The sequence below is a fragment of the Neoroseomonas oryzicola genome (genome assembly GCF_012163135.1).
GTDB lineage: Bacteria > Pseudomonadota > Alphaproteobacteria > Acetobacterales > Acetobacteraceae > Neoroseomonas > Neoroseomonas oryzicola.
Genome location: NZ_JAAVUP010000002.1, coordinates 53,067 through 495,158 on the forward strand (window position 1 = coordinate 53,067; position 442,092 = coordinate 495,158).

The window sequence follows — 442,092 nt, forward strand, 5'->3', positions numbered from 1 at the left end:
CCGGCCGTGGGGACGAGGCGCGCAGCCGCGATTCGCGCGAACGCTCGATCGAGGAACTGCTGAACCCCGACCCGGCCGAGGGCCTGCGGGAGCGGGACGTCCGCCGCTTCTACGCCGAGGCGCATCAGCGCCTGTCCTCGCCGCTCACCGCGCTGTCCTTCGCGCTGGTGGCCCTCGCCGTCGCGCTGACCGGGCAGTTCCGGCGGCATGGCGGCGGCGCGCGCATCGCGGTCGGCATCGCGATCGTCGTCGCGCTGCTCGCCTTCGGTCTGACCGCGGGGAACATGGCGGCGCGCAACAATGCCTGGGTGCCGCTGATCTGGGCGCAGGCGATCCTGCCCGGCATCGTCGCGACCTGGTGGATGATGGGCGCGCCGGGCTGGCCGCGGCCCGCGCCCCCGCCGCTGGCGGCCGAGACATGACCCTCGCGCGCACCCTCACGCTCTATGTCTCGCGGCGCTTCGCGACGATGACGCTGGCGATGCTGGCCGCGCTCGCGGGCCTCGTCGCGCTGTTCGACTTGATCGAGCTGCTGCGCCGCGCCGCGACGCGGCCCGAGGCGACCTTTGCCCTGGTCAGCCAGATCGCGGCGCTGCGCCTGCCTTATGTCGCGATGCAGATCCTGCCCTTCGCGGTGCTGCTGGGCGGCATCGTCGCCTTCTGGCGGCTGACGCGGTCCTCGGAACTGGTGGTGGCGCGCGCAGCCGGCATCTCGGCCTGGGGGTTCCTCACCGGGCCGGTGGTGGTCGCCATCGCGCTGGGGGCGATCGCGACCGGCGCGATTTCGCCGGTCTCCTCGGCGATGCTGGCGCGGGCCGAGCGGCTCGACCAGCAATACCTGCGCAACACCGGCGGCATCACCGCGCTGGCCGGCGGCCGGCTGTGGCTGCGCCAGGCCGATCCGGGCCTCGAGCCGCGCGGCGTCGCGATCCTGTCCGGGCGGCCCGTCGCGGCGCGGGACCTGCGTCCCGGCGAGGCCTTCCGGCTCGACGCCGTGAGCCTGTGGCGCCTGTCCTCCGAGGACCGGCCGCTCGCGCGGGTGGAGGCCTCGTCCGCGATCCTCACCCCCGGCCGCTGGGTGATCCCCGAGGCGGTGGTGTTTGGCACCGACCGCGTGCCCGCGCCGGCCCGGCGGCTCGAGATCCCGACCGACCTGACGCCCTCGCGCATCGAGGAATCCTTCGCGAGCCCGGATACGCTGTCCTTCTGGGCGCTGCCCTCCTTCATCGAGGTGCTGGAAGGTGCCGGCTTCTCCGCCGTGCGGCACCGGCTCTATTTCCAGTCGCTGCTGTCGCTGCCGCTGCTGGCGGCGGTGATGGCGCTGCTCGCGGCCGGCTTCTCGATGCGCTCCTCCCGCCGCGGCGGCGTGGCGCAGATGATCGGCGGCGGCGTCGCGGCGGGCTTCGCATTGTTCGTGATCGACAAGGTGACCGGCGAGTTCGGGGAGGCCGGGACGCTGCCGGTCGTCTTCGCCGCCTGGGCGCCGGCCGGGGCGGGCTTCCTGCTCGCCACCGCCCTGCTGCTGCATCTCGAGGACGGGTAGCGCCATGCCGCAGACCACCTGGCGGGCGCATCTCGTCGCCGCACTGGCCCTCGGGGCCGGCCCGGCCTTCGGCCAGGCGATCGTGACGCCGCCGATCAGCGCGCCGGCCGACATCGCCCCGATCCTGCCGGGGCAGGAGCGCGCGGCGCCCGCCGCCGCGCCGGCGCCGGCTGCGCGTCCCGGCCTGCCGGGGCTGACCTCCGGTTCGCCCACCGACGACCAGCAGCCCGTCACCTTCACCGCGGACGAGGTCGAGTACGACCAGAACCGCGCGCTGGTCGTCGCGCGCGGCCATGTCGAGGCCTGGCAGGGCGCCCGCGTGCTGCGCGCGGACGAATTCACCTACGACCGCAACACGGGCGTCGCGACGGCGCGCGGCAACGTCCAGCTGATCGAAGGCGACGGCCAGGTCGTCTTCGCCGACAGCGCGGTGCTCGAGAACCAGTTCCGCGACGGCGTGCTGGAAGGCCTGCGCGGGCTGCTCGCCCAGAACGGCCGCGTCGCGGCGAATGGCGCGCGGCGCACCGGCGGGTCGATCTTCGACCTCTCGCGCGTCGTCTATTCGGCCTGCGATCCCTGCCAGGACGATCCGCTCGCGCCGCCGATCTGGCAGCTGCGCGCGCGCACCGCGACGCTCGACCAGACCACGCGGCAGGTCCGCTACCGCGACGCCTTCATCGAGATGGCCGGCGTGCCGGTGCTCTGGACGCCCTACCTGCAGCATCCTTCGGGTTCCGCGCCGCGGCAGTCGGGCTTCCTCAGCCCGACCTTCGGCATCACCGGCTTCCTCGGCGGCTTCGTCGTGACGCCCTACTACTGGGCGATCGACGAGAACCAGGACCTGGTGCTGCGGCCGCTGATCGCGACCAGCCAGGCGCCGAACCTCGGCCTCGAGTACCGCCGCCGCTTCAACTTCGGCGAGATCCAGGCCGAAGGCTCGGTCGGCTACATGAACGGCGACCAGGACACGCCGCGCGGCTTCGCCGGGCACATCTTCTCCCGCGGGCGCTTCGCGATCGACGAGAACTGGCGCGCCGGCTTCGACCTCAACCGCGCGAGCAGCGAGGACTACCTCCGCATCTTCCGCTATGGCGCGCGTCGCCTGCTGCTCACCAACGCCTACACCGAAGGCTTCTGGGGCACGGATTCCTACGCGCGCGTCGACAGCAGCATCTACCAGGGGCTGCGTTCGACCGACAACAACAGCCAGATCCCGGTCGTCTTCCCGAACGTCTACTACGACTGGCGCGCGCCGACCGACAGCCTGGGCGGCACCTTCACCTTCGACACCTGGAACTTCGCGACCTTCCGCGAGGCCGGGACGGACACCCAGCGCGCCAACATCCGCCTGGGCTATTCGCTGCCCTACACCGACGGCGCCGGCAGCATCTGGACGATCCGCGCGATCAGCGACATCTCCGGCTACAACTACACCGACCTCGCCGGCGCGCCGAACTACTCGACGACCGCGGACAATGGCGGCATCGCGACGGCCAACATCCGCGCGGCGCTCGACTGGCGCATGCCCTTCATCCGCTCGGCAGGCGAATACGGCCACCAGGTGATCGAGCCGCGCGTGCAGGTCGTCACTGGCCCGCTGACCGGCCAGCAGACCAGCGTGCCGAACGAGGACAGCATCGACTACGAGTTCACCGACGCGACGCTGTTCAACCTCAACCGCTTCGGCGGGCGGGACCGCCAGGAAGGCGGCACGCGCTTCGACTACGCGCTGCGCGGTGCCTGGCATTTCCCCAATGGCGGCCTGCTCGAGGGCCTCGCTGGCGCCTCCTACCGCATCCAGAACGACGGCGGGCCGTTCTACGTGGGCAGCGGTCTCGTGGACCGGGCCTCGGACTATGTCGGCCGGGCGCGGCTGATGCCGGTGCCCTGGCTGGAATTCCTCGGCCGCGGGCGCTTCGCCCAGGACGACGGGGCCCTGCGCTTCCTCGACCTCTCGACCACGGTGAATTTCGACAGCGGCACCTCGATCTCGGGCGGCTACCTCTACACCCCGCCGGTGCCCTACCTGACGCCGGTGCAGACCCGCAACGAGGTCGCGGCGGGCTTCACCCAGCGCTTCGGCCACTGGCGGGTGAGCGCCTACGGCCGGTACGACATCGAGATCAACCGGCCTGTCGCGGTGACCGCCACCGCCGGCTACGAGGACGAGTGCTTCATCTTCGAGGCCCGCTTCCTCAAGCGCTTCGCCGAGGATCCCTCGACCGGCAGCCTCTATCCCGCCAGCACGCTGCTGCTGCTGCGCGTTGGCCTCAAGACGATCGGCGATTTCGGCTTCCGGGCGATCTGACGCCACTCCCGTGCAACCGGCCTCCGCGCTTCCCCCGCGGGGCCCGAAGTCCTAAGAAGGCCGGCCATGACCGCCGAGAAGATCCCCGCCGCCCGGCGCGCCCTGCGCCTCGCGGCCCTCCCCGCGGCCGCCCTCGCCGGGCTCCTCGCCCTGTCGACCCCGGCCCCCGCCCAGGGCACGAACCGCGTCGCCGCGGTCGTGAACGGCGACGTCATCACGCTGAACGAGGTCGAGAGCCGGCGCCGGCTGCTCGCCCTGTCGGCCGGCCTCGCGGGCGGCACCGGCGGGCGCGCCAACGACCAGATCCTGCGCCTGCTGGTCGATGAGCGCCTGCGCACCCAGGAGGTCGCGCGTCGCCGCATCCCGGTCACCGACCAGGACATCGCGACCACCGTCGGCGACATCGAGACGCGCAACGGCCTGCCCCCGGGCGGCCTGCGGGAGAACCTGCGCCGCGCCAACATCGACCCGCGCGTGCTGTACGACCAGATCCGCGCCCAGATCGGCTGGAACCGCCTTCTGCGCGGCCAGCTGGGCAACCAGGCCAACATCACCGACGCCGAGGTGGCGGACTACATCGCCACCCAGAATGCGCGCGCCGGCCAGCCGGAATTCCTCGTCTCCGAGATATTCATCCCGGTCTCGAACCCGGGGCAGGAGGCCGAGGTCCAGCGCTTCGTCAGCGACATCATCGCCCGGCTGCGCCAGGGCGCGCCCTTCCCGATGGTGGCCACCCAGTTCAGCCAGTCGCAGAGCGCCCTGCTCGGCGGCGACCTGGGCTGGATCTCGCCCGAGCGGCTCGACCCCGAGGTCGCCGCGATCGTGCGCCAGATGCCCGAGGGCGCGGTGTCGAACCCGATCCGCGTCCCGGGCGGCTTCGTCATCGCCACGCTGCGCCAGAAGCGCACCGCCGGGCGCGACATGGCGACCATGCTGAGCCTGCGCCAGGCCTTCTTCCCCTTCGAGGGCCAGGTGAACCCCGCCGCCCCCACCTCGCAGCAGCTGCGCCAGGTCGAGCGCGGGCAGCAGCTGTCCGAATCGGCGCGCTCCTGCGAGGCGGTCGAGGCCGCGGCGCGGGGCGGGCCCCGCCCGGCCGATCCCGGCCCGATCCGCCAGGACACGATCACGCCGCCGGAACTGCGCGAACTGCTCGCGAGCCTGCCGATCGGGCGGCCGTCCCAGCCGATCATCTCGCCCGACGGCGTGATGGTGCTGGTGGTTTGCTCGCGCGAGACGCGCAACCTCGCGGAAGTGACGCCGGAGCAGGCGCGCGACCGCATCCTGCGCGACCGCGTCGAGCTGACCTCCCGCCAGGTGCTGCGCGACCTGCAGCGCCGCGCGCAGATCGACATCCGCAACCAGCCGCAGGCGGCCGAGGCCGCGGCGCAGCAGCCCCAGGCCCAGCAGCCGCGGCAGCCGGCCCCGCCCCGGCGCTGACGCCGCGCCCGGTGACCGCCGCCGACCTGCCGAGCCTGCGCGAGACGGTCGCCCGGCACGGGCTCGATGCGCGCAAGTCGCTCGGCCAGCATTTCCTGCTCGATCCCGCGGTCTGCGCGCGCATCGCGGCGCTGGCCGGGGACCTGGCTGGGCGGCATGTGCTCGAGGTCGGGCCCGGCCCGGGCGGGCTGACCCGCGCGTTGCTGGCGAGCCCGGCCGCCGAGGTGGTCGCGGTCGAGCTGGACCGTCGCGCGGTGGCGGCACTCGCCGAGCTCGCCGCGGCTCATCCGGGGCGGCTGCGGGTGGTCGAGGGCGATGCGCTGCGGGTGGATCCATCCGCGCTGCTGCCGGCCCCGCGCCGGATCGTCGCGAACCTGCCCTACAACGTCGCGACCCCGCTGCTGGTCGGCTGGCTGCGCGGCGCCGCGGCGATCGAGGGCATGGCGCTGATGTTCCAGCAGGAAGTCGCCGAGCGCATCTGCGCCGCGCCGGACACCGAGGCCTATGGCAGGCTGTCGGTGCTCGCGCAGTGGCGCTGCCGCTGCGAGCTGCTGCTGCGCCTGCCGCCGGGGGCCTTCAGCCCGCCGCCGAAGGTGTGGTCGGCGGTGGTGGGCTTCACGCCCCATGCCGAGGACCCCGGCGCCGCGTTGTTCACGGCGATGGAACGCACCACCGCGGCCGCCTTCGGCCAGCGGCGGAAGATGCTGCGCGGGGCGCTGAAGTCGCTCGGCGAGGCGGAGGCGCTGCTCGCCGCCGCGGGGATCGACGGCGCGCGCCGGGCCGAGACGCTGAGCGTGGCGGAATTCGACCGGCTGGCCCGGGCGCTGCTCGCCCGCAGCGGGTAAGGACCTGCCCCAGGCAGAGGACGAAGGGAATCCTTGCCAGGCCGGGCATGTAACCGGAACATCTGGTGGTTTTCCTGAAGGGAGAAATCCGGTGACGGCACACGCGATCCGACGGCGTCTGGTGATGGGTGCGCCGCTCGTCGGCGCCATGGCGGTCCTGATCGGATGCGCCGAGACGCCGCCGCCGCCGGCATCGGCGCAGGTGTCGACGAGCCCGGATGTGCTCATCCGCAACCTGCCGCCCGGCCAGCCCGCGCTGGTGGCCACGGGCTTGGCGGCCTACGGCACCGTCCAGGCGGTCGACCCGACGTCCCGCGAGGTGGTGGTGCGGACCGCGGGCGGCGGCACGCTGGGCCTGCGGGCAGGCCCGGAATTCCGCAATCTGCGGCAGTTGCGCCCCGGCACGCGGGTCGTCGCTGCCTTCGACGACAGCGGCACGGCGCGCCTGATGATGCCGCCGCGGCCCGGCGCGCCGATGCGCCCCGGCGTCCAGCGCGGCACGGTCGAGGCGGTCGAGGTCGGCGGGCGCCGCTTCGTCATGGCCGGGCCGCAGGGCGCCAGGCGGCTCGTCACCATCGAGAACGCCGCGATGATGGCCTTCGCGACGCGCCTCGCACCGGGCGACGAGATCGCGGTGACGACCGCCGCGCCGTGACGCGCGGGGCCGGGTGACAGGATGCCGGGGGGAGCGATCTGCGCTTCCCCCCGTTATCCACCCGATCCACAGCGGGCGACTCTGCCGCGGTGGGAGTAGACTGCGCGGATGAACGAGATCGATCCCTCGGCAGGCAGCCTGCTCGGCCTGTCGCAACGCCTGCCGCCATCCAACCTTTCGGCGGAGCAGGCGCTGCTCGGCGCGCTGCTCGCGAACAACAAGGCCTATGAGCGCGTCTCGGAATTCCTTGCCGCCGAGCATTTCGCCGATCCGATCCATGGCCGGATCTACCAGTCCATCCAGCGGCGCATCGAGGCGGGGCAGCTCGCCGACGTCGTGACGCTGCGCGCGGAGTTCGAGCATTCCGGCGTGCTCGACGAGGTCGGCGGCCCGGCCTACCTGGCGCAGCTGCTCTCGGCCATGGTCGGCATCATCAATGCCGGGGAATACGGCAAGGTCATCTACGACGCCTATCTGCGGCGCCAGCTGATCGACCTCGGCGAGGTCGTCGTGAACCGCGCCTTCGGGGCGGAGCCGGAACTCGACGCCAAGGGCCAGCTGGAAGCGGCCGAGCAGGCCCTTTTCGACCTGTCGAAGGAAGGCGGGGCGGGCGATGGCGGCTTCGTCTCCTTCGAGCGTGCGCTCACCATCGCCGTCACGAACGCGGAGAAGGCCTTCAGCACGCCCGGCGGCGTGTCGGGCCTGCCCACGGGGCTGCGCGACGTCGATGCGAAGATGGGCGGCCTGCATCCGTCGGACCTGCTGATCGTCGCGGGGCGCCCCGGCATGGGCAAGACCGCCTTCGCGACCAAGGTCGCCTTCGGCGGGGCGAAGGCCATCCTGCGCGAGGCGCGCGAGAAGGACCCCAACGCCGTGCCGCGCGGGGGTGTCGCGATCTTCTCGCTCGAAATGAGCGCCGACCAGCTCGCGACGCGTCTGCTGTCGGAGGAAGCGCGCATCTCCGGCGACCGCATCCGCCGCGGCGAGATCGGCCAGCGCGACTTCGACCGCTTCGTCGAGGTGAGCCGCGAACTGGCCTCCCTGCCGCTGTGGATCGACGACACGCCGGCCATCACGATCTCCGCGCTGCGCACGCGCTGCCGCAGGCTCAAGCGGACCAAGGGGCTCGACCTGGTCGTGGTCGACTATCTGCAGCTGATGCGGCCCGCCGCCGGCACGCGGCCTGAGAACCGCGTGCTGGAAATCTCGATGATCACGCAGGGGCTGAAGGCGATCGCCAAGGAGCTCGCGGTGCCGGTGATCGCGCTGTCGCAGCTGTCGCGCCAGGTCGAGAGCCGCGAGGACAAGCGGCCGCAGCTATCCGACCTGCGTGAATCGGGGTCGATCGAGCAGGACGCCGACGTCGTCATGTTCGTCTATCGCGACGACTACTACCTGCAGCAGCGCCAGCCCAAGGAACTGAACTTCGACAATCCGGAGAAGTTCCACGAGGCGACGGAGAAGTGGCAGAAGGACATGGAGCTGGCGCACAACAAGGCGGAGCTCATCATCGCCAAGCAGCGCCACGGCCCGACCGGCACCATCCGGCTGTTCTTCGAATCCGAGTTCACCCGCTTCGGGGACCTCGACACCCATCACGACGAGGGCTTCCGTGAGTGATGCCGTCGTCACGGTCCGCCCCGCGCGGCCGGAGGACTACGACGCCTGGCTGCCGCTCTGGCTCGGCTACAACGCCTTCTACGGGCGGGAAGGCGCGACCGCGCCGGCGGAGCGCATCACCCGCCTGACCTGGTCCCGCTTCTTCGAGGCCCTCGAGCCGATGGAATGCCTGGTGGCTGAGGCCGACGGACGGCTGATCGGCCTCGCCCACCTGATCTACCATCGCAACACGATGCTCGAGGGCTGCACATGCTACCTGCAGGACCTCTTCGCCGCCCCCGAGGCGCGCGGCCGCGGCGTGGGCCGCGCGCTGATCGAGGCGCTCTACGCGCGCGCCAAGGCCCTGGGCGCGCAGCGTGTCTACTGGCATACGCACGAGACGAACGCCCAGGCACGGCTGCTCTATGACCGGGTCGCCGCCCATGGCGGCTTCCTGCTGTACCGCAAGGACCTGTGATGCCGCGCGTCGCGTCGACCGAAGCCATCCTGACCGTCGACCTGCCCGCCATCGTCGCCAACTGGAAGGACCTCGCCGCGCGCGGGGCGCCGGGGGCCGTGGCGGGGGTGGTGAAGGCGGATGGCTACGGGCTCGGCGCGGCCGAGGTGGGCCGCGCGCTGCGCGCGGCGGGCTGTCGCCACTTCTTCGTCGCGCAATTGCAGGAGGGGATCGAGCTGCGCGCGGCGATTGGGCCGGGCCCGATGATCGCCGTGCTGGGCGGCTTCCGGCCCGGCGAGGATGGCGATGCCGGACTGACGCCGGTGATGAACTCGCTCGGCGACGTGGCGGCGCATGCGGGGGCGGGACGGGCCTCGGGCGTCGCGCGGCGGGCGATCCTGCATGTCGATACGGGCATGGCGCGACTCGGGCTGGACGCGGGGGAACTCGCGCGGCTGTCGGCGGACCATGCGCTGCTGGCGGGGATCGATCTCCTCTATGTGATGACGCACCTCGCCTGCGCGGATGAGGCGGCGCACCCTATGAACGCGGCCCAGGCCGCGCGCTTCGCGGCCGCCTGCGCGGGGCTGCCGGCGGCGCGGCGCTGCTTCGCGAATTCCTCGGGCATGTTCCTTGGGCCGGGCTTCGCCTCGGACCTGTCGCGGCCGGGCTGCGCGCTCTACGGCATCAACCCGACGCCGGACCGGCCGAACCCGATGCGGCAGGTCGTGCGGCTCAATGCCCCGGTTCTGCAGGTGCGGGAGATCCCGGCCGGAACCCCTGTCGGCTATGGGGCGACCTGGACTGCCGAGCGCCCCAGCCGGATCGCGACGGTTGCGGTGGGCTATGCGGATGGCTACCTGAGAAGCCTCTCGAGCCGGGCGGTGGCGGATTTCCGCGGCCGTCCGGTGCCCCTCATCGGCCGGGTGTCCATGGACCTGACGACCTTCGACGTGACCGACCTGCCGGAAATCGCCGCCGGCGACCGCCTGACGTTGATCGGCGGCCCCGGCTGCAGCCCGGACGAGGTCGCCGCGCGGGCGGGGACCATCGGGTATGAGGTGCTGACCTCCCTCGGTGCGCGCTACGTCCGCGACTACCTCCGGGGCTGAGGGCTTGGACCTCGTTCTGAACCCCGTCGCGGCCGTTGGGCGAGGCGTTCTGTCAGCCTGCCGGACGGTGGGGGCGGTCGCGCTGTTCGCGCTGCAGGGGCTGTCGCACCTGGTCCGGCCGCCCTTCTACGGCCGTCTGTTCCTGCGGCACCTGGTCGAGATCGCCTATTTCTCCCTGCCGGTCGTCGCGCTGACCGCGATCTTCACCGGCATGGTACTGGCGCTGCAGTCCTACACCGGCTTCGCGCGCTTCAACGCCGAAGGTGCGGTCGCGAACGTCGTGGTGCTGTCGATCACCCGCGAGCTCGGCCCGGTGATCGCGGCGCTGATGGTCGCCGGGCGCATCGGCGCGGCCTTCGCGGCCGAGATCGGCACCATGCGCGTGACCGACCAGATCGACGCGCTGACCACGCTGTCCACCAACCCGATGAAGTACCTGGTGACGCCGCGGCTGCTCGCCGGCGTGGTGGCGCTGCCCTTCCTCGTGGTGGTGGCGGACGTCCTCGGCGTGATGGGCGGATGGCTGATCGGGACGACGAAGCTGGGCTTCGCGTCGCTCTCCTACCTCAAGGCCACCATGGACTTCCTGCAGACGATGGACGTCGTCTCGGGCCTGGTGAAGGCCTCGGTGTTCGGCTTCGTCATCACGCTGATGGGCTGCTGGTGCGGCTACAACAGCAAGGGCGGCGCGCAGGGCGTCGGCGCGGCGACGACGGCGGCGGTGGTGTCGTCCTCCATCCTCATCCTCGCGCTCGACTACGTGCTGACCGAGATGTTCTTCGCGCGATGAGCGGCGACGTTCCGAAGATCCGGCTGCGTGGCCTCGCCAAGGCCTTCGGCGAGAAGAAGGTGCTCGACGGGGTCGACCTCGACATCCGCGCGGGGCACGGGATGGTCATCCTGGGCGGGTCGGGTTCCGGCAAGTCGGTGACGATCAAGTGCATCCTCGGCCTGATCCAACCCGACGCCGGGACGATCGAGGTCGATGGCCGCGACATCCTCGCCATGTCGCGGCGCGAGCGCGAGGAACTCAACGACCGCATCGGCATGCTGTTCCAGAACGGGGCGCTGTTCGACAGCCTGCCGGTCTGGGAGAATGTCTGCTTCAAGCTGCTGGCGCAGAAGCGCATCACGCGCGCCAAGGCGCGCGACAAGGCGGCGGAGGTGCTCGCCCAGGTCGGGCTCGCGGCCTCCGTGGGGGACCTCTCGCCGGCGGAGCTCTCGGGCGGGATGCAGAAGCGCGTCGGCCTCGCGCGCGCCATCGCCGCGCAGCCCGACATCATCTTCTTCGACGAGCCCACCACGGGCCTCGACCCCATCATGGGCGCGGTGATCGACGGGCTGATCGTGGACGTGGTGAAGCGGCTCGGCGCAACCGCCGTGTCGATCACGCATGACATGGCGAGTGCGCGCCGGATCGGCGACGACGCGGCCATGCTGCACAAGGGGAAGATCGTCTGGCGGGGGCCGGCGGCGAGCCTGGGGCATACTGGCAACGCCATGGTCGACCAGTTCGCCCGCGGGGAGCGGGAAGGGCCGATCCAGATGGAACTTCGCCGCTGATTCAACGGCTTGCGGATTCCGCGGCATCGCTGAAATCCGATCAAATCGAAATCTTCGATCGATTTCTTCGAAATCTCTCATTGGACAGGATGTGCCATCCAAGGGCATTGCTGCGCTGCACATAGTGCAGTGCACAAAAGGGCTTCGCGGCCCCGCAACCTTGAGGAGCACGACCGCATGCTGACCGTCGGCGACACCTTCCCCACCTTCGCCCTGACCGCCGTGAAGGGCGGCAAGGAGGGCCTCGGCGGCCCCGGCAAGTCCTTCACCGAGATCACCAGCGAGAGCGATGCGGGCAAGTGGAAGATCGTCTTCTTCTGGCCGAAGGACTTCACCTTCATCTGCCCGACCGAGATCGCCGCCTTCGGCAAGCTCGCCGGCGAGTTCGCCGACCGCGACGCGGTGGTCTACGGCGTGTCGACCGACAGCGAGTTCGTCCACCTGAACTGGCGCGTCTACAACGACGACATCCGCGACCTGCCGATCCCGATGCTCGCCGACGTGAAGCGCGAGTTGTCGACCGCGCTCGGCATCCTCGACAAGAACGCGGGCGTCGCGCTGTGCGCCACCTTCATCGTGGACCCCGACGGCACCATCCAGTGGGCGGCGGTGAACGGCCTGAACGTCGGCCGCAACCCGCAGGAAGTGCTGCGCGTGCTCGATGCGCTGCAGACGGATGAGCTCTGCCCCTGCAACTGGGAAAAGGGCAAGGACGTCCTGAACGCGCAGGAATTGTTCGAGAAGGCCGCCTGACGGCGGCCGTCGCACGCGCAGTTAGCCGCCACACCAACCCTAACTGCACGTGCGAACGGGGGGCAGGCAGCCCCCCCGTAGACCCCCCGGTCCTGCGAGCCGTCGGCTCGCAGGACATGTCGTTCCCGGAGGCCATGATGTCCCTCGAAGCCCTGCGCGCCCGCCTGCCCGAACACGCCAAGGACCTGAAGCTGAACCTCGGCTCGCTCGCCGCCGAGCCGGTGCTGACGGCCCAGCAGCTCGCCGGCACCTTCGTCGCCAGCGCCATCGCCGCCCGCAACGCCGAGGTGACGCGCGCGATCCTCGCCGAATTCGGCCCGAGGCTGTCGCCCGAGGCGCTCGCCGCCGCCAAGGCCGCGGCCGCCATCATGGGCATGAACAACGTCTACTACCGCTTCACGCACCTGGTCGGCGGCGACTATCCCAACCTGCCGGCGAAGCTGCGCATGAACGTCATGGCGAAGCCGGGCGTCGAGAAGGTCGACTTCGAGCTCTGGTCGCTTGCCGTTTCCGCCATCAATGGCTGCGGCATGTGCATGGAAGCGCACGAGAAGGTCGTCCTGCATGGCGGCCTGTCGAAGGAAGCCGTGCAGGCCGCCGTCCGCATCGCGGCCGTGGTGCATGCGGTGGCCGGTGTGCTCGACGCCGAGGACGCGCTCGCCGCCGCGGCCTGACCCGCGAACGATAGGATGGCGGCGGCTCGGCCGCCATGCCTCGCTGGAGCCGCGGGCCCACGCCAAGGTCTCCAGGCCTTTGTTCGAGCTGGCATCTTCACTCGATCAGGCGCTTTCGCCCGATCGGGATCCGTCCTAGCTGCCCGGATCCGCCGTGTCGGGCACCGCTGCCTGCTCCTTCAGCCGCCGGCGCATCGCCCGCACGCGCTCGCGGCTTGCCGCGGGCCAGATCTCGGCGACCTCGTAGAATTCCGGCACCGCCTTCGCGCCGTCGGGCAGCACCAACCAGGGCAGCTTCGTCGAGGTGTAGATGTGGATGTCCGGCGGACAGCGCGCCGGTTCATCCAGCGTGCCGACGCGCAGGAAGCGCACCGCCGGCCCCGCCTGGCCGTAATTGCTCCAGACCGCGACCTTGCAGTGCGGGCATCGCGCGATGATCTGGCCGCGCCCGCTCGCCGAGGGCGTCTGCACCAATTCCGGCTGGGCCGCCGTATGGACGACGTGGTCGGCCTCGAACAAGGCATTGAGCGCATGGACCGTGCCGGTCTCCCGCTGGCACCAGGTGCAATGGCAGGCATGGACGATGAGCGGCGTCCCCTCGACGCGATAGCGCACATGCCCGCAGCTGCATCCGCCTTGCATGGGTGTCCTCCCGCGATGCCGGTGGGCCATTCTCACGCCGTTGCCGCGCGCCGCGCTACGCATCTTGACCCTCCGGCGCCCCGGCGCGACCCTTTTGCCGAAGAACGCCCGGCCCGCCGGGACCGGGCCGGTTGGAGGAGACCGCCCATGCCGCTGACGCTGAAACCGCTGCACCCCCTCTTTGTCGCCGAGGCGTCGGGGGTCGACCTGCGCCAGCCCCTTCCGCCCGGCATGGCCGATGAGATCCACCAGGCGATGGACCAGTATGCGGTGCTGGTCTTCCGCGACCAGGACATCGACGACGACCAGCAGATGGATTTCGGCCGGCAGCTCGGGAAGCTCGAACCGACGCGCGGCGTCGTCGACGCCCACAAGCACCGGCTGAAGCACAAGGAGATGAACGACATCTCCAACCTCGACACCGACGGCAAGCTGCTCGCCGCCGACGACCGGCGCCGCATGTTCAACCTGGGCAACCGGCTGTGGCATTCGGACTCCTCCTTCAAGTCCACGCCGGCGCTCTATTCCATGCTGCACGCCCGCGTGATCCCGCCCGAAGGCGGGGAGACCGAATTCGCCGACATGCGCGCCGCCTGGGACGCGTTGCCCGAGAAGACCAAGGCGAAGATCAAGGACCTCACGACCTGGCACTCGTTGATCTATTCGCGCGCGCAACTCGGCTTCGACGAATACACGCCCGAGGAGAAGAAGGCCTTCGCCCCCGTGCCGCAGCGCCTGGTGCGCCGCCATCCCGGATCGGGGCGCGTGTCGATCTACCTCTCCTCGCACATCGGCCGCGTGGACGGCATGCCGGTGCCCGAAGGCATGGCGATGATCCGCGACCTGACGGAATTCGCGACGCAGCGGGACTTCGTCTACAGCCACACATGGCGCAAGCACGACCTGGTGGTCTGGGACAACCGCTGCACCCTGCACCGCGCCCGGCCCTTCGAAGACAACACCCACCCGCGCGACATGCGCCGCGTGACGCTGGAAGACGTTGCACCGACGCTGGAACAGGCGGCGGCGTGACGGCTGCGGGCGGGGGAGGGCGCTGCCCTCCCCCGGACCCCCACCAGCCAAAGGCCTAAGGGCCTTTGGAAACCGTTTGATTCATCGGGGATTTCGGGGAGGGGCATCGTCGGTGTGTCCTGCGCGACGGGCGCGCCATGCCCCTCCCCGAAATCCCCGATCAAGTCCTGGTGTCCAGAGGCCTTTCGGCCTTTGGTGGGGTGAGGTCCGGAGAGGGGCAAAGCCCCTCTCCCGGCTGCCGCGTCAGCCCGCGACTTCCACCGCTGCTTCCAGTCCCATCGTTGCCGCCAGGGCTTCCACGCGGCGCAGCACGCTTTCGCCGGCGAAGACGCCGCTGCCTTCCACCAGGCGCAGCACGAGCCTGCCGCCGCTGCGTTCGAGGCCCGTTCCCGCCAGCAGTTCCGGCGTGCCGCCCGACAGCGTGTAGGCAAGGCGCAGCGCCGCGCCGAGCACTTCCGCCCGCCGCACCGCCGCGACGTCGAGCAGCACCCGCGCGGCCTGCAGGAAGGCGACGTCCGGCCCGGCCTCGTAGCGCAGCGCGACGGCGAGGGCGAGGAAGGCGCGGGCGTGGTGGTCGAGGCCGACGCCGGGCTGTCGGAGGACGCGGAAATAGGCGTGCTCGGCGCGGTAGTCCGGGTGGTCGTGGCTGCCGATGTCGCTCGCCCAGCAGGCGGCCGCGCGCATGGCCGCGTCGGCGGGGCTTTCGCGTTCGAAGAGCGGCGCCGTCCAGCGTGCCAGGGCCGGCGGTAGCCTCGGGTCGCGGCCGAAGCGGGCGGCGAGTTCCACCGATGCGGCGAGCAGCGGGTCCCGCCGCCGTTCCTCGGGGCCCAGCTGGCGGGCGTACCAGCCCTCGCGCAACCCGTTGGCGCTGAAGACGACGCGGCGCGCGCCCGACGCGCGCAGCAGCCGGCGCATCACCATCGCGGCCCAAGGGAGGTCCTGCAGGCGCTTGGTCGGTGCGCCGGGCATGCGTTCCAGCGTGCGGCGCGTCGCGGCCATCACCACGCCGGACAGGTCGCGCGCTTCCTCCCGCGACAGCACGTAGTGGTGCACGATCGACAGCGGATAGGCGGTCTGCGCGATGTGCATCCGCGCGAGCGCGCGCCAGGCGCCGCCGACGAGATAGAGGTCGCGTCCCGCGGCCTCGTTCAGCCAGGGCACGCGGTTGAATTCCTCGGTGGCGAAGCCGCGGCCGCGCTGGATGTCGCCGCCGGAGCGTTCCGCGAGGCGTATCGCGCCGAGCGGCAGGCTGACCGCGCGCCCGGCGCGGCCATGGGAGAGTTCGACCAGTTCGAGCGAGCCGCCGCCGATGTCGCCCAGCACGCCGTCCGCGTCGGGGAAGCCGAGCAGCACGCCCTCGGCCGAGAGCAGCCCTTCCTCCTGCCCGGTCAGCACGCGGATCCGCAGGTCGGGCAGGCGCTCCTGCAGTGCGGCGACGAAGGCGGCGCCGTTGGCGGCGTCGCGCACCGCGGCGGTGGCCAGCACTTCCACCGGATCCGCGCCCATGGCGCGCGCGACGGTGTGGTATCGCACCATCACCGTCAGCGCCTGCTCGACCGCTTCCTCGTTCAGCTTGCCGGTCGTCACCAGGCCGCGGCCGAGGCCGAGCACCGCCTTCTCGTTGAAGATGGTCAGCGGATTGCGGCCGCGCCCCTCGAAGACGACGAGGCGCACGGAATTCGACCCGAGGTCCACCACGGCCGAACGGGGCTGTCGCAGGCTGTCGCCCACGTCGTCACGCATCGCAGAAGCCACGCTGTCAGTCCTGCATCACCCGGTCCTGCCGCGGCCGGCGCTGCGTGCCCTTGAGCGCGCTGCCCCGCCCCGACAGGGATGGGTTGGTCATGAAATACTCATGCGCCGAGACCGGCTTGTCGCCGGGCGCGAGGCGCGTCCATCCACCGTCCGGGCCGAGCTGCCAGGACTGCATCGAATCCTTCATGTTCACGACCATGATCTGGTCGAGAACCTGGGCGTGCACGGTGGGGTTCTCGACCGGCACCATGGTCTCGACGCGCCAGTCCATGTTGCGCGCCATCCAGTCCGCGCTGCTGATGAACACCTTGGCGCGGCGGGACGGCAGGCGGTGGCCGTTGCCGAAGACGCAGACGCGCGAATGTTCCAGGAAGCGCCCGACGATGGACTTGACGCGGATGTTCTCGCTCAGCCCCTTCACGCCGGGGCGCAGGCAGCAGATGCCGCGGATCACCGCATCCACCTTCACCCCCGCGCGGGATGCGGCGTAAAGCGCGTCGATCAGCGTCTCGTCGACCAGCGAGTTCATCTTGATCCAGATCGCGGCCGGCTTGCCTTCCTTGGCGAAGCCTATTTCGCGCTCGATCAGGCCGAGCAGCGTCGGGCGGATGGTGAGGGGGGAGAAGGCGAGCTTCTCCATCGTCTCGGGCCGCGCATAGCCGGTCATGAAGTTGAACAGCTTCGCCGCGTCGCGCGTCAGCGCCGGGTCGGCGGTGAAGTAGGACAGGTCGGTGTAGATGCGCGCGGTGACCGGGTGGTAGTTGCCGGTGCCGAAATGCGCGTAGGACCGCAGCTGCGCGCCTTCGCGGCGCACCACCAGCGAGACCTTGGCGTGGGTCTTCAGCTCGACGAAGCCGTAGACGACCTGGACGCCCGCGGCTTCCAGCTCGCGCGCCAGGGCGATGTTGCGCTCCTCGTCGAAGCGGGCCTTCAGCTCGACGATGCCGGTGACGGACTTGCCGGCCTCGGCCGCCTCGATCAGCGCCTTGGCGATCGGGCTGTCGCGCGTGGTGCGGTACAGCGTCTGCTTGATCGCGACGACGTTCGGGTCGCGCGCCGCCTGGCGCAGGAACTGCACCACCACGTCGAAGGATTCGTAGGGGTGGTGGACGACGATGTCCTTCGCCTTGATCGCGGCGAAGCAGTCCCCCGCATAGTCCAGGATGCGTTCGGGAAAGCGCGGCGTGTAGGGCGTGAAGAGCAGGTCGGGCCGGTCGTCGACGATCAGCTGCGTGAGGTCCGACAGGCCGAGCAGCCCCTCGACGACGAACAGCTCCGACTTCGGCGCCTGCAGTTCCTCCGCGACGAAATCCATCATGTCCGACGGCGTCGCGGCGGTGACGGACAGGCGGATCGGGCGGCCGCGGCGGCGGCGCTTCAGCGCCGTCTCGTAGGACCGCACCAGGTCCTCGGCTTCTTCCTCGAACTCGACGTCGGTGTCGCGGATGACGCGGAACAGGCCGCTCTCGGCGGGGATGAAGCCGGGAAACAGGCGATCGAGGAAGAGGACGATCAGGTCCTCGAGCAGCACGAAGCGGATCTCGCGCGATCCCTCCCGCGGCGGCAGGCGGATGAAGCGCTGCACCTGCGGGGACAGGGGCAGCAGGGCGCGCATCGTCCCGCCATCCTCCTCCCGCACCAGCTTCAGCACCATGCACAGCGCGAGGTTGGCGATGAAGGGGAAGGGATGCGCCGGGTCGACCGCGAGGGGCGTCAGCACCGGGAAGACGCGGTCCATGAACACGCCGTCGAGCCATTCGCGGTCCGCGGCATCCAGTTCCGCCGGTTCGCAGACGACGACGCCGGCGCCGCGCAGCAGGTCGCGCAGGTCGCTCCAGGCCTGCTGCTGGCCGTTGATCAGCGCCTGCGCCCGTTCGTGGATGGCGGCGAGCTGCTGCGCCGGCGTCTTGCCGTCGTGGCTGAGCTTGCCGATGCCCGCGCGTTCCTGCCCGACCAGGCCGGCGACGCGCACGGAATAGAACTCGTCGAGGTTCGAGGCCGAGATCGCCACGAACCGCAGCCGTTCCAGCAGCGGATGATGCGGGTTGGCCGCTTCCTCGAGCACCCGCTGGTTGAAGGCGAGCCAGGAGAGTTCCCGGTTGATGTAGCGCGCGGGGCTGGAGAGGAGGGCCTCGGCCTCCTCCGCGGCGGTCGGGAGGGCGTCGTTCATGGGCCGAGACTACAGCAGGGCCGGCACGGGCGGCGAGGGCACGGCCGTATTTGTCTCGGAAGCGTCATCGCCAGGCGCGGGACCGAAGCCGTCCCAGCCTTCCAGCGCGGCGCGGGCGAGCGTGCGGGTGACCGGCAGGCCGGCGACCAGGGCGGCGCGATCGAGGCGGGCGACGGCCTCGGCCAGCGCCGCGGCTTCCCGCGGCAGGCGGGCGAGCAGCCAGGTCTGGACCTCCGGGGCGACGCGCAGTTGCCGGTCGGCGAAGAGCTTCGCCAGCAGCGCGCCGAGCAGCGCATCCCCCGGATGGCCGATGCCGATGGCGGTGACGGCGCGCAGGCGGCTGGCGAGGTCCGGCAGGCGGACCCGCCAGCGGGCGGGCGGGTCGCGGCCGACCAGCAGCAGGCCTTCCCCACGCTCGGCGGCGAGGTTCAGGAGATGCAGCAGTGCCGCCTCCTCCGGCACCGCATCGGCATCGTCCACCACCGTGCCCTCGCCGGCCGGCGCCTGCAGGCCGCGCAGGGCCGGGCCGTCAAGCCAGCGCCAGCGATGCGCGGCGGCGAAGGCGCGGGCCATGTGGGTCTTGCCGACGCCCTCCGGCCCGAACAGGGCCAGCCGGCGCCCCGGCCACCGGTCCGGCTGGTCCAGCCAGGCCAGCGCCTCGGCATTCGAGGCGTCCTCGATCAGGTCGGCGCGCGAGGCCGAGGCCGGCAGGGCGAGCGGCAGGGCGAATTGCCGCACCGCGGCGGGGCGCCGCGCCGGGCTCACGTCCCGGTCCGCGGCGGGTCGAGGTAGAGCGGGCTTTCGAGGTAGCGGCGCAGCCAGTAGCGCGCGACGACGCCCAGCGCCGCGGCCATCGGCACCGCCAGCAGCACGCCGAGGAAGCCGAAGGCCACGCCGCCGGCGAACAGCGCGAAGATCACCCACACCGCGTGGAGCTCGACCCGGTCGCCGAGCAGGTAGGGATAGATCACGTAGCCCTCGATGGTCTGGCCGACCACGAAGACGCCGACGACCATCAGCACCTCGTTCCAGGTGCCGAACTGGCCCATGGCCAGCAGCACCGCGGCGGCGAAGCCGGTCAGCGAGCCGACATAGGGGATGAAGGTCAGGATGCCCGCCATCAGGCCGATGGTCAGGCCGAGCTCGAGGCCCACCAGCTGCAGCGCGACCGCATAGAAGACGCCGAGCGCCGCGCAGCACAGCAACTGCCCGCGCAGCCAGGCCGAGAGCACCCGGTCGGTGTCCTTCGCCAGTTGCCGCAGCACGCTGGCATTGCGCCGCGGCAGCCAGGATTCGACGCGCCCGAGCATCACCTGCCAGTCCCGCAGCAGGTAGAAGGCGACCACCGGGACGACGACGACGAGCGTGAAGACCTGGAACAGCGCGAAGCCGCCGCCGATCAGCCGCGTCGCCGCGGTGCCGAGCCAGGAGAGCATCGTCGCCGCCTGGTTGATCGCGAGGTCGCGCAGGCGCTGGTCCACCATGTCCGGGCCGAGCGCTTCCTCGAGTCTTTCGAGCCCGTGGCGCAGCAAGGCGCCGACGCCCGAGATGTAGGTCGGCAGCCGCTGCACCAGCACGCCGATCTGCGCGAGGATCAGCGGGTAGAGCAGCAGCACCGCGGCCAGGGTGAAGGCCATCAGCAGGAAGATCAGCAGGAAGGCGGCCAGGCTGCGGCGGACCCCGAAGCGCGTCAGCCGCGTCGCCAGCGGGTCGAGGAAATAGGCGACGACGGCGGCCAGCACGAAGGGCGTCAGGATGCCCTGGAACAGCCAAAGGCTGAACAGCAGCGCCGCGGCGAAGCCCGCGACGAGGCCCGTACGCTGCGCGCGCGTGGCGGTGCGCGGGGCGGTGGGCGGCGGGAAGCGCGCCGCAGCGGCCGCGGGCGTGCGGCCCGGCGGCTCGGGCCGGGCCGGCAGACGGGGCGTCGTGTCGCTCACTTCGCCCCCGTCGCGGTCAGGCGCGCCGCCTGCACGACGTAGGCCGCGCCGGAAGCGAAGGTGGTCACGGCGACCAGCAGGATCATCGTCTCGAGCAGGAAGGGGGCCGAGAAGCGCCAGCCTGAGAGGAACAGCACAAGCGCGGCGAGCGCGATCTGCGCCGCGGTGTTCGCCTTCGAGATCAGCAGCGGCTTGATCCGCGCCGGCACGCCGAGCACCCAGAGCAGGATCACCCCGCCCACGATCAGCAGGTCGCGGAACACCACCAGGATGGCGAGCCAGTCCGGCAGCACGTTCATCGCCGCCAGCGTGACATAGACCGAGACGAGCAGCGCCTTGTCCGCGATGGGGTCGAGCAGCGCGCCGAGCGCCGAGCGCGCGTTCCACACCCGCGCGATCCAGCCGTCGAGCGCGTCCGAGATGCCGGCGCCGACGAAGACCATGAACGCGATGTCGTGGCGGTGCTGCAGCATCAGCCAGACCGCCGCCGGCACGGCAAACAGCCGCCCCAGCGTGATGAGGTTGGGCAGGGTGAAGAGTCCCGCCTCGGTGTCGCCCGAGGCCGGGAGGGCCGTGCGGCGGGGGCGCTGCTCAGGATCGTCCGGCAAGCGCCACGCGCCAGGCGTCCCCCGGCGCCCCCGAGCCCGGCACGAGGGTGATGCCCTGCTGGGCGAGTTCCTGCGCCGCCACGCCCGGCGCGGCCCGAAGGCCGAGCCGCAGCCGCGCCCGGTCGGTCGAGATGGCGGTGACCTCGATCCGCGCCTGGCCGCGCAGCCGCCGGCGCAGTTCCAGCCATTCGTTCAGTGAGCCATACAGCGCGACGGCCTCGATGGTGGAGGCGACAGGCACCGGCGCGGCGGGCCGGGCGGGGACATCGCCTTCGGCCGCGGTGGTCCCGCCCGAGGGGCCCGGCGCAGGCGTGCCCCCGCCGCCCTCTGCGGCCACGGCGCTGCCCGTGATGGCGCGCACACGGGATGGGATGAAGTTCACCGTGATCCGCCCGGCATAGCGGGTGGGGGAGGTCCGTTCCTCCTCGATGATGATCGAGGCGACCATGGATTCGATCTGCGCGTCGCTCAGCTGCCGCGTCACGCCGGCCGCGTTCGCGATGCGGTCCCAGGCGGCGCGGCGGCCGGCGACGAAGGCGCGTTCGCGCGCGATGACGCCGTTCTCGGCGGTGGCCTCGGCGGGGACGCCGCGCTGGACGTAGGAGATGGCGGCCGGCGCGGCACCGGGGGTGGCGACGGTGTCCTGGGCAAGCGCCGGGGCGAAGGATGCCGACACCGCCAGCAGGGCGGTTGCGATCATCCACGCCGCATGGTTCTTTCCGCGCGCCCGCGCGAGTCCACCCTTGAGCGGCATCGAATACCCCATACCGTGCCGGCGTTGGGCGCCGGCTCCTCGCGGCGCCATGCCGCGGTGCCAGGCTCAGCCCATACCCGATCGGAGGCCGCCCTGACCAGTTCCCCGTCTTCCCCCCTGACCTACCGCGCCGCCGGCGTCGACATCGAGGCCGGCGACGCGCTCGTCGACGCGATCAAGCCGCTGGCCCGCGCCACCGACCGCCCTGGCACCATGGGCGGGCTCGGCGGCTTCGGCGCGCTGTTCGACCTCAAGGCCGCGGGATTCAAGGATCCGGTGCTGGTCTCCTCGACCGATGGCGTGGGCACCAAGCTGCGCGTCGCGATCGATGCCGGCATCCATGCGACGGTCGGCATCGACCTGGTTGCCATGTGCGTGAACGACCTGGTGGTGCAGGGGGCGGAACCACTCTTCTTCCTCGACTATTTCGCGACCGGGAAGCTCGAGGTCGCTGCCGCGCGCGACGTGGTCGCCGGCATCGCCGAGGGCTGCCGCATCGCCGGCTGCGCCCTTGTGGGCGGCGAGACCGCCGAGATGCCGGGGATGTATGCGAAGGGCGACTACGACCTCGCGGGCTTCTCGGTCGGCGCGGCGGAACGCGATGCGCTGCTGCCGCGGGGCGATGTCGGCCCCGGCGATGTGGTGCTGGGCCTCGCGGCTTCCGGCGTGCATTCCAACGGTTTCTCCCTGGTGCGGCGGATCCTCGAGCGGTCGAATGGCGGCTTCGATGCGCCCGCGCCCTTCGCGGCGGGCAAGACGCTGGGGCAGGCGCTGCTGGAACCGACGCGGATCTACGTGAAGCCGCTGCTGGCGCTGCACCGCGCGGGGCTGCTGAAGGCCGCGGCGCACATCACCGGCGGCGGGCTGCCCGGCAACCTGCCGCGCGTGCTGCCCGAGGGCGCGGTCGCGGTCATCGACGCCGCGGCCTGGACGCCGGCGCCGGTCTTCGGCTGGCTTGCGAGGGTGGGCGAGGTTGCGGCGGAGGAGATGCTGCGCGTCTTCAACTGCGGGATCGGCATGGCCGTGGTGGTCGCGCCCGAGGCCGCCGATAAGGCCGCCGCCCTGCTGTCCGAGCATGGCGAGGCGGTCAGCCGCATCGGTCATATCGAGGCCGGCGCGGGCGAGGCCCGCGTGCGCTTCGAGAACCTGCGGCCCGGCTGGCCGGCGTGACGCCGGGGCTTCGGGGGCCGCGGCGCGCGCCTGTGCGATGCTCGGCGGGGCGTGAAGGCACCGCCTTCATGCACCACGCATGACCCGCGCGCGTGTCGCCGTTCTGATTTCCGGGCGCGGGTCGAACATGGCAGCGCTGCTCGCCGCCGCGGAGGACCCGTCCTATCCGGCCGAGATCGCCCTGGTGCTCTCCAACCGCGCGGATGCGGCGGGCCTGGCCCATGCGGCATCCCGCGGCGTGGCGACGGCGGTGGTCGAAAGCCGGGCCTTCAAGGGCGACCGGCCCGGATTCGAGGCTGCAATTGAAGCCGAGATCGCCCGCCACGGCGCGGAGATCATCGCTCTGGCCGGCTTCATGCGGGTACTCACCGAGGCCTTCGTGACGCGCTGGGAGGGCCGGATGATCAACGTCCATCCCTCCCTGCTGCCGTCCTTCCCGGGGCTCGACACCCATGCCCGAGCGCTGGCGGCCGGGGTGCGGCTGCATGGGTGCACCGTCCACCTGGTCACCGCCGGGGTGGATGAGGGGCCGATCCTGGCCCAGGCGGCCGTCCCGGTGCTGCCGGGCGACAGCGAGGCCGCCCTCGCCGCCCGCGTCCTGGCCGAGGAACACCGCATCTACCCCGCCGCACTGGCCTGGCTTGCGGCCGGGCGGATTCGGGTCGAAGGCGGCCGGGCCAGCATATCGGATGCGCCCTGGGCGACGGGGAGCCTCGCGAACCCCTTGCCGTCCGCGCCCGGCCTTTCTAAACGCTGATCCAGAGATAGCTTCCCGAGGACGCGCCGTGGCCGAGCAGCAGACCCACTATGATTTCGTCGAAGTGAAGTCCGCGGACATCCTGGCCGACCGCGAGCGCTCGTGGGAGGGCTTCACCTCCTTCGTGACCTGGTCGACCGGCGCCTGCATCGTCGTCCTGGTCCTGATGTACCTGTTCCTGGTGCGCTGACGCGCGCAGGTTCGCGCGACCCGGCATCGTGCCGGGCGGTGCAGGGCATGGATCCTTGATCGAATGAGACGCTGCGGCGCCCCCTGGGGCGCCGTTCGCGTTTGGGCGCCACGACGGCGCAGCCGGCCTCGGGGCCGGCAGGGCGGCGGGGGGCAGGCCCCCCGCCCGCCGGATCAGCCGACGATCTCGGTGCCGGCGAAGAAGTAGGCGATCTCGATCGCCGCGTTCTCGAGGCTGTCCGAGCCGTGGACCGAGTTCGCCTCGATGCTCTCGGCGAACAGCTTGCGGATGGTGCCCTCGGCGGCATTGGCCGGGTTGGTCGCGCCCATCAGCTCGCGGTTCTTCGCCACCGCGTCCTCGCCCTCGAGCACCTGCACCACGACCGGGCCGGAGACCATGAAGTCCACCAGGTCGTTGTAGAAGGGACGGGCGGCGTGCACCTCGTAGAACTTCTTGGCGTGCGCGCGGGACATCCACACGCGCTTCTGGGCCACGATGCGCAGGCCGTTCTTCTCGAAGATGGCGTTGATGGCGCCGGTCAGGTTGCGGCGGGTCGCGTCGGGCTTGATGATGGAGAAGGTGCGCTCGATGGCCATGGCTGGCGGTCCTTGTGCGTTCGCGGGAATTCAGGCGGGCGCCGGATAGGCGGGGAACGCCCCCGGCGCAAGCCCCAAGCCCGCGGCGGGCGCCCGATCAGGCGCCGATCCGGACCTCCACCACGCCGAGCGCGCCGAAATCCGCGCGCGCCGTCTGCCCCGCGCCGACCGCCACCGGCGGCGCGACCGTGCCGGTGGAGACGAAGTCCCCCGCCCGGAGGTAACGCCCCTTGGCCGCCAGCGCATTGGCCAGCCACGCGGCCGCGCCGAAGGGCCCGTCATCGACATTGCGGCCCCGTCCCATCACCGGTTCACCGCCATCGACCTGCAGGGCGATGGGGCTGTCCATCGGATCGAAGGCGGTCCAGTCCGTCACGGGCGTCCCATGTACCCAGCAGCCGTGCGAGGCATTGTCGGCGGTGACCAGCGCCGCCCCGGCCTCGGTCCAGGGTTCGAGGCGCGATCCGACGATCTCGATCGCCGGCACCAGAGCGTCGGTCGCGGCCGCGATGGCCGCGGCGTCATAGGGCGCACCGGTGGGCGGGAGGTCGCGGGCGATGCGCAGGCCGATCTCGGGCTCGAAGACCCGGAAGAAGCCGGGCAGGGCGGGGAAGTCGGCCGGGGAGGGCTCGGTCACCGCGTCATACAGGCGGCCGTAAAAGGGGCCGTCGAGCCCGAGATGCGCCCGCGCCGCGGCATTGGTGCAGCCGATCTTCCAGCCGATGGGCCGCGCGCCGCGCGCCTCGATCAGGGCCTGGAGCGCTTCCTGGATGGCATAGGCCTGGGCGATGCCGGCGGGCCGTTCGGCGGGCGGCGGCACGGGCAGGGGCGCGCCGCGTTCCCGGTGGTCCAGGATAAGGCGGGCGGCGTCCTCGGCCGAGAGGGTATTCCAATCCATGGGCGCTCCCGTTCTCCCTTGTCCCGGACGGCGCGGCGCGGCGCCGACCGGTGCCTGCCATAAGGCCGGTCCGTGGCCATGATCGCAACAAATGAAAGTCACATGGCGCGGGGTGGCTTCGGCAGGTGCCATCGGCGGGCCGCTGCTCTACAAGGCGGCCCCCATGACCGTCCTTTCCATCCGCGACCTGACCATCCGCATCGCCGGCCGGCCGCTGCTGGAAGGGGCGAACCTGCAGATCGACGACGGCCGAAAGGTCGGCCTGGTCGGGCGCAACGGCGCCGGCAAGTCGACCCTGCTACGCGCGATCACCGGCGACCTGCAGCCCGATGGCGGGGAACTCCGCCTCGCCCAGCGGGCCAGGATGGCGCATGTGGCGCAGGAAGCGCCGGGCGGCGAGGAGGCGCTGATCGACGTCGTGCTCGCCGCCGATACGGAACGCACCGCGCTGATGACGGAGGCCGAGACCTCCGCCGATCCCGCGCGCCTCGCCGAGATCCACGACCGGCTGATCGCCATCCGCGCCGACAGCGCGCCGGCGCGGGCGGGCGCGATCCTCTCGGGCCTCGGCTTCGATGCGGCGGCGCAGGCGCGGCCGTCGCGGGAATTCTCGGGCGGGTGGCGGATGCGCGTGGCCCTCGCCCGCGCGCTGTTCCTCGAACCCGAATTGCTGCTGCTGGACGAGCCGACCAACCACCTCGACCTCGAAGCCACCATGTGGCTCGAATCCTGGCTGCAGCGCTTCGCCGGCGCGGCCATCGTGGTCAGCCACGACCGTGGGCTGCTGGAACGCTGCGTCGATTCCATCGCGCATCTCGATCAGCGCAAGATCACGCTCTACCAGGGCAACTTCGCCGATTTCGTGCGCATGCGCGCCGAGCGCCAGGCCCAGCAGGCCGCGGCGAACGAACGCATCGCCGCCGAGCGCGCGCACATCCAGTCCTTCATCGACCGCTTCCGCTACAAGGCGTCCAAGGCGCGCCAGGCGCAGTCGCGCATCAAGGCGCTGGAACGCATGCCGGCGATCGAGGCGGTGGTCGAGGACACGCCGGTCCGCTTTGCCTTCCCGTCCTCCGAGGAATTGCCGCCGCCGATCCTGTCGCTGAACGGCTGCTCGGTCGGCTATGGCGGGCCGCCGATCCTGCGCAACCTGACGCTACGGCTCGACCAGGACGACCGCATCGCGCTGCTCGGGGCCAACGGCAACGGCAAGTCGACGCTCGCGAAGCTGCTCGCCGGGCGGCTGCAGCCCGAAGGCGGGACGCATTTCCGCAACGCAAAGCTGCGCGTGGGCTATTTCGCGCAGCACCAGGCGGAGGAACTCGACCTCGACGGCACGCCGCTGACGCATATGCAGGCGGCGCTGCCCAAGGCGACCGAGACGGCCTGCCGGTCGCAACTCGCCCGCTTCGGGCTCGACGCCGACCGCGCGGACAACCGCATCACGGCGCTGTCGGGCGGCGAGAAGGCGCGGCTGCTCCTCGCGCTGACGACGCGCGACGCGCCGCAATTGCTGATCCTCGACGAACCGACCAACCACCTCGACATCGATGCGCGCGAGGCGCTGGTGAAGGCGCTCGCGGATTATTCGGGCGCGGTGGTGCTGATCACCCACGACCCGCATTTGGTGGAACTCGCCGCCGACCGGCTCTGGCTGGTCGCGGACGGCACGGTGACGAATTTCGACGGCGACCTCGACGACTACCGGGCGCTGCTGGCCGAACGCGCCCGCGGTGCCGCCGGCCGCGCCGAGCCCGGCGGTGCCAAGGCAGGCGCGCGGCGCGAGCGGGCGGAAACCCGCGTCGCGACCGCCCCCCTGCGCGCGCGCATCAAGGAAATCGAGCAGAGCCTCGAGAAGCTCGCGCGCGAGGACGCGCTGATCGAGAAGCGGCTCTCGGATCCCGACACCTATGCGCGCTTCAAGCCCGAGGACATCGCCTGGGCGAATACCCGCCGCGCCGCCATCGCGAAGGAAACCGCGACGCTCGAGGAGGAATGGCTCGAGGTTTCGGCGCGACTCGAAGCCGCCTGAGTCAGCCAGCCCGCCGTGCCTGCTGCGCGGCGGCGCGGACCTGTTCGTCCTCCAGCGTCCGCCGCATGAAGGTGGGCCACAGCGCGCGGCCGGTCGGCGGTTCCTGCACCGGACCTTTCTCCGGTGGTGCGATCCGGGCGGCCTCGAAGGCCGGCCGGGGCGGTTCGATGCTTGCCATCACGCCCCTCCTTCACCTGACGCAGTGATCGAAGGCTAGCGCCCGGCCGCGGCCGAAAACAACGAAAGCTTGCGTGACACCGGCGTGTCAGGCGGGCTGGACCGGCGGCGCAGGATCGGCCAGAGGAACGCCATGGCCGGCGCCCCCGCGCCGCCGGGAGGAGACCGCCATGATCCGCCGCCGCGCGCTGCTCGCGACCCCGATTCTCGCCGCCCCCGCCGTCGCCGGGGCGCAGGCCTGGCCGTCGCGGCCGGTGCGCGTCGTTGTGGCCTACCCGCCGGGCGGGTCGACCGACGTGCTGGCGCGGACGCTCGCGGCCGCGCTGCAGGAGGCCTTTGCCGGCAGCACCTTCGTGGTGGACAACCGGCCGGGTGGCGCGGCCGTCGTCGGCACCCAGGCGGTGGCGCAGGCCGCGCCGGACGGGACGACGCTCTCGCTCGGCAACAACCAGACCCATGCGGCGAATGCGGCGATGCTGCCCTCGCTGCCCTTCGATCCGGTGGCGGATTTCGCGCCCATCGCGCGGCTCGCCGCGGTGCACCATGCGCTGGTGGTGCCGATGAACGGGGCGCGGACGCTCGCCGAGCTCGCAGCCAAGGGGAAGAACGGCGGGCGGGTGACCTATGCGTCCTCGGGTGCGGGGTCCGCGAGCCACGTCATCGCCGAGACCTTCGTGAAGCGCGAAGGCATGGACGCAACCCACGTTCCGTATCGCGGCGGCGCGCAGGCGACGACGGACACGGTCTCCGGCACGGTGGACTTCTTCGTCTCCACCTGGCCGCAGGTGGTGCAACTCGTACGGGAAGGGCGGCTGCGGGCCCTCGGCGTCGGATCCCCCGCGCGGCTGCCGGAAACGCCCGACGTGCCGACCTTCGCCGAGCAGGGCGCGCAGGACCTTGCGGTCGATGCCTGGTTCGGCCTGTGGGCGCCGGCACGCACCGATGCGACGATCGTCACGCGCCTGTCGGACGCGCTGATGCGCATCCTGGCGGATCCCGCGATGCGCGAGCGCCTGACGTCCCAGGGCTTCGTCGCCGCGCCGATGCCGGCCGATGCCTTCGCCGCCTTCCAGCGCGAGGAGGTGGAGCGCTGGCGCCGGATGGTGGAGATCACCGGTATCCGGCTGCAGGGCTGAAGCTCAGCCCTTCTTTTCCCATCCCGACGCGCCCTGCTGCCAATAGGTCAGGGCGTGTCCGGCGGCCTTGGCGGCCGCCCAGCGGCGGCGGGCGGCGGCCACGGCGGCCTCGTCCGACCCGTCGAACAGGTCGAGCACGCGGTCGTAGTCGCCAAGCCGCGCGCTGTCCGCGCCATCCACCAGGAACAGGAAGCGCGCGCCGTTGCCCGGCGCGGTGTCGGCGGTGGACAACAGGATGGGCTGCAGCGGGTCATTCTCTCCGCCGGCCATCCCGTGCGGCAGCCAGTCCGGCTCCGTCGCGGTCCACAGCGCGGCGTCGAGCGCCTTGGCGCGCTCCGCTTCGCCGCAGAGCACGAAGGCGCGCCCGCCGGTCGCCAGCGCGCGGCCGAGCAGCCGGGGCAACGCCTGGTCCAATTTCGTGCGGGTGAGGTGGTAGAAGCCGATCTCGGTCATGGCTGAAAATCGGGCTCGCACCAGTCGTTCCATCGAAACTCTCTGACCGCCGACGCTTCGGTATCGACGAGCCAGATTTCGAGTTCAGGGAAGGCGGCCCCGATGCGAGGCCAAGCACGCCCTATCGCAGCGGCGCGCTGCCGCAGTCCGCGACCAAATCTGGACGGCAGGGCGATGACCAGCCTTGCTCCAGCGTCATCGGCTCGGGACGCAGCTCGAAAGAATGCCTCATAGAAGTCCTTGGCGCGCGCTGGGGGCGACGACTTGAAGGCAATGGCTTCGATGAAGATGCGCTCGCCCTGAAGCACCGCTTCGATGTCCACGCCGGTCTCGCCGTTGCGTCGCGGCTCGGATACTCGATACCCGCGCGCGGCCAGCGTCGCACGTACGACTGCTTCGACCGCGGAACTCGCGACGAGCGCGGCCACTGCTATGGCTCCTCCTCGAAGCGCAGGGCGACCAGGCGGTCGAGCAGCCGCGCCCCGAAGCCTATCGGACCGGCGGGCCCCAGCGCATGAGGTTCTTCAGCCGTCATCACCCCCGCGATGTCGAGATGCGCCCAGGGAACCTCGCCCACGAACTCCCGCAGGAAGGCGGCGGCATGGCAGGCATCGGGCAGCAGGCTGCTCGCCTCGTCCCCCGTCGCGCATTGCTTGAGGTCGGCGATGTCGGAGACGAGGTCCTCGCGGTGGCGGTCCCCGATCGGCATGGGCCAGAGCGGCTCGCCGACCGCTTCGCCCGCCGCCGCCGCCGCGGCCATCAGCGCCGCATCGGTGCCGAAGATCGCCGCGCGGTGGTGGCCGAGCGCGGTGATCGCCGCCCCCGTCAGCGTCGCGAGGTCGATCACCGCGCGCGGACGGAAGCGATGCGTCGCATGGTGCAGCGCGTCGGCGAGGACCATGCGGCCCTCGGCATCCGTGTCGATCACCTCGACCGTGCGGCGCGACGCGGTGCGGATCACGTCCCCGGGGCGGTAGGACCGGGCGCCGGTCGCGTTCTCGGCGATGGCGAGCACCGCGACGACGGGCGCTGGCGACTTCCGCCGCGCGATGGCCACCATCGCGCCGACGCAGGCGGCCGCACCCGCCATATCGGCGCGCATCTCCTCCATCCCCTCCGCGCCCTTGATGGACACGCCACCGGTGTCGAAGACGATGCCCTTGCCGACGAGGGCGACGGGTGGGACCGGCAGCACGCCGCGCCAGCGCAGCACGGCAAGGCGCGGCGGGGAGGCGCTCGCCCCGCCGACCGCGAGCAGCGCGCCGAAGCCGTGGCGTTCGAGCCAGCCGCGGCCGTGGATCTCGACCTCGAGGCCTTCCGCCTCCAGCGCCTCGAGCCGCTTCGCGAAGGTCTTGGTGGTCAGGCGGTTGGCCGGCTCGACGATCAGGTCGCGGGCCATCAGGCAACCGGCGACGCCGGGGGCGAGCTCCGCGAAGGCGGCCTCGGCCGCATCCGGCTGCGGCGCGTGGACGGTCAGGCGGCGCGGGTGCTTCGGCGGCGCGGCGGTCCTGAGCGCGTCGAAGCGCCAGGCGGCGAGGGCGACGCCGGCCGCCGTCGCGGCGGCCTCGGCCGGCGTCAGGCCGCGTGCATCGAGCGCGATCTCCGTGAGCTCGCCCGCGGCGAGCGCCGCGGCCGCGCCCGCCTTCTCGAAGGCGAGCGGCGCCTGGTCCTTGCCGATGCCCGGCAGCAGCCGCCGGGGCGCGCCGGGCAGGTCGAGCACCTCGCCCGCCTCGCCCGTGAAGCGCGCCGCCTTCGCTGCCGCCGCGAGCGCGCGCGGCACCGCCGCACCCTCCGCGACGGGCAGGATGCAGGCGGCTTCGGCGCCCGGCGCGCCGCGGGTGAAGCGGACGGCGATCACGCCGGCGCGCTCAGCCCTCGTAGTGCTCGGCGACCAGGCGGTCGAGCAGCCGCACGCCGTAGGCCGTGGCACCCTTGGGCGCGGTCGGCAGGTCCTTGCCGCTCCAGGCCGTGCCGGCGATGTCGAGATGCGCCCAGGGCCTGCCCTGCACGAAGCGCTGGATGAACTGCGCCGCGGTGATCGACCCGCCCGGCCGCCCGCCGACATTCTTCATGTCGGCGATGTCGGACTTGATCTGCTTGTCGTAGGCCTCGCCGAGCGGCATGCGCCAGCACGCCTCGCCCACCTGCTTGCCCGCGGCCTCGATGCGCTGGGCCAGCGTGTCGTCGTTGCTGAACAGGCCCGCATGCTCGTGGCCGAGGGCGATGATGATCGCGCCCGTCAGCGTCGCGAGGTCGACCATGAACAGGGGGTCGAACTTTTCGATGCAGTAGTGGATGACGTCGGCGAGGACGAGGCGCCCTTCCGCGTCGGTGTTGATGACCTCGACCGTCTGGCCCGAGGCGGTGGTGACCACGTCGCCCGGGCGCTGCGCGGTGCCGGAGGGCATGTTCTCCACCAGGCCGACGATGCCGACCACGTCGGCCTTGGCCTTGCGGCCGGCCAGCGCGGCCATCAGGCCGATCACCGTGCCGGCGCCGGCCATGTCCCACTTCATGTCCTCCATGCCCGCCGCCGGCTTGATGGAGATGCCGCCGGTGTCGAAGGTCACGCCCTTGCCGATGAAGGCGAGCGGCTTGCCGGCCTTCTTGCCCTTGGGCGCGCCGTTCCAGGTCATGACGACCATGCGCGGTTCCTGCGCGCTGCCCTGCGCGACGCCGAGCAGCGCGCCGAAGCCGAGCTTCTTCATCTCCTTGGGTCCGAGGATCTCGACGCCGACGCCGAGCTTCTCGAGCGCCTTGCAGCGGTCGGCGCATTCGGCGGGCGTCAGCACGTTGGGCGGCTCGCTGACCAGGTCGCGGGTCAGGAACACGCCGTCGGCGATCGCCTGCAGCGGCGCGAAGGCAGCCTTGGCCTTGGCGACGTCCGAGGTCGCGACGGCCAGGCGCTCGAGCTTCGGCTTGTCCTCGGGCTTCTCGGTCGTGCGGTAGCGGTCGAAGCGGTAGGACCGCAGCGCCACCCCCATGGCGAAGGCGGCGGCGAGCGCGGGGGTCAGGCCGTCGGCGGCGACCACGGCCTCGCGCTCCTGGGCGATCGGGCCGGCGACCGCCCCGCCCGCGGCCTCGGCGGCCGCCGCGGCGGGATCCTTGCCGAGGCCGATCGCGACCACCTTGGCGAGGCCGGCGCCGGGCGCCCACAGCACCGCGCTCTGGCCCTTGCGGCCCTTGAAGCGCGCCGCCTCGAGCCCGCGGGAGATGGCGCCCCCGGTCGCCTCGTCGGCCTGCTTCGCGAGGCCCATGAGCGGCGCGTCCTCCGTCACCGGCAGGACCAGGGCGCCGGCACGCGGCAGGGCAGGCTTGACGAAGGCGATGTCGGGCATGGGAACTCCGGGCGGGGGGCGTGTTCAGCCTGTCACATTAGGCATCGGCCGGGCCCGCGGCCAGGGGCGGGGCTTGCCGCAGGGGCCGGGCGGGGCCACACCCCGCGCATGGATGACGACGCCCTGCTCGCGCTCGCCGTCCGCCTGGCCGACCAGGCGGCGGCGGCCATCAATGCCGTGCGCGCCGCGGGCTTCGCGGTGGACCGCAAGACCGACCGCACCCCGGTGACCGAGGCCGACCACATCGCCGAGGCCCTGATCGTCGAGGGCCTGCGCGCCGCCGCCCCCGGCATTCCCGTCATCGCCGAGGAGGAGATCGAGGCCGGCACCGCGCCCGCCGAGCCGGGGCACCGCTTCTGGCTGGTCGACCCGCTGGACGGCACGCGGGAATTCGCTGCCGGTCGCGATAATTTCACCGTGAATGTCGGGCTGGTGGAGGACGGGCGCGCGGTGCTGGGCGCCGTCGCGATCCCGGCGACGGGGGAAGTCTTCTGGGGCCGGGTCGGCGCCGGGGCCTTCAAGCGCGATGCGGGCGGCACGCGGGCGATCTCGGTGCGCGCGGTGCCGGCCGAGGGCGTCACGGTCATGGGCAGCCACCACTACCAGGACGACCCGCGCCTGGGCCGCTTCCTCGCGGGGCGGAAGGTCGCGCGGATCGTCAACATCGGCTCGGCCGAGAAGTTCTGCCGGGTGGCGGAGGGCAGCGCCGATCTCTACCCGCGCTTCGGGCGCACCATGGAATGGGACAGCGCCGCCCCCCACGCCGTGCTCGAGGCCGCGGGCGGCACGATCCGCCTGCTCGAGGGCGGTGGGCCGCTCACCTACCGCAAGCCGCGCTGGGAGAATCCGGGCTTCGTCTGCACCGGCGGCTGAAGCGGCGGCGCGACCTGCGCCGCCGCCAGCCTGCATCACGCCTTCGCCTTGCGGCGATCGAGCGTGACATGGATGCCGGCGTCCGCCAGCGCGCGGTTGTAGGCCGCGAAATCGGTCTTCCCGGTGTCGAGCTGCCCGAGCAGCGCGGCGATCAGGTCGGACGGATCCAGGTCGGGCATCGCCTCGAAGAAACGCCCGAGATCGAGGCGCGACGTCACCGTCGGGAAGGGCGAGAGGATGATCGGCCCGCCCGGTTCGGGCGGCAGGGACGCGATCGCATTGCCGCCGGCGAGCGGCAGGCTCGCCTGGGTCTGGTCGGAAATGACGCCAGCAGCGGTCAGGTAGGTCGACCGGTTCTGCGGCGTCAGCAGCACGCGCACCGGCGCGTTCGACTGGGCCACCGAGACGAAGGGGTTCTGCCCCGACCCGAAGGAGGGTCGCAGCGCCGGCAGGAAGATCCGCACATAGCCTCGCACCTCGAAGTTCGGGGCCGTCAGCGGCGTCGGATCCCCCGGGACGGGGCCGAAGGCGCTCGGCAGCACCGCGACCAGCGCGGTCGATCGTGGCGCGATGCGGACGAGGCCGGTGCTCGGCCGGAACACGGAATCCGTCAGCGTGCCGTTCAGCACGCCCTGCTGGTTGTCCGCGCCCGGATTGTCGACGAAGACGAGCGCGTTGCCCGCCAGGCTGCGGAATTCGCCGTTCGGCGTGCCGGACGGCGGCGGCGTCGCGACGAATTCCAGGCGGTACCGGTACTCCTTGTCCTCGAGGTTGGTGATGGCCAGGAAATAGCCCTGGATCACGCGGTCCACCGCCGCCACGCCGCTCGGTGCCGACGGCGACTGAGGCTTGAAGATCAACTCGAAATGAGAGACTTCCACGACATGCCTCCTCAGGGTTTCGCGCCGACGGCGACCATCGCCGTCGGGCCCATCGCCGGCGGGCCGCCTCCCCGCGCGATGCCGGCAGGGATAATGATTCCGATTTCGAACCGGTTGGCGCCGTGACGGGTATTACAACCCAGGGTCGTGGACCGTGACGCGGGTCCTGTCGGCAGCGGAGGTGGATGAGGCGGCGGCGCTGCTGCGCGCGGGCGAGCTCGTCGCCTTCCCGACCGAGACGGTCTACGGCCTCGGCGCCGATGCGCGGAACGGGCGGGCCGTCGCCGCGGTCTTCGAGGCCAAGGGCCGGCCGCACTTCAACCCGCTGATCTGCCATTTCCCCGACGCCGAGGCGGCCTTCGCGGAAGTGCTGGTGGACGACCGCGCGCTGGCGCTGGCCGACCGCTTCTGGCCGGGGCCGCTGACGCTGGTGCTCCCGCGCCGGCCGGATTGCCGTGTGGACCTGCTGGCCGGGGCGGGGCTCGACACGCTGGCGGTGCGGGTGCCGGCGCATAAGGTCGCACTCGCGCTGCTGCGCGCGGCGGCGGTGCCGGTGGCGGGGCCTTCGGCGAACCGGTCCGGCCAGGTCAGCCCGACCACGGCGCAGCATGTGCTGGACGGCCTCGGCGGGCGCATCGCCGCCGTGCTGGACGGGGGGGCCTGCGAGGTCGGCGTGGAGAGCACCGTGCTGCACCTCGCGAGCGGCGGCGCGGCGCTGCTGCGCCCCGGCGGCGTCACGGCGGAGCAGATCGAGGCGGTGATCGGCCCCGTCGCGCGCCCGCTGCCGGTCGCGGCGGCCGAGGCGACGCGCACGCTGCGCTCGCCGGGGATGATGCTGTCGCACTACGCGCCGTCCCTGCCGGTGCGGCTGGGGGCGACGGCCGTCGCGGCGGATGAGGCGCTGCTGGCTTTCGGTCCGCCGCTGCCGGGCGCGGGTGCCGTGTGGCAACTGTCCGAGACGCGCGACCTGCGCGAGGCAGCGGCGCGGCTCTTCGCCGGGCTGCGCTGGCTGGATGCCGAGGGGCAGCGGCTGGGGCTCGCGCGGATCGCCGTGATGGCGGTGCCGATGAAGGGGCTTGGGGAGGCGATCAACGATCGTCTCGGGCGCGCGGCGGCGCCGCGGTAGGCCAACGAAGGGGCCTCCCCTTCGACCCCGCCCAGAGCCGGAAGGCCCGTGGAACCCAGGGCGGGATTCCCGAGCACCCTGGGCCTTTGGCCGGGACGTCGGCAGGGGCGGCGCTTCTCCGGCAGACGCTGCGCAATGCGGCATCTCATTCCGTGATTGCGCCGAATTGATGCAGTGCAGCGCGTCCTGCCCTTGGATGCAGCGGCGCATACAGCTTGCACGGCGCTTGCATGACCGCCGCGCGATCCCGTCGCGAGGGCGCGCCGCATGCCGATCGCCATTCCCGCCGAGCCCTTCGATTTCGCCTTCGATCCTGCGCGCGCGGCGCTGATCGTCATCGACATGCAGCGCGACTTCCTCGAGCCCGGCGGCTTCGGGGAAGCGCTGGGCAACGATGTCTCGCTGCTCGCCGCCGCGATCGGGCCCTGCCGCGCCGCGCTCGACGCCGCCCGCGCCGCGGGGATGCTGGTGATCCACACCCGCGAAGGCCATCGGGCGGACCTCTCGGACGCGCCGCCGGCCAAGGTGCAGCGCAGCGCGCCGTCGAGGCGCATCGGCGATCCCGGGCCGATGGGCCGCATCCTGGTGCGCGGCGAGCCGGGGCACGAGATCGTCGCGGACCTCGCCCCGCTGCCGGGCGAACCGGTGATCGACAAGCCCGGCAAGGGCGCCTTCTACGCGACGGAGCTCGAACCGATGTTGCGCCACCGCGGCATCGACGCGCTGCTGATCGCCGGCGTCACCACCGAGGTCTGCGTCCACACCACCCTGCGCGAGGCGAATGACCGCGGCTTCCGCTGCGCCGTCCTCGCCGATGCCTGCGCCTCCTACTTCCCGGAATTCCACGCCATGGCGCTGCGCATGGTCAGCGCGCAGGGCGGGATCTTCGGCTGGGTCACCGACACCGCGCGGCTCGGCGCCGCCTTGCAGGGAGAGAGGGCATGACGACCACGACCGCGAAGCCCGCGCTCTGGACTCCGGGCGACTGGAACGCGCTGTTCGGCTTCGGCACCAACATCCTGGTCAACCTGCTGGTGCTGACCGGGCTGCTGCGCTTCGTGCTGCAGATCCCGCCCGAGATCGTCTTCGGCCGCATCCTGCCCGCCGCCGGGCTGATGATGGCGCTGTCCACCTGGTACTACGCGTTCCTTGCCTATCGCCTGGCGGCGCGGACGGGGCGCGACGATGTCTGCGCGCTGCCCTCGGGCATCTCGGTCCCGCACATGTTCGTCGTCGTGCTGGTGATCATGCTGCCGATCGCGCAGCGCACGGGCGATCCGATCAAGGGGTGGGAGGCGGGCCTCACCTGGGTCTTCATCCAGTCCTTCATCCTGATGGCGGGCGGCTTTGTCGCCCCCTACATCCGGCGCATCACGCCGCGCGCGGCGCTGCTCGGCACGCTCGCCGGCGTGTCGATCACCTTCATCTCCATGCGCCCGGCGCTCGAGATGTTCATGACGCCGGCGATCGGCCTCGCCTGCTTCGCGATCGTGCTGGCATCCTGGTTCGGTGGGCTGCGCTATCCGCGCGGCACGCCGGCGGGGCTGGTGGCGATCGCCTTCGGCATGGCGGTGGGCTGGCTCGCCGCCCTGTTCGGCCTCGGCACCGGCGGGCGCAGCGTGGATGCGTTGGTGAACGGGCTGTCGAACATCGGCTTCTCGGTGCCGCTGCCTGCGGTGGGCCACGTCTTCGGCGGCTTCGAGTATCTCGGCATCATCCTCGTCACCGCCATTCCCTTCGGCATCTACGACCTCGTGGAAGCGATGGACAATGTCGAGAGCGCGGAAGCTGCGGGCGATGCCTTCCCCACCACGCGCGTGCTGACGGCGGATGGCGTCGTCAGCCTGATCGGCTGCCTGATGGGCAACCCCTTCATCAACGCGGTCTACATCGGCCATCCCGGCTGGAAGGCGATGGGCGGCCGGATCGGCTATTCGGCCGCGACGGGGCTCGCGGTGCTGGTGGTGACCTGGCTCGGCGTGGTGTCGCTGCTGCTCGACCTGATCCCGGTCGTCGCGATCTCGCCCATCCTGCTCTACATCGGCATGCTGATCGGCGCGCAGGCCTTCCAGGAGACGCCGAAATCGCATGCGCCGGCCGTCGTGCTGGGCCTGGTGCCGCACCTCGCCGCCTGGGCCAAGACGCTGATCGACGGGGCGCTCGGCGCGGCGGGCACCAACGCGGCGGCGGTCGGGGTGGACAAGCTCGCGACGCTCGGCGTGCTCTATCCGGGGCTCGAGGTGCTGGGGGAGGGCGCGATCCTCTCGGGCCTCATCCTCGCCGCCATCGCCGCCTTCGTGATCGAGCGCGACTGGATCAACGCGGCAGCCTTCGCCGGTGCGGGCGCCTTCCTGACCTTCTTCGGCTTCATGCACGGCCCGGCGGTGGGCTTCGCCGTCACGCCGGGGGTGGCACTCGCCTATGCGATGATGGCGGGCTTCCTCTTTGCCTGCGCGCGCTGGCCGGTGCTCACCGCCGGCCTCGCACCGAAGCCGGCGGCGGCGGAATAGCGGCTTTGCCTCACCGCGCTCCGTATTGCGCGGTGAGGTAGGCGATGATGCGCGGGATGTCCTCGGGCGGCACCGGTGCGTGGAAGACGTTGACCATCTTGTTGACCTCGGCCGTCCAGCCGGCCTCGTTGAGGAAGGCCGAGTTCATCTGGACATAGGCCGAGGTGTGGCAGGAGTTGCAGTTCTGCTCGACCAGCTCGCGCCCCGCGCCAGGGCGGAGCTCGACATCCTCGGCCATCGCGCTGCCCGCGACGAGCGCCAGCCCGAGCGCGAGCGGCGCGGCGCGACGGATCGTGTTGCGTGTCATGCCGCGGTGACCTCCAGGGTCTGGATGACGTTGTGGTGGTAGCCGGCCGGGTTCGGCACCAATTGCGTCGCCTGGGCCTGGCCCGCATTGCTCGTCGCGCGAACCATGAGACGCACCGGTCCGGCATGGCCCGGCACGACGCGCATGTGCCACGGGCGGAAGGCGTAGACGCCGAGGTTCTCGCCGAGCGTCGCCGCGCGCCAGGATGTGCCGCCATCGCTCGAGACCTCGACCGTGCGGATGCCGTGCCCGCCGTCCCAGGCGATGCCCTGTACCTCGAAGCCGGCGGCGCGGACGCGCTCGCCGTCGCGGAGGTTGGTGACGAGCGAGTTCACCATGATCTGGGTGATCGGCTCATTCGCCGCCGTGACCTGCGAGGCGAAGGGAAGATCCGTGGGGAACAGGCCCTTCGGCACCCGGTAGGCCGCCTTCATCCAGAAGCCGTCCTCGGGCTTGGTGAGCAGCGTGATGGCGTTCACGTGCTTCATCCAATAGGTCGCGGTCCAGCCGGGCACGACGACGCGCACCGGGAAGCCGTTGTAGTGCGGCAGCGGCTGGCCGTTCATGCCCCAGGCGAGCAGCGTGTCCGGATGCATCGCCTTGCCGAGCGGGATGGACTTCACGAAGTCGGGCGTCTCCTGGACGATACCGGAATCCGCGCCGTTGAAGGCGACCTCGATCGCAGACTGCTTCACCCCGGCGCGTGCCAGCACGTCGCGCAGCCGCACGCCGGTCCAGCGGGCATTGCCCATGGCCCCGACGCCCCATTCGACGCCCGCGACATGCGGCTGGAACAGCCCGCGCCGGTTGCCGGAGCACTGGCAGACCGCGGTCACCTCGGCGTGGGGGAAGTCGCGTTGCAGCTGGGCGAGGGTGAAGGTGACGCTGCGCTCCGCGCCGTCGCCGCCGATCTCGAGCTTCCAGTCGCGCAACTTGTCCATGTCGGGGATGAGCGCGAGGTGATAGCGCACGAAGAATCGGTCGTTCGGGGTGATGGCGGTGCGGAAGGCATCGAGCGGCGCCTCGTAATTCGGCGGGCGGTCGCTGAGCTGGATGAGCGGCCCCTTGCCCGGCAGCGTCCCGAGGCGCGCGACATCGCGCGTTCCGTCCGGCAACCTGGGATCGAGCCCGGCGAGTTCCGCGAGCGCCGGCCGGGCCGCGAGGCCGGCCGCCGCGCCGGCGAGCAGGTGGCGTCTGAGCATGGCGGCGAGTCCTCCCTTCGTTATTTCTTATGAAGGGGACAATAGGCCGGCCGTGCTTGTCGGGATGATGCAGCGCGGGTGAATTAACGGAAAGGCACCAGTCGGGCGCGTTACCGCCAGAGGCCCCGCGCGGCCAGCCAGTCCTGCACCAGGGCCGCGACCTCGTCCCCGTTGCGATCCATCATGATCATGTGGCTGTTGCCGCGGATGCCCTGCGCGGGCAGGTCGACCACCTCCACGTTGCCGCCCGCGGCGCGGACCTGGTCGGCGAAGGCGATGCCGCGCGCGCGGATCGCCGGCCAGCGGGGGTCGCCCTCGATGTAGTCGCCGTAGAGCATCAGCACGGGTATGTCGCGCAGCGCGGCGACCTTTTTGGCTAGGCCGGTCGAGGCCGGTTCCACCAGCACCAGCGCCCGCACCCTGTCGGGCCATTCCTGCGCCGCGCGCCAGGCGAAGAAACCGCCCTGGCTGTGCGCGACCACCGCGGCCGGCCCGGCGCGGCCGAGCAGCGCGCCATAGGCCTCGAGCGTCAGCGCATCCGTCGAGGTGAAGCGCGGCACGGTCTGGCGGATGAAGTTGGCCCAAGATTCGGGATCGCCGGGGAAGAGGTTGCCCGGCAGCAGTGCGCCGTCCTGGGGCGTGCCGGTGCCGATGCGGAAGCGCTCCCAGGGGTTCTCGACGGTCAGCGTCACCGGGATGCCGCCGGTCTCCTCCGGGATGCGCATCCAGCCGGAGCGGCCGCGCTCCACCGCGTCCGAGACCACCACCTCCCAGCCGCGGCGAAGGAAGAAATGCTGCCAGCCCTCGCGTCCGTCGGGCGTGGTTTCCCAGCAGGCGCCGGTCAGCCCGCCGCCATGCCAGAGCATCAGCGGCACCGTCCCGCGGCGCGGCGCGGGGACCATGACCTGCGCATACATCCCGCCCACCAGGTAGGTGCCGTTCGGGTCGAGCACCGCCGGCGCGCTGCCGGGGGTGAAGAGCACCTCCCGCACCGGTTCGCCCGCGACCCGCACTTCCCGCCCGCCAACGTGGAAGGACCCCCAGCGGGCGAGGGCGATGGGCGTATCGGTCATGCGCGGCGTGTCCTGGCGTGTCGGCGGCCACCATGGCCGCGGCCCGGCCGCCTCTCAAGACGCCTGGACGCGGCGGGGCCGCGCCGGGCAGGCTGCGCAGCGGGAGACAACATCCGGGAGAGACCCATGATCCGACGCCGCGCCCTCGTCGCCGCGCCGGTGCTGGCACTTGCCGCGCCGGGCATCGCCACAGCCCAGCAGGGCCCCTGGCCGAACCGGCCGCTGCGCATGGTGATCCCCTGGCCGCCGGGGCAGCAGACCGATGTCGCGGGGCGCCTGGTCTCCCAGATGCTGACCGAACGGCTCGGCCAGCCGGTGGTGCCGGACAACCGTCCCGGTGCCGGCGGGCAGATCGGCACCAACCTCGTCGCGAAGGGCACGCCGGACGGCTACACGCTTCTTGCCGGTTCGCTCGGCCCGATCACCTTCGGACCGTTGGTCAGCCGCCCGCCCTATGACGTCGAGAAGGAACTCGCCCCCGTCGCGCTGTTCGGCGAGGCGCCCTTCATCGTGCTGGTGAAGCCCGAGTCACCGGCGCGCGACCTCAAGGGCCTGATGGACATGCTCAAGGCCAGGCCCGGCCACTACACGCACAATTCCTCGGGCGTCGCGGGGGCGCAGCACCTGGTCACGGCGCTGTTCCTGGCCAGGACGGGGCTCGACGCGCTGCACGTGCCCTTCCAGGGCAGCGGGCCGGCGCTGGCCGCACTGCTCGGGGGCCAAGTGGATTTCGGCTTCGACACGCCGGCGGCGGCGGGGCGGCTCATCGCGGCGGGGCAGTTGCGGGCCCTCGCGGTGACGACATCGCGCCCCTCGCCGCTCGTGCCCGGCGTGCCGCCGATCGCGCAGGCCGGCGGGCCGGCGGACTACCACGTCGATTCCTGGGCCTCCGTGATGGTGCAGACCGGCACGCCGCAGCCGATCATCGATCGCCTCGCCGCCGAGATTACGGCCGGCTTTGCGGCGCAGGACCTGCGCGACCGCTTCGCCAATATCGGCATGGCGGTCGGCGGCGTCAGCGGACCCGATGCCTTCGCCGCGCGGCTGCGGCGCGACTGGGCGACCTTCCGGCCGGTGATCGAGCAACTCGGCATCAGGGCGGAGTAGGCGCGGGCGCGCCGAAGGAGCGGCGGGGGGGAGAAGGGAACTTCTCCCCCCGGAACCCCCCTCAACCTTCTTTGGAACAGGGGGGCTGAGGCGGGGGTTTCTTCCCTTCCGGGGCAGGGCGGGTGATCCTGGCGCGTGCCCTATCTCGTCGAGCTGCTCCTGTTCCTCGCACCCTTCGCCGCCTACGGGGTCTGGCGACGGATGAACCCGTCTACGGAACCCAGCACCATCCTCCTGGTGCTGTCGGGGACAGGTGTGGTGCTCATGCTGGCGGGGGCCTTCTGGTACGGATCCTCCCGCAGCATGGCCCCCGGGGAGGCCTACGTCCCCGCCCACCTGGAAGGGGACCGCGTCGAACCCGGCCACGCGGAACCGCGCCGGTGAGCGACGCCCCGGCCGAACGCATTCCCCGGCCAGGCTTCCTCGACACGCCGGCCGTCGCCGCCGTCCTCGCCACGCTGCCGGGCGCCCGCGCCGTCGGCGGCTGCGTGCGCGACGCGCTTGCCGGCCGGCCCTCCGCCGATGTTGACGTCGCCGCACCCCTGCCGCCCGAGGAGATCGCCGCCCGCCTGCGCGAAGCGGGCCTCAAGGTCTTCGAAACCGGCCTGTCGCACGGCACCGTCACGGCGGTGAAGGACCACGTCCCGGTCGAGGTCACGGCGCTGCGCCGCGACGTCCTCACCGACGGGCGCCACGCCCAGGTCGAATGGACCACCGACTGGCGCGAGGACGCGGCGCGGCGCGACTTCACCATCAACGCCATGTCGCTGGCGCCGGACGGGTCGCTCTACGACTACTTCACGGGGCGGGCGGACCTCGCGGCCGGCACGGTGCGCTTCGTCGGCGACCCCGATACGCGCCTCGCCGAGGATTACCTCCGCGCCTTGCGCTTCTTTCGCTTCCAGGCGCGCTACGGCCTGGGCGCGCCCGATGCGCCGGCGATCGCGGCGATCCGCCGCGCGGTGCCGGGGCTCGCGCGGCTGTCGGCCGAGCGGGTGTGGATGGAACTGAAGCGGATCCTGATGGTGCCGGATCCGGTGGCGACGGTGGCGCTGATGGCGGAGACCGGCGTGCTGGCGGCGGTGCTGCCGGAGGCGGAGGGGCTCGAGGCGCTGCGGCGGCTGGTCGCGGCCCAGGCACCGGCCGACCCGCTGCTGCGTCTCGCGGCCCTGATCCCGGACGGCGAGGCCAGCCGCGCCGCGCGCCTTCGGTCCCGCCTGCACCTGTCAGGCGCGGAGGCCGATGCGCTGACCTGGCTCATGGGCGTGGCGCCCCTGCCGCGGCCCGAACCCGATGTCGACGGCGATGCCCTCCGGATCTTCCTCGCCCGCCGGGAAGGCGTCGCGCCCGAGGACGTCCAGCGCGAGGCCTGGCTGGCCGAGGCGCGGGACGGGCGCGACCGGACCCCGCTGCGCGCGCGCATTGCCGCGGCGGACTGGCCACGCTTCCCGCTGCAGGGCCGCGATGCGCTGGCGCTCGGCGCTGCGCCGGGGCCGGCGATCGGCCGCGTGCTCGGGGATTTGCGTGCGTGGTGGATCGAAGGAGGCTGCCGGTCGACGCGCGACGAAGCCCTCGCCGAACTCGCCCGCCGCATCGGCGGAGGGAGCGGCGGGACCTCACTCGGGGGATGAGTGGGGGACCGGTCCCGCCGCGTTCACCGGAACGAAACAAGAACTAGCACAGGATTTCCGGCCCCCGCAAGCCCGTTGATGTGACGGTTCGCGGGTCGGGCGGATACCGCCCCCCGCCATTCCGGGCTATGCCGCCGCCCCATGGCCGCTGCCCTCGACACCACCACCCGCGCCCTGCTCCGCCGCCTCTGGTCGGCCTATGTCGGCCATCACCGGAAGGGGATCGCCGTCGCGCTGGTCTGCACCGTCGCGGTGGCGGCGATGACCGCGCTGTATCCGGTGGTCATCCAGCAATCCTTCGACCTGTTCACCGCGGGGCGGGAAGACCTGCTCTGGGCCATCCCGATCGTCATCGTCGTGGTGACGGCGCTGAAGGCGCTCGCGCAGTTCGGCCAGGCGGTCGCCATCCAGTCCGTCGTGCTGCGGGTGATCGAGGCGGTGCAGAACGACCTGTTCCGCGCGCTCACCCGCGCCGACCTCGCCGTGGTGGCGCGCGAGGCGCCGGCCCGCCATGCCGCCCGCTTCACCACCGACGCCGCCCTGATCCGCGAGGCGCTGACCAAGTCGATCAATGCCCTTGCCGACGTGCTGACGGTCGTCGGGCTGGTGGCATCGATGGTCTATCTCGACTGGCAGATGTCGCTGGTCGCGGCACTGCTCTACCCGATCGCGGTGGTGCCGATCCTCAAGCTCGGCAAGCGCATCCGCCGTGCGTCGGGTGGCATGCAGGAACGGGTGGGGGAGGCCGCGGCCGCCCTGACCGAATCCTTCGGCGCCGCGCGCGTGGTCCGCGCCTATCGGCTCGAACAGGCGGAGGAAGCCCGCGCCGCCGGGCTTTTCGCAAGGCTGCGCGAGAGCCTCTATCACATCGCCCGCACCCGGGCGTCGCTCGACCCGATGCTCGAGGCGCTGGGCGGCTTCGCCGTCGCCGCCGTGCTGGTCTTCGTCGGCTGGCGCGTCTCGACCGGCGCGGGCACGCTCGGCGAGTTCACCGGCTTCGTGGCCGCGCTGCTGATCGCCTCGCGCCCCGTGCGCGCGCTGGGGTCGTTGAACGCGGCGCTGCAGGAAGGGCTCGCCGGCCTCAATCGCGTCTTTGGCGTGATGGACGAACCGCGCCGCATCCTCGACGCGCCTGGCGCCGCCCCGCTGCCCGAAGGCCATGGCCAGATCGCCTTCGAGGGCGTCGGCTTCACCTATGACGGCGTTCCGGATGCGGCGCTGGCGGGCCTCACCTTCGCCGCGCAACCGGGCCAGACGGTCGCGCTGGTCGGGCCCTCGGGCGCGGGCAAGTCGACGGCGATCGCGCTGGTGCCGCGGCTCTATGACGTGACGGAGGGGCACATCGCCATCGACGGGGCGGATGTGCGGACGGTGACGCTCGCCTCGCTGCGCGACGCCATCGCCTATGTCGGCCAGGATGCGGTGATCTTCGACGACACGGCGCACGCCAACATCGCCGCCGGCCATGCCGGGGCGACGCGCGCCGAGGTCGAGGACGCCGCCCGCGCCGCCGCCGCGCACGACTTCATCGCGGCGCTGCAGAACGGCTACGACACGGTGCTCGGCCCCGGCGGGTCGCGGCTGTCGGGCGGGCAGCGGCAGCGCATCGCGCTGGCCCGCGCGCTGCTGCGCAACCCCCGCATCCTGCTGCTGGACGAGGCGACGAGCGCGCTCGATGCCGAGAACGAGGCGCTGGTCCAGCAGGCGCTGGCCCGGCTTCGCGCCGGCCGCACCACCCTCGTCATCGCGCATCGCCTCGCGACGGTGCGCGACGCGGACCGGATCGTGGTGATGGAGAACGGCCGCGCGGTCGAGCAGGGCACCCATGCCGAGCTCATGGCGCTCGACGGCCTCTACGCGCGGCTGGTGCGGACCCAGGCCTTCGTGGGCTGACGCTCGCCCTGCCTATCGGACGAAGGTGATGTCCGCGCGGCGCGACTTGGTCAGGTAGGCTAGGGAGAGGCCGCCGACCACGAGGATCGCCCCCCATTCGGGCGCGTAGTCCAGCAGGTGGACGAAGACGTGCGCCACCGGCACCTCGGCGTCGTAGACGAGGTTCATGATCGCCGCGACCAGCGGGATCGCGAGCAGGTTGTAGCTGATGTAGTAGTAGAAATGGACCTCGAAGATCCCGGGGAACCGCCGCGACCGGCGCATCATGGTCGCGAAGGAGACGAGGGCGACGAGCAGGTCGATCGTCACCAGCCCCGTCAGCGCGCCGCTCGCGAGCGGGAAGTCGCCCCGCACGCCGAAGAGCCACGATTCCGGATTCCCGTCGGGCCCGCGCAGCGCGAGGAAGAGGTCGAGCGTGGCGCGGATCGGCGTCATGCTCTGCAGCGCCACGAAGACGAAGAGCAGGCCCTTGAAGCCTGGCGTGATGCCCTCGACCTCCCGCGCGGATGAGAGGTAGGCGACCGACACGACAAGGATCCAGAAGGCGGTCGCGAGCACCGCGAGCGCAATCCGGATCGAGAAGTACTCCGCATACAGCGCGAGGAGGTAGACGACGGTATCGGTCATTGCTGCGGGCGCCCGGACGTTTCCTGCGCCGCGACAATGCCCGCTGCGGGCGGCGCGCCGTATTGACGCGCATCAAGTCGCCGCCGCCTAGGACTTGTCCCGCTTTGCCCGCTCCGCCTCCCGCAGGTAGTCCTCGGTGGTCTTGGTGACCGGCCGCTCCGGGCCCGCATAGGGATCGATGCCGCCCGAGGTCGCCTCGGCGACGCGGCAATCCTCGCAGAGGTCGAGCAGCGCCTGGCGCGCCGGATCGGCGAACATCCAGTGCGCCGAGAGCTTCGCCTTTACCCGCGCGATCGAGGCCTTGGTGCCGAACAGCTTGCCGCAGCGGGCGCAGGCGGCGGGCTCTTCCTCCTTCACCACCTGCGGGACAGTGGCGGCCTCGGCGAAGCTCAGCCGCGGCTCCAGGCTGATGACCTTCTCCGGGCAGGTCGCGGCGCACAGGCCGCACTGCACGCAGGCATCCTCGAGGAAGCGGAGCTGCGGCGTCTCGGGGTTGGCCGAGAAGGCCGAGGTCGGGCAGACGCTCGTGCAGGCGAGGCAGAGCGTGCAGCCCTCCGTCGCGACCTTCGCCACGCCGAAGGGGGCGAGGGCCGGCATCGGCACGGTCTCGGCCGGCGCCTTCGCCGCCGCGCGCAGGGCGCGGAAGGCCTGCAGCGCCATCTCCCGCGGCGTGCCGATCGCCTGGTGGGTGGACGGTGCGAAGGCGAAGGGCGCGCGGGGCATGGCGGTGAGCGCCTCGCCGAGCGAGAAGGGATCGTCGGTCTCGATCGCCGCCGCGCGCGGGCCCGCATGGCCGAGGCCGAGGCCGGCCAACGCGGCGTTAGCATAGTCGATGTTGCGCAGCAGCCCCTCCGCGCCGTGCTTGCGCCTCGCGGGCAGCAGCACGCGGATCACGGAAGCGCCCCAGGCGAAGGCGCCGGCGATCAGCGACAGGTCGAGCGCGGTCGGCTCGTTCACCTTCAGCGGCAGCACGCGGGCGGGCAGGCCGTCGCCATGGCGGGCCAGTGCGTCGAGCAGCGGCTCGCCCTGCGCCTCGTCGTGCAGCAGCAGGGCGGGGGCCTCGCCGCCCGCCTCGCGATAGGCGAGCAGCAGGGTGCGGATGCGCCGCGCCAGCGCCTGCGCCGGGGGCAGGGTGTAGGTCGCCGCGCCGGTCGGGCAGACCGCGGCGCAGGCGCCGCAGCCGGCGCAGATCTCCGCGCTGATGACCACCTGGTCCTTGAGCGGCCCGGTGCCCGGGGTGATGGCGCCGGTCGGGCAGAGGTCGATGCAGCGCGTGCAGCCGTTCCGCTTGTTGCGCGCATGGGCGCAGAGGCTGCCCTCGAAGGTGATGAAGCGCGGCTTGTCGAAGGTGCCGACCAGATCGCCGGCCTGCGCGATGGCGTGTTCCACCGCCGCGGCATCGGCCGGGTCGGCGCGCAGGTAGCCCTGCCGCACCTCATGCGTCGGGAATAGCGGCGCGTTGCCCGTGAGATCGAGCACGATGTCGGCGCGGCTGACCGCGCCATCCTTGCCTGGCCCCCAGTCGAAGCGCGCGCGGGAGGAGGGGCGCGGCATGGCGGCGCCATCTACCGTCACCTCGAAGGCGCCGAGCCAACCGGTCGCGGCGCGCGCACGACCCTTCATCACCGGGAAGGGCACGGCGCGGGGTGGCGTGACCTCCTCCGCGCCGGTCAGCAGCACGGTCAGGTCGAGCCGGTCCTGCAACCGGGAAGCGGCCTCGAGCGCCAAGGCATCGCGGCCGAGCACCAGCGTGACGCCGTTGCTCTCGAGCGGCACCAGCGGCGTCGCGGGCATCGGTTCGGCGGCGGCCGCGATCAGCGCGGCCATCTTCGCGCCGGCGTTGCGGCCCTCGGTGGACCAGCCGGCGTGCTCGCGGATGTTGACGAAGGTCGGCACCGGCACCTGCGCCGCCTCGGCCTCCTGCGCGAAGAGCGGCGCCTGGGCCGTGCAGGCGACGGTCAGCGGTCGCCCGGTCGCGAGCGCCGTGAGGAAACGGTCGAGCTGCGCCATGCAGAGCTGCTCGCCGGTCCGCAGCTCGGCACCGCAGCCGCGCGCGATGGCCTTCTCGTCGAGGCGCATCGTGTCTTCGCAGGTGCACACAAGGGCGATGCGCCCGTCCGTTCCACTCATCGACCGAAAGCCCCCGACGCGCCCCCGATTGGACCTTGGGGGCTGCGCGCATATATGCCGCCCGTCACGGGAGTGCGAGGGAGCGGCGTGTCCGAGGGCCTGCCCGATCTGCCGAGCGTCTTCACCCCCATCATCGCGCTGCGCGAGGTGGGGGATGCGATGGCGCGCGCGGTGGCCGAGGCGCCGCGTCATGGCGCCGGCACGCTGGTCTGGGCGCGATCCTGGTCGCGCATCGAGGCGGCGGTCGTGCTCGAGCCGGAACAGACGCTCGCCGCGGCGCGGCCGGCGCTGCTCGCGGCCATGGTCGCCTTCGCCGATGCCGTCGCGCCCTATGGCCCGTCGGAACTGCCGCTGACCTTCGACTGGCCGGGCGGCATCCGGGTGAATGGTGGGCTGGTGGGGCGGGCGAACCTCGCGGCACCGCCCGGCTGTGCCGAGGATGCCGTGCCGGACTGGCTGGTGGCCGGCATCGAGGTCGCTTTCGCCGCACCGGTGGAGGACGAGCCGGGACTCGATCCGGGCCGCACCACGCTGTTCGAGGAAGGCTTCAACGACACGACGCCGACCGACCTGACGGCGGGCTGGGCGCGGCACCTGATGGCGAACCTCGCCGACTGGCAGGGCGGCGGCTTCCGCGTGCTGGCGGAACGCTACCTGGCGCGGCTCGACCCCGCGCTGGGGGAAGGCGCGCAGCGGGGGCTCGATCCGGCGACGGGGGACCTGCTGCTGCGCCGCGGCGCTGCGACCGAGCGGCATCCGATCGCCGGGGCGCTGGTGGCATGACACGGCTGCTGCGCACCATCCGGCTCGATCCTTCCGACGCGGTGGTCTTTCCGCTTGCGGCCGCGCCCGGCGAATGGGCTGTGCCCGGCGGCTTCTGCTTCTGGGACGACGACCTCGCATCGCTCTCGGGCAAGCGGCGCCAGGCCTTCCGCGCCGGCTTCCTCGGCCTCGGCTCCTTCGGCTGGTCCACGCTGGTGGAGGTCGCGGAGGCCGATGCGGCGCAGCGCGAGGCGGCGGTCGCGGCGCTGGCGGCGCATCTGCGCGCGACCTATGGCGCGCCGGACGAGGCCGCGGCGCGGGCGGCGGCGGCGGAGGAGATCGCCTTCGCCGAATCGCTCTGCGAGCATCCGCCCGGCACCATCGTCGCACTCGCCCGCAGCGCCGAGGGCGGCGAGGTGCGCGAGCGCTTCCGCACCCTGCACGAGCGCCCGCGCGCGGCGCGCGAATATGAGAGCATGCCCGTCTTCGCCGCCATCAGCGTCGAAGGCGAGGAGGAACCGGTGCAGCATCCCGACCTTGCGGCCATGGCGAGGACCCGCCGTTGAACGAATTGCTGTCCCCCGGCGATTTCTGGGTCGCCTCCGGCCATCATCTTTGCGACGTCATCGAGCATGGGCGGCTCGCCGCCACGCCGGACCTCTGGCGCGCCTTCCTCGCGCGTCCCGAGCTGATCCCACCCGAGGAGGCCTGCGACGCCGAGCGCGCCCTGCACGCCGCGCTGATGGCGGACCCGGCGCACCCGGTGGACCCCGCGCGCATCGCCGCCCTGGCCGATGCCGACGCGCAGGAGAATTTCGCCCAGTTCCTTGCCTTTCGCGACCGCGTCGCGGCGCGGCCATCGCTCGAGGAAGCGTGGCTTGCGCTCTATCGCGAGGGCGTCGACGGCGTCCCGCCGATCCTGCTGCAGATGCTGACGCACCTCGTTGCGCGGGCGGCGCTCGAGGGGGAGGGCGATCCCTTCGTGCTGCGCGCCGGCGAATTGCTCTTCCGCACCCAGCGCGCCGGCATCCACCAGGGTGCCACGCTGCTCGCCGACGAGGAGGTGGTCGAGATGCGCGGCCGCGACGGCGGCTTCGGCGCGCTCGGGCAGTTGCTGGTCGAGGCCGGCGCCCCGCCGCGCGAGGTCGAGCTCGACGTGCTGAACGAGGCGAACGGCACCGCCTATCACGGCCGCTCCGACGCGCATGACTTCGCCCTCGACATCGCCGAGGGGCGCGAGGGCAGCCGCGGCATCGGGCGGATGCTGGAACGCTTCATCCGCCACATGTTTGGGGAGGAGGTCGCGATCCAGGCTGTGCCGGTGATCGAGGACCGTGCCTGGACCTGGCATGTCGGCCTCGACGCCGAGGCGACGGCGATCGCCAACGACCTCTGGCACGGGAAGAAGGTGCGGCAGGAACGGCTGGCGCGGATCCTCTGGCTCGGCGTGCTGGAATTCCGCGATGCGTCGCGCGTGCTGCCGCGCGTGGCGGGTCGGCCGGTCTACCTCGCACTTGCGATGGATGCGGCGAACAAGGTGCGGATGAAGCCGCAGAACCTCGTCGCCGGCCTGCCGCTGGTCGCGAAGGAGGCCGCGGCATGAGCCTCGAGATCCCTGGCACCGTGCGCGTGCCGGTCGGTGTGGTGGTGGAACGCAGGCCCGGCGCGACCCCCTGGGCCGAATACGCCTGGCAGGCGCGCGAGGTGATCGAGGACGCGCCCGAGGCGCCACCCTGGACGGTGCTGCGGGAGGAGAGCGGCCGCACCCTGTTCCTCGCCGGCACGGCCGAGGTCGCGCTGCACCCGACCGACACCGACAACTATATCCACAACCTGCAGCAGGACCCGCCGCGGGCCTGGGTGGTGCTGCGCCCGGTCGCCGAGGCGCCGGGCTTCGCGCTCAAGACCGTGACGGTCGATGCGGGGGAAGCGCAGCTCTACGCCGAATCGGGCACCGACCTGCTCGAGGCCCTGCCCATGCCGCCCGGACTGCGCTTGCTGCTGGAACGCTTCGTCGCCGAGCACCACCGGGAGCGCGAGTTCCACAAGCGCAAGCGCGACAAGGCGGATACCGAAGCACTCGGCCGCCGGTCACGGGTCGACGGGCCGTGAGCGGCGAGGGATTCCTCTCGCGCTGGTCGCGTCGCAAGCGCGCGGCCGAGGCCGGCCTGGACGAGGCGGAACCCCAGCCCGCGCCGCCTGCCGTCGCGGCACAGGCCGCGCCTTCCGCAGCCCAGGCGCCGGCCGCGCCGCCGGCGGCGCCCCTGCCGGTGGAACCGCCCTTCGATCCGGCCACGCTCCCGCCGGTCGAATCGCTGACGATCGAGAGCGACATCCGGGACTTCCTCCGCAAGGAGGTGCCGGAAGCGCTGAAGCGCGCCGCGCTGCGCAAGGCCTGGGCGCTCGACCCGGCGATCCGCGACTTCGTCGGGCCGGCGGATTATGCCTGGGACTACAATTCGCCGGACGGGGTGCCGGGCTTCTCTCTCGATATCGTGGGCGACGTTCAGAAGATGCTGGCGCAGGCGATGGGGCTCGACGCGCCGGCGCCGCCCGCTGACGCCGCGCGTCCCGCGCATGGCGAAGACACCGTGGAGGAGACGCCACCGCCCCTCGAACCCGCTGAGCCGCCGGCGGATGCGCCGATGCTTCTGGCCGATGCGCCGGTCGAGTTGCCCGCTCCGGAGCCCCCGGACCCCATGCGCCGGCGGCATGGCTCGGCGCTGCCTAGTTGAGAGTGGGTCGCAACAACTCGCAATGATTTCAATGGATTGTGTTGCGGCGGGCGGACAACTAAATCAGTCGGGAATTGGGGAGAGAGGGAGACGGGTCCCGGCATGAGTGCCCAGGGCACCGCCATGGCTGCGACGGACGCTCTGACGACGGAGCGCGCGCGGCTCTTCGCTTTGCTGGGACGGCTGCTCGTCGCGGCGCCGGATGCGCGCCTGCTCGACGCGCTGGCCGCGCTGCGCGCGGACCGCACGCCGCTCGGGGAGGCCTATGGCGCGCTGGCGCGGGCCGCCGCCGCGGCCGATTCCGTCTCGGCGGAGCGGGAATTCCACGACCTCTTCATCGGGCTCGGGCGCGGCGAGCTGATGCCCTTCGGCTCCTACTACCTCACCGGCTTCCTGCACGAACGGCCGCTCGCGGAGCTTCGCGGCGACCTCGCGCGCCTTGGCCTCGAGAAGGCCGAGGGCGTGGCGGAGCCGGAGGACCATATCGGATCGGAATGCGAGGTCTATGCCGGGCTGCTCTCGGGCAGCTTCGATGGCGGGGCCGGCGAGGCCGAGGCCTTCTTCGCGAAGCATCTGCGGCCTTGGGCCGGGCGGTTCTTCGCGGATCTCGAGCAGGCGCAGGCGGCGCGCTTCTACCGCGCCGTCGGGCAGTTGGGGCGCGTTGCGGTGGACATCGAGCAGGCAGCCCAGGAGCTGCCGCAATGAGGATGACCGGGGAGAGGCATGAGATGAGCAGGACCGAGAAGAACGTGGCTGAGCGCCGTGGCCTCCTGAAGGCGCTCGGGCTGGGTGGCGCCGCCGCGGCGGCGACGACCGTGGCGGCGAGCGGCGTGGCCGAGGCGGCGGAGTGGGTCCGCGCCGATTCGGTGCCCGCCGGCATCGCCCGCAAGGAGAACGAGGCCGAGCGCGTGAAGGCCCGTTACCAGGCGAACAGCGCCGAGGTGCAGGACTTCTACCGCACCAACCGCTACGGCGGCTGACGAGAGAAGAGGGAGCGAAACCCCATGCTGATCAAGCGTTCCGAGGCCCGCGCCGGCAAGCAGCGCCTGGCCGCGGCCTATGCCGGACTGTCCTCGGGCGGGCTCGACCGCCGCGCCTTCCTCAAGCGCGCGGGCGTCACCGGCTTCGGGCTGTCCGCGCTCGGCGCCATTCCGCTGACGACGGTGCGCCCGGCCAAGGCTGGTCCGGTCGATATCTCGAAGCCGATCACGCGGGTGAAGAACATCTGCACCCATTGCTCGGTCGGCTGCACCGTCACCGCCGAGGTGCAGAACGGCGTCTGGGTCGGCCAGGAGCCGACCTATGCCAGCCCGATCAACCGCGGCACCCATTGCGCCAAGGGCGCCTCGGTGCGCGAGCTCGTCCACGGCGACCGCCGCATCAAGTATCCGATGAAGCTGGTGAACGGCCAGTGGCAGCGGATGACCTGGGACGCCGCGCTGGGCGAGATCGGCGAGAAGCTGATGGCGGTGCGCCAGGCCTCCGGGCCCGATTCCGTCTTCTGGCTCGGCAGCGCCAAATTCTCGAACGAAGGCGCCTACCTCTTCCGCAAGTTCGCCGCCTTCTGGGGCACCAACAACGTCGACCACCAGGCGCGCATCTGCCACTCGACGACGGTCGCGGGCGTGGCCAACACCTGGGGCTACGGCGCGCAGACCAATTCCTACAACGACATCCGCAACGCCAAGACCATGATCATCATGGGCGGCAACCCGGCCGAGGCGCATCCGGTGTCGCTGCAGCACGTCCTCTCCGGCAAGGAGATGAACCGTGCGAACATGATCGTCATCGACCCGCGCTTCACGCGCACGGCGGCGCACGCGACCGAATACGTGCGCATCCGCCCGGGCACCGATATCCCGATCATCTGGGGCATGCTCTGGCACATCTTCCAGAACGGCTGGGAGGACAAGGAGTTCATCCGCCAGCGCGTCTACGGCATGGACGACGTCCGCGCCGAGGTCGCGAAGTGGACCCCGGCCGAGGTCGAGCGCGTGACCGGCGTGCCGGGCGCGCAGCTGCGCAAGGTGGCGGAGATGTTCGCCACCCAGAAGCCCTCGACGTTGATCTGGTGCATGGGCGCCACGCAGAAGACGGTCGGCACGGCCAATGTCCGCGCCTATTCGATCCTGCTGCTCGCCACCGGCAATGTCGGCAAGGAAGGCACCGGGGCGAACATCTTCCGCGGCCACTGCAACGTGCAGGGCGCGACCGATTTCGGCCTCGATGTCACCTCGCTGCCCGCCTATTACGGTCTCGATGAGAATGCGTGGCGGCACTGGTCGCGCGTCTGGGGCGTTTCCTACGAGAGCATGATCGCCCGCTTCGACAGCAAGGCGATGATGGAGACGCCCGGCATCCCCACCACGCGCTACTTCGACGCGGTGACGATGCCGGTGAACGCGCAGACTGGCCTCGCCCAGCGCGACAACTTCAAGGCGATGATGGTGTTCGGGCACGGCGGCAACACCGTCACCCGCATGCCCGAGGCGGTGAAGGGGCTCGAGAAGCTCGACCTGCTGGTGGTCGCGGACCCGCATCCGACGACCTTCGCCGTGCTCGCGAACCGCCGCGAGAACACCTACCTCCTGCCGATCTGCACGCAGTTCGAGACCAACGGCAGCCGCACGGCGTCCAACCGCTCGATCCAGTGGGGCAGCCAGGTCGTCAAGCCGATCTTCGAGAGCAAGGACGACTACGAGGCGATGTATCGCCTCGCCGGCGCGATCGACGCCGCGGCGCAGAAGCGGAACATGACCTTCCGCATGCAGGCCGAAGTCTTCAAGGACCTCGAGATCAAGGACAACGCGCCGACCGCCGAGAGCATCCTGCGCGAAATCAACCGCGGCGCGATCAGCACGGGCTACACCGGCCAGTCGCCCGAGCGGCTGAAGCTGCACATGCAGCACCAGGACAAGTTCGACCTGGTGACGCTGCGCGCGAAGGACGATGCGCCGGCCGAGATCCGCGGCGACTTCTACGGCCTGCCCTGGCCCTGCTGGGGCAAGCCGGAATGGCGCCATCCGGGCAGCCACATCCTCTACAACACCAACCTTCACGTGAAGGAAGGCGGCGGCACCTTCCGCGCGCGCTTCGGCGTCGAGCGCAACGGCGTCTCGCTGCTCGCCGACGGCTCCTTCTCGAAGGGGTCGGAGCTCACCGACGGCTATCCGGAATTCACCACCGCGGTGATGGCGCGGCTTGGCTGGGACGCGGAGCTGACGGCGGAGGAGAAGGCCTCGATCCAGCGCCAGGGCGGGACGGCCTCCTGGGCCACCGACCTGTCCATGGGCATCATCCGCGTGACCATGGAACATGGCGTCATGGCCTACGGCAACGCCAAGGCCCGCGCCAATGCGTGGAACCTGCCGGATCCGGTGCCGGTGCACCGCGAGCCGATCTACACCCCGCGCACCGACCTGATCGCGCAGTACCCGACGCTGTCCGATCGGCGCGGCTTCCGCCTGCCGAACATCGGCCAGACAGTGCAGAACCGCGCCAAGGACCTCGCGCCGAACTTCCCGATCATCCTCTCCTCCGGCCGCCTGGTGGAATACGAGGGCGGCGGCGAGGAGACGCGGTCGAACCGCTGGCTGGCCGAGCTGCAGCAGGACATGTTCATCGAGATCAACCCGCGTGATGCGGCGTCGCGGAACATCCGCGACGGCGCCTGGGTGCTGGTGAACGGGCCCGAGATGCCGCAGGGCAAGGCCGTGAAGGTGAAGGCCCTGGTGACGGAGCGCGTCGGCGCCGGCGTCGCCTGGATGCCCTTCCACTTCGCCGGCTGGTTCATGCAGGAGGACCAGCGATCCAAGTATCCGCAGGGGAGCGACCCGATCGTGCTCGGTGAATCCGTGAATGCCGTCACGACCTACGGCTACGATCCGGTGACCTTCATGCAGGAGACGAAGGTCACGCTCTGCCAGATCCGCGCGGCGTAAGGGAGGAACACGATTATGGCCCGCATGAAGTTCCTTCTCGACTCCGACCGCTGCATCGAGTGCAACGCCTGCGTCACGGCGTGCAAGAACGAGAACGAGGTGCCCTGGGGCATCAACCGCCGGCGCGTCGTCACGCTGAACGACGGCAAGCCGGGCGAGCGTTCCGTCTCGATGGCCTGCATGCACTGCACGGACGCGCCCTGTGCCGCCGTGTGTCCGGTGTCCTGCTTCTACACGACGGCCGATGCCATCGTGCTGCACGACAAGGACCTGTGCATCGGCTGCGGCTACTGCTTCTACGCCTGCCCCTTCGGTGCGCCGCAGTATCCGCGCATCGGCAACTTCGGCAGCCGCGGCAAGATGGACAAGTGCACCTACTGCGCCGGCGGCCCGCAGGCCGACAACTCCGAGGCCGAGTTCATCCAGTACGGCGCCAACCGCATCGCGGAAGGCAAGCTGCCGCTCTGCGCGGAGATGTGCTCGACCAAGGCGCTGCTCGCCGGCGACGGGGAGGTGATCGCCCAGATCTACCGCGAGCGCGTGCAGCGCCGCGGCTATGGCGCCGGCGCCTGGGGCTGGCGCACCGCCTATCGCGAAACCGTGGCGATCTGAGGGAGAGCGACGCGATGAAGATCCGCATCCTCGCCCTGCTCGCCGCGCTGATGATGGGCGCGGCGATCCCGGCCTTCGCGCAGGGCACCCCGCGCGAGCCTTCGGTCGCCGACGAACTGGCGATCCAGTCCCTGCTGACCGGCAATCCCGTGCATGGGCGGATCTCCATCCCCGACCAGCGCGCGGCCAACCTGATCCAGCCGCAGGGCCGCGAATGGCGCGCCTTCCACAACGTGACGCTCGCCTGGGTGGGCGGCATCGCGGTGGTCGGCATGCTCGCGCTGCTGACCGTCTTCCGCATGGTGAAGGGCCGCATCCCGATCGAGGGCGGTCCCGCCGGCCGCACCATCCAGCGCTTCAACGCCTTCGAGCGCGCCAATCACTGGATGGTGGCGTCCTGCTTCATCATCCTCGCGCTGTCGGGTCTGAACCTGACCTTCGGCCGGCACGTCCTGTTGCCGGTGGTGGGGCCCGAGGCGTTCACCGAGGTCAGCCACTGGGGAAAGATGGCGCACAACTTCCTGGCCTTTCCCTTCACGCTCGGCCTGGTCTTCATGCTGCTGCTCTGGATCAAGGACAACATCCCGAACGGCACCGACATCCGCTGGCTGAAGGCGGGCGGCGGGCTGGTCGGCAACGCGCATCCGGACAGCGGCCGCTTCAACGCCGGGCAGAAGGGGATCTTCTGGATCACCGTGCTGGGCGGCGCCGTCGTCGCGGTGTCCGGCTACATGCTCGTCTTCCCCTTCTTCTTTACCGATATCCAGGGCATGCAGCTCAGCCACATCGTGCACAGCATCCTCTCGGTGCTGATGATCGCGGTGATGCTGGCGCACATCTACATCGGCACGGTGGGGATGGACGGCGCGGTCGATGCCATGACGACGGGCCAGGTCGACCTCAACTGGGCGAAGCAGCACCACAACCTCTGGGTCGAGGAGGAGATGGCGAAGGGCCGCGGCGCGGTGCCTCCGGCCTCGGCCAAGGCGGCCGGCGCCGATTGACCGCGCCCCCTTCGGGTCGCATGACGGGCGGGCGCGCGGTTCAGGCCGGGCGCCCGTCGCATTTTCGGGGGATGCGGAATTGACGCGGATCATCGGCCTCGCCGGCTGGAGCGGGGCGGGCAAGACCACGCTGATGGTGAAGCTGCTGCCTGCGCTGATCGGGCGCGGGCTCGCCGTCTCCACCCTCAAGCACGCGCATCACCGCTTCGACGTCGATACGCCGGGCAAGGATTCGTATGAGCACCGCCGCGCCGGCGCGCAGCAGGTTATGGTCGCATCGGGCGCGCGCTGGGCGCTGATGACGGAACTCCGCACCGCGCGGGAACCGACGCTGCGCGAGCTGCTCGCGCGCATGGACCCGGTCGACCTGGTGATCGTGGAAGGCTTCAAGCGCGACCTGCACCCCAAGATCGAGGTGCACCGCGCGGCGAACGACAAGCCCTGGATGCGGCCCGACATGCCGGGGATCGTCGCCGTCGCCTCGGACGTCGCGCCGCCCTACGATCTGCCCCGCGCGCATCTCGACGATGTGGGGGCGGTCGCGGCGCTGGTGCTGGCGCATGCGGTGCCGGTCGCCGACATCGCCTGGGCCGTGCGGCAGGAGGCCTGAATGGCGCAGCTCAGCGACGACTGCTTCGCCTTCGGTGGCGCGCTGATGTCGGTGGAGGAAGCGCAGGCGCTGATCGCCGAGCGCGTCCCGCCGGCCGTGGCCGCCGAGCAGGTGCCCCTCGCCGCCGCGCGTGGCCGCGTGCTGGCGCGCGACCTGGTCGCGTCGATCCCGCTGCCGCCTTTCTTCAACGCCGCGGTGGATGGCTGGGCCTTCCGCCACGACGACCTCGCCTACGGGTCCGAGACGCGCCTCGACGAAGCCGGGCGCGTCGCCGCCGGGCATGTGCCGGCGCGCCCGGTCGGTCAGGGCGAGGCCGTGCGCGTCTTCACCGGCGCGCCCATGCCCTATGGCACCGACACCTGCGTCATGCAGGAGGATGTGCGCCACACCGGCCGTTCGATCCTGGTGCCGGATGGCCTGAAACGCGGCGCCAATGCCCGCCCGGCGGGCGAGGACGTCGCCAAGGGGTCCGTCGCACTGACCGCGGGCCGGCTGCTCGGCCCGGCGGAGATCGGGCTTGCCGCGGCGCTCGGCCAGCGCACGCTCGCGGTGCGGCGGCGGCCGCGGATCGGCGTGTTCTCCACCGGCGACGAGCTGATGGAACCGGGTTCGCCGCTCGGCCCGGCGCGGACCTATGACAGCAACCGCTTCACCCTGCTGGCGCTGCTCGCGGGCCTGCCCTGCGAGGCGGTGGACCTCGGCATCCTCCCTGACGACCGCGAGCACACCGCCCAGGCGCTGGCCGCCGCCGCCGGCCACCATGACCTTCTGCTGACGAGCGGCGGCGTCTCGACCGGCGAGGAGGACCATGTCCGCGCGGCGATCGGGACGCAGGGGCGGCTGGTGTTCTGGCGGCTCGCTGTGAAGCCGGGCCGGCCCGCCGCGATGGGCGTGGTGGCCGGCACGCCGGTGGTCGGGCTGCCGGGCAATCCGGTGGCGGCGGTGGTGTGCTTCCTGCACCTGGCGCGGCCGTTGTTGATGCGCCTCGCAGGCGCTGCCGACCGGCCGCTGCCGCGGGTCGGCGCCGTGGCGGATTTCGCCTATCGCAAGAAGGCGGGGCGGCGCGAATACGTCCGCGTCACCCTCGCGACGCAGGACGGGTTGACCACGGCGCGGAAATTCCCGCGCGAGGGGGCGGGACTGCTGTCCTCGCTCACGGAATCCGATGGCTTCGCGGAGCTGCCCGAGGCGGTGACCGAGGTCGCGCCCGGCGATCGCCTCACGGTGCTGCCCTTCGCCGGCATCCTCTGAGTGCCGGCCGCGGCCTCGGGGCTGCTGCTGTGCCTGCTGGGGCTGGTGCTGCTGCGGCGGGACATCCGCAGCCTGTGGCGGCGGATGCGCTGGCGGCGCGCGCAAGCGACGGTCCAGTTCCAGCCGACCGCGGCGGGGCCGGCCTGGCGCTTCGACTTCGTGCTGCCGGACGGATCCCCGGTCAGCGTGCCGACGAACAGCCTCCGCGATTTGGCGCGGCGGGACGGGCCGGGGCCGGTGACGATCCTCTACGACCCGCGCGCGCCGTCGCGGTACGTTGAGATCCCCGGTCGGCCGGGGCTCGCCGCGCTGGTCGGCGTCGGCCTCGTGGGGCTTGGGGTCGCGGCCCTGCTTCGATAGGCGCGCGTCAGATGCGCGCGCCGCTCGTGGTGAAGGCGACCTGGGCGGTCTCCTGGACCTTGGTGTCGAGGACATAGGCCGCGCCGACGGCGACGATGACCGCGACGGCGATGCCGGAAACGATGGCCTTCATGATGGCGCTCCCCTCATGGCTTCAGGGCTGTTCTATGGGGGCGGCGAGGTCCGCTTGCAACAGCGGCAGCAGGGCCTCGGCCGCGGCGAGATCCTCGGGTGCATTGGCATTGAAGAAGGGGTCGACGGGGCGGTCGGGCCAGTCCGCATGGGCGCAGCCATGGCGGGCGGTCCATCGGTCGATCTTGCGCTCGCCGCCGGTCAGCGCGGCGCGCAGGTCGGACCGCAGAGCGACGGGCCAGAGGCCGACCGGCGGGTGCGTCTGTCCGCCCGATCGCGCGCAGGCCAGCGGCACACCCGCCGCTTCCCGCGCCGCATGCAGCCGCGCGACGAGGTCGCCCGGGATGAAGGGTGAATCCCCGGGCACCGAGACGACCCATGGCAGGTCCGGCCGATGTTCCGCCGCCCAGTCGAGCGCGGCGAGGATGCCCGCGAGCGGTCCGGGATGGTCCGGCAGCCCGTCCGGCACGATCGGCAGGCCATAGCCCGCGAAGCGTGCCGGGTCGCCATTGGCGTTCACGATCACCGCCGCGACCTGCGGCGCGAGCCGCCCCAGCGCGTGTTCGAGCATCGGCTTCCCGCCGAGCACCCGCAGCGGCTTGTCCCCGCCGCCCATCCGCCGCGCCAGGCCGCCCGCGAGGACGACGCCGAGCGTGTCAGCCCTCATCGCCGGCCGCCATCGCCTCGGCGCTGTTCTTGCGCCAGTGCTTGGCACTCTCCTCCTCGACGTAGGAGAGGTCGGCGTCGAAGACGATGCGGTCCTGCCCCGCCAGCGCGACGAAGCGCTTGCCCTTGCAGCGGCCGATCAGCGTCAGGCCGGCTTCGCGCGCCAACTCGACGCCCCATGCGGTGAAGCCCGATCGCGAGACCAGGATCGGGATGCCCATGCGCACGGTCTTGATCACCATCTCGGAGGTCAGGCGGCCGGTGGTGTAGAAGATCTTGTCGCCGCCGGTCTCGCCGTTGCGGAACATCCAGCCGGCGATCTTGTCCACCGCGTTGTGGCGGCCGACATCCTCCATGTAGACGACCGGCTGGTCCTGCCAGCACAGCGCGCAGCCATGGATCGCGCCGGCCTCCAGATAAAGCGTCGGCAGCGTGTTGATCCGGTGCAGCAGCCGATAGAGCCATGAGGTGCGCAGCTCGGCCTGCGGCAGCTGCACCTGCGCGAAGCCTTCCATCAGGTCGCCGAAGGCCGTGCCCTGCGCGCAGCCCGAGGTCAGCGTCTTCTTGCGGAGCTTCTGCTCGAAGTCGGTCCGCTCGGGCGTGCGCACCACCACCACGCCGAGGTCATCGTCGTAGTCGACACCCGTCACCACCGCGTCGTGGCGCAGCATGCCCTGGTTCAGCAGGTAGCCGATGGCGAGGTCCTCGGGCCGGTCGAGGATCGTCATCATCGTCACGATCTCCTGTCCGTTCAGGTAGAGCGTGAGCGGGCGTTCGACGGTGACGCTGGTCTCGACCGGCTTGCCGGTGTGGTCGATGCCGGTGACGCGGCGCGTCAGGCGTGGGTCGGACGGGTCGGGCTGGACGCGCAGCAGGTCGGACATGCCACCGAGATGGGCGGGAAACGGCCGCGACGCAAGCGAGAGGCCCGGACTGCTTCCGTCTGGCCGGCGTGCCATGCGAGCGTTGCCGGAACGACAGCGGAAGGGTTGTCCATGGCCGAGATCGACAGCGTCCGCGCCTTGCTGACCGGCCGCCCGCGCCCCGTGGGCTGGACGCAGCGGCGTGCGCGGATGGAGGAGGTCTGCGCCGCCGATGGCATCCCGCCCGGCATCACCTTCACGCCGGCCGAGATCGCCGGCATCCCGGCCGAATGGTCGGCGGCACCGGGCAGCGACGCGTCGCGCGTGCTGCTGTTCCTCCATGGCGGGGGGTATTGCTCGGGTTCGATCGTCAGTCACCGCACCATGGCGGGCGGCGTGGGGAAGGCGGCCGGAATCCGGACCTTGGCGCTGGGGTTCCGCCTGGCGCCGGAGAACCCGTTCCCGGCCGCCCTCGACGACGCGCGCGCGGCCTTCGAGGCACTGCTGGCCCAGGGCTTCGCGCCGCAGGATATCGCGGTGGGCGGGGACAGCGCGGGAGGCGGCCTGTCGCTGGCGCTGATGGTCTCGCTGCGCGACGCGGGGCGGCCGTTGCCGGGCTGCGCCTGGCTCGCCTCGCCCTGGGTGGACCTGGCGATGACCGGGGCGACGATGGAGACCAAGGATGCGGTCGATCCTCTGATTCATCGCGGCTACCTCGAGGAACTCGCGGGGGCCTATTGCGGTGGGGCGGACCGCGCCGATCCGCTGGTTTCGCCGCTCCATGCCGACCTGCGCGGGCTGCCGCCGGTGCTGGTGCAGGTGGGCTCGGCGGAGACCCTGCTCGACGATGCCGTGCGCATCGCGGGCCGGCTTGGCGCGGCGGATGTTCCGGTGCGGCTCGAGGTCTGGCCGCACATGATCCATGCCTGGATGCTGTGGTCGGCGCGGCTGACGGATGGGCGGCGGGCTTTGGCCTCGGCCGGCGCCTTCCTGCGCGGGCGGGGCGTCTAGGGCAGGTAGATCCCGCGCCCGGCGTAGTGCCGCGCGAAGGCCGCGATCGGCAGGCGTGCATCGGCCTGCGATGCAGGCGTGTCGCCCGAGGGATTGTGGAAGCGCAGCGCGCCGTCCGCGGTGCCGAAGACCAGCACCAGGTGGCCGCCGCGGGAGGGCGGTTCCACCTCCCCGCGTCGCACCCAGGGATGGACCGAGGCGATGAACAGCCCGCCATTCGCGACGAGGGAGGCGATCTCCTCGGCCGGCACGTCGACGCGCACCTCGGCGGGTAGGCGCGGGACCTCGCGCAGCCAGGCGACGGCGGGCGCGTAGATCAGGCCGCGGATGAAGCCGTCCGGCTGGACCACGTAGCCGCCGCGCACCGTCAGGTCCCGCGCCAGGTCGAAGGCGCGCGGCGGCGTCAGGCCGCGCGCCGCCAGCGCCATGCGCAGGCAGGCGACGCCGCAGAGATGGTCCGCCCAGGTCTCGTATTCCGCGGCGCTGCCGGCGCCCGAGCGGTGCCATAGCGGGTCATCGGCGGCCTTCAGCGCGCCGGACAGGATCTGCGCGATCCTGTCCGCACTCTCCCATTGCCCGAACCAGGGTGGGATCACCGCGGTCCCTGCGCGCGGCCCCGCCGCCAGACGTCGTCGGGCGGGGACCAGTTCGCCGGATTGCGCAGTTCCTTGGCCAGCCCCTCGGCCATGGCCTCGAAGATCGCCTTGCCCTTCTCCGGCGTCGCGGCACGGGCATCGCCCCGCACGCCAGTCACGGGCGCGCGCTCGCTGAAGGACCAGAAGCGCGTGATCGCCGGATTGGCCGGCGGCGCGCTGGGGGAGACGGAGTTCGCGATCTCGTTCATGCGCACCTGGGCGGGGTCGAGATGCATCCAGATGCTGGTCTCGCCTTCGCAGGCATGGGCGATGCCGGGCTGGGCCGTCAGCGCCTGGCTGATCGCGTCCGGCGCAACGCGCGTGATCGAGGTCGTCAGCACCGGAATGCCGAATTCATGCGCGAGTTCGCGCGCGGCCACGGCCAGCGGCTCGTTGTTGCCGCCATGGCTGTTGAACAGCATCACCTTGGAGAAACCGTCCGCGAGCAGCGAACGCACGATGCAGCGGAGCACGCCGGCGAAGGTCGCGTAGTCGAGGCTGATCGTGCCGCCGAAAGGGAAGTGGTGCTCGGACAGGCCGAGCCACATCGGCGGCGTCACCACCGCCGGCAGGTCGGCGCAGAGTTCCGCCGCGCGGACGCTGACGGAGTGGCCAATGAAGGAATCGGTCCAGACCGGCAGGTGCGGCCCATGCTGCTCGAGGCTCGCGACCGGCACGACCACGACGGCGTCGCGTGCAGCGAGGGCGCGCAGTTCCGGGGCGGTCAATCGTTCCCAACGCACTTCGGTCATCTCAGCCGCGCCCCATCGCATAGAATTCGTCGTTCGGCCGCAGGCTGGTCACGTTCGCGAGCCGGTTGGACATGCCGAAGAAGGCGGCGATCGCCGCGATGTCCCAGATCGCCTCGTCGTCGAAGCCGGCCTTGCGCAGCGCCTTGTGGTCGTCGTCGTTCACCTCGTTGGCACGATCGGTGACCTTCAGCGCGAATTCGAGCATCGCCTTCTGCTTGTCGGTGATGTCCGCCTTGCGCCAGTTCGCCGCGATCTGGTCGGCGATCAGCGGGTTCTTGGCGCGGATGCGCAGGATCGCGCCATGCGCCACAACGCAATACTGGCACTGGTTCCGCGAGGAGACCGCGACGACGATCATCTCGCGTTCCGCCTTGGTCAGCCCTTCCGACTTGTCCATCAGCGTGTCGTGATAGGCCATGAAGGCGCGGAATTCTTCCGGCCGGTGCGCGAGCATCAGGAAGACGTTCGGGATGAAGCCCGACTTCTCCTGCACCGTCAGGATCCGCGTGCGGATGTCCTCGGGCAGGGTGTTGATGTCGGGGATCGGGGTGCGCGCGGCTGGCTTGTTCTTCATGGCGCGGACGATGGCGCCACGGGCGGGTGTCAGTCCAGCCCCAGCAGGCCGCGGGCGAAGTCCCGCGCCTCGAACGGCCTGAGGTCCTCCGCTTTCTCGCCCACGCCCACCACATGCACGGGCAGGCCGAAATCCTGGGCGAGGGCGACGACGATGCCGCCCTTGGCAGAGCCGTCGAGCTTCGTCACCGCGAGGCCGGTGACGTCCACCATCTCCTTGAACACCTTCACCTGCTGGACGGCGTTCTGGCCGGTGGTGGCATCGAGCACGAGCAGCACGGAATGCGGCGCCGTCTCATCCACGCGGCGGATGACGCGGATCACCTTCCGCAGTTCCTCCATCAGCGCGGACTTGTTGTGCAGCCGGCCGGCGGTGTCGACCAGCAGCACGTCCAGGCCTTCCTGCTTCGCCGTGGTGAGCGCGTCGAAGGCGAGGCCCGCGGCGTCGGCGCCCGGCTTGGCGGGCGGGAAGAAGCGCGCGCCGGTGCGATCGGCCCAGACCTGTAATTGCTCCACGGCGGCGGCGCGGAAGGTGTCGCCGGCGACGAAGCCGGCCTTCAGCCCCTGGTCGCGATACTGCTTGCCGAGCTTCGCGATGGTCGTCGTCTTGCCGGTGCCGTTCACGCCGACGACCAGCACGACATGCGGCGCGCGGGCGGTGTCGAGCGTCATGGGCTGCGCGACCGGCGCCAGGATGGCGGCGATCTCCTCGGCGAGCGTCGCCTTCACCTCCTCGTCGCTGACTTCCTTGCCGAAGCGGGTGCGGCGGAAGCCCTCGACGATGCGACGCGAGGCCGCGACGCCGAGGTCGGCGGCGATCAGCGTCTCCTCGAGCTCCTCGAGCGCCGCATCATCCAGCTTCCGCTTCGTGAAGAGGCCGGTAACGCTGTCCGTGAGTTTCGCCGTGGAGCGCGCCAGGCCGGCCTTGAGGCGAGAGAACCAGCCCCCCTTGGCGGGGGCGGGGTCGTCCGCGGGCGGATCGGCGGCAAGCGCGGTGGGTGGGGGGATCTCGACCGGGATCGGCTCCGGCATCGGCTCGGGGACCGAGGGCGGGGTCTCCGCCGGGCCGGGCTCGGGCGTCTCGGGGCCGGGGGGAGGGGCCTCGGGCGGGCCGGGGATCGGCAGTTCGGGCGGCCGGGGCTGTTCCTCGGGCTCGGCGCCCCGGAAGCGGCTGAACAGGTTCTTCAGCATCAGGCGGCCTCCGCCAGCAGGGCATCGCCGGTCGCGGCGGTCACGCGAAGGCGGCAGATCTCGCCCGGCGTCGCGGCGCCGCTGGCGAGACGCAGCGGCGCGAACTGCTCGGTGTGGCCGCGATCGGCATGTTCGAAGAGCACGGTTTCCTCCCGCCCGATGCGGGCGGCGAAGAGGCGCGCGGCGGCTTTGGCGCCGGCCTCGCGCAGCCGGGCGGCGCGTTCCTTGCGGACGGGCACGGGCAGTTGCGGCATGCGCGCGGCGGGGGTGTCCGGGCGCTCGGAATACGGGAAGACGTGCAGGAAGCTCAGGCCACACTCCTCCACGAGGGCGAGGGTGTCGGCGAAGTGCTCCTCGGTCTCGGTCGGGAAGCCGGCGATCAGGTCGGCGCCGAAGACCATGTCCGGGCGCAGCCGGCGGGCCCGTTCGGCGAGCGCGATGGCATCCGAGCGCAGGTGCCGCCGCTTCATCCGCTTCAGGATCAGGTCGGCGCCGTGCTGCAGCGACAGGTGCAGATGCGGCATCAGCCGCGGTTCCTCGGCGATCAGGCGCCAGAGATCCTCATCGACTTCCACGGGGTCCAGAGACGACAGCCGCAGCCGCGGCAGTTCCGGCACCAGCGCCAGCAGCCGCCGGACCATCTGCCCCAGGCTCGGCCGGCCTGGCAGGTCGGGGCCGTAGGAGGTGATGTCGACGCCGGTCAGCACGACCTCGCGGTAGCCGGCCTGGACCAGCGCGCGCACCTGCTCGACCACGGCGCCGATCGGCACCGAGCGGGACGGCCCGCGGCCGAAGGGAATGACGCAGAAGGTGCAGCGGTGGTCGCACCCCTGCTGGACCTGCACGAAGGCCCGCGCCCGGCCGGCGAATTCGGTGACCAGATGCGCCGCCGTCTCCGTCGCCGCCATGATGTCGGTGACCGGCGCCGGCGGCGCGTCGAGCCCCGCCCAGGTCTCGGGCTTCAGCTTGTCGGCATTGCCGATGACGCGCTCGACGCCCGGGATCGCGGACCACTTCTCGGGCGCGATCTGGGCGGCGCAGCCGGTGACGATGATCCGCGCGCCGGGGTTGTCGCGATGGGCGCGGCGGATCGCCTGGCGGGCTTGGCGCTCGGCCTCGGCGGTGACGGCGCAGGTGTTGACCACGATGGCGCCCGCGTGCCCGGCCTTGGTGGCCAGGTCGCGCATCGCCTCGGATTCATAGGTGTTGAGGCGGCAGCCGAAGGTCAGGACCTCGACGGTCATGATCCGTAGGCGCCCAGGTCCAGCGTGCCGGTGAAGGCGGTGGCGACCGGGCCGGTCATCAGCACATGGCCGTCGCTCTCGCGCCATTCCATGACCAGGTCGCCGCCGGGCATGGTGACGGTGGCGCGCCGGCCGGTTAGGCCGCGGCGGACCGCGTTGACGATCGCCGCGCAGGCGCCCGATCCGCAGGCCAGCGTCAGCCCCGCTCCGCGTTCCCAGATCACCAGCCGCATGCGGTCCGGCGCCAGCACCTGGGCGAAGCCAATATTGGCGCGGTCGGGGAAGATCGCGTCGTGCTCGAGCCGTGGGCCGATCTCGGTCACCGGGATGGCGTCGAAGTCGTCGACGAAGAAGGTCGCGTGCGGATTGCCCATGGAGCAGGCCGCCGGATCGGCTACCGGCCCGAGGGCGAGCGGCAGGTGCAGCGTGTCGACCTCTCGGGCCAGCGGCACCTCCCGCCAGCCGAGCCGCGCCGGGCCCATGTCGGCGCGCCAGAGGCCGCCGGGCAGGCGTTCCACCGGCAGGTCGCCGGCGATGGTGCGGACGACGACGCGGTCGGCGCCGCGCTCGTCCGCCACCAGGGCGGCGATGCACCGCGTGGCGTTGCCGCAGGCCCCGGCCTCGGACCCGTCCGGGTTGCGGATGCGCATGAAGACGTCGGCACCGGCGGGCGGCGGTTCCATGACGATGAACTGGTCGCAGCCGATGCCGAAATGCCGGTCCGCGATCGCGGCCGCGCGGGCGGGCGTGACGGGCAGGGCGCCGGCGCGCGCGTCCAGCACGACGAAGTCGTTGCCCAGGCCATGCATCTTGCGGAACGGGATCATCCTGACCCGCATATAGAGCGGCGGAGGCCCCGCCGGAACCCGCGGATGGCGCGGGTCAGCCGCCCATCAGCCGGTCGATCTCGGCCTGGGCAAGGTCGGGCGCTTCCGGGTCGGCGACGGTCGGGGCCGCGCCGCGGACCTCGACCTGCGTGGCGATCGGCGCGACGGCGCCGGGGACCAGGCCTTCGAGCATCGTCTCGACCTGCTGGAGCTGGCGGATGGCGCGGCGGATGCGCTGGCCCGTCAGGTCCTGGAAGGAACAGGCCTGGAAGATGGCGTTCACCCGCTCGGTCAGGGCGGCGATCGCCTCGGGGTCCCGCGCGCCGTGGTCGAGCCAGGCCTGGATGGCCTCGGCCGCTTCGAGGATGGTGTCGGCGGCGGCCTCGGTCGCCTGGACCACCGCTTCCAGTTCCAGGCCGGAATTGCGTGCCCCGGTCGCGGGGATGGCGATCAGCCGGGCGATCTGGGCATGGACCTCGGCGATGCGGGCGGTGATCGCGTCCTCCCCCATGCCCATGAGCTGCACGGAGGAGGCGATCTCGGCGCTGAGTTCGGCGATCCGGCGGTCGACGAAGCCCCGCAGGGCCGCGAAGTGGGGCGCGAGCGCCTGGTCGAGCGTATCGGCGGGCAGGGCGAGGTCGTGGGGCAAGGGCAGGCCTTCCGTCCCGGCGGGAGACAGGGCATCCACCATCGCCCGAAGGGATGAAGGGCCGGTTTCCATGCCGCGGGCCCGCGCCCCTTGCCCCGGCCTCCGCCCCCCGCTATACGCCCGCCTCCCGCGTCGTGGCCCCATGGACATGCCCGGCCGGGAACACGCGTCCCCGTCGCATGGTGCGATGGTCCCGGACGCGCCGACCCCGAATAGGAGGGCCAAATGTCCAAGATGAAGACGAAGTCGAGCGTGAAGAAGCGCTTCCGACTGACCGCCACGGGCAAGGTCAAGGCCGGCGCCGGCAACAAGCGCCACATGCTGACGGCCAAGACCAACAAGATGAAGCGCCAGAATCGCGGCATGTACGTCCTGGACAAGCAGGACGGCGACACCGTGAAGCAGTGGCTGCCCTACGGGCTGGACCGGTAAGGAAGGGGACGCACCATGGCTCGTGTTAAGCGGGGCGTCACCAAGCACGCCCGTCACAAGAAGGTCCTCAAGCTCGCCGAGGGCTATGTCGGCCGGTCCTCGACCGCCTACCGCCCCGCGCTCGAGCGCGTCGAGAAGGCGCTGCAGTACGCCTATCGCGACCGCCGCAACAAGAAGCGGGAGTTCCGTGGCCTCTGGATCCAGCGCATCAATGCCGCGGTCCGCGAGCACGGCCTGACCTATTCCCGCTTCATCGCCGGCATCAAGGCGGCGGGGATCGAGATGGACCGCAAGGTGATGGCGGCGCTCGCCTTCGACGAACCGGCGGCCTTCGCGGCGCTGGTCGAGCAGGCGAAGGCGAAGCTCGCCTGATGCCGCCGGTCCCGGGGGTTTCCCGGGACCACAACAGCGTTTAGCAGAGGGCCGCATCCCGGGTGACCGGGGCGCGGCCCTTCGTGCTTTCCGGACATGGTGCCAATGACCGACGACCTCGCTTCCCTGCAGGCCGAGACCGAAACCGCCCTTGCCGCCGCCGCGGATCTCCGCGCGCTGGATGCGGTGCGCGTGGGGGTGCTCGGCAAGTCCGGCAGCCTCACGGGCCTGCTCAAGGGGCTGGGCGCCGTGCCCGCCGAGCAGCGCAAGGAGCGCGGCGCCGCGCTGAACCGCCTGAAGGGCGCGATCGAGGCCGCCATAGAGGCGCGCCGCGTGGTGCTCGACGCAGCGGCGCTCGATGCGCGCCTTGCGGCCGAGCGCATCGACGTCACGCTGCCGCCGCGCGCGTCAGCCCCCGGTACCGCCGCCGATGGCGGCATCCACCCGATCGCGCGGACGATGGAGGAACTCACGGCCCTGTTCGGCGCCATGGGCTTCAAGGTCGCGGAGGGGCCGGACATCGAGGGCGACTGGTACAATTTCGGCGCGCTCAACATCCCCGACCACCACCCGGCGCGGCAGGACCACGACACCTTCTACCTGCCGGAAGTGGACGGGAAGCGGCCGGTGCTGCGCACGCATACGTCGCCTGTGCAGATCCGCACCATGCTGTCCCAGGAACCGCCGATCCGCGTGATCGTCCCGGGGCGCACCTACCGCGCCGACCACGACGCGACGCATTCGCCGATGTTCCACCAGGTCGAGGGCCTGGTGATCGACCGCGGCATCACCCTCGGCCACCTCAAGGGCTGCCTGATCGACTTCCTGCGCGCCTTCTTCGGCATCGCCGACCTGCCGGTGCGCTTCCGGTCGTCCTACTTCCCGTTCACCGAGCCCTCGATGGAGGTGGACATCGGCTGGTCGCGCAAGACCGGCGAACTGGGCAAGGGCGGCGACTGGCTGGAGATCCTGGGCTCGGGGATGGTGCACCCGAAGGTGCTGGCCAATTGCGGCATCGACCCGCGCGAGTGGCAGGGCTTCGCCTTCGGCATGGGCATCGAGCGCATCACCATGCTGAAGCACGGCATCCCGGACCTGCGGCCCTTCTACGAGGCCGATATCCGCTGGCTGCGCCATTACGGCGCGGATCCGCTGGCGCCGGCGACGCTGCATGAAGGGGTGTGACCTGCGAGGGGGCGCCGCCCCCTCGCGCTCCCCCGCCGAGGGCCGAAAGGCCCTCGGGACCCGTGACCGCGCCACCCGCCAAGGAATTGGTTTCCAAAGGCCCTTTGGCCTTTGGTGGGGTGGTTCGGAGGGGCACGGCCCCTCCGAGGCTCTGACGCAGGACTGACCCGATGAAGTTCACCCTCTCCTGGCTGAAGGACCATCTCGAGACCGAGGCCTCGGTCGACGAGATCGCGCGCACGCTGAACGCCATCGGCCTCGAGGTCGAAGGCATCGAGGATCGTGGCGCGGCCCTCGCCTCCTTCCGCATCGCCCGCGTCATCGAGGCGGTGCAGCACCCCAATGCCGACCGCCTGCGCCACCTGCGCGTCGATATCGGCGACGGGCGCGAACTGTCCGTCGTCTGCGGCGCGCCCAATGCGCGCACGGGGATGATGGGCGTCGCCGCGCTGCCGGGCGAATACGTCCCGGGCACCGGCATCACGCTGAAGGCGGGCGAGATCCGCGGCGTGAAGTCCGAGGCGATGATGCTGTCGATGCGCGAGATGGGCCTCGGCGACGACCACACCGGTATCGTGGACCTGCCTGCGGATGCGCCGCTCGGCGCGTCCTACGTGACGTGGGCGGGCCTCGATGATCCGATCATCGAGATCAGCGTCACGCCGAACCGCGGCGATGCGCTGTCGGTGCGCGGCGTGGCGCGGGACCTGGCGGCGGCCGGGCTCGGCACGCTGAAGCCGTGGTCGGCGCCGAAGGCCGCCGCGACCTACAAGGCGCCGCTGAACTGGAAGATCGAGGACCCGCGCGCCTGTCTCTGGGTGCTCGGCCGCGCGGTGCGGGGCGTGAAGAATGGGCCCTCGCCGAAGTGGCTGCAGGACCGGCTGGTGGCGATCGGCCTGCGGCCGATCAGCGCGCTGGTGGACATCACCAACTTCTTCACCTTCGACCTCGGCCGCCCACTGCACGTCTTCGACGTGGCGAAGGTGAAGGGCACGAACCTGACGATGCGCATGGCGCGCGACGGCGAGACGCTGACCGCGCTGAACGGCAAGGACTACGCGCTGACGGCCGAGGACGGCGTCATCGCCGACGAGGCCGGGCCGGAAGCCCTGGGCGGCGTCATCGGCGGCGAGCACTCGGGCTGCGACGAGAGCACGACCGAATGCTTCATCGAATGCGCGCTGTTCGACCCGGTGCGCATCGCGCTCTCGGGCCGTCGGCACGACGTGCGCACCGATGCCCGCGCGCGGTTCGAGCGCGGCCTCGACCCCGCCTTCCTGCCGGATGCGCTGGAGGCGGCGACGCGGATGATCATCGAGCTTTGCGGCGGCGAGGCGAGCGAGATCTCCGAAGCCGGCGCCGAGCCGGCCTGGAAGCGCTCCGCCACGCTGCGCTTCGAGCGCGTGGCGTCCTATGGCGGGCTCGACCTGCCGGCGGGTGAGTCGGTCGCGCGGCTTGAGCGCCTCGGCTTCGCGGTGCAGGCGCGGGATTCGGCGAGCGTGACCGTCGCGGTGCCGTCCTGGCGCAACGACGTCGCCTCCGACCTATCGGCCTATCGCGCCGGCGGCGGGGCGCTGGCGCAGTTCGCGGGGCTGGACCCTGCCCGTGCGGCGAAGGCCGCGGAAGGCTGCGCGGCGATCGAGCCGGAATGCGACCTGGTCGAGGAAGTGCTGCGCCTCGGCGGCCTCGATGCCGTGCCGGCGGTCTCGCTGCCGACGAGCGGCGTCATCCCGCCGGCGGCCTTCACGCCGAAGCAGGCGCGGGCCGCGCTGGCGCGGCGCGTGCTCGCCGCGCGCGGCATGCAGGAAAGCGTGACCTTCGCCTTCATGGAGGCGAAGACCGCGGCCCTGTTCGGCGCCACGCCCGATGCGCTGCGCCTGGTGAACCCGATCGCGGCGGATCTCGACCAGATGCGGCCGACGCCGGTGGCCTCCCTGCTGCTGGCGGCGTCGCGCAACGCGGCGCGCGGCTTCGCCGATGTGGGGCTCGCCGAGCTCGGCGCGGCCTATCGCGACATCACGCCGGACGGGCAGGCCTCGGTCGCCGCGGGCGTGCGGCACGGCGCGACGCCGCGGCACTGGGCGGAAGCCTCGCGCGGCGTCGATGCCATGGATGCGAAGGGCGATGCGCTGGCGGTGCTCGCCGCGCTTGGCGTGCCGATGGCAGCGCTTCAGGTCACGGCCGATGCGCCGGGCTTCTACCATCCGGGTCGCTCCGGCGTGGTGCGGCAGGGGCCGAAGACGATTCTCGCCACCTTCGGGGAGATCCACCCCAAGGTGCTCGAGGCGCTGGACCTCCCCGGTCCGGCGGTGGCCTTCGAGGTCTTCCTCGACGCCGTCGCCGAGCCCAAGCGCCGCAAGAAGGGCGCGCCCGACCTGCCGGCCTTCCAGCCGCTGCGGCGCGACTTCGCCTTCATCGTCGAGGACAAGGTGACCGCCGAGGCCCTGCTGCGCGCCGCGCGCGGCGCCGACAAGGCGCTGATCACCGATGTCGTGCTGTTCGACGTCTATCGCGGCAAGGGCGTGCCGGAGGGGTCGAAGAGCCTCGCCATCCAGGTGACGCTGCAGCCGCGCGAGGCGACGCTGACCGACGCCCAGATCGAGGCCGTGGCCGACCGGGTCGTCGCCGCGGTCGCCAAGGCCACCGGCGCGGTGCTCCGCGCGTGATGCCGGCGGCGGACAGCAAGGGCCGGAACCTGGCGCTGCTGTCCGCTTCCATCGTGCTGGTGCTGGCCGTGTGGTTCGCCGGCACGGCGGCGGTGCCGGGGCTGATCGCCTCGGGGCTCGTCACGCCAGGTCGCGCGGCGCTGCTGACGGCGGCGGTACAGCTTGGCTTCGTCGCGGGAACGCTGGTCAGCGCGGCGTTGTCGCTGGCGGACCGGCTCGATCCACGGCGGTTCTACATGGCCTGCGCGCTGGTCGCCGCGGCGGCGACGCTGGCGCAGACGGTGGTGGCGCCGTCAGGCACGGCCGCGGTCGTCCTGCGCTTCGTCGCCGGGGCGACGATGGCGGGCGTTTACCCGGTCGGGATGAAGCTCGCGGCGTCCTGGGCCAAGGGGGACCTCGGGCTGCTGATCGGCATCGTGGTGGGGGCGCTGACGCTCGGTTCCGCGCTGCCGCATCTGCTGCCGACGCTGTTGGGTTCGCTCGACTGGCGGGCGGCCTATGGCGGGGCAGGGGTGCTGGCGGCGGCGGGGGCCTCGCTGGTGCTGGGCTTCCGGCCCGGGCCGCTGCTCGGCGCGCGGCCGCCCTTCCGGCCGGCGCAGATGCTCGAGGCGTGGCGGAACCCGGGGCTGCGCCTCGCGAACCTCGGGTATCTCGGCCACATGTGGGAACTCTACGCGATGTGGGCCTGGATCGGGGTGTTCCTGGCGGGCCTGCTCGGGCGGCCGCAGGTGGGGGCCTGGGTGTTCGGCGTTCTGGCCGCCGGCGCCTTGGGCTGCGTCCTGGCGGGCTGGGCGGCGGATCGCTGGAACCGCGCGCGCGTCGCGGCGGTGTGCATGGTGGTGTCCGGTGCCTGCGCGGCGGCGATCGGGCCGGCGGCGGCCTGGCCGGCGTTCGCGATCGCGATCGCTTTCATCTGGGGTTTCGCCGTCGTTGCGGATTCGGCACAGTTCTCCGCCTGCATCGTGACCCTCTCGCCGCCCGATTACGTCGGGACCATGCTGACGGTGCAGACCTCCATGGGCTTCCTGCTGACGGCCGTGGTCATCGGGGCCTTGCCCTACGCCATGGCGGCGCTGGGTGTCGGCGGGGCCTTCGCCCTGCTGGGCCTGGGGCCGCTGGTGGGGGCGGTCGCGATGTGGCGGCTGGCGCCTCGGCTGCCGCAAACGCCACGGTAAGGCGGCCGTCTGGCGCCAAGACGCTTTGACTTGGCTGCCGTCTGCCCTATGTCCCCCCGCAGACAGGGGGGCGCGCCCCGGCCCCACCGCCACCGGATTCCCATGACCGACACCCCGCTCGACCTCATCCGCAACTTCTCGATCATCGCCCATATCGACCACGGGAAGTCCACGCTCGCCGATCGTCTGATCCAGGCGACCGGGGCCCTGTCCGCGCGCGAGATGAAGGAACAGGTGCTCGACAACATGGAGATCGAGCGCGAGCGCGGCATCACCATCAAGGCGCAGACCGTGCGCCTGACCTACCCGGCGAAGGACGGCAAGACCTACGTCCTGAACCTGATGGACACGCCGGGCCACGTCGACTTCGCCTACGAGGTATCGCGCAGCCTCGCGGCCTGCGAGGGATCGCTGCTGGTTGTCGATGCCTCCCAGGGCGTCGAGGCACAGACGCTCGCGAACGTCTACCAGGCGATCGATGCGGGGCACGAGATCGTGCCCGTGCTGAACAAGATCGACCTGCCGGCCGCGGAGCCCGACCGCGTGAAGCAGCAGATCGAGGACGTGATCGGCCTTGATGCCTCCGACGCCGTGATGATCAGCGCCAAGACCGGGCTGAACATCGAAGGCGTGCTCGAGGCGATCGTGACGCGCCTGCCGCCGCCGAGCGGCGATGCGTCCGCCACCACCAAGGCGCTGCTGGTCGACAGCTGGTACGACGCCTATCTCGGCGTGGTCATCCTGGTGCGGGTGAAGGACGGCCACCTGAAGAAGGGCCAGCGCATTCGCATGATGTCCTCGGGCTCGGTGCACACCATCGAGCAGGTCGGCGTGTTCAAGCCGAAGCTGGTGCCCACGGACAGCCTCGGGCCGGGCGAGATGGGCTACGTCACGGCCGCCATCAAGACGGTCGCCGACACCAACGTCGGCGACACCATCACCGACGACCGCAACCCGGCGGCCGAGCCGCTGGCGGGCTTCAAGCCCTCCATTCCCGTGGTGTGGTGCGGGCTCTATCCGGTGGATGCGGACGACTTCGAGAAGCTGCGGGAATCGCTCGCGAAGCTGCGGCTCAACGACGCCTCCTTCCACTACGAGACGGAGACGTCCGCCGCGCTCGGCTTCGGCTTCCGTTGCGGCTTCCTCGGGCTGCTGCACCTCGAGATCATCCAGGAACGCCTGTCGCGGGAATTCGACCTCGACCTCATCGCGACGGCGCCGTCCGTCGTCTACAAGGTGCACCAGACCAACGGCGAGATGTTCGAGCTCCACAACCCGGCCGACATGCCGGACGGCAGCGTGCTCGACCACATCGAGGAGCCGTGGATCAAGGCGACCATCATGCTGCCGGACGACTACCTCGGCCCGGTGCTGGCGCTGTGCAACGAACGGCGCGGGCAGCAGGTGGAACTGACCTATGTCGGCGCCCGCGCCATGCTGGTCTATCGCCTGCCGCTGAACGAGGTGGTCTTCGACTTCTACGACCGGCTGAAGTCGGTCAGCCGCGGCTATGCATCCTTCGACTACCAGATGGACGGGTATTCCGAGGGCGACCTGGTGAAGATCTCGATCCTGGTGAACAACGAGCCGGTGGACGCGCTGTCCTTCATGGCGCATCGCAGCCAGGCCGAGCGGCGCGGCCGGCAGATCTGCGAGAAGCTGAAGGAGCTGATCCCCCGCCAGCTCTTCAAGATCCCGATCCAGGCGGCGATCGGCGGGCGCGTCATCGCGCGCGAGACCATCTCCGCCCTGTCCAAGGACGTCACTGCCAAGTGCTACGGCGGCGACATCAGCCGCAAGCGCAAGCTCCTCGAGAAGCAGAAGGAGGGCAAGAAGCGCATGCGGCAGTTCGGCAAGGTCGAGATCCCGCAATCTGCGTTCATTGCTGCGCTCAAGATGGACGCCTGATACGCGTCATCGCGTCTGTGCATGCAACCGGCCCGCGGCGTTCATGCGCGGCGCGGGCGTTTCCTCCTTGACTCCCGGTGCCTCGGACTTGATTTGCCCCGGTGAAGCGCCGCGGCGCAGATGTGCTCGTCAAGACCGGGAGAACGCCTCATGACGCAGTTTACGCGCCGCGACGTCGTCGCGGGCCTTTCCGCCATCGCAACCTCGGGACTCGCCGCGCCGGCACTCGCCCAGGCGGCCTATCCGAGCCGCCCGATCACCATGGTGATCCCCTTCGCCGCCGGCGGCCCCACCGACACGGTGGGGCGCCTGATCGCGCAGGCGATGAGCGCGGATCTGGGCCAGCCCGTGGTGGTCGAGAATGTCGGCGGCGCGGGCGGCACGCTCGGCGCGCAGCGCGTCGCGGGCGCGCGCCCGGATGGCTATTCCATCCTGCTGCACCACATCGGCATGGCGACGATCCCGACGCTCTATCGTCGCCTCGCCTATGATCCGGTGAACGGGTTCGAGACGCTCGGCCTCGTCACCGAGGTGCCGATGACGCTGATCGCCCGGCGCAACATCGAGGCGAACAGCCTCGCGGAGCTGGTCGCGCTGATCCGCCAGCGCGGGGAGAACCTGAACTACGCCAATGCCGGCATCGGCGCGGCGAGCCACCTGTGCGGCCTGCTGCTGATGAAGGCGGTCGACACGCGCATGACGACCGTGCCCTATCGCGGCACCGGCCCGGCGATGAACGACCTGGTGGCCGGCACGGTCGACATCATGTGCGACCAGACCACCAACACGACCGAGCAGATCCGCGCCGGCACCGTGCGCGCCTTCGCCGTGACGACCGAACAGCGCGTGGCCGCGCTGCCCGACCTGCCGACCTCGGCCCAGGGCGGCCTGCCGGGCTTCGAGGTCAGCGTGTGGCACGGCCTCTATGCGCCCAAGGGGACGCCGGCGCCGATCGTGGCGCGGCTGAACCAGGCGCTGGTGAAGGCGCTGCAGGACGAGGGCATCGCCCGACGCTTCGCCGACCTCGGCACCGCGCCGGTGGCCGCGGCGCGCGCGACGCCCGAGATTCATCGCCAGTTCTGGCAGGCGGACATCGCCAAGTGGCGTCCGCTGATCCAGGCGGCCGGGCAGTTCGCCGATTGATGAAAAAGGGCGCGGCCGCGGGTTGCCCTGCGGCCGCGCCCTGACTATGTTCCGCGCCCTCCGGACAGGTGGCCGAGCGGTCGAAGGCGCGCGCCTGGAAAGTGCGTATACGTCAAAAGCGTATCGAGGGTTCGAATCCCTCCCTGTCCGCCAGAGGCCTCATTCTCACATCCCCCCATCTCCACAGAGCGTGCCATAAAGCCCCGGAAAACGGGGCTTTTTTCATGTCTGCATCATTCCTGTTGCCTCCCGACTCCACGCCGAATAATGTGGGTCAGTCCGTGGGTTGGAATTCCAGGCATGGCGCGAGCAGGTGACAGGCTGACGGCAACGCGGGTGAAGTCGCTGCTCGATAAGGGGCAGGTCGGACGGCACCCGGACGGCAATCGGCTCTACCTCGTGGTCACGGGGAAGGGGCGCGGCTGGTGGATGCTGCGCTACATGGCCGAGACGCGCTCGAAGTCCGGCAAGCCGCTCTCGCGCGAGATGGGTCTCGGCGCTGCGGATCCCGACAGCGTGGACGGCTACACGCTGGCCGAGGCGCGCGACCGCGCCGACCAGGCGCGCCGGCTGCTGCGGGATGGCATCGATCCCCTGGCGCAGCGAAAGGCCGATGAGGCGGCGAAGAAGCGCGAAGCAGAGATGCGCCGGACGTTCCGCGAAGCGGCCGAGGCCTGCATTGCGGCGAAGGCCCCCGAATGGGGCAATGAGAAGCACGCGGCGCAGTGGACCGCGACGCTCACGACCTATGCCTATCCGACGCTCGGGGACCTGCCGGTATCCGCGATCGCCATGGAGCAGGTGAAGGACGTCCTCGCGCCGATCTGGACCAAGAAGGCCGAGACGGCGAGGCGCGTCCGCGGCCGGATCGAGGCGGTGCTCGACTATGCGACCGTCCATGGATGGCGCGAGGGCCCGAACCCGGCGCGGTGGAAGGGCAACCTCGCCCTCGCCCTTGCGAAGAAGAGCAAGGTGGCGAAAGTCGAGCACCACGCCGCGCTGCCCTGGAAGGAAGTCGGTGCCTTCCTGACCACGCTGCAGGGCCAGAGCGGCACCGCTGCCCGCGCGCTGGAGTTCTTGATCCTGACCGCCGCCCGCACGGGCGAGGTCATCGGCGCGCGCTGGTCGGAGATCGACTTAGCCGGCGCGGTCTGGACGGTGCCGGCCGATCGGATGAAGGCCGGCAAGGAGCATCGCATCCCGCTTTCTGCGCAATCGCTGGCCGTCCTGGCGCCGTTCGCCGCTGCGCGCGCCGAGGGGGAGGGGGATGGCTTCGTGTTCCCCGGGCAGTTCGCCGGGAAGCCTCTCTCGAACATGGCGATGCTGAAGGTGCTTGAGCGGATGAAGCGAACGGACCTGACCGTGCACGGCTTCCGCTCGACGTTCCGCGATTGGGCTGGCGAGGCGACCCACCACCCGCGCGAGGTGATCGAGCATGCACTTGCCCACCTGCTGAAGGACAAGGCTGAGGCCGCATACGCGCGCGGCGACCTGTTCCAGAAGCGCATCGCGCTGATGAAGGATTGGGCGGAGTTCTGCAGCAAGGCGCCGGCGACGGTCAGCGAATTGCGCCCGGTGGTGGTGACCGCCTGACGAGATCCGCGCCGCGGCGGTTCCGCGGCATCTGAGGGCGCCTCGGCGAGTGTTGCGAGCACCGCGCCGAGGCTGACCCCGACCAGCATGGAGTGAGCCATGAAGACCGAGGCTGAGACGACCACTAGCACGGACGCGGCGATGATCGCCCTGTGCGCCGAGTATCGCGCCGTGCTCGACCGCTACGATGCGGGAGAAGGTCCCGATGGCAAAGGGCTGTGGGATGACGTGATGCGCCTTCGCAATCGCCTGGAGGAGTGGGAGCCTCAGACTATCGAGGGCGTTGTCGCCTTGGCGCGGATCGCGATGCACGAAGCGCAGCAGCCGGACGGCTCGGAGAACTTCGGCGACTCCTTCACCGGGGCGTGGCCGGAACTGGTGGTCCGCGGCGTGCTGCGCGTGGCTGGGCGGGCGCAGATGGGTCGGGGCGTCGGTGGCTAAGAGGCCGGCGAAGGAGGAGGATAAGGAGGCGCCGGCGGCGCCTCCCGCTCGCATGGCAAGCGGCCGGCGCGGCGCTCCCCGAGTATTCGATGACGCCGCGGCGCTGGCACGAATTGCCGAGTTCCTAGTCGACGGCAAGGCGAAGACTGCCGCCGAGGCGGCGCGGCTGATCGCGAAGCTAATCGTCCTCGAGAAGGACGGGCCGGCGCCGAAGGTTCCGCGCGGTGAACGTCGTCGAAAGCCCGAGGAGACGTCACGCAAGCAGCGCTACGATGCCGAGGTGAAGGCAACACAGAAGCGCCTGGCTCGAAAGTTTGGGCTGGCCCAAGCGGCCCTTCTGGCTGAGGCAACGCAGACTGCCAGGGGACGGAAGCGGCAGACTTTGCTCAGTGCTCCGCCGGCGGCCTCTCTAGATCCACGGCGGCAGCAAGCGCTCAGCACTGCCGAGCGTTTGGAAGAGCTCGCGGACCAAGCTCAGTTGCTCGCCCTTGCACTGCGCGCCGGGGGCTGGGGGACAGAAGCAAACCGGCGTCGCTGGTTGCGGTGGGCAGACATCCATCTGCGGGCGAATTACTGGCCGCCATTCGAGTAGCCGCCCCATAAGTGGCGAATTATGGGGCGCGGACTTAGGCCCTGCTTTCCACAGATTGCCCCCTGTCGCAGCGCGCAAGAGCGCCAGCCACAGGAGGTGTTGTGTCGCATCCCGCCGGAGAAGAGACGCTCCCGCGTGCCACCGTTCTCGCGATGGCGCGCCCTTCGGATCCCCCGTCCGCGGCCGTGTCGGCGTTCCAGAACATCCAGCAGGCCGCCCGTTGGAGTGGCCGATCCGACGAGACGCTCTATCGCTGGATCGCCGCGGGCAAGCTGAAGGCATTCAAGGTCGGACGCTCGACCGTCGTGAAGACGGATGATCTGCTGGCGCTCCTGACTGCGACGCCCGTCCGCCTCGTCCGGAAAGCCCGCGCGGCATGACGACGCGAGCCTTCTCAGCCTCGCGCGTCGGGCAGAACTTCGAAGCCGTCGCGGTGTCCTGGGCCGGTCTCCTGAACGGAGATGACGGCGCGCCCTTCGAGATGCCCTCCGGTCGCCAGCCCTCCGTGCACTTCGCCGGCACGTTCGGCGCCGGTGGGGCGATCGTCTTCGAGGGCAGCAACGACGGGACGAACTACGTCACCCTCAACGACACGGGCGGGACGACGATCAGCAAGACTTCGGCCGCGCTGGTCGCAGTACGCGAGGTGCCGCGCTACGTCCGGCCGCGCGTGACCGCGGGCGACGGGACCACGACGCTGGTCTGCACGATGACGATGGGGCGCTGACCATGACCCGCGGCACCACCGTCCTGACGGACGATCGCCCCACCCCCGAGCAGAAGCGCGACAGGGCCGAAGGCCACCTCGCGGAGACGCGCCGGCTGCATGCCGCTGCGCTGGCCGAGGAGCGGCTGATCCGCCGCCGGCTCGAGGAAGCGCAATCCCTGGTCGCGCAGCGCCGCGACGAGATCATGGCAGCCGAGGTGAACCTCGACGTTGCCGAAGCCGCACTCCGGGAGGCCCAGGGCCAATGAGCGAAACGCAGGACACCCAGGCGCCGGAGGGCGCTCCACCGCCCGCCGACATTCCGGCAAGCATCCAGGGTCACGAAACGGACCTGGAGCGCGGCGAGCGGGAGCACCTCGAGATCACGCGCGCGGTCCAAGGCATGCGCAAGACGGATCCCGCCTATTCCGCCGCCTACAAGGCGATGATGGCGGCCGGGGAGCGCGTCGCGGTGCTGAAGGAGGCCGCGGAACGCGGCGCCACCGGCCCGAACGCGCCCGCGACCAGCGCGGATGCCTATCGGATCTCGCCTTCCGATCTGCCCCCTGGCGTGAACATCGGCGATCCGATGGTGAAGGAGGCGCCGAGGATCGCGCTGGCGCACGGCTTCACGCCGAATGAGTTCCGCGCCGGCGTGGCGGATCTTCCGTATCTCGCGCGGGTCGAGCAGCGCGGCGGCAATCCCATCGTTGAAGGCATGAAGCAACTTTGCCTGATCGTGGGCGGCCCGGAGAAGGCGAAGGAAGTCTCCGAGACGGCGCGGCAGTACGTCGCCAAGCACCCCGACCTCGCGGCGTTCCTCGATGCGACGGGCCTCGGCAATTCCGCCCGCATGATCACGATCATCTACGAGCGCGCGAGGGCCGGCCGATGAGCGGCGCGAACGTGTCGGCGCTCCGGACGGCCCTCGATGACGCGAAGGAGCGTCTCGCCGGCTGGGAACGCAATGTCGAGGCGCGGCGCGCGCAGGTCGAGGCGCTCGACGGGAACTCGTCCGGCAAGGATGCCGAGGCGAAGCGGGACGAGGCATGGCAGGCGCTCCGCTATGCCAAGGAGCAGGTCGAGCGCTCCGAGGGTGAGGTCGCCCGGGCGACGAAGCGCTTGGCCGCAGCCGAGGCCGAGGCGGCAACGGTCGAGCGTCGGAAGCAGGCCCGCGCCCTGTCCGTGCTGTCCGATCAGATCACGGCCGATGTTCGCGCGATGGAGGCGGCCTTCGCGGCGAGCCTCGCCACTTTGGCGCCGGTCATGGCGAAGATGCGGGAACTCTCGGCCTCAGTGCCTCGCGCTGCCGGCATCGCGAACCAGTTGCCGATGATCCTCGGGACGCGGCTCGCGGTGCTCGCAATCGAGGCCGGTCTGGTCCTGCCGAATGACCCGCCTCGCTTTGCGCATGACCCGCATCGCCTGGGCCGCGACCTGCGCGCGGAGATCGAGCGCGAGTTCGGCCCCCAACCCGACACCCCGCCGCCGCTGGCGGCCGACTGAGGAGGCCGCATAGCCATGGCCAATGTCTCGCTTGCCGCAGCGCCGGGCGCTGCGCTCAACCAGGTGGCGGTCGCGACCGATGCGCCGACGACTGGCGGAACGGTCGAGGTGCGCATCACCAGCGCACTCGCGGGGGGCGCTAACCTCTCATTCGCCACCGCGGCCGATGCGGCCCTGAACCAGGTCACAACGGGCACGGCGGCGCCGGCAACGGCTGGCACTGTCCAGGTGCGCATCGGCAACGGCATCGGCTTTGCTGAGGCGCTGGAGGCGGTGGACCTGATCCGGGGCCGCATGGTCGCGGATCGAGGCGGCGGGCTTCTCGTCGCGCTTCAGACGCTGGACGTGGTTCGCAACCGCATCGCCGTCGATCGCGTGGGCGGGACCTGACCCATGCCGCAGGCAATCCCTGTCATCGTGATGGTGGCCGCGACCGCGGCCTCCGCCTACGCCAGCTATTCTCAGGGCCAGCAGCAGGCGCAGGCGTCGCGCCAGAACGCGCAGGCGGCGCGAGTGAATGCCGCGGTCGCGCAGACCCAGGCCGAGTTCAACGCCCGCCGTGCCGAGCGCCAAGCGGCCGAGACGCGCGATCAGGCGCAGTACGACGAGGCTCGCGCCCGCGAGCGTGCGGCCTTCCTCCTGTCCGACCAGCGCGCCCGGCTTGGCGCGGCCGGTGTGGACCTGACGGGCTCGCCGATCGAAGTCCTCGGCTTCCAGGCCGGGCAGTCGGAACTCGACGCGCTGGCGATCCGCCGGCGTGGCGCGACGGCCTATGGCGACCTGATGGAGGAGGCCGGGCTGCAGCGTTACCGCGGCGGGCTGGCGGTGACGCAGGGCGCGGCGCAGGCGTCGATCGATGAGCAGCGCGCGAGCCAAGCCGCGACGGCGGGAACGTATCGCGCCGGCAGCACCATCCTGAGCGGCTTGTCGGGCGCCTGGAACAGCTACGGCGGCCAGATCACGGCGGGGTGGGATCGGCTCTTCGCGACCACCTGACCGCTGAAACAACTCGCCCCCGCGACCGGGCAGGGTCGCAGGGGCGTTGCGCAACACACGCGAAGGACTACGAGATGCGGCAACCTACCAATGAGGTCGGGCCTTCGCCACCGGAAAGTGGCGGGCCCTTCGCGGTCCGATGGCTCCTCCCGCCGGCGGGCATGGCTACGCATGTCGGCATGGGCATCGCTGCGGCGATTGGCGCGCGATACCTGCACCTCGCCGAGCTCCAGTCGATGGTGCTCCTGCATCGCGTCGCCGTTGCCGGCGCCGCGCACGAGAACCAGTCGCGCCTTGCGGCCGACCTGAAGCGCGATCTCCGGTGGTGGGAGGCGCGTCTTGCGGAGCGCGAGGCCGCGATGCGTGGAGCAGAGGCGGGCGCCAGCCCGTGAGCGCCGACTTCGCCGCCGCCTTTCGCGCCGCGCAGGAGCAATTCGAGACGTCAGCGCCGGAGTTCTCCGACGACGCTCTCGCGCTGCTATTCTCCAACCGGCACCACGGCCAGTTGCTGCACGTGCCGGAGTGGGGGCACTGGCTTCGCTGGGACGGCGCTCGCTGGGCCCGCGACACCACCCTCGCGGTCTTCGACCTGGCGCGTGTCATCTGCCGCGAGGCTGCGCGCGACGCGGGCGAGGACGCGGCGCCCAAGATCGCCAGCGCGCAAAAGGTCGCCGCGGTGGAACGGCTCGCCCGGTCTGATCGGCGGCACGCTCGAGAGGCCTGGGGCTTCGATGCGGATCACTGGTCGCTGAACACCCCGGCCGGCGTGGTCGACCTCCGCACGGGCAAGGTTCGCGACCACCGGCGAGATGACCTCTTCACCAAGGTCACCGCGACCGCTCCGGCGGGTGACTGTCCGCGCTGGCTCGAGTTCCTCCACCAGATCACGCAAGGCGACGAAGACGTGATCGCCTACCTGCAGCGGTGGGTGGGCTACATGCTGACCGGCGAGACCCGGGAGCATGCCTTCCTGTTCGTCTACGGGCCGGGCGGCAACGGCAAGGGCGTGCTGCTCAACACCGTGGCCGCGATGCTCGGCGACTATGCGGCGACGGCGCCCATGGAGACCTTCATGGCCTCGCAGCATGACCGGCACCCCACCGACCTTGCCGGCATGCGCGGCGCGCGCCTGGTGCTGGCCCAGGAGACCGAGGCCGGACGCGTGCTCGCCGAGGGACGGATCAAGTCCCTGACCGGCGGCGACAAGATCTCCGCGCGCTTCATGCGGGCCGACTTCTTCGAGTTCGTCCCGGCCTTCAAGCTCGTGATGGTCGGCAACCACCGGCCGGTAATCCGCAATCCGGACGACGCCATGCGCCGGCGCCTCCACCTGCTGCGCCTGACCTTTCGCCCGACGAAGCCGGATCAGGAACTCCCCAATCGGCTGCGCGCCGAACTGCCGGGGATCCTCCGGTGGGCGGTCGAAGGGTGCATGGCCTGGCAGCGGGAAGGGCTGCGGATGCCGGACGCAGTGCGCCGCGCAACGGACGAGTACTTCGCCGAGCAGGACCTGATTTCCCAGTGGGTGGCCGAGCGCTGCGAGGCCGTGCCCAGCGCGACCACGCCCTCTTCCGCTGCCTTCCGGGATTGGAAGTCCTGGGCCGAGCGCCGCGGCGAGTTCGCCGGGAGCAACAAGACCTTCTCCGCCGACCTCGAGAAGCACTTCGCCCGGGCCAAAGGCAGGGACGGCAACGTGTTCCGGGGCGTGCGTCTTCGCCCCGGCGATAGCGGCGTCTGGTGAGTGTGGAGCATGTGGACGTTTTCTCCTTATCCCCGTCTAGCGCGCCTGCGCGCGCGCGTAACGTCGATAAGCAAGAACCATCCACATCCTCCACCGTAACGAATTGGAGGCTTCGATGAGCGATCAGGCGACCCCGTCCATTCCCGAAACTACGGCTGAGAAACGGCCCGGCCGCACCGCGCGCGGGCAATTCGCCGCGGGCAACGCCGGCCGGCCGCGTGGGTCGCGCCATGTCGTGCTGAAGATGCTCGACACCATCGGCGAGGAGAACGCGCAGGCCGTGTGGCAGAAGGCGCTCGACCTCGCGAAGGGGGGCGACACCACCGCGCTGCGCCTGGTGCTCGAGCGTGTCATGCCCGCGCGCCGCATGAACCCGGTCAAGATCGACCTGCCGAAGATCGAGAGCACCGGCGATGTGGTGGACGCCATGCTCGTCGTGACCACCGCGGTTGCCTCAGGGCAGATCACGCCGGACGAGGGGCAGGCGGTGACCGAGATCCTCGAGGGCGCGCGCCGGGCGATCGAGACGCACCAGTTGAGGCAGAAGCTCCTGACGCTGAACATGACGATCGACCAACTTGTTGGCGCGCCTCGGGTGATCGAAGGGGGCGAGGGCTGATGGCGACCCTTGCAGAGGGCATTGCCGCCCTTGAGCGGAGGCTAGCGGAACTGCGTGTGGGAGCGATGCACCTGCGCTGCCTGTGGTGCGAGGATCACGAGACCGCCGAAGAGGTCATCGCCCGCGCCTATCCCGAGGGCGTCCCGGCCACGGACTATGTCGTGGTCTATCGCTGGGCGAGCAGCGCGGAAGAGGTCCACCGGGCCCGGATGAATTCGGAGAGGTATCAGGGCCTGAGCCGGGCTCAGCTGATCGCGGCGTTCCAAGCCGAGGGGCATGGACTTGCGGGCGGCGCGAGAGGGTCGGGCTGATCGGTCCGGTCCCATGTCTCACATGGGCAAGCCCTAGTGAGTCGTCTCAGGCGCAGCCGCCGGTGCCCTCAATGTGTCTCACACGAATATTCTTGACGTTTGAGACAATGCGGAGTCTGATCGTCTTAGACCCGTGCGAGACGTTGCCGGGCGGAGGATCGGACGATGGCGGCAGTGATCGGCTATGCGAGGACCAGCACCGTTGAGCAGGAGGCCGGCCTAGAGGCGCAGCAGCGCGACCTCGCCGCGGCCGGTTGCACCCGGGTCTACGCTGAGCGCGTCTCCTCTGTCGCCACCCGCCCGCAGCTTACCGAGGCGCTCGGCTACCTCCGCGATGGCGACGTGCTGGTGGTCACCAAGCTGGACCGCCTTGCGCGAAGCGTGGCGGACCTCCTCGGCATCATCGCCCGCCTGGAGGAGCGCAAGGTCGGCCTTCGCGTGCTGTCCATGGGCGGGGCCGAGGTGGACACCCGGACGCCGACCGGCCGCCTGATGCTGACCATGCTCGGGGCCGTGGCCGAGTTCGAGCGGGCGCTGATGCTCGAGCGGCAGCGTGAGGGCATCGCGAAGGCGAAGGCCGAGGGGAAGTATCAGGGGCGGGTGCCGACCGCCCAGCGCCAGGCCGACGCGGTGCGGCAGTTGAAGGCCGAGGGCGTGCGGCCGGTGGACATTGCGCGGCGCCTCGGCATCGGGCGGGCCAGCGTCTATCGGATCCTCGGAGCGGGCGCGGCGTAGGTCGCCCGGCCCCGCACGATTTCCGGCTGAGAATCCGTGGGGGCTCGCTTCGACACTGGCCTGTGAGCCCGGCCTCTCGACGCGCCTTCCGGCGCGGGAGTGTCCGCCTTCGGATGGGAGTTTATCGGGGCAAGTCTTGTATTACATTGATCGAAATCCCGTATTATGGGGCGAGGAGGTCGTGATGGTGGACTTCAAGAAGGCCCGTTCTGCAAAGACTGAACGCGTCGAAGCGATGGGCGAGCCGGCAGCGCGGCGCGCGGAAGCTGCAGCGCTGATTGCGAAGATGGCCGAGAGTGCGACTGCAGCCCAACAACTTTGCGCCTTGGAAGCGCTGCTTCTCTCGTCGCCCGATCAAGACAAGGGTTCGACGTTCGATACCGCGGCGTTCCGCGCAGCGGCCGAGGCATGGGCCCTCGGAGCCAAGGGAAATCAAGACTTCATGCAGCGGATGGCGGCAGTAAATGCCGAGATCGCATCGCTGTTCGACCATAGCGTCGTCCGCGCTGCTACCTTGGATCGTCGAGCCCTGTTGGGGATCGGACCCGGCACGAGTGCCGGCATGCAATCGACCATTGCCATGGAACTTGCCGCAAACATGGGCCTGATGGAGGGCGCGATGCGGCACATCAACGCCCGCGTACCGGCTCGGCTGCTTGAACGTGCCACGGAAAAGCTGGGTGCCGAGGGCGTGACCGAAGCAGTAACACGCGCCCTTGCGAGCGTCGCGACGCGGTCTGAGTTGGGGCCGTGGCTCGCCCACAATTGGGGGGCGCTGGCTGACGTGGACAGGGAGACGACGGCGGAGATCGAAAGTCTCTGATGGCGCCTAACGTCGATGCGCCCTTGCAGCACCGCCCGAAAGAGGCGCTGCTGCATATCGAGGCCGATGCGCCGCTCAGCGATCCGCTGCTCCTCGATGCCAATGCGATTGGTCGGATCTTGCTCGGCAAGGCACCGCCTATCCTGCGGGCGCGTCTCGAGGCGGGCGATGCCTGGATGGCCGCGCCAGGTGCAAGCGAGGTCGAGCATCTGATCGCACGCCTCGATCCGACGAAGCCGGATTCTGCGCGGACCATCGCGAAACTCCGTGACATGCTCGATCAGGTCGCGCCGACGCACATCCTCGTCCCAGATGCTGCAGCATGGTCGGCGGCTGCGCGAATGGCAGGAACCATCGTACGACGGAACGGCGGTCCGACGCGGAAGGTAGCGCCTGGGGAGCGGATCGAGTTGGTAAACGACTGCCTGACAGCGATTGTGACTGCAGCGGCGGGCGGAACGGTGGTCACGAATGACCTCGATTTCGACCTCATCCAGCAATTGATGCCGGACCTTCGTGTGGTCTTCTTCGGCCATGCGATAGAGGCCGGGCCAGCCTCGGAGGGGACGGGGCAGGCGACGGGACCACGCATCTAGATGTCTCGCTGTTGGTTCAGCGGTAGGGACCGCTCCACCGCCTGGGCCGGGGGAGCGACGAGGCTGGCGGAGGCAGCCCCCGCCGCTGTCGCGGGGGGTCCAGGCTCGGCCGGCGCCTAATTGCCGGCGCACACTGACAGTTCGCTTACAGCCGGGGAAGAAGGTTGGCGCGCGTCTCCGGCGTGGGCCCGTCCCGATCGCGGGCGAAGCTGCCCCGGGTGTCCGCGGTGACCTGCGCGACGATCTTCCGTCCGCCACACATCGAGCAGCGCAGACGGTTGGCAATGCCGCGGATGGTCATGGTGCGCCCGAACCTCGCGATGGCGGGACGGAAGCCGAGGTCCACCAGTCGCTGGCAGCCACGCTCGCCGGAACAGGTGAAGGTGAGCCAGTAGGCGTCTGCGCTGGCCTCGTAGGCGGCCAGGATCAGCGAGCCGTCTTCGCCGAGGAACGGCGAGGGCGCCTCCCAGGATCTGCGTTCGCGGGGAGGCGGGACGGCTTCGGCCATGGAGACATTGTAGCGCGGCCGGATCCGGGTTCATCTGGCGCCGGCGGTGCCTGGTCCTCGTTGCGGACTTAGAGATCAAAGACCCACTCATTCATTCTAGATCGACGAGGCCGCTTCGCGCATCGATCGGCGGCAAAGGAAGTGGCTCGACGTTCAACACAACTGCATCCACGTACCTGCTGCGCAAGAGTCTCGCAGACAGTCGCACCTTGATCGGGCGCTTGCTCCATTCCGCCTCTTGAATTGCCGAGCGGTGGTCTCCCGAGATCAGCGCGTCCTGTAGGGTGGCGGTGACCTCGCGATCGTTTTCGACGTCGGTGAAGGTGACCCGAAAGCCATCTTGCACGGTCGTGTCGACCTTCGAGACACGATAGATGCCGGTGAAGGTGATAGGGGTCCCTTGCTGCCTACGTTGTGCCGTCACTTCAGATGCAAGGTCGGGACTGATCTTGACGCCCTGTACCGTACCGCCCTCCTCGTCGCCGATGGCCTTCACCATTTGCTGTCGTGCCGAATCCACAGCGGCCTCAACGTCCCCTAGAATCGGCACGCGCGATACGGCCTGAGCAAGGATCGCGGTCTGCTTGATGTTGTGTTCGAGCAGCGCACGCTGCGCGTCCAAGAATGCGGTTCGTTCGCCCTTTTCGGCATCGACTTTCCGCTCCTCGAGTTCGACCTTTCGCAGGTCGACTCGGCTGGTTAACCAAGCTCGAAGCGCGGTAACGCCGCCGCATATGAGGGCGACGCCCAGGATCGCGATTAGGATTTCCGTTGAGCTCATTTTCGCCACCACGCTAGCGCCGATGTTCTCGATCACCTTACCGAGGGCCGCAGAGTACTCGCTGCTCCCCTTCGTCACGACGACCCGAAACTCAAGGTGCTCGCGTTCGGCCCTTGTGAGGCTGCGCAAGTCGCCCGTCTCGGCGTTGAGCAGCATATATGCACGATAGACCGACGTTTGGAGTTCGATGAACGCGGCCATCATCGTTGGCGAGATAGACCCCTCGACCGGCGTCTCCGGAAGATAGATTTCGATTTTGGGCCAGCCCTTTAAATCAATGCGGGGAGGCCCTTCGAGAGCCGCTACGTGAGGCTCCTCAGCCAACAACCTCTCCAATAGCGCAAACGCTTCATCCTCATTCGTCACGACGAACGTACGAGCCGATTCGCTCATGGCTGTTCAAGCTGCTCCCAAGTTGCGCATGCAACCACAGCGCAAATATCTTCGTGAATCAATTCTACAAATATTGCTCGATTCCGCTCGAAGGACGTGATCTGAGCTTATTTTCCATCGGACCAGCCTGCACTGTTGGCCGGCTGGCTCCCACCGCGAGGGGCTTGATCCGCAGTCGGCGATGGGCTCAAAGCGCAATCTCTAGATTGCGGGCAGAATTGTGGGTTGTTCATGAACGCGCGGGTCTGTCTATTCAATTTATTCAGAGTATGACGGCCTCCCTGTCCGCCAGTTTTTCCCTTGATTTCAATCTTCTAGATCGCCGCAACTGCGCGGCGCGCGATGGCGCGGCGGCTCATCGCGCCGCGCGGCGCTGCGTCCTCGCGTCGCCATGCTCGAACGTCGCGAGCAGCGCGGCCCCGCGCCGCACATCGCCGGTCGCGAATCCTTCCGTGAAGCGGCCGAGCACCGGGGCGAGCAGGCCGTGCGCCTCCGCACCGCGGCGCTGCGCGGCGAGCAGCCCGGCGCCGCTCGTCGCGGCGCGCAGTTCCCAGGCGGGCACGCCCTGTTCACGCGCCAGCGCCAGGGATACGTGGAACAGGTCCTCGGCGCCGGGGCGCGCGAGGGCGATGAGCGCCTCCCCCTTCAGGCGCAGCAATTCGGGGAGGCACCAGCGCTCGCCGGTCGCCTCGCAGCGCGCCAGCGCCTCCTCGACGACGGCGAGGCCGTCCTCCGCCTGGCGCTGCGCGGCCAGGCAGTCGCCCAGCGCGGCGAGGAAGGCGGTCAGGTACTGCGTGAACTGCGCCCGGCGGAGTTCCTCCACCGCAGCGCGCAGCATGGGCAACCCGGCCTCGGGGCGTCCGGTGCGGGCGAGAAACTCGCCCTCGAATCCGTCGGCATAGGCGCGCCAGACATCGAGCGCCTGCGCGCCGGTATGCCGGCGCAGCAGTGCGAGATACCGTTCGGCCGCGGCGTGGTCGCCGGCAAGCAGCGCGACCGGACAGGCCGATTGGGCGAGCACGTTGCACAGCGACAGCGTGTGGTTGAGCGCGATGGCGCGCGCCACGCTCGCCTCGACCTCCTGCAGCGCCTGGTCGGCGAAGCCCTGCAGCCACAGGATGCGCGCGCGGGTGATGCGTGCGGTGACGAGCTGGTCGAACTGATAGCGCACCACATGCGAACGCCGCGACGGGGCGACGTAGCGCTCGATCATGTGGTCGATATGCGCCCGCGCGCGCGCCTGCTCGCCGAGGAAATGCAGCGAGGCGCCGGTCATGCGTTCGCCGACGAGGCGGTCCGTCGCGTCGGCCTCGGCGGAGGCCATCAGGGCGCGGAAGCGGTCGGCGATGGCAAGAGCCTCGCGGAAGGCGCCGTGGTTGGTGCGATCGGCCCACAGCGCCCAGAGCGCGCGCTGCTGGTAGTCGCGGTCGCCGAGTGATTCGGCGAGCTCGAGCGCCGCGCGCCAGGCCGCCGTGCTGCGATCCACCCGACCGATCGCGTACATCTGCGTCCATCCCAGCGCAGCGTGCAGCTGCATGCGCCGGCGGTCGTCGGCCGGCTGGCCGGGGCCAAGCGCGGCGAGGGCGCGCTCCGCCCAGGCGATGCCTTCGTCGACGAGCGAGAGCTGGAACCACAGCGGCACGGCCGCGACGGTCAGCGCGACGCCGAGGCCCGGATCGCCGCCGGGCGCGAAGGCCCAGACCAGCGCGGCCCGCAGGTCGTCGACACGGCGGGCATAGGTGCGGAGCCATTCGGCGGTCGGCCGGGTCTCCCACTCGGCGGCCGCCTGTTCGAACAGGGCGCGGTGGAAGGCGGCGTGGCATTGCGCGGCGCAGGCGGTCTCGCCGCTTTCCTCGAGCCTTTCGCGCGCATAGGCGCGGGTGGTGTCGAGCAGCCGGTAGGTCACGCCGACGTCGCCCGCGTCCGTCGCGATCAGCGACTTGGCGACGAGGCAGGCCATGTCGTCGTCGAAGCCGGCCTCATCGGCCGGGGGGCGCTGCGCGACGGCACGCGCGCCGGCGAGGGTGAAGCCCCCGGCGAAGACCGCCAGGCGCCGCAGGATCGCCTTCTCCGGTTCCGTCAGCGTGCCGTAGCTCCAGTCCAGCGCGGCGCGCAGCGTCTGGTGGCGCGGCAGGGCGGTGCGGCGCCCGCGCATGAGCACGCGCAGCCGGTCGTCGAGCAGCCGCGCGAGCTCCTGCAGCCCGAAGGCGTCCATGCGTCCGGCCGCGAGCTCGATGGCAAGTGCGATGCCGTCGAGACGGCGGCAGATGTCGGCGACCAGCGGGGCCTGCGCGTCGGTCAACGTGAAGCCGCCGAGCGTCGCGGCGGCGCGCTCGACGAACAGCTGCACCGAGGGGAAGCGCATCGCTTCGGCGGCGGTGAGCGCCGGGATCGCCGGCGGCAGGCCGAGGGGCGGCATCCGCTGCACCCATTCACCCTCGGCGCGCAGCGCCTCGCGGCTCGTCGCGAGGATGGCCGATCCGGGCGCGCCGCGCAGCAGCACCTCGGCGAGATGCGCCGCGGACTCGACCACGTGTTCGCAGCTGTCGAGGAGGATGAGGTGCCGCCTTCCCTGCACGGCGGCGAGCAGCCCCTCGGTGTGTCGCTCGGCGCGGATCGCGAGGCCAAGGGCGGCGGTCACGGCGCTCGAGACGAGCAGCGGGTCGCTCACCGGGGCAAGGTCGACGAGGACCGCGCCGTCGGGAAAGGCGGTGGTGAGCGTCTCGGCCACGGCGAGCGCGACGGTCGTCTTGCCGATGCCTCCCGGGCCGACGATGGTCACGAGGCGTCGCTGGCGCAGATGCGCGGCGAGGTCGCGCACCATCTCCTCACGCCCGATCAGGCGCGTGAGTGGCGTTGGCAGTGTGGTGCTGCCGTGTGGCTCGGCGGATGCCGCGGCGGCCATCGGCGTGCCGAGCGTGCCGACGAAGCTGTAGCCGCGGCCCGGCACGTTCATCACGAGGCGCCGGCCGTCCTGCCCGTCGCGCAGCGCCTTGCGCAGAGCGGCGACATGCACGCGCAGGCTCGCTTCCTCGACCGTGGTGTCGGGCCAGGCGCGCGCGATGAGATCGTCCTTGGGCACCACCTCGCCCGCGCGCTCGACGAGCGCGATGAGGATATCGAGCGCACGGCTGCCGACCGGCACCGGCCGACCACCCTCGAGGAGGAGGCGACGATCGGGGTCGAGTTGGAACTCGCCGAAGGTGAGCACGCGCCCGGACACGCCTGCTGGTCTCCTTGCCTTGTCCGCTGCGCGCGCAGTTTGCGTCAGCGAACACGGATTTGCATCGCTTAACTCGCGCCGTGAAGCCCGGTCGCGGAAGGTTCACGCGACGCCGCAGGACGAGGGACCGCGCGAGTGATCGGATCGGAGGCATCCTGCCGTGGCGCTGCCCATGTGCTCGATACCGCAGTCGCCGCCTTCCTGGCCGGGATCGCGCGCGACGGGACCGGGCCGATGGCCGCCGCGGACATCGCTGGCACGCGCGCCGCGCTGGCGCGGCTGCAATCCGTGCCGGTCGATGCGCCGCAGATCAGTATCGAGGATCTCGACATTCCCGTCGGCCCCACTGGACACGTGGGCATCCGCATCCTGCGGCCAGCGATCGCGAACGGCCGGCCACTACCCTTCGTCCTGTATCTGCATGGTGGCGGATGGATCATGGGCGGCAGGGATACCCATGACCGGCTGATGCGCGACCTCGCCGACGGCAGCGGCGCCGCGGTCGTCTGCGTCGACTACACGCTGGCGCCCGAGGCGACTTATCCGGTGCAGATCGAGCAGGCACACGCCGCGCTGCGATACCTCGCGGCGCATGCGGCGGACCATCGGCTGGATGCGTCGCGCATCGCCGTCGCCGGGGACTGCGCGGGCGGCACCATGGCCGCTGCGGTGGCGATGCTGGCCAAGCAGCGGCGCGGCCCCGAGATTGCCTTCCAGCTGATGTTCTACCCGATCCTCGCCGAGCTCGAGGCGACCGACGATGCGTCCGCGCCCTGGCTGAACCGCGCGACGATCTGCCGCTACATCGATGCGGCCTTCCCCGATCCGGCGAGCCGCCGGCTTCCGACGGCCTTCCCGTTGCTGGCCACGACCGAGGCGCTGAACGACCTGCCGCCGGCGCTCGTGATCGTCGCGGAGGCCGATCCGCTGTGCGGCCAGGGCGAGGAATACGCGCGTCGCCTGGTTGAGGCCGGGGTGCGCGCCACCGCCACGCGGCACCTCGGCACCATTCACGATTTCGTGGCGCTGAACGCGCTGGCCGACACCCCCGCGGCGCGCGGCGCGATCGCAGAGGCGACCGCAGCGCTGCGCCAGGCGCTTTACGGACCCTAGCGGCGCCGACGGCGCCCGCACCGACAGGAGAACCCCATGCCGACCGCCACGCCGACCCCGGGCCGATTGCTGCTTTCCCCGGGGGACCACACGCTCATCATGATCGACTTCCAGTCGCAGATGTCCTTCGCGACCAAGTCGATCGACGCGGTGAACCTGCGCAACAACGCGGCGCTGGTGGCCCATGCCGCCGCGGGGTTCGGCGTCTCGACCATCCTGACGACGGTCGCGGAGAAGAGCTTCTCCGGCCCGATGTTCTCCGAGATCACCGATGCCTTTCCGGGCCAGGCGATGCTCGACCGCACCTCGATGAACACCTGGGAGGATGCGTCGGTGATCGCGAAGGTCAACGCGATCGGCAAGGCGCGCATCGTGCTCGCAGGGCTCTGGACCAGCGTGTGCATCGTGGGTCCCGCGCTGTCGGCGATCGACCAGGGGTTCGAGGTCACGGTCATCGCCGATGCCTGCGGCGACGTGTCGGCGGAAGCGCATGACCGCGCCATGGACCGCATGGTGCAGGCCGGCGCCAAGCCGATGACCTCCCTGCAATACCTGCTCGAGCTGCAGCGCGACTGGGCGCGCGGCGAGACCTACGAGCTGACCACCGGAATCGCGAAGCGCTTCGGCGGCGCCTATGGCCTCGGCATCATCTACGCCAAGTCCATGTTCGGCGCCGCCGAAGGCCATTGAGGGAAAGGAGCCCCAACATGCCCTTCGTCACCACCGCCGACGGCGTCGAGATCTTCTACAAGGACTGGGGTCCGAAGGACGCCCAGCCCATCGTCTTCCACCATGGATGGCCGCTCAGCGGCGATGACTGGGATGCCCAGATGCTGTTCTTCCTCGGCAAGGGCTTCCGCGTCGTCGCGCATGACCGGCGCGGGCATGGGCGTTCGACCCAGGTCGGCGGCGGGCACGACATGGATCACTACGCGGCGGATGCTGCTTCCGTGGTGAAGCAGCTCGACCTGACGAACGCCGTGCATGTCGGCCATTCCACCGGCGGCGGTGAGGCGTTGCACTACACCGTGAAGCACGGACAGCCGCAGGGCCGCGTCGCGAAGCTGGTCATCATCGGGGCGGTGCCGCCGATCATGCTCAAGACCGCGTCCAATCCCGGCGGACTGCCGATCGAGGTGTTCGACGGGTTCCGCGCGGCGCTTGCGGCGAACCGCGCGCAGTTCTTCCTCGACGTGCCGGCGGGCCCCTTCTACGGCTACAACCGGCCGGGCGTCGCGACGCAGCCGGGCGTGGTGAGCAACTGGTGGCGCCAGGGCATGATGGGCGGCGCCAAGGCGCATTACGACGGCATCAAGGCCTTCTCGGAAACCGACTTCACCGAGGACCTGAAGGCCGTGACGGTGCCGACCCTCGTGATGCATGGCGACGACGACCAGATCGTGCCGATCGCGGATTCCGCGCTGCTGTCGGCGAAGCTCGTGACCGGCGCGACGCTCAAGGTCTATCCGGGCTATCCGCACGGGATGTGCACCACGCATGCCGACGTGATCAACGCCGACCTGCTGGCCTTCATCCAGGGCTGACACGTCATGCGGCTGTACCTTGCCGCACTCGGCGCCGGCCTTCTGGTCGGCGTCGTCTACAGCCTGCTGCAGGTCCGTTCGCCCGCGCCGCCGGTGGTGGCGCTGGTGGGCCTGCTCGGCATACTGATCGGCGAGCAGGTCCTGCCCGTCGCGCGCCATCTGATCGCAGGCGAAGGCCTGCGGTCGGCGCTGGGCCTTGCCGGCTGCAGAGAACACCTGCTGGGGCGCCTGCCCGGCAGCGCGGCCCGGGGCGAACAGGCGCCGCCTTCGTGACGGGAGCATCGCCGATGCCCGAGACCGCCGACCTGATCCTGCACAATGGCCGCATCACGACGCTGGACCGCGCCCATCCGGAGGCCGAGGCCATCGCCATCCGCGACGGCCGCGTGCAGGCCGTGGGCCAGGCGGCGGACATCATGCCCCTCGCGGGCCCGGACACGCGGCTGATCGATGCGGGCGGACGCCGCGTCATTCCCGGCCTGATCGACAGCCACATGCACGTCATCCGCGGCGGGCTGAACTACAACATGGAGTTGCGCTGGGACGGGGTGCGATCGCTGGCCCAGGCGATGGCGATGCTGAAGGCGCAGGTCGCCATCACCCCGCCGCCGCAATGGGTGCGCGTGGTCGGCGGCTTCACCGAGCACCAGTTCGCCGAGAAGCGCCTGCCCACCCTCGACGAGATCAACGCCATCGCGCCGGACACGCCGGTCTTCATCCTGCACCTGTATGACCGCGCGCTGCTGAACGCCGCGGGGCTGCGTGCCGTGGGCTACACGCGCGACACGCCGAGCCCGCCGGGCGCCGAGATCCAGCGCGATCCCGCCGGCACCCCGACTGGGCTGCTGGTGGCGCGGCCCAATGCGGGGCTGCTCTACGCGACGCTCGCCAAGGGGCCGCGGCTGCCGCCCGAATACCAGAAGAACTCCACGCGGCATTTCATGCGGGAGGTGAACCGGCTCGGCGTCACCGGCGTCATCGATGCCGGCGGCGGGTTCCAGAACTATCCCGACGACTACGCGATCATCGAGGACCTGCACCGCGAAGGCGACCTCACGGTCCGCATCGCCTACAACCTGTTCACCCAGACGCCGAAGGGCGAGCGCGAGGATTTCGCGCGCTGGACCGGCATGGTCGCGCCGGGCCAGGGGGACGATCTCTACCGCCACAACGGCGCGGGGGAGATGCTGGTCTTCTCCGCCGCCGATTTCGAGGATTTCCGCGAGCCGCGCCCCGACCTTCCGGCCGCGATGGAGACGGACCTCAAGGCGGTGGTGCGCCTGCTGGCCGAGAAGCGCTGGCCCTTCCGGATGCACGCGACCTATGACGAGACGATCTCCCGCGCGCTGGATGTCTTCGAGGAGGTGGACCGCGAGGTCGGCTTCGATGGGCTGCGCTGGTTCTTCGACCATGCCGAGACCATCAGCCCGCGCAGCATCGAGCGCGTGAAGCGGCTGAACGGCGGCATCGCCGTGCAGCACCGCATGGTCTACCAGGGCGAGGATTTCGTCGCGCGCTACGGCGCCGCCGCCGCCGAACAGACACCGCCGATCGCGCGCATGCTGGAGGCCGGCATACCGGTCGGCGGCGGCACGGATGCGACGCGCGTCGCGAGCTACAATCCGTGGGTCGCGCTGTGGTGGCTGGTCTCCGGCAAGTCGATCGGCGGGCTGCGCATGACGCGTCCCGACCGGCGGCTGGACCGCGAGGCGGCGCTGCGCCTCTGGACCGAGGGCTCCGCCTGGTTCTCGGGCGAGCAGGCGGTCAAGGGTCGGTTGGCGCCCGGGCAGCTCGCGGATCTCGCGGTGCTCGGCGCCGACTACTTCGCGGTGCCGGAGGACGAGATCCAGGACATCGCCGCGGTGCTGACGATCCTCGGCGGCCGCGTCGTGCACGGGGTGGAGGAATTCGCGCCGCTCGCCCCGCCGCTGCCGCCGGCGATGCCGGACTGGTCGCCGGTGCGCCGCTTCGGCGGCTACCAGTCCCGCCTGCGCGCCGAGGCCGCGATCGCCGAGGCCTGCGCCTGCGCGACCGCCTGCGGGGTCCATGGCCATGCGCATGCCTGGGCGCGGCTCGAGGCGCCGGTGCGCGACCAGAAGGGTTTCTGGGGCGCACTCGGCTGCTCCTGCTGGGCCTTCTGATGACGGACAGCGCCCTCGCGCCGCTGCGCCATCGCGTCTTCGCCGTGCTGTGGACGGCGACGGTGCTGGGCAACATCGGCACCTGGATGCGCGATGTCGGGTCCGGCTGGCTGATGACGTCGCTGGCACCGTCGCCGGTCATGGTCGCCCTGGTGCAGGCGGCGGGCACGCTGCCGGTCTTCGTGCTGGCGCTGCCGGCGGGCGCGCTCGCGGACCTGCTCGACCGGCGGAAGCTGCTGATCGCGGCGCAGTGCAGCCTGGGCGTGGTGTCGCTTGCGCTGGCGCTGTGCACCGCGACCGGGATCATGACGCCGTGGCTGCTGCTCGTGCTCGTGCTCGCCGGCGGCGTGGGGGCGGCGCTGGCGGCGCCGGCCTGGCAATCCTCGGTGCCCGAGATGGTGCCGCGTGCCGATCTGCGCGCCGCGGTCGCGCTCAGTTCCATGGGCGTGAACGTCAGCCGCGCCATCGGGCCTGCACTGGGCGGGCTGCTGGTCGCGACGCTGGGGGTGACGGCGACCTACCTCGCCGACGCGCTGAGCTACGTGCCGGTGATCGCGGCGCTGCTCTGGTGGAAGCGCGTCGCACCCGACGCCGATGGCCCGCGCGAGACGCTGCCCGGCGCGATGCGCGCTGGCCTGCGCTATGCGCTGCATGCGCGCGGCCTCCAGCGCGTGCTGCTGCGGGCGGTGGTGTTCTTCGCGCTCGGCGCCGCGCATTGGGCGCTGCTGCCGCTGCTGGCGCGGCATGCGCTGGGCGGTGGACCTGGGCTCTATGGCTTCATGCTGGCAGGAATCGGCGCCGGTGCGGTGGGCGGGGCGCTGGCCCTGCCCTGGCTGCGCCAGCGCTTCGGCGGCACCGAGGGCCTCATGCTGGTCGGCGCGCTCGCGAACGCGGCGGCGCAGACCGGGCTGGCGCTGGCGCCGAGCGGAGGCGTCGCCGTCGTTTTCTGCATCGTCGCCGGCGTGGCCTGGATCGCGGTGCTGACCACGCTCAATGCGGCGACGCAGGCGGTGTTGCCGAACTGGGTGCGTGGGCGGGGCCTTGCGGTCTACCTGACGGTTTTTTCAGGGGCGATGGTGCTGGGCAGCCTGTCCTGGGGCCAGGTCGCGTCCTGGATCGGTATCGGCGGTGCATTGCTGGCGGCCGCGGCGGGTGGGACGGCGGCCGCGCTGCTCGGGCGTGCGCTGCCGCTGCCGGCGGGCGAGGAACTACTCGATCCGTCCCGCCACTGGCCCGACCCGGATTCAACGCATGCGACCGACCACGCGCATGGGCCCGTGGCGGTGCAGGTCGAATACCGCGTTGCGCCGGAGCGGCAGGCCGCCTTCCGCCGCGCCATCGCGCCGCTCGGCGCCATACGCCGGCGCGACGGGGCAACGGCCTGGGCCGTCTTCACCGATGCCGCCGACCCGGCGCGCGTCGTCGAATGGTTCACGCTGACCGACTGGGCGGAGCACCTGCGCCAGCATGGACGTGTGACGATGGCCGACCGCACGGTGCAGCAGGCGGTGAACGCGCTGCATGAAGGCGCGGATCCGCCGCGGGTGACGCATCTGCTCGGTCTGGCGGCGCGCCGGGGGGGCTGACCGGCGAGGCGCCTCGCCGGATCTGCTCGACAACGCGATGAAGCGCGGGCTGTTGCCCGGGCGGGACGCATCTCGACGCGCTGGGCTTCCGGGGCGCGCGCCAGGCCGTGGCGGCCGTGCTCACTCGATCCCGGGGGGCGCCGAGGACCGCCGGATGACGAGCTCGATCGGCAGCTCCGTGAGCTGCGTCGCGTCGCGCCCCGCGAGGCGGTCCAGCACGCGTTGCGCCGCCGCAGCGCCGATGCGCGCGGTCGGAACATGGACGGTCGTCAGCGGCGGGGAGAGGTGCGCGGCCATCTCGAGGTTGTCGATGCCGACGACCGAGAGGTCCCCGGGCACGGCCAGGCCGCGCGACTGCGCCTCGATAAGGCAGCCCACGGCAAGCTGGTCGATGCCGCAGACGATGGCGGTCGGCGGCTCGGCGAGGGAGAGCAGCGCGGAGCAGCCGCTGCGGCCGCCGGCGAGGGTGAAGTCCTGCTCGCTCACGCGCCATTCCGGCAGGTCGAGCCCGCGCGCCGCGAGCGCCTCGCGCACGCCTGCGAGTCTTCCGCGTTGCCGGTCGTTGAAGCGCGTCGCGCCGCAGACCACGCCGAGCCGCGTGTGGCCGAGATCGAGGAGGTGATCGGCCGCCAACCGGCCGGCCGCATGGTTGTCCACGACCACCGCATCGAACCGCGGATCGCCGCACCAGGTCAGCACCACCGGAACGCCGGCGCCTTCGAGCAGCGTCCAGGAGTCCGCCGGACGCTGCGCGCCGACAAGGACGAGCCCGTCCACCCCGCGGGCGAGCAGGCCGCGGATCACCGCCGCTTCGGTGTCGGGGTGGAAGTCCGAGGACGCGACCAGGAGGTGGCGCCCCGCTTCGGCGAGCGTCACCTGCATGGCCTGCAGGCAGCGCGAGAAGATGGCGTTGTCGAGCGTGGGGACCACGGCCGCGACGCCCGCGTCCCCGACGGCGCGCGCCCCGGCGCCGGGTGCGGCGCCGCCGAGCCGCGCGACCGCGGCGCGCACGCGGTCGCGGGTTTCCGGGCTGACGATCGAGGGCTGGGAGAGCGTGCGCGACGCCGTGGCGAGCGACACGCCCGCTGCCGCGGCGATGTCGGCCAGCCTGGGACGGGTTCGACGCTTCATCGGGGCATCGTGACGCGTGATGAAAATTTTTTCAATCCGCAAGCTGATCTTTGAGCGATGATTCCGTTTGACAGCCCCAATGCACGGTGAAAGCGTTATGAAAATATTTCTGGGAGAAGCGTTCCGTTGCCGACCGAGGCACGCAGTTCGGGCTGGGGCTTTGCCGTCCCTCGGCGTGCCGTCGTCGGGCTCGCGACGGTGGGCGGGGCGCTGCTCCTCTGGTGGCTCGCCACCAGCGGCCTGCGTCTGCTGAACCCGCTGCGACTGCCCAGCCCGCAGGAGGTCTGGGCCGCCTTCAGCCAGATCAGCACCGGCCAGGGCTATGGCGGCGCGACGCTCTGGCAGCATGCGCTGCACTCGCTCTGGCTGGTCGCCAAGGGGTTCGCCGTCGCCGTCGCCACCGGCATCCCGCTCGGCCTGCTGATGGGCTGGAGCCGCCGGGCCGAGGCGCTGATCAACCCGATCTTCCTGCTGCTGCGCCCGATCCCGGCCCTCGCCTGGATCCCGCTCGCGATCGTCTGGTTCGGCCTCGGCGACACCGGCAAGGTCTTCGTGATCTGGCTGACGGCGTTCGTTCCCTCGGTCATCAACGCCTTCACCGGGGTCCGCGGCGTCGATCCGGTGCTGATCGCCGCGGCGCGCACGCAGGGCGCGTCGACCGCGCAGGTGATCCGCCACGTGGTGGTCCCGGGTGCGATGCCGATGATCTTCACCGGCCTGCGCCTGTCGCTGCAGGCGAGCTGGACGACGCTGGTGGCGGCCGAACTCGTCGGCGCCTTCTTCGGGCTCGGCCGTGTCCTGAACGTCGCCGGGCAGGACATCTTTCCCGGGATGATCCTGGTGGGCATGGCCGCCGTCGCGGCCTGCGGCGCGGCGACGACCTGGCTGCTCGGCCGCGCCGAGCGCCGCGTCGTCAACTGGCGCCCGGCGGTCTGAGGGAGGCGCGGCGATGGCGAAGCGGCGCGACCGCAACTTCCTCGGGCCCGCGGGCACGTCGCTCGGCCTCGGCGAGTTCTGGGCCCTGACCGCCGCGGGCTTCGTGCTGTTCTTCGCCGTGTGGGGCGGCGTCGCGGCCTCCGGCTGGCTGCCGCCGAACCTGCTGCCATCGCCGCTCGCGGTGTGGGACACGCTGGTACGGCTGTGGAACCAGCCCTTCGCCGGCCACGTCTATGCCGAGCACCTGAGCGCCAGCATCCAGCGCTTCCTGATGGGCTGGGCGATCGCGGTCGGCATCGGCGTCCCGCTCGGCCTGCTGATGGGCTGGTATCGGCTGCTCGACGAGATCGTGACGCCGCTCTTCGACGCCATGCGCTTCGTAGCACCTCTGGCCTGGGTGCCGCTCGCCGCCCTGTGGTTCGGCACCGGGATCGGCGGGCCGCTGCTGATCATCTTCGTCGGCTCCTTCGCCCCCTGCGTGATCAGCGCCTATCGCGGCGCGCGGCTGGTCGAGACGCGGCTGGTCGAAGCGGCGCAGACGCTCGGCGCCTCCTCGCGGCAGGTGATGCTGCACGTCCTGATCCCCGGAGCGCTGCCGTCCATCATCGCCGGGCTGCGCGTCTCCGCGGGGCTCGGCTGGCAGTCGCTGGTGGGTTCCGAGCTGATCGTGGTGGGCGCGGGGCTCGGATACCTGATGGTGCAGGGCCAGGGCAACCTGAACACCACCGTCGTGATCGCCGGGATGGTCGGCATCGGCGTCGTGGGCTTCGCGATCGACGTGCTGCTGCGCGCCGTCGAAGCCGCCTTCAAGCGCAAATGGGGCCAGGCATGAGCGAGATCGTCTTCGAGGGCGTCACGCGCCGCTTCCCGCTGCCCCGGGGCGGCGAGTTCCTCGCCATCGACCGCATCGACCTGCGCATCGAGGAGAGGGAATTCGTCGCCATCGTCGGCCCCTCGGGCTGCGGCAAGACGACGCTGATGCGCATGGCCGCCGGGCTCGACTTCCCGACCGACGGCCGCGTGCTGGTCGGCGGCAAGGAGGTGACGGGGCCGGGGCCGGAGCGCGCCGTCGTCTTCCAGCAATTCGCCCTGCTGCCCTGGAAGACCGTGCGGGAGAACATCGGCTTCGGCCTGATGTGCAAGCGCACGCCGAAGGCGGAGGCCGACGCCGCCATCGCCCGCTATGTCGAGCTGATGGGCCTTTCGGGCCACGAGGACAGCTTCCCGCACCAGCTCTCGGGCGGCATGCAGCAGCGGGTCGCCATCGCACGCGCCTATGTCATGCAGCCCGCCGCCCTGTTGATGGACGAGCCCTTCGGCGCGCTGGACGCACAGACCCGCATCGTGATGCAGGAGGAGCTGGTGCGGCTCGCGCGCCGGAACCCGCGCACGGTCATCTTCATCACCCATGCCGTCGATGAGGCGATCTACCTCGCCGACCGCGTGGTGGTGATGGGCCGCAACCCCGGCCGCATCATCGAGACGATCGACATCCGCCCGCTGCGCGAGGACGGCGGCTGGGAGGCGATGCCGATCGAGGAGGTGATGGACACGCCGGCCTTCACCCACATGCGCAGCCGCATCTGGAAGCTTCTCAAGGCGCGCGAGCAGGAACGACCGGCCGCGCCTGCACCCATCCCCGCCACCGTGCCGGCCAAGTGAATCAAGAACCAGGACAGGAGAGAGGCATGTTCCGAAGGACCCTGCTCGTCGCGGCGCTCGCGGCCGCATCGCTCGCCGCGCCCGCGCCGGCCGAGGCGCAGCAGCTCACGCGGCTCAACATCTCGATGCAGCCGGCGCTGTACTCGATGCTGCCGCTGCACCTCGCCACCGAGCAGGGCTGGTGGCGGCAGATGGGCATCGAGCCGAACTTCTCCTCCTTCCCCGCCGGCCCGCCGCAGATCGCCGCCGCCGCCGCGGGCACCTGGGACGTGGGCATCACCGGCTCCGCCCCGGGCGTGCTCGGCGCGGCGCGCTTCAATATCCGCACCATCGCCATCTCGAACGACGAGAGCGCGACCAACGTGCTGATGGCCCGCCGCGACCAGGTCGAGGCGATCCGCGCCAACCCGGCCAGCCTGCGCGGCCAGCGCGTGCTGATCACCGTCAACACGACGGTGGACTATGTCCTGCAGAACTGCCTCAACCGCTGGAACATCCCGCGCGCCGACCTGCAGGTGGTGAACCTCAACCAGGCGCAGATCCTCTCGGCCTTCTCGACCGGCGAGGGGCGGCTGGCCGGCCTCTGGGCCCCGAACATCTACACGGCGGAGGAACGGATGAACGCCGTGCCGCTGTGCAGCGGCAAGGACGTCGACGCGATCGTGCCCGGCAACGTCATCGTCCGCGAGGAGTTCCTGCGCGCGAACCCCGACATGGTGGCGCGCTACCTCGCCGTGTTCCTGCGCGGCATCGCCTTCATGAAGGCGAACCGCGATCAGACCGTGCAGGCCATGAACCGGTTCTACCAGGCCGGCGGCGTGACGGTGAGCGAGGCCGCGCTGCGCGCGGAGATCGATCGCCGCCCGATCTTCGACCTCGATGAGCAGATCCAGCTCATGGCGCGCGCCGGCGGCCCGTCCCAGGCGGATCGCTGGTACGAGGGGCTGAGCGCCTTCCTCGCGCAGGTCGGCACGGTGCAGAACCCGCCGGCGCCCTCGGCCTACCTGACGGACGACGTGCTGCGCCGCATCGCGGCGGATGCGCGCCTGCGCGCCTTCGCGCTGGGCCAGTAGGACGCAGGGGAGCGGGCGGGGCGCCGTCGCTCCGCCCGGCCGCGTGCCGCGGCGCGTCGCGCCCAGGCAGGCGGGGCAGGGGCCCCGGGAAGGAACGCAGTCATGTCTGTCGACTACCTCAAGCGCGCGAGCCGCACCGCCGAGGACACCACCGCCGAGGCCCGCCCCGTGGTGGAGGCCATGCTGGCCGACATCGCGGCGCGCGGCGAAACGGCGGTGCGGGACTACGCCGCGAAACTGGACGGGTGGCACGGCGGGATCCTCGTCACCGCCGAGGAGGCGGAGCGGCGCGCGGCCGAGGTGCCCGCCGCCCTGCGCGCCGACATCGACTACGCCGTGGACCGCGTGCGCCGCTTCGCCGAGGCCCAGCGCGCCAGCGTGCGCGACTTCGAGGTGGAGATCTCGCCCGGCGTCGTCGCCGGCCAGAAGCTGGTGCCGATGGCGGTCGCCGGCTGCTACGTCCCGGCCGGCCGCTACGCGCACATCGCCTCGGCCTATATGGGCGTCGCCACCGCCAAGGCCGCGGGCGTGCCGACGGTGATCGCCTGCTCCGGCCCGCGCGGCGGGTCGGGGATCCATCCCGCGGTGCTCTATGCGCTGCGCCGCGCGGGGGCGGATGCGATCATGACGCTCGGCGGCGTGCAGGCGATCGCGGCGCTCGCCCATGGCCTGTTCACGGGCAAGCCCGCCGACATCGTGGTCGGGCCCGGCAACAAGTTCGTCGCCGAGGCCAAGCGGCAGATCTACGGCAAGGTCGGCATCGACGTCTTCGCCGGACCTTCCGAGGTCGCGGTGATCGCCGACGCCACGGCCGATCCGGAGGTCGTCGCCGTCGACCTCGTCGCGCAGATGGAGCACGGGCACGAGAGCCCCGGCTGGCTGATCGCGACCGATCGCGCCCTGGCCGATGCCGTGATGAGGCGCGTGCCGGAACTCATCGCCGCGCTGCCGCCGACCGCGCGCGATGCGGCCGGTGCCGCCTGGCGCGACTTCGGCGAGGTGGTGCTCTGCGCGACGCGGGAGGAGGCGGTCGAGGTCTCCGACCGCTACTGCTGCGAGCACCTCCAGGTGCAGGCCGCCGATCCCGCCTGGTGGCTCGCCAACCTCCGCAACTACGGCTCGCTCTTCCTCGGCGAGGAGACGACGGTCGCCTTCGGCGACAAGGCGACGGGCCCGAACCACATCCTGCCCACCAAGGCCGCCGGTCGCTATTCGGCGGGGCTGTCGGTGCACAAGTTCCTCAAGCCGCTCTCCTGGCAGCGCATGACGCGGGAAGGCTCGCGGGACGTGGCGCTCGCCACCGCCCGCATCTCCCGCGCCGAGGGGATGGAGGCGCATGCGCGATCGGCCGACATCCGCCTCGCGCGCTACTTCCCGGGGACGGATTTCGACCTCGGCGAGCCGGTGACGGGCTGATGGGCGACCGGCTCGCGCTCGACCTCAGCGCCCCGCCGCCGATCCCGGAGTCGAGCATCGCGGCGGCCGAGGCGGTGCTGCGATCGGGCTGGACGCATCGCTATGGCGAGACGCTGGGCGACGCCTCGGACGCGGCGATGCTCGAAGCCGAGTTCGCCGCGCATCTCGGCACGCGCTATTGCGTGGCGGTGAATTCCTGCGGCAGCGCGATGTATCTCGCGCTGCTCTGCACCGGCGTGCGCCCCGGCGACCGCGTGCTGATGAATGCCTTCACCCTGGCCCCGGTCCCCGGCGCCGTCGCCCATGCGGGGGCCGAGCATGTCCTGGTCGAGGTGACGCAGGATCTCGTCATCGACCTCGACGATCTCGCGCGCAAGGCGCGGGCGAGCGGCGCGCGGCATCTGCTGCTGTCGCACATGCGCGGGCACATCGCGGACATGACGCGGCTGATGGCGCTCTGCGACGATCTCGGCGTCACGGTGATCGAGGATTGCGCGCATACGATGGGGGCGCGCTGGGCCGGCCGGCCGACCGGCACCTTCGGCAAGGCGGGCTGCTTCAGCCTGCAGGCCTACAAGCACGTCAACGCCGGCGAAGGCGGGCTGATCGCGACCGACGATCCGGACATCGCGGCGCGCGCCATCCTCTACTCCGGCAGCTACATGCTCTATCGCCAGCACCGCGCGCGGCCCGGCGAGGACGTCTTCGCCCGATGGAAGGACGTGACGCCCAACTACTCGCTGCGCATGTCGAACCTGGTGGCGGCGGTGGCGCGGCCGCAGATCGCCTTGCTGGCGGGGCGCGCGCGGATCTGGAACGACCGTCACGGGCGGCTTGCCGCGCTGCTCGGCGCCATTCCCGGCCTGCGCCTGCCGCACCGGCCGCAGGAAGAGGAATTCGTGCAGAGTTCGATCCAGTTCGCCGTCGCCGGCCTGGATGCGGACGCCTTCGCCCACTTCCTGGCCGGCTGTCGCGCACGGGGCGTCTACCTCAAATGGTTCGGCTCGCGCGAAGCGGAGGGATACACCAGCGTCCCTGGCCAGTGGCGCTACCTCGCCGATCCGCACACGCCCGCGGCGACGGCCGCCGTGCTGGAGCGCCTGTGCGACATGCGCATCCCGCTGACGCTGGCCGAAGCGGATTGCGCGACGGTGGCGCGCATCGTCGCGGAGGAACTGGCGGCGGCGCGCGCGCCATGAGCCGGCTCGCGCATCTCTTCTCGCTCGAGGGCCGGGTCGCCCTGGTCACGGGCGGCAATTCGGGGCTGGGCCTCGCCATCGCGCGTGCGCTCGGGCTCGCCGGCGCGAAGCCGGTGCTGTGCGCGCGGCGGCAGGCGGAACTGGACGCCGCGGTGGAGGCGCTTGGCGCGGAGCAGATCGCTGCGGCCACCCTGGATGCAGACCTCGCGACGCCGGATGCGGCGGAACAGGTGGGGGCGCGGCTCGAGGCGCTGGGCCTGTCGCCCGACATCGTGGTCAACGCCGCTGGCGTGAACCTCCGCCAGCCTTTCGCGCAGGTCACCGCCGCGGCCTTCGACCTGCACATGGCGCTGCATCTCCGCGCGCCCTTCCTGCTGGTGCAGAGACTGGCCCCCGCCATGGCCGCGCGCGGCTGGGGGCGGATCATCAACATCGCCTCGCTGCAATCCTTCCGTGCCTTCCCCGACAGCGCGCCCTACGGCGCCGCGAAGGGCGGCATCACGCAACTGACGCGCGCGATGGCCGAGGCCTGGTCGCGCCACGGCGTCACCTGCAACGCGATCGCGCCCGGGTTCTTCCCCACGCCCTTGACCGCGCCCGTTTTCGCCGATGCGGAACGCGCCGCGCGGCTGGCCGCGCAGACCTGCATCGGCCGCAACGGCAGGCTCGAGGACCTGCATGGTGCGGCCGTCTTCCTCGCCTCCGATGCCGCCGCCTATGTCACCGGCCAGGTGCTGGCGGTGGATGGCGGCTTCCTGGCCAAGTGAGGGACCGCTCGTGAAGGCTCTCGTCCAGACCGCGCCGAATGCACTCATCTACCGCGACGAGCCCGAACCGGCGCCCGCGCCGGGCGAGGCGATCATCCGCGTCGAGGCGGTCGGCATCTGCGGGTCCGACATGCACGCGATCCACGGGCATGATGCGCGCCGGCCCGTGCCGATCATCCTCGGCCATGAGGCGGCCGGGCGCGTGCTGACAGGTCGCCTTGCAGGGAAGCGCGTTGCGGTGAACCCGCTCGTCGTGCCGCTGGACTGTCCCTTCGCGCGCGAGGGAAGGCCGCATCTCTCGCCACGGCGGGAGATCCTGTCCATGCCGCCGCGACCCGGTGCCTTCGCCGAATTCCTGCGCGCGCCGGAGGAGAACCTCGTCGAGATCCCGGAGGACGTGCCCGCCGCGAAGGCTGCGCTCGCCGAACCGGTCGCGGTTTCCTTCCATGCGGTGCACCACGGCGCGCGGCTGCTGGGACGGCCGCTGCCTGCGGCACGATGCGCGGTGCTCGGCGGCGGCGCGATCGGGCTGGCGGCGGCGCTGGTCCTGGTCCAGGCTGGCGCTGGCGAGGTCTGGCTCATCGAGCCGAACCTGGCGCGGCGCGAGACCGCCTTGCGCGCCGGCGTCGCCCTGGCCCGCGCACCGGGAGAGTCGCCCGAGGACGCCTCCTGCGACCTTGTGGTGGATGCCGTGGGCGCCGCCGCGACGCGCGCGGCCGCCTGCCGGCTCGCCCGTCCGGGCGGGGTGATCGTCCATGCCGGGCTGCTGCCTGGCGCGGAGGGTCTCGACGTGCGCCGCCTGACCCTGCAGGAGATCACCTTCACCGGCACCTACTGCTACACGCCGGAGGAATTCCGCACCGTCGTCGGCCTTCTCGTCACGGGTCGTCTCGGCGCGCTCGATTGGCTGGAAGCGCGGCCGCTGGCCGAGGGCGCGCGGGCCGTGGCCGATATCGACGCCGGCGTGGTCGCGGCGGCGAAGCTCGTCCTGATCCCTTGAGCATTCCTGCGGCAGGGGGCCGCGGCGCCGCGCTGGCGCCGGAACGCCTTTGCATCCTTCGCCGCTACGCGACCTGATCAGCAGGCGCGGCGACAACCGACGCGGTAACGCGAACCCAGGCCCTGCGTGGGCCGATCATGATGCGGAAGACGAGGGCGGCGGCGTCGCGCCCGGTGGAACCGGCCTGGCGGCAGTTGCGCCCCCGGCCGCCTGGGTCGGAGCGGGGGCGGGCGTGCCGGCGCCCAGCTCGGCCAAGGCAGTCCCGCCGAATATCTGCGGGCCCAGGCTCGGCCGGTGAGTTCGATTTAGCTTCGCGCGGCGAAGGCGCGCACCATCCACCGGGCAAAACTTTCAGGACGAAGCGCCGTATCATCTTTCCGCGCGGCAGTGGCGGGCCGCGACGGCGATCTGGCAAGGTCGTCCGTCGCGGGAGGACGCGATGCAACGAGCGTCAATGCCGGCATTCGCAAGCCTTGCCGTCGTGCTGGCGGCGGCGCCCGCCTCCGCCCAGACGGAGGCGGTGGCCCGGCGCGAATGCCTCCAGGCCATTCGCCAACAGGGCGTGCGCGGCTATGCGCTCGATAATCCGCGATTTGCTCGGGCGGGGGATGCCGCGGCGCTGACGGGCGGGCTCGTCCTTGGGGCAAGCCGGCTTGACTTCAGTTGCACGCTCGATCGCCGCGGCAAGGTCACCGACCTCGTCCTGACGACGCCGCCGGCAAGGTAGCCGGGGCTAGCCCGCCTGTGGCGGCTTCGGCTGCGACAGCTGATCCATCAGACGCGCGTGGCGCGCGCGGCTCCAGAAATCGATGCTGACGATGAGAAGCACGATCGCGAGGCACAGCAGCATCAGCCCGCTGAGGTGCAGTTCTTCCTCCCAGACGCGCAGGCGGTAGCCCTCGGCCGCGGCGCTGCGCCGCGCGAGGGCGGCGCAGAGCAGGATGCCGCCGCCAAGCGCGGTGACACAGGACAATCCGCGAAACATCCGCGCCAGGGACTCGAACACCGGGACCTCCGCCGGCAGACAGCCGATCGCGGGGACTCGTATCGCAGTCATTCCGTTCGGGATCAGGCAGCCCCGGCGCAAAGTTTTCGGGGAATCGCCGGATCACGTTCCTGTTATCATTGGAAGTTTGTCGCGGACCGGGCCGCGCGGCCAGGCGCATGGCCGGCGGCGCGCGCCGCCGGCCGGAGGTCTGGCATCGCTCAGCCCGGCAGGCCGAGCACGTTCTTCGACAGGATGTTCCGCTGGATCTCGTTCGACCCGCCGTAGATCGTGGCGGGACGCGCCTGGATATACAGGCCCGTCGGGTTGAGATTGCGGTTGCCTTCCATCGGCTCCAGCAGCCCGGCGTTCTCCCCGGCGATGTCGAGCATCGTGTCGGTGATGCGCTGAAACAGCTCCGTCTGGAACACCTTCAGCATCGACACGTCGGGGCCAAGCGTCTCGCCGCGGCGCAGCTTGTCCACGAAGGCGCCGTAGAGCGACTTCAGGTCCTCGAGGTCGAGGCGCAGCCGCCCGTAGGTCTCCTGGAAGGCCGGGTCCTCCCAGGCGCCCATGCGTTCGGCGAGCTGGCGCAGCCGCGTGAAGGCATAGGCCGACAGGCGGGGCGAGCCGAGGTAGATGCGCTCGAAGGACAGCAGCGCCTTGGCCATGTCCCAGCCGCGGTTCGGCGTACCCACCAGGTTCTTCGCCGGCACGCGGACATTGTCGAAGAACACCTCGCAGAACTCGTCATGGTACTCGAGGTTGATGATCGGCTTCACCGTGATGCCGGGCGTCGCCATGTCCACCAGCAGGAAGGAGATGCCTTCCTGCTTCTTCGCGTTCTTGTCGGTGCGGACCAGCAGGAAGCACCAGTTGGCGTCCATCGCCAGCGTGGTCCAGATCTTCTGGCCGTTGACGACGTAGTGGTCGCCGTCGAGCACGGCTTCGGTGCGCAGCGCGGCAAGGTCGGACCCCGCGTTCGGCTCGGAATAGCCCTGGCACCAGATGTGCTCGCCGTTCAGGATCTTCGGCAGGAATTCCTGCTGCTGTTCCGGCGTGCCGTGGTTGATCAGCAGCGGGCCGACCATGACGATGCCGTGGTCGTTGGTGCGCGCGCAGCCGTGGCGCTCGATCTCCTCGGTGAAGATGATCTGCTTGGCCGGCGACAGGCCGAGGCCGCCGAACTGGCGCGGCCAGCCCGGGCAGAGCCAGCCCTTCTCGGCCAGCATGAAGTACCAGGGCTTGTTCTCCTCCCAGTGCAGGCGCTTGGGCGGATTGCGAAGCTCGGCCGGGTAGTTCGCCTCGATCCAGGACCGGACGTGGAGGCGGAAGGCCTCGTCCTCCATCTGGTTGAGGTCGGTGGTTTCCTTGGGGGCGATGCTGACCATCGTCTCAGCCTCCGAAGTTGGGCTTGCGCTTCTCGAGGAAGGCGGCGCGGCCTTCCTGGAAGTCGGCGGTGGTGAACAGCAGGCCCTGGAAGGTCTGCTCGTCGGCAAGCGCCTCGTCGAGGCCCTCCGACAGGATCTTCTTCGTCAGTTCGATCGGGCCGGAGGCCTCGGCGGCGAGGAAGCGCGCCTTCTCCATCGCGACCTCGAGCGCCTTGCCCGGCGCGGCGAGGAAGTCCACCAGGCCGATGCGCTCGCCCTCCGGCGCGTTCACGACCTCATGGTAGAACAGGATGCGCCGCGCCCGGCCGACGCCGACGCGGCGCGGCAGGAAATAGGGCAGGCCCATGTCGGACATCAGCCCGATCTTGTGGAAGCCGGCGACGAAGCGGGCGTCCTCGGCCGCGACGATGGTGTCGCAGGCGCAGGCCACCGCCATGCCGGCGCCGGCCGCCCAGCCTTCCACCGCGGCGATCAGCGGCTTGCCGCCGCGCGCCATCAGCCGCACCAGGCGGTGGGTGCGGCGCATGCGCTCGCGCCCGGCCAGCGCATCGCCGACATCCATCGCCGATATGTCGCCGCCGGCGCAGAAGGTGCCCGCTGCGCCGGTGACGACGATGGCGCGCACCTCGCGGTCGGCCTGGGCGCGTTCCAGCGCGTCCTCGAGCGCCGCGCGCACGGCGGGCGCGATGGCGTTCTTGCGCTGCGGGTAGTCGATGGTGAGGACGAGGACGTTGCCGTCCTTCTCCTCGCGGACGCGGGCCTCGCTCATTCCACATCCTCCGGCGCGAGCGCCATGAAGCGGCGGCGATGCAGGTTCGCCGAGCCGTACTGGTTCATGATGACCATGCCGCGCCGCAGGTAGAGCCCGACATCGTATTCATCGGTGTAGCCGATGCCGCCATGCAACTGGATGCACTGGCGCAGCACCAGCATCCCGCTTTCGATCGCGCGATGCTTGGCCTTGGACACCGCCGCTTGGCGCACCGCGCCGGTCGCCCCGGCATCGAGCGTCGCCGCGGCGCTTTCGACCGCCGCGCGGATCAGCGCGATGTGGATCTTCAGGTCCGCCGCGCGGTGCTGCAGCGCCTGGAAGGTGCCGATGATGCGGCCGAACTGCTGGCGCGTGCGGAGATAGGCGAGCGTCAGCTCGAAGGCCTTCTCCGCGAGGCCCAGCATGTGCCCGGCGGTGACCAGCGCAGCCTCGTCCAGCGCCTGCTCGATCACCGCGCCGATGTCGTCGGCAACGCGCGTCGCGCGGCCGAGGTCGGCGCGCAGCGTACCGAGGTTGCCGCCATCCATCGTCTTCTCGAGCACCAGGTCGGCGCCGGCGGCTTCCAGCACATGCAGCGAGATCAGGTTGCCCTCGCGCACCGGCAGCAGGAAGGCATCGGCGCCGGCGGCCATGGGCACGAAGACCCGCGGCGCGTCGGGCGTGCCGGGTACGGCCAACGTGTCCGCCTTTTCCTGCCACGCCGTCAGCACGACCTTCCCGCCTTCGAGCAGCGGGCCGAGCAGCGCCTTGTCCTCCGACGCGGCGAGCAGCCGGGCCGAGAGCATCGCGGGGATCAGCGGCTCGGGGGCCAGGCCCGCGCCGATCTCCTCGGCCAGCGCGACCGCCTCGGACATGCCGAGGCCGGCGCCGCCGGCCTCCTCCGTCACGGCGAGGCCGATCCAGCCCAGCGCGCCCATCTCGGCGAAGACGGCGCGGTCGAAGCCGGGGGCCTGGAAGCGCAGCGCACGCACGCGCTTGGTGTCGCCGCCGCGCGGCGCGACCGCACCCGCGCTGTCGCGGATCATGCGGATGGATTCGGTTCTGTCGTCGAGTGCCTGGCTCATCGTTCCAAGGAACCGGGGGAGGTGAACCTCCCCCGCGCCCCCTCCCTTTTCTGTCTGGGTGCCCCGCCGCCGGCGGAGCACGAAATCACTGCGTGTGGAGCGGGGCGCCGGTGACGGACTGCACCTGCTCCAGCGTCAGGCCGGGGGCGAGGTCCACCACCACGAAGCCCTTGCCGGGCACGACCTCGAAGACGCCGAGATTGGTGTAGACACGCTTCACCGCGGCCGGCGTCGTCAGCGGATAGCCGCACTGCTCCACCAGCTTCGGACGGCCGTCCTTGGTGGTGTGCTCCATGATGACCCAGAGCCGCTTCGCGCCTGCGCCGAGGTCCATCGCGCCGCCCACGGCCGGGGCCGTGTCGTTCTCGCTGGTCGCCCAGTTGGCGATGTCGCCATTCGCCGCGACCTCGAAGGCGCCGAGGACGCAGAGGTCGATATGCCCGCCGCGGATCATCGCGAAGCTGTCGGCATGGTGGCAGTAGGACCCGCCGGGACGCAGCGTGACCGGCTGCTTGCCGGCATTCACCAGCCAGGGGTCCACCTTGTCCGCGGCAGGGGCGGGACCCATGCCGAGGATGCCGTTCTCAGAATGGAAGATCACCTCGCGGTCGAGCGGCACGTAGTCGCCGACCATGGTCGGGATGCCGATGCCGAGGTTGACGATCCAGCCTTCCGGGATGTCCTGCGCCAGGCGCGCGGCCATGCCCTTGCGGTCGAAGCCCTGCATTGCTCTCTCCTGTGTTGGGGCATCCGATTCACGCCTCCGGGTGCCCGGGCCGATGGCCCTGCGCCCCTCCGGCGATCGGATGCCCGCCTCCTCTCGCGCCTAACGGTTAAGCCCAGGCCGGGCCGCGATCCACATGGATCACGCGGTTCACGAAGATTCCCGGGGTATGCACGTTCTCCGGCACCAGCTCGCCCAGCTCGCGGATGTGCGAGACCTGCGCGATGGTCAGGTCGGCGGCCATCGCCATCACCGGGTTGAAGTTCCGCCCGGAGGACCGGTAGGTCAGGTTGCCCCAGCGATCGCCCTCCCAGGCCTCGACCAGCGCGACGTCGCCCTTGAGCGCGTGTTCCATGACGTAGCGGCGGCCGTTGAACTCGCGCTCCTCCTTGCCGTGCGCGAGGATCGTGCCGACCGAGGTCGCGGTGAAGAAGGCCGGCACGCCCGCGCCCGCGGCGCGCATCCGCTCGGCCATCGTGCCCTGCGGCACGATCTCCAGCTCGATCTTCCCGGCGCGGTACAGCTCCTCGAACACCACGGACCCGGCGGAACGCGGGAAGGAGCAGATGATCTTCCGCACCCGCCCCAGTTCCATCAGCCTCGCGAGGCCGACGCGGCCCGTGCCCGCGTTGTTGGCGACGCAGGTGAGGTCCTTCGCCCCCTGCTCGATCAGCGCCTCGATCAGCTGGTCGGGCTGACCCACGGCGCCGAAGCCGCCGATCAGCACGGTCGAGCCGTCCTTGATGCCTGCCATGGCGTCCGCCATGGATTGAACGATCTTGTTGATCACGTCTCTCGATCTCCCGGCATCACCGTCACGGGTGACGGAACAGCCCGTTGCTCACGACAACCTTGTCACGCTCGACCACGCGCGCGCGGAACGCCGCGCCGCCTTCCTCGTGCCAGATCTCGGTGCGGATGGTCTCGCCCGGATAGACGGGGGAGGAGAAGCGCAGGTCCATCCGCCCGAAACGCGCGGGATCGTAGCCGCACAGCGCCTTCATCAGCGCGTGGCACACCACGCCGAAGGTGCACAGCCCGTGCAGGATCGGCTGCTTGAAGCCGGCCTTGGCGGCGACCGCGGGATCGATGTGCAGCGGGTTGTGGTCGCCGTTGAGCCGGTAGACGATCGCCTGTTCCGGCCGCGTCGCCAGGTCCACCGTGATGTCCGGCGCGCGCTCGGGTTCCGGATGCGGCTTCTTCACCGGGCCGGACGGGCCGCCGAAGCCGCCGTCGCCACGCGCGAAGGTCGTGCCTTCGAGCGTCGCGAGCTTCTCGCCCGTCTTCGCGTCCAGCACGATGCGCTCGTTGTAGAGCAGCGCGCCCTTGCCGGGACCGCGGTCGACGATGCTGCTGATCCGCGACTTGCCGATGATCTCGCCTTCGGCCGGCAGCGGCTTGTGCAGGATGACCGACTGTTCGCCGTGCAGCACCTGCGTCCAGTCCACGCCGGTATCCGGGTTGCGGATCCAGAAGCCGGGATAGCCCAGCACCACGGCCATCGACGGCATCGCCTTCAGCCGCGGCTCATACAGGAAGTCGAGCTGCTTCTCGTCCATCGGGTCCTGCCCGAGGCCGATCGAGAAGTTGTAGAGCGCCGTGTCCTGCCAGCGGATGGTCTGGCGGATCTCCGGGATCGGGTAGTTGAGCAGGTGGTCGTGGTTGATCGTCACTTGCCGTCCTCCACCTCGATCACGGCATCCGCGGCGAAGGCGCCCTGGCCTTCGGGCAGCACCAGGAGCGGGTTCACGTCGACCGAGAGCAAACGGTCACCCGCACCCGCCGCGAAGCGCGACAGCGCGGCGAGCGCGCCGGCCAGCGCCTTCACATCCGCCTTCGGCCGCCCGCGCGCGCCGTCGAGCAGCGGGAAGCCCTTCAGCGAGCGGATCATCCGCTCCGCCTCGGCCTCGCCGAAGGGGCAGCGGCGGAAGGAGACGTCCTTCAGGATCTCGATGAAGACGCCACCGAGGCCGACCATCGCGACCGGTCCGAAGACCGGGTCGCGCGCGACGCCGAGCGCCATCTCGACCGCGCCCTTGATCTGCTTCGCGATCAGCACGCCCTCGATGCGCGCGCCGGGGGCGCGTTCGGCCGCGCGCTGCAGCAGCGTCGCATGCGCCGCGCGCACCGATGCGGCGTCGGCGAGGTCGAGGATGACGCCGCCGATCTCGCTCTTGTGCAGGATGTCGGGCGACAGGATCTTCGCGACCACCGGAAAGCCGAAGGACTCCGCCGCGGCAACGGCCTCGTCGGCCGACACGCAGGCCTTCTCGGGCACCGCGGGCACGCCGGCCTTGGCCAGGATGCGCTTGCCCTCGGCCTCGGTCGGCGTGGTCGCCGGCAGGGTCACGTCGGGGACGACGATCTCCTCGGGCGGCGGGGCGGCGAAGGCGGTGCCGAAGCGGCCCATCGCCTCGATCGCCGCGACGGCGCGCGTCGGGTCCTCGAAGACGAGATACCCGTCCTCCTCATAGGCCTTCACCTTGTCGGCCGAGGCGATGGCCGAGAGCACCCACAGCCTGTCGGGGAACTTCTCCCGTGCCTGCTTCAGATAGGGCCGCAGCTTCGGCGCCATGGTGGTCGACCCGCCGGTCTGCGTCAGGAAGACCAGCATCGAGCCATAGCCGCCGGCCTCCGCGGTGGTCTCGAGGAATTGCGGGAAGAGCTCCGTCTGGTTCACCGCCTGGGCGGTGCAGTCCACCGGGTTGCGCGGCGCGCAGAAGGAGATCAGCGACTTGAGATGCGCCTGCGACGCCTCGGGCAATGGCGGCATGGCCACGCCCATCGCTTCCGCCGCGTCCGAGATCAGCACGCCCGCGCCGCCCGAGACGGTGATGACGCCCATGGTGTTGCGCACCGGATAGATGCGCTTCGTCGCCGCATAGGCGATGTCGAGCATCTGCTCCGTCGTGTTCGCGCGCACGACGCCGAATTCGTCGAGCACGGCCTGGGTGATGGTGTCGTCGCCGGCGATCGAGGCGGTGTGCGACTTCGCCGCATGGCCGCCCAGTTCGGACCGCCCGACCTTCATCAGCACGACCGGCTTGCGGTTGCGCCGCGCGAGATCCAGCGCCGCGGTGAAGCGTGCGCTTTCCCGGATCCCTTCGGCATAGGCGCAGATCACCTCGACCTCGGGCGCCTGCGCCATCCAGCCGATGACCTCGCCGAGCGAGACGTCGCTCTCGTTGCCCGTGGTGATGCAGACGGGCGTGCCGATGCCGCGCTGGCGCGAGACCGCGAAGACATGCGTGCCGTACGCGCCGGACTGGGAGGCGATGCCGATGTTGCCCGGCAGCGGCCAGCCCTGTTCGAAGGACAGGGAGAACATCGGGTAGAAGTTCACCGCCGCGTTGAACAGGCCGAGGCAGTTCGGCCCCAGAAGCCGCATCCCATGCTTGCGCGCCGCGGCGACCAGGCGGTCCTGCATGGCCTGGCCGGCCTCGTCCACTTCGGCGAAGCCGGCGGTGAAGACGATCGCCGCGCGGCAGCCCTTGGCGCCGAGGTCGTCGACCGCCTGCACCGCGGATTCGCCCGGCACGGCGACGATGGCGACGTCGGGCGTCTGCGGCAGCGCGGTGACCGAGGCGAAGGCGGGCAGCCCCTGCACCGTCGGACGGTTCGGGTTCACCGGGAGGATGGTTCCCGCGAAGCCCTGGCGCTGCATGTAGGCGATCGGCCGGCCGCCGATGCGCGTCGCGTCGTCCGAGGCGCCGACGATGGCGACGGAACGCGGGCGCACCATGGCATCGAGGGCGGCGAAGCCCGAGGCGGGCAGCGTTGGTCGCGGATGGCCGCCTTCGGCGGGCATGGTCGTTCCTCCGGTGATGTGCGGCGCGCAGGGTGGCTGCCATGCGCCGGGGCGGCAAGGGGGCCAGCCCTGCGCGGACGCGGAATCAGGCGCGCATGAAAAAGGGCCGCGACCCTGCGGCCGCGGCCCCGATGCTGGAGGCGATGCGCCTCAGGCGCCCGGCGCGACCACCGTGCAGGCGCCGTGGGCGCGCAGGCGCGAACAGGCCTGCTCCGCCGCCTGGCGGCTCAGTCCGGTGACGCGCGCGCGGTACAGGGTCGAATTACCCTGGCGGACCGGCGTGACCGCGGTGCGCGTGCCCATCTGGGCGACGGTGTCGCGGGCCTGGTTCGCCGTGGTGCGGGCGAGATTTTCCGAGGCGAAGGCGCCGACCTGCACGCTCCACTGGCTGCCGCCATTGCCGGCCGCGACGGGGGCGGCGGGCGTCGGCAGCGAGGCCTGGCGGACCGGCACCGGGGCGCTCGGCAGGGTGCCGGCATGGGCGGTGCCGACCAGTCCGAAGCCGCGGAGCGGCGCGGCGGCCGGGGCGCGGCGCTCGGCGGCGCGGGCGGCGGCGGCCTCCTCGGCCTGCTGCTGGGCGCGCTCGATTTCCGACTGGCGGGCGGCCTCGGCGATGGCGAGGCGGGCGCTCGGCGTCAGGGTCGGGTTCTCGATGCCCTGCATGTAGGTCGGCGTCAGCGCGGCCTGGGCCTGGCCGACGACCGACGGTGCGGGCGGCGGCGGCGGGGCGACGGCCGCGAGGCTCGCGACCTGCACCGGGGCGGCGACGGGCGGCGGCGGCGCGGCCGCCACCTGGACCGGGGCGGGCGTGTCGCGCTGGTCGCGCAGCGCGAGCGCCGTGCCGCTGCCCACCGGGCGCGGCCCGGCCGGGACGTAGAAGCCCATCTCGGCGGCGGCGTAGACTTCCGGCGCGGCGCGGCGGTTCGGCGCGGCGCTGGCGATGCGCGGGCCGATGCGGGAGACGTAGTTGCGCGTCTCGTTCGGCAGGCCGCGGCCGCCCCAGAGGTATTCCTCGAGCCGGCGCGGGCCGGCGTTGTAGGCGGCGAGGAAGGCCGGGTTGCCGTAGAGCTCGTACATCTCGCGCAGATAGGCGGCGCCGGCCTGGATGCTGTCGTAGGGGTGATAGGGATCCGGGCCGAGGTTGTAGCGGGCCTGCAGTTCCCGGTAGGTCCCCGGCATCACCTGCATCAGACCCATCGCGCCGGCCGGCGAGACGGCATTGGCACGCCCGCCACTCTCCTGGCGCATCACCTCACGGATCCAGAGTTCCGGCACGTCGAACCGGCGGGAGGCGTCGCGAATCCAGGGTCCCCAGGGGTCGCTCGGCGGCCCGGGCGGGGACGTGCTGTCCGGCCGGTTGTAGTAGGGCCCGTTCGACGCGCTGCGCGTCCCGGTCTGGGCACAGGCGGAGAGCAAGGCCATCAACGCGATGGCCATGACGGCCCTGGCACCGCCCCTGAGAGTTCCGGTCATTCCCCCTGGTCCCCATTCGGCCCCGGCATCATGCCAGCCCTAACAAGGGACGAGCCGGATCCCCTTCCGGCCCCTCCGGGCTGGCCCGCCAGCGGGCGATACACACAGTCCTCTGAAGTCTTGCGTAGGCCAGGCCCCGAGGCCGGGTCAAGCATTCCCGCCGCACCGCATCATGTGGTGGGTCGGCCGCCGCCCCCGATGCCAGGGGTGGAAGTCATCCACCATATTGCGGCCATTCCGGGGCGGTCGAATATGCTGGCTCGATTGCGCACCGCCCCGATTCCGGAGACCTGTCACATGCTCGACCCGCGCCGGCTCGCGCCGATTTGTGTTCTTCTCGCCCTGGGCGGCGGGCTCGTGGCCTGCGCCCCCGCAACGAATTCCACGGTGGATCGCTCGGCGCTGGGCGCCTCGGGCTATGTCTCCTACGGGACGATCGTCGGCATGCGGCCGGTGTCCGTGCAGGGGACCCGGACAGGGCTGGGCGCCGGGACGGGCGCGGTCGCGGGCGGCCTGGTGGGCAGCACCATCGGCGGCGACTGGCGCGCGCGCACGGTGGCGGGCGTGGTCGGCGCGCTCGCCGGCGGCGTGGCGGGTGCGGCCATCGAGGAAGGCGTCACCCGCGGCAATGCCATGGAATTCATCATCCGCGACGATGACGGCTCGACGCGGGCGGTGGTGCAGACCAACGAGCTCGGCCTGAACGTGGGCGACCGCGTCGTCATCACCCAGACCGACCGGATCCGGCTGTCGCGCGCCGGCGGGCCGGCCCCGGCCGGGTATGGCGGCTATTCGGGCGCCTATGGCGGCGGCGGATATGGCGGGCCGGTCGACGCCCGCGGCGGCAAGTAGCGGCCGCCACCCTTTCGGCCCGGGCGAGGGGGGTGTAGAAGCCGCCCCCCATGTACCATGCCGCAAACCCGGTCCGAGAATTCGACGCAGCGGCGCCGCGCCGGCGCGAACGCGCGCTCGAGGACCTCGAGGGCGGCTTCGCCCGCTGGCGCCTGGCCTGGGCGCTGGCGCGCGGGGACATCACGCACCGCTACCGCGGCTCGGTGCTCGGGCCCTTCTGGCTGACGATCTCGACCGGCGTGATGCTGACCGCGCTCGGCATCCTCTACGCCAAGCTCTTCAAGATGGATGTCGCGAGCTATCTGCCGTGGCTGTCCGTCAGCCTGATCGTCTGGGCGGTGATCTCGCAGGTGGTCACCGACGCGACCACGAGCCTGACCGGGGCGGAGGGCGTGATCCGCCAGATGCCGCTGCCCTACACGGTCCATGCGCTGCGCGTGGTGTTCCGCAACGCGGTGGTCGCGGCGCACAACCTGCCGCTCATCTTCGTGGTCTTCGCGGTGTTCGGCGTGATGCCGTCCTGGACGGTGGTGCTGGCGATACCCGGGCTGTTGCTGCTCGGCGTGGCGGGCTTCGCCGCATCGATCTTCCTCGGCATGATCTGCGCGCGGTTCCGCGACATCCCGCCGATCGTCGGATCGGTCATGCAGATCGCCTTCTTCGTCTCCCCGGTGATCTGGAAGCCGGAGATGGTCGGGCATTGGGAACCCTTCCTGCCGATCAACCCCTTCTTCGCGCTGATGGAGACGATCCGGGCGCCGCTGATGGGCACGACCGGCGGGATCGTCGTGTGGCTGACGGCGGTCTTCTGGACCGGCGTCCTGGCCGCGCTGGCCTGGACCTTCTTCGCCCGCTTCCGCGGCCGCATCGCGTTCTGGGTCTGACGCCATGGCGCTCGTCGACGTCGCGGGGCTCGCGATCGAGTTCCCGCTCTATCACCACAACGCGCGATCGCTGAAGCAGCGGATCCTCGCCTCCTCGCCGCTGCGGCTGAAGAAGGACGAGGACAACCGCATCGTCGTTGCGGCTCTGCGCGACCTCACGTTCCGGATCGGCAATGGCGAGCGCGTCGCCCTGGTCGGCCCGAACGGGGCGGGGAAGACGACGCTGCTGCGCACCATCGCCGGCGTCTACGAGCCCGTCGCGGGCACGCTGCGGGTCGAGGGGGAGATCGGGTCCCTGATCGACCCCGCGGCCGGGATGGACCCGCTGCTGACGGGGCGCGAGAACGTCGTGCTGCGCGCCCTCTATCGCGGCCTGACCGAGGCGGATGGCCGCGCGCTCGCCGACGAGGTGGCGGGCTTCGCCGGCCTCGGCGAGTTCTTCGAGGTGCCGATCCGTGGCTATTCTGCGGGCATGAGCGTGCGCCTGTCCTTCGCCATGGCGACGGCGATGACACCGTCGATCCTGCTGATGGACGAATGGTTCCTCGCCGGCGATTCCGACTTCATGAAGAAGGCCGAGACGCGCCTGTCCAAGCTTGTCACCGATGCCGAGATCCTGATCATCGCGACGCACGACATGTCCATCGTGCGGAAGTGGTGCACGCGGGCGATCCGGCTGGAGGGCGGGCGAATCCTCGCCGACGGCACGGTGGACGAGGTGCTCGGCGCGGAGACGGTGACCTAAGCCACCGTGTCCGGCCGGCGGAGCGCGATATCGTACAGCGCTTCCCCGTTCATGCAGAAATAGGCGACCGGCCAGCCATCCGCGACGGCGAACTCGCACACCGCCTGGTGCACGCCGAAGACGCCGAGGCCTGGGCGCACGATCCGCGCGAAATCATTGAAGACGAGCAGCCCGCCCGGCTTCACCCGCGCCTTGGCGGCGGCGATGTCGGCGGCGACCGCCTGGTATTCGTGGTCGGCGTCGACATAGATCCAGTCGAAGGCCGGCGCGCCGGGGGTGGCGAGGTAGGCCGTCGTCATCGTCTCGTGCCGATGGACGCGCGGGTCGTCCAGCACGTCCTTGCGGCAGTTCTCGAAGGTGATGTCGACCAGGTGCAGCGCCGACGGCTGCACGACGTCGAGGATCGCGCGCGCGAAATCGCCGCGCCAGGTGCCCAGTTCGCAGACGACGCCGCCCTTGGGCAGGCGGCGGAGCATCTCGGCGCGGTCATTCAGCAGCACTGCCCCGTCGAGCTGCTGCTGCGGAATGGTCGGCGCATGCGCCGGCGCGGGCCGGAACACCAGCCGCATGAGGCGGGCGAGCGTCTTCAGCCATTCCGGCGTCAGCCGCCGGAAGAACAACTCGGCACGGTAGAGGCTGTCGCGGCTCATACGGTGGGCTCGGCACCCGTCGGGGCTGGCATGGGGTGAAGGCTGCTTCCTGGGTTGCGCGGCGGGGTCCGTCCCGGTCGGCCGCGGGCGCCGCTTATCGCCCGCCGGCCGCCCCGGGGCTAGTCCCGCGGGCGCTCGCGGCGAGGATCGAGACGAGTTGCGCGGTGAGGCCATCCCAGTCGGCCAGGCGATGCGCGCTCTCCCGCGCCCCCGCGGCGAGGGCGGCGAGGCGCGTGGCGTCGCAGGCCTCGGCCATGGCGGCGGCGAGCGCCTCGGCCGAGACCGCCTGGGCGACCAGGCCGTCCAGCCCGTCGCGGACCTGTTCCGCCAGCCCGCCGACCGGGGTGACGATCGCCGGCACGCCGAGCGCCAGGGCGACGGGAACCACGCCACTCTGGCTGGCTTCCCGGTAAGGCAGGACCGCGGCATCCGCCGCGGCGAGCAGGCCGACGAGGTCGGTTTCCGACAGCCAGCCGGGCCGCAGGGTGACGCCCGGCAAGGCGCCGATCCCCGGGGCCAGTGCCTCCGGATCCCCTTCGCCGGCGACGAGCAGGGTCGCGCCAGGATGGTCGCGCCGGAGCAGCGGCCAGGCGTCGCGCAGCAGGTCGATGCCCTTGTAGGGCAGCAGGCGGCCGAGATGGACGAAATGCGGGCCGCCGCCCGCGGGACGTGCCGGCCGGGCGTCCGCCCCGGGCACCACCGGCGCCGGCAGTGTCAGGCGATGCAGCGGCAGGTCGGGACGCCGCCGGCGCAGGCCCGCGGCCACGCTGTCCGAGAAGACGATCGCCTCCGCCGCGGCATCGAGTTCGCGGCCGAGGCGCCATTCCCACAGCGAGGCCGGGTCACCGGGATGCGGTTCGGCGTCATGGACCATCGGCACGTAGCGCAGCCCGGCCCGCTTCAGGACGGGGGCGACCAGGGGCGTCCAGAGATGCGTCATGGTCGAGACCACGGCATCGGCCTGGAAGCCCTGGGCCTGGCGCCGCAGGCGACGTGCGAGGAAGGGCACCGCCGGCAGCCGCGCGGCGAAGCCCGCGAGGCTGGAATAGGTCCGCACCGCGTCGACCGGCAGGCCGAGCGCCTCGATCCCGTCGCGCAACTCGCATTGCGCGGAGATCGACAGCGCGACTTCGACGTCGGGCCGCCGCGCCAGGGCGGTGGCGAGGGCCTGGCTGATCTGCGCCCCCGCCCCCCGACGCCCCCAGTACCAGAGCAGGATGCGCAGCGGCGCCACCCGCTCAGCCGCGCCGGCGAATGCCGGTCGCCTTCAGTGCGCGAATGACATAGCCGCGCAGGCGCCAGAAGGGGCTGCGCTTCATGGCCTCGATTTCCGCGAGCGCCCGCAGGAGTTCGCCCGAGGGACGCGCCGGCGCCGCCGTGCCCGACTTGCCGCTGGTGCGGGCCAGGGCCGCAACGGCAAGGTCCGGGCGTTCCTGCAGCCAGGCCTGGATGCCGGACTGGTAGGTGCGGAATTCGCGCCAGCCGGGCCCCGGGCGCGGCGCGCGGCCGTCCTGGAGCGCGTCGATCGTCGCGCGGAAGGCGGCGAGGGAATCGCGCGCCTGCGCCGCCGTGGTGAACTTCGCGGCCTGGGCCACGCCCGCCGCGACCCGCGCGGCGCGCGTCGCCGGGTCGGACAGCGCGACCAGCGCATCGGCGGCGGCCTCGGCATCGTCCGGCCCGACGAAGATCGCGGCATCGCCGCCGACCTCGACGAGGGAGGAGTTCGGGCAGGTGATCACCGGCCCGCCGCAGGCCATCGCCTCGAGCACCGGCATGCCGAAGCCCTCGTAGCGCGACGGGTAGACCAGCGCGTGGGCGCCCGAATAGAGCCGTCGCAGCGTCGCGTCGTCCGCCTTGATGCGGCGGAAGCGCACCGAGCGGGCAGCAGCGGCGAAGGCGGGTTCGATCTCGGCAAGGCCGCCGACGCAGACGATCTCGAGCTTGAGGCCGCGCTTCGCGGCGATCTCGGCCGCGCGGAAGGCGAGGATGCCGTTCTTGTAGCCGCCCGCGCCGCTGCGGTCGCCGACCATCAGGACATAGGGGCCGCGCAGGTCGAGGCTGCGCCGCGTCTCCGCGATCTCTGCCTCGCTCGCCGGGGCGAAGCCGGGGGGCAGGCCGCAATAGGCGAGCGCGACCTGCTCCTCCTTCACCTCGGGGAACAGGTTCGCGAGGTCGCGGGCCGAACTGCGCGAGATCATCGCATGCCCGGCGGCGTGGCGGATGGCGCGCGCCTTCTCCTGCCAGTCCTCGTAAGCGAGATCCACGCCGGTCATCTCCGGGATCATGTCGTAGCCGAAGAAGAAGGAGGGCGTCTCGACGGGCGTCGAATAGTAGGTCGAGACGAAGAGGTCAGCGCCGAGGTCGCGGCAGATGCGCTCGAGGTAGAGACTGTCGGCGCCGGTGCGGCCGTAGTCGTGCGCGGCGATGGTGCGCGTGTGCACGCCCGGGATCCGCGGGGCGGTGCCGTCGCGGTCGAGCAGTATGAAATGGTCTGCGAGGCCCGCGGTTACCCATTCTTCGAGCATGGTGTACCAGACACGGCCGATGCCGGAAGAATTGTACTGCCAGTAGATGCCGTCGATCAGGATGCGCGGGCGGGCGGGGACGGGGGCGCGGTCCTTGGCACCTTCGGGGGGCGCGAAGGACCAGGCGCCGTCGGCGTCCTGGCGGGCAAGCGGCTCCAGCCTGAAATGGGACGCCTTGTCGAACATCGTCCGGTCGGTGACCCAGGCGAAGTGGTCGGCGAGAAGGCCTGGCTCCTCCCGGGCAAGCAGCTTGCGCCACTGCGCCGTGGCGCCGGCATAGCCGTAGTAGGATTCCTTGAAGGCGAGTTGCGCCTCGGTGACGTAGGCGAAGTGCTGGAAGACACAGCCGAAGGATTCGGTCTCGTCCTGCATGAAGGGCTGCAGCGTCGCGATGTCGATGGGCTCGCCGCCGTCCGCGCGCGGGCGCACCAGGGTCGGTGGTTCGTGCGCGGCCCAGTGGTCGCCCGGCCGGAAGCGCCAGGCGCGGAGCCATTCCACCGCGGGGTTCTGCGCGTAGTTGTTGCGCGTGCTGACGATCTGGTCGGGGCCGACGAAGTACCAGCACCAGTAGAAGGCGGCGCCCCGCCCGGGCTCGGCGAGGAACCGCCGGCGCATCTCCTCGACCTGGTCGACCGTCCAGAGCTCGTCGGCGTCCATCTGCCAGAGCAGGCAGGCTTCGTCGATGTTGGGCAGCGGCGCGTTGACCATCTCCGTCTTGCCGTCCCAGAACGCGCCGGGCGGCTTGCGGTAGATGGTGACCTGGCCGGGGTAGCGGCGGGCGAGGTCGTCGAGGTATTCGCTTGTGCCGTCGATGCTGCGACCTTCGCGGTGGATGTCGTCGGTGACCTTGCCGCCGTGTGCGACGCTCCAGGCCGTGTCGTGGCGCAGGGCTGCGACGCCTTCGACCACGTGCCAGTGCCAGCGGAAGGGCAGCTTCGCCAGCATCGTCTCGTGGTAGCGGATGAAGGGCTCGCCGTTCAGCACGATGGTGAAGAAGTGGACCGGCAGGTCGTTGGCTTCCTCCGCAACGGACCTCGTCGACTGAGCACGAGACGGCTCGTCGCCAAACGACAGGATCAAACTCATAGGTCTGCTCCGAGAGCGGGCGCCTTATAATGCGGGCGGCACGCAGCGGGTAGAAATCGAGACAGCCGTGCGCCCTCAGTAGCGGATTTGGGGACGCGAGTTAACCTGGGCCCTGAGATTCAGGATTCGTCCCCTTGAACCGCCATGTTGAAGTCGTGAACCGCTGCTGGAGCAAGGGGACGGTTACGCTGAACGAATCGCAGCGACTGCGCACGCAGGTGCCAGCGGTGGTAGAGGGCGTCAGCGTCCTCCGCCGGATAGGATAGAGTCCAGTTGTCGCGCTGGGTCTGGCGCCAACGCCATTCGGCCGTGGCCGTGCCTGTGAAGCACGGCTCCGTCCGACTGGCGATTGACGCCATGAGGAAGACGTCTTCCGCCAGTTCCAGGCGCGGGTTGGTCAGCGCGCGCTCGTCCAGCAGGTTCCGCCGAGCGATCCAGGCGTGAATGCCGATGACGTTGTGGACAGGCGTGAGTCTTCGGAAATCCTCCTCATGCAGCGTGAACAACTCGCGCCGCTCGCGGCTGGTCCGCGGGGCCCGGGAGGTTGAGTCTCGGCGCGTCTGAAAGAAATGCCCTTCGTCGTCATGCACACGCATCAGTCCGGAATAGGCGAATCCGCTATGTGGATGGCGCTCTAGACACTGCATCACCGAGGCGACGTGGTTCGGGTGGAAGGTATCGTCGTCGTCCAGGATTCCGATGTACTCGGCCGTCGTATGGTTCACGCCGGCCCATAGCGAGGTCCCCCGATTGCCGTCGTTCGCAACGATGACATGGTTAATCCAGTCGAAGCGTTCGCGGAACTCCTCTATCAGCGCATCCAGCCCCTCGACGGGATGGAATTGCAGTAATGTCACGGCGATGGATGGCCAAGTCTGGGCGGCGAGGCTCGTTAGCGCGCGCCGTACCATATCCTGCGGCCTGAGCCCGATTCGGACGACGTACTCGACGGTGGGTGGCGTGGCGCCGCGGAAAGACGTGACCGGCACCATGCCGCGGCGCTCCCGCACACGGTCTAGGTAATCGGGCAGCGTCTCGAGCATGCGCTCAAGCGAAAGTCGCCGGCGAAACAACTCGTTTGCGCGGTACGCGAGGTTCTGCGCGCCTTCGGGGTTGGCTGCCGCCCAGTGCAAATGGTCCGTTACCTGCTTGGCGATCGCCGGTGGCGGGAGGTTCGCGTTCACGTAAAGGACCGCGTTGCGGAACCAGTGACGCGGGAAATCGAAATCATCTGTGATGATGAGTGCGCCGGCCGATGCGGCCTCGAAGAGGCGCATTGAAGGGCAGTTCCAAGCTCGGTGAGCGCTTTTGTGCAGGCACAGCGCGACACCGGAACGCCGGAGCGCCTCGATCACTGAAACACCGTCGAACGGCAGCGTGCCGCGGTAGCTTTCCTTGTGGTCGCGCCAGGCATCCGGTGGCCCGTAGATGTCCATCGGCACCTGGCCGTCGAGGTGCCGGAAGACGGCGCCATGCCGGGACCCGTCCCAATGGATACCCGCGTACATGAGGCGGAGTTCACCGGGCAGTGGACCGGTCGGGCCGGCGTCGGGAGAGGACGGCAGCATCAGCCCATCATGGATCACGCTGTCCTTGCCGCGGCCGGTGACGAAGTCGTCCACCCATCGCGCTATCGTTTCTGACCCGCAGAGGTAGCCGTCGTAGCTAAGAATTGCGTCGTGCGCGGCACCGTCGCCCTGGAAATACGAGGGCGCATTCCACATCAGCCCGATTGTCGGGACCCCAGTTAGCTTCGGTGTGAAGTGATGGGTGGCCAGGACGCAGTCGGGCTTGGCCGCGATGATGTCGTCTGACGTGACAACGGGGACAGCGGAGAATCCGAGTACCTCGCAGGCACGAATGCATCGGCGTATCCACTCCGCCTCCGCGGTGTAGGACGCATCAGGAAATGCGTTCTGTAGGGCGATTCGCATGTCGGGCTTCGCTCAGTGAGCCACGAACAGGCCATCGACCTGCAGCAGTCGGCCCGAACGCGGATCGCGGAATGCTGGCTCGAGCCCAACGCAGTGATAGCCTGCCGCTGCGAGATAAGAGAGCATCTCCTTTAGGTCAGGGGCACCTTCGTAGAGTTCGGCTAATGACATTTCGCAGAGGATCACCTTAACCTGCGAACGGCGTTCTGTCAGGCCTTCCAGCACCTCCTTCTCATAGCCCTGAGTATCAATCTTGATCGCAAAGAGGGTCGTAGGATCGGTGAAGACTGACCCGATAATATAATCGAGTGTTCGCACGGGGCAGGTTTCGCGGTGGCTGTAAGTCGACTGTGGTGCCGCTGCCCGATGTAGATCCGCCATCGGCAGGATCGATGAACTCCACGAATTACTGGCGACATTGATTTCAGTCTCGCCGTTCGATGAACCAAGCGCACAGCGCTCGGCAACATCCCACAGCGCATCTGCGCCTGCGACCACGCGCAACGCCGCGTGCGCGTCGGAGAGCGGCTCGAAGCTCACGACATGGCCCTTCCAGCCGGCGCCGCGAAGTTTAGTGCCAAACTGGCCGGCGTTTGCCCCGACGTCGAGAACGGTGTCGATGGCGAACGATCTGCATTCCGCCACGAACTGCGCTGCTAACGGCTCGACGGCCAGCGTCGCTGACTGGGCCGACACGGGCGGAGCGACGAGCGGGACGTTCCGCGCTGGCGCGATCTCCTGCTGCCGAATACGGGCGATGTCCCAGGTAAAGGGCTGCGACAGACGGAGGCGATGCCCTAATTGACGCCAGCGCGAACGGCTGAGTTCCTCCTGTAGGCGCACGAGTCGTAGATATTCGCCACGCAAGGCAGCCGCGCCCGGCACCGCTTCCTGAGCGGCATTCTCCGCAATGAACGGCGACCTCCAGTCGCTGCTTTCCCAGTCGGTCGGACGGGAGAAGCCAAGACGCCTGCCGAGGCGAACCCAGCGCGACCGCTCGGTCGCGGCCTCGATCTCCGATTGCGCCTGTTTGATCATGTCAAGGAGCGCGCTCTCGGAGAGGCCCCCAAGACTACCTCCATCGAACTCTGGCTTCGGCCGGCCGTCTTCGCGAGCGACGATAGATCGCTCTCGCGCTCCCGCGAGTTCCCTACGAAGGCGTACCAGATCTTCCGCCTGAACCTCGATTATGCGACGTAAAGCGCTAGTGTCATACGCTCCGCCAGCGAACAGCGACATCGAACTCGCAGCAAGGCGCGGCGCCTCGGTACCGGCGGGCGCAATGACATCACGCCGTGCCATGCCGGCCTCTTGACAGCCCTTCTGCATCAAGCTGACCTACCCCACATCATATTTGAACTCCACGATGCGCCTGCTAGGCCCAACTGTTTGCAGCGCACAACGCTTGGGTGCAACAAGAAAAGATTTCGACTGATGATGCAGGGCCTCGTATCGGTTATCACCGTTTGTCGAAACGCTCAAAAAACAATAGGAGCCTGTATCGAATCAGTTTCACGACAAAGCTATCGCGCACTAGAGCACGTTATCATTGATGGTGGTTCATCAGACGGAACGCTTGAGATCCTTGAGGGTCATCGGCACGCATTTGCGGCATTCGTGAGCGAGCCGGACCGAGGCATATATGACGCGATGAACAAGGGGATCGCTCGCGCCCAAGGCGAGTTTGTTATCTTTCTCAATTCCGATGACATCTTTGCCGGCCCGAACGCTCTGCGCGACGCCATGGCCGAGATCGCCCGGCAGCCGGACGGCGACGTCTATTACGGCGCGCTTGAGATCCGCGGCGCCGGCACGCCCTTCGTGCATGTCCCGCCGCCACCCGACCAGGCCGCGGCCGAGATGGTGCTGGGCTGCCTGCCGCACCAGGCGACGCTCGCGCGGCGCGAGGTCTTCGCCCGCACCGGGCCTTTCGACCTGCGCTGGCGGCGCCATGCCGACTACGACTGGTGGCTGAAGGTCCTGTGCGACCCGTCCATCCGGCTGCGGCAGATCCAGACCGTCATCGCGTCCTTCGCGATGGGCGGCGCGTCCTCGGACCTCGCCAAGGGGCAGCCGGAGGTCTTCGCCATCCAGAACGCCTCCCCCCTTTATCGGTCGCCCGAATGGGACCGCCGCAGGATCGAGATGTTCCAGGGGGCCTGGCTTTCGGAACGTATGGAGGCGGCGCGGCTGCGCGAAGGCGGCGCCGGCGGCCCGGGCTGGAAGGCGCGGATCGCACGCCACCTGCCGCCTGGGATCCTGCGGGCCCTGCAGGCGCTACGGCGGCGCCTGGGCCGCTAGCCGCGTCACATCCGCGCGCGCCAGCGGGCGAGATCCGCCTCCACCATCTCGCCGACCATCTCCTCCAGGGACACCTCCGGCACCCAGCCGAGGCGTTCCTTCGCCCGGGTGGCGTCGCCCACCGTGACGTCGAGGTCGACCGGGCGCAGGAATGCGGCATCGACGCGGACATGGTCCTGGTAGTTCAGGCCGACGCAGCCGAAGGCCACCTCGCACAATTCGCGGATCGAGGTGGCGCGGCCGGTCGCGACGACGTAGTCCGCCGCCTCGGCGTGCTGCAGCATCATCCACATGGCGCGGACATAGTCGCGCGAATGGCCGAAATCGCGCCGCGCGTCGAGGTTGCCCATCGCCAGTTCGCTCGCGAGGCCAAGGCTGATCCGCGCCGCGCCGTCGGTGATCTTGCGCATCACGAACTCGATGCCGCGCAACGGGCTGTCATGGTTGAACATGATGCCGTTGCAGGCGTGCAGGCCGAAGCTCTCGCGGTAGTTCACCGTGAGGTTGTGGGCGAAGACCTTGGCCGAGGCATAGGGGCTGCGCGGGTTGAGCGGCGTGTCCTCGTTCTGCGGCTTCGACCCGGCGCGGCCGAACATCTCGCTCGATCCCGCCTGGAAGAAGCGCGTGGCGGGGGAGGCGATGCGCACCGCCTCGAGCATGTTGGCCGTGCCGATGGCGGTGACCTGGGCGGTCAGCAGCGGCTGGTCCCAGGACATCCGCACGAAGGACTGGGCGGCGAGGTTGTAGATCTCGTCCGGCTTGACCCTGTCCATCAGCCGGATCAGCGAGGACAGGTCGATCAGGTTGCCGTCCACCATCTGCACCGCGCCGGTGCAGCCGAGGCGGCGCAGGCGTTCCTGCACGGCCTCCGACCCGCCATGGCGGTGGTGCAGGCCGAACACCTCGTATCCCTTGTCGAGCAACAGGGCGGCCAGGTAGGCGCCGTCCTGGCCCGTCACCCCGGTGATCAACGCACGCGGCATGGTCTTCCGATCCCGGCTGGCTGCATGGGCGGGGTCCATACACGCCATCCGGCGGGTGCGCCAAGGCGTGGCGCGCGTTGATGGACCGACATCGCAACAAACCCTGCCCGGCAGGCTTCCGGCGCGGGGGTCATGTCGCTATAGACACGCCGCTTCAGGCGCCCGGCGGCGCCGAACTCCGATCGTAAGGATGCCCATGTCCGCCACCCGCAAGGTTGCCCTCATCACCGGCGTCACCGGCCAGGACGGCTCCTACCTGGCCGAGCTGCTGCTCGCGAAGGGCTACGAGGTGCACGGCATCAAGCGCCGCTCCTCCTCCTTCAACACGGCGCGGGTGGACCACCTCTATCACGACCGGCACGAGCAGGGCGTGCGCTTCTTCCTGCACTACGGCGACCTGACGGACGCGACCAACCTGATCCGCATCATGGCCCAGGTGCAGCCGACCGAGATCTACAACCTCGGCGCCCAGAGCCATGTCGCCGTGTCCTTCGAGACACCGGAATACACCGCGAACTCGGACGCGCTCGGCACGCTGCGCCTGCTCGAGGCGATCCGCATCCTCGGCATGGAGAAGACGACGCGCTTCTACCAGGCCTCGACCTCGGAGCTGTATGGCAAGGTCCAGGCCGTGCCGCAGGACGAGACGACCCCCTTCTACCCGCGCAGCCCCTACGCCGCGGCGAAGCTCTACGGCTACTGGATCGTGGTGAACTACCGCGAGGCCTACGGCATCCATGCCTCGAACGGCGTGCTCTTCAACCATGAGAGCCCGCGCCGCGGCGAGACCTTCGTGACCCGCAAGATCACCCGCGCGGTGGCGGCGATCAGCCTCGGCCAGCAGGATTGCCTGTATCTCGGCAACCTCGACGCGCAGCGCGACTGGGGCCATGCGAAGGATTTCGTCGAGGGCATGTGGCGCATCCTCCAGCAGGAGAAGGGGGACGACTACGTGCTCGCGACCGGGGTGACGCACACGGTGCGCCACTTCTGCGACCTCGCCTTCGGCGAGGCGGGCATGAGCCTCGAATGGAAGGGCAGCGGCGTCGAGGAGACCGGCGTGGACCGCGCCACCGGCCGCACCGTCGTGCGCGTCGACCCGACCTATTTCCGCCCGACCGAGGTCGACCTGCTGATCGGCAACCCGGCCAAGGCGAAGCGCGTGCTTGGTTGGTCGCACACGATCACGCTGCCCGAGCTTGCGCAGGAGATGGTGCGCGCCGACATCGCCCTGCTGCGGGATGCGGCGCCGGCCATCCCCGGGCAGCGGTCGCATGGCTGAAGACATCTTCCCGATCGCCGGGCGGCGGATCTACGTCGCCGGGCATCGCGGGATGGTGGGCTCGGCCTGCGCGCGCCGGCTCGCGGCCGAGGGCGCGGAGGTCCTCACTTCCGACCGCGCGAGCGTCGACCTCCGCCGCCAGGCCGAGGTCGAGGACTTCATGGCCGAGGCGAAGCCGGATGCGGTGATCGTCGCCGCGGCCAAGGTCGGCGGCATCCTCGCCAACGACACCTATCCGGCCGAATTCCTCTACGACAACCTGATGATCGAATCGCACCTGATCGAGGCATCGCATCGGGTGGGCGTGAACAGGCTGCTCTTCCTCGGGTCGTCCTGCATCTACCCGCGCGAGGCGCCGAACCCGATCAACGAGGACGCGCTGCTGACCGGGCCGCTCGAGAAGACCAACGAGTGGTACGCCATCGCCAAGATCGCCGGCATCAAGTTGTGCCAGGCCTACCGGCGCCAGTATGGGCGCGACTACATCTCGGCCATGCCGTGCAATCTCTACGGGCCCGGCGACTACTTCCACCCCGAGCGCAGCCACGTCATCCCCGCCCTGCTGCAGCGCTTCCACGCCGCGGCGCAGGACGGCGCGGAGGTCGTGACCTGCTGGGGCACCGGCACGCCGCGGCGCGAATTCCTGCATGTCGACGACCTGGCCGAGGCCTGTTCCTTCCTGCTGCGCCGCTATTCGGGGGAAGGGCACCTCAACATCGGCACCGGCACCGACATCACCATCCGCGAACTGGCCGAGACGATTGCGCAGGTGACGGGCTTCAAGGGCCGGATCGAGTGGGACACGACCAAGCCCGACGGCACCATGCTGAAGCGGATGGACGTGTCGCGCATCGCCGCGATGGGCTGGCAGGCGCGCATCGGCTTCGCCGAGGGCCTGGCGCAGACCTACGACTGGTTCCTGCAGCAGTCCGACCTGCGGCGCTGAGGGCGCCGCGCGGGGCCGCGGGATGAGGATCGCCTTCTTCGGCCTCGGCTACCATGCGAGGACGGGGTCCAGCCGCTTCTTCCTCGACCTGCTGGAACGCCTGGGCGAGGTCGACACCTTCTTCGCCGAGGCGGACGTCGCCGATGTGCGCCGCCGGTGTGCGGGCTTCGTCGAGGACCGCTACGACGCCATCGTGATCTGGCAGCTGCACGAGGCCTTCGCGCTGCTGTCCGGGCGCCATCCCAACGTGACCTTCGCGCCGATGTACGACGCCATGGTCCGCGGCGGCGCCTTCGTCTGGAAGCCGTCCTGGAACGCGGCGAAGATCCTGTGCTTCTCCTGGGCGCTGCGCGCCGAGGTGATGCGTCGTGCACCGCTGCACGCGCATGTGCAGTACTTTCCCGATCCGGCGCAGCATCCCGCGGTCACCGACTTCGACACGCTGCGCGGCTTCCTCTGGTACCGGCGCCGCGACATCCCGCCGGAGGCTGCTTTCGCCCTGACGGAAGGCACGCCCTTCGCGAGCCTCGCCATCCACGACGCGCCCGATCCCGGCCATGACGCGCCGTGGAATCCGGCCGCTCCGCCGCACGTCGCGACGCTGACGCGCACGGCCTGGGGCGAGGATCGCGGCGCCTTCGATGCAGCGCTGCGCGGCGCAAATGTCTTCTTCGCCTCCCGCCCGCTCGAGGGCATCGGGATGTCCTTTCTCGAGGCGATGGCGGCGGGGCTCTGCGTCGTGGCGCCGGATGCGCCCACGATGAACGAGGTGATCTCGCACGGCGCGAACGGGCTGCTCTATCCGCCGGGGTCGCGGGCGCCGCTTGATTTCGGCGATGCGCGGCGGATCGGCGCCCGCGCCCGGGAGAGCGTCGCCATCGGACGGCGCCGCTTCGAGGCGGCGGTGCCGGGCCTGCTGGAGTTCGTCGCGACGCCCTTCGCCGCGCTGGCGCGGACGGCGGGGCGGCGAGGGATCCTTCTGCCCGCGCGGCCGGCCACGGCGGCGCCGGAAATCGGCATCGTCCTGGACGGCACGATGCCCGCCACGTCCTGGATCCTCGCCCCCGCCGCGGGCGACGCCGTGGCGGAACCCGCGATGCTGGCCGCCGCGCTGGCCGGCGCCCCGCCCGAAGCGGTGGCGATCCGCGGCCATCATCTGGTCCTTACCGCCGATGGCGCGGAACATCTTCGCCGCACGGCCGACATCGCGGCGGCCTGGTCGCGCCTGACGGCGGGCAGCGCCGAAGTCGCGGGGTTCGGGATGCCCGCGGCCACGCTGCTGCGCGCCGATGCGTTGCGGCGGATCGGCGCGTCGCCGCCCGCGACGCCGCCGGAACTCGGCGACCTGCTGCTGCGCTGGCACGACGAAGGGGCGCTGATCCACGACGCCGACGAGGTGCTCGCGACGTGCCCGGAATCCGACGACCGTGCCGGCTGGATCGCGCTGGTGGAACGGCGCGCTGGCCCTGCCGTCGCTGGCCGCCTGCGCGATGCCTTCGCCGTCGCAGATACGGCCACAGCCGAGGCCGCCCGGCGCACGCGGCCGGCGCGGATCGCCTTGGACTGCGTCGCTGCGGCCGATCGCCTCTCGCCGGCCCTCGGGCGCCTGGCGGAGTCGATGATCCTCGGCGGCGGCCTGCGGCGGCTGCGGTCCATGCTGGCCGGGAAGCGTGCGCGCGGCGAGGATGGCGCGGCATGACCGCGCCCCGATTCACCATCGTTACGCCCTGCCTCAACCGCGCCGCGACCATCGGGGCCGCGATCGAGAGCGTCCTCGCCCAGCACCATCCTTCGGTCGAACACATCATCGTCGATGGCGGATCGACCGACGGCACGGCCGAGGTGCTGGCGCGCTACCCGCATCTGACGGTGGTGCGGGAGAAGGACCGCAACCTCTATGACGCCATCAACAAGGGACTGCGGCGCGCGACCGGCGATATCGTCGGCCTGCTGAACAGCGACGACCTCTATGCGCCGGGCGCCTTCGTTGCGGCGGAGGCCGTGCTGGCCGATCCGTCGATCGCGATGGTCATCGGCGCCGCCGAGTTCTTCACGGAACAGGACGGACGCGAGGTCGTGACGCGCCACCTCTCCGGCGCCGCGGCGGTCGGGCTGACCGAAGCGAATGCGATCGGCAACGTCACGACGATGAACGCAGCCTTCTACCGGCGCCCGCTGATCGAGGCGGTGAAGGGCTTCGACGACCGGTTCCCGCTCGCCGCGGACAAGGATTTCTGGCTGCGGCTGGTGCTGCTCGCGCCGCGGCACGTCATCATCCCCGACACCGTCATCCGCTACCGCAGCCATGCCGGTTCGCTGACCTTCGCGGCAGGCGACCTGCGCGACAAGCTGTCGCGGCATCTGCTGGAACTGGCGCGGACGCGGCTGGCGGAGACGCCGCCGGGGTCAGCCGAGCGCGCCGCCTATCGGCGCTGGCACGCCTGGGCGGTCGGCTACCGCGCCATGGTGCAGGCACGCGCCGGCAGCATCGGCACAGCGTTGCGGACGATGGGCGCGGGCTTCGCCCTGGACCCGGCCTGGCCGTTGCGTTTCCTCGCGCGGTTGCCGGAACACTGGCGCGATCGCGCCGTGCGGCGCGAGGCCTAGAGCCCGCGCCGGGCGAGGAAGTCGTCCACCACGCCGCCGAGCCCGGGCTGCTCGACCTCCTCATAGGCATAACGCGCGCGCACCACCGGCTTGCCCAACCCCGGGATCACCGCGATGTCGGCGGGCGTTCCTGAGATGACGACGTCTGCCTCCGATGCCGCGATGGTTGCCGCCAGCGCCGCGCGCTGCCCCGGATCGTAGCCCATCGCCGGCAGCACCGGGCCGAGATGCGGAAAGGCCGCGAAGACGCGTGCAATCGCGGGCGCGGCCGAGCGGCGGGGATCGACGATCTCCGCGACGCCGGCCGCCTGCGCCGCCGCATATCCAGCCCCCGTCGCCATGCCGCCATGGGTCAGCGTCGGTCCATCCTCGACCACCAGCACGCGCCGTCCGCGCACGGCCGCCGCATCCTCGAGCGTGATGCGGGACGCGCCGCGCAGCAGCGTCGCCCCAGGGTTCAGGACGTGCGCTGCCGCGGCGACCTGCTCGACCGCCGCCGCGGGCGCCGCGTTGGCCTTCGCGACCAGAACGACGTCCGCCATGCGCAGCACCGCCTCGCCGGGGTGGTAGGCGCTTTCATGGCCCGGCCGTAGCGGGTCGACCAGCGTGATCAGCAGGTCCGGCCGGATGAAGGGGAAGTCGTTGTTGCCGCCGTCCCAGAGGATGACGTCGCTCTCGGCTTCCGCCTGGCGCAGGATGGCGGCGTAGTCCACGCCCGCATGCACCACGCCGCCGGCGGCGATGTGAGGTTCGTATTCCTCGCGTTCCTCGATGGTGCAGTCGGCGGCGTCGAGGTCGGCACGCGTCGCGAAGCGCTGCACCGCCTGGCGCGCCAGGTCGCCATAGGGCATCGGATGGCGCAGCACGCCGACGCGCAGCCCGCGCGCCTTCAGGCGGGATGCGATCCAGCGCGCGACCTGCGACTTGCCGCAGCCGGTGCGCACCGCGCAGATCGCGATCACCGGGCGGCTGGAGGGGATCATCGTCGCCCTCGGTCCCGGCAGCGAGAAATCCGCCCCCGCCGCCAGCGCGATGGAGGCAAGATGCATCACATGCGCATGCGGCGCGTCGCTGTAGGCGAAGACCGCCTCGTCGACCTCGCGATCGCGCAGCAGACGACCCAGCGTCGCTTCCTCCTCGATCGGGATGCCGGCCGGGTAGAGCGGCCCGGCGAGCGCGGCCGGATAGGCGCGCCCGGCGATATTCGGGATCTGCGCCGCGGTGAAGGCCACGACCTCCCGCGACGGATCCTCGCGGTAGACCGTGTTGAAGACGTGGAAGTCGCGCCCCGCGGCGCCGAGGATCACCACGCGCCGGCGTGTCGTTGCCCCTGCGGTCATGGCCGTCTCCTGTCCCTGCGCGCAAGGTCAGCAGCCCGGTCCGCGCGCCGTCAAGCGCGGGCCCTGCCGCGCCGGCGCGGCGCATGCTATCGGCGCGGGATCGTTGCGAGGGGAAACGCATCATGGGCGTGCTGGACGGGAAGGTCGCGCTGGTCACCGGCGCCGGGAAGAACATCGGGCGGGCCATCGCGCTGACGCTCGCGCGCGACGGCGCGACGGTGGTGGTGAACGGGCGCTCCGACCAGGTGGCGATCGAGGCCGTGGCGGAGGAAATCCGGGCCGCGGGCGGCCGCGCCGAGGCGATCCTCGCCGACGTTTCCACGGCGGATCAGGTCGCGCGCATGGCCGACCAGGTCGCCTCGTCGCTCGGTGGTGTCGACATCCTCGTCTCCAATGCCGGGCTGCGGCGGCAGACGCCGTTCCTGCAGATGAGCGTCGAGGAATGGCGGGAGATCCTCTCCGTCGCGCTGGACGGCGCCTTCATCCTGACCCGCGCCTTCGTGCCGCAGATGATCGCGCGCGGGGGCGGGTCCGTCATCGCGCTGTCGGGCATCTCGACCCATGTCGGCACGCCGAACCGCGCGCATGTCTCGGCCTCCAAGGCGGGGCTCGAGGGGCTGATCCGCGCGCTGGCGGTCGAGCTCGGGCCGCAGGGCATCCGCGCCAACTGTGTCGCGCCCGGCGCGGTGGACACGGTGCGCGGCGCGAGCGCCGGCGCGATGCCGCAGACCCTCGGCCGCGACGAGGGCATCCCGATGCGCCGCAAGGCCGCGGTGCAGGAGATCGCGGACGTGGTCCGCATGCTCGCCGGGCCGGAAGGCGGATATGTCTCCGGCCAGACCATCCACGTGAATGGCGGCGCCTTCCTCGGCTGAGGAGGCCGCTGCGGGCTACCGATGCCGCGCATTCGCCGCGGCATCGGCGGGCCACAGATAGGGGCGCCACGCCAGCGCGATGGCCACCGTCGCGACCAGCCCGATCCCCGCGAAGGCCGTCGCCGTCGCGGCGAAGCCGAACCAGGCGATGAGCGGCCCGGCGCCGAGCAGTCCGACCGGCAGCCCGTAGACCGCCAGCATCCGCAGTCCCATCACGCGACCGCGGAAGGCGTCCTTGGTCACGCGCAGCAGCAGCACGCCCATCGGAACCATGCAGAAGCTCTGCACGAAGCCGACCGCGGCGAGCAGCACCATGCCTGCCGCCGCATCGCGAACCTGCGCGAAGCCGAGCAGCAACAGGAACCAGATGAGGGATGCGGCGAGCATCGTGCGCGCCGGCGGAAAGGCGCCGCCGCGCGCGCTCAGCACCATCGAGCCGATCAGCGCGCCCGTCGCGAAGACGGCGATCAGCCGCCCGAGCCCACCCTGGTCCATGCCGTAGATGTCACGGGCGACGTGCGGCAGAAGCCCGCCCGTCAGCGGATAGGCGAGGAAGTTCGCGAGGAAGGCGAGGCACATCGCGGCAAGCAGCGCCGGGGCCGCGCGCACATAGGCGGCGCCGTCCATCACGTCGCGCCAGACGCGCGTCACCGGGGCGGCCCCAGCCGGGACGTGGATGCGCGATTCCTCGATGCCGGTCATCAGCAGGAGGCTCGTCAAATACAGGCCGGCGACCACCAGATAGGCCTGCCCGACGCCGAGGGCCGCGACCAGCGCCGCGCCGGACAGCGCGCCGACGATGCGGGCGGTGTCGGCGCTCATGCGCTCGATGCCCATCGCGCCCATCAGGTAGGGCGCGGGCATGGTCGCGCCGATCAGCGCGTTCCGCATCCCGATGTCCGAAGGCCGCACCAGCCCGGCCAGCAACGCCACCACGAAGATCGCCGAGATGCCCAGCATCCCGGTCAGCGCCAGGCCCGCGAGCGTCAGCGCCAGTGTCAGGTAGGCCGCGCGCATGGCGATCAGGACCCGCCGATGCCCGAGCCGGTCGCCCATCACGCCGAACATCGGCGAGATCAGCGTGCCGACGAATTGCAGGGCGCCGAACAGCGTGAGCACGACCACCGATCCCGTCTCGGCCAGGACGTACCAGGCGAGGATCAGGGTCTCCATCTCGAAGGCCCAGGAGGTGGCGAGGTCGGCGGGCCACTGGAAACGGAAGCTGCGCTGGCGGAAAGGCGCCAGCACGGAGGCGCGCGGTGCTGTGCTCACCTGGCGTGGCCGGCGGACATGGATCGTTTTCCCCCTGGGCACCGTTCCGGCGCCCGTGCGGGGAGTATGCGGCAGCGTCGCGTGGGGGCGAAGCCCCGCGCCCCCATGTTGCGGCGCATCACGGTCGGTGCCTAGTATTCCGGCCCATCAGGGAGACGAGCATGCTGACCAGCCTGACGGGGCTCGACCACCTCGTCGTCGCCGTGCGTGACCTCGACGCCGCCGCCGCGGCCTGGTCGGCGCTTGGCTTCACCTTGTCGCCGCGCGGTCTGCACAGCGCGCATATCGGCAGCGCCAACTACACCATGATGTTCGGCGAGGATTACCTCGAGCTGCTCGGGGTGGTGACGCCGACGCCGCACAACCAGGCGCTCCGGGACTTCGTGGCGCGGCGCGAGGGGCTCGACCGCGCGGCCTTCACCACGACCGATGCCGCCGCGGGCGTCGGCGCGCTGCGCGCGCGCGGCGTGGAGGCCATCGGCCCCGTCGATTTCGGCCGCCCCGTGCCGCTGCCCGACGGCGGCGAGACGGAGGCGCGCTTCACCGTCTTCCGCTGGCCGCCGAGCCAGCGCGTGGGCGGCCTCGGCATCTTCGCCTGCCAGCACCACACGCGCGACGCGGTCTGGGTGCCGTCGCTTCAGCAGCACGCCAACGGCGTGACGCGCATCCGTCGCGTGCTGGTTGCGACGGACGACCCGGCGGGCGCGGCCTCGGGCCTCGCGGCCGCCATCGAAGGCGGCGTGCGGCCCGACGGCGCCTTCCGCTTCGTCGAGACGGGCGTCGGCCGTGCCTCCGTCGGCTTCGCGCCGCGGGCCGCCATCGCAGCACTCGCCGGTTGCGCCGAGGATGCGCTGCCGCGCGAAGGCGGCGCAGCCATGGTGCTCGGCACGGCCAAGCCCCGTCCGCCCGGCTTCGCCACGGGCGTTGCCGTCATCTTCGAACCCGCCTGATCCCGCGCCAGGAGAACGACAATGTCCGGACCGACCCGCCGCGAGATGCTGCTTCTCGGCGCCACGGCCATGCTGCCGGTGCCCGTCGCCGCGCAGGAGGCGCCGCGCCGCGGTGGTGCGCTGACGGTGCATTTCGCGACCGAGCAGCGCATCCTCAACCCCTCCCTGCAGGCCTCGACAGGCGTCTACATCGTCGGCGGCAAGATCCAGGAGGCGCTGCTCGACCTCGACGCGCAGGGCAATCCGGTCGGCGTGCTGGCCGAGTCCTGGGAGTCCGCGCCGGATGGCCTGACCCATACCTTCCGCCTGCGCCGCGGCGTGACCTGGCATGACGGCAAGCCCTTCACCTCCGCCGACGTGCAGTTCACGGCGATGGAGATGTGGAAGAAGATCCTCAACTACGGGACCACCCTGCAGCAGTTCCTGACCGAGGTGCAGACGCCCGATCCGCACACAGCGGTCTTCAAGTACGAGAAGCCGATGCCGCAGGGCCTGCTGCTGCGCGCGCTGCCCGACCTCGGCTACATCTCGCCCAAGCATGTGTTCGAGACCGGCGACATCCGCCAGAACCCGGCGAACACCGCGCCGATCGGCACCGGTCCCTTCAAGTTCGTGCAGTACGAGCGCGGCCAGTTTATCATCGCCGACCGCAATCCGAACTACTGGCGCGACAACATGCCCTACCTGGACCGCGTGGTCTGGCGGGTCGTGAGCGACCGCGCCGCGGCGGCCGCGCAGCTCGAATCCGGGCAGCTCCTGTTCAGCCCCTATTCCTCGCTGGCCATCGCCGACCTGCAGCGCCTCGGCCGCGACCCGCGCTTCGAGGCGACGACGCGCGGCAACGAGGGCAATGTCCGCACCAACACGCTGGAATTCAACTTCCGCAACCCGGTGCTCGCCGACATCCGCGTGCGCAAGGCGATCGCGCATTCCCTGAACGTGCCCTTCTTCATCGAGAACTTCCTCGGGCCCTTCGCCAAGCCGGGCACCGGGCCGATCCCCTCGGTGTCGACCGACTACTACCCGACCGAGCCGATGCCGCAGTATGGCTACGACGTCGCGCTGGCGAACCGGCTGCTCGACGAGGCCGGCCAGCGCCGCGGCGCCGGCGGCGTGCGCTTCAGCGTCCGCCTGCTCCCCGCCCCCTGGGGCGAGGACATCGCGCTCTGGGCGACCTTCATCCAGCAGTCGCTGCAGCAGGTCGGCATTCGCGTCGAGATCGTCCGCAATGACGCCGCCGGCTTCCTGCGCAGCGTCTACAACGACTGGAACTTCGACCTCGCATCCGGCTGGCACCAGTACCGCAGCGACCCGGCGGTCAGCACGACGGTCTGGTACCGTTCCGGTAGCCCGCGCGGGGCACCCTGGACCAACCAGTGGGGCTGGAAGGACGACCGCATCGACGGGATCATCGACGCCGCGGCGACCGAGGTCGATCCGGTGAAGCGCAAGGCGCTCTACGCCGACTTCGTGCGCGCGGTGCAGACGGAACTGCCGCTATGGATGCCGATCGAGCAGATCTTCGTCTCGGTGTTCAACCGCCGCGTCCGCAATGCCGGCAACAACCCGCGCTGGGCGTCCTCGACCTGGCACGACACCTGGCTGGCGTCGTGACGCCTTGAGGGTCCTGCGGCTTGCGCTGAGGCGGCTCGCCGCCTCGCTGCCCACGCTCGTGCTCATCCTGGTCGGGCTGTTCCTGCTGCTGCAGCTCGCCCCGGGCGACACGGTCGATGCGCTGATGGCGCAGATGGGCGGCGGCGACCAGGCGCTGGCGGAGGAACTGCGCCGCTTCTACGGCCTCGATGTCGGGATCGCGGCGCAGCTCGGGCGCTACCTGATGCGGTTGGTGACGCTCGACCTCGGCTTCTCCTCGATCTACGGCAAGCCGGTCGCGACCGTGATCCTCGAGCGCCTGCCGGCGACGCTGCTGCTGATGGTCTCGGCGCTGTCTTTCGCCTTCTTCTTCGGGCTGGTGCTCGGCGTCGTGGCGGCGCGGCGGGTCAACAAATGGCCCGATACGCTGATCTCGACGCTGGGGCTGGTCTTCTACGCGACGCCGTCCTTCTGGTTCGGGCTGATGGCGATCGTCCTGTTCAGCGTCTACCTGCAATGGCTGCCGGCAGGCGGCTTCGGGGACATCACCCAGAACCTGACCGGCATCGCCGCCGTGCTCGACATCGCGCGCTACCTGGTGCTGCCGACGCTCACGCTGGGGCTGATCTTCCTCGCGATCTACCTGCGGATCATGCGGGCCTCGATGCTGGAGGTGCTGTCGCTCGACTTCGTGCGCACCGCACGGGCGAAGGGGCTGAGCGAGACGCGGGTCGTCGCGCGGCACGTCCTGCGGAACGCCATGCTGCCGATGGTCACGCTGATCGGGCTGCAGGCCGGCACCATGCTCGGCGGGTCGGTGGTGGTGGAGAGCGTCTTCGCCCTGCCGGGCCTCGGGCGGCTGGCCTATGAGAGCGTCGTGCAGCGCGATCTCAACACGCTGCTCGGCATCGCCTTCATCTCGGCGGTGCTCGTCATCTGCATAAACTTCCTCGTCGACATCCTCTATGCGCGGCTCGATCCGCGGATCTCGGCGGAGTCCTGATGCGCGCGCTGAAGGCCTATTGCCGCAGCCCGGCGGCGCTGATTGGGACCGCGATCCTGATGGCCGTCGTCGTCATGGGGGTGGGCGCGACTTTCTTCTATCCGAACGATCCGCTTGGCCTGGCCGGACGGCCTCTGCAATGGCCAGGCGCCAACCCGCGTTTTCCGCTCGGCACCGACCCGTCCGGGCGCGACATCGCGGCGCAGTTGTTCCATGGCGCGCGCGTATCGCTGCTGATCGGCTTCGTCGCGACCTCCATCGCGGTGATGATCGGCATCGCCATCGGTGCGCTGTCCGGCTTCTACGGCGGCGTGACGGACACGGCGCTGATGCGCGTGACCGAGGCCTTCCAGACCCTGCCCAACTTCCTACTGTTGCTGGTCCTCGTCGCGGTGTTCGGCTCGACCATCGAGACGGTGACGATCGCCATCGGCCTCGTCTCCTGGCCACCGGTCGCGCGGCTGACGCGGGCGGAGTTCCTCACCCTGCGCACCCGCGACTTCGTGCAGGCCTGCCGCGTGCAGGGCCTGTCCGACCTGCACCTGATCGTACGGGAGGTGCTGCCCAACGCGCTGCCGCCGGTGATCGTCTATGCCTCGGTCGTCATGGCGGTGGCGATCCTGCTCGAGAGCGCGCTGGCCTTCCTGCAACTGTCGGATCCCAACGTGCCGTCTTGGGGGAACCTCATCGGCCTCGGACGCAACGTGCTGCGGACGGAGTGGTACGTCTCGGCTATTCCGGGTGTCGCGATCCTGCTGACCATCCTCGGCGTGTCGCTGGTGGGGCAGGGGCTCAACGACGCGCTGAACCCGCGCCTGGCGGCCAGCCGATGACGCGGCTCGCGGTCGAGGGGCTGACCATCCGCCTGCCGCGCGGTGCGGACCGCGAATTCGCCATCGAGGATGTCTCGCTCAGCGTCGCCTCGGGCGAGATCCTCTGCGTGGTGGGGGAGAGCGGGTCGGGCAAGTCGGTCACCGCCTCGGCCGTCATGGGGCTTTTGGCGCCGGGCCTGTCCATCGCGCGCGGCAGCATGGCGCTGGCGGGGGAGGATCTCTGCACCAAGACGGCCGAGGAATGGCGCGCCATCCGCGGCCGTCGCGTCGCGATGGTGTTCCAGGAGCCGATGACGGCGCTGAACCCGCTGATGACGGTGGGCGCGCAGCTCGAGGAGATGTGGCGCGTCCATCTCGGCCTCGATGCGCGGGAGGCGCAGCGCCGTGCCGTCGCCGCGCTGCGCGAGGTGAACCTGCCGGATCCGGAAGGGGCGGTGCGTGCCTATCCGCACGAACTGTCGGGCGGGCAGCGGCAGCGCGTGATGATCGCCATGGCGCTCGCGCTGGAACCGGAAGTGCTGATCTGCGACGAGCCGACCACCGCGCTCGACGTCACGACCCAGGCGCAGGTGCTGGCGCTGATCAAGGACCTGCAGAAGCGGCACGGTACCGCGGTCATGTTCATCACGCATGATTTTGGCGTGGTGGCGGAGATCGCGGATCGCGTCGCGGTCATGCGGCTCGGTCGCGTGGTGGAGGAAGGGACGGCGCGGGAGGTGCTGACCTCCCCACAACACGAATACACCCGCGCGCTGCTAGCGGCCGTGCCGGGGCTGCATGCGCCCGCGCCGCGCGAGCTCGCGCCCGACACGGTGCTCGAGGTGCGCGGGCTGACGAAGACCTATGCCTCGCGCGGCGTGTTCCGCCGCCGCAAGCCGGTGCGCGCGCTGGACGATGTCTCGGTCGCGCTGAAACGCGGTTCGACGCTCGCAATCGTGGGCGAGAGCGGCTCGGGGAAGTCGACGCTGGCGCGCTGTGTCGTCGGGCTGCTCGGGTCCGATGGCGGGCAGATCGTGGTTGCCGGCGCGCCGCTACCCAAGGGCCGGCGCGATGCCGCGCGCCTGGTGCAGATGGTGTTCCAGGACCCCTACGCGTCGCTGAACCCGCGGCGAAAAGTCGGGGCGCAGGTGGCGCAGGGGCCGATGGCCGCTGGCACGCCATCCGCGCAGGCGATGGCGGAGGCCCGGGAACTGTTCTGCACCGTCGGCCTTGATCCCGATGCGGTCGATCGTTTCCCGCATGAATTCTCCGGCGGCCAGCGCCAGCGCATCGGCATTGCCCGGGCGCTCGCGATGAAGCCGGAGGTGCTGGTGGCGGATGAGCCGGTCTCGGCGCTCGACGTCAGCGTGCAGGCGCAGGTGCTGGCGCTGCTGCGGGAATTGCAGGAGCGGCTCGGCCTCTCGATTCTCTTCATTACCCACGACCTGCGCGTTGCGGCACAGCTCTGCGACGAGGTCGCGGTGATGCGCAACGGCGTGGTCGAGGAAGCGGGGCGGATCGGGGAGGTCTTTTCCGCCCCGCGCAGCGCCTATACGCGCAGCCTGATCGAGGCGATCCCCGGCCGCGCGCTGTTCGCGACCTGACGCTCAGGTCGCGTAGTCGGGTTCCTCGCGGTCCAGCACCCGGCGCCAGGCATCGAGGTGCAGCCGCGCGTCGAGCTTCTCGCCCCAGGCGCCGGTGTGATGGCGGCGCAGGTTGTCCGGCAACTTGTGCAGCGGCAGGCCCGTCTGCATCGCGGTCATCTGGTACATGGTCGTGCGCTCGGCCATGTAGGTCTCGTCGAAGGCGTCGTGGACGGTCGGGCCGACCACCGTCACGCCATGGCCGCGCATGACCATGATGGTCTTGTCGCCCATCAGCCGCGCGATGCGGTCGCCTTCCTCGTTGCTGTGGACGGGCTGGTCGCCCTCGCCGTCATAGACCGTGCGGTCGTTCAGCAGCAGGCTGTTGTGGTGCGAGAGGGAGAATTCCGCGCCCTCGATCATCGACAGCGCCGTCAGCCAGCGCGGATGGACGTGCACCACGCAGGTCGCCTTCGGGTTCGCGAGGTGGATGCGGCAATGGATGTGGAAGGCGACCTTGCGGAGCTCGCCCTTGCCGCGCAGCACCTGGCCGTCGAGGTTGCAGACGATCAGGTCGCTCGCCCGCAACTCCTGGAACAGGTAGCCGCGGGGGTTGATGAGGAAGGTCGGCTCCGCCTCGTCCGGCAGCATCAGCGAATTGTGGTTGCCGATGTGCTCGTTCCAGCCAAGCCGCGCGCCGATGCGGAACACCGCGGCCATGTCGCAGCGGAGCGCCCATTCGCGTTCCTCCGCCTTGCTGCTGGTGAGGGTGCGGACGACATTCGCCATCGGGGCCTCCTGCGCTGCCGGGGCAAGGCTGGCACGATCCGCGGGGCGGCGCCAATGGGGGGTGGCGTTGACGCGCGCGCCGCATCGCCGGACGCTGCCGCACCCGCCGCCGAGGAGTGCCGCCATGTCCCCGCCGCTGCCGATCGCCGAACTGCCGATCACGGGCTACCTCGACCGCTTCTCGCATCGGCCCGGCGAACGCTTCACGGCCCATGTGAGCGTGCGGGACGGCGGGACGGCGCGGGCGCGTCTGGTGCGGGTGATCTCCGGCGATCCGAACCCGGCCGGTCCGGGGCTGCGCTTCGAGGACCTGTCGCAGCGCTTCGACGTAACCTTCGCGGGACGTCGGCAGCCGATCCGGCTTGGATCCCACGCGGTGGTGCCGCGCGCACCGCGCCGCGCGGCCGGGCCGCTCACCTGGACGGCGCTGGTCTGGATGGCCGCCCTGCCGCCGGGAGAGGCGACGATCCTCTGCGAAGTGGCCGAGGGCGTTGCGTCCACCCTGGCGATCGGGCGCGACGGCGTGACGGGCATCGTGAGCGCGGATGCGCAGGCCGTCGTCGTCGCGACCGGACGCGCGCCCGCCCTGCGCCGCTGGTATCGCGTCTGGCTGAGCGCCGATCCCGGCACCGGCCGCGTCGCGGTCGGCGTGGCGCCGTTGGACGGCGGCGCGGCGACGGTGGCGACCGCGGTGGTGCCCGGCCTGCGGATACCGCCGGGCGGCGGGCGCATCACCATCGCGGCGAATGGGGCCCCGCAGCCGTCCAACCACTTCACTGGCAAGATCGAGGATCCCGCCCTGCTCGAGGGCTATCGCGACGCCTGGCCGCATCCGGACGCGACGCTCGCCGCGCTGGCGCCGATCGCGGGCTGGGACTTCGCGCGCGACATCCCGACGCAGCGCATCCTCGATATCGGCGATCAGGCCTGCGACGGCCACCTCGTGAACATCCCGACCCGCGCGGTGGTCGGCGCGCGCTGGTCAGGGCGCGAGATGTGCTGGCGCCACGCGCCGGCGGACTACGCCGCGATCCATTTCCACGCCGACGACCTTGGCGATTGCGGCTGGCAGGCGGACTTCGCCTTCGAGGTGCCGGCCGGCCTCCGCAGCGGCGCCTATGCCTTGCACCTGACCTGCGAGGGCGGAGAGGACTGGCTGCCGCTCTACATCCTGCCGCCGCGCGGGGAGGCGCAGGCGAGGGTCGCCTTCCTGGCCTCGACCTTCACCTACCAGGCCTATGCCAACCATGCGCGCGGCAATGCCGATGCGGCGTACAAGGCGCGCGTCGCGGCCTGGGGCGCTTATCCGCACAATCCCGACGACTTTCCGATCTACGGACGGTCCACCTACAACAAGCATCCGGACGGCAGCGGCATCGCCTTCTCGTCGCGGCTGCGGCCGATCCTGACCATGCGGCCGGGCTTCCTGACCTTCAACGATGCGCGCGGGTCGGGGCTGCGGCATTACCCGGCCGACACGCACCTGCTTGCCTGGCTCGAGGCGAGGGGGATCGCCTTCGACGTCATCACCGACGAGGACCTGCACGAGGAAGGCGTCGGCCTGCTGAAGCCCTACAGCGTGGTGATGACGGGCTCTCACCCGGAATACCACACGCTGCAGACCCTCGATGCGCTGGCCGCCTACACGCGGGACGGCGGGCGCCTGATGTACCTTGGCGGCAACGGTTTCTACTGGCGCATCGCGGTGACGCAGACGCTGCCGGGCGTGATGGAACTGCGCCGGGCCGAGGGCGGCATCCGTGCCTGGGCGGCCGAGCCTGGCGAATACTGGCACCAGACCGATGGCGCCTATGGCGGGCTGTGGCGGCGCAACCGGCGGCCGCCGCAGATGCTCGCCGGCGTCGGCTTCTCGGGGCAGGGGCTGTTCGAGGGCACGCATTACCGCCTGCTGCCGCTCGCGCGCGATCCGCGCCACGCCTGGATCTTCGACGGCGTGGAGGGCGAAACCTTCGGCGATTACGGCCTGTCGGGCGGCGGCGCCGCCGGCTTCGAACTGGACCGGGCCGACTTCGCGCTGGGCACGCCGGAGGGCACGGCGATCCTCGCGCGGTCCGAGGATCCACCGGCCTCCTTCGTCACGGTGCCTGAGGAGCTGCTGTCGCACATCGCGACCGTCACCGGCGAGAAGCCCGATGCGCTGAAGCGCGCCGAGATCGTCTACTTCGAAACACCCGGCGGTGGCGCCGTCTTCGCCACCGGATCGATCACCTGGTGCGGCAGCCTCTGGCAGGATGGCGCCTTCCAGGGCCCGGTCAGCCGCATCATGGAGAACGTGCTGCGCCGTTTCGCAGCGCAATGACGATCATCCCCGGTTGACAGGCCGCGGATCGCGTCGGACGCTTCGCGCAATTCGGGTGGATCACGCATTTTCCGGGGGATGGTGCTCATGAAGCGCTCTCGTCTTGCGTCCTCGATCCTCGCGGTGGGCCTTGGCCTGCCGGCGGCGGCCCTCGCGGCACCATTCCAATGCCCGTCGCGCGGAGGCGACATCGTCTTCGGGCAGGAAGCCAACGTGAACTCGCTGGACCAGATGACGTCCAGCACCATCTCGACCCGCAACATCGCGATGAACATCTACGAATCGCTGATGACGCGCGACGAGAACAACCGCCCGATCCTCGAGCTCGCTGAGAGCATGGAGGAAGCGCCGGACGGGATGACCTACACCTTCCGGCTGCGCCGCGGCATCACCTTCCACAACGGCAAGCCGATGACCTCGGCCGATGTCGCGGCCTCCTTCAACCGCTACAACCGCATCGGGCTGCAGCGCAGCACGCTCGACAACGTGGCGGGCTGGGACACACCGGACCCGCACACCTTCGTCATCCGCATGAAGCAGGTGCAGCCGACCTTCATCGAGGCGTTGTCTTCCTTCTCGGTGCCGATCGTCATCATTCCCTCCGAGCACGAGAACGACGAACGGCAGCAGCTGCGCACGGTCGGCACCGGGCCGTTCCGGCTTCTGGAATTCACACCGGGCAGCCATGCGCGGCTCGGCCGCTTCGACGGCTACCAGCCGAACACGGCCTTCGAGCAGCGGACCGGATTCGGCGGCTATCGCGTCGCCTGCGTCGACACCGTCACCTTCCGCATCGTGACCGAGGCTTCCGCCCGCGTCGCCGGCCTCGAGACCGGCGCGCTGCATGCGGTGGAGGACGTGCCGACCCGTTCGGTCGAGGCGCTGCGCCGCAACAGCGCCATCACCATCCTGCCGCTCGAGAACTGGTGGATCCAGATCGCGCTGCCCAACACATCGACGCCGCCGACCAACAACCTGGCTTTCCGCCGCGCGGTGCAGGCCGCGCTCGGCATGGAAGACATCATGGATGCGGCGACGGACGGCAACTATCGCCTGAACGTCGGCTTCCAGTTCCCCGGCCGTCCCGCCTACACGGACGCCGGCAAGGAGACGTACAACATCAACGACCAGGCGCGCGCCCGCGCGCTGCTGCGTGAATCCGGCTATCGCAACGAGCCGATCACCATCCTGACCAACCGCGACTATCCGCCGATGTACAATGCGGCGCTGGTCATGCAGCAGCAGATGCGCGCGATCGGCATCAATGCGAACCTGCGCGTGGTGGACTGGCCGACCTCGGTGCAGATGTCGCAGCGGCTGAACAGCGACGAATGGCATTTCTACCATTCGGGCTGGGGCACGCAGCCGGCGCTCGGCGCGCTCGCGACTATGCAGTTCCTGGTCAGCCCCAATGCCGCCTATCGCCCGCGGGACGACCGCGACGATCCGGAGGTGATGGCGGCGTGGAACGCGATGAACAACGAGCGTTCCGCCGAAGCCCGCCAGGCCGCCTTCGCCACCATGCAGCGCCTGGTGCTGGAACGGGTCTACGCCATCCCCTTCGGATCGCTGACCAAGGTGCAGGCGGTGCGGTCCAACGTGCAGGGCTTCGTGCCCTTCCGCATCCCGCGCTTCTCCAACGTGTGGGTCCAGCGATAACGCCATGGCCGGGGTCGCCTTCCGCCGCCTGCTGAGCGCGATCCCGGTTCTCCTCATCGTCAGCCTGATCTCCTTCGGGCTGATGCGGCTGATCCCCGGCGACCCGGCCGCTGCCATCGCCGGGGTTTCCGCCACGCCGGCGCAGATCGAGCAGCTGCGCCGCGACCTCGGCCTCGACCAGCCGATCTACATGCAACTACTGGATTATTATCAGGGGCTGGCGCGGGGCGACCTCGGCAAGTCGCTGCTGCTCGGCAAGGGCGTCTTCGCCGCGACGATGGAACGGCTGCCGGTGACGATCGGGCTGTCGCTCTATGCCCTGGTCTTCACCCTGCTGATCGGAATCGCCAGCGGCATCGTCGCGGCGCTGCGGCAGAATTCCTGGGTGGACCAGGCGGCGATGATGTTCGCGATGATCGGCATCTCGGTGCCGAACTTCTTCCTCGGCCTGCTGATGATCATCCTGTTCGCGGTGCATCTCGGCTGGCTGCCCTCGGGCGGCTACGTTGCCTTCAGCCAGGATCCGGCAGGGTGGCTGGCGAGCACGACCATGCCGGCCTTCTCGCTCGCGCTGCTGCAGGCGGGGCTGCTCGCGCGCATCACGCGGTCCTCGATGCTGGAGGTGCTGCGCCAGGACTACATCCGCACCGCGCGCGCCAAGGGGCTGCCGCAGCGCAAGGTGGTGCTGAAGCACGCGCTGTCGAACGCGCTGATCCCGATCGTGACGGTGGTCGGCATCATCGTCTCCCTGCTGCTCTCGGGCGCAGTGGTGACGGAGGCGCTGTTCTCCCTGCCCGGGATGGGCCAGCTGCTGACACAGGCGGTGCTCAGCCGCGACTATCCGATGGTGCAGGGCGGGCTGCTGCTGGTCACGACCTTCCTCGTGCTGGTGAACATCACCGTGGACACGCTCTACGCCGTGCTCGACCCACGGGTACGCTATGAGTGACGTCGCGGACGCCGAAGGCATCGCGCTCAAGCGCGAGCACCCCGCGCGGGCGACGCTGCGGCGGCTGTTCCGGCATCGCCTGTTCGTCACCGGGTTGCTTCTGTTCGGCGTGATCGCCGTCATCGCCATCACGGCGCCCTGGATCACCACGGCCGATCCGCAGCGCCTGTCGATGCGCAACAAGTTCCTCCCGCCCGGCGAGGCCTGGGTGTTCGGGACCGACAATTTCGGACGTTCGCTGTGGTCGCGGGTGGTCTGGGGCGCACAGCTGTCGATGATCATCGGCGCGTCCGTGGTCGGGCTAAACGCGGTGTTCGGTACGCTGATCGGGGCGCTGGCCGGGTATTTCCGGCGGCTCGACAACGCGCTCATGCGGGTCAACGACGCGCTGATGGCGTTTCCGGCCATCCTGCTCGCGATCGCGGTGACGTCCGTGCTCGGGCCCTCGACGCTGAACGTCATCCTGGCGCTGTCGATCGTCTACATCCCGCGCACCGCGCGCATCGTCCGCTCCTCGGTCATCGTGCTGCGGGAGATGGAATACGTGCAGGCCGCGGTCGCCGCCGGCGCGGGGCATTGGCGCATCCTGCGCCATCACATCCTGCCGAACGCCATGGCGCCGATGATCGTGCAGCTCTCCTTCCTGTTCGCCTATGCGGTGCTGAGCGAGGCGACGCTGTCCTTCCTCGGCGTCGGTGCGGTGCCGCCGACGCCGACCTGGGGGAACATCATGGCCGAGGGCCGCGACTTCATGCGAGAGGCCCCCTGGATCATCACCATCCCCGGCGTCGCGCTGATGATCACGGTGATGGGGCTCAACTTGCTTGGCGACGGGCTGCGCGACGTGCTCGACCCGCGGCTCAGGATCCAGCAGTGAATCTTCTCGAGGTCCGCGGCCTGACCACCGCCTTCATGACCGGACGTGGCGAGGTGAACGCCATCGAGGAGGTCTCCTTCTCGCTGAAGGAAGGGGAGATCCTCGGCATCGTCGGCGAGTCCGGCTCGGGCAAGTCGGTCACCGCGCTCACCGTCATGGGCCTGCTGCCGCAGCCCCCGGCGCGCGTCGCCGCCGGCGAAGTGGTGTTCAACGGCCAGAACCTCACGCGCATGTCGGATCGCGACATGCAGCGCATTCGCGGCCCCGGGATCTCGATGATCTTCCAGGAGCCAATGACCTCCCTGAACCCGGTCTTCTCGATCGGCGACCAGATCATGGAGACGATCGCCGCGCATGAGCGCCTGTCCCAGGCCGATCTGCGCAAGCGCGCGATCGACATGCTGGACAAGGTCGGCATTCCCTCCGCCTCGAAGCGGTTGGACGATTATCCCCACCAGATGTCCGGCGGGCAGCGCCAGCGCGTGATGATCGCCATGGCGCTCGCCTGCAATCCGAAGCTGCTGATCGCGGACGAGCCAACCACAGCGCTGGATGTCACGATCCAGGCGCAGATCCTCGACCTGCTGATGGACCTGCGCGACGAGTTCGGCATGGCGATCATGATCATCACCCACAACATGGGCGTGATCGCGGAGACCGCGGACCGGGTGCTGGTGATGTATGCCGGGCGGGTCATTGAGGAAGCACCGGTGGCGCAGGTCTTCGACCGCCCTCTGCACCCCTATACGCGTGGCCTGCTGGAATGCGTCCCCTCCTTGACCGAGGACAAGCCGCGCCTGGTCGCCATTCCCGGCACGCTGCCCGAACCCGCGCGCCGTCCGCCGGGTTGCCGCTTCGCCCCGCGCTGCAGCCACGCGCTGCCGGCCTGCTCCGAAGCAATCCCGGGTCTCGAGCTGCTGGAGCCCGCCCACGCCGTCGCCTGTTTCCGCGCGAAGGAGCTCGCGCCGGCATGACCACGCCCCTGGTCACCGCGACCGGCCTGTCCAAGCATTTCGAGGTCGGCGGCGGCGGCTTCTTCGGCCTGCGCAAGGCCGCGACGCTCAAGGCGGTGGACGAGGTCTCCTTCACCATCAACGCCGGCGAGACGCTGGGCCTGGTCGGCGAATCCGGCTGCGGCAAGTCCACCCTCGGCCGGCTGCTGCTGCGGCTGATCGAACCGACCTCCGGCACCATTACCTTCGACGGGAACGACATCACCCGCATCGGCCGGATGGAGATGCGCGGCTATCGCCGGTCCATGCAGATCATCTTCCAGGACCCCTATGGCGCGCTGAACCCGCGCATGTCCGTCGAGGACATCATCGCCGAGCCGCTTGTCATCCATGGCGAACGCCCCGGCGCCGAGACGCGCCGCAAGGTGACGGAGATGCTCGGCAAGGTCGGCCTGCCGGCACGCGCGCTCGACCGCTTCCCGCATGAGTTCTCGGGCGGCCAGCGCCAGCGCATCGGCATCGCCCGCGCGCTGGTCCTGCATCCGCGGCTGATCGTCTGCGACGAGGCGGTCTCCGCGCTCGACGTGTCGGTGCAGGCGCAAATCGTCAACCTGCTGCAGGACCTGCAGCGGGAGATGGGGCTGACCTACCTGTTCATCGCGCACGACCTGTCCGTGGTGCGGCACATCTCCGACCGCGTGGCGGTGATGTATCTCGGCAAGGTGGTCGAGGTCGCTGACAAGAAGACGATCTACGCCGCGCCGCTGCACCCCTACACCCAGGCGCTGATCGCCGCGGTGCCGGCGCAGCATCCGGCGCAACGGTCGCGCGGCCGGCGCCAGCGGATCGCGGGCGACATTCCCTCGGCGCTCAACCCGCCGTCCGGCTGCCGCTTCCACACGCGCTGCCCGCACGTCATGCCCGTCTGTCGCGAACGCGCGCCGGAGCTGCGCGAAGCCGCTGCGGGCCACCAGGTCGCCTGCCACCTGACCGATACCTGAGGAACGCCATGTCCCAACAACGGAAGTCCCGCCTGGTCCCGGAAGTGGACTTTGCGAAGGATGGCAAGCAGACAGGCTTCATCCGCCTGTTCCATTCGACACATGAATCCGCCTACGGCTTCCTGCCCGTGCCGATCGTGGTGGTGAAGAACGGTGAGGGGCCGACAGCGCTCTTCACCTCCGGCAACCATGGCGACGAGTACGAAGGCCAGGTCGCGCTGACCAACCTGATCAAGTGGCTCGAGCCCGGCATGATCAAGGGCCGCGTCATCATGATGCCGATGGCGAACTACCCGGCGGCGCTGATCGGCCGCCGCGTCTCGCCGATCGACGACCTCAACATGAACCGCATCTTCCCCGGCGACCCCGATGGCACGGTGACGCGGCAGATCGCGCACTACATCGACAGCGAGCTCATCCCGCTCGCTGACCTGGTGATTGACCTGCATTCCGGCGGCTCGTCGCTGAACTACATCCCGACGGCGCTGGCCAAGCAGTCCGCCGATCCGGCGCTGTACCAGAAGCAGCTCGCCGCGCTGCGGGCCTTCGGCGCGCCCTACACCTACATCCAGGGCGGCGCGCAGGGACAGGGCGGGGACCAGACGCTCGGGTCCGGCGCGGACCGGCGCGGCAAGATCGCGCTCGGCACGGAACTGGGCGGCGCGGGGGCGGTGAACGCGTCAGGCCTCGCGATCGCCGAGCGCGGGCTGCGGAACCTGCTCGTCCATCTCGGCATCCTCGGGCAGGCGCATTTCGTCGAACCCCCGGCACCGACGCGCTTCCTCGATGTGCGCGGACCCGAGATGTACGTCTATGCGCCCGAGAACGGCGTCTTCGAACCGCTGGTCGAACTGGGCGACACGGTCGCACCCGGCACCTCCGCCGCGCGCATCCACATGCCTGAGACACCGTGGCTGCCGCCGGTCGAGATCGCCTTCAAGGCCGCCGGCATCGTCATGTGCAAGCGCATCCCCGCGCGCACCAAGCGCGGGGACTGCCTGTTCCACTTGGCGAGCGACCTCGCCGTCTAGCCGCTACTGCGGCTCGATCCCGGCGGCGCGCACCACGGTGGACCAGCGGTCGACCTCGCTGCGCACCAGCCGGGCGAGGGCCTCGGGGCCCTGCTGGTCGGGCGCGGCGGGTATGGAGCCCAGCGCCTCGATCCGCTGGCGGATGGCGGGGTCGGCGAGGGCCGCGCGCAGCGCGCCGTCCAGCTTCGCCACCACCGGCGCGGGCGTGCCGCGCGGCGCGAACACCGCGTTCCAGCCCTGGAAGATGTAGTCCGGCACGCCGGCCTCGGCGGCCGAGGGCACGTTCGGCGCATTCGGGTTGCGCGTCGCGGCCGCGGTCAGCAGCCCGCGCATGGTGCCGGCCTGGATCTGCGGCACGGCGGCGGGGGCGAGCACGCAGGCGCTGTCCACCTGCTGGGCCACGATGTCGTTCACCGCCGGACCCTCGCCGCGATAGGGGATGTTGTTGAACTGCGCCCCGGTCAGGTGCGCGAATAGCGCACAGGCCAGGTGGTTGGTCGACCCGATCCCCGCATGCCCGTTCGACACGCGGCCGGGATTGGCCCGCACATGGGCGAGGAATTCCTGCATGGTCTGCGCCGGGAAGCCGTTTCGTACGACGAAATAGAGCGGCGTGCCGGCGATCAGCCCGATCGGCTGCAGCTCGCGCGGGTCATAGGCGATGGAGCGGTAGATGGAAGGCGCCGCCGAATGGCTGCCGAGGCTGCCGACCGTCAGCGTGTAGCCGTCTGGCGCGGCCTGGGCGCCCCGCGCCCCGCCGATCGTCCCGCCGGCGCCCGAGACGTTCTCCACCACCACGCTGCGGCCGAGGGTGCGGGACATGTGCTCCGCGGCGATGCGCGCCAGCACGTCGGTCGCGCCGCCCGGGGCGAAGACGACGATCATGCTGATCTGGCGGTTGGGGAAATCCTGCGCGCGCGCCGGCACGGCGCAGCCCAGCAGCAGTGCCGCCGCGGCGGCGAAAAGGCGCTTCATCCGATCGTTCCTCCCGAGCCTGGCGGCTGGTCGCCGCCCTTTGCGTGTTACGTATAGCGAAACGCTTTTCGGATTTGCGCGTCAAGTGTATCAAGGTTGGTAACGCATTTCGGCAGGCGATTCAGGATCGCCTGCCCCGGACTGGAAACCGCCATGGCGCCGACCGACCAACCCGCCCCGGACAGCCCGAAGGACCCCTACCTGCTCGCCTCGCTGCATCGCGGGCTGGAGGTGCTGGACTGCTTCGCCGCGCGGGATTCCTGGGGCCTGGCCGACCTCGCCGCCCATCTCGGGCAGAACAAGGCGACGATCTTCCGCGTGCTCCATACGCTCGAGCAGTTCGGCTACCTGGCGAAGGACGCGGGGACCGGGCGCTATTCACTCGGCCTCAGGCTGCATGCGCTGGGGGCCGCGGCCGTGCGCAACGAGCAGCTCCGCTGGCAGGCCCTGCCGCCGCTGCAGGATCTCGCCGAAACCACCGGAGAGACGGTGCATGTCGGCATCCTGCATGACGGCGTGGTTGTCACCGTGCAGATCGTCGAGGGCACGCACGCGGTCCGCATGCACTCCACCGTCGGCAAGCGCAGCCCCGCCCATGCGAGCGCGCTGGGCAAGGTGCTGCTCGCCTACCTGCCGGATGCCGAGGTCGATGCCGTCGTCGCGGCCCATGGCCTGCCGCGCTTCACGGCGAACACCATCACGACGCCGTCGGCGCTGCGCGAGCGCCTGCACCGCGTTCGCCTCGACGGCTATGCGCAGGACGAGGAGGAGATCGAGGCGGGCCTGCGCTGCGTCGCCGCGCCGATCACCGACCATGCGGGCCGGCCGACCGCCGCGCTCGCGATCTCCGCCCCGGCTTCGCGCATGGATCCTTCGCGGGTCGCCGCGCTGATCCCGCAGGTGAAGGCCACGGCGCTGCGCATCTCACGCATGCTCGGCAGCCCCTCCATGGCGGCCGCCTGACACGAGACGAGAGGAAACGACCATGGACGGTAGCAGCAAGCAGGCGCTGATGAACGGCGCCGACATCATCGTCGACCACCTGGTGAAGCAGAAGGTGCCCTACCTGTTCGGCCTCTGCGGCCACGGCATCACCGGCTTCATGGATGCCGCCTTCAAGGCGCAGAACCGCATCCGCACCATCTCGACCCACCACGAGCAATCCGCCGGCCACATGGCCGACGCCTACTACAAGGTGAAGGGGGAGCCGGTGGCGACCTTCACCTCCTGCGGGCCTGGCTCGGCGAACCTGGTGGTCGCGTTGGCGGCGGCGATGATGGATTCCTCGGCCTTCCTCGCCATCACCGGCAACGTGCCGACGAGCCAGTTCAACCGCGGGCCCTTCCAGGAATCGGGGCGGCACTTCCAGGGCGACTTCCCCTCCGTGGTCCGTCCCTATGTGAAGCGATCCTTCCAGCCGACGCGCGCGGACATGGTGCCGCTCGCGGTGACGCAGGCCTGGGATATGCTGACCTCGGGGCGTCCCGGTCCGGTGAACCTCGATGTGCCGCTGAATGTCTTCGTCGAGGAGACGGATGTGCGCGCGCATGGCGGTGCGACGAGCCGCATCGTCAACGCCGCGCCGGGCAACCCGAAGGAGCTGACCGCGGCGCTCGAACTGCTCCTCGGCGCGAAGCAGCCGGTGATCATCGCGGGGCAGGGGGTGCTGATCGGCCATGCTTCCGATGCATTGACCGCCTTCGCAGAACTCACGGGCATCCCGGTTGTCACCAGTCCGAACGGCAAGGGCGCGATCCCCGACCGCCACGCGCTGGCCTTCGGCGCGATCGGGCGGAACGGGGCCTATGCGGCGAACGACGCGACACGGAATGCGGATGTCATCCTCGCCATCGGCTTCTCCTTCGACGATCGCGCGACCAGCGCCTGGCTCGACGGCTACACGCTCTCGGTGCCGCCCTCGCGGCTGATCCAGATCGACATCGATCCCTCCGAGATCGGGCGGAACTACCCGGCGGAATACGGCATCCTCGGCGACGCGCGGGCGAGCCTCGAATTCCTCATCGAGGCCGCGCGGCCGCGACTGAACCCGGGCCGCAGCATCGCGGAGTGGATCGCGCGTCTCGACAAGGGCCGCCAGGTCTGGCGCGAATACCAGGGCGGCCTGGCGGACTCAGACCAGATGCCGCTGCGCCCCGAGCGCCTGATGCGCGCCCTGTCGCGCGCCATCCCCGAGGACGCGGTCGTGGCCTCCGACGTCGGCGTGCACCACAACTGGATCATCCAGCTGATGGACACGCTGCGCCCGCGCCACCTGATCCATTCCTGGGGCTTCGCGGCGATGGGCTTCGCGACCTCGGGCATCCTGGGTGCGAAACTCGCCGCGCCGGAGCGCCCCTGCGTCGCGGTGGTCGGCGACGGGTCCTTCCTGATGACGCCGCATGCGCTGGCCACCGCGGTGGAATACGACATCCCCGTCGTCTGGGTGGTGTGGAACAACAACGGCTTCTGCTCGATCCGCGACATCCAGCACGGCATGTTCGGCGGGCGGGAACTGGCGACAGCCTTCGAGATCCAGCGCAGCGGCGAGCCCTACAGCCCCGACTTCGCATTGATGGCGAAGTCCTACGGCGTGCCGTCCCACCGCGTGACGCATGCGGGTGAGGTCGAGGACGCCATCCAGACCGCCATCAAGGCGAACCGCCCTTACCTCGTGGAAGTGCCGGTGGACCGCGACATCCGCCCGATCGGCACCGGGTCCTGGGACCTGCCGCCGCTGCCGAACCCGGAGCCGAACTTCCTCAAGGCGCTGCAGGCCCGCGGCCTGAGCCTGTGAAGTCCAGGCCGGGACCGGGGCGTTGAGAACCCCGGCCCGGCACCAACGCCCGGGGCCAGGAACGACAAGGGAGGAATTCGATGAACCGCAGGATGCTTCTCGCCGGCGCCGGTGCGCTGGCGATCCCGACGCTGGGTCCCGTGCGCGCCCAGGCGGCGATCTCCGACGGGGTGGTGAAGATCGGCGTGCTCGACGACATGTCAGGCGTCTTCTCCGACCAGCAGGGCATGGGCGACGTGGTCGGCGCGCGCATGGCGGCCGAGGATTTCGGCGGCCGCGTCCACGGCGCGCCGATCGAGGTCGTCTACGCCGACCTGCAGAACCGCGCCGATGTCGGCCTCGCCATCGCACGGCGCTGGTACGACCAGGAGAAGGTCGACGCCATCTTCGGCCTCGGCAATTCCGCCGTCGCGCTGGCGGTGCAGAACCTCTCGCGCGAGCGCCAGCGCATCGACGTCCCGATCGCCGCCGGCACGACGGACCTGACGGGCAAGGATTGCTCGCCCTACGGCATCCACTGGACCTACGACAACTACTCCGCCGCGAAGGGACCGGTGACGGCGCTCGTCGGCAATGGGCGGAAGAAGTGGTTCTTCCTCACCTCCGACTACGCCTTCGGCCATTCGCTCGAGCAGAACGCCTCGCAGATCCTGCAGGGCCTCGGCGGCACGGTGACCGGCAGCGCGCGGGCGCCGCTGGGCGAGACGGACTATTCCTCCTACCTGGTGCGCGCCGCGGCCTCGGGCGCCGAGGTGGTCGGCATCTGCGCCGGCGGGGCGGACATGATCAACATCGCCAAGCAGATGGGCGAGTTCGGCCTGCTACGGCGCGGCATCCAGCCGGCGGCGCTGAACTGCTCGCTGACCAACATCAAGTCCATCGGGCTCGAGACCGGGCAGGGCCTCGTCTATTCCGAGCCCTACTACTGGGACCAGAACGACGAGACGCGGGCCTTCGCGACGCGCTTCCAGCGCATCCACGGGCGTCCGCCCACCGCCTTCCAGGCCAGCACCTGGGGCGCGGTGACGCATTACCTCAAGGCGATCCAGGCGGCCGGCACCGACGCCGCACCGGCCGTCATGGCGAAGATGCGGGAGATCCCGATCAACGACTTCATGACGCGCAACGGCTCCATCCGCATCGACGGCCGCGTGATCCGCGAGATGTACCTGATGCGCGTCAAGCGTCCGGGGCAGAACCGTGGGGAGTGGGACCTGCTCGAGGTCGCGCAGGCGATCCCAGGCGACCAGGCCTTCCGCCCGCTTGCCGAAGGCGGCTGCCCGCTGGTGCGCTGAGGCGCCGCGTCAGGAAGCGGCGGCGAGGGCCTCGGCCGCCGCTTCCAGCACGACGACGCGGTTCCGCCCGTCGCGCTTGGCGCCGTAGAGCGCGGCATCCGCACGTTCGATCCAGCGATCGATCGCCTCGCCCGGTTCGTAGCGCGCGATGCCGACCGAAACGGTGATGCTGCCGATCGGTTCGGCATTGGCGCGCAGGCTGATCCGCCGCGCCGCGAGCATCGCCCGCAGTCTTTCCCCATGCGCCGCGGCGTCCGGCAATGGCGTGGCGGGCATCAGCAGGGCGAATTCCTCCCCGCCATACCGCGCGGCGCGGGCCGCGTCGGGCCGCGTCTGCGCGAGCGTCGCGGCGACCAGCCGGATCACCGCATCGCCCACCGCATGGCCCCAGGCATCGTTCACCCGCTTGAAGTGGTCGATGTCGATCATCAGCAGGCAGAGCGCCTCCCCGCTGTTCATCGCCCGCCCGGCATGTTCCAGCACCATGCTGTCGAAGGCGCGGCGGTTGGGCAGGGTGGTCAGCGCATCGGTCAGCGAGGCCTGGTGCGCCGCGGCGAGTTGCCGTTCCAGCTCCGCGATGCGTTCCCCGGAGGCATTGAGTTCCTCCCCGAGCCGCGCCGAGCGCACCGACAGCGCCGCGGTCTCCGCCGCCAGCTCGGCGATCAGCGTCGCGAGGCCCTGCGCTCCGGCCTCCATGCCGACCGCGGCGGCGTTCAGCCGGTCCCCGTAGCGGGCGGCATCGGCGCCGGCTTCCAGGATTCGCTCGGCCGCCGCCCGCATCGCGACGCGTGCTTCCCGCGCAGCCTGGCGTTCGGCGCCATCGGCGAGGAAGAGCTCGTGCAGTTCCGCCATCATGTAGCTGTCGATGGCGCGCCGGTTCGACAGCGCGACCGAGAGCACGCGCCGCAGCCCGGCATTGCGGCCTGCGTGGAATTCGAACCAGACGGCGTAGTTCACCGGCGTCGGCGGCAGCGCGTGCTGCCGCATCGATTCCAGCGCCGCCGCGCAGAGCGCAGCGGCGTCCCCCGAAGCCGAATCCTGCATGCAGTCTCCCAAGGCCGCTGCCCGGGAGAGACTGCGTGCGGTCGCGTGAATCGATGGTTATCCGTCCGCGGGCCGGGGGCGCTCGATCGCGAGGTCGATGCTGCGGTCGGCGGGATCCAGGCGTGGCTCCAGCGCGTCCAACGCCGCGGCGAACTCGGCCCGCAGCGCTGCCTTGCGGTCGGCGGGCAGCCAGCTGGCCTCCACGCCGGCGAGGCTGAGCCGCCGCGCTTCCGGCACGCCCCAGCCGGTGTGGTTGAACACGACGCGCCAGCCATGGCCGATGGTGGTTGCGAACATGGTCGGGTCGTCCGTGCCGAGGACGATGTTCAGCCCGGCCTCGCCCATGCGCTTGATGCGATCCAGGCGCGGGATGCGGTTCGGCAGGATCGAGGACCAGCAGGCCATGGTGAAGGGCGTGCCGTCCTCGACCATGCGGGCGACCAGGTCCGGGTCGGCCAGCATGTTGTAGCCATGGTCGAGCCGGTCGCAGCCAAGCGCGTGCCGGCAGTTGATGACATGGCTCGGCGGCCCTTCGGACAGCGTCTGGTTGTCCTCGCAGACATGGGCGGTACGCAACAGGCCCATCCGCCCTGCGCGTCGCCAGGCCTCGAGCCAGACCAGCGGTGGCCCGCCGCGCTCGGCGCCGTCCAGGCCGACGCCGACCACGCGCGGATGCGGATGCGCGCGGATCCAGTCCAGCATCTCCAGCGCCTCGCTGGGGACGCAGACGCTGCGGTCGATGCAGGCGATCATCAGGGAGGAGACGCCGAAGTCGCGCTCGGCGCGTTCCAGCCCCGCGGCCAGGCCTTCGACGATCAGCGGGTAGGTCGCGCCGTTCGGGGCGTAGTAGTGCGGGTTGAAGAAGATCTCGACATGCCGCGCATTGCCGTGGCGGTGCATGTCCTCGATGCATTCATAGGCGACGCGCTCGAAATCCTCGCGCCGCCGCACGGCGAGCGCGCCGAGGCGCAGCACTTCGAGGAAGCCGTAGAAATCCTTCCACTGGTACAGCGTCTCGGCCGGGCGGGGCAGCGCCACGCCGTTGGCCGCGGCGATCTCGTGCAGCGTCGTCGCGCGCACCGCACCGGCGATGTGGCAGTGCAGCTCGACCTTCGGCACCAGGTCGAGCCAGTCGGAGTAGGACAGCAGCGCGCCCATGCTCAGCGTCCCCGCCGGATGTTCCACAGCCACATGGCCGGGCCCGTCGGCACGTCCGACAACTCCGACCGCCAGGCCGAGGCGCCGACGAACTGGCCGAGCGGCATGTAGAAGCCGTCCTCGGCGGCACGACGATGCAGGTCCTCGGCGATGCGCTTGCGGGTCGGTTCGTCCGCGGCGGCGGCGAAGGCGGCGCGGTCGGATTCGACGCCAGCATCCTCCGGCCAGCCGGCGAAGCCGCCCTGCCGCCCGGCGCCGTTGAGGAAGGGGTTCTGCAGCGGCGTCTGCATGTCCGGCACGGTGTTGGTGGTGTGGAAGACGTTCCAACCGTCCTGCCGCGCGCGGCGACCGAAGAAGGTGTTGAGGTCCATCGACTGCAGGTCGACCCGGAAGCCGAGCCGCGTCAGCAGGTCCTGCGTCACCAGCCCGAGCGCGGCTATGCCCGGCGCATCGGCTGGATGCAGGATGACGACGGGGCGGGAGAGATCCGTCCCGGCTTCCCGCAGCGCACGGCGCGCGGCCTCGAAATCGGTCGCGGCCGGCATGCCGGCCGTGGTCTCGTAGGGCGTCCCGCAGCCGAGCATGCTCAGGCAGTCGCGCGCGAAATCCGGCCGGCCGGACACCGCCGCCATGTAGTCCGACTGCTTCACCGCCAGCATCACCGCCCTGCGCACGCGCACGTCGTCGAAGGGCGGCTGCAGGTGGTTGAAGCGCAGGATGCCCTGGTAGCCGAAGGGCGAGACGACCTGGATGCGGACGTTGCGGTTGCGCTCGAGCGCCGGCAGCACGTCGGCGGGCAGCCGCTCGAGGTAGTCGACCTCCCCGGTCGACAGGGCACTCACCTGCGTCGAGACGTCGGGCATGGCGATCATCTCGATCCGCTCGAAGGTCGGCCGCTTGCCGCCGGCGGCCCAGATCGAGGCCTCGGCGCGCGGCACATAGGCCGCGTTGCGGGTTAGGACGATGCGTTCCCCGGGCCGGTACTCGCCGGCGACGAAGCGGTACGGGCCGGAGCCGATGGGCTCGGTGACCGGGCGCGTCGGCGGGGTCTCGGCGAGGCGCTTGGGCATGATCATCGGCACCATGGCGCCGGGCTTGGCCAACGCCTCCAGCACCAGGCCGAATGGGCGGGAGAGGCGCAGGCGGAACGACCGCGCATCGGTGGGTTCCAGCGTCTCGGTGGCGGCGATGAGGAAGCCACCGAGGGAATCCCGCGCGCCCCAGCGGCGCAGGCTGGCGGTGCAGTCCTCGGCCGTCACCGGCGTGCCGTCGTGGAAGGCGAGTCCCTCGCGCAGGGTGAAGGTCCAGTCGCGACCCTCGGGCGTCTTCGTCCAGCGCTCGACCATCTGGGGCTGCGGCTGCCAGCGGTCGTCCACAGCGAACAGCGTGTCGTAGACCAGGTAGGCGAAGTCCCGCGTCGTGAAGCTGGTCGTGAAGTGCGGGTCGAAGATGGTGGTCAGCGTCTCGGGCACCACGCGCAGCGTTGCGGCGCGGCTGGCCTGGGCGCCCGCGCCCCGCGGCAGGAGGGCCGGGGCGGCGAGCAGGGCGGCGAAGAGGGGGCGGCGGCGCATGGCGGACCTCGCAGCGTGAGGGCGGAATGGTCGGCCAGCCGTTGCTGCGGCGCAAGATGATGGCACCCGGAGCGGTTGTGGGTGGCGCAGTTGGCGGGATAAGAAGGCGTCGCGGTGGTGCGGCGGCTCGTGGCCCGGGAGCGATCCTGCCGATCTCGCTGCCGCAGCGACGTTCCGCCGATGCCGCGAGGGCCCTTCCTTGATCTTCAACCTGTTCCGCCGCCTCATGCCGCGTGAGGACGATTTCTTCGACATGTTCGCCCGGCATGCCGATACCGTCGTCCGCGGTGCGGGCGAGCTGCGCGCCATGCTGGACGGGGGCGCGGCGGTCCAGCGGCACTACCCCGCCGTCCTCGGCGCCGAGGACGATGCCGACGCCATTACGCGCGAAGTCGTCCAGGCCGTCCGGCACACCTTCGTCACCCCCTTCGACCGTGGCGACATCCAGACGCTGATCAGCCACATGGACGACACCATCGACCAGATGAAGAAGGCGGCGAAGGCGATCGTCCTGTTCGAGATGACGGAGTTCCACGACGACGCCCGGCGCATGGGCGACGCGATCCAGCGCTGCGCCGGCTTGCTGCGGGAAGCGGTGCCGCTGCTGTCCGCCATCGGCACCAACGTCTCGCGCATCAACGAGCTCTGCGAGCAGATCCGCCACGTCGAGGGCGAGGTGGACGACATCCACGATTCCGGCATGACCGAGCTGTTCCGCCGCAGCCGGCCGGAGGACGCGCTCCGCTTCCTCGCCATCCGCGAGGTCTTCGACCAGCTCGAGAAGATCGTGGACCGCTTCGACGATGCGGCGAACGTGATCGAGGGCATCGTGGTCGAGCACGTCTGAGGCCGGCCCGCATGGACGCCTCGCTTGCCCTGCCGCTGCTGATCGGCCTGATCGTCGTCGCGCTTGCCTTCGACTTCCTGAACGGCCTGCACGATGCGGCGAATTCCATCGCGACGATCGTCTCGACGCGCGTGCTGCGGCCGCACTACGCCGTCGCCTGGGCCGCCTTCTTCAACTTCATCGCGTTCCTGTTCTTCGGCCTGCACGTCGCGCAGACCATCGGCACCGGCATCGTCACCGCGGCGATCGTCGACCCGCGGGTGATCTTCGGCGCGCTGAGCGGCGCGATCGCGTGGAACCTGATCACCTGGGCCTGGGGCATACCGTCCTCGAGCTCGCACGCGCTGGTGGGCGGCATCCTCGGCGCCGGCATCGCCAAGGCCGGGTTTTCCGCCATCGTCTGGTCGGGGCTGGGCAAGACGCTGTTCGCCATCGTGCTGTCGCCGGCCGTCGGCATGCTGCTCGCGGTGGTGCTGATCATCGTGGTGTCCTGGATCTTCTCCCGCACCACGCCCTTCGTCGTCGACAACACCTTCCGTTCGCTGCAGTTCGTCTCGGCCTCGCTCTACTCGCTCGGCCATGGCGGCAACGATGCGCAGAAGACGATGGGGATCATCGCCGTGCTGCTCTATTCGCAGGGGCTGCTCGAGGGCGGGTTCCACGTGCCCTTCTGGGTCGTGATCTCCTGCCAGGCGGCGATGGGGCTCGGCACGTTGTTCGGCGGCTGGCGCATCGTCCACACCATGGGATCGAAGATCACCCGCCTGACGCCGATGCAGGGCTTCTGCGCCGAGACGGGTGGGGCGATCACGCTGTTCGCCGCGACGGGGCTCGGCGTGCCGGTCTCGACCACGCACACCATCACCGGCGCGATCGTCGGCGTGGGCGTGATGCGGCGGACCTCGGCCGTGCGCTGGGCGGTGGCGAGCGGCATCGTCGTCGCCTGGGTGCTGACGATCCCGGCCTCGGCGATCATCGCGGCGACGGTCTACGCCCTGGCGGGGCTGTTCGGGTAGCGGGCCTGCCGGCGTGGGAGGGGTGGTGGCGTCCCCGGCGAGATTCGAACTCACGGCCCCAGGATTAGGAATCCTGTGCTCTATCCTGCTGAGCTACGGGGACCCGCCACCGGCGCTTCCTTACCACGCCCTCAGCGCCGCCGGAACCGCTCCACCGCCGAGACCAGCGCCGTCCTGACGCCCGGTTCCAGCGCCGAATGCCCGGCATCCGGCACGATGGTCAGCCGCGCGCCGGGCCAGGCCGCGGCCAGCTCGAAGGCGGTCTCGGGCGGGCAGACCATGTCGTAGCGGCCCTGGACGATCTCGGCGGGGATGTTCGCGATCCGGTCGATGCGGCCGAGCAGCCCCTCGGGCGGCAGGAACAGGTCATGCGCGAAGTAGTGCGCCTCGATCCGCGCCAGCCCCAGCGCCGTGCGGTCCTGCGCGAAGGACGCCACGGTCTCGGGCGAGGGCAACAGGGTCGAGCAGGACCCCTCGTACTGGCTCCAGGCCCGCGCTGCCGGCAGATGGACCGATGGGTCGGGGTGGCAGAGCCGTTTCAGGTAGGCGCCGAGCAGATCGCCGCGTTCGGCCTCGGGCAGGTGCTCCGCGAAGGATGCCCAGGCATCGGGGAAGACGCGCTTCAACCCGGTGAGGAACCAGTCCACCTCGTCCCGCCGGCCGAGGAAGACGCCGCGCAGCACGCAGCCCGTCACCCGCTCCGGATGTTCCTGGGCATAGGCCAGGGCGAGCGTCGATCCCCAGGACCCGCCGAACAGCAGCCACTTCTCGATGCCGAGGAAGCGGCGCAGCACCTCGATGTCGCCGACCAGGTGCGGCGTCGTGTTGTCCCGCAGTTCTCCCAGCGGCCGCGACCGGCCGGCCCCGCGCTGGTCGAAGATCACGACGCGCCAATGGGCGGGGTCGAAGAAGCGGCGATGCACCGCGCCCGCACCCGCGCCCGGCCCGCCGTGGAGGAACAGTACCGGCTGGCCGCGCGGGTTGCCGACCTGCTCCCAATACATGACGTGCCCGCCGGACAGCGGCAGCAGTCCGGTCTCGTAGGGTGCGATATCGGGGAAGAGGTCGCCGCGCGGCATGGGTGACATGTGCCCAACCGCGCGCATGCGTGCAATGGCAGAACGTCGTCCTGATTCCCGGCCCCGCATGTTCTGGTCTAGGATGACGGTTCCATGGCCGAGACGCCTTCCGCCTCCTCCCGTTCGGCTGCCGCGGGCCAGACCACCTGCGGCGTCTGCGGGCGCGAGAGCCGCCAAGCCCCGTTCCGTCCGCCGCCGCCCGAACAGGCGCCGGACCTCGACCTGCGCCCGGGCGAACCGGTGCGCTCGACCATGGCGCGCTGGCTGCAGCAATGCCCGCATTGCGGCTATGCGGCGCCGTCGATCGCCAAGGCGCATCCGGCCGCGGCCGCGGCGGTCTCGGCCGCACCCTTCCGCGCCCTGATCCAGGATTCCAGCCAGCCCCCGCTGGTCCGCCGCTTCCTCGCCTGGGCCCATGTCCTCGAGGAGACCGGCGCGCTGCACGCCGCGGCCGAGGCCACGCTGCACGCCGCCTGGGTGGCCGACGACGCCTTCAAGCCGCACCTGGCCCAGGCGCTGCGGCAGGACGCGGTGGCGCTTTGGCGCAGCGGCCCGCCGCTCGACGCCGAGCAGACCGTGCGCATCATCGACGCGTTGCGTCGCGCCGAGGCCTGGGACGACGCCGACGCGACCGCCGCCGAGCTCGCCCGCCTCTCCCCGCCCGAGGCGGTGGCGCAGGTCGTCGCGCTGGAACGGCGGCTGATCGCCGCGCACGACACCGGGCGGCACACGGTGGCGAGCGCGCTGCCGCCGCCTTCCCGCCGGCCCCATGCGACGCACCAGCGCCGCGACCCGGCCGGCGGCGGCCTGCTCGGCTGGCTGAAGCGCCTGTTCCGCAAGGAGTGATCGCGCCAGGCCCCCACTTGCCAGTACGAACTTCGGTCGATAAAGATACAGTATAACATCACGCGAGATTGCCTCCGTGCGTCGTCGTTCCCTGCTGGCCATGCCTGCCCTCCTGATCGCCGGCCGCGCCCGTGCTCAGGGCGGCGGGCGCTTCGCGGTCGTCGCCTCCTTCTCGATCCTCGCCGACATGACGGCGCAGATCGGCGGGGATCGCGTCGCGATCCGCACCATCGCCGGGCCGGACGTGGACGCGCACGGATTCCAGCCGCGGCCATCGGATGTGGCCGCGCTGCGCGATGCGGGGCTGGTGGTCCGCAACGGGCTCGGCTTCGATGCGTGGATGGATCGACTGATCCGTTCCGCCGGCTTCCGCGGGCCCGTCGCGACCGCGACCGAGGGCATCACCCCGCGCGCCATGTCGGCCCGCGCGCACAATCACGACCATGGCGGCGGCGGGCGGCGCCAGGCCCATGCAGTCGGTCCGGGCAGCGTGCCCGATCCCCATGCGTGGCAGGACCTCCGCCTGGGCCAGTCCTATGTGCGGACCATCGCGGCCGCGCTGGCCGCCGCCGATCCGGCGGGCGCGGAGGGCTATCGCGCCAATGCCGCCGCCTATGCCGCGCGCCTCGCCACGCTCGACGCCTGGGTGCGCCGGGAGATCGGCACCGTGCCCGAAGGCCGGCGCCGCGTCGTCACCAGCCACGACGCCTTCGGCTACTTCGCCGCGGCCTATGGCATCGCCTTCCTCGCGCCGCAGGGCGTCTCGACCGAGGCCGAGCCCTCAGCCGCCGAGGTCGCCCGCCTGATCCGCCAGATCCGCGACGAACGCATCACCGCCGTCTTCATGGAGAACATGGCCAATCCCGCGACCCTGCGCCGCGTCGCCGAGGAGGCGCGCGTGCGCGTCGGCGGCCGGCTCTACGCCGATGCGTTGTCGCCCGCGGGCGGCCCCGCACCGACCTACGAGGCGATGTTCCGGCACAATGTCGGCCTCATCGTCCCGGCCATGCGGCAGGAGGCGTCGTGAAGCGCGCGCTGCTGCTCTGCGCCGCGCTGGCGCTCCCGGCCCCGGCCTTCGCGCAGGATTCAGCGGCCCCGCCGCCCGAGGCCCAGGTCCGCTTCCCACAGCTCGAGACCGAGATCGACATGGGGCTGATCGGCGTCGGCACCACGCGCGCGACCGATCCGCGCCGCCGCGGCACCAGCGTCTTCCTCTTCGGCGACATCGATTTCGGCCTCCACCTGACCGAGAATTTCTCGATCCAGCTCGGCCTCGCGACCGAGCCGATCGGGGAGGGGGATTCGACCGGCGGCTTCCCCGATGGCGGCGTGATCGGCTTCCGCCGCCAAGCCCTGTTCATCGAGCAGTTCCACGCCGACTGGAAGCCGGTCGAGGATCTCACCCTCAGCGCCGGCACCTTCGTGGCACCCTTCGGGCGCGGCTACATGGACTTCCCCGGCATCCTCATCCCGGTCCGCGCGCATGAGGCCTATCTGTTCAACCAGTTGCTGGGCGCCTCGGCGGCCTGGACCTGGCTGGACGATGTGCGCTTCGGGCAGCACGAGGTCACGGGGATGGTCTACACGCTGGACCGCTCCTTCCTCTCCTCGACGCTGATCACGCGGCCGTCCTGCTGCGACCCGCGTTACGAGCGCTACAACCGGAACACCGCGGCGCAGGGCGGGCCCGGCAACAACGGGACCTTCGACAATTTCGCGCTCGCCTTCGACGGCGACCGCATGCCCTGGCTGCCGGGCTTCTCCTATCATCTCGCGCTACTGTCCCAGGCACCCGGGTCGGACGGCACGGCGCGGGAATGGGGCTATGCGGTCAGCCTGCGCTACCGCCACGAATGGAACCGCGAGCAGTCGACGTTGCTGTTCGCCGAGGGCGTGCAGTTCCGCAACGCGGGCGGCCGCCCGCGCATCGACGTGCCGACCGGCACCAGCGATCCCGACACCGGCGTGTCCGACAGCATCGCCACCACCCTGGCCGCGCGGGAGACCTTCTTCACCCTCGGCATCCAGCATCGCATCGGCCCCTGGCGCGGCAGCGTCGCCTGGCAGCAATGGCAGCGGAAGCGCAGCGTCGATCCCGTGCCGAACGAGAACTGGATCGAGGTCTCCTTCGGGCGGGAGATCGGGTCCGGCTTCAGCATCGATGTCGGCTACCAGTATGCGCGGCAGTTCATCGACGAGGGGCCGGAGCGCGGCACATCCCACGCCATCCTTGCGCGGCTGGGTTATCGCGGCGGGTTATGACCGCGTCCTGCGCGTGGCAGGATCCAGCCATGGTTCCGGACCTGCCGCCGCACTGGCTCCATCCGCCCGACATCGCCGCCGCCCGCGCCGCCCAGGCGGAGATGGCCGCGTGCATCGTCGCCGAGGATGACCTGCCGGCGCGCATCGCACGCCTCGGCGGCGCGGACGTCAGCAACACCCGCTTCGATCCGGGCAAGCGCGTCCATGCCGCGCTGGTGACGCTCGACGCCGCGACGGATGCGGTGCTGGCGACGGCCGCTGAATCCCGCCGCGCCGACTTCCCCTACGTCCCCGGCTATCTCGGCTTCCGCGAGGTCCCCGCGCTGCACGCCTGCTGGCGGCGCCTGGCAGTGCGGCCGGACGTCATCCTGGTGGACGGGCAGGGCATGGCGCATCCGCGCGGCGTCGGCCTCGCCTGCCAACTGGGGCTTGTCCTTGGCGTGCCGACCATCGGCGTCGCCAAGTCGCTGCTGGTGGGGGAGGGCGAGCCCGGCCCCGATCCCGGCGACACCGCCCCGCTGCTGTGGAAGGGAAGGCGCATCGGCACGGCGCTGCGCACGCGGCGCGGCGCGCGGCCCGTCTATGTCTCGGTGGGGCATCGCGTCTCGCTGGAGACCGCGACGTGCATCGTCTTGGCATCGACGCGGGGCCGCCGCCTGCCGACGCCGATCCGCGCCGCGCATGACGCTGCCAACGCGGCGCGCCTGCAGGGCTGACCCGATCCTGCCGCGGCTTGCCGCTGCGAGGCGGCCCCCTAGACTGCCCCGGCACCGACAAAGAGACCGGGGAAACGCCATGACCATCGACAACACGCCGCGTCGCGGCGCCTCCCGCCGCGCCCTGATTGCCGCCGCCGCGGGGGCCGCGCTCGCGCGGCCGGCGTTCGCGCAGGAATGGCCGACGCGGCCGATGCGCATCATTGTCCCCTACACGCCGGGCGGCACCACCGACATCGCGACGCGCCTGGTCGCCGAGCCGCTCTCCCGCGTGCTCGGCCAGCCCGTGGTCGTCGAGAACCGTCCCGGTGCGAACAGCATCGTCGGCGCGGCGGCGGCGGCGACCTCGGCGCCCGACGGCTACACGCTGGTCATGGTGCTGCCTGCCCATGCCGCCAACGCGACGCTGCAGGCCGGCAAGATGCCCTTCGACGCGCTCACTTCTTTCGCGCCGGTGTCGCTGGTGGTGCAGGCGCCGCTCGTCCTCGCCGGCAGCAGGCATGTCCCGGCGGAGGATTTCCGTGGCTTCGTCGAGTACATCCGCGCCCGCCCCGGCCGCGTGAACTACGGATCGAGCGGCATCGGCGCGACCGCGCATCTCGCCATGGAACAGCTCGCGCTGCGGCTGAACCTGCGCATGGAGCACGTGCCCTATCGCGGCACGCAGCCGGCGCTGCAGGACCTCATGGTGGGCAATATCGGCCTGATGTTCGACACCTATTCGACGCTGAAGCCGCAATTCGAGGCCGGCAATGTCCGCCCCCTCGGCATCGCGACCGTCACGCGGCCCGACTTCGCGCCGAACCTGCCGACCATCATCGAGGCCGGGCTGCCCGACTTCGCCGCCTCCTCCTGGTGCATGCTGCTCGCCCCGGCGCGCACGCCGGATGCGGTCAACGAGCGCATCGCGCGCGAGGTCCGCGCCATCGTGATGGAACCGACGATGAAGAAGCGGCTCGAGGATCTCGGCTTCGTCGCCGAGGGCCGCGCGCCGGCGCCGACCGGCGAATTCCTCCGCGCCGAGGTCGCCCGCTGGGGCGAGGTGATCCGTACCGCGAATATCCGCGTGGAGTGACGCACCGGGGCGGCATCCACCGCCGCCCCGCTGATTTTCCTTGTTTTTGCGACTGCGAAGGCGCATACGCGTCGGATCGCGCGGATGATCTGCGCGCCACGCGCCAGCCCGGCCGCGTGATCGGTCCCCGCCGCTTCCCTTCGCAGAAGGCGTGAAGCGCGGTGCGGGCCCGGGCCGGGACAGGCGCGCCACCTACCGGACGGTCCCAATCCCGCGGGGCTTTCTCACCGCAGCGACGCGCGCCGCGCATGAACCGGCGCGCGCGTGACAGGACGCATCTTGACCACGACCTTCGAGGCGCTTGGCCTCGACACTCGTATCCTCCAGGCGCTTGCCGAGGAGGGCTATTCCTCTCCCACCCCCATCCAGGCGCAGTCCATTCCGTCCGTGATGGAAGGGCGCGACCTGCTCGGCATCGCGCAGACCGGCACCGGCAAGACGGCGGCCTTCAGCCTGCCGATCCTGCACCGTCTGGCGCAGCAGACCGGCCGGCCGCCGCGCTACGGCTGCCGCGTGCTGGTGCTGAGCCCGACGCGCGAACTCGCCTCCCAGATCGCCGACAGCGTGCGCGCCTATGGGCGGCACCTGGGGCTGTCCACCACCGTCGTCTTCGGCGGCGTCGGCTTCGGCGGGCAGAAGAGCGCGCTCGCGCGCGGCGTCGACATCCTCGTCGCCACGCCGGGCCGGCTGCAGGACCTGATCGACCAGGGCGCGGCGCGGCTCGACCACGTCACGACGCTGGTGCTCGATGAAGCCGACCAGATGCTCGACAAGGGCTTCCTGCCGGCCATCCGCCGCCTGCTGAAGGCGATCCCGCAGCAGCGCCAGACGCTGTTCTTCAGCGCCACCATGCCGGCCGAGATCAACAAGCTCGCCGCCGAGATGCTGACCGACCCGGTGCGCGTCGCCGTCGCTCCCGTGGCGACGACGGCCGAGAAGGTCGCGCAGCGCGTCATCCACCTGCCCGCGGGCGGCAAGCGCCAGGCGCTCGCCGAGCTGCTGCGCATGGAGGGCATCGGCCGCACGCTGGTGTTCAGCCGCACCAAGCACGGTGCCGACCGCATCGTGAAGCAGCTCGACCAGGACGGCATTGCCGCCAACGCCATCCACGGCAACAAGGCGCAGAACGCGCGCGAGCGTGCGCTCGCCGCCTTCCGCGACGGCTCGGCGCCGGTGCTGGTGGCGACCGACATCGCCGCGCGCGGCATCGACGTCGATGGCGTCACGCACGTCATCCAGTTCGACCTGCCGGAAGTGCCCGAGACCTACGTCCACCGCATCGGCCGCACCGCGCGGGCCGGCGCGACGGGCGAGGCGATCGCGCTCTGCTCGCATGAGGACCGCGACAAGCTGCGGGCGATCGAACGGCTGATCCGCCAGCAGATCCCGGCGGAGACGCGCAGCGGTGCGGCGACGCCCGAACCCGCGCGTGCCCCCGCGCCGCGCCAGCCGCAGCAGCAGAAGCCGCCGCGTGGCGCGCACAAGCCGCAGCGCCAGCCGCAGCACCGCCCTGGCGGCCATGCGACGCCGGCCGAGCCGAAGCGCCAGGCCGAGCCGCCGCGCCCGCAGGGCGGCGATTCCGCGCGCCGTCGTCCGGCCGCCGGGCAGCAGGACGCGCCGCGGCGCGACCGGTCGTGGCGCGAGGGGGATTTCCGCGACGGCTCGCCGGCGCCGGCCTTCCTGCGCCGCGGCCGCTGAGCCCGTCGCGCGGCGCGACTGTGATCGGCTTCACCGCGCGCCACGCGACCATCCTCTAGGTATCCGCGCGCCGGCCTTGCGATGCCGGCGCGTGATCCTGGAGGTTCGATGCTCTTCCCGCTGAAGTTTCTCCCGAAGGAATCCTACAAGGAGGCGCCGCGCCATTTCGGCGCCCGTCGCAGCAAGGGGAAGCGCAAGCACGCCGGCTGCGACCTCTATGCGCCCGTGGGCACGCCGATCTTCGCGGTGGCCGACGGCGTGGTGCTGGATTTCTACGAATTCTACCTCGAGAGCTGGGCGCTCGAGGTCGACCATGGCGACTTCGTCGTGCGCTACGGCGAGGTGAAGAAGACGCTGCCCGCCGGCGTGAAGAAGGGCGCGAAGATTTTCGCCGGCCAGCACATCGCCAATGTCGGCGTGCTGCAGGGCCTCAAGCTCTCGATGCTGCATTTCGAGATGTATGCCGGCACCGCCAAGGGAGCGCTGACGCAGAAGGGCAACCCGCCCTACCAGCGCCGCAGCGACCTGATGGACCCGACGCCCTATCTCGATTCGGCGCAGATGTTCGGCGTCACCGCCTTCAACCCCTGCGTCTTCCTGCCCGGCATGTCGAAGGCGAGCTTCGGCTTCACCGCCGGGATGGGCCTGTATCCGGAATGACGGCGCGCGCCGCGGCGGGGGCAGCCCCTCCGCGGCGGCATCCTAGCCGAACACCTCGTCCCAGGCGGCGCGCAGCGCCGAATCGGCTTCCTCCATCGTCGCGAGCACGCCCTGCGCGTGCAGGCTCGTCACCCCGTGTTCGCTGATGCCGCAGGGCACGATGCCGCCGAAATGCGCCAGGTCCGGATCGACGTTCAGCGCGACGCCGTGCCAGGACACCCAGCGCGTCACCCGCACGCCGATCGCGGCGATCTTGTCCTCGCCGCCCGTGGCCCGGTTCGCGACCCACAGGCCGACCCGGCCCTCCCGCCGCTCCGCCCGGATGTTGAAGCGGTCGATGGCCCGGATCAGCCATTCCTCGAGCCCATGGACATAGGCCCGCACGTCCCGGGCCGCGACGCTGCCGTGTGGCCGCGTCAGGTCCAGCATGACATAGCCGGTCCGCTGGCCGGGCCCGTGATAGGTCCACTGCCCGCCACGGCCGGCCGCGAAGGTCGGGAAGCGGGCCTCCCGCAGGTCCTCGGGCCGGGCAGAGGTGCCGGCGGTGTAGGTCGGGTCGTGTTCGACCAGCCAGACGCGTTCGGCCGCCGTCCCGGCCCGGATCGCCGCGACGCGGGATTCCATGGCGGACAGGGCTTCGGCGTAGGGGGTGCGCCCCTCGGAGACGACCCATTCGAGGGGGGGGTTTGCGGATGGCGCGGTCATCGGTTATACGCCGCGCCCTCTACCGGATTTGCGGTCGTGGCGGAATGGTAGACGCGCTAGCTTGAGGTGCTAGTGGGGGCAACCCCGTGGAAGTTCGAATCTTCTCGACCGCACCAGTAGCCCGCCAGGGCAGGATTCCCTGACAGTCAGGCGTTGAACGACCAGGGCGCAGCCGTTGGGGCCGCGCCCTGTTTCCGTCGTTCAGGCGGCCAGGGCCAGGCGGCGGCGCAGGCGGTTCCAGGCCTCGGGCGCCAGGCCGATCATCGCCGCGCCGTCGATCGCCGCCAGCGCCGTGTCGTCGGGCGCCGCCGCGCGCGCGGTGGCGAGGAAGGCGGCGCGTTCGTCGTCGTCCATCGCAGGCAGTGCCAAAGCGAGGACCGCCTGCACGCGCGCCGGCGGCACCATCGCCATCATCCGGGCGGTGACGGCGCGCATCTCCCAGGCCGTCATCAGCGTCGCGAGCAGCGGCTGCAGAGCATCCTCGGCCTCGGCCAGCGCGACCAGGTCCTCGGCGGCGAGGCGCCCGCACCGGATGAACAGCCGCCGCGCCCAGGCCGGCCGCTCCTCGGCCCGTGCCGTCGCCAGGCTCTCGACCAGCAGCGCGAGTTCGGCGACCGAGACCGCGGCATCCACCTCGCGCGGCAGCCAGGCCTCGAGCATCGGATGCACGGCGACGCGCTGGCGCTGGCCGGCGCCGGCCGCGTCGATCTCCGCGCGCAGCGCCGCGATCATCGCATCCATGTCCGCCGGCGACTGCCAGCCGCGCGTGCCGAGGGACACCAGCAGCCGCGCCAGCGCACGGCGCAGCCCGGCATGGATCGGTGCGCGGCGGTCCGTCGCCATGCCGGGTGCCGGGCCGAAGAGGTCTTCGCGCGTCGGGACGCGCTGATTGTCGTTCATGGTCTGCATGGGTCCTTCCCCGGAACCGTGCGGGATCTTCTCCCGGCCCCCGCGCCGCACGCCGCGGGGACCGGGAAGGGTTGTCGTCAGGCGGCGGCCTTGCGCCGCTGCCAGGCCTCGAGCTTGTCGCGCGCGCCGTTGCGCGTCGGGTCCATCGATGCGTCATGCGACGGCGTCCTGGCTGTGAGTTCGACCACATAGCCGTCGGGATCGCGGAAATAGATCGATCGCATCACGCCATGGTCGGCCGGCCCGCGCGTCTCGATGTCCATCGCCCGACCGCGCGCGAGCATGGGCTCGAGCGCCTCCGGCGCGACTTCCATCGCGACATGCAGGTCGAAATCGTGTTGCGCCTTGAAGTCGAAGGGGCTGTCCGGCGCCTCGAAGAAGGCGAGGAAGCTGCCGTCGCCCAGCCGGTAGAAGGAATGCAGCACCGCGGTCGCACGCCCGGTCTTCGTCTGCTCGATGACGAAGGCCTCGGCGAGCGGCAGGCCGAGGAAATCCTCGTAGAAGCGCCGCGTCGCCCCGGAATCGCTGCAGCGATAGGCGACGTGGTGGAAGGCCCGGACGGGCGCGGGGGCGTCCATCACGCGGCCCTCTGCGCCAGCGCCGCGTCGCGCCAGGCCTCGAAGCCGCCATTCGCCGCGGCCCAGGACGGGCGCGCCTTCATCGCCGCGATCCAGCGCACGACGCGGCGGAGGTCGCCGAAATCCTCGCCGATCATCTCCCCGATCGTCGTGTAGGCGACGCCCAGGAAGTCCGCGAGGTTGGGCTGCGCGCCACCCAGATAGGGGCCGGCATCGGTCAGCATGTGGTCGTTGAGGATGCGCAGCAGGGACTGCGCTTCCTTCCGGCAGGCGGCGCTGACCGCCTCCTGCACCTCGGGCGCATGGGCCGTGTGCGGCATCACCACGGGATAGACGACCCCGTAGCCGAAGCAGCGGTAGAAGGAGGTGTTGAACCAGTCCATCTGCGCGTTCACCCGCGCGCGGCCCTGCGGATCCGAGGGATAGGCGGGCGAGGCCGAGACCTCCGCGAGGTACTTCAGGATCGCCGAGCCCTCGTTCAGCAGGAAGCCGTCGTGGTCGAGCAGCGGCACCTTCCCGTTCGGGTTCTTCGCGAGGTAGGCCGGCTGCATCTGCTCGCCGCCGAAGAGGTTCACCGGCACGAGCTCGAGCGGAATGCCGGCCTCATGCGCGAGCATCACGATCGGGCGGCAGGTCGTCGATCCGTCGAAATAATAGAGCTTCATGGTGCGTGTCCTACCTTACTGGCTCGGTGTGGCCGGGTGCGTGTGCGCCACCGTTGCGGGCGGCTGTTCCATCTCGGCATAGGGGTGCCCGGCGCAGCCCACGCCCGGATTGGTCGCGTTGAACAGGCCGGCCGGGTTCTCCTTCCACAGCCAGACATGCAGGTCGTAGTGGTGCAGCGCGGCCGGCATCAGCGGCTCGTGCCCGGCCATGGGCCCGTCGAAGGGCCGGCCGAACAGCGTCGGGCGTTCCGCCACGCCCGTCGCGAGCGGGACGAACCACTCGGCCGCGACCAGGCGCAGCGTGCCGCGCGGGCCCGGTTCGTAGACCAGGATCTGCGGGCGCATCGGGTCGACCGTCGGGCCGATCAGCGCGGGGTTGAGGAAATGCACGCCCATCCCGCCGACCGGGTATTCGACGCAGCCCAGCGTCGAGAGGTAGCCCTCCCGGATCGCCACGCGCGGATCCTGGTACTTCGCCAGCGCATCGCGCACCGCCGCGAGCTCGGGCGGCAGGTTCGGCGCGCGGACCGGGGCCGAGGTCCGGTGCCGTGCACGATGGCCCTCATGGCCGAGGGCGCTGCTCAGCGTGCTCGTGGCAAGCCCGGCGGCCAGGATCGAGCCGAGCAGGAGCACCCCCTTGCGGAGGAAGTCGCGGGTGGTGCCATGGGTGCTGCTCATCGGGATCCTCCCTCGGTTGGGGCGCGATCAGCGCCCGGGAACGACGACCGTCAGGTAGGGCGCGGGCGGGGTCTCGCTGGCGCCGGCCATGCGGGGCACCTCGTTGCGGACGGGCGGCAGGCTGCGCAGGTAGCGGGCCAGCGCGCGGGCATCCGCATCGTTCAGCGCCGCATAGGAATGCCAGGGCATCACCGGGGCGAGGACGCGCCCGTCCGGCCGCACGCCGGTGCGCACGGCGCGGACGATGTCGGCCTCGCTCCAGCTGCCGAGGCCGGTCTCGCGGTCCGGCGTCAGGTTGGGCGGGTAGAAGACCCCGACCTCGGGGATGCCGAAGCCGATGCCCGATCCCGCCAGGTGCAGGCGCGGATCCGGCTGGCCGGCGAGCGCGCCGCCGGTGTGGCAGCCGCCGCAATCCATGATGCGGGAGAGGTATTCGCCGCGGGCGTTCGGCCCCGGGGTCGCCTGCTGGGCGGCGGCCGGGGTGGTGGCGACGAGCGCCGCGAACAGGGCGGCGCGCTGGAAGAAGGTCATCATCGTCGGGGCTCCTGAGGACGGGACATCGCGCCCTCGCTTCGGAGCCACTTTCGTCAGCGCAACCTTCCGGAGCCATCGCCGGAGTTTTCCGGGACTTTCCGGAAGCTTTCCCGCCGGTGACCGATGTCACACGGCGGGACCCGTCACCTTCGCCGCTGCGACTATGCCCGGCGGATGTTCCAGGGATAGGCCGCGGTGCCCTTCACGAAGCCCGACAACCCGCTGCGGTAGGCGGTGTTGATGAAGAACTGGCCGAGCGGCAGCACCGGGACGTTCTCGAAGGATTCCTGTTGGATGCCGTCGGCGAGGCGCTTCTGCTCGGCCTCGGTCTCCGCGACCAGCCATTGCCGCGCGAGGTCCTCGACGCGCGGGTTCGCGTACCAGCCGAACCAGCCGCTGTCGCCCTGGCCGCGTAGCGTCGCGCTCACCGCCGGGTTGATGATCGACAGGCTCGGCCACCAGGTGTGGAAGATGCTCCAGCCGCCCTGTTCGGGCGGAGACTTGCTCGCGCGGCGCTGCACGACGGACCCCCAATCGGTCTCGACCAGGTCGGCATTCATGCCGAGCCGGCGGAGCAGGTCGGCGGTCACCTGGCCGAAGGGCCCGATGGTGGGGAAGTCCGTCGGGTTGATGATGACGATCTTCTCGCCGCGGTAGCCGGCATCGCGGATCATCCCCTTCACGCGCTCGAGGTCGCGCGGGCCGGTCAGCGACGCGTTGCCGGTCGTGCTCTCATAGGGCGTCCCGCAGGGCCACATCGATGCGCAGACGCGGTAGGCCGAGGGATCGTTGCCGGTCACGCCCCGCAGATAGTCCTCCTGGTTGAGGGCCAGCAGCAGCGCGCGGCGGATCGCGGGGTTGTTGAAGGGCGGGTGCAGGCAGTTGAAGCGGGCAACGCCGATGTAGCCGAGGGTGTTCAGCACCTCGACCTGCACCCCGCGGGACCGTCGCAGCAGCGGCGCGAGGTCGGCGTTCACCTGCTCCCACCAGTCGATCTCGCCCGATTGCAGCGCGGCCGAGGCCGTGGCGCTGTCGGGGATGATGGTCCATTCCACGCGCTCGAAATGGGCGACCTTGCCGCCCGCGGTGCGCGAGGCGGCCTCCTGCCGCGGGACATAGCCGTCGAACTTCGCATAGGCGGCGCGGCTGCCGGAAATGTACTCGTCCTTGAGGAAGCGATAGGGCCCGGAGCCGATCACCTCGGTCATCTGCTGGAAGGGATCCGTGCGCGCGATGCGCTCGGGCATCATGAAGGGAACGACGGCGGCCGGCTTGGCCAGCGCGTCGACCAGCATCGGGAACTTCGACTTCAGCCGGATGCGGATGGTCCGGTCGTCCGCGGCCTCCCAGGCGTCGACGACGGCGGCGAGCGACTGGCCGAAGGTGTCGCGGCGGCTCCAGCGCGCGAGGCTCGGCGCGCAATCCTGCGCGCGGACCGGTTCGCCATCGTGCCAGCGCAAGCCCTCGCGCAGCCGGATCAGCCAGGTGCGGCCGTCGTCGGAGACGGTATGGCCTTCGGCCATCTGCGGCTGGACCTTGAGGTCGTCGGTCATGCCGTACAGCGTGTCGAACACCGTCCAGCCGTGGTTCTCGGTGACCGCGGCCGTCGTCCAGATCGGATCCAGCGAGGTGAGGTTCGCCTGCGGCACGAAGCGGAGGGTGCGGGCGCGGGCGGGCTGGGCAAAGGCAGGGGCCGCGAGGCCTGCCAGCGGAGCGGCCAGGACGCTTCTGCGAGAGGGCATTGTTCTTCTCCCTGTTGTGCCGGGAGCATCGCACCGCAGCCTCGGCGCGAACAACCCTGCTGCGGCTATTCCGGCACGCCGGCCTTGACCAGGCCCTCGCAGAACACCTCGCCATGGGCGAAGCCCGAGAGGTTCTTGCGCAGCAGCCCCACGCGGATCGGCGGGCCCATCCGGTCGCGCGCGGCGATGTAGTCCTGTGCCTCCTCGATGCGGCCGAGATGGCCGCAGCAGGAGATCAGCGTGTTGTAGTGCCCGAGATACTCGGCGAAGGCCGCGACCGAGGACCGCAGATGCGGCAGCGCTTCCTCGAAGCGCCGCGCCCCGAGCAGCGAGAGGCCGTGGATCGCGGTGTAGATGCCCGCGAAACTGTCCATCGGGCTCATGCGCAGCGCGAGGCCGGTCTCGGCGATCGCCTCCTCCATCCGCCCGGCCCGCAGCAGTCCCCAGCCATGCAGCGTGCGCCCCAGCGCGAAGCAGGGATTGAGGTCGAGCGCGGCGCGCAGCTCCACCAGCCCTGTCTCGTGCTGGCGCGCCGAGGAGAGGCAGATGCCATGCGTCATCCGCGCCCAGGGCTCCGAGGGATCAAGCGCTACCGCCGCGGCCGCCTGCTGCGCCGCGACGCGGTAGCCCTCCGCATTGTCCGGCCACCAGTAGCAGAGCGCCGCCCACCAGGCCGCCCACGCATGCAGCGCGTGGGCGCGCGCATAGCCGGGCTCGAGCGCCATCGCCTGTTCGAGCAACTGGCGCGCTTCCTCGTTCTGCTTCCGGCCGACCTTGCGGATCAGGCCCATGGCGCGGACGGCGAGGCCCCAGGCGGAGAGGTTCGCGGTCGGCCGCGATGCCGCGCGGTAGCCTTCCTCGGCGTAGAGATGCGGCTCGATCGCGGCGACCACGTTGCGGGTGATCTCGTCCTGCACCGCGAAGATGTCGGACAATTCCCGGTCGTAGCGCTCGGCCCAGATGTGCCGGCCGGTGCCGGCATCGACCAGCTGCCCGGTGACGCGGATGCGGCCGCCCGCGACGCGCACGCTGCCTTCCAGCACGTAGCGGACGCCGAGGTCGCGCGCGACGTCCCGCACGTCAACCGCGCGGCCCTTGAAGGTGAAGGTGGAGTTGCGCGCGATGACGAAGAGCCAGCGCAGCCGCGCGAGGTCGGTGGTGATGTCCTCGGTGATGCCGTCGGCCAGCCAGTCCTGGCCAGGCGCGTCGCCCATGAAGGTGAAGGGCAGCACGGCGATCGACGGCGCGCTGTCCTCCTCGGCCGCCGGGACGGCGCCAGGGCCGGCGTCGGGCAGGGCAGGGGCGGCGACCGGCCCGCGCAGCGTCAGCCCCGTGGTGCCCTCCACGACCGCCAGCGTGCGGTCGGAGAAGAGCCCCACCAGCAGCTTGTCCACGGTCGAGCGACCGAGGCGGGTGCGATGCGCGAATTCCTCCCGCGAGATGCGCTCGCGGGCGAGGTAGTCCCTGACGATCCCTGCGACCTGTCGCCTGTCGTCCATCCCGCCAGCCGCCCGTTGCGCCTGGGTCCGCTGCGCCCCATGCGCCGTTCCCGATCCTGTGGGAAGGATAGGCTGTGCATCGCGCCCTGGGAAACGCCGTCGTCTATTCCGGTACCCCGGCCTTGCGCAGCCCATCGAGCAGCAGCGCGCGATAGGCGAAGCCTTCGAGCTCGCGGCCGATCGCGGTGCGGGTGAGCGGCGGCGGGAGCGTTTCGCGCCGGGCGATCGCCGCGCGCGCGTCCTCCGGGCGGCCGAGATGGCCGAGGCAGGCGATCAACGTGTTGTGGTGTCGCGGATAATCCGTGAAGGCGGCGATCGAGGCCTGCAGGAACGGGAGCGCTTCCTCGAAGCGTCCGGCGGCGAGCAGGCAGCGCCCGTGCAGCGCCGTGTATATCCCCGCGAAACTGTCGAGCGGGCTGAGGCGGAGCGCGAGGCCGGTCTCGGCGATGGCCTCCTCGTACAGCCCGGCCCGCAGCAGCCCGCCGCCGAGATTGGCGTGGCCCAGTGCGAAGTTCGGGTTGAGGTCGAGCGCGGCGCGCAACTCGGCGATGCCGCGCTCGAAGTGCCGCTCATTGCTGAGACAAAGGCCCAGCGCCATGCGCGCCCAGGGTTCCGCCGGATCCAGCGCGACGGCGTCCTCGGCGTGGCGGCGAGCCTCCGCATAGTCGGGCACCCAGCCGCAGATCGCCGACCACCACACGGCCCAGGCCAGCAGCGCATGGGCGCGGGCGTAGCCGGGCTCCAGGGCGATGGCCTGCCGCAGCAGGGCCTGCGCCTCCTCGTTCTGGCGGCGACCGACGCGATGGATCAGGCCGATGGCGCGCACCACCAGTCCCCAGGCGTCGAGGCCGCCGGGCGGGCGGGCGGCGGCGCGGAAGCCTTCCGCCGCGTAGAGGCTCGGTTCGATCGCCGCGACCACATGGGCGGCCATGTCGTCCTGCACCGCGAAGACGTCGGTCGGGTCGCGGTCGTAGCGCTCGGCCCAGAGATGCGCGCCGGTCGCGGCCTCGACCAGGCGGGCGGCGACGCGCATGCGGCCGCCGGCGATCCGCAGGCTGCCCTGGAGCAAGTAGCGCACGCCGAGGTCCCGCCCGGCCTGCCGGACATCCGCCGAAGGGTCGCGGAAGGCCGCGGTGGAATTGCTCGCGATCACGAAGAGCCAGCGCAGCCGCGCCAGCGCCGTGGCGATGTCCTCGGCAAGGCCTTCGGCCAGCCAGGCCCGGCCCTCCGCCTCGCCGAGGAAGGCGAAGGGCAGCACGGCGATCGAAGGCGGCGCAGAGGGGGTGGGGACGGGCGCGCCCCGCAGTGCGAGTCCCGTGGCCTTTTCCGCCGCGGCCAGGGTCCGGCTGGAGAACAGCCCGACCAACAGCTTGTCCACGGTGGAGCGGCCGAGCCGCGCGCGCTGGGCGAAGGCGTCCCGCGAGAGCCCTTCCCGCGCAAGCCAGTCCCGCAGCATGCCCGCGACGCGCTTCGCCTCGTCCATCCGCCCCTGCCCCGCCGGCCCAAAACCCTCTACCCTGACTTCGGAGGTACCCTGATGGACGAGGATTTCCGCCGCGCCGCGCTCGACTACCACCGGCTCCCGCGCCCCGGGAAGCTCGCGGTCGAGCCGACCAAGCGCATGGCGACGCAGCGCGACCTGGGCCTGGCCTATTCGCCCGGCGTCGCCGCGGCCTGCGAGGCCATCGCGGCCGACCCCGCCACCGCCTACGACTACACCACCCGCGGGAACATGGTCGCGGTCATCACCAACGGCACGGCGGTGCTCGGGCTCGGGGCCATCGGCGCGCTTGCGTCGAAGCCGGTGATGGAAGGCAAGGCGGTCCTCTTCAAGAAGTTCGCCGGCATCGATTCCATCGACATCGAGGTCGAGGAACGCGACCCCGCGAAGTTCATCGAGGTGGTCGCGGCGCTGGAACCCTCCTTCGGCGCCATCAACCTCGAGGACATCAAGGCCCCCGAGTGCTTCGTCATCGAGCGCACCCTGCGCGAGCGGATGAAGATCCCGGTCTTCCACGACGACCAGCACGGCACCGCCATCATCGTCGCGGCCGCCATCCGCAACGGGCTGCTGCTGCAGGGCAAGCGGCTCGAGGACGTGAAGCTGGTCAACACCGGCGGCGGCGCGGCCGCGCTCGCCTGCCTCGACCTGCTGGTCTCGATGGGGCTGAAGCGGGAGAACGTCACGATCTGCGACATCGGCGGCGTGATCCACACCGGGCGCAACGACCTCGACCCCTATCGCGCGCGCTACGCCCAGGCCACGGATGCCCGCACGCTCGAGGACGCGCTGCCTGGGGCCGACGTCTTCCTCGGCCTGTCCGCCCCGCGCGTGCTCAAGCCCGAGTGGCTGAAGCACCTGGCGCCGAAGCCGCTCGTGCTCGCGCTGGCCAATCCGGAACCGGAGATCCTGCCCGAGGCGGTGCGCGCCGCCCGGCCGGATGCGATCGTCGCCACCGGCCGCACGGACTACCCGAACCAGGTCAACAACGTCCTCTGCTTCCCCTTCATCTTCCGCGGCGCGCTCGATGTCGGCGCGACCACGATCAACGAGGAGATGAAGATCGCGACGGCGGACGCGATCGCCGCTCTCGCCCGCGTCGAGGCCTCCGAGGTCGTCGCCGCCGCCTATGGCGGCCAGGCGCCGGTCTTCGGTCCCGACTACATCATCCCCAAGCCCTTCGACCCGCGCCTGATCCTCGAGATCGCGCCGGCGGTCGCGAAGGCGGCGATGGATTCCGGCGTGGCGACGCGTCCGATCGCGGATTTCGAGGCCTATCGCCGGGAACTGGAACGCAACGTCTTCCGTTCGGGCAACCTGATGCGCCCGGTCTTCGAGGCCGCGCGCAAGCGCCCCCGCCGCGTCGCCTATGCCGAGGGCGAGGACGAGCGCACGCTGCGCGCCGTCCAGTCCGTGGTGGATGAGGGAATCGCCGAGCCGATCCTGGTCGGACGCCGCCCTGTCATCGAGGCGAAGGTCAGGGCGCTCGGCCTGCGCATGGACCTCGGCGAGAGCGTGCGCATCGTCGACCCGACCGCGGATGCCGAGCTGTTCGGGCCGCTGACCGAGCTCTACCGCCTCAAGGTCGGGCGCCGCGGTACCCCGCCTGACGCCGCGGAAAAGCGTGTCGCGACGCGCGCGGCCGTCGCCGCCTCCCTGCTGCTCGAGGCCGGGCACGCGGATGCGGCCATCTGCGGCGGCCTCGGCGACTGGATGGGGCAGTGGAAGCACGTGCTCGACATCATCGGCAAGCGGGACGATGTCGGCCGGGTCTATGCGCTGTCCGGGGTCGTGACGCGCGCCGGCGAGCACCTGTTCGTCGTCGACACGCATCTCTGCCTCGAGCCCACCGCCGAGCAGATCGCGGAGATGACGCTGCTCGCCGCCGAGCAGGTGCGCGCCTTCGGCATCACGCCCAAGGTCGCGCTGCTGTCGCATTCCTCCTTCGGGGCCTCGCACGCGCCATCCGCGCGACGGATGCGCCATGCGCTGGGGATGGTGCGGAAGATGGACCCGTCGCTCGAGGTGGATGGCGAGATGCATGCCGACGCCGCGCTGATCCCGGCGATCCGCACCCGCGCGGTGCCGGACAGCCGGCTGGAAGGGGCGGCGAACCTGCTGGTCATGCCGGGGATCGACGCGGCGAACATCGCCTTCAACCTGGTCAAGGCGGCGACCGACGGGCTGCAGCTCGGCCCGCTGCTGCTCGGGATGAACAAGCCGATCCACGTGCTGGTGCCGAGCGTGACCGCGCGCGGCATCCTCAACGTCACGGCGCTCGCCGTCGCCCAGGCGAACGCGGGGGGCTGATCCCCCCCGCGCCGCCTGGCGCGGGATCACTGCGCCCGGGCGGTGATCCCGAAGCGGCGCTGCGCCTCGGCGGCATTGCCCGGCGGCTGCTGCGCGTCGACGAACTTGATCGGCTGCGGCGGGTTCACCCGCACTTCGACCGTCTGGGCCTGGCCACGGATGAAGCGCTGCACCGCGTCGCGGATGGGGTCGAGCCCCGCCGCCCCCGGCTGGGACAGCGCGCCGCCGGCCATGGCCGCGAACTGCTCGCGCAGCTGCGCTTCCGGCGTGCGGCTCTCGCGCGCCTGCAGCGCGACGAAGCGGCGGAACAGCGAGGCATCCGCATAGCGCAGCCCCGCCGAGATCAACCGCATGTTCGACACGTCGCCGGCCTGCGCGGCCTGCTGCGTCACCCCGTCCATCACCAGCGCGAGGGAGAGCGTGCCGACATCGCGGCCCGAGACCGAGAGGTCACGGATGTCGATCCGCCCGCTCGGCGCGTCGTAGGAGGTCTGGGCGGTGATCTCGCCCTCGACCGCCTGGTAGCCGAAGCGCGTCAGCCAATCGGAGATCATCGGCATGGGTTCGACGCGGATGCCGCGGAAGGCGACGGTGCCGGTGCCCGATCCGTCGGTGCGCAGGATGTCGGCCGCGATCCGCATCTCGCCCAGCCGGCCGACCGAACGCCCGCCGCCGAGGAAGTCGAGGCCATCCACTTCGATCGCCGCGCGGCCAACCAGGTTGGGCGGCTGCTGCTGGCGCATCACCGCGGCGAGCGTGCCGCCCAGGTCGACGCCGCTCAGCGCGAAGCGCGCGAGGCGCATGGTGTCGAAGACGCCGGCATCGATCGCCCCGACCTCGAGTCCTTCGACCGCCAGGCGCGCGGGCTGCCCCGCCACCCAGTTCTCGAGCGTCGCGAGGCGCAGGCGGATGGTGGATTCGCCCGAGGTCTCGACCCCCTCGATACGCAGCTGCTCGAGCCGGACCTGGTCGGGCTCGGGCGGCTTGCCGCCGGCGTCGCGCGGCACGGTCAACCCGGCGATGCGCAGCTGTGCGATGCGGACGGTGTTGTTGTCCTCCGTCGTCGCAAGGTTGCGTGCGACGAGCTCGGCGACGCCGTCCTGGCGCAGGCCGTTGATCAGGACCTCGTCCGCGGTGGCGCGCTTGCCGGTCTGCTCGAGGACGACGCCGGTCATGCGGACCTGTTCGCCAAGGCCGTCGAGCGTCTCGGCGCTCGCGTAGCTCATCCGCACATCGGCGCCGAGCAGCCCGCGCAGGCGGGTGATGGCCGGCGCCTCGTTGGGCGGCAGGCCGGGGTTCACCGCCGGTGGCGGCGGCACCTGGACCGGTGCCTGGGCCTGCGGGGCGGGGGCGGGCCGGGCCGGCTGGGCCTGCTGCGCCGGCGCGCCGAGCGGCGCGGGCTTCGCAGTCGGCAGCGCCTGCTGCGGCGCGCCCTGGGGGGAGGGCTTGGTCTGGGCGAGGGCCACGCCGGCGACCGCAATCCCCGCCACGGTCGCGAGAGCGAGCGCCCTGAAGCCCGTCCTGCCTGCAGCCTGCATCGCGCCCATCCTCCTGTTGCGGCGGCGCAGTAAACCCTGGCGCGCCGTCTGCCGCCAGCATAGCGGCCGCCCCCTTGGCGTGGCGTGTGAGGCATTTCACATGAGCGCCAGTCAGGACAACATTCGCGACATGGCCCAGCCGCCTTCCCGCCCAGGACCGACCACCGAGGTCGCCGCCTTCCTCGACAAGGTGGCGCGGATGCCGGCCGTCCGCCCGGCGCGCGGCAAGCCGGGGCGGCTGGTCTTCGCGGTGGATGCCACGGCCTCGCGCCAGCCGGCCTGGGACCGTGCCTGCGCGCTGACCGGGGAGATGTTCCTCGCCACCCGGGACCTCGGCGGGCTTGCCGTCTCGCTCGCCTATTGGCGGGGTTTCCTGGAATTCGCCGCGACGCCGTTCCTCACCGACGGCGCCGAACTGGCGCGACGGATGGCGACGGTCTCCTGCCTCGGCGGGCAGACGCAGATCCTGCGCGCCCTGCGCCACGCGATGAACGAGACGCGCCAGGACAAGGTCGGCGCCCTGGTGCTGGTGGGCGACGCGGTGGAGGAGGATGTCGACGCGCTCTGTCATGCGGCCGGCGAACTCGGCCTGTTCGGAACGCCGGTCTTCTGCTTCCACGAGGGCAGCGACCGCGTCGCAGGCAACGCGTTCCGCCAGATGGCGAAGGTCTCCGGCGGGGCCTACGCGCCCTTCGATTCCTCCGCGGCCGAGACGCTGCGCGACCTGCTGCGTGCCGTCGCGGTCTTCGCCGCCGGCGGGCGGGCGGCGTTGGCCGCATTGCCGGGGGCGACGGCCGCGCGGATCGCGGGGCAGTTGCCGGGCCCCAAGGCCGCGCGATGACCTGGCTCGCCCTTGGCGCGCTGGCGCTGATCCTGCTGGTGGCGCTGCTGCGCGCCTTCGCCAATGCGCCGGTCGCCAGCGTGAAGAAGGGGCTCGCCTGGCTCGCGGGCGGCCTCGGCGCGGTGCTTCTGGTGGCCCTCCTGTTCAGCGGCCGGGGGCTGCAGGCGATCTGGTCGCTGACCCTGTTCGCGCCGCTGCTGGTGCAGGCCTGGCGGTCCTGGCGGACGGCACGGACCTTCTCGCGCGGCGGCCAGGCGACGCCCGGGCAGGAAAGCCGCGTCGCCACCGCGACGCTCGAGATGGTGCTGCACCACGACAGCGGCTGCATGACCGGCCATGTGACGCGCGGGCGCTTCGCCGGGGCGGACCTCGCGGAACTCGACCTCGAGGCGCTGCGCGCCTTGCTCGCCGACTGCGCCTCGGAGGATCCCGAGAGCGTGCCGCTGCTGGAGGCCTGGCTCGACCGCAGCCATCCGGAGTGGCGCGACGGCCCACCCCCGGTCGCCGAGGGGCCGATGACCCGTGCCGACGCCCTGGCGATCCTCGGCCTCGCCGAAGGGGCGACGGAGGCCGATATCCGCGCCGCCCATCGCCGCCTGATGCGCGGCGCGCATCCGGACGCCGGCGGCAGCGCCTGGCTGGCGGCGCGGCTTAACGCGGCGCGGGACCTGCTGCTCGGGACGTGACCGGCCTGCATGACGGTCCGGACGCGGCTGCATCCGTCGCCATGTTTCGGCACCGATGCCGCCGCGCCGGCGCCGCCTGGCGGGTATAGTCCTGCCGTCATGCACAGCACCCGTCGCGCGGCCCTCGCGGCCGCCAGCCTCGTCCTTGCCGCGCCGCGCATCGGCCTTTCCCAGGGTGCGGCCATCACCGGCACCGCGACCTATCGCGAGCGCATCGCGCTGCCGCCCGGCGCTGTGCTCGAGGTCGAGCTGCTCGACATCTCCCGCGCCGACGCCCCGGCCGGGCGCATCGCCGCGGCGCGCATCGAGGTGCAGGGCCAGGTGCCGATCCGCTTCAGCCTGCCCTTCGATCCGGCGCGGATCGAGCAGCGCGGGCGCTATTCGGTCTCGGCGCGGCTGCTGCTGCGCGACCAGGTCGCCTTCCGCAGCGAGCGGGTGAACCCGGTGCTAACCGGCGGCGCGGGGCGGGAGGTCGAGATCCTGCTCGTCCGTGCGCGCCCCGAGGCATCGGGCGATGCCGGCCTGGTCGGCCCGGTCTGGGTGGCCGAGGACATCACCGGCCGCGGCGTGGTCGATCGCCTGCAGTCCAGTATCACCTTCGGCGCCGATGGCCGTGCCTATGGCTCGGGCGGGTGCAACCGCTTCACGGGGGGCTACACGCTCGATGGCACCTCGCTCCGTATCGGCCCGATGGCGCAGACCAACATGGCCTGCGTGGAGGCGGCGATGGACCAGGAACAGCGCTTCCACCAGGCGCTCGGCGCCGTGCGCGGCTTTCGGATCGAGAACGGCATCCTGCATCTGACGGATGACCGCGGGGCGACGGCGCTGCGCCTCGCCCGCGGCCAATGACTGGCACATGGCTTGCTGATCCCGGCTGCGGCACGATGGGCGCGCCGCAGTGGAGATCCCGGCCATGGAGTTCCTCCCCAGCCTCCTGACGCTCGCGGGCATGCATCTGCTCATGGCGATGCTGCCCGGGCCCAACACCGTCGTGGTGAGCTGGCTCTCGGCCACCGCCTCGCGGGCGGAAGGGTTGCGCGCTGCGGGGGGCGTGGTCATCGCCTCGCTGGTCTGGGTGGTGCTGAGCCTGTTCGGCGTCGGGACGCTGCTGCTCGAGGCCGGGGCGGTCTATGCGGCGCTGCGGCTGCTCGGTGCGGCCTACCTGGTCTATGTCGGCGTGCGGATGCTTCGCGCGGGACTACGGGCATCCGTTCCCGGTGCAGCGGACAACCGGCCTGCGCTGGCCGGCAAACGTCCTTTCGTCGCGGGCATGCTGACGACGCTGAGCAACCCGAAATCGGCGGTGTTCTGGACCAGCGCCTTCCTCGTCGCCGTGCCGGCCCATGCGCCGGCCTGGCTCTATGCCGCGATCGTCGCGGTGATCGCGGTCCAGTCGGCGCTCTGGTACGGGACCGTTGCGCTGCTGCTGTCGACCGGCGTCGCGAAGCGGTCCTACCTGCGGATCGCGCGCTGGCTCGACCTAGTGGCGGGCGGGGTGATGGTGGCGCTCGGCCTGCGGCTGGCCGAGGAGGTGCGCCGGGAACTCGCGGTCCGCGCAGCGTCCTGACGCGTCAGGCCTTGTCCGACGGCAGGGTGATGGTGCGCCCGTCGAGGGCGAACTTCCCCCAGCCCTGGTGATGGACGGTCTTCGCGTCGCGCCGCTTGGGATCGATCCAGGCCTGCACGACGTCGAGGATGAACATGCAGTAGGCATTGACCATCCGCGTGTCGATCACGCGGCATTCGAGGTTGGCGATGCAGTCGGGCAGCAGCGGCGCGGCGACGTGGCGCGCGGGCTTCGTCGCGATGCCGAGCGTCGCGAACTTGTCGGTATCGGCGCCGGAGCAATTGCCGATCGCCACCACGGTCTTGAGGAACCCCGCCGGCGGGATCGCGATGACGCATTCCTTGCTGCGCCGCAGCGCCTGGAAGGAATGGTTACGGTTGCTGACGATGCAGGCGATCTGCGGCGGGGTGAACTCGACCATCATGTGCCAGGACATGGCCATGACGTTCGGGATGCCGCGGTGGCTGGTGGTCAACAGGACGACCGGCCCCGGTTCGATGAGCTGATAGACCTTCGCGAGCGCGAGCGTTCTCATGTCCCGGTCTCCAGAGGCCCTTCGGCCTCTGGCGGGGCGGTCCGGAGGGGCCGGGCCCCTCCGGTCTCATATCACAGCTTGCCGAACAGCGCCGCGGTGTCGCTCATGCGGTTCGAGAAGCCCCACTCGTTGTCGTACCAGGACAGCACACGCACCAGGCCGCCATCGACCACCTGGGTCTGCGTCGCGTCGAAGGTGGACGACATCGGGTTGTGGTTGAAGTCGATGCTGACCAGCGGCGCCGTGTTGTAGCCGAGGATGCCCTTGAGCGGACCGCTCTCGGAGGCCGCCTTCATCGCCGCGTTCACCGCTTCCTTCGTCACGCCTTCCTTGGCCGGCACGAAGTCGAGCGAGACGAGGGAGACGTTCGGCGTCGGGATGCGGATGGCGGTGCCGTCCAGCTTGCCCTTCAGCTCCGGCATCACCAGGCCCACGGCCTTGGCCGCGCCGGTCGAGGTCGGGATGGCGGACACGGCGGCCGCGCGCGCGCGGTGCAGGTCCTTGTGCAGCGTGTCGACCGTGTTCTGGTCGCCGGTATAGGCGTGGATCGTCACCATGTAGCCGCGGACGATGCCGAAATTGTCGTGCAGCACCTTCGCAACCGGGGCGAGGCAGTTGGTGGTGCAGGACGCGTTGGAGATGACGGTCATCTCCTTCGTCAGCGTCTGGTGGTTCACGCCGTAGACGATGGTGGCGTCGGCGTTGTCACCGGGGGCGGAGATGACGACCTTGCGCGCGCCGGCCGTGAGCAGCGCGGAGGCCTTCTCCTTGCTGGTGAAGATGCCGGTGCATTCCATCGCGACGTCGACGCCGGCCAGCGGCAGCTTGGTCGGGTCGCGCTCGGCCGTGATCTTGATCGGGCCCCAGGTCTTGCCGGCGTTCTTGATGGTGATGGTGTCGCCCTCGACGATCACCTCGCCGGGGAAGCGGCCATGCACGCTGTCGTAGCGGAACAGGTGGGCATTCGCCTCGACCGAGCCGAGGTCGTTGATGGTGACGAATTCCAGGTCGTCGCGGCCGGCCTCGCAGGCGGCGCGCAGAACCAGGCGACCGATGCGCCCGAACCCGTTGATGGAAACCTTCACCGCCATGGCGTTCGTATCCTTCCCGTCAGGTGAGTGAGTCGATCAGGCGAGGCGCTTCTTCACCGCCGCCGTCACGGCATCGGCCGTGATGCCGAAATGCTTGTAGAGCTCGTCCGCCGGCGCCGAGGCGCCGAAGCCGCCCATGCCGACGAAGATGCCGTCGGCGCCGAGCCAGCGTTCCCAGCCGAAACCCACCGCGGCCTCGATGCCGACACGCAGGCCGGTGCCGAGCACCTGCTCGCGATAGGAGGCATCCTGCGCGGCGAAGATCTCCCAGCAGGGCAGGGAGACGACGGCGGTCGGGATGCCGTCCGCTTCCAGGGCGTCGCGCGCGGCGAGCGCGAGATGCACCTCGGACCCGGTCGCGATCAGCGTCGCCTTGCGCGGTGCGGACGCCTCGGCCAGCACGTAGCCGCCGCGGGCGCAGCGGTTCTCGCCGGCGTCCGAGCGCAGCGCCGGCAGGTTCTGCCGCGACAGCGCGAGCAGCGAGGGCCCGTCGGCGCGCTTCACCGCGAGTTCCCAGCATTCCGCCGTCTCCATCGCATCCGCGGGGCGGAAGACGAAGACGTTCGGCATGGCGCGGAAGGAGGCGATGTGCTCGACCGGCTGGTGCGTCGGCCCGTCCTCGCCCAGGCCGATGCTGTCATGCGTCAGCACGTGGATGACGCGCTGGTGCATCAGCGCCGCGAGGCGGATCGCCGGGCGCATGTAGTCCGAGAACACCAGGAAGGTGCCGGAATAGGGGATGATGCCGCCATGCAGCGCCATGCCGTTCATGGCGGCCGCCATGCCGTGCTCGCGCACGCCCCAATGGACGAAGCGGCCGGCGAAGCTGCCCGGCGCGATGGCCGGGATGCCCTTCACGTTGGTGTTGTTGGACCCCGTCAGGTCGGCCGACCCGCCGACCATCTCGGGCACCGACGGCACCAGGGCCTCGAGCGCCTTCTGGCTCGAGACGCGGGTGGCGAGCTTGGGCTTCTCCTCGGCGTGCCTGGCGCGCAGCGCGGCGAGCGCCTCGTGCCAGGCCTCGGGCAGCTTGCCGGCCATGGCGCGGTCGAACTCGGCCTTCTGCGGATGCTTGGCCAGGCGCTTCAGCCAGGACCGGCGGGTGCCGGCGCTGCGGCGGCCGGCGGCCTCCCAGGCGGCCTTGATGTCGTCGGGCACCGTGAAGGCGGGTGCCGTCCAGCCGAGCAGTTCCTTCGCCGCCGCCGCTTCCGCCGCGCCGAGCGGGGAGCCGTGCGAGCCCGCCGTGCCCGCCTTGGTCGGCGCGCCGAGGCCGATGATGGTCCGGCAGGCGATCAGCGTCGGCTTGCGGTTGCGCGTGGCCCAGGCCATCGCGCTTGCCAGTTCCTCGGGGTTGTGGCCGTCGACACGGCGCGTCGCCCAGCCATAGGCCTGGAAGCGCTTCAGCGTGTCGTCGGTGAAGGACAGCGCGGTGTCGCCGTCGATCGAGATGTGGTTGTCGTCCCACAGCACGCAGAGCTTCGACAGCCCGTAATGGCCGGCGAGCGAGGCGGCCTCGTGCGAGACGCCTTCCTGCAGGTCGCCGTCCGAGGCGATGACCCAGGTGCGGTGGTCGACCAGCGAGGTGCCGAAGCGCGCCTGCAGCATGCGTTCGGCCAGCGCCATGCCGACCGCGGTCGCGACGCCCTGGCCGAGCGGGCCGGTGGTGGTCTCGATGCCCGGATGCTCGCCGAATTCGGGGTGGCCGGCGGCGGGGGAATGGAGCTGGCGGAAGCGCTTCAGCTCCTCGATGCCCATGCCCGCATGGCCAGTCAGGTGCAGCAGGCTGTAAAGCAGCATCGAGCCGTGGCCGGCCGAGAGCACGAAGCGGTCGCGGTCGGCCCAGCGGGGATCGGCCGCGTCGTACTTCAGGAACTTCGTGAACAGCACCGTCGCGACATCGGCCATGCCCATCGGCATGCCGGGATGGCCGGACTTCGCGGCCTCGACACCGTCGATCGCGAGGGCGCGGATGGCATCCGCGAGCCGCCGCGCCTCGGTCGCCGGCCGGGCGAGGATCTCGGCCTGGGCGGCAAGCGCCGGGTTCTGGGAGGCGTCGGGCGTGGGGGCGATGCTGGCCAAGAGAAGGCACCTGCGGCTGCTGCGGGGGGCGGGGCCGCTATAGAGGCGGGGGGGCCTCGGGGCAACCTCGCGGGACGCAGCCCGGCCCCGCGCGGCCGCGGGGGTCAGGGGGCGAAGATCGAGAAGACGTAGGTCACCGCCAGCACCAGGTGCACCACGCCGCAAAGCAGGTTCGTCCGCCCCGTGCCGTAGGTGATGATCGCCACCGCGAAGGACAGCCCGAGCAGCACCGACTGGGACGCCGAGATCCCGAGCGCCAGCGGCTGCCCGGCCCAATAGGCGACCACCGCGACCGCCGGCACGGTCAGCCCGATGCAGGCGACCGCGCTGCCGAGGGCGAGGTTGATGCTGGATTGCAGCCGGTTGGCCGCGGCGGCGCGCACGGCGGCGGCACTTTCGGGCATCAGCACGATCGCGGCGATGATGACGCCGACCACGGCCATCGGCGCGCCCACCGCCTGCACCCCTTCCTCCAGCGCCGGGCCGAGCGACTTCGCCAGCATCACCACCGAGAACAGGGCGAGGCACATCAGGGCGAAGCAGGCGAGCGCCATCCGCGCCGAGGGACGGGCATGGCCGTCATGCCCCTCGTAGCCGACTGGGAGGAAGTAGTCCCGGTGCCAGTTCGTCTGGATGAACAGGAACCCCGCATAGAGCGCGAGGCAGGCCAGCGAGACGAAGGTGAGCTGCGTCCAGGACAGATACGGCCCCGGCGCCCCCAGCACGTGGTTCGGATAGATCAGCACCAGCGTTGCCATCGGGATCAGCACGGCGAGGAAGGAATTGGCGCCCTCGACGCGGAATTCCGCATCCCGGTGCCGCCAGGAGGCGACGACGATGCACACCCCCGCGAGGCCGTGCATCACCAGCATTACCGCCGCATGGACGGAATCCCGCATCAGCCCGGGATTGGGATCGCCGCCCAGCATCAGGGAGATGATCAGGCCCGCCTCGATCACCGTGACCGCCAGCGCGAGGACCAGCGTCCCGTAGGGCTCGCCCACCCGCAGCGCCACGATTTCCGCGTGATGCACCGCCGAGAGCACGTTGCCCAGCAGCACCGCCGCCAGCACCGCCGCGAGCGGCCCCAGCCCAGCCTTGCCGAAGACGAGCCACGCCGCCACGCCAAGCACGGGCAGCGCGATGGTGTGCGGGGGGATGCGGTCGGTCGGTGCGCCAGCCATGACGCCTGCCTAGGCGGCAATCCCGCGGCCTTCAACCGGAACCGGCACGACCTGGGCAGGAGTTGCGAACCTGTCGCGTCCGCGGCGATGCGCTAGCCTCCCCCGCCATGGATTCCGCCACCCAGACCCCGAAGCCCGAGGCGCTGAACCGCGACGGCCTCTGGCCCATGCCGCCCGGCCCCCCGCATGAGGAGCAGCACATCGCCGAGCGCGAGGTGGTGCGCGACCTGGTGGGCGGTGCGGCGGATGGCCTGGTGGTGCCCTTTGCCGTCGTTGCCGTCCTCGCGGGCGTGGCCGCGCCGGCGGCGGTCCCGGCCGGCGTCGCGGCGGCGGTCGCGGGCGGCGTCGCCCTCGGCCTCGGCCGCTACCTCGCCGCGCGCGCGGAGACCGAGCACTACGCCGCCGAGCGTCGCCGCGAGGAGGAGGAGACGGTCGAATACGAGGACCGCGAGCGCTGGGAAGTCGCCGCGATCCTGCACCGCTACGGCGTGCGCGGGGATGCGCTGCGCCTCGCGGTCGATTCGATCTGCTCGGACACCAAGCGCTGGGTCGACTTCATGATGCGCTTCGAACTCGACCTGAAGGAGCCCGAGCCGGTCCGTGCCGCGCGCGGGGCCGCGACCGCCGGCGCCGCGGCGGCGGTCGCCGGCCTGCTCCCGGTGCTGCCCTTCCTCGGCGGGGGCGCCCCGGGCCAGGCGCTGATGGTCTCAGCCCTACTGACCGGGGCGGGGCTGGTCGGTTTCGGCTGGCTGAAGGCGCGCGGCGAGGGGCAGGCCCCGATCGCCGGCGCGCTGCAGCGGCTGCTGGCCGGCGGGATCGCGGCCGCCGCCGCCCTGGTGGCGAGGATGGCGGCCGGCTGAGGCCGCCAGTGCCGGAGGCCGCTCCGCCACCCTGGCACGCCTTGCCGCCCGACGCGGCACTCGCCGCGCTGGCGACCGACCCTGGCGGGCTGTCCGGCCACGAAGCGGCGGAACGCCTCGCCCGCCACGGCCCCAATGCCCTGCCGCCGCCGCCGCGCCCGTCATGGCGTGCGCGGGCGCTGCGCCAGTTCGACGACCTGCTCATCCGCGTGCTGCTGCTCGCCGCGACGCTGACGGCGCTGCTCGGCGAATGGGCCGATACCGCGGTGATCCTCGCGGTGGTGCTGATCAACGCGGCGATCGGGCTGCTGCAGGAAGGCCGGGCGGAACGGGCGCTGGAGGCGATCGGCGGGCTGCTCGCGCCGCGCGCGGCGGTGCTGCGGGACGGCCTGCGCCGGACCCTCCCGGCCGAGGCCCTGGTGCCGGGGGATGTCGTCCTGCTCGAGGCCGGGGACAGGGTTCCGGCCGACCTCCGTCTGATCGACGCCGTGGCGCTGCGCGTGGAGGAGGCGGCGCTGACGGGGGAATCCGTCCCATCCGCCAAGGCGGCCGCGGCCGTCCCGGCGGCCACTCCGCTCGCGGAGCGGGCATCGATGGCCTTCGCCGGCACCATCGCCGTCGCCGGCCAGGGGCGCGGCGTCGTCGTCGCGACCGGGCCGGGGAGCGAGATCGGCCGCGTCGGCGCCATGCTCGCCGGGCTTGGCCAAGCCGAGACGCCGCTGCTGCGGCAGATGCGCGACCTCGCGCGGCTGCTGACCGGCCTGGTGCTCGGCCTCGCGGCCATCGTCTTCGCCGTCGCGGTGTTGTGGCACGGCATGAAGGTGGCCGAAGCCGTGCTCGTCGTCGTCAGCCTGGCGGTCTCGGCGATCCCGGAAGGGCTGCCCGCCGTGCTCTCGGTCACCCTGGCGCTCGGCGTGCGGCGGATGGCGGCGCGCAACGCCATCATCCGCCGGCTGCCGGCGGTGGAGACGCTCGGCGCCGTCGGCGTCATCTGCACCGACAAGACCGGCACGCTGACGGTGAACGAGATGGCGGTGCGCAGCGCCGCCTGGCCGGGCGGCTTTGCGCGCGTGGAGGGCCAGGGCTATGCGCCCGACGGCGCGGTCGCGATCGAGGGTGCGGCGCCGCCGGCGCGGCTGATGGACGTCGCGTTGCTCTGCAACGACGCCGCGCTGCGCGAGGGGCCGCGCGGCTGGGTCGTTGAAGGCGACCCGATGGAAGGCGCCCTGCTGGCCTTCGCCGCGCGGGCCGGCGCCGATGCCGATGCGCTGGAGGCCGAGCACCCGCGCCTCGCCACGCTGCCCTTCGATGCCGCGCACCGGCTGATGGCGACGCGGCACGCGGCGGGCGCCGGCGCGCTGGTCGCCGTGAAGGGCGCACCGGAGGCGGTGCTGCCGCGCTGCGTCGACGAGGCCGGCGGCGCGCCCTTCGATCCTGCCGCCTGGGCCGCCCGGGCCGAGGCGATGGCCGCGCGCGGCGAGCGCGTCCTGGCCCTCGCGATGCGGGAGGAGGCCACTCCGTCCGGGAGTCCCGGCCTGCCGGAGGGGCTGGTGCTCCTGGGCCTGCTCGGCCTCGCCGACCCGCCGCGGCCGGAGGCGCACGCCGCCGTCGCCGAATGCCGTGCCGCGGGCATCCGCGTCGTGATGATCACCGGCGACCATGCCGCGACGGGCTGCGCGATCGCCGCCGAACTCGGCATCGCCGAAGCCCCGCGCGCCCTGACCGGGGCGGCGCTGGACGCGATGGACGATGCCGCCCTGGCCGGGGCCGTCGCGCGCACCGACGTCTTCGCGCGCGTCAGCCCGGCGCAGAAGCTCCGCTTGGTCGAGGCGCTGCAGCGCGACGGCGTGGTGGTGGCGATGACGGGGGATGGGGTGAACGATGCCCCCGCACTGAAGCGCGCCGACATCGGCATCGCCATGGGCCGCCGCGGCACCGAGGCCGCGACCCAGGCGGCGCAGATGGTGCTCGCCGACGACAATTTCGCCTCGATCGCCGCGGCGGTGCGGGAAGGGCGCACGGTCTACGACAACCTGCGGAAGGTGATCGTGTGGAACCTGCCGACTGATGGCGGGGAGGCGCTGGTCATCGCCTTCGCCGTGCTGTTCGGCCTCGCCCTGCCCATGACGCCGCTGCAGGTGCTGTGGATCAACACCATCACCGCGACCGCGCTCGGCATGGCGCTCGCCTTCGAGCCGATGGAGCGCGGCACCATGGCCGAGCCGCCGCGCGACCCGCGCCAGCCCCTGCTGTCGGGCTTCCTGCTGTGGCGCTTCCTGCTCGTCTCGGCGCTGATCGCGGCGGCGTCCTTCGGGATCTACGGCTGGGCGCTCGGCCGCGGCGCCGGGGAGGAGGTGGCGAGGACCGCGGTGGTGAACACCATCGTCGCACTCGAGATCGTCTATCTCCTCGTCGTGCGGCGTGGGCGCGGCACGCTTCTCAGCGCCGCGGCGCCGACACCGGCGCTCCTGCTGGGCATCGGCGTGACCGTCGCGGGGCAGGGTCTGCTGACATACCTGGCGCCGCTGCAGGCGGTGTTCGGGACTGCGGCCCTCGGCGGCGCGGAATGGGCGGCGGTCGGGACCGCGACGATCGTCTTCCTCGCGGTGCTGGAGGCCGAGAAGGCGGTTCGCCGCGCCCGCTGAACCGTGCCGCACCTGCGAAGCTTCCGTTTGACTTGGCCGGGCCCGGGGGCGCGCAATCGCGCCGGCGCAGCCGCGCCGACAGGGAGGCCATCATGCACGCGATGATCCGCACCTACGAAACCAGCGCCTCCACCGCCGAGATCGCGCGACGGGTCGAGGCGATGATCCTGCCGCTGCTGCAGGCGCGGCCGGGCTTCCGGGGCTACTGGGCCGGGCGGTCGGAGACCGGCGTCTTCTCGGTCAGCCTTTTCGACAGCGAGGCGGAGATGGATGCCGCGAACGAGCAGGTGCGCGGCATCGTCTCGTCGAATCTCGCGGAACTGCTGCCCACCCCGCCCAGCGTGACGCGGGGCGAGGTGCTGGTCTCCGCGACCGGGTGAGGCTCAGAGCGCGCGGTTGGCGCGCGCGACGACCGCCTCGAACAGCACCTGGCAGCCGGCCTCGGCTTCCTCGGGCAGGATGCTCTCGGCCTCGTTGTGGCTGAGGCCGTCCTTGCAGGGGGTGAAGATCATCGCCGTCGGGACGGAGCGCGCGACATAGACCGCGTCGTGGCCGGCGCCCGAGATGATCTCGCGCGAGGAGAAGCCGAGCCGCTTCGTCGCCTGGCGCACCAGGTCGACGCAGGCGGGGTCGAAGGGCTGGGCCGGGATGACGAAGAGCTCCGTCAGGTCCAGCTTGCAGCCCGTTGCCTCGACCAGCGCCTTGGCCTGTTCGGGGAAGGTCTTCGCCAGGCCCTGGATCTGCGCGTCGTCGGGGTGGCGGAACTCGACGCTGAAGCGCACCTCGCCGGGCACCACGTTGCGGGAGGGGGCGGCGATCTGCAGGAAGCCGACGGTGCCGCGGCCGTCCTCGCCGCGCGCGCGCATCAGATCGTCGACCAGCGTGATCACCTTCGCCGCCGCGACCAGCGCGTCCTTGCGCGCGGAGGGCGGCGTGGTGCCGGCATGGCTGTCCTGCCCGGTGATCACCGCGTCGTACCAGACCTGCGCCTGGGCGCCGGTCACGACGCCGATCTGCTTGCCTTCCTTCTCGAGGATCGGCCCCTGCTCAATATGCAGCTCGAAATAGGCATCGGCCGGGAAGGGCTTGGCCGGGTTCGGGCCCTTGTAGCCGATCTGGTCCAGCGCCTCGGAGACCGAGACGCCGTCGACGTCCTTCAGCCCATAGGTCTTCTCGAGCGTGTAGATCCCCGCCCAGGTGCCCGACCCCATCAGCGAATGGCCGAAGCGGGAGCCTTCCTCGTCGGTCCAGTTGATCAGCTCGATCGGCGCCTCGGTGACGATATTGAGGTCGTGCAGCGTGCGGATCACCTCGAGCCCCGCGATGACGCCGAGCGCGCCGTCGAACTTGCCGCCGGTCGGCTGGCTGTCGAGGTGGCTGCCCAGCAGGACCGGCAGGCGCTTGGGGTCGCGGCCCTCGCGCCGGGCGAACATGTTGCCGATGGCGTCCACGCGGACCGTGAGGCCGAGCGCCTCGCACCAGCCCTTGAAGGTGTCGCGGCCCTTCTTGTCGACGTCGGACAGCGTCAGGCGCTTCACGCCGCCCTTCGGCGTGGCGCCGATCTCGGCCATCGCCATCAGGCTGTCCCAGAGACGCTTGCCGTCGATGCGCTGGTTGGTGCCGCTCATGTGCCTCTGTCCGCCGGGTCGAATGCAGGGGGTTCGGCACTATCCCCCTGCGTCCGGGCTGGCAAGGGCAGGGATCAGGCGGGGTCGACGGGGGAGGGCGGGACGCCGGCGGCCTCGATCACCGTGCCGGCGGCGAGCAGCAGGTCCTCCCGGTAGCGCCCGGCGACCAGTTGCACGCCGACCGGCACCCGGCCGACCAGGCCCGTCGTGACCGTCAGCCCCGGCAGGCCCATCAGCGGCAGCCCGACCTGGGTGAGCTGGGCTTCCATGATGCGGCGGAAGGCGGCGGGGCTTTCGACATCCTCCTGGTCGCGGAAGGGCAACTCGCCCGAGACCGGCGTGATCGCGACCGGGAAGCGTTCGAAGAATTCCATCCACTGGCGGACGAAGAACGACCGCTTCTGCAGCGCGTCCATGAAGGCGTTGAGGTCCGGCTGCGGGCAGAGCTCCTCCATCTGGGCGAAGACGAAGGTGGCGTCGGGGTCGGCTTCCTTGTGCAGGGCGGCGTTGAGGCCGCGGCGGGATTCCGCCAGCCACAGCATGGCCTGCAGGGCCGCGGGTTCGCGCAGCGGCGGGGTCTCGGCTTCCTCGACCCGCCAGCCGGCGGCTTCCAGCCGCTTCGCCGCGTCGCGCAGCGCCGCCTCGACCGCGGGCTGGACCTCCATGCCTTCGGGGCGGATGCACAGCGCGGCGCGCTTCGGGGCCGGCGGGCCCTCGAGCGGCGCGCCCACCCACCAGGGGTCGCGGATGTCGCGGGCGGACATGGCGGCCAGCGCCACCCGCAGGTCGTTGATGGTGCGCGCGATGGGCCCCGAGACCGCCATGACCTGCCCGCCGATGTGCCGTTCGGCCGAGGACGGGTTCCAGGCGGGGATGCGCCCCAGCGTCGGGCGGATGCCGTGCACCCCGCAGGCATAGGCCGGGTAGCGGACCGACCCGCCGATATCGGTGCCATGGCCGATCGCCCCGATCCCGGCCGCGACCGCCGCCGCCGCCCCGCCCGAGGACCCGCCTGGCGTGATCGAGGGATCCCGCGGGTTCTTCGTATGCCCATGCAGGGAATTTCGGGTGAACCAGCGCAGCGAGAAGGCCGGCGTGTTGGTCCGCCCCAGCAGCACAGCCCCCGCCTTGCGCAGGTTGGCCACCACGGGATTGTCGGCCGTGGCCATCAGGTCCTGCTGCAGCCGCAGGCCGTTGGTGGTGGCGAAGCCGGCCTGGTCGACATTGACCTTGATGGTCACCGGCACGCCCGCAAGCGGACCGGGGTCATCCCCGCGCGCGATGGCGGCGTCGATGGCGCCGGCCTGGGCCAGCACCTCCTCCGGCCGGTGGTCCACCACGGCGTTGATCCGCGGATTCACGGCGTCGAGCCGGGCGAGCGCGTCGCGCGCGGCCTCGGTCGCGGAAACCTGCTTCGAGCGGATGCGGTGGGCGAGGTCGGTGGCGGCGAGGCGCCAGAGATCGGTCATGCGCTGTGTCCCCTTCGGCCCGAGCATCGCCCGGCGGCGCCGGTCGCGCCATGGGTGCCGAAGGAAGAGCGGGGCGAGGGGCGCGGCGCTCCGGGCCGACCCCCCGGCCCGTCGCATCCGCGCCCCCGTGGCCCCGGACGCGCCCCCCCGAGCGCGTCGGGACAGCGCGTCCGTCTAGTGCTTGACGGCTGCGAGGAGTGCGGCGACCGCGTGCAGCGTGCGGACGGCCTCGATGTCACCGTGCTCGTAGGCGTCGACGAGGATCTCGTCGATCGCGGATTTTGCGCGCACGATGCTGTCGGCGCCGTGCCTGGCGGCAGTCAGCGAGAGGTCGGAAGCGATGCTCTTCGCCGGGACGTGGTTCATGGCGAGCCCCCTGGGACAGGTGTCGCGATGCGGATCCCGAGGACCCGTCATCGCCACCTCCTGGGTAGATCAACTCGCGTGAAACTCGCCGCGAATCCTCCGTGAAAAATATCACGCGCAGGTGATATACGGGTGCGGCCCGCCGGGCCCTTACCCTCCCCAGCCGCGCCGGCGCCCGTAACCGCTCGGAATACGTGGAGAATTTCCGGCCATCACAACGCGAGGTTGATCAACGGTCCTCTGCCGCCCGCGATAGAGGATCATGGCAGCGATCACCACACCGGCAATTCCCGCGAGCATCAGCAGCGCCTGAAGAATCCACGTTCCGAACGACGTCCCGAAGGCCATTTTCCCGCACTCCGCCACGATTGACTGGCAACGGAACAATCACGCGGAGGGTGGCCGAGCGGCATCGGGCAGGAGGGAAAACTTGTCGGCGGATCGCGGGCGCGTGTGACCTGGCGCACAGGACGGCAGCGTCCGGCGGGCCTTCCCCGCCGGCGGCGGAGGGGCCGTGGTCAGACCGCCGTGTATCCCCCGTCCACGGCCCAGGCCGCGCCGGTGACGAAGCTGGCGCGGTCGGAGCACATCCAGACCACCGCCTCGGCGATCTCCCCCGGCTGGCCCATCCGCGCCATGGGCACCCGGGAGAGGATGCGGTCGCCGAACCGGCGCATGCTTTCCTCGGTCATCGGCGTCTCGATGTAGCCGGGGCAGACGGCGTTCACCCGGATGTTGTCCGCGGCATGGTCGATGGCGGCCGTCTTGGTCAGGCCCAGCACCGCGTGCTTCGAAACGGCATAGGCGGAGGAGCCGCGCAGCCCCACCAGCCCGCCGATCGAGGCCGTGTTCACGATCGCGCCCCCGCCCTGCCGGCGCATCTGCGCGACCTCATGCCGCAGGCAGCGCCACACGCCGTTCAGGTTGACGTCGAGCAGGCGCAGCCAGGCTGCCTCCTCGATATCCGCCGTCGCCACGCCGATGGCGTTCACCTGGTAGGGCGCGATGCCGGCGTTGTTGAAGGCACAGTCGAGCGCGCCGAAGGCGTTCGCCGTGGCCGCCACCATGGAGGCCACGGCCGCGTCGTCGGTCACGTCGCAGTCGATGGCGATGCCCTGGCCGCCCGCTGCCTCGATGGCGGAAAGCGTGCGCTGCGCCGCTTCCACGGTGATGTCCGCCACCGCCACCCGGGCGCCTTCGCGGGCGAAGGCCAGCGCCGCGGCGCGCCCGATGCCGGAGCCCGCCCCCGTCACCAGCGCCGACTTGCCGTCCAGCATCCTTGTCATGGCGTCCGCGTCCCGTCCCTGAGCCTGCCCGGGGAGCCAAGCACCAAAGGCAGCGCCAGGGCCAGGGCCGCCGGCCGGGCCTCGGGAAAGAGGGACGCAGGACGGGACGGGGCGTGGCCGCCGCGCGGATCTTGCCGCACGAGCGTTCCCGATGGCTTGGGCGGGCAATCCGGCGACAGGCTGGGGAAGATTGGCGGACCCGATACGATTCGAACGTACGACCTCTGCCTTCGGAGGGCAGCGCTCTATCCAGCTGAGCTACGGGTCCGTGCCGCGCAGCCATAGCCCACCGGGCCGCCGGACGGAAGCCCCGCGGCCGGGCCACCACCCATCGGGTCATCCGGCTTCCGCCCCGCCCGCCGCGCCGCCACCCTTCGCCCATGACGACGCCCACCATCCGCGCCAGCCGCGAGGACGACCTTCCGGCCTTGACCGCCATCTACGGCCATTGGGTGACGCATGGCCTAGCGAGCTTCGAGCTCGAGCCCCCGGACCTGGCCGAGATGGCCCGCCGCCGCGCCGCGGTGCTCGCCGGCGGCTATCCGCACCTCGTCGCCGAGCGGGACGGCGTGATCGTCGGCTACACCTACGCCTCGGCCTATCGCCCCCGGCCGGCCTACCGCTTCGCGGTGGAGAACTCGGTCTACGTCGCCCCCGGCGGCACGCGGGGTGGGACGGGCCGCGCGCTGCTCGACGCGCTGATCGCGGACTGCACCGGCCGCGGCTTCCGGCTCATGGTCGCCGTGATCGGTGATTCGGCGAACTATGCGTCGATCGGCCTGCATGAGCGGGCCGGCTTTGCCCGTGCGGGGCTGCTGCCGGCCGTGGGCTGGAAGCACGGGCGCTGGGTGGACAGCGTGCTGATGACGCGCGCGCTCGGCGCCGGGGCGACGACTCCGCCGGAAGGCTGACGCCCGCGCCAGGGCGTCTATCCTGGCGGCAATGACCCATGCCGGACCGCTGGTCGCGACCCTCGTCGTTGCGCTCGCCCTCGCCTTCGCTTTCGGCTTCGCCGCACGGCTGCTCAGGCTTCCACCGCTGCTCGGCTACATCGCGGCCGGCATCGCCGTCGGGCCGCACACGCCGGGCTTCGTCGCGGATGCTTCGGTCACCTCCTCCCTGGCCGAGATTGGCGTCGCGCTGCTGCTGTTCGCCGTCGGGTTGCATTTCCGAGCGCGGGACCTGGTCGCGGTCTGGCGCGTCGCGGTGCCGGGGGCGCTCGCGCAGGTCGCGGCGGGCACGCTGCTTGGCGCCGGGGCGGGGGTGCTCGCGCTCGGCCTCGGCTGGGGGGCGTCGCTCGTCTTCGGCCTCGCGCTTGCGATCTCCTCCACGGCCGTCGCCACCCGCGCGCTCGAGGAAAAGGGCCGCCTGTCAGGCGAGGCCGGGCGCATCGCGCTCGGCTGGCTGGTCATGCAGGACCTGATCGTGGTCGTCGCGCTGGTGCTGCTGCCCACCGTCGCCGGTGGCGGCGGGACCGAGGGGCTGGGCATGCGCCTGGCGGAGGCGGCGGGCGAGCTGGTCGCCTTCCTCCTCGCCATGGCGCTGGGCGGGCGGGTGCTGTTGCCGAGGCTGCTCGCCCTGGTCGCCGCGACGGGATCGCGGGAGCTCTTCACCCTCGCGGTGATCGCGACCGCCCTCGGCACCGCCTTCGGCGCCTCGGCGCTGTTCGGCGTCTCGCCGGCGCTCGGCGCCTTCTTCGCGGGCGTGCTGCTCGGCGAAAGCCCGCTGGGCCACCAGGCGGCGGCCGAGACGGTGCCGCTGCAGCGCGTCTTCGTCGCGCTGTTCTTCGTCTCGGTGGGGATGCTGGTCGAGCCGGAGGCGATGCTTGCCATGCCCTTCGCCTCGGCGATGACGCTGGTCGCGGTGATGCTCGGCACGGGCGGGGCGATCCTCGGCCTGCTGGTCCTGATGCGCGTGCCGGTGCCGGCGGCGGCCTCGGCGGCCGGGGCGATGACGCAGATCGGGGAATTCTCCTTCCTGCTCGGCGCCATCGCGATCGGCGCGGGCATCCTGCCCAACGAGGTGCGCGGACCGATCCTCGTCGCGGCGACGCTGACCATCCTCGCCACGCCGCTGACCCAGGCGCTGGCGGACCGGCTTGCGGTCGCGATCGAGGGCACGCGGCGGATGCGCGCCTGGCTGGTCCGCCGCGGCGGCGCGCGGCTGTCGCACCTGCCGCCGGAGGGGCTGGAGGGCCATGCCATCCTGGTCGGCCATGGCCGCGTCGGGCGCGTCGTCGCCGCCGCGCTGCGCCGCCACGGCCTGCCGCATGTGGTGATCGAGACCGACCACCAGGCCGCAGAGGCGCTGCGCGCCGCGGGCGTGCCCGTCGTCTGGGGCGACGCGACCCGGCCCGAGGTGCTGAAGGCCGCGCGGCCCGAGGCGGCGCGGCTGATCGTGCTCGGCATGCCCGATGCGTCGGGATGCCGGCGCGTGATGGAGACGGCCCGTGCCGCCAACCCCGCGATCATCGCCGCCGCCCGCGCGCATGACGAGGAGGAGGCCGCCTTCCTCGAACGCGAGCAGGGTGTCGGCCTCGTCGTGATGGGCGAGCGCGAGATCGCGCTCGGCATGGCGGACTACGCGATGGCGCGGCTCGGCGTGCCGCCGGGCGACGCGGCGCGCACCGTGGAGGAGCTGCGCGAGAGCCGCTGACCTTCCCGCCGCCGGCGCCCGGGCCTAGGGTCGGCGGCAAGGATTCGGAGGAAACCCATGCGCGTGCTGGTCCTGGGCGCGGGAGCGCTCGGCGGTTATTTCGGCGGCCGCCTGGCCGAGGCCGGCAGCGCGGACGTCGCCTTCCTGGTCCGTCCCGGGCGCAGGGCCGCGCTGCAACGCGACGGGCTGCGCATCGACAGCCCTTTCGGCGCCTGGCAGGGCGAGGTGCAGACTGTCGCCGCTGGCGAGGTCCGTCCCGGCTGGGACGTCGTGCTGCTCTCCTGCAAGGCCTATGACCTCGAGGACGCGATCGCCGCCATCGCCCCGGCGGTGGACGACCGCACCGCGATCCTGCCGGTGCTGAACGGGCTCGCGCATATCGATCGCCTTGCGGAGGCCTTCGGAGAGGCGCGCGTGCTCGGGGGCCTGGCGAAGATCCAGGCGACGCTCGCGCCCGACGGCACGGTGCGCCAGCTGAACGACTGGCGCTGGCTGACCTTCGGCGAGCGCGACGGCACGATGAGCCCGCGCGTCGCGGCGATCGAGGCGGCCTTCGCGCAGACCCGCGGCGTCGTCGCGCACGCCGTGCCCGACATCATGGCGCGCATGTGGGAGAAGCTGGTCCATCTGGGCACCAGCGCGATCGGCACCGTGCTGATGCGCGCCAATGTCGGCGAGATCGCCGCGAGCCCCGGCGGCGTCGCCTTCCTCCATCGCGTGCTCGACCGCAACGCGGCGATCGCGGCGGCGCACGGTCATCCGATGCGCGAGGCGTTCCTCGCCGAGTACCGCGCGCTGTTCGCCGATCCGAAGAGCGCCTATGCGACCTCGATGCTGCGCGACATCGAAGCGGGCGGGCGCATCGAGGCGGACCACATTCTCGGCTTCCTCGCCGCCGCCGCGCACCGCGCCGATGTCCCCGCTGAGTTGCATGACGCGGCGTTCCTGCACGCAAAGGCATATGAACAACGCCGCGAGAGGCATCGCCTGCCCAGTAATTGACGTCTGTTGCGCTGCAACATGACAATTGAATGATCGGCTCGCGCACGCAAGACAAGACTCGCGCGCCGTCGCTTCGCTAGTCTGGCTGCAACCAGCTTTTTGCAGGCAGGCCATGGACACGCACGACGCCGCACCCCGCTTCGTCGACGATTACCTGCTGTCGTTGCTTGCGCGCGCGTCTTTTGTCGTGTCCTCGGAATTCCACGACCGGCTGCGCGCGCGGGGCGTCTCGGTGCCGGTGTGGCGCGTGCTCGCCACGCTGTCCGGCGGGCCGGAGACGGTGACGGCGCTGGCCGAGGCCTGCCTGCTGCAGCAGCCGACCATGACCAAGGTGCTGGACCGCATGGAGCGCGACGGCATGGTGCGGCGCCAGCAGGACGGGCGCGACCGGCGGCTGGTGCGCGTGCACCTCGCGCCGCGCGGCGAGACCATGGTCGCCGACCTCCTCGCCGCCGCGCGCGCGCATGAGGCCGAGGTCGTCGCGCGCCATCCGGATGCCGGGGCCATCAAGGACCTGCTGCGGGCCTTGATCTCGCGCCAGGGCCGCCGGCCGCGGGCGCGCGGCGCCTGACGCCATGCCGCCGATGCACGTGCTGCAGCGGGTCGCGCTGCTGCTGATGGTCGTCTTCGCGCTGGTCCAGGCGGTCGTCGCCCTGACGCGTTGACGCCGCCGCCGCGGCATCGTCTTTTCGGGGGCATCACGCGGGGGACAGCGCGCATGAAGGTCGGCGTCATCGGTCTGGGCAGCATGGGCATGGGCGCGGCGCTGAGCCTGCTGCGCGCCGGCCACGAGGTGACGGGCTGCGACATGCGCGCCTCGGCGCGGGACGAATTCGCCGCGGCCGGCGGCGGCGTCGCCGCGACCGGCGCCGAACTGCCCCAGGGCACCGAGGCGGTCGTCGTGCTGGTGGTCAACGCCGCGCAGACCGAAGCCGCGCTGTTCGGCGAGGGCGGCGCCGCGCCCCGCCTCGCGCCCGGCGCGGTGATCGTGAGCTCCGCGACCATGGGCCCTGACGCCGCGCGCGCGCTGGCGGACAAGGCGCAGGAACGGCAGTTGCTGTTCCTCGACGCGCCCGTCTCCGGCGGCGCGGTGAAGGCGCGGTCGGGCGAGATGACCGTCATGGCCTCGGGCAGCGCGGCCGCCTTCGGCGCGGCGGAACCCGTGCTCGGCGCCATCGCGACGAAGGTGTGGCATCTCGGCGAGGAGCCGGGCATCGGTGCGACGGTGAAGGTGGTGCACCAGCTCCTCGCCGGCGTGCACATCGCGGTGGCGGCGGAGGCGATGGCCCTCGGCATCCGCGCCGGCGCCGATCCGCAGGCGCTCTATGACGTGGTGACGAGTGCCGCCGGCAATTCCTGGATGTTCGAGAACCGCATGGCGCGCGTGCTGACCGGGGACGACGCGCCGCGCTCTGCGGTGGACATCTTCGTCAAGGACCTCGGCCTGGTGACCGAGATGGCGCGTTCGCTGAACTTCCCGGTGCCGCTCGCCTCCCAGGCGCAGCAGTTGTTCACCGCGGCGCGCGCCATCGGGCAGGGCGGCAAGGACGACGGCTTCGTCATCCGCGTCTGGCAGGCGATGACCGGGATCAAGCTGCCGGGGGAGTGACCGGCGGCAGGTGAATGGCGAGCCACAGCGTCACCGCATCGGGGGCCGTGGCGGCAACGCGATGGCGGCAGCCGGCCGGCAGCAGGCACCAGTCGCCAGGCCCGAGGTCTCGCTGAGAGCCGTCCGCGAAGGCAAGCGTCGCCGCTCCTTCGACCAGCAGGACGAACTCGTCCCAGCCCTGCTCGTACCATTCGCCGTCGCGAACGGCGCGCGAGGCGATGCGCTCGATGCGCGCCCCACCCGCGGCAGCGAGGTCCGCGAAGGTCTCGCTGCCCGGCGCGGCGGGGGTCGTGCCGTCGCGCAGCTTGCCGAAGCGGGGCGCGGTCACGCCGCCAGCGCCGCCTCCACCGCCGCCGCCACCTCGAACAGCCGCGCATCGCCCATGTGCTCGCCGGTCAGCATCAGCCCGACCGGCGCCTCTCCCTCGACATGGCAGGGGATGGAGATCGAGCAGCGATCGAGGAAGTTGCCGACGCTGGTGTTGCGCAGCAGCAGGAGGTTGATGCGGGCATAGTCCGCATCCTCCGCCACTTCCGTGATGCGCGGGGGCACCAGCGGCACGGTCGGGCAGACCATCGCGTCGAAGGGCGCGGTGCGCGCCGCGGCGGCGGCATTGATGCGCGCGCGCGCCTCGACCAGTTCGATGTAGTCCGCCGCGCTCATCTGCGCGCCACGCCGGATGCGGGAGACGACGCGCGGATCGTAGGCGTCGCCCTTCTCGGCGATCAGCCGGTGGTGCCAGGCCCAGGATTCGCTTGCCGCGAAGCCGCCGCCGGCATTGGCCACCGGAATCTCGGCGAGTTCCGGCAGGTCGAATTCGATGACATGCGCGCCGGCGGCCGACAGCCGCGTCAGGGTGCGCCCGAACACCGCGCCGACCGTCGCATCCATGCCGTCGGTCAGGAAGGTGCCGCGCGGCACGCCGAGGCGCAGGCCCTTGAGCGGAACAGGCTTCGGCGGCGTGGGGTTCTCCTCGCCCGCCATGAAGCGGTCGACGATCGCGCAATCGGCGACGCTGCGCGCCAGCGGACCGGCGGAATCGAGCGAGGGCGAGAGCGGCAGGATGCCCTCGATGGTCACGCGCCTGGCCGTCGGCTTCCATCCGACCACGCCGCAGAGCGCGGCCGGGATGCGGCAGGACCCGCCCGTGTCGGTGCCGAGCCCCGCGAAGCCCATCCCGTCCGCGACGGCGACGCCGGCGCCGGAGGAAGACCCACCCGGCAGACGTCCCGTCGCGCGGTCCCAGGGGCTCCTCGGCGTGCCGTAATGCGGGTTCACGCCGAGGCCGGAGAAGGCGAACTCCACCATGTTGGTCCGGCCGAGGATGACGAAGCCGGCGCGGATCAGCCGCTGCACGGATGGCGCCGTCGCCTTGGCCGCCGGCGCGCCCTTCAGCACGACCGAGCCCGAGCGCGTGGTCACGCCGGCCTCGTCGTAAAGGTCCTTGATGCTGATCGGGATGCCCGCGAAGGGGGAGGGGGCGCGGCCGGCCGTGCGCAGCGCATCCATCGCGGCGGCGGAGGCGCGGGCGGTGTCCGCATGCACGGTCATGAAGGCGCGCGACCCTTCGCCGGCGGGATCCGCGATGCGCGCCAGCGCGGCCTCGGTCAGCGCGGCGGCGGTGGTGTGGCCGGCCGCAAGGGCGGCGGCGGCCTCGGCGATGGTCTTCATCCGGCTACTCCTGACGTCGGGCGCATTGTCCCGCTGCCCTCCCGTCCCGGCAAGGCGGGGGCGGCCGCAAGAATTTGGCGTGTGCAGGGCCGTCGCGGAGGCGTAACTTCTCCCGCAGCCCCCGCGTAGGGATGGCCATGGCCCACCAGCAGTGAGAGCCCCGATGTTGGACATCGAACGCTTCGTCGCCGATTGCCAGACCGCGATCGCGGAGGACCGGACCCACAAGGCGATGCGGGAGGTCGTCGCGCGCGCCGTGTCGGACCCCGGTGCCGTGCTCGCCGCCCTCGGTGAGCCGACCCGCGCCGGCGTGTTTCCGATCCTCCGCTCCCCTGGCCTGACGATCCTCAACCTCGTCTGGGGGCCGCGGATGACGATCATGCCGCACAACCACAACATGTGGGCGGTGATCGGCATCTATACCGGGCGCGAGGACAACATCTTCTGGCGCCGGATCCCCGAGGAGGACCGGCTCGAGGCCGCGGGCGCCAAGGCGATGGGCGTGGGCGATTGCGCCGCGCTCGGGCGGGACATCATCCACTCCGTCACCAACCCGATCCCGCGCCTGACCGGCGCGCTGCACGTCTATGGCGGCGACTTCTTCGCCGAAGGGCGCAGCGAATGGGACCCCGAGACGCTGCACGAACAGCCCTACGACGTCGCCGCGGCGATCCGCCTGTTCGAGGATTCGAACGCCGCGATCGCCCGCGCTCAGTAGATGTCGGGTTCGGGCGTCGGCAGCGTGCCTTCGAGGAAGCGGAGGTCGCAGCCCTCGTCCGCCTGGGTCACGTTGTCGAGGTAGAGCGAGGTCCAGCCGCGCGCATAGCGCCGCTTCGGCGGCGTCCAGGCGGCGCGGCGGCGTTCCATCTCTGCATCGTCCACCAGCAGGTCGAGCCGGCGGTTCGCGACGTCGAGGCGGATCAGGTCGCCATCCTTCACGAAGGCGAGCGGCCCGCCGACATGGGATTCCGGCGCGACGTGCAGCACGCAGGTGCCGTAGGAGGTGCCGGACATGCGCGCGTCGCTGATCCGCACCATGTCGCGCACCCCCTGCTTCAGCAGCTTCTGCGGCAGCGGCAGCATGCCCCATTCCGGCATGCCGGGCCCGCCCTGCGGCCCCGCCTGCTTCAGCACCAGCACGCTGTCCGCGGTGACGTCGAGGTCCGGATCGTCGAGCCGCTTCTTGAGGTCGGCGTAATCCTCGAACACCACGGCGGGGCCGGTGTGCTGCAGCAGGCGCTGTTCCGAGGCGCTGGTCTTGATCACCGCGCCGTTGGGCGCGAGCGAACCCTTCAGCACCGCCAGCCCGCCTTCGGCCTGCAGCGGCTTTTCGAGCGGAAGGATGACGGTCTCGTCGAAGATCTCGGCGGTCGCGATGTTCTCTCCGACGGTCTTCCCCGTGACGGTCTTCGCCGACAGGTCGAGATAGGCCGAGATGCGCTTCATGAAGGCGCGCGCGCCGCCTGCGTAGAAGAAATCCTCCATCAGCTTCTCGCCCGCATTGGGGCGCAGGTTCGCGAGCAGCGGCACCCGCGCCGACAGCCGGTCGAAGCGTTCGAGGTCGAGCATCACGCCCGCACGCCGCGCCATGGCGATCAGGTGCGGGATGGCGTTGGTCGATCCGCCGAAGGCCATCGTCGTGGTCACGGCGTTGTCGACGCTGCCCTCGGTGATGATGGCCTGCGGGGTCAAATCCTCCCACACCATCTCGACGATGCGCTTGCCGGATTCCGTCGCCATGCGCGGATGGGCGGAATCCGCCGCCGGGATCGACGACGCGCCGGGCAGCGCGAAGCCGAGCGCTTCGACCGCCAGCATCATTGTCGCCGCGGTGCCCGCGGTCATGCAGGTGCCGAAGGACCGGGCGATGCCGCCTTCCATGTCCTTCCACTGGTCCTGCGTGATGTTCCCCGCGCGCAGTTCCGCGTGGTACTTCCACACGTCGGAACCGGAGCCGAGCGTCTTGCCGCGCCAGTTGCCGCGCAGCATCGGCCCGGCGGGCACGAAGATGCAGGGCAGGCCCGAGCTGATCGCGCCCATCATCAGCCCCGGCGGCGTCTTGTCGCAGCCGCCGAGCAGCACGAGCCCGTCGCAGGGATGGGACCGCGCCAGTTCCTCCGTCTCCATCGCCAGCAGGTTGCGATACAGCATCGAGGTCGGCTTCTGGTACTGCTCGGTCACCGGATGCGCGGGCAGCTCCACCGGGAAGCCGCCGGCCTGCCAGACGCCGCGCTTCACTTCCTCCGCCCGGGTGCGGAAGTGGAAGTGGCAGGGGCTCAGTTCCGACCAGGTGTTGATGATGCCGATGACCGGCTTGCCGCGGAAATCGCTCTCGGAATAACCGGCCTGCAGCATGCGGCTGCGATGGCCGAAGGCACGGAGGTCCTCGACGCCGAACCAGCGATGGCTGCGCAGTTGCTCGGGGGTCTTGCGGGGCATGGTTTCCTCCTCCTGCTTCCCCGCCACGCTGCCAACTGCTATGGCAGTTGTCCATGGCCGCCGAGACAGCCCGACAGAGGCTCGCCCCGCTGGCCGAGGAGGACACGCTTTCCCTCGGCGAACGCGCCTACCGGCGCCTGCGCGAATCCATCGTGCAGGGGATGCTGCCCGCCGGCCGCAAGATCTCCGAACGCTCCATCGCGACGGAACTCGGCATCTCCGCCCAGCCGGTGCGCGAGGCGCTGCGACGGCTCGAGCAGGACGGCATGGTCGTCACCCTGCCGCGCCGCGGCACGGTGGTCGCCGAGGTCGGGCCCGCGCAGCTCGGCGAACTGGGCCGGATCCGCGCGGCGCTGGAAGGGGTGGCCTGCGCGCTGGCGGCGGAACGGATCGATGCCGGCAGCCTCGGGGCACTCGCCGCCATCCTCAAGCGCATGACCGCCGGCACCGAGGCGGGCGACACCGAGGCACTGGACGAGGCCAATGAGGAATTCCACGCCCTGATCCACCGCGCGACCGGCAACCTGTTCCTGATCCGCTCGCTCGGCTCGCTCAGGGCCTATGACCATCTTGGCCGCCATCGCGCGATCGGCAGCACGCCGCGCGACCTGCCCAAGGCGCTCGCCGAGCACAAGGGGATCGTGGCCGCGCTGCGGCGCCACGATCCCGCCCTCGCGGAGGCCCGCATGCGGCATCACATCCTGCGATCGCTGGTGACCAACGGCGTGCTGCCGCCGCCGCCGCGCCCGATGCGCCGGCCATGACCGTGCGGGCGGCGCTGGCCGGCATCTCCGGCATCCTGGTCACCCCCTTCGATGCGGCGGACGAGATCGCGCCGGCGCGCCTCGCCCCCATCGTCGCGCGCTGCGCCGCGGCGGGCGTCGATGCGCTGACGGTCAACGGCAACACCTCGGAATTCTATGGCCTGTCCTACGCCGAGGCGGAGCGGATGCAAGCCGAGGTGCCGGCGATCGTGGCGGGCCGCGCGCGGGTCGTCGCCGGCATCGGGCGGTCGGTGAAGGAGGCGGTGCGCCTCGCGGCGCGCGCCAAGGCCGACGGCGCCGACGCGATCATGGTGCACCAGCCGCCCGATCCCTTCGTCAGCCCGCGCGGCGTGGTCGATTACGTCCGCCGCGCCGGGGAGGCGGCCGGGCTGCCGGTCGTGCTGTATCTCCGCAATCCCGGTATCGGGGATGGCGCCGTCGCCGCGCTCTGCGCGCTGCCCGGCGTCGTCGCGGTGAAATGGGCGAGTCCCGACATGATGGCCTTGGCGCGCGCGATGCGCGCCGCACCCGACGTGCTGTTCGTCTGCGGCCTGGCCGAACCCTGGGCGCCGGCCATGACCGGGCTGGGCGCGCAGGGCTTCACCTCGGGGCTGATCAGTGTCGCGCCGGATCGTTCGGTCGCCATCCTGCAGGCGCTACGGGCGGGTGATTTCGCAGATGCGAATGCGCGCATCGCCGAAATTGCCGCCTTCGAGGCGCTGCGCGCCGAGGAGCAGAACGGCGCCAATGTCTCGGTGGTCAAGGCCGCCCTCGCGCTGATGGGCGAGGATGCCGGGCCGACCCGCCCGCCCGCCGCCTGGCCTCTCGCCGATGATTCGCTCGCGCGGCTCAGGACGCTCATGGCAGGCTGGGGCCTCGTCCGGGACGGCCGTTGACGGCCGGCGCCGGGGCGCGCCAGACTGCTATCTGCTATTGCAGTTGATCCATTCGAGGGGCGGCCCACGCCCCCGACCCGAGGAGGAGTGGTCCATGACAACGAAGCCCCGGCGGCCTCGCCGTTCCCTGCTGGCCGCCGTCGCGGCGGCCGCGCTCGGCGTGGTCGGCCTCGCCGCCGCCCCGGCCTCCGCGCAGGAATGGCGCGGCTGGAACATCCATGCCGCCGACTATCCGAACGGCATCGGCATGGATGCCTTCACGCGCATCGTCGGCGAGCGGACCAGCAACCGCATCCGCATGCGCACCTTCCATTCGGCGCAGCTGGGCCAGCAGGACGAGGCCATCCAGCAGATGCGGCTGGGGACCATCGACTTCGCGAACTTCAACCTCTCGCCCTTCAACAACCTCGCGCCGACCACGAACGTCGTGACGCTGCCCTTCCTGTTCCGCGATGTCGGGCACATGCAGCGTGCGATCGACGGCCCGGCGGGCGAGGCGATCTCGGCCGACCTCGAGCGCATCGGCATCATCGCGCTCGCCTGGTACGACGCCGGCGCGCGCAGCATCTACACGACGCGGCCCGTGCGCACGCCGGCCGACCTGCGTGGGATGAAGATCCGCGTCCAGACCTCGGACCTCTGGATCGACCTTATGCGGGCGCTCAACGCCAACCCGACGCCGCTGCCCTTCGGCGAGGTCTTCACCTCGCTGCAGTCGGGCGTGATCGACGGGGCGGAGAACAACTGGCCGTCCTATGAATCGACCCGCCACTTCGAAGTCGCGCGGTACTATTCGACCACCGAGCATTCCAACGTGCCGGAGGTCCTCGCCGTCTCCCAGCAGCGCTGGCGCCGGCTGAACGAGCAGGAGCGCGCCATCCTGCGCGACGCCGCCCGCGAATCCGCCCGCATCCAGCGCGCCGCCTGGGCCGATCGCGAGCGTGTCTCGCGCGAGCGCGTCGTCGCCGCGGGCGTGACCGTGATCGAGATCCAGGACCGCGCCCCCTGGGCGACCCTGATGGAGCCGGTCTACGCGAAGTACGCCGCGGACGCCCGCCTCGCGGCGCTGGTGCAGCAGATCCGCGCGCTGCCGTGAAGGCATTCAGCCGCGCGCTCGACATCCTGTCGGCGCTGACGGTGACGGTGGCCGGCGCAGCGCTCGTCGGCCTCCTCGCCATGATGGGATGGCTGGTCTTCGGCCGCTACGTGCTGAACGACACGCCGACCTGGATCGAGCGCGCGGCGACGCTCTGCATCCTCGCCATCGCGATGCCCGTCGCGGCGGTGGGGGTGCGCGAACGCTTCCACCTCTCCGTCCTCGGCGTGCGGGAGATGCTGCCGGGCGGGCTGCAACGCATCGTCGCCATCGGCTGCGACGCGCTGATGGGCCTGTTCGGCGCCGGCATGGCGTGGTGGTCGTGGGAGCTCGTCGGCACGGTGGCGAACTTCAAGATCCCGCTGCTCGGCATCAGCCAGGGCTGGACCTACGTCCCGATGGTGGTCGGCGGCGCGCTGATGACGCTCTACGCCATCGAGCAGGTGCTCAGGGACATCCTTTCCACCGACGCACCCGAGAAGCGCGGCGTCGCGGCAGCCTTCCTGGAGTAGCGTCGTGGAATTCGGCCTGATCCTGATCTTCCTGGTCTTCGGCGGCCTCGTCGTCGCGGGCGTGCCGGTGGCCTTCTGCCTCGGCATCGCGGCGGCGGCGGGCTTCATCTACGAAGGGCTCAACCCCGCAGTCGTGTTCCAGCAGATGGCCTCGGGGATGAGCATCTTCGCCCTGCTCGCCATCCCCTTCTTCATCTTCGCCGGCGAGATCATGCTCCATGGCGGCATCGCGCGGCGGCTGGTCGCCCTCGCCTCGGCCTGCGTGGGGTGGATGCGCGGCGGGCTCGGCATGGTGGACGTGTCCACCTCGATGCTGTTCGGCGGCATCTCGGGCTCGGCGGTGGCCGATACCTCGGCGACCGGCGTGATCCTGATCCCGGCGATGAAGGCCAAGGGCTACGGGGTGGACTACGCGGTGTCCCTGACCGTGACGTCGTCCATCGCCGGCATCCTCATTCCGCCCAGCCACAACATGATCCTCTATTCGCTCGCGGCGGGCGGGGGCATCTCGGTCTCGGCGCTGTTCATCGCGGGCATCGTGCCGGGGGTGCTGATGTGCCTCTTCCTCGGCATCGCGGCCTATGTGATGGCCGTGCGGCGCGGGTATCCGGCCGATGGCTGGAAGGGCTTCCGGCACCTGGCCTGGGCCTTCGTCGACGCGTTGCCCGGCCTCTTCACCGCCTTCATCATCCTGGGCGGCGTGCTGACCGGCGTCTTCACGGTGACGGAAAGCGCGGCCTTCGGTGCGATCTGGGCGCTGGCTGTGACGCTCTTGGTGTATCGCGCGCTGTCCTGGCAGAACTTCCTCGTCGCCGTGCGGGCGTCGGTGCGTACGACCGCCGTCGTCTTCCTGCTGGTCGGCACGGCGACGGCCTTTGCCTGGCTGCTCGCGATGTATCGCCTGCCGGACATCCTGACCGAGGGCATGCTCGCGATCAGCGACAACCCGATCGTCATCCTGCTGCTGATCAATGTCTGCCTGCTGCTGCTCGGCTGCGTGATGGACATGGCGGCGCTGATCCTGATCACCACGCCGATCTTCCTGCCCGTGGTCGTCGCCATCGGCATGGACCCGGTGCAGTTCGGCATGGTGATGATGATGAACCTCGGCCTCGGGCTGACGACGCCGCCGGTGGGCGCGGTGCTCTTCGTCGGCTGCGCCATCGGGCAGATCCGCATCGAGCACATCATGCGGACCATCATTCCCTTCTGGGGCGCGATCCTCGTCGCCCTGGCGCTGACCACCTATTGGCCGGCGATCTCCCTCACGCTGCCGCGCCTGCTGCTCGGCTACGGAGCCTGACGCCATGACCGCACCCTCGAAGCCCGTCCTTCTCACCGGCGCGTCCGGCAATCTCGGCCGCCACCTGGCGAAGGCGCTGGGCGAGCAGGGCTGGCGCCTGCGCCTGACCGACATCATGCCCTTCCCGGATCCCCTGCCGGCAGGCGCAACATTCGTGAAGTCGGACCTCAATGACGGCGTGGCGCTGCTGCGCCAGGCGGAAGGCTGCGGCGCCATCCTGCATTTCGGCGGCGTGTCCGTGGAACGGCCCTTCGAGGAGGTGCTCGGCCCCAATATCCGCGGCCTCTATCACGTCTACGAGGCCGCCCGGCGCGAGGGTGCGCGCGTCGTCTTCGCCAGCAGCAACCACTCCATCGGCTTCCACGAACGCCCTGCGGGCAACAACGAACGGCTGGACTACGACTGCGCCTTCCGCCCCGACGGCTATTACGGCCTGTCCAAGGCCTATGGCGAACTGATGGGGCGGATGTACTGGGACAAGCACGGGGTCGAGAACGTCAACCTGCGCATCGGGTCCTGCTTCCCGCAGCCGATCGACCGGCGGATGCTCTCAACCTGGCTGTCCTATGCCGACCTCACGCGGCTGATCGAACGCTGCGTGCACACGCCGCGCAGCGGACACGCGGTGATCTGGGCCTGCTCGGACAACCCCGCCTCCTACTGGGGCAGGGACCACCGGGATCGCATCGGCTGGGCGCCGCAGGATTCCGCCGAGCCCTGGCGGTCCGAGGTCGGCGGCATCACCGCCGATCCGGTGACCGAGCGCTACCAGGGCGGCGGCTACACCGCGATCGAGTATTCGCGGAAGACGCCGTCCCCGCGCGACGCCTTCAGCCTCGAGGATTGATCAGGCCGCGCAGGCGGCGACCAGAAACGCCGCATCGTCCCAGGCGATGCGGCGGTAGGCCACCGCTTCGCCATGCAGCATGGCCGGGTAAGGTGCACCGTCGACGCCGCCGAGGCGCCGGTAGAAGCGCAGCGCGCCCTCATTGCCGTCGATGATGGTCAGCGCCGCGCGCGCCGCGCCCCGTGCGGCAAGCGCGCGGACCGCCCGGCCGAGCAATGCCCGCCCCACACCACCGCCGCGCAGGCCGGGCCGCAGGTGCAGGTTGTCGACATAGGCCTCGTCGCCCTCGAGCCAGGCGGCGCAGAAGCCGCGAAGGCCCTCCGGCCCCTCGGCGAGCAGCACGATCCCCGGGCGCGGCGCGGCGAAATGCGCCGCCCAGGCGTCCCGGTGCAGCGCGGGCATACGGTCCTGCAGCAGTTCCGCGGGCAGCAGCCCTGCATAGGCATCCTGCCAGGACGCCGTCAGCAGCGCCGCGATGGCGGGGGCATCGGCCGCCCCCGCCTCGCGGAAGCCGCTGTCCGTCGCGGCCACCTCAGGCCGCGGGCGGGACGATGGTCGTCCAGTTGTGCGGGTCGTTGGTGCGCCCGTACTGGATGCCGACGATCGCGTCATAGAGGCGCTGTGTCAGTTCGCCTGTCTCGCCGTTGTTGATCAGGATATCCTCGCCCTTGTAGCCGAGCGTGCCCACCGGGGAGACGACGGCGGCCGTGCCCGTGCCCCACATCTCCCGCAGGCGGCCGTGGCGGCCGGCTTCCATCACCTCGTCGATGGTGATCGGGCGCTCGCTGACCTTCAGGCCCCAGTCGCGCATCAGCTGCAGCGTCGAGGCGCGAGTCACGCCGTCGAGGATGGTGCCGCTGAGCGGCGGCGTGATGATCTCGTCGTCGATGCGCAGCATGATGTTCATGGTGCCGACCTCGTCGAGGTACTTGCGGTGCACGCCGTCGAGGTAGAGCACCTGTGTGTAGCCCGCCGCCGCCGCATCGACCTGGCCGGCCAGCGACTGCGCGTAGTTCGCCGCCGTCTTGGCTTCGCCCGTGCCGCCCTTCACCGCGCGGACATGCTTGTCGGAAGCGAGGATGCGGACCGGCTTCACCCCTTCCTTGTAGTAGGAGCCGACAGGCGAGAGGATCAGGAAGTAGAGCAGGCTGTGCGCCGGATGGACGCCCAGCATCACATCCGTCGCGATGATGGTCGGGCGCAGGTAGAGCGAGGTGCCCGCCTTGCGCGGCACCCAGTCCGCATCCACGCCCACCAGCGCGTCGAAGGACTGGCGGATGATGTCGACCGGCAGTTCCGGCATGCACATCAGCTGGGCCGAGCGGTTGAAGCGCTCGGCATGCCGCTGGGCGCGGAACAGCCGGATCTGCCCGTCATCGCCGCGGAAGGCCTTGAGCCCGTCGAAGATCGCCTGGCCGTAGTGCAGCACCGAGGTGGCGGGGTCGAGGGTCAGCGGCCCATAGGGCTCGATGCGCGGGTTGTGCCAGCCCTTCCCCTCCTCGTAGTTCATGAGGAACATGTGGTCCGTCATGACCTTGCCGAAGGCGAGCTGGTCGTCGGCAGGCTTCTGCTTCGGCGCGGTGGTGCGCGCGATCGGGAACTGGCCCATGCTGCGTGTCCTTCCGGGTTCTTGTGCGTTCGGATCGGGGTAGTAAGACGAAAGAATGTTGCTTGCGATGGTCGGAAGTTAGAATGACACGTCCGATGCGTCAATGATACTGACCCAAGCGGAGGTCTACGCCAGCTCATGCCAGCCAAGATCAGCGCGCAGAGCGCCGAGGCGCCGGAGCGCAGCCCCCTGCCGGCCGGGCGCAACCTGCTCTTCCTGCGGGAGGAGGAGCTGCGCCTTGCCCAGGACCTGCTGTTCTTCGGCTACCGCGACTTCACCGCCGGGGCGGACGAGATCCTCGCCGAGCTCGGCATGGGCCGTGCCCATCACCGCGTGCTGCATTTCGTCGGCCGCCGGCCTGGGATCACCGTGGGGGACCTGCTCGGCATCCTCGCCATCACCAAGCAGAGCCTGGGGCGCGTGCTGCAGCCGATGGTCGAGGACGGCTACGTCACCCAGACCCCCGGCCGCAGCGATCGCCGCCAGCGCCTGCTGACATTGACCGAGAAGGGCGCCGCCCTGGAACGCCGTCTGTTCGAGCGGCAGCGCGAGACGATCATGCGCGCCTACCGGGAGGCCGGGCCGGTGGCAGTGGAAGGCTTCCGCCGCGTCATGCGCGGCCTGATGGGCGAACAGGCGACCGCCGCCTTCGAATTGCTGGAGGGACCGGCCGCCGAGCCGGGGACGAGCCGATGAGCAGCACGGCCACCGAGACCGCGCATCTGCTGGTGGTGGACGACGACGCGCGCCTGCGGTCCCTGCTGCAGCGCTACCTGACCGAGCAGGGCTTCCGCGTCACCGCCGCACCCGATGCCGCCGCCGCCCGCCAGGCCCTGTCGTCCATGACCTACGACCTGCTCGTGCTCGACGTCATGATGCCAGGTGAGTCCGGCCTCGCGCTGACCGAGAGCCTGCGGACCGAGGGCAACGAGGTGCCGATCGTGATGCTGACGGCGCGCGGCGCGCCCGAGGACCGGATCAGCGGCTTCGAGCACGGCGTCGACGACTACCTGGCCAAGCCCTTCGACCCGCGGGAACTGGCGCTGCGGATCCGCACCATCCTGCGCCGCGCCGCCCCGGCCGCCGCGCCCCAGCCGCTCGCCGCCGCGCCGGTGCAGCTCGGCGCCCGCTGGTTCGACATCGAGCGCGCCGAACTGCGCGGCCCCGAGGGCGTGGTGCGCCTGACCGGCGGCGAGGCCGCGCTGCTGCAGGCCCTCGCCCGTCGGGCCGGAGAGGTGCTGAGCCGCGAGGACATCGGCGAGGCGCTCGGCACGCCCGAGGCGGGGGAACGCGCGATCGACGTGCAGGTGACGCGCCTGCGCCGCAAGGTCGAGGCCGACCCGCGCGAGCCGCGCTTCATCCAGACCATCCGCCACCGCGGCTACGTGCTGCGGCCGGGCCCCTAGCGCCGCCATGGAATGGCTGGAGCGCGTCGGGCGGAACCTGGTGCCGCGGGGGCTGCTGGGCCGCACCCTGCTGATCATCCTGGTGCCGCTGGTGGTGCTGCAGGTTATCGCGCTCTACCTGTTCTACGGCAGCCACCTCGACGTCATCTCGCGCCGCCTCGCCGCGGGCGTGGCAGGGGATGTCGCGATGGTGGTGGAACTCCTCGCGCGCAATCCGAAGCCCGAGGACCGCGGCTGGATCTTCCGCGAGGCGGCCTGGCGGCTGGATCTGTCGCTCGCCTTCGAGACCGGCGCCTCGCTTGGCCCATCCTCGAGCCGCGGCGCCTCCCTGCCGCTGCTGCCGCTCGAGGAAGACCTCGAGGCCGCGATCAACGAGCGCGTGCGCCTGCCCTTCGACGCCGACTGGCAGTCCGACCCCCGCAGCGTGATCATTCGCGTGCAGCTGCCCGACGGCGTGCTGCACGTGGAAGCGCCACGCAAGCGCCTGTTCAGCGGCACGCTCTACCTCTTCGTCATCTGGGTGGTGGGATCGTCGCTGCTGCTGTTCGCCGCCGCCGCGCTGTTCATGAAGAACCAGGTGCGCGCCGTGCGGCGGCTGGCCGAAGCCGCGGAGGCCTTCGGCCGTGGCCGCGACATCGGTCCGATGAAGCCCGAGGGCGCGACCGAGACGCGCCAGGCCGCCGTCGCCTTCAATTCCATGCAGGGCCGCATCCGCCGCTTCGTCGAAAGCCGGACGGAAATGCTGGCCGGCATCAGCCACGACCTGCGCACGCCGCTGACGCGCCTGCGGCTCGGCCTCGCCATGCTGCCCGACGCGGCGCAGGAGGACGCCCAGGCGATGACCCAGGACGTCGAGGAGATGGAGCGGCTGATCGCCGCCTACCTCTCCTTCGCGCGGGGGGAGGGGATCGAGCAGTCCCAACCGACCGACCTCGTGGAACTGGTGGGCGAGGTCGCGGCCAAGGCACGCCGCGACGGTGCGCGCGTCGACGTCAAGGCCGAGGCGAAGGAACTGGTGCTGCCGCTGCGCGCCGATGCGCTGAAGCGCTGCCTGGGCAATCTGCTCGACAATGCGCGCAAGCACGCGGAGCGGATCGCGGTTGCGGTCGCCTGCGTGCCGCGCGGGGAGGCCGGTGCCTGGGCGCAGGTCACGGTGGACGACGACGGCCCCGGCATCCCGCCCGACTCGCGGGAGGAAGCCTTCAAGCCCTTCGCCTCCTTCTCCGCCGGCGGCACGGGGCTCGGCCTCGCCATCGCGCGCGACATCGCCCGCGCCCATGGCGGTGACATCGTGCTCGAGGAAAGCCCGCTCGGCGGACTGCGCGCGCGCATCCGCCTGCCGGTATGATGTCTCCGTCGCCGGAACCGCGCTGGCCGGCCATCATCGCGCTGGTCGGGGTCTACCTGCTCATCGCTGACCTGCCGGACCACGTGCGGCTGATGCCGCACTGGGTCAGCGCGGCGGCGACGGCGCTGGCGATCCTGCCGATGGCGCTGCTGGTCTTCGGTGGGCCGACCGCCCCGCGCCTGCGCGCTGAACGCGGCGCGGTCATCGCGGTCGCGGCGCTGGTCCTCGTCTATGCCGTCACCATGCTCGCGGTGCTGATCGCGAACATCGTTGCGGGATCGAGCCCGCTCAGCGGGCTGCGGCTGCTGTCCTCCAGCGTCGTGGTCTGGGTGTGCAATATCGTCGGCTTCGGCCTGCTCTATTGGCAGGTCGATGGCGGCGGGCCGGCGGGCCGCGCCAGACGACACCGCCCCGACTGGCTGTTCCCGCAGGCCGGCGCGGGGGCTGCGGTGGAATCCGGCTGGCGGCCGGTCTTCGTGGATTACCTCTACCTGGCCTTCTCGACGGCGACGGCCTTCAGCACCACCGATGCCTCGCCGCTGACGCCGCGGGCCAAGCTCCTCATGATGAGCGAGGCGGCGATCTCCCTCGTCACGATGGTCGTCGTCGCCTCGCGCGCGATCAATGTCCTGGCGAACTAGTCGATGCTGAGGTTCAGCCGCTTCACCATGCGTTCCTCATAGACCGCGCGCTCCCGGGCGAAGGCGGTGTAGTCGGCCGGGCCGAGATATTCGTCCGGCATGTCGTTGCGCTGCATGTAGGCCTGGATGGGGTCGCTGTACTGCATCTTCTTGAAGGCCTGGTGCAGGAACTCCGTGACTTCCGGATCCATGCCCTTCGGCCCGGCGACGCCGTAGGGCGAAGTCACCACCATCCCGTAGCCCAGGTCCTGCAGCGTCGGCACATCAGGGAAGGCGCGCAGCCGGTTGCGCGTCCAGACCGCGAGCAGCTTCAGCTGCCCCGCCTCGACATTCGGCATCCAGGCGTTGGAATTCGCGATGACGTCGAGCTGGCGGGAGAGCATCGCGGTGATGTTCTCGCTGGTGCCGCGGTAGGGCACGTGGAGCATCTGCACGCCCTCCTTCTCGCACAGTTCCTCCTGCGCGAGATGGTTGGAGGTCGCGATGCCCGAGGTTCCGTAGGAGAGCTGCCCCGGCCGCGCGCGTGCCGCCGCCCACATGTCGGCCAGCGTGTTCCAGCCGGAATCCGGCCGCACCACATGCCCGAAGACGAAGCCCGTCTGCTGCATGACGTAGGTGAAGTCGTTGACCGGGTCCCAGGTCGGCCGTCGCGTCAGGTAGGGATGGCGGATCACCGAGAGATGGTGGTGCGCGATGGTGTAGCCGTCCGGCCGCGTCTGAGTGACGAGCTGGATGGCGGCCAGCGTGCCGCGCGCGCCGGGTCGGTTCTCGATGATCAGCGGCTGGCCGTATTCGCGCTGGAACATCTCGGCCTGCAGCCGCATGAAGCCGTCCAGCGCGCCGCCCGGCGCCCAGGGGATCAGGAAGCGGACGGGCCGGTTGGGAAAGCGCCCCTGGCCGAGCGAAGGCCGCGCCAGCAGCGGCACCGCCGCGCCGGCAAGGAGGATGCGTCGTGCGATCCGGGTCATCGTGCCGTCCTCCTCAACCGTCCAACGTCAGGCCGAGGCGGCGGACCATGGCCTTCTCGTACTCCACGCGCTCGGCGATGAAGGCGCGGTAGGTCTGGGTGTCCTGGTAGACGAGCGGCATGTCGAAGCGGGAGCGCACCTCGGTGTTCTCCGGCGTCATCAGCGCGGCCTTCATCACGTCGTGCAGGACGCGCACCACGCCCTCGTCCATGCCCTTCGGGCCGGACACGCCGTAGGGGGAGGTCACCACCAGGTCGTAGCCGAGCTCCTTCAGCGTCGGGACATTGGCGAAGCGCGGCACGCGCTCCGCCGTCCAGACCGAGAGCGCGCGCATCTGCGCGTTCTCGACGAAGGGCGCCCAGGTGCTGCTGTCGCAGACCATGTCGACCTGCCCGCCGATCACCGCGGTGACCGCCTCGTTCGACCCGCGATAGGGCACGTGGGTGAGCTGGACGTTCTCCTTTTCCTGGATCGATTCCATCGCCAGGTGGTTGGTCGTCCCGATGCCGGAGGTGGTGTAGGTCAGCTTGCCCGGATTGGCCCGCGCATAGGCGATCATCTCCTGCCAGGTCTGGAAGGGGCTGTTCGCCTTGACGGCGCAGCCGAACAGCCACCCGGTCATGCCGATGATGTGCGTGAAGTCCGCGATCGGGTCCCATTGCGGCGTGCGCATCATCCACGGCCGGCGCAGCACCGACAGGTGCATCTGCGTCAGCGTGTAGCCGTCGGGCCGGGCCTGCTGGGCGACCGTCATGGGCCCCAGCGTCCCACCAGCGCCGGGCCGGTTCTGGATCACCACGGGCTGTCCGAGGGTGCGGGACGCGATGTCCCCGATCGAGCGCAGCTGGACATCCGCCGAACCGCCGGCCGGCCAGGGCACCACGAGCTGGATGGGTCGGTCCGGGAAGCGGGCCTGCGCGCGGGCCACGCCTGGGGCGGCAAGGGCGGCGGCACCCGCCAGGATCAGGCGCCGTGTGGGCGCAATACGGGTGTCATCCCGGACAGACATATGGACAATCCTCTCCTTTGGGCGGCGCATCTGACGGCGCCTGCCTGCCTTGCGAGGATAAGCCCTTGACGCGGCGGTTCCCAAGGGGTTCTCCGCGCCTTGATCCGGTGGGTGGGGGCCTGGCCCTTCCGCCCGCCTTTCCGCGGCCCGAGATCAGGACGACCGAACCATGCCCGAAACCTTCGACGTCATCGTGATCGGCGCCGGCCCTGGGGGCTATGTCTGCGCCATCCGCGCGGCGCAGCTCGGCATGAAGGTCGCCTGCGTCGAGAAGCGCGAGACGCTCGGCGGCACCTGCCTCAATGTCGGCTGCATCCCCTCCAAGGCGCTGCTGCATTCCTCCGAGGTCTTCGACGAGACGGCGCATCACCTGGCCGAGCAGGGCATCAACGTCACCGGCGTCAGCCTCGACCTCGCGAAGATGCAGGCGCGCAAGGCCGATGTCGTGAAGGCCAACGTCAATGGCGTCGAGTTCCTCTTCAAGAAGAACAAGGTGACCTGGCTGAAGGGCGAGGGCCGCATCACCGCCCCCGGCACCGTGCAGGTGAACGGCACCGACTACGCCGCGAAGCACATCGTCATCGCGACCGGCAGCGAAAGCACCCCGCTGCGCGGCGTCGAGGTCGACGAGAAGCGCATCGTCACCTCCACAGGCGCGCTGGAACTGGACGCCGTGCCGAAGCACCTCGTCGTCATCGGCGGCGGCGTGATCGGGCTCGAGCTGGGGTCCGTCTGGCGCCGCCTCGGCGCCGAGGTCACGGTGATCGAGTTCCTCGATGGCATCCTGCCCGGCATGGATGGCGAGGTGCGCAAGCAGTTCGAGCGCATCCTGACCAAGCAGGGCATGAAGTTCCGCCTGAAGTCGAAGGTGACCGGCGCCGCCGCCAACGCGACCGGCGTCACGCTGAAGGTCGAGCCCGCCGAGGGCGGCGCGGCCGAGGAGATCCGCGCCGACGTCGTGCTGCTCGCGATCGGCCGCCGTCCCTATGTCGCGGGCCTCGGTCTCGATGCGGTGGGCGTGGCGCTGGACGAGCGCGGCCGCGTCAAGACCGACGCGCATTTCGCGACCGGCGTGCCGGGCATCTACGCCATCGGCGATGCCATCGCCGGCGCGATGCTCGCCCACAAGGCCGAGGACGAGGGCTATGCGCTGGCCGAGATGCTCGCCGGGCAGAAGCCGCACATCAACTACGACGCCATCCCTGGCGTCGTGTACACGTGGCCGGAAGTTGCCGCCGTCGGCGCGACCGAGGAAGCGCTGAAGGCCGCGGGCACCGCCTACAAGGTCGGCAAGTTCCCCTTCATGGCGAACGGCCGCGCGCGCGCCATGGGCGCGACGGACGGCTTCGTGAAGGTCCTGTCGGACAAGGCGACGGACAAGGTGCTCGGCGCGCACATCATCGGGCCGGATGCCGGCACGCTGATCGCCGAGATCGCGATCGCGATCGAGTTCGGCGCCTCGGCCGAGGACATCGCGCGGGTGAGTCACGCACATCCCTCGCTGAACGAGGCGGTGAAGGAAGCCGCGATGGCCGCCTGGCAGAAGCCGTTGCACATTTAACGGCCTCAATCGCCGGCGCGCGTTCGGCCCGAGGCTGTGCCTCGGGCCGATTGTTTTTGTGCCTCAATCGCCGGCGCCGGCATCCGCCGGCTTGGCTTTCGCGCCCTGTGCCGTCGCACTGGGCGCGGTCGCGCTTTGCGCTCCCGGCCCGAGGCTGTGCCTCGGACCGAGTGTTTTGTGCCTCAATCGCCGGTGCGCGCATCCGCGCGCTTGGCTCGCGCGCCGTGGACTGGCGCGCCTGGCCCGGCAGATGGTCTGGGCGCGGTCGCGCATTCGCGCTCCCGGCCCGAGGCAATGCCTCGGGCCGCCCTGGCAAGGAGGTGCGCCGCGGCGGCCAGGGCGGCATATTGCCGCCATGCGCGACCTTCCCTATCGGATCGGCCCGGCCAGCACCGCGGACGACATCGCCGCCGTGGCGCGCCTGTTCCGCCAATACGCGGCGTCGCTGCCGGTCGATCTCGGCTACCAGGATTTCGAGACCGAGCTCGCCGGCCTTCCAGGCAAATACGCCCCGCCCGCCGGCGCGCTGCTGATCGCGCGGGACGGGAAGGGCACCGCGCTCGCCTGCGTCGCGCTGCGCGCGATGGCCGATCCCGGCCGTTGCGAGATGAAGCGCCTCTACGTCGCCCCGTCCGGCCGCGGCCTCGGTCTCGGGCGCGCCATGGCCGAGGCGATCTGCGCCGAGGCCGCGCGCCTGGGCTATCGCGAGATCTGCCTCGACACCCTGCCGACCATGGCGGACGCCCAGGTGCTCTATGCCCGCATGGGCTTCGTCGATATCGCGCCCTACTACGACACCCCTGTCGCCGGCACGCGGTTCCTCGCGCGAGTGCTGACGGGCTGACGCTACTCCGACAGGCTGTCCGGTCCCTGGGCCAGCAGTTCCGCCAGGGTCCGCACGCCCTCCTCCAGCGCGGCCATGGGCGGCGAGGAAAACGCGATCCGCACCCCGTTCGGCGCATGGCCGGGCAGGGTGGCAAAGGCGCTGCCCGGCGTGACAGCCACGCCGCGCCGTGCCGCCGCCGTGGTGAAGGCGTCCGACCGCCACGGCTCCGGCAATTCGAGCCACAGGTGATAGGCCCGCGCATCGCCCTGCAGCGCGTGCCCGGCCAGGCCTGCCCGCACCACCGCTTGGCGGGCATGCGCTTCCTCGCGCTTCTGTGCCTCGAGCCGCCGCAGCAGGCCGCTCTCCATCCACGCCGTCGCCGCGGCAAGGCCGACCGGCGAGGCATGCCAGGCCCCCGCCCGGATCGCTGCCGTCACGCGCCGCCGCAGCGCCGCCTCGGACGTCGCGATGAAGCCGCTGCTCAACCCCGGCGAGGCGCGCTTCGACATCCCGTCCACCAGCAGCGTCCGACCGGGCGCGAGCGCGATCAGCGGCGGCACGCCGGATTCGTCGAGGAAGCCGAACACGGCATCCTCGATCAGCACGAGGTCCTCGCGCGCCGCGATCGTTGCAATGGCGCGCCGCCGGGCCTCGGACATCGTCGCGCCGAGGGGGTTCTGCAGCACCGGTTGCAAATAGACCGCGCGCAAGGACCCACCGCGCAGCGCGGCCTCGATCGCCTCGGGCGCGACACCCTCCGCATCCATGGCAAGCGGGACCAGCGTCAGCCCGAGCCGCGTCGCCCCCGCCTTCACCGCCGGGTAGGTCATCGCCTCGATGCCGATGCGGTCGCCGGCATTGGCGCAGGCCGCGAGCGCCGCGGCGATCGCCTGGCGCCCGCCGCCGGTGAACAGGATATCGTCCGGCGCCGGCGCCCAGCCGCCGCGGGCGAGGTGCCGCGCCACCGCGGCCCGGGCGGCGGCATGGCCCTGCGCGCCGACCGGGCGCATCGCCTCGGCGGCGCGGTCCGGGGCCAGGGCCTCGCGCAGCACCTCGGCCAGCGCCTCGGTCTGGCCTGCCACCGCGGGGAAATTGAACTCGAAGTCGATCACGCCAGGGCGGCCGGGCTCGGCCAGCGGCGGCGGCGTCAGTCCGGCGCGCACATAGGTGCCGCGGCCGACCTCCCCGCTCACCAGCCCGCGCCGGCCCAACTCCGCATAGACCCGGTTCGCGGTGGAAACCGCGATACCGCGCGCATAGGCGAAGGCCCGCACCGGATCGAGCCGCGTGCCCGGCCGCAGACGGCCGGCGGCGATGTCCTCGGCCAGCGCATCGGCCAGGCGGCGATAGTCGGTCTCGGGCATATTGATCTCAGGACAATATCGCGATTGATCCGAGATATTGTCTCGCACACTCTCCGCCGCCTGTCGCCTGTTCCCGCTGCGGAGACGCCCACGTGCCTGCCCTTTCCCCCGAAGCCCTCGCCGCCCAGGCCGCGGAAGCCCGCGCCACCTATGCCCGCCTCGCCGCCGCGGGGCTGAAGCTCGACATGACGCGGGGCAAGCCTTCGCCCGCGCAGCTGGACCTTGCGGAGGGGATGCTCGCGCTGCCCGGCAACCGCGACGTCGTCACCGAGGCCGGCGAGGACGCGCGCAACTATGGCGGCCTGCAGGGCCTGCCGGAGGCGCGGCGGCTGTTCGGCGCCATGCTCGGCGTGCCGCCGGACCTGCTGGTGGTGAACGAGAATTCCTCCCTCGCGGTCATGCATGACTGCATCGTCTGGGCGCTGCTGAAGGGCGTGCCGGGCGGGACGCCCTGGGTCGGACAGGAGGTCGCCTTCCTCTGCCCGGTGCCGGGCTATGACCGCCACTTCGCGCTCTGTGAGGGCTTCGGCATCCGCCTCATCCCTGTCGCGATGGACGAGGAAGGCCCTGTGATGGAGGAGGTCGAGCGCCTGGTCGCCGACCCCGCCGTGCGCGGCATGTGGTGCGTGCCGACCTACTCCAACCCGACCGGCGTCACCTATTCCGACGCGACGGTGCGGCGCCTCGCCGCGATGAAGACCGCCGCGCCGGATTTCCGGCTGTTCTGGGACAACGCCTATGGCGTGCATCACCTGACCGAGAACCGTCCCGCGCCGCACGACATCCTCGGCCTGACCGCCGAGGCGGGGAACCCGGACCGCGCCTTCATCTTCGCCTCGACCTCCAAGATCACGCTGGCCGGCGCGGGCCTCGCCTTCTTCGCGGGGTCGAAGGCGAATGTCGCCTGGTACCTCGAACAGGCGGGCCGGCGGACGATCGGGCCGGACAAGCTGAACCAGCTGCGGCACACGCGCTTCCTGCGCGACCTCGAGGGCATCCACCGGCACATGGCCGCCCATCGCCGCGTGATCGCGCCGAAGTTCGAAGCGGTGCTGGAAGCACTCGACACGCGCCTCGGCGGCCTTGGCGTCGCGCGCTGGACACGGCCCGAGGGCGGCTACTTCATCACCGTGGAGATGGTGCAGGGCTCGGCGAAGCGCGTGGTGGAGCTCGCCCGCGGCCTCGGCATCGCGCTGACGCCGGCGGGCGCGACCTCGCCCTACGGCAAGGATCCGACCGACAGCGTGCTGCGCCTCGCGCCCACCTATCCGACGGTGGACGAGGTGCGCGCTGCGGCGGAGGGCATCGCGCTCTGCATCCACATCGCGGCGCTGGAAGCGGCGGGGGTCGGCCTCGCGGCATGACGCCGGTCCGGATCCTCGGCAAGGCCTCCTCCATCAATGTCCGCAAGGTGCTGTGGACCTGCGAGGAGGCCGGCATCGCCTATGAGCGCGAGGATTACGGCAGCGGCTTCGCGCCGACCGGCACGCCGGACTTCCTCGCCCTGAACCCGAACGGCCTCGTGCCGGTCGCGCGCATCGGTGAGGCCGTGCTGTGGGAGTCGAACACCATCTGCCGCTGCCTCGCGGGCCTGGCCGGCCGCGATGACCTGCTGCCGCGCGACCCGCTCGCCCGCGCGCGGGTCGAGATGTGGATGGACTGGCAGGCGACGGAGCTGAACCCGTCCTGGCGCCACGCCTTCATGGGGCTGGTGCGCCGCGACGCGGCCTTCGCCGACCCGGCGCAGATCGCCGCGGGCGCGCGGGCCTGGAACGCGAAGATGGCGATCCTCGACGCGCAGCTTGCGCGCACCGGGGCCTATGCGGCGGGGCCGGACTTCACGCTGGCCGATGTCGTGCTCGGCGTGTCGGTGAACCGCTGGCTGATGACGCCGATCGAACGGCCCGAGTTGCCCGCCGTCGCGGCCTATGTCGAACGCCTCGATGCGCGGCCGGGCTTTCGCGCCCATGGCCGCAACGGCATTCCCTGAACCGGAGAGCAGACCCCATGCCCGTCTTCGACTTCCTGCAGGTCGACGTCTTCTGCTCGGCCGCGTTCAAGGGGAACCCGGTCGCGGTGGTGCTCGGCGCCGATGGGCTGTCCGATGCGGAGATGGCGGCCTTCGCCAATTGGACGAATCTCAGCGAGACGACCTTCCTGCTGCGCCCGACGCGGCCCGAGGCGGATTACCGACTGCGGATCTTCACCCCGCAGCGCGAACTGCCCTTCGCCGGGCATCCGACGCTGGGGTCCTGCCATGCCTGGCTCAAGGCGGGTGGCGTGCCGCGCGGCGCCGACATCGTTCAGGAATGCCAGGCCGGGCTGGTGACCGTCCGGCGCGGTTCGGATGGTGGCCTTGCCTTCGCTGCGCCCCCGCTGGTGCGGTCCGGGCCGCTCGAACCCGAGGTGTTGTCCCGCGTCCTCAGCGCCTTCGGCCTGGCTGCGGAGGACATCGTCGCCTCGGCCTGGGTCGACAACGGCCCCGGCTGGCTGGCGCTGATGCTGCCCTCGCGAGCCGCGGTGCTCGCGGCGCGGCCGGCCTATGCGGCGATCGACGGCATGGTGGTGGGCCTGGTCGGGCCTTGGGAGCCCGGCGGCGAGGCGCAGTTCGAGGTGCGCGCCTTCATCGGCCGCGGTGCCTATGAGGATCCGGTGACCGGCAGCCTGAATGCCAGCCTCGCCCAGTGGCTGACCGGCGAGGGCCTGGCCCCCGACCGCTATGTCGCCGCCCAGGGCACCGCGCTCGGCCGGGCCGGTCGGGTGACCGTCGCGCGCGAACCGGACGGCATCTGGATCGGCGGCGCGACCCGCACCTGCATCACCGGCCGGGTCACTTTCTAAGTGATGGTTTCCAAAGGCCCTTCGGCCTTTGGCGGGGAGGCTTGGAGGGGCGGCGCCCCTCCAATTCGTGCATCCGCGCCCCTATCTCGCTGCCCATGGTGATCCTGCGCCCCTCGCTCTCCCGCAAATGCACCGGCTGGGCCTTGCTGGTCCTGGGCGTGCTCGGCCTGGTGCTGCCCTTCCTGCAGGGCTTCCTCTTCCTCGCGCTCGGCGTCTTCGTGCTGCGGGACCAGCACATCTGGGCCGCGCGGCGCTGGGGCTGGGTGCAGGGCCGCTGGCCGCATCATGTCGGCCGCGTCGAGGAGATGGAGGCGAGCCTCGGCCGGCGCATGGCCGCGGCCGGGGAGCGTGTCCGGCGCCTCTTCGGCGGACGCTGAGGCCCCTGGCCCTTCGCCGCCCGCGCGCGTAAGCACCCGGCCATGCATCGTCTCTGGCTGTTCCTCGGCGCCATCGCCGGGCTTGTCGTCGTCGGGCTGTCGGCCTGGGCCGCGCATGGCGCGCCGGCGGGGTTCGAGGGTGCGCAGCGCCGCGGCGTGGACAGCGCGCTGATGATCCAGGGCTGGCACGCGCTCGCGATGATCGCCGCGGGGCTGATGGCCGAGCGCGGGCGCTGGCTCGCGAACCTGGCCGCCGCGGCCTTCGCGATCGGGACCGTCATGTTCTGCGGCGCGGTGTGGTGGAGCGCGATGGGGAACCCCTCGCTGGGGTCCGTCGCGCCGATCGGCGGGACCACGCTGATGATCGGCTGGGCCTTGCTCGCGGTCGCGGCGCTGAAGCGGTGATCCGCAGCGCCTACCTGGCGGCCGAGGGCTTCGAGGGCGACCTCGGCGAGGAACTCCGCCGTGCCGGCGTGCGGGTGGAGGCCTGGCACGGCCGGCTGGCGCTGTCCCCGGATGCGCCGGTCACCGCCGCCTGGGCCCTCGATGTCTGGACCGATCCGCGGGAGATCGCGGTTCCCTCGGTGAAGGCAGGCGCTGATGCGCTGCGCGCCATCCAGCGCAACTGGGCGCATTACCCGCTGCTGCACCATCGCCGGTCCGCGCTGCTCGCCGAGCGCCTGCCGCCGGTGAAGGCCCGGCCGCTGGTCTTCCCCGAAGCTGCGCCGAGCGGGCATCTCGGCGCCTGGACGCTGCTCGCGCCGGACCGGATGCTTGCGAGCCCGACCAAGACCAGCCCCTTCGTCAACGGGGAAGTCCGCTTCGCCGAGGACCGCGAGGGCCCGCCGTCGCGCGCCTACCTGAAACTGTGGGAGGCGCTGACGCGGATCGGGCGGCATCCGCAGCCGGGCGAGACCTGTCTCGACCTCGGCGCCTCGCCCGGTGGCTGGACCTGGGCGCTGGCGCGGCTCGGCGCGCGTGTGACGGCGGTCGACAAGGCGCCGCTCGATCCGGCCATCGCCGCCATGCCCGGCGTTTCCTGCCGGCAGGAGAGCGCCTTTGGCCTGGATCCCCGGCAGGAAGTGCAGGTCGACTGGCTGTTCTCGGACATCATCTGCTACCCGGCGCGGCTGCTCGGGCTGGTGCAGAAGTGGATGGAAGCGGGGGCGGCGCGGAACTTCGTCTGCACGCTGAAGTTCCAGGGGGACACCGACCACGGCACCGCCGCGGCCTTCGCCGCGATACCGGGAGCCCAGGTGTTCCATGGGTTCCACAACAAGCACGAACTGACCTTCGCCCTGCTGGCGTAGGCGGGGGGAGAAGGGAACTTCTCCCCCCGGAGCCCCCCTCAACCTTCTTTGGAACCAAGAAGCAAAGAAGGGAGGGGGATCGGGGGAGGTTCTCCTCCCCCGACCTTTTGGCACGCCCCCTGCAATATCCCCGTCACCCCCAACATGGGGCCGCCCGCCACGAAGGCGGGCCCGACCATCACGGAGTGACGCAGCCATGCAGATCGTCCCGGACCGTTCTCTCACGGTCCCCCAGGCCATCCGGGCCTTCCGCATGCAGAGCCAGCAGGATGCGGCTCGGCTTCAGGCTGCCGGCGCGCGACAGGATTTCGCCGCCACGCTGCAAGGATTGCGGCCAGGCCCCGCCAGCATGGCAGGGCCGGGAACACCCACGGGCAACACGCTCACCACCCTGCTCCAGCGGCTCGATACCGACCAGGACGGACGGATCACGCCGCTGGAGCTCGGGGCGGCGACCGACCGCCAGAAGCCTCCCGAAGCCGCGCGCCCGGACACGACTCGCTGAGGCTGTTCCACTTCCGGCCGCAACGCCCTAGGTGATGCGGCATGGACGTGATGCCGCCGCTCCACAGCCGGCCCTCGCGCCGCGAAGGCGCCATCGCCATCGCGCGCCGCGTGATGCGCAGCGCCGCCTCGGACCGCATCTCGCTGACTGCCGCGGGCTGCGCCTTCTACGCCATGCTGGCGCTGTTCCCGGGCATCGCGCTGCTGGTGCTGTTCTACGGCCTGGCCTTCGATAGTGCCTCGGTGGAGCCGCAGCTCGAAGTGCTCCGCGAACTGGTGCCGGAGGAAACCTACCAGCTCATCGCCGGGCGACTGCACGAACTGGTCGGCCAGCCACGCCCGCGCCTGGAATGGGGTGCCATCGTCTCGGGCGCGGTCGCGATCTGGTCGGCCTCCGCCGGCACGCGGGCGATGATCGGCGCGCTGAACATGGCGCATGGCGTCGAGGAATCGCGCGGCTTCTTCCACTACCACTCGCTCGCCATCGGCATGACGCTGGCGCTGACGGTGGCGGCGACGCTGGCCATCGCATCGCTCGTCGCGCTGCCGTCGGTCGTCGCGCTGGTGGGGCTGCCGCCGCCGCACGCCTGGGCGCTGCGCGGGATGTCGATGGGCACGCTGCTCGGGCTGGTGTTCATCGGGCTGATCCTGGTCTACCGGCTCGGGCCCTCGGGGCGGCATCCGGGCCTGGTCTGGACGCTGCCGGGCGCGGTCGTGGCGACGCTGCTCTGGGCCGCGGCCTCGGCGGCCTTCTCGCTCTACGTGTCGAACTTCGCGACCTATGACCTGATGTACGGGCCACTCGGCGCGACGGTCGGCCTGCTGATGTGGTTCTGGGTCAGCGTCTATGTCGTCCTCCTCGGCGCGGAGCTCAACGTCGCGCTCTTCCGGGTCGCTGGCTCGACGAGCGGCTGACGCACGGGCAGGATCGCCCCCGGAGGACCCGCCCATGACCATGCCGGTGATCGCAGACATCCGCGTGCGCGCGGTGGATGCGCCGATCGACCCGCCATTGCGCAACAGCCTGAACGTGATCCCGCGCGCGCCGCTGGTGATCGTCGACGTGCGGACGACGGATGGCGCAGCCGGCACGGCCTATGTCTTCCCCTATACGCCGGCGGCGCTCGGGCCGACGGCGGCGCTGGCGCGGAGCCTCGGCGCCGGGCTGGTGGGCAGGTCGCTGGCGCCGGCGACGCTGTGGCGGGAACTGCACGATGCGGGGCGGATCCTGGGCACCGAGGGCCTGGTCCAGATCGCGCTCTCGGCGCTCGACATGGCGATGTGGGATGCGCTGGCGGTGCGCGCGGGCGTGCCGTTGTGCGTGATGCTCGGCGCCGAGCCCAGGCCGGTGCCGATCTATGCCTCCCTGCGCGGCTGGGGCGCGGCCATGCTGGCCGAGGAAGCCGGCCAGGCGGTCGCGACGCTCGGCGCGCGATGGGTGAAGTTCAAGGTCGGGCAGAAGCGGCTCGAGGACGACCTCGACACCGTGCGCGCCGTCCGCGCTGCGGTGGGCGAGGAGGTCGGCATCCTCGTCGACTACAACCAGGCGCTGAGCCTGCCCGAGGCCGAGCGTCGCGGTCGCGCGCTGCAGGACCTCGACGTGCGCTGGCTCGAGGAACCGCTGCCGGTGCAGGACGATGCGGGGCTCGCGGAACTGTCGCGGCGCCTGTCCATCCCGGTGCAGGGCGGGGAGAACTGGTGGGGCCCCGCCACCATGCACAAGGCGCTGATGGCCGGGTCGGTCGACCTCTGCATGCCGGATGCGATGAAGATCGGCGGCGTCACGGGCTGGATGCGCGCGGCGGCGATGGCGGCGGCGCATCGCGTGCCGATGTCCTCCCACATCTTCGTCGAGGCCAGCGTCCACCTGCTGCAGGCGACGCCGACCGCGCATCTGCTGGAGCACCTCGACATCGCCGCGCCGCTGCTGGCCGAACCCGTCGCGGTGAAGGACGGCATGGCCCTGGTGCCGGACCGACCGGGAATGGGCATTCTGTGGGACGAGGCGGCGCTCACGAAGCACGCCGCGGATGTTTGAGGAGACCTCGATGCGCGCTGCCTTCGTCGATGCCAATGCCTCCCTCGCCGACGTCATGCGGCGCCTGCACCGCGCCGACGACCTGCCGGTCGCGATCCACGAGGACCCCGACATCACGCCCGAGGCGCTCCCCGAACTGCTGAAGGGCGTGCAGATCGCCATCGACGACCACACCCATTTCCCCGTCGATGTCGTGAAGCGCTGCCCGGACCTGAAGCACATCGTCTTCCTCGGCACCGGCGCGCGGTCCTACATGGACCCCGAGGCGCTGGAAGCCGAATGCGACGTCAAGGTCCACATCATCAAGGGCTATGGCGACACGGCGGTGGCCGAGATGGCCTTCGCGCTGATGTGGGGCGCTGCGCGCGGGATCGGGCTGATGCACCACGCCATCAAGGGCGGTGGCTGGCCGCGCACGGACGGCATGCAGCTCACCGGCAAGACGGTCGGCATCATCGGCTTCGGCGGCATCGGGGCGGAGATGGCGCGGCTCTGCAACGGCGCGGGGATGAAGGTGCTGGCGTGGAACCGCACGCCGAAATCGCATCCGGGCGTCACCTTCACCGACCTCGACACGCTGCTCGGCGAAAGCCATGTCGTCAGCCTGCACCTGCTGCTGAACGACGAGACTCGCGGCTTCCTCGACGCGGCGCGTCTGGCGAAGATGCGTCCCGGCGCGCTGTTCGTGAACACCGCGCGCGGGGCGATCGTGGACGAGGCCGCGCTGACCGAGGCGCTGCGATCGGGCCGCATCGCCGCCGCGGGCCTCGATGTCTTCGTCGAGGAACCGCTGCCCGCCGGACACGCGCTCGCCGGGCTCGACAACGTCGTGCTCGCCTCCCATTCCGCCTTCCGCACGCCGGAGGCGACGGACAACCTCATCGAGGCCTCGCTGCAGCACTGTCGCCGCATCCTGCGCGACGGCGCGTGAGCTTCGCCGACCCACGCGACGGCGATCTCGAGGACGATGCCTCGAGCACCTCGCGCCACTCGCTGCTCGGGCATGCCTCGCACATGCTGCTCGAGATCAGCCTGCCGAAGCTCGCGCTGGCGGCGACCATGCTGCTGGTGATCCCCGCGCTGTTGCTCGGCGCCGCGCCCAAGGTCGTGGTGTGGGTGACGGAGCAGGCCTGGCGCGGGCTGTCGCTGCTGGCCTTCGCGGCGGTGGCCGCGGGCGTCGCCTGGGCCTGGGGCCGCGACCTGTTCCTGATTGTCGAGCGGAATTTCTGGGCGTTGAACGCGGGCCTGGTGCAGCCGCTCTACACCGCATTGCGGGAAGGCGCGCGGCTGGCGCTGGAAAGCCTCGCGCCGCGGCGGGATCTGGCGGCGACGCGACGCATCGCGGGACTTGCGGCGGGTGGCGTGCTCGCCCTGCTGGCCGGCTGGGTCGCCTGGACGGTCGGACCGTTGCCGAGCCTCAGCGTCACCGACTTCTCCCGCGCGGGTCTGCTGGCCTCGGCGGGCGATGCGATCCGCAACGGCGTCTGGGTGATCGCCGTCTACCTGATGGTCGGCGCGCCCGCCTGGTCGATCGCGGAAGCCTTGGCCGGCACGCCGGAGGAACTCGGCCCGACCGAGGATGGTGAGGCCACCTGGCGCATCGCGCATCTGTCCGACATCCACGTGGTCGGCGAGACCTATGGCTTCCGCCTCGAATGCGGGCGCGACGGGCCGTGCGGCAACCATCGGCTCGACCGCGTCTTCGACCTGATCGCGCAGGAGGACGCGGCCCGGCCGCTCGACTGGATCCTGGTCACCGGCGACATCACCGATGCCGGCCGCAACGCGGAATTCATCGCCTTCGAAAGCGTGTTGGCGCGCCATCCGGGCCTTGCGCGGCGCGTGCTGATCCTGCCCGGCAACCACGATGTCAACATCGTGGATCGCGCCAACCCGTCACGGCTGGAACTGCCCACGGCGCCGGGCGGGTCGCTGCGGCGGCTGCGGATGCTCGCCGCCATGGCGCGGGTCCAGGGCGATCGCGTGCAGGTGGTGGACCGCGCCACGCGCCGCGCCGGGCCGACGCTCAACGCCTGGCTCGCCGAAGGCGGCCGCGCTGCCGCGTTGGCGGGCTTCATGGATCGCGGTGGCCTGCGGGCCGGTTTCGCCGCGCGGCAGGTCTGGAACGCGGCCTTCCCGATGATCGTCCCGCCCGCGACGCCGGATGGGCTCGGGGTGGTGCTGCTCGATTCCAATGCGGAGACGCATTTCTCCTTCACCAATGCCCTCGGCATCGTGGCGATGGACCAGCTGCGCAGCGCCGAACGCGCCATGGCGGCGTGGCCCGCGGCGCGCTGGCTCGTCGCGCTGCATCATCACCTGGTGGAATATCCGCGCCCGGGCGCGCCGCTTGCCGATCGCATCGGCACGGCGCTGGTGAACGGGCATTGGGTGCTGCAGCGACTGCGGCGCATCGCGCCGCGCATCGTCGTGCTGCACGGGCACCGGCATTTCGATTGGATGGGGCGCTGCGGGGGGCTTCGCATCCTGTCCGCGCCATCGCCCGTGATGGGCGGGCCGGACAGCGAGGAGCGGCACTTCTGGCTGCACGCCTTCCGCCCCGCGGCGGATGGCGGCCTGGCGATGCTGGCGCCGCGGCGCCTCGCCGTCCCTGGCGAGGCGCCCGGCGCGATTGATCAGGCCGCGCCGTAGATGAACACGGGCATGGGCTGGGTGTCGTCCACCACGGCCTTCACGCCCGGGATGTTCTCGGCCAGCACGCGCAGCGCCTTCTGCACCGCCTCGCTGCGGCGGAAGCCGTGGAAGGTCACGGTGCCGTCCTTGACCTCGACCATCGTGTAGAAGGTGTCGGTCCAGGGCTCCTTCTTCATCGCAGACATGATCGCGCGACGCAGGCGCTCGTCGGACAGGTCGGCTTCCTCATGCGTCGGCGCGACGAGCGCGCGCAGCAGGTCGGCGCGGCTGACGATGCCCTTCAGCTTCCCGTCCTCCGTCACGATGACGCGGCGGACCTTCTTGTCCTCCATGACATGGGCGACGTGGGCGGCGGTCGTATCCGGCGCGACGCTGACGACCGCTTCCGTCATCAGGTCCTTCGCCGTCACGCCATGGGTGCGCGCGTAGCGCTCCGCCTGGCTCGCTGGATCGGAGAAGAGCGAGCCGAACCATGACGCCGGCTTGTCCTCCTCGCCCGCCAGGCGGCGGATGAGGTCGGCCTCGGTGACGATGCCGAGCACCTTGCCCGCGGCGTCCACCACGGGCACAGCCGAAATGCCGCGATCCGCGAGCAGGCGCGCGATCGCCATCACCGGCGTCTCGGGCGGCACGGTCACGACGTCGGGGGTCATCAGGTCTTTGGCGAGGGGGCCGCTCATGGGAATTCCTCCGGGGCTCGGTGGGCACAAGGTGCCGCAGCCATAATGCGCCCGCCTTGCGCCAGATCAACGGGGATGGGTCCAAAGCCGCCCACGAGGCGGCCTTGTCGACCGCCGCCCGTCAGCTCTGCAGCCCGCTCGGCTTCGGCGTGGCACCGACATTGCCGGCTGACCGGCCCGCATCGACCGGCAGCGTCACGCCGGTGATCCAGCGCGCGGCGGGGGAGGCGAGGAAGCAGGCCGCCTCCGCCACGTCCCACGCGCTGCCTTCCACCTTCAGCAGCCCCGCCGTCGCGCGGTGCTGGCGCAACGCGTCCGACATGCCGCGGGAGGCGACCATCGGCGTGTAGACATAGCCCGGGGCCACCGCATTCACGCGAATCAGGTCGCCGCCGTGATGGGCGGCCATGGCGCGCGTCATCTGCACGATCGCCCCCTTCGTCGTCGCATAGAGCAGGCCCGGATGCCCGCCTTGCAGACCCGCGACCGAGGCGAGGTTCACGATCGCCCCGCCACCCTGCTTGCGCATCTCGGGGACCGCATACTTCGCCATCAGCATCATCGACTTCACGTTGACCTGCATGCCGTGGTCCCAGGCCTCCGGGTCCACCACCGTCGCATCGCCCGGCGGGCCGCTGATGCCGACATTGTTCACCAGGATATCGAGCCGCCCCCACAGCCGCACCGCTTCCGCGACGGCCTTCGCGCAATCCTCGGCCTTCGCGACGTCGCAGACCGCGCTCGCGCAGGTGCCGCCCTCGGCGCGGATCATCGCCTCGGTGCCCTGGAGCCAGTCCTGCGCCACGTCGAGCAGCAGCACGCGCGCCCCGCGCCGGGCGAGCAGCGTCGCGATGGCGCGACCATTGCCGACGGTCGTGGTGCCGGTGCCCGGATCGCGCGAGCCGGCGCCGGTGACGATGGCGACGCGGCCATCGAAGCGGGTGTTGTCCTGCATGGTGTTTCCTCCGGAGCGGAAGCCTGCACCCGCATCGCCGGGCGGTGAAGCCCGGGTGGTTGCGCGGCCGGCATGGCGGGCCCACCTCGATGCCATGCTGCGCCGCGCCCTCCTTGCCCTCGCGCTCCTCGCCGCGCCTGCCGCGGCGCAGGAAGGCCCCGTCACCTCCGAACGCGCGACCTTCCGCGTGACAACGTTTGCGACCGGCCTCGAACGGCCCTGGGGCGCGGTGTTCCTGCCGGACGGGACGATGCTGGTCACCGAGCGGCCGGGCCGGCTGCGCCGGATCGGCACGGATGGGCGCGTCTCGGCCCCGCTCGGCGGCGTGCCGCAGGTCGATGCGAACGGGCAGGGGGGATTGCTCGACATCGCGCTGGCGCCGGATTTCGCGCGCACGCGGGAGGTCTTCCTCTGCCAGTCCGCGCTGGTCGAGGGCGGGTCGCTCACGCGCCTCGTCGTCGCGCGGCTGTCGCCTGCGACCGATGCGCTCACCGGCGTGCGGCGTATCATCGATGCCGGCCCGCCGCAGGAATCCGGCCGCCTGCACTACGGCTGCCGCATCGTCTTCGGGCCGGAAGGCCACATCTTCCTCTCGACCGGCGAGCGCAACGAGCGCGCCCGCGCCCAACGCCTCGACGACCTCGCGGGCAAGGTGCTGCGCCTGACGCGCGACGGACGCGTGCCGCCGGACAATCCCTTCGTCGGCCGCGCCGACGCCCGGCCCGAGATCTGGTCCTACGGCCACCGCCATCCGCAGGGCCTCGCCTTCAACCCCTGGACCGGCAGCCTGTGGGAGGCCGAGTTCGGGCCGCGCGGCGGGGACGAGATCAACGTCATCCGCCGCGGCGCGAACTATGGCTGGCCGGTCGTCAGCCATGGGCGCGAATACTGGGGGCCGCGCATCTCGCGCGAGGTCAGCGCGCCCGGCATGGAGGACCCGATCCATGTCTGGGTGCCCTCGGTCAGCCCCTCGGGCATCACCTTCTACGACGGCGCGGCCTTCCCGGGGTGGCGCGGCAGCCTGTTCGCGGCGGCGCAGAGCACGCCCGGCCTGGTGCGCCTGACGACCGATGGCGACCGCGTGACCGGCGAGGAACGGCTGTTCTGGGGCAAGATCGCCTTCCGCCACCAGGTCGTCGGGCCGGATGGCCGGCTGTACCTGCTGACGGACGAGAACGAGGGCCGCATCCTGCGCCTCGATCCCGCCTGACGGGGCTTTGCAGGGCGGCGCGGATCGCGGAGGCTGGCGCCAACGACGCCAGACCGGAAACGCCCGCATGACTGCTGCAGATCGCTTTCGCCAACGCCTTGCCCAGGGCGGGATCGTCTCCGCGCCCGGCGCGCCGGATGCCTTCGCCGCCCGGCTGATCGAGCGCGCGGGCTTCGAGGCGATCTACATGACCGGCCTCGGCGCGACGGCCTCGCGGCTCGGGCGCCCCGACATCGGGCTGCTGACGCAGACGGAGATGTCGACCCATGCGCGCGACATGGTGCGCGCGGTCTCGATCCCGATCATCGCCGATGCCGACACCGGCTATGGCGGCCCCGCCAACATCGCCCGCACGGTCGAGGAATACGCCCAGGCCGGGGTCGCCGCGATCCACCTCGAGGACCAGGTCGCACCCAAGCGCTGCGGGCAGCTCGCCGGCATCCGCCTGATCCCGATCGAGGAGCATGTCCGCCGTCTGAAATGCGCGGTGGCTTCGCGCGCAGCGGGCGGGCCGTTGGTGATCGGCCGTACCGACGCGATGCCTGCCATCGGCCCCGAGGAAGCGGTGCGCCGCGCGCTGATGATCCGCGACGCGGGTGTCGACCTCGTCTTCGTCGACGGGCTCAAGAAGATCGCCGAGGTCGAGACCGTGGCCCGTCAGGTGCCAGGGCCGAAGGTCGTATCCATCGTCGACGGCAATGAGACCACGGCGCTCGACGCGAAGACGCTGGAGCAGATGGGCTTCGCCGTCGTGCTCTACGCCGTGACCACTCTGTTCACGGCCGCGAAGGCGATGGCGGACGCGCTCGCCGTGCTGAAGCGCGACGGGACGCCGGCGGCCGCCGCCGGCGCCATGATGACCTATGCCGAGTTCAGCGAGGTGGTGGACCTGCCCCGCTTCCAGCGCCTCGACGAGGACTACGGCTGAGGATCAGCGCCCTTCGAAGTTCGGGGCGCGCTTTTCCAGCATCGAATCCACCGCCTCGCGGTGGTCGCGCGTGCCATGCGCGAGCGCCTGGTAGGCCGCCGACATCTCGAGCAGTGTGGACAGGCGCATGTGCTGGCTCTCGCGCAGCAGGCGCTTGGTCATGCGCACGGCCTGGGGCGGGTTCACGGCGATGCGGTTCGCCATGTCGCGCGCGGCGGCCAGCAGGTCGCCGGGTGCGACGACCTTCGACACCAGCCCGCAGGCCAGCGCCTCGGCCGGGTTGATCACGTCGCCGGTCAGCGACATTTCGAGCGCCTTCGACATGCCGACCACCTTCGGCAGCAGGTAGGCACCGCCGTCGCCCGGCACGATGCCGACCTTGACGAAGGATTCCGCGAAGCGCGCCGTCTCGGACGCGATGCGGATGTCGCACATGCAGGCGAGATCAAGCCCCGCGCCGATCGCCGGCCCGTTGATCGCCGCGATGGTCGGGATGTCCATCTCATACAGCGCGAGGGGGATCATCTGGATGCCGAAGCGATAGGAATCGCGCATCTCGGCGCCCGTCTCGCCGCGCGTGATGCCTGTGCGGTCACGCATGCCCTTGAGATCGCCGCCCGCGCAGAAGGCCGTGCCCGCGCCGGTGACGATCACCACGCGGACCGACCCGTCCTTGTTCAGCGCGCGGCAGGCCTCGGCGACCTCGGCGCATTCCTCGGGCGTGGAGATGGCGTTGCGCTTTTCCGGTCGGTTGAGCGTGAGGGTGACGACATGGCCGTCGCGCTCGATCTTGAGGAAGTCGGTCATGCAGCGGGTTCCTGATCGCGGGAAGTGAGGAAGGACCAGAGCGGGCCAGGTGCGGCCTGCACCGTCGCGCCGATGCGCGCGGTCCAGAAGCGCTCGGACCCGCCTTCCTCCCGCCACGACCAGAGGCGGCGGGTGAAGTGGTGCAGCGCGTGCTCCTCGGTGATGCCCATGGCGGCGAGGACCTGGTGCGCGATCGCCGCGCAGCGGGCCGCGGCCTCGCCGGCGGTGACCTTGGCGCAGCCGATCTCGAAGGCGGCGTCGGCGATGCCGCGGGCATCGGCCGCGCGCGCCGCGGCGGCCGCGGCGACCGACGCCGCGGACGTCTCCGCCGCGAAGACCGCGAGCTGCTGCTGCACCGCCTGGAAGCGGCCGATCGGACGCCCGAACTGCTTGCGGGTGTTGGCGTGCTCGACGGCGAGCGAGAGCGCGGCCTGCAACGCGCCGGCCATCTGCGCGCTGCGGAGCAGGGCGGCGACGGACCGCGCGGCCTCCGCACCCCATGCATTGGGCAGCGTGCCCTCAGCGACGGGTGCGCCGGTCACGGCCGGCACGTCGCGCGGCTCGCGCGCGATGTTCGCACCTTCCGTCCAGCGCAGCGCTTCCGCGGCGTAGAGCGCGACGCGCGCGCCATCCACCAGCACGACATGGCCCGCATGGCGTCCCCATGGCACGGGGGCGCCCGCGGCGGCGAAGGTCAGTACGCCCTCCGGCGCCTCGATCCCCGCGGCGCCGAGCAGCGCGGCCGCGCCGATCCCTTCCGCCATCGGCACCGGCGCGCCGGCGTGGCCGAGCGCTTCCAGCAGCGGCACCGCATCCGCGAAGCCCAGACCCGCGCCGCCCTGCGCTTCCGGCACCAGCGCGGTGGCGAGGCCAAGGCCCGACAGCGCCTCCCATGCCGAAGCCGGGAAATCGCCGCCTTCCAGGGCGCGCAGCGTCGTGACATCGGCGGCATCCGCCAGCGCGCGCGCGACCTGTTCGGCGAGTTCCGCCGCGATCCCGTTGTCCATCAGCGCAGCCCCAGCTCGCGCGCGATGATGCCGCGCATGATCTCCCGCGTGCCGCCGCGCAGCGAGAAGGTCGGATTGATCTGCGTCAGGTAGTCGTGCATGCGGCGCATCGCCTCGGGCATCTCCTCCACGTCGCGCAGCGCGCGCATCGCCCCGGGCAGCGCCTGTTCGAAATCGTTGCCCAGGTCCTTCACCAGTGCCGCCTGGCGCACCGGGTCGTCGCCGTCCTGCAGCATGCCGGCGATGGCGGTTGACATGGAACGCAGCGTCCAGAGCCGCGCGACCTCGCGGCCCAGCGCGGGGGCGGCCGCCGCGTCGCTGCGCAGCGCCTCGATCCCGGTCTCCAGCAGCGGGTGCGATGACAGGTACCGATCCGGCCCGCTGCGCTCGAAGGCGAGCTCGCTCGTCGCCTGCGCCCAGCCCGCGCCTTCCTGGCCGATCAGCGCGTCCTCCGGCAGCATCACCTCGTCGAAGGTGATCTCGTTGAAGCCTTCCTCGCCGACCAGGTCGCGGATCGGGCGGATGGTCACACCCGGCGCCTTCAGGTCCACCAGCACCTGCGACAGGCCCTGGTGCTTCGACCCGCCCTCGGGCGGCGGCGAGGTGCGCACCAGCGCGATCATCCAGTCACAGAGATGGCCGAAGGTGGTCCAGATCTTCCGGCCGTTCAGCTTCCACCCGCCATCGACCTTGTCGGCGCGCGTGCGCAGGGAGGCGAGGTCGGACCCTGAATCCGGCTCCGACAGCCCGATGCAGAAGGCGTAGTCGCCGGAGACGATCTTCGGCAGGAACTTCTGCCGCTGCGCTTCTGTGCCCAGGCGCAGGATCAACGGCCCGGACTGACGGTCGCCGATCCAGTGCGCGCCGACCGGCGCGCCGGCGGCGAGCATCTCCTCCAGCACGATGATGCGCTCGAGGAAGCTGCGCTCCGCGCCGCCATACTGCTTCGGCCAGCACATGCCGATCCAGCCGCGGGCGCCGACCGCGCGGGTAAAGTCGCGGTCGAAGCCCATCCAGGACCGGGCGCGCACCTCGGGCGTCCAGCGATGCTCGTGCTCGGCGATGAAGGCGCGGACCTCGGCGCGCAGCGCCGCCGCGCCGGGCGGCGGGTCGCGCAGGTCGAAGCGCAGGCCGGTCATGGCGTTCTCCCGTGAATCTTGGCCGACATTGTCGGCGCGCCGCGGCGCGCTGTCACGACCCCGCGCGCATCGCCTCGGCCACCGCGCGGTCGGCGGCGTCCTCGCTCGCGGCCAGGCCCGCCACGACGCCGGCGCGGTCCGGCTCCGGCCGGTTCTGGCTGAGCTTGCGCTTGCCGATCAGCGTCTCGATGCGCAGCGCGATGCCGACGATGCCGCGGAGCTGGCTCGCGACGAAGCTCTCGGGCGCATCCGTCACCGCCCAGGGATCGGCGCGCGGCGCCTCGTGCCGGTCGGTCAGGCGCGAGACGACGGCGTGCAGTCGTTCTGCATCCTCGAACACCTCGACCGGGCCGATGGCATGCACGGCGACGTAGTTCCAGGTCGGCACCACGCGGCCATGTTCCTGCTTCGACGCATAGTGCGACGGCGAGACATAGGCCTCCGGCCCCTGGAAGATCGCCCGCGCGGCGCCGGCGGCGGCGAGGCCCTTCCACTGCGGGTTCGCCTTCGCGACATGGCCGTAGAGCGTGCCGTGCGGACCTTCCTCGGGCACCAGGAACAGCGGCAGGTGCGTCGCCTCCGGCACCCCGCCATCCGCGGCGGCGGACACGATCAGCGCCAGGCGCGCCGCGCGCATGATCTCCCGCAGAACCTCGGGGCGGTCCTCACGGAAGGCGGGCGGGTTGTACATGGCGCGATGCTCCTTTCGGGTGCAGGCTAGCCGCGTGCCGGCCCCGCCGGGAACCGGCGCGGGCCGCGGAGGAGACATGCCATGGACGAGGATCGTTTCAACATGGAACTGCGGAAGTTCCTCAAGCAGGTGGGCGTCACCTCCCAGCGCGAGATCGAGCGCGTGGCGCGCGAGGGTGCCGGCAAGGGCAAGTCGCTGCGGCTGCGCATGTCGCTGACCTCGCCCGATGCCCCGGGCCTGCAGCATGTCGTGGAAGCCGAGATCCCGTTGGACTGACCGCCTCATGCCGAACGAACTGATCCGCCTCACGGCGCGCGAGGCGGTCGCGCGGTTGCGCGCGAAGGACATCACGCCGCTCGAGATGATCGACGCCGCCGCCGCGCGCATCGCCGAGGTCGAGCCCGCGGTGAACGCGCTGCCGACGCTCTGCCTCGACCGCGCGCGCGACCACGCGAAGGCCCTGATGCGCGGCGCGCGGCGCGAGGCGGAGGGCGAGCCCGGCTGGCTCGCCGGCCTGCCCGTCGCGATCAAGGACCTCACCGAAGTCGCCGGCGTGCGCACCACCTTCGGCAGCCCGATCTTCGCCGATCACGTCCCGGACCGCAGCCACCCGATCGTCGAGCGCATCGAGCGCAAGGGCGGGGTGGTCATCGCGAAGTCGAACACGCCCGAATTCGGCGCCGGCGGATCGACCTTCAACGAGGTGTTCGGCCGCACGCGCAACCCGTGGAACACCTCGCTCACCTGTGGCGGGTCGACCGGCGGCGGCGCGGTGGCGCTGGCGACGGGCGAGGTCTGGCTCGCCCATGGCTCCGACCATGGCGGATCGCTGCGCCGGCCGGCGACCTACTGTTCCGTCGTCGGCCTGCGTCCCTCGCCCGGGCGCGTGACGCGCGGCGCGCAGGAGGACCTCTGGTCGCCGCTCTCGGTCCAGGGGCCGATGGCGCGCAACATCCCCGACCTAGCGCTGTTCCTCGACACAATGGCGGGCTGGGACATTGACGATCCGATGACCTACGACGCGCCGGCGCGCTCCTACGCCGACGCCGTCGCGGCCGCCGAGCGCGAGAAGCCCCTGCGCATCGCCTTCACGACCGATTTCGGCGGCGCGCTGCCGATGGACTGCGAGATGCACGAGATCTGCGCGCGGGAAGTTCGCCGCTTCGAGAGCCTCGGCATCGCCGTCGAGGAGGTGCATCCCGACCTCGGCGCGTTGAACGAGGCCTTCCTCGTCCTGCGCAGCCAGCATTTCGTGGTGGACCGGGAGGAATTGCTCGCGACGAAGCGCGACAAGCTGAAGCCCGACATCATCTGGCAGACCGAACGCGGCCTCGCCGAGACGCCGTCCCGCCTTGCCTGGGCCGAGCATGAGCGCGCGCGCTTCTTCCGCGCCATGCGTGACATCTTCGCGACCTGCGACGTGCTGGTCACGCCCGGCGCCTCGACGCCGGCCTTCGATGTGATGCTGCGCGCGCCGGAGAAGATCGCGGGCCAGGTGCTCGACAACTACATGGGCGGGTCGCTGATCAACGCCTTCGCGACGATGGCGAGCTGCCCCGCCGTCGCGGTGCCCTGCGGCTTCGACCAGTACGGACGGCCGGTCGGGCTGCAGGTGGTCGCACCGCCGCGGCGGGATGCCAGGGCGCTGCAGGTCGCGGCGCTGTTCGAGCAACTGACCGGCCTCGACAGGATGCTGCCGGTCGATCCGAAGCCGGGTGTGGTGCCGCCGTACGAATGAAGGTCGGGGGAGGAGAACCTCCCCCGAACCCCCCTCCCTTCTTTTGTCACTTGGTGCCGCCCACGGCGGTCAGTCCCCAAATTCCAAAGAAGGTTGAGGGGGGCACGGGGGGAGAAGTTCCCTTCTCCCCCCGTTCTTCCTCACTGCGGCTGAATCCCCGCGGCCCGCGCCGCCGCCCCCCACTTCTCCATCTCCGCCTGCACGAAGGCCCGCATCTCGTCCGGCGAGTTCGACACGATCTCGGCCCCCAGCGTCTTGTGCCGGTCGACCACAGTCGCGTTCTGCAGCGCCGCCCGGATGTCGGTGTTGAGCTTCGCCAGCACCGGCGCCGGCAGGTTGGCCGGCGCGATGATCATCCCCCAGGTCGAGGCCTCGAAGCCCGGCAGGAAGGCTTCGCCGATCGTCGGCACGTCCGGCAACTGCGCGCTGCGTCGCGCGCCCGTCGTCGCGATGGCCTTGAGTGCGCCCGACTGGATATGGGGCAGGGCGGCGGGGACCGTGTCGAACATGATGTTCACGCGGTTGGCCATGAGGTCCGGATGCGCCTGAGTGGACCCGCGATAGGGCACGTATTCCAGCGTGATCCCCGTCCGCTGCGCGAACAGCACCGGGGCCAGGCGCACCACGCCCCCGGTGCCGGCGAAGGTCACGCCCGGATTACGCTTGGCGTAGTCGACCAGTTCCGCCGGTGTGTTCGGCGCGAAGGCGCGCGGCGCGCAGAGCACCAGCGGCGTCGAGGTCGTCTGCGTGACGAAGGTGAAGTCGCGCATCGTGTCGAAGGGCAGGCGATAGAAGGCCGCGTTCACCGGATGCCCGACCGACACCAGGCCGAGCGTGTAGCCATCGGCCGGGCTGCGGGCGACGGCCTCGGTGCCGATGACGCCGTCCGCGCCGGCGCGGTTCTCGACCGGCACTGGCTGGCCCCAGGCGGTGGCCAGCGGGTCGGACAGCAGCCGCGCCGTGATGTCCGACACGCCGCCCGGCGTGTAGGGCACGATGATGCGGACGGCGCGGCTCGGCCAGGCGGCCTGCGCGCGCGCCCGGCCGGCGGCGATCAGCCCGGGCAGGGCAAGCGAAGCGGCGCCGAGGCCGCGGCGGGTGATGGACATGGTGTTTCCTTCCTCCCGGGGCTTCTCGGGCCCGGCGCCGGGCATCCTGACCGTTGCGGCGGCGGCGGTCCATTCCGCGGCGTCCGAAACGGGCGTAAAGCCTTGCGAATGAGGATCCTGGCCATCGAGGGCGCGCTCGCCCGCTGCTCCGCCGCCGTGCTGGCGGATGGCGAGATCGTCGCGAGCGCCATGGAGGACGCCGCGCGCGGTCATCCGTCCCTGCTGCCGTCGATGGCGCAGGCGGTGCTGGCGCGGGCCGGGCTGCGGGCGACGGCACTCGATGCGGTCGCGGTCGGCGTGGGGCCGGGAGGGTTCACCGGGCTGCGCGCGGCCATCGCCCTGGCCGAGGGCATCGCGCGCGGCGCCGGGATCCCGCTGGTTGGCGTGACGACCGGCGAGGCGCTCGCCGCCGCGCTGCCTGGCGACGGCCGCGTGGTGTGGGCCGCGGTCGACAACCGCCGCGGCCGCGTCGTGCTGGAATGCTTCGCCGCCGGGACGGCCGTGCCGCGCGCGCCGCTGGTCGCGCCGCTGGACGACCTGCCGCGCGTGGACGGGCCCGTGCTGGTGCTCGGCGACGCCGCTGTCGCGGTCGCCGAGATCCTGGCCGCGCGCGGCGCGACGGTCGAAGCCCGTCCTGGCCTGCCGGAGGCCGCCGCCGTTGCGCGTGTCGCTGCCCGGCGCCTGGCGGGTGCCCTGCCGCCGCGGGATGGCACGCCTATCTATGCGGAACCGCCGGCGGTCAGGGCGCCGGCCTGACCGTGGCCGTCATCCGCCCGGCCGGCGCGGCGATGGCCGACCTGCTCGCCACCCTGCATGCCGAGGCCTTCCCGCCGGCCGAACGCTGGACGGCGCAGGCGATGGGCCTGCTGCTCGGTCTGTCCGGGCATTTCGGGCTGTTCGCCGAATCGGATGGGGAACCTCTGGGTTTCGCGCTCGGCCGCGCCGCGGCCGGCGAGGCCGAGGTGATCACGATCGGCGTCCGACCCTCGGCCCGCCGCGCCGGCGCCGGCCGCGCGCTGATGGAGGCCCTGATGGCGGAAGCCGCGTCCCGCGGTGCGGAGGCGTTGTTCCTCGAGGTCTCGGAGGCGAACGGGCCGGCGCGGGGCCTGTATGCGGCGCTCGGCGCCGTCGAAGTCGGCCGGCGGCGCCGCTATTACCCCGATGGCACCGATGCGCTGGTCCTGCGGCTCGACATTACATCTTGCGGCGCAGCAAAAGCCGAGTAATTCCCGAGGCTTCGTCATTCTGGGCAAGAACCGTGTGGCCCTGCTCGGCCGCGGTCCGGGGCACGTTGCGGCGCGGCTCCTCACCCTTCATTACGACCTCCAGCACCGCGCCCGGCGGCAGCCGGTCGAGTGCCAGGCGGACATGTACGAAGGTCATCGGGCAAGTCTCACCGGTGATATCCAGGTGTGAATCCGGTTGAATTTCTTGCGAGGAACACATCCCGCCGGGGGATTTCACCGATTTAATCCTTTCACGAGGCTTTCATTCGACCCATCTACATTGCGGCTTTCGGGGCGGGTCGCTAGAACCGTTTCGCCTAACGATAACAGGGGGCTGAAATCGTGGCAGACGCGAATCCGAATGCGGAGCTTCTCGGGCTCACCGCCCAGATTGTCTCTGCGCATGTTTCCCACAACCCGGTTCCGGCGACCGAATTGCCCGGGCTGATCCAGGAGGTGTTCCGCACGCTGTCCGGCGTCGGCTCCGCCCCGGCGCCCGAGCCCGAGCGGCCGCAGCCTGCGGTGCCGATCAAGAAGTCCATCACCCCGGGCTACCTGATCTGCCTCGAGGACGGGAAGAAGCTGAAGATGCTCAAGCGGCATCTGAAGACCGCCTACAACCTCACGCCCGAGCAGTACCGCGAACGCTGGGGCCTTCCGGCGGACTACCCGATGGTCGCGCCGGACTATGCGAAGCACCGTTCGTCCCTGGCCAAGAAGATCGGCCTCGGCACCACGCCGCGCGCCCGCGAGAAGGGCCGGGGCAAGGGCGGCTGACCACGCCCGGCATGCGGGAGTGGCCGCGCGGCGCGGGGGGCAGTATGGTCCGCGCCCGCGCCGGTTCCGGCGCCTGAGCGACCGAGGACCCTGACGCCCGCATGGAGAGCCGCATCCGCCCACGCGCGGCCAATACCGATCCGCCGCCGTCCCGAATCGAGCGGCTCTGCATCGAGCGTGGTCTCAAGATGACGGGGCAGCGCCGGCTGATCGCGCGCGTCCTCAGTGAGGCGGAAGACCATCCGGACGTCGAGGATGTGTACCGGCGCGCGCTTGCGCTCGACAGCAAGGTCTCGATCGCGACCGTCTACCGCACCGTCCGTCTGCTGGAGGAGAACGGCATCCTCGAGCGTCGGGACTTCGGCGGCGGGCGGGCACGCTACGACCCGGCCGACCGCGGCCATCACCACCACCTGATCGACGTCGACAGCGGCAAGGTGATCGAGTTCGCCGACGAGGAGTTCGAGGCCCTGGCCCGCGCCATGGCGCGCCGCCTGGGCTTCGACCTGGTCGGCCAGCGGCTCGAGCTCTTCGGCCGCAAGGTCGAGGCCGAGCCCACCCGATCCGGCGGACGCAGCAAGGCACGCTCCTCGTGAACGACAGCGATCCCGGCTTCGGGGAACTGAGAGCGGGCAATCTCGGCGTGCGGCTCGCGGTCAGCGATGCCGAGGTCGACGCAGTCCAGGCCCTGCGCTACCGCGTCTTCTACGAGGAAATGGGCGCGCATGCCGATGCGGAAACCGCATCTTCCCGCCGCGACCGGGACGAGTTCGACGCGGTCGCCGACCACCTGGTGGTGGTCGACCACGATCGCGGCGAGGGGCCCGAATCGGTCATCGGCTGCTACCGCCTGATCCGCCGCCATGCCGCGGCGCGGCTGGGGCGCTGGTATTCGGCGGCGGAATACGACATCTCCCGCATCGTCGCCTTCGACGGCGAGATCCTGGAATGCGGCCGGTCCTGCGTCGATGCGGACTACCGGACGCGCGGGTCCATGCAGCTGCTCTGGGGCGGCATCGCGGCCTACATCTTCAAGCACGAGGTCGGCATCCTGTTCGGCTGCGCCTCGCTGCCGGGCACCGACCTCGACGCGCTGGCCGACCAGCTCACCTATCTCGCCTCGAACCACATGGCGCCGGAGGCGATCCGGCCCCGCGCCCTGCCCGAACGCTATGTCGAGATGATCCGCAAGGACCCCGCCTCGATCGACGTGAAGCGGACGCTGATCGACCTGCCGCCGCTGGTGAAGGGCTATCTCCGACTGGGTGGCTTCGTCGGCGACGGGGCCGTGCTGGACCACCAGTTCAACACCACCGACGTCGCCGTGCTGGTGAAGACCGACCAGGTGACGGACAAGTACTACAAGCATTTCGAGCGCAAGGTCGGCGGGCGGGACTGATGCTCACGCTGTGGGGCCGCCGCAGCTCCTTCAACGTGCAGAAGGTGGCCTGGCTGCTCGGTGAGCTCGGCCTGCCGCATCGTCACATCGAGGCCGGCGGCGCGCATGGGGGCCTCGACACGCCCGAATTCCGGCGGATGAACCCTCACCGCAAGGTTCCGGTCATCGAGGAGGACGGGCATGTCGTGTGGGAATCCCACGCCATCCTGCGCTACCTCGCCGCGCGTCACGGCGCGCCGCGCTTCTGGAACGACGATCCACGCATCCGCTCCGAGGCCGATCGCTGGATCGACTGGTCCGCGACCAGCCTGCAGCCGGATTTCCTCAACGGCGTCTTCTGGGGCTGGTACCGCACGCCCGAGGCGCAGCGCGACCTGGCGGCGGTGAACCGGATGATCGCGAACTGCGACGGCTACATGGCGCTGCTGAACGAGGTGCTGGCGACGCGGCCCTTCCTCGGTGGCGATGAACTGTCGCTGGCGGATATCCCGGCCGGGACGGCGCTCTATCGGTGGTTCACCCTCGAGATCCCGCGCGCGCCGGCGCCGCATGTCGAGGCCTGGTATGCGCGGCTGCAGGATCGGCCGGCCTATCGGTCGGCGGTGATGGTCCCGTATGGGGAACTGCGCGGGCGGCTCGCGTTCTGACCAGAAGGACGGGGGGAGAAGAGAACTTCTCCCCCCGAACCCCCCTCAACCTTCTTTGGAAACAGGATCGGGGGAGGTTCTCCTCCCCCGACCTTCAATCCACGCGCGCCCCGCTCGCCCGCACGATCTCGGCATGGCGCCGGATCTCGACCGCGAGGAACTCCGCCGCCCGCTGCCGTGTCCCGCCCCACAGCGCGAGCCCCGCGCCCTGCAGCCGCTGCTTCGCCTCGGGGTCGGCGAGCGCCTCGTTCACCACCGCGTTCATGCGGTCGATGATCGGCCCCGGCGTCCCCTTCGGCGCCAGCACCATGAACCAGGTGCCGAAGGTCAGTCCCGCCATGCCGAGTTCCGCCGTCGTCGGAACATCCGGCAGCTGCGGCGCGCGCTGTTCGTCCAGCAGCGCGAGCGGGATGACCTCGCCCGCGCGCACCTGCGGCAGCGCGCCGGTCACCAGGTTGAACATCGCCTGGATGCGGTTCGACAGAAGGTCCGTCACCGCCGGCGCCGGCCCGGAATACGGGACATGCTGCATCTCGGTGCCCGTCATCTGGCGATAGAGCTCGCCGGCGAGGTGCATCGAGGACCCGTTGCCCGTCGATCCGAAGTTGATCTTGCCGGGATTGGCGCGGGCATAGGCGGTGAACTCCGCCAGCGTCCGCGGGCCGAGCTGCCGGTTCACCACCAGGATGTTCGGCACGTTGCCGACCAGCACGACGGGATCGAAGTCGCGCACCGGGTCGAAGGGCAATTCGCGATAGAGCGCCGGATTGGTCGCCAGCGTCCCCGCCCAGCCCCAGAGGAAGGTGTAGCCATCCGCCGGGCTGCGCGCGGCGGTCGCTGCGCCGACATTGCCGTTGGCCCCGGCGCGGTTCTCCACCACCACGCGCTGCGGCAGGCGCTTGTCGAGTTCCTGCGCCAGGATGCGCGCGACCGTGTCGGCGGTGCCGGCCCCGCCCAATGTCGGCACGATGAGCCGCACCGGCTTGTCCGGCCAGGCCCCCTGGGCATGGAGTGGCAGCGGCGCGAGGGCGGCAAGCCCGCTGGCGAGCAAGGTGCGGCGATGCGTCATGGCGGCAGGGTCCCGGTTCTGCTGCGGCCAGCCTAGCAGCGTGCGCCCGCTTGCACAGCGCGCGCGAGCGGCCCCAGGGTCGGCGCGGAACGGAGGACCACCATCATGCGCATCGCGATTCTCGGCGCCGGCGCCATCGGCCCGGCCTCGGCGGCCCTGGCCGCGAGCCGCGGGCATCAGGCGGCGATCTGGTCGCCTTCCGGCGCGGGCACGCGCGGCCTGGGCGATACGCTGCATGCCGAAGGCGTGCTCGAAGGCGCTTTCCCGGTGACGGTCGCGGCGACGCTGGCAGACGCCTTCTCCGGCGCCGACGCCGCCATGCTGGCGGTGCCGACCTACGCGCTGCCCGGCCTGTTGCCACGTATCGCGGAAGCGATCCCGCGCGACCTGCCGCTGATGATCACGCCCGCGGCCTCGCTCGCGCCGCTCGCCTTCGCACGGCTGCGCGGGCCGGGCGCGCCCGTGGGCGCCATGGCGACGACGCCGGTCACCGGCCGGCGCACCGCGCCCGACCGCGTGCGCGTCGCGGCCATCCGCGCCGAGATCGAGATGGGCGCGGTTCCCGGCCCTGCCGCGCCGGAACTCGCAGCGATGGCGGAAGCGCTGTTCGGCAATCGCTGGCCCACCGTGCCCGATGCGCTCGCCGCCGCGCTGATCAACACCAACCCGATCGCCCATGCCGCGCTGGCGCTCGGCAACGTCACGCGTATCGAGAAGCGCGAATCCTGGGGCCAGTACGGGCTCATGACCGAGGCGGTGTGCCGGCTGATGGAGGACCTCGCCGCCGAGCGCGACGCGCTCGCCGCGCGCTTCGGCCATGCGCCGCCGAGCCTCGCCTGGTCGCTGCACCGGACGAACGGCGTGCCGCTCGGCCCGCTGCACGAGATGACCGCGGCGATCGAGCAGGGGCGGGGCGTGATCGCCGGCCCGACGGAGATGAGCACGCGCTACGTCACCGAGGACGTGCCCTATGGCCTCGCCTTCTACCTCGCCGTCGCCGGGGCGATCGGGCTCGACATGCCGGTCACGGCGGCGACGGTCCGCGTGGTCGAATCGCTGTGGGGGAGGGACCTGCGCGACAACCCGCTGATCGCGGGCCTCGACCTGTCCGACCTCCCCGCCGCGCTCAGTCGAGGCTGATGTTGAGCGGCGCGACGACGCGCTGCCAGCGCGCCAGGTCGTCCTGCATCAGCGTCGCGAAGGCCGCGGCGCTGCCCGAAGCGGGCGTCGCGCCCAGGCCCTCGAGCCGCTCGCGCAGCGAAGCCTCGGCCATGGCGCGGGTGAAGGCATCGGTCCAATAGGCCATCGCCGCGGGCGGCGTCCCGGCGCGGAGCGCGAGGCCGGTCCAGATGCTTGCGGTGAAGCCCGGAACGGCGGCCTCGGTCAGGGTCGGCACGTCGGGCAGGCTCGGGAAGCGCTGCGCCCCGGTCGTCGCCACCACCTTGAGCGCGCCGCCCGAGAAGCCCAGCACGGACGGCACTGAGACGAACATCAGCGCGATCCGTCCGGCGAGCAGGTCGTTGAAGGCCGCCGCCGCGCCGCGATAGGGCACGTGCTCGACATTCAGCCGTTCCCGCGCCTTGAGGTCCTCCATGATGAGGTGCGTGTTGGTGCCGATCCCGGTCGACGCATAGGAGAGCGGGTCCCGCGCCGCGCGGGCATAGGCGATCAGCGCCGGCGCATCGGCGACCGGCAGGTTCGGCGCGGCGAGCAGCGCGACGGGGCTGTCCGTCACCTGCATCAGCGGCGCGAGGTCTGCCTGCGGGTCATAGGGCATGCGCCGCCCGATCGCCTTCGGGATGGTGGTCTGCCCGGCGGTGGCGAGCAGGATCGACAGCCCGTCCGCGGGGCCGCGGGCGACCGCCTCGCCCCCGAGGATCCCGCCGGCGCCGGCGCGGTTCTCGACCACCATCTGCTGGCCGGTCACCGCCTGGATCGCCTGGGCGAAGAGCCGGCCGAGCACGTCCTGCGATCCGCCGGGGGCGAAGGGCACCACCAGCCGCGCCGGACGGTCCGGCGTCCAGCCGCCCTGGGCCTGGGCGATGGCGGGCAGGGCAAGCGTGCCGAGCAGGGCGCGGCGGCGGATCGTCATGCGGGGCTACTCCGGTGTCCGGGTCATGCTGGTCCGGGCGGCGTGCCCGGGCAACGGGGAACGCCTTGCAGAGGCTTCATGCCATTGCAGCGAAGCCTTCATTGCTCCGCCACGATCCGCGCGCTACCTCCGCAGTCCATGGAAGCCGTCATCCGATCGACCGAAGAGGCCTTGAGGCCGCGCCGCCTGCGCCGCGCCAGCCCGCTGCGCTTCCAGCCCTGGCTGCCCGGCGCGGCCTGGGGCGACGTGATGGACACGCGCCCGATTGGCGGGCGCTTCCGCGCGGTCCGGCGCATCACGACGGCGGTCATCTGGACCATCCTCGCCATCCCGGTGCAGTCGGTGCTGATCCGCCTGCCAGGCCGCGCCAAGATCTCCTTCGCGCGCACCTATCACGCCGTGCTGTGCCGGCTGATCGGGATGAAGGTGCAGGTGGTGGGCTCGCTGTCGGGCGTGCCGTCGACGCTGTACGTCTCGAACCATTCCTCCTGGCTCGACATCCTCGTGCTGGGCAGCGTCATCGACGCCGCCTTCGTCTCCAAGGCCGAGGTCGGCCAGTGGCCGGGCGCCGGGACCGTGGCGCGGCTGGGCCGGACGATCTTCGTCAGCCGCAAGCGCAACCACACGGGGCGCGAGGCGGAGGAGATCCAGCAACGCCTCGCCACCGGGGACAACGTCATCCTGTTCCCGGAAGGGACCTCGAACGACGGCACGCGGGTGCTGCCCTTCCGGTCCTCCTTCCTCGCCGTGGCGCAGAACGCGCAGCGGGTGCAGCCGGTGTCGATCGTCTATGACCGGCTGGGCGGCCTGCCGGCCTGCCGGCGCGACCGGCCGCTGTTCGCCTGGTACGGGGACATGGACATCGCCTCCCATTTCTGGCGCATCGCGCGCCGGCCGGGGGCGCGGGCGACCGTCCTGCTGCACGAACCCGCGGATCCCGCCACCTTCCCCGACCGCAAGTCCCTGACCGCGGCGGCGAGCGAGGTGGTGGCCGAGGGCGCGGCTCTGCTGCGCCAGAACCGGCCGGTCGAACCGCTGCGACTGCGCCCGCCGGGCGCCTGACCGCCGGCATGGCGGCGTGGGCTGCGGGCAACACCTCTGCACCCGCGGACTCGCGATGCTTGACCCGGCGCGGAGCGGACGTTCAGGCTTTCGAACATGTTGATTCGCTCCGCGCCCGAGGTCGCTTGACCCGCGCCGTCCAGGTGCGCATCTCCCCCGCCTGCCTTCGCCGCGACCAGCGCGGCGGGGCCGGCGGAGCCTGACCCGAATGACCGATACCCCCGCGCCCCGGAAGCGCCTGCTGATCCGCACCTGGGGCTGCCAGATGAACGTCTATGACAGCGCCCGCATGGCGGACGTCCTGGCTCCGCTCGGCTATGCGCCCACCGAGCAGGTGGAGGAGGCCGACATGGTCATCCTCAACACCTGCCACATCCGGGAAAAGGCGACGGAGAAAGTGTTCTCCGACCTGGGCCGCCTGCGCGAGGCAAAGCAGGCCAAGGGCGGGGAGATGGTGATCGCGGTCGCCGGTTGCGTCGCCCAGGCCGAGGGTGCGGAGATCACCGCCCGCGCGCCCTGGGTCGACCTGGTGCTCGGCCCGCAATCCTACCACCGCCTGCCGGAGATGGTCGCCCGCGCCGCCCGCGCCGCCGGCGCGGTGATCGAGACCGAGTTCCCCACCGAGGACAAGTTCGACCACCTGCCCGAGACGACGGCGCCACAGGGGGCGACGGCCTTCCTCACGATCCAGGAAGGCTGCGACAAGTTCTGTTCCTTCTGCGTCGTGCCCTATACGCGCGGGTCGGAATATTCCCGCCCCGTGGCCGCCATCGTCGCGGAGGCCGAACGGCTCGTCTCGCTGGGCGCGCGGGAAATCACCCTGCTCGGCCAGAACGTGAATGCCTGGCACGGGGAGGGGCCGGACGGCCGCGCCTGGACGCTCGGGCGGCTTGCGCGGCGGCTGGCGGAGATCGAGGGCCTGGTGCGAATCCGCTACACCACGTCCCACCCGCGCGACATGGATGACGACCTGATCGCCGCCCATGGCGACACGCCGGCGCTGATGCCGTTCCTGCACCTGCCGGTGCAGTCGGGCTCCGACCGGGTGCTCAGGATGATGAACCGCGGGCACACGGCCGCCGACTACCTGCGCCTGGTCGAGCGCCTGCGCGCGGCGCGGCCGGACCTCGCCCTGTCCACCGACATCATCGCCGGCCATCCCGGCGAGAGCGACGCCGACCACGCCGCGACGCTCGCGCTGATCCGCGAGGTCGGCTTCGCCCAGGCCTTCTCCTTCAAGTATTCCGCACGCCCCGGCACCCCGGCCTCGACCATGGCGGGGCAGGTGGACGAAGCGGTGAAGGATGCCCGCCTCGCCGAGGTCCAGGCCCTGCTGCGCGACCAGCAGACCGCCTTCAACCGCTCCCGCGCCGGGATGCTGGCCGAGGTGCTGGTGACCGGCCCCGGCCGCCATCCCGGCCAGATGGCCGGCCGCACCCCCTGGCTGAACCCGGTGCATTTCGACGGGCCCGCCGATCTCATCGGGCAGGTCGTGCCGGTGCGGATCCTCGCCGGGCATCCCAATTCCCTCACAGGGGCGCTCGCCGCGCCCCGCAACGCCGAGCCAGGGGAGAGACCCGCCGCTTGACCGCCACGCACAGCATCGCCCTCCGCGCCACGGATCCCCGCAGCCCGATCGAGCAACGCTCCGTCACGCTGCAGTTCGACGACAACGTCCTCCTGCCTCTGCTCCACGGCGAGCATGACCGGCACCTGGCGCGGATCGAGCAGGTGCTCGGCGTCAGGCTGTTCTCCAGGGGCAACCGCATCGCCATCTCAGGCGGGGCGGAACGGACCGAGATGGCGGAGGCGGCGCTGCTGGCGCTGTGGAAACGGCTGGAGCAGGGACAGCATGTGGGAACGGCGGAAGTGGAAGCGGCGGTGAGACTGGCCGAGGGCGGCGCCGAGCAGGGCGAACCCCGCCTGCCGCTGCGCGACCTGCCGGCCATCCGCACCCGCAAGGGCGCGATCGCGCCGCGTTCGGCGGCCCAGGGCGCCTATATCGAGATGCTGGCAACCCATGAGATGGTCTTCGGCGTCGGCCCGGCGGGCACCGGCAAGACCTACCTCGCGGTCGCGCAGGGGGTCGCCCTGCTGCAGACCGGGCGGGTCGACCGCATCGTGCTGTCCCGCCCCGCGGTCGAGGCCGGGGAACGGCTCGGCTTCCTGCCGGGCGACATGAAGGAGAAGGTCGATCCCTATCTCCGCCCCCTCTATGACGCGCTGAACGACATGCTGCCGCCCGAACAGGTGGCCAAGCGCATCGAGCGCGGCGAGATCGAGATCGCCCCGCTCGCCTTCATGCGCGGGCGGACGCTCGCCCATTGCTACGCCATCCTGGACGAGGCCCAGAACACCACCCCCGCCCAGATGAAGATGTTCCTCACCCGCATGGGGGAGGGGTCGCGCATGGTCATCACCGGCGACCCCACCCAGGTGGACCTGCCCTCCGGCCAGCCCTCCGGCCTGATCGAGGCGCTGCGCATCCTCGAAGGCGTCAACGGGATCGGTGTCACGAGATTCGCCGAGCGGGATGTGGTAAGGCATCCCCTGGTGGCCCGGATCGTCGCCGCCTATGGGCGGTCGGACGAGCAGTCCCGGGCGAAGAAGGAGAGGTATGGAACCGGGAAGTAGCCGTCCCGGCCGCGATCGTATTTCCGACGATCAGGCTGGGCTTCGGAACGGGTCGACGGAGATCGCCGATATCTCCGTGATCCTGGCGGCGCCGGGCTGGCGCGCCGCCGTCAAGCGGCCGGAGGCGCTCGCGCGCCGGGCCGCAGAGGCCGCCCTGCGCGAGGCAGGGGCCTCCGGCGCCATCACAGTGCTGCTGACCGACGACAGCGAGGTGAAGCGGCTGAACAGCCAGCACCGCGCCAAGGTCAAGCCGACCAACGTGCTGTCCTTCCCCGCCGGCGTGCCGGGCCAGCTCGGCGACGTCGCGCTCGCCCTCGGCGTCGTCCGGCGCGAGGCGCGGGAGGCCGGGCGCAAGACCGCGGCGCATCTCGCCCACCTGGTCGCGCATGGCGCCCTGCACCTCGCGGGGCACGACCACATCCTCGCCGGCGAGGCCCGCCGCATGGAACGCGCCGAGGCGCGCATCATGCGCCGCCTCGGCCTGCCCAACCCGTGGCGGGGGGTATCATGAGCGACCTCTCGGGCAAGCCAGGCCTGTTCTGGAAGCTGCAAGGCCTGCTTCGCCGCAAGGAGGCGGAATCCGTCCGCAACCGCGTCGGCGAGCTGATCGAGCGCGGCGAGGACCATCGCCCCGACGACATCGGCGACGACAGCGACCTCGACACCCATGAGCGCGCGCTGCTGTCCAACGTGCTGCGCCTGCAGGGCACCACCGCCTACGACATCATGGTGCCGCGCGCGGACATCACCGCCATGCCCGAGGACTACACCCTCGAGCAGGCGATCCACTTCATCCAGAAGGACGGGCACAGCCGCTACCCGGTCTATCGCGAGAGCCTCGACGACATCGTCGGTATGGTCCACATCAAGGACGTCTTCGCGGCGGTCGGGAAGTCCGGGCCCTTCGACCTGAAGGCGATCCTCCGCAAGCCGCTGTTCGTCGTTCCCTCCATCCCGGTGCTCGACCTGCTGCTGCAGATGCGCCAGCAGCGCATGCACATGGCCCTGGTGGTCGACGAATACGGCGGCATCGACGGCCTCATCACCATCGAGGACCTGGTCGAGACGATCGTCGGCGACATTTCGGACGAGCACGACGAGGACGCCGCGCCGCAGATGACCGAACGGCCGGACGGGACGATCGAACTCGACGCCCGCATGCCGATCGCGGCCTTCGAGGCGCACCTCGGCCCCGTGCTGACCGACGAGGAACGCGCCGCCGACATCGACACGGTGGGCGGCCTGGTCTTCACCCTCGCGGGCCGCGTGCCGGCGAAGGGGGAGCTCGTTTCCCACCCCTCGGGGCTCGAATTCCGCATCCTCGACGCCGACCCGCGCCGGATCCGCCGGCTGCGGGTGCGACGGCCGGGAACGACGCCACAGCGGGCGGCGGCCGAGTAGGCGAGGGGTGCGTCTGAGGGGCGACGGGCGTCGCAGGGGGGCTTTGCCCCCCTGCACCCCCCACCAAAGGCCCTTCGGCCTTTGGCGGGTGGGTCCGGGAGGGCAGAGCCCTCCCGCCGCCGCCCTTCCCCTTTCCGGCCCAGCCTTCGCCGACTAGGACCATCGCGCATGTGGGATCGTTTTCTCGGCCATCTCGCCGGCCGGCGGGGTTGGCGGGCCGTGGTCACGGCGGCCGGGCTGGGTGTCCTGGCGGCCTTGGCCTTGCCGCCGGTGCATGCCGTGCCGGTGCTGTTGCTGGCCATCCCCGGCCTGCTCGCGATGGTGGGTGCTGCGCCGAGCGGCCGCCGCGCCTTCTGGGTCGGCTTCGCCTGGGGCTGGGGGTTCTTCGCGGCGGGTCTCTATTGGGTGACCTACGCCATCCTGACCGAGGTGGAGCGCTTCTGGTGGCTGGTGCCGATCGCGGTGCCGGCCATGGCCCTGCCGCTGGCGCTGTTCGTGGCCGGGCCGGCGGCGCTCGCCTGGCGGGTGCGGGAGGGCTGGCCGCGGGTGCTGGTCTTCGCCGGCGCCTGGGTCGGGTTCGAGATGCTGCGCGGCTGGGTCTTCACGGGTTTCCCGTGGAACCTGATCGGTTCGGTCTGGGCCTTCGGGGCGCTGCCGGTGCAGGCCGCGGCCTGGATCGGCGTGTATGGGCTGTCGCTCGTGACGGTGCTACTGGCCGCCACGCCCCTTCTGGGGCGGCGCGCGATGCTGGGCGGGGTCGCGGCGATCGGGCTTTTCGGGGCCTTCGGCGTCGCGCGGCTGTGGCCGGCCGAACCGCCGCCGCAGCCCGTCGGGCTGCTGATCGTCCAGGGGAACGTCGCGCAGGAACTGAAATGGCGGGCCGACCAGCGCGTCTCGATCCTGCGCCGTTACATCGAGACGACGCGGGAGGCGGCGCTCGCCGCCCTGCGCGAACTGCCCGAGGGCGATCGCCTGGTGGTGATCTGGCCTGAGACGGCCGTGCCCTTCCTGCTGGTGGACGACCCGGAGGTGCGGGCGCTGGTCGCGGGGGCGCTTCCGCAGCGGGCCATGCTGCTCTCGGGCACGGTGCGGGGGGAATTCGGTCCGGATGGCCGTCCGCGCCGCCTGTTCAACAGCCTGGTTGCGATCGACCCGGCGGGGCAGGTGCAGGCGGTGTCGGACAAGGTCACGCTGGTGCCCTTCGGCGAATACATGCCGTTTTCCGGATGGCTGCCGATCCGCATCGTCCAGGGCGGCATGGATTTCTCGTCCGGGGCGGCGCTCACCACGCAGCGCGCCGGCTGGGTGCCGCCTTTCGGTGCCCTGATTTGTTATGAAGTGATCTTTCCCGCAGCGGTTGTGCCCGCGGATAGGCCATCGTGGCTGGTGAACGTGACCAACGATGCCTGGTTTGGGATCTCGGCGGGTCCGTGGCAGCATCTGGCCGCCGCACGGTTGCGTGCAGTGGAGGAAGGTCTGCCACTTGCGCGTGCGGCCCAGACGGGTGTTTCGGCTGTCTTCGATGCGCGGGGGCGGGAGGTGGCCCGGACGGGGCTGGGTGAGACGGGCGTGCTGATGGCGCCGTTGCCCGCGGCGGGCGAACCGACCCCCTTCGCGCGGTTGGGGCTCCTGCTGCCGGGCGTGTTGGCCGGCGTGGTATTCGCCTTGGGGTGGTGGAGAGGTGCGAGGAAAGCGCGTTCCGGCTGAAAACCGGAGCGCCCGGCGACGGGCGGATTGTCTAAAAATTAGGGATTGAGAAAAAGAGTTGACGAAAAGTGAATTCCCTCTTATCGGAAGAGGCGCGCAGGGGATGACTGCACGCATCCGTGGCGCAGGGCGGGAGGCGGGCGGTGGAAATTCGTGGCGCGGAGGAGCGGATGGCGAGCGACGGCGGTCTGGATCGGGCTGAGAGGGAACACCGGGCGAGCCCGATCGACGTGCATGTCGGTTCCCGCGTTCGGCTCCGGCGCACGCTTCTCGGCATGAGCCAGGAAAAGCTCGGCGAAGCGCTCGGCCTGACCTTCCAGCAGATCCAGAAGTATGAGCGCGGCGTGAACCGTATCGGTGCCAGCCGCCTGTTCGATCTCGCCCGCGTGCTCGACGTGCCGATCGGCTTCTTCTTCGACGACATGTCGCCCGAGCTCGGCGGCAACGCCGCCAACCGGTCGCGCGCCGCCGCCTTCGGCTTCGCCGAGGGGCAGGACGGCTTCGAGGACGACACGCTGCACCGCCGCGAGACGCTGGAACTGGTGCGTGCCTATTACCGCATCACCGACCCGTCGGTGCGCAAGCGCGTCTTCGACCTGATCAAGACGCTGTCCCCGACGGAATGATGCTGCCCGCGGCGCTCAGGTGCCGCGGCTGCAGTGCAGCATGATCACCGGCTGACCCGGCGTCTGGTCGAGGTTGATCTCGTCCGGCCGGTCCCAGGTGACCGATTCCGTCCCCGTCGCCGGATCCTGGCCGCGATCGGTCGGCTGACCGAAATTGCGGATCAGCCGCGCCCGCAGCGCGGCCGCCTGCGCCCCGTCACCGCGCGCCGAGACGCAGACCAACCCCCCGTTCCGCGCATCGAAGGCGAGGGCGACCGTCAGGCGCAGCGCGCCCGACCGGAATTCCCCACCCACGCGGTATTCCATCCGCGCGGATGGCACGGGCCGCCGTTCCTGCGGCGGCAGCAGGCGCAGCTGCCCGCGCGAGGCCGCGATCACCTGCTGCTCGGTCATGCCCCAGCGGGTGAATTCCCAATGCGCCTCGGCCGGCCAGGCCAGCAGCGCGAGCGCCGCGGCGAGCCCCGCCCGACGCATCACGCCCGCCCGTGGCAGGCCTTGTACTTCTTGCCCGAACCGCAGGGGCAGGGCGCGTTGCGCGGCGTGCGGTGCCAGGTGCCTGGATCGTTCGGATCCACGCCGTCGGCCATCGGCCGCGGCGCGGCGCTGCCGATCGACATCGGCACCTGTTCGTAGGTCGTGCCGTTGCCCGCCATCTCGAGCTCCGCGGCGGCCATCGCCGGGTCCGGGTGGCGCATGTCGAGGAAGCCGATGCCGTCGGGCGAGGGCGGCGGCGCCTCGGGGCGCAGCTCGATGCGCAGCAGCAGGCTGGTCACGCGCTCGCGCAGGTCGACCAGCATCGCGTTGAACAGCGCGAAGGCTTCCGACTTGTACTCGTTCAGCGGGTCGCGCTGGCCATAGGCGCGCAGCCCGATGCCCTGGCGCAGGTGATCGAGCGCGAGCAGGTGTTCCTTCCACACCTGGTCGAAGACCTGCAGCAGCAGCGACTTCTCGACCTGGCGCATGATGTCCGGGCCGACATTCGCCGCGCGCGAGGCATAGGCGAGGTCGGTCGCCTCCTCGAGCCGCTCGCGCACGATGTCGTCGTCGATGCCTTCCTCGCGCGCCCATTCTGCGACCGGCACGTCGAGGTTCAGCACCTCCTGCACCTGGCGCTGCAGGGTCTCGAGGTCCCACTGCTCGGGATAGGCGTTCTCGGGGATGCAGCGGGAGATCAGCTCCGAGATGGTCTCGCGGCGCATCTCCTGGATCGTCTCGGCGACATCGTCGGCGATCATGAAGGCGCGGCGCTGGGAATACACTTCCTTGCGCTGGTCGTTCATGACGTCGTCGTACTTGAGAAGGTTCTTGCGCATGTCGAAGTTGCGCGCCTCGACCTTCTTCTGTGCCTTCTCAAGCGCCTTGTTGATCCAGGGATGGACGATCGCCTCGCCTTCCTTGAGGCCGAGCTTCTGCAGCATCCCGCCCATGCGGTCCGACCCGAAGATGCGCATCAGGTCGTCTTCGAGCGAGAGGAAGAAGCGTGAGGCGCCCGGGTCGCCCTGGCGGCCCGAACGGCCGCGCAGCTGGTTGTCGATGCGCCGCGATTCATGGCGCTCGGTGCCGATGACAAAAAGGCCGCCGGCCTCCTTCACCGCCGGGCGCAGCGCCTCGACCTCGGCCTTGTGCTTCGCGACCGCGGCCTCGTAGGCCTCGCCCTCATTCGTGCCGGCTTCCTGGCGCGCCAGCATCTCGTAGTTGCCGCCGAGCTGGATGTCGGTGCCGCGGCCGGCCATGTTGGTCGCGATCGTCACCGCGCCCGGGCGGCCGGCCTGGGCGACGATGCCGGCCTCCTGCTCGTGGTATCGGGCGTTGAGCACCTGGTGCGGGATCTTCTTCCGCTGCAGCAGGGAGGAGATCAGTTCCGACTTCTCGATGCTCGTCGTGCCGACCAGGCAGGGCTGGCCGCGGGTGCGGGCTTCGTCGATCAGCGCGGCGACGGCCTCGTACTTCTCGGCGGCCGAGAGATAGACCTCGTCATCCTCGTCCTTGCGCGCGACGGGGACGTTGGTCGGGATCTCCACGACCTCGAGCTTGTAGATCTCGGCGAATTCGTCGGCCTCGGTCGCCGCGGTGCCGGTCATGCCGGACAGCTTGGGATAGAGGCGGAAGTAGTTCTGGAAGGTGATGGACGCCAGCGTCTGGTTCTCGGGCTGGACGGTGACGTGCTCCTTGGCCTCGAGCGCCTGGTGCAGCCCATCCGAGTAGCGCCGGCCTTCCATCATGCGGCCGGTGAACTCGTCGATGATGACGATCTTGTCGTTGCGCACGACGTATTCGACGTCGCGCTTGAACAGCGTGTGCGCGCGCACCGACTGGTTGACGTGGTGCACCAGCGTGACGTTGTGGATGTCGTAGAGGTTGCCCTCGGTGAGCAGCCCCGACTCCTTCAGCATCTGCTCGATGCGCTCGCCGCCTTCCTCGGTCAGCGTGACGGTGCGCTGCTTCTCGTCCTTCTCGTAGACGGCAGCATCCTTCACCAGTTCCTTCACCACCTCGTCCACGCGGCGGTAGAGGTCGGAAGAATCCTCGGACGGGCCGGAGATGATGAGCGGCGTGCGCGCCTCGTCCACCAGGATGGAGTCCACCTCGTCGACGATGGCGTAGGCGAAGTCGCGCTGGACCATGTCGTCCAGCCGGTACTTCATGTTGTCGCGCAGGTAGTCGAAGCCGAATTCGTTGTTGGTCCCGTAGGTGATGTCGCAGGCATAGGCGTCGCGGCGTTCGTCGTCGGTCAGCCCATGAACGATCACGCCGACCGTCAGGCCGAGGAACTTGTAGAGCCGGCCCATCCATTCCGCGTCGCGGCGGGCGAGGTAGTCGTTCACCGTCACGACATGCACGCCCTTGGCCGGCAGGGCGTTGAGGTAGACGGGCAGGGTGGCGACCAGCGTCTTGCCTTCGCCGGTCTTCATCTCCGCGATCTTGCCGTCGTGCAGCACCATGCCGCCGATCATCTGCACGTCGAAGTGGCGAAGGCCGAGCACGCGGCGCGCCGCCTCGCGCACCGTCGCGAAGGCTTCCGGCAGGATGTCGTCGAGGTCCTCGCCCTTCGCGAGCCGCTCGCGGAACAGGACGGTCTGGTTCGCCAGCGCCTCGTCCGACAGCGCCTCGATCTTTGGCTCGAGCGCGTTGATGGCGGGCACGCGCCCCTGGTAGCGCTTCAGGGCGCGGTCGTTCGAGGTGCCGAAGATGGCGGCGGCGAGGCGGGCGAACATCGGGGGCTTCAGTCTCCGTCGGGCGGGCGGCCCGGTCGAGCGTGCCGCGAGGCGACACGGATTGCGCCGCACCCGGCCCGGTTCGGGCCGGCGGCGGCGCTGCCGAGGCACAGATAGGCGGGCGGGGAGGGCGGGTCAACGAACCGGGGCCGCCGCGGCGCCGATCCCTCCCGAAAACCCTTTCCCGCCCGATGCTTGCCGACGCTCCGGACCCGGTTTCCAAAGGCCTTTCGGCCTTTGCCGGGGCGGTCCGGCGGGCCGGTGCCCCTACGGACTCCGCCCTCGCCTTGTCCGACCCCCGCGCATCGGCCATCTTCCGCGGGTTCCCGCCCCCGAGGCCCCATGATTCTCCGCTCCCGCCCCGCGCTTCCCACCCGCGCGGGCCTTGCCCTCGTGCTCTGCCTGGCCGGCGCCGACGCCGTTCGCGCCCAGGCCCCGGCCCCGGCCACCCCGCCGGGGGACCCGGTCGTCGCGCGGGTGGATGGGGAGCCGATCCTGCTGTCCGACCTCGCCGCCGCGGCGCAGGACCTGCCTGAGGAACTGCGCGGCGCGCCGCCGCAGATGCTCTACCCGCTGATCCTCGACCAGATGATCGCCGGCCGGGCCGTGACCGCCGCGGCCCGCCGCGCCCGGCTCGACCAGGAGCCCGAGGTCCGCGCCCGCATCCGCCGCGCCGAGGAGCAGGAGCTCCAGCAGGCCTGGCTGTCGCGCGAGATCGCCTCCCGTGTCACCGATGCCGCGATCCGCGCCCGCTACGACCGCGACATCGCGAACCGCCCCGCCGAGGAGGAGGTCCGCGCCCGCCACATCCTGGTGCCGACCGAATCGGAGGCCCGCGCCGCGCTCGCCGAGATCCGTGGCGGCGCCGACTTCACCGCGGTCGCGCAGCGTCGTTCCTCCGGCCCCGGTGCGCGGGAAGGCGGCGACCTCGGCTTCTTCCGCCGCGGCGACATGGTGCCCGAATTCGCCGAGGCCGCCTTCGCCCTGCAGCCCGGCCAGGTGAGCGAGAACCCGGTCCGCTCCCCCTTCGGCTGGCATGTCATCAAGGTCGAGGAGCGCCGCCAGGCCGCCGCCCCGCGCTTCGAGGAAGTCGCCCAGGCGATCCGCCAGCAGCTTCTCGAGGCCGAGGTCCAGGCCGCGGTCGAGCGCGCCCGCGGGGCTGCGCAGGTGGAACGCTTCAACCTCGACGGGTCGGCGCCGCGTCCGACGGATACGGCCGAGCCGCCGGCCCCGGCCGCCCCGCCCGCCCGCCCCGGCGCGCCGATCCGGCGCTGATCAGACTCCAAGCAAGAACAGGGATACGCCCATGGCCCATCCGGTTTCCCCCCTCGCGCTGCCGATGCCCGAACTGCCGCCGGTGCCCGGCGTGCGCGTCGCCACGGGGATGGCCGAGATCCGCTACCGCGCGCGGGAAGACGTGATGGCCATGGCCTTCCCGGCCGGCACGACCGTCGCGGGCGTCTTCACCAAGAACCGCTGCCCCGGTGCGCCGGTCGAATGGTCCCGCGCCGCGTTGAAGGGTGGGAAGGCGCGCGGCCTGGTCGTGACCTCGGGCAATTCCAACGTCTTCACCGGCAAGGCGGGGCGGGAGACCTGCACCAAGACCGCCGAGGCGGCCGCGAAGATCCTCGGCTGCAAGCCGAAGGAGGTCTTCCTCGCCTCCACCGGCGTCATCGGGGAACGCCTGCCGACCGAGAAGCTGGTCGGCGCCCTGCCCAAGGTCTTCGACGCCGTCACCGAGGCCGGCTTCGCCGCCGCGGCGCGCGCGATCATGACCACCGACACCTTCCCCAAGGCGTCGGTGCGGACGGCGAAGATCGGCGATGCGACCGTGACGGTCGCGGGCATCGCCAAGGGCTCGGGGATGATCGCGCCGGACATGGCGACGATGCTGTCCTTCCTCGCGACCGACGCGAAGGTCCCGGCCGACGCGCTGCAGGCGCTGCTCAAGAAGGGCTGCGACAAGTCGTTCAACTGCGTCACTGTCGATTCCGACACCTCGACCTCGGACACGGTGCTGCTGTTCGCCACCGGCGTCGCGAAGCATCCGCGCGTGCCGGCCGAGGGCGGGCCGATGCTGAAGGACTTCGCCCGCGCGGTGAACGAGGTGCTGATGGACCTCGCCCTGATGGTCGCGCGGGACGGCGAGGGCGCGCAGAAGCTGATCCGCATCGACGTCACCGGCGCGGTCACGGCGCGCTCGGCGCACAGGATCGGCATGTGCATCGCGAACTCGCCGCTGGTGAAGACCGCCATCGCCGGCGAGGACGCGAACTGGGGCCGCATCGTCATGGCGGTCGGCAAGGCGGGCGAGCCGGCCGACCGCGACAGGCTCTCGATCGCCGTCGGCGGCACCTGGATGGCGCGCGACGGCGGCGTGGTCGATGGATATGACGAGACGCCGGTCGTCGCGCACATGAAGGGGCGCGAGGTCGAGATCACGGTCGACATCGGCCTCGGCAAGGGCAAGGCGACGGTTTGGACCTGCGACCTGACGCATGGCTACATCGACATCAACGGGTCGTACCGGAGCTGAGGTGACGACGGGGAGGGCGCTGCCCTCCCCGGACCCCACCCGCCGAGGGCTTAAGGCCCGCGGAACCCGTTCCTTGGAGTCATGGTTCCCAAAGGCCTTTCGGCCTTTGGCGGGGAGAGGTCCGGAGAGGGGCGGCGCCCCTCTCCGTGGCGTCGCGTGATCGTCCTTCTCGGCGTCCTCGCGCTATCGGGCTCGCTCGCCTGGCTGTTCGGCGTGCTCTGGTTCCTCCGCTACTTCCGCCCGCCCGCCGTCGCCGCCGAAGGGCGCGTGACGTTGCTGCTGGCCGTCACGGGGCGCACCGACGGCCTGCCGCGCCTCTTCGCGGCGCTCGCCGCCCAGACGCTGCAACCGCGCCGCATGCTCGTCGCTGTGGAAGCCGAAGCGGACCCCGCCTTCGCGCAGGTCCGCGAGCTCGAGCACCTGCTGCCTTTCCCGGTCGAGATCGTCGTCGCCGGCCTCGATGCCACGCGCAGCCAGAAGGCGACCAACATGATCGCGGCGCTGGCGCGCGTGGACGCGGATGACGACGCGCTGGTGCTGCTCGACGCCGACATCCTGCCGCAGGCGACCTGGCTTTCCTGGCTCGCCACCCCGGCGCTGAACGGCGCGGCGGATCTCGTGACGGGCTATCGCTGGCATGCGCTCGACGGGGCGGGGCCGGCGCGGCATGTGGTCGCCTGGCTCGACCGCGCGCTCGCGCTCGGGCCACGCTTCGTGGCCTCGGGGCTGGTCTGGGGCGGATCGGTCGCAATCGCACGCGATGCCCTGGCGCGCATGGACCTGCCTGGTGCGCTGGCGCGGACCTTCTCGACCGACGGCGCGATCAGCCGCCGCGCGCGGCAACTCGGGCTGCGCGTGCTGACGCGCCGCGCCGTGCTGCTGCCGACGCCACCCGAGGGCGGCGACCGCGAGGCGATCGCCTTCAAGACGCGCCAGCTGCAGATCGTCCATGTCTATGTTCCGCGCCTTTGGGCCTGGCTCGGTGCGGTGCTGCATGCCGAGGCGCTGGCCCTGCCGCTGGCGCTTCTGGCGTTGGCCGGCGACGCGATTGCGGCCGCCATCGTCGCGCTGCTGATGGCGATGGGCTTCGCGCGCGCGGTGCTGCAGGACCACGTCACGCGCCGGATCGGCATCGTGGAAGGCACCCCCGCGCGGCTGCTCCAGATCGCCATCGGCACCTGCGTGCCGCTGACCGCCGCCGCGGTCGCGGCGCTGTTCTGGACCAGCGCGCGCACGCGCGTCATCCGCTGGCGGCATGTCGAATACGAGGTCCTCGGCCCCGACGAGGTGCGGGTGCTGCGCCGCCACGCGCCTGGCGCCACGGCGTGACGCCGGGCATCTGCCCCATCACCGGCGCACCGGCCGCGCTGGTGCAGGAGATCCCGCCACGCCTGCTCCGCGGCCTCTGGCGCCGTGCCTTCGGGGTCGACCCGTCTCCGCTGCCCGACACGCCCATCGGCGTCTGGCGCGCGCCCTCCGGCCTGGTCTTCTTCACGCCGGCGCAGGAAGGCGACGGCGCCTTCTACGAGGCGCTCTACCGGCGGCTCGATGCGGGGGGACGGGTGCGCGCGGCCGGCCGCGACCGCGCTGAGTATCCGCATGCCGCGTCGCGCATCCGTCCCGGGGATGCGGTGCTCGAGGTCGGCGCCGGGGCCGGCGCCTTCGCGCGGGTGATCCCCGGCGCGCGCCATGTCGGCCTCGACCCCAACCCCGGCGCCTATGCCGAGGCCAGCGGCACGGTCCGTGCCGAGGACCTCGCCACCCATGCCGACGCCCATGCCGGAACCTATGACGCCGCCTGCGCCTTCCAGGTCATCGAGCATGTCGCCGATCCGCTGCGCCTGGCCGCCGACATGGCGCGCTGCCTGAAGCCAGGCGGGCTGCTGATGCTGGGCGCGCCGGCCTGGCCCTCGGCCATGACGGCAATTCCGGACTTCGCCTTCAACGCGCCACCGCACCACCTGTCCTGGTGGAGTGAGGCCGCGATGGCGGCGCTGGCCGGACGCCTCGGCCTCGCCGTCGAGGAGATCCGGCTGCTGCCGCCCGTCGCGGCCCAGCCGCTGATCCACTGGATGGGCCGCCTGGCGCCGATCAAGGCGCCGCCCGGCGGGCCATGGTTCACGGCGCGGCGGTCCTGGTACGCCTCGCTGGCGCTGTCCTACCTGTTCGGGCGCCTCGCCGCCTCCCTGCTGCCGCTGCCGCGCAACGCTTCGCCCATGTTCGTGATGCTGGTCGCCCGCAAGCCTTGACGCTGCGGCGGTGCTGGCCGTTCCTGAACCCCGGATGCCCGACTCCACCCCCGCCTTCGCGCCGCTCGCCACCGAGCGCTTCGTCCTGCGCCCCCTGCGCGCCGAGGACGCCGCCGAGCTGCATCGCCTGGTGAACGACTGGGAAGTCGCCAAGACCCTCGCGCGCGTGCCCTTTCCCTATCCGCGCCAACTCGCCGACGAATGGATCGCCTCGACGCTCGAACAGATCGCCGAGGGCACCGCCTATCACCTCGCCATCGCGCAGCCCGAGGCGGAGGGCGGCGCCATGCTCGGCTGCGTCGGCCTGACGATCGAGCGCGAGGAACGCTCCGCCGAGCTCGGATACTGGGTCGCGCGGCGGCACTGGGGGCAGGGGATCGCGCCAGAGGCTGCGGGACGCCTCGCGCGCTGGGCGATCGCCAATCTCAACATCGACCGCATCACTGCGAGCGCGCTGACGGACAATGCGCGCTCGGCCGCCGTGCTGCGGCGCATCGGCTTCCGCGATGCGGGGAAGGGGCAGCGCGACTTCCTCTCGCGCGGCGGCGGCATGCCGGTGCTGCTGTTCGAGGCCGGGCGCGCCGACCTCGCCCCGCCCGTCGCGCCGCCTGCGCCTGCGCCCGAAGCCGCCCTGGCCGGCGGCAAGCCTATCCTCCTCGTTGCCGCGGTGGGGCTGATCGACCCGGATAACCGCGTCCTCCTCGCCCGGCGGCCCGAGGGCAAGCCGCTCGCCGGCCTGTGGGAATTCCCCGGCGGCAAGGTTCGCGCTGGCGAGACGCCCGAGGTCGCGCTGATCCGCGAGCTCAAGGAAGAACTCGGCATCGACGTGACCGAGGCCTGCCTCGCGCCTTTCGCCTTTGCCTCCCATGGCTACGAGGCCTTCCATCTGCTGATGCCGCTGTTCCTCTGCCGCCGCTGGCAGGGGCAGGTGACGGCGCTGGAAGGCCAGGCGCTGGCCTGGGTGCGGCCGCAGCGCCTGGCGGATTACGCCATGCCGCCGGCGGATGTGCCGCTGGTCGCGTTGTTGAGAGACTTTCTTTAGGCCTCAAGCGCCGGCGCCGGCATCCGCCGGCTTGGCTTGCGCGCCGCGCACTGGTGCGCCGGCGGCGGCTGATGGTCTGGGCGCGGTCGCGCTTTGCGCTCCCGGCCCGAGGCGGGGCCTCGGGCCGTAACCTTTGTGCCTCAGGCGCCGGCGCCGGCGCCCGCATCCGCGGGCTTGGCTTGCGCGCCGTGGACTGGTGCGCCGGCGGCGGCTGATGGTCTAGGCGCAGTCGCGCTTTGCGCTCCCGGCCCAAGGCAAGCCTTGGGCCGCATCGCCGTCATGCCCGGGTGGTCCGAATGCGCACACCAGCGCGTCCAGCCGCAGGTTTCTCCGCCTGGGCGATTGTGCCTTCCCACGGGCCGCCTATCCTGGCGGCGGAGGATGCCGCCATGCCCAACCCGACCGCCTGCCTGCTCATCATCGGCAACGAGGTGCTGTCGGGCCGCACCCAGGACGCCAACCTGAAGTTCATCGCCACGCGCCTCGGCGAGATCGGCATCCCGCTGCGCGAGGTCCGCGTCATCCCCGATGTGCGCGAAACCATCGTCGACACGGTCAACGAGGTGCGGGCGAAGTACGACCACGTCTTCACCACCGGCGGCATCGGCCCGACGCATGACGACATCACCAGCGAATGCGTCGCCGCGGCCTTCGGCGTGCCCTGGGAACCGCATCCCGAAGCCTGGCGCCGCCTCGAATCCCACTATGCGCGCCAGGATCCGCCCGGCGACTTCAACCCGGCGCGCCAGCGCATGGCGACCATGCCGCGCGGCGCCGAACTGATCGACAACATCATCTCCATCGCCCCCGGCTTCACCATGGGCAACGTCCACGTCATGGCCGGCGTGCCGCGCATCATGCAGGCGATGTTCGAGGCGCTGGCGCCCTCGCTGCAGGGCGGCCCGCCGGTCGTCTCCGCCGCCGTGCACGCCAACGGCCTGATGGAAGGCCGCATCGCCGAAGGCCTGGCGGACATCCAGCAGCGCTACCCGCAGGTCGACATCGGCTCCTACCCCTATTACCGGACCGGCGGCGGCGGGGTTGCGGTCGTCGCCAAGGGCACCGACGAGGACGCCGTGAAGCAGGCCGCCCGCGACGTTCTGGTGTTCATGCGCGCCTGCGGCGGCCAGCCGGTGGAAGGCGAGCCCGCGTAGCGGCGGCGTTCAGATGTCTGCTTCGTCGTAGCGTACGGGCCCGTCCTTCGTCGTGCCGATCCTGCGATAGACCTGGCCACCGGACTTGTAGAACTTCGCCTTGCTGGATTTGGGCATCGGGGCCTCCTCCAACGCGCTCTGATACTTCGTCCCGTTCGGCCTCACCCAGACGGGGAAGTAGCGCGCGAAGACCGGGACGCCCTCGAACGGCAGCGCTGCGGTGAAGCGGGAGGCGAAGCTGTCGATCGACGAGGATAGGCGAACCGAATCGAGTGTGTTCGCATCCCGCGCCACGCTGCACGAGATCAGGCTGATCGTGTTCACATGGCAGAGGCCGAGATCGTTCAGCAGCCACGGCGCTATCTGATTGGCACGCCATCCGGCGATGGTCTGGGTCTGCCAGTCCCCGTGCCCGACCAGGCAGAGCCGGGAGAGGTCGGTCAGCACCGCCAGGGGCTTGGCCGGCGTACTCGCCTTCGCGGTGCGCGCCGTCCCGTCCGGATGCAGGCCGTAGTAGTAGAGGTGGTTGTTCTGCGGGTTCGCCACCTTCTTGTTGATCTTCTCCAGGATGTCGTGGGCAGCTTCCGTGATGTCGTCATCCCTGCCGCTGACCCGCAGCGCCAGCATGATCGTGCGGTCGTAGGTCGCCATCGTGCCTCCTCGCGCGTCCTGTCGCCGGACGTTCGACCCATGGAAGCGCGATCACGAAACCGGGCGCAACGGTGTCGACTCGGCCAGGAGGGATCCGTGCCGCGACGGCCTATGGCTGCAACTCGAACAGCAGCATCAGCAGCCGCTGCAGCGCACTTTCGTTGTCGTCGGTGACGAGGGCGACGATGGTGCGGCCCCCGTGCTGCGCGACGGCGACGCCCTCCCAGTTCTCCGCCGGCAGGGGCGCGCCATCGAGGCGGAGGACCTCCTCCCCCTCCAGCACGCCCTCCCGCCCGACCCCGGCAATCGCGGCCGGGGCGACCCGCACCAGACGCGCGCCGAAGCCGCCGAGGAAGCTGAAGCGCCGTTCCAGCACCAGCGCCCCGCCATCCGGCAGGCCGGCAGCGTCGACCGGGACGTAAGGCGGCGCCGGCCGCCAGGCGATCGGCAGCCAGGCGCCGGGCCGGCCGATCCAGGCGCGGCGCAACTCCGGGCGTCCGGGCAATTGCAGTTCCTCGGTGATCGCAAGCAGCCGCCCATCCGCCAGCACCGTGAGGGATTCGAGCCCGCCATTGGCCGGCGCGCGGTCGAGGCCGGGCGGCGCCTCGAAATACGCGCCCGGACCGTCGAGCCGCCGGTAGGCGCGGATACGGTGCCAGCGTTCGAAGGCAACAAGCCAGGTGCCGTCCGGCAGTCGCGTGATGGCCTCGGCATCCCCCGCATAACCCCGCGGCAGCGGCCGCCCCGCGCCGTCGCCCAGCGGCCCCGAGGCGATCGGTTCCAGCGCCTGCGCGACGCCGTCCCGCAGCACGATGCGCGCCCGTGCCCAGCGAGACCGATCATCGACCATGGTCGCGACGAGGTCGCCGTCGAGATGGATGCCCGACAGACTGCCCGCGCCGAGGCGCCGCGCGTCGATCTCGAAGCCGCCGAGGCTGCGCAGCGGCCCGTCCAGCGGCACAGGCGGCAAAGGCGTGCCGGCGCCGCCCCCCGGCCGCGGCGCATTGCCGCAGGAGGCAAGCAGCGCCGCCGCGGCGAGAAGGCCGCGACGGGTGGTCAGACGAGGACCGGCCCGCGCTCGGCCGCCGCGCGCTGCCACGCCTCGGCGGCATCCTCGTCGAACAGCTCGGCGAGCTTCTTCATCATGGTGCCGCCGAGCTCCTCGGCATCCACGATGGTCACCGCGCGGCGGTAGTAGCGCGTGACGTCGTGGCCGATGCCGATGGCGATGAGCTCGACCTGGTTCCGGTTCTCGATCTCGTGGATCACCTTGCGCAGGTGGCGCTCGAGGTAGTTGCCGGGGTTCACAGACAGCGTGCTGTCATCGACCGGGGCGCCGTCGGAGATCACCATCAGGATGCGGCGATGCTCGGGCCGCGGCAGCAGCCGCTTGTAGGCCCATTCCAGCGCCTCGCCGTCGATGTTTTCCTTGAGGAGACCCTCGCGCAGCATCAGCCCGAGGTTCTTGCGCGCCCGGCGCCACGGCGCATCCGCCGCCTTGTAGACGACGTGGCGCAGGTCGTTCAGGCGCCCCGGATTGCGCGGCTTGCCTTCCTGCACCCAGCGCTCACGCGACTGTCCGCCCTTCCAGGCGCGCGTCGTGAAGCCGAGGATCTCGGTCTTCACCGAGCAGCGTTCCAGCGTGCGCGCGAGGATGTCGCAGCACATCGCCGCCACCGTGATCGGCCGCCCGCGCATCGACCCCGAATTGTCGATCAGCAGGGACACCACGGTGTCGCGGAAGTCGGTGTCGCGCTCATGCTTGTAGGACAGCGCGTGCATCGGGTTGGTGATGACGCGCGTCAGGCGCGCGGCATCGAGGATGCCTTCCTCGAGGTCGAATTCCCAGGCGCGCTGCTGCTGCGCGAGCAGGCGCCGCTGCAGCCGGTTCGCGAGCTTGGAGACGACGCCCTGCAGGTGCGACAGCTGCTGGTCGAGCTGCTGGCGCAGCCGCGTCAGCTCGTCCGGGTCGCAGAGCTCCTCGGCTTCCACGATCTCGTCGAACTGGCTCGTGAAGGCGTGGTAGCGCGTGGTGTCGTCGACCTGCGGCACCTCGCGGCGCTGCTGCGGGCCGCCGGGCTTGTCGTCGCCATCGGCCGCGGCGCCGTCCTCCTCGGTCTCCTCGCCTTCCTCGTCCGAGGCCTCGCCCTGCATCTGCTCGGGCTGGGCGCCGAGCATCTGTTCTTCCTGCTCGGACTGTGACTGGCCTTCGCCGGACTGGTCCTGCTGGGGGCTGCTCTCGCCGCCCTCCTCGCCTTCCTCGTCCTGCTGCTCGGATTCCGCCTCGACCTCGGCCTCCGCGAGGTCGAGCGCGGTCAGCAGCTTGCGCGCGGCCTTGGCGAAGGCGGCCTGGTCGTCGGTGGCATCGGCCATCTCGGCCAACGCGGCATCGGCCTCGGGGCCGAGCGTGTCGCGCCAGAGGTCGAGCACGCGATGCGCGATCTCGGGCGCCGGCTGGCCGGTCAGGCGTTCGCGCGCGATCAGGCCCAGCGCCGCGGTCAGCGGCAACTGGTCCTTGCGCGTCATGCGGTCGTAGCCCTCGGCCTCGCATTCCTCGGCGAGCTTGGCGCGGAGGTTCGCGGCCACGCCGGCCATGTGCTTCGACCCGACGGTCTCGACGCGCACCTGCTCGAGCGCGTCGAACACCTCGCGCGCCTCCCGCCGTCCCGGCACGCGCTGGGCGTGCAGCGATTCGTCGTGGTGGCGCAGGCGCAGGGCGGCGGCATCCGCCGCGCCGCGCAGCTTCGCCATCTCTGCCGCCGGCAGCGCGCGCGTGGGCAGCGGCAGACGCACGCGCTTTCCCGCGACGCCGGAGGGGCCGGGCTGGAAGGCCACCTGCACCTCGGGGTCGGCATGCGCGATGGCGCGCAGCGCGCCCGCGGTCGCGCGCTTGAATTCTTCCTGCCGCGTCAGGTCCTGCTTGCCGGACATAAAGTTGGCCTCCGCTTCGCTCCGGCGGGCCGGCCCGATTCAGACCTCGCTCCTCGCGCCTGCGGCGCTGCGGGGCTTCGTCATCGGGGCGGCCGTCTGCGTTACTGCGTTGTCGGGGTGGCCCGGTCCTGTCGGGGCCGGGCCACGACCGGGCGTCAGCCCGCCTTGCGCAGCAGCCCCGTCGAGACTTCCTCGTTGAAGCAGCGCTGGTAGTATTCGGCCACCGTCGAACGCTCGGCCTCGTCGCACTTGTTGAGGAAGGTCAGGCGAAAGGCGAAGCCGACATCGCCGAAGATACGCGCATTGTCGGCCCAGGTGATGACCGTGCGCGGCGACATGACGGTCGAGATGTCCCCCGCGATGAAGCCGGCGCGGGTCAGGTCGGCCAGCGCGACCATCGCCTCGACCTGCTTGCGGATCTTCGGGTCGCTCTCGGCGTTCAGCTTCGCCAGGACGATGTCCGTCTCCTGCTTGTGCGGCAGGTAGTTCAGCGTCGCGACGATCGACCAGCGGTCCATCTGGCCCTGATTGATCTGCTGCGTGCCGTGATACAGGCCCGTCGTGTCGCCGAGGCCGACGGTGTTCGCGGTCGAGAACAGGCGGAACCAGGGATTCGGCCGGATCACCTTGTTCTGGTCGAGCAGCGTCAGCTTGCCTTCGACTTCCAGCACGCGCTGGATCACGAACATCACGTCCGGGCGGCCGGCGTCGTATTCGTCGAACACCAGGGCGCAGGGATGCTGCAGCGCCCAGGGCAGGATGCCTTCGCGGAATTCCGTGACCTGCTTGCCGTCCTTGAGGACGATCGCGTCCTTGCCGATCAGGTCGATGCGCGAGATGTGGCTGTCGAGGTTGACGCGGATGCAGGGCCAGTTGAGCCGCGCGGCGACCTGCTCGATATGCGTCGACTTGCCGGTGCCGTGGTAGCCCTGGATCATGACGCGGCGGTTGAAGGCGAAGCCCGCGAGGATGGCGAGCGTCGTCTCCTTGTCGAAGCGGTAGGTGTTGTCGATCTCCGGCACATGCTCGGTGCGCACCGAGAAGGCCGGCACCTCCATGTCGATGTCGACGCCGAAGACCTCGCGCGCGTTCACCTTGATGTCCGGGGCCTCGATGGCCGAGGTCGGGCGGATTTCGGAGATCTGGGCAACCTTGTTCATCGCAAGTCCGGTTCCGTGACTGTCTTGATCATTCTAGGCCCGTAGCGCCGATCCGGCTACCCGGCGGCGGCGGCTTCCGGTTCGGCCGCGGCCCGCCCGCGCGCCGGAACCCGGCGCTTGAGCAGGCTATAGGCCCGGTTGATGTCCTTGAGCTTTTCTTCCGCCCCGCGATCCCCGCCCGTCACATCGGGGTGGTATCGCTTGGCGAGGTCCTTGTAGCGCCCCCGCAGCTCGGCCTGGTCGATCGGCCAGCCAAGGCCGAGCAGGTCGAGCGCGGCGCGCAGTTCCGGCGGCGCCTGGGTCTCGTCGCGCGGGCGCCGGCGCGGCGTCGGCGCCTCCTGCCCCAGCACGCTGAAGGGGTCGCGCAGCAATTCCGGATCGAAGCGCCCCGCGCCGCCGAGCCGCCCGAGCGGCCAGGACGGCCGCTGCCAGGAGGTGTCGGCGCGCAGCGCGGCCTCGATCTCATGCGCGCTCATGCCTTTGTAGAAATCCCATGCCTTGTTGTAGTCGCGCACATGCGGCAGGCAGAACCACAGGAAATCCTTGAGGCTGCGGTCGCGCGGGGCGCGGAACAAGCCGGTTTCGATGCAGCCTGGATGGTCGCAGGGACGGGCCGGGGCGCCGTCGCTGTCGTCCTCCGGCGCGGCCTTGCTGCCAGATCGGGGCATCGGCTGTTTATGGGCGTGGCGGGGGCGTCCCGCAAGGCGCGTAACACCCCTTGGCAGGCCCGGCCAAAGGCCGGAAAAGCGCGCATGGCCCCCTCCCGCGCCGAGCGCATCCGCACCGCCCTGGAAACCGCCTTCGCCCCGGCGCGGGTCGTCGTGCAGGACGACAGCGCAAAACATGCCGGCCATGCCGGCGCGCGGCCGGGCGGGGAGACGCATTACAGCGTCGCCGTCGTCTCCCCCGCCTTCGCCGGCCAGTCGCGCGTCGCCCGGTCCCGCGCCGTCCATGCCGTGCTCGACGGCGAGTTCCAGGGCGGGCTGCACGCCCTCGCGCTGCGGCTGATGACGCCCGAGGAAGCGGCGCGGGCCTGATGCCCCCGGCGCCGACGCGCATCATCTTCGAGGATCGCGAGATCCTCGTCCTGCACCGTCCCGGGCGGTCCGCCCACAGCCTCGTGACCTTCGCCGACCTGACCTTCCGGCCGAAGGGCGACGCCTTCTGGGGGCGGGAGGCGGCCGAACGCCTCGGCCTCGATGCGGTCGGCTTCATCGCGAAACGGGAGAACTGGTATCCGGCCGCCTCGGTCGATGCGGCCGCGGCGGCCGTGCGGTCGGTGCTGAAGCCGCGCGGCCTCGCCTATGGCTACAGCATGGGCGCCTATGGGGCGCTGAAGCATGGACGACGGCTCGGCCTCGATGCCGCGATCGCGGTCGCGCCGCAGGTCAGCATCGCGCCGACCGACGTGCCGGCGGACACGCGCTTCCACCGATACTTTCGCCCCGCCGTGCACCGCGGGATGCGGGTCGCGCCGGAGGACCTGGCCCCCTTCGCCGCGGTCCTCGCCGACCCCTACGACGCGGTCGACTGGGATCACGCGCGGCTCGCCGCCGAGGCCGGGCCCGTCCACCTGCTTCGCACCCCCCATGCCGGGCATTCGGCGATCTGGCTGGTGACCGGGGCCGAGGCGCTGGGCGAATTGCTGGCCCCCGCGCTCGAGGGCGACGTCGCGGCGATGCGCGGCCTGCTGCGCGAGCGCCGCGCCAGGTCCGGCCATTGGTTCCGCCTCATGGGCCGCGCCGCCTTCGGCCACGGCCACGGCGCGCTGGCCGAGACGCTGTGGGACCGGGCCCGTGCGTTGCGGATTCCCGACGCGATCCTCGCCCAGGAACGCGCCCGCGCCACGGCCGATCGCGCCCAGCGCCTGCTGGCGCTCGGCCGGCGGGAGGAGGCGGTGGCGATGGCCCGCGACCTCGCCGCCGCCGCGCCGGCCGAGGTGGTCGGCGCGATCGGCCAGGCCGCCCACCTGCTGCTCGCCGCCGGGGCGTCGATCGAGGCCGAGGCCGCCTTCCGCCGGGCCCTGATCCTGAACCCCGCCGCGGCGGACGTCCATGTCGGGCTCAGCCTCGCCCTCGGCGCCCAGGGCCGGGAGGCCGAGGCGATCGCGGCGGCACGGGAAGGCCACGCCGCCATCCCGGAGGACGGCGAGACGGCTACGCATTACGCGCACCTGCTCGCCGGCGGGGAGGCGGCCGCGCAGGCCGAGGCGGAACGCATCTTCCGCGTGGTGCTGGCGCGCCAGCCCGCCAACGGGATCGCGCTGTTCGGCCTGAGTCGCGTGGTCGCGGCGCGGGGGCAGGGCAGCGAGGCGCTGCACCTTGCCCAGCAGGCCTCGGCCCGGCTGCCCGGGCATCACGATTCGCTCGCCTGGTTCGCGGACCTGGTGCTGCGGGGCGGGGACGCGCTGCGGGCGGAGCGGCTGTACCGCCGGCTGCAGCGACTCTCCCCGGGCCGGGCGGAGGGCTATCTCGGCCTCGCCGCTGCGTTGCAGGCGCAGGGGCGGCGCGCCGAGGCGATCGGGGCGCTGCGGCGCGGGCTGAACGCGGTGCCCGGCGATGCGGCGCTGGCGGCGCAACTGCGGGAGAGCCTGCGCCCGCGCGCCCGCGTGGCGGCGCTGATGGGTCGGCTGCGCGGGTATTTCCGCCGGCGCGGGACTGATCGGGCAGGGACGACGGACTGACCGTCCCGGCGCCGGTATCCACCTTTCGTCCCACGCGCGGCCACCCCGCGCGCCTTGCCCGGCGAGCGAAGTCCAGGCCCCTGGCCGCTGCGCATCAGTAGGAGAAGGGCACGCTCAGCCTGGCGCCGGCGCCGGGGTTCCGCAGCAGCCGGTCCTCCCGCGCCTGGGGCGAATGGGGGTCCGCGGTGGCGCCGAAGCGCGGTTCGTTGGGGTCGATCAGAGCCGGGTTCAGGCGGGGCGAGGACCTGGCCACGGGCGCGCGCGGGCCTTCCAGGTCCCGGTTCGGGACCGGGGCGGGCGCATCCCGTGGTGCGGGCGGGGCGGGTGCCTCGGCCTGTGGGGCCGGCTGGGCGCGGCGGCGCGCGCGGGGGCGCGGCCGGGCCGCGGGCTGGGTCGGCGAGGTCTGCGCCAGGCCCGTCGCCGGGAGCAGCGCGAGGATCGCGAGCAGGGATGCGCGACGGGTCATGCGCTGCCTCCCGGCAGGGGATGCACGCCGCGGCGATCCTCGGACGGGTTCAGTGCGACGCCGCCGGACGTGCCCTCCCGCCAGGCCTTCAGCGCCCAGCGGACCGAAGGGAAGGCGATGTCGTCCCAGGGGATCTCGTCCCAGGCGAAGCGGCGGACCTCGAGGCTCTCGGGACCCGCCTCGAAGCCCGGCTGTTCGAGACGAGCGCGGAAGATGACCTGCACCTGGCCGAGCCGCGCGATGGAATAGACGGCCAGCACGCCGTCCAGCGCGATGCGGGCGCGCGCTTCCTCCCAGGCTTCGCGGCGGGCGCCTTCCTCGACGGTCTCGCCCATTTCCATGTAGCCGGCGGGGATGGTCCAGAAGCCGGAGCGGGGTTCGATGGCGCGGCGGCAGAGCAGGACGGTGTCGCCTTCGGCCACCACGGAGCCCACCACGACCTTGGGGTTTTCGTAGGCGACGTGGCCGCAATCGGGGCACATCAGCCTTTCGCGGTCATCGCCTTCGGGGATGCGCCGGACGAAACGGGACATGCGCGCAAGATGGGCGCGGCCCCCCGCGTCCTGCAAGCGGTGGTTGAGGCCGCCCGCGCGAGGGTCAGACCCGCAGGTCGAGCAGGGATCCGCGTGGTGGCGTCTGCCCGGCCGGCGGGGCGGCGCCCGCCGGTGGGGCCGATTGCAGGATCCGCTGCGGCGCCGGGCTACTGCCCCGCGCGGCGGCTTCGGGCCGGTCGGTCGAGCGGGCCGGCTGGATGCCGGCGCTGCGGGTGACCTCCTGCGTGAAGGCGGCGAGGGAGTTCAGGCTGATCATGCGCAGCATTGTCCAGCCGAGGCGTGAAGAATGGCTTAACCGGCGGCGGGGAACGGGACGGACGGGACCGATGCGCATGGGCGAAGCCTGCGCCGAGGTCCCGTTAACCTTCCAGCAACCACTGCGTGCAGGGCGGGCAGGGCGCCCGCCCCCGGATCACCCGGCCGAAAGCGCCGCGACCCCCGGCAGCGTCTTGCCCTCGAGCCATTCGAGGAAGGCACCGCCGGCCGTCGAGATGTAGGTCATCCTCTCCGCCACCCCGGCATGGCGCAGCGCCGCCACCGTGTCGCCGCCGCCGCCGATCGACTTCAGCGCGCCCGACTGGGTCAGGGAGGCGACGATCTCGGCCACCGCGACCGTCGCGGCATCGAAGGGCGGGATCTCGAAAGCGCCGAGCGGGCCGTTCCAGACCAGCGTGGACGCGCCGCGCAGGCGCTGTTCGATCGCCTGTTCCGTGTCCGGCCCGACATCGAGCGCCATGCTGTCCGCCGGCACCGCGTCGATGCCGACCTTGCGCGATGGGGCGTTGGCCTCGAAGCGCTCGGCCACCACCAGGTCGACCGGCAGAAGGATCTCGCAATTCGCCGACTTCGCTTCCTCGAGGATGGCGCGGGCGGTGTCATGCATCTCCGCTTCCTGCAGGGACTTGCCCATGGCGTGGCCCTGCGCGGCGAGGAAGGTGTTGGCCATCGCCCCGCCGATGACCAGCACGTCGACCTTCTTCGAGAGGTTCCCCAGCAGGTCGAGCTTGGTCGAGACCTTCGCCCCGCCGACGATGGCGACCACGGGGCGAGCCGGATTCCCGAGCGCGGCGTCGAGCGCCTTGAGCTCCGCTTCCATCAGCCGCCCGGCATAGGAGGGCAGCAGGCGGGCGACGCCCTCGGTGCTCGCATGGGCGCGGTGCGCGGCGGAGAAGGCGTCGTTCACAAAGGCGTCGGCGAGCTTCGCCAGCGCCGCGGCCATCGCCGGGTCGTTCTTCTCCTCGCCCGCGTGGTAGCGCGTGTTCTCGAGCAGCAGGATCTCGCCGTCCTTCAGCGCGGCGACGGCGGCCTCGGCCTCCGGCCCGATGCAGTCGTCGGCCCAGGCGACGGGGCGCCTCAGCGCGGCGGACAGCGCCTCCTGCAGCGGCTTGAGCGACATCTCGGGCACGCGCTTGCCCTTGGGGCGGTCGAAATGGCTGCAGATGACGACGCGCGCGCCGTCATTGGCGAGTTCGGCGATGGTCGGGCAGAGCCGCTCGATGCGCGTGCGGTCGGTGATCCGCCCGTCCTTCACGGGAACGTTGAGGTCGGCGCGCAGCAGCACGCGCTTGCCCTTGGCTTCCAGCGCGTCGATGGTTCGATACGTCATCGCGTCGAGTGTCCTGGCGGGGAGGGGTGAATGGTCCGGTGGATCGCGGTTCTCGTCCTGGTGCCGGTCCTAGCATCCGCGCAGGAGGCCTTCCAGTTGCCCTCGGGCAACATCCACTGCATGGCCTTCGAGGGGCAGCTGCGCTGCGACGTGCTGAACTTCACCTACCAGCGCCCGCCGCGACCGCGGGGCTGCGACCTCGACTGGGGCGGGGCGGTCGGGCTCGGGCCGCGCGGCGCGGCGGCGGTGATCTGCCACGGCGACACGGTGGCGAACCCGGATGCGCCGGTGCTCGGCTACGGCCAGGCCTGGCAGGGGCCGGGCATGGCCTGCACAGCGGCGCAGACGGGCCTGCGCTGCACCAATGCGGAGGGGCATGGGTTCGAGCTGGCGCGCGCCAGGCTCAGGCTGTTCTGACCGATCAGGCCGGCCCGTCGACGATGATGAGCGCGCCGTCGGAGCTCTTCTTCCTGAGGTCGATCACCGCCTGGTAGGCGGGCGAAGCGTACCAGCCCTCGGCGGCCTCGCGCGACGGGAACTCGATGATCACCGTGCGGCGATGCGGCCAGTCGCCTTCCATGACCGTGAGCGCGCCGCCGCGCACGACGAAGCTTCCGCCGAAGGCCTCGATCGTCGGCATCACCTGCTGGCGGTAGGCGGCGAACATCGCCTCGTCGTGGATGGTCTCCACCGCGATGACATAGGCCTTCATGGAACGGCCTCCCTCCCTGGGCCGCACCGGGGCGCGCGGCGCGGCGAGCCTAGACTCACCCCACGCCTGATGCACGCATCAGGCGCGGAACATCCCGCCGCCATCCACGTCGACCACCGTGCCGTTGACGTAGCGCCCGCGGGGGGAGGCCAGGAAGACCGCGAGCTCGGCGATCTCGGACGCCTCGATCGGGCGGGCGAAGGGCAGGTTGGTCAGCGTCTCGGCCCAGCGCTCCTCGTCGCCGAACTTCAGCTTCGCGTTGACCTTCGCCTGGGTCAGCATGCGGTCCGTCTTGGTCACGGCGGGATTGATGCCGACCACCTGCACGTTGCTCGCCTGCGCCGCCGCGCCGATCGCCGAGGTGAAGGCGATCAGCGCCGCATTGCCCGCGCCACCCGCGATGTAGCCCGCGCGCGGCGCCCGGCCGGCCATGCCGATGATGTTGACGATGCTGCCGGCCTTCCGCGCCTCCATCCCCGGCAGATAGAGCTGGCACATGTGGATGTAGCCGATGACCTTGAGGTCCCAGGCTTCCTTCCAGCGCGCGATCGGGATGTCCTGCAGCCGGCCCGAGGGGATGGCGCCGGCGTTGTTCACCAGGATGTCGACATCGGGGAAGGCGGCATGCAGGCGCTCGCGCTCCTCCGCGCGAGAGAGGTCGGCGGCGAGCGTCTCGACCCGCACCTGGCGCGCGGCGCGGACCTTGTCGGCGGCGGCGGCGAGCGCGCCGGCATCGCGCGAGGCGAGGACGATGTCGCAGCCCTCGGCGGCGAAGGCCTCGGCGCAGGCGAGCCCGATGCCCTTCGATCCGCCGGTGACCAGCACCCGCTTGCCGTGAAGCTGCATGTCCATGGACGTTTCCCCGTTCTATCCTGCGTCATAAGGTTCGCGCGTCCCGGGGAAGGCGCAAGGGGTCGCGCGGCGCTCGGCTCCAGAGGCGGCCCGATGCACGGCATCGGGCCTGGAGCGCGAAGCGCGACCGCGCCCAGACCGACGGATGAGCCAAGCGGTCCAGTGCATGGCGCGCAAGCCAAGCGCGCGGATGCGCGCGCCGGCGATTGAGGCACGAAAACATCGGCCCGATGCCTGGCATCGGGCCGGGAGCGCAAAGCGCGACCGCGCCCAGACCGACTATTGAGCCGGGCGGTCCAGTGCATGGCGCGCAAGCCAAGCGTGCGGATGCGCGCGCCGGCGCCTGAGGTCAAAGAATGGCGGCCCGATGCACGGCATCGGGCCGGGAGCGCGAAAGCCAAGCGCGCGGATGCGCGCGCCGGCGATTGAGGTCAGACCAACAATTCGATCAGGAACGGCCCGGGCCGGCTGAAGGACTGCGCCATCAGGTCGCCGACCTGGTCCAGCGTGCTCGCCTGCGCCGCCTCGACCCCCATGCCCTCGGCCATCTTCACCCAGCCGATGTCGGGGTTGCCGAGGTCGAGCATGTCCATCGCCGTCCGCCCCGGATTGGCGCCGACGTTCTGATATTCGCCAAGCAGGATTTGGTACTTCCGGTTGGACAGGATCACCGTCGTGACCGGCAGCTTCTCGCGCGCTTGGGTCCACAGCGCCTGGACCGTGTACATCGCGGATCCGTCGGCCTGCAGGTTGATCACCCGCCGCCCGCCGCCGCCGATGCCGGCGCCGGTGGCCAGCGGCAGGCCGCAGCCGATCGCCCCGCCGGTGATCTGCAGCCAGTCATGCTTCGGCGCGGCGACGGTCTGCGGGAAGAAGCCGCGGCCGTAGGAGACGCTCTCATCGGCGATGATCGCCTCCTCCGGCATCAACGCCGCGACGGTCTGCGCGAGGCCCTCGGGCGAAGGCGCGCCGCGGGCGCGCTCGGGGCGCGGGCCGACATCGGGCATCGGCACGGCCGGCGCGTTAAGCTCCTCGCACAGCGCGCGCAGTGCGGCTTCCGCATCGTGCTCGTAGCGCGTCAGGACGTGGACCTGCGCGGTCTCCGGGTAGTGCTTCGAGGGCTTGCCCGGATAGGCGAAGAAGCCGACCGGCGCCTTGGCGTTCACCAGCACCAGGTGCTCGACCCACTTCAGCGCGTTGATCGCGACATCCGCCGGATAGGGCACGCGCTCGAGCGGCAGGCGCCCCTGGCCGCGCTGGGTGCGGCCGTTCGATCCCTCGGCCATCAGCTTGGCACCGGTCGCCTGGCTGGCGCGCCAGGCGAAGGCCTGGGCACCTTCGCGCAGCGCCTTGCCGCCGAGCAGGATCAGCACGTTCTTCTTCTCGCGCAGGATGCGCGCGACGTTGCGGATGGCGTGCGGGTCGGCCTGCGGCACCGCCGGCACGGGCAGCGGCGCGGCGATCACGCCGCCTTCGTCCCAGCAGGTGTCGGACGGCAGCACCATGGTCGCGACCTGGCCAGGCGAGGTCATCGCCGCCTGCACCGCGGCCGCGGCATCCGCGCCGACATCCTTCGCCTTGGTCGAGGTCCGCACCCATTGGGAGACGGTCCGCGCCAGGCCTTCCGTATCGGCCGTCAGCGGCGCGTCGAAGATGCGGTGATAGGTGGCCTGGTCGCCGACGCAGTTGACGATGCCCGACCGCGCGCGCCGCGCGTTGTGCAGGTTGGCAAGGCCGTTGGCGAGGCCGGGGCCGCAATGCAGCAGCGTCGCCGCCGGCTTGTCCGTCATGCGCCAGTAGCCGTCGGCCATGCCCGTGACGACGTTCTCCTGCAGCCCGAGCACGCATCGCATGCCGGGGATGCGATCCAGCGCGGCGACGAAATGCATCTCGCTCGTGCCGGGATTCGCAAAACAGACTTCCACGCCACAGCCAAGAAGAGTGTGTACCAGGCTCTCGGCACCGTTCACCGCGTATCTCCCGCTCAAGGTCGGCGCAGCCTGCAAGCGGATCGGCGGCACGGCAAGGTGGCGACGACACGATTGCCCGCGGCGCGCACGGCAGCCATGCTGGGGCGTCAGCATACCGAGAGGCAGCCCATGCGCGCACACCCCCCGCGCCGGAGGATCGCCGCCGCGGAGCCGGGCCGATGAGGGCCGCCCGCATCGCCGTGCTCGGCTTCTGTGCCGGTTTCCTGGCCGTGCTGATCTTCCACCAGGGGGTCATCCTGCTGATGTATGGCGGCGGCCTGGTGCCCAACCCGCCCTTCCCGATGCGCCCGGTGCCGCCCTTGGGCGTGCCGCAGGTCGTCTCCTTGGCCTTCTGGGGCGGGGTGTGGGGCATCCTGATCGCAGCCATCGCCGCCGCGCGGCCCAACTGGCCGCCGGTGTTGATCGGCCTGGCGGTGGGGGCGATCGGCTGCGTGCTGGTCGGCTTCACATTGGTCGCGGCGCTGCGCGGACAGCCGCTGTTCGGGGGGATGGACCCCGCGCGCTGGTGGCGCAGCGCGGTGATCAACGGCGCCTTCGGCCTCGGGGCGGGGCTGATCTTCGACGCCCTGCGGCGCATCGGGCGGGTCTGAAGACCCGGCGGAGCCCCGAAGATTTCCTTGAAGTCATTTTTTCGTCATGCTTCAGGGGTCCCATAAGGCCAGCCAGGGGGGCGGCCGCACCCTAAACAAGGGGACACTGGGGGATGATGTCGCGCCTTGCCGTCGCGTTCTTCGCGACCGGCTTCGCTGCCTTGCTGTGCCAGATCGTCTGGCAGCGCATGCTCGGCATCTTCGCCGGGTCGGATACCGTCTCGGCCGCGCTGGTGGTCGGGGCCTTCCTCGCCGGGCTCGGGCTCGGCTCCATCATCGGGGCCAAGATCGCGGACCGGCTGAGCCCCGCCCGGGCCCTGGCCGGCTTCGCCCTGGCCGAGGCCGGGGTCGGCATCTTCGCCCTGCTGTCCAAGGCCTTCCTCTATGACTGGCTCGCGACCGACATGGCCGGGGTGGTCGACGCGGCGCCGGCGATCTTCGCGCTGTGCTTCGCGGGGCTGGTGCTGCCGACGACGCTGATGGGGGCCTCGCTGCCGCTGCTGGCGCGCGCGGTCGCAACCCATTCGGACAGCATCGCGGAGCGGATCGGCACCCTGTACGGGCTGAACACGCTGGGTGCGGGGCTGGGGGCGCTGCTCGGCGGGTGGATCCTGGTCGGGCATCTGGGCTTCGTCGGCGCGCTGTGGCTGGCCGCCGGGCTCGAATTCTTCGCCGCGGCGCTGTCGCTGACGCTGCTGCGCGGCCTCGCGGCCGCGCCGGCGCCCGCCCAGGCCGCCGCAACCCCCGATGACGGCCGCTATGGCGGCCTGCCGCTGTGGTGCGTGCTGGTCTTCCTGTCGGGCTACGTGATCGTCGCGCTCGAGATCGTCTGGGTGCGGCTGATGGGGCAGGTGGGGCAGTACCACGCCTACCTGTTCCCGACCGTGCTCGGGATCTTCCTCCTCGCCGACGGGGCGGGGATGGCGCTCGCCGCCCGGATGGTCCGGCGGATGCAGGACCCGCGCCCGGCCTTCTTCATCACGCAATCGGCGGGCTTCGTGCTCGCGGCGGTGCTGCTGCTGGGGCTTTGGCTCGCGCTGCCCCATTGGCCGCTGGCCGAGGTCATGTCGGTCGACCACAACCGCATGCGCGGCGACCCGCTGCTGGTGACGATGCTGCTGACGGCGATCGTGGTCGGCCCGCCCTCCTTCGTCATCGGCATGACCTTCCCCTTCGTGCAGCGGGCGGTGCAGCGGGATCTCGCCTCGGTCGGCGCGCGGGTCGGCTGGGTGCAGCTTGCCAACATCGCGGGCAATGCGGCGGGGTCGATCCTGACCGGGCTCGTGACCTTCCATCTGCTGGGCACGGCGGGGACGCTGACGCTGCTCGCCGGGATGTCGGTGTTGCTGCTGGTCTTCTGGCTTTGGAGGGGCGGGCTGGCGGGGCGTCGGGTCGAACTCGGCCTCGCCGTCGCCTGCGCCGCGATCGCGCTCGCGGTGCCGGGCAACGCCGCCTTCTGGACCCGGCTGCATGCCGAGCGCACCGCGCAGGTCGCCGCCTGGGCCGAGGACCGCTCCGGCATCGCCTATTTCCGCGACGAACGCGCCGATGACGGCCGCGCCGAGGGGCCCTTCTTCATCCAGGGCTTCAGCCAGGGGCGCATCCCCTTCCTGCCGATCCACCAGTTCCTCGGCGCGGTCGGGCCGCTGATGCACCCCAACCCGCGCGAGGTGCTGGTGATCGGGGTCGGCAGCGGCGGCACGCCCTGGGCGGCCGGCGTGCGGCCGGAGAGCCAGGTGCGCGCGATCGAGCTCGTCGGGCCGGTGCTGACGGCGCTCGAGGAAGTCGGCCGCCGGCACCCAGGCAGCCCGATGGCGCAGATGTTCGCCGACCCGCGCTGGAGGCTCGAGTACGGCGACGGGCGGCGGACGCTGGCGAAGGAGGACCGCCGCTACGACATCATCGAGGCCGACGCGATCCTGCCGGAATCCTCTCATTCGGGCCTGCTCTACAGCGCCGAGTTCCTGCAGCAGGTGCGCGAGCGCCTCGCACCCCGCGGGCTCTACGTCCAGTGGGCGCCGTCCCAGCGCGCGGCGGAGACCTTCGCCTCGGTCTTCCCCCACGCCATGCTGCTGATGCCGGTCGCGGTGCTGGTCGGGTCGAACGACCCGATCCCCTTCGACGCGCAGCGCCTTGCGAACGCCTTTGCCGATCCGGTCACGGCGGCGCATCTGCGGCGCGGCAACCCGGCCTTCGCCGACTGGCCGGTTCTCTTCGCCGGCGATGCGCTGGCCTGGACGCCGGCGACGCCGCGCGCCGCGCCGCCGCTGACCGACGTCTTCCCGCGCGACGAGTTCTACGTGAACAACCCGGTCACCACGACCGACGTCTATGCGCGCCAGGCGCCGCGGTCGCTGCGGGAGCCGCTGCTGCGTCACGTCAGCGAGCGGCGCTGAGGCGCAACCCTTCCTTCACCTCCGTCACGCTTCCCTGAGGCGCGACGGAGGAGAGGAGCGATGGCCCGGCGCAGCGAGGCTGAGGCCCCTGAGACGCGCCCTTGGGGCGAAGCGCGCGGCGGGCTGATCCGCCGGACCATCGCGGGCGGGGCGCGGATGCTGGGCGTCGCCCCCCGGCCGCCGGCGGTGGCCCCCCGCGCCGAACCCGTCCCGCCCGCGATCGCGCCGCCCGCCGCCCCCGCCGCGCTGACCCGCCGCGCCTGGGCCGACCGGCTGTGGGGGGAGGGCATGGTGCTGCCGGGCGGCGCGGCGGAGCTGCTGCGCCTTGCAGCCCTGCTGCCCCTGTCGCCCGAGGCGACGCTGCTGCTGGCCGGCGGCGGGGCGCAGGCGGCCGGTGCGGTCGTCGCCGGTGCGCGGGGCTGCTTCGTCGCCGCGCATGAACCCGGCGCGGCGGCCGCCAAGCCCGGTCGCGGGCGCGTCGCGATCGAGGGCTTCGACGCCGCGGCGCCCGCGTTCCGCGCGGGCTTTCACCACCACGCGCTGCTGCTGGAACCCTTCCGCGCCGGGGGCACGCCGGACGCGCTGCTCGCCGCCGCCGCGACGGCGCTGCGGCCGGGCGGGCAGATGGTGCTGCTGGACCTGGTCGCCCGCGGCGGCAGCGCCGGGCCGTGGGAGTCGCGCTGGCTGGGCGCCGAGGGCCGTGCCGCCACCCCGCCGGCCGAGGCCGCGATACCCGCCGCCCTGCAACGCGCCGGCTTCGACCTGCATGTCGTCGAGGATGCCGGCCGCCGCCAGCGCGACGCGGTGCTCGAGGCCTGGCAGGCGCTGATCCTCGCCCTGCGCGGGGAGGCCGCGCGCCCCGCCCCGCGGGACGCCGTCGCCCTGGTCGAGGAAGCGGAGGCCTGGCTGCTGCGGCTCAGGCTGATGCAGGAGGGCCGGCTGCGCCTGCTGCGCTGGCACGCCACCATGGCGCGCCCGCCGGGATGATCACTCGGCCGCGGCGTCGGCGGCGAGCCAGGGCCAGCGCGCCTTCACCACCGGGCTGTCCGGGGCATAGGCAAGGCAGGTGCCGATCAGGCGCGGCTTCTCCCGCCCGCCCGAGGCCGCCGCGGCGGCCTGCTCCTTCTCCCGCCGCACGGGATAAAGGGTCTGGTAGGCGACGGTGGCCATCTGGGCGAGGACCTCGCGCAGATGGGTGCAGCCGAGGACGCCGCCGACGCGTTCCTGTACCGCCCGGTTGAAGCCCGGGCCGATCCGCAGCCCCGCGAGCCGCGCGAAGTTCGGCGCCGCCTTCGGGCAGACCGTGTAGGGCGTGTGGTCGGAGGCGGCCTCGCAGGCATGGATCAGCAGGTCGTCGTCGATGGTCAGGCGGATCCACATCCCGTGCAGCGGCGTGCCGGGGGCCATCCAGCCTTTGTCCTCGTTCTCGAAGCCGTAGAACTTGGTGTCGAGGAGATGGGCCTCGATGTCGAAGAGCCCGTCCGCGCGGCGATAGCCGTGCATCTCGATGCCACGGCGGTGCATGGGTTCGCGATCGACGGGCGTGGAGAGCGGCATCCGGGGCTCCTGGGTCGGCGCCTGTCCGGACTATCGCAGGTGCGAAGGGAAGGCCAGCGTCCGTGCCATACCGGGGGCAGGGGGCAGCCCCGCGCGCTGCCGGTCAGGCGGCGGCGCGCGCCGCCCGGTTCTGCAGGTGCAGCCAGCCGACCGCGGCCAGCGCGACCGCCATCAGCACCAGCGCGAACCAGTTGAGCGTGAACCAGCCCAGCCGTTCCTGGAGGTAGCCCGCCAGGAAAGAGGCGGTCGCCGTGGTGCCGAAGACCAGGAAGTCGTTGAAGGCCTGGACCTTGCCGCGTTCGTTGGGACGGTAGCAGGTGGTCACCAGCGTCGTCGCGCCGACAAAAAGGAAGTTCCACCCCACCCCGTTCAGCGTCAGCGCGGCGCGGAAATGCCAGGCATCGAGCCCGCCCAGCGCGGCCGCGACGCCGCCGCCGAGCAGCGCGATTCCCGCCAGCATCACCGTCGTCGTCCCGTAGCGGGTGATCAGGTTCCCGGTGAAGAAGGAGGGCACGAACATCCCCATGACATGCATGAAGATGACCCAGTGCGCCTCGGTGTGCGGCAGGCCGCAGGCGACGATGGCGAGCGGCGAGGCGCTCATCAGGAAGGACATCGTCCCGAAGGCGATCATGCCGGCGATGGCGGCGGCCGCGAAGCGCGGCTGGGCGGCGATGGTCAGCAGCGGCCGCGGCGGTTCGACGGGGCGCGCAGCCGCCTGCCCGCCACCGCCGGCGGGGACGGCATCCGGCGCCGGGAACCGGATGAAGCCCATGATGGTGAAGACGGTCAGGTGGACCAGCACCATGGCCGCGAAGGTCGCGAGGTAGATCGGCACCCACTTGTCATGGGTCCAGCGCACCAGGCTCGGCCCCAGCACGCCGGCGACGACGCCGCCGGCCGTGACCCAGGAGATCGCCTTGGCCCGGTAGGCCGCCGGCACCAGTTCCACCGCCGCGAAGCGGTACTGGTGCAGCGCCGCGACGGCATAGCCGAGCACCAGCCCGCCCAAGCACATCACCGCGAGGTTCGCGAAATACAGGCCCGTCCCGGCGATCGTCGCCCCCGCCATGCCGAACACCGAGCCGACGCGGAAGCCGAGCTGCCGGCCCCGCCGCTGCATCAGCAGCGCCGCCGGGAAGACCCAGAGCATGATGCCGAGATGCTGCATCGTCGTCGGCAGCGTCGCGAGCTCGCGCTGCGGGTAGAAGGTCACGACGGACAGCGCCGTCGCCGCGAACATCATCGTGTTCCCCGCCTGGCCGAGGGCCTGGCAGGTGGCGAGCAGCAGCAGGTTCAGGCGCGCGCGACGATCGAGCGTCGCGCCCGGGGCGTGGCTGGCGGGCGTCATTACACGCAGTCTTGAGGCAGGCTCTCGGCGCAGGCCAGCCCCGCGCCGGGCGGGGCTGCCATGCGCCGGCGGCCCTCGCCGGCGGCGCTGGCCGACCCGTTGCGTCCGTCCGTGAAACGTGGTGCTGCTAGCTCTAGACCTGCAAGGGAAGCCGCATGACCGGACGGGAGGTGCCGCACCCCGCGGCGCGAGACGCGCGTGGCCTCGGCGCGCGGCCGGGATCGCGGATGCCATGACGCCTCCCGGCCCATCTGCCCGCCGTCGAGCGCTTCTCGCCTGCCTGCTGCCGCTCGCCGCCTGCAAGGTCGGGCCGGACTTCACCGAACCGACCGCGCCCCTGGCCGATCGCTGGCTGCAATCCGGCGATCCTTCGGTGCGCACCGACCGGCGCGAGGACGAGCGCTGGTGGACGGTCTTCAACGACTCGACGCTGAACGACCTGGTCGACCTCGCCTACCGGCAGAACCTCACGCTGCTCGCGGCCGGGACCCGGGTACTCGAGGCGCGGGCCCAGCTCGGCGTCGCGACCGGCGAGTTCTACCCGCAATCCCAGGCGGTCGGCGCCGGGCTGAGCTACACGCGGCCGAGCCAGCGCGACCCGACGGGGTTCACAGGCGCGGAGCTCGGCGAGTTCTGGCGCGGCGCGATGTCGGCCAGCGCGGTCTGGGAACTCGACTTCTGGGGCCGCTTCCGTCGTGGCGTGCAGTCGGCCGATGCGGCCTACCTGGCCTCGATCGCGACCTATGACGACGTGCTGGTCACGCTGGTGGGCGATGTCGCGACGAATTACATCGGCATCCGCACGCTGCAGGCGCAGCTTGCGATCGCCCAGGCCAACGTGGTGCGGCAGCGCCAGGCGCTGCGCATCGCCCGCGATCGCTTTGCCGGCGGGGTGACCACCGGCCTCGACGTCGCGCAGGCCGAGAACGTGCTGGCCCAGACCGAGGCCGCGGTGCCGCAGCTCACCGCGCAGATCCAGCAGGGCGAGGCGGCGCTGCGCGTCCTGCTCGGCCTGCCGCCGCAGCCGATGGACACGCTGCTGGCGGGCCGCGCCGTCATCCCGGTGCCGCCCGAGCAGGTCGCCGTCGGCATCCCGGCCGACCTCGTGCGCCGCCGCCCCGACATCCGGGCCGCCGAGCTGCGCGCCGCGGCGCAGAGCGAGCAGGTCGGCATGGCGCTCGCCGAACTCTACCCGGCCTTCAAGCTGACCGGCGTCTTCGGGTCCCAGGCAAGCAATGTCGGCGGCAATCGCGTCTCCGACATGTTCAACGCCAGCGCCATCCAGTTCGCCTTCGGGGCCAGCTTCTCCTGGCCGATCCTGAACTACGGGCAGATCACCAACACCGTGCGCGTGCAGGATGCGCGGCTGCAGGGGATGCTGGTGGACTACCGCAACGCCGTGCTGCGCGCGCAGCGCGAGGTCGAGGGCGCGCTCAGCGGCTACGTCCAGGGCGGGCGGCAGGTGGCACAGCTGCGCCGGTCCGTCGCGGCGGCGGAGCGCGCGGTGAACATCGCGCTCGACCAATACCAGATGGGCACGCGCGACTTCACCACCGTGCTGACCGCGATGCAGAACCTCTACGCGGCGCAGAGCAGCCTCGCGACCGCGATGGGCAACCGCGCGACGTCGCTCGCGACGCTCTACCGCTCGCTCGGCGGCGGCTGGCAGCTGCGCGAGGGCAACGGCTTCGTGGACGATGCGACGCGCGAGCAGATGCGCCAGCGCACCGACTGGGGCCGCCTGCTGCCGCCGGCCAACGCCCCGCAACCCGCTGTCCCTGGTCTGCCCGGTCCGTCCGACCGCGGCCCCGACATCCGCGCCCCGCAATGGTGACGAACATGACGAAGGCCCTCCGCCGCGGGACCGCCGCCGCCCTCCTCGCCCTCGGCGCCGCGCAATCCCCGGCGCTGGCGCAGGGGCTGGTGGAACGCCTCTGGGACGACGTGACCGGCCGCCAGCCGGCGCAGCCGGCCCCTGCGCCTGCGCCCGCGCCGCGCGGCGCCCCGCCGCCGCCGGCCGCCCAGGCGCCCGCCCCGGCACCGCAGCCGCCCGCCGCCACGGCCCAGGCCGCGCCGGCCATGCCCTATGTCCTGCCGCGCCAGCAATCGGTCGGCGAGACCATGACGCTGACCGGCAACGCCATGTCGGTGAACACCGTGCGGCTCGTCGCGCGCGTGCCCGGCTACCTTGAGCGCGTGCATTTCGAGGACGGCGCCTTCGTCCGCCAAGGCGACCTGCTCTTCACCATCCAGCAGGCGCAGTACAAGGCGCAGCTGCAGCAGGCCCAGGCGCAGCTGCAACTGCAGCGCGCCGCCCTGACCCACGCCCAGACGGAGGTCACGCGCTACACCGCGCTGGTGCGCCGCAGCGCCGCCTCCCAGGTCGAGGTCGACAACTGGGTCTACCAGCGCGCCGCGGCCGAGGCGAACATCCTCGCCGCCCAGGCGCAGGTGGACCTGGCGCAGCTGAACCTGTCCTATACCGAGGTCCGCGCGCCCTTCGACGGGCAGATGGGCCGGCACCTGATCGATCCGGGCAATATGGTCGGGGCTTCGTCCAGCGACGCCGTGCTGGGCGAGATCATGCAGCTCGATCCCATCTACGTGCAGGTCAACATCAGCACCCAGCAGGCGCAGCAGGTGCGCGCCAACCTCGACCAGCGGCGCATGACGCTCGAGGAGATGCAACGCATCCCGGTCGAGGTGCAGCTGCCGGGCGAGACCGCCTTCACCCATCGCGGCACGCTGAACTACGTCGCCCCGCAGGTCGACGCCGCGACCGGCACGCTGCTGGTGCGCGGCATCCTGCGCAACCAGGACCGGACCCTGCTGCCGGGCATGTTCGTCAATGTGCGCCTGCCCATGGGCCGCACGCTGCAAAGCGCCCTGCTGGTCCCGCAGCGGGCGCTGCAGGAGGACCAGGGCGGCCGCTTCCTGATGGTGATCGACACCAGCGACACCGTCCAGAAGCGCTACGTCCAGCTCGGCCCGACAGTCGGGGCCTGGCAGGTCGCGACCGGCGGGGTGAACCGCGGCGACCGCATCGTGGTGGGCGAGCTCTGGCGCGCCTCCCCTGGGCTGCACGTCACCCCGCAACCGACCACGCTGCCCGAATAAGGCCCCGCGCATGTCACGGTTCTTCATCGAGCGGCCGGTCCTCGCGAACGTGCTGGCCATCGTGCTCGTCGTCATCGGCGCGGTGTCGCTGTTCCGGCTGCCGGTCTCGGAATACCCGAACATCGTGCCGCCGACCGTGATGGTCACGGCGAACTACCCCGGCGCGACCGCGCAGACGGTCATCGACACGGTGGCCCTGCCGATCGAGAACCAGGTCAATGGCGTCGACGGCATGATCTACATGTCGTCCACCAGCGCGCCGGACGGCACCTACCGCCTGACCGTGACCTTCGAGATCGGGACCAACCCCGACACCGCGCAGGTTCTGGTGCAGAACCGGGTCTCGCTCGCGCTCGCCTCCCTGCCGCAATCGGTGCAGGCGCAGGGCGTCAGCGTGCAGAAGAAGAGCACCGCCATCCTGCAGATGGTCACGCTCGATTCCGCCGACGACCGCTTCGATTCCGCCTTCCTGTCGAACTACGCCACGATAAACCTGGTCAACGTGCTGTCGCGCCTGCCGGGCGTGGGCAACGTCAACGTCTTCGGCGCCGGTCGCTATGCCATGCGCATCTGGCTGGATCCGGAGAAGCTGCTGTCCTTCGGGCTCGACCCGGCCGACGTGATCCGCGCCATCCGCCAGCAGAACCAGGTGATCGCCGCGGGCCAGGTCGGCACGCCGCCGGCGCCCGCCAGCCAGCAGTTCCAGTACACCCTCGACGTCCAGTCGCGCCTCAGCGAGCCGGAGGAATTCGGCAGCATCGTCGTGAAGGACGAGACGCGGCAGGGCGGTCGCGTGGTCTATCTGCGCGACGTGGCGCGGATCGAACTCGGGGCGCAGAACTACGCCCAGGAATTCCGCCTGAACGGCCGCCGCGCCGCCGGCATCGCCATCTACCAGACGCCGGAGGCGAATTCGCTGCAGGTCGGCCAGCAGGTGCGCCGGACCATGGAGGATCTGTCGCGGCGCTTCCCCGAAGGCCTGCGCTTCGGCATCCCCTACGACACCACGACCTTCGTGAACGATTCGATCAACGAGGTCTACACGACGCTCTACCAGGCCGGCCTGCTGGTCCTCGTCGTCATCCTGGTCTTCCTGCAGAATTTCCGCGCGACGCTGGTGCCGGCGACGACCGTGCCGGTGACGATCATCGGCGCCTTCGCCGGCATGGCCGCGCTCGGCTTCTCGGTGAACCTCACGACGCTGTTCGGCATCGTGCTCGCCATCGGCATCGTGGTGGACGACGCCATCGTCATCGTCGAGGGCGTGACCAAGCATATCGAGGGCGGCAAGCCGGCGCGCGAGGCGGCGATCGAGGCGATGCGCGAATTGTTCGGCCCGATCATCGGCATCACGCTGGTGCTGATGTCGGTCTTCCTGCCGGCGGCCTTCGTGCCGGGGCTGACGGGGCAGATGTTCGCGCAGTTCGCCCTCGTCATCGCCGCGACGGCGCTGATCAGCGCCATCAACGCCGCGACGCTGAAGCCGACGCAGTGCGCGATGTGGCTGCGCATGCCGGTGCCGCCCGAGAAGCGCAACGTCGCCTACCGCGCCTTCAACCGCGTCTACGACGCCTTCGAACGCTGGTACGTCTCGGTCATCGCGCGGATGGTGCATTTCAGCGGGGTGATGGTCATCGCCGCCATGGTGGTCGCCGGCGGCGCGCTGTGGGGGCTGACCCGCATCCCGACCGGCTTCATCCCGGTGGACGACCAGGGCTACCTGATGCTCGCGGTCGACCTGCCGGAGGGCGCGGCGCTGGGCCGCACCACGGCGACGCTCGAACAGGCGCAGCGCATCGCGCGGTCGATCCCGGGGGTGGAGCAGGTCATCACCATCTCGGGCGTCTCGCTGCTCGACAACTCGGCGGACCTCGCGAGCTCGGGCGCGGCCTGGGTGGTGCTGAAGCCCTTCGCCGAGCGCAACCGGCACCCCGACCAGGGGCTGCTGCCGATCTACCAGCGGATGCAGCGTGAGCTCGCGGCCCTGCAGGATGGCCGCGCGGTGGTGCTGCCGCCGCCCGCCGTGCAGGGCATCGGCAATTCCGGCGGTTTCCAGATGCAGCTCGAACTGCTGGGCGGCAGCTTCGACTACCGCAAGCTCGAGGAACTGACGCGCCAGATCACCGAGCGTGCGTCGCGCGAGCCCTCGATCCGCAGCGCCATCACCACCTTCCGCGCCAATGCGCCGCAGGTGACCATCACGGTGGACCGCGCGCGGGCCGAACAGCTCCGTGTGCCGGTCGGCGACGTCTTCTCGATGCTGACGGATTTCGTCGGCTCGTCCTACGTCAACCAGTTCAACAAGTTCGGCCAGTCCCTGCAGGTCTACGTGCAGGCGGATTCCCGCTTCCGGCTGAACCCGGACGACCTGCTGACGCTGAACGTGCGCAGCCAGGACGGTCAGATGGTGCCGCTCGGCGCGGTGGCGACGCTGGGCCAGGCGGTCGGGCCGCCGCTGGTCACGCTCTACAACCTCTATGCGTCCTCCACCATCGTGGGCAGCCCGGCGCCGGGCTACAGCTCGGGCCAGGCGATGGAGGCGATGGAGCGCGTCGCGCGCGAGGTGCTGCCGCGCGACGTCTCCTTCGAATGGACGGCGATGTCCTACCAGGAGAAGGTGACGGGCAACACGCTGGTCTACGTCTTCGCGCTGTCCCTGCTGCTCGTCTATCTGTGCCTCGCCGGCCAGTACGAGAGCTGGATCCTGCCCTTCTCGGTGCTGTCGGCCGTGCCGCTCGCGCTGGTGGGGCCGGTGGTGGCGCTGTCCGCGGTGGGGGCGGCGAACAACCTGTATGTCCAGATCGGGCTGATGCTGCTGATCGCGCTGTCGGCGAAGAACGGCATCCTGATCGTCGAGGTCGCGCGCGAGGAGCGGCTGCTGAAGGGCAAGTCGATCATCGAGGCGGCGGTCGAGGCGTCGAAGATGCGGCTGCGCCCGATCCTGATGACCTCCTTCGCCTTCATCCTCGGCGTGCTGCCGCTGGTGCTGGCGACGGGGGCGGGGGCCAATGCGCGGAAGTCGCTCGGCATCAGCGTGTTCAGCGGCATGATCGCCTCGACCTGCCTCGCGGTCCTGTTCGTGCCGTCCTTCTTCGTGGTGCTGCAGCGCTTCGACGAATGGCGGGCGCGGCGGAAGGCGGGTCCTGCGCCGGCACAGCCGCCCGAGGCGCCGTCCACGACCCCAGGCTGACCTGCCCTGAGGCGGCGGTCGGGTTCGCCCAGGGGTTCAGGGCCCGTCCCGATCGGCCCGCTATCGACCGCACGGCGTGCATCTGCAGGCGCCGCGCCGGATACGGAAAGCCCCCCGAGAGGCCGGCCGCCGGCATCATGCCGCCCTTGCAAGGATGGCGGGTGCCGAGCAAGCATGCCGGCATGCGCGCGCTCCTGATTCTGCTCGTTGTCCAGCTCGCCGCCTGCGCGCCCGATTACACGGCGGTGCGTGACTGGGCGTCGCAAGCGCGTGACGCCATGCTGCCGATCGAGGCGACGCGCGCGCCGCGTCCTCCGGTCGCACCTGTCCCCGTTGCGCCGGTGACGCAGGGTGGCCAGGCCGGGGCGGTGCTGGCGCTGCAGGAGGGCGCCGCTGCATGGCTCGGGATGCTGGCCTTCCTCGCCGACGACGGCTGGCCGACGCAGCGCGAGAATCCGCTGACCGACCTCGTCGCGCGGGTGCAGCCCTATGATGCCGAGGGCGCGGCGGGGCTGCACGAGTTGGGCGAGCTGATGGCCTACGCCGCCCGGCGCGATACCCGCGCACCCTGGCTGTCGACCGCGGTGGAGCGCAGCGATCCCTCCTTCCAGAAGGTCATCGCGGCGCTGCAGCGTCAGTCGGCCGCCATGGCCGCGGAGGCGCCGGCGTCACCCCGAAGCGAACCACCCGGCAACGTGCCCCCGGCGCAGCGGACATTGGCGCAGCAGGTGGCCGCCATGCGTCAGGCCGATGCCGACCGTCAGCGCGTCGCGCGGGACGCCAGGGTTGCGGCCCTGGCCCGCGTGGCGGAAGGGCACGCGTTCCTGGTCGAGCACAAGGACGACTTGTCGAAGAGCGATACGGCGCGGCTGCTCCGCGTGCAGGAGATGGAACTGCGCCGCTTGGTTCTGCTGGGCGTCGCCGGCTGACCGGCGGCGGCCGCGCGCCTGGGTCTCAGAAGCTGATGCCGAGCCCGAAGGATGCGCCGGTGATGTTCCGATCGGCGTAGAGGTAGTTCAGGGTGAACTGCACGCGGGAGACCTCGAGGCCCATGGCGCCGAATTGCAGGCGTCCGACGTCGAACTCGATCCCGCCGCCGATCGTCGTCGACCAGGCGAAGCCCGTGGTCTGGCGCTGGTCCCCGAAATAGTAGGACGCCCCCCCGGTCACCACCCAGCGCAGGGGCCGGCGGAACACCTCGATCCCGGTTGGCCAGCGATACTGGCCCCAGACCCCGAAGGTCGACGACGTCGAGGTTCCGCGCGACGCCGGCAGCGAATCCCCGAAGGTCTGCAACCGCAGTTGCGTGTAGCGGGCCTGGAAGTCGATCTGCCGCTCCACGCTGTAGTTGAAGTAGGTCAGCATCAGCGATCCGCCGGCGCCCCAGACATTGGCGTGTACGTCCGACAGCGCGGACGGCTCGCTCCTGTCCCGCCACCAGGCGAGGAAGCTGGAGGCCAGCGCGATGTCGGAGGCCGCGTAGCCGCCGGCAACGTTCAGGATCGGCGTCACATAGAGGCTGTCGGCGAGGTAGAAGTCCCAGCCTATGCCCAGGGTGGTCGTGAAGTTGTTCCAGCGCACCGAGACGTCGCGCGTTCCCTCGCCCCGCAGGACCGCGCGCGGATCGTACCGCGTGTAGGACCCGTAGATCTCGAGCCAAAGGGGAAAGGACTCGTCCACCTCGAAGCCGAAGCCGAACTGGCTGAGGGTGAGCGTCGGGTCGCCTTCCTCGGGGCCGGCGGTGTTGCGGTTGACTTGCAGCGTGCTGGCTGACGCGGCGGGGATCGCCCCATAGGCCATCAGGCCCAGCACGCCGGCGTGGCGGGGCTGGAGCGTCGATCGGAGCTGCGCCAGTCGGTCCAGGGCGGCGGCGCGCGCCGCCCCGTCTGCGAAGGGCACGACCGTCTGGGCGCAAAGAGGGCGGGCGTCGGCCACGAGAAGCCATGCCACGAGGCCGACGCCTGCGAGCATGCCGTTGCGGCGAAGATCGATCGGCCTGCGGTTCGTGGCGGCAAGTCCTGGTTTCCGCGCGGGCACAGCCGGGCTGCGCGGGCGGTTTGCGCTGACAGGTCCAGGGACGGCCGGCATCTGCGTTCCTCGATAACAGTCCGCAGCATTCCGTGTCGATACCGATCCGGGCATGCCCGGTCCATCGCGCGGCGCCGAATCCTGCCGCGCATCGGATTGCATCCGCGGCACGGGACCCCCCGCGGGTCTTGGTCATTCAATCCGAGTCGGAGTTCCGGTGCGGCATGGCTGGCTGATCGACGGGTTGGGGAGGGGCCGTGGACACGCGCATCGACGGCTCAGGACCTCGCCTTCGCTGCGCGGCCCGCGGCGGGGCTGGCAGGGCTTCGGAATGGCATCAGCAACGGGTGAGGCTGGCGCCTGAGACCTCTCACCGTCCCCGGTGCTCAATGACCAAGCCAGCCGGTCTCTGACCCCAATCGATCGCCGGGAATGCCTGGCTACAGGAGCCACGGACAAGCGCGCGGTTCATCGTGGTGACGCCAAAGACGACCCCATCCTGGAACCAAACGGTGCCGTAGGTGTCCTGGCGCATGCCGGTCTCGCAGAACTGCCAGGCTTCACTCTGGTCCCGGAAGGAACGATCGCCGGGCGGGCCGAGGATCTGGCGGACCTGGGCGGCCGACATGCCACGATCGATAGCGTTCAGGCGCGTGCGCAGGCCTCTGACTTCCCCGTCACCTCCGAAGCTGCAGGCAGCGAGTTGGACGGCCGAGGCGACGGCAAGTGTCCGGAGGCGCACGGAACGATCCTTCGTGGGGTGATAGGAATCTGCCCGTCGTTCGGCGACCCAATCAACGAGCAAAGCCCGATGCCACATCCGGTGGGTTCATCGGCTGCCGGTGCGTGAGTCCCTGGCTGCGCGCCCGGCGCACTGCAGACATGAGGACGCCTTCGTGGCTTTCAGCCGCCGGGTCGGTCCAATGCATTGAAATTTCGGAAAAAATGGCGGAGAGGGTGGGATTCGAACCCACGGTACAGTTGCCCGTACTTCGGTTTTCGAGACCGACCCGTTCGACCGCTCCGGCACCTCTCCGCACGGGGCCGGCTGGCGCCGGCCCGAAGGCCCCCGGTCGAGGGGACCCGCCGTATAGTCGGACCCTCGGCCGCGCGCAACGCCCCCTGGCCGTTGACGCGCCACCCAGCCCGGCGCTATACGCCCCGCTCCCACGGCGGCGCCTCGGTGCCGCCGGCCTTTGTTTTTGGGCGAAAGCCCGGAAACCACACAGTTAGAGAGTCCCGGGGCGACCCATGACCTACGCAGTGATCCGCACCGGCGGCAAGCAGTACCGCGTCACCCCCGACGCCGTGCTCACCGTCGAGAAGCTCGAGGCCGAGCCCGGCTCGACCGTGACCTTCCACGACGTCCTCCTGGTGGGCGGCGAGGCCGGCCTGACCGTCGGCGCGCCGACCGTCCCGGGCGCCTCCGTCACCGCGACGGTCGTCGAGCAGTCGCGTGGCGACAAGGTCATCATCTTCAAGAAGCGCCGTCGTCAGAACAGCCGGCGCAAGAACGGCCATCGCCAGCACCAGACGGTGCTGAAGATCGCCGCCATCACCGCGGCGTAAGGAGCACCCCACCATGGCTCACAAGAAGGCAGGCGGCTCGTCTCGCAACGGGCGCGACTCCGCAGGCAAGCGCCTTGGCGTGAAGCTGTTCGGCGGCCAGACCGTGAACGCCGGTTCCGTCATCGTGACCCAGCGCGGCACGAAGATGATCCCGGGTGACAACGTCTATGCCGGCCGCCAGCACAGCCTGCACGCCTCCGTCACCGGCCGCGTGAAGTTCGTGCGCAAGGCGGAAGGCCGCGTGCACGTGACCGTCGTCCCCGAGGCGCTGGCCGCCGAATAAGCGCCGGCCTCAAGCCGTCGTGTCAGCGGGGGCCGCAAGGCCCCCGTTTGCGTTTCAGGTCCCCAGAACGATGAAATTCCTCGACGAAGCCAAGGTGTGGGTGAAGGCGGGCGACGGCGGCGATGGCGTCATCGCCTTCCGGCGCGAGAAGTTCATCGAGTTCGGCGGCCCCGACGGCGGCAATGGCGGCAAGGGCGGCAATGTGATCGCCGAGGCGGTGGAGGGTCTCAACACCCTCATCGACTACCGCTACGCCCAGCATTTCAAGGCGCGCAAGGGCGGCAACGGAGCAGGGTCTGACCGCACCGGCGCCGGGTCCGACGACGTGGTGCTGAAGGTGCCGGTCGGTACCCAGATCCTCGCCGAGGACCGCGAGACCCTGATCGCCGACCTCGATGCGCCCGGCAAGCGCGTGGTCATCGCGAAGGGCGGCGATGGCGGCCACGGCAATGCCCACTTCAAGACCAGCACCAACCGTGCCCCCCGCCGCGCCGACAAGGGCTGGCCGGGCGAGGAGCGCTGGATCTGGCTCCGCCTGAAGCTGATCGCCGATGCCGGCCTGGTCGGCCTGCCCAATGCTGGCAAGTCGACCTTCCTCGCCGCAGTGTCGGCTGCGCGGCCCAAGATCGCCGACTATCCCTTCACGACGCTGCATCCGCAGCTCGGCGTGGTGCGGCTGAACGCGACCGAGGAATTCGTGCTGGCGGACATTCCCGGCCTGATCGAGGGCGCACACGAAGGTGCCGGACTCGGCGACCGCTTCCTCGGCCACATCGAACGCTGCGCGGTGCTGCTGCACCTGATCGACGGCACCCAGGCGGACCCCGCCGGGGCCTACCGGACGATTCGCGAGGAACTGGAAGGCTACGGCCACGGCCTGACGGACAAGCCGGAGATCGTGGCGCTCAACAAGGTCGACGCCATGACGCCGCAGGCCAAGGCGTCGCGCATCAAGGCGCTCGAACGCGCCTGCGGCCACAAGGTGCTGGTGATCAGCGGCGCGACCGGGGAAGGGGTGCCGGAAGTCCTGCGCGCCCTCTTCCCCGTGATACGTGCGGCGCGCGAGGCGCGCGCGGAACTCAGCCCGCCTTCAGCGCATCCCTGAGCTTCTGCTCCTGCTCCGACGTCAGGTTGGTGCGGAGCACGGTGCCGCCGAAATGCGCCATGGCCGGCAGCACCTTGTCGGCGGTGACCTTGCGGACGAGGACGCAGAGCGCCGCCTGGCCCGGCGTCAGCGCCTCGGCAGCCTGCTTGAGGAACTTGTCGTCGATCCCGACGTCGGTGAGGTAGCCCGACAGCGCGCCAGCACCGGCGCCGGCCGCAGCACCCAGCAGCGGGTTGAGGAACAGCAGCCCGATCAGCGTGCCCCACATCGCCCCGCCGGCGGCGCCCGCAGCCGTGGTGTTGATCAGCTGGTTCAGCTTCACGGTCCCGTCGGGCCGGCGGATCGCGACCACCGCATCGCCGATCTCGATCAGGTATTCCTTCTGCAATTCCAGCAGCTTGGCGCGGGCGGCTTCGGCGGTCGCTTCGTCGGGATAGGCGACGATCACCAGGTCGGCCATGGGGCCACTCCTCATTCGTTCAGGAGGCGCGACGATAGGCTGCGGGGCGGCGGAGGCAAGCGGCATGTCGTGCCCGGCCGTCCCGCCTTCAGGCCGGGCGTCCCGCATGCTAACAGCCGGCGGCCATGTCCGAGACCACCCTCGCCAGCGCGAAGCGCATCGTCGTCAAGATCGGCTCCGCCCTGGTGGTGGACGAGAAGACGGCCACGCCGCACAGCGGCTGGCTGGCCTCCGTCGCGGCCGACGTCGCCGCGCTGCGCGCCCAGGGCAAGGAGGTCGTGCTGGTCTCCTCCGGCGCCATCGCGCTCGCGCGCCGCGCGCTGGGGCTGACGCGACGCAAGCTGCGGCTCGAGGAGAAGCAGGCCGCGGCCGCGGTGGGGCAGATCCGCCTCGCGGGCGCCTGGCAGGAAGCGCTGTCGGCGCACGGCATGAACGCCGCGCAGCTGCTGCTGACGCTCGAGGATTCCGAGGACCGCCGCCGCTACCTCAACGCGCGTGCGACCATCGCGACGCTGCTCGGCCTCGGCTGCGTGCCCGTCATCAACGAGAACGACACCGTCGCCACCGCCGAGATCCGCTTCGGCGACAACGATCGCCTCGCCGCGCGCGTCGCGGAGATGATCAGCGCCGATGCGCTGGTGCTGCTGTCGGACATCGACGGCCTCTACACCGCCGATCCGCGCAAGGATCCTGCCGCCGCCCACCTGCCGGTGGTCGAGCGCCTGACCGACGAGATCATGGCCATGGGGGGCGAGCCGCCGCCCGGCTACTCCTCGGGCGGGATGCGCACCAAGCTGATCGCCGCGCGCATCGCGACCGGGGCGGGCTGCGCCATGGCGATCGCGCTGGGCAAGCGGGACAATCCGCTGTCGGCCATGCTCGATGGCGCGCGCTGCACCTGGTTCCTGCCGGCGCCCGAGGGCCGCACCGCGCGCAAGCGCTGGATCGCTGGCAGCATCGCCCCGCTTGGCGTGCTCACGGTCGATGCGGGCGCGGCGCGGGCGCTGTCGCGCGGTTCCTCCCTGCTGCCGGCCGGCGTGCGCGCCGTGGAAGGCAGTTTCGAGCGCGGCGACCCGCTCAGCGTGCGCGACGAGGCGGGACACGAACTCGCCCGCGGCCTCTCGGCCTATGATGCGGAAGCGGCGCGGCGCATCGCGGGGCATCGCAGCGAGGAACTCGAAGCCATCCTCGGCTGGCGCGGCCGCGACGAGATCATCCACCGCGACGACCTCGTGCTGCTCTGATCTTCCGTCCCCGCCTGGCCCCGTGCGACACAGGGCGAAACCGGGACGGAACGCCATGACCCTTCGCCTGCCGCGCCGCGCGCTGATCGCCGCCGCCACCCTGCCGCTCGCCCGCCCCGCGCTCGCGCAGGACGCCTTCCCCAATCGGCCGCTGCGCATGCTGGTGGGCTTCACCCCCGGCGGCGCGGTCGACATCTCGGCGCGCAGCTTCACCCCGAAGATGGGCGATGCGCTCGGCCAGCCGGTCATCGTCGACAACCGCCCCGGCGCCGGGTCCAACATCGCGACCGAGGCCGCCGCCCGCAGCCCGGCCGACGGGCACACCATGCTGCTCGCGACGCTCGGCGCGCTGGTGGTCAGCCCGATGGTGATGCGCCTCGCCTTCGATCCGCAGCGCGACCTCGCGCCGGTCTCGATCGCGGTCGACCTGTTCAACATCCTGGTGGTGCCGGCCGACCGGCCCTGGCGCAGCACGGCGGAGCTGATCGCGGCGGCCAAGGCCGCGCCCGGGCGCCTGTCCTACGGCACCAGCGGCATCGCCGGCAGCCCGCACCTCGCGGGCGTGCTGTTCGACCGCATGGCGGGAATCGAGACGGTGCCGGTGCACTACCGCGGTGGCGCGCTGATCGCGACGGACCTGCTTTCGGGGCGCATCGATTTCTCCTTCGCCACCGCGCCGTCCGTGCTGCCCCATGTGCAGTCGGGCCGGCTGCGCGCGCTTGCCGTCCCGACCATCCAGCGCTCGCGCCTGCTGCCGGAGGTCCCGACCGTCGCGGAATCCGGCGTGCCTGGCTTCGACGTGCCCGGGTGGTATGCCGTCGTGGTCCCGCGCGGCACGCCCGAACCGGCGATCGCGCGGCTGAACGCCGCGATGCGCGTCGCACTCGAGGACGCCGAGGTGACCGCGACGCTGAACCGCAACGGCCTCGAGCCCATGCCGACCACGCCGGCCCAGTTCGCCGCCGCCTGGGAGGCGGAGCGGGCGAAATGGGAGCCGATCATCCGCGAGAGCGGCATCCGCATCGAGTAGGACGGCCCCGTCGCGTGGAACCGCAGCCCCCTGCCGAAAGGGGGGCCAGGGTCGCCCTGTTCGATGCTTCCGGGATGGGCGCATCCTTCCCCGCACGTCCCGGCCATGACCATCAGGAGCATCGGCGTGACACGCCCGGCCTGGAGGATGGCGGATGCACCCCGCGCCGGCATGACCGAGGTCGCGACCCCGTTCGCCAGTGGCGGCATGGGTGAGGCCGGCGTATTCGACATGCCATGAGACCGGACCGCCGCCGCCGTCCCGAGGAGACCGGTGACCCGCCGGAAGGCGCGCGGCCGGTCCGGATCGCCCGAACCCTGCTGCTCGGCGCCGCCGGCATCGCGCTGCCGATCCTTCTGCACGCCATCCTGCTGCCGGTCCTGGGCGAGGGCTCGACGTCGCTGTTCGTCGTCTTCCTTCTCTCGCTGCTGCCCGCGACCGGCGTGGCCTTCTTCTGTGCCGGCGAGGGCGTGCTGCGCATCGGCTACGCCATGTGCATCGTGATCGGCGCGGCCTTCGTCTCGCTCTCCCTGCACGAGGCGCGCATCTTCGGCAGCGTGCCAAGCCTCGACGCCGCGGCGGCGCCGTCCCATCCGGCCGCCGCCGGCTTCCTGCTGCCCCGCGCCGCGCCGCGCGCCGATCTGGCGCGGGATGTCCAGGCCAGCATCACCCTGCCGCGGACGGCCCTGCGCGGGTCTTCCCGCGGCACCATGACGCTGCGGGGCCGCTTCACGGTGGTGCCGGTGGTCGGTCCGGACTGGACGCCGGCGCAGCCGGTGCCGGTGGTCGCGGTGCTCGACCACGGGCCGGATGGCGTGGTCCACGCGGTCACGCCGGCGCCCTGGGATGCGGGGCGCGGCGTCCTGCGGCTCCTGCCCGACCCGCTGCGGGATCATGCCGTGCAGCAGGCGCTGGCTCAGGCCGGATGGACAGGGGCACCGCACATGGTCGTCGGACGCTGGGTGGCGGATCCGCGCTGGGCCAGGCTCGACGCCGCGGGGCCCTTGCTGTGGCTCTTCGCGGCGGCGCTGCTCTGCCTGGCGCTGGTGATCCTGTCCCGCCATCCCTGGATCGCGGCGCGGCTCGATCCGTTCATGGAGGGGCCGCCCCCGAACGGGTCGCTTCCGGTGAGCCGGGCGATCCTGCAGGGCATCGTCGCATTGACGCTGCCCTCCCTCCTGGCGCTCGCGCTGCGGCATGCCGAGGTCGATGCCGGCGTGATGTTCCTTGCGATCGGATTTGCCGCCGTGCCCTCGTTGATGGTCACGATCGGAGGCTCGGACCGACGGACGCCGATCGGCATCGTGATCCTCGGCGTCATCCTGGTCGTCACCCTGCCCATCGCGGTGCTGGCGCGCGGCGCCGGCCCGAACGGTGCGCTGCCGTCGCTCGCCGGGGCGCGGTGGGCGGATGTGCAGGAGGCGATGATCGTGCTCGGCGCGGGCTGGGTCGCCTGGGCGGCGCTCGTGATCGTCGGTCGCGCGCTGGCGGCGCGCAGGGGCGCCGGCGCCGCTCGCTGAAGGGCGCCTTGCGCCCATGCGGCGCGCGGACCAGCATTGGCGCGCCGCGAAGGAACCCGCCCATGCGCCGCATCGCCGCCCTCGCCGTCGCTGCCCTCCTGGCGATGCCTGCCGCCGCGCAGACGCTGCGCGTCGGCATCAGCTCCGACCCCAACGTGCTCGACCCCGCCGTCAGCGGGTCCTTTGTCGAACGGACGGTCTTCTCGGCGCTGTGCGACAAGCTGCTCGATGTGGGGCCGGACCTCGCCTTCCGGCCGGAACTCGCGACGCGCTGGGCATGGGCGCCGGACGGGCTGTCGCTGACGCTCACGATCCGCGGCGATGCCCGCTTCCACGACGGCACGCCACTCGATGCCGAGGCGGTGCGCGTCAATCTCGAGCGCTACCGCAGCGCCCGCGAATCCCGCCGCCGCAGCGAACTGCGCCCGGTCAGCGCGGTGGAGGCGCCGGACCCGACCACGGTGGTGATCCGGCTGTCGGAGCCCTATGCGCCGCTGCTCTCGGTGCTGTCGGACCGCGCGGGGATGATCATGTCGCCCACAGCGCTCGCGCGCCTCGGCGAGCGCATCCGCGACGAGCCGGTCTGCTCCGGCCCCTTCCGCCTGACCCGCCGCATCCCTCAGGACCGCATCGAGCTGGAACGGTTCGCTGGCCACTGGAACGCTGCGAACATCCACGCCGAGCGCCTGGTCTTCCTGCCCATCCCGGACGGCACGGTGCGGCTGCTGAACCTGCGCGCCGGGCAGCTCGACATCATCGAGCGGCTTTCGCCCTCGGACGTCGGGGAGGTGCGGCGCGACCGGCGCCTGCAGCTCGCCGAGGCGACGGCGATCGCCTACCAGACCATCTCGATCAACACCGCGACCGGCGCGCTGCGCGATGCGCGCGTGCGGGAGGCCTTCGAGCGCAGCATCGACCGCGCGGTGATCAACCAGGTGGCGCTCGAGGGCCTGTTCGTCCCGTCGAACCAGCCCGAGGCGCCGGGCACGCCCTATCACTTCGCCGACCTCGCCGCGCCGCCGCGCGACCCGGCGCGCGCGCGGGCGCTGCTGCGCCAGGCCGGCCACGACCGCTTCGCCTTCACGCTCAAGGTCGCGAACAACCCGGTCGAGGCGCAGGTCGCCCAGATCATCCAGGCCATGGCGGCCGAAGGCGGCTTTGACATCCGCATCGAGACGCTGGAGGCGAGCACCATGGTCGCCGCCACCCAGCGCGGCGACTACGACGCGGCGATCGTCATCTGGTCGGGGCGCCCGGACCCGGACGGCAATGTCGCGATCTGGATGGCGAGCGACGGCTTCCTGAACTGGGGCAAGTATGCGAGCCCCGAGGTGGACGCGGCGCTGGCCGCCGCCCGCCGCAGCACCGATCCGGCGGTGCGGCGCGCGCAGTACCACGCGGCGGCCGAACGCTGGATGGCCGACCGGCCCCACCTGATCCTCTACCACCACCGCTGGTTCTGGGGCCTGCGGGCGGGGATCGAGGGCTTCCAGCCCGCGCCCGACGGGATCATCCGCTTCGCCGGCCTTCGCCTGCCCGCGCGCTAGGGCCCTGCGCCGGGCCCGCCCGCGCACTATGTTCCGCGGCAGCCTTGCCCTATCACCATGCCGCCCGCGACCGGTTGCGGGCAGGAGCAGGATTGCCGTGAACGCCATCGCCCAGGACGCCGCCCGCCTTCTCGACATCGCCGCCCGCGCCGCGCGCGAGGCCGCCGGCACGATCGCGCGCGCCCCGGCCCCGGTGAAGAACGGAGCCCTGCATGCCGCGGCCGCCGCCCTGCGCGCGCGGACCGAGGCGCTGCTCGCCGCGAATGCCGCGGACCTCGAGGCCGCGCCCGGCCTGACCGCCGCCTTCCGCGACCGGCTGACCCTGACGCCCGCCCGCATCGAGGCGATGGCCAAGGGCCTCGAGGAAGTCGCGGCGCTCGTCGATCCGGTCGGCCGCGTGCTGTCCGAATGGACCCGCCCCAACGGGCTTGTGATCCGCCGCGTCGCCCAGCCGCTCGGCGTGATCGGCATGATCTTCGAAAGCCGCCCGAACGTGACGGCCGATGCCGCCGCACTCTGCCTGAAGTCGGGCAATGCCGTGATCCTGCGCGGCGGGTCGGAGAGCCTGCGTTCCGCCACCGCCATCCATGCCTGCATGGTCGAGGGCCTGCGCGCCGCCGGCCTGCCCGAGGCCGCGGTGCAGGTCGCCCCCACCGCCGACCGCGCCTTCGTCGGCGCGATGCTGCGCGCCTCCGGCCTGATCGACCTGATCGTGCCGCGCGGCGGCAAGGGGCTGGTGACGCGCGTGCTCGAGGAAGCGCGCGTGCCCGTCCTCGCCCATGCCGAGGGGCTCTGCCACACCTACATCCATGCCGCGGCCGACCCGGCGATGGCGCGCAGCATCCTGGCGAACGCCAAGATGCGCCGCACCGGCGTCTGCGGCGCGACCGAGACGCTGCTGATCGACGCCGCCATCGCGCCCACGCTGCTGCCGCTGCTGATCGAGGACCTGCGCGCCCTCGGCTGCGACTTCCGCGCCGATGACCGCGCGCGGGCGATCGTGCCGGGCCTGACGGCGGCGACCGATCAGGATTTCGCGACCGAATGGCTCGACGCCATCCTGTCGGTGAAGGTGGTCGACGGGATCGACGCGGCGCTCGCACATATCCGCCGGTTCGGGTCCGAGCACACGGAAGCGATCATCACGCAGGACGAGGCTGCGGCGCGCGCCTTCCTCGACGGCATCGATTCCGCGGTCGGGCTGTGGAATGCCTCGACGCAGTTCTGCGACGGCGGCGAGTTCGGCTTCGGCGCCGAGATCGGCATCGCCACCGGCCGGCTGCATGCGCGGGGTCCCGTGGGCGTGGAGCAGCTCTGCACCTATCGCTACCACGTCATCGGGACCGGCCAGACGCGGCCGTGAGGCGCGCGGCCCTCGTCGCCATCGCCCTGCTGGCCGCCGCGCCGGCGCGGGCGGCCTGCCCGGACACCGCGACCGTCGCCCGCTTCGCGCAGGCGCTGCTGGAACGCCGGGTGCCGACGCCGTTCCCCGACCTGACGGCAGCCGATGCGCGCTGCGCCCAGGCCCGGCTGGTCTCGATCCTCGCCCAGCCCTGGGGCGATGTCGGCGGCGTCGCGCTGGCGGCGGAGGCCACCCCGCCGCTGCAGGGCGCGCTGTTCTTCGCCAACCTGCGCGCGGACTCCGGCGCGGTGATCGAGGCCGGCTACGGCGCCCGTCCTGCCATCGCGCCAGGCGTGCTGCTGCGGATCGGGGAGGGCGGGCGCGCCGAGGCGGCGAGCCCCTACCTCGCGCTGCTCGACCTCGCCGCCACGCCGGCGCCGGGGACCGAGGCGCGCATTGCGGGCAATCTCGGCCTGCGGCTTGGCGTGACGGGCACGGCCGTGCCGGTCGGCGATGTCGCGACGCTCGCGACCGATGCGGTGCTGCAGGCGGATGGGTCGGTGGTGGCGAGCCTGGCGGGGCTGGGCCTCGCCGCGCCGCCGGACGCGTTGCTGGCGGCGCTGGCGCGGGACCTCGCGGCCGAAGGCCGGCCGCTGCGCGCCGGGGAGCATGTCGCGCTGCTCGCCGCCCCGGCGCCGATCGCGCCGCGCCCGGGGGAATCCTGGCGCCTCGCGGTGCCGGGCCTCGGCGTGGTGCGGGTGGATTTCCGCTGAACGGCGCGGTCGCTAGACTCCGGCGCCGGAGGAGCCACCCGATGCCGCCCACGTCGAGACATCGCCCAACGGGGTGCCACGCGCGGTGACGCCGGCGCGGTTCGGCGATTCCCGGGCGCGGCGCATCGGGCTGCTCGGCGGGTCCTTCAACCCGGCGCATGCGGGGCACCGGCATGTGGCCGACATGGCGCGGCGTGCGCTGCGGCTGGACGAGGTCTGGCTGATGGTCTCGCCCGGCAATCCGCTGAAGCCGGTGGCCGGCATGGCGCCGCTGGCGGACCGGTTGGCCTCGGCACGGCGGATCGCCGACGGGCGGCGCGTCGTCGCCACCGATATCGAGCGCGACCTCGGCACGCGCTTCACCGCCGACACGCTGCGCATGTTGCGCCGTCGCTTTCCGCGCGCCCGTTTCGTGCTGGTGATCGGCGCGGACAACCTGGTGCAGCTGCCGCGCTGGCGCCGCTGGCGGGAGATCGCGCGCGATACGGCAATCGCGGTGCTGCCGAGGCCGGGCTGGACGCGCAAGGCGCTGGCCGGCCGCGCGGCGCATGTCCTGGCGCGGAACCGGCGCGCGCCGGGCGCGCTGCTGACGGAATCCTTTGCGCCGCACGCGCCTTGGTGCTTGGTTCCGGCCCGGGAGCACGCCGCCTCCGCGACCGCCATCCGGGCGGCGCGGGCGGAACAGCACGATCAGGGCGAGAGGAGGGGGCCATAGCCCGCACGCCGAAGACCACCGAGACCGAGGCCGCGCCAAAGGCGAAGGCGAAAGCGACGCCGGCCGCGAAGGCCAAGGCCGCCGCGCCGAAGACGGCTGCGCGCAAGCCCGCCGCGCCGGCGAAGGCCGCGGCCAGGCCCAAGGCGACCGCGGCCAAGGCGGCGGCGAAGCCGAAGGCGCCCGCCAAGCCCAAGGCCGCCGCGAAGCCAGCGGCCAAGCCCAAGGCGACCGCGACCAAGGCGGCCGCGACGGCGAAGGCACCGGCCAAGCCGAAGGCCGCGACGAAGGCACCGGCGAAATCGGCCGCGAAGGCTGCGCCGAAGACCGCCGCCAAGGCCAAGGCGGCCCCTTCTGCCAAGGCCAAGGCCGCTCCGGCCACCAAGGCGAAGGCCGCGCCCGCCGCGAAGGCCAAGGCAGCGCCCGCCGCGCCCCGCCCCGCCCGGACCCGCAAGCGGGAGAAGCTCTCGCCCGACCGGCTCTCCCTCCTCGTCGCCGCGGCGATGAAGAGCCTCGAGGACGACAAGGCCGAGAACATCGTGCTGCTCGACGTCACCGGCCGCGCCGACTACGCGGACCGGCTGATCATCGCGACCGGCATGGTGGAGCGGCAGCTGCAGGCCATGGCGACGCACCTCGATGAGGCGCTGGGCAAGGCCGGGCTGAACCTGAAGCGGGATTCGATCCAGGCCTCCCCGGACTGGGTGCTGATCGACGCCGGCGACCTGGTGATCCACCTCTTCCGCCCCGAGGCGCGCGAGCTCTACCGCATCGAGCGCATGTGGGGCCCCGAGAGCCCGGGGGCGGCCAACGCCACGCCCGGTTAGGATCCTCGCCGTCGGGCGGATGAAGGCGGGGCCGGAGGCCGCGCTCTACGCGCATTACGCCGCGCGCCTCCGCCCGCCGCCCGAGGTCGCCGAGATCCCCGAAGCCCGCGGCTCCGCGGGCGAGGTGCGCAAGCGCGAGGGCGCGGCCCTGCTCGCCGCCCTGCCCGCCGATGCGCTGGCCGTCGCCCTCGACCTGGGCGGGGAGGCGCCGGACAGCGCGCGCTTCGCCGCCCTGCTCGCCCGCTGGGAGGAAAGCGGGCGCAGCGTCTGCTTCCTGATCGGCGGGGCGGAAGGTCTCGACCCCGCGGTGACCGCGCGGGCGGAGCACCGCATCGCGCTCGGGCCGATGACCTGGCCGCATTTCCTGGTGCGCGGGATGCTGGCGGAACAGCTCTACCGCGCCCAGGCGATCCGCCAGAACCACCCCTATCACCGCGCCTGGCGGCCGTGACCCTGGACGGCGCGCCCCGCGCCGCCAGATGATCACGCGATGATCCTGCTGATCCTCGCCGCCTTCGTCTGGGTCTTCGTCCATGTCGGCGTGTCCGGCACGCGGCTGCGCAACCGCGGCGTCGCGCTGCTGGGGGAGGGGGGCTTCACGGTTGCCTTCTCCATCGCCTCCGTCGCGTCGATCGGGTGGCTGGCCTCGGCCTGGCAGGGGGCGGCGACGGTGCCGCTCTGGTTCGCGCCGGGCTGGCTGCGCTGGATCCTGGCGCTGCTCATGCTGCCGGGCTTCGTGCTGTTCGCCTGCTCGCTGATCGGCAACCCGACGGCGATGGGCGGCGCCGGGCTGATCGCCCGGGGTCCGCGCGGCATCCAGCGGGTGACGCGGCATCCGATGCTCTGCGCCTTCGCGCTCTGGGCGGCGGTGCACATCCTCGGCAACGGCGATACCGCGGCGATCGTCTTCTTCGGGGCCTTCCTGGTCACCGCGCTCGCCGGCATGCCCTCGATCGACGCCAAGATGGCGCGGCGGCACCCCGAGGCCTGGCCCGGCTTCGCCGCGGCGACCTCGATCCTGCCCTTCGGCGCCATCCTGGCGGGGCGGAACCGCTTCGTGCCCGGGGAGATCGGCTGGCTGGCGCCGGCGGCGGGCGTGCTGCTCTGGGCCGGGGTGCTGCACGCCCATGCGAGGCTGTTCGGAGTGCCGGTGCTGATCTTCGGCTGACGCGGGAGAATTTGATTGACTAGGAAACCAGATCATGTAGTTTCCTAGTCAATCAAAGGCTCCGCCATGACCGCCAGCGTCTCCGACCTCACCGACCATCTCGGTTTCTGGCTGCGCCAGGTCTCGAACCATGTCTCGCAGGCCTTCGCCCGGCGGCTCGCAGACCAGGGCGTGACCGTGGCGGAATGGGCCGTGATGCGGGTGATGTTCGACGAGGCGCCGATGGCGCCGAGCCGGCTCGCCGACCGCATGGGCCTGACGCGCGGCGCGGTGACCAGGCTGGCCGACCGGCTCGTCGCCAAGGGCCTCCTGCTGCGGGAGGCGAGTGCGGAGGACGGGCGGGCGCAGACCCTCGCCCTGACCGCGCCGGCGCGCGAGCTCGTCCCGCGCCTCGCGGCCCTGGCCGACGCCAACGATGCGGCCTGTTTCGCGCATCTCACGCCGGCGGATCGCGCCGCGCTCGACCGGATCCTCAAGGACATGGTGGCCCGCCTCGGGGCCACCGCCGTCGCCATCGACTAGGAGAAGACCCATGGACGAACGTCTCGCGGCGATCGCCGCCCGATGCCTCGACGATGCCGAGACCGGCGCCGCCAGCTTTCCGCAGATCGTCGGCCGCCTGATGGAAGCCGGCTTCGAGAGCTACGCCATCGACTACCGGCGCTCGACCGCGACCTATTACCTGCCCGATGGCGACAGCGTCGTGCTGCCCGCGCCGCGCCATGCCTCGGCGATCGGTGGTCCCTTCGATGTCGGCGCGCTGCGGGCCGCGATCCGCGAAGCGCAGCAGCAGGTGCCCGGCTACACCTATGGCGGCTTTTGCGCCAAGGCGATGGCGGCGGGCTGCGTCGGCTACGTCGTCTCCTTCCCCGGCCGGCGCGCGGTCTATTCGGGCCGCACCGCCGAAACCCATGTCGAGCAGTTTCCGCAATGAACCCCTGGCCTTGCCGGCCGGGCGCGGCAGGGGTTAAGCCCCGCCCAGCCTGAGGAACCTGCCATGCCCGCCACCCGCCCGCGCCCCGTGATGCTTGTCATCCTCGACGGCTGGGGCTGGCGCGAGGACCGCGCCGACAACGCCGTGCTGCAGGCGCGCACGCCCGCCTTCGACCGGCTCTGGGCCGACTCTCCGCACGGCTTCCTGCGTACCTCGGGCCGCGATGTCGGGCTGCCGGACGGGCAGATGGGCAATTCCGAGGTCGGGCACCTCAACATCGGCGCCGGTCGCGTGGTGATGCAGGACCTGCCGCGCATCGGCAACGCCATCGCGGATGGCTCGATCGCATCGCTCCCCGCGCTGACCGGGCTGGTCGCGGCGCTCAAGGCGTCGGGCGGCACCTGCCACCTGGTCGGGCTGCTCTCCCCGGGCGGGGTGCATGCCCACCAGGACCATGCGGTGGCCCTGGCGCGCGTGCTGTCCGGCGCGGGGGTGAAAGTCGCGATCCATGCGCTCACCGACGGGCGCGACACCGCGCCCAAGGCCGCTCCCGATTTCCTCGCGAAGTTCGAGGCCGACGTCGCGACGCTACCGGGCGTTTCCATCGCGACCGTCATCGGCCGCTATTTCGCGATGGACCGCGACAATCGCTGGGAACGCGTGAGCCAGGCCTATGACGCGATGACGCTGGGGGAGGGCGCGCATGCCGCGACCGCCCAGGCCGCCATCGCCGCCGCCCACGACGCCGGCAAGACCGACGAGTTCATCCCCGCGACCGTCATCGGCGGCTATGCCGGGATGAAGGACGGCGACGGGATGCTCTGCTTCAACTTCCGCGCCGACCGGGTGCGGCAGATCCTCGCCGCCTTCCTCGATCCGGGCTTCACGGGCTTTCCGCGCAAGCGCGTCGTGCGCTTCGCCGCGGCCGCGGGCATGACCGAGTACAGCGAGGCGCTGAACCCCTTCCTCGCGACGCTGTTCGCGCCGCAATCGATGGACGACATCCTCGGCGCGGTGGTCGCCAAGGCGGGACTCAAGCAGCTCCGCATGGCGGAGACCGAGAAATACCCGCACGTCACCTACTTCCTGAACGGCGGGGAGGAGACGCCCTTCGCGGGTGAGGAGCGCATCCTCGTCGCCTCCCCCAAGGTCGCGACCTACGACCTGCAGCCCGAGATGTCCGCACCCGAGCTGACCGACAGGGCCGTCGCGGCGATCGGGTCCGGCGCCTTCGACCTGATCGTGCTGAACTTCGCCAATGCCGACATGGTCGGGCACACCGGCAGCCTCGCGGCCGCGACGAAGGCGGTCGAGGCGGTGGATGCCGGCCTCGGCCGCATCGCGGAGGCGGTTCGCGCGGCCGGCGGCGCGTTGTTCGTCACCGCCGACCACGGCAATGCCGAGATGATGAAGGACCCCGCCACCGGCGGCCCGCATACCGCGCACACCACCAACCCGGTGCCGGCGATGCTGATGGGCGGCCCGGCGGGGGCGCGCCTGGCCGATGGGCGGCTCGCGGACATCGCGCCGACGCTGCTCGCGCTGCTCGGCGTCGCGCAGCCAGCGGCGATGACGGGGCATTCCCTGATCGCGACGGACCGGGCGGCTGCCGCGGACTGAGCCCAAGGCGCCACCTGCTTCTCGGTTGCTTGAGCAAGCCAGGTCACAGCGTTAGCGTTCGGCAACGATCACCATGCCCGGCCGGGCGGCGCCGTGTGCCGGTGCCGCGGCCCCGGCCGGCTGGAGGCTTCGCGCGATGCCGTACGACCAGACCACCCGCGTGCTCAAGATCGAGACGGAGCTCGGCGCGGACAACGCCGTCCTGACGGAGATGGACGGGCAGGACGCGCTGTCGCGGCCCTTCGTCTTCAACATCCGTTTCGCGACCACGGAGGCCGACGACAAGGTCCGCAAGCTCCTCGGCACCAAGGTCTCTCTGTCCTTCGGTCTGCCGGGAGAGATCGAGGGCGGGCCGCTCGGCCTCGAGCGCCGGGTGCTGAACGGGCATTTCCGGCGCCTGCGGCGCATCGGCACCTCCTTCGCGGAGGAGGCGGAATGGTACGGCGAGGTCGTGCCCGCGGTCTGGTTCCTCTCCCGCACCACCGATTGCCGGATCTTCCAGGGCAAGACCGTCACCACGATCATCGAGGACATCCTCAAGCTCCATAAGATCACCGACTACAAGATGAAGACGACGGGCTCCTACCCGACGCTCGACTACTGCGTGCAGTACCGGGAATCCGCGCTCGACTTCATCACGCGGCTGATGGAGCAGAACGGGATCTTCTTCTGGCACGAACATGCCAACGGCAAGCACACGCTGGTCATCGGCGACGAGAACGGATCGACGGTCGCGCCGGCCTTCCCCGATTTCACCGTCGACGCACGCCCCGGCGCCGATGGCCTGCGCAGCCTGGACGAGGACTTTGCGGTCCGCTCGGGCAAGTGGACGATGCGCGACTTCAACTTCGAGACACCGTCGAACAGCCTCGAGGTCACGGACCCCACGCAGGTCGATGTCGAGGCGACGAAGGAACGCGAGCTCTACGACTATCCCGGCCTCTATCCCGTGACCGGGGACGGTCGCACCTTCGCGCGCATCCAGATCGAGCACGAGGAATCACTTTATCACCTTCGGCGCGGGACCAGCACCATCGCCGCGCTCGATGCCGGGGCGCGGCTGAAGATCGCCGATGTCGAGGAACCCGAGGTGCTGGTCACCGAGATCCGCCACCACGGCATCGACCGCAGCCACTGGACGCCCGAGCGCCTGAAGCACGAGGAGGTCGTGGCGCCGCACTACGAGAACGAGTTCGTCTGCCTGCCGCGCAAGGTGCCGTTCCGCAGCCCGCGCGTCACGCCCAAGCCCTTCGTCCGCGGCCCGCAGACCGCGATCGTCACGGGGCCTTCGGGTGAGGAGATCCATACCGACAAGTACGGCCGGGTGAAGGTGAAGTTCCACTGGGACCGCGTCGGCAAGAAGGACGACACGTCATCCTGCTGGGTGCGTGTCTCCCAGGGCATCGCCGGCGCCGGCTGGGGGCAGATCCACATCCCGCGCATGGGCCAGGAGGTGATCGTCGACTTCCTCGAAGGCGATCCCGACCGGCCGATCATCACCGGGCGCGTCTACAACGCCGAGAGCAACGTCCCCTACGCCCTGCCCGCCAACAAGACGCAGTCGGGCATCAAGACCAACTCGTCCAAGGGCGGCGGCGGGTCGAACGAGATCCGGCTCGAGGACAAGAAGAGCTCCGAGCAGGTCTACGTCCATGCCGAGAAGGATCTCGACACCGAGGTCGAGAACAACGAGACGCGCAAGGTCGGCCTGAAGGGCACCGGCAACCGCACCACCAACATCAAGAACGACGAGACCATCACCGTTGGCGGCAACCGCACGGAGACGGTGGTGAAGAACGAGACCATCACCATCCAGCAGAACCGTACTGAGATGGTCGCGAAGAACGAGGCCGTCGCGATCGGCATGTCGCGCGAACATGCGATCGGCATCGCGGATTCGCTCACCGTCGGCGCGGCACGGTCGCATTCGGTGGGCGCGACTGAATCGATTTCGATCGGCGCGTCGCAGTCGATCAGCGTGGGGTCGAACCAGACCACCGAAGTCGGCTCGAACCAGTCCACCCAGGTTGGCAAGAACCAGACGACCTCGGTCGGCGACAACAGCAGCACGACCGTGGGCAAGAACGGCACGGTCAGCATCGGCAAGAGCTTCAAGCTCGATGCCGGGGACGAGATCGTGCTGACGACCGGCAGCGCTCAGATCATCATGAAGAAGAACGGCGACATCACGATCAAGGGGAAGAACATCACGATCGATGCGTCGGGGAAGGTGAGCGTGAAGGCGTCGTCCGACGTCGTCATGAAGGGGCAGAAGATCCTGCAGAACTGACCCCGCCCATGGCCTGCGCCAGTTGCTGCCGCTGCAGCCGCCCGCGGGCGCGGGCTTCGAACATCGGCTGGCCTGGCTGGCGTATTGCAAGTTCCATCGCCGCGGCCAGGCGCTGCCGCTGGAAGGCGTCGCTGAGCGCGCCGAGCCAGTTCGCGGATTGCTTGGGCTCGCCGAGGAAGAAGGCGGTGCCCGCCGGGAAGCGCTTCGCGTTGCGTCCCCACCAGGCGCCGATCTTCCGCGGATCGGGCCAGGGGAGCCATTCATCCTCGTCGAGGGCGACGTTCTCGTCCGCGGGGTCGTCGTTGGGGCCGGCCTCGAAGCCTTCTGGCGGGTCGCGGTCCATGTCGAGATAGGCGATGTCGAGGCCGGTGATCATCGCCACCGCCTCCCCCGCGACGCGGGAGATGTCCGCTTCCTCCATGCAGGCGAGCAGCCACGGGATGTAGAGCGGATCGCCGAGGATGCCGGTCGCGCGCACCAGGGAGCGCCGGCGGTCGGGGAGGTTGCGCGAATAGGCGCTGAGCCAGGCGTTGCCCTGTTCGATGGGCACGCGGCGCAGCAGCATCTCTAGCGCCGCATCGGCGCGCGGGCCGGTGCCGCGGGCGATCTCGGCGAGGACGCCGAAGGGTTCGGTGGCGCCGAGGCGCGCGGCCGACCAGGCGGCCCAGAAGCGGCATTCGGGATCGGGGTCGGCGCGGGCTGCGAGGAGCTGCGGCAGCAGCGCGAGGCGGCCGAGCTGGCCGATGGTGCGGAAGGCGCGGGCGCGGGGCAGGGGTTCGGGGTCGGCGGCGAAGGTGGCGAGGAGGTCGTCGGGGACGTTGGAACGGCGGGCGCCGATGGCGGCGATGGCAACGGCGCGGATGACCGGGTCGGGTGAGAGGAGGTGGGCGTCGATGGCGGCGCGGGCGGGGGCGCGGTCGGACCAGGCGAGGGCCGCTACCGCACCGCTTGTCGCTAGGGCGACCGCGGCGGGAAGGACGGCAGTGACTAAGTTGCCACCCTCCAAGGCCATACTGACCGCTTCGAAGGCAGCTGCGGACGATCCCTCGGTCGGCTCGGACGCGCGATCGCCGGGTTGCCGGCGCCATCCGAGCGTCAGAGCCTCGAGAAAGGCAGTGATGCGCTCGTCGATGCGCGCAAGATCGCCAAGCCGGACATGTGGCGCGCGGACAAGAAAGCAGCGGCGCCCCCAGAGGTCGATGGTCCCCTCCCTGAGTATCGCTGGATCAGTCGCCGTGATCATGCGTCGCCGCCGGATGGCATCTCACGTCGTTCCGGCACATCCAACACGGGCATGGACCGCCACATCAATCCATCCTCCGTTACGGAGACCCTTTCGCCTCCGAAGCACCAGAGCCTTCCGAAGCCTGCGCTCAGGCTGCTGCACTGCAACTGGCCGAGCTCTCGAAGCGCCGCGACTTCGCTCAGATCGCCGTCCTCGTCCATGACGAAGAGGCCATTCGACGTACCGCAATAGAGGCGGCCGTCGAATGATTCGATGTCCCAGATGTCGTGGGCGAGCGGCGCGGTGTCGACAATCGCCCAGCCGGCCTTCTCGCGACGTATCAGAAGCCCAAGAATTCCTGAGGCGTAGAGGATCGCGTTATGCTCGGTCACGTGCGTCAGCAGCAGATTGCTGGGGCTGCTGAGACGCTGCCAGTGTTCAGTAAACTCCCAGATCTCGCCGCGGTATCCCACCGCTGCAAGGGTCCCATCCGCCGAGCCGCAGATCGAGGTGAGACCGGTCGCCATGCCTGACGACCTGTCGAGAAGCCCGGCATCAACCCTGGTCCAGTGTCCGAGATGGTCGCGGCAATAGGCCTGCCGGCCCATGCCGACAGCGAACACCCTTTCGCGAATTGCGCGAATCTCGCGAAGCGGCCCTTGGTCAGGTGGGCCGTCACTCGGCGGGTCGATCAATTCCAACTCATTGCCCGCAGACGAAATCTTCAGGGCTTCGCCATTCTCGCCCAAGGCGAAAATCGCTCCGGCGCCCGCGTCGATGGAGACGGCATGCCAATCCGTGCCAAAGACCATCGGGTCCGGCGCCATTCGGTAATCGACATACATTGTGCCCGGGATCCGCGTGCCATCGTCCGTCGCGACCTGCGCGACGATGAGAGCGCCGCCAGGGGTTGCGACACCTGTCGGGAACCTAAATTGCGGCATTGAAGCCATCCCTCCAAACCGGAATGGACGCCATCGGACAGGCCGGTGAGTGATGGCAATGCGCCAGCCCGCTCAGCCCCGATTGTCCCTCAGCCATCGTGAACCCTCCGGGTAGTGCTGGGATTCATCGAGCCGTATCGGCTCGTCCTTGGCCATCTTCGCCGGCCCGGTGTGGTAGGCGTCGAGTTGCGCCTTGGCGCACTTTTCGGTGCATTGCGGATGCACCGTGTTCAGCGCCTTCGCGCCCGCGTTGGACGCGTCATTATAAGTCCACCGCGACGTGATGTCCTTGCCGGAGGCGTCCTTACCGAAGACATGCAGCACCGGCGCGCCGCGGAACCGGCGTTTCTCGCGTTCGGTCACTGCGTGCATCGCGCCGTGGTCGGTGTATCCGACAGCAGTATCCGCGCAGACTGTCGGCGCAGCATCCTGATTGTAGTCGCCCAGTCCGGGCAGGGCGATGGGCTTGCTAAAGGTGCCCTCTTGCCAGAAGGCCGGGCCGATCGTCGATGTGAAGCTCTTTGCGCTCATGCCCAGTACGTTACCAAGACCCTCGCGCCCCCCCGGCTCGGTGAAGTTATTCACCTCGACCAAATGATGACCGGTCTTGCCGGGGCAGCAGTTCGGTGAACCACTCCGGCCATAGGGGACGAGCTTGCATGCTTGTGCTGTCTGGCACGCCGCGTCGGCGCATTCTTTGGCGCGGTCGCCGCCGTGCGGACCGCAAGCGGTTTGCTCCGCCGCCTTCTCCGTGGCGCATGGGTCGTTTGCCACCGCCATGGCGTCGACATAGGGCCAGGGCGGCGTATTCGCAGGCTGGCACTGCTCATTGTGCATCGTCATATCGAGGTGCCGGTCGACATTCGCTCCCTCGACCTTCACGTCCATCGACCACATCGTGAAGCTCGCTTCGCCCTGGATGGTGTGGGTCACCACACCCATCCCGAGCGATTTCGTCGCCGCCTCGTTGCCAGTGCTCGTCTTGAAGACCGACTTGTCCTTCAGCATGATCTCCTTTCCGGAGATCTGCACCGTCGTGCTGCCGTTCGTCGTGTCGCTGGCGTATGCGGTGTTGGGATACGGCAGCGGCACCGGCCCCGCTGGCGGGGATGGCGGGGACAGGCACACATCCGGGAACGCCGCGACGGTCTTGCCCGCCGCAGCCTTGCAGGCGATCTCCCGGCCGTTGGCATAGACCTCGTTCGCCATCAGACCAACGCGCTCCGGCGCCGCTGGCCGAATGTCTCCTCCGCCCGCGTCTCCAGCGCGAGGGTCTGCGGCGTCGTCGCCCGCGCGACGAAGCTCGCGCGCTTGTCGTCGTCATTGCCGAGGTGCCCGAGGAACACCGGTCCCGGCAGGTAGTCCTTCCGCGCCCCCGCCAGCAGCATCGCCAACATTGCCGGCAGCGTCGCCGCGCCCACCTCGCCGATGCAGTCCGCCGGATGCCACAGCCCGAACCACACCTTGCGGTCGCGAAGGATGCGCGTGATGGCGAGCGCGGCTTCCTTGAAGCGATACTGCTCGCCACTGACATCCGCGATCCGATGGTCGCAGTCCTTCAATCCGATGCCGGCATCGGCGAGCGCGGCGCGGATCGCCTGCACCAGGCCCTCCGCGCGCAGCGGCTTGCCGCTGCCGTAATGCGCTGCCTCACGCCCGAAGCCGAGGCCCGTCACCAGAAGCGGCGCCTGCGGTCCTTCGCTGTCCTGCAGGGCGAGCAGCACCGCGCCCGCCGCCTCGCCCGGGATGAAGCCGTTCGAGTTCGCCTTGGTCAGCAGCCGATCCTCGCCGTCATAGCCCATCAGCGTCTGCGCGATCAGGTAGCTGTCGACGCCGGCGACGATGACGCGCGCATGCCCGGCCGCCAGGAACTGCCGCGCATTCAGCAGCGCGATGGCCCCGCCCACCCGCCCCTGCGGCACGACGCGGGAGGATGGATGCAGATCGTGCCCGAGCAGCGCGGCGATCTCCTGCAGCAGCAGGCTGTCGAGGCCGCTCAGCCGGCCGGGCCGCTGCTCCTCGGCGACGCAGAGCAGCACCGGCACGCGTTCCGGCGCGACCGTCTCCGCCGCCGCCGCCAGGCATTCCGCGATCGCGCGCGCCGCCATGCGCGCGAGCTTCGCATGGCCGCGCCACGGTTCCTCGAGCGTCACCTCGCTCGCGATCAGCCACTCCCCGTCCTGGCCGATGAAGCGCGTCTCCTGGAAGTTGTTGATGCCGCAGCGGATCGCCGCGCAACTCTCCTCCGCCGTCAGCCCGAGCCCGCAGACGAGCCCCGAGGCCAGCACGGCAAGCGGCGCGCTCACGCCAAGGTCTCCTCTTGGCGCTTCTCCCGCACCGCGGCCGAGAGCGAGGGATAGTAGGTCTTGCCGAGCTCCATCGCGCGCCACCAGCCGCGCGACATGCGCCCGACCAGGATCTGAACGATCTCGAAGATATCCCGCTCCAGCGGCAGGCTCGCCCGCCACACCATGCTGAAGCGCTCGGCGTCCGGCTCGAACAGCACCGTGTCCAGCGTCGCCTGCATCTCCGCCCGCTCCCCGCGACGGCGGAAGAAGACGACCGGCACCTCGACGCCCGGCAGCGCGAAGTCCCGCCGTCCGTCCTCGGTCATGCCGACGATCAGCACGCGTTCCCCGCCGCGCGGCGTCTGCACCTGCTGGTCGGGCGGCGCGCACTGGAAATACGCTGGGTCGAAATCTTGCGGCAGGAAGGGAAAGACGTTGTCCTGCCAATGCTGGTCATAGGTGCCGGCGAGTGGGATGCGATGCTGCCAGTTTCGCCCCACCGCCCCGAACGCCATCGGCCGATGGTTCCCGTTCGGCCGTGTCACCGGATCGGACTGCTCCTCGGTGTTGGACACCGGCTTGCCGTCGACCAGTTCGCGCTGCGTCAGCCTGTGCCATCCGCGCCCGACGGGGTTCGGCAGGTAGCTGCGGTGCTCCTCCGCGAAGGGCGAGAAATCGTCCACCCCGCCGAAGGCGTTGTCGTAGGAGATCGGCAACCGCGTGAACGGCCGCGGCTGGCTTGGCGAGGCACCGGTCACACCGGCTTCCCAGACCCGGTCACCCCAGACCGTGAAGGCCTTCTGCATCGCGCCGAACTGCAGCCCGACGACGACGCGCTGCGCCAGGCCGCCGCCGAGCGCATAGGCCGACCCGTTCAGCAGGATGTCGCAGCGCGGCTTCATCGGCACGAAGTCGCACTCGACGATCGTCGCCGACCGGCTAGGCTCGCCCGTGAAGGTGTCGGCGTCCGCCAGCGGCACCTGTTCCTCGAGCAGCCGCGGCGGCGCCGTGTCGCCGCGCCGTGGCAGGCTGAAGGTTCCTTTCACCGCGACGACGAGCCGCTCCCTCGCATCGGTGTCGAGGCCGAGCGTGTAGCCCGCTGCCATGCCGGAGGCGTTGAGGAGCTTCATCGCGCCTCCTCCCGGCCGGTCAGTTGATGTGGACCGAGGCGCCGGTGATCCGCTGCATCCCCGAGGACCGCAGCGACACATAGGCCCCGCGCACCAGCACCTTGCCCGCGCGGGTGAGCGTGATGCTCGCCTTGCCGCATTGCAGGACGATCTCCTGCCGGGCCGAGAGGACCAGGCGTTCCTCGTCGCGCTGCACCACGACGGCGGGGCTCGCCTCCGTCGTCGGCGCCTCGCGCAGCAGGCCGATGACGACCGGCCGCATCGGATCGCCGCCGAGGAAGGTGAGCGCGGCGCGCCGCCCGATCGCCGCGGCGTCGATTGCGGCGGTGAGCTCCGCCCGGACCGGGCCGCCGGCCGGGTTGAAGTCATGGTCGACGAAGACCTCGCCGGCCTCGTTCATCATGGCGATGGTGCCGATCACGATCTCGGCCGCGGCGGGCGGGGCAGGGCCGGCGCTGCCGGATCGTGCGGATGACTTGGCCTTGAGCGACGACATCCCGCGCACCCTCCGCTGCCGACCGGCCCGACAGGCGGCAGCCTCCGCCGCGCCGCGCCTCCATCCCGACGGCGAAAGGTTAGGCGCGTGGATCGTTGCGTTACAAGCGCGACCCGCGCTGAAGTCCCGGCGTTGCGTGACCCCCGTCACGCGATAAAAGGCGCGATGCCCGGACAACGGGGATGGAGGAACGCTTGATCACCCGACGCTCGACCCTCGCCGCGGCCGGCGCCCTCGGCCTGGCGCGCCCCGCCCTGGCCCAGGACGCCTGGCCGAGCCGCCCCGTGACCCTCGTCGTCCCCTGGGCTGCCGGCGGGTCGACCGATGCCGTGGCGCGCATCTTCGCCCAGCGACTGTCCCAGGACACCGGCCGGTCCTTCGTGGTGGACAACCGCACCGGCGCCAACGGCACGATCGGCTTCGCCTCGGTCGCGCGCGCCAGGCCCGACGGCTACACGCTGCTCGTCAGCACTGTCAGCACCTATGCGATGGCGCCTTGGCTCTATCAGCTGCCCTATGACAACGAACGCGACCTGATCGGCATCGGGCTGCTCGCCGCCATGCCGATCATCATGGTGGTCAACAAGGACTTCCCGGCACGCACCCTGGCCGAGTTCGTCGAGTTGGCGCGCCGGCCCGACCACCGCATCACCTATGCGAATTCGGGCATCGGTTCCTCGACGCATCTCGCGACCGAGCTCTTCCTCCAGGAAGCGCGGCTGACCATCCCCGATGTCGGCTATCGCGGTGGCGGGCCGGCGGTGCAGGGGGTCATCGCCAACGAGACGCCGATGGTCTTCCAGGCGGCCTCGGGCATCCTGCCGCAGATCCAGGCGGGCACGCTGCGCGCGCTCGCCGTTGCCTCGCGTGAACGCAGCCCGCTCGCGCCCGAGATCCCGACCTTCGCCGAGCAGGGCTTCCCCGGCGTGGTGGTGGAGGAGCACATCGCCCTGCAGGCCCCGGCCGGCCTGCCGCCGGAGATCATCCGCCGCGCCAACGACGTCGCCCGCGCGGCGATGGAGGCGCAGGAGACCCGCCAGCGCCTTGCAGCCCTCGCGGTCGTGCCGATGGTGACCGGCCCCGATTCCTGGCCGGCCTATTTCGCGGCCGAGAACGCGAAGTGGCGGGACATCGTCCGGGCGCGGAACATCCGCGTGCAGTGAGGCCGGGGGCGCGAAGGCGGTGCCTTCGTGCCCCTCCGCGGAAAGCCCTCCTTCGGCGCTGCCGCGCGACGTGGGGGGCAAGCCTTTTGGCCCCGGGCACCGCATAGGCGTTGAGTGGTGCCTCGGCGACGGCGGACGTCAGCCTGCGGCCGGTTGCGGCGGCGCGGGCGCGGCTGCTTTCCTGCAACGAGTCCGCCGTCCTTCCGACGCGGCGGCGCAGAATGGAGGCACGGCGGGATTCTGAGGCCGCATGTCCTGATCGCCCTGTCGCTGGCCGGCCTCGCCCTGCCCGCGACGGCCTTCGCGCAGCCGACGCGCGAGGCCGTCCAGGATGCCCGCCGCGCCGCCGAGGCCGAACGCGCCGCGGCGGCCGAGGCCGCACGCCTGGCGCAGGAAGCCGCCGAGCTCGAGCGCGGCCTTGCCCGCCAGCGCGTCGCCATGGCCGAGCGGGTCCAGCGTGCCGAGGCGGTGCTGGAAGCCGCGCAGGAGCGGGAACGCGCCGCCGCCGATGCCGCCCTCGCCGCGCGCGCCGAGGTCGAGCGCCGCGCCGCCGCGCTGGCGCCGCTGATGCCGGTGATGCGCCGGCTCTCGCTGTGGCCGGCCGAGACGCTGCTCGCCATCCCCCAGCCGCCGGAGGAGGCGCTGCGCGGCGTGCTGGTGCTGCAAGGCGTGGCGCGGCAGATCCGCCGTGACGTCGACGCCCTGCGCGCGGCCGACGAGGAAGCGTCCCGGCGGATGCGGGTCGCCGCCGCCGAGGCCGCCCTGGTCGCCGCGGCGCGGGAGGAGGCGGTGTCCACCGCGCGGGCCCTCGATGCCGAGATCGCCGCTGCCCGCATGCGCGAGGCCGAGGCCCGCCAGGCGGAGCGCGAGGCCGGCCGTCGCGCCCAGGAAGCCCTCGCGCGCGCCTCGGACCTCGCCGACATGCTCTCCCGACTCGAACGCGAACGCGCCCGTGAGGCCGCCGCCGCGGCCGCCCGCGAACGCGCCGAGGCCGCCGCCCGCGCGCGGGAGGAACGCGCCGCCCGCCGCGCCGGCCGCCCGGTGCCCGAACCGCCCCCGGCCGCCCCGCCGGCGCCGGAATCCGCCGCCGTCGCCGCCGCCCCCGGTGGGGCGCGGGCCCAGCCGGTCTCCGGGCGCGTCGTCCGCGGCTTCGGGGATGCCGCCGAGGGCGGGCCCGCCCGGGGCCTGACCGTGGCCGCCCCCTCGGGCGCCCGGGTGGTCAGCCCCTGCGCGGGGAGGGCCGTGTTCAGCGGTCCTTTCCGAAGTTATGGCCTGCTGCTGATTGTCGAGTGCAGCGACGGGCACCATGTGGTGCTGGCCGGTCTGGGCCGGCTCGACGCCACGACCGGGGCCCGGTTGCTGGCGGGGGAGCCGGTCGGCGTCATGGCGGAAGGGGAGGGCGGCCGCGCGCGGCTCTACCTGGAACTCAGGCGCGAGGGCCGGCCCGTGGACCCCCAGCCCTGGCTCGGGCCGGCGCGGCCGGGCGCCGGCTAGGCGGGGGCGCAGGTAACGGTCGTGTATCCGCGCGGTTTCGGGCTGCCTCGCCGCCCGGTTGCGCGGTAGGGTGCAATATCGCCGCCGGCGACCATCGGCCGGCCGGCAGGAATGGAAGGATCTGGCATGCGGCGCAGGACCGGCACCTACGCGGCGATCGGCGCGGCCTTTGCGGCTGGCATCGTGGCCGGGCCGCTCGTGGCGGCCTGGGCGCAGGACGGCAACCGGGCGGAGACCTACCGGCTGCTGAACCTGTTCGGCGACGTCTTCGAACGCATCCGCGCCGAGTATGTCGAACCGGTCAACGACCGCGACGCGATCGAGAACGCCATCCAGGGCATGCTCGCCGGCCTCGACCCGCATTCCTCCTACATGAACCCGCGCATGTACCGGGACATGCAGGTCCAGACGCGCGGCGAGTTCGGCGGCCTCGGCATCGAGGTCACGCAGGAAGGCGGCTACATCAAGGTCATCTCGCCGATCGACGAGACGCCGGCCGCGCGCGCCGGGGTGAAGCCGGGCGACCTGATAACCCATCTCAACGGCAATTCCGTGCAGGGGCTGACGCTGCAGGAAGCGGTCGAGCAGATGCGCGGCGAGCGCGGCACCTCGATCCGCCTGACCATCCGGCGCGAGGGCACGGACCGCCCGGTCGAACTCACCCTGACGCGCGACGTCATCCGCCCGCAGGTGGTGCGCTTCCGCGTCGAGGGCGGCGACATCGGCTACATCCGCCTCACCTCCTTCAACGAGCAGACCGAGGTGGGGCTGCGTCGCGCCATGCAGCAGATCCGCCAGCAGGCGGGGAACAACCTCAAGGGCATCGTGCTCGACCTGCGGAACAATCCGGGCGGGCTGCTCGACCAGGCGGTGCAGGTCTCGGACGACTTCCTCGACCAGGGCGAGATCGTCTCGACCCGCGCCCGGCGCTCGGAGGATTCGCAGCGCTGGAACGCGCGCGCGGGCGACATCGCGCAAGGGCTGCCGATCGTGGTGCTGATCAACGGCGGGTCGGCCAGCGCCAGCGAGATCGTCGCCGGCGCTCTGCAGGACCATCGCCGCGCGATCGTCCTCGGCACCAAGTCCTTCGGCAAGGGCAGCGTGCAGACCGTCATGCCCATCCCGGGCAACGGCGCCATCCGCCTGACCACGGCGCGCTACTACACGCCCTCCGGCCGGTCCATCCAGGCGACCGGCATCGAGCCGGACGTCGAGGTGCGGGCGACGCGCGAGGAAGGCAACCAGGCCGCCGCGGCACGCCGCGACCGCGAGGCCGACCTGCGCCGCGCGCTGCGCAACGACAACAGCGGCCAGCAGCAGGCCGCCCCGCCGCTGCCGCCGCTGAACCTGCCGGCCGGCCTCGTCGAACGCGTGCAGCGCGACCCGGCCGAGGGCGCGCCCACCTTCGACCCCACCAAGCCCGAGACCGACCACCAGCTACAGCAGGCGCTTCAGCTGCTGCGCGGCATCGCGGCTTCGCCGAACCCGCAGCGTCGCGCCTCGGTGCGCTGACGGCCCACGGGACGCGCGACGGGATGCGCGTGCCAGGCTGGCGTTGGCTGGGGGTCTTCTGGGCCGTGGTCGCGCTGGGCGCGGCCGGCACGGTCTGGCGGCTGCACCAGCTCGGGCCGCCGGAGGCGCCTGCGCCGGCCCCGGGCGAGGCGCCGGCGCCGCAGGTCGGCCCCGCGCCGGCCACTCCTGAACCGCCGGCGCCCGCCCAGGCTGTTACCGCGCCTGCGCCACCCGCGGCCGAAGCGCGATCGGCGCCGATGCCCGCCGCGCCTGAACCTCCTCCTCTCGCCGCGGCGCCCGCGCCGGCCTCGGCCGCCGGGCGGCCGATCCCCGCGCCCGACCCGGCCTTGCTTGAGACCGGGCGCCACGGCGCGCTGCCGCGCATCGGCGCCGATGGCCGCACCTCCATCCGTGCCTATGCGCGGGAGTTCGACCGCCGCGATACCCGCCCACGAATCGGCATCATCGTCTCGGACATCGGCCTGTCCGCCACCCAGACCGACGACGCGATCCGCCGCCTGCCGCCCGCTGTGGCCCTGGCGCTGTCACCCTATGCCGTGCGCCCCGGCCAGGCGGCCGAACGCGCGCGCGAGCGGGGGATGGAGACGCTGATCGCCATCCCGATGGAACCCGCCGGCTACCCCACCAACGACCCCGGCGACCGCGCCCTGCTGACCGGGCGGCCGATGGCGGAGAACCTCGACCTGCTCGACTGGTCGCTGTCGCGCGCCCAGGGCTATGTCGGCGCCATCGGGGCGATCGGCGGCATGCGCGGGGAACGCTTCGCGGCGCTGCCCGACGCCGTCGGCGCGGTGCAGGACGTGCTGTTCCGCCGCGGCGTGCTCTATGTCGACCCGCGGCCCGGCGCCGCATCGCCTGCCCGCGCCTGGGGGCGCAGCGTCGACCTCGTGCTCGACGAACCGGGCGGCACGCGCGGGGAGATCGACCGGCGCCTGGCGGAACTCGAGGGCCTCGCGCGCGAGCGCGGCGCCGCGCTGGGCCTGTCGGGATCCGCCAGCCCCGTCGTGGTCGAGCGCATCGCCGCCTGGGCGCAGGGGCTCGATGCGCGGGGGCTGGTGCTCGCCCCCGTCTCGGCCATGATCCGCCGGCCGGAGGGCAGCGCCTCCGATTCCAATCCCCTCCGTCCCGCGAGCGCGCCATGAAGGACCTGCCCTACCGCGACAATGTCGGCGCGGTGCTGTTCAACCACGCCGGCCTGGTGCTGGTCGCGCGCCGCGCCGACCTGCCGAACGCCGAAGGCGCGCCGGGCGGCTGGCAATTGCCGCAGGGCGGCATGGACAAGGGCGAGGACCCCGCCGTCGCCGTCTTCCGCGAACTGGAGGAAGAGATCGGCACCGCGCGCGCCGAGATCCTCGCCGAGCATCCGCGCTGGCTCACCTATGACCTGCCCTCCGACCTGATCGGCAAGGCGCTGGGCGGCAGGTATCGCGGCCAGCGGCAGAAATGGTTCGCGCTGCGCTTCACCGGCGCGGAGGCCGACATCCGCCTCGACCTCGACCCGCATCCCGAATTCGACGCCTGGCGCTGGGCGCCGCTCGCGGAGCTGCCGGCGCTCGCGGTCGAGTTCAAGCGCGCGATCTACGAGGACCTCGCACGGGAATTCGCGCGCTTCGCGGGCTGATCAGCGGCGCCAGGGCGTCGTGCGCCACAGCTCGCCGTAGTCGCGGGCCTGATCCTCCACGAAGCGCGTCATGGTGGCGCGGTCCATGTGGCGCACGATCAGGAAGTCGCGTTCCGCGAGCGCCTTGAATTCGGGATCGGTCGCCGTGCGGCGGATGGCCTCCTCCCAGCGCGCGACGATCGGCGCCGGCGTCGCCGCGGGCAGGGCGAAGCCGCGGGCGGACCCGGCGGCGACCGGCACGCCCTGCTCGAAGCCCGTCGGCAGGTCGGGCGCCTTGTCCCAGCGTTCGCGTTCGAGGATGGCGACGACGCGCAGCGCGCCCTGGATATGCGCGCGCACGGTCAGGCTGACGGTCGAGATCGACCCCGCCACATGCCCGCCCTGGACCAGCTGCATCGCCTGGCCCGCGCCCTGCGTCGGCACCCAGGTGAAGCGCACGCCGGCGGCGCGCTCGATCGCCATCAGCGCCAGGTGCGGCGCGCTGCCGACGCCCGCACCCGCGATGGTGATCGTCTCCGGCGCGTCGCGCGCGGCCGAGACGAGGTCGCGCAGCGTGCGGAAGGGCGTGCCCGTGCCGACGAAGACGGTGTAGGGCTCGTCCGTCAGCAGCCCCGCATAGGCGAAGGAATCGACGCGGTAGCGCGGCGTGTTGTCGTACAGCGCGGTGACGAGCGCGGGGAAGGAGACGAGCGCGACGTTGCGCCCGTCGGGCGGCGCGGCCGCGACATCGTTCAGCATCAGCATCCCGCCGGCCCCGGGCTTGTTCACCACGATGATCGGCGTGCCGCCGAGATGCTTCTCGAGGAAGGGTGCCGCCATGCGCGCGGCGAGGTCGATATTGCCGCCCGGCGCGAAGCCGACCTGGATCTGCACCGGACGGTCCTGCGCGCGGGCGCGCAGCGCGGGCAGGGCGAGGCCTGCGGCGAGAAGGATGCGACGCGTGCTCACCGGCAGCCGATCCCCATGCTGACGCGGGAAGCCTAGCGCGGCGCGATCCCGCCGCAAGCGCGAAGGTTGCGCGCCCGCGCCGTTCCGCTACGATTTCCGCATCCCCGCGGAGAGGCCCGGATGCTGCGCTTCAGCAATTTCCTCTTTCCCGAGAGCCGCGACCCCGGTCGCGACGCGGAGGTGATCGCCGACTGCATCGAGGAAGCGAAGCTCTGCGACGAGCTCGGCGTCGAGGTGCTCTGGCTGGCCGAGCACCATTTCGACGGCAATTGCGCCTATGTCGATCCGGTCACCTTCGCCGCCGCCGTGCTCGCCGCGACGAAGCGCATCAAGGTCGGCTTCGCGGTGGCGCAGGTGTCGCTGCACCATCCGATGCGGCTCGCCGAGCAGATGTCGCTGCTCGACAACCTCGGCCGCGGGCGGGTGATCGTCGGCCTCGGCCGCGGCACCGCCTACAACGTCTACGAATACCAGGGCTACGGCATCCCGCACGAGGAAGCGCTCGAGCGCTACGAGGAGGCCGAGGGCATCATGCTCAAGGCCTGGACCAGCCCCGAGGGCTTTAGCCACGAGGGCAAGCACTGGACGCTGAAGGTGCCGCGTTTGCGCCCGCAGCCCTTCACACAGCCGCATCCCTACCTGATCCGCGCGGCGTCCTCCGAGGCTGGCGCGTTGCACCTGGCGCGTCGCGGCGTGCCCTTCCTGATGAACGTGCAGTCGAACGAGACGACGGCGAAGCGCCTCGCGCTCTATCGCGCCGCGATGGCCGAGGCCGGCTTCGATGCGGCGCATATCGCGCGCTGCCTCGACGAATCCTGGGTGTGGCGGAACGTCGTCGTCGCCGAGACCGACGCCGAGGCCGAGCGCATCGGCATCCCCGCCTTCGAGGCCATGCAGGAACACCGCAAGGCGCTGCGCGAACGCATCTATGCCGAGCAGGGCATCATCATGAAGAAGGAGGAGGTGCCGCCCGCGCGCGTCAATCCGAGCCACGCGCTGATCGCGGGATCGCCCGCGACGGTCGCGGCGAAGATGGCCGAGATCGAGTCGACGGGCGTCGGCGGCGTGATCTGCTCCTTCCGGCTCGGCCCGATGCCGGCGGCGACGGCGGCGACCTCGATCCGCCGGTTCATGGAGGAGGTCGCGCCGCGCTTCGCGGCCCCGGCCGTGCCGGCGGCGGCGGAATAGGATCCGGCCTGTCGGAAGCGAGTCAGGCGCGCAGCCCCACCCGGCCCCCGACGACTGCATCCGGAACGGGCGGGCGGGAGGGCCGGCGCCGCACCATCAACGAAGCCCCTAGGACGGCCCGGCGCGGACGCGCGACAGCGGCACGCGGATCTCGCAGACCAGCCCCTCGTCGGGCCAGCGACGGTCGAGCGACCCGGCCAGCTGGCCCGCGATCGTCGCCTCCATGACGCGAGACCCGACGCCGCGGCGCGACGGCATGCCGGGCGCCGGCCCGCCGCTCTCCGCCCAGCGGATCGTCAGCATTCCGGCATCCTCGTCCACCTGCCAGCTCGCCGCGACGCGGCCTTCGGGCGCCGAGAGCGCGCCGTGCTTCACCGCGTTGGTGGCGAGCTCGTGGAAGACGATGCTGAGCGGCTGCACCGCCTCCGCGCGCAGCCGCAGCGGCCCGCCGGTCAGGACGAAGCGCTCGCGGGCCTCTCCCTTCGCCGGCCGCGTCGCGCCATAGGGCGCGAGCTCCTCGGCGATCACCGCGCGCAGCGGCGCGCCGGTCCAGCGTTCCGCGGCGAGCAGCGACTGCGCGCGCGCGAGCGCCGCGATGCGCCCTTCCACCACCCGCGCATAGGTCGCCGCATCCTCCGCCCGCGTCAGGCGCAGGATGGCCTGCACGATGGCGAGCGAGTTGCGCGCGCGGTGGTTCACCTCCTGCATCAGGATCTGGCGGCGTTCCTCGGCCTCCCGCCGCGCGGTGATGTCGCGCACCATGCCGGAGACGCGTTCCGGCGCGCCGGTCAGCGGGTCGACGCCGACCACGGCGCCGGTGCTCTCGAGCCAGCGCCAGCGGCCATCGGCGCCGGCATAGCGGTATTCCTCGCGATAGCCGGGCGCGCGGCCCGTCCTGGCGCGGTCCCAGGCCTCGAGCACGCGCGGACGATCGGCGGGATGGATGCGCGTCACCCAATCCTGGAACGGGGTCGTGGTCTGGTCGGGCTCCAGCGCCAGGATCTCGACCGTGCGGGCGGATCGCGTGGTCAGGCCGGTCCGCAGGCTGGTCTCCCAGGTGCCGAAGCGACCGGCGTCGATCGCCATGCGCAGCCGCTCCTCGCCCTCGCGCACCGAGGCGGTGCGCTCGGCCACGCGTTCCTCGAGCCCGGCGAGCGTCGCCTCGAGCGCGAGCTGCTGCCGGCGCACCACCCAGCCGAAGGCGCCGAGGGCAAGGATGGCCGGCACTCCGATCAGCAGCAGGGGCGTCGCGGCCTGCCACCAGCGCTCCACCACGACGTCGCGCGGCCGCGCCACCGCGACCGCGAGCGCGGGATGGCTGCCGAGCACGGCGAAGCGCACCAGCACCGGCTGCCCGTCGCGCGGCGTGCGGCCGTCCACCCGTCCTTCCGTCTGCCCGGTCGCGAGGGCGGCGATCAGCGGCTGGGACGGGCCGAGCGGCGGCGCCGGCGCGGGCATCGGCGGCTGGCGGGCGAGGATCTGTCCGTCGGTCCGGATCAGCGCCGCGGAATCCTGGGGATTCCCCCGGGCGCGCCCGAGCCCGATGCCCATGCGGTTCGCGTCGAGCAGCACCGCGACCGTGCCCGGCGCGCCGATCCGCTCCTGCGCCAGCATCACCAGCGGCGGCCGCCCCGGTCCCGGCGCGAAGGCCGCGCTGATCGCCTGGTAGGCGCCGACCGGGACGAGGCCCTCGCGCGGCAGCGACGGCAGCGGCAGCGCCGGTTCGCCGGTGGGGGTGGCGACGAACAGGGGCTCGCCCCCCGCGGCGGTCACCACGACCGCACGCGCGAGGGGCATCCCGGTGATCATGCGCGCCAGGCGATCGCGCAGCGCCGGCTCGGCCTCGCGCAGCGCGGCATCGTCCATGCCGGCGATGCTCTCGGCGATGCGCGCCGACAGCCGGCCATGGCCCTCGAGGACGCGCAGGGCGAACTCGCGCGCCGCCTCGGCGCCGACCGTGAGCTCGCGGTCGGCCTCGGCCCAGACGGCGTGCCAGGCGCTGCGGCAGGCGGCGCCCAGGATCAGCGCCGGCACCAGCATCACCGCGCCGAGCAGCAGCAGCGGGCGCCGGTTGCGCCGCGGCGGGGGCGCGCGGCGGCTCGGTTCCGGAGGTGCCGCTTCCGCGAGCGGCTTCGGGGCGAACTGGTCCATCGGGGGGCTCGCCGAGGTATCCCGGCCTGCCCCCCGGCTGTCCAGTTACTTCCTCGGCAGATGCGATCAGTCGATCTTGATCACCAGCTTGCCGAAGTTCTCGCCCTTCAGCAGGCCGATGAAGGCGCGCGGGGCGTTGCGCAGCCCGTCCACCACGTCCTCCCGCCAGCGCAGCCGGCCGGCGCGGATCCAGCCCTCCATCTCGGCGCGGAAGGTGGCGTAGCGGGACCAGCCGGTGTCGCTGACGATGAAGCCCTGGATACGCAGGCGCTTGCGCACCACGGGGCCGAGGTTCGGCCCAGGGGGCGCGCCCGAGGCATCGGCGCCCGGCGCTTCGTTGTACTGGGCGATCATGCCGCACATCACCATGCGGCCGAAGTCGCGGAAGCGCGGGAACACCGCGGCCTGGGTCTTGCCGCCGACATTCTCCCAGTAGACGTCGATGCCCTCGGGCGCCGCGGCGTCGAGTTGCGCCTCGAGGTCCCCGTGATGATCGAGGCAGGCGTCGAAGCCGAGCTCCTTGACCACGAAGTCGCACTTCTTCGCCCCGCCGGCGACGCCGACGACCTTGCAGCCGCGGATCTTGGCGATCTGCCCGACCACCTGGCCGACCGCGCCCGAGGCGGCCGAGACCACCACCGTCTCGCCCGCCTTGGGCTGGCCGATGTCCTCGAGCCCGGTCCAGGCGGTCAGCCCGGGCATCCCGAGCACGCCGAGGCTGCTCGACAGCGGCGGGTCGGCCTCGGGCACCTTGAACAGCCGCTCCGGCCCGACGACGGAGAAGCGCTGCCAGCCATAGCCGCCGAGCACGATGTCGCCCGGCTTGAAGCCGGGGTGGCGGGAGGCGACGACCTCGCCGGCCGTCTGGCCTTCCATCACGGCGCCGAGCGCGACGGGCTTGGCATAGGATTTCGCGTCCGCCATCCGCCCGCGCATGTACGGGTCGAGGGAGAGGTAGCGGGCGCGCACCAGCACCTGCCCGTCGCCGGGCTCGGGCACCGGGGTTTCGACGATGTCGAAATCGGCTTCCACGGGCGCGCCCACGGGGCGGCGCTTCAGCAGGATCTGCAGGTTGGTTTCGGCCATGACGGTCCTCCGATCTTTTCGGAGGATGGCATGGTCGTGGCGGCGCGACGAGGCGGGGTGCCGGGCAGGGCAGCCCGCGGAGGCCCGAAACGACACCGGCCCGCACCCCTCATCCGGCCAGCCAAAGGCTTGCCGAATGGGGGTGCGGGCCGGTGCCGCCCGGGCGGAAGGTGCGCCGGTGCCGGCTTCATGTGCCCGCGCTTACGGCAACGACCCTGGCCCGTTGTTCGTGGGGGCATCTTCACCCGGTCGGGTGGGGCCACCCGGCCGGGACGCGCCCTAGCGGCGCGCCTTTCCCTTGGCGATCTCGCGCTCGATCGAGCTCCGTTCGGTCGCGCCGGACCGGCGGATGATCTCCCGCACGATGGCGGGCGAGATGCGGTGCCGCTTCGCGAGGTAGGCGATCTCGTCCTCGATGTTCGTCTCCGCCTTCGGGCTGGCGGCTGTGGCGTCCTGGTAGGTCATGGACGGGTCCTTTCTCGCGGGAAGAGGGTGAGCGCGCCTTACTTGCGGCGCGCCTTCCGGGCGGCGTAGCGCGCGTCGCGCAGCGCCTTCTGTTCGGCGGCGAGCGCGAGCGCGCGGGCCTTCTTGTCGGCTTCGAGGAGGGCGGCGCGCTCCTCCTGCTGCATCGCGGCCTCGGCGGCGGCGCGGGCGGCTTCGGCGTCGCGCCGGGCCTGGGCAGCGGCTTCCGCGGCGGCGGCGGCGACGCGCTCGGCTTCCTCCTGCGCCAGGCGGGCGGCCTCGGCGGCGGCGGCCTCGGCGGCGGCGGCACGCTCGGCCTCGCGCTGGGCGCGGCGCACCTCGCGTGCCTCGGCGACGGCGCGCTGCTGGGCAAGCCGCTCCTGCACCACGGGGTCGTCCGGCTTCGGCTGCGCGCGGAAGCGGTCCATCATCGCCTTGCGGGCGGCTGCCGCGGCGTCGCGGCGGGAATTGAAATCGTCGCGCTTCAGGCCTTGCATCTTTGCTTACTGTTGTCCTGTGTCTTGGGGTTGGCTCACTGCGCCGACCGTCGCGTCATCCGAGGATGTCGAGGACGATCTGGCGGATCTCCGCCGGCGTGAGGCCGGTGGACGGGCGCTGGGCCGGAGTGGCCTGCGCCGTGAGGAGAGGCCGCGCCGGCGCATCGCGCTGGCTGCGGGTTTCGGTGGTGGGTCGCATCACTGTTCTCGTTCTTGCTTGGCGACGCCGCCCGGTCCGGGTGGCGCCGCATGCGTCCTTGCGGACGGGGCCGGCGACTGCCGCCGGCCCGTTGGGGAGGACCCTCAGGCCCTCTTGAGGTTGGTGGCCGACATCTTGCCCTGCTGGCCACGCTGCAGGTCGTATTCGATCTTGTCGCCTTCCTGGGGCGTGCCGATCCCCGAGCGCTCGACGTCGGAGATGTGCACGAAGACGTCCTTGGTGCCGTCCTCGGGCTGGATGAAGCCATAGCCCTTGGTCGAGTTGAACCACTTGATGGTGCCATTGGACATGGGAATGTTCCGTTCGGACATGGTGCTGCCGCCGCACGGGACCGTGCGCCGGATCAATCTTGTGTAGGGGGCGGGCAGCGGGCTCGGGGCTCCATGCAGGAGCGGAGAGGGCGCAGCAGGACCGAACAAAGCTGACGCGATGCAGATAGGGCGTCGGAGGCCGAAATGGAAGGAATGATTTTCGGCCGGCTCCGGAACGGTCCGGGATATGGACTTCGCGGGCCGACGCCACGAAATTTCCCGGCGTGCCTTCTCGGAGCGAAATGATGGATGCGACGGTCCGCACCGCGGGCGGCCTCTGGACGCCGGCGCGGCTGATCGCCGCCCTCGCCGCGCGCGGGGACGCGCCGGCGGTCGTCACGATGCGGGACGGGACCCCGACCGCCTGGCCGGCGGCGGAACTGGCGCGGCAGGCCGAACGGCTCGCCGCCGGGCTGATCGCCGCCGGGATCGGCCGCGGGGAGGTGGTGGCGATCCATGCGCCGAATTCGCCGGACTGGATCGTGGTGCGCCTGGCCCTCGGCGCCGCCGGGGCGCTGCCGCTCGCCATCGACGACCTGACCGAGACCCATCTCGCCGAAGGCATCGTGGCCGAGGCGCGGTGCCGCTGGCTTTTCACCTCCGTCGCCCATGCCACGAACCTGTCGATGCCCGAGGGGCTGCGCGTGGTCCTGGTCGACCGGCCCGACGCGCCCGATGGCTGGCACGCGCTGCGGGCCGAGGCCCCGGTGCCGCTGCCCGACCTCGCGGCGGAGGAGGAGGCGCTGATCGTCGCGACCTCCGGCACCACGGGCGCGCCAAAGCTGTTCGCGCTGACGCATGGAATGCTGACCGCGAACCTCGAGGGCGTGCTGGCGCAGGGGCTGATCGGGGCGGGGGACCGGATGATGGTCCCGCTGCCGCTGCACCACGTCTATCCCTTCCTGGTCGGGCTGATGACGCCGTTTGCCGCCGGCGCGACCATCATCCTGCCCGAGGCGGTGACCGGCCCGCAGATCGTCCAGGCGCTGAAGGCCGGCCGGGCGAGCATCATGATCGGCGTGCCGCGGCTCTATGTCGCGCTGCTGGGCGGGCTGCAGGCGCGGGTCGCGTCGCGCGGGCGCATCGCCTCGACGGTCTTCGCCGGGCTGCTGGAACTCGCGACCAGCCTGCGCAAGGGCGGCATCGACGTCGGGCGGCGGCTGTTCGGATCGCTGCACGCGCAGATGGCCCCCGACCTGCGGCTGATGGTCTCGGGCGGGGCGAAGCTCGATCCCGACGCGACCTGGATGCTCGAGGCGCTCGGCTGGAAGGTGGCCTCCGGCTACGGCCTCGCCGAGACCGCCTCGCTCTTCACCGGCAACACGCCGGATGCGCAGCGCATCGGGTCCGAGGGCCGGCCGATCGCCGCCGGCACCTCGATCCGCATCGCCCATCCGGACGCGCTCGGCATCGGGGAGATCCTGCTGCGCGGCCCCAACGTCTTTGCCGGCTACCGCAACAACCCCGAGGCCAATGCGGCGGCCTTTACCGAGGATGGCTGGTTCCGCACCGGCGACCTCGGGCGCCTCGACACGGACGGCTTCCTCTACGTTACCGGGCGCAGCAAGGAGCTGATCGTCCTCGGCGGCGGCAAGAACGTGATGCCGGAGGAGGTCGAGGCCGCCTACGGCGTCAATCCGGTCATCAAGGAAGTCGCGGTGCTGGAGCGCGAGGGCGCGCTCGTCGCCATCGTGCTGCCCGACCTCGTTGCCGTGCGCGCGACCGGCAGCACGCGCGTCGAGGACGTGGTCCGCGTCGCGCTGGCCGAGGTGGCGCAGACGCTGCCGTCCTACCAGCGCCTCGCCGGCTACGTGCTGGCGCGGGAGCCGGTGCCGCGCACGCGGCTGGGCAAGATCCAGCGCTTCCAGCTGCCGAAGCTCTACGAGGAACTGCTCGCCGGCCGCGGCCCGCGCGAGGCGGCGCCGATCACCGAGGAGGAGGCGGCGCTGATCGCCACCCCGGGTGCCGCGGAGGTCTGGGCGATCCTCGAGGCACGCTATGCGGGCAAGCCGCTCTCGCCCTCGGCCAGTCCGTCGCTCGACCTCGGCATCGACAGCCTCGAATGGGTCTCCCTCGCGCTCGAGATCGAGAACCGCATCGGCCTCCGCCTGACCGAGGAGGAGATGGCCGAGATGGCAAGCGTGCGCGCCCTGCTGGAACGCGCCGCGGCCGCCGGGGGCGGCACCCCGCCGCCCCGGCGCAGCGCCGAGGAGGTTGCCGCCGCCATCGCGCGGGCCACCGCGCCGCGATCCCCGGCGCTGCTGCCCTTGCGCTGGGCCGGCTGGGGCCTTGCGCGCGGGATCGGGCGGGTGATGTTCGACCTGCGCGCGACCGGCACCGAGGCCATCCCGCGCGAGGGCCCCTTCGTCATCGTCGCCAATCACGTGAGCGACCTCGACCCCGGCCTGGTCGCCGCGGCGCTGCCCTTCGCCGGCTCCCGGCGCCTGTGGTGGAGCGGCGCGGTGGAACGGTTGTTCGGCAACCCGGTCAGCCGCGGCTTCGCCCACACCTTCCAGGTCTTCCCGGTGGATGAGCGCCAGCCGGGACAGGCGGTGACCATGGCCCGCGCGGTGCTGGAACGCGGGCAGGGGCTGGTCTGGTTCCCGGAATCCTGGCGGTCCCCGGACGGGCGGCTGCAGCGCTTCCTGCCCGGGATCGGCTTCGTGCTGGACGGCCTGCCCGATGTGCGGGTGATCCCCGCCCATATCGCCGGCGCCTTCGAGGCCATGCCCCGCGACGCCCATCTGCCCCGCCGCCATCCGGTGCGGATCACCTTCGGGGAGGCCTTCGCCGTCGCCGCCATCGTCCCCGAGGAGCCCGACCCGCGCCGCCGCGCCGAGGCCATGGCCGAGGCCCTGCACGCCCGGGTCGCCGCCCTGGTCCCGCCAGGCTGACCCCTTCGCCCTTCGCCTGCCGCCCCGCACTGGTGTAAGCGGGACCGCATGCACGGACGCAGGGTCAGATGAGCCGCCGCAGCAAGATCATCCTGGGCATCCTGGTGGGCCTGCCGCTGCTGGCGCTGCTCGCCGCCATGGTCGTGGTGCCGCGCATCGAGCTCGGCCCCACCGTGGCCGCCCGTGCGACCGCGGCGCTGGGGCGCGAGGTGACGGTCGCGAGCCTGCGCGTCTCGCCGGGCCTGTCGATCGGCGTGGCGCTGCGCGGCGCGCGGCTCGCGAACATCGAGGGCGGCACGCGCCCGGCCATGGCCGAGGTCGCGAGCCTCGACGCCACCATCGACCTGCTGCCGCTGCTGCGCGGGGAGGTCGTCCTGCGCGACGCGGCGGCCGACGGCTTCGTGCTCTACCTCGAACGCGCGCCGGGGCGGCGGGCCAATTGGCATTTCGGCGAGCGGCCGCCGGCCCCTGCCACGCCGGCCCCGCCCGACCGCAGCGGCCTGCCCATGGTCCATGCCCTGCGCCTGACGCGCAGCGAGGTCGTCTTTCGCACCACCAGCGGCAACGAGCTGCGCACCGCGCTGGACGAGGTGACGCTCGCGGCTGCTGCGCTCGACCAGCCGGCGGCGTTGCGTGCCGCGGGCAGCTACAACGCCGTGCCGCTGGCGCTCGAGGCCGCGCTCGGCAGCATCGCGACGCTGCGGGACGCCTCGGTGCCCTTCCCGATGACGCTGAACGCAACCGCGGAAGGCACCAGGCTGCGCTTCGAGGGCACCTCCACCGACCCGCTGAACGTGGACGGCATGGATGGGCGGCTGACCCTCACGGCCAGCAGCCCGCAGGCGATCCTCGCCATGGCCGGCGCCGAGGGCGGGCCCGCCCTGCCGGTCGAGGTCGCCGGCAAGTTCACCCGCCAGGGCGATGTCTGGCGGCTCGCGGAGGCGCAGGGAAAGCTCGACGGCGGGGATTTCACGGCGCCGCTGCTGGAACTGACCGAAGGCAATACGGGGCAGCCCGATGCCGTCGTCGCGCAGATGGCCTTCGCGCGGCTCGACCTTGAGCGGCTGGTCGGCGATCCGGGTGCTTCCGAGGGCGGGCCCGACGCGCCGCTCGCCGTGCCGGCGCGGCCCGATCCGCTGATCCGCGCCGAGGTCACTGCGCGCGAATTCGTCCATCCGGCGATCTCGGGTACCGAGGCCTCGGTGAAGGCGCAGGTCGCGCCGTCCCGGATCACCCTCGAGACGCATTTCGTCACCTCCTTCGGCGCCCGCTTCGGCGCGGCGGGCGAAGCGGTGCCGGCCGCCCGCGGCGCGCGCATCGCCGCCGACTTCGAACTGCGCGACGCCGACGTCGATGGCCTCCGCCGCGCCTTCGGCGTGCATTCAGTGCCGGTGACCGGGCGGATGTCGGTCGACGCCGCGCTGACGCTGGAAGCCGCGACGGCCTCCGCCGCGCGCCGCAATGCGCGGATCTCCGCCGTCGCGAGCATCGTCAACGGCAGCATCTCGCGGGAGGTGATCGAGATGGCCTCGACCGACATCCGCGCGCTGTTCCGCACCTCCCAGGGGATGACGCGCGTGACCTGCCTGCTCGCCGCCGTCGACGTGAACAGCGGGCGGGGGGAAGCGGCGCCGCTTCGGATCCGCGCCGGGACGGGCACCATCGCGGGCCTCGCGACCTTCGATCTCAACCGCAAGCGGCTCGACCTCGTCATCGGCAGCGAGCGCGCCTCGACCGACTTCTTCGCCCTCGACATCCCGGTGCGGGTCAGCGGGTCCTTCGCCGATCCGAGCATCGAGCCGGCGCGCTGGTCGCGCGAAGGGCGCGCGCGGCTCGAGCGTGGCGGCATGGCGCCGCTGCCGCCGAACCTGATGGAGATCGCGCGGCGCAACACCTGCTTCGCCGGGCGCAGCCTGCGGCGCTGAGGCATGCTGTTCAATTCCCAGGCGCTGGTTCTCGGCCTGCTGCCGCTTGCCCTGCTCGGCTGGTATCTCGCGCCCAGCCGGCCGGCGCGGCAGTGGTGGGTCGTCATCGCCTCGCTGACCTTCTATGCCTTCTGGGACGTGCGCTTCGTGCCGGTGCTGGTCGGCCTCACGCTGGTCAACTGGTTCGTCGCGCGCGCCCATGCCGCCAGCCCGCGCGGCTGGTGGGCCGATCTCGGCATCGTCCTGAACCTCGCGGTGCTGGGCTGGGTGAAGTACGCGAACTTCATTGCCGACAACGTCGCCTGGATCCTGGGCGGGCGGCACGAGGCGTGGAACATCATCCTGCCCCTCGGCGTGTCCTTCTACGTCTTCCAGAAGGTCTCCTACCTGGTCGACCTCAAGCGCGGGCACGCCAAGACCTATCCGCTGACGGACTTCTTCCTCTTCGTCACCTTCTTCCCGCAGCTCGTCGCCGGGCCGCTGGTCCGCCACAACGAGGTGATCTGGCAGTTCGCGCTCGACCCGCGGCGGCCGGAAATGGCCGAGAACCTGGCGCGCGGCCTGGTGCTGTTCACCATCGGCGTGGTGAAGAAGGTGGGCATCGCTGACACCATCGCGCCGGTGGCGGATGCCGCCTTCGCCCGCGCGGCGGGTGCCGAGGCCTTTGGCGCGGGAGACGCCTGGCTCGGGGCGATCGCCTACACGCTGCAGATCTATTTCGACTTCTCCGGCTATTCGGACATGGCGATCGGCCTCGCGCTGATGTTCGGACTGCGGCTGCCGATGAACTTCGACGCGCCGTATCGCGCGGCCTCGATCCGTGAGTTCTGGCGGCGGTGGCACATGACGCTGTCGCGCTTCCTGCGCGACTACCTCTATGTGCCGCTGGGCGGGAACCGGTCGGGCGCGGCGCGCCAGGCGGTGAACGTCATCGTCACCATGCTGCTCGGCGGGCTGTGGCACGGCGCGGCCTGGACCTTCGTGGTGTGGGGCGGGCTGCACGGCATCGCCCTCGCCCTCAACGGCGCGTGGAACCGTGCCGGGCTGCGCATGCCCTGGGTGATCGGCTGGGCGCTGACGATGCTCTTCGTGATCGTCGGCTGGGTGCTGTTCCGCGCGCCGGACTTCGCGACCGCCGCGCGCGTGCTGGAAGCGATGATCGGCCTGCCGCTGCGCACGGCGCTCGAGACCGACACGACGCAGCAGGTCGCGCTGGCCGCCGGGATCGTCGTCGCTGTGCTCGGGCCGACCTCGCAGGGTGCGGCGCTCGAACGGCTGCGGCCGCGGCCCTGGGTGGGCGCGGCGGTCGGGCTGGTGCTGTTCCTCATGCTGCTGGTGATCGGCGGACGCGTCCCGAATGAATTCATCTACTTCCAGTTCTGAGGACCCGGTCCGCTGGGCGCGCTTCCTGCGCGCGCTGCTCGGCTTCGCCGCCGTGCCCTTGGCGCTGGCCTATGCCTTCATCGCGCTGGTCGATCCCTGGGGCGTGCTGCCGGTGTCGCTGCCGGGCGATCGTGTGCCGATCTCGACCAACCAGCGCTATTCCTACGTCATGCTGGCGCGCGACCGGCGCTTCGATTCCGCGGTGATCGGCACCTCCACCTCCCGCCTGCTGCGGCCCGGGGTGCTGGATGCCGCCTTCGGCGGGCGCTTCGTGAACCTGTCGATCAATGCGGGCACGGCGTGGGAACAGTCGCAGCTCCTCGCGCAATTCGCGCGCAGCCATCCGGCGCCGCGGCGCGTCATCCTTGGGCTCGACCAGGTGTGGTGCGAGACGGGGCCGCTGCGCCGCCTGACGCCGCGGCCCTTCCCGGAATGGATGTATGGCGACAGCCCCTGGCGCGGCTATGGCGAGATCCTGAACCTCTACGCCGCCGAGGAAGCGGGCAAGCAGGCCATGGCGCTGCTCGGCATCGGGCGGGCGCGCTACGGGCGGGACGGCTACACCAACTTCCTGCCCGATGATTCGCTCTACGACGCGGCGCGCATCCTGCCGACGCTGGTGCCGCCGCCCTCGCCGCCGGCGCAGCACCCGCCGCCGCGCTTCGACTTCGCGCCGCATGTGCTGCTGCGGGATGCGCTGGCGATGCTGCCGCGCGAGACGGAGGTGCTGGTCTACCTCGCGCCCTATCACTGGTCGCTGCAGGCCCAGCCCGGCACCATCGGCGAGCAGCAATGGGCTGCCTGCAAGGATGCGATCGCGGAGATCGTCCGCCGCCGCCCCGGCGCTGTGCTGGCCGACTTCATGATCCCGAGCGCCATCACGCGCGAGGACACGAACTACTGGGACCAGCAGCACTATCGCGTCGCGGTCGCCGAGCGGCTGGTCGCGGACCTCGCCGAAGCCGCCGCCGGCCGCCAGGGCGCCGACTTCGTCCTGCTGGTGCCGCCGCCGGGGCATTGATCCCGCGGGGACTGCGTCGCAGGCTGCGCGCCGAATCCAGGAGCCCGACGCATGAGCGACACGATCCTTTTCCCCGGCACCGTCGAATGGTCGGGCGAGAATCCCGGCATTTCGCTGAAGGAGGACCCGTCGGGGCCCTTCACCACGCTCGCCTCCTTCTTCCGCGTCGTGCTCTCGCCGCACGGGCGCGGCCACGCCCTGGTGCTGATGCTCTCCCCGCACGAGGAAGCGCCGCCGGCCGATCGCGCCAATGTCTGCTACACGGACAACGAGCCGCTCGCGCGCTGGCTGGTCGCAGAGTACGTCTCCCATTTCGGGGCCTGGCGCGGGCTGCCGGGGCTGAAGGGGCTGCACTACCGCAGGCTCGACAGCGTGAAGACCAGCGGCGACGCCATCACCACTTACAGCGAGACGGTGCGTGCGGGCGACGCGACCATCGCGCTGACCTGGTCGGGCCTCGGCAAGCCCTTCTGCTTCGCGCTGACGCCGGCGAATTCGGCGACCGGCAAGCACCACATGCCCACCCTTTTCGTCGGCTGCGAGACCGCGACGGTCACGGTGAACGGCCGCGTGCGGCCCGGCGCGCCGATCCCGCGCGACATCGCTGGGCAGCGCATCTCGACCGCGATGCTCGCCTTCTCGGAGACCTGGATCCGGAGCTGACGGCCCTGGTCAGGCGACGGCGCGCGCCTACATCGCTATCGCCATGACCGATGCGCCCATTCCTTCCGCCGCCCTGCGGCTCGGCCTCGCCGGACTGATCCCGACCGTCGCGATGCTGGCCGCCATGGCGATGCTGCCGGACTGGCGGTTGCTCGCGGCCGGGATCGGCATCGCCTATGGCGCGGTGATCCTGTCCTTCGTCGGCGGGGCCTGGTGGGGCATCGCGGCGGCACGGGCCGAGGGGCCGGCGCAGGGGCGGCTACTCGCGATCGCGGTGCTGCCGTCCTTCCCGGCCTGGCTCGCGCTGCTGCTGCCGCCGGTGCCGGCGCTGGTGCTCCTCGGCCTGTCCTTCCTCGCGCTGCTGCCGGCCGATGTGCGGCTTGCGCGAGAGGGGCTGGCGCCGGGCTGGTGGTTCGCCCTACGGCGCGTGCTGTCCGTCGCCATGGCGGCGCTGCACCTCGCCATGGCGGGACTGCTGATGGTCAGCGGGCCTGCGCTTCCCGGTTGAGCCGGCGCAGCCGGAAGCCGAGGACGAGCAGGATGATCCCCATCACGGCAGCCTCCAGCGCCACGATCCACGCAATGGCGATGAGGCCCGAGCCCGGATAGGCGAGCAGCATGCCGCCGAACAGCACGGTGACCGCCCCGAAGGCGCCGAGCATCACGTCGGCCGCCCGGAAGGCGAGCACCAGGCGGATGACCCCGGTCGCGATCGCGAAGGCGCCGGCCATCAGCACCAGCATGAACAGCGACAGCCCCGGGGCGAGGAGCAGCGCCAGCGCGGCGGCCAGCGAGAGCAGCCCGTCCAGCCAGTTCCAGGCCCCGTGCGGCCCCTTGCCGGTGATCGCCTGGGCGATCGTCGCCACGCCGTCGACCGCCAGCCAGGCGGCCAGGAAGGCGAGCAGCACGAAGAGGCTGAGGCCAGGGTTCATGATCGTCAGCGCCGCGAAGACGATCGCCGCCGCCCCGCGCAGCGCGAAGGCCCACCAGTGATGCGCCATGGCGCGCATGATCTCGACGGTCTTGTGGCCGGGCAGGCCATGCGGCGCTTCGGACATGCGCGGTGCTCCCCTCGTGTTGCGCCGAGGCTAGGCCGAAGGGGGCGCCGCGGGAAAGGATCGCGCGCGGTGTCCTGTATCCGGATTCAGCGTGACCGTTTGGCAATTCGACGCCGTGGCGGCTTGCCGCTGCCACCGTCCGGCCGCAACATGCATCCAAACGCACTCGTAACGGGAAAGGCTCGCATGGACGTCCTCAACAGCATCATCGCAGCGCGCGTGAAGTCGGTGCAGGCCAGCGCCAAGGGCTACAGTGGCAGCTGCACCTACGCCTTCTCTCAGATGACCAACCCGGTCGCCGACATCATCGGGACCGACAAGACCACCAAGGATGGCATCTGCGAGATGCTCTCCGCGCGCTGGATGGTCGAGAATTCGCGCGGCCGCTCGTTGCAGGCCTGGCTTTCCGCAGGTGGCGGGAACGGCATCGATGCGAGCAAGATCCGGCTGCTCATGCAGCTCTTCATCATCGGCGAGTCGATGCGGCCGTCGCGGATGATCGACGAATCGGACAACGCGGCCGTGCGGCGCGGGGCCCAGGATCAGGACGCCGCAACGCAGAACTTCCTGCTCTCGAATGGCCTGGTGCCGGTGCCCGGCAACAGCGGGGGCTGGGGCAGGGGCGACAGCAGCGGCGGCGACAAGATCAAGCATCTGATCGCGCGCGACCTGTGCGACGGGCGCGGGGGCGGGCGTCGGTGGCGGATGATCGGCATCTGGGGGTCTGTCGGCGGCCACGCCATGGCCTTTTCCAGCGATGACAGCGGCTGCGCCTTCTTCGATCCCAACTACGGCGCCTTCGCCTTCTCCTCGAAGTCGAAGTTCCGCGACTGGTTCACGCACGCCTTCTACCCGATGGCCTTCTACACGAAGCTCCTCGGCAAGCGGTACGAGCTGCTGGATTACCAGAAGGCCGGCTGAGGCCACGCTCGCGGCGGCGGAGGGACACCCTCCGCCGCAAGCGCGATCCAACGTCGCCGGCACCCGGCGGGCGGCGTTGCGATACGCTGTGGAAATGTCGGCTGAATCTCGCGGGCGGTGGTGGAGCTGAGGGGAATCGAACCCCTGACCTCCTCATTGCGAACGAGGCGCTCTCCCAACTGAGCTACAGCCCCAACCCGCGCGAGGCGCGCTGAGTGCCCCAGCCCAGGCAGGAAGTCAACCCGCCTTCCGCGCGCCTTGTTCGACCGGCGGCCCGCCACTAGGTTCCCCGCACTTCCGAGGAGGGCCCATGCGCGCGCTGTTCTGGCTGCTGGATTCGGCGATCAGCCTCTATGTCTGGGCGCTGATCATCGCCGCGGTGCTCTCGCTGCTGCTGGCCTTCAATGTGCTCGATTCGCGCAACCGCTTCGTCTGGGCGGTGGCGGACTTCTTCTACCGGGTGACCGAACCGGTCCTGCGTCCGATCCGCCGGCGCCTGCCGGACCTCGGCGGCGTCGATCTCTCGCCGCTGGTGGTCATCCTGGTGCTGCAGGCGCTGCGGATATTCCTCGCGACCACCCTCGCGCCGGCCCTCGGCGTCTACGCCTATTGATGACCTTCTGGCGGACCGAACCGGATGCCGTGCTGGTCCGCGTGAAGGTGCAGCCCAAGGCCCGCCGGCGCGGCCTCGGCGGCGTGAAGCCGGCCGCCGACGGGCCGCGCCTGGCAATTGCGGTCGCCGAGGCGCCGGAGGACGGCCGGGCCACCCGCGCGGCCTGCGACGCGCTGGCCGAGGCGCTCGGCATTGCCGCATCCGCGGTGGCCCTGGCGCAGGGCGCCGCATCGCGGGAAAAGACGCTCCGCGTGGCCGGGGACCCGGCCATCCTCGTTCTGCGACTGGAGGCGCTGGCATGACCGCGCGAATCCTCGACGGCAAGGCGATCGCCGCGCGCATCCGCGCCGGCCTTGCCGCCCGCACCGCCACCCTGTCCTTCCGCCCCGGCCTGCGCGTCGTGCGGGTGGGGGAGGACCCGGCCTCCGGCGTCTATGTCCGCAACAAGGACAAGGCGGCGAAGGAGGTCGGCTTCGACAGCGCGACCGTCCACCTGCCGGAATCGACGACCGAGGCGGACCTGCTCGCGACCATCGCCGCGCTGAATGCGGACCCGGCGGTTGACGGCATCCTGGTGCAGCTGCCGCTGCCCGCGCATATCCGCACCGAGGCCGCGATCGCCGCCGTCGATCCGGCGAAGGACGTGGACGGCTTCCATCCGCTGAACGCCGGCCGCCTCGCCGCCGGCCAGCCGGGCCTCGTGCCCTGCACACCCCGCGGGGTGATGCACATCCTGGCCGAATCCGGCGCGACGCTGCGGGGCGCCCGGGCGGTCGTGCTGGGGCGGTCGCAGATCGTCGGGCGGCCGATGGCGCAGCTGCTGCTGGGGGCGGATTGCACCGTGACCATCGCCCATTCGCGCACGCGCGACCTGCCGGCCGAATGCCGCCGCGCCGAAATCCTGGTCGCCGCCGTCGGCCGGCCGGAGATGGTGCGCGGCGACTGGATCGCGCCTGGCGCGGTCGTGGTCGATGTCGGCATCAACCGCCTGCCGGACGGCAAGCTCGTGGGCGACGTGGCCTTCGCCGAGGCCTCCGCCGTCGCCGGCGCCATCACGCCGGTGCCGGGCGGCGTCGGGCCCATGACCATCGCCTGCCTGCTCGAGAACACGCTGGACGCCGCGCTGGCGCGCCGGGGGGCGGCATGATCCTCGCGCGCATCCTGCAGGTGGTGGGCGTCGCGGGGCTGCTCGCCTGCGCGCATCTCGCCTGGCAGGCCACACCTTGGGGCGGAGAGGGCTGGGCCCGCGCCCGGCTGCTCTACGCCGGCGCCGGGGCCATCCCGGCGCTCGCGCTGCTCGGCATCGCGGGGCTTGCCGCCGCGCTGCGACGGCAGGCGGCGGAGATCGCGGAACTGAAGGCGCTGGTCGCGCGCCTCGCGGCGGATCAGCCGCGGCGGACCACGTAGTCCGCCGCTTCCATCGCCGCGATCAGGGCGTCGCCCTGGGCGGCGTCCTTCACCTCGATCATCAGGTGCAGCTCGGTGCTCTGCACCGTGGGCGCGCCGAACAGCTGCTGGTGCTTCACCTCGATGACGTTGCCGCCGACGTCCGAGATGCGCTTGGCGATGTCGGCCAGCACGCCCGGCCGGTCGGGGATGTCGAAATGCAGGCGCATGATGCGCCCGTCGCGCAGCAGCTGCCGCAGCAGCACGTTGGACAGCGCGCGGGCGTCGATGTTGCCGCCGCAGACCGTGGTGCCGACCACGCGGTTGCGGAAGCGCTCTGGATAGGTCAGCACGGCGGCGAGGCCGGCGGCGCCCGCACCTTCCGCCACCACCTTGGCACCCTCGGCCAGCAGGGCCACGGCCTGCTCCACAGCACGCTCGGGGACCAGCAGGACCTCGCTGTGGCAGCGGCGCAGGATGTTCAGCGGCAATTCGCCGACGTCGCGCACCGCGATGCCCTCGGCGATGGTCGGGCCGCCGACCGAGACCGGCTCGCCGGCCAGGCGCTGCGCCATGGCGGGATAGCCCTGCACCTCGACGCCATAGACCGGCATTCCGGGACGCAGCGAGGCCGCCGCGGTCGCGACCCCGGCGCACAGGCCGCCGCCGCCAATCGGGATGACCAGGGCCTCGATCTCGGGCGCGTCCTCGAGCATCTCGAGCGCCATGGTGCCCTGGCCGGCGATCACGCCGGGGTCGTCATAGGGATGGATGAAGACGAGGCCCTCGCGCAGGGACAACTCATGCGCGTGGGCGGCGGCCTCGGCCAGCGTCTCCCCGAACAGCACCACGCGGGCGCCCCAGGATTCGGTCCGCACCACCTTCGTCGCCGGGGTGAACTTCGGCATGACGATGGTGGCCTTCACGCCGGCCAGCTGGGCGTGGCGAGCGACGGCCTGGGCATGGTTGCCGGCCGACATGGCGATCACGCCGGCTTCCCGTTCCCTGGGCGTCAGCAGCGCGAGGCGGTTCGCCGCGCCGCGTTCCTTGAAGGCTCCGGTGGCCTGCAGGTTGTCGAGCTTGAGGAAGACGCGCGTGCCCGCCACCCGGTTCACCGCCGGGTTCTCGATGGTCGGGGTGCGCAGGATCGAGCCGCGAATTCGCTCCGCCGCCGCGCGGATGTCGGCGAGCGTGACGCTCGGCGCGACAGGGGCCTCGGGGCGGATGGCGTTCACGGCGGACATCGGTGTTCCTCGTGGTGGGTGAAAAGACGAAGGGCGCTCCGGGTGACCCCGGGGCGCCCTGGCCGCTCGGCGGTTTGGCCGGCGGTCAGGCGTATCTGACGGCGGTAATCTCCACCGACCGGGCGCCGCCCGGCGCCGGGACCTCGACCGAATCGCCGACCTTCTTGCCCATCAGCGCCTTGGCCAGGGGGGAGGTGACGGAAATCGAGCCGTTCTTCATGTCCGCCTCGTACTGGCCGACGATGCGGTAGGTCTTCTCGTCGTCGCTTTCCTCGTCGACGATCGTGACCTTGGCGCCGAAACGGACCTGGTCGCCGGTGATGCGGGCGACGTCGATGACCTCGACGGAGGGGATGATGCCCTCGAGCTCGGCGATGCGGCCTTCGATGAAGGACTGGCGCTCGCGCGCGGCGTGGTATTCCGCGTTCTCCGACAGGTCGCCATGCGCGCGCGCTTCGGCGATCGCCCGGATGATCGCCGGACGCTCCTCGCTCTTCAGGACCTTCAGTTCCTCCTCGAGACGCGCAAGGCCTTCGGCGGTCATCGGGAACTTCTGCACGGCGTACCCTTCCCAGTAACAGCGTCCCCCGCCGGCCCTCGGTCCGGGGTTCAGCCAGGCCTGTCGGACGGTGGGGAAAAGACGCCACGGGGGCCCGAAAGGGCCCCCATGCGGTCAGAACGACGTAGTAAAATACGCCTGGAGGGGGGCCACATCAAGGGTTCCGGCCTTCAGCGCCGCGATGGCATGGACCGCCGCCCGCGCCCCGGCCGCCGTCGTGTAGTGCGGAATGCCGTGGGTCAGGGCCGAACGGCGGATGTCGAAGCTGTCCGCCACAGACTGCCCGCCGCCGGTGGTGTTGATCACCAGCTGGATGTCGCCGGACTTGATCGCGTCCACGCAATGCGGGCGGCCTTCCAGCACCTTGTTGATGACCTGGCAGTCGAGCCCGGCTTCCCGGATCCGCGCCGCCGTTCCCCGCGTCGCGACGATCGAAAAGCCGATATCCGTGAGCCGGCGGGCCAGCGTCACCGCCGCGGCCTTGTCGCTGTCCTTCACCGAGATGAAGGCGGTGCCCGATTCCGGCAGCTTCACCCCCGCGCCGAGCTGGGACTTGAGGAAGGCCCGCTCGAAGGAGAGGTCGAGGCCCATCACCTCGCCGGTCGACTTCATCTCCGGTCCCAGGATGACGTCGACATTGGGGAAGCGGTTGAAGGGGAAGACCGCTTCCTTGACCGCGACGTGGCGGGAGACGGCGTCGTCGTCGAGCTTGAACTCGGACAGGGGCGTGCCCGCCATGACCCGCGCACCGATCTTGGCGACCGGCACGCCGGTGGCCTTGGCCACGAAGGGCACGGTGCGAGAGGCGCGCGGGTTCACCTCGAGGACGAAGATCTCTCCGTCCTTGACCGCGTACTGCACGTTCATCAGGCCCTGGACCTTGAGCGCGCGGGCCATGGCTTCCGTCTCGGCCTTGAGCTCCGTCACGATCGCCGGCGGCAGGGAGTAGGGCGGCAGCGAGCAGGCGCTATCGCCGGAATGGATGCCGGCTTCCTCGATGTGCTCCATGACGCCCGCGACATAGACCTGGCCCTGCGCGTCGCAGATGCAGTCGACATCGACCTCGATCGCGTCCTGCAGGTACTGGTCGATCAGGATCGGATTCTCGCCCGAGACCTTCACCGCCTCGGCGCCGAAGCGGCGGAGCTGCTCGTCGTTGTGCGCGATCTCCATCGCGCGGCCGCCGAGCACGTAGGACGGGCGCACCACGACCGGGTAGCCGATGCGGTTCGCCTCGGTGATCGCCTCGTCCAGCGTGCGCGCCGTGCCGTTCTGCGGCTGCTTCAGGCCAAGGCCCTTGAGCAGCATCTGGAAGCGCTCGCGGTCCTCCGCGATGTCGATGGCCTCGGCGGAGGTGCCCAGGATCGGGATGCCCGCCTTGTGCAGCGCCTGGGAGAGCTTGAGCGGCGTCTGCCCGCCATACTGGACGATGCAGCCCAGCACCTCCCCGGATTCCTGTTCCTTGCGGATCAGGGCGATCACGTCCTCGGCCGTCAGCGGTTCGAAATACAGGCGGTCGGAGGTGTCGTAGTCGGTCGAGACCGTTTCCGGGTTGCAGTTGACCATGATGGTCTCGAAGCCGGCGTCACGCAGCGCGTAGCAGGCATGGACGCAGCAATAGTCGAACTCGATGCCCTGGCCGATGCGGTTCGGCCCGCCGCCGAGGATGATGACCTTCTTGCGCGCGGTCGGCCGGCTTTCGCAGGCCGGCACGCCGAAGCCGCCCTCATAGGTCGAGTACATGTAGGGCGTCTCGGAGGCGAACTCGGCGGCGCAGGTGTCGATGCGCTTGTAGACCGGCTGCACGGCGAGCTTCGCGCGCAGGGCGGCGACCTCCGTCTCCTTGACGCCGGCGATGCTCGCGAGCCGCTTGTCCGAGAAGCCGAGCGCCTTGAGCCGGCGCAGCGCCGTCGCCGATTGCGGCAGGCCCTTCGCCTTCACCTCGGCCTCGGCGGCGACGATCTTCTCGACCTCGCGCAGGAACCAGGGGTCGAACTTCGACGCCTCGTGGATTTCCTCGAGCGAGACGCCGGCGCGCATCGCCTGCGCCGCCATCAGGATGCGGTCGGGCTTGGGGGTGGCGAGTGCGGCATGGAAGGCCTGGGCCGAGCCGTCGCCGGGTGCGGCCACCTCGTCGAGGCCCGAAAGGCCCGTCTCCAGCCCGCGCAGGCCCTTCTGCAGGGCTTCCGCGAAGGAGCGGCCGATCGCCATGGTCTCGCCGACCGACTTCATCGAGGTCGTCAGCGTCGGCGGCGTGCCGGGGAACTTCTCGAAGGTGAAGCGGGGGATCTTCACCACGACGTAGTCGATGGTGGGCTCGAACGACGCCGGCGTGACTTCCGTGATGTCGTTCTGCAGCTCATCGAGCGTGTAGCCGACGGCGAGCTTCGCCGCGACCTTGGCGATCGGGAAGCCGGTCGCCTTCGACGCGAGCGCGGAGGAGCGCGACACGCGCGGGTTCATCTCGATGATGACCATGCGGCCATCGGCGGGGTTGATGCCGAACTGCACGTTCGACCCGCCGGTGTCGACGCCGATCTCGCGCAGGCAGGCGATGCTCGCGTCCCGCATGCGCTGGTATTCCTTGTCGGTCAGCGTCAGCGCCGGGGCGATGGTGACGGAATCACCGGTGTGCACGCCCATCGCGTCGAGGTTCTCGATCGAGCAGATGATGATGCAGTTGTCCGCGTTGTCGCGGACCACCTCCATCTCGAACTCCTTCCAGCCGAGCACGCTTTCCTCGATCAGCACCTCGGAGGTCATCGAGGCGGACAACCCGGCGGAGACGATCTGCTCGAACTCCTCCTTGTTGTAGGCGATGCCGCCGCCCGTGCCGCCGAGGGTGAAGGAGGGGCGGATGACGCAGGGCAGGCCGACGACCTTCAGCCCCTCGCGCGCCTCGTCCATCGTGTGGGCGATGGTCGATTTCGGGCTCTCGATGCCGATCTTGGACATGGCATCGCGGAACTTCTGGCGGTCCTCGGCCTTGTCGATGACCTCGGCCTTGGCGCCGATCAGCTCGCAGCCATACTTCGCGAGCACGCCGGCCTCGGCCAGCTTCAGCGAAGTGTTGAGCGCGGTCTGCCCGCCCATGGTCGGCAGCAGCGCGTCGGGGCGCTCCTTGGCGATGATCTTCTCGACGATCTCGGGGGTGATCGGCTCGATGTAGGTTGCGTCCGCCAGGCCCGGATCGGTCATGATCGTCGCCGGGTTGGAGTTCACCAGGATGACGCGGTAGCCCTCGGCGCGCAGCGCCTTGCAGGCCTGGGCGCCGGAATAGTCGAACTCGCAGGCCTGGCCGATGACGATCGGGCCCGCGCCGATGATGAGGATGGACTTGATGTCGGTGCGCTTCGGCATGGTCTCAGGCCTCGGGGGAAGAAGGGGCGGCGGGGCCGCGAAGGTTGGTCCGCGTCATGGCCCTAGGGCCTCCCGGCGCGGTTCAGGGCGTAGCCGAGCAGCGGCAGCAGCAGGATCAGCGGAAACATGGTCGGCGCGTAGAGGAAGACGCCGAGCGGCAGGAGCAGCCAGACCGCATCGGGGCCCTCGGCCAGCAGCAGGGGCAGGGCCGGCGCGCCGAAGCAGGCGGCGACGCCGGCAAGGAAGCCGAGGATGCTCGCGACGAAGAGCGGCCGCCGCGGCCGCAGCCACAGGAAGACCGCGAGCGCGACCGCATAGCCGAGCAGCGAGGGCAGGAGGCGGATCATGCCGACCGCCGCGGCAGCGCGAGCAGGATGAGGAAGGCGATGAGCGCGAAGATGCCGCCGCCGATCAGCGCGCCGGCCACCGCCTCATCGGCGAAGCCTCCGCGTTCGAAGTTGATCGCCCAGGTGCCGGCCACGGCGATCATGACGCCATAGGCGGCGCTGGTCGCGACGAAGGGCCGCAGCGCCCGGTGGCCGCCGGCGAGCAGCGGCGTCATCCACCAGAACAGGCCAAGCGCCGGCGGCAGCGCAACCAGCGCTGCGGTCGCGCCATGCGCCAGCGCATCGATGCCGTAGTACATCATGGACGCGCCCCGGCCGCCGACTGCCGCCAGGCGCTCCAGAGCAGCAGCGGCAGCAGGATGAGATGCGGGATGCCCCAGAAGGCCAGCGCCGCCATGGCATGCTCGCCCGCCATCAGCGTCGTGGCGCCGTGCACCGCCACCGAGAGCACGAAGGCCGTCACGGCCGCGCGCATCGGCGGATAGATCCGGCGCAGGCTGGACGCCAGCACGAAGAGCACGAGCCCCGAATAGGCGAGGGCGAACAGGCCGGCCACACCCTCGATCATGCGCGGCTCTCCGTCGCCAGCTTGACCGCGAGCAGCGCGAGCGCCCCGCCCAGGATCCAGCGCTGCGCCGCCATCCAGCCCGGCCGCGTGCCGAGGAAGCGCGCCACCCCCGCCGCGCCCATCACCAGCGCCCCGTCGAAGACGATGGCGACCGCGATCTGCACGGCGCCGAGGATCGCACCCTGCGTGAAGACGTCGCCGCGCGCCGGGTCGATGAAGGGCGGCAGCACCGCGACGTAGAACAGTGCCACCTTCGGGTTCAGCGCCGCGGTGGCGAAGCCGACGGAGAACAGCCGCACCGCCGGTTCCTGCGGCATGGCGCGGACCGCGAAGATCGGCTGCCCGCCTGGCCGCACGCATTGCCAGGCGAGGAACAACAGATAGGCCGCACCGCCGAGCCGCAGGATGTCCCACGCATAGGGCACCGCGAACAGCGCCGCGGTCAGTCCCGCCGCGGCGCAGAGCATGATGACCAGCGAGCCGAACTGGCACCCCACCAGCGAAATCATGCCCGCCCCCGTCCCCTGCGCGAGGGCGCGCGAGACGAGGTAGAGCATGTTCGGCCCCGGCGTCGCCGCGAGGCCGAAGGACAGCGCGGCGAAGACCAGCAGGGTCTCGAGCGGTGGCATCAGCCGTGCACCGAGAACCCGCCATCGACGGGGATGGACACGCCCGTGATGAAGGACGACGCGTCGGAGGCGAGGAAGGCCGCGACGCCCTCGAAGTCGCGCGGATCGCCCCAGCGCTTGGAGGGCGTCCGGCGCAGCACGTCCTCGTGCAGCGTCGCCATGTCCTGCCGTGCCTTCCGGGTCAGGTCGGTGTCGATCCAGCCCGGCAGGATGACGTTCACCGTGATCCCGTCCGGCGCCCAGGCGACGGCGAGCGACTTCGTCAGCTGCACCACCCCGCCCTTGGACGCGCCATAGGCCGCATGGAAGGGCAGGCCGAAGATCGACAGCATCGACCCGTTGTTGATGACCCGCCCGACGCCGCCCTTCTTCAGCCAGGGATGCGCCGCCTGGCTCGCGATCATGGTGCTGGTCAGGTTGGTCGCGAGCACCGTGTGCCAGTCCTCCATCCGGTATTCCTCCGGACGGCGGCGGATATTGGTGCCGGCGTTGTTCACCAGGATGTCGAGGCGGCCGAAGCGCTCGGCCGTGGTCGCGACCATGGCGCGGATCGAGGCATCCTGCGTCACGTCCACCTCGACCGCATCGGCGGTGGCGCCAAGCGCCTGGAGCTCCGCGACCGCGGCCGCGTTCTTCGCCGCATTGCGCCCCGCCACCATGACGGTCGCGCCGGCCTTGGCGAGGCCGCGGGCGAAGCCGAGGCCGATGCCCCCGTTGCCGCCGGTGACGAGCGCGACGCGCCCCTTCAGGTCGAACATGCCGTTTCCCTCTCTTGTGCTGCGCGTCCGATCCGGACCTTCGCGCCCTTCGGCGCTCCGGTCATCGGACGCGCGGCCGGCGTTCAGGCGCCGGCCTTGTGCGCCTCGATCATCTCCACGAAGCGGTGGAAGAGGTAGTGGCTGTCGGACGGCCCCGGGCTCGCCTCGGGGTGGTACTGCACCGAGAAGGCCGGGCGGTCGGTCGCCGCGATGCCCTCATTGGTGCCGTCGAACAGCGAGACATGCGTGACCGTGGCGTTCGCGGGCAGGGTCTTGGGGTCCACCGCGAAGCCGTGGTTCTGGGACGTGATCTCGACCTTGCCGGTGGTCAGGTCCTTCACCGGCTGGTTCGCGCCGCGATGCCCGCGCGCGAGCTTGTAGGTCTTGGCACCCAGCGAGAGCGCCAGTAGCTGGTGGCCGAGGCAGATGCCGAAGACCGGCAGCTTCGTCTCGAGCACGCCCTGGATCGCCGGGATGGCGTATTCCCCTGTCGCCGCGGGATCGCCGGGGCCGTTCGAGAGGAACACGCCGTCCGGCTTGTGGGCCAGGATCTCCTCGGCGGTTGCCGTTGCCGGCACCACCACCACCTCGCAGCCAGCGGAGGCCAGGCAGCGCAGAATGTTGCGCTTCGCGCCGTAGTCGACCGCGACGACCTTGTGCTTCGGCGCAGTCTGCCGGCCGAAGCCTTCCGGCCACGCCCATTCCGTCTCGTCCCAGGCGAAGGTCTGGCGGCAGGTGACCTCCTTCGCGAGGTCCATGCCCTCGAGCCCCGGCCAGGCCGCCGCCTGCGCCTTGAGCGCGGCGATGTCGAAGCGCCCGTCGGCCTGGTGGCAGATGACGCCGTTCGGCGCGCCTGCGTCGCGGATGCGCGCCGTGAGCGCGCGCGTGTCGATGCCGGCGAGCCCCGGGATGCCGTGCGACTTCAGCCAGGCGTCGAGATGCTTCGTCGACCGCCAGTTGGCCGGCTCCGTCACGTCCTGCTTGACGATCAGGCCGCGCGCGGCGGGGGTGATCGTCTCGATGTCCTCGGCATTGGTGCCGACATTGCCGATATGCGGGAAGGTGAAGGTGATGACCTGCCCTGCATAGGACGGGTCGGTCAGCGTCTCCTGATAGCCCGTCATGCCGGTGTTGAAGCAGATCTCGCCGGCCTTGGCGGTTTCGGCGCCGAAGCCTCGGCCCCAGAAGATCGTCCCGTCGGCCAGCACCAGGCAGCCCGTGGCGCCGTCAGGGGGGGTCTCGGCAGAGGCCATGGCCGGCTCCGTCTTCTGGGTTTCCGTGGGCGCGCCGGGAAGGTCGGACAAAGCGAGGCCGGTGGCGGCCAGGACGGCGGGCCAGTGCTTGGCCGGGATGGCCTTGGCCTGCCGCCATTTGCGGATGGCCTCGGTGCCGACGCCGCAACGGGTCGCTGCCGCCTCGGGGCCGCCGAGCAGGCTGATGATCTCTTCCACGGTGCGCATGGCCCCCTGATACCGGGAAATGATTTCCCAGGGCAAGGTGAATCCCGTGGCTGGGAAATTTCCTCCCAGACGATCGGCGCGCTATAGGGGTGCCCGATCAGACCGAGGATCCCCGCCATGTCGCTGCGCGACCGTTTCATGGATGAGCTCAAGACCGCGATGCGCGCCGGCGACAGCGCCCGCGTGTCCACCCTGCGCATGATCCAGGCCAAGCTGAAGGACACCGACATCGCCGCCCGTCCGGGTCCGCCGGTGGACGAGGCCGGGATCGTCGCGATGCTGCGCGGCATGGCGAAGTCGCGGGCGGAATCGGTCGCGCTGTACCGCCAAGGCGGGCGCGAGGAACTGGCCGCGAAGGAGGAAGCCGAGATCGCGGTGATCGACAGCTTCCTGCCCCAGCAGATGGACGAGGCCGCGATGGCCGCCGCCGTGGACGCCGCCGTGGCCGAGACCGGCGCCGCCTCGATCAAGGACATGGGCAAGGTCATGGCGGCGCTGAAGGGCAAGTACGCCGCGGTGCTGGACATGGCCAAGGCCGGGCCGATGGTGAAGGCGCGCCTCGGCGGCTGAGTCCCGTTGTCGGCGGCTCCGGCCGGGGGGTAGGCTCGCGGCATGGCCGCGCCAGCCCCCGCGCCGAAGCGCGACACGTCGCGCTGGGTCTTCCTCGCCTTCTTCGCGGGGCTCGGCGTGCTGTTCGGATATTTCGCCTGGTCGCAGGCCGCGGGCCATCTCGCGCTCGCCGCGCGCGGCCAGCGGGCCGAGGCGACCATCCTGCGCTACGAGGAAGTCCGCGGCCGGCGCAGCACCAGCTGGTATCCGGTCTTCCAGTTCGCGACGGCCGAGGGCCGCAAGGTCGAGGCGACCTCGGGCGTCTCGGCCGATCCGGCGGCGCTGCCGCGCGGGCGGCGCCTTGCGGTGCTGTATGATCCCTCCGATCCGTCCACGGTCCGCCAGGCCGTGGCGGTCGAGGCCGGGATGGGCGTGACGCCCTGGATCCTGGGCGGTCTCGCGGTGCTGATGTTCGCCGGCGCCGCGGTGTTCGCGATGCCGGCGCGCGCACCCAGGACCGGGTGAGGCTTCGCAGCCGCCGTCAGGCGGGCCATGCTCCCGGCCAAGAAATCCCGGAGGAAACGATGCGCCGCCTGATCCTTGGCCTTGCCCTGGCGCTCGCCGCCTTGCCGGCACGCGCGCAGCCCGCCTATCCGGACCGGCCCCTGCGCATGGTCATTCCCTTCGCACCCGGCGGTGCGGCGGACGTCGTCGGGCGTATCGTCGCGCAGGGCATGAGCGAGGATCTCGGCCAGCCCGTGGTGGTGGAGAACCGCGGCGGCAGCGGCGGGGTGATCGGATCCCAGGCGGCGCTGCAAGCCCCGGCGGATGGCTACACCATCGTGCTGCACACGTTGTCCTCGGGCGTGATGAACGCGGGGCTCTACAGCAACATGCCCTTCGACCTCCGTCGCGCCTTCGCGCCGGTGGGCCTGGTCGGCACGGTGCCGAACATCATCGTGGTGAACCCGCGGCTGCAGGCGCAGACGCTGCAGGAGCTGATCGCGCTCGTGCGCGCCAATCCGGGGCGCATCACCTATGCCAGCTCGGGGCCCGGAACCATCGTCCACCTGTCCGGGCAGATGCTGGCCAACATGATCGGCGCGCCGATGGTGCACGTCCCCTACCGGGGCTCGGGGCCGGCTTTGAACGACCTCGTGGCCGGCACGGTGGACGTGATGGTGGACACGCTGCCGCCCTATGTCGCCCTGGTCCGCGAAGGGCGGGTGCGGGCGTTGGCCATGGCGACGCGCAGCCGCAGCGCCGCCCTGCCGGACGTCCCGACTGCCGAGGAGGGCGGGCTGCCGGGCTACGAGACCTACAACTGGCACGCCATCTTCGTCGCGACCGGCACGCCGGCGCCGATCGTCGCGCGGCTCGAGCGGGCGCTGCGCAATGCGATCGCGTCGCCCACGACGCGCGGCCGCCTGGTCGAGCTGGGCGTCGAGCCGCGCGGCACCGGGGCGGCGGACCTCGAGGCGTTCTGGGACGATCAGTTCCGGATCTGGATCCCGATCATCCGGGCGTCGGGCGCGACGGCGAACTGACCGCGCCCGTGGCGGGGGAGGGCGCGCCTCCCCCGGGGCCGTGTCAGTTCGGCATCTCGAGGTCTTCGGAGAGCACCACGATCTGGATGGCGTAGGAGACCTCGCCGTCCTCCGCATCGCGGTGGACCGTGCCGATGAACTCGTCGCCGACCTTGAGCTCGACGGAACCGCCCTTGCGCTCGGGGGGCATGACGGCGATGCGGTTGTTGCCGAAGAGGCGGCGGAGATGCGCCTGCACGGCGGCGCGTTCGGCCGGGGTCATGAGAATGGCGTGTCCTTGTCCGGAAAGGCGCGCTGATAGCCCCGGCAGGCAGGGCGCGCAAATCGCATCCTGGTGCGCTATGAGAGCCGACCCGCCATGGCCCTCCCGCCCGCCTTCCTCGACGAGCTGCGCGCCCGCACGCCGCTGCCCTCCCTGATCGGGCGGAAGACGCGGCTGGCGAAGTCCGGGCGCAACTGGAAGGGCTGCTGCCCCTTCCACGGGGAGAAGACGCCGTCCTTCTACGTCTACGACGACCATTTCCATTGCTTCGGCTGCGGCGCCCACGGGGATGCCATCACCTTCGTCATGCGCGCCGATGGCGCCTCCTTCCCCGAGGCGGTCGAGCGCCTGGCCGCCGAGGCGGGCATGGAGGTGCCCAAGCCCACCCCGCAGGAGGCCGCGCGGGACCGCCGCGCGCGGGACCTGCACGCCGTCATGGCCGCCGCCGCCGAGGCCTATCACCGCCGGCTGTTCCTGCCCGAGGGCCGGCCGGCGCTGGACTATCTGCTGCGCCGGCGGCTGAGCGAGGAGACGATCCGCGCCTTCATGCTGGGCTGGGCGCCATCCGGCCGCGGGGCCATCGCGGCCGACCTGCGCGGGGAGGGCGTGACCGAGGAGCAACTGGTCGAGGCCGGCCTCCTGCGCCCCGGCGAGGCCGGGGATCCGCCGCGCGACTTCTTCTATGCCCGGGTGATGTTCCCGATCCGCGACCGGCGCGGGCGGGTCATCGCCTTCGGCGGGCGCATCCTGGGCGATGGCCAGCCGAAATACGTGAACAGCCCGGAGACGCCGCTGTTCCGCAAGCGGATGGGGCTCTATGGCCTGGACCTGGCGCGGGAAGGAGCCTTCCGTGGCGGCGCCGTCGTGGCCGTCGAGGGCTACATGGACGTGATCGCCCTGCATCAGGCGGGGTTCACGGGGGCGGTCGCGCCGCTCGGCACGGCGCTGACGGCCGAGCAGCTCGAGGAGCTCTGGCGCCTCAGCCCCGAGCCGGTGCTCTGCTTCGATGGCGATGCCGCCGGCGCGCGGGCCGCCGCCCGGGCGGCCGAGACCGCCCTGCCGCTGATCACGACCGAACGCACCCTGCGCTTCGCGACGCTGCCCTCGGGCGAGGATCCCGACACGCTGGTCGCCAAGGGCGGACCGGCGGCCTTCCAGGCGGTGCTCGATGCCGCCCTGCCGATGTCCGAGGCGCTGTTCGGCCTGGTTGCCGGCGGCCGGCCCGCCACCACCCCGGAACAGCGCGCCGCGTTGCGGAACCGCCTGACCGGCGCGGCCGGGGCGATCGCCGACAAGGCGCTGGCGGCGGAATATCGGCGGGTGTTGCTCGACCGCTTCTTCGCCGCCTCCCGCCTGCCACAGGGGGGGCGTCCGGCGGTGCGGCGGCCCGCCCGACCGGCCATCCTGGAAGGCCCGGTCCGCGCCGAACGGGCCCGGATGCTCTTCGCCATCCTGCTGCGCCACCCCTGGATCCTGCCCCAGGTGGAGGAGGCGATCGGGCTGCTCGACCTGCCCGATGGGCCGGCCGCGCACCTGCGGGCCGCGATTCTCGCATGGCATGGGACCGCGGAACGGCTTGACTCCGAAGGGTTGATCGCCCACCTCGCGGAGTGCGGACTGGAGGATGCCGTCGCCTGGGCCCTGGTGCCCGCCGGCCTCCCCCTCGCGGCACGGCCCGAGGCCCTGCCCGGGGAGGTCGAGGAGGGTTTCTGGCACTTCTTCCTCCGCCTGCGCGGCGAGGCGGACTTGATCGAGGACCAGCAGGAAGCCCGGCGGATCCTGGCCGAGACGAATGATCCCGCGGCCCAGCGCCGGCTGATCCTGCTGTCGGAAGCGCTGGACGCCATCCGCCGCGGGGAGAATACCGCGGGGGCGTCAGGCGACGCCGCATAGGGTAGAGGCAGTTTTCTCGGGCATCCGGTCGCACGGATGCCCGAAACCGTTGGACGGAGCGACAGAGCGCATGGCGAGCAAGGCGGCGGCAGGGGCTGAAACGGTCGAGACGCGGGACGAGCAGGTCGAGGGCCTGCTGCTGGACACCCAGTCGGCGGCCGTGAAGAAGCTCATCGCCCGCGGCAAGGAGCGCGGCTACGTCACCGTCGACGAGCTGAACGCCGCCCTGCCGTCCGAACAGGTCTCCTCCGAGATGATCGAGGACACCATGGCGATGCTGAGCGAAGCCGGCATCAACGTGGTCGAGAACGAGGAGACCGAGGACGGCGAGGCCGCCAAGCCCGTGGCCAAGGCCGAGGGCGACGAGGAAGAGGAATCCGGCGGCAACGTCGACGAGGAAAGCCTCGGCCGCACCGACGACCCGGTCCGCATGTACCTGCGCGAGATGGGCAGCGTCGAGCTGCTGTCGCGCGAGGGCGAGATCGCGATCGCCAAGCGCATCGAGGCCGGCCGCGACATGATGATCGGCGGGCTCTGCGAGAGCCCGCTGACCTTCCAGGCGATCCTGCGCTGGCACGAGGCGGTGAAGGCGACCCCGCCGCGGATGCTGCTGCGCGACGTCATCGACCTCGAGGCCACGCAATCCGCCGGCAACCCCGATGGCGGCCCTGCCGACGCCGCCGCCGAGGAGGAGTTCGAGGAGGGTGAGGAAGGCGAGGGCATGGGCCTGTCGCTCTCCGCGCTCGAGGAGAAGCTGAAGCCCGAAGTGCTGGCGAACTTCGCCGAGATCGAGAGCCTGTACGGCAAGCTGCAGAAGCTCTCCTCGAAGCGCATGGAGGCCTACCACTCCGGTGAGGAGCTCGCCGGGCGCGGCGAGAAGACCTACGAGAAGCAGCGCCGCGACCTGATCGCGCTGGTCGAGAAGGTCCATCTCCACAACAACCGGATCGAGGAGCTGGTCGACCAGCTCAAGGGCCTCAACCGCAAGCTGACCGTGCTCGAGGGCCAGGTGCTGCGCCTTGCCGAGAGCCAGAAGGTCAAGCGCGAGGAGTTCCTGCAGCATTGGCGCGGCGCCGAGCTGGACCCCGCCTGGCTCGACCGCGTCGGCGCCCTGCCGGGCAAGGGCTGGAAGGCCTTCGTCCTCAAGCATTCCGCCGAGGTCGAGGCGATCCGCAGCCGCATCACCGAGGTGGCGAACACCACCGGCCTGCCGATTGGCGAGTTCAAGCGCGTCTATGCGACGGTCAGCCGCGGCGAGCGCGACATGACCCAGGCGAAGAAGGAGATGATCGAGGCCAACCTCCGCCTCGTGATCTCCATCGCCAAGAAGTACACCAACCGCGGCCTGCAGTTCCTGGACCTGATCCAGGAGGGCAACATCGGCCTGATGAAGGCGGTCGATAAGTTCGAATACCGCCGCGGCTACAAGTTCTCGACCTACGCGACCTGGTGGATCCGCCAGGCGATCACGCGATCCATCGCCGACCAGGCGCGGACCATCCGCATCCCGGTCCACATGATCGAGACGATCAACAAGCTGGTCCGCACGTCGCGCCAGATGCTGCACGAGATCGGCCGCGAGCCGCAGCCCGAGGAGCTCGCCGAGAAGCTCGGCATGCCGCTCGAGAAGGTCCGGAAGGTGCTGAAGATCGCGAAGGAGCCGATCTCCCTCGAGACGCCGATCGGCGACGAGGAGGACAGCCACCTCGGCGACTTCATCGAGGACAAGAACGCGGTCATCCCGCTGGACGCCGCGATCCAGTCCAACCTGCGCGAGGCGACGACCCGCGTGCTGGCATCGCTCACGCCGCGCGAGGAGCGCGTGCTGCGCATGCGCTTCGGCATCGGCATGAACACCGACCACACGCTCGAGGAAGTCGGCCAGCAGTTCAACGTCACGCGCGAACGCATCCGCCAGATCGAGGCCAAGGCCCTGCGCAAGCTGAAGCACCCCTCGCGGTCGCGGAAGCTGCGCTCCTTCCTCGACAACTGAGTTGACCGTCGCCCGCCGGCCCCGCGAGAGTCGCGGGGCGGGGAGGGAGGCGATCGCGCATGGCTGAACCGGTGCAGCAGGTGACGGTGGACGTCACCTTTCTCCGCATGGACGCCCCGCCGGCCGACCCGGCCCGGCCGCTGCCGGGGCATGTGCGGGTGGACCAGGTCCTGCACTGCTCGGTGCCCTTCTACCGCTACCTCTATGACACCGTGGGCGAGCCCTGGCTGTGGTGGATGCGGCGCACCGCGTCCGACGCCGAGCTCGCGGCGCTGCTCTCGCTGCCGGCCGTCTCCATCCATGTGCTGGTCAAGGATGGCGAGCCGGCGGGGTTCTACGAGCTCGACCGGCGCCATCCGCAGGTGGTGAACCTCGCCTATTTCGGGCTGATGCCCTGGGCGATCGGGACGGGGCTGGGCCGCGCCTTCCTGCGCCATGCGGTGGACACCGCCTGGGCGGCGGGGCGGGCGGCGGTCACGGTGAACACCTGCACGGCGGACCATCCGCGCGCGCTGCCGGCCTATGTCGCGGCGGGGTTCGAGCGGCTGCGGACGGTGCGGGAGGTCTGGCCGGTGCCGACGCGGCTGGGGCTCAAGGTGCCGGCGCATCTGGCGCAGGGCTGAGCCGGAACGACACGGGACATGAAAAAGGCCGGCGGATCGCTCCGCCGGCCTTTCTCGTTGGCGCCGGACGGCGCGGTCAGGAATGCGCCAGCATCGCGAGCAGCAGCAGCGCCACGATGTTGGTGATCTTGATCATCGGGTTCACCGCGGGGCCCGCGGTGTCCTTGTAGGGGTCGCCGACGGTGTCGCCGGTCACCGCCGCCTTGTGGGCGTCGGAACCCTTGCCGCCGTGGTGGCCGTCCTCGATGTACTTCTTGGCGTTGTCCCAGGCGCCGCCGCCGGTGGTCATGGAGACCGCGACGAAGAAGCCGTTGACGATGACGCCGAGCAGCATCGCGCCGAGGGCGGCGAAGGCCTGCGCCTTGCCCGCGATCGCCTGGATGCCGAAGTAGATCACCAGCGGGCTGAGCACCGGCAGCAGCGAGGGGATGATCATCTCCTTGATCGCCGCCTTGGTCAGCATGTCCACCGCGCGGCCGTAATCCGGCTTCTCGGTGCCCTGCATGATCCCGGGCTTCTCGCGGAACTGGCGCCGCACTTCCTCGACCACCGACATCGCCGCGCGGCCGACCGCCGTCATCGCCATGCCGCCGAAGAGGTAGGGCAGCAGGCCGCCGAACAGCAGGCCGACGACGACGTAGGGATTGGCCAGCGAGAAGTCGATCGCGGTGACGCCCCGGAAGTACGGGTAGGTCGCCGCGTTGGTGATGAAGTAGTTGAGGTCCTGGGTATAGGCGGCGAACAGCACCACCGCGCCGAGCGCGGCCGAGCCGATCGCATACCCCTTGGTCACCGCCTTGGTGGTGTTGCCCACGGCGTCGAGCGCGTCGGTGGTCTGGCGGATCTCCTTGGGCAGGCCCGCCATCTCGGCGATGCCGCCGGCGTTGTCCGTGACCGGGCCGAAGGCGTCGAGTGCGACGACCATGCCGGCCAGCGCCAGCATCGTCGTCACCGCGATGGCGATGCCATAGAGGCCGGCCAGGCCGTAGGACATCAGGATGCCGAAGATGATGACCAGCGCCGGCAGGGCGGTGGATTCCATCGACACGGCCAGGCCGCGGATCACGTTGGTGCCGTGACCGGTCACCGAGGCTTCCGCGATCGCCTTCACCGGGCGGAAGTTGGTGCCGGTGTAGTACTCGGTGATCCAGATGATCAGCCCGGTCACCGCCAGGCCGATGACGCCGCACAGGAACAGCGAGAAGGCGCCGAAGCTCGCCCCCGCCGCGGTCGCCGTGCCGAAGCCGAAGATCATGTAGGTCAGCGGCAGCAGGGCCACCAGCGACAGCACGCCGGTCACCGCGAAGCCGCGGTACATCGCCCCCATGATCGAGTTGTTCGCCGGCAGCTTCACGAAATAGGTGCCGGCGATGGAGGTGACGACGCAGACCGCCCCGATCGCGAGCGGATAGATCATGCCCGCGCGCAGGAAGTCCGTGCCCGCGAAGGCGATCGCCGCGAGGACCATCGTCGCGACCATGGTGACCGCGTAGGTCTCGAACAGGTCGGCCGCCATGCCGGCGCAGTCGCCGACGTTGTCGCCCACGTTGTCGGCGATGGTCGCCGGGTTGCGGGGGTCGTCCTCGGGGATGCCGGCCTCGACCTTGCCGACCATGTCGCCGCCGACATCCGCGCCCTTGGTGAAGATGCCGCCGCCGAGACGGGCGAAGATCGAGATCAGGGAGGCGCCGAAGCCGAGCGCGACCAGCGCGTCGATCACCAGCCGGTCATTCGGCGCATTGCCGCCGATCACCACCAGCAGGAAGAAGTAGACGGCCACGCCCAGCAGCGCGAGGCCTGCCACCAGCATCCCCGTGATCGCGCCCGACTTGAACGCGACGTCGAGGCCGCCCGCGAGCGAGCCGATCGCCGCCTGCGCCGTGCGCAGGTTCGCGCGCACCGACACGTTCATGCCGATGAAGCCCGCGACCCCCGACAGCACCGCGCCGAGCAGGAACCCGATCGCCACCGCGATGCCGAGCCGCCAGGCGACGAGGACGAAGAGCACCGCGCCGACGATCGCGATCGTCGTGTACTGGCGCTTGAGGTAAGCGGACGCGCCTTCCTGGATCGCCTTCGCGATCTCCTGCATGCGCTCGGTGCCCGGATCGCGCGAGAGCACGTCCTTGGCGGTGATGACGCCGTAGGCGATGGACAACGCCCCCAGCGCGATCACGATGATCAGCCACAAGGTCAACAAATCGCGGACTCCCCCTGGAAAAACAGCGCGGACCTAGCCGCAACGGCCCGTCTTGCGCGGGTCGCGGGGGAGGCTAGAGGGGGAAGGGCCGGGCGCGCAACCGGGGCCGGGCCAGGCGGTCGCCCGCCGGCCTCGGCCCGCTGGCCAGGAATCGGTGTCCAGAGGCCCTTCGGCCTCTGGCGGGGTGGTCCGGAGGGGCGGCGCCCCTCCGGTTGTTCGCTACTTCGCCTTGGCGCGCGCGATCGCGTCCTGGATCAGCTTGCGCGCCTCGTCCGCGCCGCCCCAGCCCAGGACCTTCACCCACTTGCCGGGCTCGAGGTCCTTGTAGTGCTCGAAGAAGTGCTGGATCTGCTGCAGGGTGATCTGCGGCAGGTCCGTGTGGTTCTTCACATGGGCGTAGCGCTGGGTGAGCTTCGGGGTCGGGACGGCGATGATCTTCTCGTCCCCGCCGCCGTCATCCTCCATCTTCAGCACGCCGACCGGGCGGACGTTGATCACCGCGCCCGGAATGATCGGGCGGGTGTTCGCCACCAGCACGTCGATCGGGTCGCCGTCCTCGGAGAGGGTGTGGGGGACGAAGCCGTAATTCCCCGGATAGCGCATCGGCGTGTAGAGGAAGCGGTCGACGATGAGCGTGCCGGCCTCCTTGTCCATCTCGTACTTGATGGGCTCGCCGCCGACCGGGACCTCGATGATGACGTTCACGTCCTCGGGCGGGTTCTTGCCGATCGGGATGGCGTCGATGCGCATGGACTGGCACTCCAGGAAGGGTCGGCGCGGCTGGTAGCAGAGTGGCGGGCCGGGGCCAATCGCAGCGCAGCATGGCTTGCGCCCGGGGCCGGCCCCGCCCAGGGTTCCGGCCATGTCGAGCCCCGCCGAAAACCGCGCCGCCTTCGCCGCCGCCGCCCGCGCCCGCGCGCCGGAGGTCACCAGCCTGACCCGCCGGCTGATGGCGGTGCCGTCCCCCAATCCGCCCGGCGACGTGCGCGCCTGCGCCGAGGCCGCCGCGGCCCTGCTGCGGGCCCTCGCCCCGGGTGCCGAGGTGTCCCTGCACGCCACCTCGCCCGAGGTCACCAATGTCGTCGCGCGCGTCACGGGCGCCGGGCCGGGGCGGGTGCTGGCCTTCAACGGCCATCTCGACACCTATCCGGTGAACGAGGCGCTGCCCTGGACCGTGGACCCGCTGGCCGGCGAGGTCCGCGACGGCCGGCTCTACGGCCGCGGGGCAGGGGACATGAAGGGCGGCATCGCGGCCTCGATCCTCGCCTTCGCGCTGTTGGCGGAACACCGTGCGGCCTGGCGGGGAGAGGCGATCCTGACGCTGGCGGGGGATGAGGAATCGATGGGCCCGCTCGGCACCAAATGGCTGCTGGACAATGTCCCGGGCCTTGGCACGGCCGGGGCGGTGATCATCGGCGACGCCGGCAGCCCGCGCGTGCTGCGCTTCGGGGAGAAGGGCTTCCTCTGGGTCGAGGTCGAGGCGACGGGCCGCGCCGCCCATGGCGCGCATGTCCATCTGGGCGACAATGCGATCGACCGGCTGCGCGCGGCGCTCGATGCCGTGGCACGCCTGGCGGCGCTGCCGGTCGTCGCGCCCCCGGCCGTCACGGCGGCAATCGCCGTGGCGCAGGGCATCAGCGAGCCGCTCGCCGGGGAGGGCGAGGCGCGCGTCCTCGGGGCCGTCACGGTGAACATCGGGCGCGTCGAAGGCGGCACGGCGCCGAACCTGGTGCCGGCCTCGGCGCGGGCGGCCTGCGACATTCGCCTGCCGGTCGGCGTGACCTGCGCCGCGGCGGAAGCCGCGCTGCAGCATGGCCTCGACGGGCTGCCGGGCATCGACTGGCGCGTCCTGCGCCGCTTCGAGCCGAACCACACCGACCCGGCCGCCGACATCGTCCGCCTGGCTCATGCGGCGGCTGAGGAGGTCCTCGGCGGCGCCGTCGCGGTGAACATGCGGGTCGGCGGGTCCGATGCGCGCTGGTTCCGCATGGCGGGGCTGCCGACCGTCGTCTACGGCCCGACGCCGCACAACATGGGCGGCGCCGACGAATGGGCGGATATCGCGGAACTGGAGGCGGTGACCCGGGTGCATGCACTCGCCGCGTTTGATTTCCTCGCGGCCTGAGGGCAATCAGGCGGCGTCGTGGGCCTGTAGCTCAATGGTCAGAGCGGACCGCTCATAACGGTTTGGTTGCAGGTTCGAGTCCTGCCGGGCCCATGACCTTCGCACGCAGGTGCCTGCGGAGGTCATCCTCCGGCGGACGGCGGCCCAGCCGAGCGGGCGTGGCAGGTCAGCGCGACCTCCGTAGCAGCATCACGACCCCCAGCAGCACCGCCCCCGCGGCCCACAGCACCAGCAGCGCGCCGAGCCCGAGGCCGGTGCCCACCAGCGTGCCGGTCCGCACGCTGTCGGATTCGGCGCCGGCGTATTGGCGGACCGCATCCGCGAAGCTCACCAGGAACCAAATGCCCATCGCGGCATTGAAGACGAGGAACAGGCGTCGCAGCAGGCGCGGGCGTGACGGGGCGGCTCGGGTGTCCATCGGTTGCTCCGGGCGATCCTGCCGTTGTCTGGACCGCCCGCGGCCCGGCGCCGAGGAAATGCTTCGCCGCCCCGCCGCCCCGCCGCGTTACGCCGTCGAGGCCGTCGCCGCCGGCGGCACCGGCCGCCGCGCGCCCAGGGCCAGCACCGCCGCCACCAGGCAGGCCGCGCCCGCCAGGTAGAAGGCCGGCAAGTAGGAGGCCAGGACGTCGCGGCTCAGCCCACCGAGGCCCGCGGCCAGCGCGGCGCCAAGCTGGTGCGCGGTGAAGACCCAGCCGAAGACGATCGGCGCCTTCTCCCGCCCGAAGGCCGCGCCGGCGAGCTTCACCGTCGGCGGCACCGTCGCCACCCAGTCGAGCCCGTAGAACACCGCGAAGAAGGCGAGGCCAAAGAGGCTGAAGCTCGACGACGGCAGCCACAGCAGGGACAGCCCGCGCAGCCCGTAATACCAGAACAGCAGCTTGCGGTTGTCGTAGCGGTCCGACAGCCAGCCCGACCCTATCGTGCCCATGAAGTCGAACACGCCGATCAGCGCGAGCACGGAGGCTGCCTGCACCTCCGCCATGCCGAAATCGGCGCAGAGCGGGATGAAATGCGTCTGGATCAGCCCGTTGGTGGACAGGCCGCAGATCATGAAGGTGACGAACAGGATCCAGAAGACGCGGGTCTGCGCGGCCTCGGCCAGCACGGCGAAGGCGGTGCGGACGGGATTGGCGCCGGGGGGCGCGGGCGGGGCGACGCGATCCTCGCCATAGGCCGGCAGGCCGAGTTCCGACGGGTGGTTGCGACCGAACAGGACCATCAGCAGCGCCGCGACGGCGCAGGCGGCGAGGCCCGGCAGGATGGCGACGCGCCAGCCCTCGTTCTGCGCCAGCCAGGCGCCGAGCGGCAGGAAGGCGAGCTGCCCCGTGGCATTCGCCGCCGTCAGGAAACCCAGCACCAAGCCGCGCCGCGCGACGAACCAGCGGTTCGCCACGGTGGCGCCCAGCACCATCGCCGTCATGCCGGTGCCGATGCCGGTGATCGCACCCCAGTAGAGCCAGAGCTCCCACACCCGCGTCATGTTCATCGACAGCAGCAGCCCGGCCGCGACGACGGTCAGCGCGATCGCGACCATCCGCCGCAGCCCGTAGCGCTGCAGCAGCGCGGCGGCGAAGGGCGCCATCAGGCCGAACAGCAGCAACCGCAGCGCCAGCGCGCCCGAGATGGCGGAGATGTCCCACCCCGTCTCCCGCTGCAGCGGCAGCATCAGCGCGCCGAGCACGCCGAGCGCCCCGGCCGAGGAGACCGCGATGAGAAAGGTGAGGGCGACCATCACCCAGCCGTAATGGATGCCGCGGCGGGCAAGGGCGGCGGCAAGCGGAGCGGCGAACATCGGGCGGTCCTTCCGGGATCAGGCGAGGTCGGTGGCGAGGAGTTCGGCCAGCATCACGCGTAGCGCCTGGGTCCGTTCGGGGCCGAAGCGGGCGTCGAGATCCTCCTGCGCCGCACGCCAGAGGGGGCGCGCGGCGGCGAGCCGCGCCTCGCCCTCGGGCGTGAGGGCGAGGAGGCGGCTGCGGCGATCGGCCGGGTCCGGTCCGATGGCGAGCAGGCCGTCGCGTTCCAGCGGTTGCAGATTCCGCCCCAGCGTCGTGCGGTCCATCGCCATCGTCGCGGCGAAGGCCCCGATCCCGATGGGCCCGCGCGCGGCGAGATGGGCGAGCAGCGCATACTGCCCGATGTTCAGCCCGACCGGCGCGAGGCGCTGGTCGTAGAACTGGGTCAGGTGGCGCGTCGCCTTGCGCAGGCCGTGGCAACTGCAGCGGTCGGTCCGGAGCATGGCGGGGAAGATAAGTGTATATACGCATAATTCAAGCGCCAGCCTTGGCGTGCGGGGCGGCGGGCCGTAGAACCCCGGGCAACCCTCTCCCTTCGCAGGTTCCCCGCCCCATGGCCGCCTATCAGTACGTCTACGTGATGAAAGACCTCACCAAGTCCTATCCGGGCGGGCGTGAGATCTTCAAAGGCATCACCCTGTCCTTCCTGCCCGGCGTGAAGATCGGCGTGCTCGGCCCCAACGGCGCCGGCAAGTCCACGCTGATGCGTATCATGGCCGGCCAGGACAAGGAGTTCGGCGGCGAGGCCTGGGCGGCCGAGGGCGTTCGCGTCGGCTACCTGTCCCAGGAACCGGAGCTCGACCCGAACCTGACCGTCGGCGAGAACGTCCGCGCCGCCTTCGCCGACCTGAACGGCTGGCTGCTCCGCTTCAACGAGATCTCCGAGAAGTTCGCCGAGGAGATGTCGGAAGACGAGATGAACACCCTGCTCGCCGAGCAGGCGGAGCTTCAGGAAAAGATCGACGCCGCGAATGGCTGGGAGATCGACCGCCAAGTCGAGATCGCGCTCGACGCGCTGCGCTGCCCGCCGCCGGATGCGGCGGTGACCAACCTCTCGGGCGGCGAGCGGCGCCGCGTCGCGCTCTGCCGGCTGCTGCTCGAGAAGCCGGACATGCTGCTGCTCGACGAACCGACCAACCACCTCGACGCCGAGAGCGTGGCGTGGCTGGAGCGGACGCTGAAGGACTATGCGGGCACGGTGCTGATCGTCACCCACGACCGCTACTTCCTCGACAACGTCACCTCCTGGATCCTCGAGGTCGATCGCGGCCGGGGCATCCCCTACGAGGGCAACTACTCGACCTACCTCGAGCAGAAGCGCAAGCGCATGGCGCAGGAGGAGCGTGAGGAAAGCGCCCGCCAGCGTCAGCTCGCCGAGGAGCGGGATTGGATCGGGCGTTCGCCGTCCGCCCGCCAGGCCAAGTCCAAGGCGCGTATCGCGGCCTATGAGGACCTGCTGCGCGCGAGCCAGGAGAAGGCGCCGGATCCGACCGAGATCGTCATCCCGCCGGCACCGCGCCTGGGCAACACCGTCATCGTCGCGGAGGACCTGTCCAAGGGCTTCGGCGACCGGCTGCTGATCGACAACCTGTCCTTCAAGCTGCCGCCGGGCGGCATCGTCGGCGTCATCGGTCCGAACGGCGCCGGCAAGACCACGCTGTTCAAGATGATCATGGGCCGCGAGACGCCGGATGGCGGTTCGCTGACCGTCGGTGAGAGCGTGCAACTCGGCTATGTGGACCAGAGCCGCGACAGCCTCGATGATAACAAGTCCGTCTGGCAGGAGATCTCGGGCGGCGACGACGTGATCACCATCGGCAAGCGGTCCGTGCCCTCGCGCGCCTATGTGGCGGCGTTCAACTTCAAGGGCGGCGACCAGCAGAAGCGCGTCGGCTCGCTCTCGGGTGGCGAGCGCAACCGCGTCCACCTCGCGAAGATGCTGAAGAAGGAGCACAACGTGCTCCTGCTCGACGAACCGACCAACGACCTCGACGTGGAAACCCTGCGCGCGCTGGAGAACGCGCTGATGGAATTCGCGGGCTGCGCGGTCATCATCTCGCACGATCGCTTCTTCCTCGACCGGCTTGCGACGCACATCCTCGCCTTCGAGGGCGACAGCCACGTCGAGTGGTTCGAGGGGAACTTCGAGGCCTACGAAGAGGACAAGCGACGTCGACTCGGCGACGCCGCGACCGACCCGCACCGGATCAAGTACAAGCCTCTCGCTCGCTGATCGCCCGTCGATGAGTGCCGCGATGCAGCCGCTGCGCTCGAGCCGGATCGTCACCACCGAAAGGCTGATGATGATCCCGCCGGGCAAGGAGAACCTGCCGGACCTCGTTCGCCTCAAGGGCGACGAGCGGGTCTTCGGCTGGATGCTCCATGGCGTGCGGTCGGCCGAGCGCGCGGCGGAGGAACTCGAGGACGACATCGATTTCTGGGAGGTGCGCGGCTACGGCACCTGGTGCGTCTTCGAGCGCGAGAGCGGCGCCTTCCTCGGCATCTGCGGCTTCATGGAGCGCCCGGACGGGCGGGGCGTGGCGTTGCGCTACGCGTTGTGGCCGGAGTGCCGCGGCAAGGGCTATGCGCGGGAGGCGGCGCGGGCCTCGCTCGCCTTCGGGCATCGCACGGGCCTGAAGCGCATCATCGCGGTGGCGCGAGACGAGAACGTCGCCTCCCGCGCCGTGCTGACCGACATCGGCATGACCCTGGCGGGCGAGTTCCGCAACCAGGGCCACAGGATGCTGCTGTTCGAAAGCCGCGGCTGACGCGAGGCAAACCGCTAAGGCGGCCCGATGCCGTGCATCGGGCCGTGAGCGCGAAGCGCGACCGCGCCCAGACCACCAGCGGCCGCCGGCGCACCAGTGCATGGCGCGCAAGCCAAGCCCGCGGACGCGGGCGCCGGCGCCTGAGGCACAAAGACATATCGGCCCGAGGCCTTGCCTCGGGCCGTGAGCGCGAAGCGCGATCGCGCCCAGACCACCAGTGGCCGCCGGCGCACCAGTGCACGGCGCGCAAGCCAAGCCCGCGGATGCGGGCGCCGGCGCGCCTGAGGCACAAAGACATATCGGCCCGATGCCCCGCATCGGGCCGTGAGCGCGAAGCGCGACCGCGCCCAGACCACCAGTGGCCGCCAGCGCACCAGCGCGTGGCGCGCAGGCCAAGCCCGCGCATGCGGGCGCCGGCGCTTGAGGACCAAAAAAACTTCGCCGGCGCTTGAGGCCTAATCCAGACTCGACGGCCAGCCGATGAAGATGCCGACATCCCCGGGCATGCCGCCGGGGAAGTCGATGATGCGGGCGGAGAAGGTGAAGCCGCCCGGCTGCAACTCCGTTTCCCACCAGTGGTAGATCTTGTGGAAGACGCCGGGCAGCGTGTCCTGCCAGCCTTCCAGCTGGTTGTTGATGCGCCGCCCGCCATCTTCGCACAGGGTCGAGGGGAACTTGATGAGCATGAGCTCCCGCTCGCCGGCCTCGAAGGCACGGCGGATGCGCGACAGGGCGCGCTCGCGGTCCTCCTCGGTGATCTCGTAGGTCTGCACGCGCTCGGAGAAGGCGGCGAGTTCGGCCTTCTTGTGCTCCTCGGCTTCCCGCTCCTCGGCCCGCCGTTTCGCCGCGGCGGCGTCCTTGGCGGCGAAGAGGTCGCGCAGGTTGAGAGAGGGTGCCCGCTCGGTCATCGGTCCAGTCCCCGTCCGGATTGCGAAATGAAGACTAGCCGCAGCGGCCCGCCCTGGTCTTGATCCGCGTCAAGACGCCCGGTGTCAGCCGCGGCCTTCGCGGGCCGCGAGCTGGGCGATCTGGTTGCGCATGGCCTCGAGCAGCGAGGCGACGCGCCCGCCATTGCGCTGGATCACCGCGGAATACTCGGAACGGGTGGTCAGCCGCAGGGAGGTGCCCTCGGCGATCACGTCCACCACCTTGGGCTGGCCGCCGATCTCGCTGACGCGCCAGTCGAGGGAGAAGGGCGGCGTGCTCGGCCGCTCGATGATGGTGTTGACCAGCGCGTCCTCCTCGGTCCGCTGCTGGCTGCGGCCGAGGGAGAACTTCACCCCCCGGTACTCGCCGAAGCGCGCCGAGAGGTTGCGGACGATGATGTCGTCGAACAGCCGGTTGTATTCCGCGATCTCAGCCGGGCTCGCCTGGCGGACGTAGCGGCCGAGGATGAAGCGGCCCGTCCCTTCGATGTCGATGGTCCGCCGCAGGATCTGGGCAACCTTGTCCCGCCGGGCATTGAGGTCGAGCCGCGGGTCGTTGATGGCCGCGACCAGGTCATTGCCCGCGGTCTGGACGAAGCTCGTCGCCCGGTTCAGGTCCATCTCGGCCAGCCCTGCCTCCGGCAGGGCCAGCGCGGCGGCGGCGAAGAAGGGGGAGGAGATCAGGAACCGACGTTGCATGGGCGGCATATAGGGGTCTCTGGCGGCAATTCCGAGTCACCGGGCCGGGGCCTGGGCGGGCGCCGGTTCCGGTTCCGGTTGGGTGACGCCCTGGCCGAAGCCGGTAACGCCGGATGGACCCACAACGCGGCCACGGTCCTCTTCGTTGCGGATCTCGTAGCCGCGGCGCTGGCGATAGGCCGAACGCAGGGTCGAATAGGGGTCGAGGGAGGTCGCGCGGAGCTGGTCGATCGGCTCGAGCAGCGCCTCGCGCGTGTCGACCACGGTCAGGCCGAGCCGGCTCCAGCCCGCGGCGTCGACCAGGATGCCCTGGCCGAGCCAGGTGAGCGGGTTGAACATGAAGTCGACGCCCTGGCCGGCCACGTCGCGGGGGGAGGAGGGGCCGAGCAGGGGGACGAACATGTAGAAGCCCTCCCCGGCACCCCAGACCGCGAGCGTCTGGCCGAAATCCTCCGAATGGCCGGGCACGCCCCAATCGCGCGCGACGTCGAGCAGCCCGCCCAGGCCGAGGGTGGTGTTCACCATGAACCGCGCCAGGGTGATCCGCGCCCGGGAAATGTTCCCCTGCAGCAGGTCGTTGGTGAGGATCACCGGGGCGCGGAGGTTGCCGAGCAGGTTGCGGATGCCCGTGCGGACCGGCTGGGGCAGGACGTCGCGATAGGCCTCGGCGATGGGCTGGAGGACAGCGCGGTCGATCGCCTCATGCACCTCGAACATCACGCGGTTCGTGGGTTCGAAGGGGTCGTTGGCCTCCCGGTACTCGGCCTGGCCCTCGGGGTCGTCGTCGCCCGGGCGGGTCGCGCAGGCACCAAGCGCCAGGGCCAGGGCGAGCGCGCAGATGCCAAGTCGGTGAGCGATGGGCAGGGGCATGGCGGCGGAATACAGCCTTCGGTCCAGGCTTGGAACGGGTCCCGACAGGAATCAGCATCTCGTGTTGCGAATCGGGATGTGAAGTGTAGCCGTCGGGGCCGTGCCGTCTGTGTCCGGCTTCACGGCCAAGCGTAACGAAGCCTTGCCAGCCGGCCCGCGGCAGGCCAGAGGAGCCGCCCCGGCCGGAGCGGGACCATGATGAACGAGGACGAGGCGCGATGAACCACCCGATGAGCGGAACCCTGGCCCGCTGGCTGACCGGCCCGAGGGTGGCCGGGCTGCCCGCGCCGTCGGACCTGCCGGCGCCGGGCCTGTCCTTCGAGTTCTTCCCGCCCAAGACCGAGAAGCTCGAGGAGCAGCTCTGGACCTGCATCCGGCGGCTGGAGCCGCTGGCCCCGCGATTCGTCTCGGTCACCTACGGAGCGGGCGGGTCGACCCAGGAACGGACCCACCAGACGGTCGCGCGCCTGGTCGCCGAGACCTCCCTGACGCCCGCCGCCCACCTCACCTGCGTCGGCGCGACGCGGGAGGAAGTGGACGAGGTGGCCCGCCGCTACTGGGAGGCGGGGGTGCGCCATATCGTGGCCCTGCGCGGGGATCCGCCGGCGGGCGCGACCACCTACACCCCCCATCCGGGCGGATATGCCCAGGCCGAGGACCTGGTCCGGGGCCTGAAGCGGATCGCCGATTTCGAGATCAGCGTCGGCGCCTACCCCGAGGTGCATCCGGCGGCGGTCTCGGCCGATGCGGACCTCGATTTCCTCAAGCGCAAGATCGATGCCGGGGCGACGCGGGCGATCACCCAGTATTTCTTCGATTCCGAACTCTATCTCCGCTTCATCGACCGCTGCCTGGCCAAGGGCATCACGGTGCCGATCGTCCCGGGCATCCTGCCGGTGTCGAACTTCCAGCAGGTGGTGAAGTTCTCGGCGATGTGCGGTGCGAGCGTGCCCGCCTGGATGGGGCACCTGTTCGAGGGGCTCGAGGAGGATGCCGAGACCCGGCGCATGGTGGCCGCCGTCGTGGCGGCCGAGCAGGTGCGGCTGCTGCAGGCGAACGGGGTGGACGAGTTCCACTTCTACACGCTGAACCGGCCGGACCTGACCTATGCGATCGCGCATATCCTGGGGGCGCGGCCGAAGAAGGGCTGACGGGCGCCGGCCGGTCTAGGCGCGCCTCAGCCGCGCATAGACCGGCCGCAGCACGAAAGGCCCCACGAACATCGGGATCTGCCCGATGGCGAAGAACAGCAGGATCGACGGATCGGCGGCCGCCGGCAGGACGGCCAGGAACACCGCCTGGTTGCGGTTCCCCGCCAGCAGCCCGGCCGTCAGCGCCGTCCGGCGGTCCAGGAACGGCGCCAGGGCGAGCGCCGTCAGCCCGTTGAGGCCGAAATTCACCCCGAAGGCCGCGACCAGCCCGCCCGCCACCCAGAGCGGATCGGCCAGCAGCCGCGCCTGGACCCCGTCCATCACCCCGAAGGCAAAGACCACCAGCACCAGCACCGCCGCGCCGTCGAGCGGCTTCCCCACCGCCTCGAGCCGCGCCGCCCCCACCCAGCGCCGGATGGCGAGTGCCAGCAGCGCCGGCACCCCGATGATCAGCGCGAGCCGCAGCATCAGCCCGCCGACCGAGATCGCCAGGTCGAGGCCGAGCAGCCCAAGCGCCAGCGGGGGCGCGGTGAAGGGCAGCAGGGCGGTGGTCGCCACCGCGACGATCAGGCTGATCTCGGCATCGAGGCCCACCAGCCGGGCGAAGGCCGGCGCCGAGGTCACGGCGCAACTGGCGGCCACCAGCACGATCCCCGCCCCCAGCGGACCGTCCAGCCCCACCGCCCGCGTGACGCCGAAGGCGACCAGCGGCGCCACCAGCAGCACCCAGGCCGACAGGAAGGCCACCATCCAGCGTCGCCGCAGCCAGGCCATGACCTGCGCGGGGTCGATGCGCAGCAGCACCAGCGTCATCAGCAGCGCGACCGCCGGGGTGACCACGCCGCGCATGGTGGACGCCAACGGCGCCAGCGCCACGCCCACGAAGATGCTGCCCGCCAGCAGCGCGCTGCCATGCCGGGCCGACCATTCGAGGAAGCGCAGCGGGAACAGGGTCAGGCGGTCCGGCGGTTGGAGGAGTTCGCGCAAGGTTCTATATCCCCCGCCGTGCACACGCCATCCTCGCTGCCCTCCCTCGTTGCGGGGCTGGTCCTCCTCGCCGGGCCGGCCTTCGCCGGCTGCAACGATCCGCCCGCGCCGGGTGTCGAATGGCGACGCTGCCTGCTGGATGCGAGCGACTTGTCGGGCGCGGACCTCTCGGGTGCGCAGCTGCGCGATGCCTCCTTCCAGCGGGCGACGCTCTCCGGGGCGAAACTCGCGGGCGTCGAGGCGGTGGAGGCGCGCTTCGTCTCGGCCGACCTGTCGGGCGCGGATCTCTCGGGCGCTATCCTGCGCAATGTCGACTTCACGCGGACCAACCTGCAGGGCGCGACGCTGACCGGCGCCGATCTGCGGCGCGCGACCCTGTTCCGCGCAGACCTTACCGGCGCCGACCTGTCGGGCGCGAACCTGACGGGGGCGAACCTGTCGGGCGCGGTGCTCGGCGGCGCGCGCTGGACCGATGGGCGGCGCGTTTGTGCCGCCGGATCGGTGGGGAACTGCCAATGAGCGGCGCCGACTACCTGGTCCGGCTGAATCCGGAACAGCGCGCGGCGGTCGAGGCGGTGGACGGGCCGCTGCTGGTCCTCGCCGGCGCGGGCACCGGCAAGACGCGCGTGCTGACCACGCGCTTCGCGCACATCCTGCTGCAGGGGAAGGCGTATCCGTCCCAGGTGCTGGCGGTCACCTTCACCAACAAGGCGGCGCGGGAGATGCGCGAGCGCGTCTCCGCCATCCTCGGCCAGCCGGCGGAAGGGCTGTGGCTCGGCACCTTCCATGCTCTCGCCGCGCGGATGCTGCGGCGGCATGCCGACCAGCTCGGCCTGTCGTCGAACTTCACCATCCTCGATGCCGACGACCAGACGCGGCTCCTGAAGCAGGTGATGGAGGCGTCGCGCGTCGACACCAAGCGCTGGCCGGTCAACGGCCTGATGGCGGTGATCCAGCGCTGGAAGGATCGCGGCCTGTCGCCCGAGGCCGTCACGCCCGCCGAGGATTCCGACTATGCAGGCGGCCGCGCCACCGAGATCTATGCCGGCTACCAGGATCGGCTGAAGGCGCTGAACGCCTGCGACTTCGGCGACCTGCTGCTGCATGTGGTGACGCTGCTGCGCAACCACCCCGACATCCTCGCGGAATACCACCGCCGCTTCCGCTACATCCTGGTCGACGAGTACCAGGACACCAACCTGGTGCAGTACTACTGGCTGCGGCTGCTGGCGCAGGCGCACAAGAACATCTGCTGCGTCGGCGACGACGACCAGTCGATCTATTCCTGGCGCGGCGCGGAGATCGAGAACATCCTGCGCTTCGAGAAGGATTTTCCCGGCGCGCAGATCGTGCGGCTGGAATCCAACTACCGCTCGACGCGACCCATCCTCGCCGCCGCCTCGGCGCTGATCGCGCACAATACGGGGCGGCTGGGCAAGACGCTGCGCCCCGGACGCGTGGATGCGGATGGGGAGAAGGTGCGCGTGGTCTCGCTGTGGGACAGCGAGGAGGAGGCACGCATGGTCGGCGAGCGGATCGAGGCCGCGCGCCGGTCCGGATTCTCGCTCGGCGAGGTCGCGATCCTGGTGCGTGCGGGCTTCCAGACGCGCTCCTTCGAGGAACGGCTGATCGTCCTCGGGATCCCCTATCGCGTTGTCGGCGGCGCGCGCTTCTACGAGCGGGCCGAGATCCGCGATGCGATGGCGTATCTGCGCGTCGTCGCGCAGCCGGCCGACGATCTGGCCTTCGAGCGGATCGTGAACACGCCGAAGCGCGGCCTGGGCGACACCGCAATGCAGGCGATGCACGCCATCGCGCGGGCGGAATCGCTGCCCCTGTCCCTCGCCGCGGCAAGGGCGCTCGAGACCGGCGCCATCAAGCAGGCCAAGGCGCGCGAGGCGCTGCGCGAACTGCTGCAAGGCTTCGAGCGCTGGCGCGCGCAGAACGCCACCGAGGGCCATGTTGTCATGGTCGCCACGCTGCTCGACGAGTCCGGCTATGCCGAGATGTGGAAGCAGGACAAGTCGCCGGAGGCGCCGGGGCGGCTCGAGAACCTCAAGGAACTCGTCCGCGCCATGGCCGAGTTCGAGAACCTCGCCGGCTTCCTCGAGCACGTCTCCCTGGTGATGGAGAATGACGAGGCGGCGGAAGGCGAGCGCGTCTCGTTGATGACGCTGCATGCGGCCAAGGGGCTCGAATTCGACATGGTCTTCCTGCCGGGCTGGGAGGAAGGGCTGTTCCCGTCGCAGCGGAGCCTCGACGAGGGCGGGGAGAAGGCGCTCGAGGAGGAACGACGCCTCGCCTATGTCGGCATCACGCGGGCGCGGCGCGTGGCCGTCATCAGCCATGCGGCGAACCGGCGCATCTACGGCAACTGGCAGGCCTCGATCCCCTCGCGCTTCCTCGACGAACTGCCGGTCGGCGAGATCATCCGCGAAGGCGGCGCGCAGCGGGAGGCGCGGTCCCATGCCTCGGTCTTCGGCGGCGGCGGGCTCTATGCGCAGCGGCCACGGCGGACGATCGAAGCCGCTGCCTGGGACGTGAAGGAACGCCCCGCCGCGACCGGCAACTTCGCGATCGGCGAGCGCATCTTCCACCAGAAGTTCGGCTATGGCCGCATCACCGGCATCGAGGAGAACCGCCTCGATATCGAGTTCGAGAAGGCGGGATCGAAGCGCCTGCTCGACAGTTTCGTGGAGAAGACCCGATGAGGCCCTCCGGCCCCGATGCGCCCGGCGCGCTGTCCCGCCGCCGCGCCGAACCGCTGGAAGCCCTGGTGATCGACGGGCTGCCCGAGCACGCCGTGCCGGTCTTCGAAGCCGCGCTCGAGCAGGTCTGCACCACCGTCGCCTATTTCCGCGACGAGCCGACCGACACCTGGCGCATCGAGGGCGTGCGCGAGGCCGGCGCGCTCGATGAAGAACTGGATGCGGCGCTAGCGCTGGCCGCCGCGGTCGCGGGCATCGACCCCCCGGCGCTGCAGGCCGCGCCGGTGGAAGCCGATGGCTGGCTCGCCCGCACCGTCCAGGCCTTCCCGGAGATGCCGATCGGCCGGCACTTCCTGATCCGGCCGACGCATGTGCCGAACCCGGCGACCTATGGGCGCGTGGTGCTGAAGCTCGATGCGGGGCTGGCCTTCGGGTCGGGGGAGCATGCCTCCACGCAGGGGTGCCTGCGGGCCTATGAGGCGATCGCGCATCGGCGTCCGCGCAGCGTCTGCGACCTCGGCAGCGGGTCGGGGATCCTCGCGATGGCCGCGGCGAAGACGGTGCCGTGCCGTGTGCTGGCGACCGACATCGAGCCCTGGTCGGTGCGCGTCTGCGACCAGAATGCGCGGATGAACGGGCTCGGGCCGCTGCGCATGCGCTCGATCCTGGCCGATGGCTGGAAGCCGCGGCTGATGAAGGGCGTGCGCTACGACCTGATCTTCGCGAACATCCTCGCACGACCGCTCTGCGCCATGGCGCAGGATCTGGCGTTGCACCTCGCTCCGCGCGGCACGGCGATCCTGGCGGGTCTGCTGGGCACGCAGGCGCGGATGGTGCTGGTGGCGCACCGGCGTGCGGGGCTGGTGCTGGAACGGCGGATCGACGTGGGTCCGTGGACGACGCTGGTGCTCAGGCGCCGCGCCTGACCAACTCCGCGTTGCGTTCGAGCGCCCTGGCGTTCGCTTCGTAGGCTCGCCGCGCCTGGATGGCGTCGACAATGGCGCGTTCGATGTCGCCGCTGGCCTGCGCCGCGGTCAGCGCCTGGTTGCCACGGGGCGGCGCCGGCGAGGGATCGGCGACGCGCGCGCTGCCCGGCGTGGGATCGGCGATGATCGTCGCCGCATCGGCGAGGCGTTCGCCCGCGCGCTGCATCCCCTGGACCGAGGCATTGAGGGCGACCTGCATCGTCTCAGCCTGCGGCGCATTCGTTGATCTTCGGTGAACGCCCCGTCCGGCGCGCCCGCGCAGGTGGCCAAAGAAGGAGGTGGGGGTGCGGGGGCGGAGTTCCCTCCGCCCCCGATGTTCATTCCGCGGCCTTGGCCATCGCTTCCGCGTGCTGCCGCAGCTTCGGCATCACCTCCTCCGCGAGGTGCTTCATCGTCTCCGCCTCCCAGGCCGCGTTGACGCCGGACCAGTCGAGCCCCGGCATCAGCAGGTGCCCGAAGGGCCCGACCTCCTCGCGCAGCGCCACGAGGCGATCGAGCACGGTCTTCGGGCTGCCGGCGATGACGCAGGCCTCGATCATGTCCTCGGTGGTAGCGCTCGCCGGGTCCATCTCCTCGCGCGGCGTCATGGTGCCGGCGAGGCCGGCGCGCTTGGCCAGGCTGCCGAGGTAGTCGAAGTAGTAGCGCGTGGCCCCTTCCGGGGCGGTGGCGCGGGCGCGTGCGTCGGCGTCGGTCGCGGCGATCACCATGTTCCGCGCGACGCGCCAGTTGGATCCGTCCACGGGGCGGCCGGCATCGGCGAGCCCCTTCGCCATCCCCTGCCAATGCCCGGCGAGCACCCGGTGCGCCACGAAGTTGGCGCTGATGACGCCCCAGCCGCGCGCGGCGGCGACGGTGACGCTGAAGCTGTTGGGCTGGCGCGCGGAGATGTGGACCGACGGCCCGCCAGGCCGGAAGGGCTTGGGCATGTAGCCGACGCCGTAGTCGGGCAGCACGGTGCGCGTCAGGCGGATCGGCCAGGTGCGGCCCTCGATCTCGTAGGGTGGCTCGCTGTCCCAGATCGCCTGGATGGTGGCGATGGATTCGAGCATGCGCTTGCCGCGCTCCACCGGCTCGATGTCGCCGAACAACTCGAAGTCGGAGGCGAGGCCGCCCGAGCCGATGCCGAACATCAGCCGCCCGCCCGACATGTGGTCGAACTGCGCGACCTCGGCCGCGACGATGGCGGGGTGGTGGTTGGGCAGGTTGATCACGCCGGTGCCGAAGGTCAGCCGCGTGCGGTGGACCAGCCCGGCCATGAACATCAGCGGCGAGGCGATGGGTTCGGAGGTGGCGGAGAAATGCTCACCGACCCAGAGCTCGTTGAAGCCGAGGCGGTCGGCCAGCAGCGACTTCTCGGTGTCCTCGGCCAGGGTCTCGTGCATCGGCCGGTGCGGCGGATGCAGCGGCATCATGAACAGGCCGAGATGCATCGGCGGCGTCTCCCCTCGTCTTGGACGAGGGGAGGCTAGAGCATTTTCCGATCGGACGGCACCGGCCGGCGCCCCCACCCGGCCACCCATGCAGGATACTGGCGTTGGGTGGCCGGGTGGGGGCGCCGGCCGGTGCCGCGGCCGACGGGTCGGAAAATGCGCGAGGCGCTCAGCGGCGGAAGGAGAAGGAGGCGCTCCAGGGCCCGTAATTGGCCGAGGTGACGCCGTTCTGCGCGCTGCCGAAATAGGCCGGCAGCCCGGGCACCGGGACGACGTTCACCACCCCGCCGGCGGGCGGGATGACGCCGGCATGGACAGCGGCGCGGCATACGCGGCTGTCGGTGGTGTAGACGCCGGTGCCCCAGACGGTCCCGGCCGCGGCGGCCTCGGCCGTGCAGGTGCAGGCGAACGGCGCCGACTGGCCGCCGAAGGCGGCGGGGCAGGCGGGCGGTCCGTCGAGGACGGGGCGCGGCGGTGGGGCGGCGACACCGGCGACGGTGAAGGAGGAACTCCATGCGCCATAGCGGCTCGAGGTGATGCCGTTCGCGGCGCTGCCGTCGTAGCTCGCGCGCCCCGGGGCGGGGGTGACGATGACCGCCCCGCCGGTCGCGGGGATCACGCCGGCATGCACCGCGGCGCGGCAGATCCGGCTGTCGGAGGTATAGGTGCCGCTGCCCCAGACTGAGCCCGAGGCGGCCGCCGCCGCGGTGCAACTGCACGAGATCGTCTTGCTGGCATCCTGGAAGCTGTCCGGGCAGGCGGTCAGCGGCCGCGCGGCGGTGCCGCCGGGCGGGGTGACCGTGAAGGACCCGCCCCAGCTGCCATAGTCCATGGAGGTGACGCCATGGGCGGTGCTGCCGCGATAGGCGGCCTCGCCGGGGGCGGGGAAGACGTGCACCAGGCCGCCGGTGCTCGGGATCGCCCCGGCATGGACGGCGGCGCGGCAGACGCGGCTGTCCGTGGTGTAGGGGCCGCTGCCCCAGACCGAACCGCCCGAGGCGGCCTCGGCCGAGCAGGTGCAGGCGACGGCCTCGCCGCGACCTTCGAAATTGCCGGGGCAGGGGGCCTGGGCGGCGGCCGCGGCGATGCCCGCGAACCAGCACAGCAGGGCAAGCAGCAGGCGACGCATCGAAGGCTCCCGCACCGTCACGGGCGGGAGGCTAGAGCGGAGGGCGCCAGGGCATCAATCGCGGCGCGAGGGGCCGCGGCCGAAGGGGAGAGGAGCCGCGGCCCCGGCGCGTCAGGCGGCCCGGGGGGCCGGCCGCTCGCCGGCGTCGTTCGCCGCGCGCGGGTTGAAGCCGGGCTCGAAGACCCGGCCGATGTCGTAGCGCGTCATGCCGATGTCGCGGAGCTCGCGATCCGACAGGCCGCGCAGCGCGTTGTAGGTCGCGACGCGCTGCGGGAAGGTCGCGATTGCGCGCGCCAGCGCCTCGACGGTGCGGGCGGCGGCGCCGGCGGCGCGACGGACGGTGCTGGCCACGGCTTCGTCGCGGGCGGCGATGGCGGCGAGGCGCACGGCCTCCGCCTCGGCGGCGCTGCGGGAGGTGGGGGTGGCGGCCGGGAGAAGCAGCGCAGCCTCGGCCTTGGTGATACGGGCGTCCATGTTAAGTGTCCTTGGTGTGGTCGGCGTCTCCTGATCGGGCGCCAACCTTACGAGGCCGCAATCTAGGTGCTGCAGTGCAACAGGTGATGCGCCAAGGCCACGCATGAGTCATGCGCTGGACGCATTGTTTCCTGTGGATACATGCAGTGAGCAGGTGACAAGGATCACAGCCCTGAGCCCCTCCCAACGCCTCGCCGCCCTGCGCGCCCGCCTCGCCGACGCCGGCGTCCAGGGCTTCGTCATCCCCCGCTCCGACGAACACCTGGGCGAATACGTCCCGCCCGCAGGGGAGCGCCTGGCCTGGCTGACCGGCTTCACTGGGTCCGCCGGCATGGCGATCGTCCTGCCGGACCGCGCCGCGGTCTTCACCGATGGCCGCTACACCCTGCAGGTCCGCAACCAGACCGACCCCGCGCTGTGGGAATGCCGGCACGTCACCGAGGAACCGGCGACGGAGTGGCTGAAGGCCCACGCCCAGGACCTGACCATCGGCTACGACCCCTGGCTGCACGCCGCGCCCGCGATCGAGCGGCTGAAGGTGCCGGGCGTGCATTTCGCCCCGCTGGCGGCGAACCCGCTCGACGCCGCCTGGACCGACCGCCCGGCCGCGCCGATGGCCGAGGCGGTGCCGCATCCGATCGGCTTCACAGGCAAGCCCGCGGCGGAAAAGCGCGCCGAGGCCGCCGCCGCGCTGCGCGAGGCGGGCGAGGACGCGGTCGTTCTGGCCGATCCGCATTCGCTGGCCTGGCTGCTCAACATCCGTGGCGGGGACCTCGCGCATACGCCGCTCGCGCTGGGCTTCGCGCTGCTCCATGTGGATGCGCATGTCGACCTGTTCATGGCGCCGCGGAAGGTGCCGGGGGCGACGCTCGCGCATCTCGGCAACGAGGTGGTGGTGCGGCCGCGCGAGGAACTGCCCCACGCGCTGGACGAACTGCGCGGCAAGCGCGTGCGCATCGACGCCGAGGCGACGCCGGCCTGGTTCTCCGACTGGCTGCGCCAGGCGGGCGCCGAGATCACCGCCGGCGAGGACCCCTGCCGCCTGCCGCGCGCCTGCAAGAACCCCGCGGAGCGAGAAGGCGCGCATGCCGCGCACCGGCGCGACGGCGCGGCGATGGCGCGCTTCCTCCATTGGTTCGCCGAGGAAGCGCCGAAGGGCGGGCTGACCGAGATCTCGGCCGCGGCGAAGCTGCTCGACTTCCGTCGCGCGCTGCCGCTGTTCCGCGGCGAGAGCTTCCCGGCGATTTCGGGCGCCGGCGAGCACGGCGCCATCGTGCATTACCGCGTCACACCCGAGACCAATCGCCGCATCGCGCCGGACGAGGTCTACCTGATCGATTCCGGCGGCCAGTTCATGGACGGCACGACGGACATCACGCGCACGCTCTGGACCGGGCCGGGGACCGCGCCGGCGGCACTGAAGGACCGTGTGACGCGGGTGCTGAAGGGGCATATCGCGCTGGCGACCGCGAAGTTCCCGGCGGGCGTCGCGGGGCCGCACCTCGATGCGCTGGCGCGGCGGGCGCTGTGGGATGCGGGGCTCGACTTCGACCACGGCACCGGCCATGGCGTCGGGTCCTTCCTGTCGGTGCATGAAGGCCCGGTCGCCTTCAGCCGCGCCGCGCGCGTGGTGCCGCTGCGCGAGGGGATGATCCTGTCCGACGAGCCCGGCTTCTACGCGACGGGCGAATACGGCATCCGGCTCGAGAACCTGCTGCTCGTGGTGCCGGCGGCGCTGCCGCATGCGACGAAGCCGTTCCTGGCCTTCGAGACGCTGACGCTCGCGCCCTTCGATCGCGCGCTGATCGACCCGGCGCTGCTGACGGCGGCCGAACGGGATTGGCTCAACGCCTATCACGCACGCGTGCTGGCCGAGATCGGCCCGCAGGTCGAGGAGCCGACGCGCGCCTGGCTGCGCGCCGCCTGCGCGCCGATCTGAGTGACGGACGGGAGGGGCGGCGCCCCTCCCGGCGCCGTCAGTCGCGCGCCATTTCCCTGAGACGGAACTTCTGGATCTTGCCGCTCGGCGTGCGCGGCAGTTCCTGCACGATCTCGAGCCGTTCCGGCATGTATTGCCGCGCCATCCGCTGGTCCTGCAGGTAGGCGGTCATCTCCGCGAGCGTCAGGCTCGCGCCCTCGCGCAGGCGGACATAGGCGCAGGCGCGTTCGCCGAGGCGGTCGTCCGGGTAGCCGACCACCGCGACCTCGGCGATGGCGGGGTGGCGGAACAGCAGGCCCTCGACCTCGACGACCGGGATGTTCTCGCCGCCGCGGATGATGATGTCCTTGGATCGGCCGGCGATGCGGATGTAGCCCTCGGGGTCCATGCGGGCGAGGTCGCCGGTGTCGAACCAGCCCTGCGGGTCGGTGGTGTCGAGCTCGGGGCGCTTGAGGTAGCCCACGAAGTTGGAGCAGCCACGCACCTGGAGGCGGCCCTGCTCGCCGGAGGGCGCGATGCCTCCCTCGGCATCGAGGATGCGCAGTTCCATCCCCGGCAGCGGGCAGCCATCGGTGGTGGTGGCCTTCTCCTCGACGTCGTCGAGATAGGTGGTGGTGACCGCACCGTTCTCCGACATGCCCCAGGCCGAGACGACGGCGGCGCCGAGCGTCGGGCGCGCCTTGGCCACGAGCGCGCGCGGGATCGGCGCGCCGGCGGAGACGAAGACGCGAAGGCTCGGCGTGCCCTCGCCGGTGCGGGCGACATGTTCCGTGAGGTCGTTGAGGAAGGGCGTCGCGCCCATGGTGAAGGTCGCGCCCTCGTCGCGGATCTGGCGGGCCATTTCCTCGGGCGCGAAGATGTCCTGCAGCACGGCGGTGCCGCCCAGCATCACCGGCAGCACGATGCCGTACATGAAGCCCAGCTGGTGCGCGAGCGGGGAGGGCATGTGGATCACGTCCCCGGCGCCGAGGCCGAGGCGTTCGGCGAAGGGCGCGAGGTTCGACAGCATCGTGTTCGAACTGTGCATGACGCCCTTGGGCTCGCCCGTGGTGCCGCTGGTGTAGAGCAGTTGTATCACGTCGTCGGGTGAGGGCGGTGCGGGGCGGAAGGCGGCGGGATCGCCCTGCGGCGAGAGCAGCGTGTCATAGGCATCCGGCCCGGTGCCGCCGGCGACGACCACGTGCTTCAGCGCCGGCAGCCGGTCGCGGACATTGGCGACCATGGCGGGGTAGTCGAAGCCGCGGAAGCGGTGCGGCACCACCATCACCTTCGATTCCGCAAGGCCGAGCATGAAGCCGAGCTCGCGTTCCCGGAAGATCACCATCAGCGGGTTGCTGACCGCGCCGAGCTTCAGGCAGGCGAGGTGGAGGACCGAGAATTCCCACCAGTTCGGCAGCTGGAAGGAGACGACGTCGCCCGCGCCGATGCCGCGTTCGCGCAGCGACATCGCGACGAGGGTCGAGAGCCGGTCGAGCTCGGCATAGGTGATGCGCCGGGCCTCCCCGGTCTCGGAACGCCGCGCGACGATTGCGGTGTGGCTGGGCCTTGCGGCGACCGCGCGGGCGAGGTGGTCGAGCAGCGTCTCGTCGCGCCAATGGCCCGCCGCGCGCATGGCGGCGCGCCGGGCGAGCAGCCTCTCCTTCTGGACCTCCATGCATTCCTCCCTTGCAGATTTGTTCTCAGCGACGTGTCGCGTATTGCACCGCCGCCTTGCCGGCCCTTTCGCGGGCCACGATCAGTTTCATGATCTGCGCCGTGCCGTCGCCGATCTCGAGCCCCATGACGTCGCGCAGCCGCTGCTGGTGGGGCAGGTCGAGCGACCAGCCGTAATGGCCATGCGTCAGCAGGCATTGGTGAATGACATCGACCGCGGTCTTGGGGCCGAGCCACTTGCACATGGCGGCCTCGGCGGTGTGCGGCGCGCCTTCGTCGCGCAGGCGCAGCGTGTGGTAGCAGAGCTGCCGGATGGCGGCGACGAGGCCTTCCCCTTCCGCGAGCGGGAAGGTCACGCCCTGGTATTGCGCGATCGGCGCGCCGAAGGCCTGGCGTTCCTGCACATAGGCCCAGGATTCGTCGAGCGAGGCCTGGGCCGCCGCGCAGCACTGCAACCCGATCAGCGCGCGCGAATAGTCGAAGCCCTGCATGACCTGGACGAAGCCCATGCCTTCCTCGGCCAGGCGATTCGCCGCGGGGATCCGGACGTCGTCGAAGAAAATCGACCCGCGCCCGATGGCATGGCTGCCGAGGTCGTTGAAGCGCGTCGTGGTGACACCCTTCGCATCCATCGGCACGAGGAAGGCCGAGACGCCGCGTGCCCCGCTGTCGGGCGCGCCGGTGCGCGCGAAGATCACCGCCGCATCGGCCTGGTCGGCCATGCTGATGGAGGATTTTTCCCCATTCAGCACGTAGTCGTCGCCGTCGCGCCGGGCGGATAGCTGCAGGTTCGCCGCATCCGATCCGCCGCGCGGTTCGGTCAGGCCGATGCAGAACAGCGCCTCGCCGGCGACGATGCGCGGGATCCATTCGCCCGCCAGCTCGGCCGAGGCATGCCGCGCGATGATCTGCCCGTTCAGCGAGGCGAGCAGCGGCACGTAGGAGACATTGATGTCGGCATGGGCGACCGCCTCGATGGCCAGCCCCGCGGTGACCGAGGGCGCGCCGAGGCCGCCATGTTCCTCCGGCAGGTCGGCGCCGATCAGGCCGAGCGCGCCCATCTCCCGCACCAGGTCGCGGTCGACGCGTCCGGTCTTCTCGCGCGCCATGTAGCCGGGGGCGATGCGCTCGCGGGCGAAGCGTCGCGCGGCCTCCTGCAGGGCGCGCTGCTCCTCGGTCAGGGCGGTCGTCACTTCTGGTGCTTCCGGAAGTCGGGCTTGCGCTTCTCGTTGAAGGCGCGGACGCCTTCCTGGGATTCCTCGGTGGCGTAGTACATGGCGAGCGCCTGCATCCCCATGCCGCTGATGCCGCGGATGCTGTCGGTGTCGGCGTTGAAGGACCGCTTCGCGATGGCGAGCGCGGTCGGGCTCTTCTCGAGGATCTCGGCGCACCACTTCGCCACCTCGGCATCGAGCTGGTCGTGCGGGACGACGGTGTTCACCAGGCCCATCGCCATCGCCTCGGCGGCGGTGTAGCGGCGGCAGAGGTACCAGATCTCGCGCGCCTTCTTCTCGCCGACGATCCGCGCGAGGTAGGCCGTGCCGAAGCCCGGATCGACGGAGCCGACCTTGGGGCCCACCTGGCCGAACTGCGCCTTCTCGGAGGCGATGGTGAAGTCGCAGATGGTCGCGAGGACGTTGCCGCCGCCGATCGCATAGCCCTGCACGCGGGCAATGACGGGCTTCGGGACCTCGCGGATGATGGACTGCAATTCCTCGACCGGCAGGCCGATGATGCCGCGCCCGTCGTAGTTGCCGTCATGGGCCGACTGGTCGCCGCCGGTGCAGAAGGCGCGGTCCCCGGTGCCGGTGAGCACGATGACGCCGACGGACTTGTCCCAGCCGGCCTTGTTGAAGGCGTGGATCAGTTCCTCGCAGGTGCGCCCGCGGAAGGCGTTCATCACCTTGGGACGGTTGATGGCGATGGTGGCGACGCCATCTGCGGCCGTGTAGAGGATGTCCTCGTATTCCATGATCTTTCGTCCTTCCTCATCCGGCCATGGTCAGGCCGCCAGAGACGCTCAGCACCTGGCCGGTGACGTAGGCGGCGTCGTCGCTCGCGAAGAACAGGATGGCGCCGGGCAGGTCCTCCGGCGTGCCGATGCGGCCCATGGGCACGGCGCGGCGGAAAGCCTCGTCCAGCTTCTCGGGGTTGCCCGCGCCTTCCTTGTAGCCGGCGAAGAGTGCGGTATCGGTCGGCCCCGGGCAGACCACGTTCACCGTGATGCCCTGGCGGGCATGTTCGCGCGCGAGCGTCTTGGAGAAGCCCAGCAGACCGGCCTTGCAAGCGGCATAGACCGCCTCGCCCGAGGACCCCACGCGCGCGGCGTCGGAGGCGATGTTGACGATCCGCCCCGCCTTGCGCGCGATCATGCCCGGCAGCACGGCGTGATGCATGTTGAGCGCGCCGACCAGGTTGATGGCGATGAGTTTTTGCCATTCGGCGGGCGTGCTGTCCTTGAACAGGCGGAACACGTCCCAGCCGGCGTTGTTGACCAGGATATGCACCGGGCCGAGCGCGGCCTCGGCCGCCGCGACGGCAGCCGTGACCGCCGCATGGTCGGTGATGTCGCAGGCGAAGGCCTTCGCACCGCCGCCGATCGCCGCCGCGACCCTCTCCGCCGCCGCGGCATCGATGTCGAAGACCGCGACTTTCGCGCCCGCCTCGGCGAAGCGGCGGCAGGTGGCGCTGCCGATGCCTCCGGCCCCACCGGTGACGATGACCACCCTGTCCTTCAGGCCGCGCATGGTGCCTCCGTGCTGGCGGAACTGATATGACAAGGGTATGCTACATTCAGATGGAAATGGCAATAGGTTGATGGATCAGGCGTCCGCAAGCGCCGCCGCCGAGGAGCAGGCCCGGTTCGACGTGGCGAACCGGCTCTTCCTGCGCCTCTACCAGGCGTCGAATCTCATGCATAAGACGGGCACGAAGGCGGTCGGCGACTTCGGCGCCACCACCCAGCAATGGGCCGTGCTCGGTGCGCTGTCCCGCCCCTCGGTCCGCGAGCGCGGCATGACGGTGAAGCAGCTGATCGGCTTCCTGATGGTCAGCCGGCAGAACCTCACGGCCGTGCTGGACCGGCTGGAACAGGCGGGCCTGGTCGAGCGCGTGCGCACCGCCGGCGCCGATGGGCGGCTGCGCCATGTGCGGCTGACGTCTCAGGGGATCGACATCTGGGGCGCGATGCTCGGCAGCATCCGCCGCTATTACGATTCCGCGCTCGACGGCTTCACGACCGAGGAATGCGTGCTGCTGTTCCAGCTGCTGGACCGGCTGAGGGATGGCCTCAGCCGGATGCAGGAGCCTGAGGAAGCCTGAGCCTCAATCCGGGCGGATGTTGTTCCGCTGGATCACCTCGTGCCACTTGGCGTTCTCGCTGCGGATGAAGGCGCCGAATTCCTCGGCCGGATTGCCGCCGGGGATGGCGCCCTGGTCGTGCAGGCGGCGCCGGACATCGGGGTCCTGCAGCGCGGCGATGGCCGCACGGCGCAGGGCCTCGAGCGCCGCGGGCTGGGTCCGCGCGGGCGCCACCAGCCCATGCCAGTTGCTGGCGTCGACCGAGGGCAGGCCGAGCTCACGGAAGGTCGGCACGTCGGGGATCCAGGTCAGCCGTTCCGGCGTCCCGACCGCGAGCGCACGCATCGCCCCCGCATTGATCTGCGGCAGCAGCACGGGCAGGTCCGCAAAGCCGAGCTGCACCTCGTTGCGCAGCACCGCGGTCGCGAGCTGCCCGCCGCTGTTGTAGGCGATCTGCACAATGTCGAGCCCGGCGGCCGCGCGCAGCTGCTCGGCGGCGAGATGCGGCATGGAGCCGTTGCCGGTGGTGCCGAAGTTCAGCGCGCCCGGCCGTGCGCGGGCGTCCGTGATCAGGTCCTGCAGCGTCCGGTAGGGCGAGACCGCCGGCACCACCACGGGTTCCGGCACCAGCACGCCGAGGGTGATGGGTGCGAGGTCGCGCACCGGGTCATAGGGCGTGCCGCGGCCGAGATTGGGCGAGATGGCGAGCGCGCCGGCGCTGCCGATGCCGAACATGTAGCCGTCCGGCGCCGCCTTCGCGACGACGTCCACGCCCGTCACGCCGCCCGCGCCGGGGCGGTTGTCCACCACCACGGGCTGGCCCAGCGTCTGCTGCATGTGCGGGGCCATGATGCGCGCGACGATGTCGCTCGGCCCCCCGGCCGCGAAGGGCACCACGAAGCGGATGGGGCGGGAGGGGTAATTGTCCTGCGCCGCGGCCGGCAGGGCGGCCAGCGCGCCGAGCAGGGCGGCGGCAATCACGTTGCGTCGCATGGGGAGTCCTCCGTCGTGTCGTTGTCTCAGGCGATCTCGGGCAGGCGGTAGAAGCGCGCGGCGCTCCGCCAGAAGAGATCGGTCTTCTCGGATGCGCTCGCGCCCGCGGCGATGCGCTTCATCGCGTTCCAGCCGATCGCGTAGGCATAGCCGCCCTTGTCGACGGGGAAGTTGCTTTCGAACATGCAGCGCGCGGCGCCGAAGGTCTCGATGCAGTGCTCCATCCAGGGGCGCCAGGCCTCGGCCAGTTCGGCCGAGGAGGGGGCGCGCGGGCGCGTCTCGAAGCCGAAGCCGGGCAGGCGCATGCCGAGGCCGCCGACCTTCACCATCACGTTCGGGCAGGTGGCGAGGTCGCGCATGTGGCCCGACCAGGCCGCGAAGACCTCGTCGCGCTTCCCCTCATAGCGCCCGATGCCGAGGATGCCGCCGCAATGGTCGAGCACGATCGGCACCTGCGGGAAGGCGCGCGCCAGCGCGACCAGCTTCGGCAGCTGGTGGAAGTAGATCCAGGCGTCGAAGGTCATCCCCCGCTTGCCGAGCTCGGCCATGCCGGCGCGGAAGCCCGCGCTGTCCATCATGTCCTCGGGCGGCGTGTAGGACGGGTTGAGCATCGCGGGGTCCGGGTCCCAGGTCGCGATGTGGCGGATGCCGCGGAAGCGGTCGCCGCCGGCCTTCGCATGCGCCTCGAGCACCGGTGCGACCGCGGCGCCGAGCCGCAGGTCGGCCGCACCCACGATGCCGGCGCAGGCGCGGATGGCGCCGTAGCGGCCGCTCGCGCACATCGCCGCGACGCCGTTGGCGAATTCGGTCTCGCCCACCGCGCGCATCTCCGCAGGCCCGTCGGCGCGCAGCAGCGACCGCGAGGACTGCACATAGACCGTCGCGCGCACGTCGTGCCCGGTCGCGAGATCCGCGAGCAATTCATCGAGCAGGTAGCGCCAGCCCGGCTGGTCCCACAGGTGGTGATGGGGGTCGATGATGGGCTGGGCGGGGTCGATCGCATCCTCGACGCAGGTCGCGAGCCAATCCTCGCGCACCGGAATCTGGTGCTGCTGCATGCTGTGGGTCATGCGCCGGCTCCCGGGAATTCGGGGTCGTTGAGCTCGGGGGCGATGGAGCCGGGAATGCCGAGCTCGAAGGTGTTCAGCGTCAGCGCGACCAGGCAGTAGTAGCCGAGGATGCCGACCAGCTCGACCATGCCGCGTTCGCCGAGTGCGGCGACGCCGGACTCATAGAGCGGCTTCGGCACGCGGCCGGTGGACAGCAGCGTGGTCGAGACGTCGTAGACCGCCTGTTCGCGCGCATCGCGCAGGCTCGGCGTGCGGCGCGCGGCGATGGCGGCGATCACCTCGGGGTCCATTCCCGCCTTCAGCCCTTCGCGCTTATGCGCGGTCCATTCGTGATGCGACGTCCAGTGGCGGCCGCAGACCAGGATCGCGAGTTCCGACAGGCGGGGTTCCAGCGCCGTCTGGTAGCGCAGCAACTCGCCGAGCTTCTGGCCGCGGCTCGCGAGCTCCGGGTTCTGCAGCCAGGCGACCATTGGCGCGGGGACGCGGCCGCGGATGCCGGAGACGGCCTCCGCCACGGCGGCCTTCTGGGCTTCGGTCATTGCCTCCTCGGGCGGCAGGTCCAGGCGGGGCATGGGCGGTTTCCTCCGGGTCAGGCTTGGGCCGTGATGGGGGCGGGGTCGCCGCCCAGGGCGCGGGTCAGCGCGGCGGCTTCGCGCAGCACGAGCGGCAGGCAGAGCGCCTCCGCCGCCGCGTCGAAGCGATAGAGGGGCATGGTGATGCCGATGGACCCCGCCACGCGGCCGCGCGCGTCGAGCACCGGCGCGGCGATGGCCGCGACCTCGGGCAGGCGCTCGCCGCGGCTGACGATGGGCAGGCGCGGGCGGGGCTCGGTCTCGAGCGCGACCAGCGCGCGGCCATGCGCCCCGATGCCCAGCGGCGCAACCTCGCCGACGCGGGCGATGGTGCGCACCGGCTGCGGGCTGTCGAGGCGGAACAGGCAGCGCCGCGCCGCGCCGTCCCGCGCGAAGAAGGCCGCGCTTTCCCGGCTTTCGCTGCGCAGCCGGTCGAGCGCCGGCATCACCTGGTCCTCGAGCCGCAGCCCGCGCCGGAAGCGTTCCCCTAGCACCAGCAATTGCGGCCCGAGCGCATAGCCGCCGGCGACGCGCTGCACGAAGCCCTGGCCTTCCAGCGTGCCGAGCAGCCGCAGCGCGGTGGTCATGTGCAGGCCGGTGCGGCGGGCGATCTCGGCGAGCGGCAGGGCGGGGTCGTCATCCCCGAAGGCGAGGAGAAGGGCGAGCGCGCGGTCGACGGCGCGGACATTGCCGTCCGGCTCCGCGGCCTCGCGCGGCGGCGCGGGATCCGCGCCCGGGCTTCTCGTCGGTTTCCTCACCCGGCCCTTCTAGCGGGCACTTCCACGTTATGGAAGGCCATTGCGTCAGATGGAAGTGCGGCGCTAAGCAGCGGCCAGGATCACGGAGGACCGCATGTCCCAGCGCTTTGCCGGCAAGGTTGCCATCGTCACCGGCGCCGGGTGCGTCGGCCCCGGCTGGGGCAATGGCCGCGCCATCGCCGTCGGCCTCGCGCGGGAAGGCGCGATCGTCGTCGGCGTCGACCGCAATCCGGACTCTATGACCGAGACGGCCGAACGCATCGCCGCGGAGGACGGACGGTTCGAGATGGCGACGCTCGATGTGCGCGACGGCGCGGCGATCGCGTCCCTGGTCGCCGATGTCGTCGCGCGGCACGGCCGCATCGACGTGCTGGTCAACAACGTCGGCGGTTCGGCCGCCGGCGGGCCGGTCGAGATGAGCGAGGAGGTCTGGGACCTCCAGATCGACACCAATCTGAAGAGCGTCTTCCTCGCGCTCAAGCACGTGCTGCCGGTGATGGAGAAGCAGGGGAAGGGGGCGGTGGTGAACCTCGCCTCGACCTCGGGCATCCGCTGGACGGGCGCGGCGCAGGTCGCCTATGCGGCGTCGAAGGCGGGGGTGATCCAGCTCTCGCGCGTCGTCGCCGTGCAGTACGCGGCGAAGGGCATCCGGGTGAACACGGTCGTCCCCGGGCAGATGCACACGCCGATGGTCGAAGTGCGGCTCGCGAAGCAGCGGGCCGGCGGTGACGTGGAGGCGCTGGTCAAGCAGCGCCTGTCGCGCATTCCGATGGGTTTCGCCGGCGACGGGCGCGACACGGCGAACGCCGTGCTGTTCCTCGCCTCGGACGAGGCGCGCTTCGTCACCGGCACCGAGCTCGTCGTGGACGGGGGGATGTCGGTCCGCTGCGGCTGACGCGCCGCTTCAGTCCGCCGTCGCGCCCGAGGCCCGGACCACCGGTGCCCAGACCTCGACCTGCTGGCGCATGAAGGCGTCGTAGGCTGCGCCGTCGAGCGGCCAGGGTTCGGCGCCGAAGTCGCGGAAGCGTTGGGCGATCGCGGGGTCCTCGAGTGCCGCGATGATCTCCCCGCCGAGGCGGCGGATGATCGGGTCAGGCACGGCGGCGGGCGCGACGATGCCGTACCAGGAGGCGACGTCGAACTCGGCGATGCCTTGTTCCTGTAGCGTCGGGATGTCCGGCATGGTGCTGGCGCGCTGCGCGGTCGAGACGGCCAGCGCGCGCAGCATCCCGGCCAGCACCTGCTGGCGGCTCGCTGGCGCGTTGTCGATGGCGAACAGCACTTCACCGTTCATCACGGCGGCCATGGACGGCGCCGTCCCGCGATAGGGCACATGGGTCGTCTCGACGCCGATGCGCTGGCCGAACATCACGCCGGACAGGTGCGACGACGTCCCGGCTCCTGCCGAGGAGAAGGTCGCCCGCGTCGGGTTTGCCCGGATATAGGCGACGAGTTCCACCACCGAGCGGATCGGCCCGTCCCCCTTCACGATCAGCACGTTGGGCATGCGGCAGAGCCGCGCGACGCCGCGCAGGTCCTTCAGCGGATCGAAGGTCAGCCGCCGCGCGTGCAGCGTCGGGCCGATGCCATGCGATGCGATGTGGTTGATGTAGTAGTTGTAGCCGTCGGGTGCCGCGCGAGCGACGACCTCGGCACCCAGCATGCCGCCCGCACCCGGCCGCGGGTCGATCACCAGCGGCTGGCCGAGCTTCTCGCGCAGGCGGTTTTCCATCATGCGCAGGAAGATGTCCGATGCGCCGCCCGCATTGGCGCCGACGACGAAGCGAAGCGGGCGGTCCGGCCAGGTGCCCTGGGCATGGACGACGGGCGCGGCGAACAGCGCGCCAGCAGTGCCCGCGAGGGCACGACGGGTGATCATGGACGCATCCTCCTGTTCTTGGCCGGAAGGCTAGGACATTCGGCGCAGCCGGCGATACCCCCGGCTTTCCCGCGGCCGCGTGCTGCGGCAGGCTCGCGGCCACTCGCATGGGACATCGCATGGGCAGCACCGTCACGCGTCGCCACCTCTATGGCTGGGCGACGCCGAACACGCACAGGGTCTCGGTCCTGCTCGAGGAACTCGGGCTCGACTACGGCGTGACCGGCGTGAACATCCGCCGGCGCGAGCAGTTCGCGCCCGAAATCCTCGCGCTCAACCCCTTCGGCAAGGTGCCGATCCTGCTGGAGGAGCATGCGGAGGGCCCGCCGCTCGTGCTGTTCGAGAGCGGCGCGATCCTGATCCACCTCGCCGAGGCGCATGGCCGCTTCCTTCCGGTCGATGGCCCGGAACGCGCGGCGACGCTCGCCTGGCTGATGGTCGCGCTGACCGGGCTCGGGCCCGTGACCGGCCAGGCGCATCACTGGACGGAACTTGCCCCCGAGAAGCCGGAGGCCGCGCGGGCCCATGCGCTGGCGCAGGTCGAGCGCGTCTATCGCCTGCTCGACAGCCGGCTGGGCGAGGTGCCCTACCTGGCGGGCGCCGCGTATTCGATCGCCGATATGGCGGCCTTGCCCTGGATCGGCCGGCATGGCTGGGCGGAGCGTCGGCTCGAGGACACACCGAACATCGCCGCCTGGTACGAACGGCTGATGGCCCGGCCGGCGGTCGCGCGCGGCCTTGCCGTACCGAAGGGCGCGGTGCTCGCCTGATGCGCCGCGTTGCCTTTCGCCCTGCTGCGACGAAGATGACGCCGAACGACCGAGGAGGCGCTGCCATGCGCATCGCGCGAACCCTGCTGATCGCACTGGCCGCGCTGCTCGCCGCGCCCGCCCTGGCGCAGACCGTGCCGCCCGAGCGCGTGCTGCGCATGGTGCCGAATGCGGACCTGCAGACGCTCGACCCGATCAACACGACGGCGGGCGTGGTCTCGAGCCACGCGCACATGATCTACGACCAGCTGTTTGGCCGGGACGAGAACCAGCGCCCGCAGCCGCAGATGGTCGCGTCCTGGTCGGTCTCGGACGATGCGCTCACCTGGCGCTTCACGCTGCGCGAGGGCCTGCTGTTCCACGACGGCGCGCCGGTGATGGCGGAGGACGTGGTCGCCTCGCTTCGGCGTTGGGGCGCGCGCGACCCGCATGGCCGGCAGATCATGGCCATCACCGAGGCGCTGACGGCCGAGGCCGATGGCCGGTCCGTCACCTGGCGCCTGCGGCGCCCCTACGCGCTGATGCTCGACGCCCTGTCGAAGCCGGCGGGCAACATGCCGGCGATCATGCCGGCGCGCGTCGCGGCGACGGACCCCTTCACGGCGATCACCGACACGACGGGATCGGGCCCCTTCATCTTCGTCCGCGACGAATGGGTGGCCGGCAGCCGCGTTGTCTACCGTCGCAACCCGGCCTATGTGCCGCGCGCCGAACCGGCGTCCGGCACCGCCGGCGGCAAGGTCGCGCATGTCGACCGCGTCGAGTGGCTCAACATCGCCAATGCCCAGACCGCGGTGCTGGCCCTGATCCAGGGCGAGCTCGACTACATCGAGAGCCCCGGCGTCGACTTCCTGCCCATGCTGCAGCGGCGCGGCATGCGCATCATCCGCACCAACACGCTCGGCGCGCCGGGCATGATCCGGATGAACCACATCCATCCGCCCTTCGACGACGTGCGGGCGCGGCAGGCGCTGATGCTCCTGGTGAACCAGGAGGAGATCCTGCAGGCGATGTTCCCCGATCCCTCGCTGTATCAGGTCTGCCACGCCTTCTTCGTCTGCGGGTCCCCGCAGGAGACGGATGCGGGCGTGCCGCCGGGCCTTGGATCACCGGCGGCGCGGGAACGCGCCCGCGCCCTGCTGCGCGAGAGTGGTTATGACGGCACGCCGATCGTCATCATGGATCCGACGGACAACCCCTTTGTCCATGCCGCGACGCTGGTGCTCGCCCAGCAGATGCAGCAGGTCGGCTTCCGGACGGATGTGCAGGCGATGGACTTCGCTTCCATGGCCGGCCGGCGCGCGAACCGGCGCCCGCCGAGCGAAGGCGGCTGGCATATCGGGCTGACCTTCTGGAACGGCCTCGGCGCGTCGGACCCGGTGGGCAACGTGCCGATGCAGGCCTCCTGCGAGCGCGCCTGGCCCGGCTGGCCCTGCGATGCCGAGCACCAGGCGCTGATCGACGCCTTCCCTTACGCCGCGACGCCGGCCGAGCGGCAGCGCATCCTCACCGCGCTGCAGGAAAGCGCCTACCGGATCGTGCCTTATGTGCCCTACGGGCAGTGGTACCTGCCTTCCGCGATCAGTCCGCGGCTGTCGGGCGTGCTGGCGATGCCGGGCATCATCATTGCGTGGAACGTGCGGAAGGCGGCGCGCTAGGCTGCGGCCGTAACCTGCCGGGCGCGCCGGGCGAAGACTTGGCGTGCCATACCATGGAGGAGGGTTCGCGCATGTCGTCGTCCGGATCCGCCTTCGCGCCGCCGCGGCGGGGGGTGCTTGCGGCGCTGCTCGGCGGCGCGGCGGGGCTGCCGTCCTGCGCGCCGGCCCCGACCGCCGATCTCGCGTTGCTCTACTCGCCCTCGGCCATGCATCACGGCATCGACCGCAATCCGGTGATCGTCATTCCAGGCCTGCTCGGCAGCCGGCTGAAGGACCCGGCCTCGGGTCGGATCGTCTGGGGCGCCTTCGACGGCAATGCTGCGGATCCGTCGACGCAGGACGGTGCGCGGCTCGTCGCGTTGCCTTTCACGGACATGATGTCGACGCCGGGCGCCGCGGTGCGGCCGGACGGCGTGCTGGACCGCGTGCGCATCCGCGTCGCCGGCATCCCGATCGCGCTGCAGGCCTATGCGGAGATCCTCAGCACGCTCGGGGTCGGCGGTTACCGGGACGAGGCGTTGGGCCTTGGCGGCCAGGTCGATTACGGCCGCGAGCACTTCACCTGCTTCCAGTTCGCCTATGACTGGCGGCAGGACAACGTGGTGAATGCGCGCCGGCTGGTGGAGTTCATCCGCGAGAAGCGCGCCTATGTGCAGGGCGAATATGCGCGCCGCTACGGCGCGCGCGACGTCGACGTGAAGTTCGACATCGTCGCGCATTCCATGGGCGGCATCGTCGCGCGCTATGCGCTGATGTATGGCGGCGCCGAGCTGCCGGCGGACGGATCGCTGCCGCCGCTGACCTGGGAAGGGGCGCGCCATGTCGGCCGGCTGATCCAGGTCGGCACGCCGAATGGCGGATCGCTCGACGCCTTCCGCGTGCTGGTCGACGGCCGCGACTTCGGGACGCCGATCGTGCCGCGCTACAGCCCGTCGATCCTCGGCACCTTCCCCTCGCTGTATCAGTTGCTGCCGCGGCAGCGCGCGCGGCCGGTGGTGGCCGATGGCGTGGCGATCGACCTGCACGATCCCGCGGCTTGGCAACGGATGGGCTGGGGCATTGCGAAGCCCGGCATCGACGAGGACCTCGCCGCCCTGATGCCGACGGTCGGCAGCGCCGAGGAGCGGCGCAGCATCGCCATCGGCCTGCAGGCGCGCCTGCTGCGCCGTGCGAAAGCCTTCGCCGCGGCGATGGACCGCCCGGCGCCGCTGCCGCCCGGGACGGAACTGATGCTCGTCGCGGGCGACGCCATGCCGACGACCGAGCGCATGAGCGCGGACCCCGCGACCGGGCGCATCACGCCCACCCGCACCGGCCCGGGCGACGGCGTGGTGCTGCGGGATTCGGTGATGCTCGACTTCCGCCAGGGGCAGGACCCGCGCGGCCCGGCCGTCGACAGCCCGATGGAACAGCGCCGCGCCTTGTTCCTGCCGCGCGAGCATCTCGAGCTCACGCGCGACCCGACCTTCCGCAACAACGTGCTCTATTGGCTGCTCGAAGAACCGCGCCAGCGCATGGCGCGGGCCTGAGCAGCCAGGAGGGCCGGGTCACTCCGGCTGGTAGTTCACGCTGCGGAGCAGCTCGCCGGCGCGCAGGATCTCGTTCGCGATGAACCGCCGGGTCTCGTCCGTCGTCTCGGTGACGGGCTCGAGGACCTGCGCCGTCAGGCGCTGCACGATCGCCGGGTCGCGCATCGTCTCCTGCATTAGGGCGTTGACGCGCTGGACGATGTCGCCCGGCGTGCCCTTCGGCGCCCAGACGCCGTACCAGGACTGGAACTCGAAGCCAGGCAGCCCGGCCTCGGTGAGCGTCGGCACGTCCGGGGCGAGGGGCGAGCGCTCCTTGGAGGCGATGCCGAGGATGCGGATGCGACCCTCGGTGCGATGCGGCAGCAGGTTGAAGGATGGGTCGATCAGCAGTTGGACGTTACCCGCCATCAGGTCCTGCAGCGCGGGCTGGGTGCCACGATAGGTCACCATCTCGATGTTCGCGCCGGTGCGGCGGTTGAACTCGATGGTCGCGAGGTGGCCCGCGGCGCCGAGCGAGGTGACCGCGATTGACCAGTCCCGCGGGCGCGCCTTGGCGGCTTCCACCACTTCGGCCAGCGTCCGCTGCGGTCGGTTGCCGGCGATGGCGAGCACCAGCGGCGCCTGCGCCGTGCGCGCGCAGACCTCGAGGTCCGTCTGCGGGTCGAAATTCGCGTTCTTCAGCACCAGCGGCATGACCGCGGTGTTGAAGGCCGAGGCGAGCAGCGTGAAGCCGTCCGGCGCCGCGCCAAGCACCTCGCGCGTGCCGATGAGGCCGGCGCCGCCGGTGCGGTTCTCCACCACGGCGGTGGCGCCGAGCTTCTCCTGGATGCGCTGCGCGGTCAGGCGCGCGAGCATGTCGTTCGCGGCCCCCGGCGGCCAGGGGCAGATCACGCGGACGGTGCGGCCCTGCGGCCAGGTGCCCTGGGCGCGAAGGGCGGGCGCGGCCAGCAGCCCGAGGGCGCCGGCGGCGAGAAGGGTGCGACGATCCATGATTGTTTCCTCCCGTATCGTGTCAGGCCGCGAGCATCGCGGCGGCTTCGTCGTTGGTGAGCGCGAGCAACGGTGGCCGCAGCCGGCGCCAGCCTGGCTGGCCCGTGCGTTCCGCGAGCATCGCCTTGAGCGAGGCGATCTGCGGGAAGCGGCTGACCTGATTTCGGGCCGCGACCACGCGCGCCTGCGCCGCCTCGACCTCCGCCGCGCGCGCCGGGTCGGCGTGGTGGCGGAAGATGAAGGCGAGGTCCGCGGCGACGAGGTTGGAGGTCGCGGTGATGCAGCCCGCCCCGCCTTCCTTCAGCAGCGGCAGCATCAGCGGATCCGCGCCAGCGAGCACCGAAAGACCGGGGAAGGTCTTCACCAGCGCCTTCATGTTCGCGAGATCGCCGGAGGAGTCCTTGATGCCCGTGAAGGTGCCGGGGTAGCGGGCGCGCAGGCGCTCGATCACCGGGAAGGTGATGGGCACGGCCGACATGGGCGGAATGTGATAGAGCACGACGCGCAGCCGCGGATCGGCGACGCGCTCGATCACCTCGGCATAGGCGGCGAAAAGGCCGTCGTCGCTGATGCCCTTGTAGTAGAAGGGCGGCAGCATCACGACGGTCGTCACGCCGCAGGACAGCGCATGGCGCGTCAGCGCGATGGTGTCGGGCAGCGCGGCGACGCCGGTGCCGGGCAGCAGGCGATCCGGCGCGACGCCGCCGGCGACCGTTGCTTCCAGCAGCGCCTGGCGCTCAGCGGTGGTGAGCGAGTTCGCCTCGCCTGTGGTCCCCAGCATGGCGATGCCGTCGCAGCCCTGGTCGAGCAGCCGCTTCGCATGGGCGACGAAGGCCGCGTGGTCGGGCGCGAGGTCGGCGTCGAAGGGCGTCAGCGCGGCGCTGAAGACGCCGGTCGGATGCAGCGCGGTCATGCGGAGGTGCCTTTCACCCAGGCCTCGCTGACCCGGACGTATTTGATGGCCTGGCGCCAGTAGGTGAAGGCCAGGTGCAGCGCGCCGTCGGGCGTCTGCAGGATGGAGGGGTAGGAGAACTCCCGGTTCAACTGGTCCTTGGAGTTGTTGGTCAGGCAGTAGCCGTCGCCGACCTCGACATCGCGGCGATGCGGCCAGGTGCGGCCGCCATCCTCGGAGATCGCGATGGTCATCGGGGCACGCGGCGCGCCCCAGAAGGCGCTGCGCGCGCCCGCGGGCGCCTCGGCCGGCAGCTCGCCGCCGATGTCGTCGTAGAGTGAGAGGCGGCGGCCCGTGGCGTCCGCCGCGCTCGAATGGTTGTAGGCGATGGCGACATGGCCGCTCGCCAGCACCGTCGCCTGGATCGAGGAATTGTTGTTCGGCAGTTCCGTGGGTTCCGGTGCCGACCAGTTGATTCCGTCCGTCGAGCGCGAGGCGTAGACGAAGTCCGCCCAGCGGCTGCGATAGACCGCGAGCATCGTCCCATCCCGAAGCGGCAGGATGTCCATGTGCACGCAACCGGTGCTGCCGGGCACGTCGTGCGCGGTCCAGGTCTTGCCCTCGTCGCGCGAGACCATCACCAGCGCGGTGTCGTCATCGCCGCGCCAAGCCCCGGCAGGCGGCGTCGGGCACAACCATGCGGGCAGCAGCCACTCGCCCTTGGGCGTGACGATGATCGGCTGGCGGATGAACAGGCCCGGGCGGTCGAGCAGCGTCCCGATCGGACCCCAGGTCGCGCCGCCATCGTGGGAGATGCGCCGGCGCACGATCGCGGTGTCCTGGTGCCCTGAGACCTGCGCGGTCCAGAGCAGCCACAGCGCGCCGTCCGGCGCCGTGAAAAGCAGCGGGTTCTGCTCGGACCGCGCGGGATCGTCGGACAGGCGCACCGGATCGCTCCAGCGATCGGCGCCGGGCGCGAGGCGGGAGAAGTGGACGGAGATATCCGGCACGCCTTCCTGCGTGCCGCCGAACCAGACGCAGCCGAGGTCGCCGCCGGGCAGCACATGCAGGAACGCCGCGTGGTTCTGGACGCAGGGCGTGGGGATGAAGCATTCCCAGCGCCCGGCATCGCCGGCGACGGGGGCGAGCACCGGCGGCTTCGCGATGACGTTCATCTCAGTAGGCCCTCCGGTAGAGCGCGAGGATCTCGGCCTCGGAGATGTCGCGCGGATTGTTGTCGAGCAGGCGGCGGATGGCGTGCGCCTCCTTCGCCATGACAGGCAGGTCGGCCTCCGGCACGCCGAGGCCGGAGAGGCCCATCTCGATCCCGAGCGCGGCGCACCAGGCGTAGGCGTCCTTGGTTCCGAGGGCGGAAAGCACCGCCTCGGTCTTCTCCGGCGCCGCCGGCGCGTTCCAGGCCAGGGTGTGCGGGAAGATCACCGCGCAGGCGAGGCCATGCGCGACGTGGTGCCGCGTGCCGAGCGGATAGGCCACCGCATGCCCCGCCGTGGTGTTCACCGGCCCGAGGCCGTAGCCGCCATAGAGCGAGGCCAGCGCCAGGCCGGCGCGCGCCTCGCGGTCGGCGCCATCCTTCACGGCGCGCGGGAGGTAACGGCCGACGAGCCGGATGCCTTCCAGCACATAGAGGTCGATCGCCGGATGCGCGCGCCTGCTGGTGAACGCCTCGACGCAATGTGCCAGGGCATCGACGCCCGTCGCCGCGGTGACGGCGGGCGGGACGCTCAGCATCAGGTCGGGGTCGATCACGGCGAGGTCGGCGAGTATGTGGCGGCTCTGCACCGCAAGCTTCGCCTGGGTCGCGGGGTCGGTGATGAGGGAACGCGTGCCGGCCTCGCTGCCGGTGCCCGCGGTGGTCGGCACCTGCACCAGCGTGACGCGCCGGCCGTTCACCTTCTCGGGGCCGACGACGTCGTGGATCGTCTGCCCGCTGCCCGGCAGCACTGCGACCAGCTTCGCGAGATCGAGCGCGCTGCCTCCGCCGAAGCCGATGACGAGGTCGGGCTTCACCCGCGCGGCGATCGCCAGCGCTGCGTCGAGGTTGGGGATATCCGGCTCGGGCTTCACCTCGCCGAAGACGGTGACCTCGCCCTTCAGGCCGAGCGCGTCGATGCGCGCGGCATTGGTGCGGCCGGCGATGACCAGCACGCGGTTCAGCCTGCGCTCGGCTGCCCACTGACCGACCAGCGGCGCGAGGCCGGGGCCGAACTCGATGCGGTTGGGGCGCAGGATCTCGATGGGGCGGAGCAGGTCGGTCATGCTTGGGTCCTGTGGGCGGCGAGCGCCTCGGCGTATTCGATGGCTTCGATCAGGCTGCGCTCGCTGGCGATGCCCTTGCCGGCGATGTCGAAGGCGGTGCCGTGGTCGACCGAGGTGCGGATCACCGGCAGGCCCAGCGTGATGTTCACGCCCGACAGCGCATCCCACTTCCCCGTCGTCGGATCGACATGGAAGCCGAGCAGCTTCACCGGGATGTGCCCCTGGTCGTGGTACATCGCGACCACGGCGTCGAACTGCCCGGCGCGTAGCTTCACGAAGACGGTGTCGCCCGGCACGGGGCCGGTGACGTGCATGCCGTCGGCGACGGCCTTCTCGATCGTCGGTGCGACGACGTCGATATCCTGTCGGCCAAACAGCCCGCCTTCGCCCGCATGCGGGTTCAGCGCCGCGACGGCGATGTGCGGGCGTTCGATGCCAAGGTCGCGCAACGCCTGGTGCGTCAGGTCCAGCACCAGCCGGATGCGCTGCGGCGTGACGCGCTTCGGCACGTCCTCGAGCGCGCAATGCGTGGTGACGTGGCTGACGCGCATGTTGCCGTGCGCGAGCAGCATGACGCTGCCCTTCACGCCGGTCAGCTCCGCCAGCATCTCGGTATGGCCGGCATAGTGGTAACCGGCCTTGTTCAGCGCTTCCTTGTTGAGCGGGGCGGTGACGATGGCCCCGATGCGCCCCGCCTGCGCGAGCCGCACGCCGCGTTCCACCGCCAGGTAGGCGAGCCGCCCGCCATCTTCCGTCAGCATGCCCGGCAGGATCGGCGCGCCTTCCGGGCCGGCCTGCAGGAAGGCGAGGGCGGGCCAGTCGCCGTCCTCGGTCACTTCCGGGATCGGTGTGCCGCCAACCAGCGCGCGCGCGCGTTCCAGCGCCGGGCCGGAGCCGATCACCAGCAGCCGCAGCGCGCCTTCCGCGATGCGCGGGGCAAGTGCGGTGCAGGCCTTGACGATGATCTCCGGCCCGATGCCGGCGGGGTCGCCCATGGTGATGGCGAGGTGACGAGGTGCGGTCATGCGCTCTGCCGTTCCGTGATGAATCCGTTCCGCGCGAGCAGGTCGCGCCACAGCCCGTCGCCGCCGAAGGCGCCGGATTTCGAGACCACCGCGACGCCGTCCCAGCGCCCGCCCAGCAGGACGGAACGCGGCACGCCGGGGCCGACGAGGCCCGTCGCGGCGAGCCCGTTCGCGCCGAGCGCGTCGCAGACGGCGCCGAGGGTCTCCCCGCCGGCGACGATCAGCGTGCCGGGGCGCGGGATGCTGGCGAGCAGCCGCGCGAAGGCCTGCGCGATGCGGTGCGCGGCGTCGCCGCGCGCGACGCCTTCGGGCAGCGCGATGCTGTACAGCGCAGCGCCCCGTACGGGCATCGCGGTCTCGCTTTCGCCAAGTTCGATCCATGCGTCGCCGCAGGCGGCCAATTGCCGCCGCGTCACCGCCTGGTCGGATCCAAAGAGGCCGAGCACCGGTCCGCGCAGCGTCGTGTCGGCCGACGTGGGGGCGTCTTCCGCCAGTGCGCGGCCGAGCCCGCCGCTGCCGCACCACAGGACACGTCCGGATGCGCTGCGCCCGCAGGCGACGACGCGGCGGAGGTCGTCCTCGGTCGCCGCATCGAAGACGGAGACGCCCGGCGGGAGCGCGGCCGCCGGATCGCCCGCAACGGCCGCGAGGCCTTCCGCCGCCAGCAGCCTCGGCAGGGCCTCCGCGACCGGCTGCCAGGCATCGCCCTGCCGAGCGAACTGCCGCCCGCCGCGCGTCACGCGGGCCTGCGCGGGGAAGGCCGGAGCGAGAACGACATGACGCCACGCGCCCGTCGCGATGCAGGCCGCCAGCTCGGCCATGGGATGGCCGCGCAGCAGGCTGTCCAGCTTCTTGAACGCGATGTCCGCACCCGCGAGCAGCTGCGCCGCGGCGGCGACGCGCGACCGCGCGGCCTCGCGCGAGGCTTCGCGCGATGCTGTCGCGATGGCGAGGCTCCCGGCCGCATGCCCGGGCACGTCCCGCCGTACCGCGACCGGCCCGCACAGCGCCGCGAATTCCGCCGCGGTGTCGAGCGCCCCGGTCAGGTCGTCGGCGATCAGGCGCAACACAGGTTGCGTCATGCACGCCCCCGCGGCACGCGGATGGCGCCAAGCGACAGCCGCACGCCCTCCGCCAGTTCGGACGCGATCCGTAGCGCCACCGGCGCGGCGCCGGCGACGAACTCCGCCACGGGCATGCGCGTCGCGGCGATGGTCAGGCTGACGCCCGCGACCGGGCGCCCATCCGCATCGAACACCGGCGCCGCGACCGTGCGAAGGCCATAGGCGTTCTCGCCGTCCGAGACCGCGAAGCCGCGCGTGCGGACCTCGGTCAGTCGCGCGAGAAGGTCGTCCATCGAGATCAGCGTGCGCTCGGACAGCATCACGCGCTCGACCGCCTGCAGTTCGGCCACCTGCTCGGCGCGCGGCAGCCAGGCGAGGATCGCCTGGCCGAGTGCGGTCGCATAGGCGCCGACGCGCGTGCCGGGGCGCCGTTCGACGCCATGGCGGTCGAGCCCCGCTTCGACGCGCGCGAGATAGACGACCTCGCCACGATCCAGCACGCCGAGCGAGGCCGCATCCGCGATGCCGGGCACGACCTCCCGCAGCAGGGGCGTGGCATGGGCCGGCAGGTCGCCGGCGGACAGCGCGGAATAGCCGAGCTCGAGGCAGCGCAGCGTCAGCCGATACCGCCGGCTGCCCGGCACGGCCCGCATGTAGCCGAGATCGACCAGCGTATGGACGAGGCGGAAGGCGGTGCCGCGGTCGAGCCCTGCGCGCGCGGCCACTTCCGCGGCGGTCAGTTCCGCCGCGCCAGGCCCGAAGGCCTTCAGCACGGCGAAGACCTTCGCCACGGACTGGACCTGATTCTTCGGGTTCGTCCCTGGCGTCGATACCTGGGCGACCTCGGCCGCGCTGCCTTCCGGCACGGTTTCCTTCCCTTTCCCGGCCCGCGCTTCCGGCGGGCCTTTTCATTGAAGTTCGTAATCCGAACATATGTTCGGAATGTCGTCATGACTAGGCGACCGGCCCTGCCCGGGTCAAGGACGAAAGCGGGGCGTCAGGCGGGGACCCGCCGTCATGCGCCAGCCCCGTCAGTCTGCTCGGATGGGTGGCCCCGGCGATCGTTCGCTCAGAGCGAGGCGCCGCCGCAGATGACGATCTGCTGGCCGGTGATGGCGCCGGCCTCGGGGCCGAGCAGGAAGGCCGTGGTTGCGGCGACTTCCTCCGGCGTCACCAGCCGCCCGATCGGCGGCATCTTCGACGGCGTGCCGGCGCGCGCTGGGTCGCGCAGCATCGGCGTGTCGGTCGCAGCGGGGGCGACGACGTTGACCGTGATGCCGCGCGGCGCCAGTTCCTGCGCCCAGGCCCGCGCCATCGCCACCAGCGCGGCCTTGGTCGCGCCGTACTGGCTGCGGCCCGCCACGCCCGCCGCCGCGCGGCTGCCGATCAGCACGATGCGCCCGCCGGACGCCATGCGCGGCGCCAGCAGGTCGGCCAGGCGGCTCGCCGCATCGACATGCAGGCGCCACAGCGTCGCGCCCACCGCGGGATCGAGCGCGCCGATCACGGCGCCGCGCATCAGCCCCGCGGCATGCACCAGCGCGTCGGGCGCCAAGCCCTCGACCGCGGCGGCGAGTGCGTCCCCGTCCATCAGGTCCACGGCGCGATGCGCGTAGCCCGGTTCGGACCGGCCCGGATCCGTCCGGCTGAACCCGGTCACGCGCCAACCTTCCCGCAACAGCCGCGCGGTGATGGCGGCCCCGATTCCCGAACTCGATCCGGTGACGATGGCGTGGCGCGGCGCGGGATCGGTCATGGCGAGGCCTCGGAGGTCGGGCGCGCAACCTGTCGCCTTCGCGCCGCCGCGTCGAGCGCCGCAAGGCCCGTCTGCCGCGTCGCGCCCCCGCAAATGCCTGGAACGGCAAGCTTCTCGCCTTGCCGGGCGGTTCGGGAGATGACATTTTCGTGGCAATTCAATGACAGGTCCGGGGCGCCTGCCGAGTCTCCCCTGGCCCAAGCCTGCACGAGGGAACCCGCCGCATGCGCCTCCAACACGCTGCCGCTGCGCTGATCGCAGCGGGCTGCGCCTTCGCCGCGAACGACGCCGCGGCGCAAGGCACGCTCAACCTCTACTGCTCGGTGCAGGTGGAATGGTGCCAGGCGATCGCCACCAATTTCCAGCGCGACACCGGCATCCGCGTGAACATGACGCAGCGCGGCTCGGGCGAGAGCCTCGCCGCCATCCGCGCCGAGGGCCAGAACCCGCGCGCCGACGTCTGGTTCGGCGGCACCGGCGACCCGCACCTCGCCGCGGCGGAGGACAACCTCACCCAGGCCTATGAGAGCCCCAACAACAGCCAGCTGCAGCCCTGGGCGCTGCGGCAGTGGGAGCAGTCGGGGCGCCGCGCCATCGGCGTCTACGCCGGCGCGGTGGGCTTCGGCTACAACACGGAACTGCTGCAGCGGAAGGGGATCGAGCCGCCGCGCTGCTGGTCCGACCTGACGGATCCGCGCTTCCGCGGCGAGATCCAGGTCGCCAACCCGAACTCCTCCGGCACCGCCTACGTCATCATCGCGACGCTGGTGCAGCTGATGGGGGAAGACCAGGCCTTCGAGTACATGCGGCGCCTGCACCCCAACATCAATTCCTACGCGCGGTCCGGCACCGGCCCGATCAAGGCGGTGGCGCGCGGGGAGACGGGCGTCTCGCTCTCCTTCGTGCATGACGCCGTGACGGAGCGGAACGCCGGCTTCCCGGTCTCCTACACCACGCCCTGCGAGGGCACGGGCTACGAGATCGGCTCGATGTCGATCCTGCGCGGCGCGCGCAACCTGACCCAGGCGCGTCGATTCTACGACTGGGCGCTGACCGCGCCGGCCCAGCGGCTCGGCTTCGAGGCCGGCGGCCAGTTGCAGACGCCGTCCAACCGCTCGGCGCCGCTGCCGCCGAATGCGCCGGACCTCTCGCAGATCCGCCTCATTGAATACGACTTCGCGAAGTACGGCCGCGCCGCCGAGCGCCGCCGCCTGATCGAGCGCTGGGACCGCGAGGTCGGCAGCCTGCCGCGCTGAGGAGCCCCGCCATGATCCTGCACCGCATCGCCGCGACCGGCGCCCTGTTGCTCTCCCTCGCCGCGCCGGCAGCGGCGCAGGGCACGCTGAACATGCTCTGCGCCCCGCAGGCCGATTGGTGCGAGGCGATCGCCGCCGGCTTCCAGCGCGAGACCGGCATCCGCGTGAACATGGCGCGCAAGTCGGCCGGCGAGATCCTGGCGCAGATCCGCGCGGAAGCCGCCAATCCGCGCACCGATGTGTGGTTCGGCGCCTCGGCCGAGACGCACATCTCCGCGGGCGACCTGCTGCAGCCCTACACCTCCCCGAACATGGCGCAGCTGCAGCCCTGGGCGCGCCGGGCGCATGAGGCCTCGGGCGGGCGCTGCGTCGGCGTGTCCTCCGGCGCCATCGGTATCGCCTACAACACCGAGGTGATGGCCCGGCGCAACCTGCCCATCCCGCGGTCGTGGGAGGAGCTCGCCGGCCCCGCCTATCGCGGTGAAGTGCAGCTGCCCAACCCGAATTCCTCCGGCACCGCCTACACCATCATCGCGGGGCTCGTGCAGCTGTGGGACGAGGACCGCGCCTTCGACTACCTCAAGCGGCTGAACGCGAACGTCAACGCCTACACGCGGTCCGGCGCGGCGCCGATGCAGGCCGTGGCGCGCGGCGAGACGGCGCTCGCGGCGTCGTTCAACATGGAGACGGCCTCCATGGCGAATGCCGGCTTCCCGATCGAGATGGTCTATCCGAGCGAGGGCACCTCCTACGAGGTCGCCTGCCTGTCCATCATCCGCGGCGCCCGCAACCTGGCGCAGGCTCGGCGCTTCGTCGACTGGTACCTGACCCCGGCGGCGATGGACATCGGCATCGCGGCGAACCAGTTCCATGTGCCGGCGCATCCCGGCGCGGCGCCGCATCCGCGCATCCCGGACCTGACCCGGATCCGGCTGATCGACTACGACTTCGCGAAGTACGGCGATCCGGAAGTCCGGCGCCGCATCCTCGCGCGCTGGGACCGCGAGATCGGTTCCCTGCCACGCTGACAAGAAGAAACATCCGGGACATGACATGACGAAGCGCATCATCGCCGCGGCGGCGGCCCTGCTGCTGCCGGCCTTGCCGGCTGCGGCACAGGGCCAGCTGAACCTCTACTGCTCGGCCACCATCGAATGGTGCACGCCGATCGCCCGCGGCTTCGAGCGCGAGAGCGGTATCCGCGTCGTGCTGTCGCAGAAGTCGACCGGCGAGATGCTCGCGCAGTTGCGCGCCGAGGCCCGCAATCCGCGCGGCGACGTCTGGTGGGGCGGCACCGGGGACCCGCATGTCGCGGCCGGCGAGGAAGGCCTGACCCAGCCGAACGAGAGCCCGCGCATCGCGGAACTGTACGACTGGGCGCAGGCGCAATGGCGCCAGACCCAGGGGCGCACGGTCGGCGTCTATGCGTCGGTGCTCGGCTTCGGCTTCAACACGGAACTGATCGCCCGGCGCAACCTGCCCGCGCCGCGCTGCTGGTCGGACCTGGTGAACCCCGTCTATCGGGGCGAGATCCAGATGGCGAACCCGAACTCCTCGGGCACCGCCTACATCGTCATCGCGACGCTGGTGCAGATGATGGGCGAGGAGCCGGCCTTCGACTACCTCAAGCGCGTGCACGCCAGCATCAACGCCTATCCGCGCAGCGGCACCGCGCCGATCACGGCGGTGGCGCGCGGGGAGACGGCGGTCTCCATCTCCTTCGTGCACAACGCCGCGGAGGAAGCGGCCGCCGGCTTCCCGGTCGGCCACGCCGTGCCCTGCGAGGGCACCGGCTACGAGATCGGGTCGATGTCGATCATCCGCGGCGCGCGCAACCTGCAGAATGCGCGGCGCTTCTACGACTGGGCCCTGTCGGCCGAGGCGCAGACGGCGGCGAGCCGCGAGGCGCGCAAGCTGCAGACCATGGCGAACCGCGCCGTGCCGCTGACCGACGGCGCGCCGAACATGGCGACGGCGCGGATCATCGACTACGACAATGCACGGTTCGGCGCCTCGGCGGAACGCCGCCGGCTGCTCGACCGCTGGGACCGCGAGGTGGGCGCGCTGCCGCGATGAAATCCGCATCCTCCCTGCTGATATGGTCCGCCGCCGCGCTCGGCATCCTCGTCCTGCCCTGGCACATGCAGCAGGACGGGCTGACGCTTACCGGCCTGGTCGGAGTGGGGCAGGAGGATGCGGAAGCCGCGTCCGCCCTGTGGCAGGCGGTCGCGCACAGGCGCTTCTGGTTCTGGCCGGTGATCGCCGCCCTGGCCGTCGCCCTGCCGGGCGCGCTGCCGTCGGGTAACGCGCGGGCGCGCTCGGCCTTCCTGGTCTGGGGCGGGCTGCTCGGCCTCGCGGCGATCGTCGCGCAGGGCCTCGCGATCGGGGTGCAGGGCTGGTCCTATCCCTGGCTGACGGAGATGTTCGGCGAGCTGGACGACCGCCAGTTCGGCATGGGCCTGGGCGGCACGGTCGCTTTCTTCGCCTTCGTGCTGCTGCTGACCGACGGGCTCGCGCTTCGCGGGTATTTCCGCGGCGATCGCTTCGTCTCGGGCGCGGTGGGCGTCCTCGTCGCCTCGATCCTGCTGTTCACCGCCTGGCCGGTGCTGACGGTGTTGTCGCAGATGTTCACCCCGCGCGGGGACCTCGGCGTCGCCGCCGCTTTCGCCGACCGGCTGGTGGACCGCAAGATCTGGGGCCTGGCCTGCGTCACCGGCAACGTGAACTGCGGGGTGTTCTGGAACACGCTGCTGCTCGCGACCTCGACCGCCACGGCGGCGACGATGCTCGGCCTGTGCTTCGCGCTGATCGTCACGCGCACCGGCTTCCCGATGCGGCGGGGGCTGCGGCTGCTGACGGTGCTGCCGATCATCACGCCGCCCTTCGTCATCGGCCTGGGGCTGATCCTGATCTTCGGGCGCTCGGGCGTCGTGAACCAGATCGCGGAGGCGGTGTTCGGGCTGCAGCTCGGGCGCTGGATCTACGGCTTCGCGGGGGTCTTCCTCGCCCAGGTCTTCTCCTTCACGCCGACCGCCTTCCTGGTGCTGATCGGCGTGGTGGAGGGCATCTCGCCGACCATGGAGGAAGCGTCGCAGACGCTGCGGGCGAGCCGGATGCGCACCTTCTCGGCGGTGACGCTGCCGCTGATGCTGCCGGGCCTCGCCAATGCCTGGCTGGTGGTCTTCGTCGAGAGCCTCGCGGATTTCGGCAACCCGATCGTGCTCGGCGGGTCCTTCGGCGTGCTGTCGACCGAGATCTTCTTCGCCGTGGTCGGCGCCCAGCAGGATTTCGGGCGTGCGGCGGTCCTGGCGGCGGTGATGCTGGTGGTCGCGCTGGTCGCCTTCATCATCCAGCGCGCGGTGGTCGGCACGCGGTCCTATGTCTCGCTGACCGGCAAGGGCGATGTCGGCCTGCCGACGCCGCTGCCGCGGCGCATCCGCATCCTCGCCTTCTCGATCGCCATTCCCTGGGCGGTGCTGACGATCGTGGTCTATGCCATGGCCATGGCCGGCGCCTTCGTGCGCGTCTGGGGCCGCGACTGGACGCCGACGCTCTCGCATTTCCAGCGCGCCTTCGCTTTGGAATGGGGCCCGACCGGAGGGTTGATCTTCTCGGGCGGCGCCTGGCATTCGCTGTTCACCACGATCCAGCTCGCCGCCATAGCAGCGCCCGTCACGGCCGGGATCGGGCTGCTCGCCGCCTGGGTGCTGACGCGCCAGCGCTTCGCCGGGCGCACCGCGCTCGAATTCGCGCTGATGCTGACCTTCGCGGTGCCGGGAACCGTCATCGGCGTCGCCTACATCCTGACCTTCAACATCCCACCGCTCGAGATCACCGGCACGGCGATGATCCTCGTGATCTGCTTCGTGTTCCGGAACCTGCCGGTGGGCGTAAGGTCGGGCGTGGCGGCGATGAGCCAGCTCGACAAATCGCTGGATGAGGCAGCGGTGACGCTGCGCGCCTCGACCTTCCGGGCGATCCGCACGGTGGTGCTGCCGCTGCTCAAGCCCGCCATCGTCACCGCGCTGGTCTATTCCTTCGTGCGCGCGATGACGACGGTCTCGGCCGTCATCTTCCTCGTCTCGGCGCAGTACGAGATGGCGACGGTGTTCATCATCAACCGCGTCATCAACGGCGATTACGGACTGGCCATCGCCTATTGCGCGGTGCTGATCGTGCTGATGATGAGCGTGATCGGCCTCATCAACCTGCTCGTGGGCAGCCGCCGGCTCGGGCGCCGGCAAGCCGCCCCGCCCGCACTTCCGGCCGGAGGCCGCGCATGATGAACGTTTTCGACCGGGCCGGCTTACGGCCCGAAGGGCCGAAGCCGCGAATGCGGCCCGCGGCAAGTGCCGCGAAGCCAAGCCGCGCGGATGCGCGGCGCCCGGCGTTTGAGGGGCTCGCCATATGACTCGTAAGACCGGCGCCGAGGTGCGCCTCGAAGGCATCGGCAAGCGCTACGGCCAGGTGCAGGCGGTCAAGCCGCTGGACCTGGTGATCGAAGGCGGGACGCTGGTGACGCTGCTCGGCCCCTCCGGCTGCGGCAAGACGACGCTGCTGCGCATGATCGCGGGCCTCGAGCAGGCGACGGACGGCCGGCTCTTCATCGGCGGGCGCGACGTGACGCTGCTGCCGGCGGGCGAGCGCAACGTCTCCATGGTGTTCCAGTCCTACGCGCTGTTCCCGCACATGTCGGTGCTGGACAATGTCGCCTATGGCCTCGTCTCGTCCGGCATGCGCAAGCGCGACGCCCATGCGAAGGCCGAGGCGGCGCTCGAGACCGTTGGCCTCAAGGGTTTCGGCACGCGCCTGCCCTCCGAGATGTCCGGCGGCCAGCAGCAGCGCGTCGCGGTGGCGCGCGCGCTGGTGCTGGAACCCGAGGTGCTGCTGTTCGACGAACCGCTGTCGAACCTCGATGCGCGGCTGCGGCGGTCGATGCGGGAGGAGATCCGCGCCCTGCAGCAGCGGCTTGGCCTCACCGTCGTCTACGTCACGCACGACCAGTCGGAGGCGCTCGCCGTCTCCGACCGCATCGTGGTGATGCGCAATGCCGAGATCGCCCAGGCCGGCACGCCCGAGGAACTCTACACCCGCCCCAGCTCGGTCTTCGTCGCAACCTTCATGGGCGAGGCGAACCGCGTCCCCGGCACCATCGAGAGCGTGACGGGCGGCACGGCGCAGGTCGCCATTGGCGGCATGCGCGTCGGCCTGCCGGATCGCGGTTTGCAGCCCGGCCCGGCCGATGTCGTGATCCGGCCCGAGGCGATCCGCATCATGCCGGCCGATGCCCCCGACACGCTGCCCGCGACCGTCTCCCGCGCGACCTACATGGGCTCGCACACGGAATACCTCTTCGCGACCGAGGTCGGGGAACTCTTCGCCGTCGGCCCGCAGCGCCTGTCGCGGCACCGGGAGGGCGAGCAGGTGCGGCTCGGCCTCGACCTCGAAGGCGTTGTGCTCGTCGCGCCCTGAGATTGACAGTGTGCGGCCGATGCCCGACGCCTTCGGCATCGGACAACGGAACGACCGAATGGACCGGACCTTGGCGCGACGTCGCGGCCTCCTGGCCCTGGCCGCCGGCGGCACGCTGGCGACGGCCGGCTGCGCGGGGCCGGTGCGCGGCCCGGCCGTCCCGCGTGCCGAGACCGCCCAGGCGAGCGTCCTCGGCATCCGCAACGAACGCTTCCTCATCCCGCGCGACCTGCCGGCACTGGTGCGGGAATTCGAGGCGGCGGGCGAGCGCCGCACGCGTCGCCGCGCCGCCGCGGGGCTGGGTCCGGACGACCGCTACGGCATGCTCGCCGTCTCCGGCGGCGGGGAGGACGGGGCCTTCGGCGCCGGGCTGCTCTGCGGCTGGACCGAGCAGGGCTCGCGGCCGGTCTTCGACCTCGTCACCGGCGTGTCCACCGGCGCGCTGACCGCGCCCTTCGCTTTCCTCGGCCCCGGCTGGGACGCACCGCTCAAGAGCGTCTACACCGACATCACCCCGGCCGACGTGCTGCGGACGCGCTTCGTCACGGCCGCGCTCACCGACGATGCGCTGGCGGACAATGCGCCGCTGTTCGGCACCATCTCGCGCCACCTCGACGAGCGGATGCTGGCGGCCATCGCCGCCGCCTATGCCGAAGGACGGCTGCTGCTGGTCGGCACGGCAAATCTCGACGCGCAGCTGCCGGTGACGTGGAACCTCGGTGCCATCGCGGCGAGCGGACATCCTGGCGCGCTCGGGCTGATCCGGCGCATCCTGCTGGCTTCGGCCGCGGTGCCGGGCGCCTTCCCGCCGGTGATGATCGACGTCGCGGTGGGCGATCGCGCCTACCAGGAGATGCATGTCGACGGCGGCGCCTTCACGCAGGTCTTCCTCTATCCCCGGCGGCTTGCGGAACTGCGGGAGGCGCGGATCCGTCGCGGCCTGCCGGTCGTGCCGGCACGCGCCTACATCATCCGCAATGCGCGGCTCGATCCCGACTGGGCGATGGTGGACCGGCGGACGCTCAGCATCGCCGGGCGGGCGATCAGCACCATGATAGCCTCGGGCGGCTACAACGACATCGTGCGCATCTGGAACACGACGCGGCAGGACGGGGTCGACTTCAACCTCGCCTATATCGGCGCCGACTTCACCGGCACCTACCGCGAGCCCTTCGAGCAGGCCTACATGCGCCAGCTGTTTGACTATGCCTTCGCGCGGGCCAGGCGCGGCTACGACTGGGCGAAGCAGCCGCCCTGACGCGCGAAGGCGGGCCTCAGCCCGCCGGCACCAGGCGCGACGGGTCGGCGCCGACGCGCCCGCCCGATCCGTCCGTCTCGCGCGACATCGCGAAGTCGTAGCGGATGCTCGGGATGCCCGGGATCGGCGCGCCGGGCAGGTCCATCTTCTCCTGCACCACCAGCGAGGCCGAGACGCCGAACACCGTGTCGCTGTCCACATGCGCGTCGTCGGCGAAGTACAGCGCCGTCACGAGGTCGCGGTAACCCGGCGCGGTGACCAGGATGTGGATATGCGCGGGGCGGAAGCCATGCCGGTTCTGCTGCCGCACCATGGTGCCCACCGGCCCGTCCATCGGGATGGAGTAGCCGAGCGGCTTCAGCGTGCGCAGGTGGAAGCGCCCCTCGCCGTCGCAGGCGAACTGGCCGCGCATGTCCATCACAGACGGATCGTGCGCCTGCAGGTCATAGAGGCCCTCGGCATCGGTCTGCCAGACGTCGATCACGGCGTTCGGGATGCCCTGGCCCTCGGCGTTCGTGACCTGGCCGAAGATGACGATCTCCGGGCCGTCGGAATGCGCGGCGATGGTCTCGCCCAGCGCAAGCCGCGGCGCCTGCTCGCGGAAGAAGGGGCCGAGCAGGCTGGTCTCGGTGCCCGCCGCCTCGCGCCCGGTGGCGTCGTGCATGACGTTCACCAGCCGCGACAGGCCAAGCACGTCCGACAGCAGGATGAACTCCTGCCGGATCGGCGAGCAGGCCTGGCCGACGGCGGTGAGGAAGGCGATGCCCTGCAGCCATTCGTCGGGCGTCAGCCGCACCTCGCGCGCGAAGGCGTGCAGGTGGCGCACGGCGGCTTCCATGATCTCGCGCATCCGCGGGTCGGGCGTCGCGGCCATCTGGGCGATGACGGCGTCGGTGATCTCGTTGGCGTCGAGGTCCTGCACTGCTTCCTCCTGTCCGTCCGGCGCCGCTCCGGCAGCGGTCGGCTGTCGTTCCCCGGCAGCCTGGGCGCCGCGGGGCGGGCCGGTCAACCGCTCGTCACATAGGCATCGAGGTCCGCCGTCGCGACACCCCGGCGCATGAGGATGCAATCCTCCGGGATCTCCTGGCGGAAGGTCGCGCCGGCGTCGGCGAGGCGGCCCAGAAAGGCGTCGAGATGCCGCATGCCGCCATTCGGGAGGTCGTGCAGCACCAGCAGGGGCGCTTCCTGCGCGAGGCACCGTGCCATGCCGCGCTCGGGCCATCCCTCCGGATCCTCCCAGTCCTGTGTCACGACCGACCAGGTCACCACCGTCGCGCCCGATGCGGCGAGATGGTCGCGCGCCTCCGCGCTCAGCAGGTGGGGGCCGAGCCGCCCGCCGCCGCCGACCGGGCGGAACATGCGGTCGGGGTGGGCGAGGGCGCCGATCAGCGCCTCGGTCCGCCCGATCTCGGCTTCCGCATGGCCGGGGTCCTCGCGGCGGCCGAGCGGCCCGCCATGGGTGAAGGTGTGATTGCCGATCCAGTGGCCCTCGGCATGGGCCTGCTCGGCGAGGTGCCTGCGCGCCGGGTCCGCGAGCCATTTGCCGAGGACGAAGAAGGTCGCGCGCAGCCCGCGCCGGCGCAGCACCTCGAGCACGATCGGCGTCGCGTCCGGGTCCGGGCCGTTGTCGAAGCTGAGCGTGACGGTCGGCATCGCCGTCACACGCGCGGGTCGATCGGCGTCGGCATCGGGCAGGCGGCCTCGATCACCTCCGCGGCGTCGAGGATGAGGTCCTCCCGCCAGCGCGCCGCCATGAGCTGCACGCCCATCGGCAGCCCCTCCGCCAGGCCGGTCGGGACGGAGACGCCCGGCAGGCCGAGCAGCGGCGCGGCGAGCATGGGCAGCTGCGCCCGGAAGACGCTGTCGAAGGCCTGCTGCCCCGCCACGTCGAGGCCCTGCGGGAAGGGCGGCTCGCTCGAGACCGGCAGCAGCAGGATCGGATAGGTCTTGAGGAACTGCGCCCATTGCCGCTGGCGCGTGGTGCGGCGGGCCGCGACCGCCGTCCAGGCCGCGAGGTCGAGTTGCGGCGCCCGCGCCATCATGGCGTCGAAGGTCTCCCGTGCGCCGCCGTCGGCCACCTTCATGAAGGCGTCGCGGAGGTGGATGCGGCCCTCGGTGCGGCTCAGCGCCTCCCAGTCCGTGGCGGTGCCGGGGAAGTCGGGTGGCGCGGCTTCCTCGACCGCATAGCCCGCGGCGGCGAGGATGCGGCCGGCGCGCTGCACCGCCTCGGCGACTGCCGGATGCACGCCGGTCCCGGCCGGGTCGACGCAGAGCGCGACGCGGATCGGCCGCGGCGGCGGCGGGCCGTCGAGCGGCGCCGGCATCCACCAGGGGTCGCGGATGTCGCCCTCGGCCATCACGGACAGCGCCAGGCGCAGGTCGCGCACCGAGCGCGCCAGCGGCCCCTGCGTCGACATCAGCTGCGCCGAGAGCGGCCGTTCCCCACCCATGGTCGGGTTGTAGGCCGGGATGCGCCCGAAGGAGGGACGGATGCCTGCCACGCCACAGGCATAGGCGGGGTAGCGCACGGATCCGCCGAGGTCGTTGCCATGCGCGATCGGCCCGATCCCTGCCGCGACGGCGGAGGCCGCGCCGCCCGAGGACCCGCCCGGCGTATGGCCCGCATTCCAGGGATTCAGCGTGCGGCCATGCAGGTCGTTCTCGGTGAACCAGCGCATCGACAGCGCGGGCGTGTTGGTGCGCCCGAACAGGATGGCGCCGGCGTGGCGGAGGTTGCCGACGACGGCGCTGTCCTCCGCCGCCACCAGGTCGCGCAGCCCGACACAGCCATTGCTGGTGGCGCAGCCCTTCTGGTCGACATTGATCTTGGTGCTGACGGGCACGCCGTGCAGCGGGCCGATCGCCTCCCCGCGCGCCAGCGCCGCGTCGGCGGCATCGGCGGCGGCACCGGCTTCCGCATCGAGCACCTGCACGACGGCGTTCAGCGCCGGGTTCACCGCCGCGCAGCGAGCCAGAACCGAGTCCGTCGCCTCCCGCGCCGAGATGGCCTTGAGGCGGATCGCCCGGGCCATGTCCACGGCGTCCCAGCGCCAGGGTTCGGGCGGAAGGTGCTGCATGGCGGCGTCCCGTGGTTGTCGCGTGGGCGAGCATAGGATCACCCGCCCGCGCGTTGACAGGGGCGCCCCGGCACGGTCCGCTGCCGCGCCCCCCGAGGAAGGATCCCCGATGCCGCTCGACCCAGGTGCCCAGCGCGTTCTCGACCTGATCCGCGAGGTCGGACGGCCGCCCCTGCACACGCTGAGCCCGGTCGAGGCGCGCGCGGCCTCCGCTGCGTCCCGCAAGGTGCTGCAGCCCGACCCGCAGGAGGTCGCGGAGGTCGCCGACCTGACCTGTCCCGGCCCGGCCGGTCCGATCCCGCTGCGGCGGTACCGGGGCCTCGGCGCGCCGTCGGGTGCGCCGCTGCCGTGCCTGCTGTTCCTCCATGGCGGCGGCTGGGTGATCAACGACCTCGACAGCCACGACCAGCTCTGCCGCGCGCTCGCCAATTACACCCAGGCGATGGTGATCGCCGTCGACTACCGGCTGGCACCCGAGGCGATCTTCCCCGCCGCGGTGGACGACGCCGCCGCGGCGCTGCGCTTCGTGGTGGCGGAAGCCGCATCGCTCGGCATCGACCCGGCGCGCATCGCGGTGGGCGGGGACAGCGCGGGCGGCAACCTCGCCGCCGTGCTCGCGCTGATGGGGCGCGACGGGACGCTGCCGGCGCCGGGCTTCCAGCTGCTGCTCTACCCCGCGACGGACATGGCGGGGAACACGCCGTCCTACCAGCGCTTCCTCGAGGGCTATCCGCTGACCACGGCCACGATGCGCTGGTTCATTGACCATTACATCCCCGACCACGCTCAGCGCATCGACTGGCGGGCCTCGCCACTTCGCGCAGCCTCGCTGGCCGGCACGCCGCCCGCCTTCGTCATGACCTGCGGCCACGACCCGCTGGTGGATGAGGGCATCGCCTATGCGCGGCGGCTCGACCAGGAAGGGGTCAGCGTCACGCACCTGCATGTCGCGGACCAGATGCACGCCTACCTGACCATGGGGCGTTTCATCCCGGCCTCGGACCTGACGCTGCGCCAGGCGGCCGCGGCGCTGCGGGTGCATTGGGGGATCGGCTAGGCGCGCGCCGCGTGCTGCATTTCCTCGCGCTCTGCCTGCCGATCTTCGCGGTGGTGGCGATCGGCTACGGCGCGTCGCGACGACGGATGGTCTCGGCGGAGATGGTCGATTCCATCGGCCTCTTCGCCTTCTACATCGCGCTGCCGGCGATGCTGTTCCGGCTGATGGCCGCGCAGCCGCTCGCCGAGAGTTTCGAGGGTGTCTACTTCGCCGGCTATCTCTCGTCCTGCCTGGTCGTCTTCGGCGGCACCATGGTGGTCGCGATGGCGCTGGGGCGTCGGCGGCCCTATGCGGCCGCGCTCGGCGCCGCGGCTGCGATGGGCAATGTCGGCTACCTCGCGCCGCCGCTGCTGCTGCCGATCCTCGGGCCGCGCGTCGCGGGGCCGGTCGCCATGGCGATCGTGGCCGAGGTCGCGGTGATCATCGCCATCGGCAGCGTGCTGATGACGCGCGCCGAGGCGGGGCAGGGGCTCGCGACGCTGCTTACGCGCGTCGCGGGGCTGGCGCGCAATCCGGTGATCCTCTCGGTCTTCGCCGGCGCGGCCATGGCGGCGACGAGCCTGCCGGTCCCGGACGCGATCGACCGTTTCCTCGCCTTCCTCGGCGGCGCGGCGGGGCCGACGGCGCTGTTCGCGCTGGGCGGCACGCTGGCGCGCCTGCATGTCGGGCGGAACCTGGTGGCGCTGGCGAGCGCGGTGTCGCTCACCAAGATCGCGATCTATCCGGCGCTGGTCTGGTTGGTCCTCGGGTCGCTGCTCGGGCTCGACCGGGCTTGGGTCGCGGCCGGCGTGCTGCTCGCGGCGATGCCGACCGCGACCAACGCCTTCGTCCTGGCGCAGAGCAACGGCACCGCGGCGGACGAGGTCTCGGCCGCGGTGCTGCTGTCGACCATGCTCGCCGCCTTCGCCTTCCCCGCTACGGCCTGGCTGCTGGCGCTGCCGGTTCCGCCCTGATCAGGCGAAGGGATCGGGCGGGTCGCCGTAGGGGTAGAACTTCCGCACGTCGAGGTGCTCGTAGGGCAGGGCCTCGAGCCGCACGGTGCCGAGGAAGGGTTCGTCCGGTTCCACCAGCCGGATGGTCGGCGCGAAGCCGCTGTCGTCGAAGCCGCGGCGGAAATGCACGCGCGACTTGATGGCGATGACGTCGTAATCCGCCGCGCGCAGGCCGAGCGACCAGAGCTCCTCCGGTTCCATGATTTGCACCAGGAAGGGGCTGAGCACGACGACGTTGCCGTCCCCGAAGCGGATCGCGATCCAGGACTGCCCGGTGCCGGCCGCACGACGGGATGTCGCGCCGGCGACGAGCAGGACCTCGCCCACGATACGCACCGGATCGCCGGCGGAGGGATCGATGCGGCCGCCGATCTCGACTTCCACCGCATCGCCCGGCTTCGCGTCGGCCAGGGACGCGATCGCCTCCGGCGCCGCGATGGTCGCGACCAGGGTGCGCGACAGGCCCTGGGCGATGATCTCCCGCAGCAGCCAGGTGGCGTAGCCCGAGCGGTCGCTGTGGTCGGCGAGCACGACCGGCCCGCGGCCCTCGGCGACGGCCTGCTTCGCCATCGCCACGCCCTCGGCGATGCGATGCACCTTGGCGCTGGCGAGCAGATCCGCCCGCCGCCGCCAGGCCCAGCGGCCCATGTCGTCCGCGATGCGGCGCGCGAGCTCCGGCTTGCCGTTGGTGATGACCTGGAAGGTCATGCCGGCATCGGGCACGTCGCTCCAGGGGAAGCCGAAATAGACATTGACGAACACGTCCGGCTCGCGCGCTTCCCAGGTCAGCGCGCGCTGCACCAGGTCCGACCAGGGCGAGGCGCCGGTCCATTGCAGCACGGTGGGCGAGAGGATCGGCAGCTTCAGCGTGACATGCGCGGGCACGTAGTCGCCACGGATGGCGCGCACCAGCATCCGCGCGGCGCGCTCCCCCTGCAGGTGCATGTCGTAGTGGGGAAAATACTTCACGCTGAAGGCGAGGTCGGCGTGGCGGAGGAATTCCGCATCCTCGTTGCCATGCGGGTCGAAGGTGGCGGCGATGCGGGCCTTGGGACCCAGCACCTCGCGCACGCGGCGCGCGATCTCGGCTTCCGGCCGCGGCACGCCGCGCACGCCCATCGCGCCATGCAGCGCGAGGTAGGCGCCGTCGACGGGGCCTTGCGCCTCGAGGTCCGCGATCTGCCTGCCGAGGAATCGCTCGAAGGCCTCGTTGGTGATCCAGCCCGATCCCGTCCCGGTCTTCGGCCAGAGCGGGGAGTCGATGCCGACCAGCTCCACGCCGTCGAATTCGCGCGCGACCTGCACGAAGCCGCCCATGTAACCCTTGGGGTCGGTGGCGAGCAGCGCCTCCCCCGCCGCGGGCGAGCCAGGGTAGCGGAAATCCTCCTCCGTCGTGTCGAAGGGCAGGAAGGTGACGGTCTCGTGCGCGAATTGCAGGACGGCGATGCGCATGGGCTCAGAACCGATCGGCGCGATACGGTTCAGGGTCGATGAAGGGTGTCTCTCCGTCCATCATCTCCGCGATCAGGCGTCCGGTGGTCGGGCCGAGCGTGAAGCCCTGATGCGCGTGGCCGAAGGCGCACCAGAGCCCCTGCTGCCCCGGGAATTTCCCGATGATGGGCAGCATGTCGGCGGTGCAGGGGCGCACGCCCATCCAGGGCTCGCGTTCCACCGGTTCACCGAGCGGCAGCAGCGTGCGGGCGACGGGTTCCGCGCGCGCCAACTGCACAGGCGTCGGCGGCTCGTCCACGCCGGCGAATTCCGCACCCGTCGTCAGCCGCACCCCGGCGCGCATCGGGGCGAGAAGGAAGGCGCTTTCGGTATCCAGGATCGGGCGGTTCAGCACCGCATTGCCTTGCATGTGGAAATGCCGGTGGTAGCCCCGCTTGCCGAAGGTCGCCGGCGCATAGCCGAGCGGCTTCGTCACCTTGTCCGCGAAGGCGCCGAGGGCGATCACCGCCTGCTCGGCCTCGGCAGGCCCGTCGGCGGTCTGCACCCGCCAGCCGCTGCCGGCGCGTGCGAGGCTCGCCGCGTCCCCGATCACGAAGCGGCCCCCTTCCTCGAGGAACAGCCGCGCATAGGCCATCACCAGCCCATGCGGATCGCTGACCGAGACCGGATCGGTCCAGTGGATCGCGCCGTGTCGCGTCTTGAGCAGGTGCGGCTCGGCCGCCGCGAGCGCCTGGCTGTCCAGCACCTTGTAGTTCACGCCATGGGTGCGGTGCCCTTCCTCGGCCTTCGCCACCGCGGCGGCGAGGGACTTCTCGTCCGAGAACATGCGGATCCAGCCGATCGGGCGCAGCAGTGGCATGGCGTCCGTGCCGCGCGCGAAGGCGTAATGCTCGTCGAGGCAGGTCTCGATCAGCCTGGCATAGGCCTCGGCGATTTTCGCATAGCGGTGCGGCTCGGAATTCCACCAGTAGCGCAGCAGCGGGGTCGCGAGCGCCGGCAGGGCGCTCCAGTGGTAATAGGCGTCGATCGACTTGTTGCGCGCGATGCGCAGGATCTCGGAGGTGTCGCGCGGGAAGGGGTGGGGGTGCACCGCCTCGCGCTGGATCAGCCCGCCATTGCCGAAGGAGGCGCCCTCGCCGGGCTGCTGGCGGTCGACCAGCAGGACGTCGTGGCCGCGGCGGCGCAGGTGCAGGGCCACCGAAACGCCGACCATTCCGGCGCCGAGGACGATCGCCGTCTTGGGCATGTGGCAGGTATCCTTCGCGTGAAGGCGTCAGTTTGGGTGTGTCCGGCGCGGTCGATCAAGGTGCCGGGCCTCGGTTTCCGGCGTGATTGGCGCTGCGGTGGCGCCATGCCAGGATCGACCCAAAGCAATTCAGGGAGGACACCATGGCGCATGTGAACCGTCGCGACCTTGCCCTCGGCGCGGCCGCCTTCGGCCTGCTGCCTGCCGTCGCCGCCGCGCAGGGCGCGGCACCCGCCGCCACCCAGGCGCCTGGCTTCCATCGCTTCAAGGTCGGTGGCTTCACTGTCACCGTGGTCAATGACGGCTTCGCGCGCCGCAACGTCGAAGGCCTCGTGCTCAACGCGCCGGTCGAGGAGGTCCGCACCGTCCTCGCCGAGAGCTTCCTGCCCACCGACCATTACATCGGCCCCTACAACGTCACCTTCGTCGACACGGGGCGGATGCTGGTGATGTTCGACGCCGGCACCGGCGCGCAGATGGCGCCGACCGCGGGGCGGCTGTCGGCGAACATGCAGGCGGCCGGTATCGACCCCGCGCGGGTCGGGCTGATCGTCATCACGCATTGCCACCAGGACCACATTCACGGCCTGACGACCGCGGACGGCCAGGCCGTGTTCCCGAATGCCGAGGTTGCGCTGGCCGAGCCCGAATACGCCTGGTGGGCCGATGCCTCCAACGCGACGCGCAGCCCGGAAGGCCAGCGCGTCAACTTCGCCAACTTCGCGCGGCGCTTCGCGCCCTATCAGGGCCGCATCCGGCGTTTCGGGGCGGAGGCGGAAATCGCCCCCGGCCTGCGGGCGGTCGCGGCGCATGGCCACAGCCCCGGCCACACGGTGGTCCATGTCGCGGACGGCAACGAACAGCTGCTGCTGCTCGCGGACATCACCCACCGGCCGGAACTGTTCGCGCGTCGGCCGGACTATGTCTCGATCTTCGACTTCGACGGGCAGGCGGCCGCGGCGTCGCGCCGGCGCATCCTCGATCGCGCGGCCGCGGACCGCGTGCGCGTCGCGGGCTACCACTTCCCTTTCCCGTCGAACGGCTACATCGCGCGGGAGGGCAACGCCTTCCGCTTCGTCGCGGCCGACTGGAACGCCTGACGCCGGCCAGGGCGCCTTGGCGGCGCTGCCCGGCGGTGCGATACCGGGCGGCGCGAAAAGCCACTGAGGAAGCCTCCCATGACCAGCGCCGAAGGCGCGCCAGCGACCTGGCACGCCATCCTGCGCCAGGCGCTCAAGGACAATGACGTCCGCCTGGTGACCTACGTCCCCGACAACGTGCTGCGCCCGTTGCTCGACGGCATCCATGCCGATCCCTTCTTCACCGCCTTCCCCTGCGCGCGTGAGGAAGAGGCCGTCGGCATCGTGACCGGCGCGACCATGGCCGGCATGCGCGGCGTGGTGATGATGCAGACCTCGGGCTTCGCGACGCTGCCGAACGTGCTGGCCTCGCTGCCGGTGGCCTTCCAGGTGCCGGTGGTGATGGTGGTCAGCGAGCGCGGCACGATGGGCGAGTTCAATCCCGGCCAGGCAATCGTCTGCCGCACCATGCGGCCGATCCTCGATTCCATGGGCATCGAGCACCACACCATGACGCGGCTGGACGAGGCCGCCTTCATGGCCGACCGCACCATCCGCCAGGCCTTCGCCACGCGCTGGCCGGCCTGCCTGATCATCTCCCCGCTGCTGAGCGGAGGCCGCAAGTGACCGACACCACGGACAACCTCCATGTGATGAACCGCGCCGCGCTGACCAAGCGCCTGGTCGCGGGGCTGAAGAACCGCGAAGCGGTGATCGGCGGCATCGGCAATTCCAACTGGGACCTCTGGGGCGCCGACAAGACCCGGGGCGAGAACTTCTACATGCTGGGCAGCATGGGCCTCGCCGCGCCGATCGCCATGGGCGTGGCGCTGGCGCAGCCGAAGCGCCGTGTCTTCGCGCTCGAGGGCGACGGGTCGCTGCTGATGCAGTTGGGCTGCCTGTCGACCATCGCGGCGCAGGCGGTGAAGAACCTGTGCGTCGTGATCTGGGACAACGGCATCTACCAGATCACCGGCGGGCAGGGGACACCGGCGGCGGCGGCGCGGACGGACATCGTCGCCATCGCGCGCGCCTCGGGCATCGCCCATGCGTCCTGGGCGGCGGACGAGGCGGAGTTCGACGCGCTTATCGCCAAGGCGCTGGCCACCGACGGGCCGCACGTCATCGGCGTGAAGATCGACAACGAGCCAGGCCGGAACCAGACCGACCGCGATCCGATCCGGTTCCGCGAATCCTTCATGCGGGCCATGGCCCAGCCGGTCTGACGGATTGGAGGGGCGCTGCCCCTCCGAGCCACCCGGCAGGGGCCTGCGGGTCCCTGCAGCGCGCATGGGGGCTCGACATCTGGCTTCGGTGCCAAGGACCGGTTTCCAAAGGCCCTTCGGCCTTTGGCGGGGTGAGCCCGAGAGGGGCGGGGACCCTCTCGGTCCGACCCTTCAGATCATCTGCCCCCGCAGGAACCCCAGCGCCGGCAGCGGCGTCCATTTCCGGGGCAGGTCGGCCCGGCGAATCGGTGTCACGGAATAGTTCGGAATTGGCTGCTTCGCGCGCACCAGCCAGTCGGCGTAGGCCTTCACCTGCTGGTCCCGCCAGGCGCGGTCGTCCAGCGCCTGGGTGCGGGACCGGAAGACCTCCGCGATGCGGCTCTTGCGCCCTACCGTCGCCACGACGGCCCAGAGCGTGTCGTCATCCCCGCCACGGACGTTGACCAGGATCCCCACGCGGCAAGCCTCTCAAATCCTGCCCCGCGGGGTCAAGCGTCAGGCGGCGGCCGGGGCCAGGCCGATCCGGTCCAGCGGCCCGAATTCCCGTTCCAGCAGGGGCTTCACCTGCCGCTGCCAGGCCTCGATCGATCGCATGCCGGTCGCGGGGTCCATGTCCCCCACCTGGACCTGCAGCAGGTAGTGGCAGGGGGCGGCGGCACGGATCTCGGCGGCCATGCGCGCGGCGACGGTGGCGGCGTCGCCGACCATCATGTGCGCGCCCATCTCCTCGAGGCTCGGCTCGCCCTCCCATGTCTTCTCGATGATCATGCCGCCGTCCATTTCCTGTTCCTTGCGGCGCAGGCTCTGGGACAGGCGGATCTGCCAGCGGGTGTTCTCAAGGAAGCGCTGCGCCTCGGCCGTGTCGTCGGTGACGCAGAAGGGGCGCATGGCGCCGAAGCGCAGCGTCTCGCCGGTCTTGCCGGCGCTGCGGCGGATTCCCTCGAAGCGCGCGCGGGCGGCGGCGAGCATCGCCGGCGTGAAGTGCCGCGGCGTGACCATCACCACGCAGTCGCGCTGCGCGGCGTAGCGGTGCAGGTCGGGGTTGTCGCCGGCGACCCAGATCTCCGGCATGCCGCGCACCGGGCGCGGGGCGATGTGCGCGCTGGGCATGCCGTAATGCGTGCCGGCATGGGCGAAGGTCTCGGCCGCGAAGGCCTTCTCCATCATCTCCATCACCTCGAGCAGCCGGGGCGTCGATTCCGCAAGGTCCTGGCCGAAGCGCTCGAACTCGTAGGGCTGGTAGCCGCTGCCGATGCCGAGCACGAGCCGCCCATGCGTGAGCGAATCCACCATCCCGATCTCCGCGATCAGGCGGGAGGGATGATAGAGCGGCACGATCACGACGCCCGAGGCGAGGCGGATGCGCGAGGTCTCGCCCGCCAGCCGCGCGACCATCATCAGCGGTGACGGGCAGACGCAGTAGTTGGAGAAATGGTGCTCGGCGAACCAGGCGATCGAGAAGCCCGCCTGCTCGGCGGCCTTCACCTGCGCGACCGTGACGTCGTAGATCTCGGCGGTCGACCGGCCGCGCGTGCGGTAGCCCATGAGGTTGAACAGGCCGACATCCATGGACGCGTTCCCTCGTTTCCTTCGTTGTCGCGCATGGTCCCGCGAAGCACGGGTGCCGGCAAGGGCGGGCGGCTTGCCCGCGCGGGCCGGTCGCGCTGATCTGCCGGACGAACCAGGGGAGAGACGCGCGTGATCGTGATCGGCCGGGGTAGCGTGCAGCAGGAGGAATGCGACGTGATGGGGCACATGAATGTGCGCCACTACGTCGCGCGCGTGACGGATGCCCTGGCCTGGTTGCTGCTCGAGGCCGGCCTGCCGCCGTCGCGCGCCGGCTTCGCCGTGCAGGACCAGCACATCCGATTCCTGCGCGAGATGTCGCCGGGCACGCCCTTCACCATCCTGGGCGGCCTGGTGGCCGGGGAGGGCCCACGCGCCCGCTGCTTCGCCGAAATCCGCAACAGCGCGACCGGGGACGCCGCCGCGACCTTCGTGACCGACATCCTCTGCGCCGCCGCGGTCCCGCGCGAGGCCTTCGCGCGGTTGCATGTGGAGGTCCCGGCCCATGCCGCCCCGCGCGGACTTCCCTTCGGCCCGGCCCGGCCGCTGCCGGACCGTGCCACCGCGTTGGCGATAGGCCTGGCGGAGGCCTATCGCGGCGCGGTCCGCGCCGATGAATGCAACCGGGACGGCGTGATGCGCCCGGACGGCGTCATCGCCCGCGTCTGGGACGGGGTGCCGAACCTGCGCAACCGCGGCACCGGCCTCGGCGTGAAGGAGGAAGGCGTCGGCGGCGCGGCGCTGGAATACCGTCTGCTGCACCTCGCGCCACTGCGCGCGGGACAGCTCGTGACGGTCACCAGTGGCCTTCGTGCATTGGGGGACAAGACCTCGACCTGGACCCACCTGCTCCATGACGGCGAGACCGGCGTGCCGGTGGCCGCGGCGGAGGCGGTGGGCGTCGCCTTCGACCTCAAGGCCCGCAAGGCGATCGCCATTCCCGCGGCGCAGCGTGCGGCGCTGGAGGCGCTGCTGGTCCCCGGCCTCGGCCTGTAGCGCCGCGCTGGCGCTGCGCCGTCGCAGCCGGTATGTCCGGCGGAAACCGGCCCGCCGGGCCGCAGGGAGGATGTCCGCCATGACCTTCGCCATCGGCCGCCGCGCCACGCTCGGCCTGATCGCCGCCGGCGCCGCCGTTCCGGCCGCCCGCGCCCAGACCGTGCAGCGCCCCGCCCGCGTCATCGTCGGCTTTCCGCCAGGCGGGTCCTCGGATGTCGTCGCGCGACTCTATGCCGAGCGCCTGCGCGGCCTCTACGCCCCGACCCTGGTCGTGGACGGGCGCGTCGGCGCCGCCGGGCGCATCGCCGTCGAGTTCGTGAAGGGCGCCGACCCGGACGGCCTGACCTACCTTCAGACCCCGGCCTCCATGCTGACGCTGCAGCCGCACGTCTTCCCGCGCGAGGTCCGCTACGACGCGCTGACCGACCTGATCCCGGTCTCGACCGTCTGCTCCTACCCCTTCGCCTTCGCTGTGCCGAAGGATCATCCGGCGCAGACCCTGCCGGCCTGGATCGACTGGGCCAAGGCGCAGCGGACGGAACTGCCCTGGGCCTCCCCGGCCGCGGGGTCCGCGCCGCACTTCATGGGCATCATGCTGGCGAAGAAGGCGGGGCTCACCATGACCCATGTCCCCTTCCGCGGCGCGGCGCCGGCGGTGCAGGACCTGATCGCCGGGCGGCTCACCTGCTTCATCGGCGTGCTGGGCGACGTCTCGCCACACCAGGGGCAGGGGCTGCGGCTCCTCGCCGTCTCCTCGCCGGCGCGCAACCCGCGCTTCCCGGAGGTGCCGACCTTTGCCGAACTCGGCCATCCGGACCTCAACAAGGACGAATGGTTCGGCGCGCTGCTGCCGGCCAACACGCCGGCGCCGATCGTCGAGGGCCTGCACCGCGCGATCCGCGCGGCGGCGGCGACGCCCGAGATGATCGCGGCGCTCGATCGGCTCGAATACATGCCCACGACCTCGGACAGCCCGGCCGCCTTCGCCGCGCGCATCCGGCAGGAGCGCGAGGATTGGGGAGCGGTCGTGCGGGAATCCGGGTTCCGGCCGGAGAACTGACGCGGAAGATCGGGGGGAGAAGGGAACTTCTCCCCCCGAACCCCCCTCAACCTTTTTTGGATCCAGATGCGCGAGATCCGGCTGAACGCCTTCGACATGGCCTGCATCGGCCACATCCAGCAGGGGATGTGGACGCATCCGCGCGACCATTCGATCGACTACCTCTCGCTTGATCATTGGACCCGGCTTGCGCAACTGCTCGAGCGCGGGCTGTTCGACGGGCTGTTCCTCGCCGACGTCCTTGGCGTCTACGACGTGCATGGCGGCAGCCAGGACGCGGCGATCCGCCACGCGGTGCAGGTGCCGCTGCTCGACCCGATGCTGCTGGTGCCTGCGATGGCGGCGGTGACGCAGCATCTCGGCTTCGGCGTGACGGTGAACCTCGCCTGGGAACCCCCGGCGCTGTTGGCGCGGCGCTTCTCGACGCTCGACCACCTCACGCGCGGGCGGATCGGGTGGAACATCGTCACGGGCTATCTCGACAGCGCGGCCCGCGCGATGGGCCTCGACCGGCAGATGGCCCATGACGACCGCTACGACATGGCGGACGAGTTCATGGAGGTCGCCTACCGGCTCTGGGAGGAATCCTGGGCGGCGGACGCCGTGAAGCGCGACCGCGCGACGGGCACTTACGCCGATCCCGCGCGCGTCGCGCGCATCCGGCACGAAGGCCGGCAATACCGCCTCGACGCGCCGCATCTGGTCGAGCCCTCGCCCCAGCGCACGCCCGTGCTCTACCAGGCCGGCGCCTCGGATCGCGGGCGCGCCTTCGCCGCGCGGCACGCGGAATGCGTCTTCATCAACGGTGGACCGAAGGCGCATGTCGCGGGGCTGGTGAAGGACCTTCGGGCACGCGCCGGCACGCGGCCGATCCGCGCCTTCATGGGTGCGACGCTGATCCTGGGACGCACCGCGAAGGAAGCGCAGGACAAACTCGAGGACTATCGCCGCCACCGCAATGTGGAAGCGGCGCTGGTGCACGCCTCGGCCTCGCTCGGCATCGACCTTGCAGCTTACGGGATGGATGACGAACTGCCCGGCACCTCCGAGGCGATCCGGTCGAATGTCGAGGCCCTGCGTGCCGCCGCGCCGCGCGCGACCAAGCGGGCGCTGATCGACCGCCTGGTCCTCGGCAGCCGCCAGCCGCCCATCGTCGGCAGCGTGGACGAGGTCGCGGAGGCGCTGATCGCCTGGACCGACGAGGCCGACATCGACGGCTTCAACCTGTCCCGCACCATCGTCCCGGAATGCCTCGAGGACGTGGTCGACCTGCTGGTGCCTGCGCTGCAGGAGCGCGCGCGCTACAAGCGCGCCTACGCCCCCGGCACCTACCGAGAGAAGCTGTTCGGCGCCGGCCCGCGCCTCGCCGCCCCGCATCCGGCCGCTGCCGTCGCCCGCTGACTTGCCGCGGCGGCGGCCCGCGCTACCTTCTGGCAAACCCCAGGGGATTCCTCGACATGGACGGACATCAGATGCCCGCCGCCGCGGCGGCGCTCACCCTGCGCTATGGCGCCGGCGCCGAACCCAAGGCCGGGCCATGGAGCGACACCATCGCGCTCATGCTCTCCCACCGCTCCGTGCGCGGCTACAAGCCGGATGCGCCGCCGCCGGGCACGCTCGAGACGCTGGTCGCCGCCGCCCAGTCCGCCGCGACCTCGTCGAACCTGCAGACCTGGTCCGTCGTCGCGGTGGACCGGCCGGAGGCGCGTGCCGAGCTCGCCGCCATCGCCGGCAACCAGAAGCACATCGAGCAGTGCCCGATCTTCCTCGTCTTCCTCGCCGACGTATCGCGCAACGGGCGGCTGGCGGCGCAGGAGGGGACCGAGCTCGCGGGCATGCCCTACCTGGAATCCTTCCTGGTCGCGGCGATCGACGCGGCGCTCGCGGCGCAGAATGCGGTGGTGGCGGCGGAAAGCCTCGGCCTGTCGACGGTCTATATCGGCGCGCTGCGCAACGACGTGACGCGGGTCGCGGCGCTGCTTGGCCTGCCGCCCGGCGCGACGCCGGTCTTCGGCCTCTGCGTCGGCTACGCGGCGCCGGGCCGCGAGGGTGAGGTGAAGCCGCGCCTGCCCCAGGCCGCGATCCTGCACCGCGAGACCTACGACGCCGACGACCAGGGCCATCGCGCCGCCTACGACCCCCGCATGGCGGAATTCTCCCGCCGCAACGAGATGGCCGGCGACACCTGGACCAAGCGCGTCATCGCGCGGCTCGGCACGATGAAGGCGCTGAACGGGCGCGACCGGCTCAAGGAGAAGCTGATCGCACTGGGCTTCCCGCTGAAGTAATCGCTGCGTCGCGCGCGGAGGCATTGCCTTCGCGCGCGACGGGGCGGCCGGATCCTCGGCCTCGCCGTTGCGGGTCGCGGCGCCCCGCCTGACGCGGTCGCGCCTTACCGCCGGATCACGCCGTCGAAGTACGCCACCGTCCGGCGCAGCCCTTCCTCGAGCGGCACCTTGGGCTCCCAGCCGAGCAGCCGCTTGGCCAGCCCGATATCGGGGCAGCGCCGCGTCGGATCGTCCTGCGGCAGCGGCCGCTGCTCGAGCCGCGCGCCCTCGCCGCACAACGCGATCACGCGGTCGGCGAGCTCACGCACCGTGATCTCGTGCGGGTTGCCGAGGTTCACCGGACCCGTGACGTCATCCGGCGTGTCCATCAGGCGCATCAGGCCTTCGACGAGGTCGTCGACGAAGCAGAAGGAACGCGTCTGCGTGCCCTCGCCATAGATCGTGATCGGGTTGCCCGACAGCGCCTGGACGATGAAGTTCGACACCACGCGACCGTCGTTGGGGTGCATGCGCGGGCCGTAGGTGTTGAAGATGCGCGCCACCTTGATGCGTACGTCGTGCTGGCGCTTGTAGTCGAAGAACAGGGTCTCGGCGCAGCGCTTGCCTTCGTCGTAGCAGGCGCGGGGCCCGAGCGGGTTCACGCTGCCGCGGTAATCCTCGGTCTGCGGATGCACCTCGGGGTCGCCATAGACCTCGGAGGTCGAGGCCTGCAGCACCTTCGCCTTCACCCGCTTGGCCAGGCCCAGCATGTTCAGCGCGCCGCTGATGCTGGTCTTGGTCGTCTGCACCGGATCGAACTGGTAGTGCACCGGGGAGGCCGGGCAGGCCAGGTTGTAGATCTCGTCGACCTCCACGTAGAGCGGGAAGGTCACGTCGTGGCGCATCGCCTCGAACTGCGGGTGCTGCAGCAGGTGCGCGATGTTGTCCCGCGTGCCGGTGAAGTAGTTGTCGACGCAGAGCACCTGGTGCCCTTGCGCGAGCAAACGTTCGCAGAGATGGGACCCGATGAAGCCGGCCCCGCCCGTCACCAGCACACGCTTGCGAGACATCATGCCGCAGCACTCTCCCTGACCGTCGAAGCCCCGCCCGGCAGCGGGGCGTGGCGTGGTGCATGCCCCCGATCCGGGGGACCGGCCCGCGCCGCGGCGCCCTTCTGGGGCAGACGCGGCCTGCGGGCAAGCGGGACGGTCAGGCCTGCCCGGCGGTTTCCAGGGCGGGCAGCCCGGTCCGGAAGCGCATCACCACCCGCACGCCGTCCTCCGGGAAGGTGAGGCTCACATCCGCCCCCGGCCCGAGGTCATGGATCAGCCCGCGTTCGAGCAGGCGCATGCCGAAGCCGCGCCGGTCCGGCGTCGGCGGGATCACCGCCGGGCCGCCGCTCTCGTGCCATTCGAAGCGGGCGACGCCGTCATCCCCGCGCGACCAGGTGACGTCCACCTCCCCGCCCGGGCGGGACAGGGCGCCGTGCTTGATCGCGTTGGTCGCGAGCTCGTGCAGGGCCAGGATCAGCGCCTGGGCCTGGCCGGCATCGACCTGGATGCGCCCCGAGCCGCTGACGCGGACCGGCCGCCCGGCCTCGATCCACGGCGCCAGCCCGGCCGAGACGACCCTGGCGAAATCGACCTTGTCCCAGCCCTGGGCGGCGAGCAGGTCGTGGCTGCGCGTCAGCGCCTGCAGCCGGCCGACGAATTCGCGTCCGAAGGACCCGGTGTTGGAGGAACCACGCCGGACCGATTGCGCGGCGATCGACTGCACCGTCGCGAGCGTATTCTTCACGCGGTGGTTCAGCTCGGTCACCAGCAGCTCGCGCGACCGCTCCGCCCGGACCCGGTCGGTGACGTCCTGCAGCACCGCGGACACGCCGGTCACCACCCCCTGCGGGTCCTTCACCGGATGGCAGGATGCGAGCCAGTGCCGCAGGTTCTGCACCGCCCCCGGCGTCTGGCCGGCGCAGGTGACGTCGAGCACCGGCCTGCCGGTCGCCAGCACCTCCTTCTGCGCGGCCTCGATCGGGCCGGCGAGGCCCTCGGGCATCACCTCGTGCGGGGTGCGCCCGACATGGGCCTCGGGCGGAAGGCCGCTGATCGCGGCGAAGCGCGCATTCACGTTGACGAAGCGGAGCGCGTTGTCTACCAGGGCCAGGCCGACCGGGACGGTGTCGTAGACCGCGCGCAGCTCGGCCACGGTCTGACGCACCTGGGCCTCATTCACGCGGTGAGCGGCGGCCGACCCACGCGATTCCGTGACGTCATGGATCGCCCCGGCCCATTCGGTCAGCGTGCCTTCCTCGTCGGTGATCGGCACGCCGGTGGCGCGGACCCATCGCCATTCGCCCTCCTCGGCGCCGCTGCGCAGGCGGAACTCGACGCCGATGGCCCCGCGCGCGACGAGGGCGCGGCCCCATTCGGCGAGCGTCGGCGCCCGGTCGTCGGGATGGACCATCTCGATCCAGCCATCGCCCCGGAAGGCGGGCGATGCCTGGCCGGTCAGCCCCGCCCAGCCGGGCGCCTCGGTCCAGCCGCCCGTGGCATCGGCGCGCCACAGCACCAGCGCCCCGGCTTCGGCCAGCGCACGCAGGCGGCGTTCGCGCGTCTGCGCGGCCTGCTGGGCGGCGGCGAGCGCGGCGCCGAGCTCGGCGAGCTCGGCCGGCGCCTCGATGCTCGGCGGCGCCGGGGCGGAGGCATCGCCGCGCAGCATCTCCGCCACCGTCGTCGCATGGCGCGTCAACTCGGTGATGGGGTCGAGCATGGCGGCGCGGGTCCGCAGCACGGCGAAGGCCGCCATCAGCAGGGACACCGCGATGGTGCCCAGCGTCACCGGCAGTAGCCGGGTGAGCGGCAGCGTGGCCGCCGAGACCGGCTGCCAGGCGACCGCGCGCCATTCGGGCGCTTCGGTGAGGAAGGCGATCGCCACGCGCACCGCGGTGCCACGCCCGGTCGTCGCGCCGCGCACCTCGCCCTGGGGCATGACCGAGACGTTGCGCCAGTCGGGCAGGTCCTCGGGGCCGCCGCCGCGCTCCGCGATGGCGCGACCGCGGCTGTCCAGCAACGCGACGGGCCCGCCCGGCGAGGCCGGCAGCAACCGGTCGGCCTCGAGCGGCGTGCTCAGCACCGCCTCGGCCCGTCCGTCCCGCAGCTGCGGCACCAGCAGCATGGGCGGCAGGGCCGTGTTGTTGGGACCGACAAGCACGTCGCTCACCCGCGGGCGCCCGGTCTCGATGGCCCAGAGCCCGGCGGCGACGGCCGGCGTCGACGCCAGCGGCGTGCCGAAGGGCTGCGTGGTGTCGACCATCATGCCGAGGCCACGGTCCAGGACGCCGACCGGGGCGCCGACCGCCTCGGCCACCCGCCGCGCGGCCGCGTCGGTCGCTTCGAGTTCTTCCAGGCTGCGTTCGCCATCGAGCGCGCCGCCGAAGGCCTGCAGGGCGAATCGGCGCGACTGGATCTCGGTGTCCGCCATGCCGGCGGCCGCGCGGGCCGTGGCGTTCAGCCTGACGATCGCCTCTTCCTCGACCCAGTCGTGCAGGAAGGTGCCGATGAGCGCGCCTCCGAGCAGGAGGGGCACGATACCGGCAAGCGCGACAATACGAAGACGCCCCGCGAGGCCGGGACGAGTGGAAACCTGCATGCCGGTGTCGTTTCCGATGCCCGAAGCACCCCTCGCAATGGTCGCGGCGACTCGCAAAACCCAGTATGCGCAGGATCGGGCAAGCCTCGTGGGCTTGCAAGATTCGCAGCGGCGGGGGCTTCCTCACGATGCCGGCAGAAGTGTAAGCGGAGCGTGGAGTTGCAGATGATCCGACATCGGCATGGCCTGCTCTGCGCCGCCCTGATCGCCCTGGCCGCCTGCGCCGCCGAACCGCCGGCGGAAGAACCGCTGCCCCTGCCGCCGCCGCCGCCGCCGCGCCCGCCGCTGATCCGCCCGACCACGCCGCCGCCCCCGGTCGCACAGGAATCCGAGGCGACGCCCGACACGCCCGGCGAGGCGCCGTCCCAGGATGTCGCGGCGGCCGCCGTGCCGCCCCCGGCCGAGCCGGTGCCGCCGGCCCCGCCGCCGCCGGCCTGGCGTGTGGTGCGCGACGGGGTGCTCGGCTGCGCCGACCCGGCCTCCTTGCGGCTGTTGCGCCAGGGGGCGGACAACAATCCGCGCGTGATCGCCGAGACGCGCGCCGCCGGCGGCTGCCGCACCACCTTCCGCGTCAATGCCTGGACGGTGGAGGCGCAGGATGGCGGCCTGGTCCGCATGCGCCTCACCAATGGCCCGTCCCTGACGCTGTGGTTCGCGCGCGAGGACCTCGTCGCGCCCTGACCCCGTCTTGCCGCCCTTCGGGCGCGGCGTGACACTGCGCGGAGGGAAGGGAACTCCGTGCGGATGAATTGGGAAGCCGAACTGCAGGAATTGCGCCGGCGCGAGGCTATGGCCCGCGAGATGGGCGGGCCGGACAAGGTGAAGCGCCAGCACGATGGCGGCCGGCTGACGGTGCGCGAGCGCGTCGAGGCGCTGGTGGACAAGGGATCCTTCCACGAGGTCGGCGCCATCGCGGGACGTGCCGAATACACCGCGAAAGGCGACCTCAAAGGCTTCACGCCGTCCAACTGCGTCATGGGCCGCGCGCTGGTCGATGGCCGGCCGGTCGTCGTGGTGGGCGACGACTTCACCGTGCGGGGCGGCAGCGCGGATGCGACCATCCGCGAGAAGCCGATCATGGCCGAGCGCATGGCGACCGAGCTCCGCCTGCCGATCATCCGCATGATCGAGGGGTCGGGTGGCGGCGGTTCGGTCAAGACGATCGAGACGACGGGGCGCGCCAACCTGCCCGGCGGCGTCGGCGGCACGCAACTCTACCAGCAGACCACGGCGAACATGGGCATCGTGCCGGTGGTCACGCTCGGGCTCGGCTCGGTGGCGGGGCTCGGCGCGGCGCGGCTGGCGGCGGCGCATTACTCGGTGATGACGAAGTCGTCCGCGATGTTCGTCGCCGGGCCGCCGGTGGTGGCGCGCCTCGGCGAGAAACTCGACAAGCGCGACCTCGGCGGCTGGCAGATCCAGTGCAAGGCGGGCGCCGTCGACGACGCGGTGGACACGGAAGAAGAGGCCTTCGCACTCGCTCGGCGCTTCCTCTCCTACATGCCCTCCTCGGTCTTCGAACTGCCGGCCGCGACGCGCAACCGCGACGACGTCGCGCGGCGCGACGAGAAGCTGATCTCCGCCATCCCGCGCGACCCGCGCCAGGCCTACAAGATGCGGCCGATCATCGAGACCCTGGTCGACAAGGGCTCCTTCTTCGAGATGGGGAAGTGGTTCGGGCGGCCGGTGATCACGGGCCTCGCGCGGCTCGACGGCCGGGTGGTCGCGGTGCTCGCCTCGGACCCGATCTTCCAGGGCGGGTCCTGGACCGCGGACGCCTGTTCCAAGATCATCCGCTTCGTCGACCTCGCCGAGACCTTCCACCTGCCGGTCGTCTACCTGATGGACTGCCCGGGCTTCGCGGTCGGGCTCGAGGCCGAGAAGACCGCGACGATCCGCTGGGGCGTGCGGGCGATGGCGGCGGTGAACCAGTGCCGCCAGCCCTGGTGCACGATCATCGTCCGCAACGCCTTCGGCGTGGCGGGCGTCGTGCACCAGCCGGCAGGGCGATATTCGATCCGCTACGCCTGGCCCTCGGCGCGCTGGGGGTCGCTCCCGCTCGAAGGTGGCGTGGAGGCCGCCTATGCCGCCGAGGTCGCGGCCGCCGAGGACAAGGACGCCAAGGTCGCCGAGATCGAGGAACGGCTGCAGAAGCTCCGCTCCCCCTTCCGGACGGCGGAAGCGTTCTGGGTCGAGGAGATCATCGACCCCCGCGACAGCCGGAAATTGCTCTGCGAGTTCGCGCGCCTCGCGGACCCGTTGCGCGCGCCGGGCCCGGCCGCCTTCACCATGCGGCCGTGAGGGTAGCGCCTATTCCGGCGTGATCCCCGCGGCCTGGACGACCTGGCGCCATTGCGCGACCTCGCTACGCAGCCGCGCGGCGAGGGGATCCGGGCCGCTGAGCACCAGCAGCGATCCGCGTTCCGCCATGCGGCGCGACAACTCGCTGTCCGGTGCGGCGAGCGGGGCGAGTTCCGCGTTCATCCGGCGGATCGCCTCCGGCGCCGTCTGCCTCGCCGCGAACAGGCCGAACCAGAAGGGCACGGCGTAGCCCTGGATGCTCTCCCCGATCGCGGGAACGTCCGGCAGCAGCGGCGCGCGCGTCGCCGTGGTCACGCCGATCGGGCGGATCGTGCCGGCGCGGATGTGTTCCAGTGCGAGCGACAGATCGCCGACGAAGGTGTCGATTTCACCCGCCAGCAGCGCCGTCATGATCAGCCCCGCGCCGCGATAGGGCACGTGCAGCAGGTCGACGCCCGCCTTCTGCATCAGGAAGGCGCTGGCGAGATGCGTCGCCGAGCCGATCCCCGAACTGCCGACCGACACGCGCCCGGGATTCTCCTTCGCGCGGGCGAGGTAGGCGGCGAGGTTCGCCGGGCCGTTGGCGCGCACGCAATAGACCAACGGAGCCTCGGTCACGATGGTGACCGGCAGCAGGTCGGTGAAGGGATCGAAGCCGAGGTCGCGCTTCAGCGCCGGCAGCGTCGCGACGGAATTGGATGTGATCAGGAAGGTATGCCCGTCGGTCGACGTCGCGACATGCTGCATGCCGAGCTGCCCGCCCGCGCCGGCGCGGCTGTCGTAGACCACCGGCTGGCCGAGCCGCGGCGTGAGAAAGTCCACGAAATAGCGCGCCGGCACGTCCTGCGGCCCGCCGGGCGCGAAGGGGCTGATCAGGCGCACGGGGCGCGTCGGCCAGGCGCTGCCCTGTGCCAGTGCTGGCGCGGCAACGCCCGCGGCCAGCGCAGCGCCCAGGGCGCGGCGGGTGATGGTCATGCAGGTTCCTCCCCGGATTTTCGTTGGTTCCGTCAGCCGGTGACCATGGCGTCCCAGTCTGGCAGTGGGCGCTCCTCGATCGGGACGAGCCAGGCGGCGTGGTTGGCGCGGTCGATGACCTGCGCGGGCAGCAGGATCTCGCGCGGCACCGGGATGCCGACCAGGTGGCGGAGGGCGGCCATGGCCGCGATCGCGCCCATCTTGAAGCCGTCATAGTCCATGCTGGCGAGCAGGCGGCCCCGCGCGATCTCGCGCGCCGCGTCGATGGTGCCGTTGTTGCCGACGACGAGGGCATGGCGCCCCGCCGCTTCCAGTGCGTCGAGCGCCCCGAGGGCCATCAGGTCGTTGGTGCAGATGACGCCATCGATGCGCGGATGCTGGGCGAGCAGCGCCTCCATCGCGCCGCGGCCCGGCCGGCGCAGGTAGCGCCCCGGTGCGGTGCCGACCAGCCGGATGCCGGGGGACGCCGCGATCGCCTCGCGGAAGCCGCGGCCGCGATCGCGGCTGGTCGGCGCGGTGTCCGGTCCCTCGATCAGCACCACATCGCCGCGCCCGTGCAGCGCGGCGATCAGCACCCCGGCGATGGTGCGGCCCATCGCGACATCATCCGCGCCGACGAAGGAGACGAAGTCGCCCTTCATCCGGTTGACGAAGCCGATGAAGGGAATGCCCTGCGCGATCGCCTCCGCCACCGGGCCTTCCAGCTGCCGGTCGTCGGCGGGGGCGAAGATGATGGCGTCCGGCTTCTCGGCCACGACCGCGCGCAACAGGGCGATCTGCTGCGCGGGATCGTCCGGGATCGCGGGGAAATGGCGCGTCGCCGTGGCACCCACCGCTGCCGCGACCTTCTCCACCCCGCGCAGGAAGGCCAGGTAGTTCGGGTTCTCCCCGTTCTTGGTGAAGGCGGCGAGGCGGAGGGCCATGGCGTCAGTCTCCCCGGATTCCAGCGGCGCGGATGACCTCGCCCCAGGACTGGAGGTCGCTCGCGATGCGCGCGTTGAAGCTGCGCGTGTCCTCGAAATGCGGGGTCAGGCCGTTGGCGAGCAGGCGTTCGCGGAACTGCGGGTTCTCGAGCGCCCGGCGCGTCGCGTCCGACCAGCGCGCGAGGCTCTCCTCGCTCATGCCCTTCGGGCCACAGATGCCGAACCAGCCGGCCATCTGCAGCCCGGGCACGAAGGCCGAGATCGGCCGCGCCTGCGGGAACAGCGGCGAGCCAGCATCGTCGCCCAGGGCGAGCAGCCGCAATTCCCCGCCCGTGATCTGCCGCATCACGTCGCCGAGGTTGGTGATCATGAAGTCGACGCGCCCGCCCAGGATGTCCACCACGGCGGGCGTCGCGCCGCGATAGGGCGCATGCGCGATGTCGAGCGCGGCGCGGGCCTTCAGCATCTCCACGGAAAGATGCTGCGCCGATCCCACGCCCGCCGAGGCATAGGTCAGCGCCCCGGGCCGCGCCCGCGCAGCGGCGAGGAGCGCCGGCACGTCCGGGTAGGGCCCGCGCGCGGCGACGATCAGCGCATAGGTAGACAGTGCGACGTTCGCCACACCCGTCATCTCGGTGCGCGGATCGATCGGCAGGCTGGCGCCGGGCAGGTTGGGCGTGATGGTCATGCTGCCCATCGGGCATTGCAGGACCGTGTTGCCGTCGGGGGCGGACCGCGCGACGACCTCGGCGCCGATCAGCCCGTTCGCGCCGGTGCGGTTCTCCACCACGCCGCGGGCGCCCATCAGGGGCGGGACGTATTCGGCGATCAGGCGCGCCATGAGGTCGCCGGCACCGCCGGCGGCGAAGCCGGAAATGACGCGGATCGTGCGCTCCTGCGCCGCGGCGGGCAGGGCGAGCAGCACCACCGCAGCCGCGGCGAGCAGAGTCCGGCGCATCACACTTCCTCCCTTGTCGTTGGGGGGAAGGCTAGGACAGGTGAAGGGCGCATGCGAGAGGGCGCCGCCCTCTCGCGCTCTCCCGCCAGGAAACTCAGTTTCCTGGACCTTCGGTCACGGGGCGGCGTCGAGGGCGGCGATCACGGCATCCGC

Annotated in this window: 432 protein-coding genes, 7 tRNA genes and 2 pseudogenes (2 of these 441 running past the window's edge); 257 read left to right on the forward strand and 184 right to left on the reverse strand. The window is 71.3% G+C overall.

The window, feature by feature from the left end; translation table 11 throughout:
- The 13 genes from lptF to GWK15_RS06775 all read left to right on the forward strand — a co-directional run.
- Positions 1-422, forward strand: the final stretch of a protein-coding gene (gene lptF, locus GWK15_RS06715; RefSeq protein ID WP_168040424.1) for an LPS export ABC transporter permease LptF. It extends 730 nt beyond the left edge of the window; only the last 422 of its 1,152 coding nucleotides appear in the window; its start codon lies beyond the left edge, outside the window; it ends in the stop codon at positions 420-422.
- The gene (gene lptG, locus GWK15_RS06720; protein WP_168040426.1) at positions 419-1,543 is read left to right on the forward strand and encodes an LPS export ABC transporter permease LptG; all 1,125 of its coding nucleotides are present in this window, start codon (positions 419-421) and stop codon (positions 1,541-1,543) included. The genes lptF and lptG overlap by 4 nt, the downstream gene beginning before the upstream one ends.
- A gap of 4 nt (positions 1,544-1,547) precedes the next feature.
- Complete coding sequence (locus GWK15_RS06725; protein ID WP_168040428.1) at positions 1,548-3,851, forward strand: LPS-assembly protein LptD; 2,304 nt, start codon at positions 1,548-1,550, stop codon at positions 3,849-3,851.
- Positions 3,852-3,917: 66 nt separating this feature from the next.
- Positions 3,918-5,288, forward strand: coding sequence for a peptidylprolyl isomerase (locus GWK15_RS06730; RefSeq protein ID WP_168040430.1), 1,371 nt, complete (start codon positions 3,918-3,920; stop codon positions 5,286-5,288).
- Between the two features lie 11 nt (positions 5,289-5,299).
- Entirely contained in the window at positions 5,300-6,133 is an 834-nt protein-coding gene (rsmA, locus tag GWK15_RS06735; RefSeq protein ID WP_168040432.1) for a 16S rRNA (adenine(1518)-N(6)/adenine(1519)-N(6))-dimethyltransferase RsmA, read from the forward strand.
- A gap of 91 nt (positions 6,134-6,224) precedes the next feature.
- On the forward strand, positions 6,225-6,788 hold the full coding sequence (locus GWK15_RS06740) for a hypothetical protein (protein WP_168040434.1): 564 nt from the start codon (positions 6,225-6,227) through the stop codon (positions 6,786-6,788).
- A gap of 108 nt (positions 6,789-6,896) precedes the next feature.
- Positions 6,897-8,408: a replicative DNA helicase gene (locus GWK15_RS06745; protein WP_168040436.1), complete on the forward strand. Its 1,512-nt coding sequence runs from the start codon at positions 6,897-6,899 to the stop codon at positions 8,406-8,408.
- Complete coding sequence (locus GWK15_RS06750; RefSeq protein ID WP_168040438.1) at positions 8,401-8,865, forward strand: GNAT family N-acetyltransferase; 465 nt, start codon at positions 8,401-8,403, stop codon at positions 8,863-8,865. The genes GWK15_RS06745 and GWK15_RS06750 overlap by 8 nt, the downstream gene beginning before the upstream one ends.
- Entirely contained in the window at positions 8,865-9,956 is a 1,092-nt protein-coding gene (alr, locus tag GWK15_RS06755) for an alanine racemase (protein WP_168040440.1), read from the forward strand. The genes GWK15_RS06750 and alr overlap by 1 nt, the downstream gene beginning before the upstream one ends.
- Before the next feature lie 4 nt (positions 9,957-9,960).
- Complete coding sequence (locus tag GWK15_RS06760) at positions 9,961-10,746, forward strand: MlaE family ABC transporter permease (protein ID WP_168040442.1); 786 nt, start codon at positions 9,961-9,963, stop codon at positions 10,744-10,746.
- A complete protein-coding gene (locus GWK15_RS06765) occupies positions 10,743-11,519 on the forward strand; it encodes an ABC transporter ATP-binding protein (RefSeq protein WP_168040444.1) in 777 nt (258 codons plus the stop codon). Before GWK15_RS06760 ends, GWK15_RS06765 begins: the two co-directional genes overlap by 4 nt.
- 177 nt (positions 11,520-11,696) lie before the next feature.
- On the forward strand, positions 11,697-12,272 hold the full coding sequence (locus tag GWK15_RS06770; RefSeq protein ID WP_168040446.1) for a peroxiredoxin: 576 nt from the start codon (positions 11,697-11,699) through the stop codon (positions 12,270-12,272).
- 137 nt (positions 12,273-12,409) lie between these two features.
- The gene (locus GWK15_RS06775) at positions 12,410-12,946 is read left to right on the forward strand and encodes a carboxymuconolactone decarboxylase family protein (protein WP_168040448.1); all 537 of its coding nucleotides are present in this window, start codon (positions 12,410-12,412) and stop codon (positions 12,944-12,946) included.
- A 135-nt stretch (positions 12,947-13,081) separates the two neighbouring features.
- Here GWK15_RS06775 and GWK15_RS06780 read toward each other — a convergent pair whose 3' ends face one another.
- Positions 13,082-13,588: a GFA family protein gene (locus tag GWK15_RS06780; protein ID WP_209442079.1), complete on the reverse strand. Its 507-nt coding sequence runs from the start codon at positions 13,586-13,588 to the stop codon at positions 13,082-13,084.
- A 147-nt stretch (positions 13,589-13,735) separates the two neighbouring features.
- On the opposite strand from GWK15_RS06780, the gene GWK15_RS06785 reads away from it, so the two are divergent.
- Entirely contained in the window at positions 13,736-14,620 is an 885-nt protein-coding gene (locus tag GWK15_RS06785) for a TauD/TfdA dioxygenase family protein (RefSeq protein ID WP_168040452.1), read from the forward strand.
- 243 nt (positions 14,621-14,863) lie between these two features.
- On the opposite strand, the gene GWK15_RS06790 is transcribed toward GWK15_RS06785, so the two are convergent.
- Genes GWK15_RS06790 through GWK15_RS06815 form a run of 6 tightly spaced genes read right to left on the reverse strand, consistent with a single transcriptional unit; the run spans position 14,864 to position 21,790 of the window.
- Positions 14,864-16,363: a Ppx/GppA family phosphatase gene (locus tag GWK15_RS06790; RefSeq protein WP_168040454.1), complete on the reverse strand. Its 1,500-nt coding sequence runs from the start codon at positions 16,361-16,363 to the stop codon at positions 14,864-14,866.
- A 16-nt stretch (positions 16,364-16,379) separates the two neighbouring features.
- Positions 16,380-18,545 carry an RNA degradosome polyphosphate kinase gene (locus GWK15_RS06795; protein WP_168040457.1) on the reverse strand — a complete coding sequence of 722 codons (2,166 nt, stop codon included), beginning with the start codon at positions 18,543-18,545 and terminating at the stop codon, positions 16,380-16,382.
- Between the two features lie 9 nt (positions 18,546-18,554).
- The gene (locus GWK15_RS06800) at positions 18,555-19,310 is read right to left on the reverse strand and encodes a P-loop NTPase family protein (protein ID WP_168040459.1); all 756 of its coding nucleotides are present in this window, start codon (positions 19,308-19,310) and stop codon (positions 18,555-18,557) included.
- The gene (locus GWK15_RS06805) at positions 19,307-20,482 is read right to left on the reverse strand and encodes an AI-2E family transporter (RefSeq protein WP_338147205.1); all 1,176 of its coding nucleotides are present in this window, start codon (positions 20,480-20,482) and stop codon (positions 19,307-19,309) included. The genes GWK15_RS06800 and GWK15_RS06805 overlap by 4 nt, the downstream gene beginning before the upstream one ends.
- Complete coding sequence (locus GWK15_RS06810) at positions 20,479-21,090, reverse strand: CDP-alcohol phosphatidyltransferase family protein (protein ID WP_168040461.1); 612 nt, start codon at positions 21,088-21,090, stop codon at positions 20,479-20,481. Before GWK15_RS06810 ends, GWK15_RS06805 begins: the two co-directional genes overlap by 4 nt.
- Positions 21,074-21,790 (reverse strand): hypothetical protein, encoded by a 717-nt coding sequence (locus GWK15_RS06815; protein WP_168040463.1) that lies wholly within the window; start codon positions 21,788-21,790, stop codon positions 21,074-21,076. Before GWK15_RS06815 ends, GWK15_RS06810 begins: the two co-directional genes overlap by 17 nt.
- Before the next feature lie 147 nt (positions 21,791-21,937).
- On the opposite strand from GWK15_RS06815, the gene purM reads away from it, so the two are divergent.
- From purM to GWK15_RS26545, 3 genes are all read left to right on the forward strand, one after another.
- Positions 21,938-23,014: a phosphoribosylformylglycinamidine cyclo-ligase gene (gene purM / locus GWK15_RS06820; RefSeq protein ID WP_245211533.1), complete on the forward strand. Its 1,077-nt coding sequence runs from the start codon at positions 21,938-21,940 to the stop codon at positions 23,012-23,014.
- A 79-nt stretch (positions 23,015-23,093) separates the two neighbouring features.
- On the forward strand, positions 23,094-23,771 hold the full coding sequence (gene purN, locus GWK15_RS06825; protein ID WP_168040467.1) for a phosphoribosylglycinamide formyltransferase: 678 nt from the start codon (positions 23,094-23,096) through the stop codon (positions 23,769-23,771).
- Positions 23,772-23,799: 28 nt separating this feature from the next.
- On the forward strand, positions 23,800-23,961 hold the full coding sequence (locus tag GWK15_RS26545) for an aa3-type cytochrome c oxidase subunit IV (protein WP_209442080.1): 162 nt from the start codon (positions 23,800-23,802) through the stop codon (positions 23,959-23,961).
- 173 nt (positions 23,962-24,134) lie between these two features.
- Here the strand turns inward: GWK15_RS26545 and ndk are convergent, their stop codons facing one another.
- Both ndk and GWK15_RS06840 read right to left on the reverse strand, forming a co-directional pair.
- Positions 24,135-24,557, reverse strand: a complete 423-nt coding sequence (gene ndk, locus GWK15_RS06835; protein WP_168040471.1) for a nucleoside-diphosphate kinase — start codon at positions 24,555-24,557, stop codon at positions 24,135-24,137.
- Between the two features lie 97 nt (positions 24,558-24,654).
- A complete protein-coding gene (locus GWK15_RS06840) occupies positions 24,655-25,455 on the reverse strand; it encodes a 2-keto-4-pentenoate hydratase (RefSeq protein WP_168040473.1) in 801 nt (266 codons plus the stop codon).
- 163 nt (positions 25,456-25,618) lie between these two features.
- On the opposite strand from GWK15_RS06840, the gene GWK15_RS06845 reads away from it, so the two are divergent.
- Positions 25,619-27,487, forward strand: coding sequence for an ABC-F family ATP-binding cassette domain-containing protein (locus GWK15_RS06845; RefSeq protein WP_168040475.1), 1,869 nt, complete (start codon positions 25,619-25,621; stop codon positions 27,485-27,487).
- Position 27,488: 1 nt separating this feature from the next.
- On the opposite strand, the gene GWK15_RS06850 is transcribed toward GWK15_RS06845, so the two are convergent.
- Positions 27,489-27,665 (reverse strand): hypothetical protein, encoded by a 177-nt coding sequence (locus tag GWK15_RS06850; protein WP_168040477.1) that lies wholly within the window; start codon positions 27,663-27,665, stop codon positions 27,489-27,491.
- A gap of 169 nt (positions 27,666-27,834) precedes the next feature.
- Between GWK15_RS06850 and GWK15_RS06855 the strand changes: the two genes are divergently transcribed.
- The gene (locus GWK15_RS06855) at positions 27,835-28,800 is read left to right on the forward strand and encodes a Bug family tripartite tricarboxylate transporter substrate binding protein (RefSeq protein ID WP_168040479.1); all 966 of its coding nucleotides are present in this window, start codon (positions 27,835-27,837) and stop codon (positions 28,798-28,800) included.
- Positions 28,801-28,803: 3 nt separating this feature from the next.
- Here the strand turns inward: GWK15_RS06855 and GWK15_RS06860 are convergent, their stop codons facing one another.
- Genes GWK15_RS06860 through GWK15_RS06875 form a run of 4 tightly spaced genes read right to left on the reverse strand, consistent with a single transcriptional unit; the run spans position 28,804 to position 32,591 of the window.
- Positions 28,804-29,253, reverse strand: a complete 450-nt coding sequence (locus GWK15_RS06860; RefSeq protein ID WP_168040481.1) for a DNA polymerase III subunit chi — start codon at positions 29,251-29,253, stop codon at positions 28,804-28,806.
- A complete protein-coding gene (locus GWK15_RS06865) occupies positions 29,250-29,681 on the reverse strand; it encodes a hypothetical protein (protein WP_168040483.1) in 432 nt (143 codons plus the stop codon). The genes GWK15_RS06860 and GWK15_RS06865 overlap by 4 nt, the downstream gene beginning before the upstream one ends.
- A gap of 2 nt (positions 29,682-29,683) precedes the next feature.
- Complete coding sequence (locus tag GWK15_RS06870) at positions 29,684-31,111, reverse strand: M17 family peptidase N-terminal domain-containing protein (RefSeq protein WP_168040485.1); 1,428 nt, start codon at positions 31,109-31,111, stop codon at positions 29,684-29,686.
- A gap of 10 nt (positions 31,112-31,121) precedes the next feature.
- Positions 31,122-32,591 carry a leucyl aminopeptidase gene (locus tag GWK15_RS06875; RefSeq protein ID WP_168040487.1) on the reverse strand — a complete coding sequence of 490 codons (1,470 nt, stop codon included), beginning with the start codon at positions 32,589-32,591 and terminating at the stop codon, positions 31,122-31,124.
- Positions 32,592-32,699: 108 nt separating this feature from the next.
- Between GWK15_RS06875 and cysQ the strand changes: the two genes are divergently transcribed.
- Positions 32,700-33,464: a 3'(2'),5'-bisphosphate nucleotidase CysQ gene (gene cysQ, locus GWK15_RS06880; protein WP_168040490.1), complete on the forward strand. Its 765-nt coding sequence runs from the start codon at positions 32,700-32,702 to the stop codon at positions 33,462-33,464.
- 35 nt (positions 33,465-33,499) lie between these two features.
- On the opposite strand, the gene GWK15_RS06885 is transcribed toward cysQ, so the two are convergent.
- Positions 33,500-34,345 carry a hypothetical protein gene (locus GWK15_RS06885; RefSeq protein ID WP_168040492.1) on the reverse strand — a complete coding sequence of 282 codons (846 nt, stop codon included), beginning with the start codon at positions 34,343-34,345 and terminating at the stop codon, positions 33,500-33,502.
- A gap of 154 nt (positions 34,346-34,499) precedes the next feature.
- Between GWK15_RS06885 and GWK15_RS06890 the strand changes: the two genes are divergently transcribed.
- The 3 genes from GWK15_RS06890 (at position 34,500) to GWK15_RS06900 (ending at position 37,981) form a co-directional block, all read left to right on the forward strand.
- Positions 34,500-35,471, forward strand: a complete 972-nt coding sequence (locus tag GWK15_RS06890) for an L-threonylcarbamoyladenylate synthase (RefSeq protein ID WP_168040494.1) — start codon at positions 34,500-34,502, stop codon at positions 35,469-35,471.
- A gap of 267 nt (positions 35,472-35,738) precedes the next feature.
- A complete protein-coding gene (locus GWK15_RS06895) occupies positions 35,739-36,416 on the forward strand; it encodes a cysteine hydrolase family protein (protein WP_168040496.1) in 678 nt (225 codons plus the stop codon).
- Positions 36,413-37,981: a regulator gene (locus GWK15_RS06900; RefSeq protein ID WP_168040498.1), complete on the forward strand. Its 1,569-nt coding sequence runs from the start codon at positions 36,413-36,415 to the stop codon at positions 37,979-37,981. Before GWK15_RS06895 ends, GWK15_RS06900 begins: the two co-directional genes overlap by 4 nt.
- A 10-nt stretch (positions 37,982-37,991) precedes the next feature.
- Here GWK15_RS06900 and GWK15_RS06905 read toward each other — a convergent pair whose 3' ends face one another.
- From GWK15_RS06905 to GWK15_RS06915, 3 genes are all read right to left on the reverse strand, one after another.
- Complete coding sequence (locus tag GWK15_RS06905) at positions 37,992-38,288, reverse strand: c-type cytochrome (protein ID WP_209442081.1); 297 nt, start codon at positions 38,286-38,288, stop codon at positions 37,992-37,994.
- Positions 38,285-39,490: a molybdopterin-dependent oxidoreductase gene (locus GWK15_RS06910; RefSeq protein ID WP_168040500.1), complete on the reverse strand. Its 1,206-nt coding sequence runs from the start codon at positions 39,488-39,490 to the stop codon at positions 38,285-38,287. Before GWK15_RS06910 ends, GWK15_RS06905 begins: the two co-directional genes overlap by 4 nt.
- A gap of 110 nt (positions 39,491-39,600) precedes the next feature.
- Complete coding sequence (locus GWK15_RS06915; RefSeq protein WP_209442082.1) at positions 39,601-40,563, reverse strand: alpha/beta fold hydrolase; 963 nt, start codon at positions 40,561-40,563, stop codon at positions 39,601-39,603.
- Positions 40,564-40,689: 126 nt separating this feature from the next.
- Between GWK15_RS06915 and GWK15_RS06920 the strand changes: the two genes are divergently transcribed.
- The 4 genes from GWK15_RS06920 to GWK15_RS06935 all read left to right on the forward strand — a co-directional run bounded on the left by GWK15_RS06920 (position 40,690) and on the right by GWK15_RS06935 (position 45,194).
- Entirely contained in the window at positions 40,690-41,670 is a 981-nt protein-coding gene (locus tag GWK15_RS06920; RefSeq protein WP_168040502.1) for a Bug family tripartite tricarboxylate transporter substrate binding protein, read from the forward strand.
- 135 nt (positions 41,671-41,805) lie between these two features.
- Positions 41,806-42,054 carry a DUF6111 family protein gene (locus GWK15_RS06925; protein WP_168040504.1) on the forward strand — a complete coding sequence of 83 codons (249 nt, stop codon included), beginning with the start codon at positions 41,806-41,808 and terminating at the stop codon, positions 42,052-42,054.
- Entirely contained in the window at positions 42,051-43,301 is a 1,251-nt protein-coding gene (locus GWK15_RS06930; RefSeq protein ID WP_211844061.1) for a CCA tRNA nucleotidyltransferase, read from the forward strand. Before GWK15_RS06925 ends, GWK15_RS06930 begins: the two co-directional genes overlap by 4 nt.
- 141 nt (positions 43,302-43,442) lie before the next feature.
- Complete coding sequence (locus GWK15_RS06935) at positions 43,443-45,194, forward strand: ABC transporter ATP-binding protein (protein ID WP_168040506.1); 1,752 nt, start codon at positions 43,443-43,445, stop codon at positions 45,192-45,194.
- 12 nt (positions 45,195-45,206) lie between these two features.
- Here the strand turns inward: GWK15_RS06935 and GWK15_RS06940 are convergent, their stop codons facing one another.
- Complete coding sequence (locus GWK15_RS06940) at positions 45,207-45,821, reverse strand: hypothetical protein (protein WP_168040508.1); 615 nt, start codon at positions 45,819-45,821, stop codon at positions 45,207-45,209.
- 87 nt (positions 45,822-45,908) lie between these two features.
- On the reverse strand, positions 45,909-47,951 hold the full coding sequence (locus GWK15_RS06945; RefSeq protein WP_168040509.1) for a 4Fe-4S dicluster domain-containing protein: 2,043 nt from the start codon (positions 47,949-47,951) through the stop codon (positions 45,909-45,911).
- Positions 47,952-48,038: 87 nt separating this feature from the next.
- Between GWK15_RS06945 and GWK15_RS06950 the strand changes: the two genes are divergently transcribed.
- The 13 genes from GWK15_RS06950 to GWK15_RS07010 all read left to right on the forward strand — a co-directional run bounded on the left by GWK15_RS06950 (position 48,039) and on the right by GWK15_RS07010 (position 59,226).
- A complete protein-coding gene (locus tag GWK15_RS06950) occupies positions 48,039-48,734 on the forward strand; it encodes a biotin/lipoate--protein ligase family protein (RefSeq protein WP_168040511.1) in 696 nt (231 codons plus the stop codon).
- On the forward strand, positions 48,731-49,279 hold the full coding sequence (locus GWK15_RS06955) for a DUF6505 family protein (RefSeq protein WP_168040512.1): 549 nt from the start codon (positions 48,731-48,733) through the stop codon (positions 49,277-49,279). The genes GWK15_RS06950 and GWK15_RS06955 overlap by 4 nt, the downstream gene beginning before the upstream one ends.
- Positions 49,276-50,316 (forward strand): DUF6352 family protein, encoded by a 1,041-nt coding sequence (locus tag GWK15_RS06960; protein WP_245211496.1) that lies wholly within the window; start codon positions 49,276-49,278, stop codon positions 50,314-50,316. The genes GWK15_RS06955 and GWK15_RS06960 overlap by 4 nt, the downstream gene beginning before the upstream one ends.
- On the forward strand, positions 50,313-50,825 hold the full coding sequence (locus GWK15_RS06965) for a DUF3305 domain-containing protein (protein WP_168040514.1): 513 nt from the start codon (positions 50,313-50,315) through the stop codon (positions 50,823-50,825). Before GWK15_RS06960 ends, GWK15_RS06965 begins: the two co-directional genes overlap by 4 nt.
- Complete coding sequence (locus tag GWK15_RS06970; protein WP_168040517.1) at positions 50,822-51,448, forward strand: DUF3306 domain-containing protein; 627 nt, start codon at positions 50,822-50,824, stop codon at positions 51,446-51,448. The genes GWK15_RS06965 and GWK15_RS06970 overlap by 4 nt, the downstream gene beginning before the upstream one ends.
- A gap of 102 nt (positions 51,449-51,550) precedes the next feature.
- Complete coding sequence (locus GWK15_RS06975; protein WP_168040519.1) at positions 51,551-52,153, forward strand: TorD/DmsD family molecular chaperone; 603 nt, start codon at positions 51,551-51,553, stop codon at positions 52,151-52,153.
- A gap of 23 nt (positions 52,154-52,176) precedes the next feature.
- The gene (locus GWK15_RS06980) at positions 52,177-52,428 is read left to right on the forward strand and encodes a twin-arginine translocation signal domain-containing protein (protein WP_168040521.1); all 252 of its coding nucleotides are present in this window, start codon (positions 52,177-52,179) and stop codon (positions 52,426-52,428) included.
- 24 nt (positions 52,429-52,452) lie between these two features.
- Positions 52,453-55,389 (forward strand): formate dehydrogenase subunit alpha, encoded by a 2,937-nt coding sequence (locus GWK15_RS06985; RefSeq protein ID WP_168040523.1) that lies wholly within the window; start codon positions 52,453-52,455, stop codon positions 55,387-55,389.
- Positions 55,390-55,413: 24 nt separating this feature from the next.
- Complete coding sequence (gene fdh3B, locus GWK15_RS06990; RefSeq protein WP_456306835.1) at positions 55,414-56,001, forward strand: formate dehydrogenase FDH3 subunit beta; 588 nt, start codon at positions 55,414-55,416, stop codon at positions 55,999-56,001.
- A gap of 14 nt (positions 56,002-56,015) precedes the next feature.
- Complete coding sequence (locus tag GWK15_RS06995; RefSeq protein ID WP_168040527.1) at positions 56,016-57,005, forward strand: formate dehydrogenase subunit gamma; 990 nt, start codon at positions 56,016-56,018, stop codon at positions 57,003-57,005.
- A 79-nt stretch (positions 57,006-57,084) separates the two neighbouring features.
- Positions 57,085-57,615 carry a molybdopterin-guanine dinucleotide biosynthesis protein B gene (gene mobB / locus GWK15_RS07000; protein ID WP_168040529.1) on the forward strand — a complete coding sequence of 177 codons (531 nt, stop codon included), beginning with the start codon at positions 57,085-57,087 and terminating at the stop codon, positions 57,613-57,615.
- Positions 57,616-58,866 (forward strand): molybdopterin molybdotransferase MoeA, encoded by a 1,251-nt coding sequence (locus GWK15_RS07005; RefSeq protein WP_168040531.1) that lies wholly within the window; start codon positions 57,616-57,618, stop codon positions 58,864-58,866.
- Positions 58,867-59,226, forward strand: coding sequence for a hypothetical protein (locus tag GWK15_RS07010; RefSeq protein ID WP_168040533.1), 360 nt, complete (start codon positions 58,867-58,869; stop codon positions 59,224-59,226).
- A 7-nt stretch (positions 59,227-59,233) separates the two neighbouring features.
- Here the strand turns inward: GWK15_RS07010 and GWK15_RS26270 are convergent, their stop codons facing one another.
- From GWK15_RS26270 to fdhD, 3 genes are read right to left on the reverse strand one after another with little or no spacing between them, the layout of a single operon-like run.
- The gene (locus tag GWK15_RS26270) at positions 59,234-59,359 is read right to left on the reverse strand and encodes a hypothetical protein (RefSeq protein ID WP_272870002.1); all 126 of its coding nucleotides are present in this window, start codon (positions 59,357-59,359) and stop codon (positions 59,234-59,236) included.
- Positions 59,360-59,380: 21 nt separating this feature from the next.
- Positions 59,381-60,025, reverse strand: a complete 645-nt coding sequence (gene mobA / locus GWK15_RS07015) for a molybdenum cofactor guanylyltransferase MobA (protein WP_168040535.1) — start codon at positions 60,023-60,025, stop codon at positions 59,381-59,383.
- Entirely contained in the window at positions 60,015-60,908 is an 894-nt protein-coding gene (fdhD, locus tag GWK15_RS07020) for a formate dehydrogenase accessory sulfurtransferase FdhD (RefSeq protein WP_168040537.1), read from the reverse strand. Before fdhD ends, mobA begins: the two co-directional genes overlap by 11 nt.
- 111 nt (positions 60,909-61,019) lie before the next feature.
- Here fdhD and GWK15_RS07025 point away from each other — a divergent pair, with 111 nt between their 5' ends.
- The gene (locus tag GWK15_RS07025) at positions 61,020-61,898 is read left to right on the forward strand and encodes an alpha/beta hydrolase (protein WP_245211497.1); all 879 of its coding nucleotides are present in this window, start codon (positions 61,020-61,022) and stop codon (positions 61,896-61,898) included.
- On the opposite strand, the gene GWK15_RS07030 is transcribed toward GWK15_RS07025, so the two are convergent.
- The 7 genes from GWK15_RS07030 to GWK15_RS07060 form a co-directional block, all read right to left on the reverse strand.
- Positions 61,895-62,494: a hypothetical protein gene (locus GWK15_RS07030; RefSeq protein WP_338147206.1), complete on the reverse strand. Its 600-nt coding sequence runs from the start codon at positions 62,492-62,494 to the stop codon at positions 61,895-61,897. The genes GWK15_RS07025 and GWK15_RS07030 overlap by 4 nt on opposite strands.
- Positions 62,491-63,285 (reverse strand): creatininase family protein, encoded by a 795-nt coding sequence (locus GWK15_RS07035; RefSeq protein ID WP_168040541.1) that lies wholly within the window; start codon positions 63,283-63,285, stop codon positions 62,491-62,493. The genes GWK15_RS07030 and GWK15_RS07035 overlap by 4 nt, the downstream gene beginning before the upstream one ends.
- 1 nt (position 63,286) lies before the next feature.
- Positions 63,287-63,859 carry a peroxidase-related enzyme gene (locus tag GWK15_RS07040; protein ID WP_168040543.1) on the reverse strand — a complete coding sequence of 191 codons (573 nt, stop codon included), beginning with the start codon at positions 63,857-63,859 and terminating at the stop codon, positions 63,287-63,289.
- A gap of 29 nt (positions 63,860-63,888) precedes the next feature.
- Positions 63,889-64,890 carry a signal recognition particle-docking protein FtsY gene (gene ftsY, locus GWK15_RS07045; RefSeq protein WP_168041427.1) on the reverse strand — a complete coding sequence of 334 codons (1,002 nt, stop codon included), beginning with the start codon at positions 64,888-64,890 and terminating at the stop codon, positions 63,889-63,891.
- A 158-nt stretch (positions 64,891-65,048) separates the two neighbouring features.
- Positions 65,049-66,293 (reverse strand): tRNA (N(6)-L-threonylcarbamoyladenosine(37)-C(2))-methylthiotransferase MtaB, encoded by a 1,245-nt coding sequence (gene mtaB / locus GWK15_RS07050; protein WP_168040545.1) that lies wholly within the window; start codon positions 66,291-66,293, stop codon positions 65,049-65,051.
- Positions 66,290-67,120 carry a diaminopimelate epimerase gene (gene dapF, locus GWK15_RS07055; protein WP_168040547.1) on the reverse strand — a complete coding sequence of 277 codons (831 nt, stop codon included), beginning with the start codon at positions 67,118-67,120 and terminating at the stop codon, positions 66,290-66,292. The genes mtaB and dapF overlap by 4 nt, the downstream gene beginning before the upstream one ends.
- Before the next feature lie 55 nt (positions 67,121-67,175).
- The gene (locus GWK15_RS07060) at positions 67,176-67,769 is read right to left on the reverse strand and encodes a protein phosphatase CheZ (RefSeq protein WP_245211498.1); all 594 of its coding nucleotides are present in this window, start codon (positions 67,767-67,769) and stop codon (positions 67,176-67,178) included.
- Positions 67,770-67,994: 225 nt separating this feature from the next.
- Here GWK15_RS07060 and rpmI point away from each other — a divergent pair, with 225 nt between their 5' ends.
- The 25 genes from rpmI to GWK15_RS07185 all read left to right on the forward strand — a co-directional run bounded on the left by rpmI (position 67,995) and on the right by GWK15_RS07185 (position 87,309).
- Entirely contained in the window at positions 67,995-68,201 is a 207-nt protein-coding gene (gene rpmI, locus GWK15_RS07065) for a 50S ribosomal protein L35 (RefSeq protein WP_168040549.1), read from the forward strand.
- 15 nt (positions 68,202-68,216) lie between these two features.
- Positions 68,217-68,573, forward strand: coding sequence for a 50S ribosomal protein L20 (gene rplT, locus GWK15_RS07070; protein WP_168040551.1), 357 nt, complete (start codon positions 68,217-68,219; stop codon positions 68,571-68,573).
- 105 nt (positions 68,574-68,678) lie between these two features.
- Positions 68,679-69,758 (forward strand): phenylalanine--tRNA ligase subunit alpha, encoded by a 1,080-nt coding sequence (gene pheS, locus GWK15_RS07075; RefSeq protein WP_168040553.1) that lies wholly within the window; start codon positions 68,679-68,681, stop codon positions 69,756-69,758.
- A 170-nt stretch (positions 69,759-69,928) separates the two neighbouring features.
- Entirely contained in the window at positions 69,929-72,424 is a 2,496-nt protein-coding gene (gene pheT / locus GWK15_RS07080) for a phenylalanine--tRNA ligase subunit beta (RefSeq protein WP_168040555.1), read from the forward strand.
- Complete coding sequence (locus GWK15_RS07085; RefSeq protein WP_168041429.1) at positions 72,424-73,599, forward strand: MFS transporter; 1,176 nt, start codon at positions 72,424-72,426, stop codon at positions 73,597-73,599. The genes pheT and GWK15_RS07085 overlap by 1 nt, the downstream gene beginning before the upstream one ends.
- A gap of 102 nt (positions 73,600-73,701) precedes the next feature.
- Positions 73,702-75,507 carry a translation elongation factor 4 gene (gene lepA / locus GWK15_RS07090; RefSeq protein WP_168040557.1) on the forward strand — a complete coding sequence of 602 codons (1,806 nt, stop codon included), beginning with the start codon at positions 73,702-73,704 and terminating at the stop codon, positions 75,505-75,507.
- Between the two features lie 150 nt (positions 75,508-75,657).
- The gene (locus tag GWK15_RS07095) at positions 75,658-76,650 is read left to right on the forward strand and encodes a tripartite tricarboxylate transporter substrate binding protein BugD (protein WP_168040559.1); all 993 of its coding nucleotides are present in this window, start codon (positions 75,658-75,660) and stop codon (positions 76,648-76,650) included.
- A gap of 62 nt (positions 76,651-76,712) precedes the next feature.
- Positions 76,713-76,803: transfer RNA gene (locus GWK15_RS07100), tRNA-Ser, on the forward strand.
- Positions 76,804-76,950: 147 nt separating this feature from the next.
- Positions 76,951-78,243, forward strand: a complete 1,293-nt coding sequence (locus GWK15_RS07105) for a tyrosine-type recombinase/integrase (protein WP_168040561.1) — start codon at positions 76,951-76,953, stop codon at positions 78,241-78,243.
- Positions 78,244-78,342: 99 nt separating this feature from the next.
- Positions 78,343-78,684: a hypothetical protein gene (locus GWK15_RS07110; RefSeq protein ID WP_168040563.1), complete on the forward strand. Its 342-nt coding sequence runs from the start codon at positions 78,343-78,345 to the stop codon at positions 78,682-78,684.
- A gap of 52 nt (positions 78,685-78,736) precedes the next feature.
- The gene (locus GWK15_RS07115; protein ID WP_168040565.1) at positions 78,737-79,276 is read left to right on the forward strand and encodes a hypothetical protein; all 540 of its coding nucleotides are present in this window, start codon (positions 78,737-78,739) and stop codon (positions 79,274-79,276) included.
- 101 nt (positions 79,277-79,377) lie between these two features.
- On the forward strand, positions 79,378-79,656 hold the full coding sequence (locus GWK15_RS07120) for a helix-turn-helix domain-containing protein (protein WP_168040567.1): 279 nt from the start codon (positions 79,378-79,380) through the stop codon (positions 79,654-79,656).
- Entirely contained in the window at positions 79,653-80,003 is a 351-nt protein-coding gene (locus tag GWK15_RS07125) for a hypothetical protein (protein WP_168040569.1), read from the forward strand. The genes GWK15_RS07120 and GWK15_RS07125 overlap by 4 nt, the downstream gene beginning before the upstream one ends.
- A gap of 2 nt (positions 80,004-80,005) precedes the next feature.
- Positions 80,006-80,251 carry a hypothetical protein gene (locus GWK15_RS07130; RefSeq protein WP_168040571.1) on the forward strand — a complete coding sequence of 82 codons (246 nt, stop codon included), beginning with the start codon at positions 80,006-80,008 and terminating at the stop codon, positions 80,249-80,251.
- Entirely contained in the window at positions 80,248-80,877 is a 630-nt protein-coding gene (locus GWK15_RS07135; RefSeq protein WP_168040573.1) for a hypothetical protein, read from the forward strand. Before GWK15_RS07130 ends, GWK15_RS07135 begins: the two co-directional genes overlap by 4 nt.
- A complete protein-coding gene (locus GWK15_RS07140; RefSeq protein ID WP_168040575.1) occupies positions 80,874-81,488 on the forward strand; it encodes a hypothetical protein in 615 nt (204 codons plus the stop codon). The genes GWK15_RS07135 and GWK15_RS07140 overlap by 4 nt, the downstream gene beginning before the upstream one ends.
- A gap of 15 nt (positions 81,489-81,503) precedes the next feature.
- Entirely contained in the window at positions 81,504-81,878 is a 375-nt protein-coding gene (locus GWK15_RS07145; protein ID WP_168040577.1) for a hypothetical protein, read from the forward strand.
- A 3-nt stretch (positions 81,879-81,881) separates the two neighbouring features.
- On the forward strand, positions 81,882-82,484 hold the full coding sequence (locus tag GWK15_RS07150) for a hypothetical protein (protein ID WP_168040579.1): 603 nt from the start codon (positions 81,882-81,884) through the stop codon (positions 82,482-82,484).
- Between the two features lie 161 nt (positions 82,485-82,645).
- Positions 82,646-82,876, forward strand: coding sequence for a hypothetical protein (locus GWK15_RS07155; protein ID WP_168040581.1), 231 nt, complete (start codon positions 82,646-82,648; stop codon positions 82,874-82,876).
- Positions 82,873-84,225: a phage/plasmid primase, P4 family gene (locus GWK15_RS07160; RefSeq protein WP_168040583.1), complete on the forward strand. Its 1,353-nt coding sequence runs from the start codon at positions 82,873-82,875 to the stop codon at positions 84,223-84,225. Before GWK15_RS07155 ends, GWK15_RS07160 begins: the two co-directional genes overlap by 4 nt.
- A 115-nt stretch (positions 84,226-84,340) precedes the next feature.
- Positions 84,341-84,844 carry a hypothetical protein gene (locus tag GWK15_RS07165; RefSeq protein ID WP_168040585.1) on the forward strand — a complete coding sequence of 168 codons (504 nt, stop codon included), beginning with the start codon at positions 84,341-84,343 and terminating at the stop codon, positions 84,842-84,844.
- On the forward strand, positions 84,844-85,155 hold the full coding sequence (locus GWK15_RS07170) for a hypothetical protein (RefSeq protein ID WP_168040587.1): 312 nt from the start codon (positions 84,844-84,846) through the stop codon (positions 85,153-85,155). The genes GWK15_RS07165 and GWK15_RS07170 overlap by 1 nt, the downstream gene beginning before the upstream one ends.
- A 165-nt stretch (positions 85,156-85,320) precedes the next feature.
- Positions 85,321-85,890, forward strand: a complete 570-nt coding sequence (locus tag GWK15_RS07175) for a recombinase family protein (RefSeq protein ID WP_168040589.1) — start codon at positions 85,321-85,323, stop codon at positions 85,888-85,890.
- A 184-nt stretch (positions 85,891-86,074) separates the two neighbouring features.
- A complete protein-coding gene (locus GWK15_RS07180; protein WP_168040591.1) occupies positions 86,075-86,713 on the forward strand; it encodes a hypothetical protein in 639 nt (212 codons plus the stop codon).
- Positions 86,713-87,309, forward strand: a complete 597-nt coding sequence (locus GWK15_RS07185) for a PIN domain-containing protein (protein ID WP_168040593.1) — start codon at positions 86,713-86,715, stop codon at positions 87,307-87,309. The genes GWK15_RS07180 and GWK15_RS07185 overlap by 1 nt, the downstream gene beginning before the upstream one ends.
- A 145-nt stretch (positions 87,310-87,454) precedes the next feature.
- Here the strand turns inward: GWK15_RS07185 and GWK15_RS07190 are convergent, their stop codons facing one another.
- The 3 genes from GWK15_RS07190 to GWK15_RS07200 all read right to left on the reverse strand — a co-directional run bounded on the left by GWK15_RS07190 (position 87,455) and on the right by GWK15_RS07200 (position 92,214).
- Complete coding sequence (locus tag GWK15_RS07190; RefSeq protein ID WP_168040595.1) at positions 87,455-87,817, reverse strand: hypothetical protein; 363 nt, start codon at positions 87,815-87,817, stop codon at positions 87,455-87,457.
- Positions 87,818-87,908: 91 nt separating this feature from the next.
- Positions 87,909-88,991, reverse strand: coding sequence for a hypothetical protein (locus GWK15_RS07195; protein WP_168040597.1), 1,083 nt, complete (start codon positions 88,989-88,991; stop codon positions 87,909-87,911).
- A 355-nt stretch (positions 88,992-89,346) separates the two neighbouring features.
- Complete coding sequence (locus GWK15_RS07200) at positions 89,347-92,214, reverse strand: winged helix-turn-helix domain-containing protein (protein ID WP_168040599.1); 2,868 nt, start codon at positions 92,212-92,214, stop codon at positions 89,347-89,349.
- Between the two features lie 174 nt (positions 92,215-92,388).
- Between GWK15_RS07200 and GWK15_RS07205 the strand changes: the two genes are divergently transcribed.
- Genes GWK15_RS07205 through GWK15_RS07230 form a run of 6 tightly spaced genes read left to right on the forward strand, consistent with a single transcriptional unit; the run spans position 92,389 to position 98,598 of the window.
- Complete coding sequence (locus tag GWK15_RS07205) at positions 92,389-93,327, forward strand: alpha/beta hydrolase fold domain-containing protein (RefSeq protein ID WP_168040601.1); 939 nt, start codon at positions 92,389-92,391, stop codon at positions 93,325-93,327.
- A 36-nt stretch (positions 93,328-93,363) separates the two neighbouring features.
- A complete protein-coding gene (locus GWK15_RS07210; RefSeq protein WP_168040603.1) occupies positions 93,364-94,017 on the forward strand; it encodes a hydrolase in 654 nt (217 codons plus the stop codon).
- Between the two features lie 17 nt (positions 94,018-94,034).
- The gene (locus GWK15_RS07215) at positions 94,035-94,871 is read left to right on the forward strand and encodes an alpha/beta fold hydrolase (protein WP_168040605.1); all 837 of its coding nucleotides are present in this window, start codon (positions 94,035-94,037) and stop codon (positions 94,869-94,871) included.
- Positions 94,872-94,877: 6 nt separating this feature from the next.
- Positions 94,878-95,144 (forward strand): XapX domain-containing protein, encoded by a 267-nt coding sequence (locus GWK15_RS07220; protein ID WP_168040607.1) that lies wholly within the window; start codon positions 94,878-94,880, stop codon positions 95,142-95,144.
- 14 nt (positions 95,145-95,158) lie between these two features.
- On the forward strand, positions 95,159-97,012 hold the full coding sequence (locus GWK15_RS07225; protein WP_168040609.1) for an amidohydrolase: 1,854 nt from the start codon (positions 95,159-95,161) through the stop codon (positions 97,010-97,012).
- Positions 97,012-98,598, forward strand: coding sequence for an MFS transporter (locus GWK15_RS07230; RefSeq protein WP_168040611.1), 1,587 nt, complete (start codon positions 97,012-97,014; stop codon positions 98,596-98,598). Before GWK15_RS07225 ends, GWK15_RS07230 begins: the two co-directional genes overlap by 1 nt.
- A 120-nt stretch (positions 98,599-98,718) precedes the next feature.
- Here the strand turns inward: GWK15_RS07230 and GWK15_RS07235 are convergent, their stop codons facing one another.
- Entirely contained in the window at positions 98,719-99,729 is a 1,011-nt protein-coding gene (locus tag GWK15_RS07235; protein WP_168040613.1) for a substrate-binding domain-containing protein, read from the reverse strand.
- A 126-nt stretch (positions 99,730-99,855) separates the two neighbouring features.
- Between GWK15_RS07235 and GWK15_RS07240 the strand changes: the two genes are divergently transcribed.
- The 9 genes from GWK15_RS07240 to GWK15_RS07280 all read left to right on the forward strand — a co-directional run bounded on the left by GWK15_RS07240 (position 99,856) and on the right by GWK15_RS07280 (position 108,509).
- Positions 99,856-100,665 carry an ABC transporter permease gene (locus GWK15_RS07240; RefSeq protein WP_168040615.1) on the forward strand — a complete coding sequence of 270 codons (810 nt, stop codon included), beginning with the start codon at positions 99,856-99,858 and terminating at the stop codon, positions 100,663-100,665.
- A 13-nt stretch (positions 100,666-100,678) separates the two neighbouring features.
- Positions 100,679-101,497, forward strand: a complete 819-nt coding sequence (locus tag GWK15_RS07245) for an ABC transporter permease (RefSeq protein ID WP_168040617.1) — start codon at positions 100,679-100,681, stop codon at positions 101,495-101,497.
- Positions 101,494-102,327 (forward strand): ABC transporter ATP-binding protein, encoded by an 834-nt coding sequence (locus GWK15_RS07250; RefSeq protein ID WP_168040619.1) that lies wholly within the window; start codon positions 101,494-101,496, stop codon positions 102,325-102,327. Before GWK15_RS07245 ends, GWK15_RS07250 begins: the two co-directional genes overlap by 4 nt.
- 26 nt (positions 102,328-102,353) lie before the next feature.
- On the forward strand, positions 102,354-103,400 hold the full coding sequence (locus tag GWK15_RS07255) for an ABC transporter substrate-binding protein (protein ID WP_168040621.1): 1,047 nt from the start codon (positions 102,354-102,356) through the stop codon (positions 103,398-103,400).
- A gap of 102 nt (positions 103,401-103,502) precedes the next feature.
- The gene (gene hisD / locus GWK15_RS07260; protein WP_168040623.1) at positions 103,503-104,816 is read left to right on the forward strand and encodes a histidinol dehydrogenase; all 1,314 of its coding nucleotides are present in this window, start codon (positions 103,503-103,505) and stop codon (positions 104,814-104,816) included.
- A complete protein-coding gene (locus GWK15_RS07265; RefSeq protein ID WP_168040625.1) occupies positions 104,816-106,015 on the forward strand; it encodes a DegT/DnrJ/EryC1/StrS family aminotransferase in 1,200 nt (399 codons plus the stop codon). Before hisD ends, GWK15_RS07265 begins: the two co-directional genes overlap by 1 nt.
- Entirely contained in the window at positions 106,012-106,782 is a 771-nt protein-coding gene (locus tag GWK15_RS07270) for an SDR family NAD(P)-dependent oxidoreductase (RefSeq protein WP_168040627.1), read from the forward strand. The genes GWK15_RS07265 and GWK15_RS07270 overlap by 4 nt, the downstream gene beginning before the upstream one ends.
- Positions 106,783-106,792: 10 nt before the next feature.
- Complete coding sequence (locus tag GWK15_RS07275) at positions 106,793-107,782, forward strand: alcohol dehydrogenase catalytic domain-containing protein (RefSeq protein WP_168040629.1); 990 nt, start codon at positions 106,793-106,795, stop codon at positions 107,780-107,782.
- A 454-nt stretch (positions 107,783-108,236) separates the two neighbouring features.
- Positions 108,237-108,509, forward strand: a complete 273-nt coding sequence (locus tag GWK15_RS07280) for a hypothetical protein (RefSeq protein WP_168040631.1) — start codon at positions 108,237-108,239, stop codon at positions 108,507-108,509.
- Between the two features lie 6 nt (positions 108,510-108,515).
- Here GWK15_RS07280 and GWK15_RS07285 read toward each other — a convergent pair whose 3' ends face one another.
- From GWK15_RS07285 to GWK15_RS07325, 9 genes are all read right to left on the reverse strand, one after another.
- On the reverse strand, positions 108,516-108,788 hold the full coding sequence (locus GWK15_RS07285) for a hypothetical protein (protein ID WP_168040633.1): 273 nt from the start codon (positions 108,786-108,788) through the stop codon (positions 108,516-108,518).
- Between the two features lie 200 nt (positions 108,789-108,988).
- Positions 108,989-110,158 (reverse strand): acyl-CoA dehydrogenase family protein, encoded by a 1,170-nt coding sequence (locus tag GWK15_RS07290; protein WP_168040635.1) that lies wholly within the window; start codon positions 110,156-110,158, stop codon positions 108,989-108,991.
- A 4-nt stretch (positions 110,159-110,162) separates the two neighbouring features.
- Positions 110,163-110,927 carry an enoyl-CoA hydratase/isomerase family protein gene (locus tag GWK15_RS07295; RefSeq protein ID WP_168040637.1) on the reverse strand — a complete coding sequence of 255 codons (765 nt, stop codon included), beginning with the start codon at positions 110,925-110,927 and terminating at the stop codon, positions 110,163-110,165.
- Positions 110,924-111,994: an acyl-CoA dehydrogenase family protein gene (locus GWK15_RS07300; protein WP_168040639.1), complete on the reverse strand. Its 1,071-nt coding sequence runs from the start codon at positions 111,992-111,994 to the stop codon at positions 110,924-110,926. Before GWK15_RS07300 ends, GWK15_RS07295 begins: the two co-directional genes overlap by 4 nt.
- Positions 111,995-112,079: 85 nt before the next feature.
- On the reverse strand, positions 112,080-112,721 hold the full coding sequence (locus tag GWK15_RS07305) for a 3-oxoacid CoA-transferase subunit B (RefSeq protein ID WP_168040641.1): 642 nt from the start codon (positions 112,719-112,721) through the stop codon (positions 112,080-112,082).
- 106 nt (positions 112,722-112,827) lie between these two features.
- Positions 112,828-113,508 (reverse strand): 3-oxoacid CoA-transferase subunit A, encoded by a 681-nt coding sequence (locus tag GWK15_RS07310; protein WP_168040643.1) that lies wholly within the window; start codon positions 113,506-113,508, stop codon positions 112,828-112,830.
- Positions 113,509-113,533: 25 nt separating this feature from the next.
- Positions 113,534-114,391: a MaoC/PaaZ C-terminal domain-containing protein gene (locus GWK15_RS07315; RefSeq protein ID WP_168040645.1), complete on the reverse strand. Its 858-nt coding sequence runs from the start codon at positions 114,389-114,391 to the stop codon at positions 113,534-113,536.
- Positions 114,388-116,526, reverse strand: a complete 2,139-nt coding sequence (locus GWK15_RS07320; RefSeq protein ID WP_209442084.1) for an acetate--CoA ligase family protein — start codon at positions 116,524-116,526, stop codon at positions 114,388-114,390. Before GWK15_RS07320 ends, GWK15_RS07315 begins: the two co-directional genes overlap by 4 nt.
- A 150-nt stretch (positions 116,527-116,676) precedes the next feature.
- Complete coding sequence (locus GWK15_RS07325; RefSeq protein ID WP_245211500.1) at positions 116,677-117,948, reverse strand: lytic transglycosylase domain-containing protein; 1,272 nt, start codon at positions 117,946-117,948, stop codon at positions 116,677-116,679.
- Between the two features lie 348 nt (positions 117,949-118,296).
- Between GWK15_RS07325 and GWK15_RS07330 the strand changes: the two genes are divergently transcribed.
- From GWK15_RS07330 to GWK15_RS07340, 3 genes are read left to right on the forward strand one after another with little or no spacing between them, the layout of a single operon-like run.
- Positions 118,297-118,851, forward strand: a complete 555-nt coding sequence (locus GWK15_RS07330) for an outer membrane lipoprotein (protein WP_168040647.1) — start codon at positions 118,297-118,299, stop codon at positions 118,849-118,851.
- Positions 118,852-118,901: 50 nt separating this feature from the next.
- Positions 118,902-119,735, forward strand: a complete 834-nt coding sequence (locus tag GWK15_RS07335) for an ABC transporter permease (RefSeq protein WP_168040648.1) — start codon at positions 118,902-118,904, stop codon at positions 119,733-119,735.
- A gap of 4 nt (positions 119,736-119,739) precedes the next feature.
- On the forward strand, positions 119,740-120,480 hold the full coding sequence (locus tag GWK15_RS07340; RefSeq protein ID WP_168040649.1) for an ABC transporter ATP-binding protein: 741 nt from the start codon (positions 119,740-119,742) through the stop codon (positions 120,478-120,480).
- Here GWK15_RS07340 and GWK15_RS07345 read toward each other — a convergent pair.
- From GWK15_RS07345 to GWK15_RS07365, 5 genes are all read right to left on the reverse strand, one after another.
- Positions 120,477-121,130, reverse strand: a complete 654-nt coding sequence (locus GWK15_RS07345) for a class I SAM-dependent methyltransferase (protein WP_168040650.1) — start codon at positions 121,128-121,130, stop codon at positions 120,477-120,479. The genes GWK15_RS07340 and GWK15_RS07345 overlap by 4 nt on opposite strands.
- A 94-nt stretch (positions 121,131-121,224) precedes the next feature.
- Positions 121,225-122,364 (reverse strand): glycosyltransferase family 4 protein, encoded by a 1,140-nt coding sequence (locus GWK15_RS07350; protein WP_338147207.1) that lies wholly within the window; start codon positions 122,362-122,364, stop codon positions 121,225-121,227.
- Positions 122,365-122,368: 4 nt separating this feature from the next.
- The gene (locus GWK15_RS07355; RefSeq protein ID WP_168040651.1) at positions 122,369-124,741 is read right to left on the reverse strand and encodes a glycosyltransferase; all 2,373 of its coding nucleotides are present in this window, start codon (positions 124,739-124,741) and stop codon (positions 122,369-122,371) included.
- A 119-nt stretch (positions 124,742-124,860) separates the two neighbouring features.
- Positions 124,861-126,465: a glycosyltransferase gene (locus tag GWK15_RS07360; protein ID WP_168040652.1), complete on the reverse strand. Its 1,605-nt coding sequence runs from the start codon at positions 126,463-126,465 to the stop codon at positions 124,861-124,863.
- A 222-nt stretch (positions 126,466-126,687) separates the two neighbouring features.
- The gene (locus GWK15_RS07365; protein WP_168040653.1) at positions 126,688-127,713 is read right to left on the reverse strand and encodes an FkbM family methyltransferase; all 1,026 of its coding nucleotides are present in this window, start codon (positions 127,711-127,713) and stop codon (positions 126,688-126,690) included.
- Between the two features lie 399 nt (positions 127,714-128,112).
- On the opposite strand from GWK15_RS07365, the gene GWK15_RS07370 reads away from it, so the two are divergent.
- A complete protein-coding gene (locus GWK15_RS07370) occupies positions 128,113-128,976 on the forward strand; it encodes a glycosyltransferase family 2 protein (protein ID WP_245211545.1) in 864 nt (287 codons plus the stop codon).
- Between the two features lie 5 nt (positions 128,977-128,981).
- On the opposite strand, the gene GWK15_RS07375 is transcribed toward GWK15_RS07370, so the two are convergent.
- Positions 128,982-129,959: a GDP-mannose 4,6-dehydratase gene (locus GWK15_RS07375; RefSeq protein WP_168040655.1), complete on the reverse strand. Its 978-nt coding sequence runs from the start codon at positions 129,957-129,959 to the stop codon at positions 128,982-128,984.
- Between the two features lie 196 nt (positions 129,960-130,155).
- Here GWK15_RS07375 and gmd point away from each other — a divergent pair, with 196 nt between their 5' ends.
- The 4 genes from gmd to GWK15_RS07395 are packed head-to-tail and all read left to right on the forward strand — an operon-like array spanning position 130,156 to position 134,794.
- On the forward strand, positions 130,156-131,241 hold the full coding sequence (gene gmd / locus GWK15_RS07380; protein WP_168040656.1) for a GDP-mannose 4,6-dehydratase: 1,086 nt from the start codon (positions 130,156-130,158) through the stop codon (positions 131,239-131,241).
- Entirely contained in the window at positions 131,234-132,187 is a 954-nt protein-coding gene (gene fcl, locus GWK15_RS07385) for a GDP-L-fucose synthase (protein ID WP_209442085.1), read from the forward strand. Before gmd ends, fcl begins: the two co-directional genes overlap by 8 nt.
- Positions 132,188-132,209: 22 nt before the next feature.
- Positions 132,210-133,886: a glycosyltransferase gene (locus tag GWK15_RS07390; protein ID WP_168040657.1), complete on the forward strand. Its 1,677-nt coding sequence runs from the start codon at positions 132,210-132,212 to the stop codon at positions 133,884-133,886.
- Positions 133,883-134,794: a glycosyltransferase family 2 protein gene (locus tag GWK15_RS07395; protein ID WP_168040658.1), complete on the forward strand. Its 912-nt coding sequence runs from the start codon at positions 133,883-133,885 to the stop codon at positions 134,792-134,794. The genes GWK15_RS07390 and GWK15_RS07395 overlap by 4 nt, the downstream gene beginning before the upstream one ends.
- On the opposite strand, the gene GWK15_RS07400 is transcribed toward GWK15_RS07395, so the two are convergent.
- Positions 134,791-136,134 (reverse strand): GTPase, encoded by a 1,344-nt coding sequence (locus GWK15_RS07400; RefSeq protein ID WP_168040659.1) that lies wholly within the window; start codon positions 136,132-136,134, stop codon positions 134,791-134,793. The two genes, GWK15_RS07395 and GWK15_RS07400, sit on opposite strands and share 4 nt — an antisense overlap.
- Before the next feature lie 122 nt (positions 136,135-136,256).
- Here GWK15_RS07400 and GWK15_RS07405 point away from each other — a divergent pair, with 122 nt between their 5' ends.
- Entirely contained in the window at positions 136,257-137,009 is a 753-nt protein-coding gene (locus GWK15_RS07405) for an SDR family NAD(P)-dependent oxidoreductase (protein WP_168040660.1), read from the forward strand.
- A gap of 15 nt (positions 137,010-137,024) precedes the next feature.
- Here GWK15_RS07405 and GWK15_RS07410 read toward each other — a convergent pair whose 3' ends face one another.
- A complete protein-coding gene (locus GWK15_RS07410; RefSeq protein WP_168040661.1) occupies positions 137,025-138,281 on the reverse strand; it encodes an MFS transporter in 1,257 nt (418 codons plus the stop codon).
- Positions 138,282-138,442: 161 nt separating this feature from the next.
- Between GWK15_RS07410 and GWK15_RS07415 the strand changes: the two genes are divergently transcribed.
- The 5 genes from GWK15_RS07415 to GWK15_RS07435 are packed head-to-tail and all read left to right on the forward strand — an operon-like array spanning position 138,443 to position 144,243.
- On the forward strand, positions 138,443-139,231 hold the full coding sequence (locus tag GWK15_RS07415; protein ID WP_168040662.1) for a VOC family protein: 789 nt from the start codon (positions 138,443-138,445) through the stop codon (positions 139,229-139,231).
- A gap of 21 nt (positions 139,232-139,252) precedes the next feature.
- On the forward strand, positions 139,253-140,845 hold the full coding sequence (locus tag GWK15_RS07420) for an ABC transporter substrate-binding protein (protein ID WP_168040663.1): 1,593 nt from the start codon (positions 139,253-139,255) through the stop codon (positions 140,843-140,845).
- A 4-nt stretch (positions 140,846-140,849) separates the two neighbouring features.
- The gene (locus GWK15_RS07425) at positions 140,850-141,827 is read left to right on the forward strand and encodes an ABC transporter permease (protein WP_168040664.1); all 978 of its coding nucleotides are present in this window, start codon (positions 140,850-140,852) and stop codon (positions 141,825-141,827) included.
- Complete coding sequence (locus GWK15_RS07430) at positions 141,827-142,660, forward strand: ABC transporter permease (RefSeq protein ID WP_168040665.1); 834 nt, start codon at positions 141,827-141,829, stop codon at positions 142,658-142,660. Before GWK15_RS07425 ends, GWK15_RS07430 begins: the two co-directional genes overlap by 1 nt.
- The gene (locus GWK15_RS07435; RefSeq protein WP_168040666.1) at positions 142,657-144,243 is read left to right on the forward strand and encodes an ABC transporter ATP-binding protein; all 1,587 of its coding nucleotides are present in this window, start codon (positions 142,657-142,659) and stop codon (positions 144,241-144,243) included. Before GWK15_RS07430 ends, GWK15_RS07435 begins: the two co-directional genes overlap by 4 nt.
- A gap of 3 nt (positions 144,244-144,246) precedes the next feature.
- On the opposite strand, the gene GWK15_RS07440 is transcribed toward GWK15_RS07435, so the two are convergent.
- Positions 144,247-145,011 (reverse strand): class II aldolase/adducin family protein, encoded by a 765-nt coding sequence (locus GWK15_RS07440; RefSeq protein ID WP_168040667.1) that lies wholly within the window; start codon positions 145,009-145,011, stop codon positions 144,247-144,249.
- Positions 145,012-145,135: 124 nt separating this feature from the next.
- Here GWK15_RS07440 and GWK15_RS07445 point away from each other — a divergent pair, with 124 nt between their 5' ends.
- From GWK15_RS07445 to GWK15_RS07475, 7 genes are all read left to right on the forward strand, one after another.
- Complete coding sequence (locus GWK15_RS07445; protein WP_168040668.1) at positions 145,136-147,331, forward strand: N,N-dimethylformamidase beta subunit family domain-containing protein; 2,196 nt, start codon at positions 145,136-145,138, stop codon at positions 147,329-147,331.
- Positions 147,332-147,418: 87 nt separating this feature from the next.
- A complete protein-coding gene (locus tag GWK15_RS07450; RefSeq protein ID WP_168040669.1) occupies positions 147,419-148,990 on the forward strand; it encodes an ABC transporter substrate-binding protein in 1,572 nt (523 codons plus the stop codon).
- A 4-nt stretch (positions 148,991-148,994) separates the two neighbouring features.
- Entirely contained in the window at positions 148,995-149,939 is a 945-nt protein-coding gene (locus tag GWK15_RS07455; RefSeq protein ID WP_168040670.1) for an ABC transporter permease, read from the forward strand.
- Positions 149,932-150,816: an ABC transporter permease gene (locus GWK15_RS07460; protein ID WP_168040671.1), complete on the forward strand. Its 885-nt coding sequence runs from the start codon at positions 149,932-149,934 to the stop codon at positions 150,814-150,816. The genes GWK15_RS07455 and GWK15_RS07460 overlap by 8 nt, the downstream gene beginning before the upstream one ends.
- The gene (locus tag GWK15_RS07465; RefSeq protein ID WP_338147208.1) at positions 150,813-151,790 is read left to right on the forward strand and encodes an ABC transporter ATP-binding protein; all 978 of its coding nucleotides are present in this window, start codon (positions 150,813-150,815) and stop codon (positions 151,788-151,790) included. Before GWK15_RS07460 ends, GWK15_RS07465 begins: the two co-directional genes overlap by 4 nt.
- Positions 151,787-152,770, forward strand: coding sequence for an ABC transporter ATP-binding protein (locus GWK15_RS07470; RefSeq protein ID WP_168040672.1), 984 nt, complete (start codon positions 151,787-151,789; stop codon positions 152,768-152,770). Before GWK15_RS07465 ends, GWK15_RS07470 begins: the two co-directional genes overlap by 4 nt.
- A gap of 8 nt (positions 152,771-152,778) precedes the next feature.
- Entirely contained in the window at positions 152,779-153,801 is a 1,023-nt protein-coding gene (locus GWK15_RS07475) for a succinylglutamate desuccinylase/aspartoacylase family protein (RefSeq protein WP_168040673.1), read from the forward strand.
- Positions 153,802-153,804: 3 nt separating this feature from the next.
- On the opposite strand, the gene GWK15_RS07480 is transcribed toward GWK15_RS07475, so the two are convergent.
- On the reverse strand, positions 153,805-154,776 hold the full coding sequence (locus GWK15_RS07480; RefSeq protein ID WP_168040674.1) for a Bug family tripartite tricarboxylate transporter substrate binding protein: 972 nt from the start codon (positions 154,774-154,776) through the stop codon (positions 153,805-153,807).
- Positions 154,777-154,929: 153 nt separating this feature from the next.
- Between GWK15_RS07480 and GWK15_RS07485 the strand changes: the two genes are divergently transcribed.
- The 3 genes from GWK15_RS07485 (at position 154,930) to GWK15_RS07495 (ending at position 158,865) form a co-directional block, all read left to right on the forward strand.
- Positions 154,930-155,739, forward strand: a complete 810-nt coding sequence (locus tag GWK15_RS07485; protein WP_168040675.1) for an IclR family transcriptional regulator — start codon at positions 154,930-154,932, stop codon at positions 155,737-155,739.
- A gap of 22 nt (positions 155,740-155,761) precedes the next feature.
- Entirely contained in the window at positions 155,762-157,570 is a 1,809-nt protein-coding gene (locus GWK15_RS07490) for a thiamine pyrophosphate-binding protein (protein ID WP_168040676.1), read from the forward strand.
- 80 nt (positions 157,571-157,650) lie between these two features.
- Positions 157,651-158,865: an ABC transporter substrate-binding protein gene (locus GWK15_RS07495; RefSeq protein ID WP_209442086.1), complete on the forward strand. Its 1,215-nt coding sequence runs from the start codon at positions 157,651-157,653 to the stop codon at positions 158,863-158,865.
- A 9-nt stretch (positions 158,866-158,874) separates the two neighbouring features.
- On the opposite strand, the gene GWK15_RS07500 is transcribed toward GWK15_RS07495, so the two are convergent.
- From GWK15_RS07500 to GWK15_RS07510, 3 genes are read right to left on the reverse strand one after another with little or no spacing between them, the layout of a single operon-like run.
- Positions 158,875-159,909 carry a GGDEF domain-containing protein gene (locus GWK15_RS07500; protein ID WP_168040677.1) on the reverse strand — a complete coding sequence of 345 codons (1,035 nt, stop codon included), beginning with the start codon at positions 159,907-159,909 and terminating at the stop codon, positions 158,875-158,877.
- 57 nt (positions 159,910-159,966) lie between these two features.
- Positions 159,967-161,067: an adenosine deaminase gene (gene add, locus GWK15_RS07505; protein ID WP_168040678.1), complete on the reverse strand. Its 1,101-nt coding sequence runs from the start codon at positions 161,065-161,067 to the stop codon at positions 159,967-159,969.
- 2 nt (positions 161,068-161,069) lie between these two features.
- Positions 161,070-162,638, reverse strand: coding sequence for an ABC transporter substrate-binding protein (locus GWK15_RS07510; RefSeq protein WP_168040679.1), 1,569 nt, complete (start codon positions 162,636-162,638; stop codon positions 161,070-161,072).
- A gap of 199 nt (positions 162,639-162,837) precedes the next feature.
- Here GWK15_RS07510 and GWK15_RS07515 point away from each other — a divergent pair, with 199 nt between their 5' ends.
- Together GWK15_RS07515 and GWK15_RS07520 are read left to right on the forward strand one after the other, a co-directional pair.
- A complete protein-coding gene (locus GWK15_RS07515) occupies positions 162,838-163,485 on the forward strand; it encodes a DUF47 domain-containing protein (RefSeq protein ID WP_209442087.1) in 648 nt (215 codons plus the stop codon).
- Between the two features lie 11 nt (positions 163,486-163,496).
- Positions 163,497-164,501 carry an inorganic phosphate transporter gene (locus GWK15_RS07520; protein ID WP_168040680.1) on the forward strand — a complete coding sequence of 335 codons (1,005 nt, stop codon included), beginning with the start codon at positions 163,497-163,499 and terminating at the stop codon, positions 164,499-164,501.
- A gap of 26 nt (positions 164,502-164,527) precedes the next feature.
- Here the strand turns inward: GWK15_RS07520 and GWK15_RS07525 are convergent.
- A tRNA-Arg gene (locus GWK15_RS07525) sits at positions 164,528-164,604 on the reverse strand.
- Positions 164,605-164,632: 28 nt separating this feature from the next.
- Entirely contained in the window at positions 164,633-165,580 is a 948-nt protein-coding gene (gene pip / locus GWK15_RS07530; RefSeq protein WP_168041436.1) for a prolyl aminopeptidase, read from the reverse strand.
- 93 nt (positions 165,581-165,673) lie between these two features.
- Between pip and GWK15_RS07535 the strand changes: the two genes are divergently transcribed.
- The 7 genes from GWK15_RS07535 (at position 165,674) to GWK15_RS07565 (ending at position 172,837) form a co-directional block, all read left to right on the forward strand.
- On the forward strand, positions 165,674-166,426 hold the full coding sequence (locus tag GWK15_RS07535) for a hypothetical protein (RefSeq protein ID WP_168040681.1): 753 nt from the start codon (positions 165,674-165,676) through the stop codon (positions 166,424-166,426).
- 76 nt (positions 166,427-166,502) lie between these two features.
- Positions 166,503-167,453: a metal ABC transporter solute-binding protein, Zn/Mn family gene (locus GWK15_RS07540; protein WP_338147209.1), complete on the forward strand. Its 951-nt coding sequence runs from the start codon at positions 166,503-166,505 to the stop codon at positions 167,451-167,453.
- Entirely contained in the window at positions 167,450-168,688 is a 1,239-nt protein-coding gene (locus GWK15_RS07545) for a hypothetical protein (RefSeq protein WP_168040682.1), read from the forward strand. The genes GWK15_RS07540 and GWK15_RS07545 overlap by 4 nt, the downstream gene beginning before the upstream one ends.
- Positions 168,689-168,717: 29 nt before the next feature.
- Positions 168,718-169,404 carry an endonuclease V gene (locus GWK15_RS07550; RefSeq protein ID WP_168040683.1) on the forward strand — a complete coding sequence of 229 codons (687 nt, stop codon included), beginning with the start codon at positions 168,718-168,720 and terminating at the stop codon, positions 169,402-169,404.
- A gap of 79 nt (positions 169,405-169,483) precedes the next feature.
- A complete protein-coding gene (locus GWK15_RS07555) occupies positions 169,484-170,479 on the forward strand; it encodes a Bug family tripartite tricarboxylate transporter substrate binding protein (protein ID WP_168040684.1) in 996 nt (331 codons plus the stop codon).
- 279 nt (positions 170,480-170,758) lie between these two features.
- Positions 170,759-172,177 (forward strand): DEAD/DEAH box helicase, encoded by a 1,419-nt coding sequence (locus tag GWK15_RS07560; protein WP_168040685.1) that lies wholly within the window; start codon positions 170,759-170,761, stop codon positions 172,175-172,177.
- Between the two features lie 108 nt (positions 172,178-172,285).
- The gene (locus tag GWK15_RS07565) at positions 172,286-172,837 is read left to right on the forward strand and encodes a M23 family metallopeptidase (protein WP_168040686.1); all 552 of its coding nucleotides are present in this window, start codon (positions 172,286-172,288) and stop codon (positions 172,835-172,837) included.
- Between the two features lie 42 nt (positions 172,838-172,879).
- Here the strand turns inward: GWK15_RS07565 and lipB are convergent, their stop codons facing one another.
- Positions 172,880-173,542 carry a lipoyl(octanoyl) transferase LipB gene (gene lipB / locus GWK15_RS07570; protein WP_168040687.1) on the reverse strand — a complete coding sequence of 221 codons (663 nt, stop codon included), beginning with the start codon at positions 173,540-173,542 and terminating at the stop codon, positions 172,880-172,882.
- Positions 173,543-173,572: 30 nt separating this feature from the next.
- On the opposite strand from lipB, the gene GWK15_RS07575 reads away from it, so the two are divergent.
- Positions 173,573-173,658 (forward strand) — tRNA-Leu (locus GWK15_RS07575).
- A gap of 85 nt (positions 173,659-173,743) precedes the next feature.
- On the opposite strand, the gene GWK15_RS07580 is transcribed toward GWK15_RS07575, so the two are convergent.
- The 8 genes from GWK15_RS07580 to GWK15_RS07615 all read right to left on the reverse strand — a co-directional run bounded on the left by GWK15_RS07580 (position 173,744) and on the right by GWK15_RS07615 (position 181,630).
- Entirely contained in the window at positions 173,744-174,442 is a 699-nt protein-coding gene (locus tag GWK15_RS07580; RefSeq protein WP_168040688.1) for a hemerythrin domain-containing protein, read from the reverse strand.
- A gap of 86 nt (positions 174,443-174,528) precedes the next feature.
- Positions 174,529-175,029, reverse strand: a complete 501-nt coding sequence (locus GWK15_RS07585) for a VOC family protein (RefSeq protein ID WP_168040689.1) — start codon at positions 175,027-175,029, stop codon at positions 174,529-174,531.
- Positions 175,029-175,694: a glutathione S-transferase family protein gene (locus GWK15_RS07590; protein ID WP_168040690.1), complete on the reverse strand. Its 666-nt coding sequence runs from the start codon at positions 175,692-175,694 to the stop codon at positions 175,029-175,031. The genes GWK15_RS07585 and GWK15_RS07590 overlap by 1 nt, the downstream gene beginning before the upstream one ends.
- A gap of 15 nt (positions 175,695-175,709) precedes the next feature.
- Positions 175,710-176,372 (reverse strand): hypothetical protein, encoded by a 663-nt coding sequence (locus GWK15_RS07595; protein ID WP_209442088.1) that lies wholly within the window; start codon positions 176,370-176,372, stop codon positions 175,710-175,712.
- 27 nt (positions 176,373-176,399) lie between these two features.
- Positions 176,400-176,906 carry a c-type cytochrome gene (locus GWK15_RS07600; RefSeq protein WP_168040691.1) on the reverse strand — a complete coding sequence of 169 codons (507 nt, stop codon included), beginning with the start codon at positions 176,904-176,906 and terminating at the stop codon, positions 176,400-176,402.
- 161 nt (positions 176,907-177,067) lie between these two features.
- Complete coding sequence (locus GWK15_RS07605) at positions 177,068-178,648, reverse strand: ABC transporter substrate-binding protein (RefSeq protein WP_168040692.1); 1,581 nt, start codon at positions 178,646-178,648, stop codon at positions 177,068-177,070.
- 65 nt (positions 178,649-178,713) lie between these two features.
- Positions 178,714-180,147, reverse strand: a complete 1,434-nt coding sequence (locus GWK15_RS07610; RefSeq protein WP_168040693.1) for a tetratricopeptide repeat protein — start codon at positions 180,145-180,147, stop codon at positions 178,714-178,716.
- 103 nt (positions 180,148-180,250) lie between these two features.
- On the reverse strand, positions 180,251-181,630 hold the full coding sequence (locus GWK15_RS07615) for a tetratricopeptide repeat protein (protein WP_168040694.1): 1,380 nt from the start codon (positions 181,628-181,630) through the stop codon (positions 180,251-180,253).
- A gap of 54 nt (positions 181,631-181,684) precedes the next feature.
- On the opposite strand from GWK15_RS07615, the gene GWK15_RS07620 reads away from it, so the two are divergent.
- Positions 181,685-183,958, forward strand: a complete 2,274-nt coding sequence (locus GWK15_RS07620; protein ID WP_168040695.1) for an NADP-dependent malic enzyme — start codon at positions 181,685-181,687, stop codon at positions 183,956-183,958.
- A gap of 26 nt (positions 183,959-183,984) precedes the next feature.
- On the opposite strand, the gene GWK15_RS07625 is transcribed toward GWK15_RS07620, so the two are convergent.
- Positions 183,985-185,496, reverse strand: a complete 1,512-nt coding sequence (locus tag GWK15_RS07625) for a hypothetical protein (RefSeq protein WP_168040696.1) — start codon at positions 185,494-185,496, stop codon at positions 183,985-183,987.
- A gap of 100 nt (positions 185,497-185,596) precedes the next feature.
- On the opposite strand from GWK15_RS07625, the gene GWK15_RS07630 reads away from it, so the two are divergent.
- The 4 genes from GWK15_RS07630 to GWK15_RS07645 all read left to right on the forward strand — a co-directional run bounded on the left by GWK15_RS07630 (position 185,597) and on the right by GWK15_RS07645 (position 188,593).
- Positions 185,597-186,337, forward strand: a complete 741-nt coding sequence (locus tag GWK15_RS07630; RefSeq protein ID WP_338147210.1) for a vWA domain-containing protein — start codon at positions 185,597-185,599, stop codon at positions 186,335-186,337.
- On the forward strand, positions 186,334-187,023 hold the full coding sequence (locus GWK15_RS07635) for a J domain-containing protein (protein ID WP_168040697.1): 690 nt from the start codon (positions 186,334-186,336) through the stop codon (positions 187,021-187,023). The genes GWK15_RS07630 and GWK15_RS07635 overlap by 4 nt, the downstream gene beginning before the upstream one ends.
- A gap of 99 nt (positions 187,024-187,122) precedes the next feature.
- Positions 187,123-187,875, forward strand: coding sequence for a YbaY family lipoprotein (locus GWK15_RS07640; protein ID WP_168040698.1), 753 nt, complete (start codon positions 187,123-187,125; stop codon positions 187,873-187,875).
- Positions 187,876-187,939: 64 nt separating this feature from the next.
- Positions 187,940-188,593 (forward strand): LysE family translocator, encoded by a 654-nt coding sequence (locus GWK15_RS07645; RefSeq protein WP_168040699.1) that lies wholly within the window; start codon positions 187,940-187,942, stop codon positions 188,591-188,593.
- A gap of 4 nt (positions 188,594-188,597) precedes the next feature.
- On the opposite strand, the gene GWK15_RS07650 is transcribed toward GWK15_RS07645, so the two are convergent.
- The 4 genes from GWK15_RS07650 to GWK15_RS07665 all read right to left on the reverse strand — a co-directional run bounded on the left by GWK15_RS07650 (position 188,598) and on the right by GWK15_RS07665 (position 193,482).
- Positions 188,598-189,128: a flavin reductase family protein gene (locus tag GWK15_RS07650; protein WP_168040700.1), complete on the reverse strand. Its 531-nt coding sequence runs from the start codon at positions 189,126-189,128 to the stop codon at positions 188,598-188,600.
- A 71-nt stretch (positions 189,129-189,199) separates the two neighbouring features.
- On the reverse strand, positions 189,200-190,219 hold the full coding sequence (gene gap / locus GWK15_RS07655; protein ID WP_168040701.1) for a type I glyceraldehyde-3-phosphate dehydrogenase: 1,020 nt from the start codon (positions 190,217-190,219) through the stop codon (positions 189,200-189,202).
- A 36-nt stretch (positions 190,220-190,255) separates the two neighbouring features.
- Positions 190,256-192,289: a transketolase gene (tkt, locus tag GWK15_RS07660; RefSeq protein WP_338147236.1), complete on the reverse strand. Its 2,034-nt coding sequence runs from the start codon at positions 192,287-192,289 to the stop codon at positions 190,256-190,258.
- 113 nt (positions 192,290-192,402) lie between these two features.
- Positions 192,403-193,482: a calcium:proton antiporter gene (locus tag GWK15_RS07665; protein WP_168040703.1), complete on the reverse strand. Its 1,080-nt coding sequence runs from the start codon at positions 193,480-193,482 to the stop codon at positions 192,403-192,405.
- A 107-nt stretch (positions 193,483-193,589) separates the two neighbouring features.
- On the opposite strand from GWK15_RS07665, the gene GWK15_RS07670 reads away from it, so the two are divergent.
- From GWK15_RS07670 to GWK15_RS07680, 3 genes are all read left to right on the forward strand, one after another.
- Positions 193,590-194,342: a VIT1/CCC1 transporter family protein gene (locus tag GWK15_RS07670; RefSeq protein WP_168040704.1), complete on the forward strand. Its 753-nt coding sequence runs from the start codon at positions 193,590-193,592 to the stop codon at positions 194,340-194,342.
- A gap of 8 nt (positions 194,343-194,350) precedes the next feature.
- Positions 194,351-196,987 (forward strand): HAD-IC family P-type ATPase, encoded by a 2,637-nt coding sequence (locus GWK15_RS07675; protein WP_209442089.1) that lies wholly within the window; start codon positions 194,351-194,353, stop codon positions 196,985-196,987.
- 92 nt (positions 196,988-197,079) lie between these two features.
- On the forward strand, positions 197,080-197,367 hold the full coding sequence (locus GWK15_RS07680; RefSeq protein ID WP_168040705.1) for a hypothetical protein: 288 nt from the start codon (positions 197,080-197,082) through the stop codon (positions 197,365-197,367).
- A gap of 3 nt (positions 197,368-197,370) precedes the next feature.
- On the opposite strand, the gene GWK15_RS07685 is transcribed toward GWK15_RS07680, so the two are convergent.
- The 5 genes from GWK15_RS07685 to GWK15_RS07705 all read right to left on the reverse strand — a co-directional run bounded on the left by GWK15_RS07685 (position 197,371) and on the right by GWK15_RS07705 (position 202,004).
- The gene (locus GWK15_RS07685) at positions 197,371-198,615 is read right to left on the reverse strand and encodes a Zn-dependent hydrolase (RefSeq protein WP_168040706.1); all 1,245 of its coding nucleotides are present in this window, start codon (positions 198,613-198,615) and stop codon (positions 197,371-197,373) included.
- Positions 198,616-198,689: 74 nt separating this feature from the next.
- Positions 198,690-200,084: an amidase family protein gene (locus GWK15_RS07690; RefSeq protein ID WP_168040707.1), complete on the reverse strand. Its 1,395-nt coding sequence runs from the start codon at positions 200,082-200,084 to the stop codon at positions 198,690-198,692.
- Between the two features lie 174 nt (positions 200,085-200,258).
- Positions 200,259-200,450 (reverse strand): hypothetical protein, encoded by a 192-nt coding sequence (locus GWK15_RS07695; RefSeq protein ID WP_168040708.1) that lies wholly within the window; start codon positions 200,448-200,450, stop codon positions 200,259-200,261.
- 518 nt (positions 200,451-200,968) lie between these two features.
- A complete protein-coding gene (locus GWK15_RS07700) occupies positions 200,969-201,736 on the reverse strand; it encodes an SDR family NAD(P)-dependent oxidoreductase (protein ID WP_168040709.1) in 768 nt (255 codons plus the stop codon).
- Positions 201,737-201,927: 191 nt separating this feature from the next.
- Positions 201,928-202,004, reverse strand: a tRNA-Arg gene (locus GWK15_RS07705).
- Positions 202,005-202,116: 112 nt separating this feature from the next.
- Between GWK15_RS07705 and GWK15_RS07710 the strand changes: the two genes are divergently transcribed.
- The 5 genes from GWK15_RS07710 (at position 202,117) to ltnD (ending at position 207,002) form a co-directional block, all read left to right on the forward strand.
- Positions 202,117-202,647, forward strand: coding sequence for a GNAT family N-acetyltransferase (locus tag GWK15_RS07710; protein ID WP_168040710.1), 531 nt, complete (start codon positions 202,117-202,119; stop codon positions 202,645-202,647).
- A gap of 31 nt (positions 202,648-202,678) precedes the next feature.
- Entirely contained in the window at positions 202,679-204,391 is a 1,713-nt protein-coding gene (locus tag GWK15_RS07715) for a cation:proton antiporter (protein WP_168040711.1), read from the forward strand.
- 57 nt (positions 204,392-204,448) lie between these two features.
- Positions 204,449-205,393 carry a ketopantoate reductase family protein gene (locus GWK15_RS07720; protein ID WP_168040712.1) on the forward strand — a complete coding sequence of 315 codons (945 nt, stop codon included), beginning with the start codon at positions 204,449-204,451 and terminating at the stop codon, positions 205,391-205,393.
- Between the two features lie 112 nt (positions 205,394-205,505).
- Positions 205,506-205,964 (forward strand): MarR family winged helix-turn-helix transcriptional regulator, encoded by a 459-nt coding sequence (locus GWK15_RS07725; RefSeq protein WP_168040713.1) that lies wholly within the window; start codon positions 205,506-205,508, stop codon positions 205,962-205,964.
- 147 nt (positions 205,965-206,111) lie between these two features.
- A complete protein-coding gene (gene ltnD, locus GWK15_RS07730) occupies positions 206,112-207,002 on the forward strand; it encodes an L-threonate dehydrogenase (RefSeq protein ID WP_168040714.1) in 891 nt (296 codons plus the stop codon).
- Here the strand turns inward: ltnD and GWK15_RS07735 are convergent.
- Together GWK15_RS07735 and GWK15_RS07740 are read right to left on the reverse strand one after the other, a co-directional pair.
- Entirely contained in the window at positions 206,983-207,330 is a 348-nt protein-coding gene (locus GWK15_RS07735; RefSeq protein ID WP_209442090.1) for a cupin domain-containing protein, read from the reverse strand. The genes ltnD and GWK15_RS07735 overlap by 20 nt on opposite strands.
- Positions 207,327-208,673 (reverse strand): amidase, encoded by a 1,347-nt coding sequence (locus tag GWK15_RS07740; protein WP_168040715.1) that lies wholly within the window; start codon positions 208,671-208,673, stop codon positions 207,327-207,329. Before GWK15_RS07740 ends, GWK15_RS07735 begins: the two co-directional genes overlap by 4 nt.
- A 163-nt stretch (positions 208,674-208,836) precedes the next feature.
- Between GWK15_RS07740 and GWK15_RS07745 the strand changes: the two genes are divergently transcribed.
- Entirely contained in the window at positions 208,837-209,391 is a 555-nt protein-coding gene (locus GWK15_RS07745) for a hypothetical protein (RefSeq protein WP_168040716.1), read from the forward strand.
- Here the strand turns inward: GWK15_RS07745 and araD are convergent.
- Complete coding sequence (gene araD, locus GWK15_RS07750) at positions 209,385-211,112, reverse strand: L-arabinonate dehydratase (protein WP_168040717.1); 1,728 nt, start codon at positions 211,110-211,112, stop codon at positions 209,385-209,387. The two genes, GWK15_RS07745 and araD, sit on opposite strands and share 7 nt — an antisense overlap.
- A 53-nt stretch (positions 211,113-211,165) precedes the next feature.
- Here araD and GWK15_RS07755 point away from each other — a divergent pair, with 53 nt between their 5' ends.
- The 6 genes from GWK15_RS07755 to GWK15_RS07780 all read left to right on the forward strand — a co-directional run bounded on the left by GWK15_RS07755 (position 211,166) and on the right by GWK15_RS07780 (position 216,530).
- Positions 211,166-211,876 carry a GntR family transcriptional regulator gene (locus GWK15_RS07755; protein WP_168040718.1) on the forward strand — a complete coding sequence of 237 codons (711 nt, stop codon included), beginning with the start codon at positions 211,166-211,168 and terminating at the stop codon, positions 211,874-211,876.
- Positions 211,873-212,772 carry a dihydrodipicolinate synthase family protein gene (locus GWK15_RS07760; protein ID WP_168040719.1) on the forward strand — a complete coding sequence of 300 codons (900 nt, stop codon included), beginning with the start codon at positions 211,873-211,875 and terminating at the stop codon, positions 212,770-212,772. Before GWK15_RS07755 ends, GWK15_RS07760 begins: the two co-directional genes overlap by 4 nt.
- Positions 212,773-212,866: 94 nt before the next feature.
- Complete coding sequence (locus GWK15_RS07765; protein ID WP_168040720.1) at positions 212,867-213,868, forward strand: TRAP transporter substrate-binding protein; 1,002 nt, start codon at positions 212,867-212,869, stop codon at positions 213,866-213,868.
- Positions 213,865-214,380: a TRAP transporter small permease subunit gene (locus tag GWK15_RS07770; protein WP_168040721.1), complete on the forward strand. Its 516-nt coding sequence runs from the start codon at positions 213,865-213,867 to the stop codon at positions 214,378-214,380. Before GWK15_RS07765 ends, GWK15_RS07770 begins: the two co-directional genes overlap by 4 nt.
- A gap of 4 nt (positions 214,381-214,384) precedes the next feature.
- A complete protein-coding gene (locus GWK15_RS07775) occupies positions 214,385-215,683 on the forward strand; it encodes a TRAP transporter large permease subunit (RefSeq protein WP_168040722.1) in 1,299 nt (432 codons plus the stop codon).
- Between the two features lie 4 nt (positions 215,684-215,687).
- Entirely contained in the window at positions 215,688-216,530 is an 843-nt protein-coding gene (locus GWK15_RS07780; RefSeq protein ID WP_168040723.1) for an NAD-dependent epimerase/dehydratase family protein, read from the forward strand.
- Here the strand turns inward: GWK15_RS07780 and GWK15_RS07785 are convergent, their stop codons facing one another.
- Both GWK15_RS07785 and GWK15_RS07790 read right to left on the reverse strand, forming a co-directional pair.
- Positions 216,531-217,061, reverse strand: a complete 531-nt coding sequence (locus GWK15_RS07785; protein WP_168040724.1) for a GNAT family N-acetyltransferase — start codon at positions 217,059-217,061, stop codon at positions 216,531-216,533.
- Between the two features lies 1 nt (position 217,062).
- Positions 217,063-218,139: a branched-chain amino acid aminotransferase gene (locus GWK15_RS07790; RefSeq protein WP_168040725.1), complete on the reverse strand. Its 1,077-nt coding sequence runs from the start codon at positions 218,137-218,139 to the stop codon at positions 217,063-217,065.
- 138 nt (positions 218,140-218,277) lie between these two features.
- Here GWK15_RS07790 and GWK15_RS07795 point away from each other — a divergent pair, with 138 nt between their 5' ends.
- Genes GWK15_RS07795 through GWK15_RS07810 form a run of 4 tightly spaced genes read left to right on the forward strand, consistent with a single transcriptional unit; the run spans position 218,278 to position 221,534 of the window.
- Entirely contained in the window at positions 218,278-218,835 is a 558-nt protein-coding gene (locus GWK15_RS07795) for a MarR family winged helix-turn-helix transcriptional regulator (RefSeq protein ID WP_168040726.1), read from the forward strand.
- Positions 218,832-219,545 (forward strand): response regulator, encoded by a 714-nt coding sequence (locus tag GWK15_RS07800; protein ID WP_168040727.1) that lies wholly within the window; start codon positions 218,832-218,834, stop codon positions 219,543-219,545. Before GWK15_RS07795 ends, GWK15_RS07800 begins: the two co-directional genes overlap by 4 nt.
- Positions 219,546-219,552: 7 nt before the next feature.
- Entirely contained in the window at positions 219,553-220,893 is a 1,341-nt protein-coding gene (locus tag GWK15_RS07805; protein ID WP_168040728.1) for an ATP-binding protein, read from the forward strand.
- The gene (locus GWK15_RS07810) at positions 220,890-221,534 is read left to right on the forward strand and encodes a DUF1345 domain-containing protein (RefSeq protein ID WP_168040729.1); all 645 of its coding nucleotides are present in this window, start codon (positions 220,890-220,892) and stop codon (positions 221,532-221,534) included. Before GWK15_RS07805 ends, GWK15_RS07810 begins: the two co-directional genes overlap by 4 nt.
- Here the strand turns inward: GWK15_RS07810 and GWK15_RS07815 are convergent.
- Together GWK15_RS07815 and GWK15_RS07820 are read right to left on the reverse strand one after the other, a co-directional pair.
- Positions 221,531-222,502: a tripartite tricarboxylate transporter substrate binding protein gene (locus tag GWK15_RS07815; RefSeq protein ID WP_168040730.1), complete on the reverse strand. Its 972-nt coding sequence runs from the start codon at positions 222,500-222,502 to the stop codon at positions 221,531-221,533. The genes GWK15_RS07810 and GWK15_RS07815 overlap by 4 nt on opposite strands.
- A gap of 13 nt (positions 222,503-222,515) precedes the next feature.
- Positions 222,516-223,511, reverse strand: coding sequence for a tripartite tricarboxylate transporter substrate binding protein (locus GWK15_RS07820; protein ID WP_168040731.1), 996 nt, complete (start codon positions 223,509-223,511; stop codon positions 222,516-222,518).
- A 169-nt stretch (positions 223,512-223,680) separates the two neighbouring features.
- Here GWK15_RS07820 and lpdA point away from each other — a divergent pair, with 169 nt between their 5' ends.
- Together lpdA and GWK15_RS07830 are read left to right on the forward strand one after the other, a co-directional pair.
- Positions 223,681-225,072 (forward strand): dihydrolipoyl dehydrogenase, encoded by a 1,392-nt coding sequence (lpdA, locus tag GWK15_RS07825; protein ID WP_168040732.1) that lies wholly within the window; start codon positions 223,681-223,683, stop codon positions 225,070-225,072.
- A 355-nt stretch (positions 225,073-225,427) separates the two neighbouring features.
- Positions 225,428-225,916, forward strand: a complete 489-nt coding sequence (locus GWK15_RS07830; protein ID WP_168040733.1) for a GNAT family N-acetyltransferase — start codon at positions 225,428-225,430, stop codon at positions 225,914-225,916.
- Positions 225,917-225,918: 2 nt separating this feature from the next.
- Here the strand turns inward: GWK15_RS07830 and GWK15_RS07835 are convergent, their stop codons facing one another.
- Positions 225,919-227,262, reverse strand: coding sequence for an aminotransferase-like domain-containing protein (locus tag GWK15_RS07835; RefSeq protein ID WP_168040734.1), 1,344 nt, complete (start codon positions 227,260-227,262; stop codon positions 225,919-225,921).
- A gap of 92 nt (positions 227,263-227,354) precedes the next feature.
- Between GWK15_RS07835 and GWK15_RS07840 the strand changes: the two genes are divergently transcribed.
- The 11 genes from GWK15_RS07840 to GWK15_RS07890 all read left to right on the forward strand — a co-directional run bounded on the left by GWK15_RS07840 (position 227,355) and on the right by GWK15_RS07890 (position 236,984).
- Positions 227,355-228,626: an aminotransferase class I/II-fold pyridoxal phosphate-dependent enzyme gene (locus tag GWK15_RS07840; RefSeq protein WP_168040735.1), complete on the forward strand. Its 1,272-nt coding sequence runs from the start codon at positions 227,355-227,357 to the stop codon at positions 228,624-228,626.
- Positions 228,623-229,252, forward strand: a complete 630-nt coding sequence (locus GWK15_RS07845) for a glutathione S-transferase family protein (RefSeq protein ID WP_168040736.1) — start codon at positions 228,623-228,625, stop codon at positions 229,250-229,252. The genes GWK15_RS07840 and GWK15_RS07845 overlap by 4 nt, the downstream gene beginning before the upstream one ends.
- A 17-nt stretch (positions 229,253-229,269) precedes the next feature.
- Positions 229,270-230,103 carry a PhzF family phenazine biosynthesis protein gene (locus tag GWK15_RS07850; protein ID WP_168040737.1) on the forward strand — a complete coding sequence of 278 codons (834 nt, stop codon included), beginning with the start codon at positions 229,270-229,272 and terminating at the stop codon, positions 230,101-230,103.
- A gap of 95 nt (positions 230,104-230,198) precedes the next feature.
- Positions 230,199-230,480 carry a PGPGW domain-containing protein gene (locus tag GWK15_RS07855; protein WP_168040738.1) on the forward strand — a complete coding sequence of 94 codons (282 nt, stop codon included), beginning with the start codon at positions 230,199-230,201 and terminating at the stop codon, positions 230,478-230,480.
- A 42-nt stretch (positions 230,481-230,522) separates the two neighbouring features.
- Entirely contained in the window at positions 230,523-230,885 is a 363-nt protein-coding gene (locus tag GWK15_RS07860) for a DUF423 domain-containing protein (protein ID WP_168040739.1), read from the forward strand.
- Entirely contained in the window at positions 230,882-231,790 is a 909-nt protein-coding gene (locus GWK15_RS07865; RefSeq protein ID WP_168040740.1) for an SAM-dependent methyltransferase, read from the forward strand. The genes GWK15_RS07860 and GWK15_RS07865 overlap by 4 nt, the downstream gene beginning before the upstream one ends.
- Positions 231,791-231,986: 196 nt before the next feature.
- Positions 231,987-232,295, forward strand: a complete 309-nt coding sequence (locus GWK15_RS07870) for a hypothetical protein (RefSeq protein ID WP_168040741.1) — start codon at positions 231,987-231,989, stop codon at positions 232,293-232,295.
- Positions 232,296-232,336: 41 nt separating this feature from the next.
- Positions 232,337-233,209 carry a YihY/virulence factor BrkB family protein gene (locus tag GWK15_RS07875; RefSeq protein WP_168040742.1) on the forward strand — a complete coding sequence of 291 codons (873 nt, stop codon included), beginning with the start codon at positions 232,337-232,339 and terminating at the stop codon, positions 233,207-233,209.
- Between the two features lie 34 nt (positions 233,210-233,243).
- Positions 233,244-234,332: an enolase C-terminal domain-like protein gene (locus GWK15_RS07880; RefSeq protein ID WP_168040743.1), complete on the forward strand. Its 1,089-nt coding sequence runs from the start codon at positions 233,244-233,246 to the stop codon at positions 234,330-234,332.
- A gap of 10 nt (positions 234,333-234,342) precedes the next feature.
- The gene (locus GWK15_RS07885; protein WP_168040744.1) at positions 234,343-235,263 is read left to right on the forward strand and encodes an NAD(P)-dependent oxidoreductase; all 921 of its coding nucleotides are present in this window, start codon (positions 234,343-234,345) and stop codon (positions 235,261-235,263) included.
- Positions 235,260-236,984 carry a metallophosphoesterase gene (locus tag GWK15_RS07890; protein WP_168040745.1) on the forward strand — a complete coding sequence of 575 codons (1,725 nt, stop codon included), beginning with the start codon at positions 235,260-235,262 and terminating at the stop codon, positions 236,982-236,984. Before GWK15_RS07885 ends, GWK15_RS07890 begins: the two co-directional genes overlap by 4 nt.
- On the opposite strand, the gene GWK15_RS07895 is transcribed toward GWK15_RS07890, so the two are convergent.
- Together GWK15_RS07895 and GWK15_RS07900 are read right to left on the reverse strand one after the other, a co-directional pair.
- On the reverse strand, positions 236,969-237,667 hold the full coding sequence (locus tag GWK15_RS07895; protein WP_245211501.1) for a CBS domain-containing protein: 699 nt from the start codon (positions 237,665-237,667) through the stop codon (positions 236,969-236,971). The two genes, GWK15_RS07890 and GWK15_RS07895, sit on opposite strands and share 16 nt — an antisense overlap.
- Positions 237,668-237,788: 121 nt before the next feature.
- Positions 237,789-238,622 (reverse strand): SDR family NAD(P)-dependent oxidoreductase, encoded by an 834-nt coding sequence (locus tag GWK15_RS07900; RefSeq protein ID WP_168040746.1) that lies wholly within the window; start codon positions 238,620-238,622, stop codon positions 237,789-237,791.
- A gap of 94 nt (positions 238,623-238,716) precedes the next feature.
- Between GWK15_RS07900 and GWK15_RS07905 the strand changes: the two genes are divergently transcribed.
- Together GWK15_RS07905 and GWK15_RS07910 are read left to right on the forward strand one after the other, a co-directional pair.
- The gene (locus GWK15_RS07905) at positions 238,717-239,832 is read left to right on the forward strand and encodes a PQQ-dependent sugar dehydrogenase (protein WP_168040747.1); all 1,116 of its coding nucleotides are present in this window, start codon (positions 238,717-238,719) and stop codon (positions 239,830-239,832) included.
- A 67-nt stretch (positions 239,833-239,899) separates the two neighbouring features.
- The gene (locus tag GWK15_RS07910) at positions 239,900-240,760 is read left to right on the forward strand and encodes an isocitrate lyase/PEP mutase family protein (RefSeq protein ID WP_168040748.1); all 861 of its coding nucleotides are present in this window, start codon (positions 239,900-239,902) and stop codon (positions 240,758-240,760) included.
- A 3-nt stretch (positions 240,761-240,763) separates the two neighbouring features.
- On the opposite strand, the gene GWK15_RS07915 is transcribed toward GWK15_RS07910, so the two are convergent.
- From GWK15_RS07915 to GWK15_RS07930, 4 genes are read right to left on the reverse strand one after another with little or no spacing between them, the layout of a single operon-like run.
- On the reverse strand, positions 240,764-241,567 hold the full coding sequence (locus GWK15_RS07915) for a crotonase/enoyl-CoA hydratase family protein (RefSeq protein WP_168040749.1): 804 nt from the start codon (positions 241,565-241,567) through the stop codon (positions 240,764-240,766).
- Positions 241,564-242,574 carry an acyl-CoA dehydrogenase family protein gene (locus tag GWK15_RS07920; protein ID WP_168040750.1) on the reverse strand — a complete coding sequence of 337 codons (1,011 nt, stop codon included), beginning with the start codon at positions 242,572-242,574 and terminating at the stop codon, positions 241,564-241,566. The genes GWK15_RS07915 and GWK15_RS07920 overlap by 4 nt, the downstream gene beginning before the upstream one ends.
- Positions 242,574-243,713, reverse strand: coding sequence for an acyl-CoA dehydrogenase family protein (locus GWK15_RS07925; protein WP_168040751.1), 1,140 nt, complete (start codon positions 243,711-243,713; stop codon positions 242,574-242,576). Before GWK15_RS07925 ends, GWK15_RS07920 begins: the two co-directional genes overlap by 1 nt.
- A 52-nt stretch (positions 243,714-243,765) precedes the next feature.
- Positions 243,766-244,404: an FMN-binding negative transcriptional regulator gene (locus tag GWK15_RS07930; protein WP_168040752.1), complete on the reverse strand. Its 639-nt coding sequence runs from the start codon at positions 244,402-244,404 to the stop codon at positions 243,766-243,768.
- Positions 244,405-244,485: 81 nt separating this feature from the next.
- On the opposite strand from GWK15_RS07930, the gene GWK15_RS07935 reads away from it, so the two are divergent.
- A complete protein-coding gene (locus GWK15_RS07935) occupies positions 244,486-244,680 on the forward strand; it encodes a DUF6494 family protein (protein ID WP_168040753.1) in 195 nt (64 codons plus the stop codon).
- Between the two features lie 7 nt (positions 244,681-244,687).
- Positions 244,688-246,142, forward strand: a complete 1,455-nt coding sequence (locus tag GWK15_RS07940; RefSeq protein ID WP_168040754.1) for an amidase — start codon at positions 244,688-244,690, stop codon at positions 246,140-246,142.
- A 140-nt stretch (positions 246,143-246,282) separates the two neighbouring features.
- On the opposite strand, the gene GWK15_RS07945 is transcribed toward GWK15_RS07940, so the two are convergent.
- Positions 246,283-247,251, reverse strand: a complete 969-nt coding sequence (locus tag GWK15_RS07945) for a tripartite tricarboxylate transporter substrate binding protein (RefSeq protein WP_168040755.1) — start codon at positions 247,249-247,251, stop codon at positions 246,283-246,285.
- Positions 247,252-247,359: 108 nt separating this feature from the next.
- On the opposite strand from GWK15_RS07945, the gene tsaB reads away from it, so the two are divergent.
- A complete protein-coding gene (gene tsaB, locus GWK15_RS07950) occupies positions 247,360-248,007 on the forward strand; it encodes a tRNA (adenosine(37)-N6)-threonylcarbamoyltransferase complex dimerization subunit type 1 TsaB (RefSeq protein WP_168040756.1) in 648 nt (215 codons plus the stop codon).
- Positions 248,008-248,009: 2 nt separating this feature from the next.
- Complete coding sequence (locus GWK15_RS07955; protein ID WP_338147211.1) at positions 248,010-248,477, forward strand: GNAT family N-acetyltransferase; 468 nt, start codon at positions 248,010-248,012, stop codon at positions 248,475-248,477.
- On the opposite strand, the gene GWK15_RS07960 is transcribed toward GWK15_RS07955, so the two are convergent.
- A complete protein-coding gene (locus tag GWK15_RS07960; RefSeq protein ID WP_408891874.1) occupies positions 248,446-248,634 on the reverse strand; it encodes a sulfurtransferase TusA family protein in 189 nt (62 codons plus the stop codon). The genes GWK15_RS07955 and GWK15_RS07960 overlap by 32 nt on opposite strands.
- A gap of 185 nt (positions 248,635-248,819) precedes the next feature.
- Here GWK15_RS07960 and GWK15_RS07965 point away from each other — a divergent pair, with 185 nt between their 5' ends.
- The 4 genes from GWK15_RS07965 to GWK15_RS07980 all read left to right on the forward strand — a co-directional run bounded on the left by GWK15_RS07965 (position 248,820) and on the right by GWK15_RS07980 (position 251,300).
- Positions 248,820-249,254, forward strand: a complete 435-nt coding sequence (locus tag GWK15_RS07965; RefSeq protein ID WP_168040757.1) for a MucR family transcriptional regulator — start codon at positions 248,820-248,822, stop codon at positions 249,252-249,254.
- Between the two features lie 101 nt (positions 249,255-249,355).
- The gene (locus GWK15_RS07970; protein WP_168040758.1) at positions 249,356-249,850 is read left to right on the forward strand and encodes a Fur family transcriptional regulator; all 495 of its coding nucleotides are present in this window, start codon (positions 249,356-249,358) and stop codon (positions 249,848-249,850) included.
- Positions 249,817-250,653 (forward strand): GNAT family N-acetyltransferase, encoded by an 837-nt coding sequence (locus GWK15_RS07975; protein WP_338147237.1) that lies wholly within the window; start codon positions 249,817-249,819, stop codon positions 250,651-250,653. The genes GWK15_RS07970 and GWK15_RS07975 overlap by 34 nt, the downstream gene beginning before the upstream one ends.
- Complete coding sequence (locus GWK15_RS07980; protein ID WP_168040760.1) at positions 250,653-251,300, forward strand: glutathione S-transferase family protein; 648 nt, start codon at positions 250,653-250,655, stop codon at positions 251,298-251,300. Before GWK15_RS07975 ends, GWK15_RS07980 begins: the two co-directional genes overlap by 1 nt.
- A 94-nt stretch (positions 251,301-251,394) precedes the next feature.
- Here GWK15_RS07980 and GWK15_RS07985 read toward each other — a convergent pair whose 3' ends face one another.
- On the reverse strand, positions 251,395-252,369 hold the full coding sequence (locus GWK15_RS07985) for a Bug family tripartite tricarboxylate transporter substrate binding protein (protein ID WP_168040761.1): 975 nt from the start codon (positions 252,367-252,369) through the stop codon (positions 251,395-251,397).
- 105 nt (positions 252,370-252,474) lie between these two features.
- Here GWK15_RS07985 and GWK15_RS07990 point away from each other — a divergent pair, with 105 nt between their 5' ends.
- Positions 252,475-253,509, forward strand: coding sequence for an NAD/NADP octopine/nopaline dehydrogenase family protein (locus GWK15_RS07990; RefSeq protein ID WP_168040762.1), 1,035 nt, complete (start codon positions 252,475-252,477; stop codon positions 253,507-253,509).
- Here GWK15_RS07990 and GWK15_RS07995 read toward each other — a convergent pair.
- Positions 253,496-254,461: a Bug family tripartite tricarboxylate transporter substrate binding protein gene (locus GWK15_RS07995; protein ID WP_168040763.1), complete on the reverse strand. Its 966-nt coding sequence runs from the start codon at positions 254,459-254,461 to the stop codon at positions 253,496-253,498. The genes GWK15_RS07990 and GWK15_RS07995 overlap by 14 nt on opposite strands.
- A 171-nt stretch (positions 254,462-254,632) precedes the next feature.
- On the opposite strand from GWK15_RS07995, the gene GWK15_RS08000 reads away from it, so the two are divergent.
- From GWK15_RS08000 to GWK15_RS08030, 7 genes are all read left to right on the forward strand, one after another.
- Positions 254,633-255,523 carry a lysophospholipid acyltransferase family protein gene (locus tag GWK15_RS08000; protein ID WP_245211502.1) on the forward strand — a complete coding sequence of 297 codons (891 nt, stop codon included), beginning with the start codon at positions 254,633-254,635 and terminating at the stop codon, positions 255,521-255,523.
- A gap of 208 nt (positions 255,524-255,731) precedes the next feature.
- Positions 255,732-257,111, forward strand: a complete 1,380-nt coding sequence (gene miaB, locus GWK15_RS08005) for a tRNA (N6-isopentenyl adenosine(37)-C2)-methylthiotransferase MiaB (protein ID WP_168040765.1) — start codon at positions 255,732-255,734, stop codon at positions 257,109-257,111.
- Positions 257,108-258,157, forward strand: a complete 1,050-nt coding sequence (locus GWK15_RS08010) for a PhoH family protein (protein WP_168040766.1) — start codon at positions 257,108-257,110, stop codon at positions 258,155-258,157. The genes miaB and GWK15_RS08010 overlap by 4 nt, the downstream gene beginning before the upstream one ends.
- A gap of 76 nt (positions 258,158-258,233) precedes the next feature.
- Entirely contained in the window at positions 258,234-258,668 is a 435-nt protein-coding gene (gene ybeY, locus GWK15_RS08015) for an rRNA maturation RNase YbeY (RefSeq protein WP_338147212.1), read from the forward strand.
- Positions 258,665-259,558 (forward strand): hemolysin family protein, encoded by an 894-nt coding sequence (locus GWK15_RS08020; protein ID WP_168040768.1) that lies wholly within the window; start codon positions 258,665-258,667, stop codon positions 259,556-259,558. The genes ybeY and GWK15_RS08020 overlap by 4 nt, the downstream gene beginning before the upstream one ends.
- A 168-nt stretch (positions 259,559-259,726) precedes the next feature.
- Positions 259,727-261,265: an apolipoprotein N-acyltransferase gene (gene lnt, locus GWK15_RS08025; RefSeq protein ID WP_168040769.1), complete on the forward strand. Its 1,539-nt coding sequence runs from the start codon at positions 259,727-259,729 to the stop codon at positions 261,263-261,265.
- A 170-nt stretch (positions 261,266-261,435) separates the two neighbouring features.
- A complete protein-coding gene (locus tag GWK15_RS08030; protein WP_168040770.1) occupies positions 261,436-261,891 on the forward strand; it encodes a helix-turn-helix domain-containing protein in 456 nt (151 codons plus the stop codon).
- A gap of 15 nt (positions 261,892-261,906) precedes the next feature.
- Here the strand turns inward: GWK15_RS08030 and GWK15_RS08035 are convergent, their stop codons facing one another.
- The 3 genes and pseudogenes from GWK15_RS08035 to secA form a co-directional block, all read right to left on the reverse strand.
- Entirely contained in the window at positions 261,907-262,368 is a 462-nt protein-coding gene (locus tag GWK15_RS08035; RefSeq protein ID WP_168040771.1) for a hypothetical protein, read from the reverse strand.
- Positions 262,365-262,475 (reverse strand): annotated as a pseudogene (locus tag GWK15_RS26735) (SEC-C metal-binding domain-containing protein); the annotation flags it as partial. The pseudogene GWK15_RS26735 and the gene GWK15_RS08035, both read right to left, overlap by 4 nt.
- Positions 262,476-262,648: 173 nt before the next feature.
- Positions 262,649-265,106, reverse strand: a pseudogene (gene secA / locus GWK15_RS08040) (preprotein translocase subunit SecA); the annotation flags it as partial.
- A 342-nt stretch (positions 265,107-265,448) separates the two neighbouring features.
- Between secA and GWK15_RS08045 the strand changes: the two are divergent.
- From GWK15_RS08045 to GWK15_RS08070, 6 genes are all read left to right on the forward strand, one after another.
- Positions 265,449-266,381 carry a peptidylprolyl isomerase gene (locus tag GWK15_RS08045; RefSeq protein ID WP_168040773.1) on the forward strand — a complete coding sequence of 311 codons (933 nt, stop codon included), beginning with the start codon at positions 265,449-265,451 and terminating at the stop codon, positions 266,379-266,381.
- Between the two features lie 31 nt (positions 266,382-266,412).
- Positions 266,413-267,642, forward strand: a complete 1,230-nt coding sequence (argJ, locus tag GWK15_RS08050) for a bifunctional glutamate N-acetyltransferase/amino-acid acetyltransferase ArgJ (RefSeq protein WP_168040774.1) — start codon at positions 266,413-266,415, stop codon at positions 267,640-267,642.
- 156 nt (positions 267,643-267,798) lie between these two features.
- Positions 267,799-268,971, forward strand: a complete 1,173-nt coding sequence (locus GWK15_RS08055) for a glycosyltransferase (RefSeq protein ID WP_168040775.1) — start codon at positions 267,799-267,801, stop codon at positions 268,969-268,971.
- Positions 268,968-269,891, forward strand: a complete 924-nt coding sequence (locus GWK15_RS08060) for a methyltransferase domain-containing protein (RefSeq protein ID WP_168040776.1) — start codon at positions 268,968-268,970, stop codon at positions 269,889-269,891. Before GWK15_RS08055 ends, GWK15_RS08060 begins: the two co-directional genes overlap by 4 nt.
- A 34-nt stretch (positions 269,892-269,925) precedes the next feature.
- A complete protein-coding gene (locus GWK15_RS08065) occupies positions 269,926-270,933 on the forward strand; it encodes a bifunctional GNAT family N-acetyltransferase/(deoxy)nucleoside triphosphate pyrophosphohydrolase (protein WP_168040777.1) in 1,008 nt (335 codons plus the stop codon).
- 389 nt (positions 270,934-271,322) lie between these two features.
- Entirely contained in the window at positions 271,323-272,087 is a 765-nt protein-coding gene (locus tag GWK15_RS08070; protein ID WP_168040778.1) for a competence/damage-inducible protein A, read from the forward strand.
- Between the two features lie 9 nt (positions 272,088-272,096).
- On the opposite strand, the gene GWK15_RS08075 is transcribed toward GWK15_RS08070, so the two are convergent.
- The 5 genes from GWK15_RS08075 to GWK15_RS08095 all read right to left on the reverse strand — a co-directional run bounded on the left by GWK15_RS08075 (position 272,097) and on the right by GWK15_RS08095 (position 277,497).
- Positions 272,097-272,738 (reverse strand): hypothetical protein, encoded by a 642-nt coding sequence (locus GWK15_RS08075; RefSeq protein ID WP_168040779.1) that lies wholly within the window; start codon positions 272,736-272,738, stop codon positions 272,097-272,099.
- Positions 272,739-272,847: 109 nt separating this feature from the next.
- On the reverse strand, positions 272,848-273,837 hold the full coding sequence (locus GWK15_RS08080; RefSeq protein ID WP_168040780.1) for an esterase-like activity of phytase family protein: 990 nt from the start codon (positions 273,835-273,837) through the stop codon (positions 272,848-272,850).
- Positions 273,795-275,669, reverse strand: a complete 1,875-nt coding sequence (gene cobT / locus GWK15_RS08085; RefSeq protein ID WP_168040781.1) for a cobaltochelatase subunit CobT — start codon at positions 275,667-275,669, stop codon at positions 273,795-273,797. Before cobT ends, GWK15_RS08080 begins: the two co-directional genes overlap by 43 nt.
- Positions 275,670-275,824: 155 nt before the next feature.
- On the reverse strand, positions 275,825-276,829 hold the full coding sequence (gene cobS / locus GWK15_RS08090; protein ID WP_168040782.1) for a cobaltochelatase subunit CobS: 1,005 nt from the start codon (positions 276,827-276,829) through the stop codon (positions 275,825-275,827).
- A gap of 56 nt (positions 276,830-276,885) precedes the next feature.
- Complete coding sequence (locus GWK15_RS08095) at positions 276,886-277,497, reverse strand: J domain-containing protein (RefSeq protein ID WP_168040783.1); 612 nt, start codon at positions 277,495-277,497, stop codon at positions 276,886-276,888.
- Between the two features lie 84 nt (positions 277,498-277,581).
- Between GWK15_RS08095 and GWK15_RS08100 the strand changes: the two genes are divergently transcribed.
- Together GWK15_RS08100 and GWK15_RS08105 are read left to right on the forward strand one after the other, a co-directional pair.
- Positions 277,582-277,866 carry a BolA family protein gene (locus GWK15_RS08100; protein ID WP_168040784.1) on the forward strand — a complete coding sequence of 95 codons (285 nt, stop codon included), beginning with the start codon at positions 277,582-277,584 and terminating at the stop codon, positions 277,864-277,866.
- Positions 277,866-279,512 (forward strand): tetratricopeptide repeat protein, encoded by a 1,647-nt coding sequence (locus GWK15_RS08105; RefSeq protein WP_168040785.1) that lies wholly within the window; start codon positions 277,866-277,868, stop codon positions 279,510-279,512. The genes GWK15_RS08100 and GWK15_RS08105 overlap by 1 nt, the downstream gene beginning before the upstream one ends.
- Positions 279,513-279,606: 94 nt before the next feature.
- Here GWK15_RS08105 and GWK15_RS08110 read toward each other — a convergent pair whose 3' ends face one another.
- From GWK15_RS08110 to GWK15_RS08125, 4 genes are all read right to left on the reverse strand, one after another.
- A complete protein-coding gene (locus GWK15_RS08110) occupies positions 279,607-279,978 on the reverse strand; it encodes a hypothetical protein (protein WP_168040786.1) in 372 nt (123 codons plus the stop codon).
- Positions 279,975-280,511: an NUDIX hydrolase gene (locus GWK15_RS08115; protein WP_168040787.1), complete on the reverse strand. Its 537-nt coding sequence runs from the start codon at positions 280,509-280,511 to the stop codon at positions 279,975-279,977. Before GWK15_RS08115 ends, GWK15_RS08110 begins: the two co-directional genes overlap by 4 nt.
- 64 nt (positions 280,512-280,575) lie before the next feature.
- Positions 280,576-280,788 carry a hypothetical protein gene (locus tag GWK15_RS08120; protein ID WP_168040788.1) on the reverse strand — a complete coding sequence of 71 codons (213 nt, stop codon included), beginning with the start codon at positions 280,786-280,788 and terminating at the stop codon, positions 280,576-280,578.
- Positions 280,789-280,944: 156 nt separating this feature from the next.
- The gene (locus tag GWK15_RS08125) at positions 280,945-282,138 is read right to left on the reverse strand and encodes a phosphoglycerate kinase (protein WP_168040789.1); all 1,194 of its coding nucleotides are present in this window, start codon (positions 282,136-282,138) and stop codon (positions 280,945-280,947) included.
- A gap of 30 nt (positions 282,139-282,168) precedes the next feature.
- Between GWK15_RS08125 and GWK15_RS08130 the strand changes: the two genes are divergently transcribed.
- Entirely contained in the window at positions 282,169-282,555 is a 387-nt protein-coding gene (locus GWK15_RS08130; RefSeq protein WP_168040790.1) for a DUF6636 domain-containing protein, read from the forward strand.
- A 4-nt stretch (positions 282,556-282,559) separates the two neighbouring features.
- Here GWK15_RS08130 and GWK15_RS08135 read toward each other — a convergent pair whose 3' ends face one another.
- The 3 genes from GWK15_RS08135 to GWK15_RS08145 all read right to left on the reverse strand — a co-directional run bounded on the left by GWK15_RS08135 (position 282,560) and on the right by GWK15_RS08145 (position 285,723).
- Positions 282,560-282,850: a DUF1330 domain-containing protein gene (locus GWK15_RS08135; RefSeq protein WP_168040791.1), complete on the reverse strand. Its 291-nt coding sequence runs from the start codon at positions 282,848-282,850 to the stop codon at positions 282,560-282,562.
- 78 nt (positions 282,851-282,928) lie between these two features.
- On the reverse strand, positions 282,929-283,702 hold the full coding sequence (locus tag GWK15_RS08140) for a short-chain dehydrogenase/reductase (protein WP_168040792.1): 774 nt from the start codon (positions 283,700-283,702) through the stop codon (positions 282,929-282,931).
- Positions 283,703-284,133: 431 nt separating this feature from the next.
- Positions 284,134-285,723 (reverse strand): acetolactate synthase large subunit, encoded by a 1,590-nt coding sequence (locus GWK15_RS08145; protein WP_456306839.1) that lies wholly within the window; start codon positions 285,721-285,723, stop codon positions 284,134-284,136.
- Between the two features lie 128 nt (positions 285,724-285,851).
- Here GWK15_RS08145 and GWK15_RS08150 point away from each other — a divergent pair, with 128 nt between their 5' ends.
- The 3 genes from GWK15_RS08150 (at position 285,852) to GWK15_RS08160 (ending at position 289,666) form a co-directional block, all read left to right on the forward strand.
- The gene (locus tag GWK15_RS08150; protein ID WP_168040793.1) at positions 285,852-286,283 is read left to right on the forward strand and encodes a hypothetical protein; all 432 of its coding nucleotides are present in this window, start codon (positions 285,852-285,854) and stop codon (positions 286,281-286,283) included.
- A gap of 113 nt (positions 286,284-286,396) precedes the next feature.
- A complete protein-coding gene (locus tag GWK15_RS08155; protein ID WP_168040794.1) occupies positions 286,397-288,679 on the forward strand; it encodes a fused MFS/spermidine synthase in 2,283 nt (760 codons plus the stop codon).
- A 60-nt stretch (positions 288,680-288,739) separates the two neighbouring features.
- Positions 288,740-289,666 (forward strand): hypothetical protein, encoded by a 927-nt coding sequence (locus GWK15_RS08160; RefSeq protein WP_168040795.1) that lies wholly within the window; start codon positions 288,740-288,742, stop codon positions 289,664-289,666.
- Here the strand turns inward: GWK15_RS08160 and GWK15_RS08165 are convergent, their stop codons facing one another.
- Both GWK15_RS08165 and GWK15_RS08170 read right to left on the reverse strand, forming a co-directional pair.
- A complete protein-coding gene (locus GWK15_RS08165) occupies positions 289,667-290,236 on the reverse strand; it encodes a DUF2889 domain-containing protein (protein ID WP_168040796.1) in 570 nt (189 codons plus the stop codon).
- Between the two features lie 103 nt (positions 290,237-290,339).
- The gene (locus GWK15_RS08170; RefSeq protein WP_168040797.1) at positions 290,340-291,587 is read right to left on the reverse strand and encodes an MFS transporter; all 1,248 of its coding nucleotides are present in this window, start codon (positions 291,585-291,587) and stop codon (positions 290,340-290,342) included.
- Positions 291,588-291,819: 232 nt separating this feature from the next.
- Between GWK15_RS08170 and GWK15_RS08175 the strand changes: the two genes are divergently transcribed.
- From GWK15_RS08175 to GWK15_RS08190, 4 genes are all read left to right on the forward strand, one after another.
- Positions 291,820-293,421 carry an efflux transporter outer membrane subunit gene (locus GWK15_RS08175; RefSeq protein ID WP_168040798.1) on the forward strand — a complete coding sequence of 534 codons (1,602 nt, stop codon included), beginning with the start codon at positions 291,820-291,822 and terminating at the stop codon, positions 293,419-293,421.
- Between the two features lie 5 nt (positions 293,422-293,426).
- On the forward strand, positions 293,427-294,704 hold the full coding sequence (locus GWK15_RS08180; protein WP_168040799.1) for an efflux RND transporter periplasmic adaptor subunit: 1,278 nt from the start codon (positions 293,427-293,429) through the stop codon (positions 294,702-294,704).
- Between the two features lie 10 nt (positions 294,705-294,714).
- Positions 294,715-297,894, forward strand: a complete 3,180-nt coding sequence (locus tag GWK15_RS08185; RefSeq protein WP_168040800.1) for an efflux RND transporter permease subunit — start codon at positions 294,715-294,717, stop codon at positions 297,892-297,894.
- 182 nt (positions 297,895-298,076) lie between these two features.
- Positions 298,077-298,823, forward strand: coding sequence for a hypothetical protein (locus GWK15_RS08190; RefSeq protein ID WP_168040801.1), 747 nt, complete (start codon positions 298,077-298,079; stop codon positions 298,821-298,823).
- 25 nt (positions 298,824-298,848) lie between these two features.
- Here GWK15_RS08190 and GWK15_RS08195 read toward each other — a convergent pair whose 3' ends face one another.
- The 3 genes from GWK15_RS08195 to GWK15_RS08205 all read right to left on the reverse strand — a co-directional run bounded on the left by GWK15_RS08195 (position 298,849) and on the right by GWK15_RS08205 (position 300,958).
- The gene (locus GWK15_RS08195) at positions 298,849-299,793 is read right to left on the reverse strand and encodes a hypothetical protein (RefSeq protein ID WP_168040802.1); all 945 of its coding nucleotides are present in this window, start codon (positions 299,791-299,793) and stop codon (positions 298,849-298,851) included.
- A gap of 499 nt (positions 299,794-300,292) precedes the next feature.
- A complete protein-coding gene (locus GWK15_RS08200; RefSeq protein ID WP_168040803.1) occupies positions 300,293-300,550 on the reverse strand; it encodes a hypothetical protein in 258 nt (85 codons plus the stop codon).
- 318 nt (positions 300,551-300,868) lie between these two features.
- Positions 300,869-300,958 (reverse strand) — tRNA-Ser (locus tag GWK15_RS08205).
- Positions 300,959-301,173: 215 nt separating this feature from the next.
- On the opposite strand from GWK15_RS08205, the gene rplU reads away from it, so the two are divergent.
- From rplU to obgE, 3 genes are all read left to right on the forward strand, one after another.
- Complete coding sequence (gene rplU, locus GWK15_RS08210) at positions 301,174-301,491, forward strand: 50S ribosomal protein L21 (protein ID WP_168040804.1); 318 nt, start codon at positions 301,174-301,176, stop codon at positions 301,489-301,491.
- Between the two features lie 13 nt (positions 301,492-301,504).
- Positions 301,505-301,774 (forward strand): 50S ribosomal protein L27, encoded by a 270-nt coding sequence (gene rpmA, locus GWK15_RS08215; RefSeq protein ID WP_168040805.1) that lies wholly within the window; start codon positions 301,505-301,507, stop codon positions 301,772-301,774.
- Positions 301,775-301,844: 70 nt separating this feature from the next.
- The gene (gene obgE / locus GWK15_RS08220) at positions 301,845-302,879 is read left to right on the forward strand and encodes a GTPase ObgE (RefSeq protein WP_168040806.1); all 1,035 of its coding nucleotides are present in this window, start codon (positions 301,845-301,847) and stop codon (positions 302,877-302,879) included.
- On the opposite strand, the gene GWK15_RS08225 is transcribed toward obgE, so the two are convergent.
- Entirely contained in the window at positions 302,854-303,339 is a 486-nt protein-coding gene (locus GWK15_RS08225) for a DUF1269 domain-containing protein (RefSeq protein WP_168040807.1), read from the reverse strand. The two genes, obgE and GWK15_RS08225, sit on opposite strands and share 26 nt — an antisense overlap.
- Positions 303,340-303,464: 125 nt before the next feature.
- Between GWK15_RS08225 and proB the strand changes: the two genes are divergently transcribed.
- From proB to GWK15_RS08295, 14 genes are all read left to right on the forward strand, one after another.
- On the forward strand, positions 303,465-304,583 hold the full coding sequence (gene proB, locus GWK15_RS08230) for a glutamate 5-kinase (RefSeq protein WP_168040808.1): 1,119 nt from the start codon (positions 303,465-303,467) through the stop codon (positions 304,581-304,583).
- Between the two features lie 55 nt (positions 304,584-304,638).
- Positions 304,639-305,613: a Bug family tripartite tricarboxylate transporter substrate binding protein gene (locus GWK15_RS08235; protein WP_168040809.1), complete on the forward strand. Its 975-nt coding sequence runs from the start codon at positions 304,639-304,641 to the stop codon at positions 305,611-305,613.
- A gap of 236 nt (positions 305,614-305,849) precedes the next feature.
- On the forward strand, positions 305,850-307,133 hold the full coding sequence (locus GWK15_RS08240; RefSeq protein WP_168040810.1) for a hypothetical protein: 1,284 nt from the start codon (positions 305,850-305,852) through the stop codon (positions 307,131-307,133).
- Between the two features lie 62 nt (positions 307,134-307,195).
- Positions 307,196-308,680: an ABC transporter substrate-binding protein gene (locus tag GWK15_RS08245; RefSeq protein ID WP_168040811.1), complete on the forward strand. Its 1,485-nt coding sequence runs from the start codon at positions 307,196-307,198 to the stop codon at positions 308,678-308,680.
- Positions 308,681-308,777: 97 nt separating this feature from the next.
- On the forward strand, positions 308,778-310,043 hold the full coding sequence (locus GWK15_RS08250) for a glutamate-5-semialdehyde dehydrogenase (RefSeq protein ID WP_408891876.1): 1,266 nt from the start codon (positions 308,778-308,780) through the stop codon (positions 310,041-310,043).
- Positions 310,040-310,795, forward strand: coding sequence for a hypothetical protein (locus GWK15_RS08255; RefSeq protein ID WP_168040813.1), 756 nt, complete (start codon positions 310,040-310,042; stop codon positions 310,793-310,795). The genes GWK15_RS08250 and GWK15_RS08255 overlap by 4 nt, the downstream gene beginning before the upstream one ends.
- A gap of 73 nt (positions 310,796-310,868) precedes the next feature.
- Entirely contained in the window at positions 310,869-311,510 is a 642-nt protein-coding gene (locus GWK15_RS08260; RefSeq protein WP_168040814.1) for a nicotinate-nucleotide adenylyltransferase, read from the forward strand.
- Complete coding sequence (gene rsfS / locus GWK15_RS26550; RefSeq protein ID WP_338147213.1) at positions 311,414-312,334, forward strand: ribosome silencing factor; 921 nt, start codon at positions 311,414-311,416, stop codon at positions 312,332-312,334. The genes GWK15_RS08260 and rsfS overlap by 97 nt, the downstream gene beginning before the upstream one ends.
- Positions 312,335-312,353: 19 nt before the next feature.
- Entirely contained in the window at positions 312,354-312,785 is a 432-nt protein-coding gene (locus tag GWK15_RS08270) for a 23S rRNA (pseudouridine(1915)-N(3))-methyltransferase RlmH (RefSeq protein ID WP_168040815.1), read from the forward strand.
- 39 nt (positions 312,786-312,824) lie between these two features.
- Positions 312,825-313,502 (forward strand): NnrU family protein, encoded by a 678-nt coding sequence (locus GWK15_RS08275; RefSeq protein ID WP_168040816.1) that lies wholly within the window; start codon positions 312,825-312,827, stop codon positions 313,500-313,502.
- Between the two features lie 66 nt (positions 313,503-313,568).
- A complete protein-coding gene (locus GWK15_RS08280; RefSeq protein WP_168040817.1) occupies positions 313,569-314,024 on the forward strand; it encodes a MarR family winged helix-turn-helix transcriptional regulator in 456 nt (151 codons plus the stop codon).
- Between the two features lie 10 nt (positions 314,025-314,034).
- Positions 314,035-314,436, forward strand: coding sequence for a DUF1398 domain-containing protein (locus tag GWK15_RS08285; RefSeq protein WP_168040818.1), 402 nt, complete (start codon positions 314,035-314,037; stop codon positions 314,434-314,436).
- Positions 314,437-314,499: 63 nt separating this feature from the next.
- Complete coding sequence (gpmI, locus tag GWK15_RS08290) at positions 314,500-316,056, forward strand: 2,3-bisphosphoglycerate-independent phosphoglycerate mutase (RefSeq protein WP_168040819.1); 1,557 nt, start codon at positions 314,500-314,502, stop codon at positions 316,054-316,056.
- Between the two features lie 136 nt (positions 316,057-316,192).
- Positions 316,193-318,346, forward strand: coding sequence for a type VI secretion system Vgr family protein (locus tag GWK15_RS08295; protein WP_168040820.1), 2,154 nt, complete (start codon positions 316,193-316,195; stop codon positions 318,344-318,346).
- Here GWK15_RS08295 and GWK15_RS08300 read toward each other — a convergent pair.
- From GWK15_RS08300 to GWK15_RS08325, 6 genes are all read right to left on the reverse strand, one after another.
- Positions 318,315-319,589, reverse strand: a complete 1,275-nt coding sequence (locus GWK15_RS08300; RefSeq protein WP_168040821.1) for a TIGR02270 family protein — start codon at positions 319,587-319,589, stop codon at positions 318,315-318,317. The genes GWK15_RS08295 and GWK15_RS08300 overlap by 32 nt on opposite strands.
- Positions 319,586-320,416 carry a hypothetical protein gene (locus tag GWK15_RS08305; RefSeq protein WP_168040822.1) on the reverse strand — a complete coding sequence of 277 codons (831 nt, stop codon included), beginning with the start codon at positions 320,414-320,416 and terminating at the stop codon, positions 319,586-319,588. Before GWK15_RS08305 ends, GWK15_RS08300 begins: the two co-directional genes overlap by 4 nt.
- Positions 320,417-320,587: 171 nt before the next feature.
- Positions 320,588-321,724: a PAAR-like domain-containing protein gene (locus tag GWK15_RS08310; protein ID WP_168040823.1), complete on the reverse strand. Its 1,137-nt coding sequence runs from the start codon at positions 321,722-321,724 to the stop codon at positions 320,588-320,590.
- Positions 321,724-322,821 (reverse strand): hypothetical protein, encoded by a 1,098-nt coding sequence (locus GWK15_RS08315; RefSeq protein ID WP_168040824.1) that lies wholly within the window; start codon positions 322,819-322,821, stop codon positions 321,724-321,726. Before GWK15_RS08315 ends, GWK15_RS08310 begins: the two co-directional genes overlap by 1 nt.
- The gene (locus GWK15_RS08320; RefSeq protein WP_168040825.1) at positions 322,818-323,933 is read right to left on the reverse strand and encodes a DUF2169 family type VI secretion system accessory protein; all 1,116 of its coding nucleotides are present in this window, start codon (positions 323,931-323,933) and stop codon (positions 322,818-322,820) included. Before GWK15_RS08320 ends, GWK15_RS08315 begins: the two co-directional genes overlap by 4 nt.
- A 19-nt stretch (positions 323,934-323,952) precedes the next feature.
- Positions 323,953-324,429, reverse strand: coding sequence for a DUF6484 domain-containing protein (locus tag GWK15_RS08325; RefSeq protein ID WP_168040826.1), 477 nt, complete (start codon positions 324,427-324,429; stop codon positions 323,953-323,955).
- Between the two features lie 194 nt (positions 324,430-324,623).
- On the opposite strand from GWK15_RS08325, the gene GWK15_RS08330 reads away from it, so the two are divergent.
- The 5 genes from GWK15_RS08330 (at position 324,624) to GWK15_RS08350 (ending at position 330,240) form a co-directional block, all read left to right on the forward strand.
- Positions 324,624-325,592: a Bug family tripartite tricarboxylate transporter substrate binding protein gene (locus tag GWK15_RS08330; RefSeq protein ID WP_245211504.1), complete on the forward strand. Its 969-nt coding sequence runs from the start codon at positions 324,624-324,626 to the stop codon at positions 325,590-325,592.
- Positions 325,593-325,745: 153 nt separating this feature from the next.
- Entirely contained in the window at positions 325,746-327,086 is a 1,341-nt protein-coding gene (locus GWK15_RS08335) for a murein hydrolase activator EnvC family protein (protein ID WP_168040828.1), read from the forward strand.
- A gap of 126 nt (positions 327,087-327,212) precedes the next feature.
- Entirely contained in the window at positions 327,213-328,598 is a 1,386-nt protein-coding gene (locus tag GWK15_RS08340) for a S41 family peptidase (RefSeq protein ID WP_168040829.1), read from the forward strand.
- Between the two features lie 29 nt (positions 328,599-328,627).
- Entirely contained in the window at positions 328,628-329,761 is a 1,134-nt protein-coding gene (locus tag GWK15_RS08345; protein WP_168040830.1) for a divergent polysaccharide deacetylase family protein, read from the forward strand.
- On the forward strand, positions 329,758-330,240 hold the full coding sequence (locus tag GWK15_RS08350; RefSeq protein WP_168040831.1) for an RNA pyrophosphohydrolase: 483 nt from the start codon (positions 329,758-329,760) through the stop codon (positions 330,238-330,240). The genes GWK15_RS08345 and GWK15_RS08350 overlap by 4 nt, the downstream gene beginning before the upstream one ends.
- Here the strand turns inward: GWK15_RS08350 and GWK15_RS08355 are convergent, their stop codons facing one another.
- Complete coding sequence (locus tag GWK15_RS08355; protein ID WP_168040832.1) at positions 330,241-331,188, reverse strand: tripartite tricarboxylate transporter substrate-binding protein; 948 nt, start codon at positions 331,186-331,188, stop codon at positions 330,241-330,243.
- A gap of 120 nt (positions 331,189-331,308) precedes the next feature.
- Between GWK15_RS08355 and GWK15_RS08360 the strand changes: the two genes are divergently transcribed.
- Positions 331,309-332,376 carry an LLM class flavin-dependent oxidoreductase gene (locus tag GWK15_RS08360; RefSeq protein ID WP_168040833.1) on the forward strand — a complete coding sequence of 356 codons (1,068 nt, stop codon included), beginning with the start codon at positions 331,309-331,311 and terminating at the stop codon, positions 332,374-332,376.
- Positions 332,377-332,484: 108 nt separating this feature from the next.
- On the opposite strand, the gene GWK15_RS08365 is transcribed toward GWK15_RS08360, so the two are convergent.
- The 6 genes from GWK15_RS08365 to GWK15_RS08390 all read right to left on the reverse strand — a co-directional run bounded on the left by GWK15_RS08365 (position 332,485) and on the right by GWK15_RS08390 (position 337,082).
- Positions 332,485-334,527, reverse strand: a complete 2,043-nt coding sequence (locus GWK15_RS08365; protein WP_168040834.1) for a sensor histidine kinase — start codon at positions 334,525-334,527, stop codon at positions 332,485-332,487.
- A 66-nt stretch (positions 334,528-334,593) separates the two neighbouring features.
- Positions 334,594-335,613: an NADP-dependent oxidoreductase gene (locus GWK15_RS08370; RefSeq protein WP_168040835.1), complete on the reverse strand. Its 1,020-nt coding sequence runs from the start codon at positions 335,611-335,613 to the stop codon at positions 334,594-334,596.
- A 279-nt stretch (positions 335,614-335,892) separates the two neighbouring features.
- Positions 335,893-336,078 carry a hypothetical protein gene (locus tag GWK15_RS08375; protein WP_168040836.1) on the reverse strand — a complete coding sequence of 62 codons (186 nt, stop codon included), beginning with the start codon at positions 336,076-336,078 and terminating at the stop codon, positions 335,893-335,895.
- Between the two features lie 38 nt (positions 336,079-336,116).
- A complete protein-coding gene (locus tag GWK15_RS08380; RefSeq protein WP_168040837.1) occupies positions 336,117-336,572 on the reverse strand; it encodes a DUF6481 family protein in 456 nt (151 codons plus the stop codon).
- Positions 336,573-336,627: 55 nt separating this feature from the next.
- Positions 336,628-336,771, reverse strand: a complete 144-nt coding sequence (locus GWK15_RS08385) for a hypothetical protein (RefSeq protein WP_168040838.1) — start codon at positions 336,769-336,771, stop codon at positions 336,628-336,630.
- Between the two features lie 104 nt (positions 336,772-336,875).
- Complete coding sequence (locus tag GWK15_RS08390) at positions 336,876-337,082, reverse strand: cold-shock protein (protein ID WP_168040839.1); 207 nt, start codon at positions 337,080-337,082, stop codon at positions 336,876-336,878.
- 266 nt (positions 337,083-337,348) lie between these two features.
- Here GWK15_RS08390 and GWK15_RS08395 point away from each other — a divergent pair, with 266 nt between their 5' ends.
- The 6 genes from GWK15_RS08395 (at position 337,349) to GWK15_RS08420 (ending at position 345,497) form a co-directional block, all read left to right on the forward strand.
- Complete coding sequence (locus GWK15_RS08395) at positions 337,349-339,997, forward strand: AMP-binding protein (RefSeq protein ID WP_168040840.1); 2,649 nt, start codon at positions 337,349-337,351, stop codon at positions 339,995-339,997.
- A 68-nt stretch (positions 339,998-340,065) separates the two neighbouring features.
- Complete coding sequence (locus GWK15_RS08400) at positions 340,066-341,922, forward strand: AsmA family protein (protein WP_168040841.1); 1,857 nt, start codon at positions 340,066-340,068, stop codon at positions 341,920-341,922.
- Positions 341,923-341,925: 3 nt separating this feature from the next.
- Positions 341,926-343,305 (forward strand): MBOAT family O-acyltransferase, encoded by a 1,380-nt coding sequence (locus GWK15_RS08405; protein WP_168040842.1) that lies wholly within the window; start codon positions 341,926-341,928, stop codon positions 343,303-343,305.
- Positions 343,280-344,326 (forward strand): hypothetical protein, encoded by a 1,047-nt coding sequence (locus tag GWK15_RS08410; RefSeq protein WP_168040843.1) that lies wholly within the window; start codon positions 343,280-343,282, stop codon positions 344,324-344,326. Before GWK15_RS08405 ends, GWK15_RS08410 begins: the two co-directional genes overlap by 26 nt.
- A gap of 51 nt (positions 344,327-344,377) precedes the next feature.
- Positions 344,378-344,989, forward strand: a complete 612-nt coding sequence (locus GWK15_RS08415) for a hypothetical protein (protein WP_168040844.1) — start codon at positions 344,378-344,380, stop codon at positions 344,987-344,989.
- A 43-nt stretch (positions 344,990-345,032) separates the two neighbouring features.
- Positions 345,033-345,497: a DUF3429 domain-containing protein gene (locus tag GWK15_RS08420; RefSeq protein ID WP_168040845.1), complete on the forward strand. Its 465-nt coding sequence runs from the start codon at positions 345,033-345,035 to the stop codon at positions 345,495-345,497.
- Here the strand turns inward: GWK15_RS08420 and GWK15_RS08425 are convergent.
- On the reverse strand, positions 345,472-346,047 hold the full coding sequence (locus GWK15_RS08425; RefSeq protein WP_168040846.1) for an HdeD family acid-resistance protein: 576 nt from the start codon (positions 346,045-346,047) through the stop codon (positions 345,472-345,474). The genes GWK15_RS08420 and GWK15_RS08425 overlap by 26 nt on opposite strands.
- Positions 346,048-346,266: 219 nt before the next feature.
- On the opposite strand from GWK15_RS08425, the gene GWK15_RS08430 reads away from it, so the two are divergent.
- A complete protein-coding gene (locus GWK15_RS08430; RefSeq protein ID WP_168040847.1) occupies positions 346,267-346,968 on the forward strand; it encodes a YopT-type cysteine protease domain-containing protein in 702 nt (233 codons plus the stop codon).
- A 118-nt stretch (positions 346,969-347,086) separates the two neighbouring features.
- Here the strand turns inward: GWK15_RS08430 and GWK15_RS08435 are convergent.
- Positions 347,087-347,162: transfer RNA gene (locus tag GWK15_RS08435), tRNA-Ala, on the reverse strand.
- A gap of 116 nt (positions 347,163-347,278) precedes the next feature.
- Between GWK15_RS08435 and GWK15_RS08440 the strand changes: the two genes are divergently transcribed.
- Genes GWK15_RS08440 through GWK15_RS08455 form a run of 4 tightly spaced genes read left to right on the forward strand, consistent with a single transcriptional unit; the run spans position 347,279 to position 348,988 of the window.
- Positions 347,279-347,581, forward strand: a complete 303-nt coding sequence (locus tag GWK15_RS08440) for a YggT family protein (protein WP_168040848.1) — start codon at positions 347,279-347,281, stop codon at positions 347,579-347,581.
- The gene (locus GWK15_RS08445; protein ID WP_168040849.1) at positions 347,581-347,883 is read left to right on the forward strand and encodes a DUF167 domain-containing protein; all 303 of its coding nucleotides are present in this window, start codon (positions 347,581-347,583) and stop codon (positions 347,881-347,883) included. The genes GWK15_RS08440 and GWK15_RS08445 overlap by 1 nt, the downstream gene beginning before the upstream one ends.
- Positions 347,880-348,728 (forward strand): bifunctional methylenetetrahydrofolate dehydrogenase/methenyltetrahydrofolate cyclohydrolase FolD, encoded by an 849-nt coding sequence (gene folD, locus GWK15_RS08450; RefSeq protein WP_168040850.1) that lies wholly within the window; start codon positions 347,880-347,882, stop codon positions 348,726-348,728. The genes GWK15_RS08445 and folD overlap by 4 nt, the downstream gene beginning before the upstream one ends.
- Positions 348,725-348,988 carry a hypothetical protein gene (locus tag GWK15_RS08455; RefSeq protein ID WP_168040851.1) on the forward strand — a complete coding sequence of 88 codons (264 nt, stop codon included), beginning with the start codon at positions 348,725-348,727 and terminating at the stop codon, positions 348,986-348,988. Before folD ends, GWK15_RS08455 begins: the two co-directional genes overlap by 4 nt.
- Here GWK15_RS08455 and GWK15_RS08460 read toward each other — a convergent pair.
- The 9 genes from GWK15_RS08460 to carA form a co-directional block, all read right to left on the reverse strand.
- Entirely contained in the window at positions 348,967-350,211 is a 1,245-nt protein-coding gene (locus tag GWK15_RS08460) for a threonine ammonia-lyase (protein WP_168040852.1), read from the reverse strand. The two genes, GWK15_RS08455 and GWK15_RS08460, sit on opposite strands and share 22 nt — an antisense overlap.
- An 85-nt stretch (positions 350,212-350,296) precedes the next feature.
- Positions 350,297-350,770: a transcription elongation factor GreA gene (gene greA, locus GWK15_RS08465; protein ID WP_168040853.1), complete on the reverse strand. Its 474-nt coding sequence runs from the start codon at positions 350,768-350,770 to the stop codon at positions 350,297-350,299.
- 114 nt (positions 350,771-350,884) lie between these two features.
- On the reverse strand, positions 350,885-354,130 hold the full coding sequence (gene carB / locus GWK15_RS08470) for a carbamoyl-phosphate synthase large subunit (RefSeq protein WP_168040854.1): 3,246 nt from the start codon (positions 354,128-354,130) through the stop codon (positions 350,885-350,887).
- Positions 354,131-354,192: 62 nt separating this feature from the next.
- The gene (locus GWK15_RS08475; protein ID WP_168040855.1) at positions 354,193-354,477 is read right to left on the reverse strand and encodes a hypothetical protein; all 285 of its coding nucleotides are present in this window, start codon (positions 354,475-354,477) and stop codon (positions 354,193-354,195) included.
- Positions 354,474-354,779, reverse strand: a complete 306-nt coding sequence (locus GWK15_RS08480) for a hypothetical protein (RefSeq protein ID WP_168040856.1) — start codon at positions 354,777-354,779, stop codon at positions 354,474-354,476. Before GWK15_RS08480 ends, GWK15_RS08475 begins: the two co-directional genes overlap by 4 nt.
- Positions 354,776-355,045, reverse strand: coding sequence for a hypothetical protein (locus GWK15_RS08485; RefSeq protein ID WP_168040857.1), 270 nt, complete (start codon positions 355,043-355,045; stop codon positions 354,776-354,778). The genes GWK15_RS08480 and GWK15_RS08485 overlap by 4 nt, the downstream gene beginning before the upstream one ends.
- A complete protein-coding gene (locus GWK15_RS08490; protein ID WP_168040858.1) occupies positions 355,042-355,674 on the reverse strand; it encodes a LysE family translocator in 633 nt (210 codons plus the stop codon). Before GWK15_RS08490 ends, GWK15_RS08485 begins: the two co-directional genes overlap by 4 nt.
- Entirely contained in the window at positions 355,674-356,432 is a 759-nt protein-coding gene (locus tag GWK15_RS08495) for an SDR family NAD(P)-dependent oxidoreductase (RefSeq protein ID WP_168040859.1), read from the reverse strand. Before GWK15_RS08495 ends, GWK15_RS08490 begins: the two co-directional genes overlap by 1 nt.
- Positions 356,433-356,515: 83 nt before the next feature.
- A complete protein-coding gene (carA, locus tag GWK15_RS08500) occupies positions 356,516-357,892 on the reverse strand; it encodes a glutamine-hydrolyzing carbamoyl-phosphate synthase small subunit (protein ID WP_168040860.1) in 1,377 nt (458 codons plus the stop codon).
- Positions 357,893-358,009: 117 nt separating this feature from the next.
- Between carA and GWK15_RS08505 the strand changes: the two genes are divergently transcribed.
- Genes GWK15_RS08505 through GWK15_RS08515 form a run of 3 tightly spaced genes read left to right on the forward strand, consistent with a single transcriptional unit; the run spans position 358,010 to position 359,988 of the window.
- Positions 358,010-358,462: a GatB/YqeY domain-containing protein gene (locus tag GWK15_RS08505; RefSeq protein ID WP_168040861.1), complete on the forward strand. Its 453-nt coding sequence runs from the start codon at positions 358,010-358,012 to the stop codon at positions 358,460-358,462.
- A gap of 42 nt (positions 358,463-358,504) precedes the next feature.
- On the forward strand, positions 358,505-358,966 hold the full coding sequence (locus GWK15_RS08510) for a DUF3592 domain-containing protein (protein WP_168040862.1): 462 nt from the start codon (positions 358,505-358,507) through the stop codon (positions 358,964-358,966).
- Positions 358,967-359,025: 59 nt separating this feature from the next.
- On the forward strand, positions 359,026-359,988 hold the full coding sequence (locus GWK15_RS08515) for a Bug family tripartite tricarboxylate transporter substrate binding protein (protein WP_168040863.1): 963 nt from the start codon (positions 359,026-359,028) through the stop codon (positions 359,986-359,988).
- Between the two features lie 43 nt (positions 359,989-360,031).
- Here the strand turns inward: GWK15_RS08515 and GWK15_RS08520 are convergent, their stop codons facing one another.
- On the reverse strand, positions 360,032-360,250 hold the full coding sequence (locus GWK15_RS08520; RefSeq protein WP_168040864.1) for a DUF3126 family protein: 219 nt from the start codon (positions 360,248-360,250) through the stop codon (positions 360,032-360,034).
- Positions 360,251-360,346: 96 nt separating this feature from the next.
- Between GWK15_RS08520 and dnaG the strand changes: the two genes are divergently transcribed.
- From dnaG to GWK15_RS08535, 3 genes are all read left to right on the forward strand, one after another.
- A complete protein-coding gene (gene dnaG / locus GWK15_RS08525) occupies positions 360,347-362,143 on the forward strand; it encodes a DNA primase (RefSeq protein WP_168040865.1) in 1,797 nt (598 codons plus the stop codon).
- Between the two features lie 70 nt (positions 362,144-362,213).
- Positions 362,214-364,136, forward strand: coding sequence for an RNA polymerase sigma factor RpoD (gene rpoD / locus GWK15_RS08530; RefSeq protein ID WP_168040866.1), 1,923 nt, complete (start codon positions 362,214-362,216; stop codon positions 364,134-364,136).
- Positions 364,137-364,195: 59 nt separating this feature from the next.
- Positions 364,196-364,759 (forward strand): GNAT family N-acetyltransferase, encoded by a 564-nt coding sequence (locus GWK15_RS08535; protein ID WP_168040867.1) that lies wholly within the window; start codon positions 364,196-364,198, stop codon positions 364,757-364,759.
- Between the two features lie 76 nt (positions 364,760-364,835).
- Here the strand turns inward: GWK15_RS08535 and GWK15_RS08540 are convergent, their stop codons facing one another.
- Both GWK15_RS08540 and ppa read right to left on the reverse strand, forming a co-directional pair.
- Positions 364,836-366,956, reverse strand: coding sequence for a sodium-translocating pyrophosphatase (locus tag GWK15_RS08540; protein ID WP_209442094.1), 2,121 nt, complete (start codon positions 366,954-366,956; stop codon positions 364,836-364,838).
- A gap of 222 nt (positions 366,957-367,178) precedes the next feature.
- Entirely contained in the window at positions 367,179-367,709 is a 531-nt protein-coding gene (ppa, locus tag GWK15_RS08545; RefSeq protein ID WP_168040869.1) for an inorganic diphosphatase, read from the reverse strand.
- A gap of 112 nt (positions 367,710-367,821) precedes the next feature.
- Here ppa and GWK15_RS08550 point away from each other — a divergent pair, with 112 nt between their 5' ends.
- Together GWK15_RS08550 and GWK15_RS08555 are read left to right on the forward strand one after the other, a co-directional pair.
- Positions 367,822-369,084: a M20/M25/M40 family metallo-hydrolase gene (locus GWK15_RS08550; protein ID WP_168040870.1), complete on the forward strand. Its 1,263-nt coding sequence runs from the start codon at positions 367,822-367,824 to the stop codon at positions 369,082-369,084.
- Positions 369,085-369,104: 20 nt separating this feature from the next.
- Positions 369,105-369,177: transfer RNA gene (locus tag GWK15_RS08555), tRNA-Ile, on the forward strand.
- Positions 369,178-369,250: 73 nt separating this feature from the next.
- On the opposite strand, the gene GWK15_RS08560 is transcribed toward GWK15_RS08555, so the two are convergent.
- The 3 genes from GWK15_RS08560 to GWK15_RS08570 all read right to left on the reverse strand — a co-directional run bounded on the left by GWK15_RS08560 (position 369,251) and on the right by GWK15_RS08570 (position 371,320).
- Positions 369,251-369,502 carry a hypothetical protein gene (locus GWK15_RS08560; protein ID WP_168040871.1) on the reverse strand — a complete coding sequence of 84 codons (252 nt, stop codon included), beginning with the start codon at positions 369,500-369,502 and terminating at the stop codon, positions 369,251-369,253.
- 87 nt (positions 369,503-369,589) lie between these two features.
- On the reverse strand, positions 369,590-370,876 hold the full coding sequence (locus tag GWK15_RS08565) for an MFS transporter (RefSeq protein WP_168040872.1): 1,287 nt from the start codon (positions 370,874-370,876) through the stop codon (positions 369,590-369,592).
- Between the two features lie 18 nt (positions 370,877-370,894).
- Positions 370,895-371,320 carry a MarR family winged helix-turn-helix transcriptional regulator gene (locus GWK15_RS08570; protein ID WP_168040873.1) on the reverse strand — a complete coding sequence of 142 codons (426 nt, stop codon included), beginning with the start codon at positions 371,318-371,320 and terminating at the stop codon, positions 370,895-370,897.
- A gap of 110 nt (positions 371,321-371,430) precedes the next feature.
- On the opposite strand from GWK15_RS08570, the gene ettA reads away from it, so the two are divergent.
- Together ettA and GWK15_RS08580 are read left to right on the forward strand one after the other, a co-directional pair.
- The gene (gene ettA / locus GWK15_RS08575; RefSeq protein WP_168040874.1) at positions 371,431-373,110 is read left to right on the forward strand and encodes an energy-dependent translational throttle protein EttA; all 1,680 of its coding nucleotides are present in this window, start codon (positions 371,431-371,433) and stop codon (positions 373,108-373,110) included.
- A 22-nt stretch (positions 373,111-373,132) separates the two neighbouring features.
- Positions 373,133-373,645, forward strand: a complete 513-nt coding sequence (locus GWK15_RS08580; protein ID WP_245211505.1) for a GNAT family N-acetyltransferase — start codon at positions 373,133-373,135, stop codon at positions 373,643-373,645.
- Between the two features lie 455 nt (positions 373,646-374,100).
- Here GWK15_RS08580 and GWK15_RS08585 read toward each other — a convergent pair whose 3' ends face one another.
- The 3 genes from GWK15_RS08585 to GWK15_RS08595 form a co-directional block, all read right to left on the reverse strand.
- Positions 374,101-374,553 carry a hypothetical protein gene (locus GWK15_RS08585; protein ID WP_168040875.1) on the reverse strand — a complete coding sequence of 151 codons (453 nt, stop codon included), beginning with the start codon at positions 374,551-374,553 and terminating at the stop codon, positions 374,101-374,103.
- A gap of 84 nt (positions 374,554-374,637) precedes the next feature.
- Complete coding sequence (locus GWK15_RS08590) at positions 374,638-375,270, reverse strand: MlaC/ttg2D family ABC transporter substrate-binding protein (RefSeq protein ID WP_168040876.1); 633 nt, start codon at positions 375,268-375,270, stop codon at positions 374,638-374,640.
- A gap of 36 nt (positions 375,271-375,306) precedes the next feature.
- The gene (locus GWK15_RS08595) at positions 375,307-376,140 is read right to left on the reverse strand and encodes an MlaA family lipoprotein (protein ID WP_168040877.1); all 834 of its coding nucleotides are present in this window, start codon (positions 376,138-376,140) and stop codon (positions 375,307-375,309) included.
- Positions 376,141-376,370: 230 nt separating this feature from the next.
- On the opposite strand from GWK15_RS08595, the gene metF reads away from it, so the two are divergent.
- On the forward strand, positions 376,371-377,291 hold the full coding sequence (metF, locus tag GWK15_RS08600; RefSeq protein ID WP_245211506.1) for a methylenetetrahydrofolate reductase [NAD(P)H]: 921 nt from the start codon (positions 376,371-376,373) through the stop codon (positions 377,289-377,291).
- A gap of 15 nt (positions 377,292-377,306) precedes the next feature.
- On the opposite strand, the gene GWK15_RS08605 is transcribed toward metF, so the two are convergent.
- Complete coding sequence (locus GWK15_RS08605) at positions 377,307-378,278, reverse strand: bile acid:sodium symporter family protein (RefSeq protein ID WP_209442095.1); 972 nt, start codon at positions 378,276-378,278, stop codon at positions 377,307-377,309.
- A gap of 18 nt (positions 378,279-378,296) precedes the next feature.
- On the opposite strand from GWK15_RS08605, the gene GWK15_RS25845 reads away from it, so the two are divergent.
- Genes GWK15_RS25845 through GWK15_RS08620 form a run of 3 tightly spaced genes read left to right on the forward strand, consistent with a single transcriptional unit; the run spans position 378,297 to position 381,912 of the window.
- Entirely contained in the window at positions 378,297-378,797 is a 501-nt protein-coding gene (locus GWK15_RS25845) for a pentapeptide repeat-containing protein (protein ID WP_338147214.1), read from the forward strand.
- On the forward strand, positions 378,794-380,989 hold the full coding sequence (locus GWK15_RS08615; protein ID WP_168040881.1) for an ATP-dependent helicase: 2,196 nt from the start codon (positions 378,794-378,796) through the stop codon (positions 380,987-380,989). Before GWK15_RS25845 ends, GWK15_RS08615 begins: the two co-directional genes overlap by 4 nt.
- Positions 380,986-381,912, forward strand: coding sequence for a 50S ribosomal protein L11 methyltransferase (locus GWK15_RS08620; protein WP_168040882.1), 927 nt, complete (start codon positions 380,986-380,988; stop codon positions 381,910-381,912). Before GWK15_RS08615 ends, GWK15_RS08620 begins: the two co-directional genes overlap by 4 nt.
- Here the strand turns inward: GWK15_RS08620 and GWK15_RS08625 are convergent.
- From GWK15_RS08625 to GWK15_RS08640, 4 genes are all read right to left on the reverse strand, one after another.
- Positions 381,896-382,171, reverse strand: a complete 276-nt coding sequence (locus tag GWK15_RS08625; protein ID WP_168040883.1) for a hypothetical protein — start codon at positions 382,169-382,171, stop codon at positions 381,896-381,898. The two genes, GWK15_RS08620 and GWK15_RS08625, sit on opposite strands and share 17 nt — an antisense overlap.
- A gap of 118 nt (positions 382,172-382,289) precedes the next feature.
- Positions 382,290-383,402, reverse strand: coding sequence for an LLM class flavin-dependent oxidoreductase (locus GWK15_RS08630; protein ID WP_168040884.1), 1,113 nt, complete (start codon positions 383,400-383,402; stop codon positions 382,290-382,292).
- A gap of 169 nt (positions 383,403-383,571) precedes the next feature.
- Positions 383,572-384,531, reverse strand: a complete 960-nt coding sequence (locus tag GWK15_RS08635) for an LCCL domain-containing protein (protein WP_168040885.1) — start codon at positions 384,529-384,531, stop codon at positions 383,572-383,574.
- A gap of 111 nt (positions 384,532-384,642) precedes the next feature.
- Positions 384,643-385,005 (reverse strand): DUF1127 domain-containing protein, encoded by a 363-nt coding sequence (locus GWK15_RS08640; protein WP_168040886.1) that lies wholly within the window; start codon positions 385,003-385,005, stop codon positions 384,643-384,645.
- A gap of 163 nt (positions 385,006-385,168) precedes the next feature.
- Between GWK15_RS08640 and GWK15_RS08645 the strand changes: the two genes are divergently transcribed.
- Entirely contained in the window at positions 385,169-386,944 is a 1,776-nt protein-coding gene (locus tag GWK15_RS08645) for a M24 family metallopeptidase (protein ID WP_456306847.1), read from the forward strand.
- A gap of 37 nt (positions 386,945-386,981) precedes the next feature.
- Here the strand turns inward: GWK15_RS08645 and GWK15_RS08650 are convergent, their stop codons facing one another.
- The 4 genes from GWK15_RS08650 to GWK15_RS08665 are packed head-to-tail and all read right to left on the reverse strand — an operon-like array spanning position 386,982 to position 391,344.
- Positions 386,982-388,598 (reverse strand): cyclohexanecarboxylate-CoA ligase, encoded by a 1,617-nt coding sequence (locus GWK15_RS08650; protein WP_168040888.1) that lies wholly within the window; start codon positions 388,596-388,598, stop codon positions 386,982-386,984.
- 25 nt (positions 388,599-388,623) lie between these two features.
- On the reverse strand, positions 388,624-389,790 hold the full coding sequence (gene aliB / locus GWK15_RS08655) for a cyclohexanecarboxyl-CoA dehydrogenase (protein WP_168040889.1): 1,167 nt from the start codon (positions 389,788-389,790) through the stop codon (positions 388,624-388,626).
- Entirely contained in the window at positions 389,787-390,569 is a 783-nt protein-coding gene (gene badI, locus GWK15_RS08660; RefSeq protein ID WP_168040890.1) for a 2-ketocyclohexanecarboxyl-CoA hydrolase, read from the reverse strand. The genes aliB and badI overlap by 4 nt, the downstream gene beginning before the upstream one ends.
- Before the next feature lie 16 nt (positions 390,570-390,585).
- Complete coding sequence (locus GWK15_RS08665; protein ID WP_168040891.1) at positions 390,586-391,344, reverse strand: glucose 1-dehydrogenase; 759 nt, start codon at positions 391,342-391,344, stop codon at positions 390,586-390,588.
- A gap of 70 nt (positions 391,345-391,414) precedes the next feature.
- Between GWK15_RS08665 and GWK15_RS08670 the strand changes: the two genes are divergently transcribed.
- A complete protein-coding gene (locus tag GWK15_RS08670) occupies positions 391,415-391,918 on the forward strand; it encodes a MarR family winged helix-turn-helix transcriptional regulator (RefSeq protein ID WP_168040892.1) in 504 nt (167 codons plus the stop codon).
- Positions 391,919-391,921: 3 nt separating this feature from the next.
- Here GWK15_RS08670 and GWK15_RS08675 read toward each other — a convergent pair whose 3' ends face one another.
- From GWK15_RS08675 to GWK15_RS26555, 4 genes are read right to left on the reverse strand one after another with little or no spacing between them, the layout of a single operon-like run.
- A complete protein-coding gene (locus tag GWK15_RS08675) occupies positions 391,922-392,890 on the reverse strand; it encodes a Bug family tripartite tricarboxylate transporter substrate binding protein (RefSeq protein WP_168040893.1) in 969 nt (322 codons plus the stop codon).
- 26 nt (positions 392,891-392,916) lie between these two features.
- Complete coding sequence (locus tag GWK15_RS08680; RefSeq protein ID WP_245211507.1) at positions 392,917-393,960, reverse strand: amidohydrolase family protein; 1,044 nt, start codon at positions 393,958-393,960, stop codon at positions 392,917-392,919.
- Positions 393,957-394,532, reverse strand: coding sequence for a carboxymuconolactone decarboxylase family protein (locus GWK15_RS08685; protein ID WP_209442096.1), 576 nt, complete (start codon positions 394,530-394,532; stop codon positions 393,957-393,959). Before GWK15_RS08685 ends, GWK15_RS08680 begins: the two co-directional genes overlap by 4 nt.
- Positions 394,533-394,549: 17 nt before the next feature.
- Complete coding sequence (locus tag GWK15_RS26555) at positions 394,550-395,290, reverse strand: helix-turn-helix domain-containing protein (protein ID WP_168040894.1); 741 nt, start codon at positions 395,288-395,290, stop codon at positions 394,550-394,552.
- A 94-nt stretch (positions 395,291-395,384) separates the two neighbouring features.
- Between GWK15_RS26555 and GWK15_RS08695 the strand changes: the two genes are divergently transcribed.
- Complete coding sequence (locus GWK15_RS08695) at positions 395,385-396,185, forward strand: SDR family NAD(P)-dependent oxidoreductase (RefSeq protein ID WP_168040895.1); 801 nt, start codon at positions 395,385-395,387, stop codon at positions 396,183-396,185.
- A 9-nt stretch (positions 396,186-396,194) separates the two neighbouring features.
- Here GWK15_RS08695 and GWK15_RS08700 read toward each other — a convergent pair whose 3' ends face one another.
- Positions 396,195-397,169: a Bug family tripartite tricarboxylate transporter substrate binding protein gene (locus GWK15_RS08700; RefSeq protein ID WP_168040896.1), complete on the reverse strand. Its 975-nt coding sequence runs from the start codon at positions 397,167-397,169 to the stop codon at positions 396,195-396,197.
- A 119-nt stretch (positions 397,170-397,288) separates the two neighbouring features.
- Here GWK15_RS08700 and GWK15_RS08705 point away from each other — a divergent pair, with 119 nt between their 5' ends.
- The 3 genes from GWK15_RS08705 to GWK15_RS08715 all read left to right on the forward strand — a co-directional run bounded on the left by GWK15_RS08705 (position 397,289) and on the right by GWK15_RS08715 (position 401,126).
- Entirely contained in the window at positions 397,289-397,939 is a 651-nt protein-coding gene (locus GWK15_RS08705; protein WP_168040897.1) for a glutathione S-transferase family protein, read from the forward strand.
- 65 nt (positions 397,940-398,004) lie between these two features.
- Entirely contained in the window at positions 398,005-399,597 is a 1,593-nt protein-coding gene (locus tag GWK15_RS08710) for an ABC transporter substrate-binding protein (RefSeq protein WP_168040898.1), read from the forward strand.
- Positions 399,598-399,668: 71 nt separating this feature from the next.
- Positions 399,669-401,126, forward strand: a complete 1,458-nt coding sequence (locus tag GWK15_RS08715) for a lipase/acyltransferase domain-containing protein (protein WP_168040899.1) — start codon at positions 399,669-399,671, stop codon at positions 401,124-401,126.
- A gap of 18 nt (positions 401,127-401,144) precedes the next feature.
- Here GWK15_RS08715 and GWK15_RS08720 read toward each other — a convergent pair whose 3' ends face one another.
- The 8 genes from GWK15_RS08720 to GWK15_RS08755 form a co-directional block, all read right to left on the reverse strand.
- Positions 401,145-402,116, reverse strand: a complete 972-nt coding sequence (locus tag GWK15_RS08720) for a Bug family tripartite tricarboxylate transporter substrate binding protein (RefSeq protein ID WP_168040900.1) — start codon at positions 402,114-402,116, stop codon at positions 401,145-401,147.
- A gap of 22 nt (positions 402,117-402,138) precedes the next feature.
- Positions 402,139-403,029, reverse strand: coding sequence for a dihydrodipicolinate synthase family protein (locus tag GWK15_RS08725; RefSeq protein ID WP_168040901.1), 891 nt, complete (start codon positions 403,027-403,029; stop codon positions 402,139-402,141).
- Positions 403,026-404,183 carry a sialidase family protein gene (locus tag GWK15_RS08730; RefSeq protein WP_168040902.1) on the reverse strand — a complete coding sequence of 386 codons (1,158 nt, stop codon included), beginning with the start codon at positions 404,181-404,183 and terminating at the stop codon, positions 403,026-403,028. The genes GWK15_RS08725 and GWK15_RS08730 overlap by 4 nt, the downstream gene beginning before the upstream one ends.
- A 1-nt stretch (position 404,184) precedes the next feature.
- Positions 404,185-405,285 (reverse strand): iron-containing alcohol dehydrogenase, encoded by a 1,101-nt coding sequence (locus GWK15_RS08735; protein WP_168040903.1) that lies wholly within the window; start codon positions 405,283-405,285, stop codon positions 404,185-404,187.
- A complete protein-coding gene (gene pdxA / locus GWK15_RS08740) occupies positions 405,282-406,310 on the reverse strand; it encodes a 4-hydroxythreonine-4-phosphate dehydrogenase PdxA (protein ID WP_168040904.1) in 1,029 nt (342 codons plus the stop codon). The genes GWK15_RS08735 and pdxA overlap by 4 nt, the downstream gene beginning before the upstream one ends.
- A complete protein-coding gene (locus GWK15_RS08745; RefSeq protein WP_168040905.1) occupies positions 406,307-407,392 on the reverse strand; it encodes a four-carbon acid sugar kinase family protein in 1,086 nt (361 codons plus the stop codon). The genes pdxA and GWK15_RS08745 overlap by 4 nt, the downstream gene beginning before the upstream one ends.
- Positions 407,389-408,240 carry an IclR family transcriptional regulator domain-containing protein gene (locus GWK15_RS08750; protein WP_168040906.1) on the reverse strand — a complete coding sequence of 284 codons (852 nt, stop codon included), beginning with the start codon at positions 408,238-408,240 and terminating at the stop codon, positions 407,389-407,391. The genes GWK15_RS08745 and GWK15_RS08750 overlap by 4 nt, the downstream gene beginning before the upstream one ends.
- A 203-nt stretch (positions 408,241-408,443) precedes the next feature.
- Positions 408,444-409,130: an SDR family NAD(P)-dependent oxidoreductase gene (locus tag GWK15_RS08755; protein ID WP_168040907.1), complete on the reverse strand. Its 687-nt coding sequence runs from the start codon at positions 409,128-409,130 to the stop codon at positions 408,444-408,446.
- A 224-nt stretch (positions 409,131-409,354) separates the two neighbouring features.
- On the opposite strand from GWK15_RS08755, the gene GWK15_RS08760 reads away from it, so the two are divergent.
- From GWK15_RS08760 to GWK15_RS08785, 6 genes are all read left to right on the forward strand, one after another.
- Positions 409,355-410,386: an ABC transporter substrate-binding protein gene (locus GWK15_RS08760; RefSeq protein WP_168040908.1), complete on the forward strand. Its 1,032-nt coding sequence runs from the start codon at positions 409,355-409,357 to the stop codon at positions 410,384-410,386.
- Positions 410,387-410,397: 11 nt separating this feature from the next.
- Positions 410,398-411,414 carry an ABC transporter substrate-binding protein gene (locus tag GWK15_RS08765; protein WP_168040909.1) on the forward strand — a complete coding sequence of 339 codons (1,017 nt, stop codon included), beginning with the start codon at positions 410,398-410,400 and terminating at the stop codon, positions 411,412-411,414.
- Positions 411,415-411,439: 25 nt separating this feature from the next.
- Entirely contained in the window at positions 411,440-412,462 is a 1,023-nt protein-coding gene (locus GWK15_RS08770) for an ABC transporter substrate-binding protein (RefSeq protein WP_168040910.1), read from the forward strand.
- Entirely contained in the window at positions 412,459-414,669 is a 2,211-nt protein-coding gene (locus tag GWK15_RS08775) for an ABC transporter permease (protein WP_168040911.1), read from the forward strand. Before GWK15_RS08770 ends, GWK15_RS08775 begins: the two co-directional genes overlap by 4 nt.
- Before the next feature lie 124 nt (positions 414,670-414,793).
- Positions 414,794-415,858: an ABC transporter ATP-binding protein gene (locus GWK15_RS08780; RefSeq protein WP_168040912.1), complete on the forward strand. Its 1,065-nt coding sequence runs from the start codon at positions 414,794-414,796 to the stop codon at positions 415,856-415,858.
- 58 nt (positions 415,859-415,916) lie between these two features.
- Complete coding sequence (locus GWK15_RS08785; RefSeq protein WP_168040913.1) at positions 415,917-417,116, forward strand: patatin-like phospholipase family protein; 1,200 nt, start codon at positions 415,917-415,919, stop codon at positions 417,114-417,116.
- A gap of 16 nt (positions 417,117-417,132) precedes the next feature.
- Here GWK15_RS08785 and GWK15_RS08790 read toward each other — a convergent pair whose 3' ends face one another.
- From GWK15_RS08790 to GWK15_RS08800, 3 genes are all read right to left on the reverse strand, one after another.
- Positions 417,133-418,038: a dioxygenase family protein gene (locus GWK15_RS08790; RefSeq protein ID WP_168040914.1), complete on the reverse strand. Its 906-nt coding sequence runs from the start codon at positions 418,036-418,038 to the stop codon at positions 417,133-417,135.
- A gap of 83 nt (positions 418,039-418,121) precedes the next feature.
- Entirely contained in the window at positions 418,122-418,769 is a 648-nt protein-coding gene (locus GWK15_RS08795) for a polysaccharide deacetylase family protein (protein ID WP_168040915.1), read from the reverse strand.
- A 5-nt stretch (positions 418,770-418,774) separates the two neighbouring features.
- On the reverse strand, positions 418,775-420,193 hold the full coding sequence (locus GWK15_RS08800) for an amidase family protein (RefSeq protein WP_168040916.1): 1,419 nt from the start codon (positions 420,191-420,193) through the stop codon (positions 418,775-418,777).
- Positions 420,194-420,302: 109 nt separating this feature from the next.
- On the opposite strand from GWK15_RS08800, the gene GWK15_RS08805 reads away from it, so the two are divergent.
- Complete coding sequence (locus GWK15_RS08805) at positions 420,303-421,250, forward strand: alpha/beta hydrolase (protein ID WP_168040917.1); 948 nt, start codon at positions 420,303-420,305, stop codon at positions 421,248-421,250.
- An 11-nt stretch (positions 421,251-421,261) separates the two neighbouring features.
- Entirely contained in the window at positions 421,262-422,203 is a 942-nt protein-coding gene (locus GWK15_RS08810) for an AEC family transporter (protein ID WP_168040918.1), read from the forward strand.
- On the opposite strand, the gene GWK15_RS08815 is transcribed toward GWK15_RS08810, so the two are convergent.
- Together GWK15_RS08815 and GWK15_RS08820 are read right to left on the reverse strand one after the other, a co-directional pair.
- Complete coding sequence (locus GWK15_RS08815) at positions 422,204-423,694, reverse strand: M81 family metallopeptidase (RefSeq protein WP_168040919.1); 1,491 nt, start codon at positions 423,692-423,694, stop codon at positions 422,204-422,206.
- Between the two features lie 4 nt (positions 423,695-423,698).
- Positions 423,699-424,940: an NAD(P)/FAD-dependent oxidoreductase gene (locus GWK15_RS08820; RefSeq protein WP_168040920.1), complete on the reverse strand. Its 1,242-nt coding sequence runs from the start codon at positions 424,938-424,940 to the stop codon at positions 423,699-423,701.
- A 143-nt stretch (positions 424,941-425,083) separates the two neighbouring features.
- On the opposite strand from GWK15_RS08820, the gene GWK15_RS08825 reads away from it, so the two are divergent.
- From GWK15_RS08825 to GWK15_RS08835, 3 genes are all read left to right on the forward strand, one after another.
- Positions 425,084-426,040: an MBL fold metallo-hydrolase gene (locus tag GWK15_RS08825; RefSeq protein WP_168040921.1), complete on the forward strand. Its 957-nt coding sequence runs from the start codon at positions 425,084-425,086 to the stop codon at positions 426,038-426,040.
- A 78-nt stretch (positions 426,041-426,118) separates the two neighbouring features.
- Positions 426,119-426,646: a thiamine pyrophosphate-binding protein gene (locus GWK15_RS08830; RefSeq protein WP_168040922.1), complete on the forward strand. Its 528-nt coding sequence runs from the start codon at positions 426,119-426,121 to the stop codon at positions 426,644-426,646.
- The gene (locus GWK15_RS08835) at positions 426,643-427,245 is read left to right on the forward strand and encodes a thiamine pyrophosphate-dependent enzyme (RefSeq protein ID WP_338147216.1); all 603 of its coding nucleotides are present in this window, start codon (positions 426,643-426,645) and stop codon (positions 427,243-427,245) included. The genes GWK15_RS08830 and GWK15_RS08835 overlap by 4 nt, the downstream gene beginning before the upstream one ends.
- A gap of 171 nt (positions 427,246-427,416) precedes the next feature.
- On the opposite strand, the gene GWK15_RS08840 is transcribed toward GWK15_RS08835, so the two are convergent.
- Together GWK15_RS08840 and GWK15_RS08845 are read right to left on the reverse strand one after the other, a co-directional pair.
- Entirely contained in the window at positions 427,417-427,701 is a 285-nt protein-coding gene (locus tag GWK15_RS08840; RefSeq protein WP_168040923.1) for a hypothetical protein, read from the reverse strand.
- Positions 427,702-427,740: 39 nt separating this feature from the next.
- A complete protein-coding gene (locus tag GWK15_RS08845; protein ID WP_168040924.1) occupies positions 427,741-428,814 on the reverse strand; it encodes an LLM class flavin-dependent oxidoreductase in 1,074 nt (357 codons plus the stop codon).
- A gap of 129 nt (positions 428,815-428,943) precedes the next feature.
- On the opposite strand from GWK15_RS08845, the gene GWK15_RS08850 reads away from it, so the two are divergent.
- From GWK15_RS08850 to GWK15_RS08865, 4 genes are all read left to right on the forward strand, one after another.
- Positions 428,944-429,807, forward strand: a complete 864-nt coding sequence (locus tag GWK15_RS08850; RefSeq protein ID WP_168040925.1) for a thioesterase family protein — start codon at positions 428,944-428,946, stop codon at positions 429,805-429,807.
- A gap of 79 nt (positions 429,808-429,886) precedes the next feature.
- A complete protein-coding gene (locus GWK15_RS08855) occupies positions 429,887-430,867 on the forward strand; it encodes a Bug family tripartite tricarboxylate transporter substrate binding protein (protein WP_168040926.1) in 981 nt (326 codons plus the stop codon).
- Between the two features lie 66 nt (positions 430,868-430,933).
- Positions 430,934-432,268 (forward strand): LLM class flavin-dependent oxidoreductase, encoded by a 1,335-nt coding sequence (locus GWK15_RS08860; protein WP_168040927.1) that lies wholly within the window; start codon positions 430,934-430,936, stop codon positions 432,266-432,268.
- A 56-nt stretch (positions 432,269-432,324) separates the two neighbouring features.
- Entirely contained in the window at positions 432,325-433,155 is an 831-nt protein-coding gene (locus GWK15_RS08865) for an NADPH-dependent oxidoreductase (protein WP_245211508.1), read from the forward strand.
- Positions 433,156-433,259: 104 nt separating this feature from the next.
- Here the strand turns inward: GWK15_RS08865 and GWK15_RS08870 are convergent, their stop codons facing one another.
- Complete coding sequence (locus GWK15_RS08870; protein WP_168040928.1) at positions 433,260-434,207, reverse strand: UDP-glucuronic acid decarboxylase family protein; 948 nt, start codon at positions 434,205-434,207, stop codon at positions 433,260-433,262.
- A 136-nt stretch (positions 434,208-434,343) separates the two neighbouring features.
- The gene (locus GWK15_RS08875; RefSeq protein ID WP_168040929.1) at positions 434,344-436,719 is read right to left on the reverse strand and encodes a PAS domain-containing protein; all 2,376 of its coding nucleotides are present in this window, start codon (positions 436,717-436,719) and stop codon (positions 434,344-434,346) included.
- 228 nt (positions 436,720-436,947) lie between these two features.
- On the opposite strand from GWK15_RS08875, the gene GWK15_RS08880 reads away from it, so the two are divergent.
- Both GWK15_RS08880 and GWK15_RS08885 read left to right on the forward strand, forming a co-directional pair.
- The gene (locus GWK15_RS08880) at positions 436,948-437,463 is read left to right on the forward strand and encodes a hypothetical protein (protein ID WP_168040930.1); all 516 of its coding nucleotides are present in this window, start codon (positions 436,948-436,950) and stop codon (positions 437,461-437,463) included.
- A gap of 63 nt (positions 437,464-437,526) precedes the next feature.
- Entirely contained in the window at positions 437,527-439,083 is a 1,557-nt protein-coding gene (locus tag GWK15_RS08885) for an acyl-CoA carboxylase subunit beta (protein ID WP_168040931.1), read from the forward strand.
- Between the two features lie 9 nt (positions 439,084-439,092).
- Here the strand turns inward: GWK15_RS08885 and GWK15_RS08890 are convergent, their stop codons facing one another.
- From GWK15_RS08890 to leuB, 4 genes are all read right to left on the reverse strand, one after another.
- Positions 439,093-440,058 carry a Bug family tripartite tricarboxylate transporter substrate binding protein gene (locus tag GWK15_RS08890; RefSeq protein ID WP_168040932.1) on the reverse strand — a complete coding sequence of 322 codons (966 nt, stop codon included), beginning with the start codon at positions 440,056-440,058 and terminating at the stop codon, positions 439,093-439,095.
- Positions 440,059-440,090: 32 nt separating this feature from the next.
- Complete coding sequence (locus GWK15_RS08895; protein ID WP_168040933.1) at positions 440,091-440,981, reverse strand: sugar ABC transporter substrate-binding protein; 891 nt, start codon at positions 440,979-440,981, stop codon at positions 440,091-440,093.
- A 4-nt stretch (positions 440,982-440,985) separates the two neighbouring features.
- A complete protein-coding gene (locus GWK15_RS08900; protein ID WP_168040934.1) occupies positions 440,986-441,939 on the reverse strand; it encodes a Bug family tripartite tricarboxylate transporter substrate binding protein in 954 nt (317 codons plus the stop codon).
- Between the two features lie 114 nt (positions 441,940-442,053).
- Positions 442,054-442,092 carry the 3' portion of a 3-isopropylmalate dehydrogenase gene (gene leuB, locus GWK15_RS08905; protein WP_168040935.1) on the reverse strand. The gene runs 1,065 nt beyond the window's last position, so 39 of the gene's 1,104 nt are visible here — the last part of the coding sequence; its start codon lies off the right edge, out of view — the gene reads right to left on this strand; its stop codon occupies positions 442,054-442,056.

What these genes read in the sequence shown, in the direction of transcription:
- lptG (WP_168040426.1), top strand. Translation starts at nt 419, where the DNA reads ATGACCCTCGCGCGCACCCTCACGCTCTATGTCTCGCGGCGCTTCGCG.
- GWK15_RS06725 (WP_168040428.1), top strand. Translation starts at nt 1,548, where the DNA reads ATGCCGCAGACCACCTGGCGGGCGCATCTCGTCGCCGCACTGGCCCTC.
- GWK15_RS06730 (WP_168040430.1), top strand. Translation starts at nt 3,918, where the DNA reads ATGACCGCCGAGAAGATCCCCGCCGCCCGGCGCGCCCTGCGCCTCGCG.
- GWK15_RS06745 (WP_168040436.1), top strand. Translation starts at nt 6,897, where the DNA reads ATGAACGAGATCGATCCCTCGGCAGGCAGCCTGCTCGGCCTGTCGCAA.
- alr (WP_168040440.1), top strand. Translation starts at nt 8,865, where the DNA reads ATGCCGCGCGTCGCGTCGACCGAAGCCATCCTGACCGTCGACCTGCCC.
- GWK15_RS06765 (WP_168040444.1), top strand. Translation starts at nt 10,743, where the DNA reads ATGAGCGGCGACGTTCCGAAGATCCGGCTGCGTGGCCTCGCCAAGGCC.
- GWK15_RS06770 (WP_168040446.1), top strand. Translation starts at nt 11,697, where the DNA reads ATGCTGACCGTCGGCGACACCTTCCCCACCTTCGCCCTGACCGCCGTG.
- GWK15_RS06775 (WP_168040448.1), top strand. Translation starts at nt 12,410, where the DNA reads ATGTCCCTCGAAGCCCTGCGCGCCCGCCTGCCCGAACACGCCAAGGAC.
- GWK15_RS06780 (WP_209442079.1), bottom strand. Translation starts at nt 13,588, where the DNA reads ATGCAAGGCGGATGCAGCTGCGGGCATGTGCGCTATCGCGTCGAGGGG.
- GWK15_RS06785 (WP_168040452.1), top strand. Translation starts at nt 13,736, where the DNA reads ATGCCGCTGACGCTGAAACCGCTGCACCCCCTCTTTGTCGCCGAGGCG.
- GWK15_RS06790 (WP_168040454.1), bottom strand. Translation starts at nt 16,363, where the DNA reads ATGCGTGACGACGTGGGCGACAGCCTGCGACAGCCCCGTTCGGCCGTG.
- GWK15_RS06795 (WP_168040457.1), bottom strand. Translation starts at nt 18,545, where the DNA reads ATGAACGACGCCCTCCCGACCGCCGCGGAGGAGGCCGAGGCCCTCCTC.
- GWK15_RS06815 (WP_168040463.1), bottom strand. Translation starts at nt 21,790, where the DNA reads ATGATCGCAACCGCCCTGCTGGCGGTGTCGGCATCCTTCGCCCCGGCG.
- purN (WP_168040467.1), top strand. Translation starts at nt 23,094, where the DNA reads ATGACCCGCGCGCGTGTCGCCGTTCTGATTTCCGGGCGCGGGTCGAAC.
- ndk (WP_168040471.1), bottom strand. Translation starts at nt 24,557, where the DNA reads ATGGCCATCGAGCGCACCTTCTCCATCATCAAGCCCGACGCGACCCGC.
- GWK15_RS06840 (WP_168040473.1), bottom strand. Translation starts at nt 25,455, where the DNA reads ATGGATTGGAATACCCTCTCGGCCGAGGACGCCGCCCGCCTTATCCTG.
- GWK15_RS06845 (WP_168040475.1), top strand. Translation starts at nt 25,619, where the DNA reads ATGACCGTCCTTTCCATCCGCGACCTGACCATCCGCATCGCCGGCCGG.
- GWK15_RS06850 (WP_168040477.1), bottom strand. Translation starts at nt 27,665, where the DNA reads ATGGCAAGCATCGAACCGCCCCGGCCGGCCTTCGAGGCCGCCCGGATC.
- GWK15_RS06855 (WP_168040479.1), top strand. Translation starts at nt 27,835, where the DNA reads ATGATCCGCCGCCGCGCGCTGCTCGCGACCCCGATTCTCGCCGCCCCC.
- GWK15_RS06860 (WP_168040481.1), bottom strand. Translation starts at nt 29,253, where the DNA reads ATGACCGAGATCGGCTTCTACCACCTCACCCGCACGAAATTGGACCAG.
- GWK15_RS06875 (WP_168040487.1), bottom strand. Translation starts at nt 32,591, where the DNA reads ATGCCCGACATCGCCTTCGTCAAGCCTGCCCTGCCGCGTGCCGGCGCC.
- cysQ (WP_168040490.1), top strand. Translation starts at nt 32,700, where the DNA reads ATGGATGACGACGCCCTGCTCGCGCTCGCCGTCCGCCTGGCCGACCAG.
- GWK15_RS06895 (WP_168040496.1), top strand. Translation starts at nt 35,739, where the DNA reads ATGCCGATCGCCATTCCCGCCGAGCCCTTCGATTTCGCCTTCGATCCT.
- GWK15_RS06900 (WP_168040498.1), top strand. Translation starts at nt 36,413, where the DNA reads ATGACGACCACGACCGCGAAGCCCGCGCTCTGGACTCCGGGCGACTGG.
- GWK15_RS06905 (WP_209442081.1), bottom strand. Translation starts at nt 38,288, where the DNA reads ATGACACGCAACACGATCCGTCGCGCCGCGCCGCTCGCGCTCGGGCTG.
- GWK15_RS06910 (WP_168040500.1), bottom strand. Translation starts at nt 39,490, where the DNA reads ATGCTCAGACGCCACCTGCTCGCCGGCGCGGCGGCCGGCCTCGCGGCC.
- GWK15_RS06915 (WP_209442082.1), bottom strand. Translation starts at nt 40,563, where the DNA reads ATGACCGATACGCCCATCGCCCTCGCCCGCTGGGGGTCCTTCCACGTT.
- GWK15_RS06920 (WP_168040502.1), top strand. Translation starts at nt 40,690, where the DNA reads ATGATCCGACGCCGCGCCCTCGTCGCCGCGCCGGTGCTGGCACTTGCC.
- GWK15_RS06935 (WP_168040506.1), top strand. Translation starts at nt 43,443, where the DNA reads ATGGCCGCTGCCCTCGACACCACCACCCGCGCCCTGCTCCGCCGCCTC.
- GWK15_RS06940 (WP_168040508.1), bottom strand. Translation starts at nt 45,821, where the DNA reads ATGACCGATACCGTCGTCTACCTCCTCGCGCTGTATGCGGAGTACTTC.
- GWK15_RS06945 (WP_168040509.1), bottom strand. Translation starts at nt 47,951, where the DNA reads ATGAGTGGAACGGACGGGCGCATCGCCCTTGTGTGCACCTGCGAAGAC.
- GWK15_RS06955 (WP_168040512.1), top strand. Translation starts at nt 48,731, where the DNA reads ATGACACGGCTGCTGCGCACCATCCGGCTCGATCCTTCCGACGCGGTG.
- GWK15_RS06965 (WP_168040514.1), top strand. Translation starts at nt 50,313, where the DNA reads ATGAGCCTCGAGATCCCTGGCACCGTGCGCGTGCCGGTCGGTGTGGTG.
- GWK15_RS06975 (WP_168040519.1), top strand. Translation starts at nt 51,551, where the DNA reads ATGAGTGCCCAGGGCACCGCCATGGCTGCGACGGACGCTCTGACGACG.
- GWK15_RS06980 (WP_168040521.1), top strand. Translation starts at nt 52,177, where the DNA reads ATGAGCAGGACCGAGAAGAACGTGGCTGAGCGCCGTGGCCTCCTGAAG.
- GWK15_RS06985 (WP_168040523.1), top strand. Translation starts at nt 52,453, where the DNA reads ATGCTGATCAAGCGTTCCGAGGCCCGCGCCGGCAAGCAGCGCCTGGCC.
- fdh3B (WP_456306835.1), top strand. Translation starts at nt 55,414, where the DNA reads ATGAAGTTCCTTCTCGACTCCGACCGCTGCATCGAGTGCAACGCCTGC.
- GWK15_RS06995 (WP_168040527.1), top strand. Translation starts at nt 56,016, where the DNA reads ATGAAGATCCGCATCCTCGCCCTGCTCGCCGCGCTGATGATGGGCGCG.
- GWK15_RS07005 (WP_168040531.1), top strand. Translation starts at nt 57,616, where the DNA reads ATGGCGCAGCTCAGCGACGACTGCTTCGCCTTCGGTGGCGCGCTGATG.
- GWK15_RS26270 (WP_272870002.1), bottom strand. Translation starts at nt 59,359, where the DNA reads ATGAAGGCCATCGTTTCCGGCATCGCCGTCGCGGTCATCGTCGCCGTC.
- mobA (WP_168040535.1), bottom strand. Translation starts at nt 60,025, where the DNA reads ATGAGGGCTGACACGCTCGGCGTCGTCCTCGCGGGCGGCCTGGCGCGG.
- fdhD (WP_168040537.1), bottom strand. Translation starts at nt 60,908, where the DNA reads ATGTCCGACCTGCTGCGCGTCCAGCCCGACCCGTCCGACCCACGCCTG.
- GWK15_RS07025 (WP_245211497.1), top strand. Translation starts at nt 61,020, where the DNA reads ATGGCCGAGATCGACAGCGTCCGCGCCTTGCTGACCGGCCGCCCGCGC.
- GWK15_RS07035 (WP_168040541.1), bottom strand. Translation starts at nt 63,285, where the DNA reads ATGACCGAAGTGCGTTGGGAACGATTGACCGCCCCGGAACTGCGCGCC.
- GWK15_RS07040 (WP_168040543.1), bottom strand. Translation starts at nt 63,859, where the DNA reads ATGAAGAACAAGCCAGCCGCGCGCACCCCGATCCCCGACATCAACACC.
- ftsY (WP_168041427.1), bottom strand. Translation starts at nt 64,890, where the DNA reads ATGCCGGAGCCGATCCCGGTCGAGATCCCCCCACCCACCGCGCTTGCC.
- mtaB (WP_168040545.1), bottom strand. Translation starts at nt 66,293, where the DNA reads ATGACCGTCGAGGTCCTGACCTTCGGCTGCCGCCTCAACACCTATGAA.
- dapF (WP_168040547.1), bottom strand. Translation starts at nt 67,120, where the DNA reads ATGATCCCGTTCCGCAAGATGCATGGCCTGGGCAACGACTTCGTCGTG.
- rpmI (WP_168040549.1), top strand. Translation starts at nt 67,995, where the DNA reads ATGTCCAAGATGAAGACGAAGTCGAGCGTGAAGAAGCGCTTCCGACTG.
- rplT (WP_168040551.1), top strand. Translation starts at nt 68,217, where the DNA reads ATGGCTCGTGTTAAGCGGGGCGTCACCAAGCACGCCCGTCACAAGAAG.
- pheS (WP_168040553.1), top strand. Translation starts at nt 68,679, where the DNA reads ATGACCGACGACCTCGCTTCCCTGCAGGCCGAGACCGAAACCGCCCTT.
- pheT (WP_168040555.1), top strand. Translation starts at nt 69,929, where the DNA reads ATGAAGTTCACCCTCTCCTGGCTGAAGGACCATCTCGAGACCGAGGCC.
- GWK15_RS07085 (WP_168041429.1), top strand. Translation starts at nt 72,424, where the DNA reads ATGCCGGCGGCGGACAGCAAGGGCCGGAACCTGGCGCTGCTGTCCGCT.
- lepA (WP_168040557.1), top strand. Translation starts at nt 73,702, where the DNA reads ATGACCGACACCCCGCTCGACCTCATCCGCAACTTCTCGATCATCGCC.
- GWK15_RS07095 (WP_168040559.1), top strand. Translation starts at nt 75,658, where the DNA reads ATGACGCAGTTTACGCGCCGCGACGTCGTCGCGGGCCTTTCCGCCATC.
- GWK15_RS07105 (WP_168040561.1), top strand. Translation starts at nt 76,951, where the DNA reads ATGGCGCGAGCAGGTGACAGGCTGACGGCAACGCGGGTGAAGTCGCTG.
- GWK15_RS07110 (WP_168040563.1), top strand. Translation starts at nt 78,343, where the DNA reads ATGAAGACCGAGGCTGAGACGACCACTAGCACGGACGCGGCGATGATC.
- GWK15_RS07115 (WP_168040565.1), top strand. Translation starts at nt 78,737, where the DNA reads ATGGCAAGCGGCCGGCGCGGCGCTCCCCGAGTATTCGATGACGCCGCG.
- GWK15_RS07125 (WP_168040569.1), top strand. Translation starts at nt 79,653, where the DNA reads ATGACGACGCGAGCCTTCTCAGCCTCGCGCGTCGGGCAGAACTTCGAA.
- GWK15_RS07130 (WP_168040571.1), top strand. Translation starts at nt 80,006, where the DNA reads ATGACCCGCGGCACCACCGTCCTGACGGACGATCGCCCCACCCCCGAG.
- GWK15_RS07135 (WP_168040573.1), top strand. Translation starts at nt 80,248, where the DNA reads ATGAGCGAAACGCAGGACACCCAGGCGCCGGAGGGCGCTCCACCGCCC.
- GWK15_RS07140 (WP_168040575.1), top strand. Translation starts at nt 80,874, where the DNA reads ATGAGCGGCGCGAACGTGTCGGCGCTCCGGACGGCCCTCGATGACGCG.
- GWK15_RS07145 (WP_168040577.1), top strand. Translation starts at nt 81,504, where the DNA reads ATGGCCAATGTCTCGCTTGCCGCAGCGCCGGGCGCTGCGCTCAACCAG.
- GWK15_RS07150 (WP_168040579.1), top strand. Translation starts at nt 81,882, where the DNA reads ATGCCGCAGGCAATCCCTGTCATCGTGATGGTGGCCGCGACCGCGGCC.
- GWK15_RS07155 (WP_168040581.1), top strand. Translation starts at nt 82,646, where the DNA reads ATGGCTACGCATGTCGGCATGGGCATCGCTGCGGCGATTGGCGCGCGA.
- GWK15_RS07165 (WP_168040585.1), top strand. Translation starts at nt 84,341, where the DNA reads ATGAGCGATCAGGCGACCCCGTCCATTCCCGAAACTACGGCTGAGAAA.
- GWK15_RS07170 (WP_168040587.1), top strand. Translation starts at nt 84,844, where the DNA reads ATGGCGACCCTTGCAGAGGGCATTGCCGCCCTTGAGCGGAGGCTAGCG.
- GWK15_RS07175 (WP_168040589.1), top strand. Translation starts at nt 85,321, where the DNA reads ATGGCGGCAGTGATCGGCTATGCGAGGACCAGCACCGTTGAGCAGGAG.
- GWK15_RS07180 (WP_168040591.1), top strand. Translation starts at nt 86,075, where the DNA reads ATGGTGGACTTCAAGAAGGCCCGTTCTGCAAAGACTGAACGCGTCGAA.
- GWK15_RS07185 (WP_168040593.1), top strand. Translation starts at nt 86,713, where the DNA reads ATGGCGCCTAACGTCGATGCGCCCTTGCAGCACCGCCCGAAAGAGGCG.
- GWK15_RS07190 (WP_168040595.1), bottom strand. Translation starts at nt 87,817, where the DNA reads ATGGCCGAAGCCGTCCCGCCTCCCCGCGAACGCAGATCCTGGGAGGCG.
- GWK15_RS07195 (WP_168040597.1), bottom strand. Translation starts at nt 88,991, where the DNA reads ATGAGCGAATCGGCTCGTACGTTCGTCGTGACGAATGAGGATGAAGCG.
- GWK15_RS07210 (WP_168040603.1), top strand. Translation starts at nt 93,364, where the DNA reads ATGCCGACCGCCACGCCGACCCCGGGCCGATTGCTGCTTTCCCCGGGG.
- GWK15_RS07215 (WP_168040605.1), top strand. Translation starts at nt 94,035, where the DNA reads ATGCCCTTCGTCACCACCGCCGACGGCGTCGAGATCTTCTACAAGGAC.
- GWK15_RS07220 (WP_168040607.1), top strand. Translation starts at nt 94,878, where the DNA reads ATGCGGCTGTACCTTGCCGCACTCGGCGCCGGCCTTCTGGTCGGCGTC.
- GWK15_RS07225 (WP_168040609.1), top strand. Translation starts at nt 95,159, where the DNA reads ATGCCCGAGACCGCCGACCTGATCCTGCACAATGGCCGCATCACGACG.
- GWK15_RS07230 (WP_168040611.1), top strand. Translation starts at nt 97,012, where the DNA reads ATGACGGACAGCGCCCTCGCGCCGCTGCGCCATCGCGTCTTCGCCGTG.
- GWK15_RS07235 (WP_168040613.1), bottom strand. Translation starts at nt 99,729, where the DNA reads ATGAAGCGTCGAACCCGTCCCAGGCTGGCCGACATCGCCGCGGCAGCG.
- GWK15_RS07245 (WP_168040617.1), top strand. Translation starts at nt 100,679, where the DNA reads ATGGCGAAGCGGCGCGACCGCAACTTCCTCGGGCCCGCGGGCACGTCG.
- GWK15_RS07250 (WP_168040619.1), top strand. Translation starts at nt 101,494, where the DNA reads ATGAGCGAGATCGTCTTCGAGGGCGTCACGCGCCGCTTCCCGCTGCCC.
- GWK15_RS07255 (WP_168040621.1), top strand. Translation starts at nt 102,354, where the DNA reads ATGTTCCGAAGGACCCTGCTCGTCGCGGCGCTCGCGGCCGCATCGCTC.
- hisD (WP_168040623.1), top strand. Translation starts at nt 103,503, where the DNA reads ATGTCTGTCGACTACCTCAAGCGCGCGAGCCGCACCGCCGAGGACACC.
- GWK15_RS07265 (WP_168040625.1), top strand. Translation starts at nt 104,816, where the DNA reads ATGGGCGACCGGCTCGCGCTCGACCTCAGCGCCCCGCCGCCGATCCCG.
- GWK15_RS07270 (WP_168040627.1), top strand. Translation starts at nt 106,012, where the DNA reads ATGAGCCGGCTCGCGCATCTCTTCTCGCTCGAGGGCCGGGTCGCCCTG.
- GWK15_RS07280 (WP_168040631.1), top strand. Translation starts at nt 108,237, where the DNA reads ATGCCGGCATTCGCAAGCCTTGCCGTCGTGCTGGCGGCGGCGCCCGCC.
- GWK15_RS07290 (WP_168040635.1), bottom strand. Translation starts at nt 110,158, where the DNA reads ATGGTCAGCATCGCCCCCAAGGAAACCACCGACCTCAACCAGATGGAG.
- GWK15_RS07295 (WP_168040637.1), bottom strand. Translation starts at nt 110,927, where the DNA reads ATGAGCGAGGCCCGCGTCCGCGAGGAGAAGGACGGCAACGTCCTCGTC.
- GWK15_RS07300 (WP_168040639.1), bottom strand. Translation starts at nt 111,994, where the DNA reads ATGAGCCAGGCACTCGACGACAGAACCGAATCCATCCGCATGATCCGC.
- GWK15_RS07305 (WP_168040641.1), bottom strand. Translation starts at nt 112,721, where the DNA reads ATGCAGGGCTTCGACCGCAAGGGCATGGCCGCGCGCCTGGCGCAGGAC.
- GWK15_RS07320 (WP_209442084.1), bottom strand. Translation starts at nt 116,526, where the DNA reads ATGCCCGCCGAAGGCGGCCATCCGCGACCAACGCTGCCCGCCTCGGGC.
- GWK15_RS07325 (WP_245211500.1), bottom strand. Translation starts at nt 117,948, where the DNA reads ATGGCCTTGCTCTCCGCCTGTGCCCAGACCGGGACGCGCAGCGCGTCG.
- GWK15_RS07330 (WP_168040647.1), top strand. Translation starts at nt 118,297, where the DNA reads ATGCTCGACCCGCGCCGGCTCGCGCCGATTTGTGTTCTTCTCGCCCTG.
- GWK15_RS07335 (WP_168040648.1), top strand. Translation starts at nt 118,902, where the DNA reads ATGTACCATGCCGCAAACCCGGTCCGAGAATTCGACGCAGCGGCGCCG.
- GWK15_RS07340 (WP_168040649.1), top strand. Translation starts at nt 119,740, where the DNA reads ATGGCGCTCGTCGACGTCGCGGGGCTCGCGATCGAGTTCCCGCTCTAT.
- GWK15_RS07345 (WP_168040650.1), bottom strand. Translation starts at nt 121,130, where the DNA reads ATGAGCCGCGACAGCCTCTACCGTGCCGAGTTGTTCTTCCGGCGGCTG.
- GWK15_RS07355 (WP_168040651.1), bottom strand. Translation starts at nt 124,741, where the DNA reads ATGAGTTTGATCCTGTCGTTTGGCGACGAGCCGTCTCGTGCTCAGTCG.
- GWK15_RS07360 (WP_168040652.1), bottom strand. Translation starts at nt 126,465, where the DNA reads ATGTGGAATGCGCCCTCGTATTTCCAGGGCGACGGTGCCGCGCACGAC.
- GWK15_RS07365 (WP_168040653.1), bottom strand. Translation starts at nt 127,713, where the DNA reads ATGATCAAACAGGCGCAATCGGAGATCGAGGCCGCGACCGAGCGGTCG.
- GWK15_RS07370 (WP_245211545.1), top strand. Translation starts at nt 128,113, where the DNA reads ATGCAGGGCCTCGTATCGGTTATCACCGTTTGTCGAAACGCTCAAAAA.
- GWK15_RS07375 (WP_168040655.1), bottom strand. Translation starts at nt 129,959, where the DNA reads ATGCCGCGTGCGTTGATCACCGGGGTGACGGGCCAGGACGGCGCCTAC.
- gmd (WP_168040656.1), top strand. Translation starts at nt 130,156, where the DNA reads ATGTCCGCCACCCGCAAGGTTGCCCTCATCACCGGCGTCACCGGCCAG.
- fcl (WP_209442085.1), top strand. Translation starts at nt 131,234, where the DNA reads ATGGCTGAAGACATCTTCCCGATCGCCGGGCGGCGGATCTACGTCGCC.
- GWK15_RS07390 (WP_168040657.1), top strand. Translation starts at nt 132,210, where the DNA reads ATGAGGATCGCCTTCTTCGGCCTCGGCTACCATGCGAGGACGGGGTCC.
- GWK15_RS07395 (WP_168040658.1), top strand. Translation starts at nt 133,883, where the DNA reads ATGACCGCGCCCCGATTCACCATCGTTACGCCCTGCCTCAACCGCGCC.
- GWK15_RS07400 (WP_168040659.1), bottom strand. Translation starts at nt 136,134, where the DNA reads ATGACCGCAGGGGCAACGACACGCCGGCGCGTGGTGATCCTCGGCGCC.
- GWK15_RS07405 (WP_168040660.1), top strand. Translation starts at nt 136,257, where the DNA reads ATGGGCGTGCTGGACGGGAAGGTCGCGCTGGTCACCGGCGCCGGGAAG.
- GWK15_RS07415 (WP_168040662.1), top strand. Translation starts at nt 138,443, where the DNA reads ATGCTGACCAGCCTGACGGGGCTCGACCACCTCGTCGTCGCCGTGCGT.
- GWK15_RS07420 (WP_168040663.1), top strand. Translation starts at nt 139,253, where the DNA reads ATGTCCGGACCGACCCGCCGCGAGATGCTGCTTCTCGGCGCCACGGCC.
- GWK15_RS07430 (WP_168040665.1), top strand. Translation starts at nt 141,827, where the DNA reads ATGCGCGCGCTGAAGGCCTATTGCCGCAGCCCGGCGGCGCTGATTGGG.
- GWK15_RS07435 (WP_168040666.1), top strand. Translation starts at nt 142,657, where the DNA reads ATGACGCGGCTCGCGGTCGAGGGGCTGACCATCCGCCTGCCGCGCGGT.
- GWK15_RS07440 (WP_168040667.1), bottom strand. Translation starts at nt 145,011, where the DNA reads ATGGCGAATGTCGTCCGCACCCTCACCAGCAGCAAGGCGGAGGAACGC.
- GWK15_RS07445 (WP_168040668.1), top strand. Translation starts at nt 145,136, where the DNA reads ATGTCCCCGCCGCTGCCGATCGCCGAACTGCCGATCACGGGCTACCTC.
- GWK15_RS07450 (WP_168040669.1), top strand. Translation starts at nt 147,419, where the DNA reads ATGAAGCGCTCTCGTCTTGCGTCCTCGATCCTCGCGGTGGGCCTTGGC.
- GWK15_RS07455 (WP_168040670.1), top strand. Translation starts at nt 148,995, where the DNA reads ATGGCCGGGGTCGCCTTCCGCCGCCTGCTGAGCGCGATCCCGGTTCTC.
- GWK15_RS07460 (WP_168040671.1), top strand. Translation starts at nt 149,932, where the DNA reads ATGAGTGACGTCGCGGACGCCGAAGGCATCGCGCTCAAGCGCGAGCAC.
- GWK15_RS07470 (WP_168040672.1), top strand. Translation starts at nt 151,787, where the DNA reads ATGACCACGCCCCTGGTCACCGCGACCGGCCTGTCCAAGCATTTCGAG.
- GWK15_RS07475 (WP_168040673.1), top strand. Translation starts at nt 152,779, where the DNA reads ATGTCCCAACAACGGAAGTCCCGCCTGGTCCCGGAAGTGGACTTTGCG.
- GWK15_RS07480 (WP_168040674.1), bottom strand. Translation starts at nt 154,776, where the DNA reads ATGAAGCGCCTTTTCGCCGCCGCGGCGGCACTGCTGCTGGGCTGCGCC.
- GWK15_RS07485 (WP_168040675.1), top strand. Translation starts at nt 154,930, where the DNA reads ATGGCGCCGACCGACCAACCCGCCCCGGACAGCCCGAAGGACCCCTAC.
- GWK15_RS07490 (WP_168040676.1), top strand. Translation starts at nt 155,762, where the DNA reads ATGGACGGTAGCAGCAAGCAGGCGCTGATGAACGGCGCCGACATCATC.
- GWK15_RS07495 (WP_209442086.1), top strand. Translation starts at nt 157,651, where the DNA reads ATGAACCGCAGGATGCTTCTCGCCGGCGCCGGTGCGCTGGCGATCCCG.
- GWK15_RS07500 (WP_168040677.1), bottom strand. Translation starts at nt 159,909, where the DNA reads ATGCAGGATTCGGCTTCGGGGGACGCCGCTGCGCTCTGCGCGGCGGCG.
- add (WP_168040678.1), bottom strand. Translation starts at nt 161,067, where the DNA reads ATGGGCGCGCTGCTGTCCTACTCCGACTGGCTCGACCTGGTGCCGAAG.
- GWK15_RS07510 (WP_168040679.1), bottom strand. Translation starts at nt 162,638, where the DNA reads ATGCGCCGCCGCCCCCTCTTCGCCGCCCTGCTCGCCGCCCCGGCCCTC.
- GWK15_RS07520 (WP_168040680.1), top strand. Translation starts at nt 163,497, where the DNA reads ATGGACGCCTCGCTTGCCCTGCCGCTGCTGATCGGCCTGATCGTCGTC.
- pip (WP_168041436.1), bottom strand. Translation starts at nt 165,580, where the DNA reads ATGCCGCGCGGCGACCTCTTCCCCGATATCGCACCCTACGAGACCGGA.
- GWK15_RS07535 (WP_168040681.1), top strand. Translation starts at nt 165,674, where the DNA reads ATGGCCGAGACGCCTTCCGCCTCCTCCCGTTCGGCTGCCGCGGGCCAG.
- GWK15_RS07550 (WP_168040683.1), top strand. Translation starts at nt 168,718, where the DNA reads ATGGTTCCGGACCTGCCGCCGCACTGGCTCCATCCGCCCGACATCGCC.
- GWK15_RS07555 (WP_168040684.1), top strand. Translation starts at nt 169,484, where the DNA reads ATGACCATCGACAACACGCCGCGTCGCGGCGCCTCCCGCCGCGCCCTG.
- GWK15_RS07565 (WP_168040686.1), top strand. Translation starts at nt 172,286, where the DNA reads ATGCTCTTCCCGCTGAAGTTTCTCCCGAAGGAATCCTACAAGGAGGCG.
- lipB (WP_168040687.1), bottom strand. Translation starts at nt 173,542, where the DNA reads ATGACCGCGCCATCCGCAAACCCCCCCCTCGAATGGGTCGTCTCCGAG.
- GWK15_RS07580 (WP_168040688.1), bottom strand. Translation starts at nt 174,442, where the DNA reads ATGAACGACAATCAGCGCGTCCCGACGCGCGAAGACCTCTTCGGCCCG.
- GWK15_RS07585 (WP_168040689.1), bottom strand. Translation starts at nt 175,029, where the DNA reads ATGGACGCCCCCGCGCCCGTCCGGGCCTTCCACCACGTCGCCTATCGC.
- GWK15_RS07590 (WP_168040690.1), bottom strand. Translation starts at nt 175,694, where the DNA reads ATGAAGCTCTATTATTTCGACGGATCGACGACCTGCCGCCCGATCGTG.
- GWK15_RS07595 (WP_209442088.1), bottom strand. Translation starts at nt 176,372, where the DNA reads ATGAGCAGCACCCATGGCACCACCCGCGACTTCCTCCGCAAGGGGGTG.
- GWK15_RS07600 (WP_168040691.1), bottom strand. Translation starts at nt 176,906, where the DNA reads ATGATGACCTTCTTCCAGCGCGCCGCCCTGTTCGCGGCGCTCGTCGCC.
- GWK15_RS07605 (WP_168040692.1), bottom strand. Translation starts at nt 178,648, where the DNA reads ATGCCCTCTCGCAGAAGCGTCCTGGCCGCTCCGCTGGCAGGCCTCGCG.
- GWK15_RS07610 (WP_168040693.1), bottom strand. Translation starts at nt 180,147, where the DNA reads ATGGACGACAGGCGACAGGTCGCAGGGATCGTCAGGGACTACCTCGCC.
- GWK15_RS07615 (WP_168040694.1), bottom strand. Translation starts at nt 181,630, where the DNA reads ATGGACGAGGCGAAGCGCGTCGCGGGCATGCTGCGGGACTGGCTTGCG.
- GWK15_RS07620 (WP_168040695.1), top strand. Translation starts at nt 181,685, where the DNA reads ATGGACGAGGATTTCCGCCGCGCCGCGCTCGACTACCACCGGCTCCCG.
- GWK15_RS07625 (WP_168040696.1), bottom strand. Translation starts at nt 185,496, where the DNA reads ATGCAGGCTGCAGGCAGGACGGGCTTCAGGGCGCTCGCTCTCGCGACC.
- GWK15_RS07630 (WP_338147210.1), top strand. Translation starts at nt 185,597, where the DNA reads ATGAGCGCCAGTCAGGACAACATTCGCGACATGGCCCAGCCGCCTTCC.
- GWK15_RS07635 (WP_168040697.1), top strand. Translation starts at nt 186,334, where the DNA reads ATGACCTGGCTCGCCCTTGGCGCGCTGGCGCTGATCCTGCTGGTGGCG.
- GWK15_RS07640 (WP_168040698.1), top strand. Translation starts at nt 187,123, where the DNA reads ATGCACAGCACCCGTCGCGCGGCCCTCGCGGCCGCCAGCCTCGTCCTT.
- GWK15_RS07645 (WP_168040699.1), top strand. Translation starts at nt 187,940, where the DNA reads ATGGAGTTCCTCCCCAGCCTCCTGACGCTCGCGGGCATGCATCTGCTC.
- GWK15_RS07650 (WP_168040700.1), bottom strand. Translation starts at nt 189,128, where the DNA reads ATGAGAACGCTCGCGCTCGCGAAGGTCTATCAGCTCATCGAACCGGGG.
- gap (WP_168040701.1), bottom strand. Translation starts at nt 190,219, where the DNA reads ATGGCGGTGAAGGTTTCCATCAACGGGTTCGGGCGCATCGGTCGCCTG.
- GWK15_RS07665 (WP_168040703.1), bottom strand. Translation starts at nt 193,482, where the DNA reads ATGGCTGGCGCACCGACCGACCGCATCCCCCCGCACACCATCGCGCTG.
- GWK15_RS07670 (WP_168040704.1), top strand. Translation starts at nt 193,590, where the DNA reads ATGGATTCCGCCACCCAGACCCCGAAGCCCGAGGCGCTGAACCGCGAC.
- GWK15_RS07680 (WP_168040705.1), top strand. Translation starts at nt 197,080, where the DNA reads ATGCACGCGATGATCCGCACCTACGAAACCAGCGCCTCCACCGCCGAG.
- GWK15_RS07685 (WP_168040706.1), bottom strand. Translation starts at nt 198,615, where the DNA reads ATGAGCGGCACCAACCAGCGCATCGACGGCAAGCGTCTCTGGGACAGC.
- GWK15_RS07690 (WP_168040707.1), bottom strand. Translation starts at nt 200,084, where the DNA reads ATGACCGATCTCTGGCGCCTCGCCGCCACCGACCTCGCCCACCGCATC.
- GWK15_RS07695 (WP_168040708.1), bottom strand. Translation starts at nt 200,450, where the DNA reads ATGAACCACGTCCCGGCGAAGAGCATCGCTTCCGACCTCTCGCTGACT.
- GWK15_RS07700 (WP_168040709.1), bottom strand. Translation starts at nt 201,736, where the DNA reads ATGACAAGGATGCTGGACGGCAAGTCGGCGCTGGTGACGGGGGCGGGC.
- GWK15_RS07710 (WP_168040710.1), top strand. Translation starts at nt 202,117, where the DNA reads ATGACGACGCCCACCATCCGCGCCAGCCGCGAGGACGACCTTCCGGCC.
- GWK15_RS07715 (WP_168040711.1), top strand. Translation starts at nt 202,679, where the DNA reads ATGACCCATGCCGGACCGCTGGTCGCGACCCTCGTCGTTGCGCTCGCC.
- GWK15_RS07720 (WP_168040712.1), top strand. Translation starts at nt 204,449, where the DNA reads ATGCGCGTGCTGGTCCTGGGCGCGGGAGCGCTCGGCGGTTATTTCGGC.
- GWK15_RS07725 (WP_168040713.1), top strand. Translation starts at nt 205,506, where the DNA reads ATGGACACGCACGACGCCGCACCCCGCTTCGTCGACGATTACCTGCTG.
- ltnD (WP_168040714.1), top strand. Translation starts at nt 206,112, where the DNA reads ATGAAGGTCGGCGTCATCGGTCTGGGCAGCATGGGCATGGGCGCGGCG.
- GWK15_RS07740 (WP_168040715.1), bottom strand. Translation starts at nt 208,673, where the DNA reads ATGAAGACCATCGCCGAGGCCGCCGCCGCCCTTGCGGCCGGCCACACC.
- GWK15_RS07745 (WP_168040716.1), top strand. Translation starts at nt 208,837, where the DNA reads ATGTTGGACATCGAACGCTTCGTCGCCGATTGCCAGACCGCGATCGCG.
- araD (WP_168040717.1), bottom strand. Translation starts at nt 211,112, where the DNA reads ATGCCCCGCAAGACCCCCGAGCAACTGCGCAGCCATCGCTGGTTCGGC.
- GWK15_RS07755 (WP_168040718.1), top strand. Translation starts at nt 211,166, where the DNA reads ATGGCCGCCGAGACAGCCCGACAGAGGCTCGCCCCGCTGGCCGAGGAG.
- GWK15_RS07760 (WP_168040719.1), top strand. Translation starts at nt 211,873, where the DNA reads ATGACCGTGCGGGCGGCGCTGGCCGGCATCTCCGGCATCCTGGTCACC.
- GWK15_RS07765 (WP_168040720.1), top strand. Translation starts at nt 212,867, where the DNA reads ATGACAACGAAGCCCCGGCGGCCTCGCCGTTCCCTGCTGGCCGCCGTC.
- GWK15_RS07780 (WP_168040723.1), top strand. Translation starts at nt 215,688, where the DNA reads ATGACCGCACCCTCGAAGCCCGTCCTTCTCACCGGCGCGTCCGGCAAT.
- GWK15_RS07790 (WP_168040725.1), bottom strand. Translation starts at nt 218,139, where the DNA reads ATGGGCCAGTTCCCGATCGCGCGCACCACCGCGCCGAAGCAGAAGCCT.
- GWK15_RS07795 (WP_168040726.1), top strand. Translation starts at nt 218,278, where the DNA reads ATGCCAGCCAAGATCAGCGCGCAGAGCGCCGAGGCGCCGGAGCGCAGC.
- GWK15_RS07800 (WP_168040727.1), top strand. Translation starts at nt 218,832, where the DNA reads ATGAGCAGCACGGCCACCGAGACCGCGCATCTGCTGGTGGTGGACGAC.
- GWK15_RS07805 (WP_168040728.1), top strand. Translation starts at nt 219,553, where the DNA reads ATGGAATGGCTGGAGCGCGTCGGGCGGAACCTGGTGCCGCGGGGGCTG.
- GWK15_RS07810 (WP_168040729.1), top strand. Translation starts at nt 220,890, where the DNA reads ATGATGTCTCCGTCGCCGGAACCGCGCTGGCCGGCCATCATCGCGCTG.
- GWK15_RS07815 (WP_168040730.1), bottom strand. Translation starts at nt 222,502, where the DNA reads ATGACCCGGATCGCACGACGCATCCTCCTTGCCGGCGCGGCGGTGCCG.
- GWK15_RS07820 (WP_168040731.1), bottom strand. Translation starts at nt 223,511, where the DNA reads ATGTCTGTCCGGGATGACACCCGTATTGCGCCCACACGGCGCCTGATC.
- lpdA (WP_168040732.1), top strand. Translation starts at nt 223,681, where the DNA reads ATGCCCGAAACCTTCGACGTCATCGTGATCGGCGCCGGCCCTGGGGGC.
- GWK15_RS07830 (WP_168040733.1), top strand. Translation starts at nt 225,428, where the DNA reads ATGCGCGACCTTCCCTATCGGATCGGCCCGGCCAGCACCGCGGACGAC.
- GWK15_RS07835 (WP_168040734.1), bottom strand. Translation starts at nt 227,262, where the DNA reads ATGCCCGAGACCGACTATCGCCGCCTGGCCGATGCGCTGGCCGAGGAC.
- GWK15_RS07845 (WP_168040736.1), top strand. Translation starts at nt 228,623, where the DNA reads ATGACGCCGGTCCGGATCCTCGGCAAGGCCTCCTCCATCAATGTCCGC.
- GWK15_RS07850 (WP_168040737.1), top strand. Translation starts at nt 229,270, where the DNA reads ATGCCCGTCTTCGACTTCCTGCAGGTCGACGTCTTCTGCTCGGCCGCG.
- GWK15_RS07855 (WP_168040738.1), top strand. Translation starts at nt 230,199, where the DNA reads ATGGTGATCCTGCGCCCCTCGCTCTCCCGCAAATGCACCGGCTGGGCC.
- GWK15_RS07860 (WP_168040739.1), top strand. Translation starts at nt 230,523, where the DNA reads ATGCATCGTCTCTGGCTGTTCCTCGGCGCCATCGCCGGGCTTGTCGTC.
- GWK15_RS07870 (WP_168040741.1), top strand. Translation starts at nt 231,987, where the DNA reads ATGCAGATCGTCCCGGACCGTTCTCTCACGGTCCCCCAGGCCATCCGG.
- GWK15_RS07875 (WP_168040742.1), top strand. Translation starts at nt 232,337, where the DNA reads ATGGACGTGATGCCGCCGCTCCACAGCCGGCCCTCGCGCCGCGAAGGC.
- GWK15_RS07880 (WP_168040743.1), top strand. Translation starts at nt 233,244, where the DNA reads ATGACCATGCCGGTGATCGCAGACATCCGCGTGCGCGCGGTGGATGCG.
- GWK15_RS07885 (WP_168040744.1), top strand. Translation starts at nt 234,343, where the DNA reads ATGCGCGCTGCCTTCGTCGATGCCAATGCCTCCCTCGCCGACGTCATG.
- GWK15_RS07895 (WP_245211501.1), bottom strand. Translation starts at nt 237,667, where the DNA reads ATGAGCGGCCCCCTCGCCAAAGACCTGATGACCCCCGACGTCGTGACC.
- GWK15_RS07900 (WP_168040746.1), bottom strand. Translation starts at nt 238,622, where the DNA reads ATGCAGGACAACACCCGCTTCGATGGCCGCGTCGCCATCGTCACCGGC.
- GWK15_RS07905 (WP_168040747.1), top strand. Translation starts at nt 238,717, where the DNA reads ATGCTGCGCCGCGCCCTCCTTGCCCTCGCGCTCCTCGCCGCGCCTGCC.
- GWK15_RS07910 (WP_168040748.1), top strand. Translation starts at nt 239,900, where the DNA reads ATGACTGCTGCAGATCGCTTTCGCCAACGCCTTGCCCAGGGCGGGATC.
- GWK15_RS07915 (WP_168040749.1), bottom strand. Translation starts at nt 241,567, where the DNA reads ATGACCGACTTCCTCAAGATCGAGCGCGACGGCCATGTCGTCACCCTC.
- GWK15_RS07920 (WP_168040750.1), bottom strand. Translation starts at nt 242,574, where the DNA reads ATGGACAACGGGATCGCGGCGGAACTCGCCGAACAGGTCGCGCGCGCG.
- GWK15_RS07925 (WP_168040751.1), bottom strand. Translation starts at nt 243,713, where the DNA reads ATGACCGGCCTGCGCTTCGACCTGCGCGACCCGCCGCCCGGCGCGGCG.
- GWK15_RS07930 (WP_168040752.1), bottom strand. Translation starts at nt 244,404, where the DNA reads ATGTACAACCCGCCCGCCTTCCGTGAGGACCGCCCCGAGGTTCTGCGG.
- GWK15_RS07935 (WP_168040753.1), top strand. Translation starts at nt 244,486, where the DNA reads ATGGACGAGGATCGTTTCAACATGGAACTGCGGAAGTTCCTCAAGCAG.
- GWK15_RS07940 (WP_168040754.1), top strand. Translation starts at nt 244,688, where the DNA reads ATGCCGAACGAACTGATCCGCCTCACGGCGCGCGAGGCGGTCGCGCGG.
- GWK15_RS07945 (WP_168040755.1), bottom strand. Translation starts at nt 247,251, where the DNA reads ATGTCCATCACCCGCCGCGGCCTCGGCGCCGCTTCGCTTGCCCTGCCC.
- tsaB (WP_168040756.1), top strand. Translation starts at nt 247,360, where the DNA reads ATGAGGATCCTGGCCATCGAGGGCGCGCTCGCCCGCTGCTCCGCCGCC.
- GWK15_RS07960 (WP_408891874.1), bottom strand. Translation starts at nt 248,634, where the DNA reads ATGACCTTCGTACATGTCCGCCTGGCACTCGACCGGCTGCCGCCGGGC.
- GWK15_RS07970 (WP_168040758.1), top strand. Translation starts at nt 249,356, where the DNA reads ATGGAGAGCCGCATCCGCCCACGCGCGGCCAATACCGATCCGCCGCCG.
- GWK15_RS07980 (WP_168040760.1), top strand. Translation starts at nt 250,653, where the DNA reads ATGCTCACGCTGTGGGGCCGCCGCAGCTCCTTCAACGTGCAGAAGGTG.
- GWK15_RS07985 (WP_168040761.1), bottom strand. Translation starts at nt 252,369, where the DNA reads ATGACGCATCGCCGCACCTTGCTCGCCAGCGGGCTTGCCGCCCTCGCG.
- GWK15_RS07990 (WP_168040762.1), top strand. Translation starts at nt 252,475, where the DNA reads ATGCGCATCGCGATTCTCGGCGCCGGCGCCATCGGCCCGGCCTCGGCG.
- GWK15_RS07995 (WP_168040763.1), bottom strand. Translation starts at nt 254,461, where the DNA reads ATGACGATCCGCCGCCGCGCCCTGCTCGGCACGCTTGCCCTGCCCGCC.
- miaB (WP_168040765.1), top strand. Translation starts at nt 255,732, where the DNA reads ATGACCGATACCCCCGCGCCCCGGAAGCGCCTGCTGATCCGCACCTGG.
- GWK15_RS08020 (WP_168040768.1), top strand. Translation starts at nt 258,665, where the DNA reads ATGAGCGACCTCTCGGGCAAGCCAGGCCTGTTCTGGAAGCTGCAAGGC.
- lnt (WP_168040769.1), top strand. Translation starts at nt 259,727, where the DNA reads ATGTGGGATCGTTTTCTCGGCCATCTCGCCGGCCGGCGGGGTTGGCGG.
- GWK15_RS08030 (WP_168040770.1), top strand. Translation starts at nt 261,436, where the DNA reads ATGGCGAGCGACGGCGGTCTGGATCGGGCTGAGAGGGAACACCGGGCG.
- GWK15_RS08045 (WP_168040773.1), top strand. Translation starts at nt 265,449, where the DNA reads ATGATTCTCCGCTCCCGCCCCGCGCTTCCCACCCGCGCGGGCCTTGCC.
- argJ (WP_168040774.1), top strand. Translation starts at nt 266,413, where the DNA reads ATGGCCCATCCGGTTTCCCCCCTCGCGCTGCCGATGCCCGAACTGCCG.
- GWK15_RS08065 (WP_168040777.1), top strand. Translation starts at nt 269,926, where the DNA reads ATGCCCGACTCCACCCCCGCCTTCGCGCCGCTCGCCACCGAGCGCTTC.
- GWK15_RS08070 (WP_168040778.1), top strand. Translation starts at nt 271,323, where the DNA reads ATGCCCAACCCGACCGCCTGCCTGCTCATCATCGGCAACGAGGTGCTG.
- GWK15_RS08075 (WP_168040779.1), bottom strand. Translation starts at nt 272,738, where the DNA reads ATGGCGACCTACGACCGCACGATCATGCTGGCGCTGCGGGTCAGCGGC.
- cobT (WP_168040781.1), bottom strand. Translation starts at nt 275,669, where the DNA reads ATGTCCGGCAAGCAGGACCTGACGCGGCAGGAAGAATTCAAGCGCGCG.
- cobS (WP_168040782.1), bottom strand. Translation starts at nt 276,829, where the DNA reads ATGAACAAGGTTGCCCAGATCTCCGAAATCCGCCCGACCTCGGCCATC.
- GWK15_RS08095 (WP_168040783.1), bottom strand. Translation starts at nt 277,497, where the DNA reads ATGCCCCGATCTGGCAGCAAGGCCGCGCCGGAGGACGACAGCGACGGC.
- GWK15_RS08100 (WP_168040784.1), top strand. Translation starts at nt 277,582, where the DNA reads ATGGCCCCCTCCCGCGCCGAGCGCATCCGCACCGCCCTGGAAACCGCC.
- GWK15_RS08105 (WP_168040785.1), top strand. Translation starts at nt 277,866, where the DNA reads ATGCCCCCGGCGCCGACGCGCATCATCTTCGAGGATCGCGAGATCCTC.
- GWK15_RS08110 (WP_168040786.1), bottom strand. Translation starts at nt 279,978, where the DNA reads ATGACCCGTCGCGCATCCCTGCTCGCGATCCTCGCGCTGCTCCCGGCG.
- GWK15_RS08115 (WP_168040787.1), bottom strand. Translation starts at nt 280,511, where the DNA reads ATGTCCCGTTTCGTCCGGCGCATCCCCGAAGGCGATGACCGCGAAAGG.
- GWK15_RS08120 (WP_168040788.1), bottom strand. Translation starts at nt 280,788, where the DNA reads ATGATCAGCCTGAACTCCCTCGCCGCCTTCACGCAGGAGGTCACCCGC.
- GWK15_RS08125 (WP_168040789.1), bottom strand. Translation starts at nt 282,138, where the DNA reads ATGACGTATCGAACCATCGACGCGCTGGAAGCCAAGGGCAAGCGCGTG.
- GWK15_RS08130 (WP_168040790.1), top strand. Translation starts at nt 282,169, where the DNA reads ATGGTCCGGTGGATCGCGGTTCTCGTCCTGGTGCCGGTCCTAGCATCC.
- GWK15_RS08135 (WP_168040791.1), bottom strand. Translation starts at nt 282,850, where the DNA reads ATGAAGGCCTATGTCATCGCGGTGGAGACCATCCACGACGAGGCGATG.
- GWK15_RS08140 (WP_168040792.1), bottom strand. Translation starts at nt 283,702, where the DNA reads ATGGACATGCAGCTTCACGGCAAGCGGGTGCTGGTCACCGGCGGATCG.
- GWK15_RS08150 (WP_168040793.1), top strand. Translation starts at nt 285,852, where the DNA reads ATGAGGGCCGCCCGCATCGCCGTGCTCGGCTTCTGTGCCGGTTTCCTG.
- GWK15_RS08155 (WP_168040794.1), top strand. Translation starts at nt 286,397, where the DNA reads ATGATGTCGCGCCTTGCCGTCGCGTTCTTCGCGACCGGCTTCGCTGCC.
- GWK15_RS08160 (WP_168040795.1), top strand. Translation starts at nt 288,740, where the DNA reads ATGGCCCGGCGCAGCGAGGCTGAGGCCCCTGAGACGCGCCCTTGGGGC.
- GWK15_RS08165 (WP_168040796.1), bottom strand. Translation starts at nt 290,236, where the DNA reads ATGCCGCTCTCCACGCCCGTCGATCGCGAACCCATGCACCGCCGTGGC.
- GWK15_RS08170 (WP_168040797.1), bottom strand. Translation starts at nt 291,587, where the DNA reads ATGACGCCCGCCAGCCACGCCCCGGGCGCGACGCTCGATCGTCGCGCG.
- GWK15_RS08175 (WP_168040798.1), top strand. Translation starts at nt 291,820, where the DNA reads ATGACGCCTCCCGGCCCATCTGCCCGCCGTCGAGCGCTTCTCGCCTGC.
- GWK15_RS08180 (WP_168040799.1), top strand. Translation starts at nt 293,427, where the DNA reads ATGACGAAGGCCCTCCGCCGCGGGACCGCCGCCGCCCTCCTCGCCCTC.
- GWK15_RS08185 (WP_168040800.1), top strand. Translation starts at nt 294,715, where the DNA reads ATGTCACGGTTCTTCATCGAGCGGCCGGTCCTCGCGAACGTGCTGGCC.
- GWK15_RS08190 (WP_168040801.1), top strand. Translation starts at nt 298,077, where the DNA reads ATGCGCGCGCTCCTGATTCTGCTCGTTGTCCAGCTCGCCGCCTGCGCG.
- GWK15_RS08200 (WP_168040803.1), bottom strand. Translation starts at nt 300,550, where the DNA reads ATGTCGGCCGCCCAGGTCCGCCAGATCCTCGGCCCGCCCGGCGATCGT.
- rplU (WP_168040804.1), top strand. Translation starts at nt 301,174, where the DNA reads ATGACCTACGCAGTGATCCGCACCGGCGGCAAGCAGTACCGCGTCACC.
- rpmA (WP_168040805.1), top strand. Translation starts at nt 301,505, where the DNA reads ATGGCTCACAAGAAGGCAGGCGGCTCGTCTCGCAACGGGCGCGACTCC.
- obgE (WP_168040806.1), top strand. Translation starts at nt 301,845, where the DNA reads ATGAAATTCCTCGACGAAGCCAAGGTGTGGGTGAAGGCGGGCGACGGC.
- GWK15_RS08225 (WP_168040807.1), bottom strand. Translation starts at nt 303,339, where the DNA reads ATGGCCGACCTGGTGATCGTCGCCTATCCCGACGAAGCGACCGCCGAA.
- proB (WP_168040808.1), top strand. Translation starts at nt 303,465, where the DNA reads ATGTCCGAGACCACCCTCGCCAGCGCGAAGCGCATCGTCGTCAAGATC.
- GWK15_RS08235 (WP_168040809.1), top strand. Translation starts at nt 304,639, where the DNA reads ATGACCCTTCGCCTGCCGCGCCGCGCGCTGATCGCCGCCGCCACCCTG.
- GWK15_RS08240 (WP_168040810.1), top strand. Translation starts at nt 305,850, where the DNA reads ATGAGACCGGACCGCCGCCGCCGTCCCGAGGAGACCGGTGACCCGCCG.
- GWK15_RS08245 (WP_168040811.1), top strand. Translation starts at nt 307,196, where the DNA reads ATGCGCCGCATCGCCGCCCTCGCCGTCGCTGCCCTCCTGGCGATGCCT.
- GWK15_RS08270 (WP_168040815.1), top strand. Translation starts at nt 312,354, where the DNA reads ATGAAGGCGGGGCCGGAGGCCGCGCTCTACGCGCATTACGCCGCGCGC.
- GWK15_RS08275 (WP_168040816.1), top strand. Translation starts at nt 312,825, where the DNA reads ATGATCCTGCTGATCCTCGCCGCCTTCGTCTGGGTCTTCGTCCATGTC.
- GWK15_RS08280 (WP_168040817.1), top strand. Translation starts at nt 313,569, where the DNA reads ATGACCGCCAGCGTCTCCGACCTCACCGACCATCTCGGTTTCTGGCTG.
- GWK15_RS08285 (WP_168040818.1), top strand. Translation starts at nt 314,035, where the DNA reads ATGGACGAACGTCTCGCGGCGATCGCCGCCCGATGCCTCGACGATGCC.
- gpmI (WP_168040819.1), top strand. Translation starts at nt 314,500, where the DNA reads ATGCCCGCCACCCGCCCGCGCCCCGTGATGCTTGTCATCCTCGACGGC.
- GWK15_RS08295 (WP_168040820.1), top strand. Translation starts at nt 316,193, where the DNA reads ATGCCGTACGACCAGACCACCCGCGTGCTCAAGATCGAGACGGAGCTC.
- GWK15_RS08300 (WP_168040821.1), bottom strand. Translation starts at nt 319,589, where the DNA reads ATGATCACGGCGACTGATCCAGCGATACTCAGGGAGGGGACCATCGAC.
- GWK15_RS08305 (WP_168040822.1), bottom strand. Translation starts at nt 320,416, where the DNA reads ATGTATGTCGATTACCGAATGGCGCCGGACCCGATGGTCTTTGGCACG.
- GWK15_RS08310 (WP_168040823.1), bottom strand. Translation starts at nt 321,724, where the DNA reads ATGGCGAACGAGGTCTATGCCAACGGCCGGGAGATCGCCTGCAAGGCT.
- GWK15_RS08320 (WP_168040825.1), bottom strand. Translation starts at nt 323,933, where the DNA reads ATGAAGCTCCTCAACGCCTCCGGCATGGCAGCGGGCTACACGCTCGGC.
- GWK15_RS08325 (WP_168040826.1), bottom strand. Translation starts at nt 324,429, where the DNA reads ATGTCGTCGCTCAAGGCCAAGTCATCCGCACGATCCGGCAGCGCCGGC.
- GWK15_RS08340 (WP_168040829.1), top strand. Translation starts at nt 327,213, where the DNA reads ATGCGGCGCAGGACCGGCACCTACGCGGCGATCGGCGCGGCCTTTGCG.
- GWK15_RS08350 (WP_168040831.1), top strand. Translation starts at nt 329,758, where the DNA reads ATGAAGGACCTGCCCTACCGCGACAATGTCGGCGCGGTGCTGTTCAAC.
- GWK15_RS08360 (WP_168040833.1), top strand. Translation starts at nt 331,309, where the DNA reads ATGCTGCGCTTCAGCAATTTCCTCTTTCCCGAGAGCCGCGACCCCGGT.
- GWK15_RS08365 (WP_168040834.1), bottom strand. Translation starts at nt 334,527, where the DNA reads ATGGACCAGTTCGCCCCGAAGCCGCTCGCGGAAGCGGCACCTCCGGAA.
- GWK15_RS08370 (WP_168040835.1), bottom strand. Translation starts at nt 335,613, where the DNA reads ATGGCCGAAACCAACCTGCAGATCCTGCTGAAGCGCCGCCCCGTGGGC.
- GWK15_RS08375 (WP_168040836.1), bottom strand. Translation starts at nt 336,078, where the DNA reads ATGACCTACCAGGACGCCACAGCCGCCAGCCCGAAGGCGGAGACGAAC.
- GWK15_RS08380 (WP_168040837.1), bottom strand. Translation starts at nt 336,572, where the DNA reads ATGCAAGGCCTGAAGCGCGACGATTTCAATTCCCGCCGCGACGCCGCG.
- GWK15_RS08385 (WP_168040838.1), bottom strand. Translation starts at nt 336,771, where the DNA reads ATGCGACCCACCACCGAAACCCGCAGCCAGCGCGATGCGCCGGCGCGG.
- GWK15_RS08390 (WP_168040839.1), bottom strand. Translation starts at nt 337,082, where the DNA reads ATGTCCAATGGCACCATCAAGTGGTTCAACTCGACCAAGGGCTATGGC.
- GWK15_RS08395 (WP_168040840.1), top strand. Translation starts at nt 337,349, where the DNA reads ATGGATGCGACGGTCCGCACCGCGGGCGGCCTCTGGACGCCGGCGCGG.
- GWK15_RS08400 (WP_168040841.1), top strand. Translation starts at nt 340,066, where the DNA reads ATGAGCCGCCGCAGCAAGATCATCCTGGGCATCCTGGTGGGCCTGCCG.
- GWK15_RS08405 (WP_168040842.1), top strand. Translation starts at nt 341,926, where the DNA reads ATGCTGTTCAATTCCCAGGCGCTGGTTCTCGGCCTGCTGCCGCTTGCC.
- GWK15_RS08410 (WP_168040843.1), top strand. Translation starts at nt 343,280, where the DNA reads ATGAATTCATCTACTTCCAGTTCTGAGGACCCGGTCCGCTGGGCGCGC.
- GWK15_RS08415 (WP_168040844.1), top strand. Translation starts at nt 344,378, where the DNA reads ATGAGCGACACGATCCTTTTCCCCGGCACCGTCGAATGGTCGGGCGAG.
- GWK15_RS08420 (WP_168040845.1), top strand. Translation starts at nt 345,033, where the DNA reads ATGACCGATGCGCCCATTCCTTCCGCCGCCCTGCGGCTCGGCCTCGCC.
- GWK15_RS08425 (WP_168040846.1), bottom strand. Translation starts at nt 346,047, where the DNA reads ATGTCCGAAGCGCCGCATGGCCTGCCCGGCCACAAGACCGTCGAGATC.
- GWK15_RS08440 (WP_168040848.1), top strand. Translation starts at nt 347,279, where the DNA reads ATGCGCGCGCTGTTCTGGCTGCTGGATTCGGCGATCAGCCTCTATGTC.
- GWK15_RS08445 (WP_168040849.1), top strand. Translation starts at nt 347,581, where the DNA reads ATGACCTTCTGGCGGACCGAACCGGATGCCGTGCTGGTCCGCGTGAAG.
- folD (WP_168040850.1), top strand. Translation starts at nt 347,880, where the DNA reads ATGACCGCGCGAATCCTCGACGGCAAGGCGATCGCCGCGCGCATCCGC.
- GWK15_RS08455 (WP_168040851.1), top strand. Translation starts at nt 348,725, where the DNA reads ATGATCCTCGCGCGCATCCTGCAGGTGGTGGGCGTCGCGGGGCTGCTC.
- GWK15_RS08460 (WP_168040852.1), bottom strand. Translation starts at nt 350,211, where the DNA reads ATGTCCGCCGTGAACGCCATCCGCCCCGAGGCCCCTGTCGCGCCGAGC.
- carB (WP_168040854.1), bottom strand. Translation starts at nt 354,130, where the DNA reads ATGCCGAAGCGCACCGACATCAAGTCCATCCTCATCATCGGCGCGGGC.
- GWK15_RS08475 (WP_168040855.1), bottom strand. Translation starts at nt 354,477, where the DNA reads ATGATCCGCCTCCTGCCCTCGCTGCTCGGCTATGCGGTCGCGCTCGCG.
- GWK15_RS08480 (WP_168040856.1), bottom strand. Translation starts at nt 354,779, where the DNA reads ATGATGTACTACGGCATCGATGCGCTGGCGCATGGCGCGACCGCAGCG.
- GWK15_RS08485 (WP_168040857.1), bottom strand. Translation starts at nt 355,045, where the DNA reads ATGATCGAGGGTGTGGCCGGCCTGTTCGCCCTCGCCTATTCGGGGCTC.
- GWK15_RS08490 (WP_168040858.1), bottom strand. Translation starts at nt 355,674, where the DNA reads ATGCCACCGCTCGAGACCCTGCTGGTCTTCGCCGCGCTGTCCTTCGGC.
- GWK15_RS08495 (WP_168040859.1), bottom strand. Translation starts at nt 356,432, where the DNA reads ATGTTCGACCTGAAGGGGCGCGTCGCGCTCGTCACCGGCGGCAACGGG.
- carA (WP_168040860.1), bottom strand. Translation starts at nt 357,892, where the DNA reads ATGCGCACCGTGGAAGAGATCATCAGCCTGCTCGGCGGCCCCGAGGCG.
- GWK15_RS08505 (WP_168040861.1), top strand. Translation starts at nt 358,010, where the DNA reads ATGTCGCTGCGCGACCGTTTCATGGATGAGCTCAAGACCGCGATGCGC.
- GWK15_RS08510 (WP_168040862.1), top strand. Translation starts at nt 358,505, where the DNA reads ATGGCCGCGCCAGCCCCCGCGCCGAAGCGCGACACGTCGCGCTGGGTC.
- GWK15_RS08515 (WP_168040863.1), top strand. Translation starts at nt 359,026, where the DNA reads ATGCGCCGCCTGATCCTTGGCCTTGCCCTGGCGCTCGCCGCCTTGCCG.
- GWK15_RS08520 (WP_168040864.1), bottom strand. Translation starts at nt 360,250, where the DNA reads ATGACCCCGGCCGAACGCGCCGCCGTGCAGGCGCATCTCCGCCGCCTC.
- dnaG (WP_168040865.1), top strand. Translation starts at nt 360,347, where the DNA reads ATGGCCCTCCCGCCCGCCTTCCTCGACGAGCTGCGCGCCCGCACGCCG.
- rpoD (WP_168040866.1), top strand. Translation starts at nt 362,214, where the DNA reads ATGGCGAGCAAGGCGGCGGCAGGGGCTGAAACGGTCGAGACGCGGGAC.
- GWK15_RS08535 (WP_168040867.1), top strand. Translation starts at nt 364,196, where the DNA reads ATGGCTGAACCGGTGCAGCAGGTGACGGTGGACGTCACCTTTCTCCGC.
- ppa (WP_168040869.1), bottom strand. Translation starts at nt 367,709, where the DNA reads ATGCGCATCGACGCCATCCCGATCGGCAAGAACCCGCCCGAGGACGTG.
- GWK15_RS08550 (WP_168040870.1), top strand. Translation starts at nt 367,822, where the DNA reads ATGTCGAGCCCCGCCGAAAACCGCGCCGCCTTCGCCGCCGCCGCCCGC.
- GWK15_RS08560 (WP_168040871.1), bottom strand. Translation starts at nt 369,502, where the DNA reads ATGGACACCCGAGCCGCCCCGTCACGCCCGCGCCTGCTGCGACGCCTG.
- GWK15_RS08565 (WP_168040872.1), bottom strand. Translation starts at nt 370,876, where the DNA reads ATGTTCGCCGCTCCGCTTGCCGCCGCCCTTGCCCGCCGCGGCATCCAT.
- GWK15_RS08570 (WP_168040873.1), bottom strand. Translation starts at nt 371,320, where the DNA reads ATGCTCCGGACCGACCGCTGCAGTTGCCACGGCCTGCGCAAGGCGACG.
- ettA (WP_168040874.1), top strand. Translation starts at nt 371,431, where the DNA reads ATGGCCGCCTATCAGTACGTCTACGTGATGAAAGACCTCACCAAGTCC.
- GWK15_RS08580 (WP_245211505.1), top strand. Translation starts at nt 373,133, where the DNA reads ATGCAGCCGCTGCGCTCGAGCCGGATCGTCACCACCGAAAGGCTGATG.
- GWK15_RS08585 (WP_168040875.1), bottom strand. Translation starts at nt 374,553, where the DNA reads ATGACCGAGCGGGCACCCTCTCTCAACCTGCGCGACCTCTTCGCCGCC.
- GWK15_RS08590 (WP_168040876.1), bottom strand. Translation starts at nt 375,270, where the DNA reads ATGCAACGTCGGTTCCTGATCTCCTCCCCCTTCTTCGCCGCCGCCGCG.
- GWK15_RS08595 (WP_168040877.1), bottom strand. Translation starts at nt 376,140, where the DNA reads ATGCCCCTGCCCATCGCTCACCGACTTGGCATCTGCGCGCTCGCCCTG.
- metF (WP_245211506.1), top strand. Translation starts at nt 376,371, where the DNA reads ATGAGCGGAACCCTGGCCCGCTGGCTGACCGGCCCGAGGGTGGCCGGG.
- GWK15_RS08615 (WP_168040881.1), top strand. Translation starts at nt 378,794, where the DNA reads ATGAGCGGCGCCGACTACCTGGTCCGGCTGAATCCGGAACAGCGCGCG.
- GWK15_RS08620 (WP_168040882.1), top strand. Translation starts at nt 380,986, where the DNA reads ATGAGGCCCTCCGGCCCCGATGCGCCCGGCGCGCTGTCCCGCCGCCGC.
- GWK15_RS08625 (WP_168040883.1), bottom strand. Translation starts at nt 382,171, where the DNA reads ATGCAGGTCGCCCTCAATGCCTCGGTCCAGGGGATGCAGCGCGCGGGC.
- GWK15_RS08630 (WP_168040884.1), bottom strand. Translation starts at nt 383,402, where the DNA reads ATGCATCTCGGCCTGTTCATGATGCCGCTGCATCCGCCGCACCGGCCG.
- GWK15_RS08635 (WP_168040885.1), bottom strand. Translation starts at nt 384,531, where the DNA reads ATGCGTCGCCTGCTGCTTGCCCTGCTGTGCTGGTTCGCGGGCATCGCC.
- GWK15_RS08640 (WP_168040886.1), bottom strand. Translation starts at nt 385,005, where the DNA reads ATGGACGCCCGTATCACCAAGGCCGAGGCTGCGCTGCTTCTCCCGGCC.
- GWK15_RS08650 (WP_168040888.1), bottom strand. Translation starts at nt 388,598, where the DNA reads ATGGAGGTCCAGAAGGAGAGGCTGCTCGCCCGGCGCGCCGCCATGCGC.
- badI (WP_168040890.1), bottom strand. Translation starts at nt 390,569, where the DNA reads ATGGAATACGAGGACATCCTCTACACGGCCGCAGATGGCGTCGCCACC.
- GWK15_RS08665 (WP_168040891.1), bottom strand. Translation starts at nt 391,344, where the DNA reads ATGCGCGGCCTGAAGGACAGGGTGGTCATCGTCACCGGTGGGGCCGGA.
- GWK15_RS08670 (WP_168040892.1), top strand. Translation starts at nt 391,415, where the DNA reads ATGGATCAGGCGTCCGCAAGCGCCGCCGCCGAGGAGCAGGCCCGGTTC.
- GWK15_RS08675 (WP_168040893.1), bottom strand. Translation starts at nt 392,890, where the DNA reads ATGCGACGCAACGTGATTGCCGCCGCCCTGCTCGGCGCGCTGGCCGCC.
- GWK15_RS08680 (WP_245211507.1), bottom strand. Translation starts at nt 393,960, where the DNA reads ATGACCCACAGCATGCAGCAGCACCAGATTCCGGTGCGCGAGGATTGG.
- GWK15_RS08685 (WP_209442096.1), bottom strand. Translation starts at nt 394,532, where the DNA reads ATGCCCCGCCTGGACCTGCCGCCCGAGGAGGCAATGACCGAAGCCCAG.
- GWK15_RS08695 (WP_168040895.1), top strand. Translation starts at nt 395,385, where the DNA reads ATGTCCCAGCGCTTTGCCGGCAAGGTTGCCATCGTCACCGGCGCCGGG.
- GWK15_RS08700 (WP_168040896.1), bottom strand. Translation starts at nt 397,169, where the DNA reads ATGATCACCCGTCGTGCCCTCGCGGGCACTGCTGGCGCGCTGTTCGCC.
- GWK15_RS08705 (WP_168040897.1), top strand. Translation starts at nt 397,289, where the DNA reads ATGGGCAGCACCGTCACGCGTCGCCACCTCTATGGCTGGGCGACGCCG.
- GWK15_RS08710 (WP_168040898.1), top strand. Translation starts at nt 398,005, where the DNA reads ATGCGCATCGCGCGAACCCTGCTGATCGCACTGGCCGCGCTGCTCGCC.
- GWK15_RS08715 (WP_168040899.1), top strand. Translation starts at nt 399,669, where the DNA reads ATGTCGTCGTCCGGATCCGCCTTCGCGCCGCCGCGGCGGGGGGTGCTT.
- GWK15_RS08720 (WP_168040900.1), bottom strand. Translation starts at nt 402,116, where the DNA reads ATGGATCGTCGCACCCTTCTCGCCGCCGGCGCCCTCGGGCTGCTGGCC.
- GWK15_RS08725 (WP_168040901.1), bottom strand. Translation starts at nt 403,029, where the DNA reads ATGACCGCGCTGCATCCGACCGGCGTCTTCAGCGCCGCGCTGACGCCC.
- GWK15_RS08730 (WP_168040902.1), bottom strand. Translation starts at nt 404,183, where the DNA reads ATGAACGTCATCGCGAAGCCGCCGGTGCTCGCCCCCGTCGCCGGCGAT.
- GWK15_RS08735 (WP_168040903.1), bottom strand. Translation starts at nt 405,285, where the DNA reads ATGACCGACCTGCTCCGCCCCATCGAGATCCTGCGCCCCAACCGCATC.
- pdxA (WP_168040904.1), bottom strand. Translation starts at nt 406,310, where the DNA reads ATGACCGCACCTCGTCACCTCGCCATCACCATGGGCGACCCCGCCGGC.
- GWK15_RS08745 (WP_168040905.1), bottom strand. Translation starts at nt 407,392, where the DNA reads ATGACGCAACCTGTGTTGCGCCTGATCGCCGACGACCTGACCGGGGCG.
- GWK15_RS08755 (WP_168040907.1), bottom strand. Translation starts at nt 409,130, where the DNA reads ATGACCGATCCCGCGCCGCGCCACGCCATCGTCACCGGATCGAGTTCG.
- GWK15_RS08760 (WP_168040908.1), top strand. Translation starts at nt 409,355, where the DNA reads ATGCGCCTCCAACACGCTGCCGCTGCGCTGATCGCAGCGGGCTGCGCC.
- GWK15_RS08765 (WP_168040909.1), top strand. Translation starts at nt 410,398, where the DNA reads ATGATCCTGCACCGCATCGCCGCGACCGGCGCCCTGTTGCTCTCCCTC.
- GWK15_RS08770 (WP_168040910.1), top strand. Translation starts at nt 411,440, where the DNA reads ATGACGAAGCGCATCATCGCCGCGGCGGCGGCCCTGCTGCTGCCGGCC.
- GWK15_RS08775 (WP_168040911.1), top strand. Translation starts at nt 412,459, where the DNA reads ATGAAATCCGCATCCTCCCTGCTGATATGGTCCGCCGCCGCGCTCGGC.
- GWK15_RS08780 (WP_168040912.1), top strand. Translation starts at nt 414,794, where the DNA reads ATGACTCGTAAGACCGGCGCCGAGGTGCGCCTCGAAGGCATCGGCAAG.
- GWK15_RS08785 (WP_168040913.1), top strand. Translation starts at nt 415,917, where the DNA reads ATGGACCGGACCTTGGCGCGACGTCGCGGCCTCCTGGCCCTGGCCGCC.
- GWK15_RS08795 (WP_168040915.1), bottom strand. Translation starts at nt 418,769, where the DNA reads ATGCCGACCGTCACGCTCAGCTTCGACAACGGCCCGGACCCGGACGCG.
- GWK15_RS08800 (WP_168040916.1), bottom strand. Translation starts at nt 420,193, where the DNA reads ATGCAGCACCTTCCGCCCGAACCCTGGCGCTGGGACGCCGTGGACATG.
- GWK15_RS08805 (WP_168040917.1), top strand. Translation starts at nt 420,303, where the DNA reads ATGCCGCTCGACCCAGGTGCCCAGCGCGTTCTCGACCTGATCCGCGAG.
- GWK15_RS08815 (WP_168040919.1), bottom strand. Translation starts at nt 423,694, where the DNA reads ATGCGCATCGCCGTCCTGCAATTCGCGCACGAGACCGTCACCTTCCTG.
- GWK15_RS08820 (WP_168040920.1), bottom strand. Translation starts at nt 424,940, where the DNA reads ATGCCCAAGACGGCGATCGTCCTCGGCGCCGGAATGGTCGGCGTTTCG.
- GWK15_RS08825 (WP_168040921.1), top strand. Translation starts at nt 425,084, where the DNA reads ATGGCGCATGTGAACCGTCGCGACCTTGCCCTCGGCGCGGCCGCCTTC.
- GWK15_RS08830 (WP_168040922.1), top strand. Translation starts at nt 426,119, where the DNA reads ATGACCAGCGCCGAAGGCGCGCCAGCGACCTGGCACGCCATCCTGCGC.
- GWK15_RS08845 (WP_168040924.1), bottom strand. Translation starts at nt 428,814, where the DNA reads ATGGATGTCGGCCTGTTCAACCTCATGGGCTACCGCACGCGCGGCCGG.
- GWK15_RS08855 (WP_168040926.1), top strand. Translation starts at nt 429,887, where the DNA reads ATGACCTTCGCCATCGGCCGCCGCGCCACGCTCGGCCTGATCGCCGCC.
- GWK15_RS08860 (WP_168040927.1), top strand. Translation starts at nt 430,934, where the DNA reads ATGCGCGAGATCCGGCTGAACGCCTTCGACATGGCCTGCATCGGCCAC.
- GWK15_RS08865 (WP_245211508.1), top strand. Translation starts at nt 432,325, where the DNA reads ATGGACGGACATCAGATGCCCGCCGCCGCGGCGGCGCTCACCCTGCGC.
- GWK15_RS08870 (WP_168040928.1), bottom strand. Translation starts at nt 434,207, where the DNA reads ATGATGTCTCGCAAGCGTGTGCTGGTGACGGGCGGGGCCGGCTTCATC.
- GWK15_RS08880 (WP_168040930.1), top strand. Translation starts at nt 436,948, where the DNA reads ATGATCCGACATCGGCATGGCCTGCTCTGCGCCGCCCTGATCGCCCTG.
- GWK15_RS08885 (WP_168040931.1), top strand. Translation starts at nt 437,527, where the DNA reads ATGAATTGGGAAGCCGAACTGCAGGAATTGCGCCGGCGCGAGGCTATG.
- GWK15_RS08890 (WP_168040932.1), bottom strand. Translation starts at nt 440,058, where the DNA reads ATGACCATCACCCGCCGCGCCCTGGGCGCTGCGCTGGCCGCGGGCGTT.
- GWK15_RS08895 (WP_168040933.1), bottom strand. Translation starts at nt 440,981, where the DNA reads ATGGCCCTCCGCCTCGCCGCCTTCACCAAGAACGGGGAGAACCCGAAC.
- GWK15_RS08900 (WP_168040934.1), bottom strand. Translation starts at nt 441,939, where the DNA reads ATGCGCCGGACTCTGCTCGCCGCGGCTGCGGTGGTGCTGCTCGCCCTG.